Genomic DNA, 445044 nt, shown 5'->3' on the forward strand with positions numbered 1-445044 from the left:
AACGAGTCCGCGCGTGTCAGGTCTGCTTCGTCCTTGGACGAGCCCTTGAACTGCTTGGTCACCATGAGGTTCCCCCGTCACCGAAAAGTGCGTTCTTCCATGTCAGCGGCCACTCTCCTACGGTTCCTGAGTAGCCACAAGAGACCACAGGGGTCTCTCACGACAAGGAGGCAGGCAGCCATGGCCATCACCCTGGTGAACCCCGGCGGATTGCCCGAGACCGACGTCTACCGGCAGGTGTCGATCGCATCCGGTTCGAAACTGGTCTTCGTCGCCGGGCAGGTCGCCTGGGACGCGGCGGGGGCCACGATCGGCGAAGGCGACCTCGCCGCGCAGGTCGAGCAGTGCTACCTCAACATCGGCACCGCCCTGGCCGAGGCCGGTGGTTCCTTCGACGACGTGGCGAAACTGACCGTCTACGTCGTCGACTGGACCCCCGACAAGATGCCCCGGCTCCTGGAGGGGATCTCCCGGGCGGCCGCGAAACTGGGGGTCGCCCCGGTCCCGCCGGCCACGCTGCTGGGCGTAGCGGCACTGGACATACCCGACCATCTGGTCGAGATCGAAGCTACCGCGGTCCTCGACTGAACGGATGCTCTGTGCCTGCTGGGCGCCGAAGTGGCCGACCGGCGGGCTCAGTTGCACCCGGACAGGGTGCGGCCCTGGGGAATCCGCACGTCCTGGAAGCCAAGGCTAGGCAGCGCCACTCTCCTTGTTATAGCTTCTAACCATCGCAAGTGGCAGTAATGCGATGGTCGCCGGTCCACGTACGGAATGAGGAGAACCATGCCCGACGCGCCGAACCAGCAAGCCCGCCCCGCCCCCTCGCGGACCGCCCACCGCGTGTGTGCCAACCTGCTGGCGATCCCGCTGGCCGCCGCCGGCATACTCGGCGCCGCCGCGGTGCCCAGTCAGGCCGCGGTGCCCGGTCAGGCCGCCGCGCCCAGCCAGGCAGGCAAGGCCGACCACGCCGACCGCGTGGGTGCTTCGTTGACCTGCCGGGGGAAAGGCGTCGACTCCGCTGCCAAGATCCGATACCGGACCTCGACCGTCATCCACGCGCCGCTGCGCACCATCTGGAATCTACAGACCGATGTGGAGAACTGGCCCTCGTGGCAGGCGCCCGTCACCAGCATGAAGCGACTGGACCCGGGCCCGCTGCGGAAGGGCTCGCGGTTCCGGTGGACCACCCCGGCGCCCGCCACTTCCACGACGCCCGCCACCACCCTGACCATCACCTCGACCGTCCGGCAGCTCAAGCACGGCCAGTGCATCCGCTGGACCGGGCCCGCGACAGGCAAGGGGCTGCGCATCGACAGGGGCGTCCACGTCTGGAACTTCACCAAGGTCCCGGGCGGTGTCCTCGTACAGACGGAAGAGACCTGGGCCGGTGACCAGGTAGAAGCGGATGTGCCCACCTCCGTCAAGTACCTCGGCGGAGGGCTTGAGGAGTGGCTGAAGGAGTTGAAGGCCACGGCCGAGGCCCGTTCCTGGCCGGCGCTCGGAGAAGGGGCTTGATGCTGGTGAGCTCGCGCAGTCAACCGTCGCCAGTTCTCGGGTGAAACGGGGAGGGTGGTGACGGTGTGTGCTCCCCCAGGGCGTTACGGCGGCGGGGGCCTGTCCCGAGCCCGTTACGGCTGGTGCCGCCGAGCCCTGCTTGGCGGCTTGGCCGCTCCCGGTCTTCAGCGGGCATCCCCGGCGTGAAGGACCGCTCGTTCGACGCGCCGTCTCGCTTGTCCATGGTTGTGGTCCGTTGGCCGTCTCCCGGCCCAGTGGCCGGGCGATCGCTGTACCAATGGCACAGCAATCTCGGTATCTGTTGAGCCAGTGGGCGTCAGGATGGTGTGATGGTCCCGTCGATGGCGCTGCGGATCCCGCGGCGCCTTTTTCGTGCCGGAGGCAGGGAGCGGGAAGTAGTGCTGAAGAGGATGTTCGTGGCTCCGGACCCGGGACGGCTGCGGCTGCGCGCCGCGTGCCGGGGCGTCGCCGGCATCGGGTCGGCCGTGATCGTCTCGGGTCTGGCAGGTCACTCGCTCGTCGCGGCCATCGCCGGCGGCCTCGCCGCGCTGCTCGCGCTCTTCACGGTCACCGACGCCACGGTCCGCGGCCAGGCGGTGACCACGGCCTTGCTGCCGGTCGTGGGCTTGCCGGTGCTCGTACTGGCGACGGTGCTGCACGACATCCCGCCGGCGCGCGATGCCGCGTTCCTCGCCGTCGTGGGCGCGGGGGTCTACGCACGCCGCTGGGGACCGCGCGGGCATGCCCTGGGTGTCTTCGCGTTCATGACCTTCTTCATGGCGCAGTTCCTGCACGCGGTACCGGCCCGGCTGCCCGAGCTGTCCGCGGCCATCGCCCTCTCCCTGATCGTCTCCTCGGCCGTCCGGTTCGGCGCCTGGTGTTACGAACGCCGTATGCCGCCGCCCGCCGCTCCCGCGCCGCAGGCCGGCCGCGGTCTGGCCCGTACGACCACGCGCCAGGCGATGCAGGCGACCGTGGCCTGCGCCGTCGCGCTCGGCGTCGGTCACGCCCTGTCGGCGGACCGCTGGTACTGGGCCGTGGGCACCGTCTGGTGGATCTTCGTGAACACCGCATCGCGTGGCGAGACCCTGGTCCGCGGCTTCCGCCGGGTCCTCGGCACGGTCGCCGGCATCGCCGCCGGACTGCTCACCGCCGTACCGCTGCACAGCGCACCGGCCCCGACCGCTGTCCTCGTCGCCGTCTGCGTCTTCGGGATCTTCTACACGGCCGCGGTCTCGTACACCTGGATGGTCTTCTTCGTCACCGTCATGGCCGGCCTGCTCTACGGCCTGCTCGGCGCGCTGCACCCCGGGCTCCTCACGCTCCGCCTCGAACAGACCGCCGTCGGCGCGCTCGCCGCCGCGCTCGCCGTCGCCGTCGTCGTGCCCGTCACCACCCACGCCGCGACCGACGGGTGGATCCAGCGCGCCGTGCGCTGCGTACGGGACTGCACCGCCGTCTCCGCCCGCCGACTCGCCGGTGACGCGGGTGCCGACCCGTCCTCACACGTCGCCGAACTCGAACTCCTCCTGGCCAGGGTCCGGCTCTCGCTCGCGCCCCTGCTGCACCCGCTCAACCCGCTGCGGCACCGCACGGCACGCGCCCGCCAGGTCCTGGCCTGTCTGGACGACTGTGCCGCGCAGGTCAGGGGACTGGCCGAGGTCGCCGCCGATCCGGCCGCCTCGCACGACGCCCGGCTGACGGCCGCCTGCCAACGCGTCGAGGCCGTCGTCGGGAGCCTGTTCGCACCCGGCGCGGAACCCGGTGCCGCCCCGCCCGCCTCCTTGAGCGCGGCCCCGCACCACCACCCCGGTGCCGAACGCGCCCTGGCCCACCTCCACGGCCTGGAATCCGCCCTCACCGCCCTCGCCCAGCCCGTCCGCAGCTCACCGCGCGCCCCGTTCGCGGCGTCCTGAGGCAGGTCCGGGGAGCGCGTGCGGCAGGATTCAGCCACCCCCCGAAGCGGTCTTGACCCCAGCTGTTAGCGTCACCCGGGCATCTCGACGGGCAGGCGCTCGACGGGCAGGCGGACGAAGGGCGACCAGCGGTGACGACGGACAGCGGCCGACGGGCATACATCGGATCCTTCACGACGGCAGGCGGTCTCGGCATCACCACCGCGGCCGTCGACCGGGAGACCGGCGCACTCACCCCGCTGCACTCCACCGACGTCGTCACCAACCCGTCCTACCTGGCCCCGAGCCCCGACGGCCGCCACCTCTACGCGGTCAGCGAGACCCCGGACGGCGCCGCCGCCGCCTTCGCCCTCACCCCCGAGGGGCCCGCACTGCTCGCCCCGGCCGTCTCCGTACGCGGCGCCGCCCCCACGCACCTCACGCTCGCCGCCGGCCACCTGGTCACCGCCAACTACAGCTCCGGCAGCGTCAGCACGTTTCCGGTACGGGCCGACGGCACACTCGGCGACCTCGCCACCGTGCTCACGCACCGAGGCGGCGGCCCGCGGACGGACCGTCAGGAGGCACCGCACGCACACGCCGTGCTGCCGGACCCCGGTGGCCGGTGGCTGCTGAGCGTCGACCTCGGTACGGACTCGGTCCGGGTCTGTGCCCTCGACGCCACCGGCGGGACGCTGACCGTACACGCCGAGGTGCCGCTGCGGCCCGGCAGCGGCCCGCGCCACCTCGCGTTCCACCCGCGCGGGGACCGCGCCTACGTCGTCAACGAACTCGACCCGACGGTCACGGTCTGCCGCTGGGACGCCGCCCGCGGCACCCTCACGCCGGTGGGGGAGAGCCAACTGCTCCCCGACACGGCTTCCGTGGCCGAAACCTTCCCCTCCGAACTGGTCGTCTCCGGGGACGGCCGGTTCATCTGGACCGCCAACAGGGGCCACGACAGCATCTCCGTCCTGGCCCTGGACCCGGCGGGCGACACCGCGACCCTGGTCACGACCGTGCCCTGCGGCGGCCACTGGCCCCGCGACCTGGCACTCCACCCCGCCGGCCGGTACCTCTACGTCGCCAACGAACGCTCCGGGGACGTCACGTGGTTCACCCTCGACCCGCACACCGGCATCCCCGCCCACGCGGGCTCCGTCCCGGCGCCGGCCGCCTCCTGCGTGGTGTTCGCCTGACCGCCGGGCCGGTTCACCTCCCTCCCGGCCCGCTCCACTCCTGAGGCTCGCTCACTCCCGTGCAAAGGCCCGCTCACCTCTGCGGGTACAGCCCGCCGAAATACACCTGGGTCTCGGTGATCCGGCCGTCCCGCACCGTCATCACCTCGACGTTGCGATGCCGGGCGCCGGTCTTCAACTCGTACTCGTACCGGACGAAGACCTCGTCGCCATCGAGGGGGACGGCGTCGAGGACCACCTGGGACCGGAGACGGCCGGCCGTGGGGAAGCAGCGTTCGAGGAACGTGGCCTTGTCGATGTGGTCGTCCTGCGGACTCGTGAAGACGAAGTCCTCGGCGAGCAGCCGTTCCATGGCGGTTCGGTCCTGGGCGGGATAGCTCGTGAAGCACGCGCGGACGACATCGGTGTTCGACACAGACCCTCCTTCTGCGGGCGGCCTCCCCGGTGTACGAGGAGCGCGGGGCCGGTGGACGGCCTCCGCCCGAACGTAGACCGCTCCGCCCACCTCGGCCGGCGCGAAATGCGGAAGAGGAACTCTCCGGGTGAGCGGTCGCGCCGGCCGATGCGCAAGCCCTGCCCGCAAGCCCTGCCCGCAAGCCCTGCCCGGAAGCCCTGTTCAGAAGCCCTGAACGGGCCGCTCACGGCCGTACGCCGGTCCGGTGCGGAACAGCCCGCGCGGGCTCCCGCAGCGGCCCTGTCGGCCGGACGCCCGCGCCGTTCCGGCCGGTGGTTTCCGGTCGGCCGGTGGGTTGGCCATCCGGTGGTTTCCGGCCGGCGGGTGCCCGGTCTCCGGACTCGCCCGGAGAACGCGAAGGGCCGCCCCGCGCGGTCTGCGCGAGGCGGCCTTCGAGGGTGTGCGGTACTTGCTAACGGACCGGTGCGGCCAGCCCCGACTGCTGCGGCAGCGGGATGCCCAGCGCCGCCGCGTAGTTCGACAGCACCAGCCGGCCCACGGCACCGTACGCGCCCAGCGCCTCGGCCGACGCGCAGCCCGCCTCCGCCGCGGCCGCCCCCAGCAGACCGTCGGCGATCTCCGGGCCGATCAGGTACGGAGCCAGCGCCAGCTGCTGCGAGCCGGAGGTACGCAGCTGCTCCGCCGTACGGGAGATGGCGCCCTCCTCGTCCAGCGCGGCGGCCAGCACCGGGACGGCCAGCCGCGCGGAGAGCAGCATGCCGGTGATCCCGGCGGCCTGTACGGCCTCCTCGCCGCCCACGGTGGCGAGAATGATGCCGTCCGCGGCCGTGGTGACCGTGAACAGCCGCGCCCGGTCGGCGCGCGCGAGACCCGCCTCGGACAGCCGCACGTGCAGCGCCTCGGCCAGCAGCGGGTGCGGGCCCAGGACATCGGTCAGTTCGGCGCCGGAGCCGCTGTTCATCATCGCCTGGCGTATCCGCCGCAGCAGACCACTGTCCGGCCCGGCCAGCAGCGGTACGACCACGGCGGCGGGACCGGGCCGGGCGGGCTGCCCGTCGTTGCCCGCCCGCACCCTGTGCTCGGCGGCGGCGTGTGCCAGCACGGCCTCCAGCGCCGGGAACTCGCCGCCGCCATCGACATAGCCGATGCGGGCATCGAGGCCGGGCAGTTCGGAACGGGCGATGCTGGAGACGTCTTCCGCCAGCTCACGGGCGGCGGGGGTGGGGGTGCCGGGCACGGCCAGCACCAGGGCGGGTGCGCCCTCGGGTGCGGCGAGCGGCTCCGGCCTGCGGTGGCGGCCGGACTGCCGCGCGCGCGGCATACGTACAGGCAGGCCAGAAGCGGCTCCCGGGCTCGGGGGTGCGTCGTCGAAATGGGGCGAGCCGGGTGCGGGCCCAGTGGGGGAACTCATGGCGTCGCATGCTAATGCCTCCGGTCACCCGGGCGCGGAGGGAGGGTTCGGTCGGGCGGTATCCGTCCCGATTTATCCCGCGCGTCATGGTGACGCCGTCACTCCGCGGGCCGCGTGATCTGCAACAACTTCACGTCGGCGGGCAGCAGCAGGCGGTCGCGGGCCAGCGCCGCGGCGATGGTCAGCGCCCCGTCCAGCGGGCTTCCCGCGGCCGGCGTCCGGTGGGCCTCCGGCAGCCGCTCGGCGAGCGCGCCGCGCAGCGGAGCGAGCAGCGGTTCGCCCATCCGGAACAGGCCACCAGTGAACGCCACCGTGCCACCGGTCCCCGGCGGGCAGACCGCGGCCGCGGCGTCGGCGATATGGTCCGCGGCGGCCCGCAGGATGCCCGCGGCCACCGCGTCCTCGGCGGCGCAGCGCGCGACCTCCGGGGCGAACGAGGCCAGGACGGCGGGCCGGTCGGTCCGCGGATACAGCGCGCCGGGCAGACCGGCCACCGGCCCGAACACCGCCTCCGCGCGGGCCAGCAGGGTGTCCGAACCACCCGACCGCCCGTCGTACGCGCGCATCGCGGCCTTCAGGCCGGCGCGGCCGATCCAGGCACCGCCGCCGCAGTCGCCCAGCAGATGGCCCCAGCCGTCGGCGCGGCGCCAGCCGCCCGCCGCGGTCAGGTCCGTGCCCACGGCGACCATGCCGGTGCCCGCGGCCACCACGGCACCGGGCCGCTGGCCCAGCGCTCCGGCGTAGGCGGTGACGGCGTCCGTCGCGAGCGCGAGGTGCCGCACACCGAACGCGGTGGCCAGCGCGGCGGGCAGTCTGGCGCGCAGATCCTGTCCGAGGGTGCCCATCCCGGCGGCGCCCACACAGACCGCCGAGAACCGGTCCGCACCGGTCTCCTGCCGCAACTCCTGTGCCGCGGGCATCAGTTGGGACAGCAGATGTTCCGCGTCGATACCGTTCCGCCCGGTGCGGACCGGCTCGTGCGAGGTGTACGTGGCCAGCGGCCGGGCCTCGGGGGTGTCGGCGCGGGCGACGGCGATCCGCAGCCCCGAGCCGCCCGAGTCGATCCCCAGGACGTAGCGGCCGGGCCGGTCGAGTGGGTGGTGCCCGCCGTGCGGGCCGTGGTCAGCCAAGGCCGCGGGCATCCTGCTTGAGAGCGGTGTCGACGGTGAGCGCAGTCGCGACGACCAGGCTCAGCAGCGGGTCGGGGAGCTGCCGGTGGATGTGCAGGACGTAGTTGTCCGCGGTGGTGAACATGGTCTTCGCCAGGCCCTCCCAGGTCTTGGTGATCCGGGCGACCTCGGCATCGGTGTGGTCCACGATCGCGAAGTCCCAGGCGCGCCAGTTCTCGGCCTTGATGGCGCCGATCTGCCGGCCCTCGGCCAGCATCGCGAAGTTGATCTTCCCGATGGCGTTCTGCTGCACGATCTCACCGACCGGCCGGCCGTCGGGACGCGCCACGATCACCTTGGACTTGAGGATCTTCGAGGGGCGCGTCAGCACCAGCTGCGGCTGCCCGTACGCGTCCCGGATCTCCAGCTTGTGGGTCATGTACTGATCCAGGCTGGAGACGACCCGCAGCATCTTCTTGGCCGCGCTCTGGCCGACCTGCACCACCGCGCCGAGCGTGTTGCCGTGCTGGTCGAAGACGCCGTACTCGTTGGTGACCTCTATCAGCTTGGCCTTCTGGTTCACCACCAGCACCGGCTCGGTGAACAGGCTGCCGCCGCCCGGTCCGCCCGGTGCCACCCCGGCCTGCGGCACCTGCTGCGGGACGGCCGCCTGGTGCATGTCCGCGCCCGGCTGCCCCGGTATCTGCTGCTGCGCGTACGGCTGCGGCCCGGGTCGGCCGGGCGCCTGGTGCTGGGGATAGCCGTAGCTCTGCTGGTACCCCTGCCCGCCGTACGGGGTGCCGCCCTGCTGTGCCTGCTGCGGGGCCTGCGCAGGCTGCTGCTGGGGTGCTTGCTGTCGCGCGTACTGCTGGGGAGCGTGCGGCTGCTCCGACTGCTGCGGCGCGGTCCGCTGCGGTGCCTGGCTCTGCGCCGGATCCTGCGCCTGCTGTCCCGGGTGGGTGTGCTCGGTCCACCCGGAGCCGTCCCACCAGCGCAGTTGGTGGGGGGTGCCCTGCGGGTCGGCGTACCAACCCGCAGGGATGTTCGCATTCGTCATGCGGGCACACTATCGCCCGGGGTCAGGGCAGCCTCCAGTCCACGGGCTGCGCCCCGCCCCGTGCCAGCAGGTCGTTCACCCGGCTGAAGGGCCGCGAGCCGAAGAAGCCCCGGTCGGCGGACATGGGGGAGGGGTGCGCGGACTCCACGGCAGGCAGATCGCCCAGCAGCGGCCGCAGATTGCGCGCATCACGGCCCCACAGCACCGACACCAGCGGGCGGCCACGCGCCACCAGCGCGCGGATGGCCTGCTCGGTGACCTCCTCCCAGCCCTTGCCGCGGTGCGCGGCGGGCTTGCGCGGCGCCGTCGTCAGCGCCCGGTTCAGCAGCAGTACGCCTTGCTGTGTCCAGGGAGTGAGGTCGCCGTTGGACGGCCGGGGCAGCCCGAGGTCGGAGTGCATCTCACGGAAGATGTTCTCCAGACTCCCGGGCAGCGGACGTACCTCCGGTGCCACGGAGAAGCTCAGGCCGACCGCATGCCCCGGTGTGGGGTACGGGTCCTGTCCGACGATGAGCACCCGCACCTCATCGAAGGGCTGTTGGAAGGCGCGCAGCACATTGCTGCCGGCCGGGAGGTACGTACGTCCCGCGGCGATCTCCGCCCGCAGGAAGTCGCCCATCGCGGCGATCCGTCCGGCGACGGGCTCAAGTGCCTTGGCCCAGCCGGGTTCGACGATGTCATGAAGAGGTCGTGCAGCCACGGGATCACCCTATCGGCCGAACACCCCTGTCCTTCAATCCGTGGCCTCCGCCTCTCTTCTCTTTCTCCTCTCTCCTCCGCCCTCCGCACCGTCCGCCACGCCTCGTCGTCGCCCGAATCCTGCCCGCAGCCCTCCTCCTCTTCTCCTTCCCTCCTGCCTCCGCCCTCCTGGTCTCCCGGCTTCCCCCCTCTCCTCGTCCCTTCCGCACCCAGCGGCTCTCCCGGCTCCTCCTCACCCCATGGCGGCGGCTCGTACGCACAGCACATCCGGCAGATGGGAAGCGAGCTGCCGCCAGCTGTCGCCGTCGTCGGCGCTGGCATACAGCTCGCCGTTGCGGTTGCCGAAGTAGACCCCGGCGGGGTCGGCGTCGTCGACGGACAGCGCGTCCCTGAGCACCGTGCCGTAGTGGTCCTGCTCGGGCAGCCCGTCGCCGAGGGGCTCCCAGCTCCGCCCGGCGTCGGCCGTGCGGTACACCCGGCAGCGGTGGCCGGCGGGTACCCGGTCCGCGTCGGCGGTGATGGGGAAGACGTAGGCGGTATCGCCCCGGTGCGGGTGTGCGGCCACCGCGAAGCCGAAATCGGAGGGCAGCCCGCCGCCGATGTCCGTCCACCGCGCGCCCGCGTCGTCGCTGCGGTAGACGCCCCAGTGGTTCTGGAGATACAGCCGGTCGGGGTTGACCGGGTCCTGCGCGATCTTGTGCACGCACTGGCCGAACTCGGGGTGCTGATCCGGCAGGAAGACCGCCTTCACCCCGTGGTTCGACGGTGCCCAGCCGGCCCCGCCGTCCCGGCTGCGGAACACCCCTGCCGTCGAGACCGCGACCGTCACCGCGGCGGCGTCCCGCGGGTCGGTGATCACCGTATGGACGGCCAGCCCGCCGCCGCCCGGTACCCATTTCTCCCGGCTGGGGTGGTCCCACAGCGACCGCACCAGTTCAAAGGTCTCGCCGCTGTCCTCGGACCGGAACAGACCGCCGGGCTCGGTGCCCGCGTACACCACATCGGGGGCCGCGGGGCCCGCCGGGTGCAGCTGCCACACTCGCTCCAGCGAAGTCCCGGTGTACTTCGGATACTTGACCGCGGGGCTGGCCGGTTCCCGCCAGGTCTCGCCGAGGTCGTCGGAGTGGAAGACCGACGGACCCCAGTGTGCGCTGTCCGCTCCGGCAAGCAGCCGGGGCGTCGGGCGCCGGGTGTCGATCCCGAGGGAATAGACCGCCTGGGCGGGAAAGTGCGGCCCGCTCAACTCCCAGGCGCTATGCCGTCTTCGCCCGATGAAGAGCCCTTTGCGGGTACCCACCGCGAGCAGTACGTCCGTCATAGCGGAACACCTCCGTACGCCGCTGTCTCGGCCAGTGGCAGTCAGTAGCAGTCGGTAGCGGACTGTGGTCAGTCTGCACCCGGCCACTGACAATGGTGTTCCCAAACGGTATCGGCGCAGGTCGGAGCGGTGAGTGCGGGCCGCGCCGCCTTGCCGTCGCGCGTTGACCGCGGGCCGCCGCGCGGGCCCGTTCGCCTCGTGCGGTCGTCGGCCGAGGTCTTCTGAACGACGGCCCGGCAGCGGTCCGCCGGAGCCCTGGGCGGCCGCGCCGACCAGTTCCCGCCTCCCGCGCCGGGGATATGCCGTACAGCGCGGCGCCCCTGAAGTGCGAGTGCTCGCCGTGCGAGGAGAGGGCGGGGGAGGGAGGCGCGGCGAGGAGGGGGGATATGCGGTGGCCGGTCTGGGTGCGAGGTGTCACGATCGTGATGTGCCGGCACGTTGCGGGAGTCGGGCACGTTCCGGGAGTGGGGGATCGCGTCTCCCGTCGGGGAAGGTCTCCACCGGCAGGCCGGCGACGACGGAAGGGGCGATCACGCAGCGCCTCCCGTTCCCGCACCTCCGGCCCCACACCCCGTCCCCGTCTCTGTCCTTGATCCACGCAGTCACCCAGGAATCAGCGGCCCCCAAATGTCACAGCCACCCCTCTCTCCCACACCGCCCACTCCGCCCGCGTCATCCGAACCCACCGCCCACACCGTGCAGAGTCTGCTCCGCCGCGCCCTGCCGGGGGCGAGCGGAACGCGAGTCGAACTTGTCGACGAGGGCGGCGAACACTCCACCTGGTGGATCGGCACCCGCTACGTCCTGCGGTTCGCACTGGACGAGAGCGGTTCCCGGCGCCAGCGGCGCGAGCGGGCGCTGCGGGACGTGATCCGTTCCCACCTCGCGGTCCGGGTGCCCACCAGCGTCGCCTTCGGTGAATGGGCGCCCCGGCTCACCTACACCATCGACACCCGGCTTCCGGGCGTCTCGGCCGAACTACAGCCCGTCTCCCCGGCGGGCGAACGGGACCTGGCCCGGCTGCTCACGGGCCTGCGCGCGCTCTCCGCGGACGACATCGCGGGACTCGATCTGCCCACGGCTCCACCGCGCCCCCTCGACGCCCTGCGGAAAGCCGCGGCAGCGGCGGCCACCCGGCTGACCGCGGACGGCGTACTGGACGGCGTACCGGACGGCACCCGTCGCCCGCCGTTCATGACCGGCGCTCCGGAGTGGCCCACCCGGCCCGCACCGGTCGCCGTGGTGCACAACGACCTCAAGGGCGAACACCTCCTGGTGGCGGACTCGGGACGGGTGTGCGGTGTGCTCGACTGGACCGACGCCGTCCTCGGCGACCCCGCCGAGGACATTGCCGGACTCGCCATCTCCGTCGGCGCGCCCGCAGCCATCCGGGCCGCCGCCCACGCGGGATACGAACCCCCCGCGTGCCGGCGCGCTCTCCTCCTCGCCCGCTACGACACCCTCATCCTTCTTGCCGACCGTCTCTACGGCACGGACGGCAGCCCCCTGTCGCTCCTGCGCACCCAACACGCCCGTGCCTGGCACACCACGCCGCTCGACACCACCACCCCGACCGGCAGCAGCACTCCCACCACCGGCACCCCCACCACGGATATCCGCAATGACCCGCCAGCTTGAGCAGAGGGCGGCGGAGCGCTCCTGGCCGGTGTCACGGGGCAGACCCATCGTGCCCGGCGTACCCACCCCACCCACCCCGGCCCGCCTCGTCTCACCCCGCCTCAGCTCTCCGTGCGCGCCGCTTCCAACAGCCCCGCCCAGTCAGGCAGTTTGACGGTGCCGCGCCCCAGCCGCCGGCCCCATGCCGCCTCCGCGGCCTCGATCCCCAGCCAGCCCGTCCAGGGAACCGGCTGCTGTCCCGCCCGGATCAGCGCGCTCACCGGGTCCCCGGTGAGAGTGCGCTCCGCCAGGGCGGCGGCGTCGTCCAGCAGTGACGCCGCGGTCTCCTTCGCGCACGGCCGGTTGGTGCCGATCACCCCCGTGGGGCCGCGCTTGATCCAGCCGGCTACGTACACCCCGGGGTGCGCCGCGTCGTTCCGGAGCACCCGCCCCGCCCGGTGCGGTACCGTCCCCGTCGCCTCGTCGAACGGCAGTCCCGGCTGCGGCGTTCCCCGGTAGCCGACGGAGCGCAGCACCAACTGGCCCTGGATGTCCTCGTATTCGCCGGTGCCCGTGACCCCGCCGTGCCCGTCCGGCACCGTCCGCTCGAACCGGACCGCGCGCACGCCGGTGGCCGCGTCACCGATCATCGCGACCGGGCGCAGGAAGAACCGCAGATGGAGGCGGCGCGGCGGCGCCGCCCCGGCCGCCGCTCGTTCGGTGCCGTCCCGCTCCGCCCAGCCGCGCAGCACCTCGATGTTCCGGCGCCGCGCGGCCGGCAGGTCACCGGGTTCGCGGTACGCCGGGTCGAGCGCCAGTTCCTTGGGCCGAACGAGTACCTCCGTACCGGGGAGCGACCCCAGTTCCCGTAGCTCCTTGGTGGTGAACTTGGCCTGGGAAGGGCCGCGGCGGCCGACCATCCAGACATCCTCGATACGGCTGTCCGCGAGGGCGCCGAGTGGTCCCTGCGGCATGTCGGTCGTGGTGAGCTGCGCGGCCCCACGGGACAGGATCCGGGCCACGTCCACGGCCACATTGCCCACGCCGATCACGATCGCGGACCGGGCCGCGAGGGTGAAGCGGGTGGCTGCGGCGTCCGGATGGGCGCTGTACCAGGAGACGAACCCGGTCGCCGGATGGCTGCCGGGCAGGTCCTCGCCGGGGATGCCGAGCTGCCGGTCGGCGGCGGCGCCCACACAGAACACCACTGCATGGAAGATCTCCCGCAGTTCCTTGAGCCCCAGCCCCGGAGCGCCCACTTCCACATTCCCGAGGAAGTGCACCCGGGGATGTTCCAGCACCGTACGCAGGTTGTTCTGGAGCGACTTGATCTTTTCGTGGTCCGGTGCGACGCCGTAGCGGACCAGACCGTACGGACAGGGCAGCCGGTCCAGGACGTACACCTCGATGTCCGGGACGGTCTCCTGTTCCACCAGCGACTGTGCGGTGTACACGCCGCTGGGTCCCGAACCGATCACTGCGACACGAAACACGTGTGGCTCCTTCCACGGAGTACCCCCAGCATCGCACCGGCGGCCGTGCGGCGTCAGATGAGCTATCGGGGTTGCTCCCGGTGCGATGAGCGTGCCGCGCCACTGGGCCGGGTGAGCGGGCGGCTACGTTTCCCTCGTGTCGGAAAGTGACTTTTATACCGTTAATGACCGATATAAATCTCAGGATGTGGCCTCGGAGTGGCCTGCCTGGGAGCTTCAGGCGTGCGGTTCGGCCGCGCCCGCCCCCGAGCCTGCGGCCTCCGACGCTCCGGCCGGATCCGATGACGCGGGGGCGGTGCCGCCTCGGCTCGATCCGCTGGGGCCCTGGTTCAGCGCTCGGCTGACCTTCGCCGACGGTGCCCGGATCGACGTTCTGGTGGCGGTCTCCGGCGATCGCATCACCGTCGAGGATGTGCGGGCCGATCCGCCGTTGACGCTGGACGGTCTCGCCGAGCTGGCGCGCTGGATCGAGGGGCCGCTGGACGACGCCTGCCGGCTCGCCACCGGCCGTCCCCGAAAGCCCCGGCCCACACCGGCACTCGCGAAGGAGCCGGGGGCGGAAGAGGGGGACGGGGCGGCACCTGAGCGGGGGACGGGACCGACGGGGGCCGGGGCGGCGGGGGCAGAGGCCATGGCGGATGTGGCGGTGTCGTGGGCGGGGGAGGCGGCGCCTGTCGAGTCCACCGAGCCCATCGAGTCCACCGAGCCCATCGAGTCCATCGAGTCCATCGCGCCCGGAGAGTCCGGCGGGCCGGGTGGATTCGTCGACTCCGGTGGGATCGAGGATTCTGGTGGGCTCGTGGATGTCGGTGGAGCTCTGAGGCCCGGCGGAACCGTGGAGTCCGGTGGACTCGTGGAACCCGACGGATCCGTGGAGCCCGGCGAAGCCTTGGCCTCCATCGCGCCCGCTGTGTCGACCGAATCTGCCGAATACTCCGAATACAGCGAATCGGTCGAAACCGCTGAAACCGCCGAACCCGCTGGATCCGCCACGTCTGCCTCGTCCGCCGCGTCCACCACACCCGTCCGGCCGCCCGATCCCGCCGCGTGCTCCCCGCTCACGGCCCTCACCCGATCGCGCGCCAGTGAGCGTCACAGGGTCGTCGCGGACGCGTACCGGGAGGCGCAGCGGGACGGCCGGGATCCGGTGCTGGCGGTCATGAGTGTCACCGGTCGCAACCGCCGCAGATCACTGCGGCTGATCGCCGGAGCGCGCGACGAGGGGTTGCTGACTCCGCGCCACCACAAGCGTTAGGGAGCCCGCTTCGAGGAGTGGGCGGGGCGGGGCGGGCGCCGGGAGGGACACCGCGCCGCCGGGGTCAGGCGCGTGGCGATACCCGCCCCTTCTTCACGGCGATACCGGACTGTGTTTCATGTCGGTTCACAGTGGTTCACGGCGCTTCACAGCGATACCGGCCCCTGCTGCCGCGCCCCGCCGGGCGGTTCGGTATCCGGCGGGAAGCCCAACTCCCAGTTCAGTCCGTACCGTTGGAACAGCTCGGCGCGGAGCAGGGCCGGTGGCATCGGTGCGCCGGGCAGCAGCAGCGGTACGACGGCCCCCATGAGCAGCGCCCGTAGCAGGGGATAGTCGGCATCCGGATCCGCCGATCCGTAGGCCACCACCGTCTCGCGCAGCAGCTCGGCCAGCCGTTGCTGCTCGGGGCACTGGATGAACCCCTCGGCCGTCAGGATGATGGCCATATGCGTCCGCATCAGCAGCGGATGGTCGCGAGTCAGTCCCAGGACGGCGTCGATGGCGCGTGCCATCAGCTCGCGTCCCGCGTCCGGTCCGGTCGGCCGCGGCTCGCGTTCCAGGGCTGCTTGCAGGGTGAGATGCATCAGCCGGTGCACGGCGGACTGGAGCAGCTGGCGCTTGCCGGGGAAGTAGTACGAGACCAGCCCCCGGGCCGCCCCCGCCCGCTGTGCGATGTCGCCGAGCGTCGTCGCCTCGTACCCGCGTTCGCCCACCAGGTCGATCGCCGCCTGGAGCAGCCGTTCGCGCGAACGGCGTCGCAACTCTTCATTGACCGATGCGCTGCGGGGGGACATGCTGTAACTCCTGCGTTGACTGGCTGAAAGCCAATATACTCGTGGGTACCCGGATGTCCGCCTGCCCTGGAGGGAAAATCCGGGTTGAACTGCCTGATTCGGGCGATGCGGGGGATCGCCCGAATCAGGTGGTGCTGATGCCGGGCCACTGCGTTTGACCTGCGATTTCTCAGGTCGGAAGCGGTGGCCCGGCGGACTGCGCCGGGCGGGTTGAGGCCCTTCGGCCGCGCTCACGCCGGCCCGCCGCCGCCCCGTCGGCGTCCCTCAGCGGCACGACGTCACCGAAATGATCACGCCGCGCGACACCGTTCCGGTCGTGCCGGGACGTGGTCGTCGGTGTGGGGCACGGTCGCGGTCAGCCGCGGGTTCCGCCCTGGCGGGACGGAACCGGGTCAGAGCGTGGCGATCTTCTCGTCGTGGGCGTACTCGTCGCCCGCCGGGTTCACGATGCTCGCGACGGCCTTGACGTCATCGCCCTGATGGAAGACCGCCCCCGGCCGCGGGCTCAGCACGAGCCGCTCGACGTGCCGCCCCGCGTCGCAGATCAGTTTGTCGTTGGGGAGGGTGGTGGTGGCTATGGACGGCTGACTGCCGTCCGGTGTGTCCAGGTTCGTCGCGGTGGTCGTCACGTGGACATCCGAACCCGGGTCGCAGGAGTAGGTGAGGTACGCCTTGATGACCGGCGCGTTTCTCGTGTCGAGGGCGATCCTGTCGAGGGTCATGGAGTTGGCCTTGGCGGCGGCCGGGGAGGCGATGGCGACCGCGCCCGCGGTCAGCATGAGGGTGGCCATGGCGGTACCGGTGACCCGATGGGTGAGGCGGGACGACAGCATGGGTGGCTTCCTCTTCCTTCTGTCTCGATCTGTCTCGAACTGTTTCGGTTTTTCTTCTGCCGCGAGCTGTTCGGTCACTCTTCTCGGCGTGACGGCGGTGGCCGCCGCGACCACCGTGATCGCTTTCTGCCGGTGAGGTGCCTTGTGGGCGAGTTCCGTGGTTCCGTCTGGATCATCACAGCGGTTGTCGATCTCCGTCCAGGGGTTTGGCCGGAAGGTGCTTGATCTTGCTCATCGCGCATCGTGGCTGGTGAGGCGGGGTGAGGGCGCGATGCGGGAGCTGTGCGAGGGCTTTTACTGCATGTTGGTTGCAGTTGACAATTGATGGCAACAGCATGGGATGGGCACGATCAACCGGCAGAAAGCAGCGTCCCCATGGCCACCACCACATCCTCCTCACCCACCCCGGGCGCCGGCGCCACGCCGTCGCGCAGGCAGCGCATGGCGCGCTCGATGACCCGGGCGGAGTGGGGGAGGATGGCCGGAATGGCCGGTTTCATCCTCGCCCTGCATGTCATCGGCTGGTTCACGCTGGTGGCGATCGTGGCACCGGAGCATTACAGCCTGGGCACCAAAACGTTCGGTATCGGTATCGGTGTCACCGCCTACACCCTGGGCATGCGGCACGCCTTCGACGCCGACCACATCGCCGCCATCGACAACACCACCCGCAAGCTGATGGGCGACGGCCAGCGCCCGCTGTCCGTCGGATTCTGGTTCTCCCTGGGGCATTCGAGCGTGGTCTTCGGGCTGGCCTTCCTGCTCTCGCTCGGCGTCAAGGCCCTCGCCGGACCGGTACAGGACGACAACTCTCATCTGCACGACGTCACCGGCCTGATCGGCACCACCGTCTCCGGTGTCTTCCTCTACGTCATCGCGGCGATCAACATCGTCATCCTCGTCGGGATCTGGCAGGTCTTCCGGCGGATGCGCGCCGGTGATTTCGACGAGGCGGCGCTGGAGGAGCACCTCAACAACCGGGGCTTCATGAACCGCCTGCTCGGCCGCGTCATGAAGTCCATCACCAAGCCGTGGCAGATGTATCCGCTGGGCCTGCTGTTCGGCCTCGGCTTCGACACCGCCACCGAGATCGCCCTGCTCGTCCTCGCGGGCTCCGGTGCCGCGTCCGGACTGCCCTGGTACGCCATTCTCTGCCTGCCCGTGCTGTTCGCCGCGGGGATGAGCCTGCTCGACACCATCGACGGCTCGTTCATGAACTTCGCCTACGGCTGGGCCTTCTCCAAGCCGGTCCGCAAGGTCTACTACAACCTCACCATCACGGGCCTGTCGGTCGCCGTCGCCCTGATCATCGGCACCGTCGAACTGCTCGGTCTCCTGGCCGAGAAGTTCGACCTGCACGGGGCCTTCTGGGACTGGATCTCCGGCCTGGACCTCAACCTGATCGGGTTCGTCATCGTGGGCATCTTCTTCGCGACATGGATCGTCGCGATGGCGGTGTGGAAGTTCGGCCGCATCGAGGAGAAATGGACGGCGAACGTCCGCCCCGCCGATCGATCCGCGGAGTAGCGGGGGCGGCGGGGTGAGGTGGCTCGTTCTCCCCCAGTGGGAGGGAGGACGAGCCACCTCACCCTTTTCACCCTTCTTCTGCCGCGTCTCCTGCCGCGTCGGCCTCGTACGCGGCGCCGGCCACCACCAGGTCCTCCCACGCCATGCCGACGCTCTTGAAGAGCCGGGGACGCGCCGGGTCCACCGTCGCGGCCCCGGTGGCCAGCTCGGCGAGCGGGACCAGCGCGGCCCGGTCGAGGCGGCCGGCGTCCAGCTCGGGGATGAGATCACCGGCTTCCCGTTCGGCGGCGGCCCGGGACTCGACCACGACGGTGCAGCGGCGGACGGTGACGCTGTCGACCTCGCGGGCGTCGGGTTCGTGGGATCCGACGGCCGTCACGGTGGCGTGCGGCGCGAGCAGGGCGCCGTCGAACAGCGGGGTGCTCGCGGTGGTGCAGCAGGCGACGAGATCGGCGGTCGCGACGGCGGACGGATCGCCGGGTGTGACGGTGAGCCCGGTGTCCCGGCGGGCGGTTTCGGCGAACCGCTCGACATGCGAGGGCGTGCGGCCCACGACGGTGACCCGGGTGAGCGGGCGGACCACGCGCAGCGCGTCCAGATGGCCGCGCGCCTGGGGGCCGGTGCCGAACAGCACCAGATGGCCGGCTTCGGGACCGGCTAGCAGATCCACGGCGAGGGCGGATACGGCGGCGGTCCGTACGGTGGTCAGCTCGATCCCGTCCAGCAGGGCCAGCAGGGAGAGCGTCGGGGCGTCGAAGAGGAGGTACCGGCCCTGGACGCGGGGGAGTCCGGCGGCCGGATTGGCCGGGGCGACGGTGGCGATCTTGACGCCCGCGTACCGGCGCCGGTGCGCGGGCATGAGGAGCAACTGGCCGTGCTCGACCGGCACGACGGTGCGGGGCGGATCGGACTCCGGGTCCGTTCCGCCCCGCAGGGCGGTGCGCAGTGCGCCGATCGCCGCGGCCATCGGCAGGGCACGCCGGAGTCCGGCCCCGTCGATGGTCCGGGGCGCGGTCATAGGACGAATCCGGCGGGGAAGGGGTCCTCCGGGTCGCGGTGGAACTGGGCGGTGCCGGTGATCCACGCACGGCCCGTGATGGTGGGGGTCACGGTGGTGAGGTCGCCGAGCCGCCCCTCTTCGACCAGGCGGCCGGTGAAGTGCGTGCCGATGAACGACTCGTTGTCGAAGTCGGTGTCGAGGGCGAGTTCGCCGCGCGCGTGCAACTGGGCCATGCGGGCGCTGGTGCCGGTGCCGCACGGCGAGCGGTCGAACCAGCCGGGGTGGATGACCATGGCATGCCGGGAGTGCCGGGCGTCGGACCCGGGAGCGGCCAGATACACATGGTGGCAGCCGCCGATCCCGGGATTGCCGGGGTGGACGGGGCGATCCTGTGCGTCGACGGCGGCCATGACGGCCAGACCGGCGTCGAGGATGCGCTGCTTCTCGGCCCGCTCGAACGGGATGCCCAGGGCCTCCAGCGGGACGATGGCGTAGAAGTTGCCGCCGAAGGCGAGGTCATAGGGGATGTCGCCCCAGGGCTCGACCCGTACCCTCCGGTCCAGTCCGAGCGCGAACGACGGCACGTTGCGCAGGGTCACCGACCTCGCGGCCCCGTCCGCCACCCGGACCTCGGCGACGACGAGTCCGGCGGGAGTGTCGAGACGGATGGTGGTGGTGGGTTCGGTGACCTCGACCATGCCGGTCTCGACGAGGACGGTCGCGACGCCGATGGTGCCGTGGCCGCACATCGGCAGACAGCCGGACACCTCGATGTAGATGACCCCGAAGTCGGCGTCGGGACGGGTCGGCGGCTGAAGGATGGCACCGCTCATCGCCGAGTGCCCGCGGGGCTCGTTCATCAGGAACGTGCGGAGGTGGTCGAGGTGGTCGATGAAGTACCGGCGCCGGGCGGACATGGTGTCGCCGGGGATGACCCCGACGCCCCCGGTGATCACCCGGGTGGGCATCCCCTCGGTGTGCGAATCGACCGCGTGGAAGATCCGGTTGCTGCGCATGTGTCTACCGCAGTCCTTCCGCGAGGGCCTTCCCGGTGGCCTGGCGCACGCTCTCCTCGTGCTCCGGGGCCAGCGGCAGGCGCGGCTGACGGCAGGGACCGCCGTACCGGCCGGCGAGATCCATGCTGAGCTTGATCGCCTGCACGAACTCGATCCGCGAGTCCCAGCGCAGCAGCGGGTGCAGCGTCCGGTAGAGCGGCAGCGCGGTGGGCAGGTCACCGGAGGACGCCGCCTGCCACAGCTCGACGCAGGCGCGCGGGAACGCGTTGGTGAAGCCCGACACCCAGCCCGGAGATCCGGCGGCCGCCAGCTCCAGCGCGACATCGTCGGCGCCGCACAGCACATCGAGTCCGGGGGCCAGTTCGGCGATCCGGTAGGTACGGCGCACATCGCCGGAGAACTCCTTGACGGCGACGATCAGCCCTTCGCCGTACAGCTCGGCCAGCAGCTCCGGCACCAGATCGACCTTGGTGTCGAAGGGGTTGTTGTACGCGACGACCGGCAGTCCGGCCCTGGCGACCTCACGGTAGTGCGCGACCACGGCACGCCGGTCGGCCCGGTAGGAGTTCGGCGGCAGCAGCATCACCGCACGGGCCCCGGCCGCACCGGCGTGTTCGGCCCACCGCCGCGCTTCATCGGCGCCGTACGCGGCCACCCCGGGCATCACGGTGAAGCCGGGGGTGTCCGCGGCCACCTCGACCGCCGTGGTCACGACCCGGGCGCGTTCCTCGGGGGTGAGGGTCTGGTACTCGCCGAGCGAACCGTTCGGGGTGACGCCGTGACAGCCGTTCTCCGCGAGCCATCCGAGGTGTTCGGCATAGCCGTCGAAGTCCACCGTCAGCTCGCCGGTCGGTGACTCCCGCCACGGGAGTGCGGTCGCCACCAGTACTCCGTGCCACGGCTGTGCTTGCGCGTTCATGTGACCTCCACGGTTTGCGTATCCGGGACCACTGAGCCTGTGCAATGTTACATTGCATTGGGTCTTGGGGTGGGGCGAATCACGGGGTGTGACGCGTAGGGAAGGGCTGGCGGGAACGTCTCAATCGCTCCTCATGGCGCGGGAGTTGACGGGAGATCAGTTCTCGTGGCCGAGGGCGGCGCCGGAGCCGGGCGCGGGGTCCGTGCCGGGGTCGCCGCCGGCGAGGGTGCCGAGCGGCAACGGCTGCGCGATGGGCCGGCCGGCCATCCCGCGCAGCTCCTCCGCGGTCGCCTCGCGTCCGGATCGCGCGGCGACCAGGCAGGCGGTGGCGTAACCGCAGACCCGCCCCTGGCACAGCCCCATGCCGGGGCGCGCGTACAGCTTGACCGCGCGGGGGTCGGTCGCGCCCAGTTCCGTGACGGCCTCGGTGACGGTTCGCACGGTGACCTCCTCGCACCGGCACACCACGGTTTCGGGGCGCAACCACCCCAGCCAGCCGGGGCGGACCGGAAACGCCCGGTGCAGCGCGTCGGCGAACTGCCGCTGCGCGGTACGCCGCCGCATCAGACGACGGACCACCGCCGGATCGGCGACGGCGGCGCCGACGGCCTGGGCGGCGTGCAGTCCGGCGAGTTCGCCCTCGGTCAGGGACAGGGCGGCGCCGCCGACACCGCAGACCTCCCCGGCGAGGTAGACGCCGGGGACCGAACCGCGCTGCCGGGCGTCGGCGGTGGCGACCAGGCTGCCGTCGATATCGCGTCGGGTCTCGCAGCCGAGCTGGAGCGGGATCTCGATCTGCGGGGTGAAGCCGTAACCGACGGCGAGGGTGTCGCAGTCGAGCCGGCGCCCGCTGCCCGGTACGACCCGCCACCGGGCGTCGACGCGGGCCACCGTGACCCCGGTGACCTCGTCCTCGCCGTGCGCGGCGACCACGGCGGTACGGGTCCGGTACGGCACGCGATGGCGCAGCAGCGTCCGCAGGAACCCCGCGCCCTCGGCGAGTTTGGCGGGGTTGGCGGCCACGGTGAGCGGCTGCCGCACGAACGAGGCGGGCAGCCCGGCCTCGAAGACCCCGGCCACGCGCGCGCCCGCCTCGGCGAGTCCGGCGGCGACGGCCGGGAGGAAAGGACCGGTCCCGGCGACCACGATCCGCCGTCCGGCGACCACACCGTGCCCCTTCAGCAGCGCCTGCGCACCCCCCGCGGTGAACACCCCGGGCAACGTCCAGCCGGGGAAGGGGAGTTGGCGGTCATAGGCGCCGGTGGCCACGACGACCGCAGTGCTCTCCACGACCTGCTCGGTCCCGTCGTGGAGGGTGTGCGTACGGAACCCGACGGCCGTCCGCCCGGTATGCCAGACGGTGTGCCCGGGGAGATGGTGGAGCCGGCCGGCCTGGGCGGCCAGTCCGTGCCGCAGCCGCTGGAAGGCGGCCCAGCCGTGGTGCGCCGCGCCCGTGTCGCCGGGACGGTGGCGCCAGTACTGGCCGCCGGGGCGCGGGCCCGCGTCGACCAGCGCGACCCGGGCGCCCGCGGCGGCCGCCGTGACCGCCGCCGCGAGACCGGCGGGGCCGGCGCCGAGCACCGCGAGATCGTACGGCCCGTCAGCACGCGAGGTCGTCACGGCCGGCTCCTTCCTGGGTCCTGACCAGGTCTCCCGGCGCGGCCTCGACCAGGCAGGCCCGTTGGTTCGGACGCCCGTTGACGGTGACCAGACAGTCGAAGCAGACCCCGATGCCGCAGAACACCCCGCGCCGGGCGCCCGCGACCCGGGTGCGACGCCAGGAGCGGTGCCCGGCGGCGAGGAGCGCGGCGGCGATGCTCTGGCCCGGCTCGGCCTCGATCGTCAGCTCGTCGAAGCGGAACCGGAAGGGCGGGCGGCGCGGGTCGGCCGGTCCGCCCGCCCCGGCGCGCGTATCGGTGCTCATACGGTGGCCTCCTCGAACCGTTCCGGGCGGAAGGGGGTGAGATCCAGATCGGGCGTCGCCCCCGTGATGACCTGCGCGATCAGATGACCCGTCGCGGCGGACAGCCCGATCCCGGCGCCCTCGTGCCCGCAGGCGTGCAGCAGCCCGGGGGCGCGCGGATCGGCGCCGATCACCGGCAGATGGTCCGGGCAGTACGGCCGGAACCCCAAGTAGGTGCGCAGCAGCGCGACATCGGCGAGGAACGGGAAGACCGCGATGGCCTGCGCGGCGAGCCTGCGCAGCACCGGCAGGGACACCGAACGGTCGAAGCCGACCCGCTCCCGGCTGGCCCCGATCAGGACCGTGCCGGCCTGGGTGCCCTCGACCACGACGGAGGTCTGGAGCCCCGCGTCGCCGCTGGCGACATTGGCGACGTACTCCGCGGTGTACACCTTGTGCCGCACCACCCGGGGCAGCGGCTCGGTGACCAGGATGAACCCCTTGCGGGGCAGTACGGGGAGCGGCACACCCGCCAGCCCGGCCAGCTCTCCGCCCCAGGTGCCGGCGGCGTTGACGACCCGGCCGGCGGGGATCAGCGGTGCCGTGGGCGAGTCGGTACGGACGCCGGTGACGGCGCCACGGCCGTCGCGTACGAAGCCGGTGACCGCGGTGCCCGGCAGGACCGTGGCCCCGTGCTCCCGGGCGTGCCCCAGCAGCCGGGCCGTCGCCAGCACCGGCTGGACCTGGCAGTCCTGCGGGTAGTACGCGCCGGCGGCCACCTCGGGCGTGATGTTCGGCTCCAGTTCGGTGACCTCGTCGCGGGAGACGTCGACCGCGTCGATACCGGCGGCGCGCTGGACGGCGGTCAGCTTCCGGAGCCCGTCGGCCGTCGCCGGTGCGGCGGCCACTACGACGCCGCCCTTCGCCTGGTACTCCAGCCGTTCCGCGCCCAGTTCCTGCGCGGTCCGCGCCCACAGGCGCGAGGACAGCAGCGCCAGTTCGAGTTCGGCTCCGGGTTCCTTGTCGGAGAGCAGGATGTTGCCCTCGCCCGCCGCGGTGGTGGCGCCCCCGATCGCGCCTCGTTCGACCACGGTGACCCGCAGCCCCGCCGAGGTGCAGTGGTAGGCGCAGGCGGCACCGACCATGCCCGCTCCGATGACGACGACGTCAGGAGAGCGATTCGTCGAGCGATCCATCGCAGTAGAATGTCACGTTGCACTGCCCCGCGCCAGGGCCCTGCGGCGGCGAGCCCCCGGGCATCTGCCGTACCGCCGGGCCCAGTTGGGCCGGAGACGCCGGCAGTGCCGGGCAGCGCTGCCGGGAATGGCGGCGGTGGCCCCGGCGGGATTGTCAGTGTGGTCGGGCTCCGCGAACATGCCTCCATGAGCCTGATGACCGATGGCAAAGCTCCTGGTCCGGTGCGCTTCTACCTCGCCTGTGACCGTGGCAAGTGCACCGAGAGAATCAGCTTTGACCTCGTGATCTCCGAGCCACGGCCGGACGAAGAGGCGGACTTCCTCGGCCACATACTGCACGAGGCCCACCACGCGGCCCCGCTCATCGCGGACCTGGGCTGGGTCTTCATCCAGGGCGGGGAAGGTTACTGGTGCCCCGCGTGCGCCGGCCCCACCCGTGACACCGGCACCCCCGATCCCTCGTAGACGTCCACACCAGGGCGGCGCCGGTCCTCACCGGGCCAGCGCCGCCCGCTGTCCCGCGGAGCGTGGCCGGGAGTGACGGCCCCGGGGGAGTGGCCCCCGAGCAGCGGTTCTCCGCGACCCGCCGAAGACCGCTTGCCGGACGCGGAACAGTTGTCGCGGCCGCTCGGAAAGTTCCGGCGGGAAAGTGAGTTCGCCGAATGTAGGCACCAATGGCACCTGAAATAATCCGTATTTCTCCCTCAATCGGGTGGACCGTCGGAATCGCCCTTCAAGCGAAGTGAATTCGCCCCTAAAGTCATGCCTCGGCACAGCATCACAGCGGAATTCCTCTCGCGCATCCGAAGCTGAGAGGCACGGTCCGTGGGCGCTTGAGGCGCTCGGCCGGGCTCGGCCCAGAATTCCCGTTCCGAGGAAGGGTACAGGGCATTGGCAGGTTCCTCGCTGGAAGCAATCGTGCTGGTCGACATCGCCGTCGTGCTGCTGATAGGAGTCGCTCTCGCACCGCTGCGGACCCGTCTGCGGCAGCCGGTGGTGGTCGGGGAGATCGCGGTCGGTGTGCTGCTCGGGCCGAGCGTGCTGGGCCTGCTGCCGGGGAATCTGCCGGGGAAGGTCTTCCCGGTCGAGGTGCGCAGCCACCTGTCGGTGGTCGCCCAGGTAGGGATCGTCCTCTTCATGTTCGTGGCGGGCTGGGAACTCGAATTCCATTTGCTGCGTGGCCGGGTCCGCTCCGTACTCGCCATTACCACCGCGTCCCTGACCGTGCCCTGCGTACTGGCCTCCGCAGTGGCTTTCGCCCTCGTCGCGGGACATTCGAGTCTGGTGCCCGCCCATATCTCTCCGCCGCTCTTCATACTCTTCATGGGCGTCGTCCTGTCGGTCAGTTCCCTGTCCGTGATGATCCGCATCCTGGGCGAGAACGGGCTCCAGGGCACCACCGCCGGCGCCATGGCCACCGCGTGCGGCGCGATCACCGACCTCGCGGCGTGGTTCGCCTTCGTCTGCCTGATCACGGCGGCGCAGGGACTGAGCGCCGGGCATCTGCTCCTCACCCTGGGCCGGATCACGGCCTACGCACTGGCCATGGGCTTCGTCGTCCGCCCGGCCCTGCGCGCTCTGCTGCGCCGGGTCCATCCGCAGGGCGGACACTCGCTGTTGCTGATCCTCGCCGTCAGCAGCGGTGTCTTCGTGTCCGCGTGGTTCGCCACCTGCATCGGGGTCCATGCCGTGATCGGGGCCTTCGCCTTCGGCCTGGTCATGCCACGCGACCTGGACCCCGCCCTGCGCCGGGCGATCGCGACGCCCCTGCACCACGTGGGAGCGCTGCTGATCCCCGTCTTCTTCGGACTGACCGGCCTGTCCGTCGACATGGGGACGCTCGGCTGGGGCGGAGCGCTGGCGCTCACCGCGTTCTTCGTCGTCTCCCTGGGCGGCAAATTCACCGGAACCACGGTCACCGCACGCCTGTTCCACCTGCCGTGGCGCGAAGCGGCGACCGTGGGCGTGCTGGTCAACAGCAAAGGGCTCGGCGAAGTCCTCATGCTCACCATGGGCCGGGACGCGGGCCTCATCAACGACCAGCTCTTCTCCGCGCTGTTCCTGACCGCGCTGATCATGACCGCCTCCGTCAACCCACTGGTACGACGCCTGACGCCGAAGGCCGGCGGCACCGAGCCCGACGCCTCCGTCCCCGCACAGCAGCAGGGACCGCACGCGGCCCCGGAGTTGAGCGACGACCACACCACCCGGGGCACCACCTGAAACCGGGACAGGACCGGCCATGCGGGGCCGGCCCTGTCCCGGCCCCACCGCGGCGCTCCGGTCGCGAGCGCCGCGGCCCGCCGCGCGGCTACAGGCGCCGGTTGGCCAGCACCGCCACGGCGCGGCGGACGCGGTCGGTCTCGGCTGGGTCCACATCGGCGGTGAGCAGATCCGGTGCCGCGCCCAGCCGGGCGCGTACGGTGCCGTCGGGGCCGGCCAGGAGACTGTGCCCGATACCGGTCGGGGCCTTGGTGGGCAGTTCCGGATCGGCCAGCGGGTCCGGAGCGGCGTGTCCGACGGCCGCCAGCCAGACCGTCGCGTCCAGGGCGCGGGCCCGTACCAGCAGTTCCCACTGCTCCAGCTTGCCGGGGCCGGCGCCCCAGGAGGCGGGCAGGACGCTGACGGTCGCCCCCGCGTCCGCGTGTGCCCGGAACAACTCGGGGAATCGCAGGTCGTAGCAGGTGGCCAGGCCGATACGGACCCCGTCGACATCGATGGTCACCACGCGGGTGCCCGGGGCGACGCTGTCGGACTCCCGGAATCCGAACGCGTCATACAAGTGAATCTTGTCGTAGGAGTCCTCCACGCCGGGCCCGGTGGCCAGCAGGGTGTTCGCGACCCGTCCGTCCGGCGCGGGCGTGAACATGCCGACGATCACCGTGACCCCGGTCTCCCGGGCCACTGCCCGCACGCCTTCGGCCCACGGTCCGTCCAGCGGCTCGGCCACCGGACCGAGCGGCACCCCGAAGCGCACCATGGCCGCCTCGGGCAGCACCGCGAGCCGCGCCCCCGCGTGCGCCGCGCGGCGGACGTGGTCCTGTACGTCCGCGAGGTTCTCCTTCGGGTCGGTCGATGCCGTCATCTGGCAGAGTGCGATGCGCATGCGGCTCCTTGTCATGGTGATCGATGATCCCCTCGTGATGATCGATGATTGACGATCGGTGATCCGTTGTGGTCGGCGGTGGTCGGTGGTGACCGGTGTCCGTGGTAGCACGACCGGGACCCGGCCCCCGTACACGGTCGTGGCCGAGCATCGCCGCCCGCTGTCCGCCGGCGCTCCGGCGCATGCCTCGTCCGCGTCGTGATCAGCCTCGCGCCCCGGCGGCACACCCGCAATGGTGACCACGGCGGTGGCGGCCGGGTACCGGGCCGATGGCAGCCGATACAGACCCGAACAACCCGAGAAGCCCCGAACGGATCCCGGCGGCGCTCAGCAGCCGTTGCCGTCCGGGGTGACCCCGCGCGCGGGCGCTCAGCCGGGCCAGGTCCAGTCGGCGACCTCGGGCAGGTCGGTGCCGTGCGCCCGGATCCAGGCGTGGTGGCGGGTGCGGACATCGGCCATCGCCTGGCGCAGCGCGACGGCGCGTACCGCGAGGCCGGGGACCCGGTCCACGACGTCCATCACCAGCCGGTAGCGGTCCAGATCGTTGCGGACGACCATGTCGAAGGGCGTCGTGGTGGTGCCCTCCTCCTTGTAGCCGCGGACGTGCAACTGCTGATGGCCCGCGCGGCGGTAGGCGAACCGGTGGATCAGCCAGGGGTAGCCGTGGTAAGCGAAGATGACCGGTCTGTCGCGGGTGAACACGGCGTCGTACTCGAAGTCCGGCATACCGTGCGGGTGCGCGTCGCGCGGCAGCAGCCGGGTCATGTCGACGACATTGACCACCCGCACCGCCAGCTCCGGCAGATGGCGCCGCAGCAGACCGGCGGCGGCGAGCGTCTCCAGGGTGGGTACGTCGCCGGCGCAGGCCAGGACGACATCCGGCTCGCGGCTGCCGTCCTCGGTGCCCGCCCACGCCCAGCTGCCGACGCCGCGCGCGCAGTGGGCGCGGGCCTCGTCGAGCGTCAGCCAGTCGAAGCTCGGCTGTTTGCCGGCCACGATCACATTGACGTAGTCCCGGCTGCGCAGCGCGTGATCGGCCACCGACAGCAGGGTGTTGGCGTCCGGCGGCAGATAGACGCGCACGACCTCGGGGCTCTTGTCCAGGATGTGATCGACGAAACCGGGGTCCTGGTGCGAGAAGCCGTTGTGGTCCTGCCGCCAGACATGCGAGGTGAGCAGGTAGTTGAGGGAGGCGATCGGGCGCCGCCAGGGCAGCCGACGGGCGGTGCGCAGCCATTTGATGTGCTGGTTGACCATGGAGTCGACGATGTGCGCGAACGCCTCGTAACTGGCGAAGAGCCCGTGGCGCCCGGTGAGGAGATAGCCCTCCAGCCACCCCTGGCACAGGTGCTCGGAGAGCACCTCCATGACACGGCCGTCCCGGGCGAGGTGTTCGTCGGTGTCGAGGGTCTCGGCCTGCCACGCCTTCCCGGTGGCCGTGTAGAGGGCGTCCAGGCGGTTCGAGGCGGTCTCGTCGGGGCCGACGACGCGGAAGTCCCGGCGCCCGGCGGTGGCCGCCATGACGGCGGCCAGCAGGCCGCCGAGTACCCGGGTGGGCTCGTGCAGGACCGTGCCCGGCCGCTCGACCTTCACCGCGTACCGCTCCAGCGGCGGCACCGGCAGCTCCCGCAGCAGCAGACCGCCGTTCGCGTGCGGCGAGGCGCCCAGCCGCCGCGCCCCCTCGGGTACGTACGCGAGGACCTCGGGCCGCGGCCGCCCCGCCGCGTCGAACAGCTCGTCCGGCCGGTACGAGCGCAGCCACGCCTCCAGCTGCCGCAGATGACCGGGGTTGTCGCGGACCCCGGACAGCGGCACCTGGTGGGCGCGCCAGGTCCCCTCGACGGGCACCCCGTCGACCTCGTGCGGGCCGGTCCAGCCCTTGGGCGTGCGCAGCACGATCGCGGGCCAGCGCGGACGGTCGCGCACGTCCTCGGAACGGGCCCGGCGCTGGATGTCGGCGATGCGGTCCAGCGCCTGGTCCAGCGCGGCGGCCATGGCGTCGTGCACCGCTGCCGGGTCGTCGCCGGTGACATGGATCGGGTTGTGGCCGTAGCCGCGCAGCAGTGCGTCGAGTTCGTCCTGGGGGAGCCGGGCGAGCACCGCCGGGTTGGCGATCTTGTAGCCGTTGAGGTGCAGAACCGGCAGTACGGCACCGTCGTGCACCGGGTCGAGGAACTTGTTGGCGTGCCAGGACGCGGCGAGCGGCCCGGTTTCCGCCTCCCCGTCGCCGATCACACAGGTGACGACCAGGCCGGGGTTGTCGAACGCCGCGCCGTAGGCATGGGTGAGGGAGTAGCCCAGTTCGCCGCCTTCGTGGACGGAACCGGGGGTCTCCGGCGCGACATGGCTGGGCACTCCACCGGGGAAGGAGAACTGCCGGAACAGTTTCGCCATACCGGACCGGTCCCGGCTCACGTCCGGGTAGGCGTCCGTATAGGTGCCGTCCAGCCAGGAGTTGGCCAGCACGGCGGGGCCGCCGTGGCCGGGGCCCCAGACGCACAACGCGTCCAGCGCACGTGCCCTGATGACGCGGTTGAGATGGGTGTAGACGAGGTTCAGACCGGGCGTGGTGCCCCAGTGGCCGAGCAGCCGCGGTTTGACGTGCTCGGGGCGGAGCGGCTCCGCCAGCAGCGGATTGGCCAGCAGGTAGATCTGACCGACGGCCAGGTAGTTGGCGGCCCGCCAGTGGGCGTCCAGCGCCTGGAGTTCCGCGGGCTCCAGGTGGCGCGGCGCGGCCGGCCTGGGGGCGTCGTCCATGCTGACCTCCTGGCGGGTGGCGGCTCTCCTCGGACGGTGGCGGCGGCTACGGCCTTCCGGGGGCGGTCCGGGAGGCCACTGCCCCGGACCGGCCGGGTGCGCACCGCTCGCCCGGCGCCGGCAGCGGTTCCGTCGCCCGCTCCGGGAACGGCCCCTGCCGGTCGCCGCGACCCGGACGACGGCGATCGGCTGCAACCCGCCGCCACGGAGGCCGTACCGCCTCGACGAAGCGGCCGGCGCCGCACATCACGACGTCCGCGATATCCGCCCGCCGTACGCACCGGGCCGCCCCGGCGGAACCGGTCGGCCCCGGTTGCCCGGTATCGGCCCGTCGGCCGCCGACCGGTCGGCGGCACCGAGCGTGCGCCCGCGTGGTGGCGGCATCCCCGGCCGGGCGGCACACTCACCTTGCGCCGGGCACGCCGCACTCGCAACCGGACCCCCGCCGCGCACGGCCCCGGGCGGCGCGCCCCCGATGGCCGGTTCCGGGGCCGTGACTGTGGGACGGACTGCCGTCACCACCCCGGGCTCCTGTTACCGCCACACCTATTGACCGTGTGCTGTCAAGCGGTAAAGTCTAGACCAATTGGCGGGCGTGCTCGCGCGGCGCCGTACCCGGTGTCGGCGCCGGGCGGGGTGGCTGCGGGGTGTGCCGCCGTGGAAAACCTTCGCGTCACTTTCCCCACATCAACGAGGCCGCCCGGGGCGGATGCGCGATATCGCGCCGACGCCCGGTCCCCTGCTTTCGCGTGGCGGCCTCCACCGCGAAAGGGTTGTCATGAATAGGAAAAGGAAGTTGGCCATGTCCGTCGGCGCGGGCCTGGCCCCCCTCCTCGTCGTGACGCTGCCGGTCAGCCCGGCGAGTGCGCACGGCTACATCGACTCGCCGCCGAGCAGGCAGGCGCAGTGCGCCGCGGGAACCGTCGAATGCGGCCCGATCAAGTGGGAGCCGCAGAGCGTCGAGGGCCCCAAGGGGCTGTCCAGCTGTAGCGGTGGCAACAGCCAGTTCGCCGATCTCGACGACGACTCCAAGGGCTGGAAGGTCACCCCGGTCGGCAGCACCACGACCTTCAACTGGACGCTGACGGCACGTCACGCCACCAGCACCTGGCAGTACTTCGTCGGTGGACAGAAGGTCGCCGAATTCAACGACGGCGGCGCGCAGCCGCCCGCGCACGTCTCGCACCAGGTCAACTTCGGCGGCATCACCGGCCAGCAGAAGGTCCTCGCGGTCTGGAACATCGCCGACACGGCGAACGCCTTCTATGTCTGCGTGGACGTCAACATCGGCGGCTAGTGCCCCTCCCGGCAAGCTTTGCCCCGTCGCGCCGTTCAGCACGCACGCTCGCCACGTTGGCCAAACGCCCTGGTAGCTCCGGCTACAAGGACCTCCGGCCGCCTTGCGATCGCACGCACCGGACGACGCTCCTTACGGGGCAGACATCGCCGGCCACGGCACTGGCCCGCCGTACCCGACTCGTCGCCCCGTCGTGCCCACGGCCACGGGACGACGAGGCCGTGGCCGACCGCGGGCGCCCCACGCCGGCGTCGGCCACGGTTCCGGTCACCGCCGGACATCCGGGGACGTGGACGGAAGCCCGCCCATCCGGCGGAGGCGCGGCCGGGCTTCGCGTACGAGCGGGGTCCGGGCAGGTACGCGTAAGCGCCGGGCTTCGCGTACGCGCCGGACTCCGTGCCCGTGCCGGGTTCGGCGTACGTGCCGGGCCCGCGTACCCACCGGTTCCGCGGGCGGACCAGCTGGACACATACCGGACTCCGCGTACGCGTGCGGGCCGCGCGGGGACCCGGCGGGTCCCTCCGCGCGCCGTTCCGGGGCGGCTCGGCCGCTGCCGCCGGAGCCGGACGCCCCTCCCCGCCTGCCGCCGCCGCTTCGCCCGGCGGCCCCAAGTCGGCGGAAAGCGGCGGGAATCTGCGGGAATCGGCGGTGACGGTTCTCGGCGTGGGCGATCCGCCGGCCGGGGCGTGGAGAGCGGAGGAACGGGCGCCGGGCAGCGGGGGACGGGACGGGCCGCGCGAAGGCGCGCGGGGCCGCGCGGTACCGCCGCCGGCCGGGGTGGACCCTGCCGGGTCCGGGAGGGGGACCCGTTACGATCGCCCCAGTCATGGCCGTCGTACGTGGCCATCGCCGGGAGGAAGAGATGGGCCTGTTCCGCCGAGGACCGAAGCGGGATCCGCGCGACCTCGCACGCGATGGGGAGTTCACCTTCTTCTCCGAGCGGGAGGGCGGCGTCTTCAGATCGCAGGTCCGGCAGGCATTCGCCGAACAGGGCCTGGAGGTCACCGCCTACGCGGGCGTGGTCACCGACTCCGCGGGCCGCCAGTTCGGCCTCGGCAACCTCGCGGCGGTGTGCCACCGCGACCGGCGCGGCGAGCGCAGCTGGCCGGTGCTGATCCGCGACCACGTCGGCAAGGTCCTGCGCACGATGGACGGTCCGCAGCCGCTGGAGATCCTCACCGAGGACGAGATCCGGGCCTGCCTCTATCCCCGCGTCGTCGCCCAGGAGACGCTGCCCGCCTCGGACTCCTTCCGGTACGGCGGTGAGCCGGCCCCGGGGCTGCGCGAGGTGCTCGCCCTCGACCTGCCCGAGGCGGTGCAGATGCTGAGCGAGGACTCGCTGACCGATCTCGGGGACGTGGCCGAGCTGCGTATCCGGGCGATGAACAATCTGCGGGCGCTGCCGGTCGAGGGGCACGAGACGGTGCGGCGCGGCGACGGATCGGCGTTCGAGGTGCTGCTCGGCGACTCGTTCTTCACCGCGAGCCGGGTGCTGGTCCTGGACGAACTGGTGCAGCGGATCACGGGCACCGAACTCACCGCGGACGGCGCCCTGGTCGCGCTCCCCTTCCGCCACCAGCTGGCCTTTCACCGCATCCAGGACGCCCAGGTCATCCCGGCGTTGCAGGCCATGGCGCAGTTCGCGGCGGCCGGGCACGAGGACGCGGCGGGCGCGATCAGCCCCAAGGTGTTCTGGTGGCGGCGCGGCGTGATGACCGCACTGAGCGAGCCGGACGGCGACGGTCTGCGGGTGGTCGTGGACATGGACTTCCAGAACATGCTGGAGCGGCTGGTCCAGGACGACGCCTGACCGCCCGGCGCACCCGGCCCTGCCGATTCCCGGAGATCCGTGCCGGGTTCCCCCGGTGGCACTTGTCCGGCGCGCGGCCTTCGGTGGCCTCATACGCGGTCCTGCCGGGCGCGATCCGCCTCGCTCCGCCGTTCCCGGGGCCCTGCCCGATGGCCGGTCGGTCCGCCCGTCCGGCGGCCGGGAAAGAATTTCTCGCAGAATCTTCACGGATCGGGAACCCGGGGTGCCGGATCTCCGTTTTCCCTGACGAGGCCCCGCGTCATCCCCCGTGCGCGGGGCCTCACCATCTCTTCCGCCGGACCTTCCTCCCGCGAGGGCCCGCCGCGCTTCCCCGCGAGGTGCGGCGCATCACCGGTCGGCCACCACGTCATACGGCGCACGCCGCACGGTGCATGCCGACGCTCAGTCGCCGAGCCGGTCCAGCTCCTCCTCGGTGAGCAGCCGGGAGCGGACCAGGAAGCGGACGCCCTCCGGAGCCTCCAGGGAGAAGCCGCTGCCGCGTCCCGGTACGACGTCCACGGTCAGATGCGTATGCCGCCAGAGCGCGAACTGGTCCGCGGCCATCCAGAACTCCACCGGTTCCGCCATCCCCTCGACGGCCAGCCGCGCCAGCAGCACATCCGACGCTCCGGTACGGAATTCCCCGGCCGGGTAGCACATGGGGGCGCTGCCGTCGCAGCAGCCGCCGGACTGGTGGAACATCAGCGGACCGTGCAGCTCCCGCAGCAGACAGAGCAGTTCGGCGGCCGTGGTGGTGAGCGCCACCCGCGAGACCGGAGCGCTCCCCTTCGCCGTGCCATCGGGAACGGCGCCCTCCGAGGCGTTCGCGTCCGCGGCCGCCATCAGCGGACCGGCTTCTGCGCGGAGCGGCTGACCAGCAGGTTCTTCGTCTGATGTCCGTACACGTATCGACTCCTCACTGACCGGCGAGAACAGCTGCGGTCGACCGGATCCGGAAGCGACGTGACCCGGAACCGTTCCAAAGGGCTCGGAAGCGGCTCGGGAGTCGTCCGGAAGTGGCTCGGTACAGGCCCGGATCATGCCCACGGGGGCACCCGGGATGCGGCCACCCTATGCCGCGGGACGTTGCGCGGAGGTTGCGGACGAACGGCACCCGGCACCGGCCGGGGCCGGGACCGGGCCGCCACCCCCTCCGCGTGTCCGCCAACGGAAGGGCCGCCGGCCGGGGCGGCGGGCGGGGTCGGCGCGTTGCGCGGAGGGGCGAGCCGCCGCCTGTCAGGCTGCCGGGCATGATCATTGCCTTCTCGATCACACCGCTCGGGGTCGGCGAGCACGTCTCCGACTATGTGGCCGACGCGGTGCGCGTGGTGCGCGCCTCCGGTCTGCCGAACCGCACCGATGCCCTGTTCACCTCCATCGAGGGCGAATGGGACGAGGTGCTGCCGGTGATCAAGCAGGCGGTGGACGCCGTGACCGCGCGGGCCCCGCGGGCCTCGCTCACCCTCAAGGCGGATCTGCGCCCCGGTGTCCGCGGCGGGCTGACCGGCAACGTCGAGAGCGTCGAGCGCCGCCTCGCGGGCGGCTGAGCGCCGGCGGAACCGGGGTTGAGGCTTCCGCCGCCGGTCCCTCGTCCCTGCTCGGCCTTCCGCGGGGACCGGCGGTGCGCGTATTCCTGGTTCGTCCCCGTCTCACTGGTTGGCGGCATTTGACATTAGCTTCCCTTATGGGAGATAAAGAAGATCCTTTTGGTTCAAGCTTCACCCAGCGTGGCCGCCGGCGTGGATGCTGACGAGTCTCTACGCGAATGAGTGCCGCCATGCCCGACATAGCCACCGCCAGCGCCCAGGTCTGGGAAGCGTGGCGTACCGAGCGTCACCGCTCCGTCACCGCCCCCACCGGCAACCTCGCCCTCGTCGAGACCCGCTGGCTCCCCGCCGGTGAGCGTCCCGATCTCGACGCCGCCCGCGCCGGGCAGCGCGAGTCCGTGACCGTCACCACGGTCGCGCGCACCGGCATGATCACCGGCGAGACCGAGCACGGCCTGCGCTTCTGGGACGCGGACTCCCCGGCCATCGGCCACTTCGTGCGCACCGACGCCTTCCCGTACGACCCCGCCTGGGTCCTGGAGGCCACCTACACCCCCGTCGAGGGCGCCCGCCGCGTCGCCTTCGAGCACATCCGGGACAACGGCGGCACCCGCGACCTCGTCGTCCCCGGCGATATCGCGCTCACCGTCGGCGGCACCGACTACACGCTCAGCGCCTTCGACGACGACGGCACGCTGCTGCTCGTCTTCGGCGACCCGACCAACGGGGACACCACATACGGCGCGGGCCGCTTCCTCTTCGTCCGGCACACCGGCGAAGGGCGCGTACTCCTCGACTTCAACCGCGCCTTCGTACCGCCCTGCGGTTTCTCCGATCAGTACAACTGTCCGATGCCGCCGCGGCAGAACCGGTTCCACCTGCCCGTCGAGGCGGGCGAGAAGCTCCCGGTCTTCCGCGACGGCCACGCCGGCACCCACTGACCGACCGCCCCGCAGCGGCAGTACCCGTACAAAGGCACCCCATGAACCTCCGCAAGAAGCCCCTGTCCGCCGGCGTGCTCACCCTCGCCCTCGCCGTGACCCTCGCCGCGTGCGGCGGCGCCAAGGGCGGCGGCGCGGCCAACGGCGCGTACGACAAGAACGCCACCGTCAACATCGGCTCCCTCTACGAGCCGCAGAACCTCGACAACACCGCGGGCGGCGGCCAGGGCGTCACCGAGGCGCTCAACGGCAACGTCTACGAGGGGCTGTTCCGGCTCACCGACGCGGGCAAGGTCCAGAAACTGCTCGCCCAGGACTACAAGGTCAGCGGCGACGGGCTCACCTACACCTTCACCCTGCGCGACGGCGTGACCTTCCACAGCGGCAAGAAGCTCACCAGCCAGGACGTCAAGTACAGCCTGGAGAAGGTGCTCGCGAAGGACTCGCAGTCCGCGCGCAGGGCCGACCTCGACGTCATCAAGGACATCGCCACGCCCGACGCGAAGACCGTGCGGGTCACGCTCTCGAAGAAGTCGATCTCCTTCGTGTACCACCTCTCCTACGTCTGGGTCATCAACTCCCAGGCCAAGGACCTGAAGACGACCGAGGACGGCACCGGCCCGTACAAGTTGAACAAGTGGACGCGCGGCTCGGCCCTGAGCCTCGACCGCTTCCCGGGCTACTGGGGCGACGCCGCCAAGAACAAGCAGGTCGTCTTCCACTACTACAAGGACGCGACCGCGCTGAACAACGCGCTGCTGACCAACGGCGTGGACGTGGTCACGAGCGAGCAGTCGCCCGACGCCCTCGACCAGTTCAAGTCCCAGCAGAACTACAAGGTCAACGACGGCAACTCGACGACCAAGCTGCTGCTCGCCTTCAACGACAAGGCCAAGCCGTTCACCGACGTCAAGGTCCGGCAGGCGGTCTCCGCGGCCATCGACGACAAGAAGCTCCTCGACTCCGTCTGGGGCGGCTACGGGAAGCTGATCGGCTCGATGGTGCCGCCCACCGATCCCTGGTACGAGGACCTGACCAAGGTCAACGCCCACGACGTCGACAAGGCGAAGAAGCTCCTGGCGGAGGCGGGGTACGCGAAGGGCTTCAGCTTCACGCTCGACACCCCGAACTACGACCCGCACCCCACCGTCGCCACGTTCGTCAAGTCGCAGCTCGCCAAGGTCGGCATCACCGTCGAGATCAACACGATCACGCCCGACGAGTGGTACACGAAGGTCTACAAGAACCACGACTTCACGGCCACGTTGCAGGAGCACGTCAACGACCGCGACCTGGTCTGGTACGGCAACCCCGACTTCTACTGGGGCTACGACGACAAGCAGGTGCAGAACTGGATCGAGCAGGCCGAGCGGGCCTCGACCACCGACGAGCAGACCGAGCTCCTGAAGAAGGCCAACCGCAAGACCGCCGAGGACGCGGCGAGCGACTGGCTCTACCTGTACCCGCAGATCGTCGTCGCGAACAGCAAGCTGTCGGGCTACCCGGTCAACGGCCTCAACTCACAGTTCTTCGCGTACGGCATCGAGAAGCGCTGACGCGGGGACCCGGATTCCGTCATGACTCGGTACCTCGTACGGAGACTGGTGTTCCTGCTGGTCTCCCTCGCTCTCGCGAGCATCGTGCTCTTCGTGCTGCTGCGGATGCTGCCCGGCGACCCGGCGAACGCGCTCACCTCCGTGGGCGCCTCGCCGGAGCAGATCGCCGCGGCCCGGCACTCCATCGGCTCCGACAGACCGCTTCCCCAGCAGTTCGCCCACTGGATCGGCCAGTTGGCGGGCGGCGACCTCGGCACGTCCTTCGTCAGCTCGCTGCCAGTCGGCCCCGAAGTGACGCAGCGCCTGGACGTCACGGTGCCGCTGACCCTCTCGGCGTTCGTACTCGCGGTCCTCATCGCGGTCCCGGCCGGCTTCCTCGCCGCGTACAAGCGGCACACCTGGTACGGGGCCCTGCTCAACGGGGTCTCCCAACTGGGCATCGCGATACCGGTGTTCTGGCTCGGCATGATCCTCATCGCCGTCTTCGCGCTCAACGCCGGCTGGCTGCCCTCGGGCGGCTTCCCGCAGGACGGCTGGGACGCGCCGGGTGACGCGATCAGCTCGCTGGTCCTGCCGGTCGTGACCGTGGCCCTCGTGATGTCCGCGTCCCTCATCCGCTACGTACGCTCCGCCGCACTCGACGTGCTCGGCAGCGAATATCTGCGGACGGCGCGGGCCCTGGGATCCTCGTTCGGGCGGGCCATGTGGCGGCACGGGCTGCGCAACGCCGCCGTCCCGGTGATCTCGGTCCTCGGCATCGAACTCGCCTCGACGCTGCTCGGCGCGGTCGTCGTCGAATCCGTGTACGCGCTGCCCGGCCTCGGCTCCCTGCTCGCGACGGGCATCGCCCAGCACGACTACCCGGTCATCCAGGGAGTGCTCTTCGTGTCGACACTCGCGGTACTGCTCATCGGCTTCGCCGCGGACCTGGTGCAGCGGATCGTCGACCCACGGCTGCGCGGACGGCTCTCGGGAGGTGGGGTGCGATGAAGCGCCGCTCGCTGACCCTGTGGACGGGGGCCGTGCTGGCCGGGCTCGTCGTGCTGCTCGCGCTCGTCTCACTGGTCCGGCTGCCCTACGACCCCGCGGACACCTCGGGCGGCCGGCTCGCGGGGCCGGGCGACGGGCATCTGCTCGGCACCGACAAACTCGGGCGCGACCTGTTCACCCAGCTCATGACCGGATCGCGGATCGCCCTGGAGGCGGGCCTCGGCTCGGTGCTGATCGCGGCGCTCATCGGCGTCACCCTCGGCGTCCTCGCCGCGTACGCACAGGGCTGGTTCGACGACACCCTCTCCGCCCTGCTCGACATCCTCATCGCGTTCCCGACGCTGCTGCTCGCCATGCTGATCGTCGCGGCGCGCTCGGCGACCCTCGGCTCCGCGATCCTCGCGATCGGCCTGGCGCAGAGCGCGGTGGTGGCGCGCCTCACGAGAATCCTGGTGAAGCGGGTGCTCGCCCAGGACTACATCACGGCGGCCCGTACATCCGGGACGTCCTGGCCGAGGATCACCGCCGGGCACGTCCTGCCCAACATCTGGCCCACGCTGGTCGTGAACCTCGCGCTCCAGTTCGGCCTCGCGGTACTCGCCGAGGCGGGCCTGTCCTACCTGGGCCTCGGCGCGCCCCCGCCCAACGCCTCGTGGGGCCGCATGCTCCAGGAGGCGCAGGCGACCTTCACCACGGCGCCCGCGGGCGCACTGGCCCCGGGAGTGCTGCTCGTGCTGCTCGTCATCGGCGTGAACCTGATCGCGGACGGGCTGCGGGACGTACTGGACCCGACGGCACGGCGCGGGAGGGCGGCCGCATGAGCGCGCTTCTGGAGGTACAGGACCTGACGATCCGTACGGATACGGGGCGGACCCTCGTCTCCGGCCTCAGCTTCTCCGTGGGACGCGGCGAACGCCTCGGCCTCATCGGGGAATCGGGCTCGGGCAAGTCCCTGACGACGCTGGCGGTGCTCGGCCTGCTGCCCGACGGCATGACCGCGAGCGGCAGTGTCGTACTCGACGGCACACAGATCATCGGCGCGAGCGAGAAGACGCTGGCCGGGGTGCGGGGACGCGGCGCGGCGATCGTCTTCCAGGAGCCGCTGACGGCCCTCGACCCCCTGATGCGGGTGGGGCGGCAGATCTCCGAACCGCTGCGCAGGAGGCGGGGCGTGACGGGCGCGGCACTGCGGCGCGCGGTCGCGGAGGCGCTGGAACGGGTCCGGCTGCCCGACCCGGCCCGTATCGCGCGCGCCTTCCCGCACGAACTCTCCGGCGGCCAGCGGCAGCGCGTCGCGCTCGCCATGGCACTCGCCTGCGACCCGGCGCTGCTGATCGCCGACGAGCCGACGACCGCCCTCGACGTCACCGTGCAGGCCGAGATGCTCGACCTCCTCGACAGACTCGTCCGCGAACGGGACATGGCCGTGGCGTTCGTCAGCCATGACCTGGCCGTGGTGGCGCGGGTGACGGACCGGGTCCTGGTGATGAAGGACGGGCGTGCGGTGGAGTCCGGGGACGTACACGAGGTCGTGCGCGCGCCGCGCGAGGCGTACACCAAGGCGCTGGTGGACAGCGCACGGCAGCTGGAATCGGCGCTGGATTCCTTCGGAGGTGCACAGTGACGTCGTCGCCGGTGCTGGAACTGGACTCGGTGTCGTACGCGTACCGGGGGAGCGGGACGGCCGTCGTGTCGGACATCTCGCTCGCGGTGACCGCCGGGCAGAGCCTGGCGCTGGTCGGGGAGTCGGGCGCGGGCAAGACCACGCTGCTGCGGATGCTGCTCGGCCTGGCCCGGCCCACGTCCGGCGAGGTCCGTTTCGACGGGGACGGGCTGCGGCTGCGGGACCGGGAGCAGATGCGACGGTTCCGGCGGAGCGTGCAGTGCGTCTTCCAGGATCCGTACGCGTCACTGGACCCGCGCCAGCGGGTGCGGCGGATCGTCGGCGAGCCGTTGCGGTCACTCGGGATCGCCTCCGGGGCGAAGGCCGGACACCTCGTCGGCCGGGCCCTGGAGAGGGTCGGGCTGCCGGCGGACGCCGCCGACCGCTACCCGCACGAGTTCTCCGGCGGACAGCGGCAACGCATCGCGATCGCGCGGGCCACGGTCTGCGACCCGCGGATCCTGCTCGCCGACGAACCGGTGTCGGCGCTGGACGTGACGACCCGGGTGAAGGTGGTCGACCTGCTGGCGGAGCTGAAGGAGACGACGGGGCTGACGGTGGTGATGGTCTCCCACGATCTGTCGGTGGTCGCCGCGCTCTGCGAACACACCGCCGTACTGGAACGGGGACGGGTGGTGGAGTCCGGCGCGACGCGTTCGGTGCTGGGCACGCCGTCGCACGGGTACACGCGCCGGCTGCTGTCGAGCGTTCCCCGCCTGCCGGTGGGGGGCTGACCGGGGCGTTCCCGTCCACCTGCGGCCCGCGGCCGCCCGGTAGCCGGCGGGGCGGGTGGCGGGCGGGAGCGTCCGGCACGTTGCATCCCAGGCGTCCCAGGTATCCCGGGAATCCCAGGCATCTCGGGTGTTCCGGGTGTCCCGGGGATGTCGGGCATCCCGGCTGCTCCAGGCGTCCCGGGACGGGGGCGGCAGCTCGGGTCCGTGCCCGCCGGCGGCCCGGCTCCCGGGTGAAGGGCGCGCAAACGTCACGTCAAAGCCACCGCTGGGAACGCCCAGGCACTCGACCGCCTCGACATGCGCTGGTAGAAGTCTGATGATGTCGGGAAACCTGCTCTTCCGGCCGAACGCGCCGATCAGGTAGGGGCGTTGCGGAGCGACTGCCGGATCACTGCCGGAGCAGGGGCGGGTGACGAACCGGGCGCCGCGCTCGGTGAGCCAACGCCATGGGCCCGCTGTGCACGGGGCCGCTGCCGATGGGGGTTCGGCCCCGCGGAAGGGTACGGCCGCCGCCCCCCTGCCGTGGCCGGCACACCACCCGCGGCGGTTGTCCCATCGACAGGGAGTCGGGCCATGACGATCTACCAGCACCTGCCCCATCCGCACATCACCGCACGGCATGCCCAGGGCCCGGTGAAGGTCACCGATCAGCTCTCGCAGGGAAACGCGATCACCCGGTTCAACACGAAGGTCGCGATCCTGATCACGCAGGCGGTCGGCAGCATGTGGTGCGCCTACGCCTTCGCGCTCTTCGACCTGATCAGCCTCCCGGACGCGATCCGTGGCGGCGCGGCGTCGGTCGTCTCCTGGGTGGCGCAGACGTTCCTCCAGCTGGTGCTGCTGTCCGTCATCATGGTCGGCCAGAACGTCCAGGCCGCCGCGTCCGACAAGCGTTCGGAGGCAACATTCCACGACGCGAGCGCGACCCTGCACGAGGTGGCTCACCTACAGAGCCATCTCGCCGCGCAGGACGTGCTGCTGACCCGGATCGCGGAACAGCTCGGCCTCGATCCGGTACCGGTCATCGACACCCCGTCGGACGGCGAGGCGGCGGAGCGGAACCTGCCCGCCTGACAGCCGCCGCCGGGGCAGGGACACGCCGGTCCCGGCCACCTGGCACAACGCGAAACATGCACCAACAGCCGTATCCATGAGTCGAGTTGACCTTCTTGTCGAGCGCTGAGCGGGCAAGTGGTACGCGCCGCCGGCGGTTGTGGGGGGCTGCGCCACGTGGTGCGGGCGCGTCAACGGGCCGCCGTCGCGGCGGCTTCCGGAATTCCCCCACCGCCGTCGACGCGGGCGGATAGAGTTCTGGACCGGCCCGGGAACGGGCTCCCGGTCGTCGCGGTGACCGGCAGTTGACGGACCGCGACGTCTCCCGCGAGGTTCCGCGCGCCGCCCCATCGACTCCTCGACTCGTCGGCCTCGTACGCAGCCGCGTGCGCCGGCCGCGCCTGCTGCTTCCACCGAGCCGCCTGGAGGCTGTTATCTCCGTAGACACCGATCAACCCGGCACCGCCCCACCGGACTTCGCCGACCCGCCCGTCCTCGCCGGCCCGCGCGCCCACCCCGCCGCCCCCGGCACGCCCCTGGTGTCCGCCGCAGCCCTGATCACCGACCCCGACGGGCAGTTCATGACCGTCTCCCGCCCGGCGCACACCGCCGCCGACGCGCTGCGTACGGGCGGCGTTCAGGTGTTCTCGGACAGCGGGCCCGCGCACACCGCAGGTTCCGCCGTCCCGGCGAGGCGGGCATGAGGTGGTGGCGGCGCCGGGCGCCGCGTCCGCTGCCCGTATCGCAGACCGAAGAGCTCCTCTTCGGCGGTGCCCTGCGCTACGACCTGCCCTTCACCCGGCACGAGGGGCCGCTGCTGCGCATGGGGTTCTGGACCATGGCCCGCCAGTTCCCGGCCATGGCCGCCGTCGTGGGCCGCGCCGCCTGGCAGGTCGATCCCCGGGCCCTGCTGACGCTGCTGGGGGCCGAGCTGGGGCAGGGCCTGACCCGGGCCTTCGGCCTGGTCGCCACCAACAGCGCCCTGGTGGCGCTCTTCGCCGCCGGCCCTACCGCGGACCGGCTGCGGCAGGCCCTGCCCGCGATTCTCGCGGTGAGCGCGGTGGCCGGCGCGGGCGCGCTGCTGTCCGCCGTATCGGTGGGCGCCTCCGGCCGGCTGGAGCCGCAGGTGGAACGGGTGTGCACGGCCAGGTTCTACGCCGGAGCCGTACGGATCGAGCTGGCCGCGCTGGAGGACAAGGACATCCACCGCACGCTGGCCGCCGGACGGTTCGGCACCGACTCCATCCGCGTCATGCTCGGCTCCTCCATCACCGTCGTCAACGCCCTGATCGGCCTTGTCGCCTCGGCCGGAGTGCTGTTCCTGCTGCACCCGCTGCTAGTGGCCATGCTCGTGCTGATCGCCGCCCCCAAGGCATGGGGCGCGGTGTTCACGGCCCGCCGGCGGTACGCGTCCCGGCAGGCGTGGCTCGAACACCGCCGGGCGATCGGCATCATCAGCAGCGAGATCACCCGGGAGCAGCCCGCCGCGGAGATCCGGGTGCACGGCGCCGGACAGCTGCTCGTCGACGCCTACACCGACATGTCCATCACGATGGAAGGCGAGCAACGGCGGCTGGCCCGCGCCCAGGCAACCACCCAGACCGTCGCCGCCGCGCTCTCGGGCGCCGCCGCGCTCGCCGCGTACGCGGTGCTCTGGCTCCTGCTGACCTCCGGCGGGATGGCGCTGGCGGTCGCCGGCACCGCGGTCATCGCCGTCCGCTCGGCGGGCGCGAGCCTGACGGGGCTGGTCACCCAGGTCAACCGCCTCTTCGAAGAGACCCTGTATCTCAAGGATCTGGACGGCGCCTGTGAGCTGGCCGAGCGGCACGCCCTGCCCACCGGCGGCGTGGCGCTGCCACGGCCGCTGGAGGAGATCCGGCTGGAGAAGGTCTCCTTCACCTACCCGGGCGCGGACACGCCCGCGCTGCACGAGGTCAGCCTGACCATCCCGCAGGGCAAGGTCATCGCGCTCGTCGGCCGCAACGGGTCGGGCAAGAGCACCCTGTCCAAACTCGTCGCCGGACTGTATCTGCCGTCGGACGGCACGATCCGGTGGAACGGCGTCGATGTGCGCGCCGCCGACCGGCAGGAGCTGTTCGACCAGGTCGGCCTCCTCGGACAGGACTTCCCCCGCTGGCCGATGACGGCCGCGGCCAATGTCCATATCGGCCGCAGCGCGCGCCCCTTCGACCAGTCACGTATCGAAAAGGCCGTCACCGAGGCCGACGCCGATGAGGTCATCGCCGCCCTGCCGCACGGCTGGCAGAGCCTGGTGATGAAGGGCTTCGAGCGCGGTACGCAGCTCTCCGGAGGACAGTGGCAGCGCCTGGGCAGCGCCCGCGCCCGCTACCGGCAGGCGCCCCTGCTGATCGTCGACGAGCCCACCGCCGCCCTCGACCCGGACGCCGAGATCGAGGCATTCGAGGCCCTGCGCTCCCTCGCCGACCACGGCACCACGGTATTGCTGATCACCCACCGCCTGGCGGCGACGGCCAACGCCGACCACATCTACACCCTCGATCACGGCCGGCTCATCGAACAGGGCACCCACTCCGAGCTCATGGCCCTTGAGGGAGGCAGCTACCGGCGCATGTACGAACGGCAGGCGGCCCAGTTCGACATCACGCCCCACCGTCCGACGGTGCCCCGGCCCGACCGGCACCACGGCGCGACCGCCCCACCCGCCTACGGCTGACGGGGGACCATGGCCGCCGCGCGGTGCGTCCTCGCGGTCTGCGACGCTCGAAGTCCGGCGGGGCGGGCCCCGGTCGGTTCGGCCCTGGCGACGCGCCTACGGCGGCGGGTGGTGCGGGAGGCCGCCCCCCCCCCGCACCACCCGGTTCCGGCGGCGACGGAGATCAGCAGGACAAGTTGCCGCCGGCGTCGGTGCCGAGGATGCCGACGAACTTCTGGTAGAGGTTGATGCGGTCCTGGCGCTCGTTCGGGTTCTTGCCGTTGCACTCCAGGTCGCCGTTGATGCTGCGGATCGTCTCACCGAAGCCCTTGTTGTTGACCATCGCGTCGTGCGGGGTCATGGTGCCGGCGCCCTTCTGGGTGTTCCAGAACCACAGGCCGGTCTTCCACGAGACGGCGGGGTCCTTCTCCACCTTGTACGGGTCGTGCAGCAGGTCGATGCCCAGGGCGTCACCGGCCGCCTTGTAGTTGAAGTTCCAGCTCAGCTGGAGCGGGCCACGCCCGTAGTAGGCGCTCTCACCGGCCGGACAGCCGTAGGACTGCGACTTGTCGCAGTAGTGACTGTAGTTGCTGGTGTCCTGCTCGACGATGTACTTCAGACCGCCGGTCTCGTGGCTGACGTTGGCGAGGAAGGCCGCCGCCTCCCGCTTCTTGGTCGTCTCGCTGCCGGTGGTGGCGAAGCCGGGGTAGGCGCTCAACGCGTCGGTGAGACCCTTGTAGGTGTAGAAGGCGTTGCGGCCAGGGAACATCGTGTCGAACTGGGACTGGCTGACGACGAACGCGGCGGAGGGGGCCTCGGCACCGGTGGCTGCCGCGGCGGACAGCTGTGGGGAGAGGGCGAGCAGGCTCACGGCGAGGGCTATGACGCGACGTACGGACATTCTCCAACTCCTTCTGCGACAAGGACGAACCCCGGAGAGCGGCCGATCGGACGGACCTGCGCCCCGAGGTAAGGAAGAAATAAGCGTCTCGCGTATTTTCCGGATATTAACGGCAACAGAGCTAAACCACTCTTTCGATACCAGAGTGGGGCGGTTCCGACGGTGGTGTTCTGATGGTGAGTCAGGGCACGGGGCGACCTCGGGCCCCGTCGGCCTGTCGGCCGGGCACATCCGTGTCCGTTCCGGGAACCCCTCCAGGGCGAGCCGGATCGATTCCCGCGCCGCGGGCCCCACCGGTGCGAGTCGAGTCCTCGCGAAGGGAGACGGCGCGCACCGATACGTCTCGCTTCAGGGGCGCGTGGCCGATTCCGTGGCCGGTGGGGCAGCCGATCGGCCACCTGTGTCTTCGCTCGCAAGAAAGCACTGCCACTCGACATAGCTCCGCGCGCGGCTGGGGAAATTCGGAAGGGCGGCAGTCGCTGAGGACGGGGGGCCGAAGGTGGGGCGGAAGCCGAAGCGCGGGGTGCGGATCCCGTGGGTCAGGGATGCGTGCGACAACGACTACGACCGGACGGCCATCGACACGAAGCCCCACCCGCCCTACGCGTTACCGCTGAAGTGCGGGGGCTGCGGTGTCGAGGTATCGGTCAGGTCGGCCAACGCCGGCGACCCGGACTCCCGCTCGTCCCACTTCTTCACGATGCCAGGCCGCCAGCACAAGCCCACCTGCACCTTCGATCTGCCCCGGCGCGGCCGAGAGCTGGTGGACGCCTCGCGGGGCACCGTCGTCCGGCAGGACGGCCGGTGGCGACTGAAGTGCCCGCCGCTGGAACGCACCGGCTCACGGGGCGACGCCAAGGACGGCGGCCCTCCGGCGCGGCCACCGCAGGGCGGCGGCCGGGGCGAACTCCCGGTCAGCGCGCTGCGCGGGCCGGCGATCGCTTCCGCCGCCCGCATCGTCCGGCTCCTGGAGCGCTTCCGGCACGACCCCGAGACCGTCGCCGAGTTCGCCGCCGTCGCACCGGACGGCCGACAGGACCTCGCCTGGGGCGAGTTCTGCTTCGGCCCGGCCGACGCAGACCGGCTGGCACAGTCCCTGATCGACGGCACCGCCCGGCAGATCCCGCACGCCGTCCACGGGCCGGCGAGCAACGTCGGACCGGTCGGACGCCAGGGCACCCACCGGGTGCATTACCTGGCCCGCAACCCCGTCCTCGTCGAAGGCAAGCAGGTCAAGGTCCATGTGACGGTGCGTTGCAAGACGTCGGAGTGGATCGGTGCCGGTACCCGCGCGGGGGCGTTCCTCGGCTACGGCCACTGGCAGCTGTTCCCCAAGGACTGGGCGCAAACGGCCCACGAGAAGGGCTGGATCGAGCTTCAGCTGTGGGTCAAGGAGCCCTGGCAGGTGGCGCGGTGGGGCACGGAGGACGACTCCGCCCCCGTATCGAACGCCGTCCGGCCCACCCCGCAACCCGATCCGCGCACCGACCACCGGCCGACGCAGGCCGAGCCGTCCCGCCCGGCAAGGCAGCCGGAAGGCTCGCCGCCACCTCCAGGACAATCCGAGCCTGCTGCGCGGCGCTCCGCCGCACCGGCCCCACCGGCGCGATCCGACCAGAGCGCACCAGATACGGAACCTGCCGTCGTCCGACACCAGGCGGAGCCGGAACCTGCCGTCGTTCGAGATGAGGCGGTGACGGAACCCGCCGTGCGTGAGCCGGTGCAGGGCACTGGAGACAGGGGGCAGCGACCGCCGCAAGCCGCACAGCAGGAAGCCCCTGCTGTGCTGCCCGCGCAGCCCGTGCTGCCCGCGGAAGATGACCGCCCAGCCGCGCCGCCACCGCCGGAAGCAGGGACGGCCGCGCCACCCCGGGGCAATGGTCCGCAGACTCCACCGTCACCGCCCGCCTCGCCCGCCCCCGTCTCCTCGCGCTCATGTTCCTCCGGCTCGCCGCGGACGCGGATTCGCGCGTGGCTCAAACGCCTGCGCCGCCGCTGAGAGAGCCCTTGAAGCGCCGTCCGGCGATCACCGGACGGCGGTCGGCCGGGCCGCGCCACGTGGATGTCGGACATCGAACTCGCCGCGGATGATGCCGGACCCGGACATCGAGCTGGTGCTCAGGAAACGGCCCGGCGCCGGTACGCGACGGCCGTTTGCCGATGCGGCAGTCGCTTGCGGCAGTCGCTTGCGGGAGTGGCGTCGGGCGGCGCGGTGCCGAGCCGCTGCCCGGTCGCATCCTGGCGCACCGGCGAGAAGCGACGACGTAAAGGCGGGTGGTCGGCTGCCGGAGGGGGCTGTGCCGTGCCTGCCGCCACTGTGGCCGTGTGGCGGTGTCGGTGGTCACTGGCGAGATGATCGCCATTCGGGGGCGAGGATCCCCCAGATCTGCTTGTCGTGGCGGGTGCCGCCGTAGGGCCAGTACTCGCGCCGTACGCCCTCAAGTGTCATACCGAGCCGCTCGGCCACCGCGGAGCTGCGTGCGTTGTCGGCCCGGCAGTGCCACTCGGCGCGGTGCATCCCCCGGGAGGTGAACGCCCAGTCCAGCAAGGCGCGGCACGCCTCGGTGATCAGGCCGTGGCCCTCGGCGGCCGGTTCCAGCCAGCAACCGATCTCGCAGCAGCCCCAGGCGGAGTCGAAGTCCACGAACATCACGCCGCCGACCAGCGTGCCGTCGAGCCAGATGCCATAGAGGCGGGCGCCGTCCGCGGCCTGGCGCTCGGCGTACCGGCGCAGTGTGGCCCGCGCCCCGTCGAGATCGTCGGTGACGAACCCCGGCCCGACCCACGGCCGGATGTGTTCGCGAGCCCGGTCGAGGTGGGCGGCGAATTCCTCGGCATGCCATGTCTCAAGGGGGCGGAGGCGGGCGTTGTCCCGCAGCGGAAGGGAAAACATGATGACCTCGCAGTGGCAGCACTCACGGCATTTACACAACAAGCGTTACGGTTATGTACCGTAGCAGCATGCCACGCACCAAGGGTGACCACGAAGCCCGTCGCCGCGACGTCTCCGAGGCGGTCTGGCGGGTGTTGGCCGCGCACGGCTTCGGGGGGCTGACCCTGCGCGCCGTCGCCGCCGAGCTCGGCGCGACCACCGGCCTGCTGACCCACTACTTCCCCGCCAAACGCGACCTGGTCGCGCACGCCCTCGACCTGCTCGAACGGCGAAGCGCCGCCCGCCCCCGGCGCGCGGCCGGGAAAGGCATGTCCGCCGTGCGGGCCGCTCTGCTGGACATCCTGCCGCTGACCGCCGAGGCCACCGACAGCAACCGGATCTGGGTGTCCTCCTGGGACACCGCGCTCGCCGACCCTGCCCTGAGCGGCGACTACGCGCGCAAGTACGGGCAGAGCCGCGACAAGCTGCGCGACCTGGTCGCCGCGGCCCAACAGCTCGGCGAACTGCCCGCCGGAGACCCGGCGCGCATCGCGGCCGGCGCCCAGTCCTTCGTCCTCGGCCTGGTGGTACAGGCCCTGTTCGACCCCTCGGCGTTCCCACCCCACCACCAGGCCGAGCTCCTCGACGACTACCTGGCCACACTGACCTCCCCGCCCTCATCGAGTGGCGATCACGCGACCTCCTCCTGACAGCTGACAGCTGACGGCTGACAGCTGGGCGCCCTCGGCGGAGTTGCTCGGGACTCGCCCGCCTCCCGTCAGGGGTCCGCATGCCGGCCAACGGGCGGTCGCGAGCCAGCAGTCGGCTTCGCCGTACGCGGATGTCGTACTCGCCGTCGCGTCCGGCGGGCCGTTCACCTGGGGCAGTTCGTGCCCGAGAGGTCGGTGGTCCCGGGGGAGGCCGACTCCGGTGGATTCGGCCGGCCGGCCGGTGTCCTGGCCGCTAGGGCCGAGTGACCCCGACGAGTCGCCGGGTACGGCCCGCCCGCCCCCACCTCCGACCTCCTCGGGTGACGGCGCGGTGAACCATGGGCGTCTGGCACCCCGTACCCCTGGACGCCTGGCACCCCGCGCGCTAATCTCACCCAGCCGTATTCACGGATGTACTGAACGTTCATGTTGATGAACATCGGTACGGACAGATCCGCTCACCCCCGAGCTCCGAGGAGTGCGATGCCTGTTTCCTTGCGCCGCCGTGTCACGGGGGAGCGCCGGCGCTCCGCGCTCGGCTCGCTCCTGGCCGCCTGTACCGCGCTGGCCTGTGCCGGTGTGGTGGGCGTCGGTCTGCTGGGCGCCGCCCCCGACGCGCCCGCCGCCCCCGCCGTCTCCGGGGCCAACGCCGCCTCCGGGTCCGGTACCTGGAGCGGTCAGTTCTCCGGCTACGGTTCCGACGCCTGGAAGAAGTCCTGGGGCGTGGCCTCCTCGGGTGCCTGGGGCTCGTCCCAGCTCAAGGGCGTCAAGGATGCGTCCGCGCCGGGTGACGGTTCCGCGCTCCAGGTCACCTACGGTGCGGGCTCGTCGGCGAACTCCTGCTCCGACTGCCCCGATCCGGGCGGCGGGCAGTTCTACACCCAGCTCGGCGCGATCGGCCGGAGCGACCTGGCCAAGTCCGCCACGCTGGACCTGAAGTACGGGCTCAAGCTCCCGGCCGGCTTCGATTTCGGCAAGGGCGGCAAGCTGCCGGGCCTGTACGGCGGCAAGATCGGTGAGGAGTCCGGCGGCAATCACGGCCGCGGCTGGTCCACCCGCTACATGTTCCGCGCCAAGTCCCACCCCGACGAGGGCGAGATCTACCTCTACACGCCCACCAATTCCGGCCCCACCGGCTACGGCGTCGACGTGGGCCTGGGGTCCTGGCGGTGGCTCGCCGACGGCGGCTGGCACACCGTCGAGCAGCTGGTGAACCGGACCACCGGCGACGTCACCGTCTGGTACGACGGCAAGCAGGCCCTCGCCGCCAAGGGCGCCGCCTCCGGTATCTCCGGTATCGACTTCAGCGGAGTCTTCTTCTCCACCTTCTTCGGCGGCCATGACACCAGTTGGGGCCCGAAGCAGACGGAGCGGGCGGAGTTCGCGGACTTCTCGCTGTCCGCCTCGGTCCAGCACTGAGACCGCCGCGGCGCCCGGCCCCGTAGCGGGCATCCCACCTGTGCCGAGGCCGGGCCGGGTGCCCGCCCCGCGGCGATCACGCCTACCCGCGGCGGAAGAGGGCCGTCCACAGGAACGGTTCGCCGAAGCAGGGCGACTCGGGCGGTTCGTCGCGCATACGGCGCAGCTCGATCTCCGTCAGGTCGGAGAAGATCCAGCGCAGGGACTCCGGTGTGTAGGCGAGACCGCCGTGGAGGCGGGCCTGGCGGTAGAAGGCCGGGTCGGGGAGTTCGGAGCCCATCGCTCCCGACGCGAAGCAGGTGAGGGCGAGATGGCCGCCGGGGGACAGGACCTGTTCCACCAGGGCGAGATAGCTGATGCGGCGGTGGGGCGGCAGGTGGTGGAAACAGCCCGAGTCGTAGATCAGGTCGTACGGGCCGCCCAGTTCGGCCGGCGTGAGGGCGAAGACGTCGCCGCAGTGGAACCGGATGTCGGCGCCGGCCTCGCGGGCGCGTTCCCCGGCCCAGCCGATGGCCGCCGGGGAGAGGTCTACGGCGTCCACCCGGAAACCCTGGGACGCCAGATGGAGAGCGTTGCGGCCCGGACCGCAGCCCAGATCGAGGGCCCGGCCCGGAGTGAGCAGGCTTCGGTCGAGGTACGAGGCCAGGCTCTCGTCCGGTTTCGCCACGAAGAACGGCACCGGTCTGGAGCGGTCGGTGTAGAAGTCGTCCCACCAGGTGGCCGCACCGGCCGTCCAGCGGTCGGCCGCCGGCGCGAACAGGCCGTCCAGGAGCCGCAGCACGTCCTCGACCGTGCGGATGTTCCGGTCCATCAAGTCCCCTTTCCCGATGGGGGGACGGTACGACTGGACGAGGCAAAAGACCAGGTCAGGCCCTGTCGCGCAAGGGGCGCAGGGAGGTGTGGAGAGGTCCGGACGAGGGCAGGCAGCCCCTCACCCGCGGCCCTGCATGCGCGGGCGGCCAGGCCCCCGCCGATGGCTGTCAGCGGGGCATTCCCGGCAACGCTCAGACAGGTTTCCGGGGCGGTCCCGATCCGCGGGAGAGGGGCCGGGTCCCGCAGCCGCCCGCACCCCGAGCACCCCGGGAGGGACGGGACTTTTCCCGTGCGCAACTGCCCTGCGTTCCCACGCCGGTTGCCGTACGCCGTCACACGGGCCGCAGTACGACGGCATCATCGGCCGGCTCCGCAGAACGGAGAGGTGGGGCACCGCCGCGCAATGACCGGTGACTCCGGTTCGAGGCGGACCCGGCCGGGCAGCGGACCGCCGGTGGGCCGGCCCTGAGGACCGGCCCACCGGCGATGTCCGCCTGCGCGGTGCGTACCGTGGGCCCTACAGCCAGCTGTGGTAGCGGCGGATGTACCAGGTCTTCACGACCTGGGTGAGCGCGCAGTAGGCGAGCAGCGTCCCGATCAGCCACGGGAAGTAGCTCATCGGCAGCGGCTCCATCGACAGCGCCGGCGCCAGCGGTGAGAACGGCAGGAAGATGCCGAATGCCATGATCGCGCCGGTGAGCAGCAGCACCGGCAGCGAGGCCCGGGACTGGATGAAGGGGATTTTCTGGGTGCGGATCATGTGCACGATCAGCGTCTGGGAGAGCAGCCCCTCGATGAACCAGCCGGACTGGAACAGGGTCTGCTCCGCACCGGTGTTCGCGCTGAACACATGCCACATCACCAGGAAGGTGGTGATGTCGAAGATCGAGCTGATCGGACCGATACGGATCATGAACCGGCCGATGCCCTTGGCGTCCCAGGTCCGCGGCTTGCGCAGATACTCCTTGTCCATCCGGTCCCACGGGATGGACAGCTGCGAGATGTCGTAGCAGAGGTTCTGCACCAGCAGGTGGATGGCGAGCATCGGCTGGAAGGGGATGAAGGCCGAGGCGATCAGCACCGAGAAGACGTTCCCGAAGTTCGAGGAGGCCGTCATCTTGATGTACTTGATGGTGTTGCCGAAGGTCTGGCGCCCCATCAGGACGCCCTGCTCCAGGACGGTCAGGTCCTTCTCCAGCAGGATGATGTCCGCGGACTCCTTGGCGATGTCGACCGCGGTGTCCACCGAGATACCGACGTCGGCCTCGCGCAGCGCCGCGGCGTCGTTGATGCCGTCGCCGAGGAACCCGACGGTGTGCCCGTCGGCCTTCAGGGCGCGTACGATCCGGGCCTTCTGTACGGGGTTGACCTTGGCGAACACCGAGGTGGTACGCGCCAGTTGGATCAGCTGTACATCGTCGAGGCCGTCGATCCGGGCGCCGGTGACGACGCTGCCCACATCGATGCCCACATCGGCGCAGACCCGGGCGGCGACCAGCTCGTTGTCGCCCGTGATGACCTTGACGGCCACACCGTTGTCGGCGAGCGCCTTCAGTGCCTCGGCCGCGTCCTGCTTCGGCGGGTCGAGGAAGGCGAGGAAGCCGATCAGGGTCAGCTCGGCCTCGTCCCGTACGGAGTAGGCGTCGCGGAGGGCGGGCATCGTGCGGGTCGCGACGGCCAGCACCCGCAGCCCCTCGCGGTTGTTGTTCTCACTGACCATCGTGGTGTGGGCGCGCAGCTGCTCGGTGAGCGGGACGCGCTCGCCGCGGTCCACCATGTGCGTGCACAGTTCGAGGACTTCCTCCACCGCGCCCTTGGTGATCAGGACGTGCTCCTGGACGCCGGCCGCGGCACCGCCGAAGTCGTTGCGGCGCAGGACCACGGACATCCGCCGGCGGGCGAAGTCGAAGGGGATCTCGTCGACCATGGTGAAGCGGGTGTCGACGACAACCTCTTCGGCCTCGTCCACGCGGTCGATGACCGCCTGGTCCATGAGGTTGCGCAGCCCGGTCTGGAAGTGGCTGTTCAGGTAGGCGTATTCGAGGACCTCGTTGTCCTCCTTGCCGTGGGCGTCGAGATAGCGGTCCAGGACGATCCGGTCCTCGGTGAGGGTGCCGGTCTTGTCCGTGCACAGCACGTCCATACCGCCCAGATTCTGGATGGCGTTGAGCTGCTTGACGACGACCTTGTGCTTGGACATGGCGACCGCGCCGCGCGCCAGGTTCGCGGAGACCACCATCGGCAGCATCTCGGGGGTCAGCCCGACCGCGACGGAGATCGCGAAGAGGAACGCCTCGTCCCAGTCGCCCTTGGTGAAGCCGTTGACGGCGAACACGACCGGGACCATGACCAGCATGAAGCGGATCAGCAGGTAACTGACCTTCTTCACACCGATGTCGAAGCTGGTCTGCGGGCGGTTGCCGACCAGGGCCCCGGCCATCGACCCGAAGTAGGTGTCGGTGCCGGTGGCCACGACCACGCCGGTCGCGGTGCCGGAGGTCACGGACGTGCCCATCAGGCAGAGGTTGTCGGCCTCGACCGGGTCGCTGGTCTCGTGCTGGCCGAGGTCATCGGCGCGAGTGTCGGCCTTGGTGACCGGCAGCGACTCGCCGGACAGCGCGGCCTGACTGACCATCAAGTCCTTGGCCTTGAGCAGCCGCAGGTCGGCGGGGACCATATCGCCGGCCGCGAGCCGGACGAGGTCACCGGGGACGACCTGCTCCATCGGGACTTCTTCGGTCGTCGCCCGGGAGCCGGTGTCGTCACGGCGCTGCACCGCCGTGGTCGTGGTCACCAGGGCCTTGAGCGCCTCGGCGGACTTGGTGGAGCGGAACTCCTGCCAGAAGCGGAGCAGCCCGCTGACGCCGATCATCACGGAGAGGATGACGACGCCGGGGTCCGCCGGGTCCTGCCAGTACATCACCGCAGCCAGCACGATCAGCACGGCGATGAACGGATTCCAGAAGGACTTGACCAGCTGGGTCGTCCAGTGCGGCGGCTTCTCGTGCACCACGGTGTTGTTGCCGTGGCGCACCAGACGCTCGCAGACCTGGTCCTTGCGCAGCCCCCGGTGGCTGGCTTCGAGTGTCTGGAGGACTTCACGGGCCGGCCGCGCGCTGAACTGTGCGAGCCGCGCGCCCACTTCGCGGGTACGGGTCTCCAGCTCGGCGGCCTTGCGCTCGCGGCGGGAGCGGGCGGGCCTGACGAGGGTGTCGTGATTGTCGGGGGTCTCGTGGTTCCGGTTGTCGTCGCCCGGCGGAGCCAGGCGTACCGATGGGATCTGCTTGTTCATGGCAAACCTCCCTCCGTGCGAACGGGCATGGCGAAGCACGCCTCGCGCACAGAGATGATTTCGGGCAGGCCGAAGAAGCGGCCGGCACCAGAAGGAAAAGAGAAAGAATGGCGGTGGGTGCCGCCGTGTGAATCACCTGGGAGAGCAGCCCTCAGAAACCCGGGAAAGGGCAGGGCGTATCGCTGATGCGATCAGCGAGCGGAGGCGCTGCGGCCAGGGAATCCGTCGGGACTCGGACTCATCCCGAACACCTCCTTGGTTCGCGGCGGAATGATGCGGCCAGGCATGGCCGCGATCAGTGAGTCATATGCGCGGTGAAGAGTCAAACCGGGAAAAGGGGCGGCATTGCCCCCGGAGCCCTTTAGGGACTTTAGTCCCTCCTGGTCGGGACGTCCGGCTGTTGAGCGGCGGGAATATACGTCTACCGTCGATGGCGAGAAGCGTTCCACGAGTCCCTGGGAAGGAGGTGTGATCGATGGATCACAGTCCGAGTTGCCGGCAATTCGCGCACTGCACCCTTTCACCCCTTCCCGGTACGCGCTGACGCATTTCGCGCACTCCGCGTGCCGTCCCTCCCCGGGAGGCCGCCATGAGCCGTACACGTACATTCCCTCAGCAGCAACTGCCGCTGCCCACCCTCCGTCTCGTCGTCAACGGGATCCCCACCACCTATCTGCTGGAAGATCCCGGCACCGGCCCGCATGCCGCGTCCCTGCCGGACGGAGCCGTCTACGATCTGCGCATCCATGCCGCCTGGGTGCTCGCCCGGCAGGGTCATCGCACCTCCTGGCTGGCCACCCACCTCGGTCTGCCGCGCCCCGTGGCCCGCGCGATCGTCACCACGGCCCGCCCCACCCCGGGGCCGCCCCGCCCGTTGGCGGACCGCGCGTTCGGCCTCAACTACTTTTCCCCCTGGGGCGGTTGAGCCGCCCCTCGCAGAACTCAGGAGGTAGCGCCATGGCGTTCATCACCTTCTTCCACCGCCCCTCCTTCCGGCTCCCGCGCCGCGAGGCGGCCGCTGTGCGCGCCCACCGCGTCTGGCGCCGCCTGGCCGACGCCCCGGTGACCGCCAACCCCGTACCGCAGGCCCTGGACGGCCGCGCCCGCCGCCGTCGCCCCGACGCCGCGCAGCGCTCGGACGCGTCCCGCCGGGCCACCCCGCGTCCGGGTCGGCCACGCGATCCCGCCGACGGCCATCCGGCCGACCGGCCGCTTCCGGCCCTGCGGTGACCGGGCACCGCGGCAACTACCGCGAACGGCCGGCCGGTGGAGCCCGCCGGCAGTTCGCCTCGCGGCTCGCGCCCGTCCGGGCGGGATGACTCCGGGAGGTTCTGGAGAGTTACGGGGATTTCGGTGTGCGGTCCCCACCGGGAACCCGGTATCGGGCTTCCCTCTCCGGCCCGCGAGGAGGATCGTGGAAAGGGACATATATCCGCATCTGCCCAGCCTTCCTGCCCGCGCACCCCTCGGGCGGCAAGGCCGGCAGCCATCGCCATCGCGGGAGGCGCGACCATGCGTAAGGTCATGGACTGCCGGGACTACCCCAGTGAATCGCACTGCTCCCTGACCCTCGCGGGTGAGGAAGAGGAAGTCATGCAGGCGGCCGCCCAGCACGCCGTCGCCGTGCACGGCCACCAGGACACTCCGGAGTTCCGCACCACACTGCGCGGCATGCTGAAGGACGAGGTGCCGCAGCACGCCTGATCTCCAGGACTCACGACCCGAGGATGTACTCACGTCCTGCGGGTACTGGACGCGACCTGAGGTCGTCTCGTGTCCGCAGGGCGGCGGCCCGTCGGCGTTCGGACGGCGAGCGGGGTGCAGGCGGGGCACTCGCGGCTACATACGGTGACGACCTGCACACGGTCTCCGGGCGGGATGCGCCCACCGGACGGCACACACTCATCGGACGAGGAGTGTGCGCGGGGCGTCCCCGATCCGGACCGGCGGTCAGACGTCGACCTGGACCAGACCGATGTCACCCCGGAGTCCGATGTCGCCCCGGATCAGGGCGTGCAGATGCTGGTCGTGCCATCCGTCCGCGTGCAGCAACGCACTGCGCATGGTGCCTTCGAACGAGAATCCCGCCTTGGCGGCCACCCGGCAGGACGCCGGGTTCCGCACGGAGTGGCACAGGCGGAGCCGGTGCAGGCCGAGGTCGTTGAGGGCCCACCGGCTGACGCGTTGCGTCGCCTCGACGACGACTCCGCCCCCGCGGGCCGCCGACAGGATCCAGTAGACGATTTCGGCGCTGCCGCCCTGGAGATCGATGTCACTGCATCCGATCAGGCCCACGGCCGCACCCCCGCCGGGCCGGGCGATGGCCCAGATCGTGCTCAGCTCGGCCTGTCGGCGTGCGTGCATGCGCTCGATCCTCCGGCGCGCCTCTTCCGGGGTCCGTACGGACAGGAGGTTCCACTGCCGAATGGCCGGATCGAGGCCGGCGGCCACCAGGGCCTCCGCGTCACTCAGCCGCCACGGACGCAGCTCCATACCGTTCGGGAGGCCGAGCACCGGCTGTTCGCTCCGGGCCAGGTGGCCTTCGGGAACAACCGGGGCGATGGGCGAGCCGGAGATCATCACGGCATCGTGCCGAAGCCGTCAGGTGCGCGCCACCCAGTTGCTCTTCCGACCCCGGACGGTGTCCCGAACCAGGTCGCTCACCTGGGCATTCGCCGGAACCGGGACGCCGTCCGCGCCGGATCGGAGCGGGGTGTGCCGTGCGGTGTCACGGGCAGGCGGGGCGACCGGGCTCCAGCGGGCAGTGCCTGGTGCCGGCCGGGCCGGTCCGGCGGTGCCGGGGACGGTTACGAGGCGGTAGTTGTCCCCTTCGGAGACGACGAGGCCGGCGGTCGGGGGCGGGAAGTGGCTGCCCAGGAGCAGGACTTCGGTGCCGGCGAGCGCGGCGAGGAGGTCGCGGCGGCTGCGGGTGGCCTGGGCGGCGTCGAAGTCCACGCAGCTGGTGAGGCCGGGCCGGTGCAGCTGCACGGGGTGGTGGACGCAGTCGCCCGTGACAACGGCCGACCGGCCGGCACTGTGGAGCTCCACGGCGACCTGGCCCGGGGTGTGCCCGGGTGTGGGCAGCAGGCGGATGCCGGGGGCCACCTCGGTGCCCGCGTCCGGTACGTCGATCAGGTCGAGCAGACCGGCGTCGCGGACGGGGTCGACGGAGTCGCGGAACATCTGCCGGCGGGGCTCGTCCAGGTCCGTGCCCGCCCAGTGCTCCGCTTCGGCGCGGGACGTCAGGTACCGGGCGTTCGGAAAGGTGGGGACCCATGTCCCGCCGTCGTCGCGGGTGTTCCAGCCGACATGGTCGGTGTGCAGATGGGTCAGGATGACCAGGTCGACGCTCTCGGGCGGGAAGCCCGCCCCGGCGAGCCGCTGGAGATACGCGGTGTCCAGGTGGTGCCAGGCCGGGTTGGCCCGGGTCTTGCCGTTGCCGATCCCGGTGTCGATCAGGACGCGCAGGCCGTTCGCCTCGACGGCGAAGCTGTGGCTGGACAGATGCAGCACACCGGTGGGGCCGGCGAAGTGCGGCCGGAGCCACGGGGCGCCGCGCACGGTGTCGGGGGTGGCGGCGGGCAGCAGCCAGGGCCCGGTCTGCGGTGGGAGCGCCGCTTCGTCGATGCGGTGTACGAGCAGGTCGCCCACGGCCCAGGTGGGTGCCGGGCCGCCGGAGGCGTGCGGGGGGAGGGGCTGGGTCATGACTTCTCCCGTCATCTAAAGCGGTTTCTTTGCGTTAGTGGACGGTATGCCGTAGGGTCCACTAACGCAAATAAGCAGCTTTTAGGGGTGTGTGCCGCACGCCTCTACGTGGCGAAGGGACGCACCGATGACCACCGCAGATCTCTCCCCGCAGGAGGTGGCCCGCCGGGCCCTGCGGGCCGGCATACCCCTGGAGACGGAGCGGCTCGACCTCGTGACCGCCACGGCGAACCACATCCGGCGCGTCATCGGCACCCTGCGCGCGCTGGACCTCGGCGAGACCGCCCCGGCCGCGGTGTACGACGCCGCTCACCTCATGGGGGAGGGGCGGGACGATGCAGCCGTATGAACTGTCGCTCGCCGACGCGGCGCAGGCGATCGCGGCCGGGGAACTCTCGCCGGTGGAACTGACCGACTCCGTCCTGGAGCGGACCGAGGCCGTGGAAGGGAGCCTGGGCGCCTTCGTCGCGGTCTTCGCGGACGCCGCGCGGCAGGCGGCCGGGCAGGCGGAACGGGACATCGCGGCAGGCGCACACCGTGGTCCGCTGCACGGCATCCCGATGGGCCTCAAGGACCTCATCGACGTCCAGGGGCTGCCGACCGCGGCCGGTTCCCGGGTGCGCGAGCACCACACGGCCCGCAGGGACAGCGCGGTCGCGGCGCGGCTCCGGGACGCCGGGGCCATCCTGCTGGGCAAGACCCACACCCATGAGTTCGCCTACGGGCTGACGACCCCGCAGACCGGCAACGCCTGGGCTCCCGGCCGGGTGGCCGGCGGGTCCAGCGGCGGATCGGCGGTGGCCGTCGCGGCGGGTGAGGTGACCTTCGCCCTGGGGACGGACACCGGCGGCTCGATCCGGGTCCCCTCGGCGCTGAACGGCGTCGTGGGGCTCAAGCCCACCTACGGGCTCGTCTCCCGGCGCGGGGTGACGTCCTTGTCCTGGTCCCTGGACCACGTCGGCCCGATCACCCGCACCGCGCGGGACGCCGAACTCGTACTCGCCGCCCTCGTCGGGCACGATCCGGGCGACCCGGCCGCACCGGATGTGCCACCGTCCGGCCGCCCGCGCCGCACCGACGGGACCCTCACCGGGCTGCGCGTCGGCGTCCCCCGCAACCACTTCTTCGACCGGGTCGCGCCCGAGGTGGCACAGGCCGTCCGCGGCGCCGTCGCCGACCTGGCCGGACTGGGGGCCGCACTCGTGGACATCGACATCCCGATGGCCGAGTACCTCCAGGCCACCCAGTGGGGGCTCATGGTGCCCGAGGCCACCGCCTACCACCAGCGGACGCTGCGCTCGTCTCCCGAGCTGTACGGCCCCGACGTGCGCGTCCTGCTGGAGGCCGGCGAACTCGTACCGGCGGGCGACTATCTGCGCGCCCAGCGTTCCCGCACCCTCATGCGGCGGGCGTGGGCGCGGCTGTTCGACGAGGTCGACGTCATCGCCGCGCCGACGGTGACCTCCACGGCCGCCCGCCGCGACCAGCAGACGGTGCGCTGGCCGGACGGATCCGAGGAGAGTGTGTCCGACAGCTACGTCAGGCTGTCGGCGCCGGCGAACATCACGGGCCTGCCGTCACTGTCCCTGCCCGTCGGCCTCGACGGTGCGGGGCTGCCGATCGGCATGCAGCTCATCGGCAGACCGTTCGCCGAAGCCGTGCTGCTGAGCACCGGCCGGGTGTACGAGGAGGCCAGGGGAGCCGTCCCGCGCCTCGCACCCGTCGCCGCATGACCCGGCCACCGGTCCCGGCGCCGCCCCGCCCCGACAGGGCGCGCCAGGGCAGGCGGGGGCGCGCCAGGGCCGCCGGGCCGAGCAATTACTTTGCATTAAGATGCTGGGTATGAGCCCAAGAGCAGCGGCCCGCCCCGGAGGGCGCAGCGCCCGCGTTCAGCAATCGGTGCACACGGCTGTGCGCGAACTCCAGGCCGAACACGGGCGCGACGACCTCACCGTCCCGCAGATCGCCGCGCGCGCCGGCGTCACACCGTCGACGGTCTACCGCCGCTGGGGGAGCCTGAGCGAACTGCTGTCGGACGTCGCGGTGGAGCGGCTGCGCCCGGAAACGCCGCCGGCCGACCACGGGACTCTGCGCGAGGACCTGGAGCACTGGGCCGCCGACTTCCTGGAGGAGATGTCCTCACCGCCGGGGCGCTCCTACATCCGCGACGCGCTCGCCGGCGACGGGGACGGCAGCAACGCCGGACAGTGCTCCGGCTACGCCGTCGAACAGGTCACCACCATCCTCCGCCGCGCCACGGAGCGCGGTGAGGACGTGCCGGACACCGACACCGTGATGGACCACATCGTGGCCCCGCTGATGTACCGCATCCTCTTCCGCCCGGGGCTCCTCGACCCGAGCTACGCCCGCGATCTGGTCACCACCGTCTTCTACCGGCTCATGCCGCTGCCGTGACGCGGCCCCCCGGCCGACGTCCCCGCCCCCGTCGTCATTCCGTCCGGCCCTGACCGGCGGGCGCGCCGCCGTCCCGTCCCGACGCGGACGCCGGGTCCGGTGCGGGCCCGTCGCCGGCCGGGGCATCCGCCGGCGACGGCACCACCTCCGGTGCGGGGACCGGACTGACCACCGGACTGACCACCGAACAGACCACCGGACTCACCGCGCACGACAGTGTCGTCACCGTCACCGTCCCCGTCATCGTCACTGGCACCGTCATCGCCGGGGCCGCCCCGCCCCGTGACGGCGCCCGCTCAGCCGGTCCCCTGTGCGGAGAAGAGCGCGGTGATGCCCAGGCCGCCGGCGATGCCCAGCATGGCCAGGCCCCGGGCGCCGGGCGGGGTGTCGGCGGCCGGGGCGCGGACGAGCTGGCTGAACAGGCGGGTCACCAGGATCGCCCCGGAGGCGCCGAAGGGGTGGCCGAGGGCGAGGGCGCCGCCGTCGAGGTTGACCCGTTCGTCCGCGATGCCGAGCGCGTCCAGCGAGGCGAGGACCTGGGAGGCGAACGCCTCGTTGAACTCGATGCGTTCGACCGTGGCCGGTACGGGGCCCCCGGGGCCGGCGCCGTCCGGGGTGTCGGCGGCGAGGTCGGGGCGGCGGGCCAGCAGTCGCCGGGTCGAGGCGATCGGGCCGGTGCCCAGCAGGTTCGGGTCCACCCCGGCGCTGCTCGCGTCGACGAAAGCGAGCACACGCCGGTGGCCGAGCGCACGGGCCACCGACCGGCTGGTGACCAGGACCATGGCCGCACCGTCGTTCAGCGGACAGGAGTTGCCGGCGGTGACCGTGCCCTCGCCGGATGCGGCGAAGAGCGGACGCAGGGCGGCCAGCGCGGCCGGCGAGGTGTCGGGGCGCGGGCACTCGTCGGCGGTGACGGTGCCGCGGGCCGTACGCACCGGGGTGATCTCGGCGGTGAAGCGGCCGTTCTCCCGGGCGTCGACCGCGCGCCGGTGGCTGCGCAGGGCGAACTCGTCCTGCCTGCGGCGGGTGATGCCGTAGTGCCGGGCGACGTTCTCCGCGGCCACCCCCATATCGGGGTCCCCCACCGACTCCGGGGCGAACCGGGCCCGTGCGTAGAACTCCGGGAGGGCACCCGGGCGTGCGGGCTGCCGCACCCGCCAGGGGGCGGTGCTCACACTCTCGCCGCCACCCGCGAGATAGACCTCGCCGGCCCCGGCGGCGACCAGCCGGCAGGCGAGGACGATCGCCTCCAGGCCGGAGCCGCACTGCCGGTCCACGGTGACGCCGGGGACCTCGGCCGGCAGCCCCGCCTCCAGCGCGGCCAGCCGCGCGAGGTTGCCGCCACCGCCGGCCGCGTTGCCGACGATGACGTCGCAGACCCGCGCGGGCTCGACGCGGGAGTCGGCCAGCACGTCCCGGATCACGGCCGCGACCAGTTGGTGCGCCTCGACCCCGGCCAGCGAGCCGGCCGCCCGGCCGATGGGGGTCCGGCGGGCGGCGACCACCACCGGCTGCCGGTCGTCGGGGAGTGTGCCGGGTCCGGCGGCCTCAGCCACGGGACTCGTCCGGGAACGGGATGAGCCGTGCGTCGTCATGGGCGGTCCACTCCTCGATCCGGCTCCGTGCGATCTTGCCGCTCGATGTCAAAGGCCAGGTGGCAAGGGTGGAGAAACGGCGGGGGACCATGTAGCGCGGTAGCACGGTGCCGCAGAGTTCGCGTACCGCGGCCTGGCTCAGTCCGTCCGTACCGGGCCCGGTGACCACGGCGACCAGCGCCTGGCCCAGATGGTCGTCGGGCACCGAGGTCACCACCGCCGTGTCGATCTGTGCCAGCCGGACGAGGGCGTTCTCCACCTCGGACGGGTAGACGTTCAGGCCCCCGGTGATCACCATGCCGCCGCGGCCGACGAGATGGAGCCGGCCGTCCGCCGTGAGCCGGCCGATGTCCCCGACGGTGGCCCAGCCCCCTTCGGTGCGGAAACCTCCTGCGCCCCACACATAGCCGTCGCACACCAGGGGGCTGCGCACATGCACCATGCCGGTCGCGCCGCGCGGCACGGGCACCCCCTCGGCATCGCGGATCTCCAGCGTGACGGAGGGGAAGGCCGTGCCGACGTCGAGGGCGGCCGTTGCCGGACCGGGGGAGCTGACGGTGACGAAGCCGAGTTCCGAGGCGCCGTAGTACTCCCGTATCCGTGCCTCGGGCAGGAGCGCACCGACGGGCGCGAGCAGCTGCGGGGGGAGCTTGGCGCCGCCGCTGACCACCGTCCTGACACCTGTGAACCGCCGCGCCGGGCCGTCCGTACCGCCGTCGGCGGCCGCGCAGAGCGCGCTGAGCATGGTCGGCACCACGATCAGCCGGCGTACGGATGCCGTCTCCAGCAGCCGCAGCACCGCCCCGGCGTCGAACCTGCTCAGCCCGTGGCAGGCCGCCCCGCTCTCCAGGCACTCCGCGAGCGCGTAGAGGCTCAGGCCGTGGGCCAGCGGGCCCGGCGCGAGCGTGGACTGCCCGGCGTCCAGGCCCCAGGCCCGCCGGCCTTCGGCCAGGCTGATCCGCCAGGAACCGCGGGTCCGGTGGAAGGCGTGCGGCAGACCGGAGGTCCCGGAGGTGAAGCCGACGAAGAAAGGGGCGGCGTCGTCGCCGGGCCGCAGATGTTCCGCCGGGGCCGCCCCGGACCATCCGTCCAGCCATCTCTCGTACGTGCCAGGGGTGGTGTCGCCGCCGGCGGTCAGCGTCCGGATGCCGAGGCGGTCCGCCTCGGCGTGCAGCGTGCGCTGTCCGGCGGCGAGGACCAGGAGATCGGGACGGAGCCGGTCCAGTACGGCGGCGGTCTGCTCCGTGCCCCACTGCGGGTCGAGGACGGCGCAGACGCCGTCACCCGCGGTCGCGCCGGTGAACAGCTCGGCGAAGACAGGGTGGTTGCCCGTGCCGATGGCCAGCAGACGGGCCCCCGTCGGCAGCCACTCGCGCCGGCCGGCGGGGACGGTCCGCAGTCCGGCCGCCACCGCGGCGGCCCGGTCGGCCAGTTGACGATGGGTCAGCACCCGCCCGTCCAGGACGAAGGCGGGCTCCTCCTGGCGCGGTCCCGCCGCGGTTCGCGCGACCCGATGTGCTACCGGCATCCGCTGTCACCTCGGTTCGATCGGATAGGAGCGCCGTACGTGGTGCGCGACGGCCGCCGCGACCGCCGCCTTGAGCGTGTCCCCGATCGCGAAGTAGGCGGCGCCGAGGGCGGCCTTCCCCATCCCGAGACCCGTGGTCATCGACGTCCACGGGACACCGACGGCGTAGACGACGAGGAGTCCGCCGACGAGGCAGGAGACGAAGTGGGCGGCCAGTGACGCGAAGCGGCCGCCGGCCCGTACCGCGAACCGCTTCACCAGCCACCCGGTGACGAACGCACCGGGAATCCAGCCCAGCAGATACCCGCCGGTCGGCCCGGGGATCACGCCCAGTCCGCCCCGGCCGCCGGACAGCACCGGCAGCCCGAGCACGGTCAGCAGCACGACCAGGGCGCAGGCGCCGGCGCCGCGTACGGGACCCAGTACCGCTCCCGCGAGCATCACGCCCAGCGTCTGCAAGGTGACCGGCACCGGAATGACCGCGATGCTGACCGGTGGGAGCAGCCCCAGCGCGACGATGACCGCGCAGAACAGGGCGGTCAGCACGAGATCCTGAGTGCTCATGGGGCGTCGGGTGCGTACGGTCATCCGGGTGCCTTTCCGCTGCGCCGGTCGTCACGGTCGGGGTGCCGGGAGCGGGCCGGCGGGTAGCAGCGGGCGTCGATGGCGGCCGCGATGTCCTCCGCCGACCTCAGCACCCGGATCACCAGGGGCACGACGAGCGCGAGTGGACTGCCCCGCAGACCGCGCGCCGCCTGGGCCTCCCGGATCTCCTGGAACTGCTGGAACACCTCTGGGACGAAGCGCAGCGCCAGCGACACGGCGAGCGCGACGGCCGGCGCGTTCACCAGCCCCGCCCGGTCCAGCGGACGCAGCACCGCCCCCAGCACGCCCTGGAGTTCCGAGGTCCGGGTGGTGAGAGTGACGCTGAGCGCGGCCAGCAGCAGGATGACCAGACGCAGGCCCACGACGAGCGCCGCGTGCCCCGACTCGGTGAGGGCGGCGACCGCCACCACGGCGGCCAGGATCCACAGCGGGCCGCGCAGCTGGCGGGCGAGCTGCTCCCGGGAGGCCCGTACGGTCAGCAGCAGGACCAGCGCGAGACCGGCGGCCGGGCCGAGCAGCGGCACGGACCTGGTGAGGAACACGGCCACACCGCACAGCAGCAGCACCGCCAGCTTCCACCCGGCCGGGACCCGGTGCAGCGGCGAGGTGCCGGGCACGTACAGGGACGTCCTCATGAGTGGTGTGCCACGTACCAGGGCACGGCGGTCCGCGGCGGGCCGTCGTACGCGATGCGGCCCTCGTCGAGGACCAGCACCCGGTCGAAGCCGGTGAGCAGATCGAGGTCGTGGGTGAGGACGACGGCCTGCTGCGGCATGGCGGCGATCACCGCCCGGAGCCGATTGCGGTTGCGCAGGTCCAGCAGGGTGGTCGGCTCGTCGAACACGACCGTCTCCGGGCGCATGACCAACACCGCGGCCAGCGCGACGAGTTGCTTCTCGCCGCCGCTGAGGGCATGGCTGGGACGGTCGGCCAGTGCGGCGATGCCGAGATCCGCCAGCTGCTCGCGGACCCGGCCGGGTATCTCCTTACGGGGCACGCCGGTGTTCCGCAGCCCGAAGGCCAGGTCCTCCTCGACGAGGGGCAGGACGATCTGGTTGTCCGGGTTCTGGAAGACGAAGCCCACCCGACGGCGGATCCGGCGGGCGTCCGTCGCCGTGTCGTCCGCCCCGACCAGGACCGTCCCCGCACTTGGCAGGACCAGACCGTTGAGCAGCCGGGCGAAGGTGCTCTTGCCGGAACCGTTGGCGCCGATCACGCCGATCCGCCGCTCGGTCAGCTCGACGCTGACGGCGTCCAGTACCGTGCGCGGGCCGAACCGTACGGACACACCGTCCAGAGCTATCCGCACGGCTACCGGTCCCCGGCCCCGGGCCGTGCGGCGGCGGGCTCCGCCGGGGCGTCCGGGGCGGGAGGCACGGCGGCGAGGGCGTCGCGGGTCGGCGTGGGCACGGGGCGGGGCCGGCCGGTCTTCTTGTCGACGCAGACCCAGACGACCTCGGCCCGTGCGACCGGCGCCCCGTCCCCGGCGCGGACCACCGCGGCGGAGAAGGTCAGACTGCTGGTGCCGATGCGGCGCACGCCCGCGCTGAGGTCCAGGATGTCGTCGAAGCCCGCCGCGCCCTCGTAGCAGAGCTCGATCTTCTTCACGTGGTAGACGACGCCGTGGGAGTCGGCCCGGGGGTCGAAACGATCGGACAGGCCCGCCTCGCGGAGGAACTCGTTGATCGCGGTCTCCGCATAGGAGCAGTAGACGCCGTTGTGCACATGGCCGTGCATGTCCACATCGGAGAACGGAACTCGCTGCCGCACGAACCCCCCGCTCTCCGTGTAGGGTCACGGGCGGCCTGGGCCCGTGCGCACAGCACCGTACCCAGACCGCCACCGCACTGTCACCACCATGTGAGGACTTCGCCGATGTCCCGAAGCCTCCGAGGCATCGTCAGGGAATTCGGTCCGGCCGCCCGGGTGGTCGGCACGGAGCGCTACGAACCGGCCCGGCCGGGGCCCGGACAGGTGGCCGTCCGCATGGTGCTGGCGAGCATCAACCCCTCCGACCTGGTGACCATTTCCGGCGCGTACGCCTCCCGCACCGTGCTGCCGTTCGTGCCCGGTTTCGAAGGCGTCGGGGTGATCGAGGAGACCGGCCCCGGGGTGCGGGACCTCCGGGCCGGACAGCGGGTGCTCCCGCTCGGCAGCGCGGGCGCCTGGCAGCAGAACAAGGTCACCGACGGCCGGTGGTGCCTGGCCGTCCGGCCCGAGCTCACCGACGAACAGGCGGCCACCGCGTACATCAATCCGCTGACCGCGCTGCTGATGACACGGCACCAGGTACGGGACACCGGGGCCGAGGTGGTCGCGGTCAACGCCGCCGCCTCGGCCATCGGCCTGATGCTGATCCGGATGCTCAACCGGGCGGGGATCCGGCCCATCGCCCTCGTCCGCCGGCCGCACAGCCTGGCGCGGCTCACCGGCACCGAGCTGACCGCCGCGGTGTGCACCGCCGACCGTCCGGTGGGGGAGGCCCTGCGCGAGATCACCCGGGGCCGCGGTCTCGATGTCGCGCTGGACGCGGTGGGCGGTACGGAGGGCGCGGCACTCGGCCACGCGCTGGCCGCCGGCGGCACCCTGGTGCACTACGGCCTGCTCTCCGGACAACCGCTGCCCTCGCACCTCCCGGCCGAGCGGCGCGATGTACGGATCGTGCTGTTCAGACTCCGGGACTGGGTGCACACCGTTCAGGCCGAGGCCCCGGAGCGGCTCGCCGACGCCCTGGCCGAGGTCTTCGGCCTGGTGCTGGACGGCACGGCCGCCTCGCAGGTGGCGGACGTGTATCCGCTGTCCGCCGTACGACAGGCGCTGGAGCGGGACGCGGCGCCGGGGCGGCAGGGAAAGGTGCTGCTGCGCCTCACCGACTGAGGAGCCGGCCACCGGCGGCGCGCTGCCGGTGGCCGACGCCCCCGTGCCCGTCGGCCGCGGTGCCCGGGGCCCAATGCGCATGCGACCGTCACCACGTCCGGTACCGCGCGGACCGGCGGTGCCGCCGTGGCGACGGTGGAGCGCCCGCCGTGCTCAGCCCCGTCCGGCGAGGACGGCGCGGAGGACCCCGGCGAGCGTCGCGGCCGGGTCCGTCGCGGCGGACGGGCCGCGCCAGGCGACGAAGCCGTCCGGGCGGACGAGTACCGCACCGTCGGCGCCGATGCCGTGCGCCTTCGCACCGTCCTCGACGTCGATGTCCGCGCCGAGGACGTACGACCGGACCGCCACGCCCATCGCGGTGCCGAGGTCCTTCGCGGCCTCGGCCCACGCCTGGCCGTCGTGACCGGCCAGGAGGACGAAGGTCTCGCCGTACAGGTCGAGGGTGGAACCGCCGTCCGCGGTCGGCCGGTGCGGTGCCCGTGTGCCGGGTTGCGCACGCAGTTCGACGGCGCGGACCGGGGCGGTCTCGCGGTTGCCGGGCACGGCCGCCGAGGCGTACCGGAAGCCCATCGTCACCGCCGAGTAGTCGAGCAGCTCCACCTGCGCGCCACCGGCCATCCTGTCGCCGAAACGGGCGAACGCCTGCCGCATGGCGAGCTCGCCGTAGGGCCGCCGCTCGGCGTCGTAGGTGTCGAGCAATCCGGGACCGGCCCACCCGGTGAGGACGCCGGCCAGCTTCCAGGCCAGGTTGTGGACGTCTTGGATCCCGGTGCTCCCGCCGAACCCGCCCGTGGGAGGCTGGCTGCGCGCGGCGTCCCCGGCCAGGAACACCCGGCCCGAGCGGTACGACCGCGCGACCTGGGCGCCGACCGGGAAGCCGAGCACGGTGACGTCGGTGCCGGGTATCTGGGGCCGCAACGAGACGTCGATCCCGTCCAGTCCGGACGCCTCCCGCACCATCCCCGCCACGCGCTCGGCGGTGAAGTCCGCCACCGACTCGTGCCGCGGGTCGTACCCGGTGCTGAACAGCCAGCGCGAACCCGCGGCGTCGTGCGGCATCACCGCGCTGAACGGGCGCGGCTTTTGCAGATAGACGATGTCGACGGTGCGGCCGCGCACGGCGGCGGAGAGGTCCGCGTCGACGATCGCGGTGATCGTGTTGAACAGCTCGCCCGGCCCGTCGGACTCGATCCCCAGCCAGGTGCGGATCCGGCTCCTCGACCCGTCGGCCGCGATGACATAGTCCGCGCGGATCGCTCCCTCGTCGCCGCTCGCGCGGTCCCGGACGGTCACCGTGACACCGTCGGCGTCCTGGTCGAGAGCGGTCATCTCGGTGAAGTGCCGGATATCGGCGCCGAGTTCGCGGGCACGGTCGCGCAGCAGGAGTTCGAGCCGGTCCTGGTCGATCGCCGCGTTGGTCGACGCGGCGGGCGCCGGCCGCGCACGAGCGGCAGCGTGACCCGGAGCGCACCAAGGCACTGATCCTCGACGCCGCGACCGAGGAGTTCTCCGCCAAGGGCTTCGCCGGCGCCCGGGTGGCCGAGATCGCCGCCCGCGCCGGCGTGAACCAGCAGCTCATCACGTACTACTTCGACGGCAAGGCGGGCCTGTACCGGGAGATCGGCCGACGGTGGCGGGCCTACGAGGCCCAGGAGTTCCCCGACGACATGGACTACGCCGAGATGATCAAGAGCTATGTGCGGGCGAGCGTCGACCCTCGCCTCGGCGGGCGCCTCCTCGCCTGGGAAGGTCTCGCCGACACCGGCGAGGACGACGAGGCCGACGAGGCCGACGAGGCCGACGAGGCCGAAGCGGCCGAAGCGGCCGAACGCAATGCCCGGCTGCGACACGAGGTGGCGGTGATCCGCGAGCGCCAGCTGGCCGGTGAGCTCGACGACCGGTTCGACCCGGCCGCGCTGCTGCTCATCACGATGAGCACGGCGAGTGCGCTGGTGGTCTACCCTCAGCTGGCCCGCGGCCTGTTCGGCGCCGACGCGAGCTCGCCCGAGCTGGTCGAGCACTACGCCGAACAGCTCGCCCAGCTGATCGGCGGCTCGCCGGCGGCGGCTCCGGTCGGCCCGACTGACCTCGGGCCGCGGACCCGCGGGGGAGGGCAGCTCGCCGGCGGCCGAGAGGGTGGCTGCCGATAATCGACGGATCTCGCCATGGTGCGTGGGATCCGCCTGGCTCTCGTGACGGAAACTCGTCGCATATTCGGGGCGGGCTCCGTGCGACTGCTACGCCATCTCGTATGGATCAACGGCGGAGCGGAGAAAGATTTCGCGTCGTGCCCCCGGCCAGGCAGCTGTTCGCGGTGTTCTCGCGCGATTGCCGCGCGAGAGCTCCGCCGGCCCCGTTGCCCGCGTCTCCGTGTCCATCCGTCCCGGTAGCCGGCGGCGTGGCACGGGCGGACGCGGTGGTGGCGGTCTCCCCTCCGTGACGGCGTGCAGTGTCCGGCCCTGGTGCGATGTGCCCAACTGCGCGCTACCGCACGGAAGATGACGAGATGGAGCACGCCGCCGCCCGAGCCATAACATAGTAATGTGAAATTGCACTGAGCCTGTATGTCTTCCGCCGCACCTACCGTTCGCGTCCTCTTCAGGGAGCCCTCGTGACCGAAGCCGTCGCCCACTCCGCTCCGACGCTGCACACCGGCAGCCATGACCTGCCGGTCTCTGCCGGGTTGTCCCGCTTCATGGCGAGCGCCTGGGCCTCGTCCACCCTCCCCGACTCCGCGCGGGTCGCCGCGTACACCGTCACCCCGGCGCGCCGGGACCGGCTCTCCGCCCGCTTCCCCGGCGAGCGGCTGATCGTCCCGGCCGGCGAGCTCACCGTCCGCTCCAACGACTGTGACCACCGGTTCCGCCCGCACAGCGCGTATGCCTGGCTGACCGGTCTGACGGGGGAGGACCAGGCAGGTCAGGTCCTGGTCCTGGAGCCCTCGGGCCCGCACGGACACGAGGCAGTGCTCTACCTGCGACCGCGTTCACCGCGCGTCGACGGTAACGAGGAGTTCTACCGGGACCGGCGCTACGGCGAGTTCTGGGTCGGGCGCCGTCCCGACCTGGCCGAGGGGGAACGGCTGACCGGCATCCGCTGCGCCCGCCTGGACACCCTGGGCACCCCGTCGGGGCGGAACGCCGCCACCGACGCCGAACTGGCCACCGCCCTGGCGGAATTGCGCCTGGTCAAGGACGCCTGGGAGGTCGAGCAGCTCCAGCTCGCGGTCGATCACACCACCACCGGTTTCGAGGACGTGGTCCGGGCCCTGCCGGGCGCTCTCGCGCACCCGCGCGGAGAGCGCTGCGTCGAGGGGGTCTTCGGTCTGCGGGCCCGTGCCGAGGGCAACGGCACCGGCTACGAGACCATCGCGGCCTCCGGCGCCCATGCCTGCGTCCTGCACTGGATCCGCAACGACGGACGTCTGAACCGCGACGAACTGCTCCTCCTGGACGCGGGGGTGGAAACCGACACCCTCTATACGGCCGACATCACGCGCACCCTGCCACTCTCCGGCCGCTTCAACCCCGTTCAACGCCAGGTGTACGAAGTGGTGCTGGCGGCCCAGGAGGCGGGAATCGCGGCGCTGCGCCCCGGTGCCGGCTTCCGTGACTTCCACCGGGCCGGCATGAGGGTCATCGCGGAAGGGCTGGCCGACTGGGGCGTGCTCAAGGACGCCGACGGCGATGCGCACCGCCGCTACACCCTGTGCGGCAGCGGCCATATGCTCGGCCTCGACGTCCACGACTGCGCCAAGGCACGGGCCGGGACATACCTGGACGGCGTTCTGGAGGAGGGCCAGGTCCTCACCGTGGAGCCCGGCCTCTACCTTCAGCCGGACGATGAAACCCTCCCGGCCGAACTGCGCGGTATCGGCGTGCGGATCGAGGACGACCTCGTCATCACGTCGGACGGCGCCCGCCTGATGTCGGGTGCGCTGCCGCGTACGGTCGCCGGCGTCGAGGAATGGATGGGCACCCTGCTCGAAGGCCGGGGCTGAGGGCCGGCCCGGCGCTGGGCCGGCCCTCCTGCCCGGGTGTTCCCCACCGAGATTCCCGGGGGCCCCTGGGCGGGCACGGGCAGATCAGACCGCTCACCACGATCCTCGCCCGGCCCACCGACCACGACGCCGAGCGGACTCACGCGCCCGCCCGATCCAGTTGCGCGCGGCCTGGGGCCCGAAGGTGTGGCAGTGGCTGGCCGTTCATCAGGCAAGTCCGTTGCCGGAATCGGAGTTGTCGGATTCGACTGGCAAGCGAGAGTGCCCGCGAGCGCGTCCCGTGGATCAGGAGAAGGCGCGTTGCCGAAAGGCGTTGCGTACATCGGTGAGGGGCTGGCGCTCACGGGTGTAGTAGAGCTTGTTGGTCAGCTTGGTCCAAGGGCCGGCCCGAGAGGTGCTCGGCGAGATGTCCGAGGATGAGGGCGGCCCGGTCGGTGTATGCGATGGCTTCGCCGGGCGGCTGGTGCAGTTCCTCGTGCAGGTTGCCGCGGCGGATGCCGTCCTCGCAGGTGCCGTAGAGGTTCTTCAGATGGGCCCGCAGGGGAACACCGGCGGTGACTCCGCCCTGTGAACGGGTAGGCGCATGCGTCCGGGCTCGGCCCGGGGCCGCCGTGCAGGGACTTGCCACATGTCGATGTAACAAGTACTGTTACGTTTGAAGTCGGGGTCAAGGGAGGTGAGGTCCGACGTGAGTGCCAACAGCAGGCTGACCATCGCGGCGCATGCCCTGACGTGGATAGGGCTGTATCAGCGCCGCGGCCACGACGTCGCCACCTCCGAGCAGATCGCGACGAGTGTCAACACCAATCCGGTGGTGATCCGCCGCCTGCTGTCCGAGCTTCGCCGGACGGGGCTTGTCGACTCGCGGCGAGGCGCCGGCGCCGGCTGGACGCTTTCGCGGGACCTGGCGGAGATCACCCTGCTCGATGTCTACGAGGCGGTCGAGCCGGGGCCGGTCTTCGCTCTGCACCGCTCGGCACCCGACCCCGAGTGCGTCGTGGGTCACGGCATCGGACCGGCGCTGACCGCCGTCTACGGCGAGATCGAGGCCACCCTTCGCAGGGAGTTGGCGAGAACCACGCTGGAGGACGTCCTGCGGGACGTACTCAAGGCCGCTTAGCCCGTTTCCCGGCCGCAGGGGTGGCAGTCTTCTGCACCCCATCAATGTAACAAAAATGGTTACCTCAAAGATTCGGAGAGCCCCATGGGACAGCTGGACAACAAGACCGCCCTGGTGACCGGCGCCTCTACCGGCATCGGTCTGGCCATCGCGCGCCGGTTCGCCGCCGAGGGAGCGACGGTCTACCTGACCGGCCGCCGCAAGGCGGAACTGGACGCCGCTGTCGCGCAGGTCGGCAGCCGCGGGATCGGCATCCAGGGCGATGTGTCGCAGCTCGACGACCTCGACCGGCTCTTCGCCGAGATCAAGGAGCGCAGCGGCCGCCTCGACATCGTCGTCGCCAACGCCGGCCTCGGGGACTACGGCCCGCTCGGCAAGATCACCGAGGAGGAGTACGAACGCACCACCTCCATCAACCTCAAGGGCACGATCTTCACCGTCCAAAAAGCCCTGCCGCTGCTGTCGGCCGGCGCCTCGGTGACTCTGCTCTCCTCCAGCGCGGCCCTTCGCGCCGCCCCGGGCCTTGGTGTGTACGCCGCCACCAAGGCCGCGATCCGCAGCCTCGCCCGCACCTGGGCCGCCGAACTGGCCGACCGCCGGATCCGGGTCAACGCCCTCACTCCCGGCCCCGTCGAAACCACCGGCGGTGACGAGCTGCGGGCCGCGTTCCCGCAGGGCGATCAGCCCAAGGCGGCCGAGCCCGCCGCACCGACCCCGCTCGGCCGCGCCGGTCGTCCCGACGAGGTCGCCGCCACCGCCCTCTACCTGGCCGGCGACCAGAGCTCCTTCACCACCGGTGCGGAGCTGTTCGTCGACGGCGGCGCCACCCAGCTCTGAACGGCTCGGGTGAAGTTCGGTGTTGATCGTCGGGCCCGGTCGCGTTGTCGGACCACGGCCCGGTCGACGGCCTCGCCGATGGCGTCGATGCTGGTCCTGCTGCGCGTCGGGTAATCCTGGTACTTCGCCTGGCGCCAGCCCAGCTCGATGCCGTTCAACTCCGGGCTGCGCGACGGCAGACCCGGAACTCCGGGGAGTTGAGGTTGCTCATGAAGAAGATTCCGGCAAGCGACATCGACCTGTTCACCGACCAGAGCCTGGCCGACCCCTACCCGCTCTACCAGGAGCTGCGTGATCTGGGCGCGGTGGTCGAGATCGAACGCAACGGCATGTACGCCTTTCCTCGGTATCGGGAGGTGCGCGAGGCGTCGGGGAACTGGCAGGTGTTCACCTCCGCGAAGGGGGTGATGATGAACGACCAGGTCAACTCGGCCCTGGAAGGCGTCACCCTGTGCAGCGACCCACCCGAGCACACCCGGATGCGCCAGGTTCTGGGGCGGCCGATGCGGCCGGAGAAACTGCGCGAACTCACCCCACGCGTCGAGCAGGAGGCGGAGCGCGTCGTCGAACGCCTCGTGGGGCAAGGGTCGTTCGACGCGGCGACAGAGCTCGCCGAGCGCCTCCCGCTCGACATCGTCTCCGAACTTGTCGGCCTCGGCAACGCTGGACGGGCGCACATGCTCGAATGGGCCGCTGCCACCTTCGACGCTCAGGGGCCGATGAATCCGCGGACCATCGCCGCCCTGCCCAAGATGGACGAGATGGTCGCCTTCGCCCTCAACGAGGCCAAGCCCGGCACCCTCAAGCCCAACGGGTGGGCCGCCCAGCTGTACGCGGCGGCGGAACAGGGCGACCTGCCGGTGGAGAAGTGTCCGTTCATGACGATCGACTACATCGCGCCGAGCCTGGACACGACGATCTATGCGATCTCCAGCGCCATCCACCTCTTCGCCCGAAACCCCGAGCAGTGGGACGTACTGCGGGCGGACCCCTCGCTCGTTCCGCACGCCATCAACGAAGCCCTGCGCCTGGAATCCCCGGTACAGCGCTTCACCCGGCTGCTCACCCAGGACTCCGAGATCGACGGATACCCGCTTCCCGCCGGCTCCCGGGTCGTGCTGCTGTACGGGTCGGCCAACCGCGATGAGCGCAAGTACCCTGACCCCGACCGGTTCGATGTACGCCGCAAGCCCTCGGACCACCTGGCCTTCGGGCGCGGAGAGCACGTGTGCATCGGCATGAACCTGGCCCGGATCGAGATGCGTGCCCTCTTGGAGGCGCTGCTGCCCAGGGTGTCGCGCTTCGAACTGCTCAAGGCCGAACCCGCCCTCAACAACACTCTGCGCGGCCTGGGCACTTGCAGAGTTCGCGTCAGCCGACACTCCGGCTCCGGCGGCGTCGAAGCGAGGCGTCGGCGCCGCTGAGCGGGGTCCTTCACCACGCCGGACCCCGGTCGTGGGCGGTGAACGGGACGCCGAGTCGTGCCCGCGGTGACACCGCGGGCACGGCACGGAAACGGCAGAGATTCGGCACGAGCCGCCGGAACCGTCAGGTCCCGGAAGCGCTATGCGCCGGTGACACCGCGCGCAGTGAGCGGCCGAAGCTATCGGTCGGGCAGGGCGGGGCACCCGGCTTGCCCGGGACAGAGGGTGACCTGTGACCGAACGACGTCTCAGCAAGGACGAATTGAGGCCCCTGGCGGAGCTGCTGGCCCAGCTGGGACTCGGCGACACCTTCCACGGCGATGCGGCACTGCACGGGACCGACCCCGTCATCCGCTCCCCGCACCGCCTCGGCGAAGCCTCCGCCACGGCCCAACTCGCGATCGGCGCTGCCGCGTCCGCGATCTGGGAGCGGCGCACCGGCCAGACCGGCGACGTGGAGATCGACATCCGGCACGCCCTGCACCACCTGCACCCCACGCACTTCGTCCGCCAGTCCGGCCACGCCATCGACGTGGGCGCCGAACGCGTCGCAGCCAACGGCCTGTTCGCGTGTGCCGACGGCCGCTACGTGATGCTGGAGGCAGGACCTCCGTACGCCAAGCTGCTGGACGGCTACCTGAATTTCTTCGACTGCGGCAACAATCGCGAAGCCCTCGCCCGCGAGGTCGCGCGCTGGGAATCCGAAGATCTGGAGGAGGCCCTCGCGGCGGCGGGCCTGCCCTGCTGCCGAGCCTTCACCCCCGAGCAATGGCGAGAACACCCGCAGGGCCGACTACTGGAGCGCACCCCCGTCGTGGAGATCGTGAAGATCGCCGACACCGCCCCCGTGCCGTGGACGCCGGACGCCGCCTTCCCGCTCGACGGGCTGCGCGTTCTGGACTTCACACACGTCCTCGCAGGCCCGCGCAGCGCGCGGACCCTCGCCGAGTACGGCGCCGAGGTGCTCCACATCAGCGCCCCGACGTACGCGGACACCCTGGCCCAGCACCTCGGCGTCGACGTCGGAAAGCGCTGCGCCTACCTCGACCTGCGCGAGCCCGCCCAACTCCGCGTCATGCGGGAACTGGCCGCCGGAGCCGACGTGTTCACCACCACCTGGCGCCCGGACGTCAACGACCGGTTCGGCCTCACCCCCGCCGAGCTCGCGGCCGGGAGCGCGCACGGCATCGTGTACATGAGCGCCAACGCCTACGGCCACCAGGGCCCCTGGGCCGGCCGGCCCGGCTTCGACCAGAACGGGCAGGTCGCCTCCGGCTTCGCCGCGCGCGAAGGGGCGCCGGGGCGGCCCCGCTTCTCCCCGGTCTTCTACCTGGCCGACCTGATCACCGGCTACCTGGCCGCAGCCGGTGTGATGGCCGCCCTGCTGCGCCGATCCGAGGAGGGCGGCTCGTACCACGTGCGGCTCTCCCTCACCCGCAGCGCGATGTGGGTACAGGAGCTCGGCCTGATCGACGAACAACTCCTGGCGGGCGTACCGGAGAAGGACACCCAACCGGCGCGGACAGTCACGTTCGACACCTCCTACGGCGCCGTCACCAGCCTCGCCCCGCCGCTGACCTTCTCCCACCTGCCGCTGCCGCGCGCCGAACGGCTCGTCCCCTACGGCGCCGACCCGGCGGCCTGGAATCCCCGCACCGGCTGACGGTACGACGGAGACCTCTCGGGAGTCATCCCGAGGACGAGGTCAGCGCTCGATCAGTGGGAGGGTGAGCCGACTGGGATGCTCCGGACCGTGGTAGACGTGGTTCAGCGCCGGGACCATGTCCTCCAAACGCTCCTCGGCGATGGTGCCTCCGGTGTTGCTGTTGCGGTCGTACCGAGGGAAGTTGCTGCTGGACACCTCAAGGCGGATGCGATGTCCGGGGAGGAAGACATTCGAGGTGACGCACAGGTCGAGCGTCAATTCGTAGATCTCGCCCGGCTGCATGAACTCCGGCTCCGCGAGTGACTCCCGGTAACGCGCGCGCTGGATACCTTCGCACAGATTGATCGCACGGCCATCGGGATGCACGTCGACGAGCTTGCCGGTGAAGTCGGTGTCGATGGCGGAAGAGGCCACGAACAGGGTGAGCGCAACGTGGCCGGTGATCTCCACCTCGTGTTCCAGGACCGGGGTGGTGAAGCAGAGGACGTCTTCGCGATGTTCGATCCGGCTCTGGTCGGCGGGTCCGGCGTAGACCTCAGGGCTCAAGGCGATGATGTTGCCGCCGACGGTGGGGACAGGGCGCCGTGGGTCGTACAGGTACGTTTCCTGCGCGGACGCCTCAGGAGCCTCCCTGGAGAGCACCCCGTCGCCGTTCGACGTGTTCGCCCGGCCGCCCCCACCGAGGTGGAAGTCGGTGTACCGCGTATCGGGAAGGGGCCACTCCTGCTCGCTGCGCCACTCGTCGCGGCCCATCACGAAGATACGGACAGGTGCCTGACCGTCGAGAGCAGTCTCCTTCCCCCGCAGCCATCGGTCGAAGAACCGCAAGTGCGACTGGGTCACGTCGGCCATCTGCATCGAGGCGCCGGCGCCGAAGCTGCGGTCGGGGAACGCTCCCAGGTCGGCGCCGGGCGAATGGGCCCACGGGCCGATGATCAGACGCCGGCCCTCACGGGCCTCCCGGCTGCCGCCGCGCTTGCGCATCTCGGTGTAGGCGTTGACCGTCTCGCCGATGAACAGGTCGTACCAGCCGCCGAGGATGAGTGCCGGGGTGGTGATCTCATCAACCCGCTCGATCGCAGCCAGGTCCCGCCAGTACGTGTCCCTCGACGGGTGGCCGCAGACATCCGTGATGAACCAGGGAAGCTGCTTCTGGACGACCGGCTGGTCAACGAGCGGCGTGGTCTCCAAAGCGGCCGGCAGTCGGCTTATGAGTTCAGCTGCGGCGGCAAGGTCCTCCGGAGTGCCCCTGCCCGCGGCGAGTTCCCGGTCGGCGTGGGCGACAGACATCAGCGCGGCCCAGCTGAGCCCGCACTCCAGGGAGAGGGCGCCGCCGGGGGAGTACCAAGGGGCTCGGTAGAAGTCCGCTGTGGACTGGCCGGGCGCGATTGCCTTGAGGCCCTCGACTCCTGTCGACGCTGTCTGCCATTGGTCGAAACCTACGTAGGACGCGCCGTAGCTCCCGACCGCGCCGTTGCACCAAGGCTGGGCAGTGAGCCAGCGCACGGTGTCCGCGCCGTCTGAGGCGTCGTCGAGGTGAGGGGTGAAGACGCCCTCGGAGCGGTATGTGCCGCGGCAGTCCTGCACGGCGACCGCGTAGCCCGCTTCCAGTAGGGCGAAGATGTTCGGGAAGGCCGCGCCCCCGTACAGGCCGACGTCGTCCTTGCCGTACGGGAGACGTACCAGCAGCGCCGGGAAGGTCGTACCCTCGTCCGCTTCGGGCCGCCATATGTTCGTCGCCAGGCGCGTCCCGTCTGCGACCGGCACCTGGACATCGACATCGACAGTGAACTTCATGGCTCCCGCCAATCCCTGGACATGGTCATCTCGCGCAGGCTGTCCACGAGTTACAGCGGCATATAAGTACGTGTGCCGGGATGCGGCACAGGAGATTCCCGGCCCCTCGCGACGCTGCACATGCGGAACCTGCTTCTGGGAACTCGGCAGTCACCGCGGTGCAGGCCGAGGCGGCGGCCCTTGCCGGTGAAGGCCACGTTCCGGAGTGGCCCCGGGAGACCGGTGCGGCGCTGTGGCAGCACCGTCGTTGTCCGGTCGGCCTGTGAAACCTGTCGCGTTGATGCCCCGGCACCGAAGCTGTCCTGCGCTTGTGGTGCCCGTGGTCGGCCCTGGGCCGTGGGGCGCACGACGAGCTCGTTGACGTCGACGTCGGTGGGCTGGCCGATCGCGTAGCCGATGGCCTGAGCGATGGCCGAGGCCGGAATCGCGAATACTTCGGTGGCGGCTCGGGCAGCTGCTTGTGCCTCCTCGGAGCCGCCGTGGTGGGTGAGTTCGGTGCTGGTGAAGCCGGGGCTGACCACGGTGACGCGGAGCTCGCGGCTCTCCTGGCGAAGGCCGGGATGTTCCGATAGCACTCGCCGAAAACAACGGGGTAGCTCCTGACCTGTGGAATTGCGGCCCGGCGTACTCCGTGCCGCCGGAACGGCCTTCGTACGTTCTTAGGTCGGTGCACCGGAGCGGGCGTCATGTGGACGGTGCGGACGCGACCGTGTCGGTCCAGTGGCGGTTGGTCTGCTGGGCGATGGTCACCAGCTCGGTGTACGGCTCGTCCCAGGGGTCTTTGAGGCCGAAGCCGCGGTGCGGGTTCTCCAGCCAGCTGCACCAGTGCCAGCCGAGGCACCACGGGCGCGCTGCGAACGTGTCGGCGATCATCCGGTATCCCTGGCCGCGCTCGGCCTGGTCGCGAGCGGACCCGACCCGCTCGGGGCTCATGGTCGTCGGGCACCAGTTGCCGGTGTCGGCAAGGAGTACCGGGAGTCCTGTGCGGCTGTGCCATGCGTCGAATTGACCGGCGACGGCGTCGATCGCCGCTTGGTCGACGGCCGGGAAGGTCTGCACGCTCAGCACGTCCACGTAGGCCGCCGCCGCGTCGAGCACTGGTTCCGGGATGCCGCCGCGCGTGCCGTAGCGGTCGCCGAGGATGAGGTGGTTCGGGTCGTGCCGGCGGATGGCCTCGGTCGATACCCGGTAGTAGGTATCGGCGATCTCCCCCAGCTCGCTGGAGGAGTAGCCGGTGCCGGCCGGATGTCGCGCCCACGCCGGTGCGTCGACGAGGAAGTAGCCGATCAGGTTCGGGTCGTCCGGTCGGCACCGGGTCCGGGCCAGGTGGTCGCACCATTGCGCGAATGCCGCGGACCGCGGATCGCGGTAGGCCGGGTGGCCGTTCCAGTGCTCGATCTCGGCGACGCGCAGGGACAGGGTGTAGGGCAGGCCGGAAGCGGCTGCATCCTCGTCGGGCAGGCCCTCCGAGTGGCCGAGGTCGACGACGTCGTGCGTGGCCGACAGGCCGCTGCCGCTGACGTACTCGGCGGTCCAGCCGAGCGTGTTGAACCCCCACGCGGACAGCTCCGGTACGAGGCCCTCGCGCAGCCAGCGCCGGCGCGAGGATCCGTAACGGTCGGCGAAGAGAGCGATGTTGTGCGGGTATCGCAGATTCGTGTCGTCGGCATGTACGACACCGATGGACAAGAAAGGGTCTCCACGAGGCGTCACGAACCGCCACCGGATCGAGGCGTCCAGCGTGAAGTAGCCGTGCGCGGCCATGCCCGTCCCTCTTTCGATCGCTGTGTCCACAGACCACGGTGCTGCCTCCGGCCGCCGTGGGCCGGCCGTCACCCGGCTCGGTGCGGTGCTGCCTCCAGACCGCGTCGGATCCGCGGGGCCGAGGCCACTGTGATTCACGCGAGCCGCGTTCAGGCGGTGGTGCGAGCTCGCCTGGATGGTGTGCTGCCTGGACGACCCGGACCCCGGCTCCTCTTCGTCGTTGTGCCCTGCGGGGACCGGCATCCAGAGGATGCCGGCTGTCCCCTCGCCGAATCCCCGGCGATCACCGAAGTGTACTGCGCCGCGCAGCTGAATATCGATAATCTTGTGTTCTATCGATAACTGGCTAGGCTGAAGGAGCGCGGTCCGTGAGGCTGCCGCCGATGAGACGAAGCCGGTGCCGTTCACCGCCGGTGGCGCAGGTCGACGTCGACCGAGGAACGGGGAGTGTGCATGATGAGTAAGCCGCACCGTGTGATGTGGAACGGAACCGGTCGGTCGCTGCCGCTGACCGACCAGTTGCCGGCAGCGCGGATCGCCGGCTGTGCGGCCCTCTCCATCACCCCGTCCGACTACAACAGGTGGCTCGGAACGGGCGTCAGTACGCGCGAGATGCTCGCCCTGGCGGCCGATGCCGGGATCGGCCTCACTCATCCCGATCCGCTCGTCCGCTGGGTGGACGCCTGGGAACCGGAACTACCGGGCGGCGAGAAGTTCCCCGTCGAGACGGTCGCCTTCGACGAGGACGACTTCCTCCGCCATGCCCGAAGGCGCCGGTCCAGCCGACATGCGAGGAAGGAGCGAGATGAGCACCAAGGAGAAGGCGTCCGCCTCCCAGGAGACGTGGGCCTCAGGTCTGGTCGGGGTGTGGTCCTTGCGCAGCGTCCGCGAGCTGGACGCCGACGGGACCCTCCTGGGCGAGCCGTACGGACAGCGGCCTGCGGGGCGGCTGCTGTACGGGACCGCGCACCAGGTGGCCGTGGTCGTCCGCGGGCACGAGGACGCACCCGCGGTGGCCTACATCGGCGATTTCGACGCCGGTGCGGACGGACTGCTGCGGCATATCGTCCAAGTCGGCCTGCCGCCCTTCACCGAGGACCAGGTCCGCTGGGCGCGGCTGGACGGCGATTTGCTCATCCTCGCCACCGACCGCGAGGGGCGTTGTCGCACCGAGTTGCGGTGGGCGCGCGCCTGAGGCGCGGTCTGCACCACCTGCGTTTCGTTTGAGGAAACCTGCGGTCAACGAAGGAGCAGACGATGGCCCTGCACCGCCTGACGTCGATCACCCTCGGCGTCCCGGACGTCGAGGCCGCGGCCGGCTACTACGAAGAGTTCGGCCTCACGCCGGTGGGCGACGGGCAGACCCGCCGCTTCGCCACCCAGGAGGGCGGCGAGCAGCTGAAGCTCGCCCACTCCGCGCAGCGTCGGCTTGTCTCGCTCGGTGTCGGCGTGGACGACAGGGACGACCTGGACCGCGTGGCCGCCAACCTCGCAAAGCTGGATGTGCAGGCCCGGCGGGACGCCGCGTCCCTGCGCGTGGCCGACCCGAACTCCCACCTGACGGTGACCCTGGAGATCGCCCCGCACCTGGAGCAGACCCCGGCCGAGCAGGCGCCCTGCAACGGCCCCGGCCGCCCCTCGCGCCCCAACAGCCGTGCTCCCGGCGTGGAGCGGACGAACCGGGTCCGGCCCCGCAAGCTGGGCCACGTGGTGATCGGCTCGCGTGACCAGGACGCGAGCCGGCGCTTCTTCACCGAGGGCCTCGGCTTCCAGGTCACCGACCACGTGCCCAGCCTGGCCAGCTTCCTGCGGTGCTCGACCGACCACCACAACCTCCTCGTGCAGAAGGCTCCGGTGGACTTCCTGCACCACACCGCCTGGGAGGTCGACGATGTGGACGAGGTCGGCCGCGGCGCCATGGCCATGCTGGAGGAGCACCCCGAGCGACATGTGTGGGGGCTGGGCCGGCACCACATCGGGTCGAACTTCTTCTGGTACCTCAAGGACCCGGCCGGCAACTTCTCCGAGTACTACAGCGACCTCGACTGCATCATCGACGACCAGCTGTGGAAGCCCTCCGTCGTCGATGGAGCCCGTGGCCTCTACAACTGGGGCCCGCCACTGCCACCGTCCTTCCTTCAGCCGGAAGACCTCGCTGCCCTGATGACCGGCACGCACAGCCCCCGCTGACCTCGCCAGCACACCACCTCACAGGAGCAGTCATGCGTATCGGCGGGATCGGCGGCAGGCTCGCGCTGCTGCACGACGACCGGGCACTGGATGTCGAGAAGGCGGGCGACGGCAGGTTCGCCGCAGAGCCCGACCGCGTAGTCGAGCGCTGGGACGCATTCACGCAATGGGCCGGCGGCCGGTCGCTGGATGACGCCGTCCCCTTCTCACTCGCGCAGGTCAGCCCCCCGGTGCTCCGGCCGGCCCAGGTCTTCGGCATCGGCCTCAACGGGCCCGCAGCGCTACCCGCGGCCGGGAGGAACCCTGGTCAGCACTGTCGAGGGCATCGGTTCACCGACCAACCCCCTGGTGTCAGGGGGCGAGCCACAGGGCGCGCCCTGACCGGAAGCCGCACAAGCACAGTCCGATGAGCCGGATCCGTTCGGCGGAGAGGGAGAGATGATGAGTGACCAGACACGCACAGTGGTGAACGAGTTCCTCAAGCGTGTCGCGGAGGGCGATATCCCGGCCGTGGTGGCGCTGTTCGCGCCGGACGCCTCCTGGGAGGTCCCCGGGGACCCGGACATCGTTCCCTGGGCGGGCCGTCGCACGGTCGACGGCATCCCGGCGTTCTTCCAGACGCTGAGCGAGCTCACCGACCGCGAACTCTTCAACGTCGAGCGCAGCGTCGTCGACGGCACGACTGCGGTCCTGATCGGACGGGCACGGCTCGTCGTACGCGCGACGGGCAAGGTGATCGACACGCCCTTCGCGATCGACATCATCGTGAATCCCGACGGCCGCATCAGCCGCTATTACATGTTCGAGGACTCCTGGGGCGTCGCCCAGGCAGTACGCCCCTGAGAGACTGCCGTCCCCCAGCTCCGCCGACCGGGTCAAGGGCTTCGACCTGGCGGCGGAGCGGGCAGGTCCCGTCCAGTGGCGTCGGCCGGACGCTCAGCGTCCGCAAGGGCCGACGTGCGGGCCATCCAGGGCCACGGCCCCGAGATGAATCGCGAATTCCAAGAAATATCGATAGATACTGAGTATTGCGCTATTCGACTACAGTGTGTGAGTGGCCAAAGGAAATCCAACGCGTACCGAAGAGGTCTTCGAGGGGCTCCGGAGCGACCTCCTCAACGGCGAGCTCGCCCCGGGGCAGCGGCTCAAGCTGGTCGCCCTCGCGGAACGATTCAGTGTCAGCATGTCGGTCGTGCGCGAGGCGCTCACCCGGCTCGCCGAACAAGGGCTTGTCGTAGCGAATCCGCAGCGCGGGTTCAGTGTGATGCCACTGTCGGTCGACGATCTGTCCGATCTCACCCGCACACGCGTACAGCTGGAGTCACTGGCCCTGCGGCAGTCCATCGCCCTGGGCGGCCTGGAATGGGAGTCCGCGGTCGTGGCCACGCACCACATGCTTGAGCGCACCGCGGTCAACGCGGCCGATGGGCGCCTGAACGAGGACTGGCCGAACGCCCACCGGGCCTTCCACCAAGCACTGCTGTCGGGCGCCCAGAGTCCGCGCCTGGAGGCGATCGTCAACTCCCTGCGCGACAGCGCCGAGCTCTACCGCCGCTGGTACTGGGCCCTGACCGGCGACCAGATACGCGACCTGGCCGCCGAACACCGTCACTTGCGGGACTGCGCGCTGGCCCGGGACGCGGACGCCGCCGTCGCCGCTCTGGCCGAGCACATCGACCGGGCACCCCGCAAGCTCGTCGCCTACGCCCGCGAGCACAATCTGGAAGATCCCACCCACGGGCCGACCCGGGCACAGCGCCGCACGCACCGATCCGGCCGGTAGGAGTATCGGTCCTCGGCCGCGAGCGGCTCGGCGGTACCGCAGGCGAGGTGTGGAGCGCGCGTTCAGCCTTGGGCGGTGGGGCGCACGACGAGCTCGTTGACGTCGACGTCGGTGGGCTGGCCGATCGCGTAGCCGATGGCCTGGGCGATGGCCGAGGCCGGGATCGCGAGTACTTCGGTGGCAGCTCGGGCAGCTGCTTGTGCCTCCTCGGAACCGCCCCGGTGGGTGAGTTCGGTGCTGGTGAAGCCGGGGCTGACCACGGTGACACGGATCTCGCGGCTCTCCTGGCGCAGCCCCTCGGACAGGGCCCGGACGGCGAACTTGGTGGCGCAGTAGACGGCCGCGGTCGGATCCACCCGGTGGGCCGAGGTCGAGGCGACGTTGACGATATGGCCGCTGCCTCGCGCGCGCATGACCGGCAGGACGGCCGCGATGCCGTGCAGGGTGCCGCGCAGGTTCACGTCGATCATCTGGTTCCACTCGGCGATGCGCAGGTCGTGCACCGGCGACAGCGGCATCACCCCCGCGTTGTTCACCAGCACGTCGATGTCGCCGTACACATGTTGAGCGGCCTGCGCGAACGCCTGCACGCTCGCCAGGCTCGTCACATCCAGTTCCCGGAAGTCGGCCAGGCCGCCCGCAGCGCGGATGTCCTCGACGAGCCTTTCCAGGCGCTCGGTCCGGCGTGCGCCGAGCATCAGCTGGTGCCCGACCGAGGCGAGGTGGCGGGCGGTGGCCTCGCCGATGCCGCTGCTCGCACCGGTGATCAGGACGGTCTTGCCCTCGCCAGTCATGGGGTTCGTCAAGGTGTGCTCCTGAGGTGAGGACGGCGTGGCGCGCTCGTCCCCACCAGCCTGTTCGGGGCAGCGCGGCTGGGCAACGGCGGGTCTTCCTGGGTGCGCCACACCCAGGAAGACCCGCCCTTCCCCAGCGACGGCCGAATCCGGAGGCTGACCACCACCAACCGATCGCCGGCGACAGGAAGCACGGGATGACCACCACACGGCAGGTACAGGCATGGGTCGACGGCTATGTGCACGCCTGGACCACCGCCGCCGCCCAGGACATCAAAGCGCTGTTCACCGAGGACGCCGAATACCACGAACGCCCCTACGAGACCTCCTGGGTGGGCCGCGACGCGATCGTCGAGGGCTGGCTGTCCCGCCGGCCCTGGCAGGAAGGCGGCTGGACCTTCAAGGCGAGCATCCTGATGATCACCGGGGACACGGCCGCCATCCAGGGCACCGGCGTCTACAAGGAACTGGGCACCTTCGAGAACCTGTGGGTCGTCACCTTCGACACGCACGGCACGTGCACCGAGTTCCGGATGTGGAACAACGAGGTCCACGCCCCGCCGGGCCGACCCGAACCGACCACGCCCGCTCGCAAGGCACGGTGACCGCAGCAAAGACAGCCGGGCACGCCGACGCCGGACCGCAGCGGGAAGGGCCCGGTATGGCGATCACCCGTCACGGGCCGAGTCGACGGCGTGCAGCGATCCCAGGAGAGCGATCGCATCGGCGCTGGGGCTGCCGGCCACCGGCGTGCCGACCAGAAGCTGCTGACCAGGAGCGTCACCCACGTCGAAGGTCTGGTACGTCAGCTCGACCCGGCCGATCCGGGGATGGACGAAGACCTTGTAGGCGCGTGCGAGCCCGCCCACGGTCTGGTCGTTCCACAGGGCCGCGAACTCCTCGGATTCCGCCCGCAGTTCCGAGACGAGGTCCCGGATCTGCGGGTCGTCCGGGTACCGGCCGGCGTTCAGCCGCAACGCGTGGACAGTGGCTCCCGCAACAGTGGGCCACTGCACGAACACCTTCCGGGCCTCGGGATGACCGAAGAGCACGCGCACCATGTTGTCGGTGCCCGCGAACGGCGACAGCAGCCCGGCCGCGATCACATTGGTCGCCAGCACCGTGAAAGCAGGGCTGAGAACGTAGGCGGCTGCGCTGGGAAACGCGTCCAGGAGTTGCAGCAGGGAAGGGTGGACCACGTCGCGGGAACGGTCCAGGGCCATGCCCGGACTCACGCCCGCCAGACGAAAGAGGTGTCCCCGCTCATCGGCATCCAACCGCAGCGCACGGCCGATCGCGCCCACGACCTGACCGGAAGGGCTACGCTCGCGCCCCTGCTCAAGACGGGCGTAGTAGTCAGCACTGACCCCGGCCAGCACGGCGACCTCCTCCCGGCGAAGACCGGCCACCCGACGGCTTCCCCGCATGACCAGACCCGTGGCAGCAGGATCGACGCGCGCGCGGCAGGCACGCAGGAAATCGCCGAGAGGAGTCGACACAGCAGGCACGACCTCACTTTACGGCCACCGCCAACGGCGGCATCGGTGCGATCCCCCCCACCACGACACCGTCCACCCCCGCTACGTGGCCTGGGCATGGCAGGGAAATCTTCGTGTCCTCGCCACGCACAGCGAAGCCGCCGCAACCACGGCCGGCCGGAGACCGGACAGCCGCGTGGTGGCACGAGGGCCTGAGGCTGCCCGCTGGTGCCCACGGTGTGACGGAACTGATGCGTGGGCTCGCTGTTTCCGGTTGGCGACTCTCTCACCGTGGCGCGGTGTGCCCGCAGGCGGTTCGCGGCGGGCATTCCGGTCAGCGCCGTCGCGCTCGCCGCTGCGGGGCGGGCAGACGGGCGACGTTGCTGGACTGACCGAGCTCCTCGCGGACCTGGGTCGGTTCAAGGCCGAGCTCGGCGTCGGTGCTCACCGCACCCGGACGAAAGAGATCTTGGTGGACGCCTCGCACGACACCGCCCCCGCGGGCCTCCCCGAGCCGCGCATGTCGGCGGCCGAGTACGCCCGTTCCCGTCACGTGGTCCGGACGAGCGCTGCGGGCGGCCGATGCCCCGGCCCCGCGCTCGGCGGCCACCCCGTAGCACAAGGCCGCCAACGTGCAGGATAAGAAGCCGGACCACGGACCAGACCAGACCACAGACCAGGTCACACCAGGCCACAGACCAGACCAAGACCTCCTCAGGTGAGGGCGGCCGGTTCGTAGCGGGCTTGGAAGAAGCGCAGGTGGCGTGGTTCGTAGGTGAAGCGCAGGCCGTGATCGATGGACCGCCGGTCGTGGTGCAGGGCGATCACGGAGTCGGCGACCACGTCGAGGTGGGCGCGTGTGTAGACGCGGCGGGGGATGGCGAGCCTGACCAGTTCCAGGGTGGGGGTGCGGTTCTCGCCGGTGACCGGGTCGCGGCCGGCGGAGACGATGCCGCGTTCCACGCCGCGTATGCCCCCGTGCAGGTACAACTCGGCGAGCAGGGTCTGGGCGGGGAAGAGGGACTGGGGGACATGGGGGAGGATCGCGCGGGCGTCCAGACAGACGGCGTGGCCGCCGATGGGGCGTACGACCGGGACGCCCGCGTCGATGAGGCGCCGGCCCAGGTAACCGACCTGTTCGATACGGGCGCGGATGCTGTCCTCCTGGACCGACTCGACGATGCCCTGAGCGACGGCTTCCATATCGCGGCCGGCCATGCCGCCGTAGGTGTGCATGCCCTCGTAGAGGACGACCAGGCTGCGTGCCTGCTCGGCCAGATCGTTGTCGCGCAGGCCGAGCCAGCCGCCGATGTTGGCGAAGCTGTCCTTCTTCGCGGACATGGTGGCGCCGTCGGTGAGATCGCACATCGCGCGCAGGATGCCGGCGATGCTCCGGTCGGACCAGCCCGGCTCGCGCGATTTGACGAAATACGCGTTCTCCACGGCACGGGCCGCGTCGAGGATGACCTTGATGCCGTGGCGCAGGGTGAGTTCGCGGACCCGGGCGAGGCATTCCATGCTGATGGGCTGCCCGCCGGCCATGTTCACCGGGGCTCCGACGCAGACGTACGGGATGGTGTCCGCGCCTGCCTCGCGGATCAGTCCCGCCAGCTTCGTCATATCGACATTGCCCTTGAAGGGGCTCTCGTCGGCGGGGTCGTGTGCCTCGTCGACGATGACATCGTGGAAGGTGCCGCCGTTGAGTTCCTGATGTGCGCGGGTGGTGGTGAAGTACATGTTGCCGGGTATGCGATGGCCGGGGCGGATCAGGCAGCGGGAGAGGATGTTCTCCGCGCCGCGGCCCTGGTGGACGGGGATGACGTGCTCGTATCCGTAGTACGCGCGGACGGTGTCGCGTAGCCGGTAGAAGCTGCTCGCGCCGCAGTACGACTCGTCGCCACGGAACATCGCGGACCACTGGCGGTCGGACATGGCGTTGGTGCCGGAGTCGGTGAACAGGTCGATGTACACGTCCTCGGCGCGCAGCAGGCACGGGTTGTGGGCGGCGGCGCGGAGGGCGGAATCGCGCTCGGCGCGGGTGGTGGTCCTGAGCGGTTCCACCATCTTGATGCGCCAGGGCTCTGCGGGGTAGGCGGCCGTCATGAGTGCCTCTTCTCGCAAAGGGAGGGGAGGGGAGCGCGGGCCATATGCCCCTTGGGGCGGCTACTTGATGCCGGTGATGATCCCGTGCGGCGTCCAGGTGGCCGCGGATTTGCGGGTGATGGCGGCCCGGTCGAAGCCCGCCTCGCGCAGCCAGTGCTCGTACTGGTGCCAGGGGTAGATCATGCCGCCGCGGGCGGGGAGCGAGGCGAAGTAGACACTGTCCAGAGCTGCCATGAGCGGGCCGTCACCCCGGTCGTCGGAGACCGAGTTGAAGATGACCAGCCGGCCGCCCGTGGGCAGCGCTTCGTACGCGCGCCGCAACAGGGCGATGTTCTCGTGCGGCTCCCAGATGACCAGTTGGTGGGCGAACAGCACGCAGTCGGCGCCCGTCGGGAAGGGATCCCGGAACATATCGCCTTCGCACAGGTCGATCCGGTCGGTGAGGCCCTGGTCCGCGATCCGATTGCGGGCGATGGCAATGGTGGCCGGGATCTCCAGAATGGTGATGTGCAGGTGGGGATGGGCGCGGGCGAGGGCGATGGCGTTCACCGCGTCGCCGCCCCCGACGTCGAGGACCCTCCGGACCGAGGCGAAACCGCCGTTCGCCAGCAGGAACGGGTTCGACAGCTCCGACCAGGCGCGCATGTACCGGTAGAAGATGCGCTCCAGGTCCGGATTCTCCGCGAACCGGTGGTACAGGTCGCGGCCGGTGCCGGGGATGCGGCGCAGGCCCACGTTGGTGTTCTGCCGCAGGGATTCGGTGAAGTCGGCCTGGGCCTCGTAGACGATATGGGCCTCGAAGGCCACCACGCTCGTGAAGTGGGGCCACCGGCCGTCCGTGAAGAGCCCCTCGATCACGGGGGCGTTGCGGTAGCGGCCGTCCTCGTGAGCGGTCAGGCCGAGCGAGGTCGTGCCGAGCAGCAGGATGTCGGTGGCGCGTGGGGCCAGGGACAGTTCCCTGCCCACCTGCGCCTTGTCGAGGTCCGGTTTCTCCCGCAGCAGCTCGAACAGGCCGAGTTCGCAACCGGAGTTGAGGTACTGGAAGGCGGCATGCCCGAAGAGCACGGGCGTCAGGTGTTCCAGAGTCTGCGGGGGAATCGTGGTCATGGTGCCTTCTCCAGGTCGGGGAATCAGGGGGAGAGGCGGGTCAGGGACGGACCTTGCGCGCCACGAGCGCGGCGGTGGTGGGCGCCCCGTCGAGGGGGAGCACACGCTCGGTCCGCAGGCCCACCTCCCGTAGCCAGGACGTGTACTCGGCCGCCGTGTAGTTGCGCCCCCACGTCTCGACCAGCATGTTCAGGCTCATCAGCGCGGCCGGCGCGGGGCCGCGCTTGTCGTCGCCGACGAACGACTCGCAGATGATCAGCGTGCCGTCCGCCGGCAGGGCGTCGGCGCAGACGGCCAGGATGCGCCGGGCGTCCGCCTCGCTCCAGTCGTGCAGGATGTTGGAGAGCAGCACGGTGTCGTGGCCCTCGGGGAGCCGGTCGGCGAAGAAGTCCCCGGCGACCAGTGGGATGCGGTCCTCCAGACCCGCCGTGGCGATCCGGGGGCGCGTGAGGTCGCAGACGAACGGCTGGTCGAAGATGGTGACCCGGAGTCCGGGGTGGTGCCGGCACAGCTCGACCGCGAACGCGCCCCCGCCGCCGCCCACATCCAGGACCCGCCGGATGGCCGTGAAGTCCAGTTTCTCGGCGACCCTGCGGGCACTGAACGCGGAGAGCGCGTACATGCCCTCCCAGAAGAACTCCATCATGACCGGGTCGTCCGGCGCGAAGAGCGATTCCTGCCGCTCGGCGTCCCAGGTGACGGGGTAGTTACCGCGCAGTGAGTCACCGAGCTTGAGGTAGGCGGGGTACTCGTGGCGGTCCACGACGGCCACCCAGCCGCCGAAGTAGTACGGCTTGCCGCGGACGAGGAACTCCTGGGACAGCGCCGTGTTCGTATAGGTGCCCGAGTCGTCGAGGTGCAGCAGTCCCAGTGCGGTACAGGCGGTCAGCAGGAGTTCGGCGGGCCGCTCGTCGATGCCGTGCCGCTCGGCGAAGCGGGGCACGGTCGTACTGCTGCCGGACAACTCGGTGAACAGTCCGAGGTCGGTGGCCAGGGCCAGTGCCTTGAAGGCGTGCACACCGAAGGTGAGGTTCAGCAGGGGGAGCGGGACGACCTGGGAATTCATGGCAGTCCTCCGGACCTCGGACGACGGAGTGTGTACGGGCTCACGGTTTCGCGGCCTTCCGCATACGGGGAACGAGCCGGTCAGCCGTCGTGGTCCGCGAAGGGCTCCGGCGGACCGGTGACCAGGCGGCCGCGGCAGATTTCCGGGAACGGCGATTTCTCCGTGGTGCGCCCGGGACGATCCCGCCATGTCCACCATGGCTGTACGGAGCACCCGAGCGGCCGCGGTGCGGGCCGCGTCCCGTCGACGGCAGTCGGACAGAAAGCCAGACGGGCAGCCGGACGGAAAGCCGGACCGACAGCCAGTCCACCACGGCCGCCCCTCTGTCGCCACCGGGGGCGGAGGCCGGGCCGACGACTTGCGGCGGTGCGCGCGGGGTGTCCCGGCCGACGTCCCGGCGGCAGGGCGGGGCGTGTCCCGGCCCGGGGAGTTCGCCGCGCCGTGTGTGGAGGGGGCTCGTCCATGGCGGGGAGTACGGTCCTGAGACTGCCGCGCCGTGGTACGCCTCGCCCGGTCCGGCCCTCCACCACCTGATCGATCAGCGGCGGACGAGTCCGTGCTGCACCCCGGGCCCGGCGAGCCCCGGACTCGGTGAAGCGGACCCGTCAGCGCGACCACCGCGAGCAACCGCACGGCCTCCCGCGCGTCCGACGACCAGGTCGGTGCACCGCCCACGGCAGGCGCTTCCGCTCGTGGCCGGCGTGGTCTCCGTGCACGGCCTCGGCGAGCCCGCTCCGCGCCCTGGGCGCGAGATCGTGCACCGCCGGGTGCCGATGCCGCGGCGGCAGCCCGGCCGAGGGTGGCGTCCTACTTGATGACGGCGTTGGCCATGGCTATCAGTACGCCGAGTGTCGCATCGGCGAAACCGAAGAGCAGGGTCGACCTCCGGCGGTACCCCAGCCGTCGTGCGGAGGCGACGCCCCAGACGAGCAGGAGTGCGGTGTTGAGGGTCAGCCCGGTCGCGGTGACCGTTGGCTCGGGCCAGTCGGACATACCGGCGGCTACCAGCAGGAGGACGGTGGGCAGGCACCCGGCGATCAGGGGCCATTCACCGAGCAGGGTGCGGGCCAGCCGGTTCCAGCGGTGGCTGTCCGCGTCATGCTGATCGGACGTCATGTGATGGGCGTAGCCGTGGGCGAGCGCGGAGGTGACCGCCGTCATCATGATCCACGCGGCGTTCTGGTAGGGGACGTATACGTCTCCCTCGGAGTGGAGGGCGGCGAGCAGGGCGCTGGCCAGCACGGTGCCGTATACGCCGCCGAAGATCAGGTTCGGGTTCACGGGATGTTCCTCTGGGTGGCCGGCCCAGCGGGCAGAACCTTGCAGCGAGTCGGTGTTCTCGGGGGTGGTCGGGGGCGGGGGCGGGATGGTGGCCGGGGCGTCGTACCCGCCGGTGTCCGCACTTCCCGCGGGCAGCTTCTTCAGCATCTCGGGGGGAAGATCCTCGCCGTGGTGGTCCGTCCTGCGGTCCAGCCCCATGAGCGCGATGTTCGTCGAACCGTCCGAGGACTTGGGCGCGTCGGCGCCGGGGGCGTCGGACCAGCCGATGCGCCGGACGTCCCGGTGTAACCGTCCCGAGGCCGCGACGCAGCAGATCAGGACCGCGCTGGGGGCCGGCAGGAATCGGGCCGGCCGGCAGCGCACGGGCTGGTCGGGGCGGCGGCGGTACTCCGTATCGGCGTGGTGCTGAGGCATGCAGACGATCTTGCGGGTCCCGTCCTGAAGAGATCCTGAGGATTCTGAAGGTTCGGACGGGGTCTTCAGGAAGTGCGCGGGGGCGTGGCGCTGCGGGCCGCTCACGGGCCTCGAATCAGCCCCTCCCGTTACCGTTTTTCCCGGTCCCCCTTGCCGCGCGTCCCGGTCGGCTCGCCCCAGCCCGGTGGCGGGCCTGATCCGCCGTGACGGACATGCGGGGGCAGGGGGCTGAGCCCCTTCCGGAGACTCGACCGGCAATGCGGACTTGAGTCTCCTCAGCCAGGTTGATGCACCGGCGCGCACCGCCCCCCGGCATACCCGGAGGCGGCCCGGCCGGCCCACCCGCGAATCGGCCCACCCGGACGGAACCGCCCGGCCCCGCGCCGCCCGCTCAGTGCACGCGGGCGAGGGCCTCGGGCCCCACCGGATGTGCGGGCTCCCGCCCGTCCAGGAGCCGGCGGACCTCGTCGGCGGCGCTCGCCCCGAGGCGGAGCCGGCCCTCGGCCGTGCCTGCCGCCTGGTGCGCGGTGAGCAGCACTTTGGGCAGGGTACGGAAGGGGTGGTCGGCCGGGAGCGGCTCCGTGTCGAAGACGTCGATCGCCGCGTCGAGCCGTCCGCCGCGCACCTCGGCGAGCAGTGCCTCCTCGTCCACGAGCCAGGAGCGCGCGGTGTTCACCAGGCCCGCCCCGTCCGGCATCGAGGCCAGCCGCCGCGCGTCGAGAAGCCGCCGGGTCGCCGCGGTCGCGGGCGCGTGCACCGCCACCACCCGGCTGCCCCGCAGCAGCCGGTCGAGCGAGACCCGGCGCACGCCCAGCCGCGCCGCCTCCCCGGCGTCGAGGAAGGGATCGCCGACCGAGACCCGGGCACCCAGGGCGCGGACCAGCGCGATATCGGCACGGTCGGTGCGCGAGGCGCCGATCATCCCGATTTCGCTCCCGTGGATCTCGTGCCGGGGCGGGGCCGTGCTCGCGGTCTCCCAGTCCGCGCCGGAGCGCAGCGCGTGATCGAAACGGTGCACGCGATGCACGCGATGCAGCAGCGCGAGGGCCCGCCGTGATCCGCCCGCTTCAGGGCGCGCTCCTGGAACAGCGGTTGCGGGCCACGCTCGCCCATTGGACACAGGCGGCGAGTCGCCGCACCGGTTGCAGCGGGGCTCGCAGCCGCAGGCACCGACCTGGGCAGGAGGCGAGAGCACCGGTGCTCGCTGTGCCCGTCGCGGAACCCTTCACAGCTCTCCACCGACTTCCGGCGCGGCACACGAGAAGTCGTACGCGGCGAAGTCGGTGACCGGGACGTACCCGATCCGCTGGTAGAGGGCGTTGCTGGTGGGGTTGGCCGGGTTCGTGAACAGGACGACCTCCGCCGCGCCTGCGGCCAGTGCGGCCCTGCTCACCTCGACCGTCACGGCGCCCGCGTAGCCGCGACCCCGGAGGTGGGCCGGGGTGTAGACGGGGTCCACCCGGATCATGCCGCCGACCATCGAAGTCGCGCCTGCGAGGGAGACGGGAGTGCCGTCCGGGGTCTCCCAGAACGTGAAGTGTTTGTCGGCGAAGCGCGAGCCGGCCCAGGAGCCGGCGTCTATGGAGGGGGTCTCTCCGACGGCGGCGACGAACTCACCGCACCAGCGGATGAGTTCCTCATGGTCCTTCTCGCCCACGATGCGACCCCGGCCTTCCGGGCAGGGCGTCGGTGGGGTGAGCGTGCCGAGACGGTAGAGACGGCCCCGCCAGCTGGGTACCGGCGCCGCGCCGGTGTGCCGCTGCCATGCCTCGGCGAAAGCGGTGGCGGTGTCGTGGTCCGCGAGGGCGCTGGAGAGGGGGTGGCCGAGGCCGGCCAGGTGTGCGGCGAGGGTGTCGGCCTGCTCAGGGGAGAGGGAGGTGAGGGTCAGGCGGTGGGACGGCAGGCGGTAGAAGATGGCGTGGACCTCGCCCACTCGCTCCAGTCGGCCGAAGACGGTGGCTCCGGCGCCGTATGCGTCCGCCCCGCGTGTTCGCAGTCTCTCGATCACTGTCAGCGGCGTGTTGTGCAGGGCGGGGCGCGAGCGCAGGAAGTCTCCCGCTCGGGCGAGAAAGTCGTCGATGTCTTCGGTGAGGTGCCAGCTATCCGGGCGCATGCTTCATGGTTCCGCATGCGGTGGGCGTGCGTCCTCGGTTTCCGCCGGGGCGAGGCGGCAGGGACCTTTTGCCTGGCGCGCCGGACGTCCGTCGTTCCCCAGGGCTGCCTTTGACCGGGAGCGCCCGCCCGTCTCCATCCCCAGGCCGACCGGGCGGAGGGGCAGCGGGTGCCCGCCGGGCAGGCGCTACGGCGTCAGCAGGGGCAGGAGGACTTCGTCCACGATGGCGTGGACCTCGCTGTCCGGGACGCTCCCGCGTTCGATGGATTCGGCCACGATCAGGCGCGGGCCAATGGCCGCGGTGCGGGGGGTGGCGCGTGCGGGGTCGGCTTGGCCACGGTCGACCGCGGTGCGCAGGCAGTCCAGCAGGACGGCCCGGTGGGGAAGGACGACCTGGTCCATGACCTGGTCGAAGAGCTGGGGATGGCGCGGGCGCTGGGTCAGCAGGGGCCGCAGGGCGCGTCCGCGCGGTTCGTCCAGGACGCGGGCGAAGGCGGTGAGCAGGACGATCAGGTCGCCGCGCAGGGTGCCGGTGTCCGGCACCAGGGGTTTGCCCAGGCCGACGTCGTAGTCCTTCAGGGCGGCCAGAACGAGTTCGGCGGTGGTGCTCCAGCGGCGGTAGAGCACCGATTTCCCGGTACCGGCCTTGGGCGCGATCTTCTCGAAGCTCAGCTCCTCGAAGCTGGTGGCGGCCAGTTCCTGAAGTGTCGCCCGGTAGATCGCCCGGGTCAGCTCCGCGCCGCGCCGGCGGGTGGCCCGGCCCGCGTCGGCGGGTGCACGGAACGGCGGGGTGGGCGGTGTGGAGGAGGCGGTCACCCTTCCCGTTATAGCCGTCGGCGTCGGTTCGCGTCGCATCAGGGTGCGGGTACGTGTACCGTCGAGTTAAGAAACTATTCCGTCCTCTATTTATGGAGCTCGACCGTGGACGCACGCATCGAAGACCGGGCGGCCATCGCTGACCTGATGACCGGGTGGATGTACCGTGACCTGGGCGAATGGGACCGCCTGCGGGATCTGTTCCACCCCGGTGCGACCATCGCGATCACCTGGTTCGACGGCTCGGCCGCCGACTTCGTGGACGGCTCCGCCCGCATGGGCGCCTCAGATCTGCGCACCAAGCACCTGATCGCCAACCCCTCGATCACCTTCGACGGCGACCGGGCCCTGGTGGAGACCAACGCGATGATCATGGCGGAGAACACCGCCCTGGACCTGGGCTGCACCGCCCACAACCGCTTCTGGGACCAGGTCGAGAAGCGCGACAGCACCTGGCGCATCACCCGGCGCGAGAGCATCTACGACATGAGCTCGTTCAGCTTCCTGGCGAAGGCCCCGGACATCGACGAGAAGACGGTGCGCCGCTACCCGCGTGAGTATGCCGCGCTGGCCTACCTGCTGGAGCGGTCCGGCTTCCCCCTCGTACGCGAGTTCCCGACCCGGGGGAGCGCGCTGGAGGCCGAGATGAAGGCCGCCGGCACCGCCTGGCTCCACCAGAACTGACCCCCGTACCCCTCCCCGCCCCCGCGTCGTCGCGTTCCTCGGCCGACCCGCCGGAAGCGGAGTACGGCCCCGGACTTGCCGAGGGCCGAGGGCCGAGGGCGCGAGCAGGGGCACCGCGCTGGACGGCCGAGAGGTCAGCCGAGCTCATCGGGCTGCCGGAGACCGGTGCGTGCCGTGTGCACCGGCGGCGGGTGACGACGATCGTCGCGAGGGCGAGGGCGAGGGCGCGGCCGCGGCGGCTCCGGTGAGCACGAGGATCCGCCGGTGGCCGGTGCCGGCCGCGGTGGAGGCGCCGGAGGAGGCGGCGGATCCGCGGCCGGCGGGGACCGGTGGCACGGCCTCGCCGGGCGGCGCGGTGCCGGTGATCTCCACCTTGATCGGGGCGGAGTTGTCGGCGGGCTTGGTGTCACCCTTGAGCGGTTCGGGTACGGAGCCACGACCCTCGGCGCCCTCGGCCCGACGGCCGGTCCGCACCCGCAGCAGCCGCCAGTTGGAGGTGCCGCAACAGACGTTGCCGTACTCCCTGTTCCGTGAGCAGAAGTCCAGCTCGGACGCCCTGCCCTCATGCTCCTCCCGGGTCAGTTCGGCGAGTGTGGTGCCCGGCGGTACTTCGATGCGCACCGGCCCCCGTCGTGCTCCGGAATGCCGGCCTCGGCATGGTCGGCGATGCTGCCGCGGAGTGGGATACCGGAGGAGATCGCCCCCCGGGCCAAGGACACCAGGTCATGGCGGGTGGGCGCAGCCCAAGTGGCCCGATCCCGTTCCGGACAGTGCCCGTTCTTCGGCACGGGCCGGGGTGCCGGGGTACGAGGCCGTGCTTCCCGGTGTGGTCGCGAGGCTGCTGTCTGCTCAGTGATGTGCTCAGTTCCAGACGCGCAGGATGTGGCGGATGGCGTCAATGTGGTCGCGGTCGGCGCCGAAGTGGGCGAGGACGCTCAGGTGTTCGCGGAGGTGGAGGAGGCGCATCCGCTCTCGCCAGCCATCGGTGAGGGGGCGGATCTCCCGGTACGCGGTGAAGAAGGGCTCCGGGATTCCTCCGGTGCAGTAGGCCATGCTCAGGTCGGCTTCGGCCCACATCCAGCAGACCGCGGGATCGATGAAGACGGGGGCGCCGACCGGGGTGGCGAGGAGGTTGCCGTGCCAGAGGTCGCCGTGGACGAGCACGGGCGGGGCCGGCGGGATCAGTTCGGGGAGCCGGCGGCAGAGCCGCTCCAGCCCGGCGCGGTCCGCGGCGTTCAGGGCGCGCTCGGCCTTCGGCTCCGACAGGTAGCGCAGGATGCGCTGCTCGGCGAAGAACGTGTGGCCGTCGTGGGACCAGGTGTTTCGCTGGGGGAGTCGGCCCAGCCAGCCGTCCCGGTGCCAGCCGTACCGGGTTCCGGCGGTCACCTCGTGCAGCCGGGCCAGGCCGCGGCCTGCGGCCTCCCAGAAGGCAGGGGTGCGCGGGGCCGGTTCCTGTTCGGTGAGGATCAGATGGCGCGGCCCCACCTCCAGAACCTCGGGGGTGTCCAGGCCACCTTGGGTGCGCAGGGTTTCCAGGCCCTCCGCTTCGACGGCGAAGAGGTCGGGTGCCGGGTCTTGCGCCGTCTTGACGACGACCCGGCTCCCGTCCCGGAGGGTGGCCCGCCACACCTGATTGGCGAATCCACCGCTGAGCGCCTCTGCCCGGAGGACCTGGTCGAGGCGGGCGCTGCGGTAGTCCGACCAGCTCTTCTCCTGCGGCTGCGGCCCCGTGGCGCCGGTCCCGTCAGACATGGCGGTCGGGTCCGGGCCGGGATTCTTCCTTCGCGGGGCCGGTCAAGACCTCCTCCCATGCTTCCCGGAGGGTGCGGGCCGCGAGGAACCGGGAGCGGACCGGCATGGCGTCCGGGTTCGGCACGGCGAACCGCCGCTCGGGATCCAGGACGAGGTTCACCGCTGCGCGGGAGTCCAGCCCGTAGTCGGCCAGGGACGCGTCGACCGGCAGTTTCGTACCGGCCGGCACGCCGGGGCCGGACCGGATCACCGGCTCGGATATGACGTTCGGGAAGCTCATGCCTACGTATTCTCCGTTCTCCGCTCTCCGGGGGCCGAGGAGGGGTGCCCCCGGGGCAGGAGGTCAGACGGTTCCCGGCGGCCGGAGGGCCGTCGCCGATCCGTGGCGCCGACGGCCCGGCGTACCGCGGATACCGGTGGTCCGGTCCGGTCCGGCCCGGTACGGCCCGTTCCGCCGGTCGATCAGGCCGAGGGGGAGCAGCGGGAGCCGAGGTGTGCCGGTGCGGGGGCGGTCGAGGGGGAGGGTGTTCTCGCCTGATCTCGTCCGACTTGGCGACGAGCGCGATGATGCCGGGGGTGGCGAGCGAGGCGATGTCGGTGAGCGGGTCGGTGGCGGTCACGACGAAGGCGGCGGGCTTGCCGGGCTCCAGGGTTCTCAGGCGGCTCTCAAGTCCCACTGTCTCTCGGGGCGGTGCCGATCGATCCCTGCGACGAACTGGCGACGCGGCGGTGGTGACGGAGCAGGGAAGGGGGCCAGGAAGGGGGCCGGGAAGGGGGCCGGCCCCTCGCCCGCCGGAGCCGCGCCCGTTGCTCCGTATGCCTCCAATACCCGTTGCGCAGCGCGTAGTTGGGTTCCAGGCAGGAAGGCCGAAGAGCACAGGGCCCCTGGCCGCCGGGCGGTCAGACCCGGCCAGGGGCCCTGGCACACCGGGCCGCGTGAGTGATCGGGGGACGACACGGCCCTGTTCTTCAGTTGTCCGGTCCCGCGCATCCTGCCCTTGCGGACGGCCGGTCGAGCCCTGTCAGCGCGCGTATCGCCCCGGGGGGCGAGGGCGGGCTCGCAGCAATCACGTTAGCCGGGGCGGACGGGTCGCCACATGGGCCGAAGTCCCTTGGGTGACGGGCATTTCGTCACGAGTGGTGGCCGCTGGCGGGCATGGGGCCGCGGCAGACGCGGTCCGCGTGATCGCCCGTCGGTGAGCCGTGAGCCGTGAGCCGTGAGCCGGGCGGCGGACCGGGCGGTGATCCCGGTGCGGGGCTCGCCCGCCCCTCATGCCACGAGCGGCGTCGGCGGATCCGAGGGTCCGGCCGGGGACGGCGGCGGTTCCAGGCCGCTCTGCCAGGCCCAGCGCGCCAACTGCACCCTGTTCTTGGCCCGTACCTTGCGCCGGCAGCCGGAGACTGTCTTCTTCACCGCGGACACCGACACCCCCGTGGAGCAGGCGATCTCCCGGTCGGTGCGGCCGACGGCGACCATCGCGGCCACTTGCCGCTCCCGCGGACTGAGCGGGCGCCGCGGCTCCGGCGGGGCATGCCGGGGCGGGCCGTCGAGGAGATCGCGCAGACTGCCGGCGGCCGAGGGCGACAGCGCGTACGCCCCCGCCGCCACCAGCCGGATGCTCTGCCGCAACAGCCGTGGCGTCACGGACTTGTGGAGGAAAGCGTGGGCTCCGCTGCCCATCGCGGTGCGGAAGTCCTCGTCCGCCGTCGAGCCGGTCAGCACGATCGCCCGGCAGGCCGTACCGGGGAGAGCGGACACCCGCCGGACCACTTCGAGCCCGCCGAACCCGGTGAGCGAGGTACCGACCACGCAGACGTCGGGCCGGGTGGTGCGGACCAGTCCGACGGTGTCCCGGCCGTCTCCGGATTCCCCCACGATCAGGAACCCCCGGTCCCGGGACAGGACGGCGCGCAGCCCCACCCGCACCACTTCGTCCGCGTCCGCGACCAGCACTCTGATGGACATGTCAGGCTCCCCATATCCGGCTTCACCGGGCGTACTTCCGTCTGCTCGCGCCCTCCTGGGCAACGTACGCGGCGGACAGCACGTCTCAGGGGGGACGAGCGGCCACTTTGCGCAGGGGCGGACGACCCTGCCGGCCGTGCCGCGCACTGCCGGAAAGGACAGGGCAGGAGGGGCGGCGGAGCAGGCCGGAAGGACATCCGGGCTCGGGCGGAAGGGGCCTTTCGGCGCCCTCGTGCGGGGTTCCGGCGCTCCTAACGTCGAGGGCGCAGGGCCGCCGCAACGGTGCGGCGGCCAGGAGCTGGGAGCGCCCATGCCTTTCCACGTGGATTCCGAAGCCGGCCGCCTCAAGCAGGTCATCCTGCACCGCCCCGATCTGGAACTCAGGCGGCTGACACCCGGCAACAAGGACGAGCTGCTCTTCGACGATGTGCTGTGGGTGGAGAAGGCCCGCGAGGAGCACGACGACTTCGCCGACACGCTGCGCGAACGCGGTATCACCGTCCACCTCTTCACCGATCTGCTGACCGAGACCCTCGCCGAACCCGGCGCCCGCGACCTGGTCCTGGGGCGGCTCTTCGACGAGCGGGAGTACGGGCCGATCGCCACCGACCGCGCCCGCGGCGTCTTCGAGGGGTTCGCCCCCGAGGAGCTGACGCAGTACCTGGTCGGCGGCATCACCAAGCGGGAACTCGTCGCGAGGATGGGACGCCCGCGCAGCATCCGGGTCCAGACGATGGACGACGACGATTTCGTCATCGCGCCGCTGCCCAACCATCTGTTCACCCGCGACACCTCGTGCTGGGTGTACGACGGGGTCGCCGTCAACGCGATGCGCAAGACCGCGCGCCGGCGGGAGACCGTGCACTTCGAGGCGGTCTACCGCTACCACCCGCTCTTCGCCGACCAGGATTTCAAGGTCTGGAACGAGGGCCAGGCGGCCTTCCCCGCCACCATGGAAGGCGGGGACGTCCTGGTCATCGGCAACGGCGCGGTCCTGGTGGGGGTCAGCGAACGCACCACTCCGCAGGGCGTCGAGCGCCTCGCCGTGGAGCTGTTCAAGGAAGGCGCCGCGCAGCGCATCGTGGCGCTCGACATGCCCAGGCGACGGGCCTTCATGCACCTGGACACGGTGCTGACGATGGTGAACGGGGACACCTTCACCAAGTACGCCGGGCTGGGCATGCTGCCCTCGTACACGATCGAGCCCCAGGGCGCCCCCGACGACCTGCTCGTCACCCGGCACGCGCCCGACCGGATGCACACCGTGATCGCCCACGCCCTCGGCCTGGACGACATCAGGGTCCTCACCCCGGCCCAGGACGTGCACGCCGCCGCCCGCGAGCAGTGGGACGACGGCTGCAACGTCCTCGCCGTCGAGCCGGGGGTGGTCGTCGCCTACGACCGCAACGTCACCTCCAACGCGTATCTGCGGGCCAACGGCATCGAGGTCGTCACCGTACGGGGCAGCGAACTGGGACGCGGGCGCGGTGGGCCGCGCTGCATGAGCTGCCCCATCGAGCGCGACGCCGTCTGAGCCGTCCGAGGCTTTCCGCGTCTGTCCGCACCGGCGCGCGCACGAGAGGGCCCGCCGGACCGCACCACCCCGCACGAGAACGAGAAGGACATCCCATGGCCCGCAATCTGCGTCACCGTAGTTTTCTCCGGGAACTCGACTTCACCCCTGGTGAGCTGGAGTACCTCATCGACCTCGCCGCCGAACTGAAGACCGCCAAGCGCACCGGCACCGAACGGCCCCGGCTGCGCGGCAAGAACATCGCGCTGATCTTCGAGAAGACCTCCACCCGCACCCGGTGCGCCTTCGAGGTCGCCGCGCACGACCAGGGTGCCCACGTCACCTGTCTCGATCCGGCCGGCTCCCAGATAGGTCACAAGGAGTCCATGAAGGACACCGCACGGGTGCTCGGCCGGATGTACGACGGCATCGAGTACCGGGGCGCCTCGCAGCGCCTCGTGACGGAACTGGCCCAGTACTCCGGCGTACCGGTGTGGAACGGACTCACCGACGACTGGCACCCCACGCAGATGCTCGCCGACTTCCTCACCATGCGCGAGCACGCCGGCAAGCCGCTGCACGAGATCTCCTTCGCGTACGTCGGCGACGCCCGCAACAACATCGGCAACTCCCTGCTCGTCATGGGCGCCCTGATGGGGGCGGACGTACGGATCGTCGCACCGAAGCCGCTGTGGAACGCGCCGGAGATCACCGGACGGGCCGAGGAGGTGGCCGCCACGACCGGAGCCCGGGTGCGCCACACCGAGGACCTCTGCGGAGGAGTCGACGGCGCCGACTTCGTCTACACCGATGTCTGGGTCTCCATGGGCGAGCCCCAGGAGGTGTGGGACGAGCGCATCGAGCTGCTCTCCCCCTACCAGGTCACCGCGGGGGTGATGGCGGCGACCGGCAACCCGCGGGCGAGGTTCCTGCACTGCCTGCCGGCCTTCCACGACCGCGCCACCACGGTGGGCGCCGACCTCTACGACCGGACCGGCCTGGAGGCGCTGGAAGTCACCGACGAGGTCTTCGAGTCGGACCGGTCGGTCGTCTTCGACCAGGCCGAGAACCGGATGCACACCATCAAGGCCCTACTGGTCGCCACCCTCGGCGGCTGACGCCGTCCGGTGACCCGCGGACCCCGCCCGGCCGGGGTCCGCCTGCCACCGGCCTCCCGCCCCAGCCCCCGTACCCACCGCCTCGCCTCTGACGGAGACCCTTGTGCGCATAGTCGTAGCACTGGGCGGAAACGCCCTTCTCGAACGCGGTGACAAGCCCGACGCCGATGTCCAACTGACCAATGTGCGCCGGGCCGTGGCCGCCCTCGCACCCCTCGCCCGGGAACACGAACTCGTCGTCACCCACGGCAACGGCCCCCAGGTCGGTGTGCTCGCCCTGCAAAGCGCCGCCGACCCCGCGCTCACCCACCCCTATCCCTTCGACGTCCTGGGGGCGGAGACCCAGGGCATGATCGGCTACTGGCTCCTTCAGTCGTTGCAGAACGCCCTGCCGGACCGCCAGGTCTGCGCACTGATCAACCAGACGCTGGTGTCGGTCGCCGACCCGGCCTTCGCCGAGCCGGCCAAGTTCGTCGGCCAGAGCTACGACGAGCCGACCGCCAGGCGGCTGGCCGCCGGGCGGGGGTGGACCGTGCGGCAGGACGGTGCGTACTGGCGGCGCGTGGTCCCGTCCCCGAGGCCGCAACGGATCGTCGAGACCCGGCTGATCCGGCAGCTGCTGTCGCACGGGGCGATCGCGGTGTGCGCGGGCGGTGGCGGCGTCCCGGTCATCCGGGACGAGAACGGTCTGCTCCGCGGGGTGGAAGCGGTCGTCGACAAGGACCTCACCGCGGCCCTGCTCGCCGAGTCCCTGGAGGCCGACGCGCTGCTGCTGCTCACCGACGTACCCCGCGTCGTACGCGGCTTCGGCACACCCGAGGCCACCCCCCTCACCCACACGACCCCCGCCGCCCTGCGCGCCGAGAGCTTCCCGGCCGGGTCGATGGGCCCGAAGGCCGAGGCGGTGTGCCGTTTCGTCGAACTCACCGGTGACATGGCCGCCATCGGCGCCCTGGACCAGGCGGCGGACATCCTCGCCGGTACGGCGGGCACCCTCGTCACCCCCAGTGGCCGCTACCCCCACACCGGTGCCTGCCCGCCGTCGGCCACCGGACCCGAAGCGGCCCCCGCGCCGGAAGGATCACCGGCATGAGCGGCACGGCCCCTCCCGGAGTCCCCGCCGGCCGGCCGGCTCCACCGGCGGACAGCAACGGCACGGAACCGGAGCGCGTACCGCCCACGGACCGGCCGGCGCGGCGCTTCCGCTTCCCGTCGGCCTTCACCGTGCTGGCCGTGGTCACCGTGGCGGTCTGGCTGCTGGCCTTCATCATCCCGGCCGGCGCCTACCGGACCGACGACAGCGGGGCCCCGGTACCCGGCTCGTACCACTCCGTCGCCGCGTCCGAGTCCTTCCTGAACAGGCTCCGGGACCTCTTCCTCGCGCCCGCCAACGGGCTGTACGGCGTCACCGGCGGGGACGGGAAGACCGTCCCCGGCGGCACCGGCGACCTGGCCGGCGCGGCCGCGGTCTTCCTCTTCATCCTGGCCGTCGGCGCGTTCATCACCGTCGCGATGAAGTCCGGTGCCCTGGACGCCGCGATCGGCCGCCTCGCCCAGCGGCTCAGCCACCGCAAGGCGCTGCTGATCACCGTCCTGATGTGCGTCTTCTCGCTCGGCGGCACCACCTACGGCATGGCCGAGGAGACCCTGGGGTTCTACGCCCTGGTGATCCCGCTGGCCCTCCGGCTCGGCTACGACCGGATGGTCGGTGCGGCCGTGATCATGGTCGGCGCGGGCATCGGCACCCTCGCCTCCACCGTCAACCCCTTCGCCACGGGAGTCGCCTCGGCGGGCGCCGGCATCGGCACCGGGGACGGCATCGTGCTGCGTCTGCTGATGTGGGTCGTGCTGACCGCGATCGCCATCGCCTTCGTGCTGCGGTACGCACACAAGGTGGCCAAGGACCCCGCCCGTTCACTCGTGGGCGCGGCCGGCGACGACGGCCTCGGCCGGAGCCCCGACGACATCCCCGCCCTGACCGGGCGTCACAAGGCCGTCATCGCGGTGTTCGGGGTGACGTTCGCCCTGATGATCTTCTCGGTCATCCCCTGGGCGGACCTGGGCGTCACCGCCATACCCACGCTGGGGTGGTACTTCCCGGAGCTGGCGGGGCTGTTTACGGTCTCCGCCATCGTGACCGGCCTGATCGCCGGGCTGGGGGAGAAGGGCACGGTCGACGCGATCGTGTCGGGAGCGGGCGACTTCATCGGTGCGGCACTGATCATCGTGCTCGCCCGCGGCGTCACCGTCATCATGAACAACGCCCACGTCACGGACACCATCCTCAACGCCCTGAACAAGGCTGTGGAGGGGACCGGTTCCGGGGTCTTCGCCGTGCTGACGTTCCTGGTGAACATCCCGCTGGCGTTCTTCGTTCCCTCCTCCTCCGGACACGCCACGCTCGCCATGCCGATCCTGGCACCGCTCGCCGACTTCGCCGGAGTGGGCCGCAGCCTGGTCGTCACCGCCTATCAGACGGCCTCGGGCTGGGTGAACCTGATCACCCCGACCTCCGCGGTCATCATGGGCGGACTGGCCCTGTCCAAGGTGCGCTACGACCGCTATCTGCGGTTCATCTGGCCCCTGCTGGCCATCCTGCTGGCCGTCTCCGTCGTGTTCATGGCCCTCGGGGCGGTGCTGAGCTGATGCCCGCCGCCCCGTCCGCCGGTGGACGCGGACGACCGCCACACGCCCGCGCCGACGCGCGCCCGGCCGACGGACGGGGGCTCCGCGCCGCCGCCTCGCCCCGGAACATGGTCCTCAGCGCGGCCCGGACGGGCGGCACGCTCATCCTGCGGACCCCGCCCGGCGGAGCCCGTTTCGTCGCCTCCGTGATCGACTCGGTACCGGACCTCGACGTGCTGGGCTGTGTGGCGGGCAACGACGTGGTGGTGGCCGTCTGCCGGGACGGGGCCGCCGGCGACGAGGTCCTGCGGTTCTTCCGCACCACACCGGAGAGCTGACGGCACCCGGCCCCGCCGCCGGCCGGTACGCACCGTCGCGCGGCCACCGTCTCCCGCCCCGCCAAGGGGGCGGGGCGGGGGCCGTCCTGCTCAGTGGTGCACGCGGCGGCTGCCGGCGGCCTGCCGGTGCCGGATGGGCCACTGGTTGCGGCGGACATAGGTGCGCTGCAACCAGCGGTCCGTCCCGTCGTAACGGGGCGTGAACCGGGTGCGGGCGTGCAGGCCCTTCCTGTTGTTGATCAGCAGGGCCTCGCCGGGACGGAGGTGGACCTCGTGAGCGGCCTCGCGGCAGGCGGCCTGGAGCCGGTCGAGCGCCGCCTCCGCCTCCTTGGTGAGGGCGCGCACCCCGTTGGCCGACGAGGAGATCTCCGGGGTGTCCTCCGGACCACCGATGAGCCCGACCGGGTCGGACAGGACCTCGCTTCCGCCGGCGACGTCCCGCACATAGCTGCCCGGTGCGTTCAGCCGGAAGAGCGGGCTGCGCAGCACCTCCAGGGTGTGGGCGTCGAGGGCTCGGGCGATGTCCCGGGCGTCGGCGTAGTGGGTGGCCGCGACGCCTTCGTGGTCGGCGCGCAGGCAGTTGAGGACGAGGAAGTCGGGGTTGCTGACGTCATAGCGGCCGCCGGCGTCGTGCACGATGTCGTTGTGGAAGTTGAGGAAGACGGTGGAGCCCTGGTTGGTCTGGCTCGTGGCACCACTGGGCACGGGGACCACATCGTGGACGAGCTGCCCGTTCTTCTCCGTGAGGAAGCCGACCGGTTCGCCGAGCAGGCCCGAGAGCCCGAGCAGCACACCTTCGGCGACATAGGAGCGCTTACCGCCCGCGGGACCGCCGTCGGTGGGTGTGGCCGGGAGCTCGGGGTCGACCGGCAGGTTGCGGACGTAGCCGACGCCCGGTGTGTCGGCGTGCCGCCCGAAGTCCAGTATCTGCTGGAGCGGTTCGGTGGGCAGGGTGGCGAAGATCTGGAGGTACCGGGTCGTGGCACGGTCGATGTCCGGCTGCGGATCGGGCTCCGCGGCGAGCTGCCGGCCGAGCGCGTCACGGACCGCGTCCGGCAGATCGATGCGGGCGAGCGTCTGCGCGGGGGCGTCCGGGCTGTGACGGTGGGGGACAGACGTGGTCATGGCGGACCCTTCGTGATCGGGGACGGAGTTCGGACGGGCGGTGCGGCGGTGCGCGTGCCGGGCCGTTCGGCGCGTCATGCGTCGAGCAGGACGACGTGCACCAGGTACGGGAGGATGTCGATGGCCCGCGGGTCGTGGTCCAGCAGGAGGGCGGCGGAGGTGTAGCCCTGGGCCCGTAGCGCCTCCAAGGGGCGTTGGTGCTCGGTCGGCGGCACGAGCCCCGACGCGGCGACCGGCGGGAGTTCCTGCTCGGGCGCGATGGCGGCCACCCTGAAGGGTTCCGGGCCGGAACCGGTGACCGCGTGCGGCGGTCCCGCGCCCAGCGCGCGCTCGGCGGCGGTCCGTACCGCCGCCGCCAGGGTGTCGCCCGTGGCGAGCGCGGCGGCCCGGCCGATGCGTACCGCACAGGCGGGCAGGGACAACAGCGCGGACAGGTCGTGGGCGCGTGGGCTGCCCTTCGCCTTGAGCAGCCGCAGGAGGTGGCCGGTGCCCTCATCACCCACGTACGCGTCGAGGTCGAGGCGGGTCACGCGGGTCCCCGGTTCGTCCAGCCGCCGCACGAGCAGGGCCTCGCAGTGCTGGGCGAGACCGGCCTCCACCGCGTTGACCCAGGTGAGGCCCGCCGCCGCGCCCACGGGCCGCCGGAAGGTCCGCCCCCGGGCCGGCGGCGCGGCGACGCCCATGGCGTCCACCACGCGCAGCGCACCGGAGTCCAGGTCCAGTCCCCAGACGGCGGGCGAGACCCCGCCCGGGGCGGCGTGGTGGCGGGCGGCGGCCAGCGCACCGTAGGTGGCGAGGCCGGCGAGCACCGCGGCGAGACGCCCCTCCTCGCCGCAGCCGCGGGTCCGGGCGAGGGCCGACTTCAGCAGGGGGCCGAGCGGCCGGGGCGCGGACCCGGCCGCCGCCGCCACCCGGGAGAGGAGTTCGTCCGGTTCGAGCGCCCGGCCGCCCATGCGCTCCACGAACACGGCCCGCGCCCTGGTCTGGTCGGGGGCGCGCGGCCGGACACCGTTCAGGCCCGAGGCACCGGTGTCTGGACGCTGTGTCATGTCCTTCCCTCCTCGGGCGGTTCCGCTGCTGACAAGCCTTCTCGCAGCAACGGAACACGGCGACGATAGGCGCGCGATCCATCCCCGATATCCGCCCGGTCTACGGCAGGGCGGTCAGGCCGGGATGAGCGTGCGCAGCAGCTGCACGAACTGTCCGGCCGTCGAGTGGTGGTAGAACTGCCTGCTCGACACCCTGGGCAGACCGCCGGCGCGCAGTTCCGCGAGGAGACGCACCACCAGCAGGGAATTCCCGCCCAGTTCGAAGAAGTTGTCGCCCAGCCGCACCTCCGTGTTCAGGACCCGGCTCCAGACGCGGATGATGTCCTCGGTGAGGTCTCCCGACGGCGTCCCGGCGGCGGGCGGTTGCGGTGTGCGGGGGAGCGGGGCGGGCAGCCGGGACGGATCCAGCTTCCCGTTCACCGTCAGGGGCAGCGCGGCGACCGGGGTGAGGGTGGCCGGGACCATGTAGTCGGGCAGGAACCGGCGCGCACGGTCGAGGATGTCACGCACCTCCGCCGCGTCCACCGGGGATACCTCCGGTGCCGCGCCGCTCCCGACCACGTACGCGTCGAGGCGGCTGCTCGCGGGATCGCCCGGCGTCTCCTGCCGGATGGCCAGGGCGACGGCGCTCACCCGGGGGTGCCTGAGCAGCACGGCGCGGATCTCGTCGAGTTCGACGCGATGCCCGCGGATCTTCACCTGACTGTCGAGACGCCCGAGGTGTTCGAGACTGCCGTCGGGGCGCAGCCGCCCCTTGTCCCCGCTGCGGTAGACGCGCTGCCCGGTGACCGGGTCGGTGCGGAACCGCTCGGCGGTGAGGTCCGGCTGCCCGAGGTAGTGGCTCGCCACTCCCGCGCCGCCCACGTAGATCTCTCCCACCGGTCCCGGCGGCAGGACCCGGCCGTGCCGGTCGCGGACCGAGAGCGACCAGCCGGGGAGGGCGCGGCCGACGGACCGCGAGCCCGCCACGACGTCCTCGGGGGTGACGGTGTGGGCGGTCGCGTGGACCGTGGTCTCGGTGATGCCGAACATGTTCACCAGCCGGCAGTCGGCGGGGGAGTGCCGGGCGAACCACGGGGCCAGCATGCGGACGTCGAGGGGTTCGCCGCCGAAGACGACGAGGCGGAGCGCCAGGTCGCTGGCCGACTCCCGGTCCGTCCGGATGAGCTGGGAGAACGCCGAGGGCGTCTGGCTGAGCACGGTCACCCGCTCACCGGCGAGCAGCTCGTGGAACTCCTCCGTGTCCCGTGTCGTCCAGTACGGCACGACCACCAGCCGGCCGCCGCTGAGCAGGCATCCCCAGATCTCCCATACGGAGAAGTCGAAGGCGCTGGAGTGGAAGAGGGTCCAGGTGTCGTGGGGGCCGAGTCCGAAGTCGTCGACGGTGGCATCGACCAGGGCGACGACGTTGGCGTGCGGCACCACGACGCCCTTCGGGCGGCCGGTGGAGCCGGACGTGTAGATCACGTAGGCGGCCTGCCCGGCGTCGGGCTGCGGGAGTTCGCCGGGCACGTCCGCCGCGGCGCCGAGTTCCCGCAGCGCCCCCGGGGCGACGACCTCCACCCCCGCCAGGGCGGGGAACTGTCCGGCCGATGCCACGACCACGGGCAGCTGCGCCTGCTCGGTGATGTAGCGCAGTCGCTCCTGCGGATAGTGCACATCCATCGGCACATAGGCGCAGCCGGACTTCAGCACCCCGAGCAGCGTGACGACGAGCCCGGCGTCCCGCTCCAGGCAGACCCCGACCCGGCTGCCCGGGGCGACCCCCTTCGCCCGCAGTCCCGCCGCCACCTCTTCCGCCGCGTCACTGAGCTGCTGGTATGTCAACCGGGTGGTGCCGTCGTCGAGTGCCGGGGCGTCGGGCCTGCTCCGCACCCTCTCCTCGAACAGCCCGACGATGTGACCGCCGCTCGTGCGGGCGGGCGCGGAGCTCCCCGCCCGGAGGATGCTCGCGGTCTCCGCCGCCGTCAGCAGCTCGACGCGGGACACCGGGCGCGCGCCGGGGCTCTCGGCCAACTGGGCCGCGAGGTGCGCGACATGGGCGCAGAACCGTTCGGCGAACTGCGGCGCCACCGTTCCCTCGTCGAACCAGCACGTACCGCGGAACGTGCCGTCCGCCCGCCGTTCCGCGTGCAGGGTGAGCGGGAAGACCGGGGCGAGACACGGCCGGTGGCTGCTGCCGGGCCGCGCGGCACCCACGATCAGCCCCGCGGCGGGGAGCCGCGGCGCCGTCCCGGGCGCGGCGTCGAACTGGGCGAGGAAGTCGCCGACGCTCCGCTCACCGTCGGTCCGCACCGCGTACGCGCGGAGGTCGTCGTACCCGCGCAGGGCGGCGGAATCGACCCGGCCGACGGTCACACCGGCGTCGGCGCCCTCGTCCCCCGCCGCGTATCCGGCCAGGGCGAGCGCGAGACCGCCGACGAGGTGCCGTACGTCGATGCCCGCACGCTCCGGGAGGGGCAGCGGAACGGTTCCGGTCGTGCCGGCCCGCCCGGGAAGCCCCATCCCCCACGGGACGGGATCGTGCTCGGGGGCGGGCGGGAGCGGTGCGCACGCCGGGATGTCCTGCGAGTCGTCCCAGGCATCCGGCGCCCCCTCCAGGAGAAGAGCGGCCAGCCGGTCGAGGGCGGGGCGCGGGACGGACCTGCGGGCGGCCACGAGCACCAGGTCGGCCGCGCCGTCGGAGCAGTGGATCAGCACGGCCCGCACGGGGAACATGTCCGGCCGGACCGGCCGGGCCGCCTCCGCCCGAGCCCTGCGGTCCGCCGCGGGGGTGCCGGCCGGCGCCGCGACCGCGGTGTGCCAGAGCCGCAGCGGACGGAGCGCCGGCCGGCGGCGGGCACCCGCCGCCAGGTTCCGGTCGAGGCGGTCGGGGTCGACGGGGCCGGGCACTCGCACGGTGAGGCTGTGGCACAGCGCACCCCAGTCGCGCGCGGTGCGCACGTCGGGGGTGCGCGACCCGGGCGCGGCGGCGCGGGGGTCGGGGTCTTCGCTCATGGCGTTCACGGGTTCCTTCTGCCGGGGGTGGAGCGGAGTGCGGCCGGGCTGCGTCACCGGGCCGTGAAGCCTCCGTCGACGGTCAGGACGCTGCCGGTCACCCGGCGGGAGTCGTCGCTCGCCAGCCAGAGCGCGGCGGCGGCGATGTCGGCGGGCTCGATCAGGTCGTTCGTGGGCTGGTCCCGGACGAAGATCTCCTCGTGCTCCTCGACGGGCACATCGAGGGAGCGGGCGATCTCGGACAGCATCCGGCCCTCCACGACGGGGTCGTCGCGCACCGATCCGGGGCACAGCGCGTTCACCCGGACACCCAGCGGGGCATAGTCGAGGGCCGCGGCCTTGGTGAGCCCGATCAGGCCGTGCTTGGCCGTGACGTACCCGGCGAAGTGGCGGTAGCCGACCAGTCCCGCGGTCGACGAGACATTGACGATGCTGCCCGCCCGCTGCCCCACCATGGCCGGGGCGGCGGCCTTCATCATCCGCCAGGCGCCGGACAGATCGGTGTCGAGCATGAGCGCCCATTCGGCCGCCGTGATGTCGTGGGTGACCTTTCCGGACGGCGCCGCGATGCCCGCGTTGTTGACCAGGATGTCCACGGCGCCGAACCTGTCGAGCGCCGCATCGATCACGCCCTGGCAGTCCTCGGTGTCCCGTACGTCCGCCACCTTCGCCACGACGGCGCCGCCCGCCTTCTCGCACAGCGCGGCGGTGTGCTCCAACTGGCCGCGCGACCCCAGCGGGTAGGGCACTCCCGCCACGTCCTTCGCGATGTCCATCAGCACGAGATCGGCGCCTTCCGCCGCGAACCTGACCGCGCACTCGCGCCCGAGACCGCGCGCCGCCCCCGTGATGACGGCGGTCTTCCCGCTCAGTCGCATCTGCTTCTCCTCTGTCTTCCGCCGTCAGCGGGCGGCCACGGCCTGTAGCAGGATGTCGGGATGGTCGATCAGGTACATGTGTCCGCCGCGGATCTCCCGGTACGCGAAGTGGTCGCGGGTGGTGGCGGCCCACTCCTCCGCCTGGGTGCGCGAGACCAGCGTGTCGTCACAGCCGCGCAGCGACGTGACGGGGACGGCGAGCGGTTCGGACGAGGACGGCTCGTACGACTCGTGCATCTCCACATCGGCGCGCAGCAGCGGCAGGAACATCTCCCGCATGTCCGGGTCGTCGAACACCTCTGACCGGTATCCGGCGAACTCCTGCACCCGGCCGAGGAATTCCTCGTCGCTCAGGCCGCTCGCCCGCTCGGCGCGGCCGTTGTGCGGTCCTGGCGAACCGCTCACGAACAGGTGCCGGAGGCCGGGGTGCTGCCGCCGGGTGAGTTCGAGCGCTATCTCGTAGGCGAGCACGGCGCCGAAGCTGTGCCCGAACAGCGCGAGGGGGGTGTCGTCGTCCGTGCCGTCCAGCACCCGGCGGGTCAGCTCCTGGACGGCCTGCGGCATATCGGTGAACGGGTCGTCGAGGAACTGTTCCTCCCTGCCCGGCAGCTGAATCGGGACGATCTGGAAATCGACGTCGAACTGCGTCCGCCACGGGCGGTAGAAGCCGGCGCCGCTGCCTGCGAAGGGCAGGCAGACAAGAGCGAAAGGCTGATTCGCCATGTCCCCTCATCCATGTCGTAAGTGATCTCTACTGAGTCGGTGCGATGGTCCGGTGGGATGCCGCGGCGGCCGGTGCGGCACACCTCAGTGGCCGGTGCGGGGTGCCTCGGCGCGTTGCGGGAAGTCGCGCAGGGAGCGGATCGGGCTCACCAGCAGGACCAGGTTGGCCGTCACGAGGACGCCGGCCATGATCCAGATCGTGCCCCTGGTGCCCAGCGCCTCCCCCAGATAGCCGCCCAGCAGCGCCCCGACGGGAATCGCGCCGTAGTTGACGGTGGACGAGCTGGCCCTGACCCGGCCGAGCATCTCCGGCGGGCAGTAACTCTGCGAGAAGCTGCTGGAGATGACGTTCGCGGTGACCACCCCGCCGACCCCGAGGGCCCAGCCGAGCACGCTCACCGGCAGCGGCAGCCCGTTTCCGGCGAAGGGCAGCAGCACGATGCCCGGAGCCACCACCAGGTAACTGAGCAGCAGACCGCGTGCGGTGCCGAACCGGCGGACGATCCGGCCGGCCGCCCACACCCCGGCCAGGCCCCCGGTGCTGACGGCCGCGAACACCGCCCCCACCGCGCCCCCGCCCAGGTGCACGTCGCGGACCAGGAACAGGGTCTGCACGGCCTGGATCCCGTTCAGCGCCAGATTGCCCAGGGCACCGAAACAGGCCAGCGTTCGCAGGAACGGATCGCGGACGACGAACCGGATCCCCTCGGTGATCTCGCGCCGGATGCCGTCCCGCGCGGCGGCCGCCGGGGGCTTCTCACGGGGCTTGATCGCGCCCAGGCAGAGCGCGGAGACCAGATAGGAGACGGAGTCGACCAGCAGACCGCCGACCGCCCCGAAGACCTGGGCGATGAAACCCGCCACCCCGGGACCGGCGATCTCCCCGGCCGTCTCCCCGCCCCGCAGCTTGGCGTTGGCCTCCAGCAGGTCGGGCTTGGCCACCAGCGTGGGGATCAGCGCCGCGTAGGCGGTGCTGAGGAACACCTTCGCCACGCCCACCAGCACGGCGACGACCAGGAGTTGCCCGATGGTCAGCACTCCCAGCCAGGCGGCCACCGGCACGCCGGCGAAGAGGACCAGCAGGGCCAGATCGCTGACGAGCATCACCCGGCGGCGCGGCCACCGGTCCACCCAGGCCCCGGCGGGCAGCCCGATGAGGAGCCATGGCAGCCAGGTCAGTGCCGTCAGCACACCCATGGTGGCCGGGTCCGCCTTCAGGACGACCACCGCCACCAGGGACAGTGAGACATGCCCGACGGCGGTGCCCAGGCAGCTGGTCGTCTCGCCGATCCACAGCCGGCGGAAGTCGGCCTCGGCCCACAGCCCCCAGCGGCGCCGCGCCGGCTCGCCGGTGGCCGGGGAGGCCGGCGACGGCGTGGTGGTCCGGTTCATGTCACTGCTCTCCACGGTGCTCCGTCAGGTGTGCGGCGCGGAGCTTGTCCGCGACGACGGCCCCGATCCGGGCGATCGGGTCCGGCCGGGTCAGCTCGCCGTGCGCGCAGGCGATCCGGTGCTCCTCGATCCGGCCGGCGATGTGTCCGCGCCACGCGTCCGCGTACGGCCAGTCGCCGGGCTTGTCGAGGGTGGCGCCGAAGAAGACGGCGTCGCCCCGGTAGGGGCGGGGGATGTGCTCGTTCAGGAGCTTGTGGTGGGTGGCGAAGACATCGGCCAGGGCGCCCGTCGCCTCGCCGAGCAGGGGCTCCAGCACGGCGAGGCCGTCCGGCGCGGCGGGGTCGAGGCCCAGCGAGACGAGCAGCGCGGCGAACATCTCCGCGGCGTCGTCGGGCAGGACCGGGCCGGCCGTCCCCGGGACGGCCGGGTAGCCGTCGAGGAGCGCGAGCAGGGCGACCTCTTCCCCCTCGGCCTGGAGCCGTACGGCCATCTCCTGCGCGACCGTCGCCCCGAAGGACCAGCCGAGCAGGTGGTAGGGGCCGGCGGGCTGGACCGCCCTGATCCGGCGGAGATAGTCCTCGGCCATCTCCCCGACGCTCTCCGGGGCCTGCCCCGTCAGGCCGCTCGCCTGGAGGCCGTAGACCGGGTGTGCGGCGTCTACGGCCCGCAGCAGACCCGAGTAGACCCAGCTGATGCCGGCGGCGGGATGCACACAGAACAACGGTGGGCGCGTGCCGCGGGAGCGCAGCGGCAGGAGCACATCGAGTGCGTCGTGCGAGGTCTTCGCACCGAGCCGGCCGGACAGTTCGGCCACCGTCGGGGACTCGAAGACGGTCCGGATGCTCAGTTCGGCCCCCAGCACCGAGCGCACCCGGCTGAGCAGCGTGGTGGCCAGCAGCGAGTGGCCGCCCAGGTCGAAGAAGCTGTCGTCGATGCCCGCATCGGGCACGCCGAGCACGTCCGCGAAGAGCCCGCACAGCACCTCCTCCAGAGGGGTGCGCGGGCCGCGCCCCGGGGACGCCGCCGCGTAGTCGGGTGCCGGCAGCGCCGTGCGGTCCAGCTTCCCGTTCGGGTTCAGCGGCAGGGTGTCCAGGACGACCACGGCGGACGGGACCATGTAGGCGGGCAGCGCGGCCGCGCAGAAGCGGCGCAGCTCGGTGCCGTCCGGGGCGTGCGGGCCGTCGGCGGGGCCCTCCCCGACCACGTACGCCACCAGGCGGGTGTCGCCCGGGGCGTCCTCCCGCGCCAGCACCACGGCCTGGGCCACGTCCGCACGGCCCGTCAGGGCGGTCTCGATCTCACCCGGTTCGATCCGGAAGCCGCGCACCTTCACCTGGTGGTCGGTCCGGCCCAGGCACTCCAGTGCGCCGTCCCGCCGCCGGCGCGCCAGGTCCCCGGTGCGGTACATCCGGGCCCCGGCCACGAACGGGCAGGCCACGAACCGCTCGGCGGTCAGCCCGGCGCGGCCGAGGTAGCCGCGGGCCAGGCCCTCGCCCGAGAGGTACAGCTCGCCGGTGACACCTTCCGGGACCGGGTTCAGATCCTGGTCGAGCACGTAGGCGCGGGTGTTGAGGAGGGGGCGGCCGATGGCGGGCGGGCCGGCCGCGCCGAGCCGGGCCGCCGTGGACCAGACCGTGGTCTCCGTCGGCCCGTACAGGTTGGTCACCTCGCTGCCCCACCGGTGCAGTTCGGCGGCGAGCGCCGGCGGCAGGGCCTCGGCGCCGACGAGCATGCGCAGCCCGCGGACCGCGTCGGGCCGCTCGGCGAGCAGGGCGTGCCACAGGCTCGGCGTCGCCTGGACGACGGTGACCGCGGCCCGCTCGATCAGCGCGGCGAGCGCGGCCGGATCACGCACCGTGTCGTCGTCGGCGATGACGGCCGCGGCGCCCGTGACCAGCGGCAGGCAGATCTCCGGGACGGCCATGTCGAAGGCCGGTGTGGTGGCGGCGAGCATCCGGTCGCCCTCGTCCAGCGGCACCTGCCGGGCCAGGGAGACCAGGAGGTTGCGCAGACCGCCGTGGGTGACGACCACGCCCTTGGGGGCGCCGGTCGAACCGGACGTGTAGATCACGTACGCGGCGTGCCGGCGGGTCACCGGCACGGGGGCCGACGGCCGGTCGCCGTGGCCGCCGGGCTCGTCGATCCGCACCACCGGGCAGCCCGCGGCCGGTCGGCCGGCCCGGCCGTCGGTCAGCATCAGCACCGGTGCGGCCTCGTCCAGGATCGCCGCGATCCGCTGGGCGGGATGCCGCGGATCCAGCGGTACGTACGCCGCTCCCGTGCTGAGCACCGCGAGGACGGCGACGTAGAAGTCCGCGGACCGGGGCAGGGCGATCGCCACGAGGCGTTCGGGGGCGGCCCCCGCCGCGGCGAGGCGCCCGGCGAGCAGCGCCGCGCGGGAGTCCAGCTCCCCGTAGGTGAGGACGGTCTGCCCGTCGATCACCACGGGCGCACCGGGGGTGCGCGCCGCCCGCTCCCGTACCAGGTCGGGCAGGGAGACGAACGGTACGGCGCGGTCGGTGTCGTTCCAGTCGAGGAGCAGACGGCGGCGATCGGCGTCCGAGAGGAGGTCGAGGGAGGCGAGCGGAGCGTCGGGCGCCCGGACCACGGCGGCCAGCAGGCGCCCCAGCGCGTCCGTCAGCCGGGCGGCCGTCTCCCCGTCGAACAGGTCGGTGGCGTATTCGAGCCCGCCCTCGATCCCCGCGGGCCGGCCCTCGGCGTCCCGCTGTTCGCCGATGCCGAACAGCAAGTCGAACTTGGCGACGCCGTCCTGGGACAGGGGCGCGAACTCGGCGTCCAGGCCGGGGAATTCGAGCGTCGCCTCGGCGGTGTTGTTGTAGGCGAACATCACCTGGAACAGCGGGTGCCGGGCCAGCGAGCGGGCCGGGTTCAGCTCCTCCACGAGCCGTTCGAAGGGGACGTCCTGATGGGCGAGGGCGGCCAGGTTCATGGCCCGCACCCGGTCCAGCAGTTCGTGGAAGCTCGGGCGTCCCGACAGGTCGACCCGGAGCACCAGGGTGTTGGCGAAGAACCCGACGAGTTCGTCGAGGGCCTCGTCCGTCCGGCCCGCGGCCGGGGAGCCGATGGGGATGTCCGCACCCGCGCCGAACCTGTTCAGGAGGGCGGCGAGGGCGGCCTGGAGCACCATGAACAGGGTGGCGCCGTGCTCCTGGGCCAGCTCGGTCAGCCGCAGGTGCAGCCCGGGGCCGAACGCGAACCGCGCCACCTCGCCCCGGTGGCTCGCCACCGCCGGGCGCGGCCGGTCCACGGGCAGCGACAGCTCGTCCGGCAGACCGGCCAGCGTGTCCCGCCAGAAGGCGAGCTGCCGGGCGAGCGGGCTGTCCGCGTCGCCCTCCGAGCCGAGCAGCTCCCGCTGCCACAGCGTGTAGTCCGCGTACTGCACCGGGAGCGCTTCCCACTCGGGCGCCCGGCCCAGGCAGCGGGCGCCGTACGCCTGCGCCAGGTCCCGCAGCAGCGGGCGCAGGGACCAGCCGTCGCTCGCGACGTGGTGCAGCACCAGGACGAGGACGTGCTCCGCCGGGCCGTCGCCCGGCAGGACGTAGCCGTGCACCGGCAGTTCGGTGGCGAGGTCGAAGACGTGCCCGACCACCTCGGACACCGGGCGGTCGCAGACGGTGACGAGAGGTCCCGCCGGTCCGGCCGTGATGTGCTGCCGGGGGACGCCCTCGTGGACGGGGAAGACGGTGCGCAGGGCCTCGTGCCGCAGCACCACGTCGCCGAGCGCGCGCTCCAGTGCCGCCACGTCCAGGGCGCCGCGCAGCCGGACGCCGACGGGGATGTTGTATGTCGCGCTCGGGCCCTCGACCTGGCCGATGAACCAGAGCCGCCGCTGTGCGTAGGAGAGCGGCAGTATCTCCGGGCGGGGCCGGGCGGTCAGGGCCGGGCGGCTGGAGGCGCCGGCCAGGCGGGCGCTGAGCCCGGCCGGGGTCGGCGCCCGGAACAGGTCCGTGATGCCCAGCTCGACGCCCAGGGCCGCCCGCACCCGGCTCACCACGCGGGTGGCCAGCAGGGAGTGGCCGCCGAGCGCGAAGAAGTCGTCGTCGACGGTGACCGCCTCGACGCCGAGCAGCTCGCCGAACAGTTCGCACAGCAGCCGCTCCTGGGGCGTCCGCGGAGCGCGGCCCCGCTGGTCGGCCGTGTGCACCGGTGCGGGCAGCGCCTTGCGGTCCACCTTCCCGTTCGGGTTCAGCGGCAGGGCGTCCAGGACGACCACGGCGGACGGCACCATGTACGCGGGCAGTGAGGCGGCGGCGAACTGCGCCAACTGCCCGGCCAGTTCGGGCCGGTCCCCGGCCGGGGTGCAGTACGCCACCAGCCTGCGGTCACCGGCGATGTCCTCCCGGGCGACGACGAGGACCTGGCCGACGCCCTCGCAGCGGGCGAGCACCGCCTCGATCTCGCCGGGTTCGATCCGGAAACCGCGCAGCTTGACCTGGTGATCGGTGCGGCCCAGGTACTCCACCGTGCCGTCGCCGCGCAGCCGGCACCGGTCACCCGTGCGGTACATGCGCTCGCCGGTGCCGAAGGGACTGGCCACGAACCGCTCGGCGGTCAGCACGGAGCGCCGCCAGTAGCCGCGGGCCAGCCCGGCGCCCGCCACGTACAGTTCCCCCGGCGCGCCGACCGGCACCGGGCGCAGGCGACCGTCCAGGACGTACGCCCGCATATTGTCCAGCGGGCGCCCGATCGGCACCCGCGCGCCCGCCACATCCGCGGCGGACAGCAGGTGGTGCGTGGCGAAGGTGGTGGTCTCGGTCGGGCCGTACCCGTTGGCGAGGCGCAGCTCCGGACAGGCCGTCAGGACGCGGCGCAGCATGGCGGGCGAGCCGGCGTCGCCGCCGGTGGTCACCGCGCGCAGCCCCGCGAAGGTGCGCGGACTCTCCTCCGCGACGACGTCGAACAGGCCCTTGGTGAGCCACAGCGCCGTGACCGCGTGGCGCCGCACCACGGCGCGCAGCCCCGCGGGGTCGAGCGCACCGGCCGGTGCCACCACGACCGTGCCGCCCGAGAGCAGCGGTACCCACAGCTCGTACGTGGCCGCGTCGAAGGCCATCGGCGAGTGCAGCAGTACGCGACGGTGGTCCCCGCCGCGCCACCGGCGGTCACCGGCCAGGGCGACCACATCGCGGTGACGGACCGCCACCCCCTTGGGCAGCCCGGTCGAACCGGAGGTGTACATCACGTAGGCGAGCTGGCCGGGGTGCACGCGGACGGCGCGGGAGGCGCCGCCGGACGGCTCGTCCGCCGGGTGGATCACCCGCGCGCGGTGCGGGAAGCCCACCTCGGGCCGGTCGGTGATCAGGAGGTGCGCGTCGCTGTCCTCGATCACCCAGGACATCCGCTCGGGCGGCAGCCCGGTGTGCAGCGGCACATACGCCGCGCCCGCCTTGGCGACCGCCAGCGTGGCCACCACGGCGTCCACCGACCGCTCCAGCAGCAGCGCCACCCGCGTCTCCGCCGCGGCGCCGGCCGCCAGCAGACGGTGCGCGAGACGGCCGGCCCGCGCGTCGAGCTCCGCGTACGTCAGAGCGGCGCCGTCCGCGGCGACGGCGACCGCGTCGGGGGTGCGCGCCGCCTGCTCCGCGAACGCCCGCGGCAGCGAGGTGGCGGGCGTCTCCACCGCGGTGTCGTTCCAGTCGACGAGGAGGCGTGCGCGCTCCTCGTCGCCGAGCACGTCCAGCTCCCCGATGGCCGTGCCGGGAGCGCTCGCCGCGGCCGACAGCAGACGGGCGAGCACGGCCGCCATGGACTCCACCGTGTCCCGGTCGAACAGGTCCACCGCGAAGTCGATCGAGCAGTCGATGCCCGCCGGACCGCCGGGTCCGTACGACTCCTCCATGACGAAGGTGAGGTCGAACTTGGCGCCGCCGGTGTCGCTCGGCTCCGACGAGGTCTCCAGGCCCGCGAGGTCCAGTTCCGCCTGCTCGTTGTTCTGGAGCACCAGCATCACCTGGACGAGCGGGTGACGTGCCAGGGAACGGACCGGGTTGATCTCCTCCACCAGCCGCTCGAACGGCACGTCCTGGTGGGCGTACGCGGCGAGGTCCGTCTCGCGGACCCGGGCCAGCAGGTCGCCGAACGTGGGGTCGCCCGAGGTGTCGGTGCGCAGCACGAGGGTGTTGACGAAGAAGCCGACCAGATCGTCGAGGAGTTGCTCCGAGCGGCCGGCCACCACCGCCCCGATCGGTATGTCCTCGCCCGCGCCCCAGCGGGACAGCAGCGCCGCGACACCCGCCTGCACCACCATGAACAAGGTCACCTGGTGGGTGCGTGCCACGTCGAGCAGGGCGGCGTGCAGCCGCGCGTCCAGGGGCATCATGACGCGCTCCGCCCGGACGCAGGGCGCGGTGCCGCGCGGCCGGTCGAACGGCAGCTCCAGCTCCTCCGGCAGACCGGCGAGGGCCTTCCGCCAGTGGGTCAGCTGCCGTGCGTACAGGCTGCGGGGGTTCCCCTCGTCACCGAGCAGCTCCCGCTGCCACAGCGTGTAGTCGGCGTACTGCACCGGCAGCGGGGCCCAGTCGGGGGCGCGGCCCGCGCGGCGGGCGGCGTAGGCCCGCGCGAGGTCGCGCATCAGCGGGCCCAACGACCAGCCGTCGCTGACGATGTGGTGCAGGACGAGCAGCAGTACGTGATCCTCCGGGGCGGTCTCCAGGACGGTGACGCGCAGCGGCAGGTCGGCGGCGAGGTCGAACGGCCGCCGCGACGCCGCGCTCACCAGGGCCTCGGCCTCGTCCCCGCGGCACCGCGCGACCTCGACCACCGAGGGCGCGTCGGCGGCCGCCAGCACCAGCTGGCAGGGCGCGCCGTCTACCTCCCTGATGACGGTGCGCAGGGTCTCGTGCCGGGCGAGGAGGTCGGCGACCGCCACCGTCAGCGCCGCCCGGTCGAGCGGGCCGCGCAGCCGCAGCGCGACCGGCACGTTGTAGTAGGCGCCCGCGCCCTGCATACGGTCGATCAGCCACAGGCGCTGCTGGGCGAAGGACAGCGGCATGGCGTCCGGCCGGGTCCGGGCGGCCAGCACGGGCCGGGTGCTCTTCTCCGTGTCCAGCTGCCGGACGAGCCCGGCGACGGTGGGGTCCTCGAAGAAGGCACGGATACGGATATCGGCGCCGGTGACCGAGCGCACCCGGGCCAGCAGCCGGGTCGCCAGCAGGGAGTGACCGCCCAGCTCGAAGAAGTTGTCCTGGACGCCGACCGTCTCGAGTCCCAGGAGAGCGGCGAAGAGCCGGCCCACCACCGCCTCCTCGCGCAGCGCCTCCTGCCGCGCCCCGTCCCCGGGTGACTCGGCGGCGCGCGGGCGGCCGGGCGCGGGCAGGGCGGCGTGGTCGAGCGCGTGGTCCGTGGTGCGCGGCAGCCGGTCGAGGACCACCACCTGCGGGACCAGATAGCCGGGCAGCGACCCGGCCGCGAACCGGCGCAGCTCCGCGGCCAGTTCGGGCTGCTCCCCGGCAGGGGTGCAGTACGCGACCAGGCGCCGGTCTCCCGGGCTGTCCTCGCGGACGACCACCACGGCCTGTCCGACCCCGTCGTACCGGCCCAGGACCGCCTCGATCTCCCCGGGCTCGACGCGGAAGCCGGCGATCTCGGCCCGGTCGTCCGCCCGGCCGAGGTGTTCGAGGACACCGTCCGCGCGCCGGCGCGCCAGGTCGCCGGTGCGGTACATGCGCTCGCCCGGCGCGAACGGACAGGGCACGAAACGCTCCGCGGTCGGGCCCGGCCGGTCGAGGAGACCGCGGGCCAGGCCCGCGCCCGCCACGTACAGTTCGCCGGTGACCCCGGGCGCGACCGGTTCGAGGCGCGCGTCCAGGACGTACCCGCGGAGGTGGTCGAGGGGACGGCCGATCGGCATCCGGCCGGTGGCCGCGTCCGGGGCCGGCACGGTGTGGGCGGTGGCGGCCGTGGCGTGCCCGGCCGGGCCGTAGAGGTGGTGCAGCACGAGGTCCGGGTGGGCCGCGAGGGCGCGCCGCACGGCGGCCGCCGATGCCCTGCCGCCCCCGGTGACCAGCGTACGCAGCCCGGTGAACGCCTCCGGGCACTCCTCGGCGACCTGGTCGAACAGGCCCTTGGTGAGGAAGAGCGCCGTGACCGCGTGGCGCTCCACCACGGCGCGCAGCCCCGCGGGGTCGAGCGCACCGGCCGGTGCCACCACGACCGTGCCGCCCGAGAGCAGCGGTACCCACAGCTCGTACCCGGCCGCGTCGAGGGCCCCCGGCGAGTGCAGCAGCACCCGGTCCGGGGCCTCGCCGCGCCACCGCCGGTCGGTCGCGAACGCGGCCACGTCACGGTGGCAGACGGCCACCGCCGGGGGCCCGTCCGACGGGTGGGCGGGGTATCTCAGGTACGCGAGCTGGTCCGGATGGACCGTGACGGCCGGACCGGCGGTCTCCCCGAGCAGGCCGTCGCCCGGCCGGACCACCCGTACGCCGTCGGGGACGCCGGGTACGGCACCGGGCGTACGGTCGGTGAGCAGCACGGCGGCACCGGCGTCCCCGATCACCCAGGCCGTCCGGTCCGCGGTCGGACCGGGGTGCAGGGGCACGCAGACACCGCCGGCCTTGAGGACCGCCAGGGTGGCGACCACGGCGTCCGCCGACGGTTCCACGAGCAGCGCCACCGGGGTCTCCGGCCCGACGCCCCGCGCGATCAGGTGGTGCGCGAGCCGGTTCGCCCGCGCGTCGAGATCCGCGTAGGTGAGGGCGTCGTCGCCCGCGACGGCGAGGGCGTCGGGGGTGCGCGCCGCCTGGTCCGCGAACGCCCGCGGCAGCGACCCGGCGGCCGGGGCGGCCGGGGCACCGTGCCACCCGGTGAGGATCCGGGACCGCTCCGCCGCCCCGAGCACGTCGATCCGCTCGATGGGCAGGCCCGGGTCCGCGGCGGCCGCGGACAGCAGGCGGGCCAGGCGCACCGTCAGCGCCCCGATCGTGTCGCGGTCGAACAGGTCGGCCGCGTACTCGACGCTGCCCGTGATGCCCGCGGGCGCGCCGTCCGCGTCGTACGCCTCGGCCAGGCCGATGTTGAGGTCGAACTTGGCGACCCGCATCCCGATCGGCTCCGGGCAGGTGTCGAGGCCGGGCAGGTCGAGACCGCTCTCCGCGGTGTCCTGGAGGACCAGCATCACCTGGAACAGCGGGTGCCGGGCCAGGGACCGCACCGGGTTCACCTCTTCGACCAGCCGCTCGAAGGGGATCTCCGCGTGGGCGTGCGCCTCCAGCTGGGTCTCGCGGACCCGGGCCAGCAGATCGGTGAACGTGGGGTCGCCCGAGGTGTCGGTGCGCAGCACCAGGGTGTTGACGAAGAACCCGACGACGTCGTGCAGCGCGTCGTCGGAGCGCCCGGCGACCACGGTGCCGAGCGGGATGTCGGTGCCCGCGCCCAGCCGGGTCAGCAGGGCGGCGAGGCCCGCTTGCAGCACCATGAACAGAGTGGCCCGGTGCGCCCGCGCCATAGCGAGCAGCGCGGCGTGCAGGTCCGCGTCGAAGCGGAGCCCGATCGCGTCGGCGCAGGCGCCCTGCACCGGTGGCCGGGGGCGGTCCGTCGGCAGCGTCACCTCCTGGGGCGTCCCGCTCAGGTGGTCGCGCCAGTACGCCAGCTCCCGGGAGAGCACGCTGTGCGGATCGGCGTCGGTGCCCAGCAACTCCCGCTGCCACAGGGCGTAGTCCGCGTACTGCACCGGCAGCGGGGACCAGCCGGGGGCGCGGCCGGCGTGCCGTGCCGTGTAGGCGGCGGCGAGGTCGCGCAGGAACAGCCCCTGCGACCAGCCGTCCCCCGCGATGTGGTGCACCACCACCAGCAGGACGTGCTCCTCCGGGGCGAGCGTGAAGACCACCATGCGCAGGGGCAGTTCCCCGCTCAGGTCGAAGTGGTGCGCCGCGGCCGCGTCGCGCAGCGCCGGAAACCCGTCCGGGCCGCAGCGGACCGTCTCGAAGTGCGGCCGCGCCTCCGCGGCCGGTACGACCTGCTGTACGGGGACACCGTCGACCGCGGGGAACACGGTGCGCAGCGCCTCGTGCCGGATGACGACGTCGCGCGCCGCGTCCCGCAGCGCGGCCTCGTCCAGTGGACCGCGCATCCGGATCGCGAACGGCAGGTTGTACCGCGGGCTCGGACCGTCGAGCTGGTCGGCCAGCCAGAGGCGCTGCTGCGCAAACGAAACCGGAATCACGGATTTTCCTTTCCTTCAGGTCACATCGGCGGTACGCACACGGAAGCTTCGGCAAGCGGCCCGACCGGTTCGGCGAGACGTTCCCCGGGGAATTCCCGGGCCGCCGCCGATCGCTTCCGGTCGTATCCGGCCGAGGGAATTCACGCCTTTCGGCCGGCTCGGTGGGCGGGGAATTCAGTGCCCTGACGGGTGGCTGGGCTCACTGTCCGCCGAGGGCGGCGACCAGACTGGCCGGGCGGATATCGGTCCAGTTCTCCTCGATGTGGTCGAGGCAGCCCTGCCGGGTGTCCTCCTCGTGCGCCACCGACCAGCCGGCCGGTACATCGAGCCAGGACGGCCAGAGGGAGTGCTGGTTCTCCTCGTTGACCAGGACCAGGTACCGCGCGTTCTCGTCCTCGAACGGGTTCGTCACAATGATCGACCTCCTTGGTTGTCTGCGAATCTATCGACGGGCGTCCGGCCCGCGCGGAAGTAGGTCCGGCAGGAAAGCGGCAGTTGTGCGAGTGTGTTTCGCCCGCCGGTGAGCGACGGATTTCCGCCCGGGTGCGCCGTCGGAAAGCGAGAGACGGCACCCGGTGGCGGTCAGGCGGTGACCAGGCGCACCGGGAAATGGTCGAGGCCGAAATTGATGATGGAGCCGTTGTGGCGCAGCGGCCCCGTCGGCCGGATCTCCGTCACGCGGCGCAGCATCGCGGAGAACAGTCCCTCCAGCTCCGCCTTGGCCAGCGGCGCCCCGATGCAGTAGTGCGCCCCCAGGCCCAGTGCGAGGTGTTTGTTGGGCGAGCGGTCCAGGATGATGTCGTGGGGGCGGTCGAAGGCCGCCGCGTCGTGGTTGGCGGCCCAGGTCCAGACGACGACCCGTTCGCCGCGCCGGATCAGCCGGCCGCCCAGCTCGGTGTCCCGGCTCGCGGTGCGCAGCGTGTGCAGACCGACCGAGGTCCAGCGCAGCAGCTCGTCGAGCGCGGCCCCTATTTCCGCCTCGCCGTCGCGCAACTGCCGCCACAACTCGGGGTGCTGTACCAGCGCCAGCAGTCCCATGGCCGCCGTGTGGCGGACGGTCTGCACGCCGCCGACGACGATGTTGTCCAGGTTGAGGACGACGTCCTCCACCGGCATCGGCCGCCCCTGGACCCGGTAGGTGGCCACCTTGCTGATCAGATCGTCGCCGGGGTCGGCCCGGCGCAGCAGGACCTGCTGGAACAGGTACGGCAGCAGCCGCTGGTGGCCCGCCCGGCGCTCCTCGGGGGTGCGGCACAGGAAGGCGTCGTCGCAGACCCGGACCACCATGTCCCGGTCCTCGTCCGGGATTTCGAGCAGATCGCACATGACGGCGAGCGGCAGCGCGGCGACGGTGTCCACCAGGTCCACCTCGCCGCGGGCGACCGCTTCGGCGACGAGGGAGTCCGCCAGCTCGGCGATGCTGCGGGAGGCGTTGCGGACGCCACCGGACGAGAAGAACGGCGCGGCCGGCGCCCGGAGGTCACGGTGGCGCGGCGGATCGGTCAGGGCCATCATCCGCCCCGAGCCGACCGGCGTCCGGCCCTCGCCGCTGCCCAGCAGCGACCCGCCCTCCGAGCTGTACACGGCGGTGTTCCGCAGGACCTCGGCGGCCAGTTCGTAGGAGAGCACCGACCAGACGGGGCCGTCGTCGGCCGTCTCGGTGCGCTGCACCGGGGACTTCGCCCGCAGTGCGTCGATGACGGCGGGCAGGTCGGGGCGTGACCACAGGTCCGGGTCCGTGAGATCGGTCATCGTGCTGAGCACGGCAGCTCCCTTGCGTGGGCGGGTCTCATCGGGCGGTTCTGTCGCGGGCGACCAGGGCCGGTCGGCCGACCGGCCCCGCCTGGGTCCGTTCGCGCACCGCGCGGGTGAAACCGGCCAGGTCGTCGGCGTCGAGCAGGTGGCGCAACTGGAGGTCGATGTCGAAGGTGCGGCGCAGCTTGTGGACGACGCGCAGCGCGGCGAGCGAATGGCCGCCGAGCGACAGGAAGTTGTCGGTCTGCGCGACGGAGGCGACCCCGAGCACCGTGCGCCACTCCTGGGCGACCCGCTCCTGGAGCGCGTCGCCGTGCGGCGCCCCGGAACCGGCGGTCGCGGGGGCCGGTGCGGGCAGGGCCGCGTAGTCGGTCTTGCCGTTGGGGGTGAGCGGCAGGGCGTCGAGGACGGCGAGGGTGTTCGGGACCAGGTGCGTCGGCAGCTGCGCGCGCAGCGCGGCCAGCACGGCGGCGCCGCCCGTCGCGGCCGGGCCGGTGACGTACGCGGCGATGCGCAGGTCCCCGGGGGCCGCCTCGCGCACGGTGACGGCGGACGCGGTCACCTCGGGGTGCCGGGCGAGGACGGACTCGATCTCGCCGAGTTCGATCCGGTGGCCGAGCACCTTGACCTGCCGGTCGACGCGGCCGGCGAACTCCAGCAGCCCGCCGTCGCCGCGGCGGGCCCGGTCACCGGTGCGGTACATGCGGCCGCCGGCCGGCCCGTCCGGGTCGGCGACGAAGCGTGCCGCGGTCAGCCCGGGGCGACGCGGATAGCCGTGGGCGAGGCGGGGCCCGGCGAGGTACAGCTCGCCGGTGACGCCGTCGGGCACCGGCCGGAGCCTGTCGTCCAGGAGGCGCAGCCGCACACCGGGCAGCGGGTCGCCGAGGTGGGGGCGGGGCCCGGTGATCGCGGCGACCGTGGCGTCCACGGTGCACTCGGTGGGGCCGTAGAGGTTGACGGCGTCGGCGCCGCCGTCGGCGAGTTCCCGCCAGGTCCGCTCGGGGACCGGTTCGCCCCCCATGAACAGCCGCACCGCCCGGCGCCCGGTGAGCGTTTCGCGCAGCAGCTCCCAGTGCGACGGTGTCAGGTCCAGGTCGGTGACGCCGGACGCGTCGAGGGCGGCCGCCAGCGCGGCGGGGTCGGCGCGCTGCTCGTCGTCGATGACCACCACGGTGTCGCCACGGCAGACGCGGGCCCACTGCTGGACCGAGGCGTCGAAGGACATGCTCGCGTTCCAGCCGACGACCGAGGGCCCGGCACGGTAGATGCCGCGCTCCTCAAGTCCGGCGACGAGGTCCGCGACACCGCCGCGGGTGAGTTCGACGCCCTTGGGCACACCGGTGGACCCGGAGGTGTAGATGACATACGCGGGATCCCGCGGGTCCGGCTCCGCCGCCGGGCGGGGCGCGGCGGCGGCGTCCGGGCCGAGCACCGGGACCCCCGGCCGCGGTGGCGCGGCGCCGTCCGCGCCGATCAGCAGGGCGATCCGGGCGTCCTCGGCCATGAGGGCGAGCCGGGCCGGGGGATAGGCGGGGTCGAGCGGCACATACGCGGCGCCCGCCCGCCACACCGCGAGCAGCGCGACCACCAGGTCCGCGGTGCGCGGCAGCTGGACCCCGACCCGGTCTCCGCGGCCGATCCCGTGCGCGTGCAGCGCGGCCGCGAGACCCGCCGTGCGGCGGTCGAGTCCGGCGAAGGTCAGCTCGGTGTCACCGGCCCGGACGGCCGGACGGTCCGGGGAGGTCCGGACCGCCAGGGCGAAGCGGGCCAGCAGGTCGACGGGGCGCCGGTGGGCGCCGGTCGGGGCGGTCATCTCGGGTTCCTCTCCTTGTCCGTGGTGTGTCCGCAGGACGCGGCCATCCGCTGGAGGGCCGCGGTGTAGGCGTCGAGGTACGCGTCGACGAGTGCGTCGGGGACCACCGACCGCTGGTGGTCCACGGCCAGCAGGACGCGTTCGGTGACCGGGTCCTGAACCAGCGAGGCGCAGAAGGTGAAGTTGTTCGGCTCGTGGCGCATGACGGGTTCGCAGCCGATCAGCCCGTCGTCCACGATCCGCGCGGCGTCGAGCTGCCCGAGCGCGTGGAAGCGCAGATAGGCGAACTGGCCGTCGAGGCGGGTGCTGGTCATCAGGCGCGCGAGCCGCGCGAAGGGCACCCGCCGGTGCGGCATCATGTCCAGCTCCTCGTGGTGCACGGCGCGCACCAGCGCGAGCGGGTCGTCCCCGGCCACGTCGCAGGTCACCGGCACGGTGTTGAGGAACAGGCCGTACGTGTCCGTGCCGCCGAGCCGCTCCAGGCGGCCGTTCACGGTCAGTCCGGTGGTGACCCGGCCCCGTGCGGTGATGTGCCCCAGCGCCCTCATGTGCGCGGCGAGCGCCACCGCCTTGACCGGCACCCCGGCCGCGTCGGCGGTCCGGCGCAGCTGTCCGGGTGCCTGCGGCAGCACACGCTGGACGGTGCGCGGCAGTTCGGGGTGGTCGGGGACGGTGTCCCACAACTCCCCGCTGACACCGTGGAGTTTGCCCCGCCAGTACCCGAGCGCCGCCGGATCGGCGGCGGCCCGTCCCTCCGCGGCGACGAAGTCGCGGAAGGACGACGCCGGGGGCGGGGCGGCGGCGCTGTCCGGGGCGGCGGCGAGTGCGCCGTGCCGCCGCAGCAGTTCGCTGAGGAGCGAGGTGAAGCTCCAGCCGTCGAGGATGGCGTGGTGCTCGGAGACGGTGAGGTGGAAGGCGTCGTCCGCCGTCCGCTGCACGGTGATCCGGAAGAGCGGCGGGCACAGCAGGTCGAACGGTGTCCGGCGGTGGTGCTCGAAGACGTCCAGGATCGCCTTCTGCTGCTCGTCGGCCGCGAGGTCGCGCAGATCGTCGCACTCGACCGGCGGCGGCAGCTCCGCGTGGACCAGCTGGAGCGGCTCGCCGAAGCCGGCGATGTCGAGACCGGTCCGCAGGACGGGGTGGCGTGCCATCGCCTCGGCGACGCTCTGCCGGAAGGCCGGCTCGTCCCACGCCCCGGCGATCCGGTAGCTGTTGACGTTGTGGTAGCTGTCGGTGGCGCCGGCGAGCTCCATGTGGAAGACCATGCTGAGCTGCATGGCGACCATCGGGTAGGCGTCCACCAGGCCGGCCGGCAGCTCCCGCCGGTCCTCGTCCCGCACCAGGGCGAAGGGCGCGGAGTCGGCGTCGTCGTCGGTCACCGGCCGGGCCAGCGGCGCGAGGCCGGCGATGGTGGGTGCGTCGAAGATGTCGCGCAGCGAGACCTGCCAGCCCCGCTCGTGCAGGCCACCGGCCATGTGGACGGCCCGGATCGAGTCGCCGCCGAGATGGAAGAAGTTGTCGTGCACGCCGACGTCGGGCACGTTGAGCACCCGCGACCAGACCGTGGTGAAGGTCCGCTCGACCGCGGTGCGCGGCGCGACATGACCGGTCTCGGCCGGCCGGAATCCGGGGGCCGGCAGCGCCGCGCGGTCGACCTTGCCGTTGACGGTCAGCGGGAACGCGTCCAGGACGGTACAGCTGGCCGGGATCATGTAGTCGGGCAGCGTGCCGGCGAGGAACTCCCTTACCCGGTCCGGTTCCCGGCCGGTGACGTAGGCCGCCAGCCGCTGGTCGCGCACGGTGACGACGCAGGCATCCACGTCCGGGTGCCGGCTCAGCGCGTTCTCGATCTCGCCCAGTTCGATCCGGAACCCGCGCAGCTTCACCTGGAAGTCCGCGCGCCCCAGGTATTCGAGGCCCCCGTCCGGCAGCCTCCGGGCCACATCGCCGGTGCGGTACATCCGCGCCCCCGCGCGGGCGGCATACGGATCGGCGAGGAAGCGTCCCGCCGTCAGCGAGGACCGCCCCCAGTAGCCGAGCGCCAGGCTGTCGCCGCCGATGTACAGCTCGCCGGGGACGCCGGCCGGGCAGGGGCGCAGCCAGTCGTCGAGGACCATCGCCGTCAGATGCGGCAGCGCCGTACCGATCAGGCTCCGCTGGAAGGCGGCACCGGATTCCTCGATATCGCAGGTGGTGACGTGGACGGTGGTCTCGGTGATGCCGTACAGGTTGCACATCCGCGCCGGGGGCCGCGGGGCGAGCCCGTACCAGCGCCGCACCACGGCCGGGTCGAGCGCCTCCCCGCCCAGCATGATCCATTTCAGTGCGGGCAGCGCGCGCGGACGGCGCCGGAGGACGGCTTCCAGCTGCCGCAGCGCCGAAGGGGTCAGACAGAGGAAGGAGACGCGCTCCGCGTCGAGCAGCTCGGCGAACTCCTCGGGCGAACGGCTCGTCAGATACGGCACCACCACCAGCCGCGCGCCGTGGTGCAGGGCTCCCCAGAGCTCCCAGACCGTCCAGTCGAAGGCGAAGCTGTGGAAGAGCGTCCACACCTCGCCGGGCCCGAAGCCGAAGTGACCGGCACCGGAGGCCAGCAGCCTGCCGACGTGCTCGTGGGTGACCGCCACGCCCTTGGGCCGCCCGGTGGAGCCCGAGGTGAAGATGAGGTACGCGGTGTCCTGGGCCCGCACCGTCCGCGCGGGCCGGTCCGCGGGCATCCGGGCCGTCTCCGCGGCCCGCGCGGCCAGGTGGAACAGTTCCCAGGGCCCTTCCGGCACCCGGTCGGGCCGGTCGGTGACCACCACGGCGACGCCCGTGTCCCCCCAGGCCGCCGCCGCCCGCTCGACGGGCGCGGTCGGGTCCACCGGGACATAGGCCGCACCGGCCTTGAGCACCGCGAGCACCGAGACCGGGATCTCATGGGTGCGTTCGAGCAGCAGCCCGACCCGGTCGCCGGTGCGGACACCGGCCGCGATCAGCGCATGGGCCAGGCGGTTGGCGCGCGCGTCGAGTTCGGCGTAGCTCAGCGACACGGCGCCCGAGGTCACCGCCGTACGCTCCGCGTGCGCGTCCACCGCGTCCTCGAAGAGCCGGTGCAGACAGCGCCCTTCGACGGGCCCGGCCGCCGGGGCGGGCGGCTCGGGGCGGGTCAGCGCGCGCAGCGGGCGGTCGCTGTCGGCCAGGGCCGCGGTCAGCACCCGCTGCCACTCCTCGGCCATCGCCCGGATCGTGGCCGCGTCGAACAGGTCGGTGGCGTACTCGGCCTCGCCACGCAGCTCACCGTCGTCGAAGACGGACCACGTCAGGTCGAACTTGCTGGTGTGGTTGGACGCCACCCGCCGCTGCGCCCGGACCGGCCCGAACCGCAGCGGCTCACGGCTCTCGGCGTGCGCGCCGAACACCACCTGGACCAGCGGGGGGTGCTGCGCCGAGCGGTCCAGTGCCAGCTGGTCGACGATCTGGTCGAAGGGCATGTCCAGGTAGGCGTAGGCGTCGAAGGCGACGTCCTGGACGTGCTGCACCAGCTCGCGGAAGGTCAGCTGCGGGGCCAGCGCGACGCGGAGCGGCAGCAGATTGACGAAGCAGCCGACCAGATGCTCCAGTTCGGGCCGGTTCCGGGTGGTCACCGGGGTGCCGATGACCAGGTCCGACGCGCCCGTGTACCGGTTCAGGAGTACCGCGAACGCGGCCAGCTGGACCATGAACGGGGTCACGCCCTCGGCCTCGGCGAACTCCCGGACGCGGGCGGCCGTGCCCGCGGGCACCGCGAACGGCTCGGTGTGCCCGCGGTAGGTCTGGACGGCGGGCCGGCCGCGGTCGCCGGGCAGTTGCAGCAGGCGGGGCGCGCCGTCGAGGCGGGACGCCCAGTAGGCGCGGTGCTCGTCGTACGACTCGTGCCGCTCCTCGGCGGCGTAGTCGGCGTACTGCTCGGTGAGTTCGGGCAGGACGGGCGCCCGCCCGTCGGCCAGTGCGGTGTACGTCTCGGCCAGTTCGCGTTCGAAGACCTCGGCCGACCAGCCGTCCCAGATGATGTGGTGGACGGTGAAGACGACGCTGGTCTCCTCGTCTCCACGGCGGAGCGCCGTGGCCCGGATCAGCGGACCGCTCCGCAGGTCCAGGGGGGATGCGCCCTCGGCCACGACGAGGTCCCGCACCCGCGCGGCCCGGTCGTCCTCGGCGAGGTGCCGCAGATCGACCACCGCGAGCGGCACGGCCATCCGGTGGTGGACGAGCTGGACGGGCTCCTCGGTCCCCAGGGCGAACGTGGTGCGCAGCGCCTCGTGCCGCCGGACCAGGAGGCCGAGGGCCTCCTCCAGGAGCCGCAGGTCGAGGGGGCCGCTGAAGTCGAAGACCCAGGGGGTGTTGTACGTCGCCGCGCCGGGGTTCCACCGGTCGAGGAACCACAGCCCCCGTTGCAGCCCCGAGACGGGGGCGGTGCGGGCCGGCGCTCCGGATGAGGTCACTGTCGTCCTGCCTTCCGTGCGGATGCCGTCGGGGTTCATGAGGTGGCCGGGAGCCGTGCGGCGATGGCGCTGACCGTTTTGGCCCGGAACACGATCTGGGGCGTGATGCGGGTGCCGGTGGTCCGGGAGAGCTGCATCGCGACGCGGACCGCGGCCAGCGAATTGCCGCCGATGCGGAAGAAGTTGTCCTCGGCGGCGATCTCCTCGACCCCCAGGACCTGGCTCATGGCGTCGGCGACCAGCCGCTGGGCTCCGGTCAGGGCGGTGCCGTCGCCGGCGGGGCGCCGCTCGCCGGGTGCGGGCAGCGCGCGGCGGTCGATCTTGCCGTTGGGGGTCAGCGGCAGCGCGTCCAGGATGTCGAGGGTGGCGGGCACCATGTAGTCGGGCAGCCGGCCGGACAGGTACTCCAGGAGGGCGTCGGCGTCGGCCGCCGGGGAGTCCGTGGTGATGTAGGCGGCGAGCCGGCGGTCCCCCGCGGCCGGCTCGTGGACGGTGACCGCGCTCTGCCGCACATCCGGGTGGCGGGTGAGCAGATCGGCTATCTCGCCGGGCTCGACGCGGAAACCGCGGATCTTCACCTGGTCGTCGGCCCGCCCGGTGATCTCCAGGCTGCCGTCGGCCGACCAGCGGCCCAGATCGCCGGTGCGGTACAGGCGCGCGCCCGGCTGCCCGCAGGGGCTGGCGACGAACCGCTCGGCGGTCAGGGCGGGCTGCCCGACGTACCCGAAGGCCAGGCCGCCACCCGCGCAGTACACCTCGCCCGTCTCCCCGGGCTCGACCGGACGCAGCGCGGCATCGAGGACATGGACGTCCTTGCCGGTCAGCGCGGCGCCGACCGGTACCGAGGCGTCCGGGATGTCGTCGGGGCCCGCCAGGTGGCAGGTGGTGAAGCCGAGGCTCTCCACCGGGCCGTAGCCGTTGCCCACGACCAGGCCGGGGAAGGTCGCCAGGGCCTTGGCGACATGCGTGGCCGAGGCCCGCTCCCCGCCGGTGAAGGCGGTCTTCAGCCCCCGGAAGGCTTGGGGGAACTCCTCCAGCAGGAAGTTGAACAGGCTTGCCGAGAGCTGGAGCTGGGTGACGCCGTGCCGCACGGTGAGGTCGGCGATGGTCTCCGGATCGGGCCGCTGGCCCGGCTGGAGCACACAGACGCCGCCGAACAGCAGCGCTCCGAAGAGCTCCAGGGCGAAGGCGTCCCAGGAGACCGGCGAATGCTGGAGCCACACCTCGTCCGGGCCGAAACGCGCGTAGTCCTGCGCCAGATAGGTCGTGGTCAGCGCACGGTGCGGCACGGCCACGCCCTTGGGCCGCCCCGTGGAGCCGGAGGTGAACATCACGCAGGCCAGGTCGTCGCCCGAGGCGGGCAGCCGCGGGTCGTGGTCCGGGCAGCCCGCCACCTCGTCGGCGACGGCGTCCAGATCGAGGTGGTCCGGTCCGCCGGCGGGCGGGGGCCCGCCGCGGTGCGTCAGGACGAGGGTGGCCCCGCTGTCCGCCACCGCCGCGGCCAGCCGCTCCGCGGGGAAGTCGGGGTCCAGGAGGGTGTAGGCGGCGCCGGTCTTGAGCACCGCGAGCAGCGCGACGATCAGGTCGCCGCTCCGCTCGGCCAGGATCGCGACGGCCGAGCCGCGCGTGATACCGCGGCCGGCCAGGAAGTGGGCCAGCCTGTTGGCGCGCCCGTTGAGCTCGGCGTAGCTCAGCCGCCGGTCGTCGAAGACGAGGGCGGTGGCGTCCGGAACCCGGGCCGCCTGCTCCTCGAAGAGGCTGTGGACGGGCAGCCCGACGGAGACCGCCAGGGTGCCCAGCCAGCTCTCGCACAGCTCACGCATGGTCGGCTCGTCGAACAGGTCGCGGTCGTACTCGAAGCGGCCGGTGAAGTCCGTGCCCCGGTCGTCCACGGAGATCGACAGGTCGAAGCGGGACACCTCGTTCATGTGCAGATGGCGCGTCACGGGAACGCCGCCGACGTCCAGCGGACGGGAGTCCAGCGGATGCATTTCGAGGACCACCTGGCAGAGCGGGTTACGGTCCTCCGGGCGGTCCTCCAGAACGAGGTCGATGATGTCGTCGAAGGGGACCTCCTGGTGCCGGTAGCCGCCGATCGCCACTTCCCGCACCTGCCGGACCAGATCGCGGAAGGAGACATCGGCTCCGACGCCGACGCGCAGCGGCAGCAGATTCACGAAGTAGCCGACCAGATCGGCCAGTTCGGCGCGTGAGCGGGTGTTCACGGGCGTGCCGAGCACCAGGTCCCGCTCGCCGGAGCGGTGGTGCAGCGTCAGCGCGAGGCCCGCGAGCAGCACCATGAACGGCGTCACGTCCTCGTCGCGCGCGAACTCGCGGACGGCCCGCGCGAGTTCCGCGGGCATCGCGAAGGAGTGGAAGGACCCCCGGAAGGACTGGAGTTCCGGGCGCGGGTGGTCGGTGGCCAGCACCGGCGCCTGCGGGGCGTCCCGCAGCTGCGCACGCCAGTACGCGAGCTGCTCGGCGGGGAGGTCGCCCTGGTGCTGCCAGGCGCTGAAGTCCGCGTATTGGATGGGAAGTTCGGGCAGCCGGTGCGCTCTGTCCTCGTCGAGTGCCGCGTACAGCTCCCGGAGGTCGCGCTCGAAGACGGGCAGCGACCCCTCGTCCCAGACGATGTGGTGGAAGACGAGCAGCACAACGGTCTCGCCCTCCGTGGTACGGATGGCGTGGGCGCGCAGCAGCGGCCCCGTCTCCAGGTCGAACGGTTCGGCCGCCGCGCGGGCGATCACCCCCTCGACCTGCGCCTCCGGCGCGTCGATGACCGTGCAGGGCAGCTCCATCGCCTCGTGGACCACCTGCTCGGGGCCGTCCTCGCCGAGAACGAAGGTGGTGCGCAGGACCTCGTGCCGGTCCGCGACGGCGCGCAGCGCGGTGTGCAGCAGCTCGATGTCCATGGCGGCCGCGAAGCGGAACACCCAGGGCACGTTGTAGGTGGGCGCCCCGGGGTTCCACTGGTCCAGGAACCACAGTCCGCGCTGGTACTTCGACAGCGGCGCACGGGTGAGGTGCGTACGGACCGGGGCCGGGCGCTCGCTCGCGGCGCCGCCGGTCACCGCCGCGGCGAACTCGGCGAGCGTCGGGGCCTCGAAGATGATGTGCGGCGAGATCATGCCGAAGGCGTCGACGATGCGGCCCACCACCCGCATCGCCGTGAGGGAGTCGCCGCCCAGGTGGAAGAAGTTGTCGTGGGCGCCGACCCGGGGCACGCCGAGCACATCGGACCAGACGGCGGCGATCAGCTGTTCGGCCGGGGTGTGCGGCAGACGCCCCTCGCCGGTGCCCGCCGGCCGGACGCCGGGCGCGGGGAGCGCGGCCCGGTCGGTCTTTCCGGCGGGGGTGAGCGGCAGCGCGTCGAGCACGGTGAGGCTGCCGGGCACCATGGGCTCGGGCAGTTCGGCGGCGAGGAACGCACGGACCGCGTCGAACTGCGGGGCGCCGCCGGTGACGTAGGCCGCGAGACGCCCCTCGTGCAGGGTGACCGCGCACGAGGTCACCCCCGGGAAGCGGCCCAGGGCCTCCTCGACCTCGCCGAGCTCGACCCGGAAGCCGCGGATCTTCACCTGGTGGTCGACGCGTCCGACGAACTCCAGGGGCGCGTCCGGCGCCGCTCGCCGGACCGTGTCCCCGGTGCGGTACAGACGGGCGCCGGGCACGTCGGAGAAGGGGTCCGCCACGAAACGCCCGGCCGTGAGCGCGGGCCGCCCCCAGTAGCCCGAGGCGAGGGCATCGCCTCCGAGGTACAGCTCGCCCGCGGTCCCCGGCGGGCAGGGCCGGAGCCGGTCGTCCAGGACGTGCGCGCTGCGTTGCCCCAGTGCGCGGCCGATCGGGACCGTGTCGCCGGCGGTCTCCCGCGCGGCGTCGTGGGTGGTGGCGGTGATCACCGTCTCCGTCGGGCCGTAGGCGTTGACGAGCGGTATGCCGGTGCGCTCGTACCAGGTGGCGGCGGTGCCGGGGTGGAGCCGGTCGCTGCCGGAGATCATCAGGCGCAGGTCCGCGGGCGGGCGCGCCCCGTCCCGGAGCGCGGCGGTCACTTCGTGGAAGTGCCCCGCGGACAGGTTGGCGACCGTCACGCCCTCCGCGTCGAGCAGACCGAGCAGCTCCGCCGGTGCCATCAGCTGCCGCTCCGGTATCACCAGGAGGGCACCGCTGGTCAGCGCCGTGAGGACCTGCTCGATCGCCACGTCGACATGCGGCCGGGCGGCGTGCAGCACGACGTCCTCGTCCGTGATCCCGAACCGGTCGGCCGCCGCGGCGATATGCGCGGCCAGCACGCCCTCGGCGACGTGCACCCCCTTCGGACGGCCGGTGGTTCCCGAGGTGTAGAGGAGGTAACCGCCGCCGCCCGGCGGATGGTCGCGCCCGGGTCTCGGCGTGAGCACCCCGTCGGCCAGGACCGCGCTCGCGCCGGCGTCGTCGAGGAGGAACGCGGTGCGCTCGTCGGGCGCCTCGGCATCCAGCGGCAGACAGATGGCGCCCGCCCTGAGCACGCCCAGCAGTGCGACGACGTGGTCGAGCCGGTCACGACAGGTCACCGCGACCACTTGGCCGGGCGCGAGCTGTGCGGCGAGCGCGTCGGCCAGCTCGTCCAGTTCTTGGTAGGTGACGGTCCGGTCGCCCCTGCGCACCGCGGGGCGCCGGGGCGCGTGAAGCGCGGCCGCTGGGAATCGGATACCGCATGAGGACATGGTTCAACCCCGGTGGATTGGCGTGACGATGCGATGCGCCGACGCTAGGCCGCGGGCGGGCGGCCGATCGGCAGGAGAGGGTGCAGAAAGGGGGCAGTATCACCTGCCGTCGCCGGGGGCCCAGACGTCGTCCGGGCCGAGCGCGCCGGGGGTGTACTGCCCCAGGGCGCTGACGAGGAGCCGCATTTCCGTGGCCAGGCACTCCATGAAGCGGATCAGGCCCTCGCGCGGGTCCTCCGCCGTGGCGAGCAGCGCCGCCCGGCCCAGGCCGACCGCCCGCGCCCCGAGGGCCAGGCTCTTGACCGCCCGGCCGCCTTCCCATATGCGCCCCGACACCAGCAGGCACGGCGGGGGTTCGGGCAGCCGCCGCAGACACTCCGCCAGCGGCAGTCCGACCTGCGCGGGGAACACCGTGGGCGCCCAGCCGGTACCGCCCTCGGCGCCGTCCACCGTCACGGCCTCGGCGCCGGCCTCGACGGCGACCCGCACCGCCGCCGCCAGGTCCCGGCCGGGATACAGCTTCACCCAGACCCGTGCCCTGGGAAAGTTGTTCCGCATCAGGCGGATCTGCTGCCGCAGGATCTCCGCCGTGAAGGTGCCGGGGCTGCTGGAGCGCAGTACCCGGTCGCCGAAGAGCGGGTCGAGTCCGAACCGGTCGTCCAGCCCGGCCGCCGCCGCGGGGTCGAGCACGGTCATCCCGCCCAGGCCCGGTTTGGCCCCCTGGCCGACCTTGAGTTCGAACGCGAGCCGTCCGGAGTCGAGCAGCGGCCGGGCGGTGGGGTCGCTGTGGACGAGGTTCCACACCTCCGCGTCGGCGTCCTCGGTGCTCTGCTGGACGACCACGCCGCCCAGTCCGTCGCCGAGCTGCTCTCCGTAGGCGGTGAGGCGGCCGAGCAGGGAGCGCGAGGCGTCGCCGTCGAGCCGCCCGTATCCGTTCACCGGGACGATGTTCTCGCCGATGACCATCGGTACGCCGATCGCCCCGGCCTGGCGGCTGAGCGCGAGGCCCAGGTCACCGCCGGCCGCACGGGTCGAGCCCAGGGCGGACACATAGACCGGGAGTGTGGCGTGGAACCCGCCGATGTCCGTGGCGAGTTCGACGTCCTGGTACGTCGGTTCCCGGCCGAGGTCGATGAGTTTCGCGAGACGCTGCTCCATGAAGACCGGCGGGACGAGCCGCATCGCGTCCAGGAGATCGTGCGGCTCGCCGGGTTCCGCCCCGAACAGCACGCGCCCGTAGCCGTCCGCGGGCGGGAACGCGGCGGCCGCGCCCCGCCGGGCCCGCCGGCGCACCAGCTGCTCCGGGAATCCCGGAGCCGTGAGATCGCTCACGGCGACACCACCCCGGGCAGCTTGGGGAAGGCGTTCGCCTGCCATACCGCGTCGAGGCCCGCCACATAGCGGGTGAAGCGCTCGACACCGAGGCCGAACCCGGCGCTCGCCGGGATGCCCTCCCGCATCAGGTCCAGGTACCAGCTGTACTTCCTGGGGTTCTCGCCGGTCTCCCGCATCCGCGTGACGGCCTCCGCGTACTCGAAGGTGCGCTCGCTGCCGCTGCACAGCTCCCCGAAGCCGTCCGACGCGATGAGGTCGAAGTTGCGCAGCATCCCGGGCTCGGTGGGGGATTCCCGGTCCGTGAAACCGCGCGATCCCTTCGGATAGTCGGTCACGAAGAACGGCCGGTCGGACTGGGCGGAGAGCAACGCCTCGCCGTCCCAGTCGAGTTCGGCGTCGGGGCTCTGCCCGTGGCCGAGGCCGTGCAGCCGGTCGACGGCCTCGGCGTGGGTGATCCTCGGGAACATCCCCTTGACCAGGCCCGCGAACATGCCGACGTCCCGGCCGAGTACGTCGAACTCCTGGGGGAGCTCCGCCACGGCGCGGCGCACCATCTGGGCCACGAGGTCCTCCGCGAGCTGGACGGCCTGGTCCTTGGAGGCGCCCGCCCACTCCACGTCGAGCTGGTGGAACTCGGCGAGATGACGGCTGGTGTCAGCGGTCTCCAGCGGTTCGAGCCGTACGTTGGGAGCGATGCAGTAGATCTTGTCGAAGGCCAGCAGGGACGCCTGCTTGTACAGGATGGCGCTGGTCATCAGTTTGTAGCGGTGACCGTAGTAATCGATGTCGACCTGCTTGGACCCGCGGCTGCACGGGTCGGTGACCGGCCCGATGACCGGCGGGTGGATCTCCGTGAAACCGGCCTCCGCGAGGTGATCGCGGGCGGCGGCGAGCAGCTTGTTCTGGATGCGCAGGGTGGCGTGCAAAGCAGGGGAGGTCAGATGCGCGCGGGGATTGGCGGGGCCGGTGAGGCTGTTCTCGGTCATGAAGGTCCTCGTGTCGTGGGCGGCAAGGCCCAGTCAGGGATTCAGGGAGATCAGGGGGATCAGCGAGATCAGGGGGAAAGGGGCAGGGGCGCGGCCACCGTCCGAAAGGCCCTCTCGTCGAAGGTCCTTTGCACATACGACAGGGCGTCCAGCAGTTCTCGGGAGCCGGTCGCGGGCCGGCCGGCTCCGGCGCGGCCGGCGACCGGCATCGCACCGGCGTCGGTCCAGTAGAGGCGGCCGGCGGAGTCGAGGCCGCTGCGGGCGCGCCCCGCGTTGTCCGGGTGCAGGCAGTACGGCACGTCCAGCTGTCCCTTGGCGAAGGAGCGGACGAGCGCCCGGCCGATGTCCGGATCGAGGTCGAGCACGGCGTCGATCAGCGCACATGCCTCCGCGTGGATCCCGGTGTCGGCGATGCCGGTGCGCGGTGCCCGGCCCTCCTCGCCCGCGACGACGGCCGCGGTCTCCAGTGCCCGGACGTTCTCCTCGACGGTGGGGATGCGATGGGCCTCGGCCGTCGTCTTCACGATCAGCCGGGCCGCTCCGGTCCGCACCGAGAGGCGGGCCGCCTCGTCGAGCAGCAGCTGTGCCCCGCCGGGGGACTGCGGATACACGCCCATATAGGCGTAGATGACGATGTGCCAGTCGATGTCCGGCAGCCGGTCGGCGGCGATCCGGATCAGCGCGGCCACGGACTCCTCGTCCTGGCCGGTGTGGGTCTGCTGCGCGTAGCTGAGCGAGATGCTGCGCAGTCCGTGCTGGCGGAAGAACATCCCTTCCAGCACGCTGAGCGCGATGAGGAGGGACGGCGGGCACAGCTGCCCCATCATGCAGCCGCCGAACGTCTCCAGGTGCGGTTGCGCCCCCGCCTCCTGGGCGGCGGCCAGCAGTTCGCAGCTCCGCTGCCAGCTGGTCACCGCCTCGCGCAGCGGGAGGCGGCTGTACGGCAGGCAGTACGAGACGGGTCCGCCCTCCGTCGCGTCCAGGCCCGCCGCGAGGAGCGCGGCGACGATCCGCTCCGGCCGGGCCGACCCGTGCCGGACCTGGACCGGGAACCCCTCGTCCGCGATCCCGCGCAGCAGCGACCGGGTCACGTCCGGCGGGTAGGAGGCGATGGGGTAGCCGTTGAGCGCCGTCCCGTCGTCGATGGCCCGGCGCGCCTCGTCGAGCGCGCCCGTTCTCGTATAGCTGTCCACCGTGAGGGTGCCGACCGTGGTCGCCGCGGCGTGTCGGGTGGCGTACAGGCCGAGCCGCATCTCGTCGAGGCGGCTCATCCCCATGCGCGGCTGGACGACCAGGCGGCCCTGGCTCCGGGCACGGGCCACGAAGGCGCCGAATGCCGTCACGCCGGTACTCCCGCCGCCAGTCTCTGGACGAAGACCTTGAACGCGTCGACCGCTCCCACGTCCGTGAAGACCCCGTCGAAACCGGCGGCGAGCAGACCGCGCGCCGCCGTGTCGTCGCCGTCGGCCGCGCCCGTGATACCGAGCTTGCCGCCGATCACGACGGGCGTGTCCAGGAGCGCGGGGCAGGCGCGCAGCGCCGGGAGCACCCGCTTGCCGTCGTGGTGGCCGTGGCCGTTGACACTGCTGAGAACGATCAGATCCGGCCGGCGGCGCCGGCACTCCTCGACGAGGACGTCATCGGGGACGCAGGCCCCGAGATTGGTCACCCGGTGGCCGAGTTCCTCCAGCAGCAGCTGGAGGAAGACCAGATTCCAGGTGTGTGAGTCCGACGCCATGGTGGTCACGACGATGTCCAGGCCGCTGGGCTCGGCCGCGGTGTGCTCCACTGCAAGTCCTCTGCGTTCAAAAGGGGAAGGAGAGTCGGGTGGGACGAGACGGCGCGCTCACCTGGCCAGCGCTTCGAGCACCGGGAGGCCGGCCGCGGCCGGCTCCCCGGCCCCGTCCGGCCGCCGGGTGTCGCGGGCCTCGCGCCACAGCACGCGGAAGAGGTTCAGGGCGGCGAAGCGGACGCCGTCGTCGGCGGCCACGGAACGGATCACTCCGCGGCACAGCAGTTCGTGCACGGTCTGGAGGCACTCCGGCAGGGGCCGGCCGCTCTCCGCGGCGATCTCCTCCACGGACCGGTCGCCCTCCTCGGCCGTCAGCTGGTCCAGCACCAGCAACTGGTGCGGCGTCAGTTCCCGCAGCGCCGTGCGCAGCGACTGGTGGACGTCCCCTCGCGGGCGGGGGACCACCGGGGGAGCGGGCAGGGTGAAGGGCGTGTCCGTGAGCTGCCGCAGGATCTGGCGCGGTGACTGGACCAGGCTCCAGCCGGCCACGTACTCCAGCGCCCGGGGCAGCCCGTCCAGATAGCGGCACAGTTCGGCGAGTACGGGGGCGTCCTCGGGCAACGGCGCGTATCCGGGCTTCAGCCGGCGCAGGCGCGACGCCAGCAGGCGGACCGCCGCGGACTCGGACAGGGCCTGCGCAGTGTGCTCGCGGCCGGGTGCCGGGGTCGGGAGCGGGGCCAGCGGAACGACCTGCTCACCGGTGAGTCCCCGCGGTGTCCGGGTGGTGACCAGGACGCGCAACTCGCGGCAGCCGCGCAGGAGTTCGTCGAGCGCCGCCGCCTCGACACCGCCGTCGGCCCCGTCGAGCACCAGCAGCGCGGGCCGGTCGCCGACCTGCTCGGCCAGCCCGTCGAACCGGCCGCAGGGGGTCAGGGCCCGCAGCGCGCCGGAGTGGGCCGGCCGGCCCGTGGACCGGCGCTCGTCGCAGGTCACCCAGTGCACCGACCAGGAGACCCCGAGGTAGATCCGCCACGCCACTTCCAGGGCCAGCCGGGACTTGCCCACGCCGCTCAGGCCGACGAGGGACACCAGCCGGTCGCCGTGCTCGGTCAGGGCCCGGGTCAGGGCCTCGGTCTCCGCCTCGCGCCCGACCAGCGCCGTGTGCGCGGTCGGCGGAGCGACGGGTTCCGCCTCGAACTCCCGCTGTCTGGCGGCGGCTTCGAAAGCCGCCCGTGTGCGTCCTTCGAGCCGGAGGGCGTCGGCGATCAGCCGTACCGTCTCGTGCCGTGGGCGGCGCACGCGACCCGCTTCCATATCGCGCAGCGCGCGCACGCTGAGGGTGGCGTGGTCGGCCAGGCCCTGCTGCGTCAGGCCGATGCGTTCGCGCTGAGCCTTGAGCAGTTCCCCGAAACGCGGTACCAGGCGTCCGCCGCCGTCCATGCCCTCACCCCTACTCCCTCACCGTTTCCCGACGGCGCCCGATGGCGGCCGGTCCGGTTTCCCGCTGGTGGCGATGGTTCATGAGGCGGATATACGTTCGATCCGCGAACGCCGAATACCGGCCGTCAGGTTGGCAATCCGCCATCTATCGGCCGTAGATCAGATCGGATAAGACTTCGGACCGACAGCGGAACCACCTGAACCATCCGAAGGAATGGCACTCCTCATGAAGAGATCTCTCCCGTCCCGCTCCGCGCGCGCCGTCCCGGCTCTGCTCACGGTCGGCTGCACCTCCGCCGTACTGGCGGGCCTCGTCGCCTCGGCCGTCCCCTGCTCCGGCCCGCGGACGACGGACCGGTGGGCGGCCGAGGTGGTGTCGGCCACCACGCCGCTCACCCAGCTGGGCAACGGGACGGACTCCGGTCCCTCCGAGTGGAACAGCAAGGGCTGACACCCCGTGCCGCGCGGGCGGGACGGGAGCCGGACCGGGCAAGGGCGGGATCAGCCGTGCGCGACCGCCGTGAGGCGGCCGGCCAGCTCCCGTGCCTCCCGGACGTCGGGCAGCCCCAGCCCCGCGAAGACGGCGTCCGCCTGACGGGCGCGGGTCAACGCCCCCCGGGCGTCGCCCAGGCCCGCCAGTACGCGGGCGAGGATGAGCAGCGCGTACCCGCGGTCGTGTTCCGCGCCGCGTTCCTCGCACATGACCAGCGAGCGCTCCGCCTCGGACCGCGCCTCGTCGAACCGCCCCAGCACGCGCAGGGTCTCCGCCAGCCGGAACCGGGCCTGCGCTTCCTGTCCCCTGATCCCCGCGGCGACGCAGACGTCCAGGCACTCCCGGTAGCGGGCGACGGCCGCGGTATGACACTTCAGTTCGTGCAGTGCCTGACCGTGCACGAAGAGGGCGTAGGCGACGCAGTGCTGTTCCGCGACGCCCCGCAGGGCCCCGAGCGCCTGCTCACAGATCCGCGCGGCTTCCTCGGCGCCGCCACTGCGCAGCCGGGCCTGCGCGGCGTTCAGGGTGGCCGTCAGCTCGCCCGACCGGTGGCCCAGTTCGCGGGCGAGGCCGATCGCCTGCTCGTAGCAGCGCACGGCGTCCCCGTACCGCTGCTGGAACTGGGCGATCAGACCCCGGTCGTTGAGGGTCTGTTGCAGGATGACCCGGTCGTCGGCACGGCGGCACGCCTCCGACGCCAGTGCGGTGTGGCGGGCCGCCTCGTCCAGCCGGGCGTTCTGCAAGGCGGCGTTCCCGCAGACGAACCTCGCGCGCCCCGTGGTGTAGTCGTCACCTTGCGACGCAGCGACCTCCGCGACCTCCCTGGCGGCCTCGGCCAGCCGGCCGTACGGGATGCTCTTGCCGAACGGGCTGAGGGCGACCAGCAGATCGGCGGCCATCCGCAGCGTACGCGCGGGGACCGGCGCCGGGCCGCGGGCGGCCACCAGGACGGCGTTGACGATGCAGTCGAACTCGGTGCTCACCCAGTCCTGTGCCTCGGCCAGCCCGGGGAGCCGGGGGCCGGGCACGGAGCTCGCGGTCAGGATGACCTCGGCCGGGTCACCCGGCACCATGTGCTGGAAGGCCGCGCAGCCGCCGGCCAGCAGGTGGTCGAGCAGCCGGGCCAGCGTCGCGGCGTCGTCCGCGCCGGAGTCCTTGGACGTGGTGGTGAGCTGGAGGGCGAAGGCCCGCACCAGATCGTGGAACCGGTACCGCTCCGGAAGCGGCGCTTCCAGCATGGCGGCGTCGACGAGGGCCTCCAGCAGATCCTCGGCCTCGTGCTCGCCGAGACCGAGCGCGGCCGCCGCGCAGGCCAGGGAGATGCTCGGCCGGGCCACCGGGGCGAGCCTGCGGAACGCCCGTGCCTGGCCCTCGGCCAGCTGCCGGTAGCCCAGTTCGAAGGCCGCGGCCACCGCCAGGTCACCGGCCCGCAACTCGCCGATGCGGCGGCGTCCGTCGGCCAGCCGGCCGACCATCGTCGCGATCTTCCACCGCGGCCGGGCGGCCAGCCGCGCCGCCACGATCCGTACGGCCAGCGGGAGGTGACCGCAGGCCGTGACCAGTTCGAGGGCGGCCTCGGGCTCGTCGCTGACGCGCTGGGCCCCGGCGGTCGACGCCAGCAGTTCGAGCGAGTCGTCGGTGCCGAAGACGTCCAGGGCGGTCTGGAGCGTGGTGGGCAGGCCGACGAGCCGGACCCGGCTGGTGACGACCACCGCGCAGTCGGCCGATCCGGGCAGCAACGGTCTGACCTGGGCCGGGCCACGAGCGTTGTCCAGGAGGAGCAGGATGTGGCGCCCGTCGAGCGTGCTGCGGAAGAGCCGTGCGCGGTCCTCCAGCAGCGCCGGCAGCGTGTGTCCGGAGACCCCCAGGGCGGTCAGGAAGCTGTCGAGGACGGTTCCCGGATCGGCGGGCTCCAGTCCGTTGCCGCCGAGGTCCGCGTAGAGCTGGCCGTCGACGAAGTGCTGCTTGGCCTGGTGGGCCAGGCGCAGGGCCAGCGTCGTCTTGCCGATGCCGCCCATCCCGGTGATGGAGACCACGGGCATGGCGGTGCCCGCGGCATCGGTGAGCACCTGGCACATCTCGCGCATCTCGTGTGCCCGCCCGATGAAGTCGGCGGTGTCGGCGGGAAGCTGGGCGGGACGGAAGAGAGCGGGCCGCGCCGAGCGTGCCTCGTCGGGCGCCGTCGAGCTCGCCGGGACCGGGAGCTGTAGCGGCGAGCCTTCGCGCGCGCGTCCGGGCGCCGTGGGCAGCGGTTCACCGGCGAGCACCTGGGCTTGCAGGGCGGTCAGCTCAGGGCCGGGGTCGACACCCAGCTCCTCGGCCAGCAGGCGCCGTGCCCGGGTGAACACCGCGAGGGCGTCCGCCTGTCTCCCGCAGGCGTACAGCGCACGCATCTGAAAGCCGTAAACCCGCTCCCGTAACGGATATTCCTCGGCGAAGGCGGCGAGTTCCGGTATGACGAAGCTGTGCCGCCCCAGCCGCAGGTCGCTGTCGAAACGTTCCTCCAGCAGGGCGAGGCGCAGTTCGCCGAGCCGCGAGCGCTGCTGCTCGGCGAACGGGCCGGGGAGACCGGCGAGGGGCTCGCCCCGCCACAGTTCCAGCGCCTCCGTCAACAGCCGCCGGCACTCCTCGTCCAGGCCCGCCTCCCGGGCCTGCACCGCGTCGGCGGCCAGCTTCTCGGCCAGCTGGGCGTCCACACTCACCGGCAGCACCATCAGCTGATAGCCGTCGCGCAGCGAGACGAGGAGCCTGGGCTCGGCCCGGTCCTCCTCCAGCATCTGCCGCAGGCGCCAGGCGTACGTCCGCAGACTGGCGAGGGCGGAACCCGGGGCGTCCTCCCCCCAGATGGCGCCGATGAGTTCATGCGCGGACGCCCCCCGGCCGGCGCGGAGCAGCAGAGCGGCGAGCAGGGCCTGTTGCTGCGGAGGGCCGGCGGTGAGGGCCTTCCCGCCCCGGCATACGCGCACGGCTCCGAGCACCGAGAACCATATGTCGTACCGCATCAATGCCCTGCCCTCTTCCCGCCCCCGGCACCCTGACTTCGTGGGTCGATACGGGGGGCGACAATTCATTGATCACTGCGCCAACCGGACTCTACGCTCGGGGCTGGGCACTGGCATAGATCCCGCTCGCCCGACTTCAGGGCGATTGTGCGAACGCCGGGGCCCGGTCGGCGAACGCCGGAGAGCTCGCGTTCCGCGGCGCTCGCGACGGCCGCTCAGGCGGACGGCCGGCGTCCGCTCAGGTCCGCGTGTCCGCCCGGGACAGGCAACTCACCGCGTCCACCACGGTGTTCGGGCACCGGCCCGGCGGCCGGGCTCCGCGGCCGTCCCGACACCGCCCGCTCCCGGTGCGGGCGCCGGTTCGGGTGCGCGTGCCAGGGCGCCCGCGCCGCCGCCGGTCGGCGGCGTGCCCGCGGGCCGGGGCCGGGGTTCTCGGGCCGGGGCCGTGACCGCATGTCCCCCTCGACGGCCACCGGCGGGCCGTCCGGGTTCGGCGCCGCCTGCCGCCGCGGCGCCCGCCGCGGCGGGCGGTCGCCGTGTCCCGGGGCCGGACTCCCGAGGGGCGGCTCGTCACTCCTGTCGCGGCCGGGCACTGCTGAACAAGGGCGCGGCGGTATCGACCTCAAGGCCCCGGTCACCACTCTTGTCAGTATCCAGAATCCTGGTTACTGTCTGGTTTGTGAACGGTTTCGACGATCGCTTCCTGACCCGCAACGGGCTCGCCGCCCGGCAGCTCGCCGTGCTCCTGCTCCACCACGAGCCGGACACCCGGCTGCCCCGCGTCCGCGACTTCGCCCAGGAGCTGGGGTACGGCAACGGCACGATCCAGGCGGCGCTCGCCCTGCTCGAAGAGGCCGGTGCGATCGAGACCACCGCCCGCGGTCACCTCGGCACGTTCCTGGTCCGCTCCGACCGCGCCATACTCTGGCGCCTGTCCGGGCTCGGCACCCTGCTCGCCGCGATGCCGCTCCCGTACTCCCGCCGCTACGAGGGCCTGGCCACCGGTCTGCGCGCCGCCTTCGAGGAGGCCGGTACGCCGTTCGCGATCACGTTCATGCGGGGCGCCGGCACCCGGACCGCGGCCCTGCTGGAGGGCAAGACCGACCTGGTCGTCCTGTCGCGCTTCGCGGCCGACCGGCTGATCGAGGAGCACCCGGGCGAGCTGACCCTGGTCGCCGACCTCGGCCCCGCCACCTATGTGGGCGCGCACGGACTGCTGCTGCGCGAGGGTGCCTCGCTCGACATGCCCGGTCTGCGGGTGGCGATCGACCACGCCTCCGAGGACCAGTGGATGCTCGCCGAGCGGGCGTTCGCCGGGCGCTCGGACATCGAGTGGGTGGAGTCGTCGTACATGCAGATGGGGGATCTGCTCGCGCGGAACCAGGCCGATGCCACGGTCTGGAACCTCGACGAGGTGCAGGGCCGGAGCGCGGGCGTGGAAGTCCTGCCGCTGGGTGACGAGGTCACCCGCGAGCTGGCGCTGCGCAACTCCAGCGCGGCGATCATCGGCAGGTCCGAGGGTGCGAAGGCGCTGACCGCGGTGCGGGAGGCGCTGGACCTCTCCCGGGTCACCTCCCTCCAGGCCGAGGTGCTGCGGGGGGAGCGCATCCCCTCGTACTGACCCGCACCGAACCCCGGTCCCCCGAGCCTTGTCCGGAACTTACGGCCCGCCCGCGAAGGACCTTTGGCCCACGTGAAAATCCAGAATCCTGATTACTGTCGAATTGAGGAGGAGATCACCACCATGGACGATCAGCTGGCATTGCGCATCCAGCTCTTCCGCGAAGGCGGCCAGGTCAGGCCCGAGGTCGCCGACTTCGTGACCGCCGAGCTGACGGCCCTCGCCGAGGGGGGCAGCACCGTCACCGAGGACAGCGCCGGCATGCTCACCAGCCATCTGATGATGGCGCTCACCCGGCTCCTCGCCGGTGAGCCGATCGAGCAGTTCCTCACCGACGAGCAGGTGGCCGCCGAACTGGCCGGACACCCCGACGCCGTCGCACGGGCCCACCGCGTCGCCGGCCGGGCCTGCGAGGAACTCGGCGCGCAACTGCCCGACTCCGAGATCAACTTTCTCGCCATGCACCTCGCCGTACTGGCGTCGCAGCCCACCCGCCACTGACTCCGCGCGGTTCGCACAGAAAAGGAATCCAGCCATGACGAAGATCCTCACCGGTGGTGTCGCCAAGGTCGAGACCGCCGACGCGGTGCAGAAGCTCAACCGACCCGGCATCGAGGTCACCGTCTCCTCCGACATGGACGCGGCGATGAAGCTCCGGATGAACCAGGCCGACTACTACTTCGGCACCTGCCACACCGGCGCCGGTGCCTCCCTCGGTGTCCTGGTCGGGCTGATGGGCAGCGCCGCCTGCCACACCTTCGGCCGCTCGATCCCCACCGAGGACCAGATCACCGCGCTCCTCGACGACGGCAAGAAGGTCTTCGGCTTCTCCATGGACCAGGTCGACGCCGTGGTCCCGCTCCTCGTCTCCGCCCTCGCCGCCCGCGGCTGACCCGTTCTCCCACCGGGCACAAAGGAGTGACCCCCCTGTGAGCACCACCCTCGCCGCCGGCGCCTCGCTGGAGCTGTCGACGGTCCAGCAGATCTTCGTCATAGCCCTGTGCGCACTGACCGCGTTCATCTCGCACATGGCCCTGGCCGTCTTCAACGACGGCGTCCGCCCCTTCCTGCTGGACTTCATCCAGGGGCGCTCCAAGCGCAGCTCCGTCACGGCCGTCTCGTTCGGCCTGTCGGCGGGCTTCATCTTCGGCCTGGGCGCGCCGATGGCACTGTCCACCGGTGTGCTCAACCCGTGGCTGCTGTTCCTGCCGACCGACATTCTCGGTCTGCTCGCCCCCAAGAAGTGGCTCGCGCCGATCCTCGGCGGCGCCTGGGGCGCGATCGTGGTCTTCGGCCTCAACGGCGCCAACAGCGTCGCGCACGACCTGCCCGTCGACTTCCTGACGGCGATGCAGCAGATGTCGACGCCGATCCTCTTCCTCTTCACGCTGTTCCCGGTCCTCGCGATCACCAAGCAGTTCGGCAGGATGTGGGGCGGCATCGCGGGCCTCGTCGAGGTCGTTCTCGTCGTCGCCACGATGAAGCTGTGGCCGAACATGTTCGCCGGTGCGCTCGCCATGGCCGTGGGCGTCCTGCTGCTGATCGGTCTGGCCGTCGCCAAGGACCTGCGCCGGCGCAAGGCCGACCGGGCGGCCGGGGTCACGGCGCCGGTGATCGAGGGCGAGGACCCGATGGCCTCGCTCTTCTCCGCCAGCGCCGCACGGCTGCGCAAGTACCTGCCGCTCTTCATGGTTCTCGGCGCGGGCGTCTGCGTCCTCGCCCAGATGCACGTCTTCGGCGGCGGCGAGGCGAGCAGCTTCCTGATAGCCAAGGGGCAGTACGCCGAGGCCGCGCAGCTCGACTTCTACCGGGTCTTCGGCTTCATCCCGCTGATCGCGACCACGGCACTGGCCTCGGGCGCGTACGGCATCGCGGGGTTCACGCTCGTGTACCCGATCGGCTATCTGCTGCCGAACCCGGTCCTCGCGGCCGTCGTCGGCGCGGCGGTCTTCGCCGTCGAGGTCCTGCTCCTGTCGTACATCGGCAAGCTCCTGGGCAAGCTGCCCAGCGTCCGTGACTCCTCGGAGCACCTGCGCAACGCGATCACCGACACCCTCCAGCTGGCCATTCTGTTCGGTTCGCTGATGGCGGCCAACGCCATGGGCGGCGGCCTCGGCATCCTCATCGTCGGCGGGCTCTACCTGCTCAACGAGGCGATGAACCGGCCGGTCGTCCGGATGGCCGCGGCGCCCACCGCGGTGATCATCGGCGGCATCGTGCTCAACGTCCTGTACTGGCTCGACCTGTTCACCCCGCTCAAGGGCTGAACCGGCACCCCCGCGCAGGGGCCGGGCCCGCTCCGCCGACAGCCGGGGCCGAGACCGGCGACGTACGCCAGCAGCGAGGAAGGAACACCCCTCATGAGCACCACCACCCCCCACGGAACACCGCACACCCTCCGCACCGTCACCGGCCCGCTCGCCGTCGAGGCCGTACAGGGCCCCGTCCTCTCCCATGAGCACCTGGTCCTCGACCTCGACCAGAAGGGCGACCGCGCGGCCGTCCTGGAAGCCGGGGCGCACGGCGCCGCGGTCACCACCGAACTCGCCGCGCTGCGCGAGGAGTTCGGACTCTCCGTGGTCATCGAGCTGACCTGCCGGGGCATGGGCCGCGACGTCCGCGCCCTCCACCGGATCTCCCGGGACGCGAACGTTGCCGTCGTCGCCGCCACCGGCTGGTACTACGAACCGTTCCACCCGCACGACCTGGACGGCGCCGGCGTCGAGCAGCTCACCGAAACCCTCGTCCGCGAGATCGACGGCGGCATCGGCGACACCGGCATCGCGCCGGGCGTCCTCGGCGAGGTCGGCAGCCACGGCGACCTGCCCAGCGAGCCGGAGACGCGCTCGCTGCGGGCCGCCGCGCGGGCCGCCGTCGCCACCGGCCTGTCCGTCTCCACGCACGCCCAGCTCGGACACGGCGGCCCGGCCCAGCTGGCGCTGCTGACCGGCGAGGGCCTGGCCCCGCACCGCATCGCCATCGGCCACCAGGACCTCCTCGACGACCCGGCCGTCCACAAGGACCTGGCCGCAGCCGGGGCGTACGTCGCCTTCGACACGGTCGGCAAGGAGAACTACCGGTCCGACGACGTACGGCTGCGGCTGCTGCTCGCGCTGATCGAGGCCGGATACGCCGACCGGGCGCTGCTGAGCTGCGACATCTCGCGCCACGGCTACCTGGAGTTCGAGGGCGGCCAGGGCTACGGCCACCTGCTGAGGTCCTTCCTGCCCAGGGTGCGGGCGGCGGGCGTGGACGAGGACCTGATCGACCTGATGACGCGCCGCAACCCGCTGCGCTTCCTGACCGGCGCGAGCGTGGAGGAGATCTGATCATGACCGCCGAAGGACCCGCCCTCCCCGAGACCTTCCCGCTCGCCACCGTCCCGGTCGACGACGCCGTCGCCACGCAGTTCCGGCTGCTGGAGCGCGTCGCCGCGCACTTCGAGGGCGACGAGCTGTTCACCGCCGACGCCGGCGTCGTGCCCGGCCTCGGCCGGCCGCGGACGACCGCCAAGGCCGAGGCCGTGCTCGCCGACTTCTTCGGCGCCGAGGACGCCGCGCTCGTCCAGGGCGCCGGCACCGGGGCGATCCGCGCCGCCCTCAGCGCCGCCGTCGGCGCCGGCGACCCGCTGCTCATCCACCGGGCACCCGTCTACCGCACCACCGACGTCACCCTGCGCGGCCTCGGCGTCGAGACCGTCGAGGCCGACTTCAACGACCCGGCGGCCCTGACGGAGGCCCTGGGCTCCGGCCGGTTCCGCTGGGCCTATGTGCAGCACACCCGGCAGCGGCTCGGTGACTCCTACGACCCGGGCGCGATCCTCGCGGCCTGCGCCGAGGCCGGGGTACGCACCCTCGTCGACGACAACTACGCCGTACTGCGGGTGCCCGCCGGCGGCGTCGAACTCGGCGCCGACGCCTCCTGCTTCTCCCTGTTCAAGCTGCACGGGCCCGAGGGCGTCGGGGTCGTCGTCGGCGCCCGTGACCTCGTCGCGCACGTCCGCGCGGACAACTACTCGGGCGGCGGCCAGGTCCAGGGCCACCAGGCGCTCGACGCGCTGCGCGCCCTCACCCACGTGCCCGTGATGTGGGCGGTGCAGTCCCGCGTCGGCGCGGAGGTCGCCGAACGGCTCACCGCCGGCGAGGTGCCGGGCGTGGCCGAGGTACGGATCGCCAACGCGCAGGACCGCTGCCTCCTCGTCCGCCTCGACCGCCCCGTGGCCCGCGAACTGCCCGCCATGGCCAAGAAGTTCGGCGCCGCGCCCTACCCCGTGGGTTCCAACTCCCGGTACGAGATCGCGCCGCTCTTCTACCGGATGTCCAGCTCGTCCCTCGACGATTCCCCCGAACTCGCCGACTGGACGGTCCGGATCAACCCGATGCGCGCGGGCGCGGACCTCGTGATCGACATCCTGCGCCGCGCGCTCGACGCGACGGCCGCGGACCCGGCACCAGTGAAGGACTGACCGACCGTGTTCCTCGACAGCCTGCTCACCCGCAACCCCGAGCTGGTCGACACCGCGGCCGACCTCCACCGGCGCGGCGAGATCCCGCCCGACACCTACGTCATGGACCTCGACGCCATCGAGTCCAACGCCCGGCTGCTCGCGGCCGAGGCGGACCGGCTCGGCCTGACCCTGTGGTTCGTCGTCAAGCAGCTCGGCCGCAACCCCGAGCTGATCAAGGCCATCGCCCGGCACATCCCGCGGTACGCCGCCATCGACGCGCCCGAGGCCCGCACCCTGCACGCGGCGGGCGCCCGCGCGGGCAACCTCGGCCACCTCGTGCAGATCCCGCACCGCGACCTGCCCGAGATGCTCGCCTGGCGGCCGGAGACGGTCACCGTCTACGACCTGGCCAACGCCCGCGCGGTCTCCGCCGCCGCCCAGGACCTCGGCTTCACGCAGGACATCCTCATCCGCCTCGAAGGCGCGCCGGGGTCGGTCTACCCGGGCCAGGAAGGCGGGGTTCCGCCGGCCGGGCTCGACGGGTTCGCGGCGGTGGTGGAGCAGCTGCCCGGCGTACGCATCGCGGGCGTCACGGCCTTTCCCTGCGTCCTGTGCGACCCGCACACCGGGGTGCCGCGGCCCACGCCTACCTTCGAACTGACCCTCAAGGCACGCACGCTGCTGGCAGGGCGCGGACACCAGGACCTGAAGCTGAGCGCCCCGAGCGCGACCTCCGTGGCCTCGCTGCCGCTGCTCGCCGAACTGGGCGCCACCCACGGGGAGCCGGGCCACTCCCTCACCGGCACCACACCGCTGCACGCCCACGACGTCACCCAGCCCGAGAAGCCCGCGTACGTCTACGTCACCGAGGTCGCGCACACCCTCGCGGACGGCCGCCCGGCGGTGTTCGGCGGCGGTTTCTACCCCCGCGCGCACATCCGGAGCGCACTGCTGCCGCGCACCGGCCTGCGCCTGCCGGTGCAGGACTCGCCCGCCGAGAACATCGACTACTACCGCCTCCTCGACGCGCCCGCGCCGGGACAGGACGTGCGGGCGGGCGACACCGCCCTGCTCGCCTTCCGCACACAGATCTTCGTCACCCGCGCCAAGGTCGCCGTCGTCGCCGGCCTGTCCACCGGCGAGCCGCGCCTGGCCGGCCTGTACGACACCCAGGGAAGGGAGTACTGATCATGGCCAAGACCGTCATCGTCGTCATCGACGGATTCGGCGTCGGCGCGATGCCGGACGCGGGGGCCCTGCGCCCCGGTGACCTGGCCGCCGACACCTGCGGGCACGTCCTGGACCGGTGCCGCGAGGCGCTCGGCCGTCCACTGCGCCTGCCCGCGCTCGGCGCGCTCGGCCTGGGTCTGGTCCACCCCCACCCGGACCTGGCCCGGCACACCCGCCTCCCGGTCGCGGTGGGCCGGGCCGCGCTCGGCTATCCCGGTGCGGACACCTTCGCGGGCCATCAGACGATGATGGGCGCCGACTTCAGCAAGGTGACGGTGGCGCGGCTCGCCACCCACCTGGACGAGGTCACCCAGACCCTGGAGGACGCCGGCCACCGGGTCGAACTCCTCGGCGGAAAGCCCCTGTTGATCGTCGACGGCGCCGTCCTCGTGCACGACAACCTGGAGGCCGACCCGGGCATCAACTGGAACGCCTCGGCCCGGCTGGAGGACATCGGCTTCGACGGGCTGCTGTCCATCGCCCGTACGGTGCGGTCCGTGGCGCCCGTCGCCCGGGTCATCGCGGTGGGCGGGCACGCGGAGCGGCCGCTGTCGGAGTCCGTACGCGAAGGGGACGCCGGCACGGTCGGGCTGGACACCCCGGCGACCGGGTTCTACCGCAACGGCGGGCTCCAGGTGCAGCATCTCGGCGCGCCACTCGACCACGCCCGGCAACTGCCCGACCTCGCCGCGCGGGCCGGGATTCCGGTGACGCTGGTCGGCAAGGCGGCGGACATCCTGGCCTGCGACGAGGCGGTGCGGCGGCCCGCGGTGCCCACCGCGGACGTCCTCGCCCACACCCTGGAGGCCGTCCGCGCCGAGGGCGACGCGCTGGTCGTGGCCAACGTCCAGGAGAGCGACCTGGCGGGACACCAGCAGGACGCCGTGCGCTACGGACGGATCCTGGAACAGGCCGACGCGGGCCTGGCGGCGCTGACCGCGCTGCTCGGCGCCCCGGGTGACCGGCTCATCGTCACCGGCGACCACGGCAACGACCCGACGATCGGACACGCCTACCACACGCGCGAGTACGTCCCCGTGCTCATCCACCGCCCCGGCATACCCGGAGTGGAGCTGCTGCCGGACGCGGGAAGCCTTGCGGACGTGGGGGCGACGGCCGCGGTTTCGCTGGGCCTCGACCCGGCCGGACTGGCGAACGGAGCGGAGATCGGACGGGCCCCGGCCACGGAGGCGTGAGCGGCAGGGGCCCGGCAACCTGAACAGGCGGGCGCGCTCACGCATCTGGCGCCGGGAGGCAGCGGAAGGCGACCACCGTCCGCGCCGGACAGGCCACCGAGCGCCCGGCCATTCCGAAGGCCGGACGCCGCGGGGAGTCCCGAAGAGGTGGTCCCGCGGCTGGTGACGGCCGGATTCCGCACCGGGGCTCCACTTCAACTCCCGTACAGCAACGGGAGGTTGAGGGCCCGCGCGGATGCCGTGGCCCCTCGGCCGCTCCCTGAGGGCTGTCCCGTCATACCTGGTGGGCGCGCGACGACAGCTACGGCACCTCGCCGCGTTGTCGGAACGTCCACATACACCCGGTATGCGGACGCTCCTCCGCCGTGCGATGCACCGCATCTGACGCCGCGCGCTGATCCACCAGGTATGACGGGACAGCCCTCAGCGCCCGCTCACCCGCCGGGAATCGTCCAGGTGAGAACGGTGGATTGCAGAAAGGCGAGCACACAGAAGACCGCGAGCAGTGCGAGGCTCCAGCCGATGACCTTGCGCAGTATGTCGCCCTCCTTTCCGGGAAGTCCCACGGCGCCGGCGGCGATGGCGAGATTCTGCATCGCGGCGGCCTTTCCCTGGACTCCGCCCGTGCTGTTGGTGGCGGCCATGAGGAGAGGGGAAATCCCGATACGGTGCGCCGCGGCGATCTGCATTCCTCCGAAGAGCGCGTTCGACGAGGTGTCGGATCCGGTGAGGGCCACGCCGAACCAGCCGAGGAATCCGGAGAGCAGGGCGAATACGCTGCCCAGCCCGGCGAGCCAGGTGCCGAGCGAGACGGCCATACCGGAGAGATTCATGACGTAGGAGAGCGCGAGGACACAGCTGATGGTCAGTACGGCCCAGCGGATCTGCCGGAACGCCTGGCCGTAACAGCGCAGGGCGGCGCGGGGCGGTACGCGGAGCACGAGTGCCGTCAGGAGTCCGGTGAGCAGCAGCATGGTGCCGGAGGTGCCGAGCCAGTTGAGATCGAAGGTGGCCGCCGTGACCGGCGTGCCCTGCGGACTCAGCACGTTCAGACCGGGCCAGCGGAAGGTCACGCCCTGGTCGTGGACGAACCGTTCCACCGGCCCCTCGACGGAGGTGAGCGCGAACAGCACGGTCAGCAGGGCATAGGGGGAGAACGCCTTGAGGACTTCGCGACGGTGCCGGGTGCCGGGGTCTTCCGTGCGGAGGGTGGTGGCGGCAGGGGCGGCGAGTGTGGTGGTGGCGGGTGCGGCCCGGGGGGTGCCCGGAGGTGCCGGCGGCCCGGTGGGGGGCGGGGGCGCCGGACGGGTGGGTTCGGCCGGTGCCGGTGACCAGAAGCGCAGGAGCAGGACCACGGCGCCGGTCGCGGTGGTGGCGGCGACCAGGTCGGTGAGCTGTTCCACGAAGAAGTTGGAGCAGACGAACTGGCCGGCCCCGAAGCCCAGTCCCGCCACGAGCGCGGCCGGCCACACCTGGCGCAGCCCGCGCCTGCCGTCGAGGATCAGCAGCAGGGCGAAGGGGACGAGGAACGCGATGACCGCCGACTGACGGCCGACCATGGCCCCCAGTTCGTCGGCCGGCAGTGAGGTGGCCTTCGCCAGGGCTTCGATGGGATTGCCCACCGAACCGAACGCCGCCGGGGCGGTGTTGGCGAAGGTGGCGACGGCCGCGGCCTTGAGGGGGGTGAGACCGATCGTCATGAGGATGAGCGCGGTGACGGCGATCGGCGTACCGAAGCCCGACAGTGATTCGATCATCGCCCCGAAACAGAAGGCGACCACTATCGCCTGTACGCGGAAATCGGTGGAGAGGGACGAGAAAGCCCGGCCGATGATGTCGAAATGGCCGCTGGCGCGCTGGAGTTTGTTGATCCAGACCGCGTTGAGAATGATCCAGACGATGGGGAGCAGGCCGAATGCCGCGCCTTCCAGGGCGCCGTCCGCGGCCTGCCGGAGCGGCATTCCGTAAACGCTCACGGCGAGAACGAGTGCCACGGCGAGGCCGGTGAGCCCGGCCCAGTGGGATTTCATGCGCACGGCGCCCAGAAGTATCAGCAGGACCAGAAGAGGAAGGGCGGCGAGAAGAGCGGAGAAGGGGAGGTGCCCGAGCGGATCGATTTCTTGACGGTACACGCGTGAGGCTCGCTTCCTTGAGGTGCCGGAGACCGGCCGCGAGTGCGCTCAGTTGGGCCCCGGCATACAGCCGGAACCCGATTACTTCCGACGAATGGAAGCTGGTTTCCGCCTTGCGAGCATGGGAGCGGCTCTTCCGGTGCGTCAAGATGCCGTGCGTGAGGAATCCGCGTCGCCGCGGCGGACCGTCAGGGGCCGTCGTCGCCGCGGGCCGCCCCGTCCAGGCCGCGCGCGATGTCCCGGGCCGCCGTCCGCACGAGGGCGCCGAAGGCGGCGCGGCTCTCCTCGGTCATCCGGCTCGTCGGCACGTTGACGCTGATGCTCGCGACCACCCGTCCCGAGCCGAGGACGACCGGGGCGGCGACCGCAGAGACATCCGCCCGCCATTCACCGCTGTTGGTCGCGTACCCCCGCTCCCGGATCGCCACCAGTTCCGCGCGCAGCCGGTCCGGCTCCGTGTTCGTGGTGTCCGTGTGCCGGGGGAGTCCGTTCGCGAGCAGTTCCTCGACCGGCTCCGGCCCGCCTGCCGCCAGTACCGCCTTGCCGTTGGCCGACGCGTGCAGCGGCAGGTCGGTGCCGAGCGGCAGCACGATGCGCACCGGCTGTGCGGTCTCCAGCCGCTCGACGAGCACCACCTTGCCGCCCTCCGGCACGGCCAGATGCACCGTCTCGTCGGTGCGGGCGCGCAACGTCTCCATCACCGGCACCGCCACGTCGCGCAGCCCGAGTTCGCCGGTCGCCCGCCGCCCCACCTGGAGGGCCTTCGTGGTGACGACCCAGCGGGTCAGCTCGCCGCCCGCGGGGCGGATCCAGCCCGCCGTCTGCAACGTACGCAGGGCGCGCTGCGCGGTGCTCTTGGGGAGGCCCGTCTCCTGCGCGACGGCGGCGACGCCCACCGGCTGCCGCGCGGCCACGGCCTCCAGCACCCGCAGCGCGTTCAGCACGTTCTGCACCGTTGACTCCTCGATCGGCGGCTGACTACCCTCCATGTGCCACCGTACGGTACGGCGTGCCGTAATACGGCACAAGATGTGAGAGGCGGTCAAGCGTGACCCTCCACTCCGGCCGGCACTTCCTCCAGATCCCCGGCCCCACGAACGTCCCGGAGCAGGTACTGCGCGCCATCGCGGCACCGACCATCGACCACCGCGGCCCCGAATTCGCCGCCCTGACCCGCCGGTTGCTGGACGCGCTGAAGCCGGTCTTCGGCACCGGCGGACCGATCGTGATCTACCCCGCGTCCGGCACCGGTGCCTGGGAGGCGGCCCTGGTGAACACGCTCAGCCCCGGGGACCGGGTGCTGTGCTTCGAGACCGGGCACTTCGCCACACTCTGGCGGGAGATGGCGCAGCGGCTCGGCCTGGACGTCACCTGTCTGCCCGGCGACTGGCGGCACGGCGCCGACCCGGCCGCGGTCGCCGACGTACTCGGCGCGGACCGGGCACACACCGTCAAGGCGGTCTGCGTGGTGCACAACGAGACCTCCACCGGCGTGACCAGCCGCGTCCCGGACATCCGGCGCGCCATCGACGAGACCGCACACCCCGCCCTGCTCCTGGTCGACACGGTCTCCTCCCTCGGCTCCCTCGACTACCGGCACGACGAATGGGGCGTCGACGTCACGGTCGCCGGCTCCCAGAAGGGGCTGATGCTGCCGCCCGGACTGAGCTTCAACGCCATCAGCGACAAGGCGCTGCACGCGTCGCGCACCGCGCGCCTGAGCGCGTCCTACTGGGACTGGGCACCGGTCATCGCGGCCAACGAGAGCGGCTACTTCCCCCACACCCCGGCGACCAACCTGCTCTACGGCCTCGAAGAGGCGCTCCGGATGCTGTACGCCGAGGGCCTGCCGGCCGTCTTCGCCCGCCACGCCCGGCACGCCCGCGCCACCCGGGCGGCCGTCCACGCCTGGGGACTTGAGGTGCTCTGCGCCGACGAACGGGAGTACTCCGGCTCGCTGACCGCCGTGCTCACCCCGCCCGGCGTGGACGCCGACGCCGTGCGCGAGACCGTCCTGGAACGGTTCGACATGTCCCTGGGGGCGGGACTCGGCCGGCTCGCCGGCCGGGTCTTCCGTATCGGGCACCTGGGCCACTTCAACGACCTGACGCTCGCCGGAACCCTCGCCGGGGTGCAGATGGGTCTCCAGCTCTCCGGCGTGCCGGCTGATCCGCGGGGCGTCAACGCGGCGCTCGACGTGCTGCGTTCCGCCTGAGCGGCCCGTACCGCACGCTCCGGGCGCCGCGCTCCGCGCGCTGGCACCGCTACCCGGCACCACGCACCCGACACCGCCCACCCGGCAATACCGCACGCGGTAAGGAGAAGGAGAAGAGGAGCATGACCGTCACCGACGACAGCCCCGCCGACGCGCACACCACCGACACGCGAGGGCTGCGGGACCGGCTCGCACGCGACCTGAAGGGCGAGGTCCGGTTCGACGACTACACCCGCGGGCTGTTCTCCCGCGACGCCAGCATGTACGCGATCACCCCGCTCGGCGTGGTGTTCCCGCGCGATGCCGACGATGTGGCCGCGGCCGTCGCGGCCGCCGCCGCGTACGGTGTTCCCCTCGTGCCGCGCGGCGCCGCCACCAGCCTCGCCGGCCAGACGGTCGGGCCCGGCCTGGTCATCGACCTGTCACGGCACCTGGACCGGATCATCGAGATCGACCCCCGGCGCCGCACCGCACTGGTGGAGCCCGGCGTCGTACAGGACCAGCTGAACCGGGCCGCCGCCCCCTTCGGCCTGATGTTCGGCCCCGACACCTCGACCAGCAACCGCGCCACCATCGGCGGCATGATCGGCAACAACTCGGCCGGCAGCGGTTCCCTCCGCCACGGCATGACGATCGACCACGTCCGGGAACTGGACGTGGTGCTGGCCGACGGCAGCCGCGCACATTTCGCCCCGCTCGACGAGACGGACCGCGCCGCGCGCGCACAACTCCAGACCATGGAAGGGGAGTTGTACCGCAGACTGCCGGAGATCCTCCGCGACAACGCGCAGGCCATCGCGGACGGATTCCCGCGATTCTGGCGCCGGGCCGGCGGATACCGGCTCGACCGGCTCGCCCGCCAGGACCTCCCGTTCGACCTGGCCAAGTTCGTCGTCGGTTCCGAGGGGACGCTCGCGGTCGTCACGAGGGCACTCGTCGATCTCGTCCCCAAACCCGCGCACACCGTCATCGCCGTCGGTCACTTCACCTCGACCCAGAACGCCATCGCCGCCACCGGCGACGCCCTGGCCTGCGACCCCTCCGCCGTGGAGCTGCTGGACCGGACGATTCTCGACCTGTCCCGCCAGAAGATCGAATACGCCTCCCTCGGGACGGTCCTGCACGGCGACCCCGACGCCCTGCTGTTCGTGTCCTTCACCGGCGACGACGAGGACGCCCTGCGGGAGCAGTTGGCGCGACTGTCCGGCCGCTGGCAGCGCAACGGGCACGGCTACCACACCCTCCCGGCCGTCACCCCGCGGCAGCAGTCCGCCCTCCTGAAGGTGCGCAAGGCCGGACTCGGACTCCTGATGGCCGCCGGCGAGGGGACGCGCCGCCCGCTGGCGTTCGTCGAGGACACCGCCGTCGACCCCGTCCACCTGGCCGACTACACCCGCCGGTTCAAGGAGACCCTCGACAAGTACGGCATGACGGCCGGGTTCTACGGCCACTGCTCCGTCGGATGCCTGCACATCCGCCCGTTCGTCGACCTCACCGACCCCGCGCAGGTGCACCGGATGCGCGCCGTCGCCGAGGAGATCAAGGACCTGGTGACGGAGTACGGCGGCGTCAACTCCAGCGAGCACGGCGACGGCCTGGCCCGCAGCGAGTTCAACCGCGAGATCTTCGGCGACGAACTGTACGAGGCCATGCGGCAGGTGAAGCGGGTCTTCGACCCGGACCACCGGATGAACCCCGGCAAGATCGTCGACGCGCCGCCGATGACGGACAACCTGCGGGATCCCGCGCTCCCCGCCGCCGGACCGATCCGTACCCACCTCTCCTTCGAAGTCGTCGGGGGGATGCGCGCGGCGGCGGACCGCTGCATGAACATCGGCCTGTGTCGCAAGAGCGGCACCGGCACGATGTGCCCGTCGTACATGGCGACCCGGCGCGAGGAGGACTCCACCCGAGGACGGGCGAACGCGCTGGTGCAGGCGTTGTCGGAACCGGACCCGAAGGCGGCCCTCGGCGACGAGCGGCTGCACGAGGTGCTCGACCTGTGCCTGATGTGCAAGGCGTGCAAGAGCGAATGCCCGCTCGGCGTCGACATGGCCACCCTCAAGAGCGAGGCGCTGTCCCACTACCACGAGCAGCACGGCACGCCGCTGCGCTCCCGCCTCTTCGGCGCCGTCCGCCTGCTCAACCGGCTGGGCTCCGCCACCGCCCCGCTGTCGAACCTGCCGGGCCGGCTCCGCCCGCTGCGACGGCTGATGGCCCGCGTCCCCGGCATCGCCGCCGCCCGGCCGCTGCCCGTCTTCGTACGCCGCAACCTGGTGCGCTGGTTCCGTCGGCGCGATCAACCCGACGTCGCGGCCACCCAGGGCCAGGTCACCTTCCTCGCCGATTCGTTCACCACCTATACGGAACCGGACATCGGCCGGGCCGCCATCGAACTGCTGGAGCGCGCCGGCTGGCAGGTCCGGCTGAGCAGCGGCGGCTGCTGTGGTCGCGCCGCCCTCTCCAAGGGCCTGCTGGTGGACGCCGCACGCGAGGCCCGCGCGCTCGCCGGGCATCTCGTGGCGACCACGGACCCCGGGTCACCGATCGTCGGCTGCGAACCCTCCTGCCTCATGACTCTGCGCGACGAGCATCTGGCGCTGCTCCCGGACGACCCGGCGGTCAAGGACATCGCCGGCCGGGTCCGCCAGGTGGAGGAACTGCTCGCCGAAGCCATCGACGACGGACGGCTGCGCCTCGGCGACGACTCCTGGCCGGCCGGCCGCCGGCTGCTCTACCACGGGCACTGCCATCAGAAGGCGGCGGTCGGCACGGCGGCGACCGTGGACCTGCTGCGGCGCATACCCGGCGTCGAAGTCGTCGAACTGGACGCGGGATGCTGCGGAATGGCAGGCTCCTTCGGCTTCGAGACCGAGCACTACGACCTGTCGATGCAGATCGGCGCCGACCGGCTGTTCCCCGCGATCCGCACGGAAGACTCCGGCACCGTGATCGTGGCCACCGGCGTCTCCTGCCGCCAGCAGATCTCCCACGGCACGGAACGCCACGCCTGGCACCCGGTCCAGCTGCTGCGCGAAGCGGCGCTGTGAGGCGATGGGGTCCTGTGACGCGATGCGGTCACGGGCCCGTCCGCTGTTGCCGAGGTCCTCGGGAGTGGGGGGCGGTGCGCCGGTCGGCGGGCAGGCAGGCGGGGGAGTCCCCGGCCTTTCCGACGAGGAACCCCCGTCTTCTCGCGCAGCCGGCGCGGTATCGGGACCGCCTGCCGGCGCGGGCCCAGCGCCCGCGAACCCTTCGGGGTTCCCATCCGGACTCCCGAGGCCGGAGTCCGGTCGCCCGAGGGGGAGCCACCGCCAACGCACATACCTTGACAGCGTTCCTGACATGGGCATATATGACGCTATACCAGTTGTAGTCACGGAGACACCGGCGCATCCCGCGTCGACGGAGTGGAACGACGGGCCGCACACCGGGCCTGTCCGGGATCGGTGCCGACAGGCGTTGATCCGAACGGTCCTGGGCGCGGTGCGTGCTTGCTGCTGGTGCTCTGAACAAGTTCATGATGCCAGCCCACTCGACGGGAGACTGATCAACGATGTTCACTTTTGGTCGGGGCAGAGCGCGGAAGGCCGCGCTCGCATTCCTGGCCGCAGCAGCGCTCGCGGTCGGCACGACGGCAATGACCCCCGCGGCGGCAGCGCCCGCCAAGAACGGGCCGACCTCGGTGGCCTATATCGAGGTCAACAGCAACAGCATGCTCAACGTCGGCAAATACACGCTGGCCAACGGTGGCGGCAACGTGTTCGACGTCGCCGTCATCTTCGCCGACCACGAAGAAGTCGGCGTACCTGTACTTCAACGACAATGTGCAGCGCGTCCTCGACAACGCGGAGACCCAGATCCGGCCGTTGCAGGCCAAGGGCATCAAGGTCATGCTGTCGGTGCTCGGCAACCACCAGGGCGCCGGCTTCGCCAACTTCCCGTCCAAGGACGCGGCCTCGGCGTTCGCCAAGCAGTTGTCCGACACCGTGAGCAAGTACGGGCTGGACGGCATCGACTTCGACGACGAGTACGCCGAGTACGGGAAGAACGGCACCGGCCAACCCAACGACAGCTCTTTCGTCCACCTGGTTTCCGCGTTGCGCGACAACATGCCCAACAAGCTCATCTCCCTTTACAACATCGGCCCGTCGGCATCGAGCCTGTCCTACGGTGGCGTGGACATCTCGTCGAAGTTCAACTACGCCTGGAACCCGTACTACGGCACGTGGGGTGTTCCGGGAATCTCACTGCCCAAGTCGGGCCTCTCGCCGGCGGCCGTCGAGATCGGAGCGACGCCCACGAGCACCGCGGCCAGCTTCGCCAAGCGAACCGTGAGTGAAGGTTACGGCGTGTACCTGACGTACAACCTGGACGGTTCCGACCAGCACACCTATATCTCCAGCTTCACCAAGGAGTTGTACGGCAGCGACGCCGTCTACACCCCGTAAGGCCCTGGCCGGCTTCCGGCGGTGGTGCGCCGGAAGCCGGCCAGGACCCCGGTTTCGACCTGCGCCTCCCCGCACCCCGGCCCTCTGCCCCGCACCCGCCCCGCCACAGACCAGGAGCGTTGTTCACGGGGTTCACCAGCCCTTTCCGTAAAAGGGGAGGGCGGTGACGGTCGTGACGAGGCCCGGGAGGGCGGTGAGGGGGCCGCGGTAGCGGGTGGCCAGGATTTTCCCGTCCTTCAGATAGGCGAACACCCTCTCCACAGCGGCACGGAGCGTGCCGACGGACCGGTTGAAGACCTGGCCCGCTGCATACCGTTCCCGACCTGGTGGTTTCCGGCGGACGGTGAGCATGCCCGTGCCGACGTCGCCCAGGTCACCGCTGGCTTGCCAACGCGGACTGACGCCGGGCACACACCTCGGGCCGGCCCCCGGGCACAGGCTCCGACGGAGGTCGGGACCAAAGCCCCTACGCGCAGTGGAAGATCGCCGGTTGCATTGCTGCCCACCGCGTTACTCCGTTCACGACGTTTCCTCCGTTCCGCCCCTTATCGGATTGGGACCTCCATGAGCCATGTCTCCAGGCGGCGCCTGCTCGCCCTCGCCCCGGCCGCCGGCCTCGCCGCAGCCGTCCCCGTTTCCCTCGCCACTGCCGGCACCGCGGCGGCCGCCCCCGGCCGACCTGGTGCCGGGCCGGGCACCGCGAAGGGCAAGGCTGCGGCCCGCTCGTTGCAGGAGATCACGGACGAGTGGGGAAAGTGGATGGCCAAGGAGCGCTTCCCCGGCTCCCACGGCTGTCGGTTCACCGCGTCCACCGACTACGGCAAGCGGAGCGCGCTCGCTGATTACCACAAATACCAGGTCAGCGCGGAGTACAGCGGCATCACGTACGACCCCAAGGCCCCCTCGCCCATACCGGGCCAGGCCAGCTCCGTGACCACCAACTACCGCAACGGGTCGGCGGTCGAACAGAGCGTCACGTACAAGCAGAGCAAGACGACCGAGCAGGACCTACGGATCTCGGTCACGGAGTCGTTGAAGATCGGTGTCACCGTCGAGGTCTCGGCGGAAATCCCGGCCGTGGCGAAGGTCAGCGAGACCACCTCGATCGAGACGAACCTCTCCTCGACGCAGGAGTTCACGCACAAGGAGACGCAGAACTGGAGCGTCGACCTCCCGCTCAGGATTCCGCCGCAGTCGCTCATCGAGGCGTCGCTCGTGGTCGGCACCCAGAAGTACGACATCGACTGGACGGCCACCGTGAACCTGGCGGGAAACGTGGCGATCTGGTTCGAGGAGAAGGTCGACCTCAATCACGACGGTGACTACCACTGGCTCTGGTTCGTCCCCATCGAGGAAGTGTTCCGTGACTGCCGCGCCCACTCGATCGTCGACACGGCAGGCTACGAGATCACCACGGACGGCGTGGACGCCTTCGCGAGCGGGAAGTTCGGCGGGGGCCAGGGAGTGTCCCTCAACGTGAACGTCATCCAGAAGGACCTCACCGGGCATGAGCGGAGCAGCGCGCCACGGACGATCCCGGTCCCGCTGAGCCAGAACGGCGCGAAGGTCATCCGGGCCGGCCGCTGACCGGTCGGCGTCGCCCGGGACCCCCGGGCCAACTTCCCGTGGCGGAGCAGCCGCGCTGATCCGACCGTGAACCGCACCGTGCCGGAGATGACGTAGAGACCCTCGTCGTGCTGGGCGTGGCGGTGCTGCGGCGGTCCGGGCGTGTGCGGCGGATCCGGCGTCGGACGCCTGCCTTCTGCCGCCCCTCGCCATGCGTAGTGACCTGCTTCGCACGCAGCACGCCGGCACGCGCCACGCGCCACGCGACCTGGAACGGCGCGGACGTGTGGGACCCGTGTGGGATCTGGCCCTGGCTGGTTGACGGGTGTCAGGCGCGGCGGCGGAGGGCGTCGGGGGTGAGGTCGGCGAGGGTGGGGTAGCCGTCGACGGCCATGAGCAGGTCGGCCTCGGCCAGCAGGGAACGCAGGACGTGGACGACGCCGTCGGTGCCGGCGAGCGTCAGGCCGTAGAGATAGGGGCGGCCGATGCCGACCGCGGTGGCGCCCAGGGCGAGGGCCTTGATGATGTCCGCTCCGGTGCGGACACCGGAGTCGAACAGGACGGGCAGGCCGTCGGCGGCCTCGGCCACTTCCGGCAGGGCGTCGAGCGCGGGCAGGCCGCCGTTGGCCTGCCGGCCGCCGTGGTTGGAGCAGTAGACGCCGTCCACGCCGCCGTCCTTGGCGCGACGGGCGTCGTCGGGGTGGCAGATGCCCTTGAGGAGCAGCGGCAGGTCGGTGATCGACCGCAGCCAGGGCAGGTCGTCCCAGGTCAGGGGGTTGCCGAAGATCTTCGCCCAGTGCCTCACCGCCGCGGTCGGGTCGTCTTCGGGAGCCTTGGCGAGCCGGGCGCGGAAGACCGGATCGCTGGTGTAGTTGGCCAGACAGTGGCCGCGCAGCTGGGGGAAGTTGCCGGCCGCCAGATCACGGGGCCGCCAGCCGGTGATCCAGGTGTCGAGGGTGACCACGATGCCCTGGAAGCCCGCGGCCTCGGCCCGGTGGACCAGGCTCTCGGCCACCTCCCGGTCGGTGGGCGTGTAGAGCTGGAAGAAGCCGGGCGTGTCGCCGAACTCGGCGGCGACCCGCTCCATCGGATCGACGGTCAGGGTGGAGGCGATCATCGGCACACCGGTGCGGGCGGCGGCGCGGGCGGTGGCGAGGTCACCGTGGCCGTCCTGGGCACACAGACCGAGCACCCCGACCGGGGCCATGAACAGCGGCGTGGGCAGACGCATCCCGAACAGGTCGACGGACAGGTCGCGCCGGGTGGGACTGACCATCATGCGGGGGACGAGGCCCCACTGCTCGAACGCGCCGACGTTGGCCCGCTGGGTGTACTCGTTGCCCGCACCGCCGACCACATAGGAGCGCACCGCGGGCGGCATCGCCGCCTCGGCCAGCGGCTCCAGATCGCCGGAGGTCATGGGCAGGCTCGGCACCACCCCGCGCAGCCCGGCAAGGTAGATCTCGTCCTGGTAGTCGGCGAACGCCATGACCCAGCCCTCCTGCCCGCCCGCCGGATGCGGGCGCTTGCAGTCCACATCGGGAGAGTGACGTACGAAAACCGCCGAACGCGGGATTCCGGCTCATGAGGCGGGGACTGTGCGGGATGAGGCACCGCCGCTGCGGAGAGCGGACGAGCCGGCGCTGATCAGCGCCCCGCAACTCCGGCCGCGGGCCTCCTGGACCGAGTTCGGGCGCGCCCTGGGCGCCGCCCCGGTCACCGTCGCTCACCGCTTCGGCCGCCTGTCCGGCCGAGGTGCCGCCTGGCTGGACTTCTCACGTGGTCAGCGCCTGTCCGACGGCCCGCCCGCACGGCCTCGGGTGATGAGCACCCGCCCGCTCGGCTCCCCCCTGAGTGCCCGGCCACCGGGCCGAGCGGTGCCGTCGAGCGTACCGAGCGGGACTTCCCGAGTTCCGACTGCGCCGCGGAGACCCCGATGCCGTACGGTGCGCCGCGAGGTGACGCCACGTCAGAGGATCGCCGGTCGCGTGGTGAGCGCGCGAAGACGATCCGTGGTGCCCGGCGCTCAGCGGCCCGGTGCGGCGGTGGACCCCCGGACGACGAGGGACACCGGCAGCAGCGTCGAGCGCGGCGGCCGTCCGGGGTCGGCGATGCGGTCGAGCAGCATGCGGGCGGCCTCGGCCCCGATCACGTGATGCGGGACGTGCACGGTGGTCAGCGGTGGCCCGAGCCGGTCGAGGAAGGGCATGTCGTTGAAGCCCACCACGCTCAGTTGTTCCGGGCAGTTGATGCCGCGCTCGGCCATGACGTCGTAACAGCCCAGCGCGAGCAGGTCGTTGGCCGCGACCACGGCGGTGAACCGGGCCCCGCCGTCCAGGAGGGTGCGCAGCCCGGCCGCCCCCGCCTCCTCGCCGAAGTGGCCGGTCTCCACGATCAGCGCCGGGTCGTCGGCGAGCCCCAGATCGTGGACCGCGTGGCGGAATGCGCGGGTGCGGGCGGCGCCCGTCGAGGTGTCGGCCGGGCCGGCCAGCATGGCGATCCGGGTGTGGCCGAGACCGGCGAGGTGGCCGACGGCCAGCGTGACACCCGCCTCGTCGTCGAGTGTGACGCAGGGGATGTCGAGCCCCTGAACCCGCCGGTTGATCAGCACCATCGGCATGCCTTGGGCATGGAGCTCGGCCAGGTACGGATGGTCGAGCCGGGCGGTGGCCACGATCAGCCCCTCCACCTGGCGTGAGCGCAGCGATTCGATCCGCGCCCGCTCGCGCTCCGCGTCGTCATGCGTGTCGACGATCCACGCGTGGTACCCGGCCGGCTCCAGTTCGCTCTCGATGCCGCGGACGATGGGAGGGAAATACGGGTTGGTGAGGTCCGGGATGACCAGGCCCACGGTGTCGGTGCGGGATGTCTTCAGGCTGCGGGCGATCGGGTTGGGCCGGTAGCCGAGGTCCTTGGCCGCACGCTGGACCCGTCGCGCGGTCTCCGCGTTCACCTGCGACCGGGTGGCGGGGTTGAGCGCGCGGGACGCCGTGGCCGGGTGGACCCCGGCCGCCGCTGCGACGTCCCGCAGACGCGGCTGCGGCGGCGGCGAGGGCGTGCGGCTCGGGGGCATGGGACCGTGTCTCCTTCGTGGCGGCGTGCCGGACCCGGCAGGTGTGCGGGCCGGCGGCAGTGCCTCAACATACCCAGGGGTGAAGCAGGGCGTGTTCGGGGTGCGGCGCCGCGTCCAGCGCCGGGCCGTCCGGCCGGTAGCGGCGTCGCGGGGCGAGAACCGTACGCAGGGCACCCCACGACAGCACCGTGTAACCGGGCCGCCGGGGCGGGGCCGGGGCGGGTGCAGAGGCCCGGCCCGAGCCCCCGGTCGAGGGCGGACCCGATGCGCGCGTCGCCGGTACGGCTCAGCTGGTTGCCCGCGGTGAACCGGTACGCGATGACGTCGTCGGGACCGGTGGGCGCCGCGCCCGGCGCACCGCTGAGCAGGTCGCGGAACCGCGCGGGCGAGGAGGGGACCGGGACCTCGGTCACGGCCGGTCCGTGCTCGGCCGGCAGGCCCGGCCGGCGGGCGACCCGCAGCGGTACCGAAGGGCTGAACACGCCGATCGCCAGGTGCTGCTCCCGCATGGTGACTCCCGTCCCCCGGCTCGTCCGCCACAGGGCGGGTAAGCGCGAGCAAGCGCGATTTATGCATTCGATTGTGGTGACCATGAGCCAGTATTGACAAGGGATAGTGACCGGACCATGCTCATCGGGCTGCAAACGATTGTGATGAGAGGCGGAAACGATGAGCGATGCCCCGCTGCACCTCCGCACGGGCTGGATCGGAACCGGCCGGATGGGCCTGGCGATGGCCCGCCGGCTCGCGGACGCCGGAGTGGACCTGGCGGTCTGGAACCGGACCGCGGCCAAGGCGGCCCCACTCGCCGAGCACGGCGCCACCCTGGTGGCCGAGGCCGCCGCACTGGGGGACCGGGACGTGGTCTTCACGATGGTCTCCACCGAGCGCGACCTGGAGCAGGTGCTGCTCGGCGAGCACGGTCTGCTCACCGATCCGGCGCGGCTGCCCGGCACCGTCGTGGACTGCTCCACCGTCTCCCCGCAGGCGTCGGCCGGCCTCCGGGCCGCCTGCGCCGAACTGGGCGTGGACTTCCTCGCCGCCCCGGTCAGCGGCAACGCCGAAGTGGTGACCGCGGGGCGGCTCACGATGGTCGCCTCCGGCGACGCGACCACCTTCGCCCACGTCGCGCCCCTGCTGCGCCATATCGCGAGCTCCGTGACGTACACGGGGGAGGGCGAGGGAGCCCGGCTCGTCAAGATCGCCCACAACCTCGTCCTCGGCATCGTCACCCAGGCGATGGCCGAGACGGCCGTCCTCGCGGAGAAGGGCGGCGTCTCCCGCCGCGCTTACCTGGAGTTCCTCAACGACAGCGTGCTGGGCTCGGTGTTCACCCGCTACAAGACACCGGCCTTCGTCAACCTCGACTACACCCCGACGTTCACGCCGGTACTGCTGCGCAAGGACTTCGACCTCGGCCTGGCGGCAGGACGCGGCCTCGACGTCCCGCTGCCGCTGACCGCCGCGACCGCCCAACTGGTGCAGGCGAGCGTGAACGGCGGCCGGGCCGACGAGGACTTCGCCGTCCTGCTCGACCACCAGGCCGCCGCATCCGGCCTGGTGCTCACCCCCGAAGGCGTCCAGGTGGACGACGGGCTGAACGCCGCGGAGGAGGCGGCATGAGTGCCCGTTGCCCGCGCCGGGCCATATGGGCGTCGACCACGAGCTGCGCCTCGACTCCGACCGGCTGCGCCGGTACCGGCTCGACCGGGCACGGGCCGCACCGGACGCCGGCGGGTGCGGCGACTTCCTCCTCTTCTGCTTCTGCGGCATCCGCTACCCGACCTCCACCTGGATCGGCGGTGCGCTCGGCGACAAGATGACCCGCTACGCGCTGCTGAGCCAGGGTGGGGAACCGGTGCTCCGGGACTTCGGATCCGCCGCCCGCCACCGGAATCCCGCCCGGCACGACCTGGCCCTGCGCTCGTACCGGGAGGCCGGCCACGAGCCCGTACCGAGCCCGGAGCGCACCAACGCCCAGGAGCCCCCGGCCGCCATCGGGAACGGCAAGCCGTCCTGGACGGTGTGCTTGTCTATGCCCCGCACGCCGAGCACCTGCCGGTGCCTCGCACGCCGAGCACCTGCCGGTGCCCGGCGAGGTGTTCCGCCCGCTGCGCGCCCCCGCCCCCGGGACGCGGAGTCATTTCGCCGTACGGCCCGGCCCGCCGGAGGCCGGGCCGCGGGCACTGGCCGAGGTGTGCCGTGCCGCCGCGGAGGCGGGCCCGGGGCAGCCGGGCCGCTCGCCTCCCTCAGCTGGCCCGTGCCCAGGCGTACAGGTGCTCGGGCCGCCCCGTGTCGCCGTACTTGAGGGTCAGCCGGATACGGCCGGTACGTTCGAGGTGCTTGAGGTAGCGCTGGGCGGTGGAGCGGCTGACCCCGGCGCGCTCGGCGACCTCGTGGGCGGAGAGCGGGAGCCCGGCCTCGTCCAGGATCCGGCGGATCAGGTCGACGGTCGCCGCCGAGTGGCCCTTGGGCAGCTCGGAGTGCGGGGACCCGGGGGTCCGGAGGGCCGCGAAGATCCGGTCCACCTGCTCCTGCCCGGCCTCACCGTGCCCGCTCACGCCCTCGACGGTACGGCGCAGTGCGGCATAGCCGTCCAGCTTGGCGCGCAGCCCCGAGAACCCGAACGGCTTGACCAGGTATTGCAGCGCGCCGTACCGCATCGCGGCCTGGACGGTGGCCACGTCGCGGGCCGCCGTCACCATGATCACATCGGCGTGGTGGCCGAGCTGCCGCAGCCGCCGCACCAGGGTCAGGCCCGTCTCGTCCGGCAAGTAGTGGTCGAGCAGCACCAGATCGACCGGGGTGCGCTGCAACGTGGCCAGCGCCTGGGCCGCTGTATGGGCCCGGCCGGTGACGCGGAAGCCGGGCACCTGGGACACATACGCGGCATTGATCTCCGCAACGCGGAAGTCGTCGTCCACGACAAGGACATCGATCACGGTGACTCTCCTGAGGTCGTGAGCTGACGGGAGGGCAGGCCGGCGCGTAGCGCCGTCATCGGGGGGTGGAGGTCGGGCGACGGGAGGGCTGGGAAGGGGGCGTGGTCCCGGGCGAGCCGTTCGGGCGCGAGCGCCTCGGGCAGCACGACGGTGAAGACCGCCCCGCCGCCCGCGCGGGCGGTCACCCGGGCCATCCCGCCGTAGCGCTCGGACAGTCGGCGCACCAGGGCGAGGCCGATACCCCGGCCCCGGGAGGAGCCGGTGGCGCTCTTCGTGGACCAGCCCTCGGCGAAGATCCGCTCGCGTGTCTCGGGCGGCACCCCGGGCCCGGTGTCGCTGACCCGTACGACCGCGGTGGTGCCCTCCGCGCGGAGCTCCACCTCGACGAAGGGCTCGGCGCAGCGGCGCTCCGCGGTGGCGTCCAGTGCGTTGTCGATCAGGTTGCCCAGGACGGTCACCAGGTCGCGCGGGTCGACCACCGCGTCGGGCAGCAGCGTCGCCGGGGAGATCCGCAGCGCGACACCGCGCTCGCCGGCGATGGCCGCCTTGCCGACCAGCAGCGCGGACAGCAGCGGGTCGTGCACCCGCTCGGCGATCTGCTCCGCGGACGCCCGGTGGGCGCTGGCGACCTCCGCGACGAACTCCACCGCCATGGCGTACCGGCCCAGTTCGAGCAGTCCGCGGACCGTGTGCAGTTGATTGGCGTGCTCGTGGTCCTGGGCCCGCAGGGCGTCCAGCAGGCCCTGGGTGCTGTCGAGTTCCCGGCCCAGCAGCTCCAGCTCGGTGCGGTCGCGCAGGGTCACCACGGCTCCGCCGTCGCCGGTCGCCACACGGTTGGCGACCAGCACCCGCCCGCCGCTGACGGCCAGCAGATCGCTGCCGTCCACCCGTCCCGCCAGGACGTCCGTGGTGCGGCCCGGCGGCAGCACCTCGTCCAGGGCGCGGCCCGCGGCGCCCGCGTCGAGCCCGAGCAGTCGCCCGGCCTCGTCGTTGACCAGTCGGATCCGGCCCTTCCGGTCGAAGGCGACCACCCCCTCCCGGATGCCGTGCAGCATCGCCTCGCGCTCGTCCAGCAGCGCGGAGATGTCGGCGGTGGCGACCCCGTGCGTACGGCGGCGCAGACTGCGGGCGACCCCCACCGCGGCCAGGACGCCGACCGCGAGCGCGGCGCCCGCGTACCGCAGCAGCCCGGGGATGGCGTTCAGCAGCAGCTCGTGCACGCTGTCGTAGGCGATCCCGACCGAGACCGCGCCGACGATATCGCCGCCGGCGTCGCGCAGCGGCACCTTCGCACGGGCCGAGCGGCCCAGCGTGCCGGTGTCGATCTGCCGGACCTCCCGGCCGGCCAGGGTCTGGCCGGGGTCGGTGGAGACATGGTGGCCGATCTCGGCGGTGTTGGTGTGCGACCAGCGCACACCGTGGGTGTCCATCACCACGATGTACAGCGCCCCGGTGGACCGGCGGATCTGCTCCGCGGCGGACTGGACCGGGCCTCGCGGCGTCGGTGCGGAGGCGGCCAGATCGAGGGCCAGATCCGGGTCCGCGGCGGCGGTCTGCGCGATGGACAGCGCCCGGCGCATCGCCTGGTCGTCCAGCGCATGGCTGAACGGGGCGAGGAACAGGCCGGTGGCCAGCACCATCACCCCCGTCGTGATCGCCACCTGCGCGATCAGGACCTGTGCGAAGACGCGACGGGGCCAGTGGATCCGCATGCGGTCCCCCTTGTCTCGGCGGCCCGGCGCAGCTTTGCGGAACCGACTCTTTCTGTTGGTCTCGGATCAACGCAACGTAAGCCGCCGCGGCCCGGCTGCCCAGCCTCCGTCGAACTTTTGTTGTTCTAGCGTGAGCAAAATGGGCACAACAGGGTTTGCGCGCAGAAGGACAGCTTGCGCCCACAAGGCTGCCGCTGTGGCCCGGCTCACTCCTAGCCTCCCGCTCCATGAACAGCCACACGAGCCCCGCCATCGAGCTACGGGGAGCGAGCAAGACCTTCCGCACCCCCTCGGGCGGACTGCACACCGCCGTCCGGGACCTGGACCTGACCGTCGGCCGCGGCGAGTTCGTCGCCGTGGTCGGCCCCACCGGATGCGGTAAGTCGACGACCCTGACCCTGGTCAGCGGCTTGGAAGAGCCCACCGAGGGCGATGTCCTGGTCGCCGGTGAACCGGTCCGCGGCATCGGCGACAAGGTCGGCTTCGTCTTCCAGCAGGACGCCGTCTTCCCCTGGCGCACCGTGCTGTCCAACGTGATGGCCGGCCCGCGCTTCCGCGGCGTACCCAAGGCCGAGGCCAGGGAACGGGCCCGCGAATGGCTCGCCCGGGTCGGCCTCACCGCCTTCGAGGACCGCTACCCGCACCAGCTCTCCGGCGGCCAGCGCAAGCGCGTCGCCCTCGCCGCGACGTTCGTCAACGACCCGGAGATCCTGCTCATGGACGAGCCGTTCTCCGCGCTCGACGTCCAGACGCGGGCCCTGATGTCGGACGAGCTGCTGGACCTGTGGTCCGGAACCGGTGCCTCGGTCGTCTTCGTCACCCACGACCTCGAAGAGTCCATCGCCCTCGCCGACAAGGTCGTCGTCATGACCGCCGGCCCGGCGACCGTCAAGGAGGTCTTCGCCATCGACCTGCCGCGGCCCCGCCGGGTCGAGTCGGTGCGGCTGGAGCCGCGGTTCATCGAGATCTACCGGGAGATCTGGTCCTCGCTCGGCGAAGAGGTCCGCATCACCCGCGAAAGGGGCGCCGCCCATGCCGCCTGAGACCGCCCTCGCACCGGCCGGCGCGGCCAAGCCCGACGCCGCCGGATCCCGTACGCAGGCCAGGGCCCGAGCCGCCCGGAACCACAAGATCCTCGTCTACGGCGCCCGGATCCTGCTCCTCGTCGGGCTGCTCGGCCTCTGGGAATGGCTGGCCCGCGCCGCCGTCATCGACCCCTTCAACTTCTCGATGCCGTCGAAGATCTGGGACCAGATCACTCAGTGGGCCGTCAACGGCACCCCGCAGGGCAGCCTCGTGGAACAGGTCTGGTACACGCTCTACGAGGCACTGCTCGGCTGGGTCATCGGCGTCCTCGCCGGTGTCGTCCTCGGCATCGCGCTCGGCAGGGTCCGCTTCCTGGCCGATGTACTCGGCCCCTATATCAAGGTCCTCAACGCCTTGCCGCGGATCGTCCTCGCCCCTATCTTCCTCATCTGGTTCGGCCTCGGGCCGGCCTCGAAGGTCGCCTCCGCCGTGGTCCTGGTCTTCTTCCCGGTGTTCTTCAACGCCTTCCAGGGTGCCCGGGAGGTCGACCGCAACCTCGTCGCCAACTCCCGGATCCTCGGCGCCAGCAACCGCCAGGTCACCCTCCAGGTCGTCATCCCCTCCGCCACCTCCTGGATCTTCACCAGCCTGCACGTCAGCTTCGGCTTCGCCCTGATCGGCGCCATCGTCGGCGAGTACATCGGCGCGACGAAGGGCCTGGGCCTGCTGGTCTCCGCCTCCCAGGGCACCTTCAACGCCGCCGGTGTCTACGCGGCCATGGTCATCCTGGCCGTCGTCGCCCTGCTCGCCGAAGGGCTGCTGGCCTTCCTCGAAAAGCGGCTCTTCCGCTGGAAGCCGGACGACTCCGGCGCAGCCCGCTGAGCACCCTTCCCCTTCGCCCCCTCACAAGGACGTGACCATGCGCACCCAGCTCAAGATCTCCGCCGCCGTGGCCGCCGCGGCGCTCGCCCTCACCGGCCTGACCGCCTGCGGCGACTCCTCCTCGGGGGCGGCCGCGGACGGCAAGCTCAAGATCATGGTGGGCGGCCTCGACAAGGTCATCTACCTCCCCGCCCGGCTCACCCAGCAGCTCGGCTACTTCAAGGCAGAGGGCCTGGACGTCACCCTGCTCACCGAACCGGCCGGCGTTCAGGCCACCACCTCCCTGCTCTCCGGCGACGTCCAGGGCGTCGTCGGCTTCTACGACCACACTCTCGACCTCCAGGCGAAGAACAAGCAGGTCGAATCGGTGGTCCAACTGGCACGGACCCCCGGCGAGGTCGAGGTGGTCTCCACCAAGGCCGCCGGTGACATCACGTCCCCCAAGGACTTCAAGGGCAAGACGCTCGGCGTCACCGGTCTCGGCTCGTCCACCGACTTCCTCACCAAGTACCTGGCGGTCAAGAACGGCGTCAAGACGGAGGAGTTCCACTCGGTCGCGGTCGGCGCCGGGCAGACCTTCCTCTCCGCCCTCCAACAGGGCTCCATCCAGGGCGGAATGACCACCGACCCGACCGTGGCCCAGGTCGTCGACAAGAAGCTCGGCAAGGTGCTCGTCGACATGCGCACCCCCGAAGGCTCCCAGCAGGCACTCGGCGGCCTCTATCCCTCCTCCAGCCTCTACATGAACACGGACTGGGTGAACAGCCACAAGGACACCGTCCAGAAGCTCGCCAACGCCTTCGTCAAGACCCTCAAGTGGATGTCCACCCACACGCCCGAGGAGATCGCCGCGAAGATGCCCGCCGACTACGCGCAGGGCGGCAAGGAGCTCTACGTCAAGGCCATCAAGGACACCCTCCCGATGTTCACCAAGGACGGTGTGATGCCCGCCGACGGCCCCGCGACCGTCGAGCGCGTCCTGAAGTCCTTCAACCCCAACCTCAAGGACGCCACGATCGACCTGAAGAAGACCTACACCACCGAATTCGTCAAGAAATGACGACGGGACGGAGAGCTGCGGCGCGGACGCGGTGACACCCCTGGCAGGGCCGGGCCGGGTGGGGATCGCCGTGGGTATGCCGCGGTGACGGGTGGGGCGGGCGCCGGTCCGGACGGCGAGGAGCAACTGCGTCTCGCGGACGACCTGGGCGGACCGGCCGGTTCCGCCGAAACCCCCTGGCCCCCGTTCCCGAGGCCGCCACGCTCGCCGAGCTCCACGCGATGACCGAACGGTGGGACGAGGAGGATGACGCCCGCCGCATCCGGTCCCGGCCCCGTTCTCGTACAGCTGTGGCGCAGGACTGGGAGAACGCGGAGAACAGGGCCTCCTCGGTGCTCGGGTGCCGGAACGCCGAGCTGCCGAGGGGCCCTGTTCTCATGCCGCCACCCGGCCAGGATCAACCGGCCAGGGACCCTGTTCGATCAGAATCCGAGAGAAATACGGCTTCTCAGGTCTTCAGGTAGGCCCCAAGACATGTCCCGACCGAACACCTCCTCTCGACGCGGACTCCAGCCGGGGTACCGGACGTTCGGCCTCCGGCCGAGGGGCTCGTCCTCGATTTCGATGCAGGTGGAGCCCGTCGCGCCGTCCTCGCGCCGGTAGTCCTGGCCCGCTGCCGCGCACGTGTCGAGCGTGGCGGAAGCCTCAACAGGCGGGTACCGGCGCCGGGGTCTTCCTCAGGCACGCCGAGAAAGACCCCGCCGCTCGGCTGTGGCCGATCAGGCCAGTTCGGCGGTGATCTGCCAGAACGGCAGCAGAACTCTGCCGTGCTGGTCGACGGTCACGGTGTCGTCCCGCTCCGCGGCGCCCGATGCGGCGGGCATCAAGTCCTCCCATACCTGCCTGGTCAGACCGGTGGTGTAGTCGCGGGACTCCATGCGCCGGATCGTCCAGCCGTCGCGGAAAGCTTCGCGCAGGCTGTGTTCGTCCGTGGCGGCCGGCATCTTCAGACGAGCGGCCAACTCGCCGCGGAAGCACAGGGCGTGAAGCGTCGCACCGGGCGTGCACACCCGGCGCAGTCCGGCGAGGTACGCCCGCCGCTGATCGGTGTTCAGGCAGTGCAGCATGGCGCTGTCGACGACCGTGCGGAAGCCTCCGGGGATACCGCGAAGTTCCGTGGCGTCGGCGACCGTGAAGGTCACTGCGCTGCCGGCGGCGGTGGCCTTGGCCCGGCTGCGCTCGATCGCGGAGGGTGCGGCGTCGAAGGCGGTCACCTCATAGCCGCGGCCCGCCAGGAACAGGGCGTTGTCCCCGAGCCCACAGCCGCACTCCAGAACCGGGCCGGTGATTTCGCCCGCCGCCTCCAGCTCGACGAGCAGCGGCTGGGGAGCGTCCAGTTCCCACGGGATCAGGTCCGTCCGGTGGTCGTCCGCTCCGTAGGAGATCTCGCGCCCCTGGTACACCGCCTCGAAATCTATCGCCGGCTCCCGGCTGTCCTGGTGGTCATGCGCAGGATGCAGATCGGCCATCAACCCTCACCTCTTCTAGTAGACGGGGTCGTTCCCTAAGAGTGTAGGCAGGAAGGAACGCCACCGTCTACTGTTGAACCCATGGCAGAGAGCGCGACACCCGGCCGCCGCCGCCGAGGTGCGGAACTGGAGCACGCGATCTACGTCGCGACGCTCGACGAACTGGCCGCGAACGGCTACGGACGGCTCACCATGGAGGGCATCGCCGCCCGCGCCGGCACGGGCAAGGCCGCCCTCTACCGACGCTGGCCCGGCAAACAGCCCCTGGTTGTGGACACACTGCGCCACGCTCTGCCCCCGCTGCCCGAGCCGGACCCGCAGCACTCGGCCCGGGAAAACCTCGCCGGCGCCCTCGCCGCGTTCAGTGCTGTGCTGGCCGGCCGAACTCTCGTACCGGGCATCGAGTTCATCGTCGACCTGTTGCGCGAACCGGACCTGCGCGCCGTGTTCGCCGACGTGATCATCACGCCGCGCCTGGAGCGCATCGAAGGCATCCTGCACGAGGGCGTGCGCACCGGCGAGTTCGGCCCCGAGGCCGTGCACCCGCTGGCCGCTCGCACCGGCCCCGCTCTGATACTGCAAACCTTTCTGCTCACCGGCGAGCCACCGAGTCCGCGGGAGCTCGACCTCATCATCGACACCGTGCTCTATCGGACGGCCCCGCCAGGGGAGCGGGACGGAGGCAGGGGAACTCGCGGGCCCACCCAGGCACGGGACAAGGCGGCCCGGCAACGGGATCGTTCCGCTGGCCCCGCACAGGGCACGGTCTGAGACTTCCGGCACGCCGGGACTGCGGGGTGAGCCCGGATGCGGACCGGAAACAGACCGGAAACAGACCGGAACGACTGGTCAGGAATCGGATGGCGGTGGGGAGGGCGCGGAGTTACCACGTATTCCGGACTCGGCTCTCCTCCAGTGGATCCAGTGGATCCAGTGGATCCAGCGAAAGGCGCCTGACGGGCAGAAGCCCAGGTCGGGCGCCTTTTCTCGGACCTCGGCCGACTGCCCCCGGGTGCGAGGCGATGCCGTGCGTCCGCAGCCGAGGTTCGCGATCAGCGTCTTCCCCGTCCCCTCGGGTGGTTCGTTTCGGACAGTGTCGCGTTCGCACGTGTGGGCGCCCTGCTCATGGGCCTGCCGGCCGGGACCCCGGCCGCCTCGCTGAAGTACCCGATGAGCCTGGCCGGCGAGATGTCCGCCCTCGCCGAACGAAGACCCGTGCCCGCGGTCGAACCGGCCGGCTCCGACGCCTGCCCGGTGCTGCTGACCCAGCCCGCCGAGGACCGCCGGCGCCCCCACCGCCTGAGCCTGCCGGTCCTGTCCCGCAGCACGATGGTCCCGGTCGGGACCGGCACCCTGGACAACGCCGGCCACTACCCCGTCGAAGACCCGTGTCTGCGGCAGATGCGTGACACCATTGCCGCCTTCGTCACCAAGTACGCCACCTGACCCAGCAAGCCTGAGAACGGCAGATGAGATGGAAGAGGAACGATCCATGGCCGAGCAGGACGATCGATTCGATGTTGTCGTACTCGGCGCCGGGCCCGGCGGCTACGTCGCCGCCGTTCGCGCCGCCCAGCTGGGCCGGCGCGTCGCCGTCGTCGAGGAGAAGTACTGGGGCGGCGTCTGCCTGAACGTGGGCTGCATCCCCACCAAGGCCCTGCTGCGCAATGCGGAACTGGCCCACATCTTCACCCGGGAGGCGAAGACCTTCGGCATCAAGGTCGACGGCCAGGTCACCTTCGACTACGGCGAGGCGTTCCGCCGCAGCCGCAGGGTCGCCGACGGCCGGGTGAAGGGCGTCCACTACCTGATGAAGAAGAACAAGATCACCGAGCTGGACGGCCGCGGCACCTTCCTCGACCCGCATACCCTCCAGGTCACCGGCTACGACGGCGACATCCGGACCATCGGTTTCGAGCACTGCATCATCGCCACCGGTGCCACCCCCAAGCTGCTGCCCGGCACCAAACGCAGCGCGCGCGTGGTGACGTACGAGGAACAGATCCTCGCCGAGGACCTTCCGCAGTCGGTCATCGTCGCGGGCGCCGGAGCCATCGGCATCGAGTTCGCCTACGTGCTGCACAACTACGGCGTGAAGGTCACAGTCGTCGAGTTCCTCGACCGCATGGCACCCCTTGAGGACGCCGAGGTCTCGGCCGAACTGGCCCGCCAGTACCGCAAGCTGGGTATCGAGGTCCTCACCTCCACCCGGGTCGACGCCATCGACGAGTCCGGCCCCCAGGTCCGGGTCACCGTCACGGGCAAGGACGGTGCACAACAGATCCTTGAGGCCGACAAGGTCCTCCAGGCCATCGGCTTCGCCCCCAACATCACCGGCTACGGCCTGGAGAACACGGGCGTGGCGCTCACCGAGCGCGGCGCGATCGACGTCGACGGCCGCTGCCGCACTTCCGTCCCGCACCTCTACGCCATCGGCGACGTCACCGCCAAGCTGATGCTCGCGCACGCCGCCGAGGCCATGGGCGTCATCGCCGCCGAGACGATCGCCGCCGCCGAGACCATGGAACTCGACTACGCGATGATCCCGCGGGCCACCTACTGCCAGCCCCAGATCGCCAGCTTCGGCCACACCGAGGCCCAGGCCCGCGACCTCGGCTACGACGTCAAGGTCGCCACCTTCCCGTTCACCGCGAACGGCAAGTCCCATGGCCTCGGTGACACCACCGGCTTCGTCAAACTCATCAGCGATGCCACGCACGGCGAGCTCATCGGCGGCCACCTGATCGGGCCGGACGTCACCGAACTGCTGCCGGAGCTGACCCTGGCTCAACAGTGGGACCTCACCGTGCACGAAGTCGCCCGCAACGTGCACGCCCACCCGACCCTGGGCGAGGCCGTCAAGGAAGCCGTGCACGGCCTGGCCGGCCACATGATCAACATGTGAGCTGCCGGAACGGACAAAGGTTTCCGGTCTCCAGAAACAGCACACTGCGGAGAAGTCCGCCGCTACTCGTGCCGGGGCGCGGTGCCGACCAGGCGGTAGCCGGTCCCGCGGACGGTCCGGACCGGGTCCGGGGGACCGAGCCGCCGGCGGGGTCGGCCGATCGGCGCGTCGACCGCGTGCGATTCCGGCCGGTCCTGTCCGGCGGCGCGGCACTTGGCCAGTCGGTCACGGGATTCGACACCGCTTGCCCGCACATTGCGGCCTTGAGCGCCGGGGCGGCCGGCGCCGTGGGGGCGACGGAGACCAGGGCAGCGAGCGCGACCGCGCCCGTGATGCCCGCGATGCCCGCGATGCCCGCGATGCCAAGCCTGCGAAGACTCATCTTTCTGCGTTTCGGTTGGAGCACGTATCGGATTCAAAGCGGCTCGCACCTCGTCCTGTAGGGGAAGGGTTCTGCCCCTGTGTCCGGGTGCGGACCGTCGTCCGTCGCTGGACTCGACCGACGCAGCTGCTGGGTGAGCTGTGGCCGCACGGTGGCCGACTGCGTCGTGGACCCACGCTGGAGACGTCAAGGACCATGCGTCCAACGAGACTTCCGCACATGCCGTATGCGTCACGTGCATACCGTGAGAGCAGAGCGGCACTGAGGGGCGGTTTACTGGTGGGCTCGCCTCTTCACTCGCGTATTCCACTGGCACCGGTTCTCTGGGGAGGCCGTAGAGGCACCCGTGCCTACGAACGAGCGAGGCGCAGCCGCGCCCGGCGTCGGCCGGGAACCTGCCCCGGGCGGTATGCCAGGCATCCCCGGAGCGGCGAGTCCTCCGCGCACCGCCATGACGTTTGCGACCGTTCCCGCGACCGGGGTGGCGGCGGCCCGGAGGCGGAAAGGGGCCAGGACCGGGCACCGGCTCCTGGACGAGTGGTTCCGATGTGCCTCAGTGGGACGAACCGCAGACCCACGATCCGGACTACTTCGCGCCGGAACGCCTGGACGATCGGAGGCGCCGGACCTGTCTGCCCTTCGGCGCCCGGCGCCCGGCGAACGGATCTGGCCGTGGCAGCACACCGCCCTTGGGGGATCACGGCTCAAAGCAGTGCCCGCGACGCTGCGCACGACGGTATCCAAGACATGGCCAAGGGGGATCGGGGGGGACGACCGGAGTCTCGCCGTCGCACCCTCGCTGACCGGGACGGACGGCTCGGTCGCCGGCCTCGCCGACTCTGTACCCTGCCCGGCCCCATGGCGGCACAGGTCGGGCGGATCCTCGCCATCCGTTCCGACTGGCTCCCCTCGGCGCCCTGGACGGGCCGAGCGCCCTCCAGGAGAATGGTCGCTCGATGCCCACTACCTCGGTCAGACACCAGCTGGAGAGGGCCTACGGCAGATGCCTCACGGACGTCCTCGGCTTCATCGGCCCCTACTCTGTGGCTCGTGCTTCCATGGCCCAGGTGCACCGCGCGACGCTGAAGGGGCCGGTGCTCCTGGGCTGTGATCACCCCGTCGCGCAAGAAGCGCTCGGGCAGACCGCCGCATGGTGCGACACCAACGCCCTCGGCCGCGAGACGGAGGTGGAACTCGCCGAACTCCTCGTGGACCGCCTTCCCGCGGCGGATCGAGCGGTCTTCTCCCACTCGGGTACCGAGTCGGCGATCCACGCCCTCCGCCTCTCCCGGGTCCACCACTCCGGGGCCCGGCTGATCGCCCAACGCGGAGTCCACTTCCGCTACTTCGGTGACCAATCGATCGTCAGATGGTGGTTCGGGACCCCAGGACCCGCCCACGTACCCGGACCCATCGCAGGCTGTCCGGGCAGAGCCGAGGCGGCTGTCCGTGACATCCCGGCGCTCCGGCACTGCCATCCTCGTAGTCGCGACCTACTGCGCCGTCAAGTCGAGGATGCCGCCGCCATGGTGGAACCACCGCCGGCCACCACAGTCGGCATCGATCACGAGTGCCTGCCGCCGTATGTGTGCTCTGTGCGCAACACGCATCCACCTGGTCCTCGACGAGATCGTCGCCGGATTCCGCGTCGCCCACGGAAGTGCACAGACCCTCAACGGCATCGCCCCCCGACTTCACGTACCGGGCGAAGGCATCACGTTCGTTCTGGAAGCCCTTGACCGCTCACTCGGCGAAGTGCGGCAGGTGGTCCTCTTCACCAGCTCACACACCCCTCATGCTCGGGAGGCTTCGATGACCAACGACCGATCCGTGCACCACACCGAACCGTCGCCACTGGACGTCGGCCCGTTCCCTGACCAGCAGACCGAGAACGTCGACGGCGCGGCCGTCGACGGGAACATCCACGTCGGCTACTGGGACAACGCCACAGATCACCGCTCGCTCGACCAAGCCACCGACCGGCTCACCGACCTCGTGGCGGAGCGGCTGGCCGCCGCAGCCGGCCAGCGCCTGCTGGACGTCGGCTGTGGGACCGGACGGCCCGCCCTGCGCATCGCACGGGCCACCGGTGCCTGTGTGTCAGGAATCTCGGTCAGCGACCAGGACATCGACCTCGCCCGAATCCGGGCGGACGCCGATGCGCTCGCAGACCGGGTGGACTTCCGGTACGCGGACGCCTGCGCACTGCCCTTCGAAGCCGCGTCCTTCGACGGTGCCTGGGCGATCGAGTCCATGATGCACATCAGCGACCGGACCACCGCTCTCGCCGAGATCGCCCGGACCCTGCGGCCCGGTAGCCCGCTCGTCATCACCGATGTACTGGTCCGGTCACCGGTGAGCGGGGATGACGCGGATCTGGTTCGCCAGACGTGCCGGGCGTTCGGGTCCCCCGCGCTGCCCGAACCGGCGGAGCTCCGCAAGGCCCTCGACCACGCCGATCTGGAGGTGGTGGAGTTCAAGGACATCGGAGAGCACGTCCGGCGCACCTATCAGGCGTTCGCCGATGCCTTCGACGATGTCGTGCCCTCCGCCGATGACCCCCATTACGAGTTCTTCAACTCAACCCGCTCCCTTCCCCGGTTCGGTGCGCTCCCGCAGATCGGCTACGCCTTCCTGGTCGCCCGCCGTCTGTGAACGAAGGACCCGTCCGGGGAGCAGGAGTGGTACTACAGCCCTCTGCCGGCAGGCAGCGGCAACCGGCCCCGGGACGGCAGGACCGGAGATCCGCCGTACGGCCGTGCTGGGCGAAGACGCTCGCCCCGGAGGGCGCCGTGGTCGGCGGCGTCACCGTGCCTTTCTGTCGATGGATCTCGATAAGTGTTGCTTGTCGAGTGACGGTTGCTGCTTGCGGTTCTCGGCTTGGCCCTGGTGCGTCGATTCGTGGTGGTTGCGGAGAGAGATCGGTTCGCGGTCGGCGGCGTCCGACCGTCGGCCGACAGGCTCTGCTGGTCCTGGCCCACCTGCGCTGCGGCGACACCGACCGCCGCCCGCACGCGCGGCCTTGTCGATGCTCTGGCCAAGGCCGGGATCCGCTGCTGGGCGGACAAGGCGTATCAGGGAGCAGGCCGCCATATCCGCGTCCCGTTCCGCAGCCGTCGGCTCAAGCGGTGGCAGCGCCGGCACAATGGCCACCTTGAAGAACTGGCGTCTGCTACGGAAGCTCCGCCGCACCACCAACCGCATCACCGACATCGTGAAAGCCGTCCTCGTCCTTCACCACGCGTCGGCGTGAATTTGAAAAACCCGCACTGACGACGGACGGCCGAGCGGCCCCTCATCACTCAGCAGGAACTCTCCCTGTGGATCCGGCCAACGCATAGATCGTTTAACCGTCAATGATGGCAGAAAATGATTGTTTGGGGTAAGCGTGAGAGGGAATCTTTCACCTGCCAAGCAGGCAGACCGAGGCGATAGTGACCTGTGGCTCGGTGTGAGTTGCACGAGCGAGTGCGGCCGACTGGATGCGCGGTACCACCGGGGTGTGCTCGTCAACGCATGAGTTGATGGCATGTCAAGAAGAAATTGAGGCGTCCGAGGTCTTGGGTGAGCCCGGTGCGCCGCATAGGGTGCCATGTGGTATTCAGGGCAAAATGTAGGTACGCTGGCAATCGCGTTCTAGTGGCAATTTTGCTCGCTTTGGCGTTCCCGTTTGGTTGTTCGGTCCCGTGTGTATTTTGCTCGATGCATGTCGCGTGTGAGTTTTATGTGCAGGTGAAATGAGGGAAGAATGGTCAGCCGGTTCTGTGAAACAAGACCTACGGCTGTAGGTTCGGTGGGAGTTCTGGCCGTCGCCCAGTTCCTCCAGCAGCCCTTTCCGGCCGCTGCGACGGATTCGGCAACCGGGCGCCGACTGGTCGCAGAGATCGCCGCCCCGGGCCCCGCACCACGTCGCTCGCTCCGTACGACGGTGACTCCGACTGGACGGCGTTCTGGGACGCGGGTGGACCCATGAGTGCTCACCCGCTGTGTGCACCTCCGGCTGGGCGCGGTGAGCGGCTGACGTGGCCGAGGTGACGGAACCCCGACAGGTGGTGGGCGCGCTGATCCGCGACCCGGACGACCGGATCTTCGTCCAGCGCCGCTCGGCCGGCCGACGCCTCTTCCCCGAGTGCTGGGATGTCGTCGGCGGAGCCGTGGAGGACGGGGAGTCCCTCCTGGACGCGCTCCGCAGGGAGATAGCGGAGGAGACCGGGTGGCAGCTGCGCCGCGTTCTTGCGCGAGTGGCGTACGAGGGGTGGATGGCGCACGGCCTACGGCACATCGAGTCGGACTATGTCGTTGAGGTGGACGGGGACCTCTCCTCGCCCGAACTCGAATGGGACAAGCACACCGAGTTCGCCTGGATATCAGTCGAGGAGGTCTCACTGCTCGATGAGAACGCACAGCGCAGCGGAAGTACCTTTATCAAGGACGTCGTAGTCGCAGCACATACCTGGCTCGCCAATGCTTCCGGGGAGGGCCGCAGAGCTCTCTGAACTGTCTGCGGTCAAGAGCTTGACAGGGATCTCCGTGAGTCTTTCCTGGCTGGCCGCACCATCCTCAAATGATGTTCTGCGAGGAGGGATATATCGCATGCCCAGTGACAGGTTGAAGAACGTGCGTCCGCGGCCGAGGGTATTGGTGGTCGGATTTGCTGGACATCAGGGAAAGGAATATCTCCCGATCGTGCGGGAGATCGCAGATGTCGTCGGCGGCGTCGACCCCGCACCGGCGGCCTGGTCGCTCGCCGATGCGTGGGGATTCCCGCATTTCGATTTCCTCGGCCAGGCACTTGAAAATGTCGAATTCGACGCCGCAGTGGTCACCGTGCCGCATGGTGAACACTTCCCGGTCTGTGCGAAAATTCTGGCGCACGGCAGACACGTCATCAAGGAGAAGCCGTTCGCTGTCACCGAACAGGAAGCCCGGCAACTGATACGCCTGGCGCAAGGGGCTGACCGCAGCGTCTTCACGCTGCTGCAACGGAACTTCAACCCTGTGTTCCAGTTCGCCCAGGAGAACCTCGCGCGGATCGGGCAGCCCTACTGGTTCTCCTACGACTACCACTTCAACCTGGCTCATCCGACCACTGGTTGGCGCGCCTCCAGGGAGCAGGCGATGGGCGGTGTGCTGCTTGACATGGGCTACCACCTCATCGATGTGCTCAGCGGAATGTTCCCCGAACCCGAACCCCCTCGGGTGCACTCCGCCTTCGTGCACCACTACAAAGAGATGCGGGATCGTCGGCTGGAGGATCTCGTCAGCCTCATGTGCAGCTATCCCTCAACGGGGCTGGCAGGCTCTCTGCGCATCTCACGTCATCACTACGAGAAGATGGAGCACCTCTGCGTGCTCGGTACGGAGGGCGCGTTGAACGTCGTCCCCGGGGCCGCCGTCCTGCACGCCACCGGCGGCCTGCCGTTGGAGCGCTACACCTGGGAAGGCCCCAAGACCGACACCGTGCGTTCCATGATCTCCCACCATCTGGGGCACCTGGACGACCGCTGCTACCGCCAGGACCATCTGCAGCGTCAACTCATCGCCGTGCGCACGATCGATGGCATCTACCGAGACCGGCTACGTGAGCAGAACGAGCTCGCCGAGCAGTGCGCCTGACCCATCGACGGCACCTGGACACGACAGCCTCCGGCGCTGGGGGAGCGACGCGCCCGAAGTACGGGTCATCGGCGACCCGGAGGCCGGCCAGGCCCCTGCCGCCGAGCGGGCCGCGCCGGACGGCGCGAGCTGTGAGGGAGAACCCGGCGGGCACAGATCACCTTCAAGGAGCCCGTACTCGCCTGCACCCGGGGCCCGACGCACGGCCTCCGATGCTCCAAGCACACCGCACCGTACGAAGCGGACGCCGTATCCCACGAGTCGAGCCCAAGCCCACCCGCGAGAGCAGGAAGGACACATGGCCACCGCCGGAAAACTCGCCCTCCTCGGAGGCGCACCCGCCATCGAACAGCCGCTGCCGCACGAGGTCTGGCCGCCCCCTGCCGACGAGGCGGAGCTGTCCGAACTGGCCGAGCAGCGGAACACCGACATCTCCATCAAGGGCAACAGCGGCCCCATCGGCCGGCTGGAGGCCGACTTTCTCGCCTTTCTGAAGGACGGAGCCCGCTTCGCGGTCACCTTCAACTCCGGTACCAGCGCCCTCCTCGCCGCCTACTTCGCGCTCGGCGTGCGCGAAGGCGTGGACGTCGTGGGGCCGGCACTCACCTACCATGCGGCGCTCAGCCCCGTCTTCGCGCTCCGCGGTGACGTGGTCCTGGCCGATATCGACCGCGACACCCGCGGTCTGGATCCCAGAGCACTTCAAGCCGCGCTCACCGAGCGCACCAAGGTGATCACGGTCGTCCACCAGTGGGGTCACCCCTGCGACATAGACGCGATCTTGCGGATCGCCGAGCGGTACGGGCTGCGTGTCCTGGAGGACTGCTCCCACGCCCACGGCAGCCACTACAAGGGCAGGCCCGTCGGCACCTTCGGCGATGCCGCGGTCTTCTCCCTCCAGGCCAACAAGGCCGTCTACGCGGGGGAGGGCGGCATCCTCGTCACGAGCGACCCCGAGGTGCACGACCGCGCCACGCTCCTCGGGCACTACCGGGACCGCTCCCGGGACGCCGTCCTCGACGAGGACCTGCGTGCGCACTGGGTCACCGGCTTCGGGCTCAAGCTGCGCATGTCGCCGTTCAACGCCATCGTGGCCCGGCACGCCCTAGCGGCGTTCCCGGCGCGCAAGGAGGCCCGGCACCGTTGCCTGCGTTACTTCGGCGAGCAACTCGGGGACGTGACCTATCTGGAGCCGGTACACGTTGCCGACCATGTCGACATGGGCGCCTGGTACGGCTACAAACCGCTCTACCGGCCCGAGGAACTGGGCGGCGTCCCACGCTCCGTGCTCATCGAGGCACTGCGCGCCGAAGGCATGGAAGTGGGCGCCCCCTCCGGCCCCCGGCTCTCGACGCTGCCGCTCTACGCCCGCCCGGAGAACCCCCTCTTCCCCGGAACGCCGAAGAAGGGCAGCGCACCGGAGGCCGGCTCACACGCCGAACACGTCGAGCAGCACGCGCTGTCCCTGCCCACCTTCACCAACTGGCCCCAGGACACGACGCTCATCGACCAGTACGCCGAAGCCTTCCGAAAGATCGGTCGTCACCGCGAAGCACTCGTGCGGTACGCGGCCGACCCGCCCCGATGACCAACACCACCGAAGAGGGAGAGACCATGACTGCCGAGGAGTCCCCCGAGGCCGTGGCGCGGGCCCTGCAGCACGCCCTCGTGGGCGACGACCTGCCCGACTCCTTCACCCTGCTGGGGCGGGAATGGAGCCTGCACCGAGGCGTCTTCCCCAGCACCCTGAGCGCCGCCACCGAGGTGATGGCCTCGATGGTGCCCTACCCCAAGGGTGGATCGTTCCTGGAGGTCGGCTGCGGCACGGGTGTCATCGCCGTGACCGCCGCGCTCCACGGCTGTGCCTTCGTCACCGCGCTGGACATCAACGAAAAGGCAGTGGCCAATACGGCCGCCAACGTCGAGCGGCACGGTGTGAGCGACCGGGTACGCGTCCTCCACAGCGACATGTACGCGGCTCTCGAGCCCACGGAGCGCTTCGACACCATCTTCTGGAACGTCCCCTGGACCTATGTGGAGGAGGACTTCCCGCTCTCCACCGATCTGCACTCCGCGGTCTTCGACCCGGGTTACCAGGGCCAGGCCCGGTACCTCGCCGGCGCCGCTGAGCATCTGGCCGACGGCGGCAGGCTGCTCCTCGGTACGGCCGACCTCGGGGACCGCGAACGGCTCGACGCCCTCGCGGAGGAAGCGGGTATGCGGGTCGAACTGCTGGACCGGGTGCGCCGGATCGAGGAAGTGCGGGTCATGGAGTACCGCATGTTCGAACTGCACGCGAAGTGATCCGGTAGCCCCTTGGTGCTCGGCCCGGATGGCCGAGGGGGCAGAGCTCCCGAAACCCAGGAGGTGTGCAGTGAGGCGCCCCATGTCACGACAGGACGACCTCGAAGTGGCCCTGCGGCTGGGTGATGTCGCAGACAGCATCACCAGCCGTCGCTTCCAAGCCCGCGACCTGCGGACCCAGGAGAAGCTGGATCGTACGCCCGTGACCGACGCGGACATCGCTGTCGAAACGGCCGTACGCGAGGCGCTGCAGTTCGCACGCCCGGACGACGCCTTTGCCGGGGAGGAGACCGGTGGCTCCGTCGAGACCGGGCGCACCTGGATGGTCGACCCCATTGACGGCACCAAGAACTTCCTGCGCGGGGTACCGGTCTGGGCCACCCTGATCGCGTTGCTGGAGGACGGCCGACCCACCGTCGGTGTGATCAGTGCCCCCGCCCTGCACAGTCGCTGGTGGGCGGCGGCCGAACAGGGGGCCTGGCTGCGGCGCGGGTCGGCCGACAGCGCCCCTGGGCCGCTGCGCGTGTCCGGCAACACCCGCCTCGCCGAGGCATATCTGTCCACGACCAGCACACGTACCTGGGACACCTTCCACTCCCATGAGGCGTATCTCCGCCTGGTCGAAGCGTGCTGGGAGGACCGTGCCTTCGGGGACTTCCTCCAGCACTGCATGGTTGCCGAAGGGACCCTCGACATCGCAGCCGAACCGGTCGTGAACCCCTGGGACATCACCGCCGTGCAGATCCTCGTGGAGGAAGCAGGCGGTGTCTGCACCGATCTCCTGGGCGCCTCACCCCAAGGTGGCACCGGCGCCCTGTCCGCCAACCCGCAGTTGCATCGGCTCGCCCTGAAAGCCCTCTCGGTCGCGCCTGATGCCTTTGAACACGGCGCATAGGGCCTCGATGACCCCGGATGGGCCCGATGCGCATCCCGCCGCCCGGGATGGCATCGCCTGGTCCGTACGCACCCTTGGCGAACTTGCGCCCCCACGCCGCCTGGTCCAGTCGGGTAGCGGCCCCTGTCTCTCCACGTCGGGCGGCGGCCGACCCCGGCCCCGTGTGATCCCGGCGCCCAACAGCCATGTCAGGAATCCACAGAGAAACGGACCATCATGCTGATTCTTTCCTTCAAGGAAGGCCATGACGGGGCGATCGCAGCCGTCGAGGACGGCAAGCTGCTCTTCTCCCTGGAGGCGGAGAAGGACTCGTTCCTCCGCTACAGCAACCCGACCGCCGAGGTGTTCGCCGTAGCGGCGGACCGGCTGGACAAGCAGCCGGACGTCGTCGCCATGAGCGGCTGGATCAAGGGGACCCAGGCCACCGACCAACCCTCGCGTACCGGGTACTACGGTGTGGGCGCATCCGCGATTTCGGACGAGGCCGGCCGGTTCTTCGGAAAGAACGTGCGCGTCTTCTCCTCCACGCATGAGCGCTCCCACATCATGACGTCCTATGGAATGTCGTCATTCCGTCGGGACCAGCCCTTCTACAGCCTGGTGTGGGAGGGGAACATCGGCTCGTTCTACCGCCTCGACGAGCACGGGAAGGTGACTCATCTCAAGGAGGTGCTCAACTACCCGGGCAATAAGTACTCCTACGGTTTCGCGCTCGCAGACCCCAAGTTCAGCCCGCACCAAGAATTCGTCCGTTTCCAGGACGCGGGCAAGCAGATGGCCTTGGCCGGATTTGCCGAGAATCGACCGGCGACCCAGGCGGAACAAGAAGTCATCGACTTCATCCTCGGTCAGAAGAACGTCATCACCGGCCAGCTGAAAGACCGGATGACCGATTCCACTTTCCACAACATCGGCGTGGAATCAAACGAGTACAAGAGCCTCGCCGCCCGCCTCTCGGACGCCATCTTCGACCGGTTCTACGACTACGCCCAGGAGCACTTGACGGAGGGCCTGCCGCTGCTCATCTCAGGAGGCTGCGGACTCAACTGCGAGTGGAATCGCCGCTGGCGCGAGTGCGGGCTCTTCCCCGCGGTCTTCGTCCCGCCGTGCCCCAACGACAGCGGCTCCGCGATCGGCACCGCCATCGACGCCCAGCACTTCTACACCGGGTCGGCCGGCCTGGACTGGGACGTCTACGCGGGCGGCGAATTCGTCGAGGACGTCGAATTCGATCCGCGGCGCTACGACATCCGCCCCATGCACTACGGCGAGGTCGCCCGCTACCTCCGTGACGGCAACATCATCGGCTGGGTGCAGGGCCGCTGGGAAATCGGCCCCCGCGCGCTCGGGAACCGGTCGATCCTGGCCGCTCCCTTCACCGAGGAGACGACCGTCAGGCTCAACAAGATCAAGCAGCGGGAAAGTTACCGCCCCATCGCCCCGATCTGTCTGGAGCAGGACGCGGGCCGCTGGTTCGGTGGCGGGGTTCCTGATCCCTTCATGCTGTACTTCAGTGAGGTCGAGTCCAGCGAACTGCGCGCGGTGACGCACGTCGACGGAACGGCGCGTGCCCAGACCGTCGACCCGACCGCGAATCCCGAAGCGGCCGGTCTGCTGACCTCCTTCGGTGAATTGACCGGGTTCAGCGTTCTCTGCAACACCTCGCTCAACTATTCGGGGCGTGGGTTCATCAACCGCACCAGCGACCTGATTGCGTACGGTGAGCTCCACGGGCTGGATGGATACGTCGTGAATGACTCCTTCATTACCCCTCGGCGATAATGCACTCGCCGCCGAATCGGGCAACGAGGGGACGCCACCCGGTTGGTCGCCCGGCTTCTGAACGGCGACGCCCAGTGGATCTGCCGCCAGAGACTGCTCTCGGAAGGTGGCCTGTCCTGAAGGCCGGCCCCGGCGGTCAGCGAGTCTCTTCGAGTCGGCTACCGATCAGGTGATGGTTGCAAAGCGCAATGAGCGAGGCCCCCGGGCTGCCGATCGAGATGTCCGACGCCTCAATCACGCCGCTCGGGGGCCTCGTTGGTCATATGTCCTGCTGCACTCGACCTGCCCCGTGCGCTCGTGGAGTGGGCCGATGCGATCCTTGCTCATGATGTGCGCTTTCCTTCCGCGACCACCTCGCGCTGCGCCCCGCGGGCGGCGGCGAAAGGGAACAGCGCCGTCTTGAGGCGCCGGGCCGAACGCTCAACGTCCCTCACACATGAGCCCTGTAGATCAGGCCGGGGAAGGCGCCCGCGATGGCGAACGAGAGCCGCAGCCGCGCTCGGCGTCGGTCAGGAGCGTGCCCCGGGCAGCATGCCGGGCGTACCCGGAGCAGAGAGTCCTCCATACGCCTGCCATGACGTTTGCGCATACCATGCTTGAGCAAGTTGCGTTGGACGCACAGCATTCGGCTTCCCGCGGTGGCGGGTGTGAACGTTGTCCGCAGCGCGCTCGTCACTGGCGCAGGCAGCTGTAGCCAAGACGGCACGGCGCAAAAGGGCAGCGTTCAACGAAGTGCTCAACACCGCAGTGGAGAAAGGTCACTTCGCGAAGAACCCACTCAACGGGCTCAGGTGGAACGCTCCGGCGGTCAACGAGGAGGTCGACCCGGCTGCCGTTCCCGATCCGGCCCAGGTGACCCGGCTTCTCGCGGCGGTTGCTCAGCGGCGCGGGCGCGTCCCTGACCTGGAGGCGTTCTTCGGCTGCATGTGCTACGCGGCGATGCGGCCGGCGGAGGTCATTCACCTCCGGCTCGAGCAGTGCCATCTGCCCAAGATCGGGTGGGGGATGCTCAATCTGTCGGGCGGGCTCGTCACCGCAGGCAAGGAATGGACGGACGACGGCGCGGTGCACGAGGTGCACTCGCTCCAGCGCCGTGCGGCTACCGCGACCCGGCCTGTGCCCATCCCGCCGCAGTTCGTACGCATCCTCCGTGCACACATCGAACGGTTCGGTGTGGCGCCGGACGGCCGACTGTTCCGGAACCAGGCCGGTAACTACGTGGACGCAGCTGCGTATGGCAGGACGTGGGCGGGTGCGAGGAAGTACGTCCTGACCCGGACGGAGCTAAGGGCTGTCCCGTCATACCTGGCGGGCGCGCGACGACAGCTACGGCACCTCGCCGCGTTGTCGGAACATCCGCATACAACCAGTAGGCGGACGCTCCTCCGCCTTGCGATGCACCGCATCTGATGCCGCGCGCTGATCCACCAGGTATGACGGGACAGCCCTTAGCCTGCGGCTTGGCCGGGCGACCCTACGGCCTTCGCCACGCCGGGATCTCGTTCTGGCTGTACTCCGGTGTGGACCCGGCCGAATGCGCTCGCCGCGCGGGCCAGAGCATCGGGGCCCCCTTCCGGTACTACGCCAAGTTCCTGGACGGCGTCCGGGGGCCGGCCAACCGGGCGCGGCGCCTGCGGGGTGAGTCGGGGGCTTGGTCCGCGACTGGTCCGGAACAGTTGGTCAGGAGCGGGACAGCGAGGGGAGAGACTGGGAGTTACGACGTAAACCGGGCCCTGGTCCGAGCGGGCCGAGCGGCAGGCGCCTGACGGGCAAAAGTCCAGGTCAGGCGCCTTTTCTTGTGCCCCTAGAAGAACCCCAGCTTCTTCGGCGAGTACGACACCAGCAGGTTCTTCGTCTGCTGGTAGTGGTCCAGCATCATCTTGTGGTTCTCCCGGCCGATGCCGGACTGCTTGTATCCGCCGAACGCGGCATGGGCGGGATAGGCGTGGTAGCAGTTCGTCCACACCCGGCCGGCCTGGATGGCGCGGCCCGCGCGGTAGGCGGTGGCGCCGTCCCGGGTCCAGACGCCCGCGCCCAGGCCGTACAGCGTGTCGTTGGCGATCCGGATCGCGTCGTCGAAGCCGGTGAACGGCGCCACCGCCACCACCGGGCCGAAGATCTCCTCCTGGAAGACCCGCATGTCGTTGGTGCCCTCGAAGATCGTCGGGCGGACGTAGTAGCCGCCCTCCAGCTCCCCGCCCAGCTCGGCGCGGCCCCCGCCGGTGAGGATGCGGGCGCCCTCCTTCTGGCCGATGTCCAGATAGGAAAGGATCTTCTCCAGCTGGTCGTTGGACGCCTGCGCGCCGATCATGGTGTCGGTGTCCAGCGGATGCCCCTGGACGATCTTCTCGGTACGTGCCACCCCGGCCGCCAGGAAGTCCTGGTAGTGCCCGCTCTGGATCAGCGCACGGGACGGGCAGGTGCACACCTCGCCCTGGTTGAGGGCGAACATGGTGAAGCCTTCCAGCGCCTTGTCCTGGAAGTCGTCCGCCGCGGAGGAGACGTCGTCGAAGAAGATGTTGGGGCTCTTGCCGCCCAGTTCGAGCGTCACCGGCCGCAGGTGTTCCGAGGCGTACTGCATGATCAGGCGCCCGGTCGTGGTCTCGCCGGTGAACGCGACCTTGGCCACCCGCGGACTGGAGGCCAGCGGCTTGCCGGCCTCGGCGCCGAACCCGTTGACGATGTTGACGACACCGGGCGGCAGCAGATCGGCGATCAGACTCATCAGGAAGTGCACCGAGGCGGGGGTCTGTTCGGCCGGTTTGAGGACCACCGCGTTGCCGGCGGCCAGCGCCGGGGCGAGCTTCCACGTCGCCATCAGGATGGGGAAGTTCCAGGGGATGATCTGCGCGACGACCCCGAGCGGCTCGTGGAAGTGGTACGCGACGGTGTCCTGGTCGATCTCCGAGAGGGTCCCCTCCTGGGCGCGTACGGCGCCCGCGAAGTAGCGGAAGTGGTCGATGGCGAGCGGGATGTCGGCCGCCAGCGTCTCCCGTACGGGCTTGCCGTTCTCCCAGCTCTCGGCGACCGCGAGCGCTTCGAGGTGCTGCTCCATCCGGTCGGCGATCTTGTTGAGGAGCACGGCTCGGTCGGCCGCGGAGATGCGGGCCCAGCCGGGCGCGGCCGCGTGCGCCGCGTCCAGCGCGCGCTCCACGTCCTCGGCGGTGCCGCGCGCGATCTCGGTGAACGGCCGGCCGTTGACGGGGGTCGGGTTCTCGAAGTAGCGGCCCCGCGCGGGCGCCACGAACTCGCCGCCGATCCAGTGGTCGTAGCGGGGCTGATAGGACATCACGGCATCGGCGGAACCCGGGCTGGCGTAACGGGCCATGGGGGCGGCCTCCCAATCGCTCTCTTCGCGGTGCCCGACGCTCCCGTGCGGCGGGCGGTGCGCGCAGTGTAGGGCGGCGGAGGTTGCGTGAACGTTGCGCGGACACGCCCTGCGGACGGGTCGGGGCGAGGGCCCGTACGTGGCACATACGGCGGGTCAGCCGGTCGGCAGGCAGGCAGGCAGGCAGGCAGGTCCTGGGCCCGGGACGGGGCGTATCACCGCCGCACGCCGCACGCCGGATCGTCGTACGCCGGACGCCGGACGCCGGAAGTGGCGTGTCGGGCGTTCGGCGCCGGACGTCGGGCTGTCAGACGGGATGCCGGCGGCTTCGGTCCGGATGGGCCGGGGCCGGTGCATGCGGTGGCAGGGCGGCCGTCAGGGCTTCGTGGATCTCCAGGTCGTGCTCGCCCCACGGCGCCCGGGACCACCGGTGCAGCTGGCCGGGGTCGCGGGCGCCCAGGAGCGCGCGCCGCAGCCGGTCCTCCAGCGCGGCGCGCAGCCGCCGTACGCCCGGCGCCTCCGACAGCGGCAGCAGCGGCCCCCGGTAGCTGTCCAGCGCGGCCGTCACGTCCCCGGCCGCCAACTCCGCCTCGACCGCGTCGAGATCGGTCGTCACCGGTCGGGTGAGGCGGTACGGGCGCGAGGCGAGCAGCGGACCGGCCAGCTGCCGCAGCCGGGACATCTCGGCCCGCAGCGTCACCGGCCGCATCTCGCGCTCGCCGTACAGCAGCACCGCGAGCTGGTCCCCTGTCAGACCTTCGGGGTGGTGGGCCAGCAGCGTCATGATCTCGCTGTGCCGGCGGCCGAGCCGCAGCGGACCGCCGTCCACGACGAGCAGCGCCTCGTCCCGGCCCAGCGCCGTCAGGCAGGCCCCGGACTCCCGGACGGAAGCGGCGAGATGGGCCTCCGCGGCCCGCGCGGTGGCCTGCACCAGGGCCAGGCTGTGCGGGCTCGCCAGATGGTCGCCGCCGGAGATGTCCACCGCCCCCAGCAGCCGTCCGGTGCGCGGATCGTGCAGTGGAGCCGCCGCGCATGTCCAGGGCTGCACCTGCCGGTTGTAGTGCTCGGCCGCGAAGATCTGGACGGCGTGGTCGGCGGCGAGCGCGGTGCCCGGCGCGTTGGTGCCGGCGTGCTGCTCGTCCCAGCGGGCGCCGGCGACGAAGTGCATCTGTTCTGCGCGGCGCCGCACCCCGAGGTGTCCCTCGACCCACAGCAGACGCCCCTGTTGATCGCAGACCGCCAGCAGATGCGCCGCGTCGTGGGCGATGGTGCCGAGCAGTTCGCGGAAGACGGGCATCGCGCGGGCGAGCGGATGCCCGTCCCGGTAGGCGCGCAGCGCGGGCCCGTCCAGCTCGATCGGCGCGGCACCGTCGGAGACGGCGCGCGCCGCGGCGGACCGCCGCCAGGAGTCGGCGACCACCCGGCGGACCGGTGGCGCCACCGGCCCGCCGGCCAGGAACGCCGCATGCGCCCGTCGCACCGTGCGGGTGCGTTCCACCGGGTCGGCGCCCGCCTCCATCGCCAGCCAGGGGTTGACCACGTATCACCTCTCCACCGCCGCTGCCGCCCCGTATGCCGATGGTGCTCGTACGCGGCGAGGCGGTAAACCCCGGCGGCCGTGCCACGGATGTACGGATCCGGCTGAGCTGGGCCCGCGGGTGTCCTGGCGGTGGATCAGGGGGCCGCGCCCCGGTGGCCGCCGGCCCGCAGCCGCAGCCCGTTCGCGACGATCAGGTCCGCGGTGACCAGCGCCTGCTCGGCGTCCACCTGCGTCATGAAGACGAATGGCGGGACGACCGGCGGCACCGGGAGGGTGTCGGGGGTGAAGGTGAGACAGACCAGTCCCTCCAGGCAGCCGCTGAACCGGGTGAGATACAGGGTCACCTCGCCGCTGAGGTCCAACGAGTCGGCACTCAGGCCCAGTTCGGGACCGCCGTCGCGGGTGGTGAGCCGGTAGTCGGTGAGCGAGGCCCTCGTCATCTTCAGCACCATCGCCCTGAGCGGCCCGCCGGCCGTGGGCACCTCGGTGACTCCGGCGAGCGTGAAGCCCCGGGGCGCGAACATCGTGGTGGTCACGGTCGGCGGGGTCCGCGGCGCCGGGACCGCGGCCGCACCGGCCCGCGGCGCCGGGCCGCCGACGGCCGCCAGCAGGGCGACCGGCAGCCCGACGGCCAGCACCTTGCGCGCCGTACCGCCGCGGGCCGGCGCCGGGTCCGGAACTTCCGCCGCGCCCCCGGCCCCGTCGGCTCCGCCGGGGTTCGCCTCGTCCTCCCGTACCACCGTCCACCCGAACCCCATCGCGCTGCCCGCGATGCCCAGCCCCATGCCCACCAGGAAGCCGCCGAGGTTCGTCGCCGCGAAGGAGAGCACCGACAGGATCAGCGCGTTGATGCTCACGTAGTGGTGCGCGGCCGGTGTGCACCACAGGAACAGGCCGGCCACCATCAGCGCCAGGCCGATGCCCAGCGCGGCCAGCCCGCCGAGCCCCAGGCTCACCAGCACGGTCAGCGGCGACAGCGGCACCAGCAGGAGTTCGGCGCCGCCCAGCAGGAGCAGCAGTCCGGCCCAGAACGGCCGGGTCCGCCGCCAGTGCCGCAGCGCCGCCCGCCGCCTGGGCCACGGCAGCCGCGCGTCGAGACGGCCGGCGCACCGGGCGCGCCACGCGCTCAGAAACACTGCGTACCGTCCAGGCTCACGCTCAGCCGCAGCCCCTTGAGCCGGAAATTGCCACCGGTGGCCGACCAGGCGTGCGACCTGACGCCGGCGACCTCGATGCTCCCGGCCTGGAGCCCGAAGTCTCCCTTCGGGCCGCCGACTCCGGGCACGGCGTCCAGCGAGGCGGCGTCGCGGCCGATCTGGGCGGTGCCGAAGCGGGCGTCGCCCACCAGATCCGCACCGTCGATGACCAGGCTGTCGGCCCGCACCGCGCCGGCCGCGCCGCCCGCGGTCAGCTTGAACACGACGGGGCCCAGCGGCGTCTTCACCTCGGCCGACTGGCAGATGTCGGTGAGCGTGGCCCGGCCGATGCCGAGCAGTGCCACGGGATGGCCCGCGCCGTCCGCGTCCCGGTCGGTGTGCACATACGAGGCCAGACCCGAACTGGTCAGCTTGCCGGACGACACCTGGAAGGTGGTGCCGGACACGGCGAACGACGCGGCGAGTACGCCCTCGGCCATCACCGCCGCCATCGCGGCCACGGCGAGCAGCGCGGGCACCGCCGCCACGGCGCTCTTCTTCCAGGAGGTCCGCCCCTCGGGCGATGTGCGGAACGGTGTGCTCACTGCGTCCTCCCCGGGGCAGCGATCGACCGGCTGCGGGCGCAGCCGTGGAGACGTGCGGGTGCGCGAGGGAAGTGCTTCACCGGGCCGCTGCCAGGAGCGGCGTCGCAGGTCATAGCGGTCTGCCATACTGCGGAAAACTAGTGACAGCGGGAGACTAGGGCCGGATTTGAACAAGAGTCAACAGCGCGGACAGGCCACCCGCCCGACCGCCCGCGACACCGAGCGCTCCCAGGTGCGCCGTGCCGAACTGATAGCCACCGGACGGAAACTGTTCGCCGACACCTCCTACGACGCGCTGTCCATGGACGACATCGCGCGCCAGGCCGGGGTCGCCAAGGGCCTGATCTACTACTACTTCACGAACAAGCGCGGCTATTACCTCGCGATCATCGAGGACGCGGTGGCCGAACTCGTCGCGCGCGCCGGCAGCACCCACGGCCTGCCGCCGGCGGAGCGCGTCCAGCACATCGTCGACGGCCATCTGCGCTACGCCCAGCACCATCAGGCGGCCTACCGGGCCATCGTCACCGGCGGCGTCGGCTTCGACGCCGAGGTCCTGGCGATCCGCGACACCGTCCGCACCCGGATGCTGTCCACCATCGCGTTCGGGGCCTGGGGCCGGGAGGACATTCCGCCGCTGGCCCGTACGGCGCTGACCGGCTGGCTCTCCAGCGTCGAGGGCGTCACCCTCGACTGGATCGCGGAACAGCGGGTGCCGCGCGAGACGGTGGCCGCGCTGCTGGTACGCGGCCTGGGTGACACGCTCCGGGCCATCGAGGAGTACGAACCGAGCTGCCCGGCGCCGCCCCGCCCGCCCCGGTAGCGCCCGGCCCGGCGGCCGGCGCGGGAAAGGGCGGGAGGCCACCGCCTCCCGCCCTCGCTGCGCACCTGCCGATGTGGCTACGTGATCGCCTTGATCAGCTCGCCGCCGGTGGTGTCACCGCTCAGCTCCCAGAAGAACGTGCCGCCCAGGCCCTGCGCGTCCTTGAAGGCCATCTTCGTGCCGATGGTCTCCGGGGTGTCGTAACTCCACCACTGGTCACCGCACTTGGCGTAGGCCGTGCCGCCCACCTTCCCGGTGGCCGGGCAGCGATCCTTGATGACCTTGTAGTCGTCGATACCCGCCTCGTACGTGCCCGGGGCCGGGCCGGTCGCCGTACCGCCCGGTGCGTCCTGGGTGACGCCCTGCCAGCCGCGGCCGTAGAAGCCGATGCCCAGCAGCAGCTTGTCCGCCGGGACACCGAGGGTCTTGAGCTTCGTGATGGTGTCGGTGGAGTTGAACCCGGCCTTCGGGATGCCGTCGTACGCGGTCAGCGGGGAGTGCGGCGCCGTCGGTCCCTTGGCGTCCCAGCCACCGAAGTAGTCGTACGTCATCGCGTTGTACCAGTCGACGTACTGTGCCGCGCCCGCGTAGTCGGCGGCCTCCATCTTGCCGCCGTCCGAGGCGTCCGCGGTGATCGCCGCCGTCACCAGGTTGTTCTGCCCGAACTTGGCGCGCACCGCCTTCATCACGTTGGTGAAGGCGTCCTTGCCGCTGCTGTCACAGGTCAGACCACAGGCGTTGGGGTACTCCCAGTCGATGTCGATCCCGTCGAAGACATCCGACCACCGGGGGTCCTTGACCAGGTCGAGGCAGGACTGGGCGAACGCGTCCGGGTTCTTGGCGGCGTCGGTGAAGCCGCCCGACCAGGTCCAGCCGCCGAACGACCAGATCACCTTGAGGTCGGGGTGCAGCTTCTTGAGCTTGCGCAGCTGGTTGAAGTTGCCGCGCAGCGCGCCGTTGTCCCAGGTGTCGGCCTGGCCGTCGACGCTGGTGTCGGCGGTGTACGCCTTGTCGTAGTCGGCGTACGAGTCGCCGATGGCGCAGCGGCCGCCCTGGACGTTGCCGAAGGCGTAGTTGATGTGCGTCAGTTTGGCCGCGGAGCCCGAGGTCTCGATGTTCTTGACGTGGTAATTGCGCTGGTAGACGCCCCAGTCGGTGAAGTACCCGACGACCTTGTCGCCCGCGGCGGCCGGCTTCGCCGGGACTGCCGCGGGGGTGTGGGCCGTGGTGGTGGCGGTCGCACGCTCGGCGGTGGGGGCGCCGAGGGGGTGGGCGGAGGCCGACCCGGCGAGCAGGGTGCCGGCCAGCGCGGCCGTACACAGGGCGGTGGTGGCGGCGAGCAGCCTGCGCGGCGATCGCCGTTGGTGCGGTCTGAACATGTCGTCTCCTCGGAGGGGAGTCGAGGGATGGAGTCTGACCTGCGTTCAGATTTGGCATGAACGCGCTCAGTGTTGGGGGAGAAGGTAGAAGGACTAGACCAGTGAGGTCAATGGTTCGGACCAATTTCGTGGCCGTCGGGCAAGGGCCGGAACCGGACAGCCGGTGACGATCAACCAGTGACGTGGGGCCTCCGATCGGGCATACTCCTAGCGCCGCAGCCGCAGGTCACGGCCCCCTGTGACCCGGGGGGCGATCATCGGCTCGGCACACGGAAACCGGCGTCGCGGCCTCACCCCGCGCGCGCGTCGCCGCAAGCGCCCGACAGGGAGGAGAGCGCCGCCATGACCGAATACGGCCCCCGGCCGGTGGACCGCAGGTTGCCCACGGAGGAAGCCCGAGACCTGTTGACGCTCGTGCGTGAGCTCGCCGAGCGGGAGATCAGGCCCACGGCCGCCGAAGAGGAGGACGCCGGCCGCTTCCCGCGCGAGATCTTCACCCTGCTGTCGGAGTCCGGCCTGCTCTCGCTCCCGTACGCCGAGGAGTTCGGCGGCGGAAACCAGCCCTACGAGGTGTACCTCCAGGTCCTTGAGGAGCTCGCGGCCGCCCGGCTCACCGTCGGCCTCGGCGTCAGTGTGCACACTCTCGCCTGCCACGCGCTCGCCGGATACGGCAGCGAGCAACAGCGCGCCGAACACCTTCCGGCCATGCTCGGCGGCGGACTCCTCGGCGCGTACTGCCTCTCCGAGCCGTCCGCCGGCTCCGACGCCGCCTCGCTGACCACCCGCGCCGTCCGCGACGGCGACACCTGGACGCTGGACGGCACCAAGGCGTGGATCACGCACGGCGGCGTGGCCGATTTCTATACCGTCCTGGCCCGCACCGGCGTCAGCGGTCCCCGCGGCATCACGGCCTTCCTGGTCCCCGGCGACGCCGAGGGCCTGAGCGCCGCGCAGCCCGAACGCAAGATGGGCATGAAGGGCTCCCCGACGGCCCAACTGCACTTCGACGGCGTCCGGGTACCCGACTCCCGCCGCCTCGGCGACGAGGGCCAGGGCTTCGCCATCGCCCTCTCGGCCCTGGACTCCGGCCGGCTGGGCATCGCGGCCTGTGCCATCGGCGTCGCCCAGGCGGCGCTGGACGAGGCGCTCGGCTACGTCGCCTCGCGCCATCAATTCGGCCGCCCCATCGCCGACTTCCAGGGGCTGCGGTTCATGCTCGCCGACATGGCCACCCAGGTGGAGGCCGGCCGCGCGCTGTATCTTGCCGCCGCCCGGCTGCGCGACGCGGACCTGCCGTTCGCCAAGGAGGCCGCGATGGCCAAGCTGTTCTGCACGGACACCGCGATGCGGGTGACCACGGACGCCGTCCAACTCCTCGGCGGCTACGGCTACACCGCCGACTTCCCGGCCGAGCGCTATATGCGCGAGGCCAAGGTCCTCCAGATCGTCGAGGGCACCAACCAGATCCAGCGGATGGTCATCGCCCGTCACCTGGCGGGGCCCGAGTCCCACTGAACAACCGCACGGGGAGGGGCGGTTCGGGGCGGGGGAGGGGCGCCTGAGAGGGCTGCTGGCGGGTCTACGATGCGCGCCGCGGCCCGGTTCATCCGCCCGCCGCTCCGCAACCCCGCAGCCCTGCCGCGTGCCGAGGTGGAGGGCGCGGGCTGTCACGGACCAAGGGGTAGCCCCCGGCTGCCTCCTGGCGTACCGTCAGCTCTCCGCACCGGGACGCGGGCCGGGCGCCGTACGTATCGCCGGGGCCCGCACGTGCCAGGGAATTGGGCGCGGGAGAACGGCCGGCGGCTCGACGGGCGGTCGGGGGTGTGGCGATCCGGCCCGTCCCGCCCGCATCCGCGGCCAAGTCCCGGCTGGCGCGGCTGAGTTCCTCGCCACGGCGGCACGCATGCCGGCCCGCGGCCGGCCGGGCGGCGGCCCGATGCGCCTGCCGTGCCCGGGGTGTGGACGCGCCGGGACGGGCCGCCCGTACCGGCGGCCGGTGTCGCTGTACCGTTCCTGCGCCGACGCGCGGAAGAGAGGTGCGCGGGCCGGCGGCGGTCGCCGCCCCCGACTGCCGCTCGCTATCAGGCCGAACGGCGTATCTCCGGTACCCGGGTCGGTCGTGAGCCGGGCCCGCTGATGTGCGAGAACGGCTGCCGGCGCCAGTCCAGGCTCTCCGGGAGCGTCAGCAGCATGGCCGCGTCCTGCTCCTGGGCGTCCGTCGTGTCCTCGGACGACGGCGCCTCGGCCGCCGGACGGCCCGACCCCCGGCACACGGTCAGACCGAACGGATTCCACGGCGAGGGGCACAGCGCGTGCTCCGGAAGGGTGTCCTCGTCCGCCAGCAGCGCGATCGGCTGTCCGCAGTCCGGGCAGGTCACGCGGTACATCTCGAACGTTTCGAAAGGCTCGTACGCACCGTCGTCGTCGACGAGGCCGAAAAAGTCGTCTTCCTGAGCGTCGATCTTCGCCGCCGCGGATTCCTGCTGAGCGTGTCGCATGATGTCCATCCCCCTCGGGTGGGCCGGTCGGGCCGCCGGCTTCTCTGCCGGGCGGCCCCGGCCACCAGCAGCAATTCCCTTCATGCCGCGCGCATAATCGCCACCCCCCGCAGGACACCGGGTCACGCATGTGGCATTAATCACACTGCGGGCGCAGGGGTCTCCACGATCCGGCGCGCGCTGCGCATACGCGCCCGCGCACAGTAGGTTGGGCGGGTGGAGGAGTTGGACCGACAAATCGTGGATCTGCTCGTCAAGGACGGGCGGATGAGCTACACCGACCTGGGCAAGGCCACGGGCCTGTCCACCTCGGCGGTGCACCAGCGCGTGCGCCGCCTGGAGCAGCGGGGTGTCATCAGGGGCTATGCCGCCATAGTCGACCCGGAAGCCGTGGGTCTGCCGATCACCGCCTTCATCTCGGTCAAACCCTTCGACCCCAGCGCGCCGGACGATATCGCCGAGCGCCTCGCCGAGGTCCCCGAACTGGAGGCGTGTCACAGCGTCGCCGGCGACGAGAACTACATCCTCAAGGTCCGGGTCGCCACCCCGCTGGAGCTGGAGCACCTGCTCACCCGGATCCGCAGCCTCGCCGGGGTCTCCACCCGCACCACGGTCGTGCTCTCCACCCCGTACGAGGCCCGGCCGCCGCGTATCTGACCGGGCGGCCGACCCCGCGCGCGGTCCGCCCGCGCACAGGGGCCAGACTGTCCGGTATGAGCGAGCGCATCCCCGATCCGGCCCGTCCCCGCACCGTCCTGCTGCGCGGCGGCGAGGTGCACAGCCCCGCGGACCCCTTCGCCACCGCCATGGTCGTGGAGGGCGCCAGCATCGCCTGGGTCGGCGAAGAGGGTGCCGCCGATTCCTTCGCCGACGGGGTGGACGAGACGATCCACCTCGACGGCGCCCTCGTCACCCCGGCGTTCACGGACGCACATGTGCACACCACGGCGACCGGCCTCGCCCTCACCGGCCTGGACCTGTCCACCGCCACCACGCTCCCCGGCGTGCTGGCCCGGATCCGCGAGTACGCCGCCGCCCGCCCGGCGGACCGGATCCTGCTCGGCCACGGCTGGGACGCCAGCGCCTGGCCCGAGGGACGCCCGCCCTCCCGCGCCGAGCTGGACGCGGCCACCGGCGGCCGCCCCCTCTACCTCACCCGGGTCGATGTGCACTCCGCGGTCGTCACCACCGCCCTGCTCGACCAGGTCCCCGGCGTCCGCGAGCTGGCCGGATGGCACCCCGACGCGCCGCTGACCGGTGCCGCCCACCACGCGGTGCGGAAGGCCGCGTACGCCACGGTCACCCCGGCCCAGCGCGCCGACGCCCAGGCCGCGACGCTCGCCCACGCCGCCTCCCTGGGCATCGGCAGCCTGCACGAGTGCGCGGGCCCGGACATCTCCGGCGAGGACGACTTCACCGCGCTGCTCGCCCTGGCCGCCGAGGGGCACGGCCCGCGCGTCGTCGGCTACTGGGCCGAAGCGATCACGTCCGCAAAGGGCGCCGACCGGATCCGCGCCCTCGGAGCCCGCGGCGCGGCCGGTGACCTCTTCGTCGACGGCTCGCTCGGCTCGCACACCGCCCACCTCCACGCCCCGTACGCGGACGCCTCCCACACGGGCACCGCCTACCTCGACACCGAGGCCGTCGCCGCCCATGTCGCGGCCTGCACCGAGGCGGGTCTGCAAGCGGGCTTCCACGCCATCGGCGACGCCGCCCTGACCAGCGTCGTCGACGGCGTGCGTGCCGCCGCCGAGCGGGTCGGTACGGACCGGATCCGCGCCGCCCGGCACCGCGTCGAACACGCCGAAATGCTCACCGCGAGCACCGTCGCCGCCTTCGCCGACCTCGCCCTCACCGCCTCCGTCCAGCCCGCCTTCGACGCGGCCTGGGGCGGCGAGAGCGGTATGTACGCGGCCCGGCTGGGCACCGACCGCGCCCGCACCCTCAACCCGTACGCCGCCCTGCTCAAGGCCGGTGTCCCGCTCGCCCTCGGCTCGGACAGCCCGGTCACCCCGCTCGACCCGTGGGGCACCCTGCGCGCCGCCGTCTTCCACCGCACCCGCGCCCACGGCATCTCCGCCCGCGCCGCGTTCACCGCCCACACCCGCGGCGGCTGGCGGGCCGTCGGACGTGACGACGCGGGCGTCCTGGTGCCCGGCGCCCCCGCCGACTACGCGGTCTGGCGCACCGGTGACCTGGTCGTCCAGGCCCCCGACGAGCGCGTCGAGCGCTGGTCCACCGACCCCCGCTCCGGCACCCCCGGCCTGCCCGATCTCACCCCCGGCAACGACCTCCCGGTGTGCCTGAGCACGGTCGTCGCCGGACGCACGGTCTTCGGACGGCCGAACGAGTGACTTCCCACGGGCACGTGCCGCCGCGGGGCGTGCTTGCAGCGACTTGCCCCACCTGGGAAGGCTCGCCGCTGACCTGGCACGACGCGAAAACGACGCAGGCGGAGCACCTGTTGACAGCAGGCGGTCGGCGGCCGGTAGGTTCTGCCGAGTCCACCACAGGACGTCCGATCGGGAGACCTCCGCGCAGCCATCGAACGCAGCTGGGCCATGGGACGGCAGGCCACACCGGCACACCGTCACTGGGAGCCAGGTCCAGCAGCAGCGGCCCGGGGCGACGGAAGGTTTCAGCCGGTCGGCAGGTGTGACCCGGGTGGGGCCCGGATGCTCAGTAGACAACGGCTTTCGGTCGACCCGCAGCCAGCGGGCCCCAGGTCGGCCCGAAGAGCGCCGGGCCCCGATCCGCACCGCACCACGGCCCGCCCGCCGCGCCCGTGCCCCCGGTACCCCGGATCCGTCGTGGCGGCCCCCCGATGTACGGTCAGCTCACCATTGACCTGCAAGGAAGGCCGCGACCGTGCCATCCGGATCCGACACCACCGAAGAAGCCGTCAGCGGCGCCTCGCCCGACGGCCCGGTGCCGCCTGCCGATACAGCTCCCACGGGGGACCGGACCGGCGCCCCGGGCGGCAGCCCCGGCGCGCCCGCCGGAAGACCGGCCCCCGACGACGGGAACGGCGCCGGGGGGAGCGACGCCGGCGCCGGCACCGGTGGGGCCGCCGCCGCTCCGCCGCGCCGCCCCGGCCGCGCCCGGCGGCTCGCCGCGCTCGCCCGCCGCGAGGCGGTGCGTACCGCGCTCGCGGTCGGCTCCGGTCTCGCGCTCGCGCTCGCCTTCCCGCCGTACGACCTGTGGCCGTTGTCCCTCGTGGCCGTCGCCGCGCTCTCGCTGCTCACCCGCGGCCGGACCGTCCGCCAGGGAGCCTGGACCGGGTTCGTCCTCGGCCTGCCGTTCTTCGTGATCCTGCTGAAGTGGCTGCACGTCGTCGGCTGGGACGCGGTGATCGGTCTCTCCGTCGCCGAATCGCTCTTCGTGATGCTGCTGGGCGCGGCGCTGGCCGGCACCTCCCGGCTGCCCTGCTGGTCGCTGTGGACGGCCTGCCTGTGGGTCGCCCAGGAATGGGCCCGCGACCGCATCCCGTTCGGCGGCTTCCCCTGGGGCCGGCTGGCCTTCGCCAACACCGGCTCGCCGTTCACCCCGCTCGCCGCGCTCGGCGGCGCCCCGCTGGTGACCTTCGCCGTGGCGCTGGCCGGTGCGCTGCTCGCCGGCTGCGCCGCCACCCTGTGGGGGCTGCGGGGCGCCGGCTCGCTGCGCCGGGCGGTGCCGGCCGTCGAGGCGTTCGGGCTGGCCGCCGCCGTCACCGTGGCCGGCCTGGCGGTTCCCGTACCGACCGAGGCCGACGACAGCGTCGACATCGCCGTCGTCCAGGGCAACGTCCAGCAGCCCGGTATGGACTTCCTGGGCCGCCCCATGAAGATTCTCGACAACCACGCCACGGCCACCGAGAAGCTCGCGGCCGATGCGCGGGCCGGCCGGGTCAAGAAGCCCGACCTGGTCATCTGGCCGGAGAACTCCTCGGATCTCGACCCGTTCAAGTACCCGCAGGCGTACGACCGGATCGACGAGGCCGTGAAGGCCATCGGCGTCCCCGTGCTCGTCGGCGCTCTCGTCGACCACCCCGCCAAGAAGGGCTATGTCTTCAACGAGGGCATCGTCTGGGACCCGAAGTCGGGCCCCGGTGCCTCGTACACCAAGCAGCACCCGGTGCCGTTCGGCGAGTACGTGCCCTTCCGGGAGCAGCTCAGCAAGATCATCACGCGTTTCCAGCGGGTGCCCCGCGACTTCGCCCCGGGCGATCACACCGGCGTGCTGAACGTCGGCCCCGCCAAGCTCGGCGACGTCATCTGCTTCGAGGTCGCCTACGACGAGATCGTGCACGACACCGTGGCCGCGGGTGCCCGCGCCCTGGTCGTCCAGACCAACAACGCCACCTACGGCCGCACCGGCCAGCCCGAACAGCAGCTCGCCATGTCCAAGCTGCGCGCCGTCGAGCACGGCCGGGCCGTGGTCACCGCCGCCACCAGCGGCATCAGCGCCGTTGTCGCCCCGGACGGCAAGATCACCCACCAGATCCCGGAATTCACCCAGGGGGTCGTGTCCGCGCGGATTCCGCTGCGCGACGAAACGACGCCGGCCGACCGCGTCGGTGCGGCTCCCGAGTGGGCGCTCGCTATCGTGGGGCTTCTGTCCTGCGCCGCCGCGACAGTCATCGGCCGGCGCGGGCGTACGAAGGACAAGTAAGGGGCAGCAGTGACAGACGGCGGTCAGCGGCAATACGGTCCGCTCGGCACCACCTTGGTGATCATCCCGACCTACAACGAGGCGGAGAACATCAAGTCGATCGTCTCGCGGGTGCGGTCCGCCGTCCCCGAGGCGCATGTACTGGTCGCGGATGACAACAGTCCCGACGGTACGGGCAAGCTCGCCGACGAACTCTCCGCGGACGACGAGCACGTCCACGTCCTGCACCGCAAGGGCAAGGAAGGGCTCGGTGCCGCCTACCTCGCGAGTTTCCGGTGGGGCATCGACAACGGCTACGGCGTGCTGGTCGAGATGGACGCCGACGGCTCCCACCAGCCCGAGGAACTGCCCCGCCTGCTCACCGCCCTCAAGGGCGCCGATCTCGTGCTCGGCTCGCGCTGGGTGCCCGGCGGCCGGGTGGTGAACTGGCCCAGGTATCGCGAGGCCATCTCGCGCGGCGGCAGCACGTACTCCCGCATCCTCCTGGACGTCCCGATCCGCGATGTCACGGGCGGCTTCCGGGCGTTCCGGGTGGAGACCCTGGAGGGCCTCGGCCTCGACGAGGTGGTCTCCCAGGGCTACTGCTTCCAGGTCGATCTCGCCCGCCGGGCGGTGCAGGCCGGGTACCACGTCGTCGAGGTCCCGATCACCTTCATCGACCGGGAACTGGGCGACAGCAAGATGAGCCGCGACATCGTGGTCGAGGCGCTGTGGCGGGTCACGGCCTGGGGCGTCGGCTCCCGGGTGAACAAGATCCGCCGCCGCTGATCCACGGCGCCCCCTTCCCGTCCCCGGGAGACCGGGACCGCGCCCGGACCGGCGCGCCCTGCCGCCCCGCGGCGCCGCCCTCGTGCGGACGCCGCGGGGCGGCGCCGTTCCGCCGCGGGGGAGTACGGCGGCGACCGGACCGGAGATGATCGTCCGCGCGACCCTCCGAGGGAGGTGCGCCGGGGAGCCAGGCACACTTGAGGCATGACGTTCGGAGCCACGCCATCACCGAGTCCCCGCCCGCCCCGGCGCTCCCGCGCCCGCCGGTTCGTCCCGTTGGGCGTCGCCGCGTGGATGGTGCTGGAGATCTGGCTGCTGACCGTGGTCGCCGGTGCCACGAGCGGCCTGACGGTCTTTCTGCTGCTGCTCGCGGGCGTGCTCGCCGGCGCGTTCGTGATCAAGCGGGCCGGGCGGCGCGCCTGGCGGAACCTCACCGAGACCTTGCAGGCCGGTGGCGACCCCGCGGCCCCCGGGAAGGCCGCGACGGCGGGTGGCGGTACCACGCTCCCGATGCTCGGCGGTCTGCTGTTGATGATCCCGGGGCTGGTGTCCGATGTCCTGGGCCTGCTCTGCCTCTTTCCGCCGACCGGCAAGCTGATCCTCCGCCGCGTCGAGCGGCTGCTGACCCGGCCGGCGTCCTACTCCCCGGGCACGCTCGGTGACGCCTTCCAGCAGGCCCGGATGCACCAGCCGGACGGCAAGGTCGTCCAGGGCGAGGTCATCCGCCGCGACGATCCGCCGGCCCCGCGCCGCCAGGACCCGCCGCTGACCGGCTGAGCCGCCGCCCGGTGCGTGGGGGCCGCCCCCGCGCACCGGGGCCGAGGCCGGATGCCGCGGCCCGGCGGGAGCACCGTGGACAAGCAAGGGCCGGGGCCACCGCGGATGCGGTGGCCCCGGCCCTTGTACTGCTGTACTGCCTGAGGCAGAGTCCGTTCGTCAGGCGGACTTGCGATTGCTGTCGCGCGGATGCACGGCAATGTTCATGGTGCCGGAGCGCAGGACGGCCAGCCTCTCGGCCAGCACCTCCTCCAACTCCTCGCGGGTGCGTCGCTCCATGAGCATGTCCCAGTGCGTACGCGCGGGCTTACCCTTCTTCTCCTCGGGGCCGTCGCCATCCACCAGGAGTGAAGGCGCACCACATACCTTGCACTCCCACTCCGGCGGAATCTCGGCCTCAACCGAGAACGGCATCTCAAATCGATGTCCGTTCTGGCATGCGTACTCCACCGCCTGGCGCGGGGCCAGGTCGATGCCGCGGTCGGTCTCGTAGCTGGTCACCACGAGTCGCGTGCCGCGGAGAGCTCGCTCACTCATGAATCGTGCCTCCCGGGCTTGTCGCCCACAGGACAGGTGTCGCTGTCGTCGTCATCCGGTCAACGTCCGGTCGGCGGTGAAGATTCCCGTAATCGGGACATGCGTCGCCCGTCGTGCCGCCCCTTTTTGTACCCACCGGCGCCCGATTTGTCACATCTGGTAGGAGATGTCACCCAACGCATCCCATACTTGAGCGCGCAGTAACGGTCCGTCTGGTGAGCCAAAGGCGTACACTACCGGCCCGCGCGCCCCAAGCCTAAATTTGGTCCGGAACGGGAGCCCCCGCTACCGCGGCGACCACACCCCGACCGCCACCCCGACCGGCTCCGTCGCGCGCCCAGGGCCCCGCCCGTACCGGCCGCGCCGCTCGCGACGCCGGACGGCCGCCGGATCTCAGGCCCAGGAGTCCCGCGCGGTCAGCACCCTCCGCAGTGTCTTGATGTGATCGATTGAATGACGCCCACTGTTGCGCCCTCGTGAGCTGCGACAACATCCCATTTCGAGATCAAGTGGGGGAGCCCTGGGAGAGCCGACGCCCACGGAGCACCCCTCGGGCAGCTTCCACCGTCGGCCCACCTCCCATCACCGTCCCCCCGGTCTTGCAAAGACTCGGCGAGACGGCGTTCCATCGGCACGGTCATCTCCGAGTACGCACCCTCCGCGCCCTGCAAGCGATGTCCGAGCCGCTCCTCGGGAGCGCCCCTGCTGTGCCCGTTCTCATCGAGCCAGTGCTTGTGCGCATGCCGCGTGCCTTGAGGGGCCATCCCCTCAAGGCACGCAATGGCCGATACTGCCCCTCGCGTCCACCGTCCGCCCCGTTTCTCCGCGCCATCCACGGCAGGCCGCGAGAAGCACGGGTGGACCTCGCGCCCGGCAAATGGCCGCCAACGGCGGACGGAAATACCCAGCCACTCCCGTGTCCCCCCAACAGCGGAGGTGCAGCGTGTGGAGGAAGGGTGCGGCGCTTCACGGCGGGGTCCGCGGGCGGCGGTGGCGGCAGCGGGGCCTTCCTCACCTGCACCGTGACGGCTGCTCCAGGCGACACTCTGACCGTCGACGTCGGGGACGCCCCGGGCGCCGACAGCACTGGCTCCGGCGGCGGCGCCGGGCTGAGCGGCCGTGAGGCCGCCGCCCTCCAGCCGTCGTACCCGGGCGCGAACGGCACGCGCCGAGAAAGCAGGCCCCGACACCGCCCCCGAGTGTTCGGCGTCGAGCACTACGACGACAGCGCCGTCGCTGCCGTCGCTGCCGTCGCCGCCTTCGTCGACGGCGGTGAGTACGGCGGGTTCGCCGGCGTCGGGTCCGGCAGTGGCGGCGGCGGACGCGGGCTGACCGCCGACGGCTCCATCGGCGGCGCGGTCGGCACCGCTGCTGCCGCCGCCCCCACCTCGGGAGGCTCCGCCCACGCCCTCGTCATCTGGTGACAACCCAGCGGCCGTCGACGGGGTAGGCGGTTCCGGCACGGTGTGCAGAGCGGATTGCCGTCCTGGCCGTACCGGTGGGTGGGTGCGCGGCAGGATGCACAGGGCCCGACCTGTCCTGTTGTACAGCCCGGTAGCACAGCTGAGGCCCGGCGGTCCGGCCGTGACACGGATGCTGACGGGGCGTCCGGGGGCGTGCCCGGATATGCCAATGCGGCGGACCCCGGGAAAATGGCGGGCTGGGGCGCGTTGAGTGGACGTTCTACGGGCTCGACCGTCGGCGAAGTGGGGCGGCGCCGCGTCGGAATCGCCGGCAGGGAGCGAGCACGGTGGCGTTCGGCGGCGTAGGCGGGGAGCGTCGGGGACGGGGGACGGGGACGGGTAGGCCAGGGGAAGCCTGATCGCGGACGGTGATGCCGGCTGCGACGTTGGCACCGGTGTCCCGCGCGGTCCCGCCCCGCTCTTTCCTCCCCTTCCGGCTCTCCTGGTAGGCGCACGAATGGTCCAGGGGAAGGCGTTCCGGCGCAGTGGGCTCGTCGTCGTCGACAGTGCCGGGTTCGGGCTCAGCCGGTGGCCCGTCGGTGGCGTCGAGGTAGTCCTCGATGCAGTCCTCAAGGTTTGCGCTGTGACCCACAGATGGGCGGGCCGTGGGTGTCGGCCCGGCTGGTCGGGCAAATGGAGGGGCACGTGCTGGGAGGCAGCGGTCTCACGGATCAGTCGGTCGAGGTGCCTGCCATGTGTGGGAGCCCAGGTGCCGTGCCATTGGTTGCAGCGGCCGTAGCCGCGGTCGGGACAGGGCAACGGGTTGCGGCTGTCGCAGCGCTCAAGTTTGAGTTCTTTCACGCCGCCGCGTACCAGAAGGACGTTGCCGCTGGAGAAGGCTGCCAGGGGCAGGTGGTCGATTCGCGCCCAGGGAGGGCGCTCGATGAAGGGAGCACTGGCGTCATCGGTGGTCCACAGCGGGCTCAGGCCGTCGGCGCGGGCGATGTCGCTGCGCCTGACAACGGGGCGGGCGGTCGCGTAGGAGTGCTGGATCTCGTAACCGAAGGCAGTCCGTGATCCCCGTGGACCAGGACGTCGGTGCGGCGTCGTCCATCAGGCGCGCAGGCTTCGAGTTCAGCGGCGTACCCCGCCGACTTGGCCGCGCGGGCGATGCGTTCCTTGAGGGCTTCGTGCGTGGGATTCTCCGGCGCGGTGGGGTGCCGGATGCCGGTGGTGCAGGAACAGCCACTGCGGGCAGCCGGGATCGCTTCGTCGGCGGTCCAGGCACTCCAGGTCGCCTTTCTTCGCTTTCCCGTACAGCCGATTCCATGACCTGAGGTCAGCTGGCTCAGTGAGATGAGACCCAGCTCTGACAGGTTGATCTCACCTAATTCCTTGTGGAATACGCCATGTGCCATAGAAACGAAGCTGATTGCCGCCACTCTCAATGAACAGAGCGCAATATTCGGGGGGTTATTTGGCCTGGTCCGGACAGGACCTGGAGGAGGCGGTCCCGTGGATGTCGGCGCCGAGGGCTGTGCGGCGGAGGTGCGCCACCTGCGGCGGAACAGCACGGTTCGCCGCTGTGGCCACAGGGCTGGACGCGTTGCGGAGTGCGACATCAGCGGCGCCGGTCGGCGGCGCGGTCGGGAATCTCGATTCTCGCCACCCGGTGCGTTACGGGCGGGTGCGGTGAGTGGTGCGGCGCCGGGGTCCGTGGTGATCGAGATGCGGGCTGGGACGAGTGGCGAAGAATCGAAGAGAGACAGAAGCTGCCGATCAGGAAAGGTTGCCGGTTATGCGCAGCCAACTCGTACGCACGCTGGCCAATGGCGCTGTTGCGGTCATGCTGACCAGCGGTGCTGCCGTGGCCTCCTCGGGCACTGCCTTTGCGGCCCCGACGCCGAGCGACAGCGTGACGGCCGGCCAACAGGCGCCCATGGCGAAGAAATGCCACCACGTCAAGGGGTACTACAGGACTGCCCACAGCCACGGTAAGACCACGAAGGTCTGGGTGAAGCCCCACAAGGCATGCTCCAAGAAGTGACCACCCTGGACACTGGGTCTCCGGAGCGACGGCTTGCTCTCACCCACGCCGGCGCCGCGCTACGTCCGCCGGCCTCTCGGCGTACGCCTGCCGGTCCGGCGTCCGGCTCCCCTGAACCGGTTCGGCAGATGATCACCGTGCAGCGATCACGCTCCAGACCGGCCCGATGTCCTCAACGAGCCGTCGTACCACCCACATTGAGCCAGCGACGTTCAAGCGGTAAATGCCAGGGGCCACCCGGTCGCCGATGACCTCTGTGGCGACGACCGCCCCGCACCGGTCCAGCGTCTCCACCGGTCCTTTTTCGGCGCTCGGTCCCAGGGGGTGAGCCGTCGGCCACCGGCCGGCCGCCAGGGGAGCGGGTGCGCCAGGAGCGCCAACTCGATTGCTCCAGGCGTCACTTCTGCTGTCCGCTCTTCGTGGTGCCAAGGACCTGTTCCGCCGTCGTCGTGGCCGGCGGCGACGGCATGATGCCGCTGGAGCACACCATCGCCTCTGCCGCGCGATCCCGGGGCCCGGCCGGCGGTGCTGCCCGGGGCGTCCCACCCGGTCCCGCTGGAACAGCCGGCCCACATCAACCGGGGTGCCGTCCCCGAGTGACAACGGGCTACGTCGCCCCGAGCAGCGGATCGAGGGTCGGCGCTCTCGGGTGGGGCGTGAAGAGCAGGTCGAACCTCACATGGCGCTCTGCGCTGCGTTGTCCGGGATTCTTGGGGAGCTTGCCACGCCAGAGGGCGATCGATTTCCTCATGCCCCGTCGATTTCACGGACATCAAATGTGCGTCGAAGTCACAAGAATCGCGAACGGGCGGCCGCCGGGTGTCCTGGATTCCCCGGATGGGGAATATGCGCGGCGACCACCTCGGTGACGACCGCAGTGCGTGGGCGCCAGTTCGAATTTAGCATCGCCGTGTAGGCCCACCCCCAGGCGAGGGAGTCGAGACTCATGGAACCGTCCACGGTGCCCGCCGGTCCCGCGGCGCGGGGAACTGGTCGAGCCGCGCCACCGGAGAGTGTCTCCGCCTACAACAGCGTCGCGCAGTTGCAGACCGACCTCTGGTGGTCGATCGCGGACGAGGCCCGCAGGCTGGCGAGGCCCGACCTTGACCCCGGCGAGCGAGCCGAGGCGGAGGACGCCCTCGACCGGTGTCTCGCGGACGTCGAAGTGCTCGCGTACTACTACAGCCATCCCGGGCGCCAGGTGGCGGAGACGCTCCGCGGGGAGGCGTCCGAGTCGTACCTCGAACTGAGCCGGACGGCGGAGCGCGTCGGACGCAGTCTGATCGGCGACCTGCCCATCTCGACGGTCGCGGTCACGGGTGTGGAGGCAGCGGTTGCCGGCGGAGCGCTGCCCGACGCCGCGGACCGGCGCCCTCGGTTCGACGTCCTGGTGGTCGCCGACCTCTCCACGGCCGAGGAGGCGAAACTCCTCGGCGAGCTGCGTGCGTTGCGCCGCCGCGAGGACGCGTTCGTCTACGACGTGATCACAGTTCCCAGCTTCGTCGACGCGATGGTCGCGGTCCTGGTCAACCCGTGGATCCAGGCGGTCGTCGTCAGGCCCGACTTTCGCAACCGCTCGGCCGTCGACCTGACCTTGCTGCGGCAACTGGTGTCCGCAGCCGGGGTTCCGGGGCTCGACTACTTCACCGCCGCGGAACGGGCGCGCGCACTGGCCCGCCAGGTACGTCAGGAGAGGCCCGAGCTGAACCTCTACCTGGTGGAGCAGGCGTCCGTCGAAGAGCTCGCGACGCAGATCGGGCGTGAGTTCGACTCGATCTTCCTACAGCAGGAGGACGTCCTGGATCTGCACCTGACGATCCTGCGCGGGGTCGCCAAGCGGTATCGGACACCCTTCTACTCGGCTCTCCTCGACTACGCCCGCAAGCCGGCCGGGGTGTTCCACGCGTTGCCCGTCTCCCGCGGAAACTCGGTGGTCCGCTCGCCGTGGATCCACGACATGTGCGACTTCTACGGCCTGAACATCTTTCTGGCCGAGACGTCGGCGACCGCCGGCGGGCTGGACTCGCTGCTGGAACCGCACGGCACGATCAAGGAGGCGCAGGATCTGGCCGCTCGTGCCTTCGGCGCGCGGCGGACCTACTTCGTCACCAACGGAACCTCCACCGCGAACAAGATCGTCACGCAGGCGCTGGTGGCACCGGGAGACGTGGTCCTGGTCGATCGCAACTGCCACAAGTCGCATCACTACGCGCAGGTGCTGGCCGGCTCCCGCGTCGCCTACCTCGACAGCTACTCGATCGACGCGTTCTCCCTGTACGGCGCCATCCCCCTGTCCGACATCAAGCGGACGCTGCTGACCTACCGGCGCGAAGGCAGACTCGATCAGGTCACCTTGATCTCGCTCACCAACTGCACGTTCGACGGCATCGTGTACGACGTGGACCGGGTGATGACCGAGTGCCTCGCGATCAAGCCCGACCTGGTGTTCCTGTGGGACGAGGCATGGTTCGCGTTCGCCCGCTTCCACCCGGTCTACCGGCGGCGCACCGCGATGGCCGCAGCGGCCCGACTGGCCGAGCGCCTCGGCACCGCCGAGTACCGGGTCGAGTACGAGCGACACCTCGAACGGATCCGGGGCATGACGGACGACGAGCTGGCGGGCGAGCCGCTGCTCCCGGACCCGGACCGGGTGAGGATCCGTGCCTATGCCACGCAGTCGACGCACAAGACCCTGACCGCCTTGCGCCAGGGATCGATGATCCACGTCTACGACGACGACTTCAGCCGGCGCAGCGAGGAGGCGTTCCACGAGGCGTACATGACGCACACGTCCACCTCCCCGAACTACCAGGTCCTCGCGTCGCTCGATGTCGGCCGGCGGCAGGTCGAGCTGGAGGGTTTCGAGCTGGTGCTGCGGCAGGTCGAGCTGGCCATGACCCTGCGTGACCGGATCGCCGGGCACGCCCTCCTGGCGAAGTACTTCCGCGTACTCGCCAGCGGCGACCTGATCCCGGACCGCTTCCGGCCCGGGGGCGGCGAGTGCCCGCTGCGTGCCGGGCCGGTGGCGATGGAAGAAGCCTGGCGCGTCGACGAGTTCGTCCTCGACCCCTGCCGGCTCACCATCGAGATCTCCGCGACGGGCATCGACGGCGACACGTTCAAACACGCTCAGCTGATGGACCGCTGGGGCATCCAGGTCAACAAGACCACGCGCAACACGGTCCTGGCGATGACGAACATCGGAACGACCCGCACCGCCGTCGCGCACCTGCTGCGGGCGCTCATCGGCATCGCGGAGGAGCTGGAGGCCGGGGCCGTCCAGATGGCGCCCGAGCAGAAGCACGCTTTCGACAGCCGGGTCGACGCGCTCAGCCACGACCACCCCCCGCTGCCGGACTTCTCGCGGTTCCACGCCACGTTCCGCTCCGACCCCACCGGTGCGGCGGCCGACGGGGACATGCGCAGGGCCTACTACATGGCGTACCGGGAAGAGCTGTGCGAGTTCGTGTCGTCCGGCGAGGCACGGCGGCGGCTCACCGCCGGCCTGCCGGTCGTCTCAGCGATCTTCGTCACCCCGTACCCGCCCGGCTTCCCGATCCTGGTGCCGGGCCAGGAGTTCAGCCAGGACATCCTCGACTTCATGGACGCCCTGGACACCAAGGAGATCCACGGGTTCGACCCGGTACGCGGATACCGGGTGTTCGTCCCCTCGGCACTCGTGGACGACCCCGGCGGGACGATATGAGCCAGGAGCCGCCAGCGGGAGATGATGATGGCAATCAGCTGCGAGACGTGGCGCGAATCTCCGGCCGAGTGCGCGCCTCAACGGGTTCCCATGAGACGCGCACCCCGTGGTTTCTAGGCCCAGCAGCCCCGCGCGGTCAGCACCGTCCGCAGCGTCCCGAGGTGATCGGTCATGATGCCGTCCACCCCGAGATCCAGCAGCGCCGCCATCCGGCCGGCGTCGTTGACCGTCCACACGTGGACCTGCATCCCGAGCGCATGAGCGGACCGCAGGAACAGCGGATCGACGACGGGGATACCGGACTGCCGCTCGGGGACCTGCACGCACACCGCGCTGCGCCGTACCGCCAGGCCCAGCAGCCGGTCCAGCGGCAGCGCCCCACGCCCGTACGAACGCAGCCGCAGACCCGCCACGCCCCGGGTGCCCAGCGACGTCGCCAGCCGCGGACCGGCCAGCTGCTGCGCCCGCGCCACCCGGGCCTCCGAGAACGACCCCACGCACACCCGGTCCCAGGCGCCGGTCCTGCGCAGCAGGTCCAGCAGGGGTGACAACGCGGCCTCGGCCTTGAGATCGACGTTCCAGCGGGCCCGCGGGAACTCCTCCAGCAGCTCTTCGAAGAGCGGCAGCGGCTGCCGGCCGGCGACCCTGGCCCGGCGCACCGTCCCCCACGGCAGCGCGCTGATCTCGCCACGGGTGTCGGTGACCCGGTCGAGCGTGGCGTCGTGAAAAGCGACCAGCCTGCCGTCCGACGTGGCGTGCACATCGGTCTCCAGATAGCGGTAGCCGAGCGCCACCGCCCGCCGGAAGGCGGCCGCGGTGTTCTCCAGGCCGTCCGCCGCCCCGCCCCGGTGGGCGAACGGGAGCGGGGCGGGATGGTCGAGGTAGGGGTGGCGTACGCGGAGAGCTCGGGTCACTCGGGAAGTATCGCGCGCTCCTGCTGCGCCGCGCCGCGGGCCACCACCCGCGACGGCTGCGCCGGCAGGCCCTGGATCGCGAAGCGGCGGAGGAAGAACTGCGCCAGCGGCCCGATGGACAGCGCGTAGAGCACCGTGCCCACGCCCACCGAACCGCCGAGCAGGAAGCCGGCCGCGACCACCGTGACCTCGATACCGGTCCGCACCAGCCGCACGGGGCGGCCGGTGCGCTGGTGCAGCCCGGTCATCAGCCCGTCACGGGGACCGGGGCCGAAGCGCGCCGAGATGTAGAGCCCGGTCGCCGCGCCGTTGAGGAGCACGGCGCCCACCAGCAGCGGGATACGGATCGCGGGGGAGCCGATACCGGGGACCAGCGCCAGCGTCCCGTCCATCACCAGGCCGAGGAGCACCACATTCGACACCGTCCCCAGCCCGGGACGCTGCCGCAGCGGGATCCACAGCAGCAGGATCAGCGCGCCGGACACGATGGTGACCGTGCCGATCGACAGACCCGTGTGCCGGGCGAGGCCCTGGTTCAGCACGCTCCACGGATCCAGACCGAACCCGGCGCGCAGCATCAGCCCCATGCTCACGCCGTAGAGCACCAGCCCCAGATAGAGCTGGACGATCCGGCGCGGCAGCCGTGCTCGTGGCGTGCCGGTCGCCGTGGTGCCGGATTCTCCGGTGCTGGACACGACTCTTCCCCCTCATGGCAGGATTGGACTGATGCGTGTCATCCTGTGGCGCGTCCAGGCTCCGCGAGAAGAGCCAATTCGGGGAAGGTGGACTGATCGTTATGGCCCAGTGGACTTCAGCGGTGGGTGCGACCCAACTGGCCCGGCTGCTCCGCTCACAGGATCCCCGGGACGCCGAACCCCCGGGCGGCGGCCGCCGGCTGCCCGCCTACCGCAGTCTCGCCGACGGGGTACGCCGCCTCGTCCTGGAAGGCCGGGTACCGGTCGCCGCCCGGCTGCCCGCCGAACGCGAACTGGCCGCCGCCCACGCGGTCAGCCGCACCACCGTCGCCGCCGCCTACGAAGCGCTGCGCGCCGAAGGTTTCCTGGAATCCCGGCGCGGTTCCGGCAGCTGGACCGCGGTCCCGGCCGGCAACCCGCTGCCCACCCGTGGCCTGGAACCGCTGCCGCCGGAGGCCGCGGGCTCCATGATCGACCTCGGCTGCGCCGCCCTCCCGGCCCCCGAACCCTGGCTGACCCGCGCCGTCCAGGGCGCCATGGCCGACCTCCCGCTCTACGCCCACACCCACGGCGACTACCCGGCCGGCCTGCCCGTCCTGCGCCAGGCCCTCGCCGACCGCTACACCGCCCGCGGTATACCCACCATGCCCGAACAGATCATGGTGACCACGGGGGCGATGGGTGCCGTGGCCGCGATCTGCCGCCTGTGCACGAGCCCCGGCGAGCGGGTGGCCGTCGACTCCCCGTCCTACGCCAACATCCTCCAGCTGATGCGGGACGCCGGTGCCCGGCTCGTCCCGGTCGCCCTCGCCGAGCGGCTGACCGGCTGGGACATCCCCGCCTGGCGCCAGGTCATGCGCGACGCGGCACCCCGTATGGCGTACGTCGTCGCCGACTTCCACAACCCCACCGGCACCCTCGCCACCGAGGACCAGCGCCGCCGCCTGGTCGACGCCGCGCGGTCGGCCGGCACCCTGCTCGTCGTCGACGAGACCATGGCCGAGCTCCAACTGGACGAGGACCCCGAACCGCCCCGCCCGGTCTGCGCGTTCGACCCCGCGGGCAGCTCCGTGATCACCGTCGGCTCGGCCAGCAAGGCGTTCTGGGCCGGGATGCGGATCGGCTGGGTGCGCGCCGCACCCGACATCATCCGCAGTCTGGTCGCCGCCCGCGCCTACTCCGACCTCGGCTCACCGGTACTCGAACAGCTCGCCATCGCCTCGCTCCTGGGGACCGGCGGCTGGGAGCGGGCCATCGAGATCCGCCGCCGCGAGGCCCGCGAGAACCGCGACGCGATCGTCGGCGCCCTGCAACGGCGCCTGCCCGACTGGGAGTTCACCGTTCCGCACGGCGGGCTCACCCTCTGGGTCCGTACCGGCGGTCTCTCCGGCTCCCGTATCGCCGAGGCGGGGGAGCGGCTCGGGGTGCGCGTCCCCTCCGGTCCGCGGTTCGGCGTCGACGGCGCGTTCGAAGGCTTTGTGCGGCTGCCGTTCACGGTCGGCGGAGCGGTCGCCGACGAGGCCGTCGCCCGGCTGGCCGGCGCCGCGCGCCTGGTCGCGACCGGCACCCCGGTCGAGGCCGAGCTGCGGACGCCGTTCGTGGCCTGACGCGGGGCCGGCGGGTGCCGGTCGAGGCTCTCAGCCCTCCGCGCGGGCGGCTTCCGACCCGTTGACCGCGACGGATCCGGCGGGCCCTGCGCCCTTGACGGACGGTACGGCCGCGGTCGCGCGGCCCGGCCCGGCCGGGACCGCCGGATCACCGGCGGCGCCACCCCGCTCCGGGGCGGGCGCGCCCTTGGCGAAGGTCACCGGCCTGCCCGGCGCCGCCCCGTCGGCCGGAACCGGGTGCTCCGGCAGCAGCGCCAGGACGGCCTGCCGGTGCGCCTCGCCCGTCGCCTCGTCGAACGGGTCGGGGGTGGCGGGCACCTGGAGCCGCAGGACCTCACCGGTCCCCAGCCGTCCGTACCCGCACCCCGCCGGCATCTGCGCCGGCGGCGTGGTGTGCGGCACCGCCCCGAGCACCGCCCGTACCTCCTCCGGAGCGGCGCACCCGAGCACGACCCGCGCCCGGGTGTGCGCCCGTACGGGATCGCTCAGCAGCTCGGCACTCTGGAACTGATCGGCCACGACCACCGTCACACCGGCCGCCCTGCCGTACCGCAACGGCACCTGGAGCAGCCGCTGCGGATCGTCCCGGCCCTCCGCGGCCGCGAGCTGCGTCAGCGTCGTCGGGCGGTCCGCGAGGATCCACAGCGGCCGCCGGGTGTCGTCGGGCGCGGCCCGGCCGGCCTGCCGGGCGCGGTTCGCCGCGATCAGCCTGCGCTCGGTCTCGTGCGACGCCCATTCCAGCGTCGCCAGCACCCCCGAGAGCCCGCTCTCCACCCCCAGCACGCCACGGCGCCCGGCCAGCACGGCGAACTCGCCGGTGCCGCTGCCGTCGATGATCAGCACATCTCCGTGGCGCAGCGCCTGGAGGGCGATCGAACGCAGCAGCGTCGTGGTCCCGCTCCCCGGCTGTCCGAGCGCGAGCAGATGCGGCTCGGTGGACCGCCCGCCGGTACGCCAGACCACCGGCGGCACATCCCGTGTCCCCGCCCCGACGGCGACCGGCAGGGTCCACGGTACGGAGCCGGGATCGGTGAATCCCAGCACCGTCTCACCCGGCGCGGTCAGGAAAGGCTGCGCCGTGATATCGGTGGGCAGCGCCCCCAGAACGGTCAGCACCAGCTGACCGGCCTCCTCGTCCCAGGCGAAGTGGTACTCCCGGCCGCGGCCGGACCTGGTGTGCAGCACCTGCTCGACGCGGGCCCGGGACGGGGCCTCGCCGTCGGTGAAATACGCCGGGTACTTCAGCCGGAGGCGGACGAGGCGGCCGCTGTCGTCGAAGCGGTACTCGGTGAACGCCCGCTCCCAGTCGCCGTCATGGGCGTAGAGGGGGTGGGGGTCACCCTCGGCGGAGAAGTACGGCACCAACGCCTCGTAGAGCGCCTGCAACCGCTCCGACTCCGCCTCGCCGGGACCGGACCGTGCCGGCGCGCGGTCCCGCCCCGTCCAGGCCGCCGCCCCCGTCACCACGATGAGCGCGAGCAGCGGCCCGTACGGCACCAGCGCCACGGCCAGCACACACGCGGCGACGAGGAACAGCAGTGGGCTCCGGCGCTCCTTGGGCGTCGCGGACCAGCGCCCCCGGCCGACCACGGCCAGCCGGCGCAGTCCACGGCTGATGGTGATCAGCGGGTGGAACACGTCGGTGGCGCTGTCGGCGGCGGTGCGCGCGAATTCGCGGCTGCGGGCGATCGACGCGCTGTTGGTCAGGATGCGGGGCAGGGGGCGCCGGGCCACATCTGTCTCCTGTCGCTCGTGCTGTGGACGTGAGCGGCTCGGTGTGGGGTACGAGCCGGGGGCGTGCTGCACACGGAGCGGCCCGGACGGGACATGGCGCGGCCCGGTCGGGCGTGACTCGGGGCGCCGCGCTAAATCTTGAGACCTCCGAGCAGGCTCGCCAGGCTCGCGCCGCCCGCCTTGATGCTCGGCGCGATGGCCGAGCCCGCGAGATAGAAGCCGAACAGCGCGCAGACCAGGGCGTGGGACAGCTTGAGGCCGTCTTTGCGGAAGAACAGGAAGACGATGACACCGAGCAGGACGACGCCGGAGATGGACAGAATCATGAGGGTTCTCTCCTGGGTGGTGGGGACGGTCACCATGAGTCCTTCCAGCCTCACAGCAAGTATCAAGCCACCAAAAGCCGCGAATGGGTGATTTATCGTTGAAAACGCCCAAATGGCAGCGAGGAGAAGGTACCCGCACCGTGCCCCTGCCGGGCGGGGCGCCGGCCCTCCCGCCGACCCGGCACAATCGTGGGGTGTCGAAGAACAAACCGCGCCGACCGGCCGTCACCCCCACCTCGCCCTGCCCCTGCGGACGCGGCGAGCCCTACCGCGACTGCTGCGGAGGCTGCCACCAGGGGCGGGCCGCCGCCCCGACCGCGGAGCGGCTGATGCGCTCGCGCTACAGCGCCTTCGTCGTCGCCGACACCGGATATCTGCTGCGCACCTGGCACCCGACGACCCGGCCCGGCGGGCTGGACCTCGAACCCGCACAGCGGTGGACCGGACTGGAGATCCTCGGCACCACGGGCGGCAGCGCCTTCCACACCGAGGGCACCGTCGCATTCCGTGCCCACTACACGCTGCACGGCGAGGCCGACAGCCAGTACGAGCACAGCCGTTTCGTCCGCGAGAACGGCCTGTGGGTCTACCTGGACGCGCTGCCGCCCGGGTAGCCGCCGAGAACCGGGACGGGACCGGTCAGCGGCCGCGCAGCTGCTCGATCTCCCGGCGGTCGCGCTTGGTGGGACGGCCGGCCCCGCGGTCGCGGTGCGCGATGACCGGGGCCTCTTCGCGCGGCGGGGGCGGCGGGCTGTTGTCGACGAAGCACTCGGCGGCGACGGCCGCGCCCACCCGCTTGCGCACCAGCCGCGAGACGACCACGATCCGCTCCCGGCCGGCCTGCCGCAGCCGCACCTCGTCGCCGGTGCGCACCGTATAGGCCGCCTTCACCCGCTCCCCGTTGACGCGTACGTGCCCTGCCCGGCAGGCCGCGGCGGCCAGCGAGCGCGTCTTGGTGAGCCGCACGGACCAGATCCAGCTGTCGATGCGGGTGTTCCCCTCGTCTGAAGCCATGCCACGACTCTAGATCCAGGCAGGGGGTGAGCGGCGGGCGGGACTTCGGGCGGGTCCGCCCAGGCTTCCGGTACGCCGCCGGTACCGCGCCGACGGCGGGCCGGGACGGCCGGGTGGGGTGGCCGGGCGGGGCGGGGCCGACCGGATCCGCCGGACCGGCCGGTCCTATGCCGACGCCCGCTTCTTCGCAGGCTTCGCGGGGGACTTCTTCGCGGTCTTCGTGGTCTTCGCTGTTGTCGCGGTCTGCGCGGTGGTCTTCGCGGTGTCCCTCGCGGTGCTCTTCCCGGCTGATTTCCCCGCTGCACTCTCGGTGGTCTTCTTCGTCGCGGACGTCCGGGAGGTGCCGGGGGAGGCGGCGGTGGACTTCTTCGCGGTCTTCGTGGCGGTGCCGGTGGCTTTCCCGGACGGTTCGGATGCCCCGGAGGGTCCGGACTCCGCCGGCGCTTTCCGTGCGGTGGTCTTCCGCGTGCCGCTCCTCTCGGCGGCGGCCGGTGCCGCGCTCCGCTTCGCCGTCTTCGTCGTTCTGGCGGTCTGCCGCCCCCGGATCGGAGTGACGGAAGCCGGCGGCGACTCCGCCCCGGACCCCGCCGCCCCGACGTGCTCCCCGCGCCCCTCCTTCGCCGCCCGCACGCTGTTCTCCAGGGCGGCCATCAGGTCGATGACCTTGGCCCCGGCGGCGGCCCCCGCCTCGGGGACGGTGGGTTCGCCGCCCGCCACCTTCGCGGCGACCAGCTGCTCGACGGCCTCGCGGTAGTCGTCGTGCAGCTCGGCGGGATCCAGTTCCCCGAGCGAATCCATCAGCACTTCGGCGAGGGTCAGCTCGTTGGGACGGATCTCCACGTCGCCGGGCACGACGCCCTCCGTCGGCCGGATCTGGTCCGGCCACAGCAGGGCGTGCATCACGATCGCCCCGTCGTGTGCCCGCAGCATGGCGAGGGTCTCCCGGCCGTGCATCGCCACCTTGCCGATCGCGACCTTCCCGTGGTGCTCCAGCGCCTCCCGCAGCAGCGTGTACGGCTTGGTCGCGGCGAGGCCGTCGGGCCCCAGGTAGTAGGACTTGTCCAGCTGGAGCGGATCGATCTCGCCGGGGTCGACGAACGACAGGATCGTCAGCGTGCGCGCCGTCGGCAGCGGCAGCCGGGACAGATCGTCGTCGGTGATCGGCACGATGGCGTCGTCCGACGCCGGATAGCCCTTGCCGATCTCCTCGTTCGGGACTTCCTCCCCGTCCAGCTCGCAGAACTTCCGGTAGCGGATCCGGCCGCCGTCCTTCTCGTGGATGCGGACGAAGGAGACCGAAGAGGTGCGGTCGGTGGCGCTGTAGGTCTTCACGGGGATGCTGACCAGGCCAAACGATATCGACCCATTCCATACGGAGCGCATAGTTCGTCCCTTGTGTGGGATTCTCATCGTATGTCGCCGATCACCGTCGTGGAGGGGCGGCGCCTCGCGCTGACCAACCTGGACAAGGTCCTGTATCCCGCGACCGGCACTACCAAGGGCGAGGTGCTGCACTACTGCACCACCACCGCGGCCCTGCTCCTCCCGCACCTCCACGACCGGCCGGTCTCCTTCCTGCGCTTCCCCGACGGACCGGACGGCCCCCGGTTCTTCACCAAGAACGTGCCGCCCGGCACGCCCGCCTGGGTGAAGACCTGTGAGGTACCCGGTACGAGCGCCAGATCCAGCCGGCAGGTCCTCCTCCAGGACCTCGCCTCGCTGGTCTGGGCCGCCAACCTGGTCGTCGAACTGCACACCCCCCAATGGACCAGGAACGCCCCCGGCGTTGCCGACCGCCTCGTCCTCGACCTGGACCCCGGCGCACCGGCCACCATCGTGGAATGCTGCGCCGCCGCCGGGTGGCTGCGCGACCGGATGGCGGCCGACGGCCTCGACGCCTACGCCAAGACCAGCGGCTCCAAGGGCCTGCACCTCATCGTGCCCATCGAGCCCGCGTCCGCCGAACGGACCACCGCGTACGCGAGATCGCTCGCCGTGGCGGCCGCGGCGGCCCTCCCCGACCTCGTCGTCCACAAGATGGCCAAGGCGCTGCGCCCCGGCAAGGTCTTCCTCGACTTCTCCCAGAATTCCGCCGCCAAGACCACCGCGGCCGCCTACACCCTGCGCGCCCGTGCCACCCCCACCGTCTCCACCCCCGTCACCTGGGACGAGATCGCCGCCTGCACCGAACCGGCACAACTCTCCTTCCTCTTCAGCGATATCGCCGCCCGCCGGGAACGCCACGGCGACCTGCTCGGCCCGCTCCTCGACCCCCACCGGGCCCGCCCGGTCCCGACGGCCCCCGGGTGACCGCCGGACGCCGGTCTGCTCCCCTCGGCGGCAGACAGGGGCCGCGGCGTCGCCGCCGGATCCCGCTACCGTGGCGGGATGTCTTGGCGCACCCCGCAACCGGACCCGTACTGGAACCACAATGTGCACTACCACCGGCTGGTGCTCGACGCCGTGCCGGACGGCTGTGGGCGGGCCCTGGACATCGGCTGCGGCGACGGCCTGCTGGTACGCAAACTGGCCGGGCGGGCCCGTGAGGTGACGGGGGTGGACCGTTCCGCCGACATGATCCGTGTGGCGCGCGAGCATGGCGGACGGAGCCCGAACGCCGCGTTCCTCCGGGCGGACTTCATGACGCCGGGCCCACCTCCGGCCGGCCCCGGCACGGGCGGAGGCACCGGCCACGACACCGGCGATGCAGCCGACACCGAAACCGATCCCGAACCCGGTATCGACACCGGCTACGACTTCATCAGCGCCGTGGCCGTCATGCATCACCTGGACTTCGCGGCCGCGCTGGACCGGATGACCGGCCTGCTCGCGCCCGGCGGCCGACTGGTCCTCATCGGTCTGGCGATCAACCGGACACCCCTGGACTGGCTGATCAGCGCCGCCGGCGTACCCGCCGCCCGCTTCCTCGCCCGGCGACATGGCGGCAAGACCGATCCGCCAGGGATGCCCGTCCAGGACCCCGGTATGTCCTGGCACGAGGTCCGCCGTGCGGCCCAGGAACGGCTGCCGGGCTGCCGCTTCCGCCGCCATCTGCTGTGGCGCTACTCGGTCGGGTGGGAGAAACCGCGGGAAAGTCCCGTCAAAAGCGCCACCGAGCACCGTGCCGGGAACCGCTCCAGAAACCGCATCGAATGCCGGATCACCGGGACGGAGCAGTAGTCCGTCCGACGGTTCGCCGGGACCGGCCCGGCTGGTGTCCTGTGACGCCGAAGTCCGAGTGATGTCAGCGCCGGGGGTCTCGGCGGCGCCTGATCACCGCCCGTCCCGCCGTCAGGTCCACGGTGGCGCGCGGTGGCGCACCGGCCTCGCTGTCATGACGTATCAACTGGTCCGTTCGGCGCTGCTCGATCTCCACCCGCTTGTTCGGGTTCAGGGCGGCGACCAGCTCGGCGACAGCCGCTCCGGCGCCGCTTCCGCCGCCGCCCGTCGTCGTGCGGACCACGAGTCGCCGCAGCCACACCGGACGACCGTTGCGCAGCACGAGACGCCGTGCGCCGGACAGCAGTAGCGGCACGACGATCACGGCTGCCATGAGCAGGGAGACGATCAGCATCGGAACCATGCCAGGCCAACGTCTGTCCCTGCCTCAACCGTTCCCGGCGCCGGACCCGGTCGCCGGATTCCCGCCCGGCCGAAACGCGGGCACTGCTGCGACCAGCGATTTCGCCGCCAGACTTCGATGGCACACGCTCACCATTCGATGACACAGGACAGCCAGGGAACTGCCGGCCGCCGCCGGGGGCGGTGGGAGACCGGATGGAGTAGGCCAACCGGCGGGTGGCCGGGGGCGTTTTTAGCGTGGTCCCCATGTCGAGAGCGCGTTGGTCCACCGTCAGAGCCCGTACCGCGGCGGCCGTTTGTGCCGTGAGCCTGTTGGCCGTGTGCGGTCCGGCGATCGCCGGAGGCCCGCACGGCGCCGACGACGTTGCCGAGGTCCGGCCCACCGCTGTCCATGGCCTGCCCGATGAACCCGGGGTGCAGTTCCGCCCCAGGCCGGATGTGTCCCGGCCGCCCGAGGTCTCGGCGCTGTCGTGGGTGGTGGCGGACGCGGGGAGCGGAGCGATCCTCGCGGCCAAGGACGCGCACCGTCAGCTGCCCCCGGCCAGCACCCTCAAGACGCTCTTCGCCGTGACGGTGCTGCCGAAGTTCTCACCGGAGACCGTCCACACCGTCTCCGAGGCGGAACTGGCCGGTATCGAAGCGGGCAGCGCGCTCGTCGGCATCAAGGAGGACACGGACTACAGCGTCGCCGACCTGTGGCGCGGGGTCTTCCTCAACTCGGGCAGCGACGCGGTACGCGCCCTCGCCTCGATGAACGGCGGCTGGGCGGAGACCGTCGCGGACATGCAGGCGACGGCGGAACGCCTCGGCGCCCACGACACGCAGGTGGAGTCCGCGGACGGGTTCGACATCGAAGGGCAGTACTCCTCCGCCTACGACCTGTCCCTCTTCGCCAGGGCCGGCCTGGCCGACCGCGAGTTCCTGGGCTTCGCCTCGACGAAGACGGCGCAGTTCCCCGAGGACGGCGGGCCCCTGGCCTTCGGCATCCAGAACACCAACCGGCTGCTGGTCGGCTCGCACGGCGTGGAACCGTACCCCGGACTGATCGGGGTGAAGAACGGCTACACGAGCGCGGCCGGCAACACCTTGATCGCCGCGGCCCGGCGCGACGGCCGGACGCTCCTGGTCACCGTGATGAACCCGCGGTCCGGCGCCGACAACGCCGTGTACGAGGAGGCGCGCGCCCTGCTGGACTGGGGGTTCTACGCGGCTCCCCGGGCCGATCCCGTCGGCACCCTGGCCGCCGACGTGCCCGCCGGGGCACCCGGCAAGCCGTATGCCGGGGCGCGGCGCACCGGCCGTCGGCAACCTGCCGCCACACCCCGGAAGACCGCCGCGCCACGAGGGACCGCCGCACTCCGGACGACCGCCGAGGCCCAGGACAGCGGCTCGAACGCGCCGTACGCGCCGTACGTCTGGGGCTTCGCCGCCGTCGCCCTCGTGGGACTCGGCGCGGGCCGGTGGCGGCGCCGTAGGAAGCGGGGGGCCGCGGGCGGGGAGTCCGGGTGAGTCCGGACCGCGACCGGCCAGGACCGCGAGGGTCCCAGCCCTGACCGGTCCGTACATGCAGACCCTTGAGCATGGCGGGACCGGGGCGATCGGCCGCCGTGTGTTCATCCGATCGGTGGTGGTCCCGGAGGACGGGGAACCGCCTTGACCAGGTGAAGCGTGGCGCGACTGTCTCGGTTGTGATGACTGCCGGGCGTTGCGCGGTGTAGCGTCCTGATCAGCTGTCGTGGTTCCGAAGTGCCGGTCGCCCGTGTCGCGTTCACGGGCGTTCTTGCTGTGCAGCGCCTCTCCGGACCAGGGCGATCACCTCTGGTTCCCGCGGTACGCGGGGGCCGATTCAAGCCTTGAACGAAGGAGACAGGTATGGCCAGCGGCACGGTGAAGTGGTTCAACTCGGATAAGGGCTTCGGTTTCATCGCGCAGGACGACGGCGGCTCCGACGTCTTCGCGCACTACTCGAACATCGACGCTCAGGGCTACCGCGAGCTTCAGGAAGGCCAGAAGGTGACCTTCGAGGTCACGCAGGGCCAGAAGGGCCCCCAGGCGGAGAAGATCCGCCCGGCGTAAGCGCCGCCCACGACGGTGCCCGCTCCCGCCCCGGGGGCGGGCACCGTCGTGTCCGGCCGCTGCCGCCCCACGGGGCCGCGGGCCCGCTCCGTTCCACGGGCACGGCTCACGGGTGGCGGTCGTTGAGGATCTTCTGGAAGAGGCGGTGGTCGCGCCAGGCGCCGTCGATGTGGAGAAAGTGGGGAGCGGTGCCGAACGCCTCGAAGCCGCATTTGACCAGTACGCGCTGCGAGGCGGTGTTGTCGAGGAGGGTGCCGGCCTCGATGCGGTGCAGGCCCAGCGTGGTGTCGGCCACGGCACAGACCTCGGTCACCGCGGCGCAGGCGAGTCCGCGCCCCACCTGGTCCGCATCGATCCAGTAGCCGATGTTCGCGCTGCGGAAGGGGCCGAGCGTGATGCCGTTGAGCGTGACCGTCCCCACGATGTCGTCGCCGTCGCCGCCACCTTGCTGTGCGTCGCCGTCGTCGTGGCCCTCGTCACGGACCAGGACCCACGGCATCAGCCGCCCGGCCCGCTGCTCGGCCAGTTGGTTGCGGACACGTTCGGACTGCCCGTCAGGGGTGAAGAAGGCGTCGCCCCGGTGCGGCTCCCAGGGGCGGAGATGGGCCCGGTTGCGCCGGTAGGCCCGGGAGAGCCCCACGGCGTCCGCCGGTGTGACGGGGCGCAGCAGGACATCGGCGGTGAGCTGGGCGGACATGGTGATCATCCGGCCAGCCTAGAGGCGGCAGACAGCCGGACAAGCTCCGGTAGCGGCCCCCCCCGGTGGGTGGTCGCCGGCCACGGAACGGTGGACCGGGTCGCCGGAAGGACGCGGAGGGCGCTCCACGCCGCCCGTCCCGGATATCGCTACCGCCCCCTGCACGCACATGCGATCATCCGTTCCCATGGGGATCTTCTCGCGACGCCCGGCAGCGCGGGGCGCGGCCGGCACCGATGGGCCGGCCGGGCCTTTCCGATTCACGGTCGAGCGGGTTTTCGCGGTGCCCGCGCGCGGTGTGGTGTGCACCGGAACGGTGACCTCGGGGACCGTACGGGTGGGGCAGTCGGCGCAGCTCAGGCTGGCGGACGGGCCGCGGACGGTGACCGTCGAGGCGATCGACGTCCGGCGGCGGAAGCGGACCGGCGCCGCCGCGGGGGAGGAGGCCGGCCTCTACCTCACGGGTTTCCCGGCCGCGGAGATCCCCCGGGTGCCCGGCCACGGCGGCGCGGTGCAGGACGACTCCGCACTCCGGGGCACGGAGATCGTCGCAGAGCCGTAGGGGGCAGGGGAGCGCATCGTGTAGCGACGGGTACGGAGCGCCTCCCGTAGCGGTACGGAGAGCGGAGCGGAGCCGCAGCGCCCCGCGGCGGCTCCGGCCCGGCCGGCGAACGGAGCGGAACCGTGGCGCGGCGGTGCGGCCGCCCGGTGCAGGTCAGGGCTGCGGCGGCTGGTCCTGGTCGCCCTGTCCGCCGAACTCGTCCTTGAGCTTCTCCTGGGCCTTGTCGACCTGCTCGCTGTGCTTGCCTTCGGTCTTCTCGTCCACGAAATCGCCGGCCTTGTCGACGCCCTTGTTCGCCTGGCCTTCATGGCCCTTCAGCAGATTCTTCAGCTTGTCCAATACGGACATGGGTCATCCTCCTCGCCACGACCCCCATGACTCCAGGATCACTCCCGGCCACGGGATCTGCATCCGCGCGCCGGAGAGCTCCGCCGCCGGCCGGCCGGGAAACGCGTCGGCGGGCGCGACTACCGGCCGGTCCGTACGCGGCGGCTCAGGACGAGCTCGGGATCGGTGCCTTCAGATGATCGCTGATGAATTTGATCGAGCCGGCTTCCATGCCCTTCTGGTAGTCCCAGGCGTTGTGCCGGCCGCCGGGGACGACCTGCAATGCGGTGTGAATCGGACCCTTGCCGTAGGTCTGCTGGAACTTCTTTATCTGGCGGGTGACGGAGGCCGGCTCCTTCGTGCCGGCCTGGAAGGCGAGATAGACGTCCGGGCCGCCCTTTTTCAGTAGCTGCCCGGCCAGCTTTTCCGGGTTGTTGGCGTCCTTCTCCCGCTGGTGCCCCGCCCACAGCGGCGAGTCCGGGACGATGTCCGGGCCGCTGGCCAGCGCCGCCTTGAACCGATCGGGGTACTTCAGCACCGCCTTCAGGCTCGCGAAACCGCCCGAGGACGACCCCATGAAGGCCCAGCCGTCGCGGGACTTGAAGGTCCGGAAATTGGCCTTCGCGAGGTTGACGACGTCCTCCGTCAGCCAGGTCCCCATTTTCTGCCGGCCGGGTATGTCACTGCCGTCGTGATACGTGGTGTCCGGATTGAGCATGGGCATCACCACGATGAACGGCAGGCTCTTTCCCTCCTCGGTCCACTTGGTGAGGTTCTCCTGAAGCTTGATATCGCCGCCGACCCAGTAATTGGTGACGCCGCCCTTTTCCTGCGGGCTGCCCAGTCCGCCCGGCAGAGCTATCAGCACCGGAAACCCACTCTTGGCGTACTTCGGGTCGTTGTATTCCTTCGGGGCCCAGACCCACACGCTTCCGGTGACCCCGGACTTCGCGCCCTGGAGCGTGGCCCGGCCGATATGGGTGCCGTCGTCCAGCGTCCGGGTGATGCGGAAGTCGCTCTTGGGGCCGGTCGGCATCAGAGTGTCGTCGTCGACGGGCTTGGCCTGTGTGCTGCCCTCGCCCTTGCCCCCGGCGTTGAAGTCGACCGGGTCCCCGGTGTCGGAACAGCCGGTGAGCAGTGCGCACGAAGCGGCGAGTGTGACCGCGAGCGCGGCGGCGAGAGAGGGTTTCAACGGTGGCTCCGCGGCTGAGGCGATCGGCTGGACGTGTTGATAAAGGCTGGACGTGTCGATAAAGAGGGAAAAGGGTCGGCGATGGTTCCGCCGCCGGGCCGGTACCTTCCGGCAGCGGCCACCCGTACGGACCGGGCCGCGCACCGGCGGGGCCGGGCGGGTGCCCGTCCGCCCGGCTCGACGGGCACGGTGCCACGGCCCGGCTGAGAATGCAGCGGTGAGCGATGAACACCACAGTGCCGACGACACCGCACCGCGACCCCTGCCGTGCGACGAGGAACGCCGGCTCGCCAGGAAGGCGCTGGCCGGGCGCGCGCGGGACGCGGACGATCTCTCTCTGCTGATGGACATGCTGGGCCTGGACCCGGACCGCGACATGCGCCACGAGGCGGTACCCGGCCGGCCGCGCGGGCGCGCCCCGGGCCGTACCCGGCGGTCCGGGACACGCCGCGGCGCCTGCCGTGACGCGCGCTCGCGCCCGGCGGACCCCGGGTGAGCGGGGAGGGATCCCGAGGACCACGACGGATCCGGGTGACCCGGCGGACCCGGGTGCGGTACGCCCGCGCCCCGCGCCCTGGCATGCACCACGCCGCGCCAGGCGATCCTGCCCTGACGCGGCGTGGTGCGGTGCTGTGCGGTGACTAGCCGGCCGTCGGACCCTGCGCCCTGGTCAGCCGGAGGGTGACGATCTGGAACGGGCGCAGCGCCATCCGGACGGTGTTCCCGTCCCGCTCGATCGCCGGACCGTCGTCCGTCGGGCGCTCCAGCAGATCGGTGGTGACGGCGCCGGCCAGGTCGAAGCCGGCGGTGACGGCGGCCTTGGCCCGCCCGCCGTGCGCCTCGTGCAGGCGGACGATCACCTCGCCGCTGGCGTCGTCGGCGAGCTTGACCGCGGTGACGACCGCGGCGTCGTTGTCGACCGTGACGAGGGGAGCCGCCGCGCCGGCGCCGGTGATCCGGCGCTCGGGGAGGTTGATGCGGTGGCCTTCGCGCACGGCGTCACCGATCGTGGCACCGGGCACCAGGGCGTAGCGGAACTGGTGCAGCCCCTGGTCGGTCTCCGGGTCGGGGAAGCGCGGGGCGCGCAGCAGGGAGAGCCGCACGGTCGTCGTGGTGCCCTGGTCGCTGTCGTCCCGCACGGTGCGGGTGACGTCATGGCCGTACGTCGAGTCGTTGACCAGGGCGACGCCCCAGCCCGGCTCCTCAAGGTGGACGAAGCGGTGCGCGCACGCCTCGAACTTGGCCGCCTCCCAGCTGGTGTTGGTGTGCGTGGGCCGGTACAGGTGACCGAACTGCGTCTCCGCGGCGTAGCGCTCGGCGTGGACGTCCAGCGGGAACGCGGCCTTGAGGAACTTCTCGGTCTCGTGCCAGTCGACCTCGGTGTCGATGTCCACACGGAGCTGCCCGCGCGCCAGCGTCAGCTTCTGCACCACGCGCGAATCCCCGAAGGAACGGGTGACGCGGACCGTCGCGGCATCCTGCGACACCGTGTCGAGCGCCACCTCGTCCGCCTCCGTGAGGTCCGTGACGACGTTGCGGTAGAAGGAGTCCACGTCCCAGGCGTCCCACATGTTCGGGAAGTCCGGGTGGATCTGCAACAGGTTCGCCGCCCCGCCCGGCGCGACGGTCTCGCGCTCGGCCGCCACGTCGTACGCGGAGACGATCAGCCCGCGCTCGTCGACCTCGACGCGCAGCAGACCGTTGCCGAGGACGAATCCGCCGCCGGCCCGCTCCTCGGCACGCACCTCGGCGCCCTCGGCCTCCGCGGCCGCCAGAGCCCCGGCCGCGACCCCGCCACGGGTGTGCGGCGCCGAGTTCACCACCAGCTCGGCATCCCCGTTGCCGGCCAGCGCGGCCAGCGCCCCCGAGATGATCCCTTCGAGCTCGGCGGCGACGGCCGCGTACGTCTTCTCCGCCTCGCGGTGCACCCAGGCGATGGACGAACCGGGCAGGATGTCATGGAACTGGTGCAGCAGCACCGTCTTCCAGATGCGGTCCAACTCGGCGTACGGGTAGGGGTGTCCGGCCGCGACCGCCGCCGTCGCCGCCCAGAGCTCGGCCTCGTGCAGCAGCTGCTCGCTGCGGCGGTTGCCGCGCTTGGTCTTCGCCTGGCTGGTGAGCGTCGCGCGGTGCAGCTCCAGGTACAGCTCGCCCACCCACACCGGGGCCTGCGGGTACTCCGCCTCCGCCTTCGCGAAGAAGTCGGCGGGCTTCTCCCACTCCACCACCGGCGAACCGTCCAGATCGCGCAGCCTGCGCGCCTTGGCGATCATCTCGCGGGTCGTGCCGCCACCGCCGTCGCCCCAGCCGGTCGGCGCCAGCGAGTGCTTCGCCACGCCCTTGTCCTTGAAGTTCCGCGCGGCATGGGCGATCTCGCTGCCCGCCATCTGGCAGTTGTAGCTGTCCACCGGCGGGAAGTGGGTGAAGATCCGGGTGCCGTCGATGCCCTCCCAGCGGAAGGTGTGGTGCGGGAAGGAGTTGACCTGGCTCCAGGAGATCTTCTGCGTCAGCAGCCACTTGGTGCCCGCGGACTTGATGATCTGCGGCAGCCCCGCGGCGAAACCGAAGGTGTCCGGCAGCCACGCCTCGTCGTTCTCGACGCCGAACTCCTCCAGGAAGAAGCGCTTGCCGTGCACGAACTGCCGGGCCATCGCCTCCGAGCCGGGCATGTTGGTGTCCGACTCCACCCACATCCCGCCGGCCGGTACGAACCGGCCCTCCGCGACCGCCTTCTTGACCTTGGCGTAGACCTCCGGACGGTGCTCCTTGATCCAGGCGTACTGCTGCGCCTGCGACATGGTGAAGATGAAGTCCGGCTCGTCCTCCAGCAGCGCCGTCATGTTCGACGTCGTACGGGCGACCTTGCGGACCGTCTCGCGCAGCGGCCACAGCCACGCCGAGTCGATGTGCGCGTGCCCCACCGCGCTGATCCGGTGCGCGGACGCCGCCGCGGGCGTCGCCAGCACCTCACGCAGCTCCTCGCGCGCCGCCTCCGCCGAACCGTTGACGTCCTGGAGGTTGACCGCGTCCAGCGACCGGCCCACCGCGCGCAGCACCTCCCAGCGCCGCGGGCTGTCCACCGGGAGCTCCGCCATCAGCTCGCCGAGCACCTCCAGGTCCTGGATCAGCTCCCACACCGTGGTGTCGAACACCGCCAGGACCATCCGCGTCAGCCGGTACTGCGGCTCGTCGCCCGCCGTGTCCCGGTCGCCCAGCTGCGTGGGCAGGAACGGGTGGACATCGAGGATCACCGGGTTCGAGGCGGCCTCCAGGTGCCATTCGACCTCCTCGCCGCCCTGCACCGGTGCGCCCACCCGTACCCACTGGTTCCGCGGGTTGATGGCTTTCACCGGGCTGCCGTCGGGCGTGTAGACCAGCGCCTCGCACTGGAAGCCCGGCATCCGCTCGTCGAAGCCCAGGTCGAGCACCGCCTCGACGGTACGGCCGGCCCATTCCGCCGGAACCTGTCCCCGTACCTTGAACCAGGTCGTCGCCCACGGCGCGCCCCATTGGTCACCCACCGCCACCGGCGTGTGCGTGGCGGACAGGCCCTCGGCGATCGGGACCGGTTCGCCCGGTGCGACCCAGGCCGCGACCTCCAGGGGGACCGTGTCCGGATACAGGGCGGGGCGGATGCGCTCGTCCAGCACTCGCTTGAGGCGGGCTTCGACCAGTGCGCGATCGTCATGCATGGGGGGTGGCTCCATTGCGTCGGGGGAGGGTGGGGTGAGAAAGACAGGGGTGGCGGCGCCGGGCTACCACGGGTGCCGGACCGAGGACGGTTCCGATACGGCGAACAGTTCGTCCACGGCCCGGACCTCCGGCACGAGGGCCGGCTCGCCCTGTTCGCGGCTCAGGCCGGGGACGTGGAAGGCCGCACCGCGGGTGCCGCCGAGGAAGCGGCGGCCGCCGTCCGGGAGCACACGGTGCAGCTCGTAGCGGCGGACCGGACCGGCGGCGCGCCGCCAGGCCGGCCGCCACCGCGGTCGTGCCGTCCGCGGTGGCGGCGTCGGTGACGGTCAGCCCGCCGGGCGCGGCCGGCCGTCCGGCGGCCTCGCGGACCGCCGGCGAACCGAGCCGCCAGGCCACCGGGGCGCCGCCGCGGCCGGTCAGCCGCACGCCCAGGGCGTACAGGGTGCCGCTGCCCGGGGAACCGAGCCGCACGGTGGCGGTACGCCGGCCGTCGCCCGGTTCCACGGTCCCGGCGGGCAGACCGGTGTACGGGGCGGGTTCGCCCGGCGCCGACGGCTCGTGCAGGGCGACGGCCACCTCGACGGTGACCGGGCCCGAGGCCGCGTCGGCGCGGTGCGCGAACTCGACGACGGTCCCGGCGCCGACCGGCAGCCGGGTGGGGAAGGGCCCCACGGTGGCCGGGGCGTCGAGGACGCCGCGCACCAGCAGACGGCTGCCGCCGCGCCAGGCACCGGCGAAGTCCAGGGAGACCGTGCGCCGCCGGCCGGTGGTCCGGACCGGCCGGCGCCGCGGCGGCAGCCGGTCCTGGAGGCCGAGGTTCCACGGCGCGTCGGAGGTGGCCGCCCCGTCCTCGTACCGGCGCGGACCGTGACCGGTGTTGAAGGTGGTGGCGAACGGCAGCGCGGTGATCGTCGAACGGTCCGCGACCGCGGGCGCCCGCCGGCCGCCGCCGGTGCCGGCCGGCCGGGCCGGGTCGAGTCCCGCACCGGACCAGAAGCGGTCGTCCGCGGCGTGGAACCGGCCCGGGGGAAGGTGGGTGAGGGAGCCCTGCGACGGTTCGCCCGCGGTGTGGTCGAACGCGGCCAGGGCGCTGATCCGGGCCTGGCCCGACCGCGCCGTGGCGTGCGCCGCGACCGGCGCGCACCGCTCGGCGAGCGGCACCGTCGCCGTGTTGAACGCCAGGTCACGGTCGCCCTCGGGCGTCCACGCGGCCGGGCTCCGCCAGGTGATGCCGGCCCCGGGCATGCCGGACGGCAGCGAGTCGGGGAACCAGTACGACGCGTACGGCTGCAAGGAGTCCACCGCACGGGCCGCGGACCGGCCCGCGGCCCGCGCCGTGCCGCCCCCGAGGGACGGCCCGAGCGGGGCGGCCGCGGCACCCGCCCCGGCCGGCACCACACGGCGGCGGGACAGCGGGAACGGCTGCTGGTGCATCATGTGCTCCTCCGGAGGCGGACGGCGGTCAGCCGACCTCGTCGGGCGTGCAGACCTCGGTGATGCCACGTGCCGTCAAATGTGCAGCATCGGAGGCCAGCTCGGCCAGTACGAGAGCCGGCCGCGCACCCTGGGCGGTGAGCTTCGCCCAGGCTTCGAAGACGGCACCGCCGGGCGCGCACACCGAACGGTGCGCCGCGGCCTCGATGCCCCCGGCGTCGACCACCAGCGCGGTGCTGCGCACCTGCGGCCGGTGGGTGCGGCCCCGCCACTCCTCGACCAGCGCGGCGATCGCCCGGCCGGCCGGCTTGACCTCCCGGTCGTTGGTGAGCAGGCCCAGGCTGTACTCCAGCTCGGGGAAGTCCGCCAGCGACCGGGACACGTCGTGCGAGCACCACCAGGTGACGCCCCAGACGTCCGGGCAGTCCAGCGCGTTGACGACGGTCGCCTCGGTGAAGTGCGCCGCCCGGTCCGCGGGGATGTGCGGGGCCGGCGCGCCGACCTCCTGGAGCCACACCGGGCGGTGCGGGTCCACGGCCCATGCCTTGGACAGCTCGATCAGATACGCGGCGTGGTGCTCGGTGGCGACCGCGTCGGTGCCGTGCCGCTGCGCGGTGCCGTTGAACACCCACGAGTGGACGGCCGTCACGGCGCCCTGCCGGGCGGCCTGGGCGGGCGTGAACGGGTGGGCGTCGAGGTACCAGGCGGCGTCGTACTCGGCGTGCAGATGCAGCCGGCCGGGGGCGCCCTGCTCACAGGCGGCCAGCATCCGCTCCAGCCATGCCGCGGCCTGGTCGTGGGTGATGCGGTCGGGGTCCGGGTGCGGGCGGTCCGAGAACTGGTTGATCTCGTTGCCGAGCGTCATCCCCAGGAAGTTGGGCCGGTCGGCCAGCGCGGCGGCCAGCGTCCGCAGGTACTCCTCCTGGCCGGAGAGCACCTCGGGGTCGCTGAAGATGTTGCGGCGGTGCCAGGTCTGCGTCCAGGCGGGCAGGAAGTCGAAACTCGACAGATGGCCCTGGAGCCCGTCGACGTTGACGTCGAGTCCGCGCTCGGCGGCCGCGTCCGCCAACTGCACCAGCTGCTCCACGGCGCGCGGCCTGATCAGGGTGCGGTTGGGCTGGAAGACCGGCCAGAGCGGGAAGACCCGGATGTGGTCCAGACCGAGTGCGGCGATGGAGTCGAGGTCGGCGCGTACGGCGTCCAGGTCGAAGTCCAGCCAGTGGTGGAACCACCCCTGGGAGGGCGTGTAGTTGGCGCCGAAGCGCAGCGGGCGGTGGGCGGTGTCCTGCACGGGCATAGAGATTCCTGTGAATACGGGTGTGGTGCGGTGCGGGCGCCGCGGGTGGTGAGGTGGGAAAGCGTGGCGCGGTGCGGCGGGTGAACGGACGGAGGGTGTGCCCCGGTGGTGCGGGGCACACCGGTCAGCCCTTGACGGCTCCTTCGCCGACGCCGCGGAAGAAGTAGCGCTGGAGACAGGCGAACATCACGATCAGCGGGAGCACCGCGATGATGGTGCCGGCCGCGACCAGCCGCTGGTTGTCCGCGAACGTGCCGTGCAGGAAGTTCAGCCCGATGGTCAGGGTGAAGTTCGACTGGTCGCTCAGCACGATCAGCGGCCACAGGAAGTCGTCCCAGGCCCCCATGAAGGAGAAGATCGCGACGACCGCGAGGGTGCCCTTGACCGACGGCAGCGCGATCCGGGTGAACCGCTGCCAGGCGTTGGCACCGTCGACGAAGGCGGCCTCCTCGACCTCGTACGGCAGCCCCGCGAACGCGTTGCGCATCAGCAGGACGTTCATCGCCCCGATACAGCCGGGCAGCAGCACCCCGATGAGGGTGTTGTTGAGCTGGATGTCCCGCATCGTCACGAACTGGGCGATCATGATGCTCTCGACCGGCACCAGCATCGCCATCATGAAGACGACCATCGCGGTCTTGCGGCCCCGGAAGCGCATCCGGGCCAGGGCGTAGCCCGCCAGCGCCGCGCCCACACAGTTGGTGAGCACGTTCGCGGTGGCGACCTTGAGGGAGTTCAGCGCGAAGTCCCAGACCGGGATGATCTTCGCGACCTCGCCGTAGCTCTTCAGGGTGGGGTCGTGCGGGATCAGGCTCGGCGGATAGCTGTAGATGTCCTCGCCGGGACCCTTGAGCGAGGTGGACAGCTGCCACAGGAAGGGCCCGACGGTCAGCGCCAGCACGGCGAGCAGCAGGACATAGCGCAGTACCAGCTGCCACGTCGGCATCCGGCGGCCCTGATCCTGCTCACGGTCCCCGCGCCGCTTCTTGCTCCTGCGCCGCGTCGTGCTCCCGTGCGCCGGTCCGCGTCCGCGACCGCCCTGCCGCGCGGTCCGCGGCTCCTGCTCGGTCGTGACACTCATGCGTCCTCCTTGCGGTTGGCACGCATCACCAGAAGCATCAGGCCGAGCGTGATGACGAAGACCACCACGGACAGCGCCGAGGCGTAGCCGACCCGGCCGCTGAGGCCCGTGCCGACCTGCTGGACGAGCATCACCAGGGTGGTGTCCTCACCGGCGGGGCCGCCGGACGGTCCCGCCATCAGATAGACCTCGGAGAACACCTTGAAGGCACCGACCGACGAGAGCGCGGCCACCAGCACCATCGTGGAGCGCACCGCGGGCACGGTGACGGTCATGAAGCGCCGGAACGCTCCCGCACCGTCCACCGCGCACGCCTCGTGCAGCTCCCTGGGGACGTTGGCGAGCGCCGCCAGGTAAATGATCATGTAGTAGCCGAGGCCCTTCCAGACCGTGACTCCTATCGAGCTGAGCAGCAGCAGCCAGGGATCGCTGAGGAAGCCGACCTTGCCGAAGCCGACCGTCTCCAGCACCGCGTTGATCAGCCCGCGGTCGTCCAGCAGCCAGACCCAGATCAGCCCCACCACGACGACCGATGCGACGACGGGGGTGTAGAACGCGGACCGGAAGAAGGTGATCCCGGGGATGTGCCGCTGGACGAGCATGGCCAGCAGCAGCGGCAGGATCACCAGCAGCGGTACGGCTCCCACGACGTACAGCAGGCTGTTACGCAGTCCCGTCCAGAACATCGCGTCATGGATCAGTTCCTGGTAGTTGGCGCCGCCGACGAACTCCCCCTTGGTGAGGGTGCGGTCGTTGGTGAAGGAACTCACCACGGTGCTCAGGAACGGATACAGGCTGAAACCAGCCACAATCAGCAGTCCGGGGGCCAGGAACAGCCAGGGACTTGACGGCAGATGCGTACGGATCCCGCGGATCCGTTGCTTCGCCGTGCCCGGCGGCGGGGTGCCGGCCGGGCCGGAGACCGCGGCGGGCTTGCCCCGCGGCGTCGTATCGGTCTTCACGGTGTGTGCCTCAGTTTGTCTTGAGCAGGCGGTTGCACTCGGCGACGGCGCCGTCCAGAGCGTCCTTGGGGGACTGCTTGCCCTGTACGGCCTTGGCCACGGCGTTGCGCAGCACGGTCTTCATCTGGTCACTGAGCAGCACCGGCGTGTAGTTCACCGCGTCCTTGAGGGACTTGGCCGAGGCCACCCGCACACGGGTCGCGTCGGTGCCGTCCTCCTTGGCGAAGTACGGGTCGTCCAGCGAACCCTTGGTGCTCGGGAAGATCGTGACCTTCTTGGCGAAGGACATCTGGTTGTCCTTGTCGGTGACGAAGTGCGCGAACGCGACGGCCGCCGGCTTGACCTTGCTCTGCGCGTTCACCATCAGGCCCTGCACATACATGTTGGCCTTGCCGGTGTTGTTGACGTTGTCCGTGATGCCCACGTTCTTGTAGAGGCTCGGGGCCTCCTTCTTGAACTTGTCCAGGTCGAGCGCGCTGCCCGGGTTCATGGCCACGGACTGCTGCTGGAACTTGCGCCCGGCGGACTCGGCCTGCGCGGTGAGCGCCTGGGAGTCCAGCGCTCCGGCCTCGTACAGGTCCTTGAAGTGCTGGAGCAGCTCGACGCCCTTGAGCTCGTTGAAGGTGAACTCCGTGCCCTGGTCGTTCATCAGCCGCACGCCGTAGCGCCCGAAGTCCTCGATCGACGGGGTGCTCGCGAGCATCGCGATCTTGCGGTCGCTCTTCTCCGCCATCGTGATGGCGTTCTCGAAGAGCTGGTCGTACGTCTTCGGCGGCTTCTCCGGGTCGAGACCGGCCTGCTTGAACAGGTCCTTGTTGTAGAACATCGGGCCGGTGTTCAGGTACCAGGGGAAGGCGTAGACGCCCTTCATGCCCGGCATCTCCTGGCTCTTCCAGGCCCCGTCGAGATACTCGCCGCGGTATTTACCGGCGGCCTTTTCCAGATCGAGTGCGAGCCCGGCCTTGGCCAGCGGGTAGGCGAGGTCCGGCGACACATTGACGACGTCGGGGAGCGTACCGCCGGCGGCGTCGGCGCTCAGCTTCTGCGGGTAGCCCTCGGCCGGCTGGTCGATCCACTTCACCTTGGCGCCCGGATACTTCTTCTCGAAGTCCGCGATGACGCCTTCGAAATAGTCCTTGAAATTGGCCTTGAGGTTCCAGGTCTGGAACGTCACCTGACCCTCGACCTTGCCCGTCACCTCGCCCGAGGCGTCGGAGCCCCCAGAGCTGCCCGATGCCCCGCACGCGGTGAGGGCGAGTGCCGATGTGACCAGGACCGCGGTGGCGGCAGCTGCTCGACGGGATATACGCATGCTGGCGGGCTCCTTTGCTCGGACCAGAACCATGTCTAATTGTTTTGCGGCAGCCGTCGACGATGCGACTGATGCCTGCGTGACGTCTTCCGGATCGATCCGGCGTTGCGTCAGAATCCTGCTGGGACAGGCGAAAACATGAGACGCGCATGTCCCGTCACCGACCAGGACGACCCCTTTCCTGCGGGCCCTCGGGTGGTGATGCGGCAGACGGTACTAATGCGTTTTAGTAGGTGTCAATACCCCAGCTACCAGCGATTGTCGGGAGATCGGTAACGGATTGGTCACCGACTGGTCACCTGTCGGCTTCCGGCCGGTCGCCCAGCGGGTGACCTGCGGCTTCGTCCCCGGTATGCCGTGTATGCGCGCCCTTTCGACGACCCAGATACACGGAATGCTGACACATCGTTTGACATGCCCCGAGACGCTGATCACACTGGGGCGCACTAATGCGGTTTAGGTCGCGGTCCCGGAGCTGTCCCCCGCACCTCCGTATCCACCGCACGAGACGCGTCCGACCCACCGCACGAGGAGCCCGCCATGACAGCGCCCGGTGAGGCCGCCCGCCGTAAGCCGGCGCGCCGGCCCACGATCAAGGACATCGCCCGCCGCGCCGGAGTGTCGGAGAGCGCCGTCTCCTTCGCGCTCAACGACCGGCCCGGCGTCTCGCAGGACACCCGCGCCCGGGTACGCCGCGTCGCGGAGGAACTCGGCTGGCAGGCCAACAGCGCCGCCCGCGCGCTCTCCGGCGAACGGGCCGGCTGCGCGGGCCTGGTGCTCGCCCGCCCCGCCCGCACACTGGGCGTGGAGTCCTTCTTCCTCCAGCTCGTCTCCGGCATCCAGGAAGTGCTCTCGGCGCGCAACATCGCACTCCTCTTCCAGGTGGTGGAGGATCTCGACACCGAATGCGCCGTCTACCGGCGCTGGTGGGCCGAACGACGGGTGGACGGCGTCCTCGTCGTCGACCCGCGCAGCGACGACCCGCGGCCGGAACTGCTGGCCTCCCTCGGACTGCCCGCGGTCATCGTAGGCGGCCCCGCCGGCCTCGGCGCACCGGGTGCCGCACCGGCCGGCCAGGACGCGGCGGGCGCCGGACCGGCCCCGCACCCGGCGGCCGCACCGCCGCTGCACTCCACCGTCTGGGCCGACGACTCCAGGGCCATGGCCTGCGTTCTCGACCACCTCTACGGGCTCGGCCACCGCCGGATCGTGCATGTCGCAGGGATGCCGGGGCTCGCCCACACCGAACGCCGGATCCGCTCGCTGCGCGCCGAGGCGGATCTGCGGGGCCTCGACGAACGGCACGTCCGGTCGGTGACCACCGACTACTCCGACGCCGAAGGGGCCGAAGTCACCCGCCACATCCTCGACGCGGCCGAACCGCCCACGGCGATCATCTACGACAACGACGTGATGGCCGTGGCCGGCGCCTCGGTCGCCGCCGGGCGTGGCATCCCCGTACCGGGCAGCCTGTCGATCGTGGCCTGGGACGACTCGGCACTGTGCCGGGTCACCCACCCCCGGCTGACCGCCCTGGTCCGCGACACCGCCGGCTTCGGCCGGCTCGCCGCCCGGGAACTGCTCGCCGTCCTCGACGGCGGACCGCTGCGCACCGTACAGGGCGAACTGCCGCATCTGGAGGCCCGGGAGAGCACGGCGACGGCGACCGCACCGTAGCCCGCCGGGTGTGCCCCGTGCCTGCTGCACCCCGCACCGAAAGGGATCGGGGAGCGGGCCGGGAACGGTTGCACTGCCGGGGCTCCGGCGCCGCGCACGGCGCCCGGGGCGGACCGGCCGGGGGCGGGCCCGCCCGTGACAACCGTGATGGATCATGGTGGGATCACGGTACGGCATCGCGCGTCGGTCACCGGCCGGGTGAGGCGTGGAGGTGGCCGGGAGATGCCTTGTGGAGGCATTGCACCGTGTCAGTCGAGTTGAATCACACCATCGTTTTCGCCCGGGACAACCGGGCTTCCGCCGAATTTCTGGCGAACATCCTTCATCTGCGGGCCGGTACGGCGTGGGGCCCCTTCGTCCCTGTCGCCACCGACAACGGCGTCACCCTGGACTTCGCCACCGCCGACCCCGAAACGATCCTTCCGCAGCACTACGCCTTCCTCATCTCCGAGGAGGAGTTCGACGCGGCGTTCGCCCGCATCCAGGACGCCGGGATCGCGTACTACGCCGACCCGCACATGAAGCAGCCGGGCGAGATCAACCACCACCACGGCGGGCGCGGCGTGTACTTCCTGGATCCGGCCGGCCACGGAATGGAAATCCTCACCCAGCCGTACGGCAGCCACGGAACGTCCCCATCGGACGCGTGAACCGCACCGCCGTGCGGTGAACGGCCGACGAGGGAACGGCCGGTGCGGCGACCCGCTCACGAGGCGGACCGCCCCCGGTGAGAGGTGGTGCGGACCGGCGAGGCCCGTACTGCCCGCTCTCCAGCCCTCCAACTTGCCTGACTTGTAAGCCACTTACGAGCGGGGAGCGAAGGCCGGGGACATCGGACCGGCGCCGGCCGCTTCCGGGTTCGCGCCCTCCGCAGGACCGGTCCGGAGCCCTCCTTCCTCCGGCAGGAGGGCATCACCGTGATCGACTACCGGCCCGTCCACCGAGCCCGGTCCGGACCGGCGCCCCTCGGCGGATCGTCGCTACGCGAACGGCGGGTTCCCGGGCACGCGATGCCCGGGAACCCGCTGTCGGATCCGCTCAGTCGTGCGTCACCGTCACACCGCACCACTCAGCCGTGCCCCACCGCGACGCTCAGTGGTGCGTCACCGCCCCGGCGGCCAGCCGGCCGCAGTTCGAACCGGAGATGTCGACGCCGACGGTCTCGATCGTGCCGCCCCAGTTCACACATCGGCCCTTGGCGGCCAGGTAAATCGGTCCCGCGTAGGACGTGTAATTACCCCTGTCCTGAACGGTGGTGGAGTTCGGCTCGGTCGTTTCGAGATAGGCGTATATGTGTACGGCCTTGCCGGTGCTGTTCCGCTGCGTGATGACGCAGTTCTTCCCGGTCTTCGCGCTGTACGTCAGATACACCGTTCCCTTTCCGGTGACGGGTATGGAATTCACTACGCTGTAGCCGCTTCCGCAAGCGCCGTTGTACGCGGCGGTGGTGCGTGCCGGAGCGGCCGACGCGGTGGTGGCCGTCGCCATCGTGGCGATACTCGCCAGGGCGAGCACTGCGGATCCTGCGACGGTCCGGGAACGCTTCATGGGAATACCCCCGTTGGGTGAGGTACTTCGCGTGGCCTTTTCGTAGTGTTGGACACCGGCCGGCCGGGGATGGTTGTACTCCCGTCGGCGAAGTTCCGCCCGCTCCTCCGGCAGCTCGGCTCCCCACGCCTCAAGTGAAGCCTGGGTGCGGGGCGTTATCCCACCTCAGCGCGAATTCCCCGCCGTCCGGCAAGAGTTGATGAAGGAAAAAACAGCCGAAGATGATGATGAAATCGGCGCCGTCCGACCGCCCGACCGCCCGATCTTCCGGCCGTCACACGGCACTCGCTCCGCGTGTCCCCGCCCGTCGCTCCACAGGATCACGACCGGAGCGGCAACGGCCGGTCCCCGGCACCTCCTCGGGTGCCGGGGACCGGCCGTGCCAGTGACCGCCGGGGCGGCCGCTCGCGAGAGCTGTCAGCCGTTCGCGAGCGCCTTCAGGCGGCTGTAGGCGCCGTTGAAGCGGTTGCGGTCGCCGACAGTCTGGCCGGTGGACGTGTACTGCCAGATGGTGTGGTACTTCCAGCCGGCCGGCAGTGTGCCCACGGAAGTGCCGTACCGCGGGACCCACAGGGGGTTCGTCCGGCCGAACTTGCCGGAATCCTCGGTGCACTGCTTCCACCAGTTGGCGGAGGTGTAGATGACCGCGTCGCGGCCGGTCTTCTCCCGGTACGTCTTGAAGAACTCCGCGATCCAGCTGACCATCGCCGAGGCGCTCTTGCCGTAGCAGGTGTCGCCGTAGGGGTTGTACTCCATGTCGAGCGCCCCGGGCAGCGTCCTGCCGTCCTTGGTCCAGCCGCCACCGTGGTGCGCGAAGTACGTCGCCTGCTCGGCACCGCTGGAGTGGTCGGGCAGCGCGAAGTGATACGCGCCATGGATCATGTCGGCGTCGTAGGCGCCCTTGTACTGCTGGGTGAAGTACGGGTTCTTGTAGCTCGTGCCCTCCGTGGCCTTGACGTACGCGAAGCGCACACCGCTCTCGCGCATCGCCGGCCAGTCGACGTCGCCGTTGTGGCTGGAGACGTCCACGCCGGACACGCTCGCGGACGTGGTCCGTGGCTCGGAGCCGGTGGCGCGCTGGCCGCCCTCGTGGGCGGCGATCGTGGAGCCCATCCAGTCCTGCTCCGGGTGGGCGGGGACCTTCCTCGTATCCGCCGCTCCAGCGGTGCCGGGCAGCGCGAGGGGCAGAACGAGCACGGAGAAGAGAGAAGCGAGAGTTCCGGCCGCAAGAGGGAGTGTGCGGCGGGCCGGACCGGATCTGCGCAAGGGCATCGCGTGCCTCCGAGAGCCTTCGGTTGGGTCAGGTTCGGCAGTTTTTGAGCAGAATCCTGCCGATAAGAAGACTTATACGCTCAACTGCTCACTCTCCTGACCCAACAGGCCGTCAGGCCCCCGACGGGCCCGGCCTTGTCACCCGTCTGGCCGTCATAACCGCTCCTGGCGGCGCGATCTGACCCGGTCCGGACCGGCCCGATCTGATCCGACCTGGACCCACGGTGCTCACCGCGGACGCAGAAACGGGCCCCGGTGTACCGGGGCCCGCTCCTGTGCGCAGCGGCGAACGCGCCATTCCGCCGCTTCGCCGACTACGTCGATGTGCTCTTGTCAGCCGACTCGTTCGAGGTCGGCGCCGTCATGCTCACCTGCGTCAGTCTCTGTTCCGGCTCGTGTTCCGCTTTCCGGGTGTGGTGGCTCAGTATGCGGAGTTGACGTTGTCGATGGAGCCGTAGCGGTGGGCCGCGTAGTTGGCTGCGGCGGTGATGTTGGCGATGGGGTCGGTGAGCTTTTTGGCGGTGCCTTCGACGTGGTAGGTGTCGAAGGTGGGCTGGATCACCTGGAGGAGTCCCTTGGAGGGGATTCCGTTGATGGCGTTGATGTCCCAGTCGTTGACGGCGTTGGGGTTGCCGCTGGACTCGCGCATGATGTTGCGGTGCAGGCCCTCGTAGCTGCCGGGTATGCCCTTGGACTGCATGATGTCGAGGGAGGTACGGATCCAGCCGTCGAGGTTGTCCGGGCGCTGGGTGGCCTGCTCGGCGGCCTTCCTGGCGGAGTTGTCCTGCTTGGCGACAGCGGTCACCTTGATGCCGTCGGCGACGGACGAGCTGTCCGCCCCGTCGGCCGTGCCGGCGCCGGCCTTCGGCGCGACGGGCAGGCCGTTGGCGCTGACGGGCTTGACCGCGGCCGGCGCGTGGGAGGCGGTGGTCTGCGCGTTGCTGGGCTCCGCCGTGGCGGCCAGGGCGGTGGTGGCGCCGGCGGCGACCAGGACGACGGTGGCGACCTTGTGGGCCCGGGTGACGCGGGCGGTGCGGGGCAGGTTGAAGCTCAGCATGCGGAGTGACCTCTTCCAGGTGCTTGTGGGGCGGGGAGGCGGCCTTCGGCGGCGCGTGTGGGACCGAGGGGCATGGCCGCGTTCGCCGTTCTGGCGGAAGTCGCAGGCTCGTTCTCGGTGCTACCCGAACCATGGTTAACGCGGCTCGGGGATGGTGGCAAAGGTGTGACGTACTACCTATCTTCGTGAGATGGCCTGAGATGTCCTAGTTTGCGGCCTTGTTTGGTGGTGTAGCGCCGGAATCGTCGCGACTAGCCGGGTTCGTACGTGACGTGGCTCCTGTGCGCGGCGTCACCTGGCGGGGGCTTCGGAACCCCTTCCCGTGGCACCCCGAAGTGACCTGCTTCACCTGCGGATTGCGTGCCTCGTCCGCCTCGACTGCCTCGTTCACCGCTTCTGCCGCCTCCGCTGCTTTCGCTGCTTTCGCGCCGAATGAAGCCGGGAGTGAGGGCGAGGCCACCGGATTCGATTGGCCCCTGCTGCCGTCAATCGCCCTCGGCCGCCTTTGACCACCGTGGAACGGTCCTTGACCGGAAAGAGTTCGGACGGGCGGAAGTCCCCATGGGCCGCGACAGCGCAACGGCAACGGCGGGCCAAACCGCGAGACCGGCATCGAGACCGGCATCGAGACCGGTATGGGGATCGGTATGGGGATCGGCATGCCGCCCCGTATCGCGAGAGCCGCTGTAAGGCGGAGAGGCTGTACCGCGATAAGGCGGCGAATCTGGTCCGTTCGTAGCAGTGACCGGACTGTCGAATGGCCGGCCGGTCCCCCTTCCCGGAAAGTGGAACCGCTCTTAGTAGTCACTCACCGTAGGGAAAAGAACATGTTTCGTCGTCTCGCCGTAATTCTCATGGGCCTGCTCGCCGCGGTATTCCTCGCTACCGGTGCCGCGGCCGCAGCGCCTGCCGATGACACGGACCTCACCCCCAGGGAAAGGGCTGGTCTCCATTTCGCGGGCGACCTGCTCGGCGCCCTCTTCGGCGGCGGTTCACCGCATCACGACCGCGGATACTGACACCCGGCCGAACGCCACGAAGGCGTAGCGGGGGAAACGACAGGAACGGCGATGGTCCTACCCGCGTCATGCGGGTAGGACCATCGCCGTTCGACCAGGCTGCGTCGGCCTCTGTTCCGGCTCGTGTTCCGCTTTCCGGGTGTGGTGGCTCAGTATGCGGAGTTGACGTTGTCGATGGAGCCGTAGCGGTGGGCCGCGTAGTTGGCTGCGGCGGTGATGTTGGCGATGGGGTCGGTGAGCTTTTTGGCGGTGCCTTCGACGTGGTAGGTGTCGAAGGTGGGCTGGATCACCTGGAGGAGTCCCTTGGAGGGGATTCCGTTGATGGCGTTGATGTCCCAGTCGTTGACGGCGTTGGGGTTGCCGCTGGACTCGCGCATGATGTTGCGGTGCAGGCCCTCGTAGCTGCCGGGTATGCCCTTGGACTGCATGATGTCGAGGGAGGTGCGGATCCAGCCGTCGAGGTTGTCCGCGTAGCGCGTAGGCGTGGTGGCCTTCGGAGTCGCCTTGGGCGCGGCGGCGACGGACTCGCCCGCACTGGCGCGCTTGGCGGCCTGCTGGGCGGCGTTGTCCTGCTCGGCGACGGCGGTCACCTTGATGCCGTCGGAGACGGACGAGGCGGACAGACTGTCGCTCTTCCCGGCCGTGGCGGAGTCGGCCTTCGGCGCGACCGGCATCCCGTTGGCGCTGACCGGCTTGACCACGGAGGGCGCGTCCGAGGCCACGGTGGCGGCGCTGCTGGGCGCCGCGGTGAAGGCGAGGGCGGCCGTGCAGCTCGCGGTGGCCACCAGCGCCGCGGAGATCTTGTGCGTGCGGGTGATGCGGGCGGGGCGGGGCAGAGAGAAACTGGGCATGCGGGGTGACCTCTTCCAGGTGCTGGTGGGGCGGGGAGGCGGCCTTCGGTGGCACGTGTGGGACCGAGGGGCATGGCCGCGTTCGCCTGCTCTGGCGGAAGTCGCCGGCTTGTTCTCGGTGCTACCGGAAACATGGTTAGCGCGTGTCCGAGACAGTGGCAAAGATGTGACGTACTACCCATCTTCGTGAGATGGGTGTCGAAAGCCGGGATTATGGCCGGTATTCCCTGAGCAGGCCCGGAATGCTATCGACTACGAAAGCTCGTACGTGACGTACGTCCTGTGCTTGGCGTCACCCGGCAGGGCTCCGCCATCCCCCGGCAAAAGCGTGCGGGAGTTACCTGGCTCACGTGCCGCATGGCTCCTGCGGTGACGAGAAATCCCCCGACCGGCGAAAAGGATCTACCTGACGACGTATCTCTCCCAAGAGGGAATTGCCCGGGGGAGAGGCATTTCCGGCGCGCCACATACTCCGGGGAGAGCGGGCTGTCTCGTGCGGCAGGGGGCCTTCGGGACACGGACGAGTTCCCCGCTGATGCCGCCACGGGCGATTCCGTACACGACCCCGCCGCCGGAAACCGTAGGAGGGCGGCCTGGAACCCGTAGGGGAGAACGGGGGTGAGGCGAGGGGTGACAGAGAGGACGCAACGGAGCGGATCGGACCGGTCGCGCCGAGTCACGCGGCGCCCGTCGCGATGCCGGCGCCGGGCCTCAACCCTCCAGAAGCCGGGCCGCGAGGTACTTGACGCGGGCGTGCCACGCGGCCGTCGCCGAATCCGTGTCGAAGCCCCGCGGGCCGGTCTGCGGGAGGACGCGGCGTGCACCGTGGCCGGCGCCCTGCTCCCGGCGGGCCTCGCCCTCCGAACGCCAGGCGTCCGCGAGCACCGCCGGTGCCCGTACCTCGGTGACGGGACCGGCCGGGATCCCCTACTCCGCGAACCCCTCCGGAGCGGGCGCTCCCGCCAACGGCTTGCCCTCCGTGGGCAGTTCGGCCCGGACGGTCTCGACGGGCCGTACGAGCTCACGCTCGAAACGGATCCGCGGTCCGCCCGCCGAGCCCTCGGCGACACCTCGGCCGAGGCCGATCTGCTCCGTGTACGCCTCGTGCGGTTCGCCCCGGTCGGGAGCCACGCAGACTGATTCCCCGTCGAGCAGCCGGGACAGGGCAGTGCGGCGCAGGTGCCGGCGAGAGGCGGAGCCGGCGCCGCCGAAGGTGTGGACCAGGGTCAGCGGCGTGCCGTCGCCATCCGGGGCAAGTTCCCAGCTCAGCTGACCCGCACCCCAGGTGAAGGCGAACAGCCGGGGCTCGTCGGCGCAGGTGATCGCGCCGGTCATGGCGGGCCTGCTCCGGCCCGCCACGGTGAACGTCATCGCCCCGCCGGGCCGGAGATCGACACCCACCTGGGACGGGAACCACTGCCCGAACCCCGAATACGCCGAACGGTATGGGCATGCGGCATCAGCTTCATCACTCTGCCCCGCCCTCACACACAGGCCGGGTCCCCGGCCGACAGTTCCCCGCGTACGGCCGGTGCGAGGCAGGGGGCCGAGCTGAGCGGCCCGTCGGTGAAGAAGCGGGCGGTTAAGTCGGCTACGTCCTGCGGGCGTTCGAGCACCACCCAGTGGTCCGCGTCGGGGACGGTGAGGAAGCGGCTGTTGGTGATGGTGGCCGCGAAGTCGCGCTGCCGTGCGGGGGAGGTCACCGTGTCGTGCTCACCACTGAAGACGAGCGTCGGTACGCCGGTCAGACCGCCGGAGAAGTCCGGCCGGTCCGTCAGCGCGCGGCGCAGCGAGTCGACGGCGTGCGGTGAGTGGCGGGCCGCGTGCAGCATCGACCGCCGGACGTAGCGGTAGGCCAGCCTGCGATGCGTGACGTACCGGTGCTCGTCGAGGCACATCAGCCCTTCGGTGACCATCGTGGCGAACGTGTCGGTGTCGCCGTGCGCGAGATGTTCGGCGGCCCGCTGCCACTGGTCCAGCTGCGCGGCGCTGATGTGTGCCGGCACACCGCCGAGGGCCAGCCGCGCGATGCGCCCGGGGAAGCGCTGGGCACAGCCGTACGCGAGGCCCGCGCCGTAGGAGAAACCGAAGAGATTGATCCGCGGGACGTCCAGGTCGACGATGATGCGCTCGATCGCCGCGCACAGGAGGTCGGCGCTCGGCCCCGGTGGCAGCGGATCGGCGCTCCCCATGCCGGGCAGGTCGGCGGTGACGACGTCCGCCACCGGCCCCACCCGGTCGTCCATCTGCGGCCAGCCGAACATCCCTTGCAGCGCGCCGCCCAGGGCCATGACCGGTTCGGTGCGCCGGTCCGGCTGCCGCAAGCGCCGGTAGGAGTAGCGCACGCCGCTCACGGACAAGGAGCGGATCGTTTCCTCGGACATGGTGGGTTCCTTCTCGGGGAGACCGTCGGGAGCGGGTGGCGCCGGCGTGCGCCGACGCGGTTCCGGCCGCCACGGTCGGCGGGTGCGAAACGAGGCGCGGCGCGCACCGATCGCGGACGGCAGCACCGACCGCGGACGGCGCGCGCCGCGCGGTGTACTAGCCGCGGGTCAGCACGAGCGCGGCGTTGTGTCCGCCGAAACCGAGCGACGTCTTGACCGCGCAGTCGAACGTCGCGGGGCGGGCCTCTTTGCGGACGATCTCGATCGGGATCTCCGGATCCGGCACATCGAGATTGACGGTCGGCGGCACCAACTGCTCCTCCAGCGCGAGCACGGTCAGCGCCGTCTCGATACCGCCGGCGGCGCCCAGCGTGTGCCCGGTCATCGCCTTGGTGGACGTGACCAGGGGGTGGGCTCCGAGCACCCGTTCCAGCACGGTGGCCTCGATGAGGTCGTTGATGACCGTCGAGGTGCCGTGCGCGTTGACATGGCCGACGTCGCCGGCCGTGATGTCCGCGTCCGCCAGCGCGGTACGCAGCGCCCGCTCGATCCCCTTGCCGTCCGGGTCCGGTGCCACGGCCGCGTAGGCATCGCTGGACGCGCCGTACCCCGACACGTGGGCGCGGATGGCCGCCCCACGGGCCCTGGCATGCTCGGGCCGCTCCAGTACCAGGATTCCGGCGCCTTCGCCGATGACGAAGCCGTCCCGTTCCACGTCGAACGGCCGGCAGGCCGCGGCAGGGTCCTCCCGACGGGTGGAGACCGCCTTCATCTGGCAGGCGCTGGCGACCAGCAGCCGGGAGCACACCGACTCCGCACCGCCCGCGATGGCGATATCGCAGACCCCGGCGCGCAGCAGCTGGTGCGCGGTGCCCAGCGCGACGGTGCCGGAGGAGCATGCGGTCGCCACGCCCAGACTGGGGCCCTGTGCGCCGAGGTCCATACAGACACTGCTGGCGGCGCTGTTGACCACGGCCAGCGGGGCGAGTTTGGGGGAGACCCGGCGTGCGCCGCGCCCCGACATGAGGACATGCTGTTGGTCGTAGAAGGGCAGCCCGCCGTGCGCGGAGCCGATGACGACAGCGACCCGGCTGCTGTCCCAGGCGTCTTGGTCCAGCCCGGCGTCCGCGACGGCTTCCCGCGCGGCGATCACCGCGAGCTGCGCGAAGCGGTCCATCATCCGCTGGGCGGCGATGCCGAGGACCGCGGTGGTGTCCAGACCCTCGATGGTGTACATGAAGTCGCAGGGCAGATCGGCGAGTTCCGCTTGTGGCCGCACTCCGCTCGGCGTGGAATCCTGAGTCACGGAATGCCAGGTGGCTTTCGCCCCCACGCCCGCCGCGGTCACCAGTCCCAGTCCTGTCACCGCTGCGGAGAACGGTGTCCGGCGGGCCGTCACGCGGCGACTTTGCCGTCGACGGCCGACACCAGCTGACCCACCGTGTCCCGGGACGTCAGGGCCACCTCTTCGAGGTCGATGTCCAGCCGGTCCTCGATGAGGAGCCGAAGCTCTTCCAGGGCCAGGGAGTCCATCCGCAGTTTGCGCAGCGGAGTCTCGGTGGTGACATCGGCCGGGTCTGCTCCGAATCGTTGGACCAGCAAGGTGTTGACAACTTCTGCCGCAATCACGTGGCACTCCTCCGCTTTTCGTAGGCGATGCTGCCAACCGCGTCCTGGCGGGTGCTCGCAGGCGGCTCGGGCTTGTTCGGCCACCCTTTATACGCCTTCGTCCCGAAGACTCCCCAACCTTGGTAGCTCAATGGGGTGATGAGCGAACCGGGAGGCGGGAGAGGCGCGCGGCCCCCTGTGCACAGGCCGCGGAGGGCACCTGCTTGTCCTAACGTCATGGGCCGACGCGAAGGTACGGCCCGGAAGGGAGGTATGAGCGGGACGAGAGGTGCGGTCGGGACGGGATCGGGCGGGACCGGACAGGGCCGGACGGGATCGGATGGAAGGTGTGGTCGGCCGGAAGGAACGGTCCGGATGTTGACGGTCTCCGGGCTGTCGCCTTCAGCTCGCGATCGCCCGTCCCGGACGCCCTGTCACCAGACCTTTCGGGGCGCCGACCTGGTGGGCCGGATTCCGTTTCGCGGAGCGGCGGGGGAGGCGTCTCTGCCGGCTCCCGTCGCGTCGGATGACGAACCGCAGGCGACGGTGCCGGGCGAGACCCGGCTCATCCGGAGTGGCGTCGGCTCTGCGCTGGTTCTGCGTCGGCTCTACGGCGGGTCTGCGCACGCCCTATGGCGGGTCGATGCCGGTTCGGTGGCGCTTCGGTGGCGGTCCGTTGCTGGTTCAATTGCGGGCGCCTCGGCGAAAATGTCCGTGCGCCGCCCGTCGTCGTCATGGCGCCTGACGTCCGGTGCCGGGCGCTGCGCGGCGACTCCGCAGACGATGGCGGACGAGGCGCCGGCGCCGGAGCGGGGCTGCGCGGCCGGCGTCCGAGTATCAGAGGACGAGCGCTGGTACTCGCCAACGCCCATTCCGCCGCGCTTCGAGGGCGACTGTCGGGTCCGGACCCGCCCGGACCGCCCGTACGCCATCCGTCGGCCGGCCCCACCCGCGGTCGTCCGGGCCCGCCGACCACCGCCTTCGTCGACGTCGTCCATGCCGCGCCGTACGTACTGCCGTGGCATGCGCGCGAACAACTGCGGATGGGGGATGTCTGACGCGTGGCGTGATGCTGGTGCACCAACTCTCGCTGGATGTCGAAGGGTTGGGTGGGCGAAGGAATGGGAGTGCCTCGGCTGAATGGTCGGAGATATCCGTTCGGTGAGGGTGGGCGGGGGTGGCAAGCCGGTTCGGGGCGGCGGTCGGCGTGGGAGGACAGCTTCGCCGAGGCCAGGAGCGGAGCGGCTTGCGGTTCTGCCCGCCGCCGATGAGCGGCAGTGGGGCCACATCGGCGGACACCCTCACCACGGGTCACCGGGCCGGTGTGTGCGGTTGGCCGTCCCGTGGGCGGTGCGGCGGCCTGGCCGTGTACGAAGGTGGGGGCAGCGGTCGGCTCGGCGGCGGCTGGATCCGAGACCTGAAACCTGAGACCTGAGCGGGAGCCCCGGGGCTGATCTCCGACGCCGCGGTCCGAGGTCGCGCCTTCGAGGATGAGTGCCGAGGCCGAGCTGTGACGATGTGCGGGTCCGCGGCGCTGTCAGGCGTTGTCGAGGGAATCGGTGACGCGTCCCAACAGGCCCCGCAGGGTGCGGATTTCCTCGATCGAGAGGCCGGTCGCGGCCATGATCTTGCGGGGGACCGGGAGGGCTCGTTCCCGCAGGTCCGCACCGGCCTTGGTGAGGTGAACGGTGACGGAGCGCTCGTCCTCGGCGCTGCGCTGGCGACGTACCCGGCCCGCGGCCTCCAGGCGCTTGAGGAGCGGGGAGAGAGTGCCGGAGTCCAGCCGGAGCTGCTCACCGATGGCCTTGACGGGCTGCGGACCGCGTTCCCAGAGCACCAGCATGACGAGGTACTGGGGGTAGGTCAGGCCCAGATCCTTGAGGGCGTCCCGGTAGACGCCGCCGAAGGCGCGTGAGGCGGCGTGCAGCGAGAAGCAGACCTGGTGGTCGAGTCGGAGCAGTTCGGCGTCGGGTACCGGAAACGGGGTCATGGGTCCACATTAACCCGTTGGCCCATTGCACATTATTTGATTGTGCACGACCTAGTTGCCTACAACTCAGATGTGTGCCATCGTTGCGGCCATGGGGCGGTCGAGAGCGGCTGCCGGGCTATCGAAGGGGAATCGTGATGGACGCGCTGTACACCGCTGTCGCCACCGCAAACGGCCGCGAGGGCCGGGCCGTCAGCTCCGACGGCAAGATCGACCTCGACCTGGCCATGCCCCCGGAGCTCGGAGGCAACGGCGCGGGCACCAACCCGGAGCAGCTCTTCGCCGCCGGGTACGCGGCTTGCTTCGCCAGTGCGATGGGCAATGTGGGACGCCAGATGAAGATCGACACCAAGGACGTCTCGGTGACTGCCGAGGTCTCCATCGGCAAGGACGACACGGGCTTCGGCCTGGCCGTCGTCATGCGGGTGGAACTCCCGGACAACCTCGCGGGCGACACCGGCCGGCAGCTCGTCGAGGCCACCCACCAGTACTGCCCGTACTCGAAGGCCACCCGCGGCAACATCGACGTCGAACTCGTCATCGAGTAGAGGGGTCACTCGGGGCGCTTCCGTGACGGCGCCCTCCTTCGTGTTCGTCGACAGGGAGGGCCTCTCGGTGCTTCACGGCGGGCCGTCGAGGAAGTTCCGCAGGTGGGCGGTGAGAACGGCCGGCTGGTCCTCAGGGATGAGGGTGTAGCTGTCGGCGATCTCGACGAGCTTGGCCTGCGGCAGTAGCTCGGCCAGGCGGCGGCCGTGAGAGGGAGGCATCACGCGGTCCTCGGTGGCCCAGGCGACAAGGGCGGGGCGATCGAAGGTGCGAAGCGCCTCGGACCAGGCGAGCAGCTCGGCCTCAGGCGGGTGCTGAGGACGTATCTGCGCAGGTCGCGACGTATCTCGGCGGAGCCGACCACAGGCCGGAACCAAGCGTCCATGATTCCGGGCGGCGCCGGCCGCTTGGCCATCCAGCCCCAGGTCACCGGGAGTCGCCGCACGGGCTTCAGGCGGAGCAGGTTGAAGGCCAGGGCCAGGCCGCCGGGCAGCCTGCCGGAGGTGACCAGGTTGCTGCCCGGCAGGCCGGGCGGGTAGTTGTCGAATGCCTCGCAGGAGGTGATGACGAGCCGGCCGATGCGGGCCGTGCGGCCGTCGGCGACAAGGCTCTGTGCGCCGCCCCAGTCATTGAGCACCAGCGTGACATCGCTCAGATCGAGCTGCCCGAGGAACTCGTCCGCCGGCCGGGCGACGCCGAGGATCGACAGGTCGGCATCCGGGTGCATCGGCCGGCGGTGGCCGCTGAGCGGGAGGGTGGGGGCGACGCAGCGGAAGTCGTCCCGCAGCCCGGCGACGACGTGGCGCCAGAGCGAACCGTCCATGGCGACGCCGTGCAGCAGAACCACCACGGGGCCCTCACCACCGGTGTCCTGGTAGTCGATGGTTCCCGCCGAGAGCCCCATTTCGGGCATGAAGGCCCCCTCTGATGCTCGTGACGATGGATCAGCGACGTACCAGCCGCGCCAAACGCGTGGTGCTGAAGTGCTGAGCGAGGCTCAACGCCTCAGCGCTGTCACGCACCTGATGTGTGGTCGGCTCTCCCGTCCCGATGGTGGCCGGCCGCGGAAGCATAGAGAACTCCATGATCGGGTGAACCCGTCCCAGCCCTGCTGCCACCGCTCAGTTCCGACACCTACTGGCGGACGCCCTTACGGATATCGTTCGGAATTTTCCTTCCGCTGGCACCAGCATCGCCCTGACTGTGAAGACGGTCGAGGCCCCGGTGCTGGAGGAGCACCCATTTCCTCATCGTCACCACCTTCGAACGGGACGAATGAAGCTTCGGAGCCTTCCGCGCAGGCGTTGACGGCTTCCGCTCCGTTGCCACGGACCTCCGCCGAGCGGTGTGACGCGGCGAGGTATGCGTCAGCACCCGCAGCGAGGCCCTGTGCTTCCGGACGTGACCCGTCGCCTGACGGCAGAGTTCACTCGCCGTAGTGCTGACACCATGACCCATGACCCATGGCGACCGGCCGGCCGTCCTGGCTGGTCGTGAACGTGAGGTCGTCCGTGGGTTCGCCATCTATCGCGGAGTGTGACGGCTGACCGATGCCTGATACGGGCATTCCGGTCACCCGGATGTAAACATGGCGCATGCCCATTCGACGACTGAGCAATCTGGGGAGAGGGCGGGAACTGGCTCAGGTCCTGGTGCTGATTCCGCTCGGTCTCATCGTCGCGGTCTGCGCGGTCGATGTCCTGGCCCCGCCCGATATCCACCTGGGACCACTTCTCGTCGCGGCACCCGCCCTCACGGCAGCCTTCGCGGGACCCTTCCTCACGGCAGGGATCGGTGTGCTGGCGGCCGCCGCCCTGGTGTTCATCGGCACTCTGCGCAATGAGCTGATCACCGAGAACCTCCAGGCCCAGATCGCGGCCCTGGTGATCGTCTCCGCCCTCGTCGTGCTCTTCACCGCCCTACGCGATCGCGACGAGCGGCGCCTGACGCAGAGCCGGTCGGTGGCCGCCGTCGCACAGCAGGTCCTGCTACGCCCGCTGCCGAGATGGAGCGCCGATCTGGAGATCGCCTCCCTCTACCTCGCGGCGGAGGAGGAAGCGGAGATGGGTGGCGACCTCTTCGCCGCGGCACGTACCACGCGCAGCACCCGGTTGATCATCGGCGATGTACGAGGCAAGGGCCTGCCGGCCTACAGCCACGCCGCCCTCATCCTCGGCGCCTTCCACGCGGCGGCCCACCGTCAGGCCACCCTTCCCAACCTCGCCCGCCACCTCGACGGCGCCATCCGCTGGGACGGCGCCCAATGGCGCACCGCTCCGGAACCCGCTCCCGCCCCCGGTCCCACCGATGCCTCCGCCCCCGCCCCGGACATCGACATCGGCGCAGGCAATGACGCCTACACAGACACCGACACTGGTACCGAAACCGACACTGGTGCCGGCACCGGCACCGGCACCGAAACCGGCTTCGACATGGACATGGGCAGCGACGAGACCTTCGCGACCGTTTCCTTGCTCGACATCCCCGACCACCGGCCCGTGCTTCACACCATCACCTGTGGCCATCCGCCCGCCCTGCTCCTCCGTGACGGACGCGCCACCACCCTGCACTCCAAACGAATCGCCCTTCCCATCGGCCTCGGTGGCCTCCCCGGTGCCCCTGATTACGAGGTTGAGGCATTTCCTTTCGAAGCCGGCGACCTGCTCCTCCTCTATACCGACGGCGTGATCGAAGCCCGCGACCGCAACGGCACCTTCTACCCGCTCGCAGAGCGCGCCGCCGCTTGGAGCGCGAGCAGCCCGAAGCAAGCGTTGCGGCGCCTGCGCGAAGACTTGCTGGCGCATACGCACGGCCGACTGGGCGACGACGCCGCAGCCGTCGCCATCCGTCGGCTGCCCAGCGCCCCACCTCGCTCGAACTGAAGCATGGATTACGTCTCGCGTGGGCTCCGGCCCCGGAGAATGCCTGCTGACTGTTGCCTGCTGCCTGGCGCCGACGGAATGGGTTTTTCTCCCGGCCTACGGGCTGTGGGGTGCGGGGCAGTACACGTTGCCGCCGCTGCCCGACTTTTACTTGAGGGTGCCGACGGAGGCCAAAGTGCTGGGTGATGTGGTGGGTCCGGTACGCGGTGGAATTAGCCTTCGCTGAAGGCCAACTTCTCGTGGCCGCCCGCACCCTTGCGGCGGCTGATGCGTGCCCGATCCCGGTACCAGACAGGGCCCGATCTGCACCGGTGCTTGCTTTGCTGGGAACGACGGCTCCATAGGGGGACTGATGCCGCGGAATCTGCTGTACGGCCGGGGCTCGTGATGGCGAGCTCGTCACTCAAGGAGCAGGTCGACGGTGGTTCCGACGGCTCGGCGTTCGGCTTCCTGATAGGCGATCCAGGCGAGGGCGAGGTCTTGCCAGGGCAGGCCCACCGGGGCGTACACGGTGATGTCCTCGGGCTGAGTCCTGCCGGGGTGCTCGTGGCGGAGGATCTCGCCGAGGGTGGCGTCGGCGGCCTCGGCAGGCAGTCCGGCGTTCGCGAGCGCGCCGGTAGCGGCCGCCAGAACGCGGTCGTCGACGGTGAGCAGCGCCGCGTCCAGGAGATCAGCTGCCAGCTCTTGCTTTCCGGGTTCGTCGGCGCCGAGGCTGGTCAGATGGTGGCCGGGGCGCACATCGGCAAGCCCGAGCAGAGGAGTGCGGGACCAGGTGGCCATCAGAACGGTCGTCGCGTGGGAGGCGACTTCGGCGGTGGAGCCGACGGTGCGGCCACCATGCCGCGCGGCGAAGGCAGCAGCGCGCTGCGGGTCGGTGTCGTACACGATCAGTTCGCCCCAGCGGCGCAGTTCGCGCAGGCCGAGGAGGGTGAGTTCCGCCTGTGCCCCGGCCCCGATGACGCCCAGCGCCGCACCGCAGTGTGGGTCGGGTGCAGCGAGTCGATCGGTGCCGAGGGCGGCTGCCAGACCGGTGCGCCAGGCGGTGACGGTGGCGGAGTCGAGTAGCGCGAGCAGCTCGCCGTCCCGGCCACTGTGCAGGCAGATGACGCCGCGCAGCGCCGGGCGGGCGCCGGGGAACTTCGCGTTGACCTTCACGGTGTAGGCATTGATACCCGGTAGCAGGCCGGGGAGCAGCGCCGTGGCGGTGCCCGGAAAGGGAAGGTCGGTACGTACGCGCTGCCCGGGAGTTGTCCCGCCCTGGGCGTGGTGAAATCCGTCGCGGAGTGCGTGGAGGCAGGTGCTGGGGTCGAGTACGGCGAGCAGGTCGCGCCGAGTGAGTATGCGAGTCACGCCGATCATGCTTTCACCTGCGTGACTCTGTGGACTGTGTGACTCTGCGGACCTGGATGGACAGGGCGGCGGCGAAGCCGAGTGAGAGGGGTTGGGCCGCCCCTTTCTGTTGGTTGGCGACGCTTTACCATGGGCCGGACCTCGGCCCGAGCTGGCAACGCTCCATTCCTCCCTGTGCAGCTGGCATCGCTGGCCGTATGTTCACGGCGCTGGCCACCACCGCTTCATCGGCGTGAGCGCGAATGCCTGAGCATGGGGCCTGGGCAGGCGACCGAGCCAGGAGTCTTGGCAGTCGGTCATTGGGTGACAGTAATGATCGCCAAGGGGGCTGGCGATTCCGTGTACGTACGCCATCGTGTTCTTCGGAGATACTTCCAACGCCGCCGGGAATCTGTACTGGACCCGGTCATCCCCTTGCTTTCCGGAAGTCACCCTCGATTTCTGAACGGGAGGGGGAGGGGCGATCGCAATGGTTCCGGCCGACCGCCCGTCGGGTGAGGACGGGCGGTGCGCATCCGGATGCCAGAACGTGAGCTTCTTCCCCAGGATTCGCCGCACATCTCCGTCTTCTAGCGGTGTGCCGGCTGCGGAAGGTCCTGGTGAGTGGTGGGCAGCGGGAGGGCCCCTTGCTTCCCCGGCCGGGGACTTCCGCCAGTCCCGCAGAGCGCCTGTGCCACATGTGCCTCCATGGCGGCGTCGATGGGGCTGGGCTCAGTAGTACCGTTCCCATTGAGTTTTTGGTATCGCGTCAGATTGAAGCCCAGGGATATCTGGCGCTGACCGTCCGCGCTGGAAAGAGACCAGGTCATGGCCCCGAGTACGAGGCCATTGTGTCCCCAGAATTCTCCGCATGCCGTCTTCGTCATGAACAGCCCCAGGCCGTACCGCACCGTACTGCCCTCGATCGGTACAGTGCTCTTCATCTGTTGCAGCTGGGCAGGAGCGAGGAGACCGCCACTCAGCAGCAGACGGTAGAAGCGGTTCAGATCGGGCATCGTCGACACCAGTGAACCGGCCGTGCCTGCCCAGGACATGTTGTAGACGCTGAAGTCGCGGGGCGGGTTGAAGCCTCCGTATCCGGCCTCGTACATCTTGGCGTGCGGCCCGGTGATGTACGGCGAGCTCGGGAAATATGTATGCGTTAGGCCGGCCTTACGGATGACGTGTGTGGTGATGTACTTTTCCGGGGTCTCGCCGGTGACCTTCTGAAGGAGGAGTCCGGCAATGACGTAGTTGGTGTTGGCGTAGTGATGTCCCGCGCCTGGATTGCCCAACGGGGCTGCTTTCAGGCCAAGCCGGGCCAGTTCCACCGGGGTGAACTGGTGGAATCGGTTGTCTTCCAGGCTTTCCGGCGTCGCGAAGATCGCCGTGCCGTAGTCGCCGATGCCGCTGGTGTGGTTGAGCAACATCCGGACCGTGATGGCCCGGCCGCGCTGCCCGGGGAGGAGATCGGGCAGATAGCGTCCTATCGGCGCGTCGAGGTCGATGCGGCCCTTGCCGGCTTCCTGGAGCACGGCGACCGCGGTGAAGGTCTTCGTGATGCTGCCGATCCGGTGTCGCATCTGGGGTGTGGTGGGGCGTCCGGTGTCGACATCGGCGACGCCGGCGGCTCCCTGCCACTCCGCGGTGCCATCTCGGACGGCCGAGTAGGCGCCATACATTCCCGCGTCATGGAACGCCTTGAGAGTCCCCGTAAGCGCTGACGGATCGAGGTTGGCTCGGTGCGCGGTATCGGCAATCGCGGTGGTGCCTGGACGTTCAGACGCAGTCTGGGAGGGAAGGGCCGAGGCGGTGGGGACCGCCAGCGCCAAAAGGACGGCTGTGGCGGTCCCGGTGAGTCGCATGCGGCGACGCTTCGGGTGGGCAAGGGACATGCTGGCTCCGTCGGTTCAAGGCCCGTGTCAGGCGCACAATCTCCGTTGCCTTGATTCTCACGGAGGGGCAACGCCTGGCCATCCACCCCTGGAACTACCTTGATCCCAGGTCTATATGACATCTGTCAGGTTTGACGGAGACCTTCCTCCCATCGCGCCGTCCTGGGCCGTATGTCGCCCCCTGGGAGCAGGCAGCAGTGAGGAGGCGTGCGGGCGGTGGCTGAAGAGCGTGTGCGGCACTCTCCGGGGGCGTTGGCGCCGCATTTCGGCTGACCGGCCTCGTGAGCGGGGCGGACGACAACTCGTCTTCGACGGTGACGGGTTGGTGTAGCCGGTTCAGTTGCTCCTGAGGTGAGGCGAGGTCTCGTCCGGTATGAATCCCAGTTGCCGGGCGGCTGCTTCGACGGTCTGGGCAAGGAGGGTGGCGATCGTCATGGGGCCTACGCCGCCGGGGACCGGGGTGATGAGGCCGGCGCGGCGCCTGGCGCTGTCGAAATCGACATCACCGATGTTGGCGGGGTGGTAACCGGCGTCGATCACCACCGCGCCGGGTTTGATGTGCTCGCCGAGCAGGAACTGTGGCCGGCCGACTGCGGCGACCACGATATCGGCGTCCCTGGTGACCGACGGGAGGTCGGTGGTGTGAGAGTGGCAGTAGGTCACCGTGGCGTCGCGTGCGAGCAGCAGCATTCCGAGCGGCTTGCCGAGGATCGCACTACGGCCGACGACGACCGCGTGCTTGCCGGCCAGGTCGACGTCGTAGTGCTCCAGGAGACGGACGATGCCGCCGGGGGTACAGGAGACGAAGCCGTTGAGGCCGAAGCTCATCGCGGCGAACGAGCGCGTCGTGACGCCGTCGACGTCCTTTTCCGGAGCGATGGCCTCGAACGCGGCGCGCTCGTCGATGTGCGGGCCGACCGGGTGTTGCAGCAGGATGCCGTGCACATCGGGATCGTGAGACAGCGCGGAGATGGTGTCGACCAGTTCGGCGGTCCCGATTGTGGCGGGCAGCGCGACATGGCGGGAGCGGATGCCGGCTCTCTCGCAGCGAGCGCGCTTCATGCGGACGTAAGTCACCGACGCGGGATCCTCACCCACCAGCACAGTTGCCAGGCAGGGGGCTTGCCCCGTCTGTTCGTTGACGGTCGCAGCTCGTTGAGCGGTTTGGCCGATGATGCGGCGGGCCGGCGCGATGCCGTCCATGAGACGTGCGGTCCGGGACATGGCGTGCTCCTGAGCGTCGATGCGAGTCGCCCAGGCGCACGGCACGGACCATGGTGGCCGGGCTGCTCCCCGGTGGTACTCCACCTCAGCGCCAGTTACAGCCCGATGTCCACTGTAATGGAAGGGGTGTTATGGAGAGACACAGGTGAGCGGGGTGGGAGCTGGCCCCTTGCCCCGTCGCCCCGTCGTGTCTTGATTGTCTCGGCAAGAGGCAGGCGAAGGTCTGGTCGGCTCAAGGCCGTCCGGTGGTCGAGGAGGACGACTTGACGGCTCATGTCGTCGGCGTACTTCGGTGTACTTCCGCGTACACCGGTGCACGCCGACGGTATGACGGCTGTCGGGTGGTTCGACGCGTGGTGATGGGGCCGCGGTCGGCGTACTCCCCGACGTAAGAGCGGCGAGGCCCGGCCAGACCGAGGCGATGCGGTGGGGCGAGGTCGCTCTCCCGGGTCCGACCGCGGCCGGCCCGGAGCATGGTGGGCAGCTCAGACGTCGCTGTCGGCCTCGTCGGCCCGTTCCTTGAGCCTCTGCTCCAGATCTATGGTGTCGGACTCGGGCGGCGCCGCCACCGTCACGGGCTTGTTGATGTCGAGGAAGCGCATGGAGATGTCCAGTGGGCCTTGGGTGGTCTGGGCTCGCTCACGGAACTTCACCATGCGGTCGTCGGGTCCCACCCACAGGTCGAGGTTCAATGTGGTCACCCCGAGCTCTTTGTACTGCTCGACCGTCTTTGCGCGGCGCGTGGCGTCCAGGGGACTCTTGGCGGTCGACTTCTTGAGAAGGTCGTCCACTTCGACGGCGCCGGCGTAGTGCGTCGTCTTGATGCCCTCGACGGTCTCCTCGCCGATGTTCTTGACGTCATGGGACTGGGAGAGCATCGACGCCTGCGCCGCCGGGTCCTGGTCGGCTTGGTGCTGCATACTGCCCAAGCCGCTCTGCCCGCCGAGCCCCTTGCCTCGCATGTCGATCTTCATCCAGTGCTTGCCCTGCATTGCGGTGGCCAGCTCCTTGGCGCCGCCGATGTAGAGGGCGTCACCGACGAATCGGACCGAGAACTCACCTTCCTCCTCACCACCTGCCGCCTTCATCTGCATTTCCATGGCGCGCGGGTGGAGGTTCATGGATACCTTGCCCTCGACGTTTCCCTGGCCGGGGATCTTGCCGGATATACGGCAAGAGAAGGAGTTGAGCTTGGCTCCCTTGTCGACTGCCTTCTGCACCGCGGCGACCGGCGACGCGTTGATCTGCTCAGACTTCCCGGCATGGTCCGACGGCTTGCCGCCGGACGTAGAACACGCCGCCGTGCCGCACAGCACGACACCGGTCAGCAGCGCCCCAGCGGCACGGAACGAAGGACGGGAAAAATGGTTCATGGTCCCCCCATGAGTGCATGACATAGATAAATACGACTGATCGCGACAGTAACCCACAGCACTGACATCCCGTACGGCATATCTTCGCGGCGATCACCAGCTCCACAGACAAGCCGACCACCGCGCACGGGGTGAGTGAACCGATGCCACCCGGGACGTGTCCACGGTTCGGCATGGCCGTCGGGCCCCAATTGCGGGAGGCCGTGATGTGCCGGCTGGCCGAGCCATCTCGCAGGACACCGGATCTGGTTCGGCAGCGGCGCGGAGTTGCGTTCCGGGGGTGGCTGGTCGCTGGGTGCCTCGGGCGGACGCGGTGTCTGACAGTGGTGAGAACACCTTCAGGATTCGGAGGGTGGCTGAATCACACTCTCCGCGACGTAACGTGAGTGAAGAGTGGGAGCGCGCAGTGAGAGGCGAGTGCCGAGTGGTGAGTACTGCGTGGCGAGCAAGGTGGATGGAGCGGCTTGAAGCTTGCCGCTGAGATTTCCGGCGCACAACGTGAGCCGACAGGCACCAAGGAGCACCATATGGCGAGTCCCGAGATGTATACGGCCCGCGGCATCGTGTCACTTGATCTGAGTGCGGTAGCCGTCGGCGACGACATCGCCGGATATGTGGATGCGGGCAGCATCCTGGCGTTTCTGCCGGCAGTCACCGAGCAGCACAGAAGCGATGTGCTGCACTCCGTTCTCTTCGCGCAGCGCAGGGCTGATCGTGAGTGCGCGCGGTTCGGTAATCCTCGCCAGTGGCTGGCCGCCTACCGCCGTGCACTCGATGAAATGGGCTGGAATGCGAGTCCGCTCGGGGCACCCGGACCCGTCTCCGGATCGGGCCCGCTCGACCATGTGCTTCTGGAGGCCCTGCAATCTGCTGAGGTGCCCGACGATCAGCGCGCGGCGCTGGGAGGTGCGCTGGCAGCTGAAATGGCCCTGCCGGACAACGCGCCCGCCGCGGAAATCTTCGAGGGCGCCAGTCACAAGCGGAAGAACGCGTTGTTCCAGGTGGCCACGGTCACCGAACACGAGGGCCGGGTGGTCATGAACGGCGGCGTTTTCTGGCTCACCGCTGACTACTTCGCCCATCTGCTGCAACTCGACGTTGCCGCGAGCCACAGTCTGACGGCGGCGGTCGGGCCGATGCGCCTGAACGACGTGGTGTACGCACAGGTCCGCGACCGGGTCATGGAGAAGGTGGCCAGGGGCTAAGGGCTGTCCCGTCATACCTGGTGGATCAGCGCGCGGCGTCAGATGCGGTGCATCGCACGGCGGAGGAGCGTCCGCATACTGGGTGTGTGTGGACGTTCCGACAACGCGGCGAGGTGCCGTAGCTGTCGTCGCGCGCCCGCCAGGTATTACGGGACAGCCCTTAGGCATGGCGAGGATCCGTGGTGCGGCGCGCCACGGCACTCTCCGACGGCGAAATTCATCTGGCGGGGCCGGCAGGTGGAGGTCGGCCGCGAGCTCTGTCCGGCGGGCTTCCAGCAGGCGGCTCATGCCCATCACCATGCCCGTGTCCGCGTACGCAGATGTGGAGGGGGACAACGGGACCGGCTATCTCGATCAGCTGCACCGATCAGGCCGGCCGCACGGATCAGCCGGCTGGGCAGATCGGGCAGGTCGAGCGGCCCGTTCAGATCGGGTCACCCGATCTGAACGGACAGGCCAGGCGGGGCGTGGTCGGAAGTCGGCCGGGTATTCAGCGCCGACGGGTACCCGCTCCGGCCCGGAGCCTTCTGCGGGGGCTGGCGGCGGGGGCGGTGCCAGGATCGCCCTTGTTGCCGCCCTCGCCGTAGCTGGCGCTCTTGCCGGCACGACCGTGTCAGGGACGGCCGGTCGCAGGGACTTCTTCGCTCGGGGGTACCGGGCCGGGTGGTGTGCCGTCTCCGAAGGGCCGTCCGCCCAGTTCCTCCCGATAGTGCGGGGTCAGCCAACTGGCGAGGTCCGGGCCGAGGGGGACGATGCCGGTCGGGTTGATGCCGGTGTGCACTCGGTAGTAGTGCTGTTTGATGTGGTGGAAGTCGACGGTGTCGCCGAAGCCGGGTGTCTGGTAGAGGTCTTTGGTGTACGACCACAGCACCGGATCCTCGGCGAGCTTGAACCGATTGCATTTGAAGTGTCCGTGGTAGACGGCATCGAAGCGCACCAGTGTGGTGAACAGCCGGATATCGGCCTCCGTAATGGTGTCGCCCACCAGGTAGCGGCGCTGGGCCAGCCGCTCGGAGAGCAGGTCCAGCCGTCGGAAAACGTCGTGGTACGCGTCCTCGTACTCACTCTGCTGCGCGGCGAAACCGGCCCGGTAGACGCCATTGTTGAGGTCGCGGTAGTTGTCGGCGATAACGTCGTCGATCTCCGCGCGCCGAGCCTCCGGGTACAGGTCGGGGGCGCCGGGCCGGTGCAGCGCCGCCCATTCGGTCGCGAGGTCCAGGGTGATCTGCTGGAAATCGTTGGTGACGAGCTTTCCGCTGGGCACGTCCACGATGGCGGGCACGCTCACCCCACCGGGGTAGCCACTCTCCCGTGCGTCGTACGCCTCGCTGAGGAAGTGGATGCCGAGTACGGGATCACGGCCGCCCGGGTCCAGGGTGAAGCGCCAGCTGCGGTCGTCCTGGATCGGGTCGACGATGGCGAGCGACAGCGCGTCCTCCAGGCCGAGCAACCGCCGTGAGATGACGGCGCGGCTCGCCCAGGGACAGGCGCGGCTGGCCACCAACCGGTAGCGGCCGGCCTCGACCGGCCAGCCGTCGCGGCCGTCGGCCGTGATGCGATCGGCGAAATGGCTCCTGGACCGTTTGAAGGGTTTCGAACCGTACTCGGCGTTGGCCGCCGGCTCGCTCGTGGATTCCGTTTCGGTTTCGGGGTCGCCTTCGCTGTCGGCGGGGCGGGTCATCGCCGGGTCCTTTCGGTGGGCGGTGCTCTGAGTTCTCGGTGCGTGCGCTTGTGCCTGTGTGCTTGGTGGGCGTGCAGGTGTGCCGTGCGAGCTTTCCCGAACCACTGCGTGCCTACCAGGGCATCAGCCGCCCGGCGTACTCCTGCCGCGAGCGATGGAGCCCCCTGGGACCCCGCAGCACCGCCGCCGCTGGACACGCGCCGTCGTCGAGAGCGGGGGCTGCCCCGCCCCGGAGACGAGCCGACGGGGCGGGCGCGGGGGCCGAGTAAGGGTGTGGCGGCCGCATCGCCCGGAAAACGAGTTGCCGGCTGAGGGGCTGTTTGCTGTACTCCGGCGAATCACCGAGCGATCAAGGAGACCGTGATGAGGAAGACGTTCATGTTCACCCAGAAGGGAACTTCCGCCTCTCTTGAGGACATGACGTTTCGTGCGAATTTTGAATTTGGGAATTCTGGCGCATGCGGACGCCGGTAAAAGGAGTCTGACCGAACGGCTGCTGCATGTCACCGGTGTCATCGACGAGATCGGTAGCGTGGACGACGGCAGCACCCGGACCGATTCGCTGGCGCTGGAACGGCAGCGCGGCATCACGATCGAGTCCGCTGTCGTGTCGTTCGTCATCGATGACGTCATGGCCAACCTGATCGACACGCCCGGTCACTCGGATTTCAGCGCCGAGGTGGAACGGGTGTTGAGTGTGCTCGACGGCGCGGTACTGGTGGTCTCCGCTGTCGAAGGTGTGCAGGCACAGACACGCGTACTGCTGTGGACACTGCGACGGCTGCGCATTCCGACACTTGTCTTCGTGAACAAGATTGATCTCGGCGGTGCGCAGTACGAGGGTGTACTGCGGGGGATTTCCGAGAAACTGACGCCGTCGGTCATCCCGATGGGATCGGTACGTGACTTGAGCACACGCCGTCCCGTCTTCTCGCCTTATGGCGCGAGCGATGAAACTTTTACGGCCAGACTGACTGATCTGCTATCCGATCACGACGATGCGCTTCTGGCCGCTTTTGTCGACGGCGAGACGGCGCTCCCGTACCGCCGACTCCGCGGCGAGCTGGCCGTGCAGACCGGAAAGGCGCTGGTGCATCCGGTGTACTTCGGGTCGGCGCACCCGGGCGTGGGCATGGATTCGCTGCTCGCCGGTATCAAAGAGCTGCTGCCGGCGACCGCACGCGACGCCCACGGCGCAGTTTCGGGCGCTGTCTTCAAGGTGGAACGCGGTCCGGCCGGAGAGAAGGTCGCGTATATCCCAGCAGCGCCAGGCCGAGCACCAGGTCGCCCGTGCGCGAACCGACCTGGGTGTAGGCAAGCGTGCCCAGGGTGGTGACGGTGATCCCGGTGAGGACGACGGGGCGGCCGCCGATACGGTCGGTGAGCTTGCCGACGTACGGCAGGGCGAGCATCGTGCCGAGACTCTGCGGCGCCGGGAGCAGACCGGCGGTCAGCGCGCTGTGGCCGCGGACCTGCTGGTGGGAGAGCGGCATGAGGATCACCGCGCCGAAGACGGACAGCCGGGAGAAGAAGTTCAGCGCCGAGGCGGCGGCGGACGGCCGGTGGGTGAAGAACCGCAGGTCCAGGAGCGGGGCGGTGGAACGGGTGCGCGGCGCGTGGACGCCGAAGGCGAGGAGCAGGGCCACTCCGGCGGCCGGCAGCGGCAGCCCGGCAGTGCGGGCGGACAGTCCGTAGACGGTCAGGGCCAGGGCGGGGGAGAGCAGCGCCAGGCCGGTCAGGTCCAGCTACCGGGCACCGTGTTCGCGCGGTTCTGCGGCGGGCAGGCCGCGCCGGGCCAGGAACAGCGTGAGCAGGCGGATCGGCACATTGACGCCGCGTTGACCGCCTTCGGCCGCACCTTCGCGACGGAGGCCGCCAGCTCGGACGAGCGGGCCGCCGTCATGCGGCTGATGATCGCGGAAGCGCCGCACTTCCCGGCACTGCTCCGGACGCCTCCTGAGGACCGTCCCGTGCAGCGTGCCCTGGCCGACCGGCCGACCGAACTCGGCGCCCGGGGTCTCCTGGACGTCCCCGACCCGTCCGAAGCGGCCGAATTCCTCGGCCTGCTGGTCACCAGCCGCGTCAACCACCGCTCCTGGTGCGGGTCCGTACCGCTCGGCGAGCCCGAGATCGAGGAACTCGTCGCCGGCGGCGTACGGGTCTTCCTGCGCGCCTACGGTCCGGGCGCCGCGCACTGAACGGAGGGGGCAGCGGCCCGGCGTACGACGCGGCGGCCGGGACGGTCACCCGTAAGCGATCAGGACCGCGGAGTACCGGGATCGCACAGCCGGAAGGCACGCGCGGGCGGCGGCCGGGGTCGCCCGCGGACCCCCCTACGCGTCCGGCCCGGTCCAGCGGACCGGAAGCTGCTGCGGTCCCCGGATGAGCATCCCGGTGCGCCAGGTCAGGGCGTCCGGGTCGGTGTCCATGGCGAGGCCGGGACAGCGGTCCAACAGGGTGCGGATGGCGATCCGGGCCTCCAGACGGGCCAGCGGGGCACCGAGGCAGAAGTGGATGCCGTGGCCGAACGCGACATGACCGCGGGTCTCGCGCGTGATGTCGAAGTCGTCGGCGGCGACGAAACGCTCGGGGTCACGGGAGGCGGAGGCGAGGGCGACCAGTACGGGTTCCCCGGCAGGGATGAGCGTGCCGCCGATCTCGACCGGTTCCGCGGCGAAGCGCCAGGTGGCCGTCTCCACCGGACCGTCGTAGCGCAGCATCTCCTCCACGGCGTTGTCCAGGAGGGTGTGGTCGGCACGGAGAGCGGCCAGTTGGTCCGGGTGCTGGAGCAGCGCGCGTACGCCGTTGGACAGCAGGTTGACGGTCGTTTCGTGGCCGGCGACCAGCAACAGGAAGGCCATGCCTATCAGTTCGCCGGGGGACAGCTGGTCGCCGTCCTCGTCGCTGGTGCGGATCAAGGCGCTGAGCAGGTCGTCGTCGGCGGCGGCGCGCTTGCCGTCGATGAGGCCGTCGAGGTACTTGGCCATCGCTCCGGTCGCGGCCTGCGCCGCCTCCGGGGTCGTCGGCGCGACGATCTCGTTCGACCAGGAGCGGAACTCCTCCCGGTCCATGGAGGGGACGCCGAGCAGTTCACAGATGACGGTGATGGGCAACGGGAAGGCGAGCGCCTCCACGAGGTCGGCACGGCCGTCGGGTGCGCCGAGCATCGTGTCGAGCAGCTCGTCGGTGATCTGCTGGACCCGCGGGCGGAGCGCCTCGACACGCCGGGAGGTGAACTCCTTGGCCACCAGCTTCCGCAGCCGGGTGTGATGCGGTGGGTCGGTGTCCAGCATGTTGGTGAACAGCGGCGATTCGTCGACGCTCGCGTCCCCCAGCCCGGCGGTACGCCAGTCCTTGTTGAGCCGGGCGTCCGTCAGCGCGGCTCGGACGGCTTCGTGGCCGACGACCAGCCAGGCCATCATGCCGTCGGGGAGACGCACGCGGTGCACCGGCCCCCGGGCGCGCAGTTCGGCGTAGTAGGGATAGGGGTCTGAGACGAAGTCCGTACCGTAAGCGCCCAGATCGACAATCTCCGGCATGCGCTGCCCCTCTCGATGATGCGCGTAACCCGGCCAGCAGTCACTGTCACCGTATGCGTGGGCCCCGGCGCCGGCATCGGCCCAGCGGAGGAACCGCATCGCCTCCTGTCCTCCGAACGCAGTGCTTCCGCCGTCGTCCGGAAGGCGGGTGTTCCGCCTGGGAGGGGATGGGGTTACGGGGCAGGCGGTCCTTGAGCGCGAGCGGTCGCGGCCTGTCGCTGTGGGGGAGGCGGGATGGCCGGGCTGCGGGTCATGGGCGAACACGGCGGTATCCCGGCCGGGGCCACGCGCCGTCTCTCACCCTTCTGCCCGCCGCTTTCCGCCCGTTGCCAAGGTGAGGGGGCGGCCGTACGAAGGGGTCGGCGTGGCCTCGTCCCTGAGCCGCGCGGTCCGGCGCCGATGCCGCGGCAGATGACCCCGCGGAGGATGGTGCACCGGTGGCCTCGGACGACGATCCGGGTGAGCGGTCGGGGCCTGAGGCGGTGGTTGTGCCGAGCGGTCTACGATCGCTACCACCTGGGGTTTGGTCTCCGGGCTTGGTCTGGGGAGGTGGCTGAAGTGGCCGGTGTGGTGCTGGTCCACGGGTTGTATCACCGGCCTGAGCACTTCGCCCGGGTGGCCGCGGAATTGCGGACATCGGGCGCCGAGGTCGTCGTACGCTGCGGCTCCGTCCGTGAGTGGCGGACCGGCCACTCCTCATTCGTCGGACGGCCCGAGCTGATCACCGGCCTCGTGTGCGAACTCCTTGACGACGCCGGCTCCCCGCACCTCGCCGGTGCGGGGACGACCACCACACGTTGACCGCATGGCCACTCTGCTCCCGAGGCACACGGCGGAAGGGCCGTCCGGTGTGCGGCCACCCTGCGTAACGGCTTGCAGCGAATTACCGCGTTTTACTCTTCGCGAGGCGACCAACCGAATTATCGCGTCCTACTCTTCGTGAGACGGCCTCCACCCCATCGCAGACGTGTTGTCAGCTTCCCGGGCCACAAGCCTGATCAGCCGACCCGACCGAGCGGCTGCCGACCGGCAGACCGCGGCACGACGAATCCTTGCCACCACAGCGCCGATCAGATGAAGTCGGAGAACCATGACCAGGTCCCACTCATGAACCTCCGCGCACGGCTGCGCCGTACCCCGCCCACGCCCTGCCCCTCCTGCGGCAGCACCGACCTGCTGTGGGAGGACGAGGGTGTCTATGGCGGCGGCGAACTGCTGTGGTGGTGCGCCGACTGCCTGCACCAGTGGCATGCCGGTGACCACGCCCCACCGGCACCGCCCCAGCAGCCGTCGCTCCCGCCGCAATCCCCGACGCCGCCCCCTGCATCCACTCCTGCACCGACCCCTCCACTGGCTCCGATGGCGGGGCTGGTGTCGGGGCCGATGCCGATGCCCTTGATGCCGGCTCCGGCTCCGGTGCCGGACGTCACGGTGGCGCTTCCGGTTCGGTCGGACCCACGGCTGCCGGCTCTGCCGATGCCTGATTTTCCGCATCCCGATCCCTCGGGTTCCGACTCCCCGGGTTCCGATTTCGCGAGCCCTGACTCTCCGGTCTCCCCGCACGCTGCTTCCTGGGAGCCCGAATTCCCGGTTCCTGCGGCGCCATCGCCCGCGGGAGACGTGGCGTACCCTCCTCAGCTGACACATCCGGCGCAGCCGATGCAGCCGCCGACCGGTCTCGGCACGGGCACCGGAACCGGTACGGACACCGGCAGCAGTACCGGCGCTGGTACGGGGACGGGCACCGGTGCCGGCACCGTCGCCGAGCGCGTCATGCATGCCGCCGGCCTGATCCCGCTCGTGCCCTGCCCCGGTGCCTACGAGCCGTGGCCCTGCCGCTGCGCCCACTGCGGCCGGGACGTCGCTCCCACCTATCGCCAGATCCGAGAGGGAGCCGCCGGCTGCGTGTGCCGCCCGCGACGACGCCGTAAGTCCCGGGACCGGTGAGCTGCGGTGGGCAGGCAGGTAGGCGCCAACTGCTCAACGGGACGTGAGGCCCCTGCCACGTCCGGGCGGAGACAGGCTGTGACGTGGTTCGGCGCGATGCCGGGGAGGCCGGTCCCGGACGTCAGGGCACTGGCTGGGCCAGGGCGGACCACGGTGCGGGTGGCCCCGCGGCGAAGAAACGCAAGATGCTGAGGAGCCGGCTGGCCGGCGGCGCGGTCCAGTGGCGTTCGCCGGGCCTGGGGACGGGATCCGCCAGGCGGCCGAGGGCCCAGTGGAGGTGGTGCCACAGCACCCGTGCCTCCCAGGTGTGAGTCCTCGCCGGTGGTTCTTCAGCGGTCTCCCTTCGACATCCGGGAGATCCCGGACCTCTCGGGCCTCCCGGATGTCCCCGATATCCGTCGAGCATGGCGGGAACGGCGCTCAGCGGAAACTTGGCGAATTCGATCGCGGGGTCGGCCCACTGGGCGTCGCCCCAGTCCACGATGCCGGTGAGGTCCGCCGTCCCGGGGGTGACGAGGAGGTTCTGCGGAGCGATGTCACCGTGTACCAGGGTCTGCTGTGGTTCGGCGGGAAGATGTTCCGCCAGCCGGTCGAACCATTCGGTGAGCCAGCGAGCGGCGGAAGCGTCGAGGTATCCGTCGGCCAGCAGACGGGCCACCAGCGACCGGGGATCCTCGGCCGCATCGTCCATGGGAACGCCCGGAAGGTCCATCGTTGTGGCTGTGGCTGTGGCTGTGGCTGTGGCTGTTGTGGCCGGGGCCGGTGGGGCGGCAGGAGCGAGCTGGTGGAGCTTGGCCAACTCCCGTCCCACCTGGTGAAGGACCTTCTGCGCCACCGTCTCGGACAGTTCGAGTTGTGCGAGATCGACCCCTGGTGCCCGGCCGAGCACCATATAGGGCACGTTCATCTCGGAGCAGGTGTCATCGAAGGTGATGACATCGGGAGTGCGTACCCCCACGCGCCGTGCGGCGGGGATGACCGCCGCCTCCTTGACGAGGTCGGCGACGAAAGCCTCCGTCCGAGGGATTCGCAGCACCATGTGGTCCCCGAGGAGGTAAACGTGGTTGGCCACTCCCGAAGGGATGGGCCGTACTTCCTCGGCGGGGATCCGATGCCGAGCGGCAATTGCCGCCAGAGCGTCCTGGCTTTTCTCGTCGTCTTCCATGAACCGGCATGCTGGCACGGTTCGCTTTCCGTGGTCTCTCGTATTTCGACCACCTCGGAGATCATTCCATTGGCGGCCTCAAGGACGGGTGTCCCCCTGGCGAACACCTCGGACAGCATGAGCCATGTGTGAGGCGCGCGCCGCCGCATTCGCCGCGCATACCGCTGCCCACCACGCTGGTCAGGACGCCTACCCGCGCCGCCGCGACCGCCCACGCTGCGCGGCATGCTCCGCACGCGGCCACGTACGCGGTCACCGCCGCCAGGCGTGCTGCCGTCTCCGCCCACGCCGCCGATGCCACTGCCGAGGAAGGCGATCGGCAATTCTGGATCTCGTCGCCGGAACACCTCCGGGCGGTGGTGTTCCCCGATCGCGGCGCGAGCTGAGACGGCGCGGACAATTCCTGCCGCCGGACGGTTCTGTGCCGGCGATCTGCGCTACGGCCGGCTTCGCCGGGAGATAGCGGGAGATATGCGCTGCGTTCGCCGTCGGCCACCACCGAGATGACGGGTCGGCGGCAGCCGACGGCGATGATGTCGCCGCAGGGAGAAGCGCGGCGAGGAGAACGAGAAGCGCGATACAGAAGGCGGCGGATGGAGAGCTGAGGCGCCCGGCCGGTCTAGGGACGGGGCCCGATGGCTTCCGCGCCGTCGCGGATGGTGATGGCCATCGCCGGGCAGACATCGGCGGCGTCCAGGGCGCGTTCGTCAGCCGCGATATCGGTGTTCACCGGCCGGGCGTGGGGGCCGTCGAGGACGAACAGATCAGGTGCTGTGCCGGCGCAGACCCCGGAGGCCATGCAGTGGTGCGAGTCGATCGCGACCTGCCACGTCATAGGTGCTCACCACCCCACCGGCATGACCCGCGGCCCGCGCACGAGCATCTCGGTCTTCCACTCCACATCGCCGGCCAGATGCAGCTTCGGGAATCGGTTGACGAGGGCGCTCAGTGCTTCCTGGAGCTCCAGCCGGGCCAGTGGCGCGCCCAGGCAGTGGTGAACACCGTGGCCGAATCCCAGATGCTGATTGCCGGTCCGGGCGATGTCCAGCGTGCCCGGTGAGTCGAAGCGCAGTGCATCGCGGTTGGCGGCGCCCACCGCGACCAGAACGGGTGACCCGGCGCGTACCAGTGTGCCGCCGACCTCGATGTCTTCCATCGCGTACCGGGGCTGGCCCGCGCCGCTGCCCAGTGGGACGAACCGCAGCAACTCCTCCACGGCGGTGCCGATGAGCTCCGGCTTGGCGCGCAGCGCGGCGAGCTGGCCCGGATTGTCCAGGAGTGCGAGAACGAAATTGGGGATCTGGGTGGCGGTGGTCTCATGGCCGGCGACGAGTACGGCGATGCACAGGTCGACGAGTTCGAGTTCCGAGAGCCGGTCGCCGACGTCCCGGGCATCTATGAGCCCCGTCATCAGATCGTCCTGCGGGGAACGCCGGTGCTCCTGGACCAACCGGTACATATAGGCGCGGAGTTCCTCGCGGTTCGCCTCGAACTCCTCGGCCGTCAGGGAACTCGTCGACAGCGCGGCATCGCTCCACACCCGGAATCGCGGGCGGTCCTCGGTCGGTACGCCGAGCAATTGGCAGATCACGGCGACCGGGATGGGCAGGGCGTAGCGGTCCACCAGATCGGCGGGCGGTCCCGCGGCTTCCAGTTCGTCAAGGAGTTCATCGGTCAGCTCTTTGACCCGCGGCCTGAGCTTTTCCACCTGGCGGACGGTGAATGCCTTCGCGACGAGTGAGCGCAGCCGGGTGTGGTCGGGCGGGTCCATGCCCAGGATGCCGCCCTTGGTGCGCCCTTCGGACTGCCGGGGCTCGTCGCGCTGAGCACTCTCGGCCCGGCTGAACCGCTGGTCACCGAGGACGAAGCGGGCCTCGGCGTAACGGGTGACGAGCCAGGCCGGTTCGCCGTAGGCCATACGTACCCTCAGCAGGCCGGGTCGGTTGCGGGCCTGGTCATACTCTTCGGAGAGCGCAAGGCTCTCGGGCATGTTGAAGGGGTAGGAGACGGGTGCTGTGTCAGTCGTGGTCAATGTGACCTCCCTTGTGTAAGCACCTGCTTACGCAAGATAGGCCGCGCTCTTGGGGCGGTCAACGATGCATTGTGGCCGTCGTACGGCAGGCCGCCGGAGAGGAGTGTGGTGATGGGGGAGTCCTCGTACGACAGCGAGGTGGGTGAGCGCCGCAGGGACGCGCAAGGCACCCGGCTGCTGCTGCTCAAGGCGGCGTCGGATCTGTTCGCGGAACGCGGTTACGAGCGCGCGACCGTACGCGACATCGCCGCGCGGGCAGGGGTCAACCAGGCTCTGCTGTTCCGGTACTTCGGTTCGAAGAAAGCGCTGCTCGGGGAGGTGATGGCGCGTGGCGGCCAGGAGCAGTTGCAGGCCACCTCCGCGGAGAAGCTGTTCGAGGTGGCGCTGCGCGGCATGCTGGTCAGCGGCGGGGCCTCCACCGACCGTTCGTTGGAGGTGTGCCTGCGGTCCATCGGTGGCAGCGACGAGATCGCGGAAGCGTTCCGTGGGCTGGGGAAGGAGTACGCCGAGGTCCTGGCGACGCTCTCGCAGGCCGAAAACGGTGGATTGCGCGCCGATTTGGCGCTCTCCTGGCTGCTGGGAATTGGCTTGATGCGAGTGGTCGTCGCCAAGGAGCCGCTCGCGAGCGCCGATCCGGACATGGTGTGCGAGTTGGTGCTCGGCGTTCTCGGCAGCCTGTTGGAGGGCTTGCCGGGCGGTCAGGGCGAGAGTTCCGGCGAGGGCGCGCGCACCGGACCGGCGTAGCGGGCGCGAACGGTGCGGCGTCCGTGAGGTGGTATGGACGTGCTCGCACTTACGCCCCTAGCCTGACCCGGTCCAGACGTCAGCATCCAATGCCGAACGACCCGGTCTGCTCACCCACTCCCTTTCCGTCCCTGTGGTTCGCGTACTTCATGTGCTCCATATGCGCGGAGGGCGGTGCGCGCTCCGTATGTTCCGTTTCTTTGTCCTGGGGTGGAATGTGTGGAGCGCACGATGAAGTGACGGGCGGGGCCGGGTCGTTGGGGTCAAGGAGTCACCTCAGTGAAGTCTCGTATCGCGGCGCTGCTGAGCGCCGTCTTCCTGGCCATAGGCGTAGCCCTCTTCGTACCGACCGCGGCGGCTACGGCGTCCGTGACCGGAGACCGCACGCCAGCCGCCGGATTTGTCGTCAGCGAAGCGCAGTTCGCGCAGATGTTCCCGCAGCGGAATCCCTTCTACACCTACAGTGGCCTGACCGCGGCACTCAGCGCCTATCCGCAGTTCGCGAACACCGGAAGCGAAACGGTCAAACGCCAGGAAGCCGCGGCTTTCCTCGCGAACGTCAGTCATGAAACCGGTGGCCTCGTCTATGTGGTGGAGCAGAACACCGGCAACTATCCGCATTACTGCGACGCCACCCAGCCGTACGGCTGCCCGGCCGGTCAGGCCGCGTACTACGGGCGGGGTCCGATCCAGCTGAGCTGGAACTTCAACTACAAGGCGGCGGGTGACGCGCTCGGTATCGACCTGCTCAACAATCCCTATCTGGTGGAGCAGGATGCCGCGGTGGCCTGGAAGACCGCCCTCTGGTACTGGAACACACAGAAGGGCCCGGGGACGATGACCGCGCACGACGCCATGGTCAACGGAGCCGGTTTCGGCGAGACGATCCGCAGCATCAACGGTGCGATCGAATGCAATGGCGGCAACCCCGGACAGGTGCAGAGCCGGATCAACAGTTACCTGAGTTTCGTACAGATCCTGGGCGCCGAGCCCGGCGGCAATCTGAGCTGCTGACGCCGGCCGACGAAGCCGACGAGGCCGCTGACGCGGTGGCCGGCACGGGGCGGTGAGCGGTCGATTCGGCGGCTGCTCACCGCCCCGGACGGCCCGGCGGTCACCTCTCCGTCGGTGGCCGGCGCAGTACGTAGCGGCCGACGCACGCGGCGAGGACGATGACGCAGCCGGCGAATGTCAGGCCCGCACCGCGCAGGCCCAGCCACAGGGTCAGCGCGCCGACTCCGACGACCGGCAGCGAGATGCCCAGATAGGCGATGACGAAGAACGCCGAGATGGTGCCGCCCCGGTGCTCGGGCGGTGCCGCGGCGCTCACGGCGGTCAGGGCGGCCCGGAAGGCCAGGCCCTGGCCGGTGCCGCCGAGCACCGCACCGATGACGAGCAGCGGCAGCGATTCCACCACCAGGGACGCGCCGACCAGGAGCAGACCCACTACCAGCACCAGGCAGCCGGCCGGCAGGGCCCTGGTGATGCCCAGCCGTCCCGTCAAGGACTGCCCGGCGGTCGAGCCCAGGAACACGGTGAAGACGACCGCGCCCGAGACGGCCAGATTGCGTACGCCCAGGGTCTGGCCCACGAAGCTCGGCGCCACCGCGGTGAACAGCCCCAGCAGTGCGAAGCCGGCGAACGCGGCGATCGCCGAGGGCGCGAAGACCCCCCGGACCTCGGGCGGCACCCGGAGCGCCGCCGGACGCCGTCGTGCGGATCGCACGGGCTGCTGCCCCCGCCCCGTGGTCCCGTCAGTCCGGACGGTCCGGGCAGTCCGAACGGTCTCCGGTACGAGCCAGGTCAGGACGCCCGCGACGGCCAGCAGCGCCAGGTGCACGAGGAAGGGCAGGCTCAGCGGCCACGGCGTGTACTGGGCGAGCAGCCCGGCCAGCAGCGGGCCGCAGCCCAGACCGCCCATGTTCGCGGCCGTCGCCGCGAACCCCGCGCGCGCCTCCTGGCCGGGCTTCGCCAGCTCCAGCACGGTGGCCGTCGCGGTGCCGCTGAACAGTCCGGCGGCAAACCCGGACAACACCCGTCCCACCAGCAGCATCGGCACCCCGCCTTCGAAGAGGAAGCAGAGCGCGCTGGCCGCCGACAGCCCCAGCGCACCCAGCAGCACCGGGCGCCGGCCCACCACGTCGGAGAGGTTGCCCGCGAGGAGGAGAACGGTGATCACGCCGACGGCATACGCGGCGAAGACCACGGTCACCATCAGTTCGGAGAACCCGAGCCGCTCGCGGTAGAGGCCGTACAGCGGCGTGGGCAGCGTCGTGCCCGCCATCCCGATGGCGAACACGACCGCGGCCGCCGGATATCCGAGGCGCTGATTTCCGCCATGGCGAAGGGGCATGGTCGCCACAGTACGATCCCGCGCCCCACCGGCCACGTGATCATCCGGCCGGTACGTCCCGCTCCATGTGCTCCGGTGGACGGTGCCGTGCGCGGTCGGCCCGGCAGCGGGTACGCCGTCGCCCGTTCCGGGGTCCCGGGTCTGCCGGGCCGGTACGGGCACGGGGAGGCGCCGTTGAAGAGCGGCCTGTGCTGCGGGGAACGGCCCGGCTGCGTTCGATCTGCCGGGCTGCGTTCGATCTGCCGGGCGGCGCGAGCGGCGGAGCGTCGTCGAACGGTGGGGGTGCACGGCGGCGCTGCGGTGCAGGACGCTGCGATCGTGGCGGAAGTGGCGGCCGGTGGTGGAGATCGGTGCGGGCGGCGAGAGGATGCCCGCCCGAGTGCTGTCCAGGAGAGCTCGGCGCGGGCTCGATATGTCTCAACAGGAGTCCGTGTAGGGGTTGTTGTGGCCATGGAGTGTGTGCGCCGGCCGGCGGTCGGGGCGCCGTCAGGAAGAGAGCGGGGGTGAGCCGGACGGCGTGAGCCGGGTGCGCCGTGCGATCGACGCCATGAGGCAGACGTCAGGGGGCAGGGGACGGGGAGGAAACGGGGAGAGGCCGCGGGGGAGAAGCGGCGTGCGGCGTCGCAAGTTCCCGTATGTGAAGGCTGGTTGGAGGGCGCGTCCTCGATGCCAGCCGCGGCCGATCCACGCAGCCCGGGAGCCCGTATCCCTCGGCCAGGCACCCGCTCCCCCTGTCTGCGGCGTCACCGAACGAACCCCGGTACACCGAGCCCGCCCGGCCCCCGCGCCGTCGCAGGGGCGAGCCCGTCCACCGTCGCCGCCGCCGTGCCGAGGCAACCGGTCTCCTGCCGAGGCGATCGGTCCTCGTGCGCAGGTGACCGGCGCTTGTCGCGGTGGCGCGGCCGGGCACCGCTCACCCTGCGATCAGGGCTCGTACCGGGCCGCACGGCCGCCCGCGAGGGCCTCGGCAACCCGCCGGAATCCGTCGCGGGAGCGGCCGCTACCCCAACGTGATGACGCCGCTGAGGCGCCGCGCGCCGCCCAATGGGTGAATTGCGGGCCCCGGGCAACCCGAAGGGCCCAGGGAGTAACTCGACTGCGGCGTTCTCCGGTGGTGCCGAGTCGCGATCCGACTGACGGTGATCACGTCGCTACTGCGATGCCATGAGCCGATGAAGTGTCGGCCCTCGCAGACGCGGCGAAAGGAAAAATTCCCCATGCGCACTGCCCGCACCTTGTTCGCCTCGGCCGCCATCACGGCGGTCCTCGCGATCACCTCTCCCGCCGCGAATGCCATCACACTGACCGAGAGCCTGGGCACGGACGGCGGTCCGGGCCACAGCCGGGACCACGACCGCGACCGTGACCGTGGCCGGGACCACGACCGTGACCGTGGCCGGGACCACGACCGTGACCGGGGCCGTGACCACGACCGCGGGCGTGACCACGACCGGGGCCGTGACCACGACCGTGGCCGGGACCACGACCGGGGCCGGGGCCATGACCGTGGCCGTGACCACGAGCGGGGTCGTCACCACGACCGCGGCTGGGACCGTGGCTGGGACCACGACCACGGCCGTCGGGGTGGCCGGCCGCACGGCGGCGTCCACACCGGTGGCGGTGCCCTGGCCATGATCGTGACCGGGGACTGGGACCACGACCGTGACCGCGGTCGGGACCGTGACCGTGACCGGGACCGTGACCGTGACCGGGGTCGGGACCACGACCGTGGCCGTGACCACGACCGGGGTCGGGACCACGACCGGGGTCGGGACCACGACCGTGGCAGGGACCATGACCGTGGTCGGGACCACGAGCGGGGTCGTCACCACCACCACCATGGCCGCGGCTGGGACCACGACCGCGGCTGGGACCGTGGCTGGGACCACGACCGCCGTGGCGGGCGTCCGCACGGTGGTATCCACACCGGTGGCGGTGCCCTCGCCAAGGTCGTGACCGGGGACTGGGACCACGACCGTGACCGCGGTCGGGACCGTGACCGTGACCGGGACCGTGACCGTGACCGGGGTCGGGACCACGACCGGGGTCGGGACCACGACCGTGGCCGTGACCACGACCGGGGTCGGGACCATGACCGGGGTCGGGACCACGAGCGGGGTCGTCACCACCACCACCACCATGGCCGCGGCTGGGACCACGACCGCGGCTGGGACCGTGGCTGGGACCACGACCGCCGTGGCGGGCGTCCGCACGGTGGTATGCACACCGGTGGCGGTGCCATGGCAGTGACCGGCGGCGGCATGGCGGCCGGCGCGGTGCTGCTGCTCGGTGGCCTCGGCGCCGGGGCGTACGTCCTGCGTCGTCGCAACAACTCCGGCACCACGGCGGCCTGATCCGGCCGCAGGCTGTTTGCCTGTCGCGGCCACCGTCCCTCGCGGACGGTGGCCGCGGCGATTGCATGTGTGCTCCCCCTCCCGCCCCGCCGTCGTGTCCGCCACCCGAAAGGCACCACCCCATGGCCACCCAGCCGCCGCCCCAGCCGGACTCCTCCGCCCCCGCCCCCGCCCACCGTTCTCTCGGCCGCGCCCTGCTGTGGCCCATCGCCGCGGTGGGGCTGGGCGCTTTCCTCCTCTACAACTCCATGGGCACCTCCGCGCAGACCCAGCCGCTGCCCCGCCCCAGGGCCGCCGTCCCCGCTCCCGCCGCCCCTGACGCCCCCGACGCTCCTGACGCCCCCAGGCCGGCCACCTCGGCGGTCCAGGCGCTGCCCCCTGCCACCCCTAAGCGGCTCACGATCCCGGCGATCGCCGTCGACGCGCCCTTCACCGCGCTGACCCTCGACGCGAAGGGACAGCTCAACGCACCGGCCGCGGAGAACAACAATCTCGTCGGCTGGTACCAGGGCGGCGCCACACCCGGTGAGCGCGGTACGTCGATCGTCGCGGGCCATGTCGACACCAAGACCGGCCCGGCCGTGTTCCTCCAGCTCAGCACGCTCAAGGCCGGGAACACGGTCTCCGTCACCCGTGACGACGGCACCGTCGCGACGTTCAAGGTCGACTCCGTGGAGACGTTCAGCAAGGCGGAGTTCCCCGACGACCGGGTCTACGGCGAGGCGGCCACCCCGGAGCTGCGCCTGATCACCTGCGGCGGCGCCTACAACAAGACGGCCAAGGACTACACCGACAACGTGGTGGTGTTCGCCCACCTCGCCTCGTCCAAACGTGCCTGAACCGCGGCCCCGGAGCGGCCGGCGAAGCCCCGGGCCGTACGTGGCGGACGGCGAACCCCGCGCCGCACGTACCGGCCGGGGCACACCGGCATGCCGGAACGGCCCACGGCCGCCCTGACGGACACCCGGTGCGCCCGGAGCCGCGGGCCCACCGTCCGCGGTCGCCAGGTCGCCAGGTCGCCAGGTCGCCAGGTCGCCCCGGTGCCCCCGTACGCCGGAGGGCGTGCCGCGCGGCGCCTAGACTGGGCGTTCCGGGGACACGGGTGACGCCCCAGGGGGATGGAGAGCGGCAGTGGTGATGGGCAGCAAGGGTGGCATGGTGGATCCGCCGGCCGAGGTGCTGGCCGAAGCGGCCGCGATGTTCGGACTGCTGGCCTCGCCGCCGCGGCTGCACATCGTCTGGGCGCTGGCACAGGGCGAGAGCGATGTGAGCGGGCTCGCGGAGCGGGTCGGCGGCGCGCTGCCCGCGGTGAGCCAGCATCTGACGAAGCTGAAGCTGGCCGGACTGGTGCGCTCGCGCCGGGAAGGCCGCCGGGTGGTGTACCTCGTCGACGACCCCGACGTGGTGGCGGTGGTCCGGCTGCTGGTCGTCCAGCTGGCCGACCGCGCCGGACACCCGGCCGCGGCACCCCTCCGTGACGTCGGTGCCTGAGACCACCGCGGCACCCGGAACCGGCCGCACCGCTTCCGGCACCCGGGACGTTCCGGCCGGCCATGCCCCGCCGCACGGCTCGGGCGGCGGGGAGCCGGCCGAGCTCACCACCCTTCAGCTGCTGCGGCTGCTGGGCAGCGGACCGCGCGGCCTGACGGAGGAACAGGCCGAGGACCTTTTGGTCCGGCACGGCGAGAACACGGTCCCCGCCTGGCGGCCGGCCTCCTGGCCGCGGCGCTTTCTGGGCAGTCTGCGCGATCCCTTCACCACGGTCCTGCTCTGTCTGGGCCTGGTGTCGGCGGCCGTCGCCTCCTGGGGGACGGCCTGCGTGATCATGGTGCTCGTCGTGGTCAGCTGCGTCCTGAGGTCCGGCGGCGAGCATCACGCCAGCCGGTCGATGGCCGCCCTGCGCGAACTGGTGGCCACCACGGCCTCCGTACAGCGGCGGGCGGACGACGCGGCGCCACCGCAGGTGCGGGAGATCCCCGTCGACCAGCTCGTGGTCGGCGATGTGGTCCGCCTGGGGCCCGGCGACCTGGTGCCGGCCGATCTGCGGCTGCTGCGCGCGAGCGGGCTGACCGTGCATCAGGCGGCCCTGACCGGCGAGTCCGCACCGGTGGCGAAGTACGCAGTGGACGCGCCGTCCGACGAGAGCGCGGGGCTGCCGGAGCCGCCGCACATGTGCTTCCAGGGGAGCAGCGTGGCCTCCGGGAGCGGGACGGCGCTGGTCGTCGCCACCGGCGCGGACACCCGGTTCGCCGCCTACCGCCCGGCCCGGCGGCGCGCGCAGAGCGCCTTCGACCGCTCGGTGCACGGCATCGCCTGGACGCTGATCCGCTTCATGCTGATCATGCCGCCCCTGGTGCTGATGGCGGACGGTGCGCTGCGCGGACGCGGACTGGAGACCCTGCCGTTCGCGGTCGCCGTCGCGGTCGGCCTCACCCCGGAGATGCTGCCGGTCATCGTGACCGCCGCGCTGGCCCGGGGGGCCGCCGCCCTCGCACGTACCAGCGGCGTGATCGTCAAGCGGCTGCCCGCACTGCACGACCTCGGCGCGATCGATGTGCTGTGTCTGGACAAGACGGGCACGCTCACCCAGGACCGCCCGGTAGTGGAACGGGCCGTGGACGCGCGCGGCCGCCCCGACCCGAACGTCCTGGGCTGGGCGGCCGTCAACAGCTTCTGGACCCTCGAACTCGCCGAACTGCCCGTCCCGGACAGCCTCGACGAAGCGGTGCTGGAGGCGGCCGGGGAACTGGCCGCGGACCCGCTGGAGTACGACGGGATCGCGGCGCTGCCGTTCGACCCGGTACGCCGGCTCGCCACGGCCGTGGTCCGCCGCCCCGGGCAGCACGGCACGCACACCCTCGTCGTCAAGGGCGCGGTGGAGGACGTCCTGGACCGGTGCGCGTCGTTCCGCGCCGACGGCACGGAACCGGAACTGGACCCGGCCACCCGCGAGCACCTGCTCGGCCTGGCCGCCCAGGGTGCGGCGAGCGGTCTGCGCCTGCTGGCCGTCGCGGTCGCCGAACGCCCCGCCCGCTCCGGCGCGTACACCACCGCGGACCTGCGCGGGCTGACCTTCCTCGGACTCATCGAACTGCGCGACGCGCTCGCGCCCTCCGCCGCCGCCGCGCTGGACGTCCTCGCGCGGCGCGGTGTGGAGGTGAAGGTCCTGACCGGCGATCACCCGGGCACCGCGGCCAGGGCCTGCCACGACCTCGGCCTGGACCCCGGCGAGGTGCTCACCGCCGACCGGCTCGCCACGCTCACCGGAGAGGCGCTGGCCGCGGCCGTCGGCCGGGCCACGGTCGTGGCGCGCTGCACGGCGCAGGACAAGGCCCGCATCGTCACCGCACTGCGCGAGAGCGGGCGCAGCACCGGCTTTCTCGGCGACGGCGTCAACGACCTGCCCGCGCTGCAAGCCGCCGACGTGAGCATCTGTCCGCGCGGCGGGGTGGACGTGGCGCGTGAAGGCGCCGATGTGGTGCTCGCCGAGAAGGATCTCACCGCCATCGACGGCGCGATCACCGCCGGGCGCGGCAGCAGCGCCAACATCGCGGCCTACTTGCGCATCACGCTCTCCTCCAACCTCGGCAACGTCATCGCGATGCTCGCCGCCGGGCTGCTGCTGCCGTTCCTCCCGATGCTCCCGGCGCAGGTCCTGGTCCAGAACCTCTGCTTCGACGCCGCCCAGCTCGCCTTCGCCTTCGACCGGCCGGGCCCCGCCGCGGTGCGCCGGCCGGCCGTCCTGCGCCCGCGCGCGTTCCTCCGTTTCATCACCGCGTTCGGCGTGCTCAACGCCACCGCCGACCTGGCCACGTTCGCGGTCCTCGCCTTCGCCGTCCACACGACGGCGGGCTCCGGCGACCCGCAGATGTTCCATGCCGGCTGGTTCACCGAGAACCTGCTCACCCAGGCGATGGTGATGCTGCTGCTGCGCGCCGGCCGCCGGGCCGCCGAAGGGCGCGCGCCCGGCCCGGTCCAATTCGCCGTCGTCGCCCTCGCGGCCGTGGGTGTGCTGCTGCCGCTCTCCCCGCTGGGGCCGTTGCTGGGCATGTACGCCCCGCCGCCGCTGTACTACCTGCTGCTCGCGGTGGTCCTCGCGCTGTACGGGGTCGCGCTCGCGGCCGCGAGCGCGCGCTACGTCCGCCGGTCGGAAGGGTCCTGAGCCGACGGGGCCCGGGGAGCGGTCCCGCCGCCACCCCGGGCCCCGGCCACCCGGCCGGCGGTACGGCCCCCGAGGACACGCACCACCGGCCGGATGTCACTCACCAGTCGTCGCCGCCACCGAAGCCGCCGTCGCCGCCGCCCAGGTCCCCGCCGCCGAAGCCGCCCGAGAAGTCGGCGGCGTTGAAGTCGGCGCCGGAGACGTCGCCGCCCTCGGCGCCGAGGTCCGGGGCGGAGGAGCCGGCGAAGGCGGACGGAGCGCTGATGAGGGAGCCGAGCATGGTGCCCGCGACGAGTCCGGTGAGCATGCCGCCACCGAAGTAGCCGCCCGCCCACGGCGAGTAGGCCGGTCCGGCGTTCCAGTACGGCTGGGGACCGTTGTCGGTCTGCACCGTACGGGACATCGGCTCGTGGCCGTCGGCCAGCTGCGCCGCGTCGGCCGCGCACGCCGGCACGGCACGCGCCGCCCCGCCGGGCGGGGCCCACTGCACATCGACGGTCGACGGCCCGTGCCGCGGGTCGAAGAAGCACGGGACACGGCGTTCGGGCAGTGGCGTGCCACCGCGCCGCGCGGCGAGCGTGGCCAGCGCGAACCGGCCGTCCTCCAGCACCTCGGTCACCGCCCGGACGTCCTCGGGCCTGCGCGCCGCCGCCATCTTGGTCTTGGCGGACTCGTACGCGTCCAGGGCACCGGAGTAGTCCCGCCGCATGGCGTCGTCGGCGCCGGGCTCGGCGGGGCTGAAGTCGAGGTGCTCCAGCGCCTCGCCGAAGGCGGTGATGTCCTCGTCCACCACGACCCGCAGGGCGTCCAGTTCGGCGCGCTCGCGCTCCTCCCGCTTCTTCTTCGCGCGCCGGAACAGGGCGTACGCGCCCACACCGCCCGCCACGACCACCGCGCCGCCGATCAGCAGCCCGGTGCCGGAGCCGCCACCTGAGCCGCCACTCCAGGAGTCGGGTGCGTGCCCCTTGGCCTGGGCGGCCGCCTGCTCGGCGAAGTCCGTCACGATGCCCTTGGCGTCACCGGGGTGGGAGTGCTTCACGGCGCTCTTGAGGTTGGTCACCGCGTTGTGGGACATCGCCCGTGGGTCGGCTCCCGCGTTGAACCCGGTGGCGCCGAGGTGGACGGCGTAGACGCCGGTGACGCCGACCTTGGTGCGCAGGTCCTGGAGCAGCGTCTGCGGCGGGAATTCGGCGGTGGCGGGCAGCACGGCGACGAAGACCGGCCGGTCCGCGTCGCGGATCTTCTTGGCGAGGGCCTCGGCGTCCGCCTCCGGCAGCTGTGCCCGGACGCGGGGATCGACGTACACCGGGCTCTTCTTGAGGGCATCGGCCACAGCGTCGAGGCCGCCTGCCGCGTGCGCCGGTCGCGGTATGAAGGCCGCCGCCGCGGCCAGCGCGAGCACGGCGAGGAAGAGACCGGACAGAAGCCTGGGCAACGTCCGGCGGATGGCAGACTTGGTGCTGTTCTCCTCAACAGGGTCGGGACAAGGGGGGGTGAACTACGCCTAACCGTACGAGAGATCGGAGCAAGGGTTGTCGTCGGCGGAGCGGGCCTTGTCGGCCACGTCCGAGGGCACCTCGGCGGAGACGGAGGAGGACGCGGAGGCGGAGCCCGCGGGCTGGTCCACGTACGACTGGCCGACCGTGACGCTGATCCCGGCGGCGGTGGACTGGTGCAGCTGCGCGCCGGGGAAAAGGCGGGCGACGGTCTTCGCCCGGTCCTGCGAGCCCGGCCCGTAGGTGATCTCTGTGGTGGCGTGGTGCTGGTCGGGGGCGGTGTCGGTGATGGTGACGGTGAAGCCCGCGGACTTCAGTTCACCGGCCGCGCGGGCGCCCAGCCCCTTGACGATGGTGCCGTTGTAGACGCTGACGCTTATGCCCGCACCGGAGACCGGGCCCTCGGGCGTCGGGGACGCCGCGCCGCCCTCGGACTTGCCGCTGGCGTCCTTGCCGTCGACGGTGCGGTCCGCCCGCAGCGCCGCCCACAGCTGGTCCGCCTGGGGGTGCACGATCGCCACCCGCGCGCCCTGGTAGCGCCAGGGCAGGGTGATGAACTTGGTGTTGTGCAGGTCGATGTCCTTCATCGACATCGCGAAGGAGAGCAGCTTGTTCGCCGAGCCCAGCCCCGGGTCGACGGTCAGCGACTCGGTGGCGGCGTTCGCCAGCGGCAGCAGGGTGGAGGGGCTGAACCCCTGCGACTTGACCTTCTTGATCAGGCTGGAGAGGAAGGCTTGCTGACGCTTGATCCGGCCGATGTCGGAGCCGTCGCCGAGGCCGTGCCGCACTCGTACGTAGTCCAGCGCCTGCTGGCCCGCCACCGTCTGCGGCCCCTTGGCGAAGATCATCTTCCCGCGCTGGCCCAGATTGGGGTTGAGCTCGCCCTCGTAGACGTTCTTGGGCAGGCACACGGGTACGCCGCCGATCGCGGCCGTGATCTTCGAGAAGCCCGCGAAGTCGACGACCACGGTGTGGTCGACGCGCAGACCGGTCAGCTTCTCCACGGTGTTCTGCGCGCAGGCGGGATTGCCCTTGGCGGTCTCGCCCACGGTGAACGCGACGTTGAACATGACATTGGTCCGTGGCTTGGTCCAGCCGCCGTCGGGAAGCTTGCAGGACGGGATGTCCACGAGCGTGTCGCGCGGGAACGACACCGCGACCGCGTGCTTGTCGTCGCCGTAGACATGCAGCAGGAACGCGGTGTCGGAACGCCCCACGTCGCCCTCGCCGCCACCCAGTTTGCTGTTCTCGCCGGACCGTGAGTCCGAGCCGATGACCAGCACATTGCTGCCACCCGCACCCTCCCCGGGCCGGTCCTGGCTCACCCCGTCCGCGCCGAACGTGGTGATGTTCCCGTTGAGCCGGAGGTAGAACCAGCCGGCTCCGGCGGTGAGGAGCAGGAGAATCGAGAGCGTTATCGTCGCGGCTATCCGCACCCGGCTGCGCTTCCGCCGCCTCGGGGCGGGGGTGTCCCCGCTACGGCGTTCGCCTCGCGCCTTGTGGCTGCCTGTCACGTGTGAACACCCATCCGTGCGGTCCTTGCAAGGGAAAGACGGTTCACCCCCCGCCCAGGGTTATACAGTTGCGCAATGTAGCAAGTTAAATGGTGGACGCGGCCCGATGGGCCCGTCGCTTCGACGAGAGAGGGTGTGCGGCGATGCTGCGCAACGGGCTGGAGCCCTGGCATCTACTGATCGTGGTGCTGGTGGTGATCTTGGTTTTCGGTTCCAAGAAACTACCCGATACCGCACGCGCGTTGGGTAAATCGCTGCGGATCCTCAAGAGCGAGACCAAGGCGATGAAGGACGACGACAGCCCGGCGACGGCGACCTACGCGCCCGGCGCGGAAGGGCCGGGCGAGCCCCGTACGATCCACGCCGTGCCCGCCGACGGCACCGCACCGCACCCCCGCCCCGACTCCGGCCGCCCCGACTCCGGCCGCCCGGAGCCGGAGCGGGAGGCCAGGCCGGGTGCGCTCCGGGAGCCGGAGAGCCGGCCGGGCGCGCCCCGCTGACGTCCGTTTGGCCTCAGGGGCTGACCCCGTCGAACCCGTACCGCAGCGGTTCGCTCTTCACCTTCAGGTCCCGACGGTAGATGTGCAGTGCGGCCACGTGGACCCCCTCCTGCGGATCGCGGACCCCGTCCTGCGGATCCTCGATCGCGCACGGGCGGTTCACCTGGAGCACGCTGGGCCGGTCGGCCACCCGGACGCGCATTCCGTCCGCCGGTCCGCCGTCGAGGATGGCTGTTTCCCACCTTGGTGCGCCGTTGTTAACCATGGCCAATACTTTAGGGATTGCGCAATCTGGGAACCATCATGAGGTACCCCGCGTTGGTACCGAATGACGACCGGGCGGCGCTGCCGCGCGGTCACCCCAACCGTACGCAAGAGGAGCAGCAACACCCATGGGCGTCAGCCTCACCAAGGGCCAGAATGTCGTTCTCCACCAGGACGGCACCCCGCTCGCGGATGTCACCATCGGCCTGGGCTGGGACGCGCAGCCCACCGCGGGCGCGGACTTCGACCTGGACGCCTCGGCGATCGTCTGCGGCCCCGACCACAAGGTCATATCCGACGAACACTTCATTTTCTACAACAACCTCACCAGCCCCGACGGCGCGGTCCGCCACACCGGCGACAACCTCACCGGCGACGGGGACGGCGACGACGAACAACTCCTCGTCGACCTCGACCGCCTCGACGCCCCCGACGCCAAGGTCGGCCAGGTCGTCTTCACCGTCTCCATCCACGACGCCGAACGGCGCGGCCACAGCTTCGGCCAGGTCAGCGACGCCTTCATCCGCGTCGTGGACAACCTCACCGGCCGTGAGATGTGCCGCTACGAGCTCTCCTTGGACGCCGCCGGTGAGACCGCGATGGTCTTCGGCGCCCTCTATCGCCGCAACGGCGAGTGGAAGTTCCGTGCCATCGGCCAGGGCTACGCCGCGGGCCTGGCCGGTATCGCCACCGACTACGGGGTCAACGTCGGCTGACCCCGCCGCACCGCATCACTGATCGGCCTCGACCCTCTCACCCACCGGGGGACCCCCGTGCACCAGCTTGACCGTTTACGGGCGGAGGACGCGCCGGAATTCGAGCGGATCCTCGACCGTGCCCTGAGCTCCCAGGAAATCAAGGACGCGGTACGCCGGACCGCCGGCGCGCTCAACGCCGAGCAACTGCGCACCCAGGCGCTCCGGGCGCGGGCCGACATCGCCGCCGTGGCGTCCGCCGAATACGGCAGCTACCTCCGGCTGCGCATCTCCGCGGACCGCTCCCGCCCGCCGCAGGCCGCCACCGGGACCACCTCGCGCCTCGGGGGCGGGCTGCTGCCGGCGCTGGCCGTGCTCGTACCGGGCCTCGCGATCGTCGCCGCGGCCGTCTTCCTGCTGTTCGGTTTCGGGCTGCGGGTGATCGGTGCGTACGCCCATCTCGCCGATGAACTGGTCTTCGCCGGGCTGACCTCCGCGGGTGTCGCGGTCGCGACGACGGCGCTCGCACTGCTGTGGCTGTTCGTCACGGCGGCGCGCAATCGCTCGGCGCCGGACGACCGGACGACGGGCGGCGGCGCGGCCGGTGGCGCGGACCGCGCACTGGCGCAGGCACGCGAGGCATGGCAACTCGCGCTGCTGGAGCGCGGCATCATGCCGTTCCTGCGGGACCGGGCCGACGACGCGCGCACCGGCCGCACCGATGGCGCGGCCGGGCTCCCGGCACCGCCCCGGGCGCCGGCCGATCCGGTGAGCGCGACGAACGGCGGCAACCCGGCGCCGCGCAAGGGCGGCCCCGGGTTCAGCGCGCCCGACTTCGCCAGCCCGGATTTCGCGAGTCCGGACTTCAGCAGCCCGGACTTCGCGAGCCCCGATTTCAGCAGCCCGGATTTCGGCAGCCCCGACTTCACCGGACCGGATGCGCGGACGGGGAAGCGGGGGGAGTGACGGGCACGGCGGGGACCGGCACGGGGGCGGCGGCGGGTGCGGGCCGGGCCGCCCGCGCCCGTCCCGGCCCGCCGGTGCTCAGCGGCGGGCGTCGCACAGCGCGTGGTCCACGAGGGTGTTCATAGCCGTCAACTGGCGCTCTCCCAGGTGCTGTTCGCCGGGCCGGCTGTGCAGGGAGACCGTGAGAGCGGTGCGTCCGTCGGCGGTGGCCACGGGCGCGACGACGTAGCCGATCCCCGAGCCGTCGTGGCCCTCGTAGAAGCCGCCGCAGGAGAGCGGAGTCCGGAAGAGCCCGAGTCCGGCGCGCCGGCCGTCGGGCGTCCCCGGTTCCGCCGGCACCCGCACCGTCCGGCGCATCTCGGCGAGTTGGGCGGGGGCGAGCAGCCGCCCGGTGCTCAGGGCGGTGAAGAAGCGGTCGAGGTCGGCCGCTGTGCTGATCATGGCGCCGTCGGCGCCGGTGTCGAACGGCAGATAGGGCGCCGTGGTGTCGACGTACGGGCCGTCCGGGGTGAACTGCTGATACTCGGTGGCATGCGGCCGCGGCACCTGCGGGCGCCCCTCCGGTGCGGTGGTGTGCCGCAGGCCGAGCGGACGCAGGATGCGCGTGCGGACCTCCTGCTGCCAGGTGTGCCCGGTGACGGCGCGGATCACCATGCCCGCCAGCACGTAGTTGGTGTTGGAGTACGCATAGCGCGTCCCGGGCCGGAAGTCGGGGCGGTGCCCCATGGCCAGCGCCACCAGTTGCTCGGGGGAGTAGGTGCGGTCCCGGTCGGCCAGGTAGTCGCGGGCGCTGCCCGGAGCGACGTCGGCGACATAGTTGGCCAGTCCGCTGGTATGGCCGAGGAGGTTGCGCACGGTGATGGCGCGGCCGTCGTTGCCGTTGCCCGAGACCGTGCCGGGCAGCCAGGAGTCCACCGTGTCATCGAGCGAGAGCCGCCCCTCGCCGACGAGTTGGAGCACGACGGTGGCGACGAACGACTTGGTGGTGCTGCCGATGCGCAGCGAGCCGGCGCGCGGCACGGGCCGGTCGGTGCCCAGGACCGCGGTACCGCTGGTCGCGGTGCGGACACCGGCGGGGGTACGCAGACGTACGGCGACACCGCTGACGCCGGCGTCGCGCAGCGCGTCGGTGTCGCGCTGGAGCCGGTCGGACCGGGTCGGTGCGGTGGCGGCCGGGGCCGGCGATGCGGTGAGGAGCACGGTGAGTGCGGCGGTGAGCGTGATGACGAGGCGCGCGGATCGGAGGCGGTGGCGTTCCATGCGCCGATGCTGTGCCACGCCACCGGCCCGCGCCCATCCGGCAGGCCACCGGAACAGTGGTGGGGACAACCCGAGGGCGGCGCTGCCGGACCCCGGCCCGGCTTCGGGGTGTACCGCCGCGCGGCCCGCCCCCTCCGGCGAACCGCCGCGGCCCGCCCGCGGATTCAGGGCACGGGCACCGGTGGAGTGATCAGGGGACTTCCGTCGTCGGGGCCGCACCGGCGGCCGGGTGCGCGGGGTCCCCGTCGGCGAAGTAGGCCGTGGGCGTGGTGCCGAGCGCCCGGCGGAACATCGCGGTGAACGCACTGGGCGTGGCGTAGCCGAGACCGCTGGCGATGGCCGTGACCGGTGTGCCCTGGGCGAGCAGGGTGACCGCATGGACGAGCCGGGCCTGTCGCACCCAGCCGGACAGGCTCATCCCGGTGGCGGCGGCGAATCTGCGCTGGAGGCTGCGCGGACTCATCCGGGCGCGGGCCGCGGCGTACGCGGTCGTCCACCGCATACCGGGGTCCTGCCGGATCGCCGCGCAGACGCCGTCGAGCTGGGCATCGGCCGGCGCGGGGAGGTGCAGTGCCGGGACGGGACGCGGGGTGAGCTGGAGGAGCAGCAGATCCATGACCTTGCCGTCGCGGCCCTCGCGCGCGTACTCCACGGGAAGCCGGGTCGCCTCGTCGATGAGTTCCCGCAGCAGCGGGGAGACCGGGACGACGGCCGGCACCTCGGGCAGCTGCCGGGCCGCCCGCGGCTCCAGGTAGAGGGTCCGCATCGCGACCGCGCCCGCGCAGGTCATCGCGTGGGTCAGACCGGCCGGGATCCAGACGCCCCGGGTGGCCGGGACCACCCAGACGCCGTGGCCGGTGGCGACGGTGATGGCCCCGGTCGTGCCGTAGATCAGCTGGGCGCGCCGGTGGTGGTGCGCGGGGATGTGATGGCCGTCGGGCAGGTCGCGTGCCATGGCCGCGAGGGGCCGGGGCACGTTCTGGTAGTCGTCGCGGTGTTCGCTCTTCCCGTACATGGCGCATTCTCGATAGACGATGGCGTGGCCACGAAAGTATGCCGGTACGGGGTCGGCCTAGCGTCGGCTCATGTGATCGCACTCGACTCCGACCCCGTTTCCGCCCGCCCGGTCCGCAGGCCGGCCCGGCGGCTGATCCTGCTGCTGGCGGCCACCAGCGCCGTCACGGCGGCCAATGTCTACCTCAGCCAGCCCCTGCTGGGAGCCGTGGCCGCTTCGCTGCGGGTCGGTCCCGACCTCCTCGGGGCCGTCCCCACCGCTACCCAGCTGGGCTACGCGGCAGGCATCCTGCTGCTCGTGCCGGCCGGTGACAGCCACGACCGGCGCAGGCTGATCCTCGGCCTGGGCACGGCCTCCGCGCTCGCCCTCGCGGTCTGTGCCGTGGCTCCGTCGGCGGGGTGGCTGATCGTGGCGAGCTTCGCCGTCGGCGTGCTGTCCCCGGTCCCGCAACTGGTCACGCCCCTGGCCGTCGCACTGGCCGACGGGCCGGACGGCGGACGGGGCCGGGGCCGGACCGTGGGCACCGTACAGGGCGGCCTGCTGATCGGCGTGCTCGCCTCCCGCGCCTACTCCGGGTCGTTCGCCGAACTGGCCGGGTGGCGTGCCGTGTACGGCTGCTCCGCCGTGCTCACCCTCCTGCTGGTGCTCGTCCTCCGGCGGGCCCTGCCCCGGGTCCCGGCGGCCGCCGCGGTCCGCTACCGTGCCACGCTGGCGTCGCTCCCCCGGCTGTTCGTCTCCGCTCCGCTGGTCCGCCGGGTGACCGTCTCCGGGGCGCTGGTCGGCATCGCGTTCGGCGCCTTCTGGACGACCCTGACGTTTCTGCTGGTGGGCCACTACCGCCTGGGCCCGACCGCGATCGGGCTGTTCGGCCTGCTGGCCGCGGCCAGTGCCGTTGCCTCGCCGTACGCCGGGAGGGCGGCCGACCGGCTCGGCCACCGTGGCGCGCTGGCGATGCTCATCGGCCTGGTCCTCGTGGGATGGCTGATCCTGCTGCCGGGCGGCACCGGCCTCGGCTGGCTGATCGCGGGGGTGATCGTCCTCGATGTCGGTGTCTGGGGCGGCCAGGCCGCCAGCCAGACGGCCTTGTTCACGCTAGATCCCGCCACCCACAACCGCCTCAACACTCTCTACTTCACCCTCCGCTTCCTCGGCATCGCGCTCGGCTCCCTGGCCGGTTCGCTCGCCTGGTCGGCGGGCGGCTGGCCCGCCGTGGTGGGTACCGGGGCCGTGGCCACCCTGGCCGGCCTGATCGTCGGAGTGCTCCCCGTCCGTACTCCGGCGGCGCCGCGGCGGAGCTGACCGCCCGGCCCCTCCCACTGCCGGGCGCCGCCCGCGACACGGCCGGTCCGGCCGACGGGCCGGGAACGCGGCGTCGCGCACCCCGCCGACCGGATCGGTCACCGGTCCGGCCGCACCGCACCCTCGACGGCCAGGCGCGAGAGCCGGGCGTGGCCCCGCCGACAGGCCACCGCACGGCACCCGACCCGGCCTGACCCGGCCCGGTGCATCGGCCGCCGGACCGGGCACCCAGGCCCGGCAGGCGCCGGCCGCGCCGTCCCGTATCCGGCAGCCGCCCGCGTCGGCCGCCGGTCCGCACCCACGCGGGCGGCCCGGCCCGGCTCCACGGCGGCGGAACGGCCCGGCGCTTCCGCTCCGACGATGCCCATCGGAACCGGCACCATGCCGGACGCGGGCCCGGTTCAGGCGTGCGCGGTCCGACGGCCCGGAAGCGGGGCGCCCGCCGGCCGTTCGCCGGTGAGCCGTCGGGTGAGCGCCTCGCCGTCCGTCACTTCGTGAGGGTGCAGGAGGCCCGCGCGGTCCGGTGCGGGTCGCTTTCGGAGCGGGCGGTCAGGGTGATGCCGCCGTGGCGGGCGGCGTCCGGCCGGGCGGTGACGGCCACCGGAACGGTGACCGTGCCGCCCGCCGTGGCGGTGGCCAGGTTGTTGGGGAGCCAAGCGGCCCAGCCGCGGCCGGTGGCGGTGGCGTGCAGGCGGTAGACGTCGGCGGCGGGGGAGGACGTGCCGGCTGCCGGGTGGCCGCCCGAACGGGGGCTGGGGCGGGCGGTGTTGGTGAGCGGGAAGGTGCAGGTGGCCCGGCTGCCGACGGCGGCGCCGTGCGCCCGGCCGGTGCCGAGGGCGACGCCCCGGGGCTGGGGACCGGGACCGTCCAGGGACTTGACGGCGATGGTGTAGCTGAGGACGCCGGACGGGGTCCGGTGGAGGCCGAGGACGTAGAAGTGCAGCCGGTTGGCCCGGTCGACGTACTCGTACTGGCTGCCGGAGTCGGCGCCCGCATGGAAGAGGGCATCGCTGAGCTGGCGGTAGTCGCCCATGGTGATGTTCTGCTGTGTGCCGTCGGGGCGCCGGAAATCCGCCATCCGGATGTCTTCGGGGTGGGCGTCGATCACCCAGGCGAAGGGGGCCCGGTCCTTGTTCTTGGTCTTGGTGAGCAGCACCCCGTGGTCCGGGGTGAAGGAGTCCATGCCCATGCGGTCGACGACCTCGACGGTGTAGTTGTCGTAGCCGCCGCCGTCGCACAGCGGGTCGGTGGTGGTGTCGCAGCGCGGCGCCAGGTCGGACTTCATGGCGATGTTCACCCCGGAGAGCCCCTTCTCACCGGGCGGCGCGGCGCGCGCGGTGACCTCGGCGACGACGATCCCGGAGTCCTTGAGCGCGTCACGGTCCAGCCGCAGGACGTTCTTCTCGTCGACGGTGCCGAGTTTGATCTTGTCGCGGAGCACATGCTGGGCGCCCATGGACGCGCCGTTGGTGGCGGGGATCTGCCAGCGGGTGTGCGGGCCGCCGGGGCCGTTGAAGGAACCTCGCGAGAGCATGCCCCAGATGCCGGTGTAGCTGCGGCGGAGCGGGGTCCCGTAGGGGTTGTTGTAGTTGTCGGCGATGCCCAGGATGTGGCTGAACTCGTGGGCGTACACGGCCATGCCGGAACTCTCGGCCTGGGTGGACGAGCCGTCCATGGCGTTGGGCCAGATACGGGCCGCGGCCTGCCATGAGGTCCACGGCACATAGCGGGTGGCGGCGGAGCTGTCGCCGGTGGCGGTGGACGCCGGCGGGCCCCAGACGGCCGGTACGGCCTGCGGTCCGGCGAACTTCATCTGGCCGAACTCCTGCCAGGTGGAGGACTCGTCCTGACCGGCGGTGAGATAGAAGACGAAGTCGAACTTCCGGGTCGTCCCGTCGCCCGCGTCGGCGGTCCAGGCGGCGTTGCCGTCGGCCCTGATGTCCTTGCCGCAGGTGTCACCGGCCGGGCAGGCGCCGGGATTCATACCGTCTTCGATCCCGTACTGGTATGACTTCCACGGCATGCGGTACACGCCGAAGGCGGTCAGCTCGACGCCGATCCGGCCGCCGGAGTCCTCCATCCAGTACTCGTTGATGGTGTGGCCGTGGTTGAGGGGACCGGGTGTGTTGAGGAAGTCCTGGTAGAAGCGGGGGAGTCCGGTGCGGGGGATGCCGGACGCGGTGGGCTGGGGGTTGCCGAAGAGGGTCGAGCCGGCCGGCCGGCTGACGGTGAACTCCTCGTCGGGGTAGTCCAGGAGCACCAGCGCGCCCTTGAACATGCGCTGCGTGGGCCGGACGCCGGGGTCGGCCCAGTGGGTTCCGGGTACGGCGCGGTAGTCGGACCAGGTCATGTCGTCGGGATTGCGCCAGTGCTGCGGGTCGACGGGGCGGACGAGCGAGGGCCGGGCCCGGGGCGTGCCGTCGGGGGTGGCCCGTGCGGGGCCGGTGGCCACGGCGGCGGTCGCGAGGGCGAGGAGCGCGGCACCGGCGCTCAGCCGGCGGATTCTGCTGCGGCGGAGGAACAAGGCTCACCTCTTGTCGGGAATGCCTGGGCAAGAGCATGACAAATTGTTCGAGTTGTTCGAGCGGTGCGCCTGACCCCAGCAAAGGTAGGGCGGGCCGGGACGCGATGCCAGAGGGCCGAACCGGAGCCCACAGCCGGCACCGCCGCCCGGCATCGCCCCGCCGTCCGGGAATCCGGTCGTCGCCTCCTGGCCGTGGTGGACGGGACGGCTGCTCCGTATGGTGTGCGGGGGCCGTTCGCCGGTGTTCGCCTGCCGTACACCCCTGCGTGCACCCGCTGTTGGCGGCGGTCCCGGAAATTGTTGTGCGATACCGGAGCCGTCGAAGGGCACTTCTCGTGCGCAATCGTCTTTCCCCGTCCGTCCGCCGGACGTCACTCGCCGCGGGCGCGGCCGTTGTCCTGAGCACCATGGGCGCCGGGGGCCCCGCCCTCGCCGCGGGCCCCGCCACGCCGGTGATCTCCCTGTCGGCCGACCACCTCTCCGGCGCCGTGGACGCCACCGGGGATCCCACCGTGACCGTCACGGTCTCCCAGAGCGGCACCGACGCCTCGAAACTCAAGGTGACGGCGGCGTCCAGCTCCAAGCCCGGCGTGGCCGGTACGGGGGATGTCACCGTCAGCGGGAGCGGCACCACCCGCCGGGTGACGGTCGCCGCACACGGCGTCGGCTACACCGACCTGAAGCTCAAGGTCACCGGCAGCGGCGGCAAGACGGCCACCAGGACGCTGCACTACGCCGCGTCCGCGAAGGTCCAGTACACCGCGGACACCCGCTACTTCACCGGGTCCAGCGACGCCTCGGCCGCCGTCGACGCCGGCGACGGCTACGTCATCGTCGCCGACGACGAGTCCAACGTGCTGCGGCTCTACGACCGGAACGCCTCCGGCGGCCCCGTCAGGACCTGGGACTTCAGCTCGGAACTCGGTGTCTCCAAGGAGATCGACATGGAGGCCGCGGCCAGGGTCGGCGACACCATCTACTGGACCGGCTCGATGGGCAACAACAAGAGCGGCAAGTCCAAGCCCGACCGCTCCACGCTCTTCACCACCACCGTGACCGGCTCCGGCGCCCGTACCCAGCTGTCGCTGGCCGGTTCCTACAAGGGCCTGCGCGCCGACCTGGTCGCCTGGGACCAGGACCACGACGACCGGTACGGCTTCGCGGCGGGCACCGCCGACGGGCAGGTGCCGAAGCAGATCGACGGATTCAACGTGGAGGGCCTGGAGTTCGCGCCGGGGTCCACCACCACCGCGTACCTCGGCTTCCGTGCGCCGCTGGTGCCGCCGGAGAAGGGCGGCAAGGCGCTGCTGGTGCCGGTCACCAACATCGACAAGGTCGTCACCGGCAAGCACGCCACCTTCGGCACCCCGGTCGAACTGGACCTCGGCGGCCTCAGCATCCGCGACATCCGCAAGAACGCCGCGAATCAGTATCTGATCGTGGCCGGTTCGTGGGCGGCCGAGGACAACAGCGCCCCGTACACCCTCTACTCCTGGGACGGCGTCGCCGGGCACGCACCGGTCAAACTGCAATCGCTGCCGACGGACGACGTCGGCGGCTGGGAGGCCGTGGTGGACGTGCCCGACCTGCGGACGCCCGGCGCCCGCGCCCAGCTCATCACCGACTGCGGCTCCGCCGACCTCTACGGCGACGGCACCGAGGCCAAGGACCTCGACCACGACGAGTGGAAGAAGTCCCGCGCCACCTGGTTCACCGTGACACCGAAGACCGGGCGGTGACCCTCCGCGCGGTGCCGGGCCCGGCACCCGGCTGACCCCCGCCGCCCGTACACCGGCGGTCCGGCGACGCGTGACACCTCGCCGGACCGCCCGCCCGGGTACGCACACCGCACCGCACTCGGCCGCCGCCTCCCGCCCGCGACTTCTGCGGCAGATCACGGTTCGCCCACGCCTCTGGTTGTACGGTTGCGCAATGCAGCAAGCAAGTTCGCCGATCACATCACCGCCGAACACTGCGCCGCTGAGCAACTGGACCACCGAACCGCTGAACCACCGCACATCCCATGGAACTGATTCCGCACAGCCCAGGAGGCGGCGTGGCCTCGCGTGCCTACCCCATCCGTGATGCCCTTCCCGAAAAGCCGTTCCGGAGCAGGCTGTTGGCGCGCGGCTCGCTGCTGCGCCGGCTGGACTGGCTGCTGCTCGGCGCGGCCTTCGCCCTCTCGGCGACCGGCGCCCTGCTCGTCTACTCCGCCACCCGCGGCCGCACGGTGCTCAACCAGGGAGACCCGCACTTCTTCCTGCTGCGCCATGTCGCCAACACCGGCATCGGCGTGGCGCTGGCCGCCGGCACCCTGTGGTGGGGGCACCGCCGGGTACGCGACCTCGCGCCGGTCCTCTACGGCATCACGGCCCTGCTGGTCCTGCTCGTCCTGACACCGGCCGGCGCGACCATCAACGGCTCCAAACGCTGGATCGTGCTGGGCGGCGGCTTCTCCGTACAGCCCGCCGAGTTCGTCAAGGTCACGATCATCCTCATGATGGCGCTGGTGCTGACGGCCCGGGTGGACGCGGGCGAGCTGGCGCGCCCGGACCACCGCGGCGTCCTCCAGGCACTGGCGGTGGCGGGCTTCCCCGCCCTGCTCATCCTGCTCACCCCCGACCTCGGTCAGACGATGGGGGTCGCGGCGGTGGTGCTGGGCGTGCTGATCGCCGCCGGGGTACGGGCCCGGTGGATCATCGGGCTGCTGGCGGCGGGCGTGCTCGGCGCGGTGGCCGTCTGGCAGTTCCACCTCATGGACCAGTACCAGGTCAACCGGTTCGCCGCGTTCGCCGACCCCGCGCTCGACCCGGTCGGCGTCGGCTACAACACCAGCCAGGCCCGGATCGCGATCGGCGCGGGCGGGCTCACCGGCTCGGGGCTCTTCCACGGAGCCCAGACCAACGGGCAGTTCGTACCGGAGCAGCAGACCGACTTCGTCTTCTCCGTCGCCGGTGAGGAACTGGGCTTCGTCGGCGCGGGCCTGATCATCGCGCTGATCGCCGTGGTGCTCTGGCGGGCCTGCCGGATCGCCCGCGAGTGCTCCGACCTGTACGGGACGGTGCTGGCGGCCGGCATCGTCTCCTGGCTGGCCTTCCAGTCGTTCGAGAACATCGGGATGAACCTCGGCATCATGCCGGTGACCGGCCTGCCGCTGCCGTTCGTCAGCTACGGCGGATCGTCGATGTTCGCGGGCTGGATCGCCATCGGCCTGCTGGAAGCCATCAGACTGCAACGCCCGCTGCGCCCCTGAGACCTCCGGGGCGGACGGTCAGGGTGCCGGGAACCTCGTTCGAGGATCGCGCACAAGCGACGGGGAGGCGGCGGCCACGGCACCGGGCCGTGGCCGCCGCGGCAGGTCAGTAGCCCGGCGGTACCCGTGACGGGCGGCCGGATCCCCGGGTGAGGCAGTAGCCCGCGATGCCCCCGAGTGCCGCCAGCAACCCGCCGGCCGCGGTCCAGATCCAGCGGTCGGACCACCAGCCGGAGGACCACCCGCCGTCCGGCTCGTCCAGGGCCACCGGCTGCGCGGCCGTCGCGCTCGGCTGCGGCCGCGGTGCGGCGGTGGCACCGGGTACCAGCGGAGCGGCGAGCATGCCGTCCACCGCCTGCGAACCGCCCGCATCGGTCGCGCCGACCGAGATCTCGGCGCGCACCGGCAGACCGAGATCGTCCTGCGGCAGGTCGGTGACCGTCAGCCGGATGTAGTAGCTGCCCGGCAGCGGATCGTTCGCCCAGGGTTCGGCCCAGGCGCGGACCGTGCGCAGGGAGCAGGTCAGTTCTACGGTGCGGGCGTCCTTGGCCGCCGCCTTGGCCGGCGTGCCGTACTTGCACGCCTGGTGGCGGCGGAGCCCGTCGTACACATCGAGCTGCCAGGTGGCGGCGCCGTGCCGGGCGGCCGCCTCGGGCAGCGTCACCTTGGCCTTCACCGTGGCGCGCTGCCCCGTGTCCACGGGGACCGACCAGTAGAGGTAGTCGCCGGTGGACGCACCGGCCGTGGCCGGCTGGTCCAGCTTGATCGCGGTCGCGGTGCGGAAGGAGGTGCCCGCCTCGGTCGGAGCGGCCGCGCTCGCGTCGGCGCTCGCGCCCGGACTCGGTGAGGAACTGTCGGCCGCGGCCACGCCCACCGGGCCGAGCAGGCTCGCACCGGCCAGCAGACCCACCGTCAATTTACGTACGATGCCCATCAGTTGGTCCTCCAGACGGCGACGCGCCAACGTGAGATCCAGCCCCACAGCAGACCGGCGAGCAGACCGGCGAGAGCCAGTGCGCCCAGCAGCCACCAGCCGTGGCCGAGGCCGAAGAAGGCCGTGTCGGCCGCGTTGTCGGGCCCGTCCACCAGATCGATGCTCAGCTCGACGGGCAGGCCCGGGTCGGTCTTGACCGAGGCGGGCGCCGAGAAGGAGTTGCTGACCTGGAGGCAGACGGTCCGCGCCGGCTCGGTGTCACCGCTCGCCTTGTCGGCCGGGGCCGTGGGATAGCGCAGCCCGGAGGAGATCACGTCGGTGCGGCCGTCGCCGGCCTCCGAGCCGCGGACGATCTCCCGGCCGTGCGGGGTCGAGGCCCGCAGCAGCACCCCGTAGTCGTTGTCGACCGCCCGGTCGGCGGCGATGCTCACCGACGCGCGCAGCTCCTGGCCGGGCGGGACGTCCACCCGGTACCAGCGGTGCTCGGCGAACTTCTCGCGGTCGCTGTAGAGACCGGCCGTGAGCTTCGGGGCGCTGCTGCACTGCTGCGCGCCCTCGGTCGCCACCGGTGTGACGACCGGTTTGGCGGCGCGGTCCACCAACTGGTGGACGCGGTTGCGCAGTTGGTCGCTGTGCTGCACCGAGGTGTACGTACCGCCGGTCGCCTCGGCGATACAGCTCAGCTGGTTACGGGTCTTGGCGTCCGGCAGCAGCCCGAGTGTGTCGATGACGAGGTGAATGCCCTTGGCGGCGATGTCGCGGGCGATCTGGCAGGGGTCGAGTGGGGCACAGGTGTCCTCGCCGTCCGTGATGAGGACGATCCGGCGGGTCGAGTCGCCGCCCTTGAGGTCATCGGCCGCGCCCAGCAGGGCCGGTCCGATCGGCGTCCAGCCGGTGGGGGCGAGCGTCGCCACCGCGGCCTTCGCCTCGGTCCGGTTGAGCGGTCCGACCGGGTAGAGCTGCCGGGTGTCCTTGCAGCCGAGCTTCCGGTCCTGGCCGGGGTAGTCGGCGCCGAGCGTGCGTATGCCGAGCTGGACCTCTTCGGGGACCGCGTCCAGCACCTCGTTGAACGCCTGCTTCGCCGCGGCCATCCGGCTCTGGCCGTCGATGTCGCGCGACCGCATCGAGCCGCTGACGTCGAGCACCAACTCGACCTTGGGGGAGGATTTCGTATCTGGTGCGTCAGCGGCGGCGGGGGTGGGAAGGAGCCCGACAGCCAGCGCGGCAAGCAGCCCGCACACCCCGGCTGCCAGCCGTTTTCTTGTGATCATCGCCGGATCGTATTGAGAATTCTCCCGCACTCCAAAACGAGCCCGCGAGCGGCCCGGACCGCACGCCCGGCCGGCGGCCCGGCAGCCGGCGCGTGGTGACCACGCGCCGGTGACCCGCCGTCATGTGTCCGCAGGCGAAGTGCGGGCCCCGCGTCGCGGCCGACGGCTTCCGGGACGCCCGCGCCGGACTTCCTCAGGGCCGGCCGGGGCCATCCGGTGCGCCGTCGTCGTCCGCGACGCCCTCGACGATCGACAGCACGGTGGACGTGGGAACGACCCGGGCCACCCGCAGCCCGGCCGCGCCGAACAGCTCGGCGAAGTCCGCCTCCGTCCGCTCCCGGCCGACCAGGGACGCCATCATCATCAGGTCCAGGGTCTTGCCCTGATGCGGGGCGTTGCCCGGCGGGATGACCGCGTCGACGACGAGCACCCGCCCGCCCGGGGCCATCGCCCGCCGGCAGTTGCGCAGGATGCCCACGCTCTGCTCGTCGTCCCAGTCGTGCAGGATGCGCTTGAGCAGATAGAGGTCCCCGGGCGGCACCGACGCGAAGAAGTCGCCCTTCTCCACGGCACAGCGTCCGGCCACGTCCGAGGTGTCGATGCGGTTGCCCGCCAGCACGTGCGCCCGGTCGTAGAGGATGCCGCGCAGCCCCGGCCCGCCGCGCAGCGCGGCCAGCAGAAAGCCGCCGTGCCCGCCGCCGACGTCCACGACGGTCCCGCGTGCCGGGAAGTCGTAGCTGTCGGCGAGGGGCTCGTTCTCGGCATCGGACATGGCGGCCATGCCGTCGTGGAAGACGGCGGCGGTGTCCTCGTTCTGTGCGAAGTAGTCGAAGAACGGCATGCCGAAGATCTGGCCGAATGGCGAGGTCCCCTTCTCCAGGCAGTGGGCCATCTCCCCGCTCGGCAGCCACAGCGCCCGGTCCGTCAGCATCAGGACCGCGGAGCGCGCCGAGACGGGTGCGTCGGACCGCAGGGCGTCGCCCGCCGCGGTCAGCCGGAACCGTCCGCGGTCGTCCTCCTCGAACAGTCCGCGGGTGGCCAGCAGTCGCAGGACGCGGTGGAGGTTCCGCGCGTCGGTGCCCGTCGCCTGCGCCAGCTCCGCCGCGGTACGGGGCCCGTCGGCCAGATGGTCCGCCACCCCTACGGCCGCCGCCGCACGCAGCGCGGCCGGATACAGGAACCCCAGAGCCTCCTCGACGACCCGGGCGGAACTCCGCCGCCCCGCTGCCTCGGTGTCCGCCTCGCGAAGGTCATCGTTCATGGATCGCCTCCATATACGCCCGAACCGAAGTGCCGTGCCTGAACCGCGTTGCGCGTCCGGCACAGCTTGCCAGCCTCCCGGAGCGGGCGGTGGTGCCGTCCCGGCCCGCCATCGGAATTGAGCCCACGTCATGAGGCCCTCTTGCGCGCCGTGGTGGGGACCGGGCCGACGGCCCGGGGTCCGCTCACCGGGACGTACGCATTCTGTGCGGCGATTGGCTGAACGGATGTTTTGGGGGCATTGGTGCAGGTGATCCCTGAGGGGACCGATGTCTCAATCCGATCCTCATGGAGTAAATATGCGCATTCGCGCCGCGATCGCTGCTAGTGCCCTGGCCGTCACCATCGTCCTCGGCGGTGCGAGTTCCGCCCTGGCCGGCGGCAAGGACCACGAATCCAACCGTGGCGGCGTCGGCAAGTTCGGTGCCTGTGGCCTCTCCGCGGGCATCATCGAAGGCAACCCCGTCTTCGGTGAGGGCTGTCTGGGCGGCGACTGGGGCACCTGGGACAGCTGGCGGTAAGGCGGAAAACACCCGGGAACGCCTCCGGAGGCACCGGCCGGCACGGTCCGCGACCGTCCGTCGTCCGGACTCCGGACAGGCGATCCGGTATCCGCCGCCGGTGTACGCGGGCCCTTCCTCGTGACTGGCCCGCGCTCGGCGCGCATCCGCCGCAGCCGGCCCGGGACTGCGCCGCCGTCGCGCCGTCCCGGGCACACCCGCCGCAGCGCCGGGCCGCCGTCCGGCGCTGCGGCCCTCGACCAGCGGGCCGGGCCCGTCGGACATCGCCCGGGGACCGGTCTCGAACCGCTCCTCGTCCGGACGCGGGACGCAGCCGTTCACCAGCCGGCTTCGCGCGCGGCGGGCGCCGGACAGCCGTCGTGGCGGTGGGGCGGACGGCCCCACTACGAAGGTGCGGCAGCCGTCCTCCGGCGCGGAGCGGCACTTCCTCCACCACCTCGGCGCGCCCCTCGCCGTCTTCAGCCCCGGCACCTTCCCGGACCTCGGCAACCGGCAGCAGGCGTTTCAGGACGGCCCTGCGAACCACCGCGTCCACCTCGTGCGGGCCGGGGGCGCGGGCTGCTGCCCGTCACCGGTCTCCGGCCGGCGCACCGGCCCGGCCCTGGCGGCCGGCCGCGCACCGGCCGACGGACTCGGCGGGCGGAGCGGGCGACGGCCACCGCACCGCGTTCGCCCGCTACGAGGCATGCCGGGGCCCGTTCGCCGAGCTCCGCCAGGCCGTTGCGGCCCTCGCGACGGAGATTCCCGGCGGGGCCGGCCGGCGAAGAATCGGCGAACGGGCCGAGAACGCGATCACGCTGGACAGCCGACCCCGCTGATAGCCGGCCGTGCCGTGCCGTGGTCGGCGGGTGGTGTGCCGTCGCGGCGCCCGTCGTCAGGACGTCTTGTCGTGCGGACCGGGCGCGGTCCCGGTGTCCGGTGGCGCGTCCGGGGACCGGGTGTCGCCCGGCTCGGTGCCGGTGGGCCGGGAGTCCCCGGGGCCGTCGGCGCCGGGCTGTGGGACGCCGGACGCCGGATCGCCGGGCCGGGCATCTCCGGTCCCCTTGTGCCGGGTCGCGTAGAGGTAGCACAGCGCGCCGAGGATCAGGGCGGCGGAGACCCAGTCGTTGAGCCGCAGGCCCAGGAAGTGGTTGGCGTGATCGATGCGCAGCGCCTCGATCCAGGTGCGCCCCGCGGAGTAGGCGAGCACATAGCAGGCGAACAGGCGGCCATGGCGCAGCCGGTAGCGCCGGTCGAGCCACAGCAGCAGCGCCATCACACCGAGGTTCCACAGCGACTCGTACAGGAACGTCGGGTGGTAGAAGGCGATATCGGGGCTGTCGGCCGGCCGGTGCGCCGGGTCGATCAGCAGCTTCCAGGGCAGGTTGGTGGGGCCGCCGTACAACTCCTGGTTGAAGTAGTTGCCCCACCGCCCGATCGCCTGCGCCAGGATGAGACCGGGGGCGGCGACGTCCGCGAACTGGGCCAGTGTGATGCCGCGCCGACGGCAGCCCAGCCACGCCCCGACGGCACCCAGGGCGACGGCACCCGGGATGCCGAGCCCGCCGTCCCAGACGTACAGGGCGCGGATGGGCTCCTTCCCGGCGGCGAAGTACAGCTCCGGGTCGGTGATCACGTGATACAGCCGACCGCCGAGAAGGCCGAACGGCACGGCCCACACCGCGATATCGGCGATGTCATCACGGTTGCCGCCCCGTGCGGCCCAGCGCCGTCCGGTCAGCCACACCGCGACGAAGATGCCGGCGATGATGCACAGCGCATACGCGCGGATCGGCAACGGGCCGAGGTACCAGACCCCTTGGGAGGGGCTCGGCAGATACGCCAACGTCATAGGGCTTTCGCTCTCGCCGTACGTCCCGGACACCGCCGGGCGGACGTGCCCGACACTACCTCGGGCACCGAAACCTTCCGGAGCCGGACGGACGCCGCCGTCTTCCCGGCCCCGCCGGCGTACCGCCGCCGGTGACACAGGGGAGGGGCCGCCACTCCCGTCCGTATCCGTACGGTCGGACGGCCGACCGTACGGCGCGCGGCGACTCGGCCACCCGCGGCCCGCCGGCCGGCCCCGGGGTCCCTCCGGCGCACACCTGCCGGAGGGACCCCGAGCCCCGTCCGGGCCGGACCGGGGCAGACAGACGCGGCGCGGGTCAGGAGACCAGCGCCTCCAGGTCGGCCGCGGCCTGGCCGATGTCCGGCAGGGCGAGCGTGGCGAGCTGTGCCTGGCGCGTCCGGGCCGCGACGGTACGGTCGCCGAGGATGTCCTGACAGGCGGCGGTGAGCGCTTCGGGCCGGGTGTCGGTGAGGTGCCGGCCGAGACCGAGGGCCTGTACCCGCTCCGCGTTGAGCGGCTGGTCGCCGAAGTTCGGCAGGACCGCCATGGGCGTGCCGGTGCGCACCGCCTCCCGGATGCTGTTGTAGCCGCCGTGGGTGACGAACAGGTCGGCGCACTCCAGCAGAAGCGGCTGCGCCAGCCGGTCCGTCAGATGGACGTTCGGGCCCGGCCGGACGTCGGGCAGCGGTATGTCCGCGGTCGCCACCACGGCGGTGCAGTCCAGCTCCGACAGTCCGGCGATGATCGCCCGAAGCACCTCGGAGGGATCGGTCATCCCCGGCGGGAGCGGGGCGCCTTCGGCCAGCATGGCGCGGACCATCGGCAGGGCGGTGCCGACCGCGGCGAAGACCAGCGGCCGGTCCGTGGGGAGGCGCGTCACCCAGTCCGGCAGCCCGGCGGTGCGGTCCACGACGGTGGTCTGCCGGTAGGCCAGGACGGTGGCCGGGAAACGGGCGAAGGAGTACTCGGCCGGCAGATAGTCGAACCGGCCGTACGGGTACAGCGACGCGGGGGCGTCCTGCACGGGCAGCCCGACCTGTTCGCGCAGCCGGTTCAGGCCCGGCAACAGGGCCGCCGGATCGATCATATTGACCAGGCCGGAGGGGATGGGCAGGTGCGGGATGCCGAGCTGCTCCGCCAGCAGCACGGCGCCCAGGTCCATGCCGTCGCGGATGACGACGTCGGGACGCGCCTCGCGGGACAGCGTCAGCAGCGCCTGGTGCCCCTCGGTGGCCTGGGCGCCCGTGAGCCGTTCCAGCATCATCCGGAGAAGCGGGTTGTTCTCGGGATCGGCGCCGAGCGCCGGGGAATCGGGGGAGCCGGCGGGGACCGGGGGGCCGGCCGCGTCGGACGGCGACCCGAGCTGCAACTGCGGCAGGCACTCGGACACGGCGACCTGGTCGGCGGCGAAGACCGGCGCCACGTCCGGTGTCGACGCCACCATGACCTCATGACCGGCCGCGGCCAGCGCGCGGGCCAGTGGCAGCAGGGCCCGGCCGTGTGAGGGCGAGCCGGTCGCGGTGCACAGAACACGCATGGATACCTCTTCCGTGGACGGTGGCTGTGCGTGCCGGCAGGCGTACGCACGCCGGGCGGCGCTGTCGTACGGGTGTCCCCGGCGCGGCGCCGTGGTGCGGGCCCCTTCGTGAACGGGCCGCCTTGCGGCGCGGCCCCGGCTCCGCGAGGACCCGGTTGTCGTGCCGTGCCCCGCGTCCGCACGGAGAGGTTCCGCAGGAGACTCCCTCCCCGGCGGGCCGGACCCGAACGGTGGTGTCGAGGTCATGTCCCTCCACCGGGCCGCACAGGACAACAGCTCATGACGTGATCACCGTAAGTAGGGCACAAAGAGCACGTCAAAGCCGACTGACGGCGCCCGGTGACATTGAGCCATGACAGGTGAGCGCCCGATTCGCGGGACTCGGGGCGGGTGCCCGGCCGGTGCCCGCGGGCCCGGTGACGCGGTGCGTCCTGGACAGATCCCCCGTATGACGCATCAGGTATGACGCCTGAGAAATGAGGGAGGCGGGAGGGGGTCAGATGACATCCCACGCCACCGCGTCGTAGGCCGCCTGTACCTTCGCCATCAGCTCCGCGTCGACCGCGTACGCCACGTCATCGATCCGGCACACCGGCGCGAACCCCTGCGAGTTGGTGAGGAACGCCGCGCCGTACGAAGGGAGATCCGCGAGCGTCACGCGGCGGCGTACCGACGGCAGCCGCGGCTCCAGCAGCGCCATCGTCATGCCGAGCAGCGCAGGGGCGTCCGGCCAGACCACCGAAGCTCCGTCCCAGAACGCGATGTTGGTGATCGCGCCCTCCGTCACCACCCCCTGCGGATCCGTCAGCAGCGCCTCGTCGAAACCGGCCCGGAGCGCGGAGGTCCGATAGTGGCTCTGCCCGAACCCGCCCAGATGCTTGATGTGCGCCATCTCCCGGACGTACGGCACGGACGTCACACTCTTCGGGTGCACCGCCATCGTCTGCGGCGGCCGCACGGTGACCATGAGCGTCGCCCGCTCGTCGCCGTCGGGCCAGTGGACATGGACCCGGACCGAGGCGTCGCGGGCCTCGGCCGCCTCCAGCGCGTGCCGGATCTCCGCCCGTACGCGCTCGCCGTCGAGGTCCGCGCCGAACAGCTCCCGGGTCGCCGCGCCCAGCCGGCCGAGGTGGAGGTCCAGGCCGCGCACCCGGCGGTCCCTGACCTGCATGGCCGTGAAGTGCCCGTAGCTGGTCAGCGCGGGCACCCGCAGCGTCTCCGCCGTCGCGGGCGCACCATTGATCTCGATGTATGTCATGCACCCCACAGTAGGTGGGGAGCGGCGGGGGACCGGGGGCCTGCCCGGGGCCCGGGTACCGCCAACTCGCGGGCCGGGCCGGACCGCACACGGGGATTCCTGCGCCCGGTACCCGGTCTCCGGGCAGGTCTGCCGATACGCCGATACGCGAGCCTCTTCGCCGGGCGATCGAGGCCGCCGCACGGGAGTTGCCGGTCGCCACGGTGACCGGACGGCGCGGCCCGGCGGCTGGTGTGCGGGTACGCCGTCAACGCTTCCGTACCGGTCCTCGCCGCCGGGGACGCCTTCCTCGCCCCGCGTGTCACCCGCCGTCCCCTCGGGGGAGTTCGCCGCACGGCCCGACCCCGCTCACCGCTTCCGGCGGGGACGGGACGGCCACCCGGCGGGCAGCGGTCGACGGCCTCACCGGTAGGGAACGCGAGGTCCTGGCCCCTCGCGGTGAGGCGCCGAGGCACGGCCCGTACCGCGTCGAGGTTCTCTCGCGGCGGGCTCCGGCGCATCCGGGTACCCCCCCCCGTCAGGACATGCCCCCCCGCGTCCCTCTCGTGGCGGGGCACGTCAGCGGGATGACGGCTCCGGCAGTTCGCGGACGGCCCGCTCCAGAGCCCTGATGACCAGCTGGGTGTCCGTGTCGGTGGTACGCCAGTTGCTGAACGCGGCCCGCAGCGCGGGCACACCGGCGTACACCGTGGGTGTCAGGAAGACCTCGTCCGCCAGTTGGCCGGCGAGCGCGGCGAGCCGCTCGGCGGTGGGGGCGTCGGCCAGGGTGAAACAGACGACGTTCAGCCGGACCGGCGCCAGCAGCCGCAGCCCGTCGAGGGTCCCGACGGCCTCGCCCAGCGTGTGCGCGCAGGCCACGCAGCGCTCCACGATCTCGCGGTACCCCTCCCGTCCGTAGGCGCGCAGGGTGAACCAGGCCGCCAGCGCGCGCAGGCGCCGCGAGTTCTCCGGCGTCAGATGAACGGGGTCGGGGGCATCGCCCAGCGGGCCGAGGTAGGCGGCCGCATTCTGGAACACGCGGGCCTGGAGGTCGCGGCGGCGGGTGAACTGCACCGCGCTGTCGTACGGCACGTTCAGCCATTTGTGCAGGTCCACGCAGAGCGAGTCGGCCAGGTCGAGGCCGTCGACGAGATGGGCGTGCTCCGGGGAGAGCGCGGCGAAGGCGCCGAAAGCGGCGTCCACGTGCAGCCAGAAGCCGTAGCGGTCCCGGAGCGCCGCGATGGCCCGCAGGTCGTCGAAGTCGCCGGTGTTGACCGTACCGGCGTTGGCCACGACGACACACGGGCCGTCCACCTCGCGCAGGGCCCGTTCCAGGGCCGCGGGATCGACCGCCTCCCGGCCGGGCAGGGTGGGCACCGGCACCAGGGCGGCGCGGCCGAGGCCGAGTACCGACAGCCCCTTGACCACGCTCGAATGGGGGCTCCCCGACAGCACGCGCACCGCACCCAGGGCACCCACCCCGGCCTCGGCCGGCGAGACGCCGAGCTGTTCGCCGAGCCACTCGCGGGCGATCGCCAGCCCGACGGTGTTGGACATGGTGGCGCCGCTGACGAAAGTTCCCCGGTGGTCGGCGGAGAGACCGAAGAGGTCCCGCAGCCAGCCGATCGTCTCGTCCTCCACCTGCTGCCCCGCGGCGTCCAGCGACGACGTGGGGTTCTGGTCCACGGTCGCGGTCAGCCAGTCGCCGGCGAGCGCCGCGGGCGTCACACCACCGGTGACGAAGCCCAGGTAGCGCGGCCCCGCACCGGCCGAGAGGCCCGGCTCCCAGCGCGTGGCGAAATCCTGCAAAGCGGCCTGGAGACCGGCCCCGGAGGCGGGCAGCGGCACGGGTTCCGGCGCCCGGACGGCCTGGACGACAGGGCGTTCCGCCAGCCTGTCGAGGAAGGCGGTGGCCTGCTGCCGGGTGATGTCCAGAAGGTCCGGCAGCCGGGCGAGATCTGCTGCGAGTCGGGGGTGCACTGCGGGCTCCGTTCGTCGGTTCGCCACGACGCTAGCCCGGCGCACGACGGCCGTCCTGGTCCAATCATGGGAAACTGGACCAGTGCGGATGAGCGACGACCGGCTGGCCGGGGCCCTGGGCGAATGGCGCAGACCCGGCGTCCCGCTGAGCGAGGCACTGGCGGGCGCGGTGCGGGAAGCGGTACTCGACGGACGGCTGCGGACCGGCAGCCGCCTGCCCGCGGAACGCCGCCTGGCCACCGCCCTCGGCATCAGCCGCGGCACGGTGACCGCCGCACTGGCCCGGCTGCGCGACGGCGGATGGGTGCGCACCCACCACGGCAGCGCGAGCGCGGTCCGGCTGCCCGCCGAGGCGGCCGAGCGGATCGCACCGATCTCGGCGACGGGGGAGACCGACTCCATCGACCTGCGCCGCGCCGTCCCGGCCGCGCCGCGGACGGCCTATCTGGCGGCGACCCGGCGCGCCATGGAACGGGTGGCCCCCCTGCTGGCCCAGGACGGGGAACCAGGAGCGGGCCTGCCCGAGATCCGCGCCCTGATCGCCGAGCGGTACACCCGCGAGGGCCTGCCCACCCGGCCCGAGCAGATCCTGGTCACCTCCGGGACACGGGCCGCGCTCGCGCTGCTCTGCGCCCAGCTGCGCCCACGGGTCGCGGCCGTCGAGATCCCCACGTTCTTCGACGCGCTCAACGTGCTGCGCGGCGGCGGGGCGCGGCTGGCCGGCTGCCGGGTCACCACCGACGGCTGGGACCTGGACCAGCTCGACGACGCCCTGCGCACCGCGCACGGCGGACTCGCCTACCTGGTACCCGACTTCCAGAACCCGACCGGTGCGCTGATGACCGCGCGGACCCGCCGGACGGTCGCCGCACTGGCCGCCCGCCACGGGGTCGTTCTCGTGGTGGACGAGACCATGCGGGACCTCGACCTGCGTGACCACCCCGGCCCCGAGCCGCGTATCCGGGACGCGGTCCTGATCGGCTCGGCCAGCAAAGCGGTCTGGGGCGGCCTGCGCGTCGGCTGGATCCGCGGCCCCGCCCGGCTCATCGGCGAACTGGCCGGCAACCCGCTGTGCGCGCCGCTGTCCGCGGCACCGATGCAGCAGATGGTCGCCATCGAGCTGCTCGGCGATCCGGACCCCGTGCTGGACCGGCGCCGCGCCGAACTACGGCGGCAGCGGGACCGGCTGAGCGGGCTGCTCGCCGGGGACGACCGCTGGCACTTCGCGGTCCCGCCCGGCGGGCTCTCCCTGTGGCTGCGACTGACCGGCACCCGGGCCGACACGGTCGTCGAACGCGCCCGTACCCACCGGCTCGATCTCTCCGCCGGCCCGCGCTTCGCCGCCGACGGGACGCTCACCCACCACCTGCGCGTGCCGTACACCCCGCCGTCCGCCGCACTCGACCACATCGCGGCCGCACTCGACAAGGCGTGCCGGGACTGAGCCGGCCGGTCCCGTCCCGCCGGAGCGCGCGGCGGCCCGCCCATACCGGCGCGGCGTCGTGGAACCCGGCGTACGTCCCTGCGTCCGGCAGCCTCGTACGGGGCCCCGCGCACCGGCCCACCGCAGCCGACCGTGGTCCAGGGACGGGCGCGGCACCGGCCCGCCGCGGGAAAACACGGTGGCCGTCCGCGCCGCCGGCGGTGCGGATCGCGGCATGCCCCCGCTTCCTGGAAACCGGACGACTGGTACTGCACCCGTTCACCGAGGCCGATATGGACCAGCTGATGGACCTCGACAGCGACCCCGAGGTCATGCGCTTCCTCAACGGCGGCCGGCCGACGACTCGCGAAACGGTACGGGCCCGCGTCTTCCGCGGCTCCTCCACCACCACCCGTGCATCGGGACCCGCGGCTTCTGGGCCGCCGAGGAGAAGCCCACCGAACGGTTCCTGGGCTGGTTCGAGTTCCGGCCGCCGGCCGACGCCGGACCCGTGGTGGTGGAACCGGACTACCGGCTGGGGCAGCGGGTACGCCACCGAAGGGGCACGCGCCCTGATCCGCAAGGGCTTCACCGGCCTGGGCGTCCAACGGGTGGCCGCGAACACGACGACGGTCAACACCCGTTCGCGGCGCGTGCTGGAGAAGGCCGGTCCGACCCGCGTCCGCACCTGCTTCGGAGACCGGCCGGACGCCATCGAGGGTTCCGAGCACGGCGAGGTCGAGTACGCCCTGACCCGGGCCGACCGGGAACTGGGACAGCCGGACGACGCCGGCTGAACTGCCGATGCCCGTGCTGTGCCATGCCTGCCGGTTCGCCGGACCGGGGTCCGCCGGTCCGGCGGTACGGGGCCGGGACCGGCCCTCCGCGGTCTAGCCGGACGCCCCCGCCGGCCCGCGGAGGGCCCGGGTGGTGAACTCGTCCAGCGGATAGAACAACTCGATCGCCAGCTCCGACAGCGTCACATCGGCCGGGGCCCCGAAGGTGGCCATGGTGCTGAACATCGACAGTTCGCCCTGCGGGGTGCGGACCCTCAGCGGTACCTGCACCGGACTCGGCCGCGCCGGCGGGGCGCCCGCCTCGGCCGACTCCTCGTCCGCGCGGACCGGGTACCGGCACACCTCCTCGTACAGCGCGTGCAGTCGCTCGTCCCCGGTGGCATCGACCTGTCGCCGCAGCCGTTCGAGGAAGAGGGCCCGGACCTCGCTCAGGTTGGCCAGCCGCGGGGCCAGTCCCTGGGGGTGCAGGGTCAGCCGGAACACGTTCGGCCGTGGTTCCAGCAGCTGCGGCGGTATGCCGTCCGTCAGTACGGACAGCGCCCGGTTGGCGGCCAGTACGTTCCAGCAGCGGTCGACCACGACGGCGGGGTACGGCTCGTGTGCCGTCAGCATCACGTCGAGCGCGGCACGGACCGACGCCATGTCCGCGTCGTCGAGACCGCTCTCCCGGTACGCGGGCGCGTAGTCGGCGGCCAGCAGCAAGGTGTTGCGCGCTCCCGCAAGGGGACGTCCAGGGCGGCGGACAGGCGCAGCACCATGGTCCGGCTCGGCCGCGCACGGCCGGTCTCCACGCAGGACAGATGGCGCGCGGAGGTATCCGCCAGGAGGGCGAGTTCGAGTTGGCTGAGCCTGCGGCGGCGCCGCCACTCCCGTAGCAGGACACCCACCCGGGACGGCTGCTTCAGATCCATACCGCGGAAGGTAACTGCCCGTGGATCAAGGCGGCCATGACCTCGGAGGTCATTGAGTCCCTGCCCCTCGCGATGTCACCGTCTCTCCTGATCACGGCCGGACCACGGTCGGATCGTGGCTGGACCGGGGCCGGATCGCGCCTCGGCCCATGGACCGAGGAGACCTGTATGAGCACCCCCGCCATGACCGCCCCCCGCCCGGCGGCCGGCCGCGCGGCACCGGACCTGCTGCGCACCAGCCTGCGCGTCGACGGCTGGAGCTCCGCCGCCTTCGGCCTGGTCATGCTCGTCGGCAACGCCTGGCTCAGCGGGCCGCTCGGCCTGCCGGCCACCTGGTCCGTCCCGTTCGGGATCGCCCTGCTGGGCGGGGCCGCCGCGCTCGCGCTCATCGCCGGCTATCCGCGGATCCCGGGGCACCTCGCCGTGACCGTCGTGGTGGGCAACACGCTGTCCTGCGCGGCACTGCTCCTGCTCGCGTTCACCGACGTACTGCCGCTCACCGGCCTCGGGCGAGCCTTCCTGGTCTCCGGCGCGCTCGTGGTCGCGGTCTTCACCGAGTGCGAGTTCGTCGGCCTGCGCCGCGCCAGGAACGCCGGTGACTGACCGCACGGCGGGGCCGCGGGAGCCGTCCGGCGCGGCCCGGCAGGCGCCCGCGTCCGCTCGTCGGGTCAGGAGCGGCGGCGCGTCGGCAGGGCGCGGGGGGACGTGCCGGCCGCTGTCTCCGCGGGCTCGGGGCGTGGCCGGCGGTTGACGAGGGCGACGCCCGCGATACCGATGAGGCCGCCGAGGAGTTCCACGGGCCGCGGCCGCTCGCCGAGCCGGACACCGGCGACGGCGAGCGCGACGACGGGGATGAGATAGAGGGCGGCGGTGGCCGCGGTGACGGTGAGACGGGCGACGGCATAGCCCCAGACCACGAATCCGGCGGCGGAGGGCAGCACGCCGAGATAGACCGCGGCGAGAGTGGCGTCCGCCGGGGCGCTCAGCGCGGTGTGGACGGCGCCGGGGGCGAGGGGAGGAGGAGCGCGGTGCCGGCCCACATCGCGTAGCAGGCGACTTCGAGCCCGGTGTACCGGCGCAGCAGCGGTTTGACGGCGAAGTGGTAGCCGGCCTGGGCGACGGCGGCGGCGAGGACCGCCCACGCGGCGGCCGTGCAACGGGTGTCGCCACCGGCCACCGCGATGAGCGCGGCGCCGCCCAGAGCCACGGCCGAACCGGCGACCGCGGCGAGCGTGAGCCGTTCGCCCAGGAAAACGGTGGCGAGCAGTGCGCTGATGGCGGGCACGACGGCCACGATCAGACTGGCGGTACCCGCCGGCACGTGGATCTCGCCCCAGTTCAGCAGCAGTTGGTAGGCGCTCATACCGCTCGCGCCGACGAGGACGATACGGGGCAGGTCCCGTCCGCGGGGGCGTCGCCCTCATCCCCCGTCTCGCCCTCCCGGCCCCCACCCCCGAGCTGTGCTTCCACCCCCTGAGCACCCCCGTCCGGCGCAGCGTGCACGCCCTCCACCGCACCGGAACCGGCCGTCATCCCGACACCCGCCACGTCCTCGACCGGCTCGAATCGGCCGCGCGGACCTCACCGGCAGCCGAGCACGCCGGCTCCCGCGGCCGCCGCGGCCCCGGGCCACTCGCCCCGGCGGGTGACGCGGGCGGCGACGGCGACACGGCCGCCGGGGCGCGTGCCACGGCCCGCGCCGCCGAGGAGTGACGTCGAAAGGAACGAGTCGAACAGGGCGACGTCAAAAAGAGTGGACGCGGCGCACCCGGCCTCACTAACCTGCCGCCATGTCCAGCCCTGAGGCATCAAGACGCTAGCCACCGGTCGTTCGGTGGCCTCCTCGTGCCGTCGCGTTGACGCTCCGCCGCCCTTGCGGCCGCGAGCGGAGCCGGCCGCCACTGCCATCGAATCGCCGTAGTACGGGCTGTGTTCGTCCTGTCCGCGCGTCATCTCCCTGACGCCGGCAGGTTCTTGTGCGCGACGCTCGCGCATGCCCGGCCGGACGGTGGTCAGCGCCGACGCCGACGCGGGCACTGCCGCGGCCGACCGCTCCTTGCCGGTCCCTTCGGACCGAAGAATTTCGACCCATGACGTGGTTGCGGAGTGTGCTGTGCCATTCGCCATTTACCTCCTCGGGCTGGCGGTTTTCGCCCAGGGGACGTCCGAGTTCATGCTGTCCGGCCTCGTACCGGACATCGCGAGAGACATGCAGGTGTCCATCCCGGCCGCGGGATCACTGACCACGGCGTTCGCGACAGGGATGATCATCGGCGCGCCGCTGCTGGCCGTCCTGAGCCTGCGCTGGCCGCGACGGCGCGCGCTCCTGGTCTTCCTGACCACCTTCCTGCTGGTGCACGTCCTCGGCGCGCTCACCACCAGCTTCGGGGTGCTGCTGGCCACCCGGGTCGTCGGCGCGGTGGCCAACGCCGGGTTCCTGGCGGTGGGGCTGGCGACCGCGATCGGTATGGCCGGGCCGGACGCCAAGGGCCGTGCCACCTCGGTCCTGCTCGGCGGCACCACCCTTGCCTGCATCGTCGGCGTCCCGGCCGGTGCGCTGCTCGGCCAGCAGTGGGGATGGCGCTCGGCGTTCTGGGCGGTGGCCGTGGTGTCGGTGCCGGCCGTCCTCGCGATCCTGCGGTCGGTACCGGCCACCGCTCCCGACCCCGCCGGGACGAGCGCGCGCCGGGAACTGCGCGCCCTGCGCAGTCCGCGGCTCCTGGTGACGCTGCTCCTGGGCGCCCTGGTGAACGGCGCGACATTCTGCACCTTCACCTACCTCGCGCCACTGGTCACCCACGTCACCGGATTCGGACCCGGCTGGGTGCCCGCCGTACTGGCCCTCTTCGGTCTGGGGTCGTTCGCCGGTGTCACCGCCGCCGGCCGGCTGGCCGACGTACGGCCCGGACAACTGCTGGTAACCGGTGGGGCGTTGCTGCTCGTGGGCTGGGTGGCCTTCGCGGTGACGGCCGGGAACCCGGTGGCGACGACCGTGCTCGTCTTCGTCCAGGGCACCCTCTCGTTCGCCGTCGGGTCCACCCTGATCTCGCAGGCGCTCTACGCGGCGCCCGGAGCGCCGACGCTGGCCGGCGGGTTCGCCACGGCCGCGCTCAACGTGGGTGCCGCCATCGGCCCCTCGCTCGGCGGTATCGCCATCGGCGCGGGGCTCGGCTACCGCGCACCCCTGTGGGTCAGCGCGCTGCTGGTGGCCCTCGCCCTGGCCACCGCCGGCGTGGCCCGCGGAGTCCGGCACCGTACGGCACACCACCCCGAGGAGGCGCCCGCGACAGCACCGGCCGCTCCGTAGCCGGCACTGCGCGCCGTGCCGTGACGGGGCCGCCCGGTACTCCGGCGCGACTTCAAGATCTCCCTGGTGGATGCGCCAGTAAGCCGTTGTGGGTGGCGGCTTCGGTGCGCAGCCGCCACCGGGCAACAGCCCGGCGCAGCCGCTCTCGTCAACCGCTCGCCGACACCACCGGACCATGGTTCACGAAGCAGCAGGTGGATCACGAAGCAGCAGATGGATCACGGAGTCGTGCCGGAGTACTGGCCGTGGCTGAGGACTCCGTCCCAGGCGTGCTGCGGAGCGGTCATGGGGGTGTCCCAGGTGACGGGGGGCTGCTGTTCCCAGGAGACGTGCTGGTGGTGTGGCGCCTGCTGGTGCCAGTGCAGGTAGGTGGTCTCGTCCGCCGGTGGCGGCGGGCCCTCGACCATGCGCCGGTGCCGGCCGGTGTGGTCGGGCGCCGGGGCCGGGGTGAGGCGGCCTTCGGCGGCGAGCTGCTGTGCGCGGGCGGCCAGGAATTCGGGGTCGAGGCCGAGTTCGGCGGCGAGCGTGGTGAGGTCGGCGCCGGTGTGCCAGGCGCCGGTCAGCACCGCGTCCACCGCCGGTGAGCTCTCCGGCTCGCCGGCCTGCCCCGCGGCGTGCGGTGTCCGGCCGGACTGCGCGGGGGCCTCGTTCGCGTACGCCGCACTGTCGGGCTCCGGCGTGCCGCCCTGCGGTGCGGGCTGCCGGTCGAGGCGGGAGTGCTCCAACAGGGCCTCGGCGACCCGGTGGGCGTCGTCCTTGCCCACCGTACGGCGGGCCACCCGGACCTCGCGCTCGTTCAGCCCCAGGAGTCCGGCCACCGCTCCATCGCTGCCCACGGTCACCGCGAAAGCGGCCAGGGTGCGCGCACGGCCCGCCTGTGCCTCGTCCAGGGCGCTCTGTACGCGGCGCACCTCGTCATCGCTGCTGCAAAACGCTCGCGCCATCACCTCATGGCGCTCCCACAACTCCCTCGGCTCCATACCTGCGACAACGCCCGGACCCGGCAGATTTGCACCGCCTGCCGAAGTTGAATCACCACAAGAGGTGATATTGGGTCTAGATACTCTTCTCTCGCAGTGTGTCGTCTTTGGCGGGGCAGGTGTATGTGCAGTGCCCCCGGGGGATGCCGGACCGGGCGGCGGGTCCGGTGGCATACCGGACCGTGAGCGCGCCGACGGAAACCCCGCTGCCGGACTCCGGGCGGCGCATCGCCACCGCCCGCCGCCGTACGAGGCCCACCGGCCGGCGGAAGCGCCGCTCGCGCGATCCGGGAACGATCCGGCGTCCCCGCCTCCGGCGCCGTGTCCGCCCGCCCGCACCAGGGCCGTCTCGCGACCGAACGGGAAATCCGATCCGGGAAATCATTGAGTAATCGTTTAGTAGGTATGTGTTCGCGTGCGGGTGCCAGGACCCCATTTGGGGTACAGGCAATTCCTTTGGGTACACCGGCTCGTTCTGAAAAGCAGAGGGTTCGTTGCGTCTACTTTCGAAGGTGTGATCGCTGGTGGCCGTAAGCTGGGCGAAGGGAATCGCTATTGCTGAGCCCGCGCCGAGACTGGCTCAGTTGGCGCGTTATCTGGCGCCGCATTGGAAGGGACTGCTCTATCTGGAAAGCGAGAACGGAGTCGGGGTCGTTGCCACGGTCACCTTTTTCACGCTGATCGCCGCGGCGGTCTTCGGCGCGGGTGGCGCGGGTTTCGCGTTGCTGGCCGTGGAAGTGACGGGCTGTCACTGGATGGTCCGCTTCTGGCTGGGCTTCGACGCTGTCCTCGGCCTGTGCCTGACGGCGTCGTACTGGCTGGTGGGGCGGTACGGGCTGCGGTTCTACGATGTCGATCCGAGCACCAACCCGCTCTGGCGTCTGGTCACCATCGGAAATTCCTCCTGGCGATGTCTGCCGCGCGCGCATCGAGAGACACAGAAGCCGCGACTGCGCGCGCTCAACACGGCCGCCCGCATTCTTCTGACGGATCCCGAGGACGACCGCACCCGGGATGCGCTGGCCGCACATGCGGAGATGCTGCGAAGCCTTTCCACCACCGTCCTCGCGGACAGCACCGCCCTTGCGAACAGCCGCCCCGAATTGCCGCACGGTGCCGTTGTCGTGCGCCCCCTCCCGGTCGATCCGCACTCCGGAATGCGCAGGGGATCCGCTCTGACCGATGGGTGCGGGACGCTTTCCCTCGCGGTGCCGCTACAGCACAACAGCGCCCCTACCGAGGCCGGTTGAGGAGATCCGGCGCCGCGCTCCGACGGGGTACGGCCCCGTCGGAGGTGGGATCGCCGCCATCAGGGGGAGACACCGTGGCGGCGTATGACCGGGTCGTTCGTTCGCTCGTAGCGCTCCCCATGACGAGCGGCGGGCCGCATCGGGGGTGTGCGGGGAGCAGTCGGGGGCGGGGGGGGGGCCCCGCGCCCGCCGGTGGTGGCCCCCGGCTTGGCGGGTCCGGTACGGTCCGTTCCGGTCCGGGCGGCCGGCGGTGCTCCGTCGAAGCCCCCGTTCCCGGCGCCGAGAACGCCGGGGACGGGACGCCGTCGGGGCCGTACAGGTACACCTCGGGTGAGCAGCCGCAGCAGACGCGCGCAGGCCGCTGATGCGCTCGTGTGGCGGGTGATGACCTGATACGTACCGCGTTCGTACGCCCCGGTCTCCCACGCCCCGCCGGGGGCCTTCCGCAGGAACAGGAAGTCGGGGGAGTGGGGACCGGTTCGTGGACGCTCGCGATGCGCGCCGAATCCGTCGTTGGGCGGGCACTTCCAGCTGCCCGTGTCGGCCGGCCCCTCCCCGTACTTCTTGAGGGAGGCGTCCGGCGACAGCTTCCCGGTCCGCTGATAGCCCTTCAGCAGCGGGCCGACCGGCATCTGTTGTTTGTCCGGCAGCCACTCCGGCCCGAGCCGTGCGTCGTCGTGGAACTTCCCGGTACAGGGCGCGTGCGGGGACGGTGCGGCCGCCGGCCGCTCCTCGTGTTGCGGAGCGGCGCCGGCGGCCGGGGCCGCCGCCAACCCGGCGGCGAGGCCGAGGGCGGCGAGTACGGTGCGAATTCGGTTCACGCGGGAATTCCCGTACGCGCCGATGATCACGGACAGCTGGCGCAGGGTAACCACCCCGTCGCGGAGACAGCCGATGCCGCGTCTGATTCAGGACACCGGTCCCGCGGGCCGGCTCCGCGGAGGGAGCACGCGGGGCCGTCATCCGGAGTGAGCGCTCATCGGGTGCGCCTGTCGGGTGCGCCGGTTCTCCCGCGGCCGGCGTTGTCGGGGAGAGGGGGCGGCGCGTGGTCGGCGCAACTCATGTTCCGGCGAGCCCGGCTGTCGGCCGCGAGGGACGCGTCGCGGGCGCCAGGACCGGCCGCGGCCCCAGGTCCGTCCCTGCACTCCGCGTCCGCGTCGGCGCACCCGAGTACACAGGAGCTTGTCCTTGTCCTTGGCCTGCCCTCTTGGCTGCCCCTCCCTGCCACCGCCGCAGACCGGTGCTCCGCCCGGCTCCGGGGGTGGGCCGTGGCGCATCACCGGAGCCACCCCACAGCCTGCGCGACGAGGTGTTCCGCGACCGGTCCCCATGAACCTCCGGCAGGCGGCGTGGCTGTGGTGTGACGATTGCGCGGAGTGACCCAGCACAGGCCCCCGGGCGGGTCCGGCGCCGGCCGGTCAGGGGTGCGCCGTCGGTGCCGCGCGAGTGGTCGGGTGCGCGGATGCGTCCTGGTGGGATCTGTGGGTTGAATGGAATGACGGGAGATTCGTCACGCGCCCCGGTCCGGTGCCGGGACCATGATGGGGAGGCCGCCATGTCGTTGCAGAACAAGGCCGCTCTGGTGACCGGCTCCTCCAAGGGTCTGGGCAAGGCCGTAGCGCTACGGTTCGCATCGCGCGGGGCGGACGTCGCCATCAACTACTCCCGGGACAAGACGGCAGCCGACGAGACCCTGGCCCAGGCCACGGACTGCGGGGTACGGTCCATCGGCGTCCAGGCGGATGTGTCGGACGTCGCCGGGATCGAGGAGCTCTTCCAAGCCACCCTCGAAGCCTTCGGCAAGATAGACATCGTGGTGGCCAACGCGGGCATCGAGAAAGTCAACATCCCGGTCGTCGACATCACCGAGGACGATTACGACTTGCTGTTCCGGGTCAACACCAAAGGGCCGTTCTTCGTGCTACAGGCCGCCGCGCGGCACATCGCCGACGGTGGCCGGATCATCAACATGGCCTCCAGCTCCACCGCGCGACCGCAGCAGGGCCTCGGCCTGTACGGGACCAGCAAGACCGCGCCGAAATACCTGGTGAGAGTCCTCGCCCAGGAGCTCGGACACCGCAAGGTCACGGTGAACTCGCTGCTCCCCGGCCCCATCGACGGCTCCGGGATCTTCACCGGCGTCAGCGATGACGACCCCTACAAGAAGGCGCTGCTGGACACCGTGCCGATCGGCCGCCTCGCCACCGCGGAGGATGTCGCGGATGTCGCGGAGTTCCTGGCCGACGATCAGTCGTTCTTCATCACGGGCGAGGAGATCCTGATGAACGGCGGCTCCAGCAACTGACGCCACGCCCTGACGAGCCACCCGAGTTCGGACGCGAGGAGACGGGTCATGAGTGGAGCGACGATGCGGGCGGTACAGGTGGTCGAGGCCGGCCGGCCCTTCGTGGTCACCGAACTCCCCGTCCCCGAACCGGGACCGGGGCAGGTCCGGGTGCGGGTACGCGCCTGCGGGGTGTGCGGCGGCGAGAACCTCGCCCGCCTCGGCCTGCTCGGCGTACAGCTGCCGCGGGTGCCCGGCCATGAGATCGCCGGGGAGGTCGACGCCGTCGGCCCCGGCGTGACCGCCTGGCAGCCGGGCGACCGGGTCGGTATCGGCTGGCACGGCGGCAGCTGCTTTGTCTGCGACCACTGCCGTCAGGGCGACTTCACCAACTGTGTGGACGGCAAGATCGTCGGAGTCTCCTACGACGGCGGCTATGCCGAGTACGCGGTGGCACCGCAGGACACGCTCGCGCGGATCCCCGACGCGGTCCCGTTCGAAGAGGCGGGACCGCTGATGTGCGCGGGCATCACCACCTTCAACGCGCTGCGCAACTCCGGCGCCCGGCCCGGCGAGACCGTCGCCGTCCACGGCATCGGCGGCCTCGGCCACCTGGCCGTGCAGTTCGCCGCAAAGATGGGCTTCCGCACGGTGGCCATCAACCGCGGCCGCGGCAAGGAGGATGTCTCCCGGCAACTGGGCGCGGACGAGTACATCGACAGCGACGAGGGCAGCGCCGGCGAGGCACTGACCAAGCTCGGCGGTGCGAGCGCGGTCGTCTCCACCGTCGGTCACAGTCCCTCCCAGGCCGATCTCGTCCAGGGGCTGAAGCCCAACGGGCGCCTCGTAGTGATCGCCACCGGACAGCAGCCGCTCGAAATATCGCCCGAACTGCTCGTCTTCGGCCGCCGCACGGTCACCGGCTGGTACAGCGGCCACGCCAAGGACAGCGAGGAGGCCATGGCCTTCGCCGCACTCAAGGGCGTCCGGCCGCTGGTGGAGACCCATCCGCTCGCCGACGCCGAGAACACCTTCCAGAACATGGGCAAGGCCCGGTACCGCGCCGTCCTCGTTCCATGAACAGGGCGGGTCACCATCCCGCCGTACACCGGCCACCGCACAGCCACAAGACGGGAACTTCATGAATCCGACCGCGCTCCACTGGATCAACGGCGAATGGGTGGACTCGCAGGAGCACGCCGACAGCGTGAACCCGGCCACCGGAGAGACGATCGGCCGGTACGCCAACGGGGGCGAGAGCGAGGCGGCGGCCGCGATCTCGGCGGCCGGCGCGGCCTTCGAGGAGACCTCGTGGCGGGACGACCGTCTGCTGCGCGCCCGGGTGCTGAACGAGATGGCCCATGTCTTCGCGGCCCACACCGAGGAACTCGTCGAGGCACTGGCCCTGGAGAACGGCAAGCTCAAGCCGCATGCGCGGTTCGAGGTGGAGATGGTGCCGCCCAAACTGCGCTTCTACGCCGCACTGGCCCGCACCGACCACGGCCGCGCCATGGAGGTGCGGCCCGGGACCTTCTCCATGGTGCTGCGCCAGGCGCGCGGTGTCGCCGGAATCATCGTGCCCTGGAACTCGCCGGTGGTCCTGCTGATCCGTTCACTCGCCCCGGCTCTGGCCGCCGGCACCACCACCGTCGTCAAGATGCCCGGCCAGACCGCCCAGACCAACTCCCTGATCTACCGGCTCTTCTCCCAGGTCACGGCCCTGCCACGTGGCGTGATCAACGCCTTCACCGAGCTCCACGGAAACGGCGCCCGCCACCTGGTCGCCTCGGCCGACGTACCGTGCATCAGCTACACCGGCAGCACCAAGGTCGGCCGCGCCATCTCGGCCACCGGCGCCCAGCACCTGAAGCGCTTCGGTCTCGAACTGGGCGGCAAGACACCGATGATCGTCTTCGACGACGCCGATCTCGATGCCGTGGTGCCCGCGCTGGTGACCGCCCTCACCGTCTTCAACGGGCAGTTCTGCATGACCGGCAGCCGCCTGCTGGTCCACGAACCGATCGCCGACGCCCTGCGGCAACGGCTGGTACCGCGCCTGGAACAGCTGCGCGTGGGACCGGCCAGCGACCCGGACAGCGAACTCGGCCCGGTCATCGACAAGTCCAGCGCCGAGCGGATCGACACCGTGGTGAAAACGGCGATCACCGCCGGAGCCAAACCGCTGGTACGCGGCGGACCGATTCTCGACGGCCCGCTCGCCAAGGGCGCGTTCTACCGGGCGAGCCTGCTCGAAGTGGACGACAACTCCCTGGACATCGTCCAGGAGGAGACGTTCGGCCCCGTGCTCACGCTCCAGACCTTCGGCAGCGAGGCCGAGGCGGTGCGCCTGGCCAACGACAACCAGTACGGACTCGCCGCCAGTATCTGGTCCCGCGATATCGACCGTCCCCTGCGGGTGGCCCGCGCACTGGACGCCGGCACGATCTGGATCAACGACTGGGCCAAGGTCTACGACGAGTTCGAGGAAGGCGGCTTCAAACAGTCCGGCCTGGGCCGGATGAACGGTCTGGCGGTGATGGAGGACTTCCTCGAACACAAACACATCACCCTGACCGCGGGGACGATCCCCACCGGGCCCGCCGCACGGGACCCGCGTGGCCGGTGACGGTTCGTGGGGGATGACACCGCCTCACTACCGGGCTGCATGACCACTGGGCTTCATGACCACCGGGCTGCATGGACGCCCCATCTGGTGCACACGCCCCCCCGGGTGGGCTCGTCCGAATCTTGCGCGCGGGCCGCGTGGGGACGAACGGGGACGCGCGGGGGGCGCGGGGAGGCGTGGACAGGGGGCTCGGTGGGCGAGCCTCGTACCTGGTATCTCGTACCTCATCCCGCACCCCCTCACCCCCCCTCACCTCCTTCATCCCTCGTACCTGGTTACATCGCCGAGGCGCTGTCCGAAGGTGAACAGAAGTTGGCAGTCATGCTCTCGGAACGGGCAATACGGTGGCGTTCACGCGACTGATTCGTACAGAAAACGCCGCGTAGCGGGGTCCGCCGTGGACTCCGGCAGACACGTGGTTCATGTGATGGCCTGTAGAGCGCCTCCCTGACGAAACGGTACCGCCGTGGTTGCATCGCGGCGGAGGTGATCTTGCATGACCGGATACAGACAACGGGACAAGGGAATGCGGGCGAGCACATCACGGCGTGCGGTGCTGACCACCGCCGCCTTGGTGCCGGTACTGGCCGGTGCGGGGGCGGCGGACGCGCGCGCCGCGGGCACCCACGCCGGGCGTCGCCAGGAGCTGATCGAGTCCGTGCCCACCACCGAGGACGACTGGCGGGGTGTCACCGAGGTGATGGGGGTCCGGGGCAGACTGGCCGGAGGCACGGTCTACCGGGTGGACCTGCCCCGCCGCGACCTGCGGGTGGTGTGCCAAGGGATCCCGCTCAACGACACCATGGGGGTCGGCTCGTTCTTCTCCTTCGTCCAGTATGCCGACGGCTGTACGACGGTGATGGGCGACATGGGGGTCCTGGAGCGGGAGCTCCAGCATGTGATCGACGCCCTGAACGCGCACGGAATCGGGCAGGCCGCGGTACACAAGCACCTGCTCGCCACCGAGCCCGCGGTCTGGTTCCTGCACGTCCACGGGGTCAGCGACGACCCGAGGACGCTGGCCCGGGGGCTGCGCGCGGCGCTGGCCAGGACCGGTACACCGACGGGGACGTGGCGCCCCGAGGCGGTCGACATCGACCTGGACACCGACGGCATCGACGCGGCGCTCTGCGCCGAGGGTGCTGCGGAGGGGGACATCTACAAGATCGTCTTCGCCCGTCGCGAGACCATTACGGACCACGGCCGGGTGCTGCCTCCGATGACGGGGGCCACCACCGCGCTCTCCTTCCAGCCGGTCGGCGGGGGACAAGCGGCGATCAACGGCGACTTCGTGATGACCGCCGACGAGGTCCAGCACGTGGTGAAGGCGCTCCGCTGCGGCGGGATCGACATCGTCTCGCTCCACAACCACATGCTGATGGACGAGCCCAGGCTGTTCTACCTCCACTTCTGGGCCGTCGACGACGCGGTGAAACTGGCCAGGACACTGCGGAACGCGGTGGACGCCACCAACATGACACCGGCGTCGGGGGTGGCGGGCTAGGAGTTGTCTTCAAATGTCACGCCCACATCAGGAGCGAGGCGAGGGTGGCGGCTGCCTGGTAGGACTCGGTGGTCTTGTCGTAGCGGGTCGCGATGCCGCGCCACTGCTTGAGGCGGTTGAAGCACCGTTCCACGACGTTGCGCTGCTTGTAGAGCACCTTGTCGAAGGCTGGCGGACGTCCGCCTCGGCTGCCACGCCGGAGTCGGTTGCGGATCTGGTCGGCTCTCTCGGGGATGGTGTGGGCTGATGGCGTGCCGTCTCAGCCAGGTTCGTATCGCGCGAGAGCTGTAGCCCTTGTCGCCCGGCACGTGGGTGGGCCGCGTCCGGGGACGGCCCGGGCCCGTGCGAGGTACCCGGATCGCCTCCATCACGGTGGTGAACTGGGTGCAGTCGTTGGTGTTGCCGCCCGTGAGCACGAAGGCGAGCGGGCGCCCGAAGGCGTCGCAGGCCAGGTGGATCTTGCTGGTCAGACCGCCCCGGGAGCGTCCGAGCGCGGGGCTGCGGAGCCCCCTTTTTCGAGCTCCGGCGGCATGCTGGTGGGCGCGTACGACGGTGGAATCGACCGACACCAGCCAGTCGATTTCCCCGGCCGCGTCCGCCCGGGCAAGCCGCTCTGCTGGCCCAGGGGACAGCCGGGCAGCGCCTCGCCGATGCTGTGCCGTCCCTCGCCACCGCGGACCGGCGGCTGCGCGGGGTGCTGGCGCAGTACACGACCGGCCGCGGCACTGCGGCCGAGATCCGCTCGGGCACTCCTCGCGACCGCCTTCACCGGCCGGCGAAATCTGCTCTCCGGCGGTCGCGACCCAGGCGTGGAAGCTCGCGGGCATGGCCCGGGCGCCCAGGACGAGGTGGCACCCCCGGCTTCACCCGAACGAGTGCAAAATCCCGAGCGTCGTTGACGTTCGAGCGGCGTGAACAGCAACGCCACGCTGCGAGTCACCGAATGCGGTTGAGCAGGCACCTATCGCTACCCGCCAATGGGGCGGGTGACTCCCTCGACCACGGTGGCGCCCAGCACCACATCCTCCCCGCCCGCGGCCACGCCGGCCCCCGCCATGGCCGTGCTGCGCCAGAGGGACAGGGGGTCGAGGTCGGCCAGGTCGGTGTCGTCCCAGCTGACGTATCCGGCCGTGGGGAGGTAGAGCCCGGTGAGCGGCTTGGCCTCGTCCGCTGCTGCCCGAGTCGCTGCGTGGACGGAAGCGGTACCGTCGCGATGGAGCGTTCCTTGCAGTCGATCTGCCCGCGCCACCAACGGGGTTGGCAGGCGACCACGGCCTCGTACATGCGCCGGGCGTGCTGCGGGTCCGCCTCGGGGAGCCAGCGCGTCGCACGGGCCAGGGCGATCCGGGCGCGCATCCGCCTGCCCTGCGGCAGGAACTTGACCGCGAGAGCCAGGGTCATTGCGACGCTCGCCGGAACCCTACGCCGCCAGGACGGACGGGCCGGGGCGTGGATCATCTGCGTCATCGCCGCCTGCCCCATTGGAAGCGACGCCGGCGTGCGGGCTCGGCCAGCAGCCCCATGGCACGCAGCTGCTCGACATAGGCGTTGATGGCGGCCCCGGTCGCGGCCACATCGCCGTTCACGGGTACCGCACTCTCCCCCTCGACGCTGCCGTACAGGGCGATCGCGTCCCAGATGCGCGCGCCGAGGCCGGAGAACATCCGCCACTCGCCCGAGCGCAGGTTCAGCAGCGCCGTTCCACCGGGGCACCGGGCCCACCGCACATGCACCGCAGGTGTCAGCATGCCGGCTCCAGACGCGTGCCGTACGCGGCGAGCCACTGGCACGACATCACCAGGCGTTGCAGGTCGTAGAGGGCGCCCGCCTGCCCCCCGGACACGCCGGCCAGGGCCGCGACGGCAGGCTTCGGGTCCAGGAGGCCGCCCGTCACCAGCGGGCTGGTGCGGATCAGCTCGACGAGGGCCTGCCGGTTGTGGATCGTCCCGGCGGTCAGCCGGCGGGTGAAACTCCCCTTGGAGCGGCGGCCCGTCAACCAACTCGGCAGGGACGGCAGGGCCGCGCCGAGCGGCGGCTTGAAGCTCGTGACGCCGTGCCGCTCCACCGGAGAGATCGCGAACGCGGCGCGCACGACCTCGTTGTCCAGGAAGGGATGGACCTGCGGCACGCCCCAGTACGCCGCCAGCGGGGCGGTGTCCCGGGCGTCCGCGCCCACCAGCCGCAGCGGGACACGCTGCTCCGCCAGGTCGGCGCCTCTGGTATTCGGGTGATCGACGTGAGCGAGACTGACCCGTCCGCGGCTCGGTGCGCGGGGTACGCCTGGCGGACGGCGGTGTCCTGGCGGCCGACGCGGTGGTGCTCGCGGCGGGGAGCGTCAGCGGGGATCTGGCTGCCGGGGTGCTGCCGGCCGGTGCGGTGCCTCCCCTGTTCCACGGGGCGGGGTCCGCGCTGCTGACCCGGCGTCCGCAGCCGGACGGCGCCACTCAGGTGATCCGCACCCCCAACCGCGCCGCCAGTTGCGGCGTGCACCTGGTTCCCCTGCCGGTCACCGGCGAGCACTACCTCGGGCGACCAACTTCATCACCAGCCGGCTCCCCGCCGGGCCCGCCGTGGGCTCCGCCGAGACGCTGATCCACGCGTTGCGCGAGGAGATCGACGGCACGCTGGCCGCCAGCCAGCTCACCGGGTGACTGTGGGGCAGACGCCCGATCTCCCTGGACTGCTTCCCGCTGATCGGCCCCTGCTCGGTGGCGGGACTGCTGTTCGCGACCGGGACCTACCGCGACGGCTTCCACTGCTCCCCCGTCATCGCCCGCCACCTCGCCGACCACGTCCTGACCCCGGGCCCGCCGGACCGGCGGCTCGCCTGGTTCACACCGGAGCGGGCGCCGGTCGAGACCATGACGGTGGCGCAGTCGATCACCGAAACCGCGGCCCACGCCGCCGAAACCGCGCACGAACACGGGCTGGTCCTCCCGGTCTTCCTCGACGACGCACCTGTCACCGCCTACGTCGAGCAACAGGCCGGCCGGCTGTACGAACAGCTGGCGCATCCGGTGGCCCCGCCGCCCGAGATCCTCTTCCTCGCCTTCGTCCTCGCCGCCCGCGACACCGGGCACCCGCACCCCGCCCGGCAACTGGCCGACTACGGCCTGGGGAACATCGGTACAGCGGTTGGCGCTGAGATTGATCATGGTCGGTCAGCACACCGGCTGGAGGCTCCGCTGGGGTTCACGGAAAGATCGCCGGGCGGGTGCCGGGGCTGGCTACGGTCCGCTCGTGCCGGTGGAGTTTCTGACTGATGAGCAGGCCGAGGCGTACGGGAAGTTCGCCGAGGAGCCGACCCGCCCCGAGCTGGAGCGGTTCTTCTTCCTGGACGACGTCGACCGCGATCTGATCGCCCGACGGCGCTCCACGTACCACCAGCTCGGCTTCGCGCTCCAGATGTGCACGGTGCGCTACATCGGCCGGTTTCTCCCGGACGACCCGCTGGAGGCGCCGTCGCCGGTGGTCGAGCACCTGGCCGCGCAGCTCGGCATCGAGGACCCGTCGGTGGTGAAGCGGTACACCGAGCGGCCGAAGACTGCGTACGAGCACGCGTGGGAGATCCGGGACGCCTACGAGTACCACGAGTACGACGCCCCGGAGTGGTCCCGGCGGTTCCGCACCTTCCTGCACGGCCGGGCGTGGACGCACGCCGAGGGCCCGAAGGCGCTGTTCGACCACGCGGTGGGGTGGCTGCGCCGTAATCGGGTGCTGCTGCCCGGGGTGTCGGTGCTGGCCCGGCAGGTGTCGGAGGTGCGGAAGGTCGCGGACAAGCGGCTGCACGCCACCGTCGCGGGCGCTGCCCGCCGCGCGGACCCGGCGCTGCCCGGCGACCTGGTGGCGATGCTGAAGACGCCGGAGGGCTCGCGGTTCTCGGAGCTGGAGCGGCTGCGCCGGCCGCCGACGCGGACGACGGGTACGGCGTTCGCCCGTGCGCTGGAGCGGGTGGACGAGATCGGCACGTACCGGCTCGGGCGGTTGAAGCTGTCGTAGATCCCGCCGAACCGGATGGCGGCGCTGGCCCGGTACGCGCTGGGGTCGAAGGCGCCGCTGCTGGAGCGGGCAGCGGAGCCCAAGCGCACGGCGATGCTCACTGCGGTGATGCGGCACCTGGAGGCGAAAGCGATCGACGAGGCCCTGGACCTGTTCCAGGTCCTGATGGCCACCCGGCTGCTGAACACGGCGAAGCGGAAGACGGAGAAGGAGCGGCTGTCCACGCTGCCCCAGCTGGAGAAGGCGTCACGGGTGCTCGCGCGGGCGGCGAAGGTGCTGTTCGAGGAACTGGAGCTGGTCGAGGAGCAGGAGGCGGACCTGGACATGGCCGCGCTGTGGGCGGCGGTGGAAGAGGTTGCGCCGCGCGCCGCCGTGATGACCGCGGCGGCCACGGTGGTCTCGCTGGTGCCCGAGGACGAGAACTCGGCCGAGGTCGCCATGCGGGCCGCGCTCGCGAACCGGTACGCCACGGTGCGGCCGTTCCTGTCACTACTGGGCGAGTCGAAGGCACTGGACGCGGCGAGCGCGGGCAAGCGGGTCCTGGCCGGTGTGCGCGGCCTGCCGGCGCTGGCCCGGCGGAAAGTGGGGGTCAAGCCGCTGCTGCTGCGCGAGGTGGACGACAAGCTCGTGCCGCCCGCGTGGCGCAAGGCGGTCTACGCCAACCCCGATTTGCCGCAGGGCGCGGTGGACCGGGACGCGTACGTGGTGCGCGTACTGGAGCAGCTGCACCGGGCCCTGAACAACCGCGACGTCTTCGCCGCTCCGTCGCACCGCTGGTCCAACCCGCGGGCTCGCCTGCTGGACGGGCCCGACTGGGATGCGGTCGAGGAGGACGTGCTGGCCGGGCTGAGCCTGGACATGCCCGTCACCGAACACCTGGCGGAGCTGGTGCGGGGCCTGGACGCCGGATGGAAGCAGCTCGCCGAACGCCTGGAAGAGGCCGGGCCGGCGGCGAAGGTGTCGGTCGAGGTGCAGGACGACGGGCGAGTGAAGCTGAACGTCGACAAGCTCGGCGCGCTCGGCGAACCGAAGTCCCTGACCTGGCTGCGCAAGCGGGTCGAGAGGATGCTCCCGAAGATCGACCTGCCGGACTTGCTGTTCGAGGTGAACGCCTGGACCGGGTTCCTCGACGCGTTCGTGCACCTCGGGGACGGCACGACCCGGATGAAGGACCTGCCCACGTCGGTGGTCGCGCTGCTGGTGTCGGAGGCGTGCGACATCGGCCTGGCCCCGGTGGTGAACCCCGGCTACGAGGCATTGACCCGGGCCCGGCTCGTGCACGTCGACCAGTACTACCTGCGCGCCGACACCATCGCCGCGGCGAACGCGCGGCTGATCGCCGCCCAGGCCGAGGTGCCCATCGTGAAGTTCTGGGGTGACGGGCTGCTCGCCTCAGTGGACGGGCTGCGGTTCGTCGTCCCCGTCCGGACCGTGAGCGCGGCGCCGTCGCCGAAGTACTTCGGGTTCAAGCGTGGCATCACCTGGCTGAACGCCGTCAACGACCAGGTCGCGGGCATCGGGCAGATGGTCGTGCCCGGCACCTCGCGCGGCTCCCTGCACATCCTGGACGCGCTGCTGAACCTCGACGGCGGCGTGAAGCCGGAGATGGTGGCGACCGACAACGCCTCGTACTCCCGTACCCTTCAAGCAGGCTCGATCGGGCATGAGCGGGGACCCGGGACACCGGTGCCACCGCTCGCTCTCGCTGCTAATTAAGAGCTGCGATCAGGATCGCTACAGTACGGGCGTGCAGGTGGGCACCCGGTCGGGCTGTAAACTCGGCGTCCAGTCAGGAAGGCCGGATGCGACTTGTAGCAGCCTGCCCATCAAAGGGCTCTTCACGACTCCGTCGGCCGGCCTTCCGGACGCCCCATAACTGCTGATTAAGAGTGGCGACTCGATCGCTCGTACGGACTTGCTGGTGGGTGTCCCGACTGTCTGATGATCGTTGCATCTGTAGCCACGAAGACTGGATGCGACTCTCGTACTCCTGCCCATCATGGGGCTCATGTCGACTCCGTCGGCCAGTCGACATGGTGTTCGGCCTGTTCAAGATCCTCGGCTACAACTTCAGCCCCCGGTTCCGTGACCTGGACGACCAGCGGTTCTGGCGGGCCACCCTGCCCGGCGTCGCCACCGGCAGCTACGGCGCGGTGGAGGACCTGGCCCGCAACCGGTGAACCTGAACAAGGTGATCACGCACTGGCCGGACATGCTGAAGGTCGCCGGTTCCCTGCTCACCAACCAGGTCCGCGCCTACGACCTGCTGCGAATGTTCGGACGCGACGGGCGCCCGACCCCGCTGGGTGCGGCCTTCGCCGAGTACGGACGGATCGCGAAGACAGAGCACCTGCTGCGGGGGGCGACCCGGTGGACGACACCTACCGCAGACAGATGAACCGGCAGCTCACCGTGCAGGAGTCCCGCCACAAGCTGGCCCGGGACGTGCGCCACGGCAAGCGGGGCACTATCCACCAGGCGTACCGCGACGGTATGGAGGACCAGCTCGGCGCGCTCGGCCTGGTCCTCAACGCCATCGTGCTCTGGACCACCCGCTACATCGACGCCGCCGTCGTCCAGCTCCAGGCCGAGGGCCACGAGCTCCGGGAGGAGGACGTCGCCGGGCTCTCCCCGCTCAAGCACCGCAACCTGAACCTGCTCGGCCGCTACAGCTTCACCCCGGGCGTCCCATCCGCCGGCGCCCTGTGCCCGCTGCGCGACCCGGACGCGTCGGAACTGGATGAAGACGAGACCGGCGCGGAATGAATCCGGCCCGCCGTTGCCTGCGGCCCGGCGCAGGCTCGCCCGGTTGGTCAGAGGAGGGCGCCGCCGGAGACCTCGATGCGCTGGGCGGTCATCCAGTGCAGGCCCTCGGACGCCAGCGTGGCGATGGCGGCGCCGATCTCCTCGGGTTCGCCGACGCGGCCGAGCGCGGTCTGCCCGGCGAGACCCTGGCGCATCTCGGCGTCATCCCGCATGGCACCGCCGTTGAAGTCGGTGGCGGTCGGCCCCGGGGCAATGGAGTTGACCCGGATGCCGCGGGGGCCGAGTTCCGCGGCCAGAGTGCGGCTCAGGGCCTCGACGGCGGCCTTCGAGGCGGAGTAGACCGAGGTCGCGGGACTGGTGTGGCGAGTCAACGACGACGAGACGTTGATGACGCGGGCGCCCTGCGCCAGCAGCGGCACAAGCGACTGGATGAGGAAGAACGTGCCCCGCACGTTCGTGCCGAACACCGTGTCGAAGTCGTCGGCCGTGACAGCTTCCAGCGGGCCGAAGACACCCACCCCCGCGTTGTTGACCACGATATCGAGCCGCGAAGCCCCCCAGCGCTCAAGCAGTCCGCTCAGCTCGGAAGTGAAGGCTCCGAAAGAGGAGACGTCGCTGATGTCGAGACGCACGACAGCGGCAGTCCCGCCCGCAGCTTGCACTTGCTGCGCCGTCTCCTCGGCCCCGGCCGCATCACCGCGATGGGTGACCACGACCCGCACCCCGCGCGCCGCCAGGGCAAGAGCCGTACTCCGACCCAGGCCACGGTTCGCACCGGTCACCAGAGCGATCCTGTCGACTGTCATCAGCTGCTCCCTCATCGCACGGCACCCGAGAGACGACGGGCGCCGCAATCAGATGCGAGTCGCTTGACTCGCCTTTCCAGCGCACCGTAGGCATGCCAAAAGAGGCGAGTCAAGTGACTCGCCTCGGAGCTAGGGCATACTGCACGCATGGCAGCAGAGCTCTCCACACATCACCGCCGCCTCGCCCAGCAAAAGCGTGAGGCGATCATCTCCGCAGCCACGGACCTCTTCCTGAACCGCGGTTACGACGGCACTTCCCTCGCCCGCATTGCCGAAGGGGCGGCAGTCTCGAAGTCCACCCTGTTCAAGCAGTTCCCCACCAAGGCAGCCCTCTTCGAGGCCATCGTCGCCGAGTCCTGGCAGCGCGACGCCGGAGGCGCTGTCGCACGGCCTCAGGCCGGAGACCTGCGTTCCGGCCTGACCTCCATCGGTCACCGCTACGCCGACCTGATCGGCCGGCCCGGCATGACAGCCCTGTTCCGCATCGTCATCGCCGAGTTGCCCCGCTTCCCCGAACTGGGACGGATGCAGTTCCAGCTCGGCAAGCTGCCCTACTTCACCTCGGTCCAGCACTACCTGGAGTCGGAGCACGAGGCCGGTAACGCCGACGTCCCGGACGCCGAGAGCGCCGCCAACCAGTTCCTCGGGATGATCGCCAACTACGTCCTGTGGCCCCGCATGCTGCTGACCGACTGGGACCCCGCAGCCTCTGACGTCCGCTACGCCGTCGAGCAGGCTGTAGAGACCATGCTCGCCCGCTACACCTCCGATCGACCTGCCTGATCCGAAGCCGGAATTCGTACGCCGGCACCGGGTGCTGGAGGGGCCCGCGGAGCTGCGCCCGTGCGGACCTTCGCTGTCGGGAAACGATCGAATGACGACAGGCGGCCCGCGCGTCCAATCGACCCTGGCTTTCCGGGGGTTCGGAGGGGCGCGAATCCCATCGGATCCGATGGTCGTTGATGACAGGGTTGGGCGACAGGCAAGATCAGATCCACCGCATCGAAGGTCCCCGAGATGGCGAACCTGGTCTACAAGCGGGTCTCGACCGACCAGCAGTCCACCGCCCGGCAGAACTTCGTCCTGGACGAGGCCGGGATCGAGGACCCGGTCGTCTTCGAGGAGGAGGCCGGCACCTCCAGCCGCCTCCACCCGCTGCAGCGGCCGAAGTTCGCCGAGCTGCTGACGTACGCGCAGCCCGGCGACGTCGTCCACGTCTCCGAGATGTTCCGCCTGGTGCGCGGCACCGGACACATCCCTGCCACTCGCCGACCGCGGCCCCGTGATGCGGCGGGTGTGGCCGGCACCCGAGTAGCGCGCGGCCTGCGCCCCGGGGGCGGAGGCACTCTCCGGCTGGCGCCGGACTCGCTGGCAGGGCTACGGCCGCCGCCGAGGCCGACCGAACCTCTCACCGCCGCCTCGCTCATTCCGGCCGAGCGCGACGTAGTGGACGTCGGCGCCGGCGCCAACCGATCAGCCACCACCACGTTCTCACTGGTCAACGGCGCGTCTTCCTCGATCGGACGTCGCGCGAAACGGTTTACCGTCTCCCGTGCTCCGTTCCGAGGTTGCTGACCGGACACTCCCCCGCATGTGAGCCGGGGCCGTTGACTGGACAGACCCACCCTCGCAGGGAGGTGACGATATCGGCGGAGAGCCGGGAGCTGAGGGCTTCGACCTCGTCCAGGGGGTAGGTGTGGTTGCCGGGAAAGAGGCGCGGTGCGGCCGGTTGGCTGCTGATGTCGTTCCAGCCGGCCAAGGCCTCCCGGGAGATGACGGGGTCGTCCTCGCCTCCGTAGAGGGCGAGTTGGGTGTCCAGGGGTGGCCCCTGGTGGGGCGGGCACTGCAGGGCGAGCAGGAGGTCGGCCATCATCGGAATCCAGGTGTTGATCAACGCCCTGGGGTCGCGCTTGGCGTGGTCGGGCAGGCGGCCGAAGAGCTTCTCGATCTCCTTCCGGCCGCCGAGCAGGACGTCCGGGGCCCGTGCGGTGAAGTCGGGGTGGTGGGGGGCTGCCATGGCGGACAAGGCGAGCAGAGTGGGTGGGCGGCGCCCCTGCCGGGTGAGGCATGTGACGGTTTCGTAGGCGATGAGAGCGCCCACGCTGTGACCGAACACGGCATACGGGTGGCCGTCGTCGTCCTGGTCGATGCGTTCCGCGAGGAGCTGCCCGAGGCGGTGCGGGTCGGTGTGCACCGGCGTGCCGGTGGCACGTCCACGTCCGGGCAGTTGCAGGGCGAGCAGGCTGACGGCCGGCGGCAGGTAGGAGGTGAAGGCTTGGAAGTAGGGGGCGCTCATCCCCGCGGGCGGCATGCAGTAGAGGCGCAGGAGGTGTTCGTCGCCGGAGGCCGGGCGCAGGGCGACGAAGTCCGGCTGGTCGATGGAGGTGGTGGGGCGGGGTGCGCTGTGCGTCGGGATGCGGGCGTTCATGCCTGGTCACTCCGCTCGGGGCCGGAGAACGTCTCGGTGGGCTCGGGGGAACCCGGCTGCTGGATGCGGTGCAGGGCTCGCTTGGCTATGTCAGAGAGGTGGGGGGCGCCCATCAGTTCCAGCGTGGGGATCTCGCAGCCGAGATGTCTGCGCAGCGCCGTGGAGAGTTCGAGGAACATCAGGGAGTCGATGCCGAGCAGGTCCAGGCGGCAGGTGCGGTCGAGGCGGTCCACGGGGGTGTGCAGGACGGCGGCGGCAAGCTCGGCGACCTTGTCCTCGATCAGGACGATGGCCTCGCCGTCGCTCATCGCGGCCAGTTTGCCGCGCAAGGTGGTGAGACTGTCGGTGCTCACCTGATGCCGCTGGAGCAGTGCGCCGGTCCTGGGCGCCGCGAGGCGGGGCAGGACGCGGCTGATGCTGTCCCAGTCGAAGCGGCCCAGTGCGACGACGGGGCCCGTCCGAGTGTCGAGAAGCCGGTCGAGTGCGGTGAGCGCGTCGGTGGCGGTGACGGGGGCCATGCCGTAGGAGGCCATCTCCTCGATACGTCCGGTGCGGTGGACGAATCCGGCGTCCGCGATGACACCCCATTGGACGGAGAGGGCGGGCCTGCCGCGTCGGTGCCGCGCTCGGATCAGCGCTTCCGTCGCGGCGTTGGCGGCCACGTAGGGGGCTTGCTGGATGTTGCCGTCGAGGGCGGCTATCGAGCTGTAGGCGAGGAAGAAGTCGGGATCGTGGTCCTCCGCGAAAGCTTCGAGCGCATGAAGTCCCGTGATCTTGGGGGTGAGAACGGTTTCCAGGTGGGTGTCGGTCACGTCGACCAAGGGAGCGTCCTTGAGAACCATGGCGGCGTGCACGACACCGCCCAGACGCCGTTCCCCCAGGGCGGTGCGCACGGAATCGAGGGCACCGGGCCGGGTGATGTCGGCGCCGTGCACGGTGACCTCGGCCCCCGCGGTGCGAAGCTCGTCAAGAAGTGTCGCGGCACCGGGCGTTCGAGCGCCACGGCGTCCGATGAGATGGAGATGGCGGGCGCCGCGTGCGGCGAGGTGTCGAGCCGTGGCGGCGCCGAATCCTGCCAGGCCACCGGTGACGACGTAAGCGGCGTCGGCGTCCAGTGCGCTCGGCGGCCCGCAGTCGAGGACCGGCGGCGGGGCGTCGAAGCTTATGACGATCTTCCCGATGTGCCGGGCGTGGCGCAGCAGGCTGAACGCCTCACCGAAGCGGTGCGCGGGGAAGGTCTGATGGGGCGCCGGCCTCCAGCGGCCCGTGGCGACGGCTTCTGCCAGCTGAGTGAAGTGGCGCCGGACCACGGGCGTCCGCCGGTCGTGCAGGTCCAGGGTGTCCACGCCGAAGAACGAGACGTTGCGGGCCAGGGGGGAAACGGGCACTGGTTCGTCCCGCTCGGCATCGCGTCGGCCGAGTTCGATGAAGCGTCCCTGCGGGGCGAGCAGATGCAGGCTGCGCAGACGGGCCTCGCCGGGCAGAGAGTTCAGGACGACGTCGACACCGCGGCCGTCGGTCAGGTCTGCGACCTGCTCGGCGAAGTCCAGGGTGCGTGAGTCCAGCACGTGCTCGACGCCCAGCAGGCGCAGCAGGCTCCGTTTGGCGGGGGTGCCGGCCGTGGCGATGACGTGCGCGCCGGTCCGCTGGGCGAGTTGCAGGGCGGCCAACCCGACGCCCCCGGCGGCAGCGTGCACGAGGACGGTGTCGTCCTCGGTGAGGCCGGCGCACTGCTGGAGAGCGTGGTGGGCGGTGAGGAACGCGGTGGGCAGGGTGGCTGCCGCGGTGAATTCCATGGTGTCGGGCAGCGGTATGACGTGATCGCTGGAGGCGAGAACGTGGGAGGCCAGGGCGGTGTGGGCCATGGCAGCGACACGGTCGCCCGGTGCGAGACGGGTGACGCCGGGGCCGACCGCGGTGATGGTGCCCGCGCAGTCCAGGCCGAGGCCGAGGAAGCCGTGGCGCCGGGCTGCGGGCAGGGAACTGTCACCGGTCGCGGTCAGCAGGTCGTGGTGGTTCAGCGCTGCCGCGGCGGTTCGGATGAGGACTTCTCCTGCGGCCGGGCGGAGCGCGGGGGCGGCGTGCCAGGTGAAGAGGGGATGCCGTCCGGGGGCGTCCACGTGCAGGGCGTAGTGGGGCTCGGATCCGGAGGTGGCCTCGGTGTCGGGCAGTGAGGTGACACGCGTGGCGAAGCGCCCGTGCGGCGTGAGGACCACCTCGTCGTCGACGAGCTCCTCGGGGCTGCCCGCCGCGGCTGCGCTGCCCTCGAGGTGGTGCAGTTCGTGCAGGAGCCGCTGAAGGGTGCCGTCGTCGCCGGGTTCGGTCAAGGCGATGCGCCGTACGCTCAGCGCGGGGTGTTCGTTGGCCAGGCTTCGCGCGGCGCCCCACAGGGGGGCGGCATGGGGGGAGGGTGGCGGGGTAAGTGGCAGCTGACTGCCGGCGTCGACGATCCAGACGCGCAGACTTTCTTCGCGGGTCTGGGCACTCCGGGTCCAGGCACGGGTGAGGTCACGCAGTGCGGCAAGCTGCCGGACGCCGTGGTCGGTGTGTTGCTGTGGCCCTGTGTGGTCGGCTGGCTCAGCGAGGAGGATCACGTCGCTCACCGGTCGGGCGGGACGGAGGCCGTCTGCCGCACCGGTCAGTTCACGGGTCCAGGAGTCCGCACCGCTTGCCTCGGTGATGTGCTGGACGCGGCCGTCGGGGCTTGAGGCGAGCAGCGCTCGGGTCAGCCGGGTCACCAACTCGGTGGGGGCGTCGGCGGTGGGTGTGCTCAGCAGCCAGGACCGGTGCGTCGCGTTGTCGAGAGCCGCCTGGGCGGCGGAGGGCCGTCGCCCCTCCGATGCGGCGGGAGGAGGAGTACGGTCCGCCGTCTTCTCGGGGACGGAGCGGGCGGTGCGCTCTGCCACGATGAGGGACACGTAGGGCCGGTCCGCTGCGGTGTCGTCATACTGCCCGGTGGTCGCGAAGCCGCAGTCGGCGAGGAGTTCGGGCCAGCGGTCGTAGGGCACCAGTGGGCCCTCGGGGCGGACGCCCTGGTCGGTGGAGAGCCAGAAGGAGTCCAGCAGGCCGAACACCGAGGCCAGGAGTTCCACGCTGTGGGTCTCCAGGGCGATCAGCTGGCCGCCGTCGGCGAGCAGGGTGGCCGTGGAGCGCAGGGCGCGGGAGATGTCGCTCGTGGCGTGCAGGATGTTCGCGGCGATGACGAGGTCGTAGACGCCTGGTTCGAAGCCTTGGGCCACGGGGTCACCGTCTGCGTCCAGCACCTGGTGGGTGAGGAAGTCGTAGGAGTGGAAGCGCTTCTGGGCGGCGGGGAAGAAGGCGGGTGAGACGTCGGTGAAGGTGTAGTGGACACGCTCGGGCGGCAGGTGCGGCAGGAGGGCGGCGGTGGTGGCGCCGGTGCCCGCCCCGACTTCGAGGATGCGCAGCGGCCGGTCGGCGGGCCACCGCTCGACGATGTCGCGGACCCAGCGGACGAGCGCATGGGTGTGCGGAGCGAAGAAGGTGCTGGCCTCGTAGAACCGTTGGACGAGGTTGTCGGACTCGGAGAAGAGCAGTTCCAGAGGGTTGGCGTCACCGGTGAGGACATCGGCGAGACGGCCCGCGCACACACCGTAGGTGAGGACGGTGACGGCCTGACCGGGAAAGTCCTCGAGCAGACGGCTGAACAGCTCTTCGGGGCGTGGCGCGGCCGGAATGCTCCAGGCGTCGGGCCCGGTGGCGGTGAGGGTGCCGTGGCTGACGGCCTGGAGCAGCAGGACGTCGAGGAGCTTCGCGTGCCTGGGCTCGACTCCTGCGTCGACGAGGTCGGTCAGGCCGAACGAGGAATGCTTCCGGGTCGGGAGCAGGTGGCGCACGGCCTGGGCCGTGAAGTGGGCGCAGACTTCGAGCAGACGGGGCCGGAGCGCGTCGCTGATCCGGTGCAGCCGGCTCAGGTCGGCGTCCTCCTGTGCCCTGACGACTGCCGGAAGTGACCGCGGGTCAGGAAGCGGGCTCCGGGCGGGTCCGGGCTGGCCGGGTACGGGCGCCGCGCGCAGGACTTCGGTGAGGCGGTCCAGCTCGTCCGCGGTCGCGGTCTCGAACCGTCGCAGTTCGCAGCCGAGCAGTTCCATGCACACGTCACCGTCGTCGTTGCACACGGTGATGTCCCACCGGGCGTCGGCGCCGGTGGCGCGGGTGACGTGGGTGAAGCCGGAGGAGGGCAGGGCCTGCCAGCTGCGGACGGTGGTGATGCGGGCAGGCAGGAACGGGGCAGGCCGGGCCGCGGTGAACATCAGCGGCAGGCAGGTCTGCAGGGCGCCGTCCACCAGTGTGGGGTGGGCGATGACTCCGTGTCCGGGCTCCGTCGGCGCGGTGGACTCGTAGCGTGCCAGGCTCTCGTCCGGCCCGGTGTGCAGGTGTGTGACGGTCCGGAACGCCGGCCCGTAGTCGAGCCCGGCCCGGTGGGCGGCTGCGTAGTGCTCAAGGCCAGGGCGCTTGTCCGGCAGGCGGCGTTCCAGGGCGGCGATGTCCAGGCAGGGAGGCTGCGGGCGTAGCAGACTCCGCACACCGGCGCAGACGTGCTCGGTCCAGTCCTGTTCACCCGTGCGGCTTCGGATGGTGAGCCTGCCGTCCTGGGCGAGGTGGGTGGCCAGGTGGACGTCGTCCGCGTCCGAGGGGCTCGCCGAGTCGGCGCTCCAGTCGAGGGTCAGCGCCCGGTCGATGGCCAGGCCGGTGATTTCGAGTGGTGCGTCGTGCCGGCTCCGCGCGGCGGCCAGGGCCATCTCCACGAAGCCCGCGGCGGGCCAGACGACAGCATCTGCGACCCGGTGGTCTTCGATCCAGGACAGCCGGTCGGTGTCCAGACGGTTCAGCCACGCAGCTTCCGGCCCGGCCTGGCGGGATCCGAGGAGGGGATGGCCACCGGTGGTGTCCCCACCAGGGGTGTCTTCCTGCCACCAGGACTGGTCGCCGTTCCAGTGCCGCTCGCGCTGCCACGTCACCGCCGGCAGGTCGGCCACCGCGCCGGGGCGGGGGAAGTAGCTGTCCCAGTCCACCGCCGCTCCGGCGGCGAGTACCCGCAGGACGGTCTGTCGCAGTGCGTCCGCGTTGGCGAACGTCCGGGACAGTGTGGGGACGATGACCCCGGGGGCGTGGGCTTCGCCGGTGGCACGTCGCAGATAGGCGGTCAGCACGGGGTGAGGGCCGATCTCGACCAGGACGTCGCAGGCGGCCTCGCCGGCTGTCAGTACGGTGGCGGCCTGGTGGAAGCGGACGGGGCGGCGGATGTTGGCCCACCAGTATGCGGCGTCCAGGTCGTCTCCTGAACCGGTGCGGCCGGTCACCGTGGAGATCATGGGTATACGGAAGGACCCCGGGGCCAGGGATTCCAGTGCACGGGTCAGCTGGTCACGCACGGGGTCCATGGCCGCCGTGTGGAAGGCGTAGTCCAGGCCCAGGTCGCGGAAGAAGACGCCGTCGGAATCCAGTGCGGCGCCAAGGGCCGCGAGGTCCTCGTGCGAGCCTGCGAAGGTGACGTCCTGGTCGGAGTTGATCGCGGCGATCTCCACGCGGTCGTGCAGCCGATCCCGCTCGAGCCGTTCCCTGGCGGCATGTTCGCTCAGGCCCACCGCGGCCATTCCCCCCGATCCTGCGGTGGCGGCCTGCGCCAGGCTGCGGGCGGCGATGACACGGCAGGCCTGGGCCCGGGTGAGGCCGCCTGCGCAGTACGCGGCGGCCACTTCCCCGACGCTGTGTCCCATGACGGCGTGCGGATCGACGCCCCGGGCGGACAGTGCGCCGACCAGACCCGCCTGCACGGCGAACAGCACCGGCTGCGCGACTTCCGTACGGTCCCAGCGGGAGGCGTCGGGACAGGCCAGCTCCTCGCGCACACTCCAGCCGAGCAGGGGCTCAAGTTCGCTGCTGACGGCTTCGACTTCCGCGGTGAAGGCGCTGTCCTGGCCGAGGAGTTCGGCGCCCATGCCCGCCCACTGCGAGCCGTTCCCGCAGAAGACGAAGCCGATCCGGCCTCCGCCCACGAGGCGTTCGGTGGCAGTGTCGATCCCCTGGCCTCGTGCCGCCTGGGCCAGGACTTCGGCGGCCTGGGTGAGGCCGGTCGCGAAGAAGGCCGTGCGGTGGCGGCGCCGGGTCCGTCGTCGGCACGAGGTGTAGGCGGCGGCGTACAGGGCCTCGGGCCCCTGTGAGGGATCGGCGGCCAGTGCGGTGAAGTGCTCCGCCCAGGACTCCAGGGTGGCGGTCAGCGCCTGGGGCGTGTGCGCGGAGACGATGACCGGCAGCGGCCGTGCCGCGGTGCTGACGGCCGGCGCGGCGGCGACCTCGCCCACCGCGGCGTTGTCGGCGGCATCCGCCAGGGCTGGTGCCGCGGCCGGTACAGGCGGTGAGGCGAGGACGGCGTGCGCGTTGGCACCGCCGATGCCGAAGGAGTTGATGCCGACCACCACACGGCTGGTGCCGGGAACGGGACGGGCGGCGAGTACCGGTCGCAGACCGAGGCGGTCGAAGTCGATCTTCGGGTTGGGGGGATCGGCGTGCAGAGTCTGCGGTATGGAACGAGATTGGATCACGACCAGCGACTTCAGGAGCCCCGCCATCCCGGCCGCTGCCTCAAGGTGCCCGAGATTGGACTTGATCGAACCGATCGGAAGCGGTGCGTCGGCACGGTGGCTGCCGAGTACCTCCCCCAGCGCGGCGGACTCGACGGGGTCGCCGACCAGGGTTCCGGTGCCGTGCGCCTCCAGGTAGGACACCTCACGCGGGTCGATGCCGGCGGTGGCGTACACGCGGCGCAGGAGTGCTGCCTGGGTGCGTGCACTCGGCGCGGACAGGCCCACGGTGCGCCCGTCGGAGTTGAGTGCGGTGGCCAGGATGACGGCGTGCACCCGGTCGCCGTCGGCGAGCGCCGCGGCCACGGGTTTCAGGACGAGCATCACCGCGCCCTCGGAGCGTACGAAGCCGTCGGCGGCGGCTCCGAAGGGGTGGCAACGCCCCGTCGGGGAGAGCACTCCGGCCTGCTCGAAGCCGACGAAGAGGCCCGGTGACAGCATCAGGTTCACCGCGCCCGCCAGGGCGAGCGGGCTGCGTCCGGTACGCAGGTGCTCGCATGCCTGGTGCAGCGCGGTCAGGCCGGAGGAGCAGGCGGTGTCCACGGCGTTGGACGGGCCGGTCAGATCCAGTTCGTACGAGACGCGGTTGGCCGTGGTCGACAGGAATCCGCCGGTCGCGGTGTAGGGGTTGCTCGAACGCAGGCGGCGGGCCTGTAGGTCGGCGTAGTCATGGCTGGAGACGCCGGTGACGACGGCGGTTTCGCTGCCCGCCAGGGAATTGATGTCGAGGGCGGCGTCGTCGAGGGCCTCGACCGCGCACTCGAGCAGCAGACGCTGCTGCGGGTCGATACGGGAGGCTTCCCTGGGAGTGACGCCGAAGTACGAGGTGTCAAAGCCGGTGACTTCCGGTTCGGGCAGGAAACCGCCCGCCGTGGAGTGGAACTTACCCGGTTTCCCGGGACCACGGGCTTGATGGGCGCTGAGGTCGAAGCGGTCCGAGGGCATGGTGCCGACCAGGTCGCGCCCTTCGTGCAGGGCCTGGCCGAGCTGGTCCAACCGGTGGATGCCGCCCGGCAGGCGCAGGCCCACCCCGACCACCGCCACCGCATCAGCAGGCAGGCAGGCGGGATCGGAGGCGGTGGTGTACGCAGAGGAGGGACGGGGTTCAGCCATGGGGGTCTCCGTGTAAGCGGCGCAGGTCCGGGTCTCAGTGATGGTGACGCAACAGCTGGGGGTGTTGGTTCGGCAGTCACGTACTGAGGCGATTGTTCGGACCAGTCCGCGGTGTCCACTCCCGGAGCCGTCAGGCCGAGGCGCTACCCGGTCGGCCGCACGGGCTTCCGGCCCCATACGGAGACGGCGTTCATGCCGAGATCCGTGAAGCCCGGATGGTCGATCAGAGACAGCGCCGCGTCCAACTCGCCGGCCAGGGCGGCACTGCTCAGGGCCGCGAAGTCGCGGAGTTGGGCAAACGACAGACGCCAGAACTCATCCGCAGGACCGCCGTCACCGATCATCACCGGCTGCACCCTCATGCCGCCGAAGGTGAAGCCGCCGTCGGTCACCAGGGCTTGCAACCGTCGGCCCAGGCGGAGATCGCTGCCCTGGGAGACCCCGAGGGTCTGCTCGGCAAGGCGCAGCCCCTGACGCATCACCGGGTGAGGGGAGGCATCGGCGGGCCCCAGGTCGAGGTCCTCGACCAGGAGGAGACCACCGGGACTCAGCCACTCGGCCATGGCGGCCAGCACGTGTGCGGGGTCGGCCAGATGGCACAGGACCATCCGGGCGTGGATCACCTCGAAGGAGTCGGCGGGAAAGCCGTCCTGGGTCACATCGTGGCGCAGGACGGTGATGCGCTCTTCGGCCGCGAGCCTCTCGAAGAAGCGGGTGTCGATATCCGTCGCGGTGACGTCACCGTTCGGACAGACCCGGGCAAGTATGCGGGCCACCGACCCCGCACCTGCCCCGACTTCCAGACAACGGGCCGTGGCAGGCACGCCTGCCTGCCTCAAGTATCGCTCGGTGAGCGGATCCCACAGGTCCTCCAGTGCACGCAGCCGGCCCTGCTCACCGGCCTTCTGATGCCCGAAAGCCCCGGTCTCGTAGCCGGGCGCCGTCTCGGGACCGGGCCGGCGCCCGGTGACGGGGTTGAGTCGGGTCATGGACAGGTCTCCCTGGGCCGAGTATCGAATGTGCTGGTCACAGCCACTCGTCGAGGGTCGCTACACGGGCGGTCGCCTCCGCGGCCGGACCGCGAGCCTGACGGGTCTCGTGGCCACGGAACGGTACCTCTTGCGGTGATCGATGCCGCACCCGACCGCCTGCGAGGCTTGCACGCCCAGCGGGACCTCCAGGAGTTGCCTTCAAATGTCACGCCCACATCAGGAGCGAGGCGAGGGTGGCGGGCATTCCCCCGGTGTGAGGACACCCAAGACACTGGATCTTGAGTCCAGGAGAGGGAGTCCCCGTGGGGATGAAGCACTATCCGCCGGAGTTCAAGGCAGACGCGGTCGCGCTGTACGAGTCGCGGCCCGGGGCGACGATCAAGCAGGTCGCCGGGGATCTGGGGATCAATGCGGAGACATTGCGCAACTGGCTCCGTGCCGCGGGGACGGGCGGACGCCGGGCCACGGCCGAGAAGTCCGGGCAACCGCAGACATCCCTGGAGGCGGAGAACGCCGCCTTGCGCCGGGAGAACGCGGAGCTGAAGACCGAGCGGGAGATCCTTCGGCGGGCCGCGAAGTATTTCGCGGGCGAGACGCGCTGGTGAGCAGCCGCTTCCAGTTCGTCGCCGACTTCCAGCGCCGGTTCGGCGTGAAGCGGCTGTGCCGGGTGGGGCTGTCCCGCTCGGGCTTCTACCGGTGGAATAACACCGCGCCGGCCAGGGCGGCGAAGGCCGCCGCCGACGCGGCCCTGGTGGAGCGGATACGCGCTATCCACGCCGCCTCCGACCAGACGTACGGGTCCCCGAGGGTGACCGCCGAGCTCCGCGACACGGGCGTGAAGGTCAACCACAAGCGCGTCGAGCGCGTCATGCGGACCTTCCGGATCGTCGGTGTGCACCTGCGCAGGAAGCACCGCACCACCATCCCGGACCCGGCCGCGGTCAAGGCCGCCGACCTGATCGGCCGTGACTTCACTGCCGAGCTGCCGAACACCAAGTACGTCGGCGACATCACATATCTGCCGGTCAGCGGCGCGAAGCCGCTCTATCTGGCGACCGTCCTCGACCTGTGCTCACGCCGCCTGGCCGGGTGGGCGATCGCCGACCACATGCGGGCCGAGCTCGTCACCGACGCCCTCGCGGCGGCCGAGCGGACCCGCGGCAGCCTCGACGGGGCGATCTTCCACAGTGACCACGGCTCGCAATACACGTCCAGGGCGTTCGCCGACGCCTGCACGAAGGCTGGCGTGACCCAGAGCATGAGCGCCGTCGGCAGCAGCGCGGACAACGCCGCCGCCGAGTCCTTCAACGCATCGCTCAAGCGCGAGACCCTCCAGGGCGCGAAGGCATGGCCCACCGCCCGCCAGGCCCGCCTCGACACCTTCCGCTGGGCCGGTCGCTACAACACAAGGCGCCGACGCTCCCGCCTCGGACAACACTCCCCGATCACCTACGAGACAACCTTCACCGAACCATCAACTACCCTGACCAAAGCCGCATAAGAGCGTGTCCTCACATCAGGGGGAAGCCCGGACACCGCCTAGGGCCGCCTAGGGCGGATGCCGCTCCCGCCCGGACCACTCGCTAGTTGTCGTGACGGTCAATGGGTCCGAGTGCGGAGGTCTGGGGTGGGCGGCTACGCAGAGGCGGTGCGGGAGCGGGTGCGGGCGGCGCGGGCCGCTGTGGAGGAGGCGCGCGAGGCCGCGGATCCGTACGCGCTGGCCGTGGCGGAGGACGAACTGGATGACGCGCTCCGGCTGGCATCCAGCGTGGACGTCGACCCGGACGGCGTGCCGGAGAACGGGAGCCCGGCGTGAGCGGGGCGCAGGTTCCGCTGTATGAGGCGAAGGCGGAATTCTTCCGGATGCTGGGGCATCCGGTGCGGATCCGTGTACTGGAGCTGTTGCAGGACGGGCCGACGCCGGTACGGAACCTGCTGGCCGCGATCGAGATCGAGCCGTCCAGCCTCTCCCAGCAGCTGGCGGTGCTGCGCCGGGCGGGGCTCGTGACCGCGACCCGGGGTGGCTCGACCGTGGTGTACGAGCTGGCGTGCGGGGACGTCGCGGAGCTGCTGCGGGCGGCACGGCGGATCCTGGCGGAGCTGCTGGCGGGGCAGGAAGCCCTGCTGGTTCAGCTGCGGCAGCCCGGTGCGGGCGTGCGGGCGGACGCACCGGGAGGGGAGCGGACCGGGCGGACGGTGCCCCGGTGCCTGGCCGGCACCCGGCCGCCGACGCTTCAGCAGACCCGCGCCCTACGAGATGGAGAGCAGCCATGACCGACGACACCACCGACGAACCCGCCGCCCCGCCCCGCTTCGGGGGAGGTATGAGCGAGGCCAGGAAGGAGCGGGGCGCGTCCTGGCGGGTGTTCATCTACATCGCGGGCAGCCATCTCCTGCTGGGGTTCCTGGCGCTGCTGTTCTACCTGGGCAGTCACGCCGGAAAGTAGGACGGCCGGTCCGGGGCGTGGGGGAGAGCGGATCCCGGTCGCTGACACCGTGGCCCGTCGACGCCTTGGGCGCCGGTGGTATGGACCACACCATGTGCACCGGGCGCCACGGACGGTTCTGGCTCAACTTCCGTGAAGCGGTGGCTCTCTATGATCGGTTTGGGCAATCCTCACCCGGGGCCCGCATGCCGCTCGGTCAGCGGCGAGGATGCGGCAGATGCCGCTCTCAGCGCAGGTAGCGGGGTCGGTTGCGGAGGCACCGTCCGCAGCGGCGGCGGACCGCCGTGTGCCCCGTCACCACTCGCGGCGCCGGACCGGCCGTCGGCCGGCTCACCCAGGTACCGTTCGGACATTGCGAGGATCACACCGGGCACCTTCGCCGAGTTCCCGGCCCCTCACGCGGTCGCGGATCCTCCCGGCGTGTTCGATCAGGTTCGGCACGTCCGTGCGCAGCAGTCGGCCGTCGCGTTTGACCGTCCGTCCGGCGACCAGGACGGTTTCCACGTCGCCGACGTCCATCGACAGGACAACCGTCGCGTACGGGTCGTAGACCGGCGCGGTGCCCGGCCGGTCTGTGCGCAGCACGACGAGGTCGGCCTGCTTGCCCGGGGTGATGGAGCCGGTCCGGTCGGCCAGGCCCAGCGCCCGTGCGCCGGCGATCGTGGCGGATTCCAGGACGTCCCGCACCGTCATCGCCCCGACGTCGCGTGCGCTCGCCATGTGCTCCGCCGCGCAGAACGCCTGGTAGCGGGCGAACTGGAAGGCGGCACGCAGGGGGCCGAACATGTCGGATCCGACCGTCGATTCCACATCGGTGCTCAGGCTCGGCCGCAGGCCGGCCTCGGCAGCGGCGGCGAACGGCGGCTCACCGTGGCCCATGATCATCTCGATCGCGGGGGCGATGGACACCGCGCCGCCGCTGTCGGCGATGACCCGCATCTCGTCGGCGTCGAGCCCGGTGCCGTGGATGAAGACACCGCCCGGCCGAAGCACGCCCAGCTCCCGCAGCCGGCTGACCGGGCGGGGCAGCTGGGGCGTCGCGCCGGTGTGCGGGGTGGCCGGCACGTTCAGTTCCGCGGCCAGCGCGTAGTCCCGGCGGACCGTCTCGTCGTCACCCCACAGGCCCGGCGACAGCGCCATGCGCACCAGTGCCCCGTCGTCGTGCAGCAGTTCGGACCGTACGCGGCGTACGTCGGTCGACAGGCCGCCCGGCACGGGGTGAAGGGCGTCCGGTGCGGTACCCCGGACGCTTTCCATGTAGGAGAACACGGCGCGCAGCCCGGATTCCTTCAGCGCCGCCACGCCCGCGTCGGTGTGCGCCGGCGAATTCTGCACGTTCGCGGTGTCCAGAACCGTGGTGACCCCGGCGTCGAGGGCGCTCACCGCGCTGAGCAGGGTGCCGAGGTGGACCTCCTCCGGTGTGGCGGCCGGGCCGATCCCGTTCAGGAAACGTGTGAAGTAGTCGCCGATCGAGTCATCCGCGCCCAGGCCGCGGAAGGCCGCCTGCCACATGTGCCGGTGGGTGTCGACGAAGCCGGGAATGATGATGCGGCCCGCCGCGTCGACCACCTCGGCCCCCTCGGCGTCGGCTCCCGGCCCGACCTCGACGATCCGCTCGCCCTCGATCAGCACATCAGCCGCGTCGAAGTCCCCGACAACCGGATCCATACTCAGGACACGACCGCCACGCAGCACCACACGTCGTTCGTTGCGATCCGTTCCCTTGTTCATGACACCACCATGGGTCCTCGGGTTCCGTTGAGGTCACCCCTTCCGACACGCACGCGGACCGCCATCCGTGCGTAGCGACAACGCACTCCCCCTCACCGCCGCCGGGCGGTCACCGCAGGTGCGGTGGCACTCCGCGTGGCCATCGGTCACCGCTGCCGGGGCAGCTGGCCGATGAAGGTGTCCGCCGCCGGCCGGTGCCCGGCGAGCGGGTTCAGTGCGGGTGCCCCAGGTAGGGGAAGTCGGGGAGCAGATCGGTGTGCGGGCCGATGTAGTCGGTCGGCACCCTGCCGTTGGTGAGCATCACCAGCCGGGCGGAGGTGACATCGTCGGTCAGCGTGCGTCCGTTGGGGTAGCAGGCCGGACGGCTGCGGTCGTAGTGGAGGATGTCGGGCAGGACGGCCCGCAGCTGCTCCTCGGCCGCCTCCGCGCTGTAGCCGCCGAGGTGCTGCAACACCGCTGACCACGGCTCCCGGTAGGTGTCCCAGTCATCGGCCGGTTCGCGGGCGTTGTACTCGTCCTTGGCGTCCTCGGCGTTGAAGTACGCGGTCAGGGAAGGGTGGGCGCCGCGGTCCACGGACACCAGCGCGCCGTTCTTGCGGACGCTCACCCGCGCCCACGCCCCGATCCGCGGGTCCGGGCCCAGTTCGGCGTCGGGTGCTTCCAGCACGATGCCGAAGACATTCTTGTCCACGCCCCAGTCCACACCTGTCCACTGGAACTCGTGGACGATGCCGTCGAGATCGGCGAAGAACGGGTCGCTGCGCAGCCCGACGCTCAACCGGTACGGGCCCTCGTCGATCACCTGGGGTTCCCCGTCGAAGCTGACCGGCACGTCCGCCGCCAGCTGCTGTCCGCTCACCTCGTGGTCGCGTGCCGCCGCTCCGTTGGCACGGTGCACGGTCATGGTCTGCACGCCGTCCACCGGCTCGGAGAAGGTGAAAGTGAACGCCACGTCCGCGTGGTGGTCGCCGTCGGAGTCGATGTTGATCCGGTACACCGCCTGAGGGTGGAACGCGGCTCCGCCGGTCGGCGCGACCGGGTTCACGTTCATGATCAGTACGGTCCGGCCCGGCTCCGGCGCGGCGAACGCGAACAGGTCGGTCAGATCGAGCCGCGCGTCGCCATCGGGTGAACGCAGATGGGGGCCACTGAGATGGTGCGACAAGGCGGTCTCCTGCCTCTGGTTTCCGGTGTGCTGCCCACGACCCCGCCCGAGGTCATTGCTAACACGCCCCACGACCGGCCGTCCCCCGCAACGCTCCGGCCGGACGGCCACGCCACACGCCCGGCCGCGGGAACCGGTGACCGGCCACAGCACAGCCCTCAGCCCTCGCGGTGATGGAGGAACAGCGGGCCCCCGCCCGCAGAACGGTGTTCGCCGGCTCGCCGCTCACGGGGCCGGTCAGCCTCACATGCCGTGGGCCTGCATGCCGGGCCACAGCCGCAGGAGGACGAGAGGAAACCAGTTCTCGGTGGACGTCGCCGGTGTGGCGGACGGGGCGGACGAACACCCCGCCGGGCCGCAGCACGCGGCGGACCTCGCCGACCAAGGCGTGGCTCTCCTCGTCTCCTGGCCCGGACCTGGATCGCCGTCGGCCTGGCGGGTGTCCGTCAGGGCCCGTCGCAACTGGCCGGGCACGGGAAGACCGGCCGGACCGTCCGGCGTCCGGTACAGCCGGCACGTCAGCCCCGGCGCTCGCCCCGTTCGTCGCTGGGGAACCAGGGAAGCTTCACAGCAAGGGACACCTGGACCCTCGTGGCCCGCACCGGGTCCACGCTCTCCCGCTCGCGCAACTCCAGGTACTCCGCCGGGCCTCGGGCATAGGCATCGATCGTTCTCGGCTCCCGTCCCAAGTCCTGCCAGACCTGTAGCCAGGCCGCTGCCTGCTCGTGCCGACCGAGTATCCGCCACTTCTCCCTCAGCTCGACCATCTGGTACCGCTGATCCCCTCGGTCCATGGGTCCCCGTACGAGACCGCCGGCCTCGCAGGCGATTCCACGTAACTTCCGGGCGCCGAGTGACCGCAGGGAGCGACGATCCCAGCCGTCTGTTCCGCGACGTCCTCGCGCCTGATTCACCAGGCGCTCGCCCCGCCCAACAGCCAGTTCGCCAGAAAACTCAGCGCGAACACCGAGTCGTTGCGACCCCACGACCAACTCCTACTGGCTGAACCGTGTCGATGCCCAGTATCTCGTGACCCTGTTTGTAGAACCTGACGCTGGTTGGCTCGTTGGGCTCAGCATGATTCTCTCCATGGAACAGCTGGATGCTTTGCGGGAGTTGGCCGCGTCGCGTCATGTGCCTGCCGATGTGGCCCTGCGGGCCCGGATCGTGTTGTGGTCCGGCGAGGGCAGGCGGCGCAAGGACATCGCCGAACTCGCCGGGGTGTCGCCGGTGACGGTCGACCGTTGCAAGGCCCGCTATGCCGCACACGGTCTGGCCGGGCTGGCGGAGAAACGCCGTGGCGGTCCGTGCGACCAGGTGCCGCCGCAGACACGGGGCCGCGTGATTGCCTTGACGAAGATGTCCCCGCCGGCTGATTCCGGGCTCGTGCACTGGTCGACCCGGACCCTTTCGTCATACCTGAGGCGGCGTGAGGGCATCACGGTGTCCTGGCATTACATCGCCCGCGTCTGGCGTGAGGAGAACCTCAAACCGAACCGCTCGGGCGCCTCCAAGGTCTGAAGGGCCCGGCGTTCGCCGAGAAGGCCGTCGGCGCGATGGGCCGGTATCCGGCCCCGGCCGACGGTGCGGTGGTCCGGTCCACCACGAGAAGACACAGGTCCAGGCACCGGACCGGACCCGGCCCGTCCTGCCGGCCACCTTCGCGGCCACCGAGGGACGAACCCACGACTACGTGCGGCGCGGCACCACCGACCCCTTCGCCGCCCTCGACGTCACCACCGGCGAAATGCGCGGCGAGGGCAGGCCGAACCGGAATGCCGTGAACTTCCCGGCATTCCTGAAGCAGGCCGTCACACCGCACGCGGGGAAGCGGATCCGCGCGGTCCCTGACAACCTCTCCACGTACGCCACACCACACCACGCAGGAGGTCAGGGAGCGGCGGGCGAAGAACCTGCATGTCCACTTCCGCTTCCATGTCACCCCGTCGGCTCGTCGTGGCTGAGCCAGGTCGAGATCTGGTTCGGGGGATCCTGGCCCGGCGGTCGAACCGATGCTCCACGTCGCCGGCGTCGAACGCCCTGATCCAGCAGATTCGCGGCTGCGTCAACTCCTGGTACGAGAACGCGAACCCCTTGACCTGGACCGCGACCACCGGTGAGGTCCTCGCCACGGTCCGCCTCGCCCGGACCAACATGAAGAAACCGGACAGGAGTAGATCGAAGTGACACAAACAGCATCACGCGACAGTGGCTCAGTGCCATGCGGTACTTGCTCAGGAAGATGAAGTGTGGTGCTGGACACTCTCAGTCCAGAACGCGGACGAGAACAGTCTCATGGCCGACGTGCACCGGCTGAAGAGGCGCATCCGACATGGTGTTTTCGTGGTCGTACTTCGGGGTAACCAAAACCGGAGCCTATCGGTCCGTAAATTTACATCTCGCGCTCACCGAAATTTGTTCTTGGGGCTGGTTGCCTGAATCAGCCAAAGCCGATAGCGTTCTAAGGGTGGTGATCAAGAGCCGGGGGTGTCGGACCTTAGAGAGGGGCCCTTTCGGTTGGATGCGCAAGCGTTAGCCCCGCACTCCGGTCGAATGACGACTGGAATTGCGGTAGTTCCATGGTGAGTGGGGTTTTCATCGCGACGGTTTTTGTAATGGTGGCCGCGCCGGGGCCGTCATTCATGGTGTTGGTGAACGAGACATTGCGTTTCGGGCGCGGGGCCGGGCTGGTGACCATTCTCGGTAGCAGCACTGGGCTGCTCATGTGGGCGGCGGCCTCCACGCTCGGGCTGGCCGCGCTGATGCAGACCTCTGAGGCGGTGTTCACCGCCTTCAAGCTGGCCGGTGCCGCCTACCTCTGCTACCTCGCGGTGATGACGGTGCGCAACCGGCGGAACTTCGGCCACCAGCCGGCGGAAGCGCTCGAGGGGTACGGCGCGGCCACCCTGTGGCGGTCCTACCGGTCAGGGCTGGTCACCAGTGCCGCCAATCCCAAAATGGCCACCGTATACCTGGCGCTGATCCCACAGTTCCTGCCGCCCGGCGGCGGTTCGCCCGCCGACGTGGTCACGCTGACCGCCGTACAGATCATGATCAGCGCCGCCTGGTACGCGGTGGTGGTCACCCTGGTCGGCTTGGTGAGGCGGCTGCTGGCCAAACCGGCGGTGCGGGTGGGGCTGGCCTGGGTGAGCGGGGCGATCCTGCTGGTGCTCGGGCTGCGCACCGCGGTGATGACGGGCCCCATGGCGTAGCGGGGCGGCCGGAGAAGCGAAGAACTGTCCCAAGGAAGAGGGATTACCTTGACGTCTCCTGAAAAGGTTGACATTGACGCTCAGGTGTGCGGAATCATCACGGATGTGCTCGGTTCGTCCGCGCCGGCCGAGATCAGGCTTGATGACGAGTTGCACGAAATCGGAATCGAGTCGTTGACCATTCTTGAAATTGTCGTCCGAATTGAGAATGAGTGCGGCATCAAGATCGGTGACAGTGAGATCTTCGAGGCCGCGCTGAGCCGGGTCGGCGATCTCGTGAAGTTAGTCCAGTCGCACGTTGGAAATTCCTAGAAATCAGGATCGGAAAAGCAATGGTGAATTCGGCAGAAGCATCGCTGACCGCTGAAGAAATCGTTCCCACGCACTGGTACAACGTGCTGTCCGACCTCACCGGCGTCGAGGACGCGGCGAAGCTGCGCCAGGCAAGGCCGGAGACCCGTAAGGACGGCGGCGCGGTCGCCCCGCAGATCCCGCTCTCGATGTACCGGCAGAGCATGGGCCGGGAGCGGTTCGTGGAGATCCCGCAGCCGGTGCGCGAGGAGTACCTGCGCTGGCGGCCGACCCCGCTCAACCGGGCCCGCCGGCTGGAGAAGCTGCTCGACACCCCGGCCCGGATCTACTACAAGTACGAGGGCACCAACACCACCGGCAGCCACAAGCTGAACACCGCGCTGGCCCAGGCGTACTACTACAAGCAGGCCGGCATCACCAGCCTGACCACCGGCACCGGTGCCGGCCAGTGGGGCTCGGCCCTCGCCCTCGCCTGCCGCATCTTCGGCCTCAAGTGCACCGTCTACATGGTCCGGGTCAGCTACGAGCAGAAGCCCTACCGCCGGATCATGATGGAGATGAACGGGGCCGAGGTCATCTCCAGCCCCAACGAGAACTCCGAGGCCGGCCGCGCCGCGCTCGCCCGCGACCCGAACACCGACGGCAGCCTGTCCATCGCCAACGCGGAGGCATTCGAGCACGCCCGCCAGGTGGAGCGCTGCAACCTCTCGGTGGGCAGCGGGGAGAATCACGTCCTGCTGCACCAGACCGTGATCGGGCAGGAGGCCGTCCGGCAGTTCCACGCGATCGGCGACTTCCCGGACGTGGTGATCGGCTCGGTCGGCGCGGGCAGCAACTTCTCCGGCATCTCTCTGCCGTTCTTCCACGAGAAGGTGCGCGAGGGCCTGGACACCCGGTTCGTCGCGGTGGAGCCGGAGGCATGCCCGAAGCTCACCAAGGGCCGCTACGCCTGGGACTACAACGACTACACCGGCATCACGCCGATGACCAAGATGTACACCCTGGGGCACACCTTCGTCTCCCCGGGCATCCACGCCGGCGGCCTGCGCTACCACGGCGCCGCCCCCCTGGTGAGCGCGATGTACGACCAGAAGCTGATCGAGGCGGTGGCCTACCCGCAGGGCCCCGTGTTCGAGGCCGGCATCACCTTCGCCAACGAGGAGGGCATCATCCCGGCCCCCGAGTCGGCGCACGCCATCCGCGCCGCGATCGACGAAGCGCTGCTGGCCAAGAAGGAGGGCAGGGAGAAGGTCATCCTGTTCAACCTCAGCGGCCACGGACTGCTCGACCTGTCGGCCTACCAGCAGTTCCTCAGCGGGAACATGACCGATATGGCGGCCTCGGACGAGTTGATCGCCGCATCTCTCGGCCGCTTGCCGGTCATGGACGACCTGGACGCGGCACCGCGCTGAGGACGAGCTCTACAGATGGGGTGACAGGTCGTGCGACACCTGACTGACGAAGTGCTGGACGTCGCGATCGTGGGCACCGGTCCGCGCGGGATCTCGGTGTTCGAGCGGATCGCGGCCAATCTGAGGGCCGAGCCGGAGCCGCCGAGGGTCAGAATCTGGCTGATCGATGCGGTGGAACTGGGGGCGGGCCGAATATGGCGCACCGACCAGGAGACCTGCTTCCTGATGAACACGGTGGTCGGTGAGATCAGCATGTTCTCCGGGATCTCCGACGGCGAGCCATGCCGGCCGGGCGCCGGCCTGTCCTTCCATCAGTGGTTACCCACCCAGCCGGACCCGGCGCTGTCGGGTCTGGGCCATGACGACTACGCACCGAGGTACGCCTACGGCAGGTACCTGCGGTACGTGTACGACTCGGTGGTGCGTGGCATGTCCGAGCTCGGCGAGGTCGTCGAGGTGGTCGGCAAGGTGACCTCGTTACGGGAGACCGGGGACAGCTACGAACTTCGAGTGTCCACTTCGGACGATGAGTTGACCGTGACCGCCGACGCGGTGGTGGTCACCACCGGGCACGCCCTGGCGGAACTGTCCGAGCAGCAGAAAGAGTTGGCGCGGTTCGCGCAGGACCGGCCCGAACTCCGCTACCTCAGCGGGGATTCGGCCGCCGACCTGGAGCTGTCCTCGATCGCGCCGCGCGCCGCGGTCGGTGTCGTGGGGCTCGGCCTGTCCTTCTACGACATCCTGATGTCCTTCACCGTCGGCCGCGGCGGGAAGTTCAAGGAGAGCGTCGACGGGACGATGTTCTACGTGCCCAGCGGCAACGAGCCCAGGGTGGTCGCGGGCTCGCGCAGCGGGTTACCGATCCATTCGCGGGGCCGCAACCAGAAGGAGGTGACCGGCCGCGCCGCGCCGAAGTTCCTCACCTCGGCCGCCGTCGGCCGGCTGCGCGAGCGCAGCGTGGCGCACCGGGGCAACCCGACCCTGGACTTCGACCAGGACGTGCTTCCCTTGTTGCAGGCCGAGATCAACTATGTGTACTACACCACCCAGGCGAGAACCCAGCACGGGCCGGAACGCGCCGAGGCGGTCGCCGCCGAACTGCGCGCACTCGGCCCGGAACTGGCGAGCTGGCGCGAAGTGGCTCTGCGCCACGGCCTCGACGACGTGGAGCCGGTCAACCTCGACCAGCTGTCCAGGCCGTTGCACGCCAAGCGGTTCGACTCCGGTGCCGGCCTCCTCGCCGAGGTGAGGCGAATCCTGCTCGCCGACATCGCGGAGGCCCGTCAGGGCAACGTGGACAGCGCGCTCAAGGCCGCGCTGGACGCCATCCGGGACTCCCGCGAGGTGCTGCGGCACGCCGTGGACTTCGGTGGCCTGACCCCGCGATCCCATCGGGCCGACTTCCTCGGCCGGTTCGTCTCGCGAACCTCGCTGCTGTTCACCGGCCCGCCGATGGAACGCACCGCGCAGTTCCTGGCCCTGATCGACGCCGGGGTGCTCGACCTGGTGGGGCCGGATGTGGTGCACGGAGGCGACACCGAGCAGGGCCGGTTCTTCATGGAGTCCCCGGCCGTCGAGGGCTCGCGCAGGCACTGCGACGTGCTCATCGACTCGCGGATACCGACCGCCGGCCTGGTACGCAACACCGATCCGCTGATGCGGCAGCTGGTCGACGAGCGGCTGGCCGTCGGGTTCGTGCACACCGACGCCGACGAGGAGTTCGAAACCGGCGCATTGCACATCACCCCGGCCGAGCGCCGGGTGATCGCCGCCGACGGCCGGCCGCACCGGGCCGTCTACGCGCTGGGCATCCCGACCGAGCGGGTGTGCTGGTTCACCCAGATCGGCAACGGCCGGCCGGGCGTGCACACCTCGTTCTCCAGAGACGCCGACGTGATCGCACTCAGCGTGCTGCGCCGGGCCAAGTCCAACGCCTTCCACTGATCGGGGACAAGTTGTTCGGGCAAGACGATGCGTACCGGGAGTTCCGGGCCGCACGGGACCTCCTGTTACACCACGCCGAGGACCAGGACGCCGCGCGCAAGGCGTTCCGGTGGCCGCGGCCACGGCGCTTCAACTGGGCGATCGACTGGTTCGACCGGATCGCCGAGGGCAACGACCGGGTGGCCCTGCGCATCGTCGGGCAGGGCGAGCTGACCTTCCAGGAGCTCTCCCAGCGCTCCGACCGGGCCGCCGGCTGGCTGCTGTCGCAGGGCGTGCGCCGGGGCGAGGTGGTGATGCTGCTGATGGACAACCGGATCGAGCTGTGGGAGCTGATGCTCGCACTGATCAAGATCCGTGCCGTTGTCGCGCCCGCCTTCATCACCATCTCGCCCGAGGAACTGCGCACCAGGATCGGCAGGGCCGGAGCCAAGTATGTGATCGCCGACCACCGGATCGTGCCGGGGCTCGCGGTGGACGGACTCCAGGCCAAGATCATCGTGGGCGGGGAGCACGAGGGCTGGGCCGACTTCGCCACCTCGGCCGAGCACGAGGGCGACTTCGTGCCGGAGGGTCCCACCGAGGCCGACGAGCCGCTGTTCTACTACTTCACCTCCGGCTCCACCTCGCGGCCGAAACTGGTGGTGCACACGCACGTCAGCTACGCCATCGGCCATCTGGCGAGCATGTACTGGAACGGACTGAAGCCGGGGGACGTACACCTCAACGTCTCCGCCCCGGCCTGGGCGAAGTACCCGTGGAGCTCGCTGTTCGGACCCTGGAACGCCGAGGCCACCGTGGTGTCCATGGACAACGCCGAGGCGACCCCGCAGCGGCTGCTGGAGGTACTGCGGACCGGGACGATCACCAGCTTCTGCGCCCCGCCCAGCATCTGGCGGGCACTGATCCGCACCGGGTTACCCGACGGCCTGCCCGGGTTGAGGCACGCGGTCAGCGTCGGTGAACCGCTCATGGGTGACGTGGTCGAGCAGGTCCGCGAGCTGGCCGGGGTGACCGTCCGCAACGGGTTCGGGCAGTCCGAGGTCACCGCCATGGCCGGGGTCACCGCCTCCTCCCCGGCGGACCCGGTATCCATGGGCCACCCGCTACCGGGCTACGAGCTGGTGGTGGTCCGGCCCGACTCCGACGAGCCGGCCCAGGAGGGCGAGCTGTGCCTGGACCTGGCCAACGAACCCGTCGGCATGATGCGCGGCTACCTGGACCCGGCGGACAACGCCACCAGCCACACCCCGGGCGGCCTCTACCGAACCGGTGACCTGGCCCGGTGGAACAGCGACGGTTCCCTGGTCTATCTCGGGCGGCGCAAGGACGTGTTCGAGGGGCCGGACGGCGCACTGATCGCCCCACTCGAACTGGAACACGTGCTGGTGCTGCACCCCGCCGTCGCCGAACTGTCCGTGGTACCGGTGACCGAGGGCAAGGCACTGGTACCCAAGGCGTACGTGGTGCTCGCCGCCGGATGGAACGCCACCCGGGCCACCGCCGAGGCGCTCTTCGCGCACCTGCGGGAACGGCTGCCCGCGCCCAGGCTCGTACGGTTCCTGGAGTTCGTGGACGATCTGCCGCGTACCGAATCAGGGAAGGTCCAGCGAGAGGCCGTCCGGGTGCTGCGCAGGTCCCGGATCGTCGAGTTCACCGCGGAGCTGCCCGCCGCCCAGGCTTGACGTGAGCGACCTCGTGTCGCCCCGCCAAGCGGTTGCCGCACCGCTCGACGGCCGGCGGGACGCTGCCACGCCCGCCCGCGCGAGTCGGCACACCGGTTCCACGACGCCAGCGGGCCGGGCCGAGACGCGTGCTGCGACGACTCGAAGCCGTGACGGGATGCCTCTGTCTCGCCGTGCTCCCGGTGCGGTGGCGGGCCGCCGGGCCCGACGGCCTCACGGCCGCGCCGAGAGGGTCTGCCGCCAGTGCTCGGCCGCCTGCGTCATGTCGTGGCCGAGGTGCTGGAAGAACTGGCTCGTGGCCCGCAGCCGCGCCCCGGCCGGAGAGGCACTGCCGAACAGGTCGGCCCCTTGCCGGGTGAGGTCTTCCCACCTGGCCATCGACTGGACGCTGACCAGCCACGCCTGGTACCAGACGTGGTCGTCGATCACGTATCGCTCGCGTCGGCCGTCGCGCTCGCGGCCGACCAGGCCACGCTGCTCCAGCCAGCCGACGGCCTTGGAGACGGATGCCGGGCTGACCTGTAGCTTGGCGACCAGCTCGGGGGCGGTGAGGCTGCCGGTGTCGCTGGTGAACAGAGAGACGAGGACCCTGGCCGTCATCGCAGGAACCCCTGTCCGGGCCATCATCTCGGCGAACCTGTCCTCGAACTCGTACTGCGCCCGCGGGGCACGCTCGCCGGTGCCGGCCGCCGTGACCGGGTGCGGCTTGCGGCGGCGGGCCCGCCACTTGGTCGCCTGCTGTGCCTGGTTCGCCCGATAACCGTGGGGCCCACCGTTGCGCCCGACCTCGCGGCTGACGGTGGACCCGGGGCGCCCCAGTTGGCGGGCGATCTCGGCGTAGCTGAGCCCCGCTGCCAGCCCGGCGGCGACACGCTGACGCTCCTCGTGGGTCAGACGACCTCCCGGCACCTCGCACTCCTGTTCGTCATTCGTCAAAGAAAGCCGATCGCACCGGCCAGTGCATTCAGCTGCCATGTCATTGCGCCGACGATACTGCCTCTACCTGCTGGAATGCCGATGAACGGTTGCGGCTACGCGAAATGCAGTCCTAGCGTTTCGCACATCGCAAACGATGCGTGTGGAAGGAGACCGACATGACCACCTCACTGCCGACCACGCGACCGGCCGACCGGCCGTTCGACCCGCCCGCAGGACTGGCCGAGCTGCGCGAGGCGCGTCCGCTGAGCCGGCTGAACTACCCGGACGGACACGTGGGGTGGCTGGTGACCAGCCACGCCCTCGTACGTGAGGTGCTGGCCGATCCGCGGTTCAGCGTCCGGGCCGAGCTCAGGCACCTGCCGATCACGGGTGCCGCGGGCAGCAACCGGCCCGCGCCGCCCGGATTCTTCAACGCCCTGGACGCGCCGGAGCACACCCGCTACCGCCGCCTTCTCACCGGCCAGTTCACCGTGCGGCGCATGCGCCGGCTCACCGAGCAGATCCAGGACATCACGGCCGAGCACCTCGACGCGATGGAGCGGCGCGGCTGCCCGGTGGACCTGGTGGCGGCCCTGGCCCAGCCGGTCCCCGCGCAGGTGATCTGCGAACTGCTCGGCGTGCCGTACGCGGACAGGGCGCGCTTCCAGGGGCAGGCGCTGGACATGTTCCGCCTGGACTCCTCGCCGGAGCAGATGGGGGCGGCCTACGCGGCGGTGCAGGGGTTCCTCGGCGAGCTGGTGCCGGCCAAGCGGGCGGAGCCCACCGACGACTTGCTCAGTGACCTGACCACCGGCGACCTCAGCGACGAGGAACTGGTCAACATCGGCTTCGTGCTGCTGGGCGCCGGGCTGGACACCACGGCCAACATGCTCGCGCTGGGCACCTTCGCCCTGCTGAGCCACCCCGGCCAGCTCGCCGTCCTGCGCGCGGATCCGGGCATCGCCGGCCACGCGGTCGAGGAGCTGCTGCGCTATCTGAGCATCATCCCGTTCACGGTGCGCACCGCGGTGGCGGACATCGAGCTGCACGGCGAGCGGATCAAGGCCGGCGAGACGGTTACCGTCTCGGTCCCCGCGGCCAACCGCGATCCCGAACGCTTCGCCGATCCCGACACCCTCGACCTGCTCCGCCCGGCCCGCGGACATGTGGCCTTCGGTCACGGCGTCCACCAATGTCTCGGCCAGCAACTCGCCCGCGTGGAGATGCAGGTGGTGCTTCCCGCACTGCTCACCAGGTTTCCGACGCTGCGCCTGGCGGTTCCCGCCGAGGACGTGGCGCTCCGTACCGACATGCTCATCCACGGCGTGCACCAGCTGCCCGTCACCTGGGAGGTGTAAGGGGTGTCGGCCAAGATATGCCTGGTCACCGGAGTGTCATCAGGGATCGGCCGCGCCACCGCGCTGGAGCTCCTGCGCGCGGGCCACACGGTGTACGGCGCCGCGCGGCGAGTGCGCAGGATGGACGACATCCGCGCCGCCGGCGGCCACGTCCTGGAGATGGACGCGCGAAACGCGGAGGACCTCGACCGGGTGGTCGCCACCGTCCTCGATGAGCAACAGCGGATCGACGTCCTGGTCAACAACGCCGGAACCGTCCTGCACGGCGCCGTCGAGGACGTGCCGCTCGCCGCCGATCGACGAGACGTTGACGATCGTGCCGGACCGCTGCTCGCGCATGTGCGGCAGGACGAGCTGGACCAGCCTGGCCGGTGCGGCCACTTTCCGGTGCTGGAAGTGCCCGGTGTGTTCGTGGCCGACGAGCTGCGTGCATCATTCGCCGGGGTCACCGTCTGACGCCGTGGTGCAAGCCCGGCTTCGTCTGTGCGTCGGCAGGAAGCTCCCGCGGGGCGCCTGAGGGGGCGGCGAACGGCCGGGCAGCAGCCCCGCATCGGCTCGCCATCGCCGCACTGCGTCCAGGAAGGCTCGGCTGTAGGCGTGAACATGCGGGCGGTCCCCACGACTTCAGCGCTGATTCGGTCCCGAGCTGCCGAACTGCCGAGCCGTCGAGCGGCCGAGCGGTCGCCCGGGAATGGACCAGCTCGCGTCACACCACGGCATGCTCAGCCCTATTGCCCTATTGCCCTATGCCGATTCCTTCGCTCGTGATTGTCAGGCCGAGCGCATCATCGCGCGGACGTTCCTGCCCTGGGGAACGGGTGGTTGGGGCAGCCTTGACGGATTTATGACATTCCTCGGTCCGGTTGGAGGGGAGGAGTGGAGGTGACCAGGGTTCTGGCGGAACATCCGTGAACCGCCGAGCAGGAATGGAGTGTTCGTGATGCGAACTACCCGGAAGATCGCCGTCGCCATTGCCGCCGTCGTGCTGGTGGGCGCGGCGGAAGGGGGAGCGGCGCAGGCGTCGTCGCCGACGGCCACGGCGGCCGGCGGTCCGGCGCCCTCCGCGTGTCGTCCGGCGAACCACATCGCCAAGATCACCGTGGGTCCTGCCACCTCGGGGCACCACCACTACCGGGTCACCATGACCGCAGCGCATGGGTACGACCCGTGCCAGCTGGCCGGATCACCGACCGCCGTGCGGTTCTACCACCACGGGTCCCGCACCAAGGTCACCGCCGGCGGCTACGGCCCGCAGAACAAGGTGGTGAACTTCGGCCCCGGTCATCCGGTGCACTTCGACATCCAGGTCCCCCACAGTGCCGACGGCGCCCCCGCCGACGAGGCGGCCTTCACGCTCAAGACTCCGGACGGGGTGATCCCCGGCGAGTCCACCGCCGACGGCCCACTCACCGTCGGCACCGGCACCCTCGTCGGCCCGGTCCAGCCCGGCGCCTGACCTCGACCCGGACACCCCGGCAGCATCCTGAAGCTTCCGCTGCCGCAGGATTCCGCCAAGCCTGGGAGTACACCCTCGACAGGCCGCCCACACCGGTGGCCTGTCGTCGTGTAGGGAATGGGTGCCATGGCGTCTCATGCCTGCTCGCAGGGCGTCGAGTGCACCTGCATGACGCGAGGCCGCACCGGCTCTCGACGAGTCCGCACAGCACCGATTCGCCCGTGGCTCCCAGGTGGTATGGGCAGATGACCGTAGAGCCGAACCGGTAGTGGTCGGGCCCCCTATGCGCTGATCAGTCGGGCGGCCAGGTCCAGGTCATGGGGCGGATTGCCTTCTTCGGCCAACCCGGCCGTATCCGTCACGATCCCCTGCCTGCCCGACAACCCAGCACTGGTCCCGGCCGCGCGGTGAACGGCGAACAATGGACGTGCCACCGCCGTACGGGCGTCGTGCAGGGCTTGGACGTGCCGGTCGTGGCCGATCGCGACCACCCCGCAGTCCGGACAGCCGGTCAGGTCGGCGTCGGACTCGACGTCCAGCACCACCAGACCCTGCCCACCGCCAACGTCGGGATCGCGAACGACGTCGAGGACGTGCATGTCCTCCACGTCGGACATGCCCTCCACGTCGGACAACTCATCGTCCGAGCGCACCACAACGCGCCAGGATCACATGTAGTGACGCACGCGGGGCCCTCTCCTGCTTCAGTTGCCTGGTCGCTGCTGATCTCGGAAGGTCTCGCTCCGCCTCGCCCTCGCGCCACGCCGTGGACCCGGACACCGCGAGACGGCTCACCCAGACTCATCCACGCGAGCCAAAAGAAGTCGGACGGCGATGTCGAGAACCCGTGACTGGCTCCGTCCCCGCTTTGAACGCGGCCGCAATGGGTCGCACCAGCACTGAGGAGAACACGATGGCCAAGTACCTGCTGCTCAAGCACTACCGTGGCGCCCCGGCTTCGGTCAACGACGTGCCCATGGCCCAGTGGACGCCGGAGGAGGTCTCGGCCCACATGCAGTACATGCACGACTTCGCAGTCCGGCTTGAGGGGACCGGCGAGTTCGTCGACGGCCAGGCGCTCGCCCCCGAGGGGACGTTCGTCCGGTACGACGGCGAGGGCCGCCCGCCGGTCACCGACGGCCCATTCGCCGAGACCAAGGACCTCATCGCCGGCTGGATGGTGATCGACGTCGACAGCTACGAGCGCGCCATCGAGCTGGCCGGGGACCTGTCGGCTGCCCCCGGGGCGGGCGGGGAGCCGATCCACGAGTGGCTTGAGGTGCGCCCGTTCCTGGCTGCGCCGCCCACCCTCACGGAGTGACCCCTGAGGTGAACGAGGTCCTGCTCCGGAGCCTCACGCCGAGGGCGCTCGGGTTCCTTGTCCGCCGTGGAACCGACTTCGCGGTGGACGAGGGACGCCGTGCGGACGCGCTGGTCGAGGCGGTTCGCGTCTGGTCGGCTGCCCCCTCCCCATCCACTTCGAGCAGGGGATACTCCACGCGGGACCCGAAGGGCTGGCTGGGCACCGTGGCCTGGCGCCGGTTCCTCGACGCAACCCGGGCGGACGCCGCCCGCCGCAGGCGTGAGTTCCTTGTCGACGAGGAACCGGCGCTCGGGTCCGCGCCCGACGGTGGACGACACGCTCCAGCTCTACTTCCTGTGCGCCCACCCGTCGCTGACGCCGTCGTCCCCGGTCGAGCTCACGCTGCGCGCCGTCGGCGGGCTGACCACCCCCCGCCAGTTCTCCCAGGTCTACCTGGTGGCCGAGGCGACCATGGCGATGGGGGCGTGCCCGGCCGGAGGCTGGGGGAGGATCAGCGGCGATCCGGGCGCCGGGCCAAGCCCTCCGTCTCCGGCGTGCGGTTCGACCGGCCCGGCGATGTCGGGACCGTGCTGCGCGTCCCCTACCTGGTCTTCAACGAGGGCTACTCCGGCGACATCGACATAGACATCGACATCGACATAGACCTCGCCGCCGAGGCCATCCGGCTCGCCCGGCGGCTCGCGGCCGCGATCGACCACCCTCAGGTGGCGGGGCGGCTCGCCCTCATGGTGCTCCACCGCGCCCGGCGCGCCGCCCGGACCGCGCCCGACGGCAGCCTGGCCTGGTGCTGCTCGCCGAGCAGGACGGCAACCGGCGGGGCCCTGCGCCGATCGCCGAGGGCGTCGAGATCCTTCAGGCGGCCGTCGCCCTCTCGTCGCGGCCCTGGAGGATCACGCAGAAGCCGACCTCGAAGCCCTCGGCGTGGTTTCGGCGCAAGCGCCGGGCTTGCTCCTGGCGGCGGGGGAGTGTTCCGCGGCAGCGGTGCGGGCGACCTTGTCCGGTTGGCCGGCCGGTGACATCGACAACCCGCTGTTTGCCGTTCCGAGCGTCTCGGGGGCGCGTGGGAGCCGCGGGAAGCTCGGGGGCCTGCGGCCGGTCATGGAGATCGTGGGGGATACCGCACGGCCTGACAGGCCACCCGGCGCCAGCAGACCGAGGCCGCCTACCTGCACACGGGAGCTCGCCCGCACCGTAAGGCCAAGGCGAAGTACCACGATCCGAGACGCGGACCCAAGACAAGGCCCCAGAAGGCGGGGGACGGTCAATCGATCTCAGCGTTGAGCTCATGACGCCGCTGCGCTGCCCGGCCCAGCCAGCCGCGCTCCGCGGCCGGCCCGGCGAGTGTTCCCCAGTCACGCGGCCTGCTACCTCCCACTCCACGAAGTACCCCAGGCACCGGCTGGCACCGCGTATCTCTTCCCCGATGTCAGCGCGCTCGGGCTGCCCGACGAGGAGGTCGCCGCCCGCCTCGTCCGCGACGCGCACCTCCTGATAAACCCCGGCTACCAGTTCGGGCCGGCGGGCCGCGGCCACTTCCGGATCTGCTACGCCCGCGACGAGCGGCAGTGGGCCGACGCCCTGGAGCGCACCGTGAACACGCTCAAGGCACTCGGCAAGGAGCAGGGGCTGTGAGCGGCGCGGAGCCGATCCCGCCGGCAGGCCGGGCCGTTCACACCGAGGCGGCACCCCCCCCGGCCGGCGCGTACACCCGGGCCGTGCGCGCCGGCGACCTCGTGTTCCTCGCGGGCCGGACACCTCGCCGCACCAACTGGGAGCGCACGACCACCGAACCCTTCGCAGCCCAGGCCCGTCAGGTCATGGACAACCTCGAAGCGGTCGCCAAGGCCGCGGGCGGCAGCCTGCACGACGCGGTCAAGGTGACCGTGTACCTGTGCAACCCCGACCGCGTTGAATTGACACCCCCTCTCGCTGTTACTCGTGGGGGATATCCGGCAGGAGCGGGGAGGCGGACGGGCCGGGCCGACCGGTCGCCGGTGACCGGTCCTTGTCTGTTGTGTGACCGATCGGTGACCGCGGCGGGAACCGGCCGGACGTGCTGGTTGCCTACAGGCATGCACAAGGACATCAACCCCCGCCGAACCCGCCCGCTTTCCCGCCGTCGCCACCGCCGGACCGCCCTCGCCGCCCTGCTCGCGGCCACGGCCGTGACCGGTGCCGCGCTCACCGGCTGCGGAGCCGGAGACAGCAAGGGCAACACCGCGAAGACGGACGACGACGCCAGGACGACGCAGACGGGCAAGAAGGTTCTCTGGCTGGGCGACTCCATCGCCGCGGCCGAGGCCCCTCCCCTGGAGGCGGCGCTGAAGGCGAGCGGCGTGGAGTTCAAGAATGCGTCGTCCGACGGCGGCGGCACGATCGTCGAGGGCGACCCGATGGCCGGCAAGATTGCGGAGGGGACGTGGAAGGACCTCGCGAAGAGCATCGACTCCTTCCGTCCGAACGTGATCGCCTACCAGATCACCACCTATGACTGGGGCAGCGCCGAGCAGCAGCGGGCCTCGTACGAGAAACTCGCGAAGACCGTGCAGGATGCCGGTGCCGAGCTGGTGATCGTCTCGGCCCCCCCGTTCAAGATCGATGACTTCTACAAGAAGTACGAGGGCGCGATCGCGAGCGCGCCGAAGGCCGCCAAGGAGGTCGCCGACCACAGCAACGGCAAGGTGAGGTTCGTCGACTCCTCCGCCCTGTGGGGCACCGAGGCCGGGGCCGGGAAGGCCCAGCGGGCGTCCGACGGCATCCACTCGTGCCAGCAGGGGTCCGCCGCCTTCGCCGCCTGGTTCACCAAGCAGATCGGCACGGCGTACGGGTTCACACCCGCGCCCGCGGACAAGTGGGCGACCGGCGCGTGGACCGCCGATGAGCGGTACGGCAAGCTCAGCTGCCGGTGAGCCGCGTGTCTCTGCCACCTTCCCGCCGCCGCCCCCGGCCCGCGCGTCCCCCTGCCCGTACTGCCCACATCGCCCCACTCGACGGTCTGCGCGGGCTGGCCGTCCTCGCCGTCCTGCTCTTCCACGCAGGGCACCTCGCCGGCGGGTTCCTGGGCGTCGACCTCTTCTTCGTGCTGTCCGGCTTCCTGATCACCGGCCTGCTCCTGGGGGAGACGGCGACCCGGGGCCGGATCGCGCTGGTCACCTTCTGGGGCCGGCGGGCCCGCCGGCTGCTGCCGGCACTGGCCGTCGTGGGCGTCGCCACACTCCTGCTCACGTGGGCGTTCGGGGCTCCGTCCGTCCTGCTGTTCGCGCTCGACGACGCGCCGTGGGTCGCGGCCCAGGCGGTGAACTGGCACTTCATCACCGAGCAGATCGGGTACTGGAACGCCTCCGGTACCCGGGTCTTCGCACACCTGTGGAGCATCGCCGTCGAGTGGCAGTTCTATCTGGTCTGGCCGGTGGTCGTGGCGCTCGCCGGGCGGGGCCGGGGCGGTCAGGGGCGGGTGGCCGTGCTCGCCGGTGCGGGAGCGCTCGTCTCACTCGCGCTGCTGGTCGTCCACGGGGACGCCGTGGACACGACACGGGCATACGAGGGCACCGACACCCGGGCGTCCGCGCTGCTGCTCGGCGCGCTGGTCGCCACGGCGCCGGTCCGGCGGCTGCTTGCCCGCGTCCCGGGTACGGCGTCCGACGGGCTGTGTGCCGCGCTGGCGTGCGGCATCGGCGCCGCCTGGGTGCTGACGGACGGCCAGAACGCGCCAGGGCTCTTCCAAGGCGGCCTGTTCGCGCACTCCCTGGCCTCGGCCCTGTTGATCGGGCTGCTCGCCCGGAGCCCGGACGGGCGCGCCGGGTGGCTGGCCGGCAGCGCGATTCCCCGACGGCTCGGGGAGCTGTCGTACGGCCTGTACCTGTGGCACTGGCCGGTGTACCTGCTGCTGCCCCGGACGGTGTTCGGCATCGGCGGATGGGGCCGCACAGCCTTCGCGATCGGGGTGTCGCTGCTGGCCGCGTGGGCGACGAAGGTCCTGGTGGAGGACCCGGTCCGGTTCCGGGCACGATGGGCGACCGGACGCCGGGGCCTGACGGCGCTCGCGGCCGCCCTCGCCGTGGTGGCGGGCGTGTGGACGGCCGTACCGCAGCCGCGTCCCGGCGCGGCAGCAGTGGACGTCGAGCGGCTGACCGCGCCGTGAAGCGGAGGTGCGGCGGATCCGTCCCGGTCCGGGGGGAGACTGGGCGCATGCCGACGAAGGCCCCTGCGGGGCGGACGGGATCCGGGGTGCGGGCGGCCCGGACCGTCGGCGCGGCCCTCCTCGTGGCCTGGGCGCTCGCCGCCTGCGGTGTCCCCGACGCCGGTCCGACGGCGGACGGTGCTCCGGCCGGCGGGGCCCGCGCGCCCGGTACCGCCCCCTGGATGCGGGTGTACTTCGTCGCCGCGAACGGCAGCTGGTCCGTCGCCCGCCCCGCGCCGGCCGACGCCGGACCGCAGCAGGCGCTGGACGACCTGCTGGCCGGACCGACCCGGGACGAGCGGCAGCGCGGACTGGTCACCGCCCTGCCGGCCGGCACGCACCGGGTGCGTGCCGAGTCGACGGCACCGGGGACGGTCGACATGTACCTGCCGTGGCTGGTAGCCGAATTGGACCGGGCGGCGGTGAACCAGCTGGTGTGCACGGCCGCCGCGGCGCCGGGGATCCCGGGCGGGAAGCGGCCGACGGACGTGGTCGTCCAGGTCCACGAGTCGGGCGTGTCCGGCGGGCCGTGGAAGGTGATGTGCGACGAGACCGGCACAGCCGCCCCGGTGGGAGCACCGCACAGGACCGGCTGACGCACCTTCCGAACCCGAATGGATATGTTCAACCCGTATCCACCTCTTTGCCCCTGAACGGCAGCAGAGGGTGGCTTTGCCGACGAGCGAGAGGAGAGGACCGGTCCATGACACGCGTCCTGCTGATCGAGGACGACCCTGCCGTGCGCCGCGGCGTCACCCTGGGGCTGCGCCGCAATGGCCACGAGACGGAGGCGGTCGGCACCGGAGAGGACGGCCTGGAGTCGCTCGTGCCGTTCGCCCCGGACATCGTCCTGCTCGATCTGATGCTGCCCGGCATGAGCGGCCTGGAGGTGTGCCGGCGCGTCCGCGAGACCAGCCAGGTGCCCATCGTGATCCTCTCGGCCCGCGGTGACGACATCGACGTCGTGGTGGGCCTGGAGGCGGGAGCCGACGACTACATCGTCAAACCCGCCAGTGTCGAGGTCATCGAGGCGCGCATGCGCGCGGTGCTGCGCCGCATCGCCCCGACGCAGCCCGCCGCCGGTCACCAGGACGGGCCCTCGGCCCACGGTGACCTGGAGATCGACGCCTCGGCGGTGCGGGTGTGCAAGCACGGACACGAACTCACGCTCGCCCCGTCCGAGGTGAAGCTCCTGCTGTTCCTGTCGGCCTCCCCGGGGCAGACGTTCAGCCGCCGCCAGCTCCTGGAGGAGGTCTGGGAGCACAGTTACTACGGCGACGTACGTCTCGTCGACGCGTGCGTGAAGCGGCTGCGCGCCAAGATCGAGGACGACCAGCGCAATCCGCGCTACGTCCAGACCGTGCGCGGCTTCGGCTACCGCTTCGGACCGCTGTGAAACGCCGCCGCTTCCCCCGCCGTCTCGTCCCGAGGGGCCTGCGTACCCGGCTGGTCCTCGCCTTCCTCCTGGTCGCGACGCTCAGCGCACTCGCCGCCACGGCCCTGACGTTCCGTCAGGCCAGGGCGGCGATCCTGGACCGCGCCCGGGACGACGCCGTCCACGACCTGCGTGCCCAGGTCGGCTCCCTGGCCCCCGACCTGCCGGCCGCACCGGCCGCGGCGGACCTGCGGGCCCTGGCCCTCCAGCTCGACCGGGCCGAAGGCTCCCGGGACTGGCGCACCGCGGCCGCCTACCGCGATGGCGCCCTCGTCCCGGGCGCGGGCCCCGCGCCCGCCCTCCCCGAAGAGCTGCGCGGCGCGGCCGCCTCGGCTCGCACCGCCGTCGTCCAGCGCTTCCACCACGCCGACGCGCCCTGGCTCGCCGTCGCCCTCCCGGTCATGCGCGCCGACCGGCCGGACGAGCCGTCCGGGCTGGTCGTCTATGCATCCTTCTCCCTCGCCCGCCAGGAGCGGGACGTCGCCGCCCTCGTCGTGGCCGCGCGGGCCGGCGCCCTGCCCGTCGTAGTGCTGGCCATCGTCCCAGCGCTGCTTGCGGCCCGCCGTGTCCTGCGCCCTGTACGGCAGCTGCGCTCCGCCGCCGAGGACATGGCCGCGGGCGCCCTCGACACCCGGATCGGCGTCACCGGCGATGACGAACTAGCCGACCTCGGCCGCACGTTCAACACCATGGCCGCCACCCTGCAAGCCGACGCGGCCACGCTACGGGCCATGGAGGCCCGAGCACGCCGCTTCGCCGCGGACGTCTCCCATGAACTGCGCACCCCGCTCGCCGCGATGACCGCCGTCACCGGCGTCCTCGACCAGGACGCCGCCTCCGGGCGCGTGGATCCCGAGACCGCCGAGGCACTGGAACTGGTCGCCGACGAGACGAACAAGCTCGTCCGCATGGTCGAGGACCTGATGGAGATCTCCCGGTTCGACGCCGGCGCCGCCATCCTGGAGATCGACGAGATCGACGTCGGCGAACTCGTCGGCAAGACGCTCGCGTTGCGGCACTGGCAGAACCGGGTCGGCACCGCCGTGCCGACGGGCCTGGGCGCGCGCCTCGATCCGCGGCGCATCGACGTCGTCCTCGCCAACCTCATCGGCAACGCCCTGCGCCACGGCGGCCCGTCCGTACCGGTGGATGTCCGGGCCCGCGCCGAGGCCGACCGGCTCGTCATCACCGTCACCGACGGCGGTCCCGGCATCCCGGCCGATGTCTTGCCGCACATCTTCGACCGCTTCACCAAGGGCGACGCGGCCCGGACCCGCAGCGAGGGCAGCGGCCTGGGCCTCGCCATCGCCGCGGAGAACGCCCGCCTGCACGGCGGCACCCTCACCGCTGCCAATGCGCCCGGCGGTGGCGCGGTGTTCACCCTCACGCTTCCCCGGGACCCGGCGTGAAGCGGGCCCTGCTCGCCACGGCCCTGGTGGTGATGGGGTCTCTGACCGCCTGCGGCATCGACGACGCGGGGCCCGTCCGGGCCGGCGTCCCCGCCTCCGGCCTTCCGCTCCCGGGCCGCCACCCGGCCGCCGCCCTCCACGTCTACTTTTCCTCCCCCGTCGGCCTCGAACGCGTCTCCCGCCTCTACAGAGGCCCCGACGCGCCCCAAGTCGCCATGGGCCGGCTCGTCCAGGGCCCGGACCCGGCCGAACGCACCCGGGGCCTGGTCACGTTCATCCCACCCGGCACTCCCGCACCGACCGCCGTGACCCGGGAGCGGGGCACCGTGGACGTCTACCTCCCTCCGGCCTGGACCGGCAACCGCACCGCCCTGCGCCAATTGGTCTGCACGGCCGCCGATGCGGTGGGGGAGGTGGGCGGTACCAGTCCGGAGGACGTCCGGGTGCGCCTGCACCGCGCGGAGGGCGGCGCAGCCGTCACGGAGGCGTGCGTACGGTAGGGCCGCGGGGCCCGGCCATTGCCATGGTGGTGCCGGGCAAGCGCTGTGGTTTCGGCGCCACCGCCTCACACCCCCAGGGCAGCGCCCACCGCAAGCCTGGATTCCCCGGCCCCGGACCGCGAGGTGGTCACCAAGCTCGGACTGGATCACCGACTGGCGCAACCGGCGGTGCGCACCTGGTGCGGAAGTACACCGCACCGCACGCCGCTTGACGCAAGGTGACGGTGCGGGTGCGGGAGGAGAGGTCTCCCCATGAACGGAGGTGAGGTGTCGGCCACCTGCAACAGGAGCTGTGCGCGCCGTTGGACCCAGGTGGCGCCGGCCGTGGCGAACCGGCCGGGCCGTCGTGCGGCCCTGCGTCAGCCGACCGGGGGCCGGGGGTAACCCTTGCTCTCGGCGTACGTCTGGTAACCGAAGAAGGGGATCCAGGACGCGTAGTGTTTCGCGGGCTGCCTGGGCCAGTCACTGAACGACGTCTGGGCCCAGCCGCTGATCCGGTCCATGTTCTCCCTGGCCTCGCGGGTGACCGTGGAGATCATCCCGAGCATGTAGTCCTTCCAGTAGGCGTCGGTCTCGACGCCCATGGAGATGTTCCAATTGCCGTTGGCCCGCATGAAGTCCACCAGATCCAGACTGCGGGTGGGCGCGAGCGTGCCGAAGAACCCCTTGTGGTCCTGGACCCACTTGTCGGCTTCGCCCCTCATCATGGTGATGATCTTGCCTCGGGCGTCCGTCAGCGCCGCCGCTTCGAGGCGGTCGATGGCCGCCAGCTTGTCGGCTGCGTTCCGGTGGAAACCCTGCTTGGCAAGGTGGTACTCGGCCCGGTCGGCATGCGCCCCGGGATCGTTCCGCCGCTGTTCCCTGAGCCCGGCAAGGTTGAATTCGCGCTCTGCCTGCACCAGTTCGCGCTTGGCCTGGTAGTGCTCCTTCACCTGCCGGTCCGAGTCGAGCACTGCGTCCCGCATGCACGTCTTGAGGTGAGCGGCGAACGCGTCCGGGAGCGGCGGATTCGCCAGGAAGACGTCGGCGAAGGTGTACATCAGCGCCGGGACCGCGATCAGGAAGCCGGCTGGGCCGAGGCCCGGGGCCAGGGCCACCGCGCTGCCGACGACGGCAGATCCGTCCACGGCGATGTTCAGCGGATGGCTTCCTTTGCCCTGGTTCGCAATCGTGTTGCCGAGCGTTCCCACGTCCGCCAGGAGACCGGCCCTGCCGGCCAGTTTTCCTGCGAACTTGGCGAGCTTCTTGAAGAAGGGAGTCTTGCCCAGTTTCGCCAGGGATTCGATGGAGCCGAGCGCCGTGCTCACCGTACTGACCGAGGTGGTTCCCACCACGATCGGATTGATCTCGTCGGCAGTGACCGAATTGCTCAGCGCGGACAGGTTGATGACAGTGCCCCCCAGCGATCCCCCGCGCCCGAGCGCCGCACCGGCCTTCTTGAAGTCGAAGGCCCGCGCCCCGTTCTTGGCGAGAGAGGCGAGGCCGTCGAGGCCCCGCGCCAGTCCTGCCTGGGCGACAGGGTCCACCGGAGCCTTCGGGACGTCCAACTCGGGCGGGTCGGTGCGGGGGCGGTCCCGGTGCGGCATCATCGAGTCGAGCTGATGCCCGAATTGTGCCTCCGGCGATGCCTCCTGGAAGGCGGGTAGCAGGTTCTTGCCCAGCGAGGAGCTCAGATCGCCACTCGCCCCGAGGTCCAGGTTCTCCGGCTCGTCGTGGACCTGCACCAGAGGCATCGAGTCCATGGGACTGCGCTGGCCGCGGGGGACCAGCGTGACCCTCACCTCCCCGACCGGGTCGAACCCGAATCGCGGCCGAGGGAACGCGTGGGGCCTGCCATCGGCCGGGTAAGGCCCGCCGTCCCACTGGCAGTTGGTGTTGTACCGGTCCCGCCAGCGGGCGTAGACATAGAAGACGGTGAAATCACTGTCGGCGGCACATGCCGCAGTAAGGGTGTTCTCGGCGAATTCCCCTTCCACGGTGCACCGGCCCGGCATTTCCACGGTCTGCTGGAACACCGGGGACCGCGCGCTCTGCTGGTACGGAATCGGAGCGGCGGCAACTCCCCCTTTCGGGTCCTCGATGTGATCGACGCCGGCACGCAGCCACTCCATCGCGTCCGAGACATAGTTCCCCGGAGACTGCTCATAGGCATGCCGCCACTGATGCAGGGCCTGTCGTGCCTGGGCCCCGAGGCCACTGATCGCGGAGGCGGCGGTGGAGAAGGAGGACACGCCCGACACATCGACCGGCGCGGTGCCGTTCTGCCGCAAGTGATCCTGGAGGTTCGAGAGCGGGACCGGGGACGGCGGTGTCGATGGCGGTGGCTCCGCGCCCTGCCGCGCCCGGTCCGGCCCCGTGGGCAGCCGATGAGGGCGTTCGGGCAACGGGCCCGCGACGGATCCGAGGTAGAGCGCCAAGGTGAACATCTGGACCGGTGTCAGCCGGTGGCAGTCGCGCCCACCCCCCGGAGCCACCGGGCTGTGCCCCATCAGGGACTCCACCGAGTGGGCACCCTGCCGTCGGTCTGCAACCTCCCTCTTCACTTTCTTCATGGGGAGCTGTGCCCTGCGGCGTGTTGTGTCATGGTCGCTCTGGGGCGGCATGGTGTGCCTTTCGTGTGGTGCCGGGAGGCGGGGCCGGCGGCCACCACGCGCCGAGCCCGTGTCATCCGGCGGGCCGGTATTCCCCGCGGGCTTGGGGGCGGCGTTGCCTCCGAAGGACGGGCGCCAGGGCGGGTCCTGCCGGGACAGGGCAAATCAGCGCGGGCCGCCACTGAGGAAGTCGCGACGTGCTCCACATCGTGCCGGTGGCCGCCGTGCCGGCCTTCCCGGTCCGCGTCGTGCGCACGGTGCACCTCAGCGCGTTTGTGATCCTGCCTTCTCGAATACGAGAGTAAGGCGCCTCACGTATCAGCTGCCTCGGCGAAAGTTGTCGGATCCCGACCAAAGTACATCTGGTTCCGACTTCCGACGCGGTCGGCTGACGGAAGGTCAGCGGCGGCAACCGCCGGGGCCATCGGGCCGACTGCCCGGCGCCGGAACGACGGAGCTCAGATACGTCAGCCAGGTGAGCACCTGAGCCGGTGCCATCTCTCCCGGGCCGCGCCCGCTGGGCATGACCTCCGCGAGGCCGTTCGCTTCCGTTCCGCTGTCTCGCGCCGTTTACCTGTCATGCTCCGCCGGGAGTTGGCCCGTCGTTCGGCCACCGGATCTGCCCGGGTCACGTGCGGGCGCTGCCGGCGACCCACTCGGTCCAGGGCATGTTCCAGGCGTTGAGTCCGTTGTCCGGCTTGATGGTGGTGTCGGGGGAGTTCTTCACGATGACGATGTCCCCCAGCAGAGAGTTTTCGTAGAACCATGCCCCATCGGTGGACGGGTCGGCTGCCCCCTTGGTGTCCTGAAGGCCGACGCAGCCATGACTGGTGTTTCTGTTACCGAAGACCCCGTTGCTCCAGTAGTTGCCGTGGATGAAGGTGCCGGAGGTGGACAGGCGCATGGCGTGCGGCACGTCGGGGATGTCGTACTCGCCGCCGAAGCCCACGGTCGAGCCGTCCATGCGGGTCTCCCGGTGCTTCTCGGAGATCACCATCTGTCCGTTGTACGTCGGGGTGCGATCGCTGCCCGCACTGATCGGTACGGTCCTGATCTTCTTGCCGTCCCGTACCACGGTCATGGTGTGCCGGGCGGCGTCGACCGTGCTGACCTGCGAACGGCCGACGGTGAAGGCCACGGTCCTGCGCTGAACGCCCCGGACGCCGGGCGAGGCGTCGACCCCGTCCAGGGCGAGGGTGAGGGTGACACGGGAGCCGGCCCGCCAGTATTCCTCGGGGCGCAGGTCGAGGCGCCGGTCGCCGAACCAGTGCCCGACGACCCGCTGACCACTGGTGGAGCGTACGGTGATCGCCTCCTCCACTTCCTTCTTGTTGCGCACGGGCTTGTCGAAGAGGACCGACACCGGCATGCCGACACCGACGCGTGAGCCGTCCTCGGGCGTGAAGGTCCCGATGAAGCTGCCTGCCGCGGAGACGGTGGTGAAGGAGGAACTCCGGCTGATCCGCTGCCCGGTGGAGTCCCGCCCGTGTGCCATGACCTTGTAGGTGGTGGCCCGGCTGAGCGGGGCCTGTGGCCTCCAACTCCGTTTGTCGGGGGACAGTGAGCCCTTGACATCGGCGCCGCCGGGCATCGTCGTCACGGTGACGCCGGTCAGCGTGCCATCGTTGATGGTGACCGTAGGTGAGTCGTGGATGCCGGCGTCGGCCGTGCCGTTGGCCGGAGTGATGGAGATCTTCGCCCGTGTCGCATCCCCGGAGGCCGCCTTGTCGTCGGCCGATACTCGCCGTGCGCCGTCCCCGGAGGAGTCGTCACGCCAAGCGGCGAGACCCACGGCGCTTGCGAGCAGCACCGCGCCACCTATCAGGAACTCCCGGCGCCTCGGCCGCTGTCCGGATACCGGACGCTTCGGCTCTTGGCGGGCGGGCTGCTCCCCGCCGTTCGTGCGCTCGTCGTTGTCCGATGTGAAACCCATGCGTGTACCTTTCCGGCCGTCGTAGGGGGTCCCCTGCGACGGGAAGTTCGGGAAGCCGATGTGACGCGCTGCCGGGGTCATCCGTAAGGCGTGGCGGCAGTGCCGGTGGTGCCGAGTGGCATCCCGCTCTAGGCCCGCTGGATCTGTAGTCGGTTCAGGTCCACCGCGCAGGCTCCGTCATGGGACGGTCCGCGGATCGTGCCGCCGCCGGTCATGTTCCGCGCCGGCTCCGCACGTGCTGGGGTGACAGCGACGGAGCCGGGCGCAGGGGAAGAAGCCGACAGACCGGAGACACGCCCCCGACTCTGGTGGCAGGCGTCGCCCTCACTCGGGAAGTGGGCGTCCGCTGTGGCCATGTGGGGGCCGGCAGGGACGGAGGCCGCGGCCGGGCCCGGCTCGTGCCGTGTGGCGTCTTCGAGGAAGACGGATGCTGTACGCGAGTTCAGCGGTCCTACACCGGACTTATATACGCCGGAAAAGGAGTGGAGGACGATGAGCAGGAGGGCAAAGCCCAGCATGACGCGCGGAGAGCAGCCTGCCCTTATGTTCCGTCCCAGTCGCCCAATCATCCCCGTCAAAGCTACATGACACCGAAAAAAAGTCGGTTCCCTCGCGGTTGTCGCCCACGCTTCTCCTGCCGGCGGACGGCTTGAGGTCGCGGGAAGGGACTTTCGTCCCGGTCCCGAAGGGGGTGGGCCATGAAAGACTCCGGGCGACCAGTAGAAATCGCAACGGTGTGGCGGTATTTGATGCCCAATAGCGAGTTCGTTCTGAAGCGATCCCAGCCCGGTCGGCGTCCCATACGGCCCGGTACCGGCAATCATCCTGCCGCGCCGCTGTCGCACGCGACGGGGCCAACGGCGCAGAATACGGCCGGCGGGCTGTTTTCCGGTTGGCAGAAGAAAATCCGTGAGCGCAATGACAAAGCTCGGTCCGACGCGCTGCGCAGCAAGGGCGCGCAAGCGGTGAAGGCGATGACACAGCCGCTCCCCGCGGGGAGCCAGGTGTTGCGGCTCGGGGTCGTACCCACCCTCTTCGAGATGGTCCACGACGCTCTCCCGGAGGCGCTGAGGACGCGAGCGAACTATGCCCTGCTCGCTCAGGAGCTGACGGCGGAACGGCTGGCGGAGAAGGGCGCGAGCTTCATCGGCGCAGGGGAGCACGTGTTGCCCCAGTTGGAGGGCGACAACCTCACCTGGAGCTACCGGTGCCGGGTCCGGGTCTCGCTGGCCCTGGCGGAAAGACCTTCTCGCGTCACGTCCATGGCAGCGGCGGGCATGGGACACACCCGGGGGTCGAACAGCGCCCTCGCCGAGAACCGCGGCTTGACCACCGGCCCCACGGTCTCCGCTGGAGGCACGGCCGGAACCCTGATGGGCCTCGCGCAGCCCGGTGGCAACGGGTCCGCCACGGTCGCCTACAAGCGGGAGACGACGAAGGGCTTCAGCCGCAGCATCGGACATGAACGGTCCGACAACTTCACGTACCCGAACGGTGCCACGGTCGTGGACACCGAGGCCGAGCTGCGCATCAGGATCGACTGGGACAAGCGCCCCCGGGCCCTGGCCGCCTGGGCCCGGGGCCAGGCGCACAAGGAGATCACCATCAACGGGCAGGGGTGGTCCAGCTCCGACGGCACGACAGCGCAACTCCTCGATTTCGGGGACATCTTCGCCAGGGTGCCGCTGACCTACGCCGCGCCGAGCGCGCTGGCGGGTCCCCAGGCCGCGGACGCCGGTACCGGCACGTCCGACGAGGGCGAGGTCTGGGTCTGAGGGCTGCCCCGTCCTACCTGGTGGATCGGCGCGCGGCGTCAGATGCGGTGCATCGCACGGCGGAGGAGCGTCCGCATTCTGTTGTGGGCGTTCCGACAAGGCAGCGAGGTGCCGTAGCCGTCGTCGCGCGCCCGCCAGGTATGACGGGACAGCCCTTGGCCTTCTCTCCTCCCCGGGAGCGGGCCCGCCGCACGTACCCGGCCGTGGGCCCGCGTACCGAGTCAGACGGCCTCACTCATCAGCAGTTCACCGTCCTTGGCGTCGACGCGGGCGGTGGCACCGTCGCTGAACTTCCTGGCGAGAATCGCGCGGGACCTGGAGCAGGAGGTCGAAGACCTCGTGGTGGGCCTTCTCGACCTCGTCCAGGAGTACGACGGTGTACGGGCGGCGGCGGACGGCCTCGGTGAGCTGGCCGCCCTCCTCGTAGCCGACGTAGCCGGGCGGGGCGCCGACCAGGCGGGCCACCGAGTGCTTCTCGCCGTACTCGCTCATGTCGATGCGGACCATGGCCCGCTCGTCGTCGAAGAGGAAGCCGGCGAGCGCCTTGGCCAGCTCGGTCTTGCCGACTCCGGTCGGGCCGAGGAGGAGGATGGAGCCGGTCGGGCGGTCGGGGCCGGCGATCCCGGCGCGCGAGCGCCGCACGGCATCGGAGACGGCGGTGACGGCCTCCTCCTGGCCGATCAGCCGCTTGCCGAGCTCGTCCTCCATGCGCAGCAGCTTCTGCGTCTCGCCTTCGAGGAGCCGGCCGGCCGGGATACCCGTCCAGGAGCCGACCACGTCCGCGATGTCGTCCGGGCCGACCTCCTCCTTGGCCAGGTGTCCTTCGGGGCCTGCCGACCGGGCGGTTTCCCCCTCCGCGTCGGCCGGCCTCCTGCACCTCCCGTTCGAGAGTGAGGATCTCGCCGTACAGCAGCTTGGAGGCGGTGTCGAAGTCGCCGTCGCGCTGGGCGCGCTCGGCCTGTCCGCGGAGCTCGTCGATGAAGGTGACGACCTCCCCGTCGGCAGCTTTGACCTCGGCCAGGACGGTCTTGAGCCGCTCCTCGAACTCACCCCGGTACTTCGCGCCGGCGACCATCGCGCCCAGGTCGAGCGAGACGAGCCGCTTGTTCCGCAGTGACTCGGGGACGTCGTCCTTCACTATCCGCTGCGCGAGGCCCTCCACGACGGCGGTCTTGCCGACGCCCGGCTCGCCGATCGGGACGGGGTTGTTCTTCGTGCGGCGGGAGAGCACCTGCACCACACGCCGGATCTCCGCGTCCCGGCCGACGACCGGGTCGAGCCCGCCCTCGCGGGCCGCGGCGGTGAGGTCCGTACCGAATTTCTCCAGGACTTCGGACCGGCCTCCGCTTCAGGAGTGGTCATCCGCTGTCCTCCTCGGACTCATTCACCGGCGCGCAGGCGCACTCGGATCCCATTTCTCCGGTCCCCCTCGCGCCCTCGTGGATGAATGCGGTCGACGGATCCCATCCTTGGAATGATCGTCGTGGATCGAGCCGAACTCGTCCGCAAAATATGACTCTTGGCGGCCAAAGGTTGATTTCGTCCGGACCACGGATGACACATGGCAGCCGAACTCGCAGAGCGCCGGTTTTCGTTTGACACGGCACCGACGCTTTGACCATGATCCGAGAAGAATCCACGGTCGAAGCCGACACATGAGCCAGTCGCGGCAAGAGGAAATTCTCCAGCCCCGACTGATGGTCAGCGCTTTCCCCTCCATTCCGCGTGCGGAAAGCGCAGCCTGCGAATGGATTCCCCCTCGGGACAACTCACAAGAAGGAGTGCTGGATGGCAACCTACCTGTCTCCCGGCGTGTTCGTAGAAGAGAGCGCGGGTGGCTCCCGGCCGGTGGAAGGCGTCGGCACGGCAGTGGCCGCATTCGTCGGATTCGCCGAGCAGGGTCCCCTGAACGAGCCGGTGCGTGTCACCAACTGGGGGCAGTTCACCAAGACGTTCGGCGAATTCATCGACGGCTCCTACCTCGGACACTCGGTCTACGGGTACTTCGCCAACGGCGGTGGCACCTGCTACGTCGTCCGCGTCGGCGGTCAGTCCGCGGAAGGTGATGCCGCTGTCGACGGCGCCCGGTCGGTGAGCGCCGCTCCGGCACAGGTCCTCGGCGATTTCCGCGTGGCGGCCCTGCCGGCCACCGCCGGTCGCGACATCTCGGTCGACGTCCAGCGCAAGTCGGCCGACCCGAAGGCCCGGCGTGCCACCTCGGGCACCGTCGCCGACAAGCCCAGGACAGCCAAGGACGGCGGCGCCGCGCCGGAGGCCACGGACGGCGATGTCTTCGTCTTCACCGTCAAGGTCGATGGATCCGCCACCGAGAACTTCGAGGTTTCCCCCGAGAAGGCATCGCCCGCGTATGTGGTGACACAGGTCAAGGAGCGCTCCAAGTTCGTGACCGTGGAGGAGGCGCCCGCCGCCACCGGCGCCGTGCTCGCGCTGCCCGAATCCTCCGCCCTGGCGTTGCCCGCCGCCCCGGCCGCCGGCGCCGAGGCCACGACGAAGGACGTCGTCGGCCGCTACATCGGCAAGGTCAACGACCGCTCCGGCCTCTCGGGCCTGGAGGCGATCGACGACATCACCATGGTCATCGCCCCCGACCTGATGGCCGCGTACGAGCAGGGCACCGTCAGCCGTGAACAGGTCAAGGCCATTCAGACGGCCATGGTCGACCACTGCGAGAACATGGCCAACCGCATGGCCCTCCTCGACCCGCTGCCGGACATGGGCCCCACCGAGGTCTACGAGTGGCGCCAGAACGAGGCCGGCTTCGACTCGAAGTACGCCGCCCTGTACTACCCGTGGATCCAAGTCGCCGACCCGGCCACCGGCAAGGGCGTGCTCATGCCGCCGTCCGGGCACGTCGCCGGCCTGTGGGCCCGCAACGACGAGGCCCGCGGTGTGCACAAGGCACCGGCCAACGAGGTCCTGCGCGGCGCCCTCGACCTCGGTATCCAGGTCACCAAGGGTGAGCAGGAGCAGCTCAACCCGGCGGGCATCAACTGCATCCGCAGCTTCCCCGGCCGCGGGATCCGGGTGTGGGGCGCCCGTACGCTCTCCAGCGATCCGGCCTGGCGCTACCTGAACGTCCGACGACTCTTCAACTACCTGGAGGAGTCGGTCTACCTGGGCTCCCAGTGGGTGGTCTTCGAGCCGAACAACGAGCGGCTGTGGGCCACGATCCGCCGCAACATCGCCGCGTTCCTCACCAATGAGTGGCGCAGCGGCGCGCTCTTCGGTGCCACTCCCGACGAGGCGTTCTACGTCAAGTGCGACGCGGAGACCAACCCGCCGGAGGTCATCGAGTCCGGCCAGGTCATCTGTGAGATCGGTGTGGCCCCCGTCAAGCCTGCCGAGTTCGTCGTGTTCCGGATCTCGCAGGAGTCCCTGTCGGGTGACGGAGCGGGCGAGTAATTCCCCAGTTCTGCCGCCTTCTTCCTTCCGTACACCTCAAACATAGGAGCCAGTCATGGCCGATTCGACCCTGGGCAGCGCCTTCCGCGCCGACACGTTCACGATTCAGATCGACGGAGCCAAGCTCGAACTGCTGAAGAGCGTCAGTGGGCTGAGCCTCCAGGTAGAGGTCATCACCAGTGAGAGCATTACCGAGGACGGCAAGCGCGTTCTGGTGAAGACCCCTGGCAAGCCGACCGCTCCCAGCGTCACCATCGTGCGCGGCTTCGACAAGAACAAGGTTCTCACCGAGTGGATCGCCAAGTCCCAGGCGGACAAGATCAGCGAGGCGAAGAAGAACATCACCATCAACCTGACCGACAGCGCCAAGGGCCAGACGCGCACCGCGACCCTGACGGGTGTCTGGGTCAGCAGGTGGAGCGTCAGCGATGTGAGTGCCGGCAACTCCGCCGAGGTCGACGAGACCGTCGTCCTTGAGTGTGACGGCATCGAGTTCAAGTGAGGCGGGGGCGCGTAACAGAGTCGGCGGCACCCGTACCCACGGCGCCGTCACCGGCCTCCGCGCCCGCCCCTTCCGGTGAGAGCGCGGGCCCGCTCGGCGGCGGGCCCGCGGCTCTCCGCACCGAATTCCCCTTCACGCTGCCGCGCGGCTACGTGGACCCGCAGGGAAAGGTGCACCGGGAGGGCGTGATGCGCCTCGCCACTGCCCGCGACGAACTCTGGCCGCTCAGCGACATGCGGGTGCGGGAAAATCCCGCGTACCTCTCCGTCGTCCTGCTCAGCCGGCTCATCACCCGTCTCGGCACCGTCACCGACGTCGACGCCGACATCGTGGAGCAACTCTTCGCGGCGGACCTCGCGTTTCTGCAGAAGTTCTACGAGAAGATCAATCTGGACGGCACCTCGCTCGCGTCGACCGTATGCCCCGACTGCAACCACGAGTTCGACGTGGACATGGGGAGTCGCCTGGGGGAATGACGGTGTACGCGGCCGAGGACCTGCGTTCCGAAATCGCGTACATCGCCTACCACTTCCACTGGCCGCACGGCGAGCTGCTCGACCTGGACCACATTCAGCGCCGCGCCTACATCCGCCAGATCACCCACATCAATCAGCGCCTCGCAGAAGGGACGTGAGAACCATGCGTCGGAACACCGGGGAGGGCCGCGGGACCGCGGCGGATGCCATCGGCGCATGCCCGGCCACAGGCGTTCCGACGGTGCTGTCCGAGACCGTGCGCACGATCGCGGAAGGGATAAGTCCGGTCACGGACGCCGAACGGGTCACCGGACGGCTGCCGGCGTTCCAGGACCCCCGGATCTCCGGAGAGATCACCACCTTGGTCAACCCTGAGCCGCCACTGGTGTTCCGGGCCGACGTGGACCGGTGGGGCGCGGGGCTGCCGACGTACCGTCCCGCGGCGCGGCTCTACTGGCGCCGGGCGCACGGCCCGGCGGCGGAGTCCGGTGCGGAGGACGCCACACGGGGCGCCGCGGCCGGTCCGGTGGCATCGGCACCGGATCCGACGGCCGTGACCCGGGACACCGAGGCGACACCGGGACAGAAGCCGCAGCGGCGGAGCCGACGCCGGCTCGGAGCGCGCGGCGGCCCGGCGAAGGAGCCCGTGGAGTCGGGGACCGCCTCTCGACCCCGCCGTTCTCAGGGGTATGACACCCGTGCCCTGGCGATACCCCTGAGAACGGCGGCCCCCGCCGAGCCGATCGCCGGGCAGCAGTCCGGGAGGACCGGACATGACCCGCACCGAGCACCCGCGGCGGAGTCCGGGTCCGCACCAGCCGCCCGTGACAGCACTGACGCCACGGCGGTCTCCGGAGCCGCCCGGAGCGACAGCGCGCCGGAGCGCGGAAAGCCCCTGTCCCACCGACTCACTTCGTGGGTCAAGAGGGCAGTGGCCACCTCCGCGGGGCGGCGCCCCGCTCCGGACGAGTCGGTCGGGACCGCCCTTCCCGGAGACGACCCGGACCGGGAACTGCCCCAGGAGCGTGCCCTGGAGACGCGGCAGCCATCGCGGACATCCCCCCACAACACCGCTTCCACTCCGCAGACCGGGTCGGCCCGCCCCGGCACGGACAGCAACCCCACCCTGGACCAACGCCACGCAGATGCCCCGGCGGGACGGCAACGGTCGCACACCTCGTCCGCCGACCGAGCGGATGCGGTCGCGGGCGGCGCCCCGCGCGCGGCCACCGACCGGGCCGTCCCCGGTCAGGTCCGACAGCCCGGCCGCCCCCTGTCGGCGCGGCGCGGGAACACCGAGACCTCCGGCGAGGCGGAACCGGCTACCCGTGGGACGGCGCCGACCGGCGGCCGAGCCGCTGAGAAGCCGACCGTGGAACCGGCGACCGTACCCGAAGCGGTCGACGAGACCACCGATGCCCCGGCCCGGACCGGTGTCGGAAACGGATCTGCCGGCCCCGGCATCATCGATACTCCGGTCACCGACGTGGCACCTCCCACCACGGACTCTTCCTCCACCCGCCCCACGGCCGAGCCGGTGACCTCACCGCAGGCGCCTTCTGTGGACACACCTTCCGTTCCGGACGCGCACCACGCCGGGCGCGGCACCACAGCGCCGCACCGGAATACTGCCGCCCTGTACTTCGACGGGCCGGAGGTTCCCCCCACCCGGCACCTCTCCCTGGCCGAGCCGAATGGGCCGGCCGGTCAGCCGGGGGCCCCGGCCGAGGACGTCGTCGAGCCCCGCGGTACCACGCACACGACCCGGACCGACCGGACCGCATCGCACCACGCCCTCGCCTCGATGTCCTCAGCCGCCGACCACACACCGGAGCCCCCTGCGCCGGAGGCCGGCACCGCTGCTCCGGCAGGTCTCCTGACGGCCGAAACCCCGTCCCAGGGCCCGGCCGAGCACACTGGGACGAGCCCTGCGTCCGCGGACGCCAGGACGCCCGGTGACTCGCGCCTCCGAAGCCCGGCAACACCTGCCGCCGAGCGCCTCCCCCTCGTCGGCCCGCACGACGGCACCGGTACGGCGGGGCCTGCCGCGCGCAACGCCGCCGCCGACACGCCACCGGCAGACACCGCACCCACGTCCGCGGACCCGGCGCACGGCACCGACCGGGCTGTGGGCGCGAACATGACCCGGACCGCCACCTTCCCGGACCAGGGCCCGGCCCCGGTGCATCAGCCGCCCGCCGCCACCGGCGGCGAGGCCCCGAGGAAGGCCACCGCCCCGGCGCGCCCCACCGAGCCTCTGCGCAGCCACGACCCGCAGAAACCGTCCGGCGCCGAGTACCTTCCCCTCACCCGGCGCCGCCCCGGCGCCGACACCGCCGTCACGTCGGCAACGGCCCCGACAGCCGCGCCGGCGGAAGACACCGGCCCTACGCCCGAGTTCACCGACCGGACCGCCACCGCACCGGACCGGTCCGTCGCCCTCGTACGGAACGACAGCACCAGCACCGTGGTCGGTCGTGAGACCTGTGAAGAGGACACCACGCCTCGGCACGTCCAGGCCCCGAAGAGCGACACCGAGAACCGTCCCGGTACCGGGGGCGGTCCGGCCCCGGCCGGCATCGTGCCCACGGGCTTGGAACACACCGAATCCGAACCCGTGGAAACGTGTCCGGACGGCACCGCCGCGTCCCGGATCCCCGCCGCACCGGACGACCGGACCCCCTCTGCGGTACGGCCCGCTCTCGCCGGTATCGACGGTGATACCCCGAAAGAGGAGGCCACCCGCCCTCCAAGTACTGCCGGGCTCCCGCACCTTGGGGATCCGCGGACGCCCGCCACCGGACACCTCCCTCTCACCGAGCGCGGCGATGGTGCCGGAACGGCCGCCCACTCCGCCCCGGCCGCCGGCGTACCCGGACCCGCACCCGCGGCCCTCGGCGACAACACCGAAGGAGCGCACACGGGCGGCGCCGCCACCACGCCAAGCCGGGCCCCAGCGCCGGAATGGGACACCGATTCCTCCCGCATCCCCACGACCCGCCCCGCTGCGCTTCTGAGCCATGAAGCTCCACGGCCCTCCGGCACGGGGAGGCTCCCGCTCGCCCCGCGCCGTACCGGCACTGCCCCCTCGGCCCATGTGGCCGGCACACCAGATGCCACTTCCGCTGACGCGACCCCCGGCATCCGCCGCGCCCAGCCCGGCAGCGAGGGCGGACGAACCACGGAGGATCCCGGCAGCGCCCCGCCTGCGCACGCGGGCGACGCGGCCCCCGCACGGGGCCGGATCCGGTCGCCGGAGCGGCACACCCCTGCCTTCACCGACGGAGCAGCCCCGAGGAAGGCGGTCGCCCCAGCGCGCCCCGACGCCCCCCTGGACATCGACGAGACGGCACGGCCCGACAGACTGCACCCTTCTCTCCCGTCATCGGGCGCCTCGGATGCCGACCGGTCCTTCGGCGACTTCCCGTCTCCGTCCCCAACGGCCTACGCACGTCCTGCTGGAGCGGCCGTGTCGGTCACCACCGGCACCGGCCGCGAGGCGGGGGCATCGGCGTCGTCCAGCACGGCCCAGGACACCGGGCGGACCGCGCCGGCACCGGGCGAGCTCCCGCCCCCGGTACCGGGGAAGGGCCCGCGCACCGCGCAGGAGCCACCTGCTCCGCAGGCGGTCGGCGCGCACGGGAGGCGGCGAGGCGCTACGCGTCCTGCGGCCGCACCCGAGGCCGCCGACACGGAGGTGCCACCCAGGATGCGGGACCTGCCGCTCGCCCAGCGACACAGCGGCGTCCGGGGTGCCGCCCCCGCCCGCGCCGATGACACCCGCCCCCACGTCTCCCCGCCCGAAGCCGCGGCCGGTCCGGCCACGCGGCTCCGGCCTGCTCTCGCGCCCCTCGCCAGGGATGACGGTGCGGGAAACCTTGGAGCATCGCGGGGCGCAACGGCCCCTCGCGAGACCATCCGCCAGACTGTTTCCCCTCACCTCGATGCCCCGGCACCTCCCGCCACCTGGATCCTCCCGGTCCGGTCCGGCGGCGGGGGCCGCTCCCGGAAACCGTCCGGCCGGTCGATCGTCGGTGCGCCCGTGGCCGAGCGCGGCACATCGGGGACCGGAAGCGTGCCGGGGGCCGGGGTCGGCCACGGGCCGCCCCGGAGGCCGCGTACCTCCGGCGGCCGGGCCGCGGTCCGGGCCCTCGGCACGGTCGGCGGCGGCAGCGCCGGGCACGGGAACCCGGGCGCGCGGGCAGCGCCTGATGGCGCGCGTGCACCCACCACACCGGAACCCGGCCCGCGACACCCCGGTCCCGGTCCCGCGCCCGTCCGCGCCGTCGTCCAGGCGCGCCGCGTCGCCCGCCTCACCATGCCGGAGGCGATCCCGTGTGCCTGGGTGCTGGTGCCCTTCGCTCCGCCCCGGCACTCGCCGGCGGTGGCCGATGTCTCGGACGCCGCAGGAGCCCACTACGACGGCGTCGGCGGCTGTCCCGTGTTCCGTCGGATCGGCTCGCGATTGCCGGAGAGCCGGGCCGACGTGTCCACGAGCGCTCCCGCCCTCCCGTCTCCCGAGGACGCGTCGAGCGCCGCGACGCACTGGGGCATCCCGCCAGGAGTACTCGACCAGGAAGCGCAGGTATGACCATGCCCCCCGACAAAGAAGTTCTGTCCATCCATCAGTTCTCGCTGACGATCGACGGAAAGAGCCTCGGGATCTTCACCAGCTGCACCGGGCTGGCCCTGTCCGTGGTGGTGGACGAGGTACTCGACGGCGGCTTCAACGACTCTCCCGTCTACCTGCCCCATCGCGTCACGTACCCGCCTCTGGTCGTGTCCCGCCCCATCACCAGGGACTCGCCCAAGTGGTCCCAATGGGTCCAGGAATCGGTCCAGAAACAGCCGAAGCCGCTGACCGGAGAGATCGCCTGCCTCGGTCGCGGCAACGAAGCGGTGGCCACGTGGGAACTACAGGACGTCATGCCCGTCGCCTGGCGGGGACCGAGCCTGGACGCCCGCGGTGGGAGCGTCGCCATGGAAGAGATCGAATTCGTTCACAGGGGATTCAGGCCCAAACCCAAGGCATGACCCTCGTCGAACACACCACGGAAGGGAGGCGGCAGCATGCCCGAGGACAACATGGCCGAGGCGGTCCTGGAGATCTACGATCCGCCCACCGGCGACCAGGAGGGGCCCGGAGCCAAGCGGACCGACGACATCAGGATGCAGTTCAGGCCCGCCGAACTCGCCTTGACCAAGGAGGTGTCCCTGGCACGTCACAACGCCCGCTCGGCGCCGCGCACCTCGGTGCCGGAGTTCACGGGAAGCCGGCCGCGAATCCTCGCCATGACCGTGGTGCTCGACAACAAGGATCAGCAGAACCAGACCGTCGACCAGCGTGTCACCAAGCTGCTGGGGTGCTGTGCGCCGACGGAGGAGAGTCTCTCCGCGGGCCGCCCCTCGCCGCCGTGGGTCAAGTTCCGCTGGGGCGGCTTCGAATCGGTGTCCTTCCCGGCGTTCCTCAGCGGTGTGAAGGCGAAGTACACCCGTTTCTCCACCGGCGGGGAGCCTCTGCGCGCGGTGTGCGAGCTCACCTTGGAGGAGATCGGGACGGCGACGAAGGGGCAGAATCCCACCTCCGGTTCACCCGCTTCGCGGCACTCCTGTGTGCTCGTACGGGGCGACTCCCTTCAGTCCGTCGCCGTGCGCAGCACCGGCCATGCGGCCGACTGGCGGCAGATCGCCGAACTCAACGGCATCGACGACCCGTCGAAGGTGACTCCCGGCAGGCATCTCCTGCTGCCCGGCACCACAGACCGCTGACACCACCACACACGTGAGGACACGTACATGACGGGGCGTCATACCGCTGGACTGGGCATCCGGGTCGATGGCCGTCGCCTGCCCGCCGTCTGTGACACCGCGCTCGCCTGGGCGCTGGTGGAGGAGAACGGCACCGTCTCGGCGACCGCCGAGGTCGGCTTCCGGGACCCGCGCCAGGCGTCCTTGCTCACCGAGACCGGCATCACGCTCGGCAGCAAGCTCGAACTGACCGCCTTCGGGCCGGACGGCCAACACGACCTCTTCGAGGGCGTGGTCACCGACTGCGAGGCCCGCGCCGGGGCGGACTCCGGCGGGCGGCACATGGCGGGCGGCGGCGCATTCACCGTGATCCGGGCCGAGGACCAGGCCCACCGGCTGCGGCGCGGCACCCGGACCCTCGCCTACCGCCAGATGACGGCAGCACAGATCGTCCAGAAAGTCGCCGACCTCGCGGGGGTGAGCACCGGCACCATGGACGACCCCGGTCTCATGTACGACTTCCTGACCCAACCCGCCATGAACGACTGGGACTTCCTCACCCACCTCGCCCGTGAGAACGGCTGCGATCTGTTCTTCCGGAAGGGGAAGCTGCACTTCTGCAAGCCCGCCCGAGCCTCGGACGCGCCCCCGAAGGGGACACGAGCCGCGCAGAGCCCGTTCGCCCTGGAATTCGGCGAGAACCTGATCAAGGTCAGCTCGGTCGCGACGCTGCGCGACCAGGTCATCGGGGTCGAGGTGCGCGGCTGGGACCCCGAGAGCAAGGAGCCGCTGGTCGCCCGTCAGATACCGGGGGAGACCGCGACGCGCCATGTGGCCTGGCGGGCCGGGGCGAAGACGGTGGGCGGCGAGTCGCTGCTGCTCGCGAGCCTGCCGCGGGGTACGCAGAACGAGGTCGAACACGTCGCCGAGGCCATGGCCCAGGAGGTGTCCGCGAGCCTGACCCGGCTGCGCGCGGTCGTACGCGGCGAGCCCCGGCTGCGGCTGCGTACCGCCGTGGCGCTCACCGGCCTCGGCGAACAGCACGAAGGGCAGTACACGGTCACCTCCGTACGGCATGAGTACCACCCGGACTCCGGCTACCTGACCGAATTGACGGTCGACGGGGGTGCCGGCCGCGCGCTCGCCGGACGTCCCGGAGACGGCGAGTCGGGGCTGCGCCGCTTCCACGGGCTGTTGCCGGGCAAGGTCGTCGACATCCGGGACGAGTCGGACCGAGGCCGGGTGAAGGTGGAGCTGCCGTGGCTGGATCCGTGCTACGTGAGCAACTGGGCGCGCACCGTGCAGTTGGGCGGCAGCCGCGGCCACGGTGTGGTGCTGCCGGAGGTGGGCGACGAAGTGCTCGTCGGCTTCGAGCAGGGCTGTCTGGATCGCCCGTATGTGCTGGGCGGGTTGTACAACGGGGTGGACGAGCTCGCCTCGCACGACCTCGATCTGGTCGACGGCGGAAAGGGCATCGCCAACCGGCGCTCCTTCGGCTCGAAGGAGGGCCACCGGCTGGAGCTGCTGGACGCGGGGAGCTCGGGGATGGGCGCGACCCTCGTCACCGGCGACGGCAAGCTCAGGCTTCGGCTCGACCAGCACAACACGCTCATCTCTGTGCACAGCGACGGCAAGGTGGAGATCAGCGCCGAGAACGGCATCACCGTGAACGCGAACCAGGGGCCGCTGGAGCTGAAGGGCCAGAAGGTGACGGTCAACGCCCAGCAGAGCCTTGAGCTTTCGGGCATGAACGTCGACGTCAAGGCCACGGGGCCGGTCAAGGTCTCCGGTGCGACGGCGAAGCTCGCCGGTACGGGCAGCACCGAGATCACCGGCCTCCCCGTCAAGATCAACTGATGGCCGGGTCTTCCCGCCGCCCGGAAAGGAGCACCACCGCATGCCTGCCGCAGCACGCGTCGGCGACGCCATTGCCTACATTCCCCACCCGGGCCCGGTCCCCGTACCCGTGGGCCAGGGCACCCTCGGGCCGCCCGGAGTGCCCACCGTCCTCATCGGGGGCCAGCCGGCCGCAACTCCCGGCTCGTTGTGCGCGTACGCCGTACCACCGCCCGGATCACCCGTCCCACCGCCCCCGGTTCCCGTGGTCCCGCTGCCGCTGCCCAGGCCGGTGCTCATCGGCGGCCTTCCCGCTGTCGTCAAGGGCAGCGTGGCCGGGCCCGGTACGGTCACCGGTGGCTGCCCCACCGTACTGATCGGCGGCTGAGCCCGTGTCCGACTTCTTCATCGGCCGCGGCTGGGCCTTCCCGCTGGGAGTCAGCCCCTCCGGCGGGGTGGCGATGGCCGAGGGCTCCGCCGACGTCGAGCAGGCCATCCGGCTGATCCTGGGCACCGAGCCCGGCGAGCGGCCCATGCGCCCCGAGTACGGCTGCGCGATCCGCGACCGCGTCTTCGGCTCGTTCGACGCCTCCACCAGCGGGGCCATCGCCCACGAGGTGCGGCGGGCCCTGGAGCGCTGGGAGCCACGGATCGTCGTGGACGACGTCAGTGTGATCCAGGCCGCCGACCACCAGGAGGTCCTCGACATTCAGATCGGCTACCACCTGGCCGGTACCAATAGCCGCCGCAATCTCGTCCATCCGTTCTACGTGATCCCCGTCCACGGCGGCGAGGGAACGCACCCCGAGCAGCAGCACGACGCCTCGCGGACGTCGAAGAGAGAAGACGATGTCTCTGCCTAGCCCCCACCTGGACGACCGCCGGTTCCAGGATCTCGTCGACGACGCCAAACGCTTCATCCAGCGCCGCTGCCCGGAGTGGACGGATCACAACGTCTCCGACCCCGGCGTCGCGCTGATCGAGGCGTTCGCGCAGATGGTCGACCAGCTCTCGTACCGGCTCAACCGGGTCCCGGAGAAGGTCCATCTGGAGTTCCTGGACCTGCTGGGCGTCCAGCTGACCGCCGCTCAGGCAGCGCACACCGAACTGACCTTCCGGCTCTCCGCCCCGCAGGGAGCCGACGTCACCGTACCGGCCGGAACCGAGGTGGCCACCCCGCGTACGGGCAGCGCGCCCGCCCGCGTCTTCACCGTCAGCCGGCAACTGGACGTCGTGCCGACCGAGTTGTGCCACATCGGCTCCGCGCCGGCCGGGCAGGCGCCCGAACTGGCCACCGAGCGCTTCCTGGCCGGAGAGCCGGTGACCTGCTTCACGCAGCCGCCGGCAGTCGGCGACGCCCTGCTGGTCGGCCTGTCCCGGCCCGCGCCGCGCTGCGCGGTCGCGCTGCGTGTGGACTGCCGGATGGACGGTGTGGGTGTGGACCCCCGCCGCCCGCCGCGCGTCTGGGAAGCCTGGTGCGGCGACGACTGGGTGGCCTGCGAGGTCGAGAGCGACAGCACGGGGGGCCTGAACCGGCCGGGCGAGATCCTGCTGCACCTGCCCGACGGGCACACCGCCTCCCTCATCGGCCGCCGCCGCGCGGGCTGGCTGCGGTGCAGGATCAGCGAGGCGGGGCCGGGCCGGCGGCCGTACTCCTCTTCCCCCAGGGTCGGCTCCCTGGAGGCGTACACCATCGGCGGGACCACGGGGGCGGAGGAGGGCGAGACCGTTCCGCTCGACGAGCTCGGCGTCTCCGACGGCACGCCGGGCCAGTCCTTCACCGTCCACCGCACTCCCGTCGTCGCCGGATCACTGCGCGCGGTGGCTGTGGAGACCAAGGCCGGGCGACAGATGTGGAAGGCGGTGCCCTCGTTCAGCGACTCCTCGCCGACCGATCGGCACGTCACGGTCGACGAGGTGAGCGGCACCGTCCGGTTCGGCCCGTCGGTGCGTCAGCCGGACGGGGAAGTGCGCCAGTACGGCGCGGTGCCCGAGATCGGCGCCCGGATCACGGCGGGTGCCTACCGGCGCGGCGGCGGCCGTGCGGGCAATGTGGCCGCGTCCTCCCTGACCGTGCTGCGGACCCCGGTCGCGCTGATCTCCCGGGTGGAGAACCGCAGCCCTGCCACCGGCGGTGTGGACGCCGAGTCGGTGGACAGCGTAAGACGGCGGGCAGGGCACTGGCTGCGCACCCAGGACCGCGCCGTGACCGCCCGCGACTACGAGTCGATCGCGGCCGCGGCCTGCCGGGAGGCGGGCCGGATCGAGTGCGTGGCCGAGCCGGCGGGCTCCGACCGTGCCGGGCTGGTCCGGGTCCTGGTCATCCCCCAGGTGCGGGACGTCCGTGAGGAGGACAGCTGGCGCGAACTGGCGCCCTCCGAGGCAATGCTGGCCGCCGCCGCCGACGCCGTGGAAGCGGCCCGACCGCTCGGGGTGACGGTCTCGGTCAGCGGGCCGGCGTACCAGGGCGTCACCGTCGTCGCCGAGGTCGAGGCGGCCAAGGGCGCGGACCGGCAGGAGGTCAAGGAGCGGGTCCTGCGCGCGCTGTACGAGTGCCTGAGCCCGCTGCCCTCGGCGCACGGTACCCACAACCGGTCCGGCTGGCCACTGGGGAGGGCGCTGCGACTGAGCGACCTGTACGCGGTCGCCGCGCGCTGCGCGGACGTGGAGTCCGTGCTCAAACTTGAGATGTACCCCGCGGACATCGGCACCGGGGAGCGGCAGCCCGCCACCGACCGCATCGATGTCGGTCCGGCGACGCTGTTCCTCTCCTTCCGCCACCAGGTGGCCGTGAAGAACGCCCGATAGCCCATGGCAGAAGAACAGGAAGAGACGGGCGGGAACGGATCCATGGAGAGACTGCCGTCACCGGCACCCGCAACGACGCCCGGCCCGGCGAAGGCCGTGCCGCCGCTGGTACCCGGGAGCAGGTCGCTGCGCGCCATCCTGCCGGAGAGCTATCGGCAGGGCGACTTCGCCGACCGGTTCATCGCCGGATTCGACGATGTACTCGCCCCGCTGATCACCGCGTTGGACTGCCTGGACGCCTACTTCAGTCCGCGCACCGCACCCGATGACTTCGTCACCTGGATGCTGGACTGGACCCACACCTCGCTGCCCGCCTGCGTGGGCTCGACGGGCCGCCGCAACGCACTGCTGCTCGGCCACCGGCTGCACGGGCTGCGCGGCACCAGGTCCGGGCTCGACCTGCTGGTCCGGTACGTGCTGGGCGGGCGGCTGGAACTCACCGAGTCGGGGGCCACACACTGCTCCGCCGGCCCCGAGGACCCCTCGGTGCCCGCGCCCGGCGGCAGTTGGGCACGGGTGCGGGTGCTGCTCCCGCACGGCATGTCGACAGGCCGCCCCGGGGTGGTGGAGGACGTGGCGGACTTGGTGCGGGAGTGGCTCCCGGCACACGTCGCGGCCCAGGTCACGGTGGAGGACGACGCGGACCCGCTGCACGTGCGGGGCGCGGCGGGGGGAGCGCGCTGATGGGGTCGGCCTCGTCCGGTCGCCGGGGCTGGCACGTGCCGGGCGAGCAGGACATCTGCCCTGGCTGCGGGGTGATGGCCTACCCCGGCGAGATGTTCTGCGTGTCGTGCGGCGCCTACATGGGATGGGACACGACCGGGAGCGGTCCGGTGGTACGGCCGGAGCCCGCGCGGCCCGCCCCGGTGGACCCGGAACCCCCGCCGCCGCCTGCGACGGACCCCGGGGCCGAGCGCGGCGACTCTGGCGAGGACCCCAGCCGTCCCAGCACCGTAACTACGGGGTCCGGCCGCCCCATGACGACGTGGCCGGACCCCGTGTGGCCCGACCCGCCGGCCGCACAGCCGTCGACGGCACCCGCGCGGCCCGAACCCGCCCACCGCCGACCGGAAGTCACCTTCCCGGCGGAGACCGGCCCACTCGGGACCCCACCGGCCGTCGTGTCCCCTTCCGGGCATCCCGGGTATCCAGGGGCCGCCACTGTCGCACCGGAGTCCGCCGCCGAGCAGACCCAGGTCATCACCGGTGAGGTGGTCCTGTGGACCACATTGCCCGAGGGCGACCGGTCCGCCCCGGACACGCCCACGCCCACGCCCACCGACGGGATACCGCACCTGCTGCCGTGCCCCGAGTGCCGGGAGTCCAACGCGGAGTCGCGTACGTACTGCCACCCCTGCGGCGCCCTGCTGCGCCCGGAACCGGAACGGGAACCGCCGGTCCTCACCCGTTGGCAGCGGCTGCGCAAGGAGTACACGGAACGGCCGGACGTCTGGCACTGGGACCGCCGCTGGGGCGTCGTGCTGGCCGCGCTGCCGGTGTGTGTGGTCGCAGGTGTCTCGCTGGGCGGCGCCGCGGCGGCCGCACAGGGCGCGGTTCCGCTGGTCAAGGACCGCTTCCTGGCGCAGTACGCGGTCGCGCCGGACACCGTCTCCGCCTCCAGCTCAGCCAAGGGCTTCGACGCGAACCTCGCCTCCGACGGAATCGACAACAAGGCATGGGCCCCCAAAGGCACCGGCGAGGATGCCGTCGGCCAGCACTGGACGGCCACATTCCAGAGCCCGTTCCGGCTGACCTCTCTCGTCATCGTCAACGGAGCGTCCAAGGCTCCCGGGCAGTTCTTCGAGACCGGCAGGCCCACGAAGATCAGGGTGACGGCAGCCACGGTCGGCAAGGGGACGGTGGAGAAGGAGATCGAACTCGGCGGCCGGCCCGGTCCGCAGCGCTTCGACCTGGGCATCGACGACGTGACCTCGGTACAGGTGCTGATCGAGGCGGTGCACCCGGGGCTCAAACCGGACATGCCGGTCGCCCTGGCGGAGATCCAGTTCTTCACCAGGCAGGAATCATGAGCGTACGGGCGGAACTCACCGTGCCCCAGGATGTGATCACGCCCGGCGACTCGCTGACGGCTCACCTGCGGGTATGGAACGAGAGCCGGATCGTCGACGCCTACCGGCTGCGGCTGATCGGACCACCCGCCGACTGGCCGGACACCGAGGTGGAACTCGGACAGCTGCCCGTCTACCCGGGCAACCACGAGAAGATCAACATTCCGATCGCACTACCGCGCGACAGCGAACTGGCCCCCGGCAGCCTGACCTTCGCCGTCCAGGTCGCCTCGGTCGAGGACCCGGGCGCCGTGGCTGTGCCCGAAGCGGACATCTCCGTGGGCGAGTTTCACGACATCGCGGTGGAGCCGGTCCGGCCGCGGGTGGGCGGGGCTCTGTGGAGCAGCAACCTGATCGTGCTGGAGAACACCGGTAACGCCATCACGACCGTACGGCTGCGGGTGGCGCCGGAGGCCGAGGACGCCCCGCTACGGCTCAGGCTGCGCCGGACCCGGCTGACCCTGCGGGCGGGGGAGCGGGCACGGGTCAGCCTCATGGCACGGGTGACGAACCCGGTTTTCGTCGGTACGGCGGCCACTTGGCGGATCGGTGTGCGCGTCGAGCAGAAGCATGCGGAGGAGCGCACCGCCTCCTTCGTCCACCGGCAGCACCCGATCCTGCCCAAGCCGGTGTTGAAGGCGCTGATCGCGCTGACCGCCGTCGTGATCGCCTTAGTGGCCCTGTGGATCTCGCCGGTGGGCGGCGAGAAGCCGAAGGCGGAGACGGAGACCGCCAAGGGCCCCTCGCAGGTGGCGGAGGCGAAGAAGGCCGAGAAGAGGGAGGCGGACAAGAAGGAGAAGGAGGAGAAGAAAAAGAAGGACGACGAGGACAAGGCGCAGAAGGAGCGGGAAGAGGCGGGCGCGTTGAAGAAGAAGCCGTTCCAGACCTCTCTGGCCGCCGACACCAAGAAGAACAAGCCGGTCGCCGAGTACACGGTGGAGAAGGGTTACCGGCTGGTGGTCAAGACGGTTCAGATGAGCGCGTCGGGCCCGGAGAACGGAACGGTCTTCCTCAGAGCCGGAACCCAGCAGCTGCAGAGCACCAGCGTGAACAACGTCAAGGACTACACCCCGTCGGCCCGGCTGTCGCTGAAGGAGGACCAGAAGCTCACCCTCCGGCTGGACTGCCCGGCGCCCCCGCCCGCCGGCCCCGCCCCCACCCCGTCCGCCTCCGGCGGCCCTCCCGCTCCCTCGGTGACCTCATGCACCGCCACCGCCGTGGTCACCGGCGACTTGATCCCCCTCAAGGGCCCGAACGCCGAACCGGACACCCCCGGGTCCTCCTCCTGACCGTCCCGCCCCCTTCCCCTGTCCCCACCCACCCTCCAGGAGCCGACCGGTGAGCATCGTCCAGCATGTAGACGACACCCTTGAGAAGGAGCTGCGGCAAGGCCCCTTGCGTGGCGTGAACGCGCAGATCGTCTTCGAGACGCCGAACTCCGACTGGGCCGCCCGGCGCTCCGGGCTGTGCGTGAACCTCTTCCTCCACGGCATCGAGGAGGACGTCACCCAACGGCAGTCCGGTGACACCAGCATCATCGACGAGCACGGTGTCGTGGTCGGCCACAACCGGCCCACCCGCTACTTCAAACTCGGCTACGCCCTCACGGTGTGGGGCCAGAGCTCACGCGATGAACACCGCATGCTCGGCAGCCTGCTGGAGTGGTCCGTGGCCACCGAGCACCTGACGCCGCACCCGAGCATGTCGGCGGCGGGCGCTCTGTCCCTGAGACTGCGCGAGACGCCCGAAGGCACGGAGCCCCCGGCGGTAAAACTCTGGTCGGGCCTGGGCACCCCGGCCCGTCCCGTCCTCGACCTCCTGGTGACCGTCCCGGTCACTCGACCGGCCACGATGGTGGAGACCGCGCCGGTCAGCGGCCTGGCCCTGCGAGCCGCCCGGCTGGATCCGCCTCTGGTCCCCGAGGACCGCCCCCGCCGCCCTCCCCGCCCCCGCGGCACGGCCCGTCCCCGCCGCAACGTCGAGGAGATCGGCTGATGGCGAACGCCGGGATGCCACCGGCCTCCGGGCGTCACCCGGGCCCCTGGACCGCGCCCGTGACACCGCGCAGCTGACGGGCCCGGTCCTGCGGAGCCCTGGTCAGCCCCGGCTGCGGACGGCGGCATTGACGCGGGCGCCCAGGTCCAGGACGGCGCGGCGCAGCGAATTCTTGTCGGTGATGCCCAGCGCCCGCCCGTAGACACCCGTGGCGATATCGGACTTGTCCCGCGCGGAGGAGAGCGCGTACTTCTCGCGGCCGCCGCGGATGCCCAGCAGGGTGCCGTCGGCCGAGCTGATCTCCGCCAGCTGGGCCAGCAGCGCGAGGTCCGCGTCCGGCAGGTCGGCACCGGAGGTCTCCAGGACCTGGCGGGCCGCCGCTGTCATCCGCTGGAGGTACTTCGCGCTGCGGTAGAACGCCTCGCCCGCGTCGCCGTAGTGCTTGAGGTCTTTGAGCAGGTCGCCGAGCTGTTCGTTGAAGGACTGCAGATAGTGCGCGCTGGTGACTTCGACGTCGCTCCTGGCCTGCTTGCCGACGACGTCGAGGACGGCGCCCTGGGAGTGGTATGCCTCCATGGCGTGCCAGAGTGAGTAGCTGGTCCGTCGCCTTATCTCCAGGGCCAGTTCGTCGGAGTTCCGGGCGGCATAGCGCTCCTGGGCCTCGCTCAGCCGGGCGGTGTGGCCGGCGTAGATGAGGTTGCGCGCCCGGACGACGGCGTCGGGGCGGGCGTGCTCCAGCTCCTCGATGTACGCCTCGTCCGTCGCCCCGGCCCGCACGTGCCCGGTGTCCGCGCGGAGCCGGTCGGCCAGTTCGGCCGTGGCGCGCTGATGGACGGTGTCCGCCATCAGATGGCGGCGCTCCACTTCGGCGCGCACCGCCTGCGGCACGAGAAGGGCCAACTGCGCGACGTACGCTCCCCATTCCGCGGCGTCCATGTACTTGCGCAGCTTGCTGAGTGCCGCGACATCCTGGTCGGCCTCCGCGACGGCCCTGGCCAGAGCGCCCCGCGGTGCGGCGATCCCGGTGTCCGGCCGCTCGGGGCTGAGCCTGCGCGCGCCGTCCGCCTCCCAGGTGCCGTCCTGCCGGGGCATCCATGAGCGAGCCTTGCGCCTGTCCTCGCCCATCGGCGGCAGCAGTTCGCTCTCGGTCCAGCGCAGCCCCCGGGTGCCGGGCGCGTAAGGGAAGGCGAAGTTGCCGCGCTCGGGCATGAAGTCCTTGACATAGAGGTTCACATCGAAGACCGTGGCCGACTCCTTGCCCCACTCGCGGCGGAAGGACGCGTTGAACTCCGCGACCGCCTGCGCGGCCCCGGGGCCGCTGACGGTGATGTCGTAGTCCGAGGTGGGATTGGCGCTGCCGACGGAGCGGATGCGCAGCGCCGGATGCCTGGAGCGCAGTTCCAGGAGCTTCGCGTCGATGTACACCTTGCGGTAGTGGAACAGGCTCCACATGCGGTCGGGAGCCTGCCCGGCGTCCCCGTACCGCTCCTTCGCCGTGGACCAGTCGTTGTCCGAGGCATCGAGCAGACGGCGTGCCTGCTCGAAGGAGGTCCCGGCGGCCACCGCCGCATCGAGTCCGGGTGCCATCCGACCCGGCGGACGCGCCTGCTCCTGCGACTGCTGCCGACGGGACGTGCGGCCTGTGGTGGGCTGCCGGAGCGGCGCCTCCGGCCGGGGCTCGGTCATCAATGCCTCACCTGGAGTATGTGAAGGGGCTGGGTCGGAACCGTTGCTGGGCTCTGCACTTGACGCTACGTGGCCGCACACGCCCCCGTGCGGCCGGAAGTGGACCGTGTGCCGTCATAGGGACCATCCTTTCGGCGACCGGGTGTCGTCCTTCGGCTGATGCGCCGGCTCGCCCCCGCATGAGGGCCGATTACGGGTCCGCGCCCGCCCCGGCTCTTCAGGTCGGGGCGCGACGTGTGGCCCCGGGACGAAGGTGCCCCCTCGGTGAACACCGCCCGAGGGCATCGCTCTGCCGGCCTCCCCGGTGCGGCGTCCTCTGGGCACCGAGCTACGCCGCCACCCGCCCGAAGAGCCGGCCCAGCTTGCCGTACTCCGTCTCGATGCCTTGAAGGAGATCCTCGCCGGTCATGGGCCGACCGGCTGCCGCTGCCGCGAAGACCGCGCTCTCCACGCAGGCGCGGATGCTGCCGCCCGCCAGATCGTAGGCATGGGCGAGTGTCTCGACGGAGACGTCGGCGGGGACCGCCTCGCCCAGGAGGGAGCGCCACAGCAGGGCACGGACCTCGGGGCCGGGGCTCTCGAAGTGCACGACCTCGTCGAAGCGGCGGGTGAAGGCGGCATCGATGTTGGAACGCAGGTTCGTGGTGAGGATCGCGAGGCCGTTGAATGCCTCCAGACGTTGCAGCAGGTAGCCGCTCTGCATGTTGGCGTGCCGGTCGTTGGAGCCCTTGACCTCACCACGCTTGGCGAACATCGAGTCGGCTTCGTCGAACAGGACGACGGCGTCGAGGGTCTCGGCGGCGGAGAAGACCCGTTCGAGGTTCTTCTCGGTCTCACCGATGTACTTCGAGACGATGGACGGGAGGCTGACGACGTAGAGGTCGAGGTCGAGTTCCCGGGCCACCGCCTCGGCGGCCATGGTCTTGCCCGTCCCGGACTCGCCCGCGAACAGGGCCGCGGTGCCCTGGCCCCGGCCGCCGCCCAGGCGCAGCCCCCAGTCGTGGAACACTGCCTCGCGATGGCGGACCCGGGCCACCAGCATGTCGAGCCGGGCGCGGACCGTCACCGGCAGGACGAGGTCCTGCCGGCTGACCTCGGGGACGATGTGCCGGGCCAGGGATCCGAGTTCGGCTGCCGAGCGAAGCCGGGCGGCCGCACGGACCTCTTGCATCTCGGGTGTGGCCCCGGTGAGGGCGGAAGCCCGGTGGACGCGTTCCACAGCCGCCGAGGCAGCGGCGCCCAGTTGGTCGCGGGGGCGGCGCGCGGCGGCGGAACGCAGGTCGGTCTCGACGGGCAGTGGCGTGCCCCATTCGTAGGCGGCCCAGGGCCGGCCGCCGTACAGCAGCAGGGGCAGCGGCTCCTCGTCCAGGAGGATGACCAGACGCCGCAACAGATCGGCCTGCTCGGGTGCGACGGTGCCGGGGGGCGGCAGGGGGACGAGGACGGCGGCGCCGAGCAGCCGCGCCTCCAGAGTGGTTCGCCGGGCCAGTCGCGCGGGGGTGTCCTCGCTGGTGGCGAGCGCGTCGGGGTCCACCAGCAGCGGTACTCGCCCGAGGACGGCGAGCGTGGCACGGACGGTGGGCAGGGCTTCGCCGTGGATGCCCTGGCGCAGGTAGCGAGTGCGGTACGGGTCGGCGGAGAGGTCCGCTCCCAGTTCCTGGAGCCGGTTCCGGCCGGGGTCGCGGGTGTCCTCCGGGTGCGGTGGCAGCACACGCAACCAGGGGCTGCCGCCGCCCGGCCTGTCGGTGTCGCGGCCCGCTAGGAAGTCCAGCAACCGGTCAGGGACGTTCAACACCCGCTCGGGGAAGGGCGCTTCGGGGTTCTCGTACGTCACCAGGCCGCCCTTGAACAGCGGCGAGCCGTCCCGCAGCAGACCGTTGACGACGGCATCGTGGACGGGCAGGCCGTGGGCGGACAGGGCGACGGAGACGGTGGGCCGCGAGGTGGGCAGCCCGCTCAGGAAGCGGAAGGCGCTGCCGCACACCGGGTTGATCTCCGGCAACAGACAGGTGACCAGCAGGTCCGTCTCGGGCTCGGAGAGGCTGAACTCCGTGGTCAGATGGGCTAGTTGATCCCCGCAGGCTGCCAGATGTGCCAGCTGCCGCGGGTCGGGCCAGTCGTACGGATCGGCGGGCGGGTGGTCGGGATCCGGCGCCCCGCCGGTTCCCTCGCCGCCCTCGTGCCGCATGTAGAGACGGCGCAACCGCTCCTCGGTCACCGCGAGTCGTTCCTCGAACAGGCTTGAGGTCATGGGATGCCGCTTCTCCTCTGATGCCGGGCAGGTCGACCGATGGCACCCCTGCGGGCCGGCGGCGCTCGGATGACGTGGGCGAACCCGTCCTGCCCGACGATCCGCGACGTCTTCTCGAACGGACCGTGGAGGGTGTCGCCAGGAGAAAATAACCGAGGAATTCAGGGGATACCTGTCTTCTTTCGGCTCGCCTGATGACCCGAAAGAAGACAATTCCTACGGTCCGCCGCCCCTGTGCGGTGCAGGAGGCGGCGGGCCGTCGGCACCCCCGTCGGATGCGCCGAGGCAGTACACCTCCGTCGCCACCGCCGACCACCACACCGCCGGCACTACCCCGTCGCTACGCTCCGCCCCATCAATGCCTGGAGCCGTAACGGCCTGCCCCGCGATGGGCGACGATTCCCGTTGCGCCGTTCAGCCTCTTGACCTGTAGTCACCCAGCCAATCGTCACGGTACTGCGGAACACCACAGCTCAGACGGAAATATTTCGGCGAGGCTTCGATACCCCGAGACAGCCCCGCTGGAGGCCCGGCAATGACTGGTCAGGTAGCGCGAAAGTGCGCTGAACGGCCGCAGGGCATCGGCCAACTCTCCGTGGAAGGTCCGTTCTCACCCCGCCCGCTTCACAACTCACGCTTTGCAGTGACGACCTCGCCCTTACCTCGTCGACCATGAGCGACGGCAGCACGACCGTTGAGGTATGCCGTCGCCCGTACGCCGGCGCGTGGCATTGGCTGATCGGGCATCCCTTCATTGCAACACCCAATGCGGTTCCGGGACCGCAGACCTGATGAACTGAATCGATACTGCCAGGTCATGGCTATGGGGGCGGGCTTGCAGATCAGGAAATCCGTGAAAACAGGGGGCCACGCCGGGAAGCACGTTGCGAGTCCGGATACCACGGAGTTCGCTGCGCAACTGCTGGAAACGGTCGGACGATGGCGGCTCGTGATTTTTCCGCAGGGACGCGCGGCGGCCTGTTCCGTTTCCCCGTCATCGAATCCTGCGCCATCACCGGTCATGCGATGTCCGCCTTCCGGCTCGACCGCTCCGGGACGTACGGTCCGTGTACATGTGCTCATGATCTATTCTTTGCGGGTGGTCCGGGAACACGCGGTGTTGAGGGGTGCCCGCTGCTGAGTGACGTGTGAAGCATCTGACGGTGCAGGGTTTATCGCAGCAGTTCCCGAGATCTCATGCAACGTCCGGTGTCTGCGGTCGTACAGCCGACCGTACCGCCGTCTGTCACTTCACCGAAGATCGCTGTGGTGTTCGCTCCGTTGCGTCCGCTTTACCTGCCGAGAGCATGAGCAGCCAGAGGCTTTGGTCCCTTTTGGAAAACACGGACAAGGGGTGTAATCGAGCCAATGTTAAATTCGTGAGTAATTCTCATGATCGATGAGGAGCGCAGCCATGCCCGTCGCCGCTGCCGATGCTGTCCGCAAGGACGATCCGCCGGGTGAAAGACCGTCCTTCCTTGCCCAGCCCAAGGGCCTCGGTACGTTGTCCGGGCTTGAGGTATGGGAGCGGTTCTCCTTTCTCGGCATGCAGGCGATCTTGGTGCTGTATTTCGCCGACACCGTGGCCGCTGGGGGCCTCGGAATGGCACCCGGCGCGGCCGCCTCGGTCGCGGCGGCGTACGGCACGCTCGTGTATCTCGTCTCCGTCGTCGGCGGCTGGCTCGCGGACCGCATGCTCGGCACCTACCGCGCGGTGCTGTGGGGCGGCATCCTCATCGCCTGTGGGCACTACGCGATGGGTGTGCCGACCGGCGCCGCCACCTGGGCCGGGCTCGGACTGATCAGCGCGGGCACGGGGCTGCTCAAGCCGAACGTCTCCACGATGGTCGGCCGGCTCTACCGCACCGACGACCAGCGCCGCGACGCCGGCTTCGCGATCTACTACATGGCCATCAACATCGGTGCCTTCCTCGGCCCGCTGATCGCCGGCTGGCTCGGCCAGCACAAGGGCTGGCACTGGGGCTTCTCGGCGGCCGCGGTCGGCATGACCCTGGGCCTGGTCCAGTACGTCATGGGCCGCCGCAATCTGCCCGGCCGTGGCGGTGCGCCCGTCGGCATGCTGCCGCCGCAGGCGATGCGCCGGGCCCGGCGGCTGATCACCTGCGGGCTGCTGACGGCCGCGGCCCTGGCCGTACTGCTGGGCGCTGCGGGCGTGCTCACGCTCGGGCTCGCGGTGAACGCCCTCACCCTGGTCGCCGCGGTGGCACCGGTCGTCTGCTTCACGGTGATGTTCAAGAGCCCCCGGGTGACCACGGAGGAGCGGGGGAGACTGCGCCCCTACCTCGTGCTGTTCGGCGCCTCGGTCGTCTTCAACATGATCCTCTTCCAGGCGTATTCGACGATGATGCTGCTCGCGACGGACAACGCAGAGACCTCGATCCTGGGCTTCGCCTTCCCCTCCACCTGGTTCGCCTCCGCGCTCGGCGCGTTCGAGGTGGCACTGGCTCCGGTGGTGGCCGCGGTCTGGGTGCGCCTGGGGCGCCGCCAGCCGCAGACCTCCAACAAGATCGCTCTGGGCGTGCTGCTGGGCGGCCTCTCCTTTCTCGTGATGGTGGTGCCGACGTTCGGGCGGAGCGGCAGCGACTGGAAGATGGCCGCCTGGTGGGTCGTCCTGTCCTACCTGCTGCTCGGCCTCGGCGACGTCCTGCTCCAGACCACCGGCCTGTCCGCCAGCACCAAGCTCGCCCCGGCGGCCTTCGGCAGCCAGACCATGGCGGTGTGGTTCCTGTCGATGGCCCTCGCCAACGGCATCCAGGCCCAGGCCGTCAAGCTCTACGGCGAGATCCCCAACCCCTTGTACTTCGGCCTCAACGGAGGCATCGCCATCGTCGGCGGCCTGGCGGTGCTGGCCGCCGCGCCATGGCTCAAGCGCACCATGCACCCCGTTCACTGAAGGACCCGCCATGCAGATCCGCACCTCCTTCCCGTACGAGACCACCCGCGAGGACGTCCGCATCCCGCTTCCGGACGGCACCCGCCTGTACGCGCGCATATGGCGGCCGGTGACCGAGGACCCCGTCCCCGCCCTGCTGGAGTACCTCCCCTACCGCCTCGGCGACTGGACCGCCCCGCGCGACGCCCAGCGGCACCCCTGGTACGCGGGCCACGGCTACGCCTCCGTACGGGTCGACATCCGCGGGCACGGCAACAGCGAGGGCATGCCGGGCGACGAGTACGACGCCACCGAGCTCGCGGACGGCGTCGAGGTCGTCCACTGGCTTGCCGCGCAGCCCTGGTGCAGCGGCGAGGTCGGCATGTTCGGCATCTCCTGGGGCGGTTTCAACAGCCTCCAGCTCGCCGCCCTCGCCCCCGAGCCGCTGAAGGCGGTCGTCACGGTCTGTTCCACCGACGACCGCTACGACAACGACGTGCACTACATGGGCGGCTCGGTCCTCGGCGTCGACATGAACGCCTGGGCCGCCACCATGCTCGCCTTCACCTGCCGCCCGCCGGACCCGGCACACCTCGGCGAGGAATGGCGCACGCTCTGGTTCAAGCGCCTCGAAACGCTCCAGCCCCCGATCCACACCTGGCTCGCCCACCAGACCCGCGACGCCTACTGGCGCCACGGCAGCGTCTGCGAGGACTACTCCGCCGTCCGCGCGGCGGTCCTCGCGGTCGGCGGCTGGCACGACCCCTACCGCGACACGGTCCTGCGCCTGGTCGAGCACCTGCCCGGCCCGGCAGCCGGCCTGATCGGCCCCTGGTCGCACCAGTACCCGGACCGCGGGCTGCCACCGGGCCCGGCCATCGGCTTCCTCCAGGAGACCCTGCGCTGGTGGGACCAGCACCTCAAGGGCGAGGAAACCGGCATCATGGCCGAGCCGAAACTCCGCTCGTGGATCAGCGCGTCGCATCCACCGGCAACCACCTACCCCGAGCTGCCCGGCCGCTGGGTGGCCGATCCCGCCTGGCCCTCACCACATGTCGCACCCATCTCGTACGCCCTGCCCGGCGCCCCCGTCGAGGTGAACTCCCCGATGCACACCGGCCTGGACGCGGGCCGCTTCTTCCCCTTCGGCAACGACGCCGACCTGCCCCCGGACCAGCGTGACGAGGACGCCAAGTCGGCCTGCTTCGACTTCCCCGTCCCGGAGGACGCGCCGGTCGAGATCCTCGGCCGCCCCCGCGTGCGCCTGCGCCTGCGCTCCCACGCCCGGCGCGGCCAGGTCATCGCCCGCCTCTGCGACGTCGCACCGGACGGTTCCGCCACCCTCGTCACCCGCGGCGCGCTCAACCTCTCCGCCCGCCACGGCCGTGAGCACGCCGAACCCTGGGCCGAAGACGCGGTGGAGGACGTGGAGTTCGAGCTCAACGCCATCGGCCACACCTTCCCGCCCGGCCACCGCATCCGCCTCGCCGTGTCCTCCGCGTACTGGCCGTGGATCTGGCCCCAGCCGGGCAGCGCGGGCTTCTCCCTGCACTCCGACGGCAGCACCCTGGAACTCCCGGTCCGCACACCGACCACCGACGCGATCACCTTCGCCGAGCCCGAACAGTCCGCCCCCCTGGGCGTCACCTCCCCCGAGCCGGAACAACAGCGCCCGGAGCGCCGTGCCGTACGCGACGTCGCCGCCGGCACCTGGCGCCTGGAAGTCGACCCGCGCTACGGCGGCACCCGCGTCTACCCCGACGGCCTGGAGTTCACCGAGGACGCCCTGGAGACCTACACCGTCCACGAAAGCGACCCGCTCTCCGCCCGCACCCGCTCGGACTGGACGATCCGCCTGCACCGGCCCGCCCTCGGCTGGGACGTGACGATCCAGACCCGCTCGGAGATCGGCGCCGACGCCGAGGACTTCGTCACCTCGAACGAGGTGACCTGCCGGGAAGGCGACGAGATCGTCTTCCACCGGACCTGGGACACCCGCATCCCCCGTACCGCGGGGTGACCGCCGGAGGGGCATCAGCGCGTGGGGGAGTGCCGCCGGAGGATGCCCCGGGCCGGCTGCGGCCGGGGCACCGCGGCCGGGTTTCCGCGCGGGCGGCCGCTCACGTCGCCGCGCGGGCCGCCCGGATGAACGACGCGATCAGCTCCGGGTCCTTCACTCCCCGTTGCCGCTCCACCCCGCTGGAGACGTCCACGCCCCACGGGGCGGTGACACGGACCGCTTCCGCGACGTTCTCCACGGTCAGTCCACCGGCCAGCAGCCAGCGCCCGCCGGGCGGTTCGAAATCCGGGGAGGACCAGTCCCAGGGCCTGCCCTCGCCGGGGGCGGGAGCGTCGAGCAGCAGGAGATCCTCACCGAGTTCACCGGCCTGATGCCGCTGTCCCTGCGCGGCGACCGCGCGAATGAGCGTCCGCCCCGGCCGGCGCAGAGCCGGGTAGTACTCGCTGCCCTCGTCACCGTGGAGCTGGACGGCCCGAACGCCGCCGGCCTCGGCAAGGGCGCGCACCTCGGCCACGGACTGCCCCCGGAAGACACCCACGGTCAGCACATCGTCCGGCACGGCCCGCGCCAAGTCCCGCGCGGTGACGGCATCGACGCGGCGCGGGCTCTCGGTGAGGACGAAACCCACCGCGTCGGCACCGGCCCGCACGGCGGCCTCCACATCCGGTGCCGTGCGCAGACCACAGATCTTGATGAACAGGGGTGCGCTCACCGGCCGCCTCGCCCGCCCCGGCCCGCGGCGACCAGTCCGGCCACCGTGCGGGCCGTGTCCTTGCCGGTCACCGCGGCTTCACCGACCAGGACCGCGTCGGCTCCGGCCGCCGCGTAGGCACGCACGTCCTGCGGGTCCCGCACACCGGACTCGGCTACTTTCAGGGCCGATTCGGGCAGCAAGGGCGCCACGCGGGCGAAGGCGCCCCGGTCCACCTCGAGCGTCTTCAGATCGCGGGCGTTCACACCGATCATCCGGGCCCCGAGGGCGGCCGCCCGTGCGGCTTCCTCCTCGTTGTGGACCTCGACCAGCGCCGTCATGCCGAGATCCGTGGTGAGCCGGTAGAGCTCGGCGAGATGCTCGTCGGTCAACGCCGCCACGATCAGCAGAACCATGTCGGCTCCGCACGCGCGTGCCTCCCACAGCTGGTACGAGGAGACGATGAAGTCCTTGCGCAGCACGGGAACATCGACGGCGCCCCGCACCGCGGCCAGGTCCGCCAGCGAGCCCTGGAAGCGCCGCCCCTCGGTCAGCACGCTGATCGCCGCTGCCCCGCCCTGCACGTACTCGGATGCCAGGAGGGCGGGAGCGGGGATGTCGGCGAGCTGTCCCTTCGAAGGGCTCGCACGCTTCACCTCGCAGATCACCGCCACGTCGGGCCCGGTCCACGAGGAGAGCACATCGCGGGGAGCGGGGAGCCGTTCGGCCTCCTCCCGCACCACGAACAGGGGCTTGGCCTCCTGCCGCAGTTGAGCGTCCTGCCTCGCCCCTGCCACCAACTCGTCGAGCCATGTCACAAGCCATCATCCTTAACTCTGTCCATCGGCGTACGCCGGGGCAGATGATCTGCGAGGCCCACCGGCCCCGCGGCGGTTTCCCACCTCGTTGTCAACAATGAGCAGCGCTCGTTCGAAGTGGCGCCGATGCATGCGTCGGCGTCACTTCCACAGCGACTCACCTCAGATTGTCGCGGGCCCAGGCCGACAGCGCCTTGGCACAGTCGTCGACGGACTCCCGCCACGTTCGGGCAGCGTCCTCCCCGGCCTCGTCGCTGACGTGCTTGACGAGCCGTATGGGGACATCGAGCTTCCGCGCGACAGCTGCCAAGGCATAGCCTTCCATGTCGACCAGATCCGCGTGTACGGCAAGCTGTTCACGTGCAGCTTTGTCGGAGACGAAACTGTCTCCAGTGGCCAGGACGGGGCCGCTGTCGCACACCTGAAGCGGCGCCCCGTACGTCTGGCCGGTGAGCAAGTAGAGGAATGCCGTATGGAGATCGTGCTGAATCGCACGGCTCACTTCGTGGGTTCCCCGCAGACCGTCCCGAAGGGCGCCCGCGGTACCGAGATTGACCACGACGGAGGGCAGGGACCCGCGGCCGAGGACAGCCGCGAGCGCGGAAGCGGCATTGACCTTGCCCATGCCGGTGAGCAGCACGGGCATGGACCTGTCGAGGTGGGCCGCCTCCTCCTCCACGGCCAGCACGAGCAAGGGACAGTCAGGCTCAATTGCACCATTCAGTCGCATATACCCAGGCTAGGACAGTGATCGACTGTCTCCATGACCGAAGGTTGATCGAGGCCGACCGGATGGAGACTGCACAGCGACGGCTGGAGCAGAATCTTCCGGATTCCTGCGCGAAAGGTAAACGTGGGAGGGGACGGCCCACAACGGAGAGCTTGAGTATCCGTGTGATGTGGTTGTTCGCAAGGACACCGGTGGGTACCGCTACCGGATCTCCCGCGGATCGTCGGGCAGCGCGGGAGGCAGTTCGAGTGTCACCGTGAGGCCGCCTCCCGGGTCGGGAGTGGCGGTGATCTTGCCGTTGTGAGCCTGGGCGATGGCTCGGACGATGGACAGGCCCAGACCCTCGCCCCGATCACTGCGCCGGTCCCGGCCCCCACCGCGCCGGAAGGGCTCGAACAGCCCCTCCACCTCAGCCCGCTCGACAACCGGACCGGTATTGGAGACGGTCAGCCGCGCCGGACCCACGTGCACACGGACGTCGCCGCCCGGCACGTTGTACAGGACGGCGTTGCGCAACAGATTGGCGACCAGCCGGCCGATCATGACCCGGTCGCCGTGCACCGGACACGGGCCGCCTTCGACGGCCGTGCGCACGGTGTGTTCACGGGCGGGGGCCCGGACGGCGGCGAGCTCCTCGTCGACGACCTCACGCAGATCGAAGGTCTCGTATCTCTCGATGCCCCGCTCCCCGCGAGCGAGGGTCAGCAGACCGTCGATGATCCGCTCGCTGCGCCGGTTGGCCGCCAGCAGACCTTCGCGGACCTCCTCGAGCTCTTCCGGGCTCGGGTCCTCCAGACCGATCTGGATGGCGGCGCGCTGACCCGCGAGGGGAGTGCGCAATTCATGGGAGGCGTTGGCGATGAAACGCTGCTGACTCTCGAAGGACGCCTCAAGGCGGGAGAGCAACGCGTCAAAGGTGTCGGCGAGTTCCTTGAGCTCGTCGCTCGGGCCCTCCAGAGCAATGCGCTCGTGCAGGTTCTGCTGCGAGATGCGGCGGGCCCTGGCGGTCATGGAGTGGACGGGCCGCAGCACCCGGCCGGCCGTCCACCAGCCGACGACGACCGCGAGGACGGCGCTGATCAGCAGCGCCAGAGCCGACCAGACGAGGACCTGATGGGAAGCGGCCGCACTGAGGTCCTCGGTGAGCGAGATCACCCCGTGATCGCCGCCCGGTGCCGGATGGCTCCCCGTACCCGTCCCCGGAGAGACATGGGGGGAGGCACCGGGGACAGAACCGGACGGGGACGGGACGACTGTGACGCTACCGGCCAGACGGCGGGCGGAGGCCCGGGTCCCGGCGCGGGAGAGCACGTACACGAGCCCCAGCAGCAGGGCCCCGAGCGCCACGAACACCGCACCGAAAACAAGGGCGATACGGCTGCGGACCGTACATCCGCGCAGTCGCTGCACCGGCCGGAACGGACTCACAGGCGGTAGCCGGCGCCGTGGACGGTGGTGATGAGCGGTGGGTCGCCGAGTTTGGCGCGCAGCTTGCTCATGGTCACCTGAACCGCTGTGGTGAACGGGTCGGTGTGCTCGTCCCACGCCTGACTCAGAAGGTCCTCCGTGCTGACCGGTGCCCCCTGGGCAGTGAGGAGGATGCGCAGGACCGCGAACTCCTTCGGCGTGAGCTTCAACGGGCGGCCGTCACGGGTGGCGGTGTGGCCTATGGTGTCGAGGGCGATCCCGCCACGGTGCAGGACGGGAGGCGTCATCGGCGTGCTGCGGCGGCTCAGGGCCTTGACCCGCGCGATCAGCTCGGGGTACTCGAAGGGCTTGGCCAGATAGTCGTCGGCCCCGAGGTTGAGCCCGTGCACCAGCTCCTGCATGCCGGACGCGGCGGTGAGCATCAGAATGCGGGTGCGCGTTCCGGACGCGGCCAGCCGGGCCGCGACCTCGTCGCCGTGCGTACCGGGAAGGTCCCGGTCCAGCAGCAGGACGTCGTAGTCGCCCACCCCCAGGCTGAACAGGGCGGCATCTCCGTCGTGGACGGTGTCCACGACGAAACCGTGCCGGGTCAGCCCGCGAGTGATCATGTCGGCCGTCATCGGGTCGTCCTCGGCCACGAGAACGCGCATCGTCGGTTCCTCTTTCATCGTGTGCTTCCTCCATGCTGCCCGCGGGGCGGATCTACGTCGCGGCGAGTGCCGCCGTCGGCGCGAGGCGGGCCGCTCGTACCGCCGGATAGAGACCGGCCACCCCGCCGATGGCGAGGGTCGCGCCCATTCCTCCGGCCATCACCCAGAGCGGCACCACTGTGGGCCAGCCCTGGGAAAGCGCGTAGCCGGCTGTCACACCGGAGCCGATGACCACTCCCGCTCCGCCGCCCAGCGCGGACAGCAGCAGTGATTCGGTGAGGAACTGCGCGCACACCTGACTCTGGGTGGCACCGAGCGAGCGGCGCAGACCCACTTCGCCGCGCCGTTCCAGCACGGAGATGACCATGGTGTTGGCCACCCCGATGCCGCCCACGAGCAGAGCGACCGAACCGAGTCCGACGAGCAGCCCGGTGAACGCCTTGTCGCCGGCCTGCTGGGCGGCGAGCGCGTCGGAGGGACGGGAGACCGCCACCACGCTGGGATCCTCCGGGTTCGCGGTGGCGGCGAGCAACGAGCGCACCGCTTCCACCTCGGCCTTGACCGCCCGGGTGTAGATGGTGGTCGGGTGCCCGTCGAAGCCCAGATTCTCCTTCGCGCTCTCCCAGGCGACCAGGGCGGCCGTGTCGAGCTCGGGCGCGAGCGGTGCGGGTGCCAGGATGCCGGCGACGGTGAACCACTGACCGCCCGACCAGACCTGCTCCCCGGGCTGGGTGATGCCGAGGCGCTTCGCGGTCTCGGCTCCCAGGACGGTGGTGGGGAACTTCGCCGTGGCATCGTTGAACCAGGTGCCGCGGGCGATGTCCGCGCCGACGGCTTCCAGCAGGTCCGGTCGTGCCGCGAAGGCGCCGATGCCCCCGGACTGCTCGGAGGGGATCCTGTCGTTGCGGTAGGTCTTCACACCGTCGATCTTGCCGATGGCGGACGCGGCCTCCACGTCCCCGATGCGGCGGATCATGTCGGTGGCCTCCATGGGCAGCCTGACGTTCTTACCGTCCATGCCCTGGCCCGGCGAGGTGGTCAGCAGATTCGTGCCGAGCGCGTCCAAGGTGCGGTCCAGTTCGGCCCGGCTGGAGCTGGAGATGCCGACCGTGGCCACCATCGCGGCGATGCCGATGGCGATGCCCAGCGCGGACAGGAAGACCCGTACCGGACGGGTGCGCAGTCCGAAGCCGCCGACGCGCACGACATCCCGGGGCGCGAGACGCGAGGGGATCAGCATGCCCCCTCCACCCGGTCCGCGGGGGCTGCCGAGTCGTAGCGCACGCGGCCGTCGAGCATGGTGACCTGCCGTGGCAGGCTCTCGGCGATGTCCTGGTCGTGGGTGATCACGAGGATGGTCGTGCCCGCCGCGTTGAGTTCGCGCAACAGCTCCATGACGGCCTTTCCGGATGTGGAGTCCAGGGCGCCGGTCGGTTCGTCGGCGAGGAGGAGGGCCGGCTCGCCGACCACGGCACGGGCGATGGCGACGCGCTGTTTCTGACCTCCGGACAGCTCGCCGGGCCGGTGGTCCAGCCGGTCGCCCAGCCCCACGCGGTCCAGTACGGCTGCCGCGCGCTCGCGTCGTTCGTGCAGGCCGACGCCGTTGTACAGCAGCCCGTCGGCGACGTTGTCGAGGGCGCTGACGCCTTCGGCCAGATGGAAGTTCTGGAAGATGAAGCCGATGCTCTGGGCCCGCAATGCCGACAACTGCCGGTCCGACAGACTCGCGATGTCGTGGCCGTCGATGGCCACCCGGCCGGAGGTGGGCCGGTCCAGTGTCCCGATGACATTCAGCATGGTCGACTTCCCGGACCCGGAAGGGCCGACGATCGCCGCCAACTCGCCTCGGCGCACCGTCAGATCGACACCCGCGAGCGCGACGACCCCGGGGTACTCGCGCGTCGCTCCCTTGAGCTCGACGACGGGAATGGCCGTCCTCACGCCGGTACCGTCACCTTCATGCCGGGGCGCAGCTCCGTGCCCCTCACCTCGACCTGCCCATTGCTGAACATGCCGAGCTCGACGGGCACGGTGCGGGTGGTCCCGCCTTCGGTGACCTCCAGGCCGTACCCGCCGCCGGTGCGTGCCACGAGAGCGGTGACCGGGACGTGGAAGACGCCCTTGCGGACCTCGCTGGTGAAGTTCACGTCGACGGTGGCGTTCTGGAGGTTCCCCAGCGCCTTCTGGTCCTTGATGGCGATGGACACCTTGATCTCTGTCTTCTTCTTGTCGCCGCTCCCGGGCGTACCGCCGCCGCCCTGGCCGTCGGACGCGTCGGACGACACCGTCTCGGCACCGGTGATCCGGCCCTTGACGGACGTGCCACTGGGCAGGACGAGATCCACGCTGTCGCCCTTGCGAGCCAGCTTCTGGTCGGAGAGCGGCAGCACGGCGGTGGCCGAACGCTCCTTGCCCGTATAGGTCAGGATCGCCTCAGCCGCCGGGCTGCCCTTCTGCGCCTTGAGCTCTCCGACGCGGATCGTGCCGGGGACGAAGACAACGAGACCCTTCTCGACCGACCCGGTCACCTTCAGGCCCCGGCCCTTCTGCCAGGCATTCACCGCCGCGGTCGTCTCCCAGGTGTAGGCGTCACCGTACGGCGACGTGTAACCGAGCGCCCGCAGGTTCTCGTTCAGCTGTTTGACGTCCGGGCCCTCGTCGCCCTGCTTCAGGTCCCGGTACATCGGCGTGTCCCCGTACAGGGCGGTCACCGGGCGGTTGTCCACTTTGTAGAGGGTCTCTCCGCGCGTGATCGTGTCACCGGACTTCGGCAGCCAGGTCACCGTGCCCTGAAGGGCACCACGCAGCGAGGTCGGGCTCCCGTGCGCCAAGCTTCCGGGCGCGGTCTTGGTGGCCGCCAGGTCCCCCTTGGTCACCGGGGCGGTGGCGGGCGGTGTGTTCCGCCCGCCTGTCGCTCCGTCGCCGCCACCTACGGAGAAGACCATGGTGGCCCCGATGGTGCCCAGGACCACGGCGGCCCCCACACCGGCCGCTATCCGGCCTCTGCGACGAGGCTTGCGCTGTTCCTCACTCATCGGCGTCACTTCTGGTTCAGGTCCTGCTGCTGGAAGCTCTTCAGCTTGTCCTGGCACTTGGCGTCGGCGTCCTTGTAGCGCTGGGTGTCCTGCGAGCCGTCCTGCGGGGCGACGAGGGTGCCGTTCTCATCCGGGTCGGGGAAGTTCGCGACCCCGTTCTTCCGCATACACGCCGAATAACCGCGCAGCTCGGACGCCCATGTCTTCTTCTGGGAGTCCGAGACCTGGCCCTGCGGGGAGAACTTCTGGCACTTCTTCGTAGCGGCTTCCGCCTTCGACTCGTCCGTGCCACTCGGTATGGCCTGCGGCCCGCCGGGCTTGGGGTCCTCAACCGGCACCCCCGCCTCACGCATGCACGACGCCCACTTGAGCTCTTTGCTCTGCTCGCCGTCGCCGGCCTTGTCCTGCGTGTCGGCGCCGCCACATGCGGTGAGCAGCAGTGCCGCTGCCAGCGTGCCCGCTGACGCGAATCGTGCGCGCACTCCGGTCTTCCGGATCATGTCGTCTTCCCTCGGATCGGGGGACGGCTTTCTGCCGCCTTCGTCCCTTCCAGGAGTACAGGCCCGGCCCTTTCGGCAACCTTTCGTTTCCGGACCACGCTGAGCGACACGGAAAAGACTCGGGTGACCGACCTGCCCGCCGTACGGGGCACGCTCAGGGGAAGGGCGGGGACGCAGACACGGGTGACGGTCCGCACCGTGCGGTGACCCGGACCGTAAACGCCGTTCGCCCAGGTCCGGGCCACCGCTGGGGGGTGACCGTCCCGGCCGCGTGAGGAGGCACTCGCGCGGCCGGGACAGTCCAGCACGCTGGGGACCGACACACCGCCGAACGCGCCGGGTCCACTGCTCGGTCTCCGACCAGCAGTGGGCCACGCGGGAACGCTACGGGCGCCGCGGCCGTCGATGTGTCAACCAAAGTAGGTGAGGGAAGTCGCAAGTTGACACCCGGGCAGCGGTTCTCGCTTTATCGGCGTCTCGTTCCCGTCCTCCTTCAATTCTCGCCGTGTGACTGTTCCATGACACCACTTCACATTCCGGCCCGCGTGTGTTTGCCTCGAATTGGCGACCGTTTGCCAGGGCATCGACGACCTCGTGAAGTGAACGGCAGGCAGCGACGAGAGACGAGGGCGCGGATTTATGAAATCACCCGAGAAGCGGGAGGATCGCTTCGTCCTGACAGCAGTGGCGGCCGGCGTGGTCATAAGCATATTCGGAGTGTTCTCCCTCGCCGCTCAGGGCGAAGCCGACGGGAGCCCGGATCGAGACGACAAGGCCACGCAGAGCGCCAGTTCCCCGACTCCAGGGATCGACCCCGAGATAAGCCGTGAGTCCGAGGACGATGGGAAGTTCGTCAACCTCACTCTTGACGACGGACCGGACCCGACCTGGACTCCCAAGGCCCTGGATCTGCTGGAGAAGCACGACGTCAAGGCGACATTCTGTGTGACGGGCCCCAACGCCCGATCGCACCCGGATCTGGTGAAGCGGATCGTGGCCGAAGGTCACCGGCTCTGCAATCACTCCGTGAGCCACGACGTCACCATGGACCAGCAGGATTTCTCCTACCAGTCACAGGAGATCCTGGATGCGAAGGACATGATCGACCGGGCATCCGGCGGCGCGAAGATCTGGTACTACCGTGCCCCCGGCGGCGCCTTCACACCCGAGAGCCGGAAGCTCGCCGCGGAAAACGGCATGCGGCCGCTCGGGTGGAATATCGACCCAGGTGATTACCGGCGGCCCGGCGCCCAACCCATTCTCAAGAAGATCAAGAACCAATTGTCGATGGGGCCCACCATTCTGCTCCACGACGGTGGCGGGGACCGCGCACAGACCTTGGAGGCCCTGGAGGAACTGCTCCCGTGGCTGAAGGGGCAGGGCTACGGATTCAGCTTCCCGAAGGCGTGATCCGGCATGAGTGCCGCGCGAAGTCTTCAGGAGGCCCAGCGGAGGAGCGCGGCCCGGGTTGCGGGCCCATAGGTTCCGTATGTGTCGTCCTTGACCTCGTCGGCGACCGCGGCCCACGTCTGGAATCTACGGACCGATTCCTCGGTCTGGTCGTCGAAGTGCCCGTACCGATGGCCGTGGTAAAAGCCCAGCTGATAAAGCAGGTGCTGCATGGCCGCCACGGCGGGGCCGCTGTCCCCCTGTCTCAGTACGCCGATGGTGTCCGGGGACGAGGGAGCCGGCGAGGGCGTCGGGCGGGTGCTCTCGCGCGGCTTGTCCGTGGAGGACGGAGCGGTGGGCCGCAGAGTGCTCGCGCCGGTGCCGGATCCCGATTCCGCGGCATCGGTCGGTTCGGTGCCCTCCTTGCCGGGAGCCCTTGTGCGACCAGGCGCCGGACGGGTGGAGGCGGGGCTTGCCTGCTCGTGTGTGCTCCGGTCGCCGTGTGCCGTCCCGCTCTCCTCGCCGTCGGGCAGGTCCGGGCGTTGCTTGCTCTGAGGGGAGAGGCCGGAAGCGGACGAGCGGTCGAGTCCGCTGATCGCCCCGACGACGAGGAGGGGGATGGCCAGCGTGCCCAAAGCGGCGAGCATCACGATGCGTCGCCCGCTCAGCAGCAATGGCCGCCGGTGCGAAGCGGGTTCCGGCACCGTGCGGCAGGGTGGCACGACCGGCTCGGATGCCGACGTGTCGTTGTCGGGCGGCGTGTGCCGCTCGTGATTGCTCATGAGGCGTAGCTCCCGTCTCACTCCGCCGAGGCGACGGGGGCGAGCCGGCGGTGGCGCGAGGTGACCGCGACGGCGCCACGGCAAGTGATCGCCCCGGGACAGCGATATCTTCCGCCGTGCGGAGACGGATCTCATGTCCCCGATCGGCCCGGGAAGGAAACGAAGGATGACCGTGAGGTCAACCATCGTCCATGGACGAATCCACTTCGGTGCCGGCGGAACGGGTGCTCCCGACCCGTAGGCTCCAGCCATGTGGTGTTCGAAGCGGGGCCTGAGCAGCCGATGACCGACGCCGTGGTGGAGATGGGTCTGCGGGCTCGTCTCGTCACGGATACGGGACACGGGTCCACTGCGGACATGCGCCTTCAGTACCGGAGGACCGCACCGTACGAGGTTGGCGTGGAAGTCCTCAGCGGCGGTGAGATCTGCTGCCGGGCGATTTTCGCTCGTGAACTGTTGACGTACGGCATCTCCCAGGACGTGGGGAAGAGCACCGTTCGGATTCGTCGCGGCGCGGGGGTCAATGAAAAAACGCGCCTCGGGATGGCAGGAGGGTTCGTACGGGAGAGGGGCACGTCCCTGGCACCGGTCGCCGAAACCCACTCCCTGATCGGATTCCTGGGGCATACCTATCGGCTCGTTCCCCCGGGGACGGAGGGAATGGATTTCGTTGAGGAGCTGGCCGACCTGCTGGCCAGCCGGTGACACCGAACCATCCGTGACACGGTCGCATTGCCCTCGAAACCCCCATGGCGGCTGGACCGCGGAACACGGTGAAGCGCCGGTCCTGCATTCCCGCGTGCGGGGATATCCAGGTGCACGTCGAACCCCATAGGAAAGATCAACTGTGCGGAGGATTCCCCAGGTTACCCCGGTGGCCCCGGGAGCCGACCGGCCAGGTGATCACTGCTGTTCGGGTATCCTCCCGAGAGCGGCAGTACCGGCCGTCGCGCGAGGTCTCCGTCCCTTTGCCTCGGCTGCCCGGCTTGCTTGCCCAGATTTTCTGCCGTGCCCACGTTTTGCGAGAACTCCGGTCGACATCATGGAGACCTCCGCGATCTTCCTCGTCAGGCCCTGGAAGTTGCTCGGAACAATGGCATAAGATTTTGTCGTGTCTCATCTGACGGTGTGTTTGGTCAGCTGAATTTGGCTGGCCCCGGGACGGATGTCCGGGGCGTCGCCTCTGTCGCAGTGAAGGAAACGCCGTGCCGATCCGCGTTCTGATTGTTGATGACCAGAGTCTGATCCGTTCCGGGCTGCGCTCGGTGCTGGAGGCGGACGAGGGTATCGAGGTCGTCGCCGAGGCGGCCGACGGCGCGGAAGCCGTCAGCGCCACGCGGGAACACCGGCCCGATGTCGTCATCATGGACCTCCGCATGCCGCACATCGGAGGAGTGGAGGCCACGCTGCAGCTGATGCGGTTCGAGGACGTCCCCCGGGTGCTGGCCCTGACCACCTTCAACACCGACGACCTGGTGATCGAGGCGCTCAAGGCGGGGGCGGCGGGGTTCTTGTTGAAGGACCTCAGGTCGGAGGAGCTGATCGCCGCGGTACGGACGGTGGCCGCCGGCGGCACCGTGCTCTCACTGGAGATCATGACCAAGCTGGTCGACAGGGCCAGGGCGCGGATGCCGACCGGCTCCAGCGGACTGCGGGAGAAGATCGACTCCCTCACCGACAGCGAGCGCGAGGTCCTGGCCCTCATCGGCGCGGGCTACACCAACCAGAAGATCGCCGAGACGCTCCACCTCTCCCTCGCCAGCGTCAAGACCTATGCCTCCCGCATGCTCGCCCGCCTCGGACTCGACAACCGCACCCAGGCCGCCATCCTCGCCTACGAAGCTGGTCTCGTGGACACCGACCGCACCCCCAACACAAAACGGTGACCGCTTCTCCCGCAGGACAGTCAACTTTTTCCGCCGACCGGTCAACCTCGGTTTGAGAATTCACCATTTGTTCATGCTCAGGCGGGTTGCTCCAGTGCGAATACTGGGAGCGCATCTCCCCTGAAAGAAGCCTCGTATGCCTGTCCCTATCACCGGCGGGGCCGAGCTGATGGTGAAACAAGCTCCGCCGTGCCATGGCGTCCGGCCGTTCCTGCACCGCCTGTGGTTTCCGGGGCCACGCGGGCTGGACGCCGCAGCCGCTCTGTCGGCGCTCGTCCTCACCCTGCTCGCGGTCTCCGGCGAGTACAGCACGGGGCTGGTGTCAGGCTATGCCATGTCCATGGCTGTGGCGGCGGGGTATGCCGTGACGCTTCTCGTGCGTCGCCGGGTGCCGGAACTCGCGGGCGTGGCCAGTGTCCTGGCGACATTGGCCACGGAAGACACCACACCACTGATCTTCAGCACCTGGGCGCTGGCCCGCCATGGACGGCACGCCCCGTTCGCGTCGGTCGGCGTCATCGCCCTGGGGTACTACCTGACCCGGCCACTGGTGGGGGAGTCTCTTTACTCGGGCTCGGTCCTGTACCACGTAGGTGTGCATGTGGTGCTCGTCGCGGTGGTGGCCCGGGTGCTGTGCGGGCAGGAGTATCGCAACATGTTCTTCCGCGAGCAGGTGCGGCGGCTGCAGGGAACGGTCGATCAGGCTGCCAGATACGCGGTGCTCGAGGAACGCACCCGCCTGGCCTTCGACATGCACGACGGGATCGGCCACCAAGTCGCGGTCGTGAATCTGCAGGCCGCGGCGGTCAAGGTGAACGCGCACAAGCCGGACAAGGTTCTCGAAGGTGTGCAGGTGATCGAGGACGCCTCACGGGCGGTCATGGCAGAACTGCGGGAAATCCTCGACATGCTCCGCAACGATCCGGGCGACAGCTCCCCGCCGGTCCGTCTCGCCGAGGTGGGGTACCAGGCGTTCCTCGAATCCCTGGTACGCAATATGAAGGCCATCGGCGTCGATGCCGTGTGCTCCATCGAAGGCGCCCCCGTCCCTCTTCCCCGGGAAATCCAGTCCGCCCTCTACCGGACAGGACAGGAAGGGCTGTCCAACGCGGTCAAGCACGCGCCCGGAGCCCCGATCCAGATCTCGCTCCGCTTCCAGGAGCACTGGGTCGCCTTAACCATCGAGAACGGGCCGTCGACCAGCAGGAGTGCCGCACTCGGCGGAAGTGGCACGGGACTTGAGGGCCTGTGCGCGCGGGTGTGCCGTCTCAACGGCCGCTTCCTGGCAGAACCGACAACTGCCGGAGGGTTCGTTCTCCGTGCCCGTCTACCGCTGCCTGCTGAAGAAACACGACCATCCTCGGCCTCCCCGGACCGAACCGGGGGAGACCAAGGATGAGGGTGCCCTGAGGGAGGGCAGGGGTTTCTCTGGTGGAGGTGTGGACCATGCGGCGTACGTCGTGGCGGCGGCAGGCGGCGGCCACGTTCTCGGTGCCGGCCACGTTGGTCCGTACGTATGCCTCGGGTGCGGCGTAGCTGTAGGGGATGCCGATCAGGGCGGCGAGGTGGAAGACGGTGTCGTATCCGGCGACGGCGTCCATGACCTGTCCGGCGTCGCGGACGTCGCCGGCGAGTGTTTCCACGGGTGAGTCGGGTCCGCGGTGGCGGGCGAGGTGGCCGCGCTCGGCGTACGGCTTGTGGTGTACCAGCACCCGGACGCGCGCACCGCGTTCCACCAGCAGGTCGACGAGCATGGACCGATGAAGCCCTCCGCCCCGGTGACGAGGACGGTACGGCCGTGCCAGTTCGGCGAGTTGAGGTCGTGGACATGAGGGTTTCCTTCGCGAACGGAATGTCACCCCTCGGCGATGCCGAGAGGCCGAATGGCGCGGACTGTTCGGCACACCGGTCGCCTGCGTCGTGGCGAGGGTTGTCCGCCGGGCGCCGTCGGCGCAGTGCGCAGGGTGGCCGTCGCCGCAAGCCGCGAACCCGTGGCAGGGGATGGCGAATAGCCGCCTGGACGGGCGCGGGCGCGGTTCTCGTCGGAGGTGCGGGTGCCGGGTTCCTCTGGTACAAGTTCAACGGCAATCTGCACGCCGTCGACATCGACGCGGCGCTGGGCAAGGACCGTCCCGTCAATGTCGACAACGGTTCGCAGGACATCCTCGTCCTGGGCTCCGATTCCTGGGCAGGCGCGAACAGCGAGTACGGCGCCGACGAAGGTGCCCGCGCCGACACCGCGATGGTCGTCCATGTGTACGCGGGGGCAAGAAGACCAGTGTCGTGAGCATCCCGCGCGACACGCTGGTCCGGCGCCCCGAGTGCCGGACGCAAGGTGGCAGGACGAGCCCGGCAGTCCAGCGCGCGATGTTCAACGAGGCGTACTCGGTGGGTGGCGCGGCCTGCGCGGTCAAGACCGTCGAGGCAATGACCGGCATCCGCATGGACCGCTGGCCACGGCCGATGAGGTCTGGAAAGCACTCAACGACGACCGGCCGATCCCGGAATCGGCCCTCAGGGCAGCGCGGATACCAAGACCGGCGTCGACGGTGTCGTGAAATGACGGCAGGACCCATCTGCGAGCCCCGCTCCGACACCCAGGTTTCAGGCACCGGGCGTCTCCCAGCCTCCACCGAACCCCGGAGCCGGAGGGAGGTCCTGTTCGGTCCAGATGGTCTTTCCCGCCGCGGCCGGCCGGGTCCCCCACCGGCGGGAGAGCTGGGCGATGAGGAAGAGCCCGCGTCCGCCCTCGTCGGTGGTCCTGGCATGACGCAGATGCGGTGCGGTGCTGCTTTCGTCGGAGGTCTCGCAGATCAGCGTCCGATGGTGGATGAGCCGCAGCCGCATGCTCCCGGTGCCGTAGCGGATGGCGTTGGTGACCAGTTCACTGACGATGAGTTCCGTGGTCGTCTCCAGGTCGTCGAGGCCCCACACGCGAAGCTGCTCGGTCGCCAGGGAACGGGCATGGGAGACGATGGCCGGATCACGGGGGAGTTCCCACTGGACGATCCGATCGGGGTCCAGTGCCTGAGTCCGTGCGAGGAGCAGAGCCACGTCATCGCTGGGGGGCAGGACGGGGAGAGAGCCGATGACGCCTTCGCAGATGACCTCAAGAGGGCGATCGGCGGGGGTGAGGTCCTGGACGAGCCGGTCGGCAGTGGGCTCGGCTGCATCGTCGTCGGCGTGGAGAAGCCCATCGGTGTAGAGGGCGACCAGGGTGCCGTCCGCCAGCTCGATGTCGGTGCTCTCGAAGGGCAGGCCACCGACACCGAGCGGAGGGCCGGGGGGCAGCTCGGGCAAGGTCACGGTCCCGCCGGGGCCGATGAGCACCGGCGGGGGATGGCCGGCCGAGGCCATGGTGCACCGACGGCTCGTCGGGTCGTAGACGAGACACAAGCACGTGGCCCCCAGGCTCTCCGTGCCGGGAGGGGTGTGCTCGGCCAAACGGAGGACGAGGTCGTCGAGGCGGGCGAGAAGCTCGTCGGGAGGCAGGTCCATGGCAGCGAGGGTGTGCACCCCGGTGCGCAGTCGGCCCATGGTGGCTGCGGCCTGGATGCCCTTTCCGGTGACATCGCCGACGACCAGCGCGGTACGGGCGCCGGACAGGGGGATCACATCGAACCAGTCGCCTCCGACACCGTCGCCCGCATCCGCCGGCAGATAGCGGGAGGCGATGTCCAAGGTCGTTTCTCCGGCGAGGCGGTAGGGCAGAAGGCTGCGCTGCAGGGTCACGGCGATGGAGTGCTCGCGGACGTAGCGGCGCGCGTTCTCCAAGGAGAGCGCGCCGCGAGCCATGATCTCCTCCGCCAGAAGAAGATCATCGTGTTCGAACGGGTCCTGCCGTTCGTGACGCATCAGGACCGCCACCCCCAGGGCCGTGCCGTGAGCCCGCAGCGGGACCACCATCGCGGAGTCGGTACGGCTGCCGGAATCCGTGTCGGGGACGGCACCGTGAGCCTCCTGGACGGAGAGGCCGATCGCGGATCCGGAGGTGAGCACCGCGTGCCCGGTGGCCTGGCTTTCCACGACGGGGGACGGGGACGTGTATCCGACCGTGCCACCCGTTGGCGCCACCCAGTACGGACACGGGAGCCGCACACACTGCTGCCCCGTGCGGACGAGCGTGGCGGCGTCCCCGGCGGGCTTCTTCATCGGGTCGTGGCCATGGACCACCCAGTCCCACAGATCGACCGTGCAGCAGTCGGCCAAGCCGGGCACGAGCGCATCGCAGATCTCCTGCGCGGCCCGCCACGGGTCCAGGGCGTGGCCCAGACGGGCACCCACCTCGTTGAGCAGCGTCAGACGCTGCCTCGCCTGCCAGCGGTCGGTGACGTCCAATGCCATGAAGCCCACGCCGACCTTGCCGCTCGCCGTGTCCTCCAGGCGGAAGGCGGACATGGAGAACGCGCGCTCACGAAACGGATCCCGCCGGACACGCCCGTGGTAGACGTGATCGATCTCGGGCATTCCGGTGTTCAGCACCCGTCGCATCCGGTGCCGGGCCGTTCGGAGGGCCAACTCGGGCTGGAGCTCGCCCCAGCGGCGCCCGATGGCCTGTTCACGGGGAACGCCGCCGCCGCGTTCCAGAGCACTGTTGACCCACACATACCGGAGATCGTCGTCCAGCACGGCCATGGCCACGGGGGACTGGGCGAAGAAGTCCTCGTGAAAGGCGGTGCTCGGCTCCTGCGGTGACCACGGCCGCACCGGGGTGCCCGTGACGAGCCAGTACGCTCCCTCCGGCGGAGAGAGCAGCCGTGACACCCCGGCGAGCACCCGGAGCTCGTGCCCGTCCCGGTGCCGGAGGGACAACAGGCTCCTGGGCGGGGCCGCCCCCTCGCCCTCCGCGACCGCGGCCAGAGCCTTCGGCGCCAGTCCCGGCGCCTCAAGCAGGCTTTCCGCGTTCCGCCCCACCGCCTCGTCCGCGGAGTGGCCGAGCAAGCGCTCTGAGCCGGTGCCCCAGCCCGCCACGACACCGTGAACATCCACCATGACAACGACAGCCACGTCGACGGCGTCGGCCGGCCCTCCCGCGCCACGTTCATCGGCTCTGCCGGGGGTGGTCACTGCTGCTCCTCCCGTCCATGCCGTGAGGTGCGGCTATCCGGCAGAAACCAGTATGGCTTCGTCATCGCCGCGGCGCATGCCTGCGGGCCTTGTCCGACGCCAGCGGTGGGGAACGGTGCAACGATCCCGACTGATCACACTGAGTCACCGTTCGGGAGGGGAGGCCGGCCGTACAGCGGGCACCCGGCGAGGGCTCGCGTCCGGCGTGGCCGGGGGCGGTCGCCGAAATATGACACCACGTCACCTCATGACCCTTTAGGGCGACCATGTATCTGGAGGTCCACTCCGGCGGCAGTGCACCACGGCCGCAGGGTCGGGGCATCGGCGGCGGACCGGCACCCCTTCCGTCGGCCGGTCGTCGGCTGTGCTCCTCCGGCATGTACCAGCCGACCTTCTCCGGCTCGGGGATCAGCAGATCGCCGATCTCGCAGTCGAGGCCACGCAGATGACATCCAGGTCCTTCAACTTGAGCGAGAGGGGCTGACCGGACCACAGCCCGGACATCTTCGCGGACGAGATCACCAAGCCGTACTCGGCCAGGCTCCGCTGGAGCTCGGCCGCTTTCCAGATGCCCTTCTTGGCAGCCGTCAGCCGCAGATTCCAGTGCATCGGGGGGAGCCCTTCCAGTCGTTGGTGGTTCGCTGCCGCCCAAGCGGGCAGCAGCGAACCCCGAGGGGTATTCGGGATGCCTCACAGGCTGCACGGCCGGGCAACCGGACGCTCGGGACGGGACGTCGGTGTCGACGGTGGGCGACATCCCTGTGGCCCACCGCCGACCTTCCGTATCGCTGCCTATGCGCGGCCCGTTGTTTTCTGAGCGCGGCGCGAGACCGAGTCGATGACGACGGCGGCGAGGAGGGCTGCGCCGGTGATCAGGTACTGGACGGCGGAGGCGATGCCGAGGAGGGCCATACCGGAGGCGATGGACTGGATGACCAGGACTCCGAGGCGGGCGGACCAGGTCTTGCCGCGGCCGCCGAAGAGGCTGGTGCCGCCGATGACGGCGGCGGCGATGGCGTTCATCAGGAGGCTGCCCGCTCCGGAGGACTGGTTGGCGGCGTTGATCTGCGAGGCGAGGAAGAGTCCGCCGAGCGCTGCCGTCGTGCCGGAGAGGGCGAATACCGAGACCCGGATCAGGGAGACGTTGATGCCGCGCGGCGGGCCGCCTCGACGCTGCCGCCTAGTGCGAAGACCTTGCGGCCCTACGGGGTGCGGCGGAGCACGAAGCCGAGGACGACCACCACCCCGAGGAAGATCACCACGGCCAGCGGCAGGCCCTTGTACTGGTTGAACAGCCAGGCCACCACATAGGCGGGCACCGCCGGCGCCACCGTGCGCAGCACGATCTCACTGAGCGGGCGACCGGGCACGCCGACGGCCTTGCGCCTGCGCGTGTCGCGGAAGGAGGACAGGAAGAACGCGGCCACGCCCAGGGTCGCGAGTGAGTAACCGGCCGAGATGTCGGTGAAGTAGTGGTTGGTGAGGGAGGCGACGAGACCGGCGTCGTCGAGGTTGATGCTGCCGTTGGAGCCGAGCACCTGGAGCATCAGGCCGTTCCAGCCGAGCAGTCCGGCCAGGGTCACCACGAACGCGGGCACGCCGATGCGGGCAAAGAAGAAACCGTGCAGAGCACCGATCACCGCGCCGGAGCCGAGGGCGATGACGAGTGCGAGCCATTCGGGTACGCCGTGGTTGACGTTCACGACGGCAAAGACGGCAGCCGCGAGCCCGCTCACGGAGCCCACGGAGAGGTCGATCTCGCCGAGGATCAGGACGAAGACGAAGACGAAGACGAAGACGAAGACGAAGACGAAGACGAAGACGAAGACGACGCCGACGCCGACGGCGATCAGCCCCGTGCCGGCTGCGGTGACGAAGAGGTTGGTTGGAGAGGTTCTCCGGCCCCAGGAAAGGCGAGTCCCGGGGCTGGAAGACGACAGCGATGATGATCAGGCCAACCACTATGGGCAGCGAACCCAGCTCACCGCTGCGCAGTTTGCGGCGGAACGTGTTCCAGTGGCCCGCGAGGCCCACTTCCTGAAGGAGGAGGCGCGGGTCGGCAGCGAACGCGGCCCCGCCGCCGGTGCCGTCGGCGTGGGTTCGGCTGCTGTCGGTGGGCTCGCCGGTGTCCGTGGTCGTGGGCAGGTCCGTGCTCACTTCTCCCCCAGGGCGGTCCGGGCCTTGCGGCGGGTGACGGCGTTGTCGGTGGCGCCGGTGATGGCGGAGATGACCTCCTCCTGGGAGGTGGCGCGTACCTCGAAGGTGCCGTTGTTCGCGGCACAGGCGGAGCACCGCGACCCGGTCGGCGGCGGCCCGTGCATTGCCATGTTGTGGTTGATGAGGATCACCCCAAGGCCGCGCTCGCGGAGCCGTTCGCCCAGGTCGAGGACCTGGGCGGGCTGCTCGACACCCAGCGCGGCGGTAGGTTCGTCGGGGATTAGGCCAGGTAGCTGTTGGATGCGCGGTTTCGAATGATCCCGATCCATGTCGTATTGCCGCGCATAACCTCGCCGGCTAGCCGCATGGGAAGCAGTATCGGATATCTCATAAGACGTCCGGCTGTGCGTGGCACATGGGGCGATGGGCTACGGCGGCCATTTCGGCGCTCTGCGCCTGCAAGGTGTCCAGAAGGAATGGCGCGGCCCGGCATTCGCCGGGGGAAACGGAATGCCGGGCCGCTCGTCGGCAGAGGTCGTCAACCACAGGACGGGAACTCACCGGGAATGACGGCCGTCCCCATTGCCGACGGCGTCAGTCTGGCGGAAAGGCCAGGATTTGCGGAACGCCGAAGGGTGGCTTCTGGCGTCAAAGGCTGACCTCTGGCGTCAAAGGTTGATCCTGCCGAGGGTCGCGTATCCTGTCACTTTTATTGATGCATCGGGGGTGTAAAGGGGGGGGCAGCTTTCCGTGCGGCTTCGCTTTGCATTTCCGCGTACCTGCATTGCCCCAGGGCATGCACCGGAAGTGGATCTTCACTAGGATGTCTCACGTGGTGAATTTCGCGAGCTTCTTGTAGCAGGTGAGCGCTGCGGCGAGGCCGAGGAAGGCGAGGAAGTGGCTGTCCTTTCGTTCGTACCTTCTTGCCGCGATCGACCAGGTTCGGTTCGGTCAGCGCCCCGTTGGTCTCGTTCTGGTTCCACTTCGACTGGCGCCTGCCGTCCGGTGCCCTGGCACCCTTCAACGTGGTGGACGTCGCGGAGCTCGCCGACAACGGCCGCATCGCCACGTTGCACATCGTCTACGACACCGTCGAGGTGCGGCCGACTTTCGAAGCCGAGACCGGCACGTCATGGCGAAGCTCGGCATCCGAGCCGGATCAGGGCCCAGGAAAGGGGTCTTGAGAGCGTCCGCTGTGACGTCACGAGGGCTGGTCGAGGCAGTCAGACGGGGGCGACTTCGAAGGCGCCGGCCGAGATGTGCGTTGTCGTGCCACTGAGCAGTCCGAAGGTCAGCGCCTCGGTGCTCCTGACCGCGTGTGTCTCCGTGGGGCTGAGCCCCGGTACCAGTTCGGGAGCGCCGAACCAGACGAACACGAACCCGGCACAGCCCCGCAGCAGCGGCACCGGCCACCGAACGAGGAAGGCGGGGATGGCCTCATCCGCCCGGTGAACGAGTGGGGTACGCCGATGCCGCGCTCCATGCTTGTCCTGGCGTTTCGGTTTGTGGGAATGCCGTGCCACCCGTTGAGCATCCACCGACGCCAGGAGCCGGACCGGAGGCAACGGCTGACCCCATGCCCGCTGAGTGGGACAGATCAGGGATTCTGTGGAGGTGCCGAGTGGTGACGGCTGAGCAGATCCGTGAACCTGTCGTGATCACACGGCTGTTGGGAGTCGCCGTCCCATGTCACGTGGTCGGGTGGGCCCTCTCGACGGGATGCTCTCCGGGCTGTCGGGGGACAAGGTCCGCTGACCGTTCCCGCTGTGCGGGGACGGTCCCGTCGTCGTGACGCGGGGAGTCCTGCGGTGCGGGGAGCGCGATGTGCACCCTGAATCCGCCGTCCTGGGTGGTGCCCACCTCCAGGCGTCCGCCGGATCGGGATGTCTGCTCCCGCATGCTGACCAGTCCGAGGCCGAGGCCGAGCCCTCCGGGGAAAGCGGCCGATGCGGCGGTGCCCGGTCCGTTGACGACCTCCAGGCACACTTCTTGTGCGGTGAAGCGGAGTTGGAGGGAAATGGGCGCGCCATGGCCGTGTTTCACGGCGTTGGTGAGTGCTTCGCGTCCGCAGCTGCGGAGGATGTTGTCCGTGTCCGCTGCGAGCGGCCGGGCCGGGCCGGACTGACGGAAGGAGACGTCGATGCCGGCTGCGGTCAGGTTTGCCACGAGGGCGGCAGCGAACTGGGCGTAGGAGGGCCCCGTGCGGCCCGCGGGGTCGGACTGGCCGTGCAAAATGTCGAGAGTCTCACGCAAGTCCCGGAGCATGCCCCTGGTCCCTTCTTCGACGGCCGAGGCCAGCGTGGCGGCCTCACGCGGCATCCCCGGTGAGCAACGCAGCGCTTCCGCCTGGAAGGTGAGGACGGTGGCTCGGTGCCCCAGGCCGTCGTGGATCTCGAAGGCCAGCCGTGTCCGCTCGTCGAGGACGGCTTGGCGTGCGGCTTGGTCGACGGCGTGCTCGACCGCGACCAGGCGTTGCTGGAGCAGCCAGTTCACCTCACGCCGCCTGCGTGTCAGCGCGCCCAGTGCGGCGGGGAAACAGACCTTCACGATGGTGTCGTACGCCACGACGGACACCTCCGGTGAAGGTTCCACCCACGCTCGCGTGCCCACGTACAGGAGACTGCCGAGGGCGATCGCGGCCCACCGGCCGCTCTTGCCGTAACTGCCCACGGCGTACGCGGCGAAGATCAGCGGCGTGGCCTCGTCGGAGGCCAGCGTGCTCAGGAGGACGGCCGCCATGGCCAGCATGGGAGCTGTCCGCCGCAGCAGGAGTGCGGCGGATGCCCCGCACGCGACCAGGGCCGATTCCCAGTACGTGGGCACCAGGCCGCTCTCGTGGGACTGCGCCAGGGCGAGGAGCGAGGCCACACAGGCCGCGACGTAGGTGGCACCGTCGACAAGCCGGGGGTTCCGTATGTCGCCGAGAGCGTTGTGAAGAGCGTTGACGGTGAAGAATCGACGGGGATGCTCGCGTGACGCGAGAGGTCTCATGATCTGCTGCCGCTCGGGTCTGATGGGTGAAACGCGACGATGAAGCGCGCCTTCTGAATCCTCCATGAGCGGCGGCCGTATGCTCCGTTCCCGCAGGATCCATTATTTATGAACCCATGCACTGCTCGTTTCCGGCATAAGCCATGCCGGAAACGAGGTAATCATTCAGAACTGGACTCCTGTCGTATGCGGGGCGTGCCGGGGCTGCCGTCGCCGCCGGTCCGACCGGTCACGGTCGGCGTGGGGCGTCGTGTGGATGGTCCGCTGGTGGCGAGCTCACGCTCAAGGTGCTGACCTGTACGGGCACTTGGTGGGGGCACGCATCACGGGTGCCGTGTCTTCTGATTGTTCGTGCCCGGGGCGGGGCGGGGCGCGGCGGCTGGCCTGCGGCGGCCTCGGGCCGAGTCGATGGGGCACGCGACTCCCGCACGCCTCCCGACGCACCGGCCGTGTGATCGGGGTCACGTAAAGGCTTTGAGGCGGATTCCTTTCTTGCATCGGAAGGCGGAGGGGGATCCGGACGGATGGGTTCCGCGGGGGAGGCGCGTCCTGGCCGAAGAATCAGCTGATGGGTGGAGAAATGCCATCCTGGCGGTCCTTTGCGGCACATGGTGGGCGGGACCTTAGTCCCTGGATCCCCCTTGGGTGTTCCTTGACGATTCCTTCAGTGAGAGGGGGCGGTGACACAGGCCCGTGGCCGGCACCGCACCCGGACGTCCCGGCGGCACCCGAAGGCCAGCCGCCCGAGCTGAGAGCCGGACCCGCCCTATGCAGCACCAGCTCACATCCGCCCATCAGTTCCTCGCCTCCGAAGGCGCGGGCGGCATCGAGAAAACGATCAACGACCTCTTCCATCCCCTCACCGAGTTCGTCTCAAGTGTGATCTTTGCCGAACTCACCGTGTTCGGCGTCACGTTCCCCTGGATCGTCGCGTGGCTCGTCGTCGCGGGAACGGTTTTCTCGCTGTACTTCGGCGCCATCCAGGTCCGCGGATTCGTCCATGCCCTCAAGCTGGTACGCGCCAGCAGCCGGCGTGGGGGCGACGCGGGCGACCCCGGCGAGGTGACTCCTTTCCGGGCCCTCACCGCGGCGGTATCCGGCACCGTCGGACTCGGCAACATCGCCGGTGTCGCGGTGGCCGTCACCATCGGCGGCCCGGGAGCAACCTTCTGGATGATCCTGTGCGGTCTCCTCGGCATGGCCATCAAGTTCGTCGAGTGCACCCTGGCCGTGAAGTACCGCGAGGTCGATGAGGACGGCACCGTCCGCGGCGGGCCGATGCAGTACCTGCGCCGCGGACTCGCGGAACGTGGGATGCCCCGGCTGGGCCGTTTCCTGGCCCCGCTCTTCGCCGCCATCATCGTGATCTTCGCCGTCCTGGGCGGCAACATGTTCCAGATCAACCAGACCCTCGCGCAGCTGCGCGCCGTCACCGGCGGCGAGAGCGGCTGGATGGGCGGCTCCGGCGCGGGCCTCGTCTTCGGGATCATCACCGCCACGCTGATCGCCGTGGTGCTGCTCGGCGGGATGAAGGTCATCGGCGCGGTCACCGCCCGCCTGGTCCCGGCCATGGCCGCCGTCTACATCGGCGCCTGTCTCATCGTCATCGCCGTCAACGTCTCCGCGGTACCCACTGCGGTGGCCTCCATCATCGAGGGAGCCTTCAACCCCTCGGGCGTCGCGGGCGGGTTCATCGGTGTCATGATCATCGGTTTCCAGCGGGCCGCGTTCTCCAACGAGGCGGGTCTGGGCTCCGCCCCGATGGCCCACGCGGCGGTGAAGACCAAGCACCCCGTCACCGAAGGGTTCGTGGCCATGCTCGGCCCCTTCATCGACACCGTCGTCGTCTGCACCATCACCGCGCTGACCATCATCATCGCCCGGCCCCAGAGCTGGCTCACGGCCCGCGAGGCGATCGCCAACGGCGAGGACGCGCCGGGCGGGGTGGCGCTCACCTCGGACGCGTTCGCCACCGTCCTGCCCTGGTTCCCCTACGTGCTGACCGTCGCGGTCGTCCTCTTCGCCTTCTCCACTGTCATCACCTGGACGTACTACGGTGAGCAGGGCTGGGTCGACATCTTCGGCCGCGGCAAGAAGAGCCTGCTGACCTACAAGCTCATCGTCTCCCTCTGCGCCATCGTCGGCGCGATGCTGACCCTGGGCTCGGTCCTCGACCTGGCCGACGCCCTTGTGTTCGTCCTGGCGCTCTTCAACGTCATCGGTCTCTACCTCATGGCGCCCATCGTCAAGAGGGAACTTGTCTCCTACCGCGCCCATCTGCGCGCCAAGGCCGCCGCGCGCGAGGACCAGGCCGCGCTGGCCGGATCCCCGGCAGAAGCGGGCACCCGGAGTCCCTGAGTCGGGCCCGGCGGCCGGCTCCTTCGGGCCCAATGGCCAAGTTTCGGCGCAGCGCTTCGCCCGCTCGCCCCGGATACCGGGTCGGGCGGGCGAAGCGCTGCGGTACGAAGTGGGATGGTGCCGACGTGGCCCTGGCCGAGGTGGCCCTGGCCGAGCTGGTGGACGGGGGTCAACCGGCGATGGATGCCAGATGCGGACCGCCCGTCCGGGAGCGCGGCGGCTTCCTCGCATAGCGAGGGGCCTTGATATCGGGGAGGGCTCCCGCGGAGAGGTCGCTCTGCGCACGCAGGAACGCGCCGCGCATGGCCTCTTCCGATTCGTACTTGGCGATGACGGGGTGGAGCCGGCGCCTCCGGCCCCTGCCACGGGTCAGCACGAGGTTCCGTGATGTCAGCAGCTGCCTTCCCGGCTGACCGCCGACTCGTACTCGTGCAGGCCGAGCTTCTCCGCGAGCTCCGCCTGGTTCAGGTGCACCGCTCCACCGAACTCCTGAAGGTGCGTCATCATGCCGAGCACCGGCAGGGAATTGGGGGTGAGGTGGAGCCGGCCGGGCATCCCCAGCAACTCGGGGGACATGACATCCATAAGGAAATCTCCTGCTATATCGCGTCGCTGAATCCCGCCGGACCTAATCCATCGGGAAAAAGTGTTCTCCAGCAGCTCGGACCTTGTCGGGACGATCGCGTCGTTCTGATTGCCCCTGTTCCCCTTGAAACAAGAAGGGGGTTGACCTGCCATCGCCCGTTCCGGACTTTTCTGACGTAGTTGAGCTCGAAGAGCCGCTTCAGGGCCTCTTTCACGGTCGTCCTGCGCGGCACCGATGCCGTCGGCCATCTGCTGTCGCGTCTGGTCGACGTAGCTGTCCTGCTGACAGCCGGCCAGGTACAGGAAGGCCGCGATCTGCGACGGGCTGATCTTGTGGGTGATGAGGGAACAGCGGTGGGGCGTCCTTGGTCATCTTTCGGCGTCGTCTGTAGACCTCTAGCGCGGTCTGGCGGTGGTGCCCTGTTCGTAGCATCACGGAGTCCCGCGGTGTCGTCGGGGCACGAGGATCGCGCACCCGGGGCCACCACTGATCATGAAGAACAAAAAGAACCGTCCGGCAGCAGTCGGGAGAAGCCGTCTCTTCAGGGTCGTGTTGCTGCCCCAGGACTGGAAGATCTCGACCCGTATGGCGATCGTGCTGCTCCTGCCCATCGCTCTGGCTCTGGCCCTGGCCGTATCGGAGATCAAGGGCGCCCTCGAGCGGGCCGAGCAGATGAGGACCGGCGAGGAGTCCACCAAAATCGTCATCGCGGCTGTGCAGTTGGCACACGCCCTTGAGAACGAACGGGACTTCGCGGCCCTTATGAAGCAGCAGAAAGTCGACATCACACCGTATCGAGAGGAAACCGATCGGCTGCTTTCCGAGTACCAGGGCCTGGGCGCCGTGGGCTTGACGAACCAGGGGATGATCCAGCGGGTCACCGACACACGGAAGAGCTTGCAGAGGCTCGCCGAGGTGCGGGTCAAGGCATATACGAGGAACTTTGATCCGGTGGCCACCGATCTGGCGTACGCCGGCCTGATCACCCCCCTGCTGAGCCTGCCCATGGAGGTCGCGCGCAATGGTGGGAGCAACGCCGCCGACATCTGGGCTCTGAGTTCGCTCTCCCTTGGCAAGGCGTCCATTTCGAGCCAGCGGGGGCTGCTGAACGCGGGCTTCTCGCGCGGCCTGGTGAAGGAAACCGAGCAGCGGGAAGCGGTGTCGCACGGCCGGCTCCAGAAAGTCACCTTCCGTGAGTTCGAGACGGCAGCCCAGAGGGGGGACGTCGAGAAGTTCAAGAAGGCCCTCGACGCCTCCTACATATCGGCGATGGTCGGCAGGGCCGGAACCATCAAGCCGTCGGAGATCGACGCGAACATCGTCAAGGAGTGGAACACCTCCGCCACGCGGATCATCGACGACCTGCACGAGATCGAGAAGCAGATCGTGCTCCGCATCGCGGAGACCGCGGCACAGGAGCGGTATGCGGCACAGAGAACGGCATGGTGGAACGGCGGACTCGTGGCCTGCGCCCTGCTGCTCACGTTCCTGCTCGCCGTGTGGATCGTTCAGGCCACGGTCCGGCAACTGAGCAGGCTGCGTCGCACCGCGCTCAGGGCGGCACGACAGGAACTGCCCACCCTTGTCACGGCGGTCGCCGAGGGCGGTGCCGTGAAGGAGGAACTGCGCCCGGTTCCGCTGGATCTGGGTACGCGTGACGAGATCGGCGATGTGTCCCGGGCCTTCGAGCAGGTCTTCGGGGAGGCGGTCAAGCAGACCGCCGAACAGGCCGAACTGAGGGCGAACGTGAACGCCATGCTCGTTTCGATGGCACGCCGCAGCCAAGGGCTGGTCTACCGCCAGCTCGAAGTCATCACCGCGATGGAGAGTGAGGAGACGAACCCAGTCGTCCTGGAGAAGCTGTTCCGCGTCGATCACCTGGCCACCCGGATGCGGCGGCACGGTGAGAACTTGCTCGTCCTCGCCGGGGAGCGCCCCGGACGAGTGCATCGGGCACCGGCCTCGCTCGTCGACATCATCCGGGCGGCCGCTTCGGAGGTGGAACAGTTCACCAGGGTCGAGATCGTCACGAGTGCCGACGTGTGCGTGCAGGCACACATCGTGCACGATCTGACTCATCTGCTGGCCGAGCTGATGGACAACGCCACGCAGTACTCGGCCCCGTCCACGCGGGTCGCGGTGACGAGTCGTCCGACGCTGAGCGGTGACGTCCTGATCGAGGTGGAGGACAGCGGCGTGGGGATCTCCGAGGCAGCCGCGGAGCGGCTCAACGCGAGCCTTACGCGGACCGCTGCCGTGGACGCCTCGGCGACGCGGCAGATGGGAATTTACGTGGTCAGTCGCCTTGCTTCTGTCCACGGCGTCAAGGTCCGCCTCAGCTCCATGGGCAGGGGTACCACTGCCTCCGTGGTGGTGCCCTCCTCGTGCCTCGCCGTCTTCCAGCCGATGCCGGACCGCGAGCCCGTACCCGCGCCCATCTTCGCACCTGTGCCCAGGCCCGACCCCGAGCCCGCCCGCCCGCAGGCTCCGGTGGTGGCGGAACCGGAGCCGGGTCCCGGGCCTCGCGAGAAACCGGAGGACGAAGCGAGGGCATCCGCGCCTCTTCCCCTCGAACCGCCACCGACAGCGAAGCCGGGAGGACTCCCGCGCCGTACCCCTCCGGCGACACTGCGGGAGCGGAACACCGCGGTTCGACCGGAGCTGGAAGAAGCACCCGGGAGAGACGCCACCGAGCTCCGCCGTCGGCTGAGCGGTTTCCACGCGGGAGCGAACCGCGCTCGGCAGGACCGCGACGGCAAAGGAAGACCGCGCCGATGACTGACGACTACGGGATCACGAGTGCCGCGAGCGGCACTCCTCCCGACGTGACCTGGCTGATCGACGAGTTCACCGCCCGCACCCCCGGCGTGACCAGCACGCTCCTGGTGTCGGCGGACGGCCTGACCCTCGCCGGCTCCGGGTCTCGGGTGACAAGGCTGTTGGCAAGGCCACGGCCTCGGACGGCAAGGCCGAGATCAAGGCCGTCACCCTGGACAGCAAGGCCGACGTGTCCTGCACCGACATCGGCCTCACCGGCGCCAAGCCTGCCCAGAGGGCCAGCGGCTGACGGTCCCGGGCGCGGTCGGCCGGGGGACGCGAACACCATCGCCGGTCCAGTGAGGGCCGGACAGGCCCCCGGCCGGCTCGGGGCCCCTCACAGCGGATACCCGGGGCACCGTCTCACGCGTGAGTGAGCAGCGATTCGAGCAGCGGACGGAAGTGCTCGAAGTTGGGGGTCGCGAACTCCGGATCCTTCGCCTGCTCGTCCCAGCGGCGTACCGCGACGGCGTCCCGGGAGCCGGGCAACGCCGCGAACTCCCGTGCCTGATCAGGGGACATGGGCCCGCCCTGCACCTTGAGCGTGTGTACGGACGCCTCCGAGAGGAGCCGGAAGTAACCGGGCTCGACCGTGCACAGGTATCGCTTGGCGGCCACGTGCAGTCGTACGGGCTCGGTCACCTCGGGGCCGAAGTACCGGGCGAGCCAGTCGGCGCCGGTGTGGCTGTGCCGGTTGTCGTGGCCGCCCTCCATCAGATCCCGGCCGGTGACGGCGCCGTGGAAGTGCCCGATATCGTGCAGCAGCGCGGCCGCGACGAGGTGCGGCGGGGCGCCGGCGGCCTCGGCGAGCGCCCCGGCCTGGAGCATGTGCTCGGCCTGGGTGACGGCCTCACCGAGGTATTCGGCGCTGCCTTCTCCGGTGAAGAGTTCGGCGAGCAGGTCGATGGGGTTCACGCGTCATTCCTCTGCGCTCAAGGACGGCCGGAGGGGAGGCAGGGCGGCGGGCAGATCGGTCATCCGGAACAGATGCCGACCCTTGGGTAAAGCCTGGCAGTCGGGAATGAAGCCGGGGTTACCACTGGGTGGAATCCGCTACAGAGCGCGGAGTGCGTCGACGGCGATGCGGGCGGTGGTGCCGATGACGGCGTCCGCCGGGGGCAGCGTGGCGGCGGTGCTGGCGGCACGGGTGAAGACGGCGATGGCGTAGCGGCCGCCATCGGGGTATTCGATGACGCCGACCTCGTTGCGCACGGTCGGCAGGCTGCCGGTCTTGCCCGCGACGTGGACGTCGTCGAAGGGGAAGCCGGAGGCCATGCGATGGGGCCATACCTGTAGGCCGAGGAGGCGGCGGATCGCGGCGTCGTGATCGGGCGCGCAGGCTTCGTCGCGCCAGACGGCGGCGAGCAGGCGGGTCATGTCGCGCGGGGTGCTGTGGTTGGTGCGGGCGGGGTCGAGGGCGCGCAGCCGGGTGATGACGTACGGATCGGTCAGTGCCTGTGGGCCGCCGGGTCCCGCGTCCTGCCTGATGGTGGCGAGGACCTGGCCGAACGTGTGGAGGGCGTGGGTATGGGTGAGGCCGAGCCGGATGGTGGTGTCGTTGACGGCATCGAGGCCGACGCGCTCCAGGAGGACGTCGGCGGCGGCGTTGTCGCTGACGGCCATCATCAAGTAGGCGGCGTCGCGCAGGGACATGCGGACGGGGTCGAGCATGGCGGCCAGTCCGGTGGGGCCCGGGGTGCGGGCGGCCGGTGGGCACTCGATCTGTTCGGTGAGGTCGACGAGCCCCGCCGCGGCCTGCTGGTGGAGTGCGACGAGCAGACAGAGTTTGTGCACGCTGGCGGTGACGACCGGGTGGTCGGCGCCCGCGTTGATCTCCGCACCGGAGTCGATGTCGAGCGCGTGCAGCCGGCCGGTGACACCGGCTCCGTCGAAGGCCGCGCGGATGCGGGCGAGCGTGTTCACAGCCAGTACTCCGCTGTCGGGCGCAGATGGAGCGGGCGCGCGGGCGGGGCGGTGCTCATGGCGGTGGTGTTCCGCAGCGCGTGGGTGGCCGCCTCCGCGAAGGCGCTGACGACGGTGTCGCCGCGCCCCTGTGGCCAGGCCAGGGAGTGGCGCCAGGCCAGTGGGGTCCCGGCGAGAGGGCGCCAGACGACGTCCGGGTCCCGGTCGGCGACACCCGCGGGGTGGGCGTCCCGCGGGCTGAAGGCGACGGCGTGCGCGGAGAGGATCAGGCCGCGGACGAAACTGGAGCCTTGGCCGTGTCGGACGGCCGCGGGGGTGTAGCCGTTGCGGGCGCAGGTGGTCAGCGCATCGTCGTGCAGGGACGGGGCGGCGGCGCGGTGGAAGAGGACCAGGTCGTATCCGGTGAGGGCGGTCAGCGGTACCTCGTCGAGTGCGGCGGCCGGGGCGTCGCGAGGCAGCAGCACCCCCACCTCACGGCGGAGAACCGGTCCCAGCTCCAGGCCGGAGACGTCACAGGGGTGGTGGATCAGCCCGACGTCCAGCTCGTGCGAGGCGAACTGGGCGAGTTGCTCGGCGGTGGACAGCTCGCGCAGCTCCAGCTCCACACCGGCGTGGCGCTGCTGGAAGTCCGCCAGGATCGCGGCGACGGTTTCGCCGGGTATGTCGGGCGGCAGCGCGGCGCGCAGCAGCCCGCTCTCGCCGTCCCGGATCCGGCGGGCGGTGGCCAGCAGTGCCTCGGAGCGAGCGAGCACCTCACGGGCCTCGTCCAGGAGCAGCGTCCCGGCCTTGGTGATCGTCACCTGCCGACTGGTCCGTTCGAACAGGCGTACCCCCAGCTCGCGTTCCAAGCGCTGGATGCGCTGGGACAGGGGCGGCTGCGCGATGCCCAGCCGCTCCGCGGCACGGCCGAAATGTGACTGTTCTGCAACAGCCACAAAGCACTCCAAGTGCCGCATCAAGTCCATAGACAGCAACTATATCCAAAATTGATCAATTCGAGAATGATATGGAACTTGGACACATGCCAGAGGGCGCTGGTCTTCTCCTGGTATGCCCTTGCTTCTTTCCCTGCCGTTTTCCCCGCTGCGCGAGCGCATGGAGACCAACCGGCCGGGCGCAGCGACGTCGCCGTCTCCGAGAAACACCACCAGCACGCTCCCGATCTCTCCACCGCCCGGCGGCGAGGGGTGACGGATGAGCAAGGACCAGGAAGCCCCGATGTCTGAAACCCGAGACCGCACCACCTCCCACCGCAAGCCCGGCAACGTGGCCCGTTCGGCCACCGCGGTGGCTCTGGCGCTCGCCGTCGTCGCGGGCGGGGCGTACCTCGCCGAGCTGGGCCCCTTCGCCGCCGATGCCTCGGCCGCCGAACCCGACCCCGCGGCCGTGGCCGAGGCGCGGGCCTTCCTGGCCGACTGGGCCGGCGGCCGCATGCCGAGCGCGGGCGGCCGCACCACCGACCCCGGCAAAGCCCAGGAGGTGCTGCGCAACTTCACGGCCGGACTCAGCATCGACAAACCGAACCTGGCCGCGGCGAAGGCCACAGTGTCCGAGAACGGCACCGTCAGCGTCCCCTTCACCGCCAAGATGCCCGTCACAGACCTGGGGACGTGGACCTATGACTCGAAGCTGCCCCTGCGCAAGCAGCAGGACGGCACCTGGAAGGTGCACTGGACGCCGGCCGTCGTCCACCCGAAGCTGAGCAGCACCGAGAAGTTCCGCTTGGAGCGCGAGGACACCGAACGCCCGGAGATCACCGACCGCGGGGGTGCCGCCCTGTCCGGCGGAAAACACCCCTCCCTGGCCCCCGTGCTGAACCAGATCGCCGGAGCCGCGGGAGCCGGTCCTCGTGGCGCCATCCAGCTCGTCGACCGTGCCACCGGAGAGGTCAAGGGCACGGAAGCCACCTTCGGCAAGAAGCCCGACCGCCCCACGGACCAGCCCATCCGTACCACGCTCGACTCCACCTGGCAGTCCGCCGCCGAGAAGGCCCTCACCTCGGAGGCCAAGGGCAAGGACGCCGCGCTCGTCGCCCTGCGCATCGACAACGGCGAGATCCTGGCCGTGGGGAACTCTCCTTCCTCCGGATTCAACCGCGCCGTCTCCGGCACCTATGCGCCCGGATCCACCTGGAAGGTCGTCACCACCAGCGCACTGACGCTCAAGAACGCCGTCAAGCCGAACGACATCGTGGACTGCCCCAAGTACCTCACTGTCGGCAAGCAGTTCCACAACGTCGAGACCGGCGAACACCGCAACGCCACCTTCCTCCAGGACTTCACCGAGTCGTGCAACACCGCTTTCATCAGCCTGCGCGACAAGCTCGGCGACCGGGAACTGGGCGACGTCGCCCGCAAGTACTTCGGGATCGGCCAGGAATGGCACATCGGCATCCCCTCGTTCGACGGCTCGGTGCCGGCGCCCCGTGACCAGACCGAGAAGGCCGCCTCGATGATCGGGCAGGGCAGGGTACTGGCCAACCCGCTGCTCATGGCATCTGTCGCCGCGACCGCGGCCTCCGGCACGTTCCACCAGCCCACGATCACCGGTGGAAGCAAGGACACGACGACCACGAGCAAACTTCCGCAGGACGTCGTCACCCAACTGCGCGCGATGATGCGCGCCACCGTCACCGACGGGACGGCGAAGGTCCTGGACGGTCTGCCCGGCGGGGTCGGCGCGAAGACCGGCACCGCCGAGGTCACCGAGGAAGACCCCGACAGCAACAACGGCTGGATCGTCGCCACCCGCGGCAACGTCGCCGTGGCCTGCGTCGTGGAGAAGGGGAAGACCGGCGGCGCCTCCGCGGGACCTGTCGTCCGCAGCCTGCTGTCCGCCGTCCCGGACGACCCGTCATGACGCCGCCGGCCGGTGCCAGGCCCGGCGCCGGCCTTTCCCACGAGGGCAGCCACCACCGAAAGACCTCATCCGGAGAGCAATGAACAAGCCGCTGAGGCACATGGCCGTCTTCTGCGGGCCCTGGTGATGGCCCTGCTCGTCAGGCCACCTGGGTGCAGTCCGCCAGGGGCGACAAGCCGGCCAGGGACCCGCACAACCGGCGGACGCGCATCGAGGCATTCGCCGAGCCCCGTGGCGGCATTATCGTCGGCGGTCGACCCATCACCGGCTCCGTGCGGGCCTCCGGCTCGGACTTCAAGATCCTCGCAGCGGCGGCCGCCCTCGAACACGGCACGGTCACCGACGTCAACGCCCCCTCGGGCATTCCGGCGCCCGGCCAACTGCCACTCAGCCGCACGAAAGGTCTGCGACGAACTCAAGGGCTTGCCCGAGGGGGGCGAGGCCGTCTGGCCTCGCACGGTCGTTCAAACGTGCGTGGTTCACCTGCTGCGGAACTCGTTCCGTTACGCGGCCTGCCAGGGCTGGGAGAAGGTCGCCAAGGCCCTCAAGCTCTTCTGCACCGCCCGAGCGAGGACGCGGCGACGGAGCGGTTCGGGGAGCTCCAGGAAGCCTGGGGCCGGAAGTATCCGGCGATCGTGAAGCTGTGGTCGGGCGCGTGGGCCGAGTTCGTGCCCTTCCTCTCTTTCGACGTCGAGATCCGCAAGGTCATCTGCAGCACGGACGCGATCGAGAGCGTCAACGCCCGCATACGCAAGGCCGACCGGGCCCGCGGATACTTCCCCAACGGGGCCGCGGCTCTCAAGTGCGGCTCCATGGCGCTGATGAGCCTGGACCCCACCGGCAAGGGCCGCAAGCGGTGGACCATGTGCTGGAAGGCGCCCTTGAACGCCTTCCAGATCTCCTTCGAGGGACGCCTGATCCCGAGCAACAACTGATCACTCAACAACCAAGACCAGCCGTTGAATTGACACACCCGACGGGGGAGGGAGGGGGCCCGCCCCGTTGCGGAGCTGTCCGAAGCTGTAGCGGTGATGGTCAGCGCGCGTAACGTTTCGGCCGTGAGCCGTCAGAGGCCGGCGGCGGTGCGGTTGCGGTGGATCTCGGCGGTGTGGGTCTCGGCCCACTCCTTGATGGCGGTGAAGGGCTCGATCAGGGTGGCTGTCTTGTCGTGGTAACCGAGAGCCTTCGCGATGACGGGAGCCGGGGCCTGGAGGACGAGTTGGCGGATCGCGGAGGTCCTGCCGCGCTGTGGCGGGACGCCGATCTCCCGCAGGTGGGCTTGGAGACTGCCCGGATTCATGGGGGCGGAATCGGCGATTGTGCTCCCCTGCCGCCCCCATCGCGGTCATCGACGATCCGGCGCTGCCGGAGGCGCCGGCCGAACGCGCGGCTGCCCACGCGGAGCGGCACCTCCACCCCGATGCTCCTGGCCCGCTCCCGCCACGCCTCCGTCCCCTCCCTGGAGCGGTACGCCCGCCCCGGCGTCGACGCGGTCGCCCGGCACGTCGCCCAGCGCGACCCCGCCGCCCGACGGAAGCGCTGACGCCTCAAGATCATTACATTGCCGGGCATGTCTGTGCCCGGCACAGCGTCATCCACCGGACGGGTGCAGGGCTCGACGCGCCGCGAGTCGCACTGACACAGATCGTCAACTGATTGATTCTCACTGGTCTGGTCGCTGTCCCGGTCCTGCGTAGGGTGGCAAGAAGGCGGCAGTGCGGCATGTGCGCACTCGATCTGTTGCCGCGCCGAGTGTTCAGGCGCATCCACGAGAGAAGGAAACACACCCCCTATGCGCGCCCTTGTGGTCGATCACAGTGAGGCCGGACCCATCCGGTTCGCCGATGTCGATGAGCCCGTACCGTCCACCGGCGAGGCGTTGGTGGAGATACGGCACATCGGTCTCAACTTCGGAGAGCTGAATTACGTGCACCAGTGGCCGGCCGGCGCTGTGCACGGTCACGACGCGGCCGGCGTCGTGGTGCGCGCCGCATCCGACGGCTCGGGGCCGCCCGAAGGTACGCGCGTCGCAGTGGGGATGGCTCCCCACGCGTGGGCGGAGCGGGTGGCAGTCAGCCCCGCCTCGCTCGGCACCGTCCCCGAGGGCGTCGACCTGGCCGACGCCGCCGCGCTGGGGATCGCCGGAGTCACCGCGTTCCGGGTGCTGCGCAAGCGTTCCCTGCTGGCGCGCAACGTTCTGGTCACCGGCGCCAGCGGGGGAGTGGGGCACTTCGCCGTCCAGCTTGCGGCGCTGGCGGGCGCCCGGGTGACGGCACTCGTCGGTTCGCCGGAGCGGGCCGCCGGACTCCGCGAACTCGGCGCCGACAAGGTCCTGACCGACCTGGCCGAGACCGGGGACCGGTTCGACCTCGTCCTGGACACGGTCGGCGGGCCGCTGGTGGCCCAGGCGTGGAGTTCCCTCGCCGAGGGCGGCACCATCCACCTGGTCGGTTACTCCTCGGGGCAGGAAACCACCTTCCCGTCAGCGGGCCGCTCCGGCGAACCGACGAGTGAGGCATTGTTCGGCTTCGGCGAACCCCGCAGCATCACCACCTACGGCGACATGACGCCGACCAGCGGGGAGCTGACGGACCTGCTGGGCCTCATGGCCGCCGGGAGACTCTCGGCACCGGTCGGACTGCGAGGCGACTGGCAGGACGTGGACGACGCCGTCCAGGCGCTGTTCTCGCGGAAGGTGCACGGAAAGGCCGTTCTTGACGTGGCCTGAAGCTGTGGACGAGGACACATGCGCCTCGCCCGCCGGTGGGCGGTTCGCGGCGGTGGACGAGAATGGACCCATGGATGTGCTGGCGGAGGTCTTGCGTGTTTCGGGTGCGCGTGGGGCGCTCGGGGTCATGCTGAAGGCCGGAGGAACCTGGGGCCTGTGGCTGGACTCCTCTCCAGGAGCGGCACTGCACGTGGTGTCCCGCGGCACTGTGTGGCTCCACGTCACGGGCGAGAAACCTATTCAGGTGCAGGCCGGAGACGCCGTCCTGGTATCGCCGGGCACCGCGCACGGGATAGCCGGCGGCGCCAGCGTGACGATGGGTTCCTGCGACCGTGAGGCGGCGGCTCGGGCTTTTGGCGATGGCCGAGCCCTGCGGCTGGGCTCGGCGCCGGTGCAGACGGAAGTGATCGTCCTGCACTACGAGCAGGACCCGGAGGTGCGCACACCGATCCTTACCTCCCTCGCTCGGCCGATGCACGTCACAGCCCGGGAGAACGCGCAGTTCAGAAGGACCGTCGAACTTCTCGCTGCTGAACTCGCACAGCCGCAGATCGGTACCACCGCCGCCATCAACAGCATCGTCGACCTTCTGCTCGTCCAGTTCGTACGCGCCTGGCTGGCCCGCCACCCGCAGGAGCAGACCGGCTCATGGCTGGGAGCGATGCGTGATCCGGTCGTGCGCGACGCCCTGGCATGTGTCCATGCCCAACCGGAACACCCCTGGACCACGGAGACCCTGGCCGCCGCGACGAGCGTCTCCCGGGCGACGCTGTCCAGGCGTTTCCGGTCCGCCCTCGGACAGACGCCGGGCGCGTACGTGACGCAGTGGCGCATCGACCTGGCGTCCGTCCGGCTCCGCGATACCGATGAGCCGGTCGAGTCGATCTCCGGCGCGGTCGGCTACGCCTCTCCGCACGCTTTCAGCCGTGCCTTCAGACGTGCCCGAGGCACGGCCCCGGGCGAGTACCGTTCTCGACTTCGCAAGTGATCCGGCCTCGGGACTGATGGGCTCGCATGTTGAGGTGTCGCGTATTCCTCGGTGAGGTCGGTTCTGACGTCACCGTGAGTGGTTGCTAAGGGCTGTCCCGTAAATGCTCTTCGAGCTGCTTCGGGTGCGGCGGGCCGTCGTACGGCCTGCTGGTCTGTCTGGCAAGGGCGAGGTGGTGCATCCGTGCGATGCCGGGCATGGTGTGGTGGACGCCGTCGCTTTTGAGGCGGCAGTTGCGGAGGATCTTCCAGGTCTTCATACGGGCGAAGGTGTGCTCGATGCGGGCTCGGACCTGCTTGTGGGACGTGTGGTGTTCCTCTTTCCGGTCCGGGAGTTCGCTCTGGCCGCGCTCGCGGCGGTGCGGGATGACGAGTCCGGTGCCCGGGTAGCCGCCGTCGGCGATCGTGAGGGTCTTGCCGACGGTGGCCTTGGCGCCGGACTCCTCCCACGCCTTGCAGTCGTTGCGGTTGCCGGCGAGCGGTCGGCCGGCCACGACGACCAGGCGGGTGTCGGCGTCGATGACGACCTGGTGGTTTGTGGAGTACCGGTAGTTCTTCGACCGCTCGGCGACGGTGTGGTCGTGGGTGGGGACCAGGGTGCCGTCCGCGATGAGGACGGTGTCCTTGGCGAACCGTCTGCGGGGCTGGAGGGCGAGCATCGGCCCCAGGTGGTCGATGATGCGGTCCGCCGCCGACTTGGACACCCCGAACAGCGGGGCGAGTTGGCGCATGGTCAGGTTCGTGCGCCAGTACGCCGCGACCAACAGTGCCTGGTCCTCCAACGGAAGACTCCGAGGCCGGCCCTTGCGGACCGCGTCCGCACCCTCCCGCCGCGGCACCGTCACCAGCTTCCCGAAAGCGCGCGGGCTCAGCCCGGTGAACGGGGCCGTCCAGGACGGCTCCGACGCCGTGATCACACCAGCCACACCAAGATCATCTCACCCACGACCAGCAGTTACGGGACAGCCCTTAGCAAGCCGGGGCATGCGACACCGACACCGGGGTTCCAGCCAGATGGATGCCGAGACGGATATCAGGGCGGCCGGACGGGACACCGCGGACGGTACGGCCACAGCAGCTCTGCGCCATGAGGAAACCCCGCCAGGAATCTCCTGACGGGTCCCGCACGTCATGGGTCGGCATCCGACGGCGCGATCGCCGCCGGACGGACGTGGGCCCCCGGCGTCGGTCGGCACCAGGGGCCCACGTACCCATCTACTGGGACGGTCCGCGCCGCTTCGCGTACCGGATGGCGAGCAACGTGCCGGCGGCGATCATCATTCCGCTCAGGCCCGTGTACAGGAGCATGTTGTCGCTGCCGGTCGAGGCAAGGTTCCCCACGGGGGCGGCGCTGGGCGAGGGCTGCTTGGACTGCTCCGGGCCGGGGCCGTCCTCCGAGCCCGGTTTCCCGGGACCGGGCGTGCCTGGCGTCTCAGGGCCGGATGTCTGCGGGGCGGGCGTGCCGGGCTTCGACGGATCGGGCTTTTCCGGGTCGGGCTTCTCCGGCTTCTCCGGATCGGGTATGCACCCGCGGAACGACATGTGGTGGGTCTCCGCACCGGAGATGCTGGTCATCTCCTTGGCGATGACGGACCCGTTGACATGGCCGGGGCCGACCTCCCCGCCCTGACCCGCTCGGCCCAGCGCCACTGAGGCGTTCGGCGCCAGGATCGTTCCGGGCCAAGAGGTGTAGTTCTTGAGGACCTTGGTGGCCTGAGGGAAGTTCCACAGCAACTTGCTGCGTGCGGACTTGAAGGCGTCGCTTCCCGCCTGGTAATCGTCCTGGACGTAACGTCCCGCGGTGTGGTCCCACAGAGAAACGCCATATGTGGCGTTCGCGTGCATGTCGTACGACGACCCGAGGACGTTCACCAGAGCGGTGGCCCCCAGTGGAACCTTGATCTTGATGTGCCGGGCCTTTTCCAGCTCGGCGGCCGGGATGGAGAAGACGTTGAACCTCCGGTCACCCTTGAGCGTCAGGGTGTCCGGCTGCTCACCGCGCACCGTTCCGGTGGCCGCGAGCTTGCCCCAGGCGGCGGAGCTCGACCTGAGCTGCGAGAACTCCTTCGCGAAGTCGACGGGGGAGGGGCCGGCCTGGTGCGGCCCGTCGATCGCGAAACTCGCACCGGGGGCCTTGATGAGTTTCTGATAGACCGCCTTGCCCCGCTTCGGCACGACTTGATTTGCCGTCAACTCCCCGCCGACCACCAGGGAAACACCCCCGGGCAGCGCCGAGACATCGCTCCCACTGAGCCGGCTGCCGACGGAGAAGCCCTCCTTGCGCTCCGGGTCACCGAGGGTCGCGTCGCCACCGATGGCGACCGCGCCTTCGGAGTCCGATACCCGACGCGAGGATTCGGCGACGAACTCGGCGTACTGGCCGGCCGATCCCAGAGGCGACGGCAGACAGGTGCCCGTCGAGGCAGCCTGAGCTGTTCCGCTGAGCGGGCCTATGAGGAGCCCGCTGCCAACGGCGAGCAGGGCCAAGGATGAACGCGCGAGCATGAGGGACTTCCCGGTAGAACGGCGGCTGGCGGACTCGAGGCTACGAGCGCATTCCAGCCGTGATGATCACCGATGGTCGACACCTTGGTGGCAAGGGTTGACCGGTGAGGCAGCCGACGGCCATGACGACGGATGGCAACTGGTCAGCCGGGGCGCCACCTCATTCGCGTCAGCATCCACGACACTGCTGACACCGCGTCGTCTTGACCAACCGGCACGGTCAATGGCGGCCGATCCGGCAACTCCATCAGACAGGGCGGGCATTGGAACGGGGATACATCGGGCTTTTCGGCTCGTTAGGCCCGGCATACGCACATGCCTGCCCTCTTCATTCACATACAGGGTGAAATGGCGGGTAGCGGTTACGCTGATTCTCGATGGATTCCTCCCGTATCACTCCAATTGATCTCAGGATCCTGCATGCGCTGCAGATCTACCCCCGGGCCTCTTGGGCTCTCCTGGGAGAGGCTCTGGGGATCAGTCCTGCCACCGTGGCCCGGCGTTGGGCGCGGCTGAAGGAGGCCGGTCTGGCCTGGACGAGCGCCTACCCTTCCCAGGTACGCGACGGCGCGGCGGACATCGCCGGTGCGTATGTGTTCGCGTCATGTGTGCCGGGTAGCGCTCTGGAGACGGCCACCGCTCTGGCCGAGCACTCCGAGGCGCTGTCGGTGGAGCTGACCGTGGGGGAACGGGACCTGTTCATCACGATCGCCACACCCAACCGCGCCGCCCTCGGGGAATATCTGCTCGGACCGCTGTCAGCGGTTCCTGGACTGCTCTCCTTCGACACCACTCTCCTGGCCAGGCTCCATCTGGAGGGCAGCCAATGGCGACTGCGAGCCCTGCCCCCGGACATTTCCCACAACCTGCGCGCGGCGGCAGGACGGCAGGAACGGGTTCCTCCCAGACGCCCGGCCGACGAGGTGGACCAGCAGGTGCTGGCCGTCCTCGGCGAGGACGGCCGCGCCTCGTACGCCGTGATCGCCGCTGCCTGCGGGATCAGCGAGAGCATGGCCCGGCGCCGTACGGAGTCACTGCTGGCGAGTGGTGGGATAGCGGTGCGCTGCGATGTGGCCTGGGAGATCGCAGGCTGGCCGGTCTCGACGACACTCGCCGCGCGTGTACCGCCGGAGCGCCTGCCGGAGACAGTACGAGGCTTCACCGTGCTCCCCGAGGCGCGGATGGTGGCGTCCTGCGTGGGAGTGGCGGACCTGCTGGTGAGTCTGTGGCTGCCCTCGGTCCAGAACATTCCCCGGATGGCGGCCGCGATCGCCGGCCGCTTCCCCGACTCCGAGATGCGCCGTTGGCTGACCGGAGTGCGCGCCGTCAAACGCGTCGGCCGCCTGCTGGACGCGCAGGGCCGGGCGACGGGTTGGGTGGCGCCGTTCCAGTCCTCCACCCCGCCCCCGGAGGGGGAGCGGTAGCGCGAGCCCGGAGGGAGACCGGGCCCGCGGTAACGGGGCGCGTCCGGGCCTGCCCATGACAGCGGTGCCGCCCTGTTCGGCAGCTGTCCGATCAGCTGACTCGGCAGAATCCTGAAGGACGCACTGGCCTCCGCCCAAATATTTTGATTTTACGGAGGCGAGACCAACCCGGCACTCCTGGGTCGACAACCGGCGGCCTGTTGTTCATTGGTGCGTTGTGGTTCCTGCCGACCACGCACGTGACGCTGGCAGCTCTGCCCGGTTTTGATCAAGTGGAGTATTGGATGTCAGCAGTTGTCTCACGACGTGGTGTTCTCTGCGCAGGAGCGGTCATGGCGACCGTGGCCGCGATGGGCACGGCGCAGGCCGGCCCGGTGCGGGCCGCAGGCCGCGAGCCCGGCGCCAAGGGGGGACAAGGTGCTGGTGGTGGGCATGGACGGAGTCCGGCACGACCGGATAGCCGACGCCCGGGGCCGCACCTCAAAGCCCTGATGGCCCAGGGCGCCTACGGCACCAGCCTGCTGTACGCCGATCCCATGGCCGGCACTCTGTCGGGCCCAGGCTGGTCCACGATCTCCACCGGCGTATGGCCGGACGAGCATGGAGTGAAGAACAACTCCTTCACCGGCAAGGACTACGACACGTACCCGGTTTTCCTGCACCGCATCAGACAGCGACGGCCCGAACTGCGCACCTACATGGCAGTGGACTGGAAGCCGCTGGACACCCAGGGCACCTTCGCCGGAGTGGATGAGAAGTCGGTCTACGACGGTGACCGTGTCGGCTATCCGGCGTGCGATGCACGGATCGTCACCGACGCCGAACACATCCTGCGCGCGGGCGAGATAGACGTGGTCTTCGTCTACTTCGGCAACACCGACATCGTCGGCCACAACTCCGGCGCCGCCGGCCAGGCATATCTCGATGCCATTGACGTCCAGGACGGATATCTCGGCCGTCTGCTCGCCGCCATCGAGGCACGCCCGGAGGCCGGGAGCGAACGCTGGACCGTGATCGTCACCACCGATCACGGCCACATTGACCGGGGCGGCCACGGCGGTTCCCAGATCGAAGAACGCCGCACCTTCATCCAGGGCCGTGCCAGCGGTGTGGTCGTGGTCTTCGGGACACCCGCGGCCGCACGCACGGGCTGGGTGTCGATCACCACCAGGGACGGGTCCGCTAATCGGCGGGCCTTCTGCCTCACCTGGCAGCGCAGGAGTTCCTGGATCCGCTGATCGAGCCCGTCCCGGCGCCACAGCGTGAAGTAGTAGAACATCGCCGACCAGGCCGGCAGATCATGGAGCAGGTAACGCCACTGACAGCCCGCCCGGTTCTGGTAGAAGATCGCGTTCACGACCTCCCGGAGATCACAGCTCCCAGGGCCTCCCGTCGCCGACCGGTTCACCCGGCCCTGTTTCCAGGGCCTTGATCATCGGCTCGATCAAAGCCCACTGCTCGTCCGATAAGTCACTCGGATACGGTCTTCGCTCCGTGCCCCGCATCCCGGCGTGCACATGTCGAACAGCTGGCCTGTACGACGATCAGTACCACGAACGAGCGATCACGAACCGAGAGGGAAGGGACTCAACGACCTCTCAGTGGGCGTTCAGAGATGGTTCGTGCTTATATGCGAGTTTTACGGCTGTCAGGATTGTGGCATTTGCGTCGAACGTGCTCCTTCGCGTCTGTCAAGCTGCCGCCATGGTCGCCCGCTTGCTCCACTCCTCATGCACGAAGTCCGTCTGATTTGAGGATGTGACAGAAACGCCCAGTAGCAGCGGAACGGCACCGTCCGCAGC

354 protein-coding genes, 17 pseudogenes and 1 riboswitch (1 of these 372 only partly in view) are annotated in these 445044 nt (G+C 71.0%); of the genes and pseudogenes, 188 read left to right on the top strand and 183 right to left on the bottom strand.

Annotation, left to right across the window (positions count from 1 at the left end; all coding sequences use genetic code 11):
- Nucleotides 1-65, bottom strand: partial view of a winged helix-turn-helix transcriptional regulator gene (locus ACLJWH_RS00865; RefSeq protein ID WP_411139559.1) — the 5' end (the start) only. Its footprint begins 319 nt before the window's first position; 65 of the gene's 384 nt are visible here — the first part of the coding sequence; its start codon is at nt 63-65; its stop codon lies off the left edge, out of view.
- A 115-nt stretch (nt 66-180) separates the two neighbouring features.
- Here ACLJWH_RS00865 and ACLJWH_RS00870 point away from each other — a divergent pair, with 115 nt between their 5' ends.
- The 4 genes from ACLJWH_RS00870 (at nt 181) to ACLJWH_RS00885 (ending at nt 4612) form a co-directional block, all read left to right on the top strand.
- A complete protein-coding gene (locus ACLJWH_RS00870; RefSeq protein ID WP_411139560.1) occupies nt 181-588 on the top strand; it encodes a RidA family protein in 408 nt (135 codons plus the stop codon).
- Between the two features lie 198 nt (nt 589-786).
- Nucleotides 787-1518, top strand: coding sequence for an SRPBCC family protein (locus ACLJWH_RS00875; RefSeq protein ID WP_411139561.1), 732 nt, complete (start codon nt 787-789; stop codon nt 1516-1518).
- A 410-nt stretch (nt 1519-1928) separates the two neighbouring features.
- On the top strand, nt 1929-3434 hold the full coding sequence (locus tag ACLJWH_RS00880; RefSeq protein WP_411139897.1) for an FUSC family protein: 1506 nt from the start codon (nt 1929-1931) through the stop codon (nt 3432-3434).
- A 131-nt stretch (nt 3435-3565) separates the two neighbouring features.
- Entirely contained in the window at nt 3566-4612 is a 1047-nt protein-coding gene (locus tag ACLJWH_RS00885) for a lactonase family protein (protein ID WP_411139562.1), read from the top strand.
- Between the two features lie 73 nt (nt 4613-4685).
- Here the strand turns inward: ACLJWH_RS00885 and ACLJWH_RS00890 are convergent, their stop codons facing one another.
- From ACLJWH_RS00890 to ACLJWH_RS00915, 6 genes are all read right to left on the bottom strand, one after another.
- Nucleotides 4686-5027 carry a nuclear transport factor 2 family protein gene (locus ACLJWH_RS00890; protein WP_411139563.1) on the bottom strand — a complete coding sequence of 114 codons (342 nt, stop codon included), beginning with the start codon at nt 5025-5027 and terminating at the stop codon, nt 4686-4688.
- 451 nt (nt 5028-5478) lie between these two features.
- Nucleotides 5479-6438 carry a sirohydrochlorin chelatase gene (locus ACLJWH_RS00895; protein WP_411139564.1) on the bottom strand — a complete coding sequence of 320 codons (960 nt, stop codon included), beginning with the start codon at nt 6436-6438 and terminating at the stop codon, nt 5479-5481.
- Between the two features lie 98 nt (nt 6439-6536).
- Nucleotides 6537-7568 (bottom strand): N-acetylglucosamine kinase, encoded by a 1032-nt coding sequence (locus ACLJWH_RS00900; RefSeq protein WP_411139565.1) that lies wholly within the window; start codon nt 7566-7568, stop codon nt 6537-6539.
- Nucleotides 7561-8604 (bottom strand): phospholipid scramblase-related protein, encoded by a 1044-nt coding sequence (locus tag ACLJWH_RS00905; protein WP_411139566.1) that lies wholly within the window; start codon nt 8602-8604, stop codon nt 7561-7563. Before ACLJWH_RS00905 ends, ACLJWH_RS00900 begins: the two co-directional genes overlap by 8 nt.
- A 22-nt stretch (nt 8605-8626) precedes the next feature.
- Complete coding sequence (locus tag ACLJWH_RS00910; protein WP_052853254.1) at nt 8627-9304, bottom strand: uracil-DNA glycosylase; 678 nt, start codon at nt 9302-9304, stop codon at nt 8627-8629.
- Between the two features lie 231 nt (nt 9305-9535).
- Entirely contained in the window at nt 9536-10621 is a 1086-nt protein-coding gene (locus tag ACLJWH_RS00915; RefSeq protein ID WP_411139567.1) for a WD40/YVTN/BNR-like repeat-containing protein, read from the bottom strand.
- A gap of 696 nt (nt 10622-11317) precedes the next feature.
- Between ACLJWH_RS00915 and ACLJWH_RS00920 the strand changes: the two genes are divergently transcribed.
- The gene (locus ACLJWH_RS00920) at nt 11318-12259 is read left to right on the top strand and encodes a phosphotransferase family protein (protein ID WP_411139568.1); all 942 of its coding nucleotides are present in this window, start codon (nt 11318-11320) and stop codon (nt 12257-12259) included.
- 101 nt (nt 12260-12360) lie between these two features.
- Here ACLJWH_RS00920 and ACLJWH_RS00925 read toward each other — a convergent pair whose 3' ends face one another.
- Nucleotides 12361-13731: an FAD-dependent oxidoreductase gene (locus ACLJWH_RS00925; protein ID WP_411139569.1), complete on the bottom strand. Its 1371-nt coding sequence runs from the start codon at nt 13729-13731 to the stop codon at nt 12361-12363.
- A gap of 136 nt (nt 13732-13867) precedes the next feature.
- Here ACLJWH_RS00925 and ACLJWH_RS00930 point away from each other — a divergent pair, with 136 nt between their 5' ends.
- Nucleotides 13868-14986 (top strand): DUF6214 family protein, encoded by a 1119-nt coding sequence (locus ACLJWH_RS00930; RefSeq protein WP_411139570.1) that lies wholly within the window; start codon nt 13868-13870, stop codon nt 14984-14986.
- Nucleotides 14987-15132: 146 nt separating this feature from the next.
- Here ACLJWH_RS00930 and ACLJWH_RS00935 read toward each other — a convergent pair whose 3' ends face one another.
- Complete coding sequence (locus tag ACLJWH_RS00935; protein ID WP_411139571.1) at nt 15133-15780, bottom strand: TetR/AcrR family transcriptional regulator; 648 nt, start codon at nt 15778-15780, stop codon at nt 15133-15135.
- Between the two features lie 392 nt (nt 15781-16172).
- Complete coding sequence (locus ACLJWH_RS00940) at nt 16173-16613, bottom strand: hypothetical protein (RefSeq protein ID WP_411139572.1); 441 nt, start codon at nt 16611-16613, stop codon at nt 16173-16175.
- Nucleotides 16614-17066: 453 nt separating this feature from the next.
- On the opposite strand from ACLJWH_RS00940, the gene ACLJWH_RS00945 reads away from it, so the two are divergent.
- Entirely contained in the window at nt 17067-18140 is a 1074-nt protein-coding gene (locus ACLJWH_RS00945; protein ID WP_411139898.1) for a HoxN/HupN/NixA family nickel/cobalt transporter, read from the top strand.
- Nucleotides 18141-18207: 67 nt separating this feature from the next.
- Here ACLJWH_RS00945 and ACLJWH_RS00950 read toward each other — a convergent pair whose 3' ends face one another.
- From ACLJWH_RS00950 to ACLJWH_RS00975, 6 genes are all read right to left on the bottom strand, one after another.
- Nucleotides 18208-19158, bottom strand: coding sequence for an ornithine cyclodeaminase family protein (locus tag ACLJWH_RS00950; protein WP_411139573.1), 951 nt, complete (start codon nt 19156-19158; stop codon nt 18208-18210).
- Nucleotides 19155-20156, bottom strand: coding sequence for a proline racemase family protein (locus tag ACLJWH_RS00955; protein ID WP_411139574.1), 1002 nt, complete (start codon nt 20154-20156; stop codon nt 19155-19157). Before ACLJWH_RS00955 ends, ACLJWH_RS00950 begins: the two co-directional genes overlap by 4 nt.
- Nucleotides 20157-20160: 4 nt before the next feature.
- On the bottom strand, nt 20161-21075 hold the full coding sequence (locus ACLJWH_RS00960; protein ID WP_411139575.1) for a dihydrodipicolinate synthase family protein: 915 nt from the start codon (nt 21073-21075) through the stop codon (nt 20161-20163).
- 156 nt (nt 21076-21231) lie between these two features.
- Nucleotides 21232-22695 (bottom strand): NAD(P)/FAD-dependent oxidoreductase, encoded by a 1464-nt coding sequence (locus ACLJWH_RS00965; protein ID WP_411139576.1) that lies wholly within the window; start codon nt 22693-22695, stop codon nt 21232-21234.
- Entirely contained in the window at nt 22676-22999 is a 324-nt protein-coding gene (locus ACLJWH_RS00970; RefSeq protein ID WP_411139577.1) for a (2Fe-2S)-binding protein, read from the bottom strand. Before ACLJWH_RS00970 ends, ACLJWH_RS00965 begins: the two co-directional genes overlap by 20 nt.
- Nucleotides 22996-24174 carry an NAD(P)/FAD-dependent oxidoreductase gene (locus ACLJWH_RS00975; protein WP_411139578.1) on the bottom strand — a complete coding sequence of 393 codons (1179 nt, stop codon included), beginning with the start codon at nt 24172-24174 and terminating at the stop codon, nt 22996-22998. Before ACLJWH_RS00975 ends, ACLJWH_RS00970 begins: the two co-directional genes overlap by 4 nt.
- A gap of 186 nt (nt 24175-24360) precedes the next feature.
- Here ACLJWH_RS00975 and ACLJWH_RS00980 point away from each other — a divergent pair, with 186 nt between their 5' ends.
- Both ACLJWH_RS00980 and ACLJWH_RS00985 read left to right on the top strand, forming a co-directional pair.
- Nucleotides 24361-24639, top strand: coding sequence for a hypothetical protein (locus ACLJWH_RS00980; RefSeq protein ID WP_052853264.1), 279 nt, complete (start codon nt 24361-24363; stop codon nt 24637-24639).
- Nucleotides 24640-25065: 426 nt separating this feature from the next.
- A complete protein-coding gene (locus ACLJWH_RS00985) occupies nt 25066-26397 on the top strand; it encodes a cation:proton antiporter (protein ID WP_411139579.1) in 1332 nt (443 codons plus the stop codon).
- Between the two features lie 88 nt (nt 26398-26485).
- Here the strand turns inward: ACLJWH_RS00985 and ACLJWH_RS00990 are convergent, their stop codons facing one another.
- Both ACLJWH_RS00990 and ACLJWH_RS00995 read right to left on the bottom strand, forming a co-directional pair.
- A complete protein-coding gene (locus ACLJWH_RS00990) occupies nt 26486-27280 on the bottom strand; it encodes a carbon-nitrogen hydrolase family protein (protein WP_411139580.1) in 795 nt (264 codons plus the stop codon).
- Nucleotides 27281-27649: 369 nt separating this feature from the next.
- Nucleotides 27650-30037, bottom strand: coding sequence for a phosphoketolase (locus tag ACLJWH_RS00995; RefSeq protein ID WP_411139581.1), 2388 nt, complete (start codon nt 30035-30037; stop codon nt 27650-27652).
- A 778-nt stretch (nt 30038-30815) separates the two neighbouring features.
- Here ACLJWH_RS00995 and ACLJWH_RS01000 point away from each other — a divergent pair.
- Both ACLJWH_RS01000 and ACLJWH_RS01005 read left to right on the top strand, forming a co-directional pair.
- Nucleotides 30816-31334 carry a lytic polysaccharide monooxygenase auxiliary activity family 9 protein gene (locus ACLJWH_RS01000; protein ID WP_411139582.1) on the top strand — a complete coding sequence of 173 codons (519 nt, stop codon included), beginning with the start codon at nt 30816-30818 and terminating at the stop codon, nt 31332-31334.
- An 862-nt stretch (nt 31335-32196) separates the two neighbouring features.
- A complete protein-coding gene (locus tag ACLJWH_RS01005; protein WP_411139899.1) occupies nt 32197-33144 on the top strand; it encodes a hypothetical protein in 948 nt (315 codons plus the stop codon).
- A 402-nt stretch (nt 33145-33546) separates the two neighbouring features.
- Here ACLJWH_RS01005 and ACLJWH_RS01010 read toward each other — a convergent pair whose 3' ends face one another.
- The gene (locus tag ACLJWH_RS01010; protein ID WP_411139583.1) at nt 33547-33987 is read right to left on the bottom strand and encodes a DUF779 domain-containing protein; all 441 of its coding nucleotides are present in this window, start codon (nt 33985-33987) and stop codon (nt 33547-33549) included.
- Between the two features lie 407 nt (nt 33988-34394).
- Between ACLJWH_RS01010 and ACLJWH_RS01015 the strand changes: the two genes are divergently transcribed.
- The 10 genes from ACLJWH_RS01015 to ACLJWH_RS01060 all read left to right on the top strand — a co-directional run bounded on the left by ACLJWH_RS01015 (nt 34395) and on the right by ACLJWH_RS01060 (nt 44323).
- Complete coding sequence (locus tag ACLJWH_RS01015) at nt 34395-34691, top strand: MTH1187 family thiamine-binding protein (protein WP_411139584.1); 297 nt, start codon at nt 34395-34397, stop codon at nt 34689-34691.
- A 218-nt stretch (nt 34692-34909) separates the two neighbouring features.
- Nucleotides 34910-35632, top strand: a complete 723-nt coding sequence (locus tag ACLJWH_RS01020; protein ID WP_411139585.1) for a DUF1684 domain-containing protein — start codon at nt 34910-34912, stop codon at nt 35630-35632.
- A gap of 41 nt (nt 35633-35673) precedes the next feature.
- Entirely contained in the window at nt 35674-37188 is a 1515-nt protein-coding gene (locus tag ACLJWH_RS01025; protein ID WP_411139586.1) for an ABC transporter substrate-binding protein, read from the top strand.
- A gap of 21 nt (nt 37189-37209) precedes the next feature.
- Complete coding sequence (locus ACLJWH_RS01030; RefSeq protein ID WP_411139587.1) at nt 37210-38178, top strand: ABC transporter permease; 969 nt, start codon at nt 37210-37212, stop codon at nt 38176-38178.
- Complete coding sequence (locus tag ACLJWH_RS01035) at nt 38175-38999, top strand: ABC transporter permease (protein WP_411139588.1); 825 nt, start codon at nt 38175-38177, stop codon at nt 38997-38999. Before ACLJWH_RS01030 ends, ACLJWH_RS01035 begins: the two co-directional genes overlap by 4 nt.
- Nucleotides 38996-39802 (top strand): ATP-binding cassette domain-containing protein, encoded by an 807-nt coding sequence (locus ACLJWH_RS01040; protein ID WP_411139589.1) that lies wholly within the window; start codon nt 38996-38998, stop codon nt 39800-39802. The genes ACLJWH_RS01035 and ACLJWH_RS01040 overlap by 4 nt, the downstream gene beginning before the upstream one ends.
- Entirely contained in the window at nt 39799-40575 is a 777-nt protein-coding gene (locus ACLJWH_RS01045; protein ID WP_411139590.1) for an ABC transporter ATP-binding protein, read from the top strand. Before ACLJWH_RS01040 ends, ACLJWH_RS01045 begins: the two co-directional genes overlap by 4 nt.
- 573 nt (nt 40576-41148) lie before the next feature.
- Nucleotides 41149-41649: a hypothetical protein gene (locus ACLJWH_RS01050; protein ID WP_411139591.1), complete on the top strand. Its 501-nt coding sequence runs from the start codon at nt 41149-41151 to the stop codon at nt 41647-41649.
- 284 nt (nt 41650-41933) lie between these two features.
- The gene (locus ACLJWH_RS01055) at nt 41934-42332 is read left to right on the top strand and encodes a hypothetical protein (RefSeq protein ID WP_411139592.1); all 399 of its coding nucleotides are present in this window, start codon (nt 41934-41936) and stop codon (nt 42330-42332) included.
- Entirely contained in the window at nt 42329-44323 is a 1995-nt protein-coding gene (locus tag ACLJWH_RS01060; RefSeq protein WP_411139593.1) for an ABC transporter ATP-binding protein, read from the top strand. The genes ACLJWH_RS01055 and ACLJWH_RS01060 overlap by 4 nt, the downstream gene beginning before the upstream one ends.
- Before the next feature lie 163 nt (nt 44324-44486).
- Here the strand turns inward: ACLJWH_RS01060 and ACLJWH_RS01065 are convergent, their stop codons facing one another.
- Nucleotides 44487-45203 carry a chitinase gene (locus ACLJWH_RS01065; protein WP_411139594.1) on the bottom strand — a complete coding sequence of 239 codons (717 nt, stop codon included), beginning with the start codon at nt 45201-45203 and terminating at the stop codon, nt 44487-44489.
- A gap of 499 nt (nt 45204-45702) precedes the next feature.
- On the opposite strand from ACLJWH_RS01065, the gene ACLJWH_RS01070 reads away from it, so the two are divergent.
- Nucleotides 45703-47202 (top strand): hypothetical protein, encoded by a 1500-nt coding sequence (locus ACLJWH_RS01070; protein WP_411139595.1) that lies wholly within the window; start codon nt 45703-45705, stop codon nt 47200-47202.
- A 342-nt stretch (nt 47203-47544) separates the two neighbouring features.
- On the opposite strand, the gene ACLJWH_RS01075 is transcribed toward ACLJWH_RS01070, so the two are convergent.
- Nucleotides 47545-48096, bottom strand: a complete 552-nt coding sequence (locus ACLJWH_RS01075; RefSeq protein ID WP_411139596.1) for a GNAT family N-acetyltransferase — start codon at nt 48094-48096, stop codon at nt 47545-47547.
- Nucleotides 48097-48164: 68 nt separating this feature from the next.
- On the opposite strand from ACLJWH_RS01075, the gene ACLJWH_RS01080 reads away from it, so the two are divergent.
- Both ACLJWH_RS01080 and ACLJWH_RS01085 read left to right on the top strand, forming a co-directional pair.
- The gene (locus tag ACLJWH_RS01080) at nt 48165-48785 is read left to right on the top strand and encodes a TetR/AcrR family transcriptional regulator (protein ID WP_411139597.1); all 621 of its coding nucleotides are present in this window, start codon (nt 48165-48167) and stop codon (nt 48783-48785) included.
- A 483-nt stretch (nt 48786-49268) separates the two neighbouring features.
- A complete protein-coding gene (locus tag ACLJWH_RS01085; RefSeq protein ID WP_411139598.1) occupies nt 49269-50204 on the top strand; it encodes a polysaccharide lyase in 936 nt (311 codons plus the stop codon).
- 82 nt (nt 50205-50286) lie between these two features.
- Here ACLJWH_RS01085 and ACLJWH_RS01090 read toward each other — a convergent pair whose 3' ends face one another.
- Nucleotides 50287-51015: a class I SAM-dependent methyltransferase gene (locus ACLJWH_RS01090; protein WP_411139599.1), complete on the bottom strand. Its 729-nt coding sequence runs from the start codon at nt 51013-51015 to the stop codon at nt 50287-50289.
- A 519-nt stretch (nt 51016-51534) separates the two neighbouring features.
- A complete protein-coding gene (gene mgtA, locus ACLJWH_RS01095) occupies nt 51535-54309 on the bottom strand; it encodes a magnesium-translocating P-type ATPase (protein ID WP_411139600.1) in 2775 nt (924 codons plus the stop codon).
- A 589-nt stretch (nt 54310-54898) separates the two neighbouring features.
- Between mgtA (ACLJWH_RS01095) and ACLJWH_RS01100 the strand changes: the two genes are divergently transcribed.
- The 3 genes from ACLJWH_RS01100 (at nt 54899) to ACLJWH_RS01110 (ending at nt 56013) form a co-directional block, all read left to right on the top strand.
- Nucleotides 54899-55234: a hypothetical protein gene (locus ACLJWH_RS01100; RefSeq protein WP_411139601.1), complete on the top strand. Its 336-nt coding sequence runs from the start codon at nt 54899-54901 to the stop codon at nt 55232-55234.
- Nucleotides 55235-55266: 32 nt separating this feature from the next.
- Nucleotides 55267-55539: a hypothetical protein gene (locus tag ACLJWH_RS01105; RefSeq protein WP_411139602.1), complete on the top strand. Its 273-nt coding sequence runs from the start codon at nt 55267-55269 to the stop codon at nt 55537-55539.
- Between the two features lie 282 nt (nt 55540-55821).
- Nucleotides 55822-56013, top strand: a complete 192-nt coding sequence (locus ACLJWH_RS01110; RefSeq protein WP_411139603.1) for a DUF1059 domain-containing protein — start codon at nt 55822-55824, stop codon at nt 56011-56013.
- A 246-nt stretch (nt 56014-56259) separates the two neighbouring features.
- Here ACLJWH_RS01110 and ACLJWH_RS01115 read toward each other — a convergent pair whose 3' ends face one another.
- The gene (locus ACLJWH_RS01115; protein ID WP_411139604.1) at nt 56260-56889 is read right to left on the bottom strand and encodes a GNAT family N-acetyltransferase; all 630 of its coding nucleotides are present in this window, start codon (nt 56887-56889) and stop codon (nt 56260-56262) included.
- A 21-nt stretch (nt 56890-56910) separates the two neighbouring features.
- Entirely contained in the window at nt 56911-58014 is a 1104-nt protein-coding gene (locus tag ACLJWH_RS01120; RefSeq protein ID WP_411139605.1) for an MBL fold metallo-hydrolase, read from the bottom strand.
- A 127-nt stretch (nt 58015-58141) separates the two neighbouring features.
- Here ACLJWH_RS01120 and ACLJWH_RS01125 point away from each other — a divergent pair, with 127 nt between their 5' ends.
- The 3 genes from ACLJWH_RS01125 (at nt 58142) to ACLJWH_RS01135 (ending at nt 60429) form a co-directional block, all read left to right on the top strand.
- Nucleotides 58142-58363: a hypothetical protein gene (locus ACLJWH_RS01125; RefSeq protein ID WP_411139606.1), complete on the top strand. Its 222-nt coding sequence runs from the start codon at nt 58142-58144 to the stop codon at nt 58361-58363.
- Entirely contained in the window at nt 58350-59747 is a 1398-nt protein-coding gene (locus ACLJWH_RS01130; RefSeq protein WP_411139607.1) for an amidase, read from the top strand. Before ACLJWH_RS01125 ends, ACLJWH_RS01130 begins: the two co-directional genes overlap by 14 nt.
- A gap of 109 nt (nt 59748-59856) precedes the next feature.
- Nucleotides 59857-60429, top strand: coding sequence for a TetR/AcrR family transcriptional regulator (locus ACLJWH_RS01135; RefSeq protein WP_411139608.1), 573 nt, complete (start codon nt 59857-59859; stop codon nt 60427-60429).
- A 296-nt stretch (nt 60430-60725) separates the two neighbouring features.
- Here ACLJWH_RS01135 and ACLJWH_RS01140 read toward each other — a convergent pair whose 3' ends face one another.
- From ACLJWH_RS01140 to ACLJWH_RS01165, 6 genes are read right to left on the bottom strand one after another with little or no spacing between them, the layout of a single operon-like run.
- Nucleotides 60726-61985, bottom strand: a complete 1260-nt coding sequence (locus ACLJWH_RS01140; protein ID WP_411139609.1) for a thiolase family protein — start codon at nt 61983-61985, stop codon at nt 60726-60728.
- Nucleotides 61978-63552, bottom strand: a complete 1575-nt coding sequence (locus ACLJWH_RS01145) for an AMP-binding protein (protein ID WP_411139610.1) — start codon at nt 63550-63552, stop codon at nt 61978-61980. Before ACLJWH_RS01145 ends, ACLJWH_RS01140 begins: the two co-directional genes overlap by 8 nt.
- Before the next feature lie 6 nt (nt 63553-63558).
- Nucleotides 63559-64116 carry a biotin transporter BioY gene (locus ACLJWH_RS01150; RefSeq protein WP_411139611.1) on the bottom strand — a complete coding sequence of 186 codons (558 nt, stop codon included), beginning with the start codon at nt 64114-64116 and terminating at the stop codon, nt 63559-63561.
- Between the two features lie 20 nt (nt 64117-64136).
- Nucleotides 64137-64793 (bottom strand): energy-coupling factor transporter transmembrane component T family protein, encoded by a 657-nt coding sequence (locus tag ACLJWH_RS01155; RefSeq protein WP_411139612.1) that lies wholly within the window; start codon nt 64791-64793, stop codon nt 64137-64139.
- Nucleotides 64790-65467: an energy-coupling factor ABC transporter ATP-binding protein gene (locus ACLJWH_RS01160; RefSeq protein ID WP_411139613.1), complete on the bottom strand. Its 678-nt coding sequence runs from the start codon at nt 65465-65467 to the stop codon at nt 64790-64792. Before ACLJWH_RS01160 ends, ACLJWH_RS01155 begins: the two co-directional genes overlap by 4 nt.
- A 2-nt stretch (nt 65468-65469) precedes the next feature.
- Nucleotides 65470-65928: an acyl-CoA thioesterase gene (locus tag ACLJWH_RS01165; protein ID WP_411139614.1), complete on the bottom strand. Its 459-nt coding sequence runs from the start codon at nt 65926-65928 to the stop codon at nt 65470-65472.
- Between the two features lie 105 nt (nt 65929-66033).
- Here ACLJWH_RS01165 and ACLJWH_RS01170 point away from each other — a divergent pair, with 105 nt between their 5' ends.
- Nucleotides 66034-67035: a zinc-dependent alcohol dehydrogenase family protein gene (locus ACLJWH_RS01170; RefSeq protein ID WP_411139615.1), complete on the top strand. Its 1002-nt coding sequence runs from the start codon at nt 66034-66036 to the stop codon at nt 67033-67035.
- Between the two features lie 153 nt (nt 67036-67188).
- Here the strand turns inward: ACLJWH_RS01170 and ACLJWH_RS01175 are convergent, their stop codons facing one another.
- Nucleotides 67189-68514: an FAD-dependent monooxygenase gene (locus ACLJWH_RS01175; RefSeq protein WP_411139616.1), complete on the bottom strand. Its 1326-nt coding sequence runs from the start codon at nt 68512-68514 to the stop codon at nt 67189-67191.
- A 2-nt stretch (nt 68515-68516) separates the two neighbouring features.
- Here ACLJWH_RS01175 and ACLJWH_RS01180 point away from each other — a divergent pair, with 2 nt between their 5' ends.
- Both ACLJWH_RS01180 and ACLJWH_RS01185 read left to right on the top strand, forming a co-directional pair.
- Nucleotides 68517-69185, top strand: a complete 669-nt coding sequence (locus ACLJWH_RS01180; RefSeq protein ID WP_411139900.1) for a TetR family transcriptional regulator — start codon at nt 68517-68519, stop codon at nt 69183-69185.
- 461 nt (nt 69186-69646) lie between these two features.
- Nucleotides 69647-71035, top strand: coding sequence for an aminopeptidase P family protein (locus ACLJWH_RS01185; protein ID WP_411139617.1), 1389 nt, complete (start codon nt 69647-69649; stop codon nt 71033-71035).
- Nucleotides 71036-71378: 343 nt separating this feature from the next.
- Here ACLJWH_RS01185 and ACLJWH_RS01190 read toward each other — a convergent pair.
- A pseudogene (locus ACLJWH_RS01190) lies at nt 71379-71591 on the bottom strand (serine hydrolase); the annotation flags it as partial.
- A 132-nt stretch (nt 71592-71723) separates the two neighbouring features.
- Between ACLJWH_RS01190 and ACLJWH_RS01195 the strand changes: the two are divergent.
- From ACLJWH_RS01195 to ACLJWH_RS01210, 4 genes are all read left to right on the top strand, one after another.
- The gene (locus ACLJWH_RS01195; RefSeq protein WP_411139618.1) at nt 71724-72155 is read left to right on the top strand and encodes an Rrf2 family transcriptional regulator; all 432 of its coding nucleotides are present in this window, start codon (nt 71724-71726) and stop codon (nt 72153-72155) included.
- Nucleotides 72156-72239: 84 nt separating this feature from the next.
- Entirely contained in the window at nt 72240-72992 is a 753-nt protein-coding gene (locus ACLJWH_RS01200) for an SDR family NAD(P)-dependent oxidoreductase (protein ID WP_411139619.1), read from the top strand.
- 209 nt (nt 72993-73201) lie between these two features.
- Nucleotides 73202-74416, top strand: coding sequence for a cytochrome P450 (locus ACLJWH_RS01205; RefSeq protein ID WP_411139620.1), 1215 nt, complete (start codon nt 73202-73204; stop codon nt 74414-74416).
- A gap of 232 nt (nt 74417-74648) precedes the next feature.
- Nucleotides 74649-76079: a CoA transferase gene (locus tag ACLJWH_RS01210; protein ID WP_411139621.1), complete on the top strand. Its 1431-nt coding sequence runs from the start codon at nt 74649-74651 to the stop codon at nt 76077-76079.
- 42 nt (nt 76080-76121) lie between these two features.
- Here the strand turns inward: ACLJWH_RS01210 and ACLJWH_RS01215 are convergent, their stop codons facing one another.
- From ACLJWH_RS01215 to ACLJWH_RS01225, 3 genes are all read right to left on the bottom strand, one after another.
- Complete coding sequence (locus tag ACLJWH_RS01215) at nt 76122-77879, bottom strand: CocE/NonD family hydrolase (RefSeq protein WP_411139622.1); 1758 nt, start codon at nt 77877-77879, stop codon at nt 76122-76124.
- Nucleotides 77880-77929: 50 nt separating this feature from the next.
- Nucleotides 77930-78454 carry a hypothetical protein gene (locus ACLJWH_RS01220; protein ID WP_411139623.1) on the bottom strand — a complete coding sequence of 175 codons (525 nt, stop codon included), beginning with the start codon at nt 78452-78454 and terminating at the stop codon, nt 77930-77932.
- A 109-nt stretch (nt 78455-78563) separates the two neighbouring features.
- Nucleotides 78564-79643 carry a hypothetical protein gene (locus tag ACLJWH_RS01225; RefSeq protein WP_411139624.1) on the bottom strand — a complete coding sequence of 360 codons (1080 nt, stop codon included), beginning with the start codon at nt 79641-79643 and terminating at the stop codon, nt 78564-78566.
- An 805-nt stretch (nt 79644-80448) separates the two neighbouring features.
- On the opposite strand from ACLJWH_RS01225, the gene ACLJWH_RS01230 reads away from it, so the two are divergent.
- The 4 genes from ACLJWH_RS01230 to ACLJWH_RS01245 all read left to right on the top strand — a co-directional run bounded on the left by ACLJWH_RS01230 (nt 80449) and on the right by ACLJWH_RS01245 (nt 83616).
- Nucleotides 80449-80838, top strand: coding sequence for a hypothetical protein (locus ACLJWH_RS01230; RefSeq protein ID WP_411139625.1), 390 nt, complete (start codon nt 80449-80451; stop codon nt 80836-80838).
- 62 nt (nt 80839-80900) lie between these two features.
- The gene (locus ACLJWH_RS01235) at nt 80901-81833 is read left to right on the top strand and encodes a VOC family protein (RefSeq protein ID WP_411139626.1); all 933 of its coding nucleotides are present in this window, start codon (nt 80901-80903) and stop codon (nt 81831-81833) included.
- 441 nt (nt 81834-82274) lie between these two features.
- Complete coding sequence (locus ACLJWH_RS01240; protein ID WP_411139627.1) at nt 82275-82676, top strand: nuclear transport factor 2 family protein; 402 nt, start codon at nt 82275-82277, stop codon at nt 82674-82676.
- Between the two features lie 211 nt (nt 82677-82887).
- Nucleotides 82888-83616 (top strand): GntR family transcriptional regulator, encoded by a 729-nt coding sequence (locus ACLJWH_RS01245; protein ID WP_411139628.1) that lies wholly within the window; start codon nt 82888-82890, stop codon nt 83614-83616.
- 62 nt (nt 83617-83678) lie between these two features.
- On the opposite strand, the gene ACLJWH_RS01250 is transcribed toward ACLJWH_RS01245, so the two are convergent.
- Nucleotides 83679-84410: an SDR family oxidoreductase gene (locus ACLJWH_RS01250; protein WP_411139901.1), complete on the bottom strand. Its 732-nt coding sequence runs from the start codon at nt 84408-84410 to the stop codon at nt 83679-83681.
- Nucleotides 84411-84607: 197 nt separating this feature from the next.
- Between ACLJWH_RS01250 and ACLJWH_RS01255 the strand changes: the two genes are divergently transcribed.
- Nucleotides 84608-85015: a nuclear transport factor 2 family protein gene (locus tag ACLJWH_RS01255; RefSeq protein WP_411139629.1), complete on the top strand. Its 408-nt coding sequence runs from the start codon at nt 84608-84610 to the stop codon at nt 85013-85015.
- A gap of 63 nt (nt 85016-85078) precedes the next feature.
- On the opposite strand, the gene ACLJWH_RS01260 is transcribed toward ACLJWH_RS01255, so the two are convergent.
- The 8 genes from ACLJWH_RS01260 to ACLJWH_RS01295 all read right to left on the bottom strand — a co-directional run bounded on the left by ACLJWH_RS01260 (nt 85079) and on the right by ACLJWH_RS01295 (nt 94788).
- On the bottom strand, nt 85079-85918 hold the full coding sequence (locus tag ACLJWH_RS01260; protein WP_411139630.1) for a helix-turn-helix transcriptional regulator: 840 nt from the start codon (nt 85916-85918) through the stop codon (nt 85079-85081).
- A 684-nt stretch (nt 85919-86602) separates the two neighbouring features.
- Nucleotides 86603-87991 carry a tryptophanase gene (locus tag ACLJWH_RS01265; protein WP_411139631.1) on the bottom strand — a complete coding sequence of 463 codons (1389 nt, stop codon included), beginning with the start codon at nt 87989-87991 and terminating at the stop codon, nt 86603-86605.
- Between the two features lie 60 nt (nt 87992-88051).
- The gene (locus ACLJWH_RS01270) at nt 88052-89098 is read right to left on the bottom strand and encodes a methyltransferase (protein WP_411139632.1); all 1047 of its coding nucleotides are present in this window, start codon (nt 89096-89098) and stop codon (nt 88052-88054) included.
- Between the two features lie 40 nt (nt 89099-89138).
- Nucleotides 89139-90164, bottom strand: a complete 1026-nt coding sequence (locus ACLJWH_RS01275) for a methyltransferase (RefSeq protein WP_411139633.1) — start codon at nt 90162-90164, stop codon at nt 89139-89141.
- A gap of 807 nt (nt 90165-90971) precedes the next feature.
- Nucleotides 90972-91859 (bottom strand): hypothetical protein, encoded by an 888-nt coding sequence (locus tag ACLJWH_RS01280; protein ID WP_411139634.1) that lies wholly within the window; start codon nt 91857-91859, stop codon nt 90972-90974.
- Nucleotides 91860-92250: 391 nt separating this feature from the next.
- Nucleotides 92251-93054 carry an NAD(P)-dependent oxidoreductase gene (locus ACLJWH_RS01285; protein ID WP_411139635.1) on the bottom strand — a complete coding sequence of 268 codons (804 nt, stop codon included), beginning with the start codon at nt 93052-93054 and terminating at the stop codon, nt 92251-92253.
- A gap of 30 nt (nt 93055-93084) precedes the next feature.
- A complete protein-coding gene (locus ACLJWH_RS01290; RefSeq protein WP_411139636.1) occupies nt 93085-93972 on the bottom strand; it encodes a GNAT family N-acetyltransferase in 888 nt (295 codons plus the stop codon).
- 186 nt (nt 93973-94158) lie between these two features.
- Nucleotides 94159-94788 (bottom strand): TetR/AcrR family transcriptional regulator, encoded by a 630-nt coding sequence (locus ACLJWH_RS01295; RefSeq protein WP_411139637.1) that lies wholly within the window; start codon nt 94786-94788, stop codon nt 94159-94161.
- Nucleotides 94789-94893: 105 nt separating this feature from the next.
- Here ACLJWH_RS01295 and ACLJWH_RS01300 point away from each other — a divergent pair, with 105 nt between their 5' ends.
- Nucleotides 94894-95472, top strand: coding sequence for a nuclear transport factor 2 family protein (locus ACLJWH_RS01300; protein ID WP_411139638.1), 579 nt, complete (start codon nt 94894-94896; stop codon nt 95470-95472).
- A gap of 144 nt (nt 95473-95616) precedes the next feature.
- On the opposite strand, the gene ACLJWH_RS01305 is transcribed toward ACLJWH_RS01300, so the two are convergent.
- From ACLJWH_RS01305 to ACLJWH_RS01320, 4 genes are all read right to left on the bottom strand, one after another.
- Nucleotides 95617-96093 (bottom strand): hypothetical protein, encoded by a 477-nt coding sequence (locus tag ACLJWH_RS01305; protein ID WP_411139639.1) that lies wholly within the window; start codon nt 96091-96093, stop codon nt 95617-95619.
- Between the two features lie 240 nt (nt 96094-96333).
- On the bottom strand, nt 96334-97224 hold the full coding sequence (locus ACLJWH_RS01310) for a fructosamine kinase family protein (protein WP_411139640.1): 891 nt from the start codon (nt 97222-97224) through the stop codon (nt 96334-96336).
- Entirely contained in the window at nt 97217-97504 is a 288-nt protein-coding gene (locus ACLJWH_RS01315; protein WP_411139641.1) for a hypothetical protein, read from the bottom strand. The genes ACLJWH_RS01310 and ACLJWH_RS01315 overlap by 8 nt, the downstream gene beginning before the upstream one ends.
- Nucleotides 97505-98494: 990 nt before the next feature.
- Nucleotides 98495-99190, bottom strand: coding sequence for a response regulator transcription factor (locus ACLJWH_RS01320; RefSeq protein WP_411139642.1), 696 nt, complete (start codon nt 99188-99190; stop codon nt 98495-98497).
- A 310-nt stretch (nt 99191-99500) separates the two neighbouring features.
- On the opposite strand from ACLJWH_RS01320, the gene ACLJWH_RS01325 reads away from it, so the two are divergent.
- From ACLJWH_RS01325 to ACLJWH_RS01345, 5 genes are all read left to right on the top strand, one after another.
- The gene (locus ACLJWH_RS01325) at nt 99501-100724 is read left to right on the top strand and encodes an arginine deiminase (protein WP_411139643.1); all 1224 of its coding nucleotides are present in this window, start codon (nt 99501-99503) and stop codon (nt 100722-100724) included.
- A 95-nt stretch (nt 100725-100819) separates the two neighbouring features.
- Nucleotides 100820-101821, top strand: a complete 1002-nt coding sequence (gene argF / locus ACLJWH_RS01330; RefSeq protein ID WP_411139644.1) for an ornithine carbamoyltransferase — start codon at nt 100820-100822, stop codon at nt 101819-101821.
- 103 nt (nt 101822-101924) lie between these two features.
- Nucleotides 101925-102914: a carbamate kinase gene (locus tag ACLJWH_RS01335; protein WP_411139645.1), complete on the top strand. Its 990-nt coding sequence runs from the start codon at nt 101925-101927 to the stop codon at nt 102912-102914.
- Entirely contained in the window at nt 102911-104467 is a 1557-nt protein-coding gene (locus ACLJWH_RS01340; RefSeq protein ID WP_411139646.1) for a YfcC family protein, read from the top strand. Before ACLJWH_RS01335 ends, ACLJWH_RS01340 begins: the two co-directional genes overlap by 4 nt.
- Before the next feature lie 107 nt (nt 104468-104574).
- Entirely contained in the window at nt 104575-104784 is a 210-nt protein-coding gene (locus ACLJWH_RS01345; protein WP_411139647.1) for a hypothetical protein, read from the top strand.
- Between the two features lie 90 nt (nt 104785-104874).
- On the opposite strand, the gene ACLJWH_RS01350 is transcribed toward ACLJWH_RS01345, so the two are convergent.
- The 17 genes from ACLJWH_RS01350 to ACLJWH_RS01430 all read right to left on the bottom strand — a co-directional run bounded on the left by ACLJWH_RS01350 (nt 104875) and on the right by ACLJWH_RS01430 (nt 141358).
- Entirely contained in the window at nt 104875-105909 is a 1035-nt protein-coding gene (locus tag ACLJWH_RS01350; RefSeq protein WP_411139648.1) for a TauD/TfdA family dioxygenase, read from the bottom strand.
- 74 nt (nt 105910-105983) lie between these two features.
- Nucleotides 105984-106958, bottom strand: coding sequence for a hypothetical protein (locus ACLJWH_RS01355; RefSeq protein WP_411139649.1), 975 nt, complete (start codon nt 106956-106958; stop codon nt 105984-105986).
- Nucleotides 106959-107072: 114 nt separating this feature from the next.
- A complete protein-coding gene (locus ACLJWH_RS01360) occupies nt 107073-109955 on the bottom strand; it encodes a non-ribosomal peptide synthetase (RefSeq protein WP_411139650.1) in 2883 nt (960 codons plus the stop codon).
- A 53-nt stretch (nt 109956-110008) separates the two neighbouring features.
- Nucleotides 110009-110833: a mycofactocin-coupled SDR family oxidoreductase gene (locus ACLJWH_RS01365; RefSeq protein WP_411139651.1), complete on the bottom strand. Its 825-nt coding sequence runs from the start codon at nt 110831-110833 to the stop codon at nt 110009-110011.
- 24 nt (nt 110834-110857) lie between these two features.
- On the bottom strand, nt 110858-111556 hold the full coding sequence (locus tag ACLJWH_RS01370; RefSeq protein ID WP_411139652.1) for a thioesterase II family protein: 699 nt from the start codon (nt 111554-111556) through the stop codon (nt 110858-110860).
- An 84-nt stretch (nt 111557-111640) separates the two neighbouring features.
- Nucleotides 111641-112948 carry an MFS transporter gene (locus ACLJWH_RS01375; RefSeq protein ID WP_411139653.1) on the bottom strand — a complete coding sequence of 436 codons (1308 nt, stop codon included), beginning with the start codon at nt 112946-112948 and terminating at the stop codon, nt 111641-111643.
- A 1-nt stretch (nt 112949) separates the two neighbouring features.
- Nucleotides 112950-123131, bottom strand: coding sequence for an amino acid adenylation domain-containing protein (locus ACLJWH_RS01380; RefSeq protein ID WP_411139654.1), 10182 nt, complete (start codon nt 123129-123131; stop codon nt 112950-112952).
- A gap of 199 nt (nt 123132-123330) precedes the next feature.
- Nucleotides 123331-123543 (bottom strand): MbtH family protein, encoded by a 213-nt coding sequence (locus ACLJWH_RS01385; protein WP_411139655.1) that lies wholly within the window; start codon nt 123541-123543, stop codon nt 123331-123333.
- A 170-nt stretch (nt 123544-123713) separates the two neighbouring features.
- A complete protein-coding gene (locus ACLJWH_RS01390; RefSeq protein ID WP_411139656.1) occupies nt 123714-124895 on the bottom strand; it encodes a cytochrome P450 in 1182 nt (393 codons plus the stop codon).
- A gap of 25 nt (nt 124896-124920) precedes the next feature.
- Entirely contained in the window at nt 124921-126699 is a 1779-nt protein-coding gene (locus ACLJWH_RS01395) for a non-ribosomal peptide synthetase (RefSeq protein ID WP_411139657.1), read from the bottom strand.
- Nucleotides 126696-131162, bottom strand: a complete 4467-nt coding sequence (locus tag ACLJWH_RS01400; protein ID WP_411139658.1) for an amino acid adenylation domain-containing protein — start codon at nt 131160-131162, stop codon at nt 126696-126698. Before ACLJWH_RS01400 ends, ACLJWH_RS01395 begins: the two co-directional genes overlap by 4 nt.
- A 35-nt stretch (nt 131163-131197) precedes the next feature.
- Nucleotides 131198-135805 carry an amino acid adenylation domain-containing protein gene (locus tag ACLJWH_RS01405; protein WP_411139659.1) on the bottom strand — a complete coding sequence of 1536 codons (4608 nt, stop codon included), beginning with the start codon at nt 135803-135805 and terminating at the stop codon, nt 131198-131200.
- Nucleotides 135806-135964: 159 nt separating this feature from the next.
- Entirely contained in the window at nt 135965-137197 is a 1233-nt protein-coding gene (locus ACLJWH_RS01410) for a glutamate synthase-related protein (RefSeq protein ID WP_411139660.1), read from the bottom strand.
- Entirely contained in the window at nt 137194-138186 is a 993-nt protein-coding gene (locus tag ACLJWH_RS01415; RefSeq protein WP_411139661.1) for an asparagine synthetase A, read from the bottom strand. The genes ACLJWH_RS01410 and ACLJWH_RS01415 overlap by 4 nt, the downstream gene beginning before the upstream one ends.
- A gap of 68 nt (nt 138187-138254) precedes the next feature.
- Nucleotides 138255-139529 (bottom strand): methylaspartate mutase, encoded by a 1275-nt coding sequence (locus ACLJWH_RS01420; protein WP_411139662.1) that lies wholly within the window; start codon nt 139527-139529, stop codon nt 138255-138257.
- On the bottom strand, nt 139526-139975 hold the full coding sequence (locus tag ACLJWH_RS01425) for a cobalamin B12-binding domain-containing protein (RefSeq protein ID WP_411139663.1): 450 nt from the start codon (nt 139973-139975) through the stop codon (nt 139526-139528). Before ACLJWH_RS01425 ends, ACLJWH_RS01420 begins: the two co-directional genes overlap by 4 nt.
- Nucleotides 139976-140032: 57 nt before the next feature.
- Nucleotides 140033-141358: a helix-turn-helix domain-containing protein gene (locus tag ACLJWH_RS01430; protein WP_411139664.1), complete on the bottom strand. Its 1326-nt coding sequence runs from the start codon at nt 141356-141358 to the stop codon at nt 140033-140035.
- 226 nt (nt 141359-141584) lie between these two features.
- Here ACLJWH_RS01430 and ACLJWH_RS01435 point away from each other — a divergent pair, with 226 nt between their 5' ends.
- Nucleotides 141585-141809, top strand: a complete 225-nt coding sequence (locus ACLJWH_RS01435; RefSeq protein ID WP_411139665.1) for a hypothetical protein — start codon at nt 141585-141587, stop codon at nt 141807-141809.
- A gap of 50 nt (nt 141810-141859) precedes the next feature.
- On the opposite strand, the gene ACLJWH_RS01440 is transcribed toward ACLJWH_RS01435, so the two are convergent.
- A complete protein-coding gene (locus ACLJWH_RS01440; protein WP_411139666.1) occupies nt 141860-144853 on the bottom strand; it encodes an AfsR/SARP family transcriptional regulator in 2994 nt (997 codons plus the stop codon).
- 679 nt (nt 144854-145532) lie between these two features.
- Between ACLJWH_RS01440 and yhfZ the strand changes: the two genes are divergently transcribed.
- The 8 genes from yhfZ (at nt 145533) to ACLJWH_RS01480 (ending at nt 153347) form a co-directional block, all read left to right on the top strand.
- Nucleotides 145533-146474, top strand: a complete 942-nt coding sequence (gene yhfZ / locus ACLJWH_RS01445; RefSeq protein ID WP_411139667.1) for a GntR family transcriptional regulator YhfZ — start codon at nt 145533-145535, stop codon at nt 146472-146474.
- Between the two features lie 123 nt (nt 146475-146597).
- Nucleotides 146598-146975 (top strand): PRD domain-containing protein, encoded by a 378-nt coding sequence (locus tag ACLJWH_RS01450; RefSeq protein WP_411139668.1) that lies wholly within the window; start codon nt 146598-146600, stop codon nt 146973-146975.
- 34 nt (nt 146976-147009) lie between these two features.
- Entirely contained in the window at nt 147010-147366 is a 357-nt protein-coding gene (locus tag ACLJWH_RS01455) for a DUF2620 domain-containing protein (RefSeq protein ID WP_411139669.1), read from the top strand.
- Nucleotides 147367-147403: 37 nt separating this feature from the next.
- A complete protein-coding gene (locus tag ACLJWH_RS01460) occupies nt 147404-148741 on the top strand; it encodes a YhfT family protein (protein WP_411139670.1) in 1338 nt (445 codons plus the stop codon).
- A gap of 93 nt (nt 148742-148834) precedes the next feature.
- On the top strand, nt 148835-149803 hold the full coding sequence (locus ACLJWH_RS01465) for a phosphotriesterase (protein WP_411139671.1): 969 nt from the start codon (nt 148835-148837) through the stop codon (nt 149801-149803).
- A 2-nt stretch (nt 149804-149805) separates the two neighbouring features.
- The gene (locus ACLJWH_RS01470; RefSeq protein ID WP_411139672.1) at nt 149806-150939 is read left to right on the top strand and encodes an aminotransferase class V-fold PLP-dependent enzyme; all 1134 of its coding nucleotides are present in this window, start codon (nt 149806-149808) and stop codon (nt 150937-150939) included.
- Between the two features lie 6 nt (nt 150940-150945).
- Nucleotides 150946-152109, top strand: a complete 1164-nt coding sequence (locus ACLJWH_RS01475) for an alanine racemase (protein ID WP_411139673.1) — start codon at nt 150946-150948, stop codon at nt 152107-152109.
- 2 nt (nt 152110-152111) lie between these two features.
- Nucleotides 152112-153347 carry a phosphopentomutase gene (locus ACLJWH_RS01480; RefSeq protein ID WP_411139674.1) on the top strand — a complete coding sequence of 412 codons (1236 nt, stop codon included), beginning with the start codon at nt 152112-152114 and terminating at the stop codon, nt 153345-153347.
- Between the two features lie 434 nt (nt 153348-153781).
- Here the strand turns inward: ACLJWH_RS01480 and ACLJWH_RS01485 are convergent, their stop codons facing one another.
- Complete coding sequence (locus ACLJWH_RS01485) at nt 153782-155479, bottom strand: L-lactate permease (protein WP_411139675.1); 1698 nt, start codon at nt 155477-155479, stop codon at nt 153782-153784.
- A 188-nt stretch (nt 155480-155667) separates the two neighbouring features.
- Complete coding sequence (locus tag ACLJWH_RS01490) at nt 155668-156432, bottom strand: IclR family transcriptional regulator (RefSeq protein ID WP_411139676.1); 765 nt, start codon at nt 156430-156432, stop codon at nt 155668-155670.
- 95 nt (nt 156433-156527) lie between these two features.
- On the opposite strand from ACLJWH_RS01490, the gene ACLJWH_RS01495 reads away from it, so the two are divergent.
- The 3 genes and pseudogenes from ACLJWH_RS01495 (at nt 156528) to ACLJWH_RS01505 (ending at nt 162142) form a co-directional block, all read left to right on the top strand.
- On the top strand, nt 156528-157694 hold the full coding sequence (locus ACLJWH_RS01495) for a pyridoxal-phosphate-dependent aminotransferase family protein (RefSeq protein WP_411139677.1): 1167 nt from the start codon (nt 156528-156530) through the stop codon (nt 157692-157694).
- A 122-nt stretch (nt 157695-157816) separates the two neighbouring features.
- Nucleotides 157817-160744: an FAD-binding and (Fe-S)-binding domain-containing protein gene (locus ACLJWH_RS01500; protein ID WP_411139678.1), complete on the top strand. Its 2928-nt coding sequence runs from the start codon at nt 157817-157819 to the stop codon at nt 160742-160744.
- 503 nt (nt 160745-161247) lie between these two features.
- Nucleotides 161248-162142: pseudogene (locus ACLJWH_RS01505) on the top strand (endo-beta-N-acetylglucosaminidase H).
- Between the two features lie 132 nt (nt 162143-162274).
- On the opposite strand, the gene ACLJWH_RS01510 reads toward ACLJWH_RS01505, so the two are convergent.
- Complete coding sequence (locus ACLJWH_RS01510) at nt 162275-162403, bottom strand: hypothetical protein (protein WP_411139679.1); 129 nt, start codon at nt 162401-162403, stop codon at nt 162275-162277.
- A 303-nt stretch (nt 162404-162706) separates the two neighbouring features.
- On the opposite strand from ACLJWH_RS01510, the gene ACLJWH_RS01515 reads away from it, so the two are divergent.
- Entirely contained in the window at nt 162707-163729 is a 1023-nt protein-coding gene (locus ACLJWH_RS01515; protein ID WP_411139681.1) for an ETX/MTX2 family pore-forming toxin, read from the top strand.
- Nucleotides 163730-164036: 307 nt separating this feature from the next.
- Here the strand turns inward: ACLJWH_RS01515 and ACLJWH_RS01520 are convergent, their stop codons facing one another.
- Both ACLJWH_RS01520 and ACLJWH_RS01525 read right to left on the bottom strand, forming a co-directional pair.
- Nucleotides 164037-165197, bottom strand: a complete 1161-nt coding sequence (locus ACLJWH_RS01520; RefSeq protein ID WP_411139902.1) for an alpha-hydroxy-acid oxidizing protein — start codon at nt 165195-165197, stop codon at nt 164037-164039.
- Nucleotides 165198-165734: 537 nt separating this feature from the next.
- Complete coding sequence (locus ACLJWH_RS01525; protein ID WP_411139682.1) at nt 165735-166781, bottom strand: LacI family DNA-binding transcriptional regulator; 1047 nt, start codon at nt 166779-166781, stop codon at nt 165735-165737.
- 669 nt (nt 166782-167450) lie between these two features.
- Between ACLJWH_RS01525 and ACLJWH_RS01530 the strand changes: the two genes are divergently transcribed.
- Nucleotides 167451-168404 carry an NAD(P)-dependent oxidoreductase gene (locus ACLJWH_RS01530; protein WP_411139683.1) on the top strand — a complete coding sequence of 318 codons (954 nt, stop codon included), beginning with the start codon at nt 167451-167453 and terminating at the stop codon, nt 168402-168404.
- A gap of 626 nt (nt 168405-169030) precedes the next feature.
- Here ACLJWH_RS01530 and ACLJWH_RS01535 read toward each other — a convergent pair.
- Complete coding sequence (locus ACLJWH_RS01535) at nt 169031-169723, bottom strand: response regulator (protein WP_411139684.1); 693 nt, start codon at nt 169721-169723, stop codon at nt 169031-169033.
- Nucleotides 169720-171435, bottom strand: a complete 1716-nt coding sequence (locus tag ACLJWH_RS01540) for an ATP-binding protein (RefSeq protein ID WP_411139685.1) — start codon at nt 171433-171435, stop codon at nt 169720-169722. The genes ACLJWH_RS01535 and ACLJWH_RS01540 overlap by 4 nt, the downstream gene beginning before the upstream one ends.
- Nucleotides 171436-171662: 227 nt before the next feature.
- Between ACLJWH_RS01540 and ACLJWH_RS01545 the strand changes: the two genes are divergently transcribed.
- Genes ACLJWH_RS01545 through ACLJWH_RS01555 form a run of 3 tightly spaced genes read left to right on the top strand, consistent with a single transcriptional unit; the run spans nt 171663 to nt 174403 of the window.
- Entirely contained in the window at nt 171663-172478 is an 816-nt protein-coding gene (locus ACLJWH_RS01545) for an ABC transporter ATP-binding protein (protein WP_227046242.1), read from the top strand.
- Nucleotides 172468-173343, top strand: coding sequence for an ABC transporter permease (locus ACLJWH_RS01550; protein ID WP_411139686.1), 876 nt, complete (start codon nt 172468-172470; stop codon nt 173341-173343). The genes ACLJWH_RS01545 and ACLJWH_RS01550 overlap by 11 nt, the downstream gene beginning before the upstream one ends.
- Nucleotides 173344-173380: 37 nt before the next feature.
- On the top strand, nt 173381-174403 hold the full coding sequence (locus tag ACLJWH_RS01555) for an ABC transporter substrate-binding protein (RefSeq protein WP_411139687.1): 1023 nt from the start codon (nt 173381-173383) through the stop codon (nt 174401-174403).
- Between the two features lie 719 nt (nt 174404-175122).
- Here ACLJWH_RS01555 and ACLJWH_RS01560 read toward each other — a convergent pair.
- Nucleotides 175123-175872 carry a class I SAM-dependent methyltransferase gene (locus ACLJWH_RS01560; protein WP_411139688.1) on the bottom strand — a complete coding sequence of 250 codons (750 nt, stop codon included), beginning with the start codon at nt 175870-175872 and terminating at the stop codon, nt 175123-175125.
- An 81-nt stretch (nt 175873-175953) separates the two neighbouring features.
- On the opposite strand from ACLJWH_RS01560, the gene ACLJWH_RS01565 reads away from it, so the two are divergent.
- From ACLJWH_RS01565 to ACLJWH_RS01620, 12 genes are all read left to right on the top strand, one after another.
- A complete protein-coding gene (locus tag ACLJWH_RS01565) occupies nt 175954-176643 on the top strand; it encodes a TetR/AcrR family transcriptional regulator (RefSeq protein WP_411139689.1) in 690 nt (229 codons plus the stop codon).
- Between the two features lie 339 nt (nt 176644-176982).
- On the top strand, nt 176983-177318 hold the full coding sequence (locus ACLJWH_RS01570; protein ID WP_411139690.1) for a hypothetical protein: 336 nt from the start codon (nt 176983-176985) through the stop codon (nt 177316-177318).
- A gap of 46 nt (nt 177319-177364) precedes the next feature.
- On the top strand, nt 177365-178777 hold the full coding sequence (gene lpdA, locus ACLJWH_RS01575; protein WP_411139691.1) for a dihydrolipoyl dehydrogenase: 1413 nt from the start codon (nt 177365-177367) through the stop codon (nt 178775-178777).
- A 1299-nt stretch (nt 178778-180076) separates the two neighbouring features.
- Nucleotides 180077-180898, top strand: a complete 822-nt coding sequence (locus ACLJWH_RS01580) for an AarF/UbiB family protein (protein WP_411139903.1) — start codon at nt 180077-180079, stop codon at nt 180896-180898.
- Between the two features lie 73 nt (nt 180899-180971).
- Entirely contained in the window at nt 180972-181814 is an 843-nt protein-coding gene (locus ACLJWH_RS01585) for an SAM-dependent methyltransferase (protein ID WP_411139692.1), read from the top strand.
- Between the two features lie 1376 nt (nt 181815-183190).
- Nucleotides 183191-183655: an NUDIX hydrolase gene (locus ACLJWH_RS01590; RefSeq protein ID WP_411139693.1), complete on the top strand. Its 465-nt coding sequence runs from the start codon at nt 183191-183193 to the stop codon at nt 183653-183655.
- 97 nt (nt 183656-183752) lie between these two features.
- Nucleotides 183753-184775, top strand: a complete 1023-nt coding sequence (locus ACLJWH_RS01595) for a Gfo/Idh/MocA family protein (protein ID WP_411139694.1) — start codon at nt 183753-183755, stop codon at nt 184773-184775.
- 298 nt (nt 184776-185073) lie between these two features.
- The gene (locus ACLJWH_RS01600) at nt 185074-186363 is read left to right on the top strand and encodes a DegT/DnrJ/EryC1/StrS family aminotransferase (protein ID WP_411139695.1); all 1290 of its coding nucleotides are present in this window, start codon (nt 185074-185076) and stop codon (nt 186361-186363) included.
- Between the two features lie 26 nt (nt 186364-186389).
- Nucleotides 186390-187079, top strand: coding sequence for a methyltransferase (locus ACLJWH_RS01605; RefSeq protein WP_411139696.1), 690 nt, complete (start codon nt 186390-186392; stop codon nt 187077-187079).
- Nucleotides 187080-187161: 82 nt separating this feature from the next.
- Complete coding sequence (gene hisN, locus ACLJWH_RS01610; RefSeq protein WP_411139697.1) at nt 187162-187974, top strand: histidinol-phosphatase; 813 nt, start codon at nt 187162-187164, stop codon at nt 187972-187974.
- A gap of 216 nt (nt 187975-188190) precedes the next feature.
- Entirely contained in the window at nt 188191-189756 is a 1566-nt protein-coding gene (locus ACLJWH_RS01615; protein WP_411139698.1) for a carbamoyltransferase C-terminal domain-containing protein, read from the top strand.
- Between the two features lie 732 nt (nt 189757-190488).
- Nucleotides 190489-191166, top strand: coding sequence for a hypothetical protein (locus ACLJWH_RS01620; RefSeq protein ID WP_411139699.1), 678 nt, complete (start codon nt 190489-190491; stop codon nt 191164-191166).
- A 394-nt stretch (nt 191167-191560) separates the two neighbouring features.
- Here the strand turns inward: ACLJWH_RS01620 and ACLJWH_RS01625 are convergent, their stop codons facing one another.
- The 4 genes from ACLJWH_RS01625 to ACLJWH_RS01640 form a co-directional block, all read right to left on the bottom strand.
- Nucleotides 191561-193084, bottom strand: coding sequence for an aldehyde dehydrogenase family protein (locus ACLJWH_RS01625; protein ID WP_411139700.1), 1524 nt, complete (start codon nt 193082-193084; stop codon nt 191561-191563).
- 307 nt (nt 193085-193391) lie between these two features.
- Nucleotides 193392-194624: a GAF domain-containing protein gene (locus ACLJWH_RS01630; protein ID WP_411139701.1), complete on the bottom strand. Its 1233-nt coding sequence runs from the start codon at nt 194622-194624 to the stop codon at nt 193392-193394.
- Between the two features lie 134 nt (nt 194625-194758).
- On the bottom strand, nt 194759-195760 hold the full coding sequence (locus ACLJWH_RS01635; protein WP_411139702.1) for a DUF6114 domain-containing protein: 1002 nt from the start codon (nt 195758-195760) through the stop codon (nt 194759-194761).
- A complete protein-coding gene (locus tag ACLJWH_RS01640; protein ID WP_411139703.1) occupies nt 195751-196365 on the bottom strand; it encodes a DUF6230 family protein in 615 nt (204 codons plus the stop codon). The genes ACLJWH_RS01635 and ACLJWH_RS01640 overlap by 10 nt, the downstream gene beginning before the upstream one ends.
- A gap of 166 nt (nt 196366-196531) precedes the next feature.
- Here ACLJWH_RS01640 and ACLJWH_RS01645 point away from each other — a divergent pair, with 166 nt between their 5' ends.
- Entirely contained in the window at nt 196532-197188 is a 657-nt protein-coding gene (locus tag ACLJWH_RS01645; protein WP_411139704.1) for a TetR/AcrR family transcriptional regulator, read from the top strand.
- Between the two features lie 77 nt (nt 197189-197265).
- Here the strand turns inward: ACLJWH_RS01645 and ACLJWH_RS01650 are convergent, their stop codons facing one another.
- A complete protein-coding gene (locus ACLJWH_RS01650) occupies nt 197266-198567 on the bottom strand; it encodes a glycoside hydrolase family 18 protein (RefSeq protein WP_411139705.1) in 1302 nt (433 codons plus the stop codon).
- 342 nt (nt 198568-198909) lie between these two features.
- Here ACLJWH_RS01650 and ACLJWH_RS01655 point away from each other — a divergent pair, with 342 nt between their 5' ends.
- Complete coding sequence (locus tag ACLJWH_RS01655; protein ID WP_411139706.1) at nt 198910-200082, top strand: acyl-CoA dehydrogenase family protein; 1173 nt, start codon at nt 198910-198912, stop codon at nt 200080-200082.
- Nucleotides 200083-200648: 566 nt separating this feature from the next.
- Here ACLJWH_RS01655 and ACLJWH_RS01660 read toward each other — a convergent pair.
- Entirely contained in the window at nt 200649-201074 is a 426-nt protein-coding gene (locus ACLJWH_RS01660) for a hypothetical protein (RefSeq protein ID WP_411139707.1), read from the bottom strand.
- A gap of 207 nt (nt 201075-201281) precedes the next feature.
- On the opposite strand from ACLJWH_RS01660, the gene ACLJWH_RS01665 reads away from it, so the two are divergent.
- From ACLJWH_RS01665 to fxsA, 5 genes are all read left to right on the top strand, one after another.
- Nucleotides 201282-201722 (top strand): Lrp/AsnC family transcriptional regulator, encoded by a 441-nt coding sequence (locus ACLJWH_RS01665; protein ID WP_411139708.1) that lies wholly within the window; start codon nt 201282-201284, stop codon nt 201720-201722.
- A gap of 56 nt (nt 201723-201778) precedes the next feature.
- On the top strand, nt 201779-203419 hold the full coding sequence (locus tag ACLJWH_RS01670; protein WP_411139709.1) for an amidohydrolase: 1641 nt from the start codon (nt 201779-201781) through the stop codon (nt 203417-203419).
- A 514-nt stretch (nt 203420-203933) separates the two neighbouring features.
- Nucleotides 203934-205715, top strand: a complete 1782-nt coding sequence (gene lnt / locus ACLJWH_RS01675; RefSeq protein WP_411139710.1) for an apolipoprotein N-acyltransferase — start codon at nt 203934-203936, stop codon at nt 205713-205715.
- Nucleotides 205716-205724: 9 nt separating this feature from the next.
- Nucleotides 205725-206483 (top strand): polyprenol monophosphomannose synthase, encoded by a 759-nt coding sequence (locus ACLJWH_RS01680; RefSeq protein WP_411139711.1) that lies wholly within the window; start codon nt 205725-205727, stop codon nt 206481-206483.
- A gap of 204 nt (nt 206484-206687) precedes the next feature.
- Entirely contained in the window at nt 206688-207260 is a 573-nt protein-coding gene (fxsA, locus tag ACLJWH_RS01685; protein ID WP_411139712.1) for an FxsA family membrane protein, read from the top strand.
- A gap of 159 nt (nt 207261-207419) precedes the next feature.
- Here the strand turns inward: fxsA and ACLJWH_RS01690 are convergent, their stop codons facing one another.
- Nucleotides 207420-207797, bottom strand: a complete 378-nt coding sequence (locus tag ACLJWH_RS01690; RefSeq protein ID WP_026170122.1) for an RNA polymerase-binding protein RbpA — start codon at nt 207795-207797, stop codon at nt 207420-207422.
- A 956-nt stretch (nt 207798-208753) separates the two neighbouring features.
- On the opposite strand from ACLJWH_RS01690, the gene ACLJWH_RS01695 reads away from it, so the two are divergent.
- The 3 genes from ACLJWH_RS01695 (at nt 208754) to ACLJWH_RS01705 (ending at nt 214953) form a co-directional block, all read left to right on the top strand.
- Entirely contained in the window at nt 208754-209221 is a 468-nt protein-coding gene (locus ACLJWH_RS01695; protein WP_411139713.1) for a hypothetical protein, read from the top strand.
- 1777 nt (nt 209222-210998) lie between these two features.
- Nucleotides 210999-211247: a hypothetical protein gene (locus tag ACLJWH_RS01700; RefSeq protein WP_411139714.1), complete on the top strand. Its 249-nt coding sequence runs from the start codon at nt 210999-211001 to the stop codon at nt 211245-211247.
- A 946-nt stretch (nt 211248-212193) separates the two neighbouring features.
- The gene (locus ACLJWH_RS01705) at nt 212194-214953 is read left to right on the top strand and encodes an aminotransferase class I/II-fold pyridoxal phosphate-dependent enzyme (protein WP_411139715.1); all 2760 of its coding nucleotides are present in this window, start codon (nt 212194-212196) and stop codon (nt 214951-214953) included.
- A gap of 113 nt (nt 214954-215066) precedes the next feature.
- Here ACLJWH_RS01705 and ACLJWH_RS01710 read toward each other — a convergent pair whose 3' ends face one another.
- Nucleotides 215067-215867 (bottom strand): glycerophosphodiester phosphodiesterase family protein, encoded by an 801-nt coding sequence (locus ACLJWH_RS01710; protein WP_411139716.1) that lies wholly within the window; start codon nt 215865-215867, stop codon nt 215067-215069.
- Nucleotides 215864-216454: a YczE/YyaS/YitT family protein gene (locus ACLJWH_RS01715; RefSeq protein ID WP_411139904.1), complete on the bottom strand. Its 591-nt coding sequence runs from the start codon at nt 216452-216454 to the stop codon at nt 215864-215866. The genes ACLJWH_RS01710 and ACLJWH_RS01715 overlap by 4 nt, the downstream gene beginning before the upstream one ends.
- A 209-nt stretch (nt 216455-216663) precedes the next feature.
- On the opposite strand from ACLJWH_RS01715, the gene ACLJWH_RS01720 reads away from it, so the two are divergent.
- A complete protein-coding gene (locus tag ACLJWH_RS01720; RefSeq protein WP_411139717.1) occupies nt 216664-218169 on the top strand; it encodes a PLP-dependent aminotransferase family protein in 1506 nt (501 codons plus the stop codon).
- Nucleotides 218170-218199: 30 nt separating this feature from the next.
- Here the strand turns inward: ACLJWH_RS01720 and ACLJWH_RS01725 are convergent, their stop codons facing one another.
- Nucleotides 218200-219903 (bottom strand): ABC transporter ATP-binding protein, encoded by a 1704-nt coding sequence (locus ACLJWH_RS01725; protein ID WP_411139718.1) that lies wholly within the window; start codon nt 219901-219903, stop codon nt 218200-218202.
- A gap of 131 nt (nt 219904-220034) precedes the next feature.
- On the bottom strand, nt 220035-220229 hold the full coding sequence (locus tag ACLJWH_RS01730) for a hypothetical protein (RefSeq protein WP_052860069.1): 195 nt from the start codon (nt 220227-220229) through the stop codon (nt 220035-220037).
- 194 nt (nt 220230-220423) lie between these two features.
- Between ACLJWH_RS01730 and ACLJWH_RS01735 the strand changes: the two genes are divergently transcribed.
- On the top strand, nt 220424-220843 hold the full coding sequence (locus tag ACLJWH_RS01735) for a YchJ family protein (protein ID WP_411139719.1): 420 nt from the start codon (nt 220424-220426) through the stop codon (nt 220841-220843).
- Nucleotides 220844-220868: 25 nt separating this feature from the next.
- Here ACLJWH_RS01735 and ACLJWH_RS01740 read toward each other — a convergent pair whose 3' ends face one another.
- Together ACLJWH_RS01740 and ACLJWH_RS01745 are read right to left on the bottom strand one after the other, a co-directional pair.
- A complete protein-coding gene (locus ACLJWH_RS01740; RefSeq protein WP_411139720.1) occupies nt 220869-221243 on the bottom strand; it encodes an RNA-binding S4 domain-containing protein in 375 nt (124 codons plus the stop codon).
- Nucleotides 221244-221408: 165 nt separating this feature from the next.
- Nucleotides 221409-222626: a Ku protein gene (locus ACLJWH_RS01745; protein WP_411139721.1), complete on the bottom strand. Its 1218-nt coding sequence runs from the start codon at nt 222624-222626 to the stop codon at nt 221409-221411.
- A 30-nt stretch (nt 222627-222656) separates the two neighbouring features.
- On the opposite strand from ACLJWH_RS01745, the gene ligD reads away from it, so the two are divergent.
- Nucleotides 222657-223553, top strand: a complete 897-nt coding sequence (ligD, locus tag ACLJWH_RS01750) for a non-homologous end-joining DNA ligase (RefSeq protein ID WP_411139722.1) — start codon at nt 222657-222659, stop codon at nt 223551-223553.
- A gap of 78 nt (nt 223554-223631) precedes the next feature.
- Nucleotides 223632-224423 carry a class I SAM-dependent methyltransferase gene (locus ACLJWH_RS01755; RefSeq protein ID WP_411139723.1) on the top strand — a complete coding sequence of 264 codons (792 nt, stop codon included), beginning with the start codon at nt 223632-223634 and terminating at the stop codon, nt 224421-224423.
- Nucleotides 224424-224487: 64 nt separating this feature from the next.
- Here ACLJWH_RS01755 and ACLJWH_RS01760 read toward each other — a convergent pair whose 3' ends face one another.
- Nucleotides 224488-224817, bottom strand: a complete 330-nt coding sequence (locus tag ACLJWH_RS01760) for a DUF6191 domain-containing protein (protein WP_411139724.1) — start codon at nt 224815-224817, stop codon at nt 224488-224490.
- Between the two features lie 311 nt (nt 224818-225128).
- Between ACLJWH_RS01760 and ACLJWH_RS01765 the strand changes: the two genes are divergently transcribed.
- Both ACLJWH_RS01765 and ACLJWH_RS01770 read left to right on the top strand, forming a co-directional pair.
- Nucleotides 225129-226334 (top strand): D-alanyl-D-alanine carboxypeptidase family protein, encoded by a 1206-nt coding sequence (locus ACLJWH_RS01765; RefSeq protein WP_411139725.1) that lies wholly within the window; start codon nt 225129-225131, stop codon nt 226332-226334.
- A 363-nt stretch (nt 226335-226697) separates the two neighbouring features.
- On the top strand, nt 226698-226901 hold the full coding sequence (locus ACLJWH_RS01770; protein WP_052860028.1) for a cold-shock protein: 204 nt from the start codon (nt 226698-226700) through the stop codon (nt 226899-226901).
- A 106-nt stretch (nt 226902-227007) separates the two neighbouring features.
- Here ACLJWH_RS01770 and ACLJWH_RS01775 read toward each other — a convergent pair whose 3' ends face one another.
- Nucleotides 227008-227607, bottom strand: coding sequence for a GNAT family N-acetyltransferase (locus tag ACLJWH_RS01775; RefSeq protein WP_411139726.1), 600 nt, complete (start codon nt 227605-227607; stop codon nt 227008-227010).
- Nucleotides 227608-227914: 307 nt separating this feature from the next.
- Here ACLJWH_RS01775 and ACLJWH_RS01780 point away from each other — a divergent pair, with 307 nt between their 5' ends.
- Nucleotides 227915-228160 carry a hypothetical protein gene (locus ACLJWH_RS01780; protein WP_411139727.1) on the top strand — a complete coding sequence of 82 codons (246 nt, stop codon included), beginning with the start codon at nt 227915-227917 and terminating at the stop codon, nt 228158-228160.
- A 153-nt stretch (nt 228161-228313) separates the two neighbouring features.
- On the opposite strand, the gene ACLJWH_RS01785 is transcribed toward ACLJWH_RS01780, so the two are convergent.
- Complete coding sequence (locus tag ACLJWH_RS01785; RefSeq protein ID WP_411139728.1) at nt 228314-228508, bottom strand: antitoxin; 195 nt, start codon at nt 228506-228508, stop codon at nt 228314-228316.
- A gap of 145 nt (nt 228509-228653) precedes the next feature.
- On the bottom strand, nt 228654-229679 hold the full coding sequence (locus ACLJWH_RS01790; protein WP_411139729.1) for an alpha/beta hydrolase: 1026 nt from the start codon (nt 229677-229679) through the stop codon (nt 228654-228656).
- A gap of 217 nt (nt 229680-229896) precedes the next feature.
- On the opposite strand from ACLJWH_RS01790, the gene ACLJWH_RS01795 reads away from it, so the two are divergent.
- Nucleotides 229897-230175 carry a hypothetical protein gene (locus ACLJWH_RS01795; RefSeq protein WP_411139730.1) on the top strand — a complete coding sequence of 93 codons (279 nt, stop codon included), beginning with the start codon at nt 229897-229899 and terminating at the stop codon, nt 230173-230175.
- Nucleotides 230176-230320: 145 nt separating this feature from the next.
- On the opposite strand, the gene ACLJWH_RS01800 is transcribed toward ACLJWH_RS01795, so the two are convergent.
- The 6 genes from ACLJWH_RS01800 to ACLJWH_RS01825 form a co-directional block, all read right to left on the bottom strand.
- Complete coding sequence (locus tag ACLJWH_RS01800) at nt 230321-233371, bottom strand: alpha-mannosidase (protein WP_411139731.1); 3051 nt, start codon at nt 233369-233371, stop codon at nt 230321-230323.
- A gap of 63 nt (nt 233372-233434) precedes the next feature.
- Nucleotides 233435-233602: a hypothetical protein gene (locus ACLJWH_RS01805; protein ID WP_411139732.1), complete on the bottom strand. Its 168-nt coding sequence runs from the start codon at nt 233600-233602 to the stop codon at nt 233435-233437.
- 1232 nt (nt 233603-234834) lie between these two features.
- Complete coding sequence (locus tag ACLJWH_RS01810; protein ID WP_411139733.1) at nt 234835-236103, bottom strand: glycoside hydrolase 5 family protein; 1269 nt, start codon at nt 236101-236103, stop codon at nt 234835-234837.
- 124 nt (nt 236104-236227) lie between these two features.
- On the bottom strand, nt 236228-237049 hold the full coding sequence (locus ACLJWH_RS01815; RefSeq protein ID WP_052860067.1) for a carbohydrate ABC transporter permease: 822 nt from the start codon (nt 237047-237049) through the stop codon (nt 236228-236230).
- Between the two features lie 131 nt (nt 237050-237180).
- On the bottom strand, nt 237181-238059 hold the full coding sequence (locus ACLJWH_RS01820; RefSeq protein WP_411139905.1) for a carbohydrate ABC transporter permease: 879 nt from the start codon (nt 238057-238059) through the stop codon (nt 237181-237183).
- A 97-nt stretch (nt 238060-238156) separates the two neighbouring features.
- On the bottom strand, nt 238157-239458 hold the full coding sequence (locus tag ACLJWH_RS01825) for an ABC transporter substrate-binding protein (RefSeq protein ID WP_411139734.1): 1302 nt from the start codon (nt 239456-239458) through the stop codon (nt 238157-238159).
- Nucleotides 239459-239998: 540 nt separating this feature from the next.
- Here ACLJWH_RS01825 and ACLJWH_RS01830 point away from each other — a divergent pair.
- Both ACLJWH_RS01830 and ACLJWH_RS01835 read left to right on the top strand, forming a co-directional pair.
- Nucleotides 239999-241135: a LacI family DNA-binding transcriptional regulator gene (locus ACLJWH_RS01830; protein ID WP_411139735.1), complete on the top strand. Its 1137-nt coding sequence runs from the start codon at nt 239999-240001 to the stop codon at nt 241133-241135.
- Nucleotides 241136-241380: 245 nt separating this feature from the next.
- A complete protein-coding gene (locus ACLJWH_RS01835) occupies nt 241381-241785 on the top strand; it encodes a VOC family protein (RefSeq protein WP_411139736.1) in 405 nt (134 codons plus the stop codon).
- A 442-nt stretch (nt 241786-242227) separates the two neighbouring features.
- On the opposite strand, the gene ACLJWH_RS01840 is transcribed toward ACLJWH_RS01835, so the two are convergent.
- From ACLJWH_RS01840 to ACLJWH_RS01850, 3 genes are all read right to left on the bottom strand, one after another.
- Entirely contained in the window at nt 242228-242683 is a 456-nt protein-coding gene (locus tag ACLJWH_RS01840; protein ID WP_411139737.1) for a spore-associated protein A, read from the bottom strand.
- 417 nt (nt 242684-243100) lie between these two features.
- Entirely contained in the window at nt 243101-243955 is an 855-nt protein-coding gene (locus ACLJWH_RS01845) for a lysozyme (protein WP_411139738.1), read from the bottom strand.
- A 421-nt stretch (nt 243956-244376) separates the two neighbouring features.
- Nucleotides 244377-245012 (bottom strand): transglycosylase SLT domain-containing protein, encoded by a 636-nt coding sequence (locus ACLJWH_RS01850; RefSeq protein ID WP_411139739.1) that lies wholly within the window; start codon nt 245010-245012, stop codon nt 244377-244379.
- A gap of 827 nt (nt 245013-245839) precedes the next feature.
- Here ACLJWH_RS01850 and ACLJWH_RS01855 point away from each other — a divergent pair.
- Complete coding sequence (locus ACLJWH_RS01855; RefSeq protein WP_411139740.1) at nt 245840-246031, top strand: hypothetical protein; 192 nt, start codon at nt 245840-245842, stop codon at nt 246029-246031.
- Nucleotides 246032-246180: 149 nt separating this feature from the next.
- Here ACLJWH_RS01855 and ACLJWH_RS01860 read toward each other — a convergent pair whose 3' ends face one another.
- The 6 genes from ACLJWH_RS01860 to ACLJWH_RS01885 all read right to left on the bottom strand — a co-directional run bounded on the left by ACLJWH_RS01860 (nt 246181) and on the right by ACLJWH_RS01885 (nt 252864).
- On the bottom strand, nt 246181-246882 hold the full coding sequence (locus ACLJWH_RS01860; RefSeq protein ID WP_411139741.1) for a transglycosylase SLT domain-containing protein: 702 nt from the start codon (nt 246880-246882) through the stop codon (nt 246181-246183).
- A 927-nt stretch (nt 246883-247809) separates the two neighbouring features.
- Nucleotides 247810-248370, bottom strand: a complete 561-nt coding sequence (locus ACLJWH_RS01865) for an SRPBCC domain-containing protein (RefSeq protein WP_411139742.1) — start codon at nt 248368-248370, stop codon at nt 247810-247812.
- Entirely contained in the window at nt 248367-249266 is a 900-nt protein-coding gene (locus ACLJWH_RS01870) for an alpha/beta fold hydrolase (RefSeq protein ID WP_411139743.1), read from the bottom strand. Before ACLJWH_RS01870 ends, ACLJWH_RS01865 begins: the two co-directional genes overlap by 4 nt.
- A gap of 157 nt (nt 249267-249423) precedes the next feature.
- Nucleotides 249424-250665 carry a beta-ketoacyl-[acyl-carrier-protein] synthase family protein gene (locus tag ACLJWH_RS01875; RefSeq protein WP_411139744.1) on the bottom strand — a complete coding sequence of 414 codons (1242 nt, stop codon included), beginning with the start codon at nt 250663-250665 and terminating at the stop codon, nt 249424-249426.
- The gene (locus ACLJWH_RS01880; protein WP_411139745.1) at nt 250662-250895 is read right to left on the bottom strand and encodes an acyl carrier protein; all 234 of its coding nucleotides are present in this window, start codon (nt 250893-250895) and stop codon (nt 250662-250664) included. The genes ACLJWH_RS01875 and ACLJWH_RS01880 overlap by 4 nt, the downstream gene beginning before the upstream one ends.
- Nucleotides 250896-252411: 1516 nt before the next feature.
- Nucleotides 252412-252864 carry a MarR family winged helix-turn-helix transcriptional regulator gene (locus ACLJWH_RS01885; protein ID WP_411139746.1) on the bottom strand — a complete coding sequence of 151 codons (453 nt, stop codon included), beginning with the start codon at nt 252862-252864 and terminating at the stop codon, nt 252412-252414.
- Between the two features lie 137 nt (nt 252865-253001).
- Between ACLJWH_RS01885 and ACLJWH_RS01890 the strand changes: the two genes are divergently transcribed.
- Nucleotides 253002-253412, top strand: coding sequence for an organic hydroperoxide resistance protein (locus tag ACLJWH_RS01890; protein WP_411139747.1), 411 nt, complete (start codon nt 253002-253004; stop codon nt 253410-253412).
- Nucleotides 253413-253484: 72 nt separating this feature from the next.
- Here ACLJWH_RS01890 and ACLJWH_RS01895 read toward each other — a convergent pair.
- Nucleotides 253485-254323: pseudogene (locus ACLJWH_RS01895) on the bottom strand (alpha/beta fold hydrolase).
- Between the two features lie 682 nt (nt 254324-255005).
- On the opposite strand from ACLJWH_RS01895, the gene ACLJWH_RS01900 reads away from it, so the two are divergent.
- Nucleotides 255006-256292 (top strand): PP2C family protein-serine/threonine phosphatase, encoded by a 1287-nt coding sequence (locus ACLJWH_RS01900; protein WP_411139748.1) that lies wholly within the window; start codon nt 255006-255008, stop codon nt 256290-256292.
- A 399-nt stretch (nt 256293-256691) separates the two neighbouring features.
- On the opposite strand, the gene ACLJWH_RS01905 is transcribed toward ACLJWH_RS01900, so the two are convergent.
- From ACLJWH_RS01905 to ACLJWH_RS01920, 4 genes are all read right to left on the bottom strand, one after another.
- On the bottom strand, nt 256692-257642 hold the full coding sequence (locus tag ACLJWH_RS01905) for an ornithine cyclodeaminase family protein (protein WP_411139749.1): 951 nt from the start codon (nt 257640-257642) through the stop codon (nt 256692-256694).
- A gap of 569 nt (nt 257643-258211) precedes the next feature.
- Nucleotides 258212-259516, bottom strand: a complete 1305-nt coding sequence (locus tag ACLJWH_RS01910; RefSeq protein WP_411139750.1) for a serine hydrolase domain-containing protein — start codon at nt 259514-259516, stop codon at nt 258212-258214.
- Nucleotides 259517-259852: 336 nt separating this feature from the next.
- Complete coding sequence (locus ACLJWH_RS01915; RefSeq protein WP_411139751.1) at nt 259853-260719, bottom strand: bifunctional 5,10-methylenetetrahydrofolate dehydrogenase/5,10-methenyltetrahydrofolate cyclohydrolase; 867 nt, start codon at nt 260717-260719, stop codon at nt 259853-259855.
- Between the two features lie 42 nt (nt 260720-260761).
- Nucleotides 260762-260849: riboswitch (ZMP/ZTP riboswitch) on the bottom strand.
- 376 nt (nt 260850-261225) lie between these two features.
- Entirely contained in the window at nt 261226-262113 is an 888-nt protein-coding gene (locus ACLJWH_RS01920) for a hypothetical protein (RefSeq protein ID WP_411139752.1), read from the bottom strand.
- A 464-nt stretch (nt 262114-262577) separates the two neighbouring features.
- Here ACLJWH_RS01920 and ACLJWH_RS01925 point away from each other — a divergent pair, with 464 nt between their 5' ends.
- Nucleotides 262578-263318: a hypothetical protein gene (locus tag ACLJWH_RS01925; protein WP_411139753.1), complete on the top strand. Its 741-nt coding sequence runs from the start codon at nt 262578-262580 to the stop codon at nt 263316-263318.
- Between the two features lie 613 nt (nt 263319-263931).
- Here the strand turns inward: ACLJWH_RS01925 and ACLJWH_RS01930 are convergent.
- Nucleotides 263932-264999, bottom strand: coding sequence for a glutathione S-transferase family protein (locus tag ACLJWH_RS01930; RefSeq protein ID WP_411139754.1), 1068 nt, complete (start codon nt 264997-264999; stop codon nt 263932-263934).
- A gap of 427 nt (nt 265000-265426) precedes the next feature.
- Here ACLJWH_RS01930 and ACLJWH_RS01935 point away from each other — a divergent pair.
- Nucleotides 265427-266272, top strand: a pseudogene (locus ACLJWH_RS01935) (GTP-binding protein); the annotation flags it as partial.
- On the opposite strand, the gene ACLJWH_RS01940 reads toward ACLJWH_RS01935, so the two are convergent.
- Entirely contained in the window at nt 266214-266492 is a 279-nt protein-coding gene (locus ACLJWH_RS01940; RefSeq protein WP_411139906.1) for a hypothetical protein, read from the bottom strand. The pseudogene ACLJWH_RS01935 and the gene ACLJWH_RS01940 overlap by 59 nt on opposite strands.
- A gap of 123 nt (nt 266493-266615) precedes the next feature.
- On the opposite strand from ACLJWH_RS01940, the gene ACLJWH_RS01945 reads away from it, so the two are divergent.
- Nucleotides 266616-267197 (top strand): TetR/AcrR family transcriptional regulator C-terminal domain-containing protein, encoded by a 582-nt coding sequence (locus ACLJWH_RS01945; protein WP_411139755.1) that lies wholly within the window; start codon nt 266616-266618, stop codon nt 267195-267197.
- A gap of 135 nt (nt 267198-267332) precedes the next feature.
- Here ACLJWH_RS01945 and ACLJWH_RS01950 read toward each other — a convergent pair whose 3' ends face one another.
- Nucleotides 267333-268538 (bottom strand): cytochrome P450 family protein, encoded by a 1206-nt coding sequence (locus tag ACLJWH_RS01950; RefSeq protein WP_411139756.1) that lies wholly within the window; start codon nt 268536-268538, stop codon nt 267333-267335.
- A 549-nt stretch (nt 268539-269087) separates the two neighbouring features.
- Here ACLJWH_RS01950 and ACLJWH_RS01955 point away from each other — a divergent pair.
- The gene (locus ACLJWH_RS01955) at nt 269088-269339 is read left to right on the top strand and encodes a hypothetical protein (protein WP_411139757.1); all 252 of its coding nucleotides are present in this window, start codon (nt 269088-269090) and stop codon (nt 269337-269339) included.
- Between the two features lie 1267 nt (nt 269340-270606).
- Here ACLJWH_RS01955 and ACLJWH_RS01960 read toward each other — a convergent pair.
- Entirely contained in the window at nt 270607-271650 is a 1044-nt protein-coding gene (locus ACLJWH_RS01960; RefSeq protein WP_411139758.1) for a phosphotransferase family protein, read from the bottom strand.
- Between the two features lie 8 nt (nt 271651-271658).
- Between ACLJWH_RS01960 and ACLJWH_RS01965 the strand changes: the two genes are divergently transcribed.
- On the top strand, nt 271659-272036 hold the full coding sequence (locus tag ACLJWH_RS01965; RefSeq protein ID WP_411139759.1) for a hypothetical protein: 378 nt from the start codon (nt 271659-271661) through the stop codon (nt 272034-272036).
- A 233-nt stretch (nt 272037-272269) separates the two neighbouring features.
- Here ACLJWH_RS01965 and ACLJWH_RS01970 read toward each other — a convergent pair whose 3' ends face one another.
- Both ACLJWH_RS01970 and ACLJWH_RS01975 read right to left on the bottom strand, forming a co-directional pair.
- Nucleotides 272270-272485, bottom strand: coding sequence for a ferredoxin (locus ACLJWH_RS01970; RefSeq protein WP_411139760.1), 216 nt, complete (start codon nt 272483-272485; stop codon nt 272270-272272).
- 6 nt (nt 272486-272491) lie between these two features.
- A complete protein-coding gene (locus ACLJWH_RS01975; RefSeq protein ID WP_411139761.1) occupies nt 272492-273682 on the bottom strand; it encodes a cytochrome P450 in 1191 nt (396 codons plus the stop codon).
- 111 nt (nt 273683-273793) lie between these two features.
- Here ACLJWH_RS01975 and ACLJWH_RS01980 point away from each other — a divergent pair, with 111 nt between their 5' ends.
- Both ACLJWH_RS01980 and ACLJWH_RS01985 read left to right on the top strand, forming a co-directional pair.
- Nucleotides 273794-274426 (top strand): TetR/AcrR family transcriptional regulator, encoded by a 633-nt coding sequence (locus tag ACLJWH_RS01980; protein ID WP_411139762.1) that lies wholly within the window; start codon nt 273794-273796, stop codon nt 274424-274426.
- Between the two features lie 279 nt (nt 274427-274705).
- Nucleotides 274706-275440, top strand: a complete 735-nt coding sequence (locus ACLJWH_RS01985; RefSeq protein ID WP_411139763.1) for a chitinase — start codon at nt 274706-274708, stop codon at nt 275438-275440.
- 100 nt (nt 275441-275540) lie between these two features.
- Here the strand turns inward: ACLJWH_RS01985 and ACLJWH_RS01990 are convergent, their stop codons facing one another.
- Both ACLJWH_RS01990 and ACLJWH_RS01995 read right to left on the bottom strand, forming a co-directional pair.
- Complete coding sequence (locus tag ACLJWH_RS01990) at nt 275541-276779, bottom strand: MFS transporter (RefSeq protein ID WP_411139764.1); 1239 nt, start codon at nt 276777-276779, stop codon at nt 275541-275543.
- Nucleotides 276780-277930: 1151 nt separating this feature from the next.
- Entirely contained in the window at nt 277931-279004 is a 1074-nt protein-coding gene (locus ACLJWH_RS01995; protein WP_411139765.1) for a hypothetical protein, read from the bottom strand.
- Between the two features lie 15 nt (nt 279005-279019).
- On the opposite strand from ACLJWH_RS01995, the gene ACLJWH_RS02000 reads away from it, so the two are divergent.
- The 4 genes from ACLJWH_RS02000 to mgtA (ACLJWH_RS02015) all read left to right on the top strand — a co-directional run bounded on the left by ACLJWH_RS02000 (nt 279020) and on the right by mgtA (ACLJWH_RS02015) (nt 283295).
- A complete protein-coding gene (locus ACLJWH_RS02000) occupies nt 279020-279133 on the top strand; it encodes an MYXO-CTERM sorting domain-containing protein (protein WP_411139766.1) in 114 nt (37 codons plus the stop codon).
- 122 nt (nt 279134-279255) lie between these two features.
- Nucleotides 279256-279972 (top strand): class F sortase, encoded by a 717-nt coding sequence (locus tag ACLJWH_RS02005; protein WP_411139767.1) that lies wholly within the window; start codon nt 279256-279258, stop codon nt 279970-279972.
- 292 nt (nt 279973-280264) lie between these two features.
- The gene (locus ACLJWH_RS02010; protein WP_094793325.1) at nt 280265-280624 is read left to right on the top strand and encodes an ArsR/SmtB family transcription factor; all 360 of its coding nucleotides are present in this window, start codon (nt 280265-280267) and stop codon (nt 280622-280624) included.
- Nucleotides 280608-283295 carry a magnesium-translocating P-type ATPase gene (mgtA, locus tag ACLJWH_RS02015; RefSeq protein WP_411139768.1) on the top strand — a complete coding sequence of 896 codons (2688 nt, stop codon included), beginning with the start codon at nt 280608-280610 and terminating at the stop codon, nt 283293-283295. The genes ACLJWH_RS02010 and mgtA (ACLJWH_RS02015) overlap by 17 nt, the downstream gene beginning before the upstream one ends.
- Nucleotides 283296-283395: 100 nt before the next feature.
- On the opposite strand, the gene ACLJWH_RS02020 is transcribed toward mgtA (ACLJWH_RS02015), so the two are convergent.
- Nucleotides 283396-284730, bottom strand: coding sequence for a hypothetical protein (locus tag ACLJWH_RS02020; RefSeq protein ID WP_411139769.1), 1335 nt, complete (start codon nt 284728-284730; stop codon nt 283396-283398).
- A gap of 69 nt (nt 284731-284799) precedes the next feature.
- Entirely contained in the window at nt 284800-286305 is a 1506-nt protein-coding gene (locus ACLJWH_RS02025; protein WP_411139770.1) for an LCP family protein, read from the bottom strand.
- A gap of 143 nt (nt 286306-286448) precedes the next feature.
- Here ACLJWH_RS02025 and tatA point away from each other — a divergent pair, with 143 nt between their 5' ends.
- Nucleotides 286449-286805 carry a Sec-independent protein translocase subunit TatA gene (tatA, locus tag ACLJWH_RS02030; RefSeq protein ID WP_411139771.1) on the top strand — a complete coding sequence of 119 codons (357 nt, stop codon included), beginning with the start codon at nt 286449-286451 and terminating at the stop codon, nt 286803-286805.
- Nucleotides 286806-286818: 13 nt separating this feature from the next.
- On the opposite strand, the gene ACLJWH_RS02035 is transcribed toward tatA, so the two are convergent.
- Nucleotides 286819-287070: a hypothetical protein gene (locus tag ACLJWH_RS02035; RefSeq protein ID WP_387800738.1), complete on the bottom strand. Its 252-nt coding sequence runs from the start codon at nt 287068-287070 to the stop codon at nt 286819-286821.
- A gap of 127 nt (nt 287071-287197) precedes the next feature.
- Between ACLJWH_RS02035 and ACLJWH_RS02040 the strand changes: the two genes are divergently transcribed.
- A complete protein-coding gene (locus ACLJWH_RS02040; RefSeq protein ID WP_411139772.1) occupies nt 287198-287785 on the top strand; it encodes a TerD family protein in 588 nt (195 codons plus the stop codon).
- A 57-nt stretch (nt 287786-287842) separates the two neighbouring features.
- Entirely contained in the window at nt 287843-288730 is an 888-nt protein-coding gene (locus ACLJWH_RS02045) for a hypothetical protein (RefSeq protein ID WP_411139773.1), read from the top strand.
- Nucleotides 288731-288808: 78 nt separating this feature from the next.
- Here the strand turns inward: ACLJWH_RS02045 and ACLJWH_RS02050 are convergent, their stop codons facing one another.
- A complete protein-coding gene (locus ACLJWH_RS02050) occupies nt 288809-289990 on the bottom strand; it encodes a serine hydrolase domain-containing protein (protein WP_411139774.1) in 1182 nt (393 codons plus the stop codon).
- Nucleotides 289991-290180: 190 nt separating this feature from the next.
- Nucleotides 290181-291005 (bottom strand): AraC family transcriptional regulator, encoded by an 825-nt coding sequence (locus ACLJWH_RS02055; protein WP_411139775.1) that lies wholly within the window; start codon nt 291003-291005, stop codon nt 290181-290183.
- Nucleotides 291006-291077: 72 nt separating this feature from the next.
- Between ACLJWH_RS02055 and ACLJWH_RS02060 the strand changes: the two genes are divergently transcribed.
- The gene (locus tag ACLJWH_RS02060; RefSeq protein WP_411139776.1) at nt 291078-292304 is read left to right on the top strand and encodes an MFS transporter; all 1227 of its coding nucleotides are present in this window, start codon (nt 291078-291080) and stop codon (nt 292302-292304) included.
- Between the two features lie 487 nt (nt 292305-292791).
- Here ACLJWH_RS02060 and ACLJWH_RS02065 read toward each other — a convergent pair whose 3' ends face one another.
- Complete coding sequence (locus ACLJWH_RS02065; protein WP_411139777.1) at nt 292792-294828, bottom strand: M6 family metalloprotease domain-containing protein; 2037 nt, start codon at nt 294826-294828, stop codon at nt 292792-292794.
- A 407-nt stretch (nt 294829-295235) separates the two neighbouring features.
- Between ACLJWH_RS02065 and ACLJWH_RS02070 the strand changes: the two genes are divergently transcribed.
- Nucleotides 295236-296567 (top strand): hypothetical protein, encoded by a 1332-nt coding sequence (locus tag ACLJWH_RS02070; RefSeq protein ID WP_411139907.1) that lies wholly within the window; start codon nt 295236-295238, stop codon nt 296565-296567.
- A 317-nt stretch (nt 296568-296884) separates the two neighbouring features.
- Nucleotides 296885-298081: a rod shape-determining protein RodA gene (rodA, locus tag ACLJWH_RS02075; protein ID WP_411139778.1), complete on the top strand. Its 1197-nt coding sequence runs from the start codon at nt 296885-296887 to the stop codon at nt 298079-298081.
- A 106-nt stretch (nt 298082-298187) separates the two neighbouring features.
- On the opposite strand, the gene ACLJWH_RS02080 is transcribed toward rodA, so the two are convergent.
- From ACLJWH_RS02080 to ACLJWH_RS02090, 3 genes are all read right to left on the bottom strand, one after another.
- A complete protein-coding gene (locus tag ACLJWH_RS02080; RefSeq protein ID WP_411139779.1) occupies nt 298188-299015 on the bottom strand; it encodes a hypothetical protein in 828 nt (275 codons plus the stop codon).
- Nucleotides 299015-300286 carry a VWA domain-containing protein gene (locus ACLJWH_RS02085; protein WP_411139780.1) on the bottom strand — a complete coding sequence of 424 codons (1272 nt, stop codon included), beginning with the start codon at nt 300284-300286 and terminating at the stop codon, nt 299015-299017. The genes ACLJWH_RS02080 and ACLJWH_RS02085 overlap by 1 nt, the downstream gene beginning before the upstream one ends.
- 193 nt (nt 300287-300479) lie before the next feature.
- Nucleotides 300480-301547: a methyltransferase gene (locus ACLJWH_RS02090; RefSeq protein WP_411139781.1), complete on the bottom strand. Its 1068-nt coding sequence runs from the start codon at nt 301545-301547 to the stop codon at nt 300480-300482.
- Nucleotides 301548-301845: 298 nt separating this feature from the next.
- On the opposite strand from ACLJWH_RS02090, the gene ACLJWH_RS02095 reads away from it, so the two are divergent.
- Entirely contained in the window at nt 301846-302067 is a 222-nt protein-coding gene (locus ACLJWH_RS02095) for a hypothetical protein (protein WP_411139782.1), read from the top strand.
- Between the two features lie 874 nt (nt 302068-302941).
- On the opposite strand, the gene lgt is transcribed toward ACLJWH_RS02095, so the two are convergent.
- The 4 genes from lgt to ACLJWH_RS02115 all read right to left on the bottom strand — a co-directional run bounded on the left by lgt (nt 302942) and on the right by ACLJWH_RS02115 (nt 308652).
- A complete protein-coding gene (lgt, locus tag ACLJWH_RS02100; RefSeq protein WP_411139783.1) occupies nt 302942-303898 on the bottom strand; it encodes a prolipoprotein diacylglyceryl transferase in 957 nt (318 codons plus the stop codon).
- A 316-nt stretch (nt 303899-304214) separates the two neighbouring features.
- Entirely contained in the window at nt 304215-305435 is a 1221-nt protein-coding gene (locus ACLJWH_RS02105; protein WP_411139784.1) for a glycosyltransferase, read from the bottom strand.
- Nucleotides 305436-305931: 496 nt separating this feature from the next.
- Nucleotides 305932-306693: an aminotransferase class IV family protein gene (locus ACLJWH_RS02110; protein ID WP_411139785.1), complete on the bottom strand. Its 762-nt coding sequence runs from the start codon at nt 306691-306693 to the stop codon at nt 305932-305934.
- A 558-nt stretch (nt 306694-307251) separates the two neighbouring features.
- Nucleotides 307252-308652 carry a pyridoxal phosphate-dependent decarboxylase family protein gene (locus ACLJWH_RS02115; RefSeq protein ID WP_411139786.1) on the bottom strand — a complete coding sequence of 467 codons (1401 nt, stop codon included), beginning with the start codon at nt 308650-308652 and terminating at the stop codon, nt 307252-307254.
- 88 nt (nt 308653-308740) lie between these two features.
- Between ACLJWH_RS02115 and ACLJWH_RS02120 the strand changes: the two genes are divergently transcribed.
- Nucleotides 308741-310096: a PLP-dependent aminotransferase family protein gene (locus ACLJWH_RS02120; protein ID WP_411139787.1), complete on the top strand. Its 1356-nt coding sequence runs from the start codon at nt 308741-308743 to the stop codon at nt 310094-310096.
- Between the two features lie 200 nt (nt 310097-310296).
- Complete coding sequence (locus ACLJWH_RS02125) at nt 310297-310872, top strand: GNAT family N-acetyltransferase (protein ID WP_411139788.1); 576 nt, start codon at nt 310297-310299, stop codon at nt 310870-310872.
- A 93-nt stretch (nt 310873-310965) separates the two neighbouring features.
- Here ACLJWH_RS02125 and ACLJWH_RS02130 read toward each other — a convergent pair whose 3' ends face one another.
- Together ACLJWH_RS02130 and ACLJWH_RS02135 are read right to left on the bottom strand one after the other, a co-directional pair.
- Nucleotides 310966-311574: a transcriptional regulator gene (locus ACLJWH_RS02130; protein ID WP_411139789.1), complete on the bottom strand. Its 609-nt coding sequence runs from the start codon at nt 311572-311574 to the stop codon at nt 310966-310968.
- Complete coding sequence (locus ACLJWH_RS02135; RefSeq protein WP_411139790.1) at nt 311484-311783, bottom strand: helix-turn-helix domain-containing protein; 300 nt, start codon at nt 311781-311783, stop codon at nt 311484-311486. The genes ACLJWH_RS02130 and ACLJWH_RS02135 overlap by 91 nt, the downstream gene beginning before the upstream one ends.
- Nucleotides 311784-311951: 168 nt before the next feature.
- On the opposite strand from ACLJWH_RS02135, the gene ACLJWH_RS02140 reads away from it, so the two are divergent.
- Nucleotides 311952-312386, top strand: coding sequence for a hypothetical protein (locus tag ACLJWH_RS02140; protein ID WP_411139791.1), 435 nt, complete (start codon nt 311952-311954; stop codon nt 312384-312386).
- Nucleotides 312387-312451: 65 nt separating this feature from the next.
- Here the strand turns inward: ACLJWH_RS02140 and ACLJWH_RS02145 are convergent, their stop codons facing one another.
- Together ACLJWH_RS02145 and ACLJWH_RS02150 are read right to left on the bottom strand one after the other, a co-directional pair.
- Nucleotides 312452-312823, bottom strand: a complete 372-nt coding sequence (locus tag ACLJWH_RS02145) for a DMT family transporter (RefSeq protein ID WP_411139792.1) — start codon at nt 312821-312823, stop codon at nt 312452-312454.
- Nucleotides 312766-313146 carry an EamA family transporter gene (locus ACLJWH_RS02150; protein WP_411139793.1) on the bottom strand — a complete coding sequence of 127 codons (381 nt, stop codon included), beginning with the start codon at nt 313144-313146 and terminating at the stop codon, nt 312766-312768. Before ACLJWH_RS02150 ends, ACLJWH_RS02145 begins: the two co-directional genes overlap by 58 nt.
- 134 nt (nt 313147-313280) lie before the next feature.
- Here ACLJWH_RS02150 and ACLJWH_RS02155 point away from each other — a divergent pair, with 134 nt between their 5' ends.
- A complete protein-coding gene (locus ACLJWH_RS02155; protein WP_411139794.1) occupies nt 313281-313496 on the top strand; it encodes a hypothetical protein in 216 nt (71 codons plus the stop codon).
- A 400-nt stretch (nt 313497-313896) separates the two neighbouring features.
- Complete coding sequence (locus tag ACLJWH_RS02160) at nt 313897-315090, top strand: Cmx/CmrA family chloramphenicol efflux MFS transporter (RefSeq protein WP_411139795.1); 1194 nt, start codon at nt 313897-313899, stop codon at nt 315088-315090.
- Between the two features lie 218 nt (nt 315091-315308).
- Here ACLJWH_RS02160 and ACLJWH_RS02165 read toward each other — a convergent pair whose 3' ends face one another.
- Nucleotides 315309-316034 (bottom strand): hypothetical protein, encoded by a 726-nt coding sequence (locus ACLJWH_RS02165; protein WP_411139796.1) that lies wholly within the window; start codon nt 316032-316034, stop codon nt 315309-315311.
- A gap of 620 nt (nt 316035-316654) precedes the next feature.
- Between ACLJWH_RS02165 and ACLJWH_RS02170 the strand changes: the two genes are divergently transcribed.
- The gene (locus ACLJWH_RS02170; protein WP_411139797.1) at nt 316655-317320 is read left to right on the top strand and encodes a hypothetical protein; all 666 of its coding nucleotides are present in this window, start codon (nt 316655-316657) and stop codon (nt 317318-317320) included.
- Between the two features lie 59 nt (nt 317321-317379).
- Here the strand turns inward: ACLJWH_RS02170 and ACLJWH_RS02175 are convergent, their stop codons facing one another.
- Complete coding sequence (locus ACLJWH_RS02175; RefSeq protein ID WP_411139798.1) at nt 317380-318141, bottom strand: hypothetical protein; 762 nt, start codon at nt 318139-318141, stop codon at nt 317380-317382.
- Between the two features lie 734 nt (nt 318142-318875).
- Between ACLJWH_RS02175 and ACLJWH_RS02180 the strand changes: the two genes are divergently transcribed.
- From ACLJWH_RS02180 to ACLJWH_RS02195, 4 genes are all read left to right on the top strand, one after another.
- Nucleotides 318876-319625: an SDR family NAD(P)-dependent oxidoreductase gene (locus tag ACLJWH_RS02180; protein ID WP_411139799.1), complete on the top strand. Its 750-nt coding sequence runs from the start codon at nt 318876-318878 to the stop codon at nt 319623-319625.
- A gap of 48 nt (nt 319626-319673) precedes the next feature.
- Complete coding sequence (locus ACLJWH_RS02185; RefSeq protein WP_411139800.1) at nt 319674-320684, top strand: alcohol dehydrogenase; 1011 nt, start codon at nt 319674-319676, stop codon at nt 320682-320684.
- 61 nt (nt 320685-320745) lie between these two features.
- Entirely contained in the window at nt 320746-322230 is a 1485-nt protein-coding gene (locus tag ACLJWH_RS02190) for an aldehyde dehydrogenase family protein (protein WP_411139801.1), read from the top strand.
- 496 nt (nt 322231-322726) lie between these two features.
- Complete coding sequence (locus tag ACLJWH_RS02195) at nt 322727-323734, top strand: DUF1259 domain-containing protein (RefSeq protein ID WP_411139802.1); 1008 nt, start codon at nt 322727-322729, stop codon at nt 323732-323734.
- Nucleotides 323735-323750: 16 nt separating this feature from the next.
- Here ACLJWH_RS02195 and ACLJWH_RS02200 read toward each other — a convergent pair.
- The 4 genes and pseudogenes from ACLJWH_RS02200 to ACLJWH_RS02215 all read right to left on the bottom strand — a co-directional run.
- Nucleotides 323751-324336 (bottom strand): annotated as a pseudogene (locus ACLJWH_RS02200) (IS5 family transposase); the annotation flags it as partial.
- A 365-nt stretch (nt 324337-324701) separates the two neighbouring features.
- Nucleotides 324702-324983 carry a hypothetical protein gene (locus ACLJWH_RS02205; RefSeq protein WP_411139803.1) on the bottom strand — a complete coding sequence of 94 codons (282 nt, stop codon included), beginning with the start codon at nt 324981-324983 and terminating at the stop codon, nt 324702-324704.
- Between the two features lie 214 nt (nt 324984-325197).
- The gene (locus ACLJWH_RS02210) at nt 325198-325482 is read right to left on the bottom strand and encodes a hypothetical protein (RefSeq protein WP_411139804.1); all 285 of its coding nucleotides are present in this window, start codon (nt 325480-325482) and stop codon (nt 325198-325200) included.
- The gene (locus ACLJWH_RS02215) at nt 325476-325910 is read right to left on the bottom strand and encodes a hypothetical protein (RefSeq protein ID WP_411139805.1); all 435 of its coding nucleotides are present in this window, start codon (nt 325908-325910) and stop codon (nt 325476-325478) included. Before ACLJWH_RS02215 ends, ACLJWH_RS02210 begins: the two co-directional genes overlap by 7 nt.
- A 301-nt stretch (nt 325911-326211) precedes the next feature.
- Between ACLJWH_RS02215 and ACLJWH_RS02220 the strand changes: the two genes are divergently transcribed.
- From ACLJWH_RS02220 to ACLJWH_RS02235, 4 genes and pseudogenes are all read left to right on the top strand, one after another.
- On the top strand, nt 326212-326385 hold the full coding sequence (locus ACLJWH_RS02220; RefSeq protein ID WP_411139806.1) for a hypothetical protein: 174 nt from the start codon (nt 326212-326214) through the stop codon (nt 326383-326385).
- 57 nt (nt 326386-326442) lie between these two features.
- Nucleotides 326443-326997 (top strand): hypothetical protein, encoded by a 555-nt coding sequence (locus tag ACLJWH_RS02225; protein WP_411139807.1) that lies wholly within the window; start codon nt 326443-326445, stop codon nt 326995-326997.
- A pseudogene (locus tag ACLJWH_RS02230) lies at nt 326975-329368 on the top strand (Tn3 family transposase); the annotation flags it as partial. The gene ACLJWH_RS02225 and the pseudogene ACLJWH_RS02230, both read left to right, overlap by 23 nt.
- 395 nt (nt 329369-329763) lie before the next feature.
- A pseudogene (locus tag ACLJWH_RS02235) lies at nt 329764-330499 on the top strand (Tn3 family transposase); the annotation flags it as partial.
- A gap of 47 nt (nt 330500-330546) precedes the next feature.
- Here ACLJWH_RS02235 and ACLJWH_RS02240 read toward each other — a convergent pair.
- Entirely contained in the window at nt 330547-331305 is a 759-nt protein-coding gene (locus ACLJWH_RS02240; RefSeq protein WP_411139908.1) for an SDR family NAD(P)-dependent oxidoreductase, read from the bottom strand.
- A 147-nt stretch (nt 331306-331452) separates the two neighbouring features.
- Here ACLJWH_RS02240 and ACLJWH_RS02245 point away from each other — a divergent pair, with 147 nt between their 5' ends.
- On the top strand, nt 331453-332088 hold the full coding sequence (locus ACLJWH_RS02245; protein WP_411139808.1) for a TetR/AcrR family transcriptional regulator: 636 nt from the start codon (nt 331453-331455) through the stop codon (nt 332086-332088).
- 234 nt (nt 332089-332322) lie between these two features.
- A complete protein-coding gene (locus ACLJWH_RS02250) occupies nt 332323-332880 on the top strand; it encodes a recombinase family protein (RefSeq protein WP_411139809.1) in 558 nt (185 codons plus the stop codon).
- Here the strand turns inward: ACLJWH_RS02250 and ACLJWH_RS02255 are convergent.
- The 3 genes from ACLJWH_RS02255 to ACLJWH_RS02265 form a co-directional block, all read right to left on the bottom strand.
- The gene (locus tag ACLJWH_RS02255) at nt 332846-333733 is read right to left on the bottom strand and encodes a thioesterase II family protein (RefSeq protein WP_411139810.1); all 888 of its coding nucleotides are present in this window, start codon (nt 333731-333733) and stop codon (nt 332846-332848) included. The two genes, ACLJWH_RS02250 and ACLJWH_RS02255, sit on opposite strands and share 35 nt — an antisense overlap.
- Nucleotides 333730-341448 (bottom strand): SDR family NAD(P)-dependent oxidoreductase, encoded by a 7719-nt coding sequence (locus tag ACLJWH_RS02260; protein ID WP_411139811.1) that lies wholly within the window; start codon nt 341446-341448, stop codon nt 333730-333732. Before ACLJWH_RS02260 ends, ACLJWH_RS02255 begins: the two co-directional genes overlap by 4 nt.
- 143 nt (nt 341449-341591) lie before the next feature.
- A complete protein-coding gene (locus ACLJWH_RS02265; RefSeq protein ID WP_411139812.1) occupies nt 341592-342437 on the bottom strand; it encodes a class I SAM-dependent methyltransferase in 846 nt (281 codons plus the stop codon).
- Nucleotides 342438-342742: 305 nt separating this feature from the next.
- On the opposite strand from ACLJWH_RS02265, the gene ACLJWH_RS02270 reads away from it, so the two are divergent.
- From ACLJWH_RS02270 to ACLJWH_RS02285, 4 genes are all read left to right on the top strand, one after another.
- Nucleotides 342743-343941, top strand: a protein-coding gene (locus ACLJWH_RS02270; protein ID WP_411139813.1) for an IS3 family transposase whose coding sequence is annotated in 2 segments (ribosomal slippage) — nt 342743-343025 and nt 343025-343941 — 1200 coding nt in all. Because the reading frame shifts where the segments join, the coding sequence is not laid out codon by codon here.
- A gap of 126 nt (nt 343942-344067) precedes the next feature.
- Complete coding sequence (locus tag ACLJWH_RS02275; RefSeq protein WP_411139814.1) at nt 344068-344256, top strand: hypothetical protein; 189 nt, start codon at nt 344068-344070, stop codon at nt 344254-344256.
- Between the two features lie 47 nt (nt 344257-344303).
- A complete protein-coding gene (locus tag ACLJWH_RS02280; protein ID WP_411139909.1) occupies nt 344304-344714 on the top strand; it encodes an ArsR/SmtB family transcription factor in 411 nt (136 codons plus the stop codon).
- A complete protein-coding gene (locus ACLJWH_RS02285; protein ID WP_411139815.1) occupies nt 344711-344887 on the top strand; it encodes a DUF6126 family protein in 177 nt (58 codons plus the stop codon). Before ACLJWH_RS02280 ends, ACLJWH_RS02285 begins: the two co-directional genes overlap by 4 nt.
- 330 nt (nt 344888-345217) lie before the next feature.
- Here ACLJWH_RS02285 and ACLJWH_RS02290 read toward each other — a convergent pair whose 3' ends face one another.
- From ACLJWH_RS02290 to ACLJWH_RS02300, 3 genes are all read right to left on the bottom strand, one after another.
- On the bottom strand, nt 345218-346618 hold the full coding sequence (locus ACLJWH_RS02290; protein WP_411139816.1) for an amidohydrolase family protein: 1401 nt from the start codon (nt 346616-346618) through the stop codon (nt 345218-345220).
- 211 nt (nt 346619-346829) lie between these two features.
- Nucleotides 346830-347783, bottom strand: coding sequence for a DUF4331 family protein (locus tag ACLJWH_RS02295; protein WP_411139817.1), 954 nt, complete (start codon nt 347781-347783; stop codon nt 346830-346832).
- 518 nt (nt 347784-348301) lie between these two features.
- A complete protein-coding gene (locus ACLJWH_RS02300; RefSeq protein ID WP_411139818.1) occupies nt 348302-348577 on the bottom strand; it encodes a hypothetical protein in 276 nt (91 codons plus the stop codon).
- 295 nt (nt 348578-348872) lie between these two features.
- Between ACLJWH_RS02300 and ACLJWH_RS02305 the strand changes: the two genes are divergently transcribed.
- The 6 genes from ACLJWH_RS02305 (at nt 348873) to ACLJWH_RS02330 (ending at nt 356345) form a co-directional block, all read left to right on the top strand.
- Nucleotides 348873-349304 carry a helix-turn-helix domain-containing protein gene (locus ACLJWH_RS02305; protein ID WP_411139819.1) on the top strand — a complete coding sequence of 144 codons (432 nt, stop codon included), beginning with the start codon at nt 348873-348875 and terminating at the stop codon, nt 349302-349304.
- Nucleotides 349305-350398: 1094 nt separating this feature from the next.
- A complete protein-coding gene (locus tag ACLJWH_RS02310; RefSeq protein WP_411139820.1) occupies nt 350399-350995 on the top strand; it encodes a LysE family translocator in 597 nt (198 codons plus the stop codon).
- A gap of 48 nt (nt 350996-351043) precedes the next feature.
- The gene (locus ACLJWH_RS02315) at nt 351044-351307 is read left to right on the top strand and encodes an acyl carrier protein (RefSeq protein WP_411139821.1); all 264 of its coding nucleotides are present in this window, start codon (nt 351044-351046) and stop codon (nt 351305-351307) included.
- Between the two features lie 20 nt (nt 351308-351327).
- Entirely contained in the window at nt 351328-352719 is a 1392-nt protein-coding gene (locus tag ACLJWH_RS02320) for a TrpB-like pyridoxal phosphate-dependent enzyme (protein ID WP_411139822.1), read from the top strand.
- A 30-nt stretch (nt 352720-352749) separates the two neighbouring features.
- A complete protein-coding gene (locus ACLJWH_RS02325; protein ID WP_411139823.1) occupies nt 352750-354663 on the top strand; it encodes an FAD/NAD(P)-binding protein in 1914 nt (637 codons plus the stop codon).
- A gap of 11 nt (nt 354664-354674) precedes the next feature.
- Complete coding sequence (locus tag ACLJWH_RS02330) at nt 354675-356345, top strand: AMP-binding protein (RefSeq protein ID WP_411139824.1); 1671 nt, start codon at nt 354675-354677, stop codon at nt 356343-356345.
- Between the two features lie 213 nt (nt 356346-356558).
- Here ACLJWH_RS02330 and ACLJWH_RS02335 read toward each other — a convergent pair whose 3' ends face one another.
- Nucleotides 356559-357254 (bottom strand): helix-turn-helix domain-containing protein, encoded by a 696-nt coding sequence (locus ACLJWH_RS02335; protein ID WP_411139825.1) that lies wholly within the window; start codon nt 357252-357254, stop codon nt 356559-356561.
- 185 nt (nt 357255-357439) lie between these two features.
- Here ACLJWH_RS02335 and ACLJWH_RS02340 point away from each other — a divergent pair, with 185 nt between their 5' ends.
- The 3 genes from ACLJWH_RS02340 to ACLJWH_RS02350 all read left to right on the top strand — a co-directional run bounded on the left by ACLJWH_RS02340 (nt 357440) and on the right by ACLJWH_RS02350 (nt 360077).
- A complete protein-coding gene (locus tag ACLJWH_RS02340) occupies nt 357440-358621 on the top strand; it encodes a cytochrome P450 (protein ID WP_411139826.1) in 1182 nt (393 codons plus the stop codon).
- Nucleotides 358622-358624: 3 nt separating this feature from the next.
- Nucleotides 358625-359077: an SDR family NAD(P)-dependent oxidoreductase gene (locus ACLJWH_RS02345; RefSeq protein ID WP_411139827.1), complete on the top strand. Its 453-nt coding sequence runs from the start codon at nt 358625-358627 to the stop codon at nt 359075-359077.
- A gap of 484 nt (nt 359078-359561) precedes the next feature.
- Nucleotides 359562-360077 carry a hypothetical protein gene (locus ACLJWH_RS02350; protein WP_411139828.1) on the top strand — a complete coding sequence of 172 codons (516 nt, stop codon included), beginning with the start codon at nt 359562-359564 and terminating at the stop codon, nt 360075-360077.
- Between the two features lie 281 nt (nt 360078-360358).
- On the opposite strand, the gene ACLJWH_RS02355 is transcribed toward ACLJWH_RS02350, so the two are convergent.
- Nucleotides 360359-360733, bottom strand: a complete 375-nt coding sequence (locus tag ACLJWH_RS02355) for a hypothetical protein (protein WP_411139829.1) — start codon at nt 360731-360733, stop codon at nt 360359-360361.
- Between the two features lie 257 nt (nt 360734-360990).
- Here ACLJWH_RS02355 and ACLJWH_RS02360 point away from each other — a divergent pair, with 257 nt between their 5' ends.
- The 9 genes and pseudogenes from ACLJWH_RS02360 (at nt 360991) to ACLJWH_RS02400 (ending at nt 368925) form a co-directional block, all read left to right on the top strand.
- A complete protein-coding gene (locus ACLJWH_RS02360; RefSeq protein ID WP_411139830.1) occupies nt 360991-361398 on the top strand; it encodes a YciI family protein in 408 nt (135 codons plus the stop codon).
- Between the two features lie 8 nt (nt 361399-361406).
- Nucleotides 361407-362269: pseudogene (locus ACLJWH_RS02365) on the top strand (DUF6596 domain-containing protein); the annotation flags it as partial.
- A 473-nt stretch (nt 362270-362742) separates the two neighbouring features.
- Entirely contained in the window at nt 362743-363033 is a 291-nt protein-coding gene (locus ACLJWH_RS02370) for a hypothetical protein (protein WP_411139831.1), read from the top strand.
- Nucleotides 363030-364310 (top strand): Rid family hydrolase, encoded by a 1281-nt coding sequence (locus tag ACLJWH_RS02375; protein WP_411139832.1) that lies wholly within the window; start codon nt 363030-363032, stop codon nt 364308-364310. The genes ACLJWH_RS02370 and ACLJWH_RS02375 overlap by 4 nt, the downstream gene beginning before the upstream one ends.
- An 11-nt stretch (nt 364311-364321) precedes the next feature.
- The gene (locus tag ACLJWH_RS02380) at nt 364322-365542 is read left to right on the top strand and encodes an acyltransferase family protein (protein ID WP_411139910.1); all 1221 of its coding nucleotides are present in this window, start codon (nt 364322-364324) and stop codon (nt 365540-365542) included.
- Nucleotides 365543-365589: 47 nt separating this feature from the next.
- Nucleotides 365590-366177 carry a GerMN domain-containing protein gene (locus ACLJWH_RS02385; protein ID WP_411139833.1) on the top strand — a complete coding sequence of 196 codons (588 nt, stop codon included), beginning with the start codon at nt 365590-365592 and terminating at the stop codon, nt 366175-366177.
- A gap of 107 nt (nt 366178-366284) precedes the next feature.
- The gene (locus ACLJWH_RS02390; protein ID WP_411139834.1) at nt 366285-366977 is read left to right on the top strand and encodes a response regulator; all 693 of its coding nucleotides are present in this window, start codon (nt 366285-366287) and stop codon (nt 366975-366977) included.
- Nucleotides 366974-368425, top strand: coding sequence for an ATP-binding protein (locus ACLJWH_RS02395; RefSeq protein WP_411139835.1), 1452 nt, complete (start codon nt 366974-366976; stop codon nt 368423-368425). The genes ACLJWH_RS02390 and ACLJWH_RS02395 overlap by 4 nt, the downstream gene beginning before the upstream one ends.
- Nucleotides 368422-368925, top strand: coding sequence for a GerMN domain-containing protein (locus tag ACLJWH_RS02400; protein WP_411139836.1), 504 nt, complete (start codon nt 368422-368424; stop codon nt 368923-368925). The genes ACLJWH_RS02395 and ACLJWH_RS02400 overlap by 4 nt, the downstream gene beginning before the upstream one ends.
- A 359-nt stretch (nt 368926-369284) precedes the next feature.
- On the opposite strand, the gene ACLJWH_RS02405 is transcribed toward ACLJWH_RS02400, so the two are convergent.
- Both ACLJWH_RS02405 and ACLJWH_RS02410 read right to left on the bottom strand, forming a co-directional pair.
- The gene (locus ACLJWH_RS02405; RefSeq protein ID WP_411139837.1) at nt 369285-371414 is read right to left on the bottom strand and encodes a hypothetical protein; all 2130 of its coding nucleotides are present in this window, start codon (nt 371412-371414) and stop codon (nt 369285-369287) included.
- Between the two features lie 730 nt (nt 371415-372144).
- Complete coding sequence (locus ACLJWH_RS02410) at nt 372145-373449, bottom strand: Ig-like domain-containing protein (protein ID WP_411139838.1); 1305 nt, start codon at nt 373447-373449, stop codon at nt 372145-372147.
- Between the two features lie 974 nt (nt 373450-374423).
- Here ACLJWH_RS02410 and ACLJWH_RS02415 point away from each other — a divergent pair.
- On the top strand, nt 374424-375224 hold the full coding sequence (locus ACLJWH_RS02415) for a hypothetical protein (RefSeq protein ID WP_411139839.1): 801 nt from the start codon (nt 374424-374426) through the stop codon (nt 375222-375224).
- 297 nt (nt 375225-375521) lie between these two features.
- On the opposite strand, the pseudogene ACLJWH_RS02420 reads toward ACLJWH_RS02415, so the two are convergent.
- A pseudogene (locus ACLJWH_RS02420) lies at nt 375522-376601 on the bottom strand (AAA family ATPase); the annotation flags it as partial.
- Nucleotides 376602-377012: 411 nt separating this feature from the next.
- Between ACLJWH_RS02420 and ACLJWH_RS02425 the strand changes: the two are divergent.
- The 14 genes from ACLJWH_RS02425 (at nt 377013) to ACLJWH_RS02490 (ending at nt 394081) form a co-directional block, all read left to right on the top strand.
- A complete protein-coding gene (locus tag ACLJWH_RS02425; RefSeq protein ID WP_411139840.1) occupies nt 377013-378647 on the top strand; it encodes a phage tail sheath subtilisin-like domain-containing protein in 1635 nt (544 codons plus the stop codon).
- 55 nt (nt 378648-378702) lie between these two features.
- Nucleotides 378703-379149, top strand: a complete 447-nt coding sequence (locus ACLJWH_RS02430) for a phage tail protein (RefSeq protein WP_411139841.1) — start codon at nt 378703-378705, stop codon at nt 379147-379149.
- Entirely contained in the window at nt 379146-379625 is a 480-nt protein-coding gene (locus ACLJWH_RS02435; protein ID WP_411139842.1) for a hypothetical protein, read from the top strand. The genes ACLJWH_RS02430 and ACLJWH_RS02435 overlap by 4 nt, the downstream gene beginning before the upstream one ends.
- Nucleotides 379622-379783, top strand: coding sequence for a DUF6760 family protein (locus ACLJWH_RS02440; RefSeq protein ID WP_411139843.1), 162 nt, complete (start codon nt 379622-379624; stop codon nt 379781-379783). Before ACLJWH_RS02435 ends, ACLJWH_RS02440 begins: the two co-directional genes overlap by 4 nt.
- Before the next feature lie 4435 nt (nt 379784-384218).
- Nucleotides 384219-384659 carry a phage tail protein gene (locus ACLJWH_RS02445; RefSeq protein ID WP_411139844.1) on the top strand — a complete coding sequence of 147 codons (441 nt, stop codon included), beginning with the start codon at nt 384219-384221 and terminating at the stop codon, nt 384657-384659.
- A 36-nt stretch (nt 384660-384695) separates the two neighbouring features.
- Nucleotides 384696-385394: a LysM peptidoglycan-binding domain-containing protein gene (locus tag ACLJWH_RS02450; RefSeq protein WP_411139845.1), complete on the top strand. Its 699-nt coding sequence runs from the start codon at nt 384696-384698 to the stop codon at nt 385392-385394.
- Between the two features lie 27 nt (nt 385395-385421).
- Nucleotides 385422-387230 (top strand): VgrG-related protein, encoded by a 1809-nt coding sequence (locus tag ACLJWH_RS02455; RefSeq protein WP_411139846.1) that lies wholly within the window; start codon nt 385422-385424, stop codon nt 387228-387230.
- 40 nt (nt 387231-387270) lie between these two features.
- Entirely contained in the window at nt 387271-387597 is a 327-nt protein-coding gene (locus ACLJWH_RS02460; protein WP_411139847.1) for a PaaR repeat-containing protein, read from the top strand.
- Between the two features lie 4 nt (nt 387598-387601).
- Entirely contained in the window at nt 387602-388072 is a 471-nt protein-coding gene (locus ACLJWH_RS02465; protein WP_411139848.1) for a GPW/gp25 family protein, read from the top strand.
- Nucleotides 388059-390017 carry a putative baseplate assembly protein gene (locus ACLJWH_RS02470; protein WP_411139849.1) on the top strand — a complete coding sequence of 653 codons (1959 nt, stop codon included), beginning with the start codon at nt 388059-388061 and terminating at the stop codon, nt 390015-390017. The genes ACLJWH_RS02465 and ACLJWH_RS02470 overlap by 14 nt, the downstream gene beginning before the upstream one ends.
- Before the next feature lie 42 nt (nt 390018-390059).
- Nucleotides 390060-390701 (top strand): hypothetical protein, encoded by a 642-nt coding sequence (locus tag ACLJWH_RS02475; RefSeq protein WP_411139850.1) that lies wholly within the window; start codon nt 390060-390062, stop codon nt 390699-390701.
- A 437-nt stretch (nt 390702-391138) separates the two neighbouring features.
- Nucleotides 391139-392047: an NADase-type glycan-binding domain-containing protein gene (locus ACLJWH_RS02480; RefSeq protein ID WP_411139851.1), complete on the top strand. Its 909-nt coding sequence runs from the start codon at nt 391139-391141 to the stop codon at nt 392045-392047.
- Nucleotides 392044-393375, top strand: coding sequence for a hypothetical protein (locus tag ACLJWH_RS02485; RefSeq protein WP_411139852.1), 1332 nt, complete (start codon nt 392044-392046; stop codon nt 393373-393375). The genes ACLJWH_RS02480 and ACLJWH_RS02485 overlap by 4 nt, the downstream gene beginning before the upstream one ends.
- 49 nt (nt 393376-393424) lie before the next feature.
- Nucleotides 393425-394081: a DUF4255 domain-containing protein gene (locus ACLJWH_RS02490; protein ID WP_411139853.1), complete on the top strand. Its 657-nt coding sequence runs from the start codon at nt 393425-393427 to the stop codon at nt 394079-394081.
- A gap of 102 nt (nt 394082-394183) precedes the next feature.
- Here the strand turns inward: ACLJWH_RS02490 and ACLJWH_RS02495 are convergent, their stop codons facing one another.
- Together ACLJWH_RS02495 and ACLJWH_RS02500 are read right to left on the bottom strand one after the other, a co-directional pair.
- Nucleotides 394184-395767, bottom strand: a complete 1584-nt coding sequence (locus ACLJWH_RS02495; RefSeq protein ID WP_411139854.1) for a hypothetical protein — start codon at nt 395765-395767, stop codon at nt 394184-394186.
- A gap of 328 nt (nt 395768-396095) precedes the next feature.
- A complete protein-coding gene (locus ACLJWH_RS02500; RefSeq protein ID WP_411139855.1) occupies nt 396096-398018 on the bottom strand; it encodes an ATP-binding protein in 1923 nt (640 codons plus the stop codon).
- Nucleotides 398019-399432: 1414 nt separating this feature from the next.
- Between ACLJWH_RS02500 and ACLJWH_RS02505 the strand changes: the two genes are divergently transcribed.
- Both ACLJWH_RS02505 and ACLJWH_RS02510 read left to right on the top strand, forming a co-directional pair.
- Nucleotides 399433-400932 carry a peptide MFS transporter gene (locus ACLJWH_RS02505; RefSeq protein WP_411139856.1) on the top strand — a complete coding sequence of 500 codons (1500 nt, stop codon included), beginning with the start codon at nt 399433-399435 and terminating at the stop codon, nt 400930-400932.
- 10 nt (nt 400933-400942) lie between these two features.
- Nucleotides 400943-402931, top strand: coding sequence for a CocE/NonD family hydrolase (locus ACLJWH_RS02510; protein WP_411139857.1), 1989 nt, complete (start codon nt 400943-400945; stop codon nt 402929-402931).
- A 100-nt stretch (nt 402932-403031) separates the two neighbouring features.
- Here ACLJWH_RS02510 and ACLJWH_RS02515 read toward each other — a convergent pair whose 3' ends face one another.
- The 9 genes from ACLJWH_RS02515 to ACLJWH_RS02555 all read right to left on the bottom strand — a co-directional run bounded on the left by ACLJWH_RS02515 (nt 403032) and on the right by ACLJWH_RS02555 (nt 410783).
- Nucleotides 403032-403643: a phosphoribosylanthranilate isomerase gene (locus tag ACLJWH_RS02515; RefSeq protein ID WP_411139858.1), complete on the bottom strand. Its 612-nt coding sequence runs from the start codon at nt 403641-403643 to the stop codon at nt 403032-403034.
- On the bottom strand, nt 403640-404440 hold the full coding sequence (gene trpC / locus ACLJWH_RS02520) for an indole-3-glycerol phosphate synthase TrpC (protein ID WP_411139859.1): 801 nt from the start codon (nt 404438-404440) through the stop codon (nt 403640-403642). Before trpC ends, ACLJWH_RS02515 begins: the two co-directional genes overlap by 4 nt.
- Nucleotides 404441-404597: 157 nt before the next feature.
- Nucleotides 404598-405170 (bottom strand): nucleosidase, encoded by a 573-nt coding sequence (locus ACLJWH_RS02525; RefSeq protein WP_411139860.1) that lies wholly within the window; start codon nt 405168-405170, stop codon nt 404598-404600.
- 201 nt (nt 405171-405371) lie between these two features.
- A complete protein-coding gene (locus ACLJWH_RS02530; RefSeq protein ID WP_411139861.1) occupies nt 405372-406580 on the bottom strand; it encodes a sensor histidine kinase in 1209 nt (402 codons plus the stop codon).
- A gap of 14 nt (nt 406581-406594) precedes the next feature.
- Nucleotides 406595-407248: a response regulator transcription factor gene (locus ACLJWH_RS02535; RefSeq protein ID WP_411139911.1), complete on the bottom strand. Its 654-nt coding sequence runs from the start codon at nt 407246-407248 to the stop codon at nt 406595-406597.
- A gap of 52 nt (nt 407249-407300) precedes the next feature.
- A complete protein-coding gene (locus ACLJWH_RS02540) occupies nt 407301-408488 on the bottom strand; it encodes an ABC transporter permease (RefSeq protein ID WP_411139862.1) in 1188 nt (395 codons plus the stop codon).
- Nucleotides 408482-409189 (bottom strand): ABC transporter ATP-binding protein, encoded by a 708-nt coding sequence (locus ACLJWH_RS02545; protein ID WP_411139863.1) that lies wholly within the window; start codon nt 409187-409189, stop codon nt 408482-408484. Before ACLJWH_RS02545 ends, ACLJWH_RS02540 begins: the two co-directional genes overlap by 7 nt.
- Complete coding sequence (locus ACLJWH_RS02550) at nt 409186-410283, bottom strand: peptidoglycan-binding protein (protein WP_411139864.1); 1098 nt, start codon at nt 410281-410283, stop codon at nt 409186-409188. The genes ACLJWH_RS02545 and ACLJWH_RS02550 overlap by 4 nt, the downstream gene beginning before the upstream one ends.
- Before the next feature lie 5 nt (nt 410284-410288).
- Nucleotides 410289-410783 (bottom strand): hypothetical protein, encoded by a 495-nt coding sequence (locus tag ACLJWH_RS02555; RefSeq protein ID WP_411139865.1) that lies wholly within the window; start codon nt 410781-410783, stop codon nt 410289-410291.
- 639 nt (nt 410784-411422) lie between these two features.
- Here ACLJWH_RS02555 and ACLJWH_RS02560 point away from each other — a divergent pair.
- Entirely contained in the window at nt 411423-412193 is a 771-nt protein-coding gene (locus tag ACLJWH_RS02560; protein ID WP_411139866.1) for a polysaccharide deacetylase family protein, read from the top strand.
- Between the two features lie 26 nt (nt 412194-412219).
- Here ACLJWH_RS02560 and ACLJWH_RS02565 read toward each other — a convergent pair whose 3' ends face one another.
- Nucleotides 412220-412954, bottom strand: a complete 735-nt coding sequence (locus tag ACLJWH_RS02565) for a peptidoglycan-binding domain-containing protein (protein ID WP_411139867.1) — start codon at nt 412952-412954, stop codon at nt 412220-412222.
- A gap of 252 nt (nt 412955-413206) precedes the next feature.
- Between ACLJWH_RS02565 and ACLJWH_RS02570 the strand changes: the two genes are divergently transcribed.
- The 3 genes from ACLJWH_RS02570 to ACLJWH_RS02580 all read left to right on the top strand — a co-directional run bounded on the left by ACLJWH_RS02570 (nt 413207) and on the right by ACLJWH_RS02580 (nt 416239).
- A complete protein-coding gene (locus tag ACLJWH_RS02570) occupies nt 413207-413659 on the top strand; it encodes an SsgA family sporulation/cell division regulator (protein WP_411139868.1) in 453 nt (150 codons plus the stop codon).
- 500 nt (nt 413660-414159) lie between these two features.
- Nucleotides 414160-414840 carry a response regulator gene (locus ACLJWH_RS02575; RefSeq protein WP_411139869.1) on the top strand — a complete coding sequence of 227 codons (681 nt, stop codon included), beginning with the start codon at nt 414160-414162 and terminating at the stop codon, nt 414838-414840.
- Between the two features lie 136 nt (nt 414841-414976).
- Nucleotides 414977-416239, top strand: coding sequence for a sensor histidine kinase (locus tag ACLJWH_RS02580; RefSeq protein WP_411139870.1), 1263 nt, complete (start codon nt 414977-414979; stop codon nt 416237-416239).
- Nucleotides 416240-416264: 25 nt separating this feature from the next.
- On the opposite strand, the pseudogene ACLJWH_RS02585 reads toward ACLJWH_RS02580, so the two are convergent.
- Nucleotides 416265-416602 (bottom strand): annotated as a pseudogene (locus ACLJWH_RS02585) (NAD-dependent epimerase/dehydratase family protein); the annotation flags it as partial.
- Nucleotides 416603-416692: 90 nt separating this feature from the next.
- Between ACLJWH_RS02585 and ACLJWH_RS02590 the strand changes: the two are divergent.
- Nucleotides 416693-417294 (top strand): annotated as a pseudogene (locus ACLJWH_RS02590) (LCP family protein); the annotation flags it as partial.
- Between the two features lie 150 nt (nt 417295-417444).
- Here the strand turns inward: ACLJWH_RS02590 and ACLJWH_RS02595 are convergent.
- From ACLJWH_RS02595 to ACLJWH_RS02615, 5 genes and pseudogenes are all read right to left on the bottom strand, one after another.
- Nucleotides 417445-419832, bottom strand: a complete 2388-nt coding sequence (locus ACLJWH_RS02595; protein ID WP_411139871.1) for a SpoIIE family protein phosphatase — start codon at nt 419830-419832, stop codon at nt 417445-417447.
- A gap of 483 nt (nt 419833-420315) precedes the next feature.
- A complete protein-coding gene (locus ACLJWH_RS02600) occupies nt 420316-420516 on the bottom strand; it encodes a helix-turn-helix domain-containing protein (RefSeq protein WP_411139872.1) in 201 nt (66 codons plus the stop codon).
- Nucleotides 420517-420699: 183 nt separating this feature from the next.
- A pseudogene (locus tag ACLJWH_RS02605) lies at nt 420700-422052 on the bottom strand (sugar ABC transporter permease).
- Nucleotides 422053-422060: 8 nt separating this feature from the next.
- A pseudogene (locus ACLJWH_RS02610) lies at nt 422061-422348 on the bottom strand (sugar ABC transporter ATP-binding protein); the annotation flags it as partial.
- A 544-nt stretch (nt 422349-422892) separates the two neighbouring features.
- A pseudogene (locus ACLJWH_RS02615) lies at nt 422893-422985 on the bottom strand (IS5/IS1182 family transposase); the annotation flags it as partial.
- Nucleotides 422986-422987: 2 nt separating this feature from the next.
- Here ACLJWH_RS02615 and ACLJWH_RS02620 point away from each other — a divergent pair.
- Nucleotides 422988-423248 carry a hypothetical protein gene (locus ACLJWH_RS02620; protein WP_411139873.1) on the top strand — a complete coding sequence of 87 codons (261 nt, stop codon included), beginning with the start codon at nt 422988-422990 and terminating at the stop codon, nt 423246-423248.
- 39 nt (nt 423249-423287) lie between these two features.
- On the opposite strand, the gene ACLJWH_RS02625 is transcribed toward ACLJWH_RS02620, so the two are convergent.
- A complete protein-coding gene (locus ACLJWH_RS02625; protein WP_411139874.1) occupies nt 423288-423470 on the bottom strand; it encodes a hypothetical protein in 183 nt (60 codons plus the stop codon).
- Between the two features lie 283 nt (nt 423471-423753).
- Nucleotides 423754-425055: a sensor histidine kinase gene (locus ACLJWH_RS02630; RefSeq protein ID WP_411139875.1), complete on the bottom strand. Its 1302-nt coding sequence runs from the start codon at nt 425053-425055 to the stop codon at nt 423754-423756.
- 768 nt (nt 425056-425823) lie between these two features.
- Here ACLJWH_RS02630 and ACLJWH_RS02635 point away from each other — a divergent pair.
- On the top strand, nt 425824-427413 hold the full coding sequence (locus tag ACLJWH_RS02635; protein WP_411139876.1) for an alanine/glycine:cation symporter family protein: 1590 nt from the start codon (nt 425824-425826) through the stop codon (nt 427411-427413).
- 390 nt (nt 427414-427803) lie between these two features.
- Here the strand turns inward: ACLJWH_RS02635 and ACLJWH_RS02640 are convergent, their stop codons facing one another.
- Nucleotides 427804-427998, bottom strand: coding sequence for a hypothetical protein (locus ACLJWH_RS02640; protein ID WP_411139877.1), 195 nt, complete (start codon nt 427996-427998; stop codon nt 427804-427806).
- Between the two features lie 550 nt (nt 427999-428548).
- Here ACLJWH_RS02640 and ACLJWH_RS02645 point away from each other — a divergent pair.
- Nucleotides 428549-430777 carry a nitrate- and nitrite sensing domain-containing protein gene (locus tag ACLJWH_RS02645; protein WP_411139878.1) on the top strand — a complete coding sequence of 743 codons (2229 nt, stop codon included), beginning with the start codon at nt 428549-428551 and terminating at the stop codon, nt 430775-430777.
- Nucleotides 430778-431179: 402 nt separating this feature from the next.
- Here the strand turns inward: ACLJWH_RS02645 and ACLJWH_RS02650 are convergent, their stop codons facing one another.
- From ACLJWH_RS02650 to ACLJWH_RS02660, 3 genes are all read right to left on the bottom strand, one after another.
- A complete protein-coding gene (locus ACLJWH_RS02650) occupies nt 431180-431731 on the bottom strand; it encodes a phosphonate degradation HD-domain oxygenase (RefSeq protein ID WP_411139879.1) in 552 nt (183 codons plus the stop codon).
- 138 nt (nt 431732-431869) lie between these two features.
- Nucleotides 431870-432739, bottom strand: coding sequence for a serine hydrolase (locus tag ACLJWH_RS02655; RefSeq protein ID WP_411139880.1), 870 nt, complete (start codon nt 432737-432739; stop codon nt 431870-431872).
- Nucleotides 432736-433704: a LysR family transcriptional regulator gene (locus tag ACLJWH_RS02660; RefSeq protein WP_411139881.1), complete on the bottom strand. Its 969-nt coding sequence runs from the start codon at nt 433702-433704 to the stop codon at nt 432736-432738. The genes ACLJWH_RS02655 and ACLJWH_RS02660 overlap by 4 nt, the downstream gene beginning before the upstream one ends.
- Nucleotides 433705-433957: 253 nt before the next feature.
- Between ACLJWH_RS02660 and ACLJWH_RS02665 the strand changes: the two genes are divergently transcribed.
- Nucleotides 433958-435598 carry a penicillin-binding transpeptidase domain-containing protein gene (locus tag ACLJWH_RS02665; RefSeq protein ID WP_411139882.1) on the top strand — a complete coding sequence of 547 codons (1641 nt, stop codon included), beginning with the start codon at nt 433958-433960 and terminating at the stop codon, nt 435596-435598.
- A 402-nt stretch (nt 435599-436000) separates the two neighbouring features.
- Nucleotides 436001-436533, top strand: a pseudogene (locus ACLJWH_RS02670) (transposase); the annotation flags it as partial.
- A gap of 131 nt (nt 436534-436664) precedes the next feature.
- Here the strand turns inward: ACLJWH_RS02670 and ACLJWH_RS02675 are convergent.
- On the bottom strand, nt 436665-436898 hold the full coding sequence (locus ACLJWH_RS02675) for a hypothetical protein (protein WP_411139883.1): 234 nt from the start codon (nt 436896-436898) through the stop codon (nt 436665-436667).
- A 120-nt stretch (nt 436899-437018) separates the two neighbouring features.
- Between ACLJWH_RS02675 and ACLJWH_RS02680 the strand changes: the two genes are divergently transcribed.
- The 3 genes from ACLJWH_RS02680 (at nt 437019) to ACLJWH_RS02690 (ending at nt 439314) form a co-directional block, all read left to right on the top strand.
- A complete protein-coding gene (locus tag ACLJWH_RS02680) occupies nt 437019-437141 on the top strand; it encodes a PmrA (protein ID WP_411139884.1) in 123 nt (40 codons plus the stop codon).
- A 249-nt stretch (nt 437142-437390) separates the two neighbouring features.
- Entirely contained in the window at nt 437391-438326 is a 936-nt protein-coding gene (locus ACLJWH_RS02685) for a zinc-binding dehydrogenase (RefSeq protein WP_411139885.1), read from the top strand.
- A gap of 70 nt (nt 438327-438396) precedes the next feature.
- Nucleotides 438397-439314 carry a cupin domain-containing protein gene (locus ACLJWH_RS02690; RefSeq protein WP_411139886.1) on the top strand — a complete coding sequence of 306 codons (918 nt, stop codon included), beginning with the start codon at nt 438397-438399 and terminating at the stop codon, nt 439312-439314.
- Nucleotides 439315-439399: 85 nt separating this feature from the next.
- Here the strand turns inward: ACLJWH_RS02690 and ACLJWH_RS02695 are convergent, their stop codons facing one another.
- Entirely contained in the window at nt 439400-440239 is an 840-nt protein-coding gene (locus tag ACLJWH_RS02695) for a transposase (RefSeq protein WP_411139887.1), read from the bottom strand.
- 289 nt (nt 440240-440528) lie between these two features.
- On the bottom strand, nt 440529-441818 hold the full coding sequence (locus ACLJWH_RS02700; protein ID WP_411139888.1) for a choice-of-anchor A family protein: 1290 nt from the start codon (nt 441816-441818) through the stop codon (nt 440529-440531).
- Nucleotides 441819-442195: 377 nt separating this feature from the next.
- Between ACLJWH_RS02700 and ACLJWH_RS02705 the strand changes: the two genes are divergently transcribed.
- Entirely contained in the window at nt 442196-443242 is a 1047-nt protein-coding gene (locus ACLJWH_RS02705; protein WP_411139889.1) for an Lrp/AsnC family transcriptional regulator, read from the top strand.
- Nucleotides 443243-443592: 350 nt separating this feature from the next.
- A pseudogene (locus tag ACLJWH_RS02710) lies at nt 443593-444270 on the top strand (alkaline phosphatase family protein); the annotation flags it as partial.
- Nucleotides 444271-444353: 83 nt separating this feature from the next.
- Here ACLJWH_RS02710 and ACLJWH_RS02715 read toward each other — a convergent pair.
- Nucleotides 444354-444747, bottom strand: a pseudogene (locus ACLJWH_RS02715) (transposase); the annotation flags it as partial.
- Nucleotides 444748-445044: the final 297 nt, after the last annotated feature.

The organism is Streptomyces sp. x-80, assembly GCF_046549095.1.
GTDB lineage: Bacteria > Actinomycetota > Actinomycetes > Streptomycetales > Streptomycetaceae > Streptomyces > Streptomyces celluloflavus.

Bases quoted from the DNA above. Each gene is read 5' to 3' on its own strand.
- ACLJWH_RS01615 (WP_411139698.1), top strand. From the start codon at position 188,191: ATGCTGATTCTTTCCTTCAAGGAAGGCCATGACGGGGCGATCGCAGCC.
- ACLJWH_RS01435 (WP_411139665.1), top strand. From the start codon at position 141,585: ATGAAGAGATCTCTCCCGTCCCGCTCCGCGCGCGCCGTCCCGGCTCTG.
- ACLJWH_RS00955 (WP_411139574.1), bottom strand. From the start codon at position 20,156: ATGCGCAGCAACCGGATCTTCCACGCGGTCGATTCGCACACCGAGGGG.
- ACLJWH_RS01845 (WP_411139738.1), bottom strand. From the start codon at position 243,955: ATGCCCTTGCGCAGATCCGGTCCGGCCCGCCGCACACTCCCTCTTGCG.
- ACLJWH_RS00990 (WP_411139580.1), bottom strand. From the start codon at position 27,280: ATGCGCATCGCACTCTGCCAGATGACGGCATCGACCGACCCGAAGGAG.
- ACLJWH_RS01540 (WP_411139685.1), bottom strand. From the start codon at position 171,435: ATGCGGATCCACTGGCCCCGTCGCGTCTTCGCACAGGTCCTGATCGCG.
- ACLJWH_RS02080 (WP_411139779.1), bottom strand. From the start codon at position 299,015: ATGGGCATCGTACGTAAATTGACGGTGGGTCTGCTGGCCGGTGCGAGC.
- ACLJWH_RS02150 (WP_411139793.1), bottom strand. From the start codon at position 313,146: ATGAGCGCCTACCAACTGCTGCTGAACTGGGGCGAGATCCACGTGCCG.
- ACLJWH_RS01980 (WP_411139762.1), top strand. From the start codon at position 273,794: ATGGGGGAGTCCTCGTACGACAGCGAGGTGGGTGAGCGCCGCAGGGAC.
- ACLJWH_RS02455 (WP_411139846.1), top strand. From the start codon at position 385,422: ATGACGGGGCGTCATACCGCTGGACTGGGCATCCGGGTCGATGGCCGT.
- ACLJWH_RS01440 (WP_411139666.1), bottom strand. From the start codon at position 144,853: ATGCGGTACGACATATGGTTCTCGGTGCTCGGAGCCGTGCGCGTATGC.
- ACLJWH_RS02500 (WP_411139855.1), bottom strand. From the start codon at position 398,018: ATGACCTCAAGCCTGTTCGAGGAACGACTCGCGGTGACCGAGGAGCGG.
- ACLJWH_RS01215 (WP_411139622.1), bottom strand. From the start codon at position 77,879: ATGAAGTTCACTGTCGATGTCGATGTCCAGGTGCCGGTCGCAGACGGG.
- ACLJWH_RS01150 (WP_411139611.1), bottom strand. From the start codon at position 64,116: ATGAGCACTCAGGATCTCGTGCTGACCGCCCTGTTCTGCGCGGTCATC.
- ACLJWH_RS02470 (WP_411139849.1), top strand. From the start codon at position 388,059: ATGTCTCTGCCTAGCCCCCACCTGGACGACCGCCGGTTCCAGGATCTC.
- ACLJWH_RS02705 (WP_411139889.1), top strand. From the start codon at position 442,196: ATGGATTCCTCCCGTATCACTCCAATTGATCTCAGGATCCTGCATGCG.
- ACLJWH_RS00995 (WP_411139581.1), bottom strand. From the start codon at position 30,037: ATGGACGACGCCCCCAGGCCGGCCGCGCCGCGCCACCTGGAGCCCGCG.
- ACLJWH_RS02340 (WP_411139826.1), top strand. From the start codon at position 357,440: ATGACCACCTCACTGCCGACCACGCGACCGGCCGACCGGCCGTTCGAC.
- ACLJWH_RS01025 (WP_411139586.1), top strand. From the start codon at position 35,674: ATGAACCTCCGCAAGAAGCCCCTGTCCGCCGGCGTGCTCACCCTCGCC.
- ACLJWH_RS00980 (WP_052853264.1), top strand. From the start codon at position 24,361: ATGAGCCTGATGACCGATGGCAAAGCTCCTGGTCCGGTGCGCTTCTAC.
- ACLJWH_RS01625 (WP_411139700.1), bottom strand. From the start codon at position 193,084: ATGGCCCGTTACGCCAGCCCGGGTTCCGCCGATGCCGTGATGTCCTAT.
- ACLJWH_RS01275 (WP_411139633.1), bottom strand. From the start codon at position 90,164: ATGAATTCCCAGGTCGTCCCGCTCCCCCTGCTGAACCTCACCTTCGGT.
- ACLJWH_RS01800 (WP_411139731.1), bottom strand. From the start codon at position 233,371: ATGCATGACGATCGCGCACTGGTCGAAGCCCGCCTCAAGCGAGTGCTG.
- ACLJWH_RS00875 (WP_411139561.1), top strand. From the start codon at position 787: ATGCCCGACGCGCCGAACCAGCAAGCCCGCCCCGCCCCCTCGCGGACC.
- ACLJWH_RS02685 (WP_411139885.1), top strand. From the start codon at position 437,391: ATGCGCGCCCTTGTGGTCGATCACAGTGAGGCCGGACCCATCCGGTTC.
- ACLJWH_RS00905 (WP_411139566.1), bottom strand. From the start codon at position 8,604: ATGACGAATGCGAACATCCCTGCGGGTTGGTACGCCGACCCGCAGGGC.
- ACLJWH_RS02540 (WP_411139862.1), bottom strand. From the start codon at position 408,488: ATGCTGATCCCCTCGCGTCTCGCGCCCCGGGATGTCGTGCGCGTCGGC.
- ACLJWH_RS01940 (WP_411139906.1), bottom strand. From the start codon at position 266,492: ATGCCGCTCTCCCACCAGCAGGTCCGCGGCCACAGCGCGCTGACCGCC.
- ACLJWH_RS01315 (WP_411139641.1), bottom strand. From the start codon at position 97,504: ATGAGCTTCCCGAACGTCATATCCGAGCCGGTGATCCGGTCCGGCCCC.
- ACLJWH_RS02260 (WP_411139811.1), bottom strand. From the start codon at position 341,448: ATGGCTGAACCCCGTCCCTCCTCTGCGTACACCACCGCCTCCGATCCC.
- ACLJWH_RS02005 (WP_411139767.1), top strand. From the start codon at position 279,256: ATGGCCACCCAGCCGCCGCCCCAGCCGGACTCCTCCGCCCCCGCCCCC.
- ACLJWH_RS01605 (WP_411139696.1), top strand. From the start codon at position 186,390: ATGACTGCCGAGGAGTCCCCCGAGGCCGTGGCGCGGGCCCTGCAGCAC.
- ACLJWH_RS01890 (WP_411139747.1), top strand. From the start codon at position 253,002: ATGGACGCGCTGTACACCGCTGTCGCCACCGCAAACGGCCGCGAGGGC.
- ACLJWH_RS02305 (WP_411139819.1), top strand. From the start codon at position 348,873: ATGGAACAGCTGGATGCTTTGCGGGAGTTGGCCGCGTCGCGTCATGTG.
- ACLJWH_RS01350 (WP_411139648.1), bottom strand. From the start codon at position 105,909: ATGACCACGTCTGTCCCCCACCGTCACAGCCCGGACGCCCCCGCGCAG.
- ACLJWH_RS01650 (WP_411139705.1), bottom strand. From the start codon at position 198,567: ATGTTCAGACCGCACCAACGGCGATCGCCGCGCAGGCTGCTCGCCGCC.
- ACLJWH_RS02050 (WP_411139774.1), bottom strand. From the start codon at position 289,990: ATGGAACGCCACCGCCTCCGATCCGCGCGCCTCGTCATCACGCTCACC.
- ACLJWH_RS01235 (WP_411139626.1), top strand. From the start codon at position 80,901: ATGGCCCTGCACCGCCTGACGTCGATCACCCTCGGCGTCCCGGACGTC.
- ACLJWH_RS01035 (WP_411139588.1), top strand. From the start codon at position 38,175: ATGAAGCGCCGCTCGCTGACCCTGTGGACGGGGGCCGTGCTGGCCGGG.
- ACLJWH_RS00940 (WP_411139572.1), bottom strand. From the start codon at position 16,613: ATGCTGTCGTCCCGCCTCACCCATCGGGTCACCGGTACCGCCATGGCC.
- ACLJWH_RS02210 (WP_411139804.1), bottom strand. From the start codon at position 325,482: ATGCTGACACCTGCGGTGCATGTGCGGTGGGCCCGGTGCCCCGGTGGA.
- ACLJWH_RS02510 (WP_411139857.1), top strand. From the start codon at position 400,943: ATGCAGATCCGCACCTCCTTCCCGTACGAGACCACCCGCGAGGACGTC.
- ACLJWH_RS01815 (WP_052860067.1), bottom strand. From the start codon at position 237,049: ATGCCGACGTGGCAGCTGGTACTGCGCTATGTCCTGCTGCTCGCCGTG.
- hisN (WP_411139697.1), top strand. From the start codon at position 187,162: ATGTCACGACAGGACGACCTCGAAGTGGCCCTGCGGCTGGGTGATGTC.
- ACLJWH_RS01110 (WP_411139603.1), top strand. From the start codon at position 55,822: ATGCGTAAGGTCATGGACTGCCGGGACTACCCCAGTGAATCGCACTGC.
- ACLJWH_RS01200 (WP_411139619.1), top strand. From the start codon at position 72,240: ATGGGACAGCTGGACAACAAGACCGCCCTGGTGACCGGCGCCTCTACC.
- ACLJWH_RS01040 (WP_411139589.1), top strand. From the start codon at position 38,996: ATGAGCGCGCTTCTGGAGGTACAGGACCTGACGATCCGTACGGATACG.
- ACLJWH_RS01500 (WP_411139678.1), top strand. From the start codon at position 157,817: ATGACCGTCACCGACGACAGCCCCGCCGACGCGCACACCACCGACACG.
- ACLJWH_RS01660 (WP_411139707.1), bottom strand. From the start codon at position 201,074: ATGGACATCATGCGACACGCTCAGCAGGAATCCGCGGCGGCGAAGATC.
- ACLJWH_RS01560 (WP_411139688.1), bottom strand. From the start codon at position 175,872: ATGGCCGATCTGCATCCTGCGCATGACCACCAGGACAGCCGGGAGCCG.
- ACLJWH_RS02110 (WP_411139785.1), bottom strand. From the start codon at position 306,693: ATGACATACATCGAGATCAATGGTGCGCCCGCGACGGCGGAGACGCTG.
- ACLJWH_RS01655 (WP_411139706.1), top strand. From the start codon at position 198,910: ATGACCGAATACGGCCCCCGGCCGGTGGACCGCAGGTTGCCCACGGAG.
- ACLJWH_RS02310 (WP_411139820.1), top strand. From the start codon at position 350,399: ATGGTGGCCGCGCCGGGGCCGTCATTCATGGTGTTGGTGAACGAGACA.
- ACLJWH_RS01465 (WP_411139671.1), top strand. From the start codon at position 148,835: ATGAGCACCACCACCCCCCACGGAACACCGCACACCCTCCGCACCGTC.
- ACLJWH_RS01885 (WP_411139746.1), bottom strand. From the start codon at position 252,864: ATGACCCCGTTTCCGGTACCCGACGCCGAACTGCTCCGACTCGACCAC.
- ACLJWH_RS02595 (WP_411139871.1), bottom strand. From the start codon at position 419,832: ATGGTGGATGTTCACGGTGTCGTGGCGGGCTGGGGCACCGGCTCAGAG.
- ACLJWH_RS02600 (WP_411139872.1), bottom strand. From the start codon at position 420,516: ATGCACTGGAATCTGCGGCTGACGGCTGCCAAGAAGGGCATCTGGAAA.
- ACLJWH_RS02255 (WP_411139810.1), bottom strand. From the start codon at position 333,733: ATGAACGCCCGCATCCCGACGCACAGCGCACCCCGCCCCACCACCTCC.
- ACLJWH_RS01225 (WP_411139624.1), bottom strand. From the start codon at position 79,643: ATGGCCGCGCACGGCTACTTCACGCTGGACGCCTCGATCCGGTGGCGG.
- ACLJWH_RS01700 (WP_411139714.1), top strand. From the start codon at position 210,999: ATGCGCAGCCAACTCGTACGCACGCTGGCCAATGGCGCTGTTGCGGTC.
- ACLJWH_RS01715 (WP_411139904.1), bottom strand. From the start codon at position 216,454: ATGGGGCTGATGCTGCGCGCCGGGTTCGGTCTGGATCCGTGGAGCGTG.
- ACLJWH_RS01585 (WP_411139692.1), top strand. From the start codon at position 180,972: ATGACCAACGACCGATCCGTGCACCACACCGAACCGTCGCCACTGGAC.
- ACLJWH_RS01470 (WP_411139672.1), top strand. From the start codon at position 149,806: ATGACCGCCGAAGGACCCGCCCTCCCCGAGACCTTCCCGCTCGCCACC.
- ACLJWH_RS01920 (WP_411139752.1), bottom strand. From the start codon at position 262,113: ATGAACCATTTTTCCCGTCCTTCGTTCCGTGCCGCTGGGGCGCTGCTG.
- ACLJWH_RS02630 (WP_411139875.1), bottom strand. From the start codon at position 425,055: ATGAGACCTCTCGCGTCACGCGAGCATCCCCGTCGATTCTTCACCGTC.
- ACLJWH_RS02460 (WP_411139847.1), top strand. From the start codon at position 387,271: ATGCCTGCCGCAGCACGCGTCGGCGACGCCATTGCCTACATTCCCCAC.
- ACLJWH_RS01105 (WP_411139602.1), top strand. From the start codon at position 55,267: ATGGCGTTCATCACCTTCTTCCACCGCCCCTCCTTCCGGCTCCCGCGC.
- ACLJWH_RS02690 (WP_411139886.1), top strand. From the start codon at position 438,397: ATGGATGTGCTGGCGGAGGTCTTGCGTGTTTCGGGTGCGCGTGGGGCG.
- ACLJWH_RS00895 (WP_411139564.1), bottom strand. From the start codon at position 6,438: ATGAGTTCCCCCACTGGGCCCGCACCCGGCTCGCCCCATTTCGACGAC.
- ACLJWH_RS01340 (WP_411139646.1), top strand. From the start codon at position 102,911: ATGAGCGGCACGGCCCCTCCCGGAGTCCCCGCCGGCCGGCCGGCTCCA.
- ACLJWH_RS01135 (WP_411139608.1), top strand. From the start codon at position 59,857: ATGAGCCCAAGAGCAGCGGCCCGCCCCGGAGGGCGCAGCGCCCGCGTT.
- ACLJWH_RS02360 (WP_411139830.1), top strand. From the start codon at position 360,991: ATGGCCAAGTACCTGCTGCTCAAGCACTACCGTGGCGCCCCGGCTTCG.
- ACLJWH_RS01770 (WP_052860028.1), top strand. From the start codon at position 226,698: ATGGCCAGCGGCACGGTGAAGTGGTTCAACTCGGATAAGGGCTTCGGT.
- ACLJWH_RS01345 (WP_411139647.1), top strand. From the start codon at position 104,575: ATGGTCCTCAGCGCGGCCCGGACGGGCGGCACGCTCATCCTGCGGACC.
- ACLJWH_RS02120 (WP_411139787.1), top strand. From the start codon at position 308,741: ATGAGCGACGACCGGCTGGCCGGGGCCCTGGGCGAATGGCGCAGACCC.
- ACLJWH_RS01005 (WP_411139899.1), top strand. From the start codon at position 32,197: ATGGGCCTGTTCCGCCGAGGACCGAAGCGGGATCCGCGCGACCTCGCA.
- ACLJWH_RS01960 (WP_411139758.1), bottom strand. From the start codon at position 271,650: ATGGAAGACGACGAGAAAAGCCAGGACGCTCTGGCGGCAATTGCCGCT.
- ACLJWH_RS02290 (WP_411139816.1), bottom strand. From the start codon at position 346,618: ATGAACAAGGGAACGGATCGCAACGAACGACGTGTGGTGCTGCGTGGC.
- ACLJWH_RS02140 (WP_411139791.1), top strand. From the start codon at position 311,952: ATGAGCACCCCCGCCATGACCGCCCCCCGCCCGGCGGCCGGCCGCGCG.
- ACLJWH_RS02430 (WP_411139841.1), top strand. From the start codon at position 378,703: ATGGCCGATTCGACCCTGGGCAGCGCCTTCCGCGCCGACACGTTCACG.
- ACLJWH_RS01480 (WP_411139674.1), top strand. From the start codon at position 152,112: ATGGCCAAGACCGTCATCGTCGTCATCGACGGATTCGGCGTCGGCGCG.
- ACLJWH_RS01825 (WP_411139734.1), bottom strand. From the start codon at position 239,458: ATGCGTATATCCCGTCGAGCAGCTGCCGCCACCGCGGTCCTGGTCACA.
- ACLJWH_RS02195 (WP_411139802.1), top strand. From the start codon at position 322,727: ATGACCGGATACAGACAACGGGACAAGGGAATGCGGGCGAGCACATCA.
- ACLJWH_RS02580 (WP_411139870.1), top strand. From the start codon at position 414,977: ATGCCTGTCCCTATCACCGGCGGGGCCGAGCTGATGGTGAAACAAGCT.
- ACLJWH_RS01310 (WP_411139640.1), bottom strand. From the start codon at position 97,224: ATGTCTGACGGGACCGGCGCCACGGGGCCGCAGCCGCAGGAGAAGAGC.
- ACLJWH_RS02450 (WP_411139845.1), top strand. From the start codon at position 384,696: ATGCCCGAGGACAACATGGCCGAGGCGGTCCTGGAGATCTACGATCCG.
- ACLJWH_RS02640 (WP_411139877.1), bottom strand. From the start codon at position 427,998: ATGGATGTCATGTCCCCCGAGTTGCTGGGGATGCCCGGCCGGCTCCAC.
- ACLJWH_RS01530 (WP_411139683.1), top strand. From the start codon at position 167,451: ATGAGCGATGCCCCGCTGCACCTCCGCACGGGCTGGATCGGAACCGGC.
- ACLJWH_RS02135 (WP_411139790.1), bottom strand. From the start codon at position 311,783: ATGGATCTGAAGCAGCCGTCCCGGGTGGGTGTCCTGCTACGGGAGTGG.
- ACLJWH_RS02055 (WP_411139775.1), bottom strand. From the start codon at position 291,005: ATGTACGGGAAGAGCGAACACCGCGACGACTACCAGAACGTGCCCCGG.
- ACLJWH_RS02280 (WP_411139909.1), top strand. From the start codon at position 344,304: ATGCTGGGGCATCCGGTGCGGATCCGTGTACTGGAGCTGTTGCAGGAC.
- ACLJWH_RS01760 (WP_411139724.1), bottom strand. From the start codon at position 224,817: ATGCTGATCGTCTCCCTGCTCATGGCAGCCGTGATCGTCGTGCCGCTA.
- ACLJWH_RS02495 (WP_411139854.1), bottom strand. From the start codon at position 395,767: ATGACCGAGCCCCGGCCGGAGGCGCCGCTCCGGCAGCCCACCACAGGC.
- ACLJWH_RS01830 (WP_411139735.1), top strand. From the start codon at position 239,999: ATGACAGCGCCCGGTGAGGCCGCCCGCCGTAAGCCGGCGCGCCGGCCC.
- ACLJWH_RS01290 (WP_411139636.1), bottom strand. From the start codon at position 93,972: ATGCGCCCGGATAGCTGGCACCTCACCGAAGACATCGACGACTTTCTC.
- ACLJWH_RS01430 (WP_411139664.1), bottom strand. From the start codon at position 141,358: ATGGACGGCGGCGGACGCCTGGTACCGCGTTTCGGGGAACTGCTCAAG.
- ACLJWH_RS02415 (WP_411139839.1), top strand. From the start codon at position 374,424: ATGACACAGCCGCTCCCCGCGGGGAGCCAGGTGTTGCGGCTCGGGGTC.
- ACLJWH_RS01775 (WP_411139726.1), bottom strand. From the start codon at position 227,607: ATGATCACCATGTCCGCCCAGCTCACCGCCGATGTCCTGCTGCGCCCC.
- ACLJWH_RS01520 (WP_411139902.1), bottom strand. From the start codon at position 165,197: ATGGCGTTCGCCGACTACCAGGACGAGATCTACCTTGCCGGGCTGCGC.
- ACLJWH_RS00870 (WP_411139560.1), top strand. From the start codon at position 181: ATGGCCATCACCCTGGTGAACCCCGGCGGATTGCCCGAGACCGACGTC.
- ACLJWH_RS01280 (WP_411139634.1), bottom strand. From the start codon at position 91,859: ATGCCTCAGCACCACGCCGATACGGAGTACCGCCGCCGCCCCGACCAG.
- ACLJWH_RS01515 (WP_411139681.1), top strand. From the start codon at position 162,707: ATGAGCCATGTCTCCAGGCGGCGCCTGCTCGCCCTCGCCCCGGCCGCC.
- ACLJWH_RS01320 (WP_411139642.1), bottom strand. From the start codon at position 99,190: ATGTCCATCAGAGTGCTGGTCGCGGACGCGGACGAAGTGGTGCGGGTG.
- ACLJWH_RS02070 (WP_411139907.1), top strand. From the start codon at position 295,236: ATGGGCGCCGGGGGCCCCGCCCTCGCCGCGGGCCCCGCCACGCCGGTG.
- ACLJWH_RS01020 (WP_411139585.1), top strand. From the start codon at position 34,910: ATGAGTGCCGCCATGCCCGACATAGCCACCGCCAGCGCCCAGGTCTGG.
- ACLJWH_RS00915 (WP_411139567.1), bottom strand. From the start codon at position 10,621: ATGACGGACGTACTGCTCGCGGTGGGTACCCGCAAAGGGCTCTTCATC.
- ACLJWH_RS01205 (WP_411139620.1), top strand. From the start codon at position 73,202: ATGAAGAAGATTCCGGCAAGCGACATCGACCTGTTCACCGACCAGAGC.
- ACLJWH_RS01365 (WP_411139651.1), bottom strand. From the start codon at position 110,833: ATGCGACTGAGCGGGAAGACCGCCGTCATCACGGGGGCGGCGCGCGGT.
- ACLJWH_RS02475 (WP_411139850.1), top strand. From the start codon at position 390,060: ATGGAGAGACTGCCGTCACCGGCACCCGCAACGACGCCCGGCCCGGCG.
- ACLJWH_RS01720 (WP_411139717.1), top strand. From the start codon at position 216,664: ATGGCCCAGTGGACTTCAGCGGTGGGTGCGACCCAACTGGCCCGGCTG.
- ACLJWH_RS02105 (WP_411139784.1), bottom strand. From the start codon at position 305,435: ATGCGTGTTCTGTGCACCGCGACCGGCTCGCCCTCACACGGCCGGGCC.
- ACLJWH_RS01965 (WP_411139759.1), top strand. From the start codon at position 271,659: ATGCTGGCACGGTTCGCTTTCCGTGGTCTCTCGTATTTCGACCACCTC.
- ACLJWH_RS02485 (WP_411139852.1), top strand. From the start codon at position 392,044: ATGAGCGTACGGGCGGAACTCACCGTGCCCCAGGATGTGATCACGCCC.
- ACLJWH_RS01370 (WP_411139652.1), bottom strand. From the start codon at position 111,556: ATGGCGAATCAGCCTTTCGCTCTTGTCTGCCTGCCCTTCGCAGGCAGC.
- ACLJWH_RS02250 (WP_411139809.1), top strand. From the start codon at position 332,323: ATGGCGAACCTGGTCTACAAGCGGGTCTCGACCGACCAGCAGTCCACC.
- ACLJWH_RS01125 (WP_411139606.1), top strand. From the start codon at position 58,142: ATGACCACCGCAGATCTCTCCCCGCAGGAGGTGGCCCGCCGGGCCCTG.
- ACLJWH_RS01595 (WP_411139694.1), top strand. From the start codon at position 183,753: ATGCCCAGTGACAGGTTGAAGAACGTGCGTCCGCGGCCGAGGGTATTG.
- ACLJWH_RS02180 (WP_411139799.1), top strand. From the start codon at position 318,876: ATGTCGTTGCAGAACAAGGCCGCTCTGGTGACCGGCTCCTCCAAGGGT.
- ACLJWH_RS01900 (WP_411139748.1), top strand. From the start codon at position 255,006: ATGCCCATTCGACGACTGAGCAATCTGGGGAGAGGGCGGGAACTGGCT.
- ACLJWH_RS01855 (WP_411139740.1), top strand. From the start codon at position 245,840: ATGTTTCGTCGTCTCGCCGTAATTCTCATGGGCCTGCTCGCCGCGGTA.
- ACLJWH_RS01915 (WP_411139751.1), bottom strand. From the start codon at position 260,719: ATGGACGGCATCGCGCCGGCCCGCCGCATCATCGGCCAAACCGCTCAA.
- ACLJWH_RS02700 (WP_411139888.1), bottom strand. From the start codon at position 441,818: ATGCTCGCGCGTTCATCCTTGGCCCTGCTCGCCGTTGGCAGCGGGCTC.
- ACLJWH_RS01010 (WP_411139583.1), bottom strand. From the start codon at position 33,987: ATGGCGGCCGCGGACGCGAACGCCTCGGAGGGCGCCGTTCCCGATGGC.
- ACLJWH_RS01550 (WP_411139686.1), top strand. From the start codon at position 172,468: ATGCCGCCTGAGACCGCCCTCGCACCGGCCGGCGCGGCCAAGCCCGAC.
- ACLJWH_RS01785 (WP_411139728.1), bottom strand. From the start codon at position 228,508: ATGTCCGTATTGGACAAGCTGAAGAATCTGCTGAAGGGCCATGAAGGC.
- ACLJWH_RS02425 (WP_411139840.1), top strand. From the start codon at position 377,013: ATGGCAACCTACCTGTCTCCCGGCGTGTTCGTAGAAGAGAGCGCGGGT.
- ACLJWH_RS02000 (WP_411139766.1), top strand. From the start codon at position 279,020: ATGGCAGTGACCGGCGGCGGCATGGCGGCCGGCGCGGTGCTGCTGCTC.
- ACLJWH_RS00975 (WP_411139578.1), bottom strand. From the start codon at position 24,174: ATGGATCGCTCGACGAATCGCTCTCCTGACGTCGTCGTCATCGGAGCG.
- ACLJWH_RS01065 (WP_411139594.1), bottom strand. From the start codon at position 45,203: ATGTCCGTACGTCGCGTCATAGCCCTCGCCGTGAGCCTGCTCGCCCTC.
- ACLJWH_RS02535 (WP_411139911.1), bottom strand. From the start codon at position 407,248: ATGCGCGTTCTCGTGGCCGAGGACGACCCGATGACGGCCGACATGATC.
- ACLJWH_RS01930 (WP_411139754.1), bottom strand. From the start codon at position 264,999: ATGACCCGCCCCGCCGACAGCGAAGGCGACCCCGAAACCGAAACGGAA.
- ACLJWH_RS02185 (WP_411139800.1), top strand. From the start codon at position 319,674: ATGAGTGGAGCGACGATGCGGGCGGTACAGGTGGTCGAGGCCGGCCGG.
- ACLJWH_RS00880 (WP_411139897.1), top strand. From the start codon at position 1,929: ATGTTCGTGGCTCCGGACCCGGGACGGCTGCGGCTGCGCGCCGCGTGC.
- ACLJWH_RS01840 (WP_411139737.1), bottom strand. From the start codon at position 242,683: ATGAAGCGTTCCCGGACCGTCGCAGGATCCGCAGTGCTCGCCCTGGCG.
- ACLJWH_RS01240 (WP_411139627.1), top strand. From the start codon at position 82,275: ATGAGTGACCAGACACGCACAGTGGTGAACGAGTTCCTCAAGCGTGTC.
- mgtA (WP_411139600.1), bottom strand. From the start codon at position 54,309: ATGAACAAGCAGATCCCATCGGTACGCCTGGCTCCGCCGGGCGACGAC.
- ACLJWH_RS02320 (WP_411139822.1), top strand. From the start codon at position 351,328: ATGGTGAATTCGGCAGAAGCATCGCTGACCGCTGAAGAAATCGTTCCC.
- ACLJWH_RS00970 (WP_411139577.1), bottom strand. From the start codon at position 22,999: ATGAGCACCGATACGCGCGCCGGGGCGGGCGGACCGGCCGACCCGCGC.
- ACLJWH_RS01860 (WP_411139741.1), bottom strand. From the start codon at position 246,882: ATGCCCAGTTTCTCTCTGCCCCGCCCCGCCCGCATCACCCGCACGCAC.
- ACLJWH_RS01870 (WP_411139743.1), bottom strand. From the start codon at position 249,266: ATGTCCGAGGAAACGATCCGCTCCTTGTCCGTGAGCGGCGTGCGCTAC.
- ACLJWH_RS02680 (WP_411139884.1), top strand. From the start codon at position 437,019: ATGCTCCTGGCCCGCTCCCGCCACGCCTCCGTCCCCTCCCTGGAGCGG.
- ACLJWH_RS02190 (WP_411139801.1), top strand. From the start codon at position 320,746: ATGAATCCGACCGCGCTCCACTGGATCAACGGCGAATGGGTGGACTCG.
- ACLJWH_RS02665 (WP_411139882.1), top strand. From the start codon at position 433,958: ATGTCTGAAACCCGAGACCGCACCACCTCCCACCGCAAGCCCGGCAAC.
- ACLJWH_RS02035 (WP_387800738.1), bottom strand. From the start codon at position 287,070: ATGGTTAACAACGGCGCACCAAGGTGGGAAACAGCCATCCTCGACGGC.
- ACLJWH_RS02440 (WP_411139843.1), top strand. From the start codon at position 379,622: ATGACGGTGTACGCGGCCGAGGACCTGCGTTCCGAAATCGCGTACATC.
- ACLJWH_RS02410 (WP_411139838.1), bottom strand. From the start codon at position 373,449: ATGGGTTTCACATCGGACAACGACGAGCGCACGAACGGCGGGGAGCAG.
- ACLJWH_RS02675 (WP_411139883.1), bottom strand. From the start codon at position 436,898: ATGAATCCGGGCAGTCTCCAAGCCCACCTGCGGGAGATCGGCGTCCCG.
- ACLJWH_RS01755 (WP_411139723.1), top strand. From the start codon at position 223,632: ATGTCTTGGCGCACCCCGCAACCGGACCCGTACTGGAACCACAATGTG.
- ligD (WP_411139722.1), top strand. From the start codon at position 222,657: ATGTCGCCGATCACCGTCGTGGAGGGGCGGCGCCTCGCGCTGACCAAC.
- ACLJWH_RS02240 (WP_411139908.1), bottom strand. From the start codon at position 331,305: ATGACAGTCGACAGGATCGCTCTGGTGACCGGTGCGAACCGTGGCCTG.
- ACLJWH_RS01015 (WP_411139584.1), top strand. From the start codon at position 34,395: ATGATCATTGCCTTCTCGATCACACCGCTCGGGGTCGGCGAGCACGTC.
- ACLJWH_RS01030 (WP_411139587.1), top strand. From the start codon at position 37,210: ATGACTCGGTACCTCGTACGGAGACTGGTGTTCCTGCTGGTCTCCCTC.
- ACLJWH_RS01060 (WP_411139593.1), top strand. From the start codon at position 42,329: ATGAGGTGGTGGCGGCGCCGGGCGCCGCGTCCGCTGCCCGTATCGCAG.
- ACLJWH_RS01050 (WP_411139591.1), top strand. From the start codon at position 41,149: ATGACGATCTACCAGCACCTGCCCCATCCGCACATCACCGCACGGCAT.
- ACLJWH_RS01375 (WP_411139653.1), bottom strand. From the start codon at position 112,948: ATGAACCGGACCACCACGCCGTCGCCGGCCTCCCCGGCCACCGGCGAG.
- ACLJWH_RS02525 (WP_411139860.1), bottom strand. From the start codon at position 405,170: ATGCGACTGAATGGTGCAATTGAGCCTGACTGTCCCTTGCTCGTGCTG.
- ACLJWH_RS02550 (WP_411139864.1), bottom strand. From the start codon at position 410,283: ATGAGTGAGGAACAGCGCAAGCCTCGTCGCAGAGGCCGGATAGCGGCC.
- ACLJWH_RS01255 (WP_411139629.1), top strand. From the start codon at position 84,608: ATGACCACCACACGGCAGGTACAGGCATGGGTCGACGGCTATGTGCAC.
- ACLJWH_RS01120 (WP_411139605.1), bottom strand. From the start codon at position 58,014: ATGACCCAGCCCCTCCCCCCGCACGCCTCCGGCGGCCCGGCACCCACC.
- ACLJWH_RS02390 (WP_411139834.1), top strand. From the start codon at position 366,285: ATGACACGCGTCCTGCTGATCGAGGACGACCCTGCCGTGCGCCGCGGC.
- ACLJWH_RS01810 (WP_411139733.1), bottom strand. From the start codon at position 236,103: ATGCCCGTGCAGGACACCGCCCACCGCCCGCTGCGCTTCGGCGCCAAC.
- ACLJWH_RS01450 (WP_411139668.1), top strand. From the start codon at position 146,598: ATGGACGATCAGCTGGCATTGCGCATCCAGCTCTTCCGCGAAGGCGGC.
- ACLJWH_RS01910 (WP_411139750.1), bottom strand. From the start codon at position 259,516: ATGTCCCTTGCCCACCCGAAGCGTCGCCGCATGCGACTCACCGGGACC.
- ACLJWH_RS02635 (WP_411139876.1), top strand. From the start codon at position 425,824: ATGCAGCACCAGCTCACATCCGCCCATCAGTTCCTCGCCTCCGAAGGC.
- argF (WP_411139644.1), top strand. From the start codon at position 100,820: ATGGCCCGCAATCTGCGTCACCGTAGTTTTCTCCGGGAACTCGACTTC.
- lpdA (WP_411139691.1), top strand. From the start codon at position 177,365: ATGGCCGAGCAGGACGATCGATTCGATGTTGTCGTACTCGGCGCCGGG.
- ACLJWH_RS02040 (WP_411139772.1), top strand. From the start codon at position 287,198: ATGGGCGTCAGCCTCACCAAGGGCCAGAATGTCGTTCTCCACCAGGAC.
- ACLJWH_RS01090 (WP_411139599.1), bottom strand. From the start codon at position 51,015: ATGGACCGGAACATCCGCACGGTCGAGGACGTGCTGCGGCTCCTGGAC.
- ACLJWH_RS01000 (WP_411139582.1), top strand. From the start codon at position 30,816: ATGAATAGGAAAAGGAAGTTGGCCATGTCCGTCGGCGCGGGCCTGGCC.
- ACLJWH_RS02085 (WP_411139780.1), bottom strand. From the start codon at position 300,286: ATGATCACAAGAAAACGGCTGGCAGCCGGGGTGTGCGGGCTGCTTGCC.
- ACLJWH_RS01170 (WP_411139615.1), top strand. From the start codon at position 66,034: ATGTCCCGAAGCCTCCGAGGCATCGTCAGGGAATTCGGTCCGGCCGCC.
- ACLJWH_RS01075 (WP_411139596.1), bottom strand. From the start codon at position 48,096: ATGTTTTCCCTTCCGCTGCGGGACAACGCCCGCCTCCGCCCCCTTGAG.
- ACLJWH_RS01850 (WP_411139739.1), bottom strand. From the start codon at position 245,012: ATGCTGAGCTTCAACCTGCCCCGCACCGCCCGCGTCACCCGGGCCCAC.
- ACLJWH_RS02285 (WP_411139815.1), top strand. From the start codon at position 344,711: ATGACCGACGACACCACCGACGAACCCGCCGCCCCGCCCCGCTTCGGG.
- ACLJWH_RS02560 (WP_411139866.1), top strand. From the start codon at position 411,423: ATGAAATCACCCGAGAAGCGGGAGGATCGCTTCGTCCTGACAGCAGTG.
- ACLJWH_RS02385 (WP_411139833.1), top strand. From the start codon at position 365,590: ATGCCGACGAAGGCCCCTGCGGGGCGGACGGGATCCGGGGTGCGGGCG.
- ACLJWH_RS01555 (WP_411139687.1), top strand. From the start codon at position 173,381: ATGCGCACCCAGCTCAAGATCTCCGCCGCCGTGGCCGCCGCGGCGCTC.
- ACLJWH_RS02565 (WP_411139867.1), bottom strand. From the start codon at position 412,954: ATGAGCAATCACGAGCGGCACACGCCGCCCGACAACGACACGTCGGCA.
- lgt (WP_411139783.1), bottom strand. From the start codon at position 303,898: ATGACGTTGGCGTATCTGCCGAGCCCCTCCCAAGGGGTCTGGTACCTC.
- ACLJWH_RS01355 (WP_411139649.1), bottom strand. From the start codon at position 106,958: ATGACACAGCGTCCAGACACCGGTGCCTCGGGCCTGAACGGTGTCCGG.
- ACLJWH_RS01325 (WP_411139643.1), top strand. From the start codon at position 99,501: ATGCCTTTCCACGTGGATTCCGAAGCCGGCCGCCTCAAGCAGGTCATC.
- ACLJWH_RS02660 (WP_411139881.1), bottom strand. From the start codon at position 433,704: ATGGACTTGATGCGGCACTTGGAGTGCTTTGTGGCTGTTGCAGAACAG.
- ACLJWH_RS01230 (WP_411139625.1), top strand. From the start codon at position 80,449: ATGAGCACCAAGGAGAAGGCGTCCGCCTCCCAGGAGACGTGGGCCTCA.
- ACLJWH_RS00950 (WP_411139573.1), bottom strand. From the start codon at position 19,158: ATGACCGCGCCCCGGACCATCGACGGGGCCGGACTCCGGCGTGCCCTG.
- ACLJWH_RS01950 (WP_411139756.1), bottom strand. From the start codon at position 268,538: ATGCCGGAGATTGTCGATCTGGGCGCTTACGGTACGGACTTCGTCTCA.
- tatA (WP_411139771.1), top strand. From the start codon at position 286,449: ATGCTGCGCAACGGGCTGGAGCCCTGGCATCTACTGATCGTGGTGCTG.
- ACLJWH_RS01455 (WP_411139669.1), top strand. From the start codon at position 147,010: ATGACGAAGATCCTCACCGGTGGTGTCGCCAAGGTCGAGACCGCCGAC.
- ACLJWH_RS01115 (WP_411139604.1), bottom strand. From the start codon at position 56,889: ATGATCTCCGGCTCGCCCATCGCCCCGGTTGTTCCCGAAGGCCACCTG.
- ACLJWH_RS01085 (WP_411139598.1), top strand. From the start codon at position 49,269: ATGCCTGTTTCCTTGCGCCGCCGTGTCACGGGGGAGCGCCGGCGCTCC.
- ACLJWH_RS01740 (WP_411139720.1), bottom strand. From the start codon at position 221,243: ATGGCTTCAGACGAGGGGAACACCCGCATCGACAGCTGGATCTGGTCC.
- ACLJWH_RS01990 (WP_411139764.1), bottom strand. From the start codon at position 276,779: ATGCCCCTTCGCCATGGCGGAAATCAGCGCCTCGGATATCCGGCGGCC.
- ACLJWH_RS02095 (WP_411139782.1), top strand. From the start codon at position 301,846: ATGCGCATTCGCGCCGCGATCGCTGCTAGTGCCCTGGCCGTCACCATC.
- ACLJWH_RS01395 (WP_411139657.1), bottom strand. From the start codon at position 126,699: ATGACCGCCCCGACCGGCGCCCACCGGCGCCCCGTCGACCTGCTGGCC.
- ACLJWH_RS01415 (WP_411139661.1), bottom strand. From the start codon at position 138,186: ATGACCGAGAACAGCCTCACCGGCCCCGCCAATCCCCGCGCGCATCTG.
- ACLJWH_RS01690 (WP_026170122.1), bottom strand. From the start codon at position 207,797: ATGAGTGAGCGAGCTCTCCGCGGCACGCGACTCGTGGTGACCAGCTAC.
- ACLJWH_RS02405 (WP_411139837.1), bottom strand. From the start codon at position 371,414: ATGGGGCACAGCCCGGTGGCTCCGGGGGGTGGGCGCGACTGCCACCGG.
- ACLJWH_RS02555 (WP_411139865.1), bottom strand. From the start codon at position 410,783: ATGATCCGGAAGACCGGAGTGCGCGCACGATTCGCGTCAGCGGGCACG.
- ACLJWH_RS00945 (WP_411139898.1), top strand. From the start codon at position 17,067: ATGACCCGGGCGGAGTGGGGGAGGATGGCCGGAATGGCCGGTTTCATC.
- ACLJWH_RS01525 (WP_411139682.1), bottom strand. From the start codon at position 166,781: ATGCCCCCGAGCCGCACGCCCTCGCCGCCGCCGCAGCCGCGTCTGCGG.
- ACLJWH_RS02245 (WP_411139808.1), top strand. From the start codon at position 331,453: ATGGCAGCAGAGCTCTCCACACATCACCGCCGCCTCGCCCAGCAAAAG.
- fxsA (WP_411139712.1), top strand. From the start codon at position 206,688: ATGACGTTCGGAGCCACGCCATCACCGAGTCCCCGCCCGCCCCGGCGC.
- ACLJWH_RS02265 (WP_411139812.1), bottom strand. From the start codon at position 342,437: ATGACCCGACTCAACCCCGTCACCGGGCGCCGGCCCGGTCCCGAGACG.
- ACLJWH_RS01970 (WP_411139760.1), bottom strand. From the start codon at position 272,485: ATGACGTGGCAGGTCGCGATCGACTCGCACCACTGCATGGCCTCCGGG.
- ACLJWH_RS01100 (WP_411139601.1), top strand. From the start codon at position 54,899: ATGAGCCGTACACGTACATTCCCTCAGCAGCAACTGCCGCTGCCCACC.
- ACLJWH_RS01670 (WP_411139709.1), top strand. From the start codon at position 201,779: ATGAGCGAGCGCATCCCCGATCCGGCCCGTCCCCGCACCGTCCTGCTG.
- ACLJWH_RS01360 (WP_411139650.1), bottom strand. From the start codon at position 109,955: ATGAGCGAAGACCCCGACCCCCGCGCCGCCGCGCCCGGGTCGCGCACC.
- ACLJWH_RS02165 (WP_411139796.1), bottom strand. From the start codon at position 316,034: ATGGCGCGAGCGTTTTGCAGCAGCGATGACGAGGTGCGCCGCGTACAG.
- ACLJWH_RS01565 (WP_411139689.1), top strand. From the start codon at position 175,954: ATGGCAGAGAGCGCGACACCCGGCCGCCGCCGCCGAGGTGCGGAACTG.
- ACLJWH_RS02445 (WP_411139844.1), top strand. From the start codon at position 384,219: ATGCCCCCCGACAAAGAAGTTCTGTCCATCCATCAGTTCTCGCTGACG.
- ACLJWH_RS00960 (WP_411139575.1), bottom strand. From the start codon at position 21,075: ATGAACGCGCAAGCACAGCCGTGGCACGGAGTACTGGTGGCGACCGCA.
- ACLJWH_RS02090 (WP_411139781.1), bottom strand. From the start codon at position 301,547: ATGAACGATGACCTTCGCGAGGCGGACACCGAGGCAGCGGGGCGGCGG.
- ACLJWH_RS01270 (WP_411139632.1), bottom strand. From the start codon at position 89,098: ATGACCACGATTCCCCCGCAGACTCTGGAACACCTGACGCCCGTGCTC.
- ACLJWH_RS00935 (WP_411139571.1), bottom strand. From the start codon at position 15,780: ATGTCCCCCCGCAGCGCATCGGTCAATGAAGAGTTGCGACGCCGTTCG.
- ACLJWH_RS02505 (WP_411139856.1), top strand. From the start codon at position 399,433: ATGCCCGTCGCCGCTGCCGATGCTGTCCGCAAGGACGATCCGCCGGGT.
- ACLJWH_RS01545 (WP_227046242.1), top strand. From the start codon at position 171,663: ATGAACAGCCACACGAGCCCCGCCATCGAGCTACGGGGAGCGAGCAAG.
- ACLJWH_RS01600 (WP_411139695.1), top strand. From the start codon at position 185,074: ATGGCCACCGCCGGAAAACTCGCCCTCCTCGGAGGCGCACCCGCCATC.
- ACLJWH_RS01745 (WP_411139721.1), bottom strand. From the start codon at position 222,626: ATGCGCTCCGTATGGAATGGGTCGATATCGTTTGGCCTGGTCAGCATC.
- ACLJWH_RS01145 (WP_411139610.1), bottom strand. From the start codon at position 63,552: ATGCCGGTAGCACATCGGGTCGCGCGAACCGCGGCGGGACCGCGCCAG.
- ACLJWH_RS01265 (WP_411139631.1), bottom strand. From the start codon at position 87,991: ATGACGGCCGCCTACCCCGCAGAGCCCTGGCGCATCAAGATGGTGGAA.
- ACLJWH_RS02350 (WP_411139828.1), top strand. From the start codon at position 359,562: ATGCGAACTACCCGGAAGATCGCCGTCGCCATTGCCGCCGTCGTGCTG.
- ACLJWH_RS01080 (WP_411139597.1), top strand. From the start codon at position 48,165: ATGCCACGCACCAAGGGTGACCACGAAGCCCGTCGCCGCGACGTCTCC.
- ACLJWH_RS01705 (WP_411139715.1), top strand. From the start codon at position 212,194: ATGGAACCGTCCACGGTGCCCGCCGGTCCCGCGGCGCGGGGAACTGGT.
- ACLJWH_RS01730 (WP_052860069.1), bottom strand. From the start codon at position 220,229: ATGATTCTGTCCATCTCCGGCGTCGTCCTGCTCGGTGTCATCGTCTTC.
- ACLJWH_RS02300 (WP_411139818.1), bottom strand. From the start codon at position 348,577: ATGGACCGAGGGGATCAGCGGTACCAGATGGTCGAGCTGAGGGAGAAG.
- ACLJWH_RS01130 (WP_411139607.1), top strand. From the start codon at position 58,350: ATGCAGCCGTATGAACTGTCGCTCGCCGACGCGGCGCAGGCGATCGCG.
- ACLJWH_RS01250 (WP_411139901.1), bottom strand. From the start codon at position 84,410: ATGACTGGCGAGGGCAAGACCGTCCTGATCACCGGTGCGAGCAGCGGC.
- ACLJWH_RS01155 (WP_411139612.1), bottom strand. From the start codon at position 64,793: ATGAGGACGTCCCTGTACGTGCCCGGCACCTCGCCGCTGCACCGGGTC.